The following is a 461,373-nucleotide window of genomic DNA, read 5'->3' as shown; positions in this document are numbered from 1 at the left end:
TGCAAAATACTAAGCGCATTAATTTCTTCGCCTTCGTATATAAGTTCGATGGCTTGCTGACAGGTACTGGCAAGATCGCCGCTATTGGACAGTCGTTTATGTTCTTGTTCGAGTTGTTCATATTCTTCCTCGCCAAGAGAGAGTTCGTTAAGCTCTTTAATTTGGTATTCAAGTAACTGCTTTTGCGCCTGATTTTGCGCGCTGTTTTCACGTAGTTGCTTGAGGCTGTTATCCGCCTGACGCCAAGTTTGGTAAGCGTTGCGGGTATTTTTCAGCAAGTTAAGGTGTCCGGCGTATTGATCAAGCATCGCCAACTGATAATCACTTTTCATCAACTGGTGGTGTGCGTGTTGGCCGTGAATATTAATCAGCAATTGCCCAAGAGATTTGAGTTGCGAAAGGGGAACCGGGCTGCCGTTAATAAACGCGCGCGAGCGACCATCTTTGGTAATGGTGCGGCGCAATATGCAGTCATTGCCATCTAACAGTTCGTTATCTTCTAGCCAGCGCATGGCATGGACGTTGTTCTCCAATGAAAAAGCCGCACTCACTTCGGTTTTTTCTTCACCTTGTCGCACCATGCCTGCTTCAGCGCGACCGCCAAGACAAAGGCCAAGTGCATCAATAGCGATAGATTTACCCGCACCCGTTTCACCGGTGATGGTGGTCATTCCTTTGGAGAGCTCTAGCTGCAAAGATTTAACAATAGCGAAATTATTAACACTTAGATGAGCCAGCATTTTGATTACCTGTTTAAATGAACAATACTGTATATAACGTCAGTATATACTGTTTCTTTATACAGTAAAGTCACTGGTGAAAAAAATTTTGTGAACAAGATCAGGATGCTGTGAAAAGAGAGAGGCGAGATACGAGAGTCGAGAAATCGAGAAGCGAGAAGCGAGAAGCGAGAAAGATGCGAGAATGGAGAAACGAGAAAAGGTTTCCGACTCGCTCGTGCCTCGCTCTCGAGAATGATGGTGGAGGGTGAATTGAGAAGCGAGAGGTTAGGCAGAGAAATCGAGAGGCGAGAATGGAGAAACGAGAAAAGGTTCCCGACTCGCTCGTGCCTCACTCTCGAGAATGACGGTGGTGGGTGGATTGAGAAGCGAGAGGTTTGAGCAGAGATTAGAGAGAGTAGAGAAATCAAGAATCGAGAAGGAGGCGAGAATGGGGGGAACGAGAAAAAGATTCCCGACTCGCTCGTGCCTCGCTCTTGAGAATGACGATGGTGGGTGGATTGAGAGGCGAGAAGTTAGGCAGAGAAATCGAGAGGCGAGAATGGGGGAACGAGAAAAAGATTCCCAACTCGCTTGTGCCTTGCTCTTGAGAATGATGGTGGTGGGTGGATTGAGAAGCGAGAGGTTTGAGTTGAGATGCGAGAATTTGGAAACGAGAGAAAGATTCCCGACTCGCTCGTACCTCGCTCTCGAGAATGACGATGGTGGGTGAATCGAGAAGCGAGAGGTTAGGTAGATAAATTGAGAGGGGAAAAGCGGAGTTACGCTGCTTATCGCTAAACGGTCATTCCCTACAGCGACGTAGTCGCGTGGTAGGGAATCTAGCTTTTGGAGGAACCAAAGCGGGGTTAGAACAGTTTGCTTGACCACCCGAGCTTGCTACGCAGTACGTGGTAGTAGCTGTAATCTTTTGGATGAATCAAGGTCAACATATTTGGGCTTTGGTAGATATGAATTTCATCACCTGGAGAAACCGGTAAAGAGACTTGCCCATCGCAGCTTACTTCTTGGGTGCCGCGGTTATCCGGCGAAACAATCAGTTTGATGCGGCGCTTGCTATCGACCACTAGTGGGCGGCTTGAAAGCGTATGTGGGAACATAGGCACTAACGAAATTGCATTTAAGCTAGGCGAGAGGATCGGGCCACCGCCGGAAAGTGAATACGCGGTCGAGCCAGTAGGCGTCGCAATGATCAAACCGTCAGAGCGCTGAGAAAAGGCGAACGTATCATCAATATAGACTTCAAATTCAATCATTCGCGCTACTTGTCCTGGGTGAAGGACAGCTTCGTTTAAGGCCGCGTTATGACTTTTGATTTGCTTGTGTCGATGGATCTCGGTTTCAAGTAAGAAACGCTCTTCTTCAATGTATTCGCCATCCAATACTGCTTTAAGCGTAGAATGGAAATCCTCTGGATTGAGATCGGTTAAGAAGCCCAGATTGCCACGGTTGACACCAATCACACGGATATCAAAGCGTGAAAGCACACGGGCTGCGCCCAGCATATTGCCATCACCACCCACGACGATCGCAAGATCTGCTGCTTTGCCTAATTGAATTAAACTGGCAAAATGTTCTTGAGGTACATCGTCAAGAATTTCGCTCAATCTATCATCAATGTATACGCGATAACCTTGTTCCATTAGCCAGTCATACAATTCTTTATGAGTTTGAATTGCCTGCTGATCTCTAGGTTTTCCAATGATGGCGATCACTTCAAAAGGTTTTTTCATAGCTTTTCCGACCGAAATGGGCTTGAATCGATAATCTTCATCCCCATAATAATGGCAAGTGCGCTAAATATGCGAGTTTTTGTGTAGTTAACGGCGAATAATCGTGACGTGTAGGTTGCACAAAACGTTGAATTCTGGAGATATCATGAGCAACGAAGACAAAAAAATCCAAGAAGAAGAACTACAGCAGCAACAAAACGCAGCGCAAGCTGACGTTGAAGCAGTTGGTACAGACGCAGATATCGAATGGAACGAAGGAACTGCGCTAGAAGAGCAAGAAGCGAAAATTGCTCAACTAGAGGCGGCGTTACTTTCAAGTGAAGCGAAAATCAAAGAGCAGCAAGATGGTGTACTTCGTGCGAAAGCAGAAGTTGAAAACATGCGTCGTCGTGCTGAGCAAGAAGTTGATAAAGCGCGTAAATACGCACTGAACAAGTTTGCTGAAGAACTGCTTCCAGTAATCGATAACCTTGAACGCGCTATCGCAGCAGCAGATGCTGAGAACGAAGCCGTTAAGCCGCTATTCGAAGGTGTTGAGCTAACGCACAAAACATTCGTTGATACACTAGCGAAGTTTGGTCTAAAAGAGATCAACCCTGAAGGTGAAGCGTTCAATCCTGAATACCATCAAGCGATGTCAATTCAAGAAAGCCCTGATCATGCATCAAACACTGTGATGTTTGTAATGCAAAAAGGTTATGAGCTAAACGGTCGCGTAGTTCGCCCTGCAATGGTAATGGTTGCGAAATAACGCTCATACCATTGAGTAAAAATTTGAAACGCCCTTTCTTTTGGAAGGGCGTTTTTTTATGTCCCAAGTTCACACTTTTGTCATTTTTATCGCAAGCGAGTTGAGTATTTTTCGGTGAAGACGATGAAATTTGTCTGCATGAATAGTGAGTGTTCTGGTTCATGAATGATTAAAAGGAGTAGATTAAATTCAGCTAATTAGAAGGAGATTGTTGTGGCGGTCAAAAAATAAATAGGCGCTCTAGGTGAGCAAATATGCGTGCTCTATGTACTCAGATGTCTATAGGATGATCAAGTATTGCTTGGTGATAAAAATGTAAACAGAGTCTTTTAATTGTTAATTTGCTGTGTATCATCCGTGTTGCTCGTCGCAAATGACGGGATTTATAAAAATAAAAATATCAGCAAATACAACATTTGGGAGATTTAGAATGGATAAATCGCTTTCAAGTAAGATTTTTATCGGCTTGTTCTCTGGCTTGCTGCTGGGAACGGCGATTTAGTACTTATTTAGCGGTATCGCGATTTTTGATACGTACTTACTCGGCACTGCTGAAGGTGTCGGTGGGATGTTTGTTTCATTGATCAAGTTACTCGTCGTGCCTTTGGTTTACGTGTCGATCGTTTGCGGCATTGTTGAATTAAAAGATATTCGCTCTTTTGGTCGTCTCGGTGGCAAAACTTTTGCTCTTTACATTTTTAACACCGTGATTGCGATTGTAGCGGCCTTGAGTGTGGCAATGATTGTCCAACCAGGTGCAGGGGCTCACTTAGCGGGCACGATCTCAGATGCCGTGGCTCTGAAATCGACCGAAACCCCCGATATTTTCTCGATGGTGACTAACATCGTGCCAAGCAATCCGGTTCAAGCGTTTGCCGATGGCGATATGCTGCAAATCATCTTTATGGCAATTTTGACAGGTCTTGCCATTCAAGCGCTGGATGAAAAAGGTGGCCCTGCGGTCAAAACCTTTAACGTTGCTAACGCGATTATGATGAAGTTGATCGGCTTGGTGATGAGCCTAGCGCCTTACGGTGTCTTTGCGCTAATGATCCAACTTGGCGCAACACTGAATGCGAATACGCTTGCTTCGGTAGCGGGTTATGTTGCACTGGTGGTTAGCATGTTGGTGTTGTGGATCTTTGTGGTTTATCCGCTGGCTGTGCAACTGTTTACTGGTATTTCAGCGCGTGAGTTCTCACGTAAAACCCGTGAGCAGGTGTTGTTCTCATTATCGACGGCCAGCTCGAATGCGACTATTCCCGTTACGATGCGCACGTTGACGGATAAGCTGAACGTATCAAAGTCGGTGGCTGGTTTTGGTGTACCACTAGGTGCAACCATGAACATGGCAGGCGCTTCTATCTACATCGCGATTGCCGCGGTTTTTTGTGCCAATGCGTTTGGTCAGCCGATTGATGTGACGGACTTAGTTACGCTTGGCTTTACGGTGTTATTGCTATCGATTGGCGCGGGTGGTGTACCGGGCGGCGGTGTGGTGATGGTTGGCGTAATCTTGCACCAATTAGGTCTTCCACCAGAAGGCTTGGCGATTGTTGCCGCCGTTGACCGTATCAACGACATGTTCTGTACCGCATCTAACGTCGTTGGTGACACGGCGGTGAATACCATTGTGGCGAAGTCTGAGGGTGAGATTGGCCTCACCGCTGAAGCGATGGAAGCTGAGCTTGCTGCGAATAACGCGTAAGTAATTGGATTGGTTATTAGAAAGCGAGCCCAAGTGGCTCGTTTTTTTTTTGATAGAAGCGAGAGTGGAGAAAAAGAGAGGCGAGAATAGAGAAAAGAAGAGGCGAGATTGTAGAGACGAGAGCAGAGAAAAGAGCAAGATTTTAGAAGCGAGAGTAGAGAAAAGAAGAGAGGTGAGAGAAAAATAGAAAGATTGAAGCTTAAGCTTTTGTTCTGTGTTTGATGATCAAGGCTCCCAATATACGAGCGATGTCTTCACAGTTGGTACAAAGCTCATTGCATAGGCGAGGGTGGATATATTTGAGCTCGGCGGCTAATAACAGTTGGGTTTTGAGTTCGCCTACCGATCCTTTTGCGACATTAAAAAAATAAGCGGTTTCTTTGGGGCTTGTGCGCTCCACGCCCTCAGCTATGTTGCTTGGTATGGAAATGCTAGAGCGACGAATTTGATCCCGAAATGAGTAGTCTGGCATATGTTGTACGCCAATATAGGTTCGTTTACAGAGTTCAAAACTGGTTTTCCATACGTCGAGTTTTTCGTATTTCATAGAACTTGTTAAAAAGTTTAGTTTGGCGCTTTGGCTGATGGTGAGAGTGTGTAAAAAGTTGCGGTAAATAGGAGTTGATTCATTTTTCCGGCAAAAACAAAATAATCTCGCTTCTCGCTTCTCGCTTCTCGCTTCTCGCTTCTCGCTTCTCGCTTCTCGCTTCTCGCTTCTCGCCTCTTTTTTTTATTTTTTTTCACCTTTTCCCTTGAAATGCGTTTTGACGCCCTTATCTAAGGTGCATACAAGAAGCAAACATAACAATGTTTGTTTGTGAGCAAGGGTTGAAACCCAATTCTCTATCCCCACATATGGGATAGAGCAAAATAAAATAGAATTTATTCGGAGATAGCCTGATGGGTAGAATCATTGGTATTGATTTAGGTACTACTAACTCTTGTGTTGCAGTTTTAGACGGCGACAAACCACGCGTAATTGAAAACGCGGAAGGCGAGCGTACAACCGCATCTGTTGTTGCATACACAGACGGTGAAACACTAGTAGGTCAACCTGCTAAGCGCCAAGCTGTTACAAACCCAACTAACACGCTATTTGCAATCAAGCGTTTGATCGGTCGTCGTTTTGAAGATCAAGAAGTTCAACGCGACATCGAAATCATGCCTTACAAAATTGTAGCGGCAGACAACGGTGATGCTTGGGTAGAAGCGCAAGGCCAAAAAATGGCTGCTCCTCAAGTTTCAGCTGAAATCCTGAAAAAAATGAAGAAAACAGCAGAAGATTTTCTTGGTGAAGAAGTTACTGCTGCTGTTATCACTGTTCCTGCATACTTTAACGATGCACAACGTCAAGCAACTAAAGACGCTGGCCGTATCGCAGGTCTAGAAGTTAAACGTATTATCAACGAACCAACTGCAGCAGCACTTGCATACGGTCTTGATAAGAAAGGCGGCGATCGCACTATCGCAGTATACGACCTTGGTGGTGGTACATTCGATATCTCTATCATCGAAATCGATGAAGTAGAAGGCGAGAAAACGTTCGAAGTTCTAGCAACTAACGGTGACACTCACCTTGGTGGTGAAGATTTCGATACTCGCATGATCAACTACCTAGTTGACGAGTTCCAAAAAGAGCAAGGCATCAATCTTAAGACTGATCCTCTAGCAATGCAGCGTGTTAAAGAAGCAGCAGAAAAAGCGAAGATCGAGCTTTCTTCTACTACTCAAACTGACGTAAACCTACCTTACGTAACTGCAGATGCAACTGGTCCTAAGCACATGAACGTTAAAGTGACTCGTGCGAAACTAGAATCTCTAGTTGAAGACCTAGTACAACGTTCTCTAGAGCCTCTAAAAGTTGCTCTAGCAGATGCAGACCTATCAGTAGGCGACATCACAGATGTTATCCTAGTGGGTGGTCAAACTCGTATGCCTATGGTTCAAGCGAAAGTTGCTGAGTTCTTCGGTAAAGAAGCACGTCGCGATGTAAACCCTGATGAAGCAGTAGCAATGGGTGCTGCAGTTCAAGGTGGTGTACTAGCGGGCGAAGTAACAGACGTATTGCTACTAGACGTTACTCCACTGTCTCTAGGTATCGAGACGATGGGCGGCGTAATGACTAAGCTTGTTGAGAAGAACACCACTATCCCAACAAAAGCAAACCAAGTTTTCTCTACTGCAGAAGACAACCAAAGCGCAGTAACTATCCACGTAATCCAAGGTGAGCGTAAGCAAGCTAGCCTGAACAAATCTCTAGGTCAATTCAACCTAGAAGGCATTCAAGCTGCACCACGTGGTATGCCACAAATCGAAGTAACTTTCGACCTAGATGCGGATGGTATCCTGCACGTATCTGCGAAAGACAAGCAGACTGGCAAAGAGCAGAAGATCACGATCCAAGCTTCTGGCGGTCTAAGCGATGAAGACATCGAGAAAATGGTTCAAGAAGCTGAAGCTAACAAAGAAGCGGACAAAAAGTTCGAAGAGCTAGCGACAGCACGTAACCAAGCTGACCAAATGATTCACGGTACTCGTAAGCAAATCGAAGAAGCTGGTGAAGCACTTCCTGCAGATGAGAAAGAGAAGATTGAAGCAGCAATCGCTGAACTTGAAGTTGCACGTAAAGGCGACGACAAAGAAGCAATCGATGCGAAAGTTCAAGCGCTAGCAGCAGCAGCTCAAAAGCTAATGGAAATCGCTCAACAGCAAGCTCAAGCACAACAAGGTGCTGAAGCGGGTCAACAACAACAGTCTCAAGAAGATGATGTTGTAGATGCGGAGTTTGAAGAAGTTAAAGACGACAAAAAATAATTTCGTCGCAGAGTAGCCTGATTTCGTTGTCGGAAGTGCTCACCTACTAGCGTAGGCTCCGCGCTTCCTCCTAGAACTCAAGCTATCTGCTTAGAAATTTGTCTCGAAGACTTATTAATACGGGCGTCAGAGGTAACTCTCACGCCCGTAAATTTGTATTTAGACTTGTCGATCTAGATAATAGCTTTATTCGGCGTTTCAGCCGGCAGAACTTTTATCTAGATTGATACACAGACTACTGAAGTGACCATTCGGTAGTAGCAATTATTTTGGTGACCTAGAACATGTCAAAACGTGATTTTTACGAAGTATTAGGCGTAAGCCGTGATGCAGAAGAGCGCGAAATTAAGAAAGCGTATAAGCGCTTAGCGATGAAATTCCACCCAGACCGCAATCAGGGTGATGAAACTGCATCAGACAAGTTTAAAGAAGTAAAAGAAGCGTACGAAATCCTAACCGATCCTCAAAAGAAAGCGGCGTACGATCAATATGGTCACGCAGCCTTTGAACAAGGTGGTGGCGGCTACGGCGGTGGCTTTGGTGGCGGTGGTGCTGATTTCGGCGACATTTTTGGTGACGTATTTGGCGATATCTTCGGCGGCGGTCGTCGCGGTGGTGGTGGCCACTCACGTGCACAGCGCGGTTCAGATTTGCGTTACAACATGGAGCTTTCTCTAGAAGAAGCGGTTCGTGGTGTATCAAAAGAGATTGAAATCCCAACGCTGGTTCATTGTGATAGCTGTGATGGTAGCGGCGCGAAGAAAGGCACTTCAGCAGATACTTGTGGCACTTGTCATGGCCACGGCCAAGTACAAATGCGTCAAGGTTTCTTCGCAGTACAACAAACCTGTCCTACCTGTCATGGTCAAGGTAAGATCATTAAAGACCCATGTAATGTGTGTCATGGTCAGGGTCGTAAGCAGAAGACGAAAACCCTTAACGTTAAGATTCCAGCAGGCGTGGATACCGGTGACCGCATTCGTCTAACCGGCGAAGGTGAAGCGGGAGAAATGGGCGCACCAGCGGGTGATCTATACGTTCAAGTACATGTTAAAGAGCACCATATTTTCGAACGTGAAGGCAATAACCTTTACTGTGAAGTACCAGTGAGCTTTGCAATGGCAGCACTGGGTGGTGAAGTTGAAGTCCCAACGCTGGACGGCCGTGTTAGTCTGAAAGTACCTTCTGAAACGCAAACTGGCCGTATGTTCCGTATGCGTGGCAAGGGTGTGAAAGGCGTTCGTGGTGGCGGTATTGGCGATTTGATCGTCAAACTTGTTGTTGAGACACCAGTTAACCTGAGCTCACGTCAAAAAGAACTGCTAAGAGAATTTGAAGAATCTTGTGGTGGCGATGCAGCAACTAAGCATAAGCCTAAATCGGAAGGTTTTTTCAACGGTGTGAAAAAGTTCTTTGATGATCTAACCAGTTAATGTCGTTATGACTTGATTTGAAAGCCCGCTAATTTAGCGGGCTTTTTTGTATCTGCGATCAGCATGGTTTGATCATCTGTTGTCTTGTTCACTCATATTAATCAAAGTGCTAATACCAACAAGTTGACGGCTGTGCCACTCCAGCTTGGTTCAAACTTAGCGTATCGGTTGGGGTATTTAAGCATGGATCATCTTGTTGCTGGTTGAGCGGTAAGGCCATTAAGGTGTAACCGTCAGCGGTAATGACCACCGAGAAACGATAATGCTGCGTATTACTTTGACAAACTAAGCAGTTGGCCGCAGAGATGACACTCTGTTTTGCTACGGAATAGTCTTGATTTGCATCTTGGTTGTAGCTGTTTTCTAAGTAGAGTTGCATTCGGCTTAGGTCCGTCAGCGCAACCATCCGCTTGGCTTTGATGCTTTGCCTTTTAAAGCTAGGGTAAGCAACGCTGGTGATGATTGAAATTATCGTCATTACGATCAATAGCTCGATCAGTGTCATTGCCTTTAATCTTTTGTTTGCCATGTTTGCACCGTCAAATTGGATTCGTTTTCAGAACTTTCTACCTGCTTTATCGCTTATTTTTCTGAGCTGCTAGCATGGATGCAAGATTGAATTTACTTACCCATCGGCTTGCAAAGGATTTTGAGAAATGGTTCGAGGCTTTACCTTAATAGAGCTGATCATCACTTTGGCGATAACGGTGAGTCTGCTGTTTTTCGCTGCGCCTAGTTTTGATGCGCTATTGAATAAAGTAAAAATGCAGCGTTTGGCTGGTGCGTTGAATGGATTTTTAATGCAAGCGAAGTCAGAAGCGATTACCCGCAATAAAAAGCTCTATGTACACTTTTCATTTGCTCACTCTACGCGGATAACCGGCGGAGTTTGGCATCTCACGCTTACCGACTCTTCTACATCAACAGGGCAATTATTGCTGCATTTGGATGGTGCGGCTTACGCCAATATCAGCATTCAACACAGTTACCATTCGGCATACATTAGCTTTGATGGAGTGCGTGGTCGTCCTAATGGTGGTCATATCGCTTTTAATCCACACAATGATCCCAGTGGCGCGCTGCGTGTGATCATCGCCAATCCACCTGGAAGGGTGAAAGTATGCAGTGGCAGTGAGGATCGATATGGTTATCCCGTTTGCAGTTAAACACCGTGATAGGCAAAAGTCAGGGCGGGTAAATGCTGGATTTTCGCTGGTGGAAGTGATGCTCGCTGCGACCTTAGGTTCACTGGCCCTCGCGTTAGTCGGCAGTCTGTTTATTTCTGCACAAAAAATTGCACGACAAAAAAGCCAACAACTCTATTTGCTGCAATCGATGAGCAATGCTTTTCAAACCATTGAGGAAGATATTCAGCGTGCAGGATTCGATAATGGTTTTGGTCATACCTTGCGCTTAATGAGTGCCGCGAATGTGATTGAGCAAAATGGTGCCAGTGAATTTGGCTTAGCCTATTACCGAGAGATGGCGAGTAATGATAACTATCGAATGGTGCGTTATTACCTCAACAGCGGAAAACTAATGGTGTGCGAGCAGGGGAGTGCTTTATCTTCAGCAATAAAACCCCTTCATCAGATCCAAGCGTGTCGCAGTTTACTTGATGAGCGTGTTCTACGGGTTACCTCGTTTGCCATAACCTCTTCACCTCTGAGTAACAGCCACGCCCATTCTGCGTTGTGGCATTTAACGCTGGCAGTGCAAAGTCTAGATCTTAATTATTCTCGCCAGCTAACCGTTGATGTCACGCAGAGAAATTGGCAATGAATTCATCATTTTCAATTAAGCCTCGATGTTCATTCAGGTTGCGACGTCCAACAAGGCGACAGCAAGGTGCCGTTACTTTGTTATTGACCTCATTGTTGCTGGTCGTGATTTTGCTGCTCACATTGGGCAGCTATCGGATCACTTTCCATCAAATCAAAATTGGTCAGAATGAGCTAACAGCGCGCCGCTTGCACTGGATGGCTGAAGGTGCCATTGAATGCCTTTTTACCTATCTTCGAGTCTCCAATGTCAATCCAGCCGAACTCACTGAAGGAAATAGCTCAACGGCGTTGAGTGAGATGCAAAGTCTCTGTTTGAGTGACTTAACTCATCAAGCGCTCTTTACCGAACTGGACGCGACTCATCACTATCGTTTGGTATTTGCATGGCAGCATCAACGGTTGGTGAGTAAAAGTGTGGTCGCTAAACTGCATGATGGGCAAATGGTCTATTTTTGGTTACAGGGATCGTGGCGTGATTGGTAAAGCGCACGGTTTTACCTTATTGGAGGTGATGGTTTCGTTTGCTTTGATCACGGTAGCAGCGTTAGGTTTGATCCACTTACAAGCGAAGCTCGCACAGCAGACGAGCTTTACGCTCCATAGCTTAGAAGCACTGCATTTGGCTGAACAACAAATGGAGCGCTTTCGTACTCGTGCGGCGAGCACGAGCGGCGGTGTTGGTTTGATCGCTTTTGCCGATCTAGCGCTACCGCAATATTGTGGGCAGGGCATAAATGCTCTGAGCGGATCTCGGTATAATTTGACCTGCGAGGTAAAGGGTGTGAGTGGCGCCTTAGCGGGGGAGTTAAAACAGGTCACCGTTATAGTGAGTTGGCCGCGAAGAGTTCAAGGGCATCCATTGATACCCGTATTGTCGCTATCATCTGCTGTAGGCTCTCATCAGCTCTCTTTGAACAGTTACTTATCGAGATACAGTGAGTTCGATGAGCAATAAATTGCTTCTGGCACGTTAAAATTGCAATTCTTTACATAATCGTTAAATACAGTTTGCTGTTTGTGAGTGAATTGGTGTTGTGGTTGTTATGTTGTCTTGCCAGTTTTGCAAAATATGTCTCCAAATATGGAAATTCTTTCAGGACTATGTGCTTTTGTGTTGTGAATTGAATAAAATGCACAACTAACAATCGACCGAAATAATAATTCTATCTATAGGTCATAAGTCACAACATCACATATGGAATTACCATGAGTAATCAAGCTGTAAATAAAGCACCATCACCAAAGCCGAGTGGTATGGATCGCTTCCTAAACGCGATTGAACGCGCCGGCAACAAAATTCCAGATCCAGCGATTCTGTTCTTCTGGGCTCTCGTGATCACTTGGGTGCTATCTGCCCTTTTATCAAACGTTACGTTTGATCTTGTAAACCCTCGCACCGGTGAAGCACTTTCAGTTACTAACCTGTTAACGGGCGAAGCGCTTGCGAGCTTCCTTGCGAACATGGTGACGACATTCACAGGTTTTGCGCCACTAGGTATCGTATTGGTTGCGATGCTAGGTGTTGGTGTGGCTGACTCTTCAGGCTTTATCACGACTGGCCTAAAGAAAATGCTGAACTTCACGCCAGCAAAACTATTAACGCCAATGCTGATCTTGGTTGCGATCGTATCGCACACAGCAGCGGATGCGGGTTACGTATTGGTCATCCCTCTTGGTGGTATCATCTTCCACGCAGCGGGTCGTCACCCTCTAGCGGGTATTGCAGCAGCATTCGCTGGTGTATCGGGTGGTTTCTCAGCGAACTTTATTCCTTCTGGTATCGATCCATTATTGGCAAGTTTCACGCAATCTGCCGCTCAAGTTTTAGATCCAGAATACATTGTTAACCCACTAGCAAACATTTACTTCACGGGTTTATCTTCAATCATCATCATCTTGATTGGTTGGTATGTAACTGAAAAGATCATTGAACCACGCTTAGCAAATATGCCTATGGATGAAGATGCAGAAAAAGCACCGGATCTAGGTACGTTCACTGCTATTGAGTCAAAAGCGTTCCGCGCTGCGGGTTGGGCGATGGTGGCGGGTATCGCACTACTTGTCGCGGCACTTATTCCTGAAACGTCAGCGTTGCGTTCACCAAATGGTGAATTGACGGCTTTTGACGCTCCAGTAATGAAGTCAATCGTTCCACTGATCTTTATCCTGTTTATCATTCCTGGTTACGTTTACGGTAAAGTAGCGGGCACGTTTAAAACCAGCAATGACGTTATCAAAGCGATGGCAACGACCATGTCTACCATGGGCGCATACATTGTAATGTCGTTCTTCTGTGCACAGTTCCTATCTGTATTTGCTCAGTCAAACATCGGTACTATGCTGGCGTTATACGGTGCTGAAGGCCTGAAAGCGATGAACCTGTCTGGTGAAGCAACGATCGTTGGTATGATTCTACTAACGGCGTCGGTTAACCTACTTATCGGTTCTTCTTCTGCGAAATGGGCTTTGATTGGTCCAATCCTAGTACCAATGCTAATGGCAGTGGGTATCTCTCCAGAGCTTTCTCAAGCGGCATACCGCGTGGGTGACTCGGTATCGAACATCATCTCTCCACTGATGGTATTCTTCCCGCTTGTTGTGGTTTACTGTCAACGTTACGTGAAGTCGACGGGTATCGGTACGCTAGCATCTTTGATGATGCCTTTCTCTATCGCAATGCTAATTGGTTGGTCTATCTTCCTAATCGCATACTGGATGATTGGTATTCCTCTAGGTATCCAAGCGCCGTACACTTACGCGATGTAATCACTGCTTAATGTAGTCGATACAAAAGTTTATAAGCCTACCCGACAGGGTAGGCTTTTTTTTATTTGCGGCACGCTATACACTGCATGCGACGGCAATTGCCGTTATACATGGAAAATCACCAACTATGAAAATTCTGCTTTTAGTAGGGTTAATTGTTTTAAACGGTCTATTTGCGATGTCAGAAATCGCTTTAGTCGCAGCCAAAAATAGTCGACTTAAACGCTTAGCTGAAAAGCATCGTGCCGCTCAAGTTGCACTCGACCTAAAAGAAAATCCCACGCGTTTTCTCTCTACCATCCAAATTGGTATTACCGTGATTGGTCTATTGAGCGGTATTGTGGGTGAAGCCACGTTATCAGTGCCATTAGCGGCACAGCTTGAGCTTTGGGGCTTAGATGCGACTCAAGCTGATATTTTTTCGACTGCTATTGTCGTGGTGGGTATTACTTATTTTGCGATTGTTGTTGGTGAGCTTGTGCCGAAACGTTTTGCGCAATCTCAAGCAGAAACGATTGCCGTGTTGGTCGCTTTGCCAATTTATTGGATTTCAAAAATCACCACGCCATTTGTCTTCGCGCTATCTTGGTCTACTGAGACATTGTTGAAATTATTGGGTCAAAAAAGCCAAGAAGACAGTGTGACGGAAGATGATATTCACGCGCTGGTGAAAGAAGGTTCAGAGTCAGGTGTGATTGAGCGCGGTGAGCAAGAGATGATCCGCAATATTTTGCAGCTTGATGACCGCTTAGTCAGTTCGTTGATGACCCCGCGTCGCGACGTAGACTTCATTGATATCGATCAGCCGATTGAACAGCTCCTCAAGCGACTTCGCTCAACCAAGCACAGTGTCTTCCCGTTGTGTCAGGGGCATATGAATAAGATTGTTGGTACGGTGTCGGCCAAGGCTCTACTCAACCAAGCAAATAACCTCAATATGCAAGTGATTATGGGGCTGTCGAAAGCACCGGTCTATATTCCTGAATCAATGAAAGGCTTACGTCTACTGACTTACTTTAAAGAGTCAGGCACTGAGATGGCGTTTATTGTTGATGAGTATGGCGATGTCCAAGGCCTTGTGACTCACTATGATGTGTTGGAAGCGATTGCGGGTGAACTGTCAAACAATCCTAATGATCTTTGGTCTGAAGAGATTGATGGCGAACTGTTCGTCGATGGTTTGATTCCAATTAGTGAACTGAAAAACCGTTTAGAGCTGTCTGAGCTCGAAGGGGAAAGTGAAGGCTTCCAAACGCTGAATGGTTGGGTTACATGGTTACTGGGTCGTCTGCCAGAGATCGGTGAAGTGATCGATTGCCAGCAGTGGCACTTCGAAATCGTGGCGGTGGAAAATAACCGTATCGTCAGTGTAAAAGTGACGCCAATTGAGCAGCAAGCGAGCGAGTAATACACGCACTGTTGTCCATTGTGTCTAAGATTAGGTATGCTTTGCCGCATACCTATTTTTTTGTTCGTCTTTAGGAGCCGACTTTGTCGCAATCCCATTCTCAACTACACTCTTCACTTCAATCTGCGACGTCCTCGCCTGCGGATTCGTCGTTGCAATTTAGCGCCCAAGATGAGCATTTTATGCGCCGCGCGATGGCTTTGGCTGCACAGGCTGAGTTGGAAGGGGAAGTACCGGTTGGCGCGGTGCTAGTGAAAGATGGTGAAGTGATTGCAGAAGGTTGGAACCAATCTATTGGCCAGCATGATGCCAGTGCTCACGCCGAGATGCAGGCAATTCGTAAAGCCGGACAAGCGGTGGAAAATTATCGCTTACTGGATACCACGCTCTATGTCACTTTAGAGCCATGTCCAATGTGTGCTGGTGCTTTACTGCATAGCCGTGTGAAGCGTGTTGTCTTTGGTGCCCCTGACCTTAAAGCGGGCGCGGCGGGAACGGTTCTCAATCTCTTTGAACATCAAGCGGCGTATCATTACGCACAGGTTGAACATGGGTTACTTGAAGAGGATTGTCGCAGTCAATTGCAGGCTTTTTTTAAGCGTCGCCGTAAAGAGATTAAAGCGCGTAAGCAAGCAGAAAAGAAAGAAGCCGATCAGGGTGAGTAACCCTTTGGAAGTGAGGTTAGTAAATATCAACCGCTATTTACTAACCTTCTCGTCTCATCTAACACTCAAGTTGAGCTAAAGTCAGCTGAAGGCTCAGTAACTTGATAGCTGCATGAACGCTCGATGGCGGGCAATCACCTTTTTCTTGTTGTTGACTAGCTTGCGTTTACGGCGGTTAGCAGCAACAGTCTTTGTAAGGCGTTTTGATTGCATGCGACGTTTACGCATAATCACAATCTCCTACAGATATCTGTAAAATCAAATATTCCTAAAATTCAACACAAACGTCCCCTCTCTTGCTCGTAAAACGGAGTGAAGAGTGAGTGCAGTGTTGTGTGGTATTAGGAGTCCGAAAGCAGCTTCGCGGATGATAGTCAGCAGAGGCCTATGAGTGAGTCAGTTGCTCTGCTTGCGCGAAGGGCAGTGAGTATCTCTGGTTTGTAGGGTAAATATCAAGCAAGAGCCTCAACTAAGTGAGGCTCTTTTGATTTGGATTCGCTTATCTCGCCGTTATTCTTCGCTTTTGGCTACGCTAGCGGCGGATACACTGCCTGAAACGGCAGGTATTGCGGTAGAAGCAGGGCTTATTGAACTGCTTGCCGCTGACAAGACGCTCGGGTCGAGTTGAATCACTGTTAAATCGTTGATATCAACTTCTCCTTCATCCGGCGTTTGCTGCTCAATGTGGCCAATAATGCTCTGGTAGTAACGACGAATATTCTCGACGTAGTTTTTCGCTTCATCACCACGCGCATAGCCGTAACGGGTTTGGCGATGGTACTTCGCTTGGCGTAAAAGAGGTAAACGCTCTTTTACATCAGACCATTGGTCAGGATTACCGCCTTGCTTCTTAGTGAGGCGACGAGCATCCATCACATGACCGTAGCCGACGTTGTAAGAAGCTAACGCAAACCAAATCTTCTCATGTTGCTCAATCGAGTCAGGAATGCGTGCCACCATTCTACGTAGGTACTCAACCCCGCCTTTTACTGATTGTTCGGGATCAAGGCGGTTGGTTACTCCCACACTTTTCGCCGTTGGCAGCGTCAGCATCATCATTCCGCGTACGCCTGTTGGTGATTTTGCCATTGGGTTCCAATGTGATTCTTGGTAAGCCAATGCTGCGATTAAGCGCCAATCGAACTCTTCGGAATATTGTTTAAATAACGGTGACCATTTTGGCAGCTTGTTATCCAGTGCACGGATAAACGCACGGGTATCAACGTAATCAAATGAGCCTACATGACCGATGTATTTCTCTTCTAATTGAGCTAGTTCACCCGATTGTTTTAAATGACCGAAAAATTCAATCACCATCGCATAAAGGCTTTCATCTTCAGAGCGGCGTAAGAACCAAGAAGTAGGTTGATCTTCTGTTAATTCAAATGCGGTCGCCACATCAGGATAGATGCGCTGTGATAAGGAAACTTCCACTGAATCTGCCACAGTAAAGCGAATATCACTTTCAGAGACTTCTTTTAGTAGGTCATTGACATCGGCATTGGGATCAATCGTAAACTTAAACTCAGGGTGTTCTTGCTGAATTTTGCTGAGTGTCTGGTTGAAATGAGAATCGCCAACGATAGTGACAATCGGCTGTCCTTCATTTTCTTCAATTAATTCGTTTTGCTTGGCTAACAATTGCTCAAGATTACGTGGGCGCCATTTGCCTTTCTCATAGATCAACTGCTGGCTGACGTAGTAATACGCAGGGCCAGGGCGAAAGCGCTGCATACGTTCAGGAGATTGGGTAAGGCCTGCGGCAATAATATCTATTTCGCCATTTTCCAATGCAGGATAAAGGTTTGAAATGCGATAAGCGGGTTTCATTTCCAAACGTACGCCAAGCTCTTTAGCGAACTGACGCGCAATTTCATAATCCAAACCAGCAGGGCCATCGGGACCGATGTAGTAAGAAAGCTGATTATTTAGGGTACCCACACGCAATACACCGCGTTCGCGGATTTGGTCTAGGTCGCTTTTTGGTTCAGATTCGATCTGACAGCCAGCGAGTAAAACCGCGCTGAAAACAAGCACAAAATAGGTCCGTGCTTTGGTTAAAAATTGGCTACTCATTTAGTGATTCTCATACTTCATGTACGGCCTTTATATCAGAGTGGCGAGATAAGGCAAAGTGCAGCGAAAGCGTTCGCGACCACCGCTTTGTTTTTGCACAATTTAGCTGTAATTCAAATTTGACAAAAAAAAGTGCGCAAACGTTTGCTTTTGATGTTACATCACAAAAACAATTGCTTTATAATGCCTGCGCAACGGCTAGGTAGGATTGGCATGAGTTTGTAATGGATGTTGTTTAACCATTTGAATTTATTCCAATATTACTTTCATTAATCGTAGAGAGACCTAAGCACATGAGAATTTTGCGTGGCTCCCCAGCTCTTTCAGAGTTTCGTGTTAACAAGCTTCTTGAACTTTGCCGTGAACAGCAATTACCTGTGACCGCTATTTACGCTGAGTTTATGCATTTTGCTAACTTGACGGCCGAGCTTGCTCAGCCTGAGCTTGAGAAGTTAGAAAAACTCCTCACTTATGGCCCAACTATTGAAGAGCACGATCCAGCAGGATTGCTACTTCTTGTGACGCCACGCCCAGGCACTATCTCGCCATGGTCTTCAAAAGCAACAGATATTGCTCGTAACTGCGGTTTGGACCAAGTTCAACGTCTTGAGCGCGGTACAGCGTATTATGTTGAAACCTCTACAGAGCTGAACGAACTGCAAAAGCTTGAGCTTAAAGCCATCTTGCACGATCGTATGATGGAAGTGGTTTTCACCGATGTTGAATCTGCAGAGGCACTGTTTAAAGTGTCACAACCTGCACCATACGCTGAAGTGGATCTACTGGCCGGTGGTCGCGCTGCGCTTGAAAAAGCAAACGTTACCCTAGGTCTTGCTTTAGCTGAAGATGAGATTGATTACTTGCTAGAAAGCTTTACCGAAAAGCTTGGCCGTAACCCTACTGATATCGAATTGATGATGTTTGCTCAAGCGAACTCTGAGCACTGTCGTCATAAGATCTTCAACGCAGATTGGACTATCGACGGTGTTAAACAAGATAAATCATTGTTCAAAATGATTAAGAACACCTTTGAAGTCACCCCTGATCACGTTCTTTCTGCTTATAAAGATAACGCGGCAGTCATGACGGGCTCAGAAGTGGGTCGTTTCTTCCCAGATCCAGAAACTCGCCAGTACAACTACCATCAAGAGAAGACTCACATCTTGATGAAAGTTGAAACCCATAACCACCCAACGGCTATTTCCCCATGGCCGGGTGCATCAACGGGTTCTGGTGGCGAGATCCGCGATGAAGGCGCAACGGGTATTGGTGGTAAGCCAAAAGCAGGTCTTGTGGCATTCTCTGTCTCGAACCTTAAAATCCCGAACTTTGTTCAACCTTGGGAAACCGATTTTGGTAAGCCAAGCCGTATCGTTACTGCGTTAGATATCATGCTTGAAGGCCCACTTGGTGGCGCTGCATTCAACAACGAATTTGGTCGTCCAAACCTACTAGGTTACTTCCGTACTTACGAAGAGAAGGTAAATTCTCACGCAGGTGAAGAAGTACGTGGTTACCACAAGCCAATCATGCTAGCTGGTGGTCTTGGTAATATCCGTGATGAGCATGTGCAGAAGAAAGAGATCCCAGTCGGTGCAAGCCTAATCGTTCTTGGTGGTCCTGCGATGAACATCGGCCTTGGTGGCGGAGCGGCATCTTCTATGGATTCTGGTTCTTCTTCTGAAGATTTAGATTTCGCTTCGGTACAACGTGAAAACCCAGAGATGGAGCGTCGTTGTCAGGAAGTGATTGACCGTTGTTGGCAGCTAGGTGATGCGAACCCAATCGCGTTTATCCATGATGTGGGCGCGGGCGGTATCTCGAATGCTCTTCCTGAGTTAGTAGACGATGGTGAGCGTGGCGGTATCTTTAACCTACGTGACGTACCAAACGATGAGCCGGGTATGAGCCCACTTGAGATCTGGTGTAACGAATCTCAAGAGCGCTATGTAATGGCGGTAGCGGATAAAGACATGCCAACGTTCGATGCGATTTGTAAGCGTGAGCGTGCACCATACGCAGTGGTGGGTAAGGCAACGGAAGAGCGTGAACTTAAACTGCAAGATTCACACTTCGACAACACGCCAATCGATATGCCAATGGACATCTTATTAGGTAAAACACCTAAGATGCACCGTGACGCGCAAACGCTAAAAGTGAACAATCCTGCGATTGACCGTTCTGGTATCGAAATCAACGAAGCGGTTGACCGTGTTCTTCGCCTACCAACTGTGGCAGAGAAAACCTTCCTTATTACAATTGGCGACCGTTCAGTAACTGGCCTTGTGGCTCGTGACCAAATGGTGGGTCCATGGCAGGTACCTGTTGCTAACTGTGCGGTAACGGCGGCAAGCTACGATTCTTACCACGGTGAGGCGATGTCTCTTGGTGAGCGTACGCCAGTGGCATTGCTAGACTTCGGTGCATCGGCTCGTCTAGCCGTTGGTGAAGCAATCACTAACATCGCAGCGACCAATATCGGCGATATCAAACACATTAAACTGTCGGCGAACTGGATGTCTCCAGCGGGCCACCCTGGTGAAGATGCCGGTCTTTACGAAGCGGTTAAAGCGGTTGGTGAAGAGCTATGTCCAGCGTTGGGTCTTACTATCCCGGTGGGTAAAGACTCTATGTCGATGAAGACTAAGTGGGAAGAGAATGGCGAGCAGAAAGAAGTGACGTCTCCGCTATCTCTTGTTATCACTGCATTTGCTCGTGTTGAAGATGTTCGTAAAACGATTACGCCTCAGCTGCGCACCCCGAGTAACCTTGAAGGCTTAGGCGCTACAAGCTTAGTTCTTATCGACCTAGGTAACGGCAAAAACCGTTTAGGTGCCACGGCACTAGCGCAAGTTTACAAGCAGCTTGGTGATAAGCCCGCTGACGTAGACAACGCGGCGCAACTAAAAGGTTTCTACGAAGGTGTTCAAACGCTGGTTGCTAACGACCAAGTTGTGGCTTACCACGATAAAGGCGACGGCGGTCTATTCGTTACTCTAGCTGAAATGGCATTCGCAGGTCACTGTGGTGTTAATGCAAATATTGAAGCGCTAGGTGAAGACACTCTGGCTGCACTATTCAACGAAGAGCTAGGTGCGGTCATCCAAGTTCGCAACGATGATTTAGATGCTGTTCTTTCTACGCTTGCTGCAAACGGTCTAGAAGCGTGTTCACACATTATCGGTTCTGTTGAAGATTCTGATCAGCTCGTGATTAAGTCTGGCGAGTCTATCGTGATTGAACGTAACCGTACGGAACTACGTACTATCTGGGCTGAGACGACGCATAAGATGCAAGGTCTACGTGACAACCCAGCATGTGCTGACCAAGAACATGAAGCGAAGAAAGATAACTCAGATCCTGGTCTGAACGTGAAACTGAGCTTTGATGTGAACCAAGACATTGCAGCGCCATATATTGCCAAAGGCTTGAAGCCGAAGATGGCGATTCTACGTGAGCAGGGTGTTAACTCACACGTTGAAATGGCCGCAGCATTCGACCGTGCAGGTTTTGAAGCAACGGATATTCACATGAGCGATATCCTAACCGGTCAAGCGGTACTTGATGAGTACCAAGGTCTTGTGGCTTGTGGCGGTTTCTCTTACGGTGATGTACTCGGCGCGGGCGAAGGCTGGGCTAAGTCGGTTCTGTTTAACGACTCGACTCGTGAGCAATTTGCCAACTTCTTCAAGCGTGAAGATACTTTCTCTCTCGGTGTGTGTAACGGTTGTCAGATGCTGTCTAACCTACGTGAACTTATCCCAGGTGCTGAGTACTGGCCACGTTTCGTTCGCAACGAATCAGAGCGTTTCGAAGCTCGCTTCAGCCTAGTTGAAGTTCAGAAATCGGATTCTGTCTTCTTTAACGGTATGGAAGGTTCTCGTATGCCAATCGCGGTTTCTCACGGTGAAGGCCGCGTAGAAGTGCGTGACAACGACCACCTAAATGCGATTGAAAACTCAGGTACGGTTGCACTGCGTTACGTTGATAACCACGGTAACCCAACGCAGCAATACCCGAACAACCCGAACGGTTCACCAAACGCGATCACCGGCCTAACAACGACGGATGGTCGCGTGACTATCATGATGCCGCACCCTGAGCGTGTATTCCGTACCGTTGCCAACTCTTGGTCTCCAGAAGGTTGGGGCGAGAATGGCGCGTGGATGCGTATGTTCCAAAACGCACGTAAGAATGTGGGTTAATCGCGATAAAGTTCGTCAACGTTAACAAAAATAGAAAAGCGCTGGTTGAGAGACTGGCGCTTTCTTTTAGGGCTTAGCCTGATAGGACGCTACGCTTCGAGAGGCGGGAACGCTTCGCTCTAGAAATCGAGAGGTATGCGCTGGAATATTAAAGAGAGATACATGGATTCAAAAGTGGTTGACAGTACTTGTCCCTAAATAGGCAAAATGAAATCGTCTCTCGTCTCTCGTCTCTCGTCTCTCGTCTCTCGTCTCTCGTCTCTCGTCTCTCGTCTCTCGTCTCTCGTCTCTCGTCTCTCGTCTCTCGTCTCTCGTCTCTCGTCTCTCGTCTGCGGTAAAAAACTTGCAGCGTTTCGATAACTTTTATGCTCTAATACCGCGCTTACCAAGGGATGGTGTTAAACAGCTCAGCTTCGATGGAGTTATCAAGTTGACCGATCCCTGAATAATCCCTAGGAAATAGAAATGTCTAAGAACAAAAAATTTGCAATTCGTGTGTCTGAAAAGCGCACTGGTTGGACTGCTGAAATCACTCGTCAAGTGACCTCTCGTAAAACGGTTGTTTCTAAGCGTGAAGCTGGTTTTGAAAGTGAAGAGCTTGCACAAGCTTGGGCTGAAAAAGAGCTATTGGGTTTTGTGAAAAACCAAGCAGAGCGTAACGAGCGTAAAGGCCAACAACGTGTTGAGCGTAACGAACGTCAAGAGCGTCTAGAACGTGAAGCAGCAGAACGTAAAGCAGCGTTCCTTCAAGCTCGTAGCGAAGCTAACGATGCGGCAGACGAAGATTTCGACGACTACGAAGACTAATATTTAGTCTTATCTCGTTGTAAAAAAACCGCCCTCAGGCGGTTTTTTTGTCTCTAAAATCGCAGTTTCGCGTTTAGCGAAACTGACCAACCTCAGGTAAAAACTCAAATCCAGCACTGGCCAGTTTGGTTTCTAAATCAGTTTTATCGATATCAAAAAATGCAACCAACTCATCCAGATCGCCATTGAAATCGTCGCGCAGTTTCAAGTTGACGATACTCATCAGCATGATGGTATCCATGCTTTTAAAATTGGCTAAATCCATGTCTAATCCTCGAAGTCAGAGATAAGCAGGTTAGCTGCCGCAAAGGCCGCTTTTTCACGAATAGCAAGCTCAAGCGTTGTATCCGCAGCAATTTCATTTAACGTACGAACCGCGCAGGTAATGGCTTGAGGGATATAGCCTTGATCGCCACTGCCAATCTGTGCATAAAGCTCGCGTATTAAGTCACAACAATCATAAACTTTCATCGTCATTTACTTCCAATCAAAATGAGAACTGGTCTCAATATACACAGAGTCACGAGCAAACTCAAAGTGAGAGCTTGCGCTATCTCAAGGCTTGTGTGGAAATGCGGTTAATTTATGCAATCCGATTAGCCAATGCGGATTAGCTTGGGCTGTTTACTTGCATTTCAAGCTGTTGCGTGACCTCTGGATCCAGTTTTAGTTGCTTCGCTAATTCTTGCAGATAAGCCTTTTCCATAAAGTTTTGTTCATCAACCACCAGTAGAGATGCAAGATAAATTTCAGCCGCTTGTTGCGGTGTTGAAGCTAAACGAGCGATTTGAATTGGATCGAGTGGTTTATTGAGCTCTTGCTGTACTAGCTCACGCAGGTGTTGATCGCCACCGGATTGTTCAATAGCGGCATCGATTTGCGCCATCTCGTCATTGTCCACGTGACCATCGGCTTTTGCCGCAGCAATCATGGCTTTAATGATTAGCTGACTGTGTATGGGTTGGTTTTGATCAAATGGTTCGTTGCTGGTGGCTGAGCTAGATTGTTTGCCTTGCCAATCGTTATAGACCTTATAGGCAAGCGCCCCAAGCGCGGCTGCGCCACCAACCTTGAGGGCGTTTTTACCAATTTTAGCGCCCATTTTTTTACTCTTTTTCGACCCCATGAGTAGCCCGACTAAGCCGCCGCCGACTGCACCCGCGCCAAGAGTCTTCAATGATCCTGAGCTGGATTGTTTTTTGAGTTGCTGTTGACCTTGGCGCACGATATCTGAATTCAGTGCTTGGTTCAGTAGAGATTTTAGATCCATAAGAAGCTCCAGTAGTGGCGTAATTAACTCTTAGAGTGAGTGTAAGAACATTAGCAGAGCAAAAATGAACGTAAGATTAATGGGATAGGGTTTTGAGAGTCGAGATTGAAGCGAGAATAGAATCGGGAAGCGAGATTGAGAGGCGAGATTGAAGAGACGAGAAGCGAGATTAAAGAGGTGAGAATCGAGAGTTTAGAAGCGAGATAAAAGAATCGAGAAACGAGAGGTGGGTAACTTCTCGCCTCTCGCTTTTCTCGCCTCTCGAGCGAAGCGTTCTGCTGTTAGCTTTTTCTCGTCTCTCGAGCGAAGCGTTCTGCTTTTCTCGAATCTCGAAGCGCTACTCCGGTGCGTAACCGTGCATGCTGAGCAGATCGCCATCAAGGTAAGCGGCTTTGCCATCGACCATTTCTAAACGGCCTTCAACAAACCATTTTGCGACCATTGGATAGATGCGGTGCTCTTGGTTTTGCACGCGTTCGGTGAGAGTTTCTACCGTGTCTTCATCAAAGATAGGCACTTTAGCTTGCAAGATCACCGGACCACCATCAAGTTGCTCGGTAACAAAGTGCACACTGGTGCCGTGTTCTTCATCACCGGCATGAATGGCACGCTGGTAGGTGTTAAGGCCTGGATATTTCGGCAATAGAGAAGGGTGGATGTTAATCATGCGGCCCATGTAGTGGCGAACGAATTCGCCACTTAGAATACGCATATAACCAGCAAGGATGACTAAATCAGGTTTAAACTCATCCATTTGGCGCATCAACTCATGATCGAAAGCGTCGCGAGTATCGAACGCTTTAGGATCAAGAAATACTCCAGCAGCTCCGGCGTTTTTTGCACGCTCAAGCGCATAGGCTTCCGCTTTATTTGAGAATACGGCGGTCACTTTGCCATCGGTGATTGAAGAATCACACGCATCAATGATGGCCTGTAGGTTGGAGCCATTTCCAGAAACTAAAACAACGATACTCTTCATACTTAATTGATCTCTACTTGCTCTTCGCCTGCTTGTGCTGGAGCAATTTTACCAATTACCCATGCATTTTCGCCTTCTTGTTGCAGCAACTTGACGGCTGCGTCTGCTTGGTCAGCAGGTAGTGCAACAACTAAGCCTACACCACAGTTGAAGGTACGGTACATCTCGTGTGTCGTGACGTTACCTTTCTCTTGTAGCCATTTAAAGATAATTGGCCACTCCCAGCTGTTACCATCAACCACGGCTTTAGTGCCTTGTGGTAGAACGCGTGGGATGTTTTCCCAGAAACCGCCACCAGTAATGTGCGAGATAGCATGAATGTCATGCTGCTCGATCATTTTTAGTGCCGATTTAATGTAAATACGAGTGGGTTCAAGTAGGTGCTCACCGATAGTACGACCTGCAAGCTCTTCGTTCTTGTCTGCGCCAGATACTTCAAGGATCTTACGCACCAAAGAGTAGCCATTTGAGTGAGGGCCGCTAGAACCGACAGCAATCAGTGCGTCACCAGCGGCCACTTTGCTACCGTCGATGATGTCTTCTTTCTCGACAACGCCAACACAGAAGCCAGCAACGTCATAGTCTTCACCTTCGTACATGCCTGGCATTTCTGCTGTTTCACCACCAATGAGTGAACAACCCGCTTGAATACAACCCTCAGCAATACCAGTAACAACGTCTGCTGCGGTATCAACATCGAGTTTGCCTGTTGCGTAGTAATCAAGGAAGAATAGTGGCTCGCCGCCTTGAACGATAAGATCGTTAACACACATCGCCACAAGGTCGATGCCGATGGTGTCATGTTTGTTCATATCCAATGCAAGGCGAAGTTTTGTACCCACGCCATCAGTACCCGATACCAAGACTGGCTGCTTATATTTGGTTGGCAATTCACAAAGTGCACCAAAGCCACCAATTCCACCCATAACCTCTGGGCGACGAGTACGTTTCACCGCACCTTTAATGCGATCAACAAGTGCATTACCTGCATCGATATCAACGCCAGCATCTTTATAACTTAGAGAAGTATTATTGCCACTCACAGGAAGTCCTCGGTTAAGTAAGTTGGATATGAGAAAACGGCGTTATTCTACCAGTTGATAAATACCAATAGCAAACGTTTGCGTGAGTTTTTTATCTTATACAAGATCAAGAAATTGAGAACGAAATCGTTTATAATCTGAAGGTTTATTTGAAAAATACCCTATTTGCCGGAGATGGACATGAAAGTTGTTGAAGTAAAACACCCGCTTGTTAAACACAAAATTGGTCTAATGAGAGAAGGTGACATCAGCACTAAGCGCTTCCGCGAGTTAGCGACTGAAGTTGGTAGCCTACTAACTTATGAAGCAACCGCAGACTTTGAAACAGAGAAAGTGACCATTGATGGTTGGAATGGCCCTGTTGAAGTAGATCAAATCAAAGGTAAAAAAGTAACGGTAGTGCCAATCCTACGTGCTGGTCTTGGCATGATGGATGGTGTACTTGAGCATATGCCAAGCGCACGTATCAGTGTTGTTGGTATTTACCGTGATGAAGAAACACTTGAGCCAGTACCATACTTTAACAAGCTTGCTTCAAACATCGATGAGCGTATCGCACTTGTGGTTGACCCAATGCTTGCAACGGGCGGCTCTATGATCGCAACGATCGATCTACTAAAAGAGAAAGGTTGTCAGGCAATCAAAGTACTTGTACTTGTTGCGGCTCCAGAAGGTATTGAAGCTCTAGAAAAAGCGCACCCAGATGTAGAACTATACACGGCTGCGATCGATGAAAAACTGAATGACAAAGGTTACATCGTTCCTGGTCTTGGTGACGCAGGCGATAAGATCTTCGGTACTAAGTAAACCGAATCCAATAAAAAAGAGGAGCTGATGCTCCTCTTTTTTTGTGTTTAGAATATCTTCTCACAGAGCACGTTAGCCCGAGTAGGGGATCTCGCCCTTTTTCTCGATTCTGCTCTTAGCTTCTCGATTCTAAACTCTCGAATCTCGAATCTCGAATCTCGAATCTCGAATCTTGTTTCTGCTCTCAGCTCTGTTTACTTCTTCAAACCCAATGTACCACCAACGCGTGGTTTATTGCTTGGGCGTGATGAGTTTGGACGCGATGAACTCGGACGAGAGTTATTGTCGTTCGAACGGCCTTTATAGCTCGGCTTGTCATTGTACCGGTCGTTATTGCGCTTATCGTTGCTACGGTCGTCGTTGTTGTTACGATTACCTGAGCGATCATTGCTACGACTTTGACCACGTTCGTTACTACGCTCACGATTTTGCTCACCATGACGACCTTTCTTTGAGTTAGGTGCATGGCGGAACTCGTCAGCATTACGGCCTTTAAAAGTACGTGTGTTTTGATTACGGCGCGCGGTTGACTCTTGGTTCTCTTCGCGGCTATCAAACAATTTAGCGTCAGTTGCTTTGCGAATGTGTTTGCCTTTAGCATCGGTCTTTGACGCTTCTTCGGTACTGACAGAACCTTCACACATGGCATGAATTTCGTTGATTTCGTCATCGCTTAAATAGCGCCAGCGGCCATTTGGAATATCATCCAGCGTGATGTTCATGATACGAACACGACGCAGTTTAAATACTTCATAACCCAGAGCTTCACACATGCGACGAATTTGACGGTTTAAGCCTTGCGTCAATACGATGCGGAATGAAAATTTGGTTTCTTTGGTGACTTTACATGGCAGAGTAACGGTATCAAGGATGTTAACGCCTGCGCCCATACGACGGATAAAATCGTCTGTGATTGGCTTATCAACACGCACCACATACTCTTTTTCGTGGTTGTTGCCAGCACGCAAGATCTTGTTAACGATGTCGCCATCATTGGTTAGAAAGATCAGACCATCAGAAGGTTTATCAAGACGACCAATCGGGAAGATACGTGAGCGGTGGCCAATAAAATCAACAATGTTGCCCGGAATGTCGCGTTCGGTAGTACAGGTAATACCGGTTGGCTTATTTAGAGCAATATAGACAGGTTTTTCTTTGGCTTTGAGCGGTTGACCGTCAATGCAAACATCATCACCAGACATAACTTTGGTACCCATTTCAGGGATCTGACCATTAATGGTGACACGACCTTGGTCAATCAGCTTATCTGCTTCACGACGAGAGCAGTAGCCAGTTTCACTGATGTATTTATTTAGACGTTTAGCGTTATCTTGTGACATTTAGGTCTTCCTCAACGTTTCCCAACGGCAGTTAATTAGAAAAAAATGCAGCCCTATGGCTGCATTTCACATTTTAACACTAAGAGAAAGCCTTAACCTAACCGTTTTTGATGGCGCTCACGGTTTTCTAGCTTCTTTTCTTGGCTTTTTCGCAACAAGACATAAACCGCGCCAGTACCACCATGGAATTGTTGAGCGCTGTGCACCGATTGCACTTCTTTAATCTGCACTAACCATTGGGCAAGATAGCTTTTCATCTGTGCGGGTGGATTAGAACGCTCACCACGACCGTGCACAATGAGCACAGTACGAATATCCATGCGGATACATTGCTTTAAGAAGATCACTACTTCGTCGCGGGCTTGCTTTAGCGTGCGACGGTGTAGGTCCAATTTCGCTTGAATGGGGTACTTGCCTAATCTGAGCTTACGGTAGACGCCTTCTTGCACACCATCGCGTTTGAACTCGATGATCGCTTCTGGTTTTAGCGAAGGGGCGTAATCAATCGAGAGATAATCAGGATCTTCTTCAGTTAGCCAAATAGCCGCCGCTTGCTTAGCGAGCTGCGCATCACTGGTGTGATGAATCTTTTTTAGCTCGGCAGTGTCGTTATTAATTGGTTTTACGTCACCCATCATTTGCTGAAAAAGGGTGAAATCGTCGTCTTGAGACATAGAGGCATCTCAGGGTAAGAATCTAATGGGATAATTATACGAAAGCTTAATGGTAAAAGGGCAAATTTTTAAGGGATACAGAGCAGTTAGTGAACGGAGTGTGATTAGACGAGAGTGGAGAGTTAAAATGGTTGTAGAGTGGCTTACGCAGTAACGCGAAAAACCCGAAGTAGATAGATTATCTACTTCGGTGCAAGGCGCTACAGTTGCCTACCGCGATGCTAAGCGATCTAGTGAGGAGATTTGTCAGTCATTACTTTGTAAACGATGAAGCCACCGTAGAAGAACATAAGACCTAAAGCGCTGAAGATGACTAACATTGATGACAGCCCTACCGCATTACCAAAAAGAAGTTCAAGCCAAAAGTCCATGTTTCCCCCAAAGTTTTTGAAGACAGGTTTACGTTAACGGATGGGGTTTAAAATGATAATGATCTGGATCAATTGTATCCTTTTGGTTGTTATTGTGTTCTTTTTTGTGCGCTTCCAATCACACTTTGTGGCCCGTTGCTGATGTTTTAGGCAAACGAACAATAAAAGCAAAAAAGCTTAATGAAATCACTTGCGTTAAGTTCAGGAATCCGTAATATACGCCTCGTCGACAGGCAATACGACTTGTAAGACATCTCGGTGAATAGCGCAGCTTGGTAGCGCATCTGGTTTGGGACCAGAGGGTCGGGGGTTCGAATCCCTCTTCACCGACCACTTTTAAGAAAAAGGCTCTACAGAAATGTAGAGCCTTTTTCGTATCTGTACGTTTTATATATCCCCCATGCTCAAAGCGCAGGAAAAGAATCAGCACTTGGAAAAAGATCTCCGATCTCTCGGTGACCCTAACGTGCATGATGAACCTATAAACCTATGAATTTAGTACTTAAATTCGCAGTTCGCATTGCTGCTGGTTGAGCGCTGAGTGACGGTAAAGCCTTTATTACGCAGTAGTGACACTAGGCTATCTCGGCCTATCAGGTGTAATGTCCCCACAACCACTAAATAGTTGCCTTGTTTCTTTGGTAAAATTTCTCTGCTCGCGAGCTTATTCGCCCAATCTTGATTGCGCTGATAGATGAATGCTTGCTCAAATTCAGGCGACATTTCTGTTAAGTACGAAAATTCATTGAGTTTCGCGATATCACCACTCTTCCAGCTCTTAATTAAGCAGTGCATTGCATTTTCTGAATGATCAAACTGTTCGATCGCATTCGTGAGTAGCTCTTGCCCACCATTGGCTTGCTGGGTGAGAAGATCAATTTGAAATTGCAGCGACTCTAAACCCAGCACGGGCTTACCTTGGTTAATCGCTTGCGACAGTAGCCAAAGATCCACCCCATCTTGAGGTTTGTAGCCTAAGTATTCGATTTGCTTCATTTGTATTGCCAATGCAGATGCCCAAGGTGGGGTTTGTAGCAGCTGTTCTCCATTTAGATTGAGCAGGTTGGCAATTCCAAGCAACTCCTTTTGCTGATGTTGTGAGAGAACATCTTGACTGAGAACTTGAGAGTGAGGGTATTGCACCTTGTTCTGGTTGCGGATGTCAGCCTCAAGGATGATGCCATCAGAATGGGTTAAAAAGGTGGTGATAGCCGCGGGCAATGGGTACATGTCAGCATCACCGACGTGGACTGAGCCGACGAGCAATAAGTTGAGCTTACCCTTGCTTGCTTGCCAGTAGAGAGGCTCTGCAGTGGATAATTGGCTAAAGAAGAAGGTTGTGAGTAAGCAAATCAGTCGAATCATAGAGAGTCACAAAAGGCGCATTAATCAGATTGATTGTAAGCATGAGTCTAATTGCGTTGCTATGCAACACTCATCGTCAGGCCTTTCTGCTGGTTATCTCTGATCGGTTGAACAAAGGGATTAGTTTGCAGTAATAATTAAGCCCTCGTCAAAGTGAACTAATTTTTTGATGTGAAATAACTCGCAAAAAATGAATCGTGTCTCACTGGGTAGAGATAAAAAAGCCCAGTCTAAAATGACTGGGCTCTATCAATCGCAAAAGAACGAATTAAGCGATTTGTGACTGCTGCTCTTCGAGCTGTTGCTCGATGCTGATCGGTGCTTCTGCACCGTGCATCCAGCGTACCAGAGTGTTTGAGAAAAACAGGAGTACCACACCGCTAATTGTTGCGGTTACCGCGATGCCACTAAAGATAGACAGTGCACCTAGCTCACCCACGTGCGAGCCAACGTAACCTGCAACATAGTTTGCGATAGCATTACAACCAAACCATGCTCCCATCATCAGTGATGCTAGACGCAGTGGCGCTAGTTTAGTGACCAGTGATAGACCAATCGGTGATAGGCATAGCTCACCCAGGGTATGGAAGAAGAATGCGCCGACTAACCAAAGCATAGAGGTTTTTACGGTTGTATCACCGCCTTGTTCCATGACAGCACCTACCATACATAGGAAGCCAAGTGCGAGGAAGAACATTGCCATAGCAAACTTCACTGGCGAGTTTGGTTCACGTTTGCCCAGTTTTACCCAAAGAACAGCAAGCAACGGCGCAAGTGTAATGATAAAGAATGGGTTAAGTGACTGGAACCAAGCCGCGGGCACTTCAAAGCCACCGATCATACGGTCGGTATATTGTTGAGTGTAGATGTTCATCAGACCGCCAGCTTGTTCAAAGCCAGCCCAGAATACGATAGTAAAGACACTCATCACTAAGATAACTTTAATTCGATCGAACTCTTCTTTAGTCAGAGGTTCTTTTTTATTTGAGTTTTTAAGCTCTAGATCGCGCTTAGCTGCAGGCTCACGACCGATATCGCCAAGGCATGATTGTGCGAATGAAAGTTGCATTACTAGGCTCATCAGCATACCAATGCCAGCAGCAACAAAGCCCGCTTTCCAACCAAATTCATTAGTTACTGAACCCGAAACGACACCGGCCAGTAGTGCACCAATGTTGATGCCCATGTAGAAGATAGTGAATGCGCCATCACGACGGTTGTCGCCTTCTTGGTAAAGGTCACCCACCATGGTTGAGATATTTGGTTTAAACAGACCATTACCGGTGATCAATAGCGCCAAACCGAGGTAGAAGCTGTGCATCATCGTCATGCCAAGCATGTCAGATGGCAGTGCCAAGGTAAATTGACCGATCGCCATTAGTGCGCCACCAATTAAAATTGAGCGACGTTGACCAAGGTAGTTATCGGCTAACCAGCCGCCGATAAGCGGTGTGATGTAGACGAGTCCAGTATAAATGCCGTAGAGATCTAGAGCATCTTTAGTCGACCAGCCTAAGCCACCATTTATAGTTGTATCTGTTAAATACAAAACCAAAATAGCGCGCATCGCATAGTAAGAGAAGCGTTCCCAAAGCTCAGTGCCGAAAAGCAGAAATAGACCACGAGGATGGCCCAAAAATTGTCGATGTTGTGTTTGCATAAGTTTTACTAATAGTTATGAATAGAGAATTTTATAGCGGTAATACCTATACATGATGAAATTACGTAATGCAAATTATCTATAATTAGGAGTGATAAGGAAAAGTGTGATAAGTGGCTGAAATTTGGCTTTTTAGTGTTGAAATTGCGCTATTTTTGTTCGTTTAAAAACTAAGGTTTCATATTTGAGTGGCAGTTTTATAGCGATAAAAAGGTGATTAAATGATTGGTTTTATTCTACAAAATAAAAAAAGGGACGCCAAAGCGCCCCCTTTTGATGTGATTGACTTTTAGTAAGCGTCGTTGTGAACAGCTTTCACCGCGCGCCCAGAAGGATCTGCACAGTTTTTGAACGACTCATCCCACTCAATCGCTTTCGCTGATGAACAGGCGACAGATGGACCACCAGGAACACACTCTGCCGCAGAAGGCAGCGGGAACAACTCTTCAAAGATTTCACGGTATACGTAGCCTTCTTTGGTGGTCGGTGTGTTGTATGGGAAGCGGAACGCCGCTGTTTCTAGTTGCTGCTGCGTTACTTTTTCTTCTGCTACTTCTTTTAATGTATCAATCCAGCTATAACCAACGCCGTCAGAGAACTGCTCTTTTTGACGCCATGCAATCGACTCTGGCAGATAGTGTTCAAAACACTCACGTAAGATGTGTTTTTCCATCTTACCGTTGCCACACATCTTATCCGCAGGATTGAGGCGCATTGCAACATCGATAAACTCTTTATCAAGGAAAGGTACACGGCCTTCTACGCCCCATGCAGCGAGTGACTTGTTGGCGCGAGCACAATCGAACATGTTCAGTGCTAGCAGTTTACGCACGGTCTCTTCATGGAACTCTTGAGCATTAGGGGCTTTATGGAAGTAGAGGTAACCGCCAAAGATTTCATCCGCACCTTCACCAGACAACACCATCTTGATGCCCATGGCTTTGATCTTGCGACCAAGCAGGAACATCGGCGTTGAAGCTCGAATCGTCGTGACATCGTAGGTTTCGATATGATAGATAACATCACGAATCGCATCCAAACCTTCTTGAATGGTGTAGGTCATCTCATGGTGAACGGTACCAATTTGATCGGCGACTTCACGAGCGGCTTTCAAATCAGGCGCACCTTCAAGACCAATCGCGAATGAGTGCAATTGTGGCCACCATGCTTCTGATTGCTCATCATCCTCGATACGCATTGCTGCATAGCGTTTTGCGACAGCAGAAGTAATTGATGAATCAAGACCACCAGAAAGAAGCACACCATAAGGCACATCGGTCATTAGTTGGCGTTTAATCGCTGCTTCAAGCGCTGCGGTTAGCTCTTCTTTACTGGTGTGGTTATCTTTTACTGCGGCGTAGTCGTTCCAATCACGCAGGTAGTAGCGTTGTGGCTCGCTATCTTGGCTGCTGTAGCTGCAACCCGGAGGGAATTCACTAATGGTTTTACACACCGGAACCAGGGCTTTCATCTCAGAGGCGACAAAGTAGTTACCGTGCTCATCGTAGCCTTGGTAAAGAGGGATAATACCAATGTGGTCGCGGCCAACCAGATATTGATCTTTATCTTCGTCATAGAGAACAAAAGCGAAAATACCGTTAAGTTCTTCTAACAGTGCTTCACCCATATCTTGGTAGAGTGCCAGAATGACTTCGCAGTCAGAGTCAGTTTGGAAGTCGTACTTGCCTTCGTAGCGGGCACGGATCTCTTTATGGTTATAGATTTCGCCATTAACCGCCAGTATGTGTTTGCCATTTGGGCTATAGATTGGTTGCGCACCACTGTTGAGGCCGACGATGGCTAAACGTTCGTGAGCAAGAATCGCTTTATCTGAAGAATAGATACCCGACCAATCCGGTCCGCGGTGGCGTAGTTTTTTCGACATCTCAAGTGCGATAGGGCGCAGTTGAGCAGCGTCACTTTTAATATCTAAAATGCCAAAAATTGAACACATACTAATCCCTTATTTAAACTGTATTTATTTCTTGTATATAAACTTGCCATTCTGGTTAAGAAATGCAACCCATAGCGATAAAAAAAATCACAAAAGTGCCATTGCATTAAATAATATTTAATTTAACTTCGTTTGATTAAAAAAAATCCACCATTTGGTGGATTTTAGACCGTTTATCTAAGGGCACTAACTAAAGCATTAAAAAAACTATGGTTTTTCAAAACTTGGTCGCAACTGTTCGCAAACGTGACGGGCAAAGCCGCTACCTGCCTCACTATAAATGTTAAAGGCTGCGTCAACGCCATGCTCTAGCAGTGTATCCAGTTGATCTGGGTATTCGGCAATCGCCGCTATTTGGCCTTGATAGTTTCTTAGGTGTAATTGTTCGAGTGCGATTTGGTTACCTTGATGGTGTGGCATTGCTAACAGCACAAGTTTCACTTTACCAGTATCCAAAATACGCTCCCAAAAATCGGGGTCGGTCGCGTCACCGGAAATCACGTTTCGGCCATGCGCTTTATGGATATGCGCCGCTTCTTCACGTACCTCAATCCCTAGGCTGATTTTGCCGTAACGTTGGCGTAGTTCGTCGTAAGCACCAGTACCAATACGGCCCATACCTAAGATAAGAATTTGTGCGTGGCCAGGATTGATTAATTGATCGCGCACATTCAATTTTTCTGCAGCGTGCTCTTTTAACCAACGTCCTGAACGTTGATAAAGTGCGTGACCTTGGCGGTTGATTGGCGCGGCAAGGACAAAAGAAATTGATACCGCAATCGCCAGTGCAACCAAAATGTCACCGCTCATCCAACCCATCTTAAAGGCCAAGCCGCCAACAATCAGGCCAAACTCACTGTAGTTAAATAGACTAAGTGATGAGAGTAGTGAGGTACGCACGCGGAATTTGAATGAGTTCAGTACTAAGAAGTAGAGAATGCCTTTTAGTGGCAGCATCAGCATAAAGATCAAAGCCAAGGCAAAGCCAGCCAGCGTTGGTTGTTCTGATAAACCGATGTTGAGGAAGAAGCAGACTAAAAATAGCTCTTTGAGGTTAAACAGTGACTTGGATAACTCTGAGGCTTTTTTGTGTCCAGCCAGCAACATACCCAAAATCAAAGCGCCAAGATCGGCTTTCATACCTACCAATTCGAATAGTCCAGCCCCGACAACGAGTGCGAAGAAGATGCCAAAGAGTACCAGCATCTCACCGTGACCAACCCAGTCGAGCAGTTTATAGAATAGGGGACGCATTAATGGCAACGCGAATAAGACAATCGCATACCATTCCGGCAATTTTCCAGTCGATGCCGTTAGGAAGATCACCGCGAAGATGTCTTGCATAACCAAGATGCCAATCGCGATTGTGCCGTAGGTTGCGTTGAGCTCGCCTTTTTCTTGCAAAGATTTTACCGCAAAAACGGTACTAGAGAAGGAGAGGGCAAAGCCAAGCAAGACGATTTGATCAACGCTCATTGCGCTGAGTGAACCCACACCGAGAATTTTTAAGCACAATAAAGCGGCTGAGAAGAGTGCAGTAGACAACACATTGTGAATGGTTGCTCCGGCCCAGATCTCTTTAGACAGCAAGGTTTTGAGGTCAAGCTTCAAACCAATGGTGAACAGCAGCAAGGTTACACCCAGATCGGCGAGGGTAATGATGGTGTCGTTGGAGCTAAAACCTGCGGCTTTTAAACCAAAACCAGCCAGTAAGAAGCCAACCAGTGGGGGCAGGTTACATTTCAACGCTACAAAGCCTGCGATAAATGCAGCTGAAATTAAGATGATTTCCATACAATAAAACTACTCTGTCCCTAAAACGAAAAAGGCTATGTCATTGACATAGCCTGTTATTCTAACTCAACTTGTTGCTTAAGCGATCAGTCTTCCAGTAATTTTTGTAACAAAACCCCGTTTAACATAGCGCGTTTGATCATCGCAAAGGCACTCATGGTCGGTTGTTTGTCGATCTGTGAAGCGACTATCGGTAGTTCTGCGTGGAAAGTTGGCAGCGATTGGTTTTCAACATTACGACGAATCGCAGGGAAGAGAATATCTTCACAGCTGGTAATGTCGCCAGCAATGATCACTTTTTGTGGATTAAACAAGTTGATAGTCATTGCGATGGCTTTACCCAATTGGTTACCAACACGAACCAGACTTTGGGTGGCCAGTTCGTCACCTCGATTGGCGTGCTCGCAAACATCTTTAATGGTAATGCTGCTCAGTTCACTTAGGCTTGACTCGTAGCCTTGTGCGGTAAGCTTTTTCACACGTTCAATAATGGCAGGGTTTGCGGCGACGGTTTCTAAACAACCGAAGTTCCCACATTGGCATTGCTCACCAAGTGGATCAATTTGGATGTGACCAATTTCGCCTACGTTGCGGTTATAGCCTAAGAATACTTGACCATTAACGATAATACCCGCACCAGTACCGCGATGAACACTCACTAGAATAGAATCTTGGCAATCTTGACTGGCACCAAAGTAATGTTCGGCTAATGCCATGCCACGCACGTCGTTGCCGACGAAGCACTCAACATGGAAGGTATTAGTAATGAGATCACCAATCGCCAAGTTATCCACATTGATATTAGGCATATACTCAACCACACCCGTTTCAGGGTTGATCAAGCCAGGTAGCGCAACACCAATAGCGATTAATTGGTTAATGGTCGATTGATTATATTGAATGAAGTTCTTGAGGAATAACAGCAACCCATCGACAAGCTCGCCCTGGGTGGTGTAATAGAACTCTTGATAGTCAGACGCCAGTTCTTTACCGCCAAGATCAAACAGACTGAACTGAATGTAATCTCGACCTAAACGAACGGCCACTGAGTGAAAGGGCGCTTCTTCTGTCGTCAGCGATATTGCACGACGACCGCCAGTAGAGGCTTGTTGAGCGACCTCTTTAATGAGGCCGCGTTCGAGAAGTTGGCGGGTAATCTTAGTCACGCTCGCAGGAGCTAGATGACTGACATCAGCAACCTGTATCCGCGAAATAGGACCTTGTTGATCGATCAGTCTGTACACTGCTGCACTGTTTAGTTGTTTAACTAAATCTACGTTACCTATTTGTCCGCCATTCATGTCTACACTTGCTCGTATTGTCCGTTAACAATATTCGCTTGGATTTGGAAGTCGCGATTAAACACGGTTAGGTTAGCAATCATGCCTTTCTTAACTCGGCCTAATTTGTGATCAACTCCAATTGCTTTTGCTGGGTACAAAGTAGCCATGCGGATAGCTTCATCCAAAGCGATTCCGACGTGCTCAACAGTATTTTGTACTGCTTCAATCATAGTGAGAGCTGAGCCGCCCAATGTGCCGTTTTCATCAACACACTTACCTTCTCGGTAATATACTTTCTTACCAACAAAAATAAAGTAATCCATGTTGGCACCTGCAGGAGCTGTGGCATCGGTCACTAATACTAATTTTTCACCTTTAATTTTGTGAGCGATACGGATGTTTGCGTAGTCCACATGGAAACCATCAGCAATGATACCGGCATAAACATCAGGCGTATCGTAAATAGCACCAACCACACCCGGCTCACGGCCGACCATTGGTGTCATCGCATTAAACAGGTGAGTGGCAAAAGTGATACCGTGCTCAAAGCTTTCACGTGCTTCTGCGTAAGTTGCATTGGTGTGACCGATAGAAACCACAATACCCGCTTCTTTTAGGCGAGCGATGTGCGCAGGATCGTTATGCTCAGGCGCCAGTGTTACTTTGGCGATAACGTCAGCGTTAGCACACATGAAGTCAACCATGCTGTCATCTGATGGACGAATGTAATCAACGCTGTGAATCCCTTTTTTCGCTACGTTAAGGTAAGGACCTTCAAGGTGCAAACCTAGCGATTGGTTTTGGTATTTCTCTTGGTATTCACGAGCAGCGGCAACAGATTGACGCATATCTTCATCTGAAGAGGTGATAAGCGTAGGGAGGAAGCTAGTACAGCCAGATTTTAGGTTAGCTTCATGCATGGTTTGCATTGTTTCTGCGGTGATTTCATCATTTAACATCACACCGCCACAACCATTCAACTGCAAGTCAATAAAGCCAGGGCTTAGGTTTGCACCGTCTAGGTCACGGGTTTCGATACCTGCTGGTAACTCAGAAACAGGACACACAGATTCGATGACGTTGTTATTGATAATGACAGCGTGGTCAACCAGAACATCGTTGCCTGTATAGATTTTACAGTTTGTTAGCGCATACATGATTAGCTAATCCTTATAAAGTTGAACTCTTGAAATTTTGTCGCGACCCAAAACTGGAGACAAAATCCTCACTTGTTTACTTTATTTGTGAGCTTCAATTAGGTCGCAAAATATCTTTAGCAAATGAAGGATATTCCCTCTCTTAGCATGATTGACGTGCACTTCATCGCGAAATCAATCCATTAGTAATGGCAATATTGTTATTAGAGCTAAGGCCTTATGCAATAAGACATTAAACTTGAATGTTTCGTATTTCAGTGCGGCGAATAATATCTGCTAAATGGCATTTTTTTGAATTGTAAAATAAGTTTTATGATCTCGCTAGCAAAAACCTTCCGCTATACCTATTTCTGGTGATTATGATCACAAATGATAAGGTTTTAATTTGCGGAGCAAAATTAATGTCATAAACTGAGTTCGACTAAATTGAGCAACAAAAAAAAGTCGCTCGACCAAAATACAAATCCTATAGGGGGAACTAAAGGTGAATATTCTTGGATATGCACAGAAGTTAGGTAAAGCACTTATGCTTCCTATCGCAACACTACCTGTTGCGGCGCTTCTACTACGACTAGGTCAACCAGACCTACTAGACATCGCGTTTATGGCATCAGCTGGTAACGCGATCTTCAGCCAACTACCACTACTATTTGGTCTAGGTATCGCAATCGGTCTTTCTAAAGACGGTAACGGTGCTGCAGGTCTTGCTGGTGCGGTTGCTTACTTCGTACTAACAGCGACAGCTGCAACAATCGATGCAAGCGTTAATATGTCATTCTTTGGTGGTATCATTGCTGGTATCATCGCTGGTCACTCTTACAACGCTTTCCACATGACTCGTCTTCCTGAGTGGTTGGCATTCTTTGCTGGTAAACGTCTAGTTCCTATCATGGCTGGTCTGTTTGCTCTAGTAATGGGTGCAGTTATGGGTGTTGTATGGCCTTCAATCCAAGGCGGTCTTGACGCTCTAGCGCACGCAGTATCAACTTCTGGCGCTGTTGGCCAATTTGTATACGGTACTCTTAACCGTGCACTTATCCCTGTAGGTCTACACCACGTTCTGAACTCTTACTTCTGGTTCGGTATGGGCTCATGTCAAGAGATCGTAATCTCTGCTGCATCTGCTGCTGGTCAAGCTCTACCATCACTAAAACAGTTGTGTGTTGACCCTGCTCTAGCGAAAACTCTAGTAGCTGGCCAAGAGTACACGTTCAACTTTGTTAACACAGTAACGCCTGAAATCACTGCAACTGTTAACTCTGTAACTGAGACTATCAAGTCTGGTGACCTACACCGCTTCTTCGGCGGCGACAAGTCTGCTGGCGTATTCATGAACGGTTTCTTCCCAGTAATGATGTTCGGTCTACCTGGTGCAGCTCTTGCAATGTACCTAGCAGCGCCTGCTGAAAAACGCAGCCAAGTTGGTGGTGCACTATTCTCAGTAGCATTCTGTTCATTCCTAACGGGTATTACAGAGCCTCTAGAGTTCATGTTCGTGTTCCTAGCGCCTGCTCTATACGCAATGCACGCGGTATTCACTGGTCTATCTCTAGTAGTAGCTAACATGTTCGGTACACTGCACGGCTTCGGCTTCTCTGCAGGTCTAATCGACTTCCTACTAAACTGGGGTCTAGCGACTAAACCACTAGTACTTCTAGTAATCGGTCTAGGTTTCGGTGCTCTATACTTCTTCACTTTCAGCTTCGCTATCCGCGCTTTCAACTTGAAGTCGCCAGGTCGTGAAGATGATGACGAAGCAGCTACAGCAGCTCCAGCTGGTGAAGCAGTTAAAGGTGACTTAGCTCGCCAATACCTAAAAGCACTTGGTGGTCATGACAACCTGACTTCAATCGATGCTTGTATCACTCGTCTACGTCTTACTCTAAAAGACCGTACTGTTGCTAACGAAGATGTTCTTAAGAAGCTTGGTGCGAAAGGTGTTGTGAAACTAGGTGAAAACAACCTACAAGTTATCCTTGGTCCTCTAGCTGAAATCGTTGCTGGCGAAATGAAAGCAATCGGTGCTAACGAAGACCTATCTGATGTAAAACTTCCATAGTAACCACGGGTTAATATGTAAGTCTAAAAGCCTCCTTCGGGAGGCTTTTTTACGTTTGGAGGAATTAAAAAACCACTCTAAGGCTGTAGCTAGCGCTGGGAAGGGATTATTTAGCAATAAAAGACGAGTTCTTGTTGTGTCTTGAGTCAGAATTGTGGATCATTAGTCTCACTATGGTCTGAGCAGTGATTTTGCTGTCTCAGAGCCACTTTTATCTGACAATACTAAAACAATTGAGGTGCTATAGATGAGTGAAGCTGAAGCTCGTCCATCGAATTTCATTCGCCAAATCATTGATAAAGATTTAGCAGATGGTACACACACAAGCGTGCATACTCGTTTCCCGCCAGAGCCTAACGGTTATCTGCATATCGGTCACGCTAAGTCAATTTGCCTTAACTTTGGTATTGCTCAGGACTATCAGGGTCAGTGTAACCTTCGTTTCGATGACACAAACCCAGAAAAAGAAGACGTTGAATACGTTGAGTCAATTAAGAATGATGTGAGCTGGTTAGGCTTCGAGTGGAGTGGTGATGTATGTTACTCATCAAACTACTTCGATAAGCTATACGGCTACGCAGTGGAATTAATTACCAAAGGCTTAGCGTATGTTGAAGAGCTAAGTCCTGAGCAGATCCGTGAATACCGCGGTACGCTAACGCAACCTGGTAAGCCAAGCCCATACCGCGATCGCAGTGTGGAAGAGAACCTTGCGCTATTTGAAAAGATGCGTGACGGTGGCTTCCAAGAAGGTACAGCGTGTCTACGTGCGAAGATCGATATGGCATCATCGTTCATCGTAATGCGCGATCCTGTTCTTTACCGTGTGCGTTTTGCAGAGCATCATCAAACCGGTGACAAGTGGTGCATTTACCCAATGTACGACTTTACGCACTGTATTTCAGATGCGCTAGAAGGCATTACTCACTCAATCTGTACGCTTGAGTTCCAAGACAACCGTCGTCTATACGATTGGGTTCTTGAAAACATTACGATTGATTGCCAGCCTCGTCAGTACGAGTTCAGCCGTCTAAATCTAGAATACACCGTGATGTCTAAGCGTAAGCTTAACCAACTTGTGACTGAAAAATTGGTTAACGGTTGGGATGACCCACGTATGCCGACTATCTCTGGTCTACGTCGCCGTGGTTTCACGTCTGCGTCTATCCGTGAGTTCTGTAAGCGTATTGGTGTAACCAAGCAAGACAACATGATCGAAATGGGCTCTCTTGAGTCTTGTATCCGTGATGATTTGAACGAAAACGCACCTCGTGCGATGGCCGTTCTTGATCCGGTTAAGATCGTGATTGAAAACTTCGAAGCAGGCAAAGTTGAGACATTGACGATTGCTAACCATCCAAACAAACCTGAAATGGGTGATCGTGAAGTACCCTTTACTCGCGAAGTTTGGATTGAGCGTGAAGACTTCCGCGAAGAAGCGAACAAGAAGTACAAACGTTTGGTGCTAGGCAAAGAAGTTCGTCTACGTGGTGCTTACGTGATCCAAGCTGAACGTATCGAAAAAGATGCTGAAGGCAACATCACAACAATTTTCTGTAGCTACGATGCAGAGACGCTAGGTAAGAACCCAGCTGACGGTCGTAAAGTGAAGGGTGTTATTCACTGGGTATCTGCAGAGCAAGGTGTACCAGCGGATATTCGTCTATACGACCGTCTATTCACTGTGCCTAACCCTGCGGCGGCGGATAACTTTGCTGAAACAATTAACCCTGATTCACTGGTTGTGTTGAATGGTTTTGTTGAGCCAAGCCTAGCAAAAGCGGAAGCAGAAAAAGGTTACCAGTTCGAACGTATGGGTTACTTCTGTGCGGATAAGAAAGACTCTTCTGCTGAGAAGCTTGTTTTCAACCGTACGGTTGGCCTACGTGATACTTGGGCGAAAATTGACGCTGAGTAATCACGAGCAATAGATATGAAAAATGCCAGTCGAATGACTGGCATTTTTGTATCAACAGTATGTATGACACCACTAATAAAAAAGCGCCAAATAGGCGCTTTTTTATTTTATTTTGCTTTATGAGCGTCTGGATTACCTTTGCAGGTACCATCGCCACATTTACCGTAAAGGTATAGGCTGTGATTGGTTAGAGTCACATTAAATTTGGCTGCGATTTCGCGTTGACGTTCTTCAATGACGTTGTCAGAAAACTCGATTACTTCGCCACAATCAAGACACACTAGGTGATCATGATGATGTTGAGTTGATAGTTCAAAGACAGATTTACCGCCTTCAAAATGGTGGCGCGTAACGATACCTGCATCATCAAATTGGTTTAATACACGATAAACCGTTGCAAGACCAATCTCTTCACCAAGATCGATCAGTTTTTTGTACAACTCTTCAGCACTGATGTGTTGGCAGTCAGGTTGCTGTAGTACTTCTAATATTTTAAGTCTAGGTAGCGTTACCTTTAGACCAGCATCCTTGAGCGCTTGATTATTGTCTGACATATACTTTCCTGTTGATGATCTGCAGTGTTGAACAGAATTCAATATTCCCACCATTATAGGGCAGGTTACGATAACAATAAACCACGAACTTCAAAGGGTTACTTATATTTATTGTAAAGTTGTGGGGTGTCACGGATAAAACTGGTCTAACCAGTTACAATTGATTAACCTTTGTGTGTTCGTTATCAGTATTGTGCTATGAGTTCTTTATTTTCAAGAGTTTACAAACCTGGCTTTGTTAAATTTGCTTTAAATTCTTGGCCGCCATTTTGGGGCGCCGGGATAAAAATCCTTTATATCAGCGATGATTTTCGCCAAGTGCGGGTACGCCTAAAGTTGCGCTGGTGGAATAAAAACGCCAATCGCAGTCAGTATGGCGGCAGTATGTTTTCACTCACGGATCCGATTTACGCATTGATGTTAATGGGGATTTTGGGTGAGCAGTATTTTGTTTGGGATAAACAAGCGAGCATTAACTTTATTCAACCTGGTCGAGGTGACCTTTTTGCCGATTTTGATTTAACCGCTGGTCAATTAGATGAGATTTATCGCCAAACATCATCAGGTGATAAGAGCTTTCCTGAGTTTATAGTACATATTAAGGATGATCAGGGTGACATAGTCGCTGAAGTGCAACGTAAATTGTATGTGCGTAAAAAACCGAAGTATCGAGAAGAGGGAGCGGAGAAATAAAAAATAGGGGAGATAGAAAAAAACCTCCCGGAGGAGGTTTCTTAGAAACTAGCCTTCTAGCTCAGCTAGGCACATTTCATCGTAAATCTGCTTACACCAGTTATTTACACGTTCTTCGGTAAGTTCTGGTTGGCGGTCTTCATCGATACATAGACCAACAAATTGGCTATCGTCGCCTTCAACAAGCGCTTTTGAAGCTTCAAACTCGTAGCTTGCTGTTTCAGTGTAACCTAGGATTGTGCCGCCTTTCGCTTCAACGATATCGCGTACAGTACCCATTGCATCACAGAAGTACTCTGCGTAATCTTCTTGATCGCCACAACCGAAAATTGCAACAAGCTTGGTAGAGAAGTCAACTTGCTCAAGTTCAGGGAAGAAATCATCCCAGTCACATTGTGCTTCGCCGTAATACCAAGTAGGGATACCTAGTAGAAGAAGATCAAAGTTATCAATGTCTTCTTTGCTGCTTTTCGCAATGTCTTGAACGTTAACTAGCTGCTTGCCTAGTTGTTTTTGAATCATCTTTGCAACAGCTTCAGTGTTACCTGTGTCACTACCAAAGAAGATACCTACACTTGCCATAGATTCATTACCTTTACAATTGTCTACTTATTAGCATTTGGCTAAGGGTTAACCTAAACCTGTCCCTTCCCAGCTTATCTGGATTAATCCTTTAACGATGAATCCAGCACAGCCAAGAAAGAGAACCAACCACACGATGCGACGCCCAAAGGGAGGAACATTACCTGCCTTTAATACATCTTTAATCGCCATACCAATTAAGAAAAAGATAGCAGCGAACAACAGGTCGAGACCAATAGACTCGATCATGTTCATGTAGTCGTAAAGCATGGTATCCCTTTATGCTAATTTACTTGCGCAGCACTATACCACTGTTATTCACCAAAGTTAATGCGATCGTCTCTCACTTTATGCTTATACCATTATAAATCAGTATCGCCGCATTAGGCCGGATCAAAATCGTGGTTAACTGTGATATTGCCTCGTAGTAAAGTTATCGTTTCGTTTTTAATCATCGCATTTTTAGGCAATAAATTTACGAATAGTACGCAATACCTCGGCTGGTTTTTCTGCATGCAACCAATGGCCAGTGTTGGCAATGACATGCGCTTTGGCTTGTTGGAACTGAGCTTGAATTTGTGCTTGATACTCTGGCAGCAGGTAATCTGAATCCGCCCCTTTAATAAATAAGGTTGGGGTTGAGACCGTTTTGATTGGTTGCCAGCCCATAATATGGCTGTAATTGTCCCATAAGTGAGAGACATTAAAACGCCAAGTAAGATGTTCTTCATTTTTGTACAGTGATTTGCTCAAAAATTGTCGAACACCATCGATCTCAATATGTTTCGCCAGTATCTCCATCGCTTGTTTGCGATCACTTGGTTTTTCCGCCTCGACGGCTTTTAGGCCTGCAAAGACATTGGTGTGACGTTGTTGGGTATATTCCACTGGTGCCATGTCGAGAACGATCAGTCTTTCTACTTGATCTTCGAGTAGCTCGGTCAGTTTCATTGCCACTTTACCGCCCATCGAATGACCAATTAAGGTAAAGCGTTCAATCGATAACACTTTCAGTAAATCCGCAATATCCTGAGCTTGCGCTGCATAGGTATGTTCACTGGAATGTAACGACTGACCATGGTTACGTAAATCGATACTCAGTACTTGGTAGTCGTGTTTTAAGTCGCGCGCAAGTAGGCCAAGGTTATCGAGATTTCCGAATAAACCGTGGATCAAAACAATGGTGTGACCCTCACCTTCGAGTTTGTAGTTGAGCTGTTGTGACATTTTATCTTATTCGTGACTGGTTTAACGTAGAGTCTGAGAGAAGATCTCGCTATAATCGCCTCAGAGTTTAAACATAGAGATTGTGAAAAGCGAATGAAAACAATTGAGGTTGATGAGGATCTATACCGTTACATCGCAGGTCAAACCCAACATATCGGTGAAAGTGCATCCGATATTTTGCGTCGATTGTTGAATGTAGATGGACAAGTTCAGGCCGCTCAACAGCAACCTATTATTGAGCCAATCGGCTTAGTAGTGAGTAAAGACGCTGTGAAAGAAGTTCAATTGGATGGCGTGAAAGAGATGCGTTCCCTGTTGATTTCAGATGAGTTTGCTGGCCTTAAAAAAGCCATTGACCGTTTTATGCTAGTGCTTTCTACGCTGCATCGTATTGATCCAGAAAGCTTTTCGGAAGCTACCCAAGTTAAAGGCCGTAAGCGTGTCTACTTTGCTGATAATGAGCAAACGTTGCTAGCGAACGGTAACACCACGAAACCGAAGGCAATTCCAGCCTCGCCTTTCTGGGTGATTACTAATAACAATACCAGTCGTAAAAGACAAATGGTTGATCAACTCATGTCACGGATGAGTTTCCCTGCAGACCTGATTGAAAAAGTAACCCTCTCAATCTAGTTTGTAGCACAGAGCCTCATAATATTGCGTTAACAGTTATGGGGCTTTTTTGTATCTATAAAATTTAGAAAGGATGTCAAAATGGCTATGCACCCGAGAGCTGGACAAAAGGCTCAACAACAGGATCTTCATAATATTCCTGTTTTAGTTTCGAATTACTTCCTGTTGCAACCAGACCCAAGCAACCTAGCGCATAAAGTTGAGTTTGGTACCTCAGGTCACCGTGGTACGGCAGACAAAGCGACTTTTAATGAAAACCACATCTTAGCGATCGCACAAGCGATTGCGGAAGTACGTGCTGAGCAAGGTACTAAAGGTCCGCTGTTTGTCGGTAAAGATACTCACGCCTTGTCTGAACCTGCATTTGCTAGCGTACTTGAGGTATTGGTGGCAAACGGTATTGAAGTGATTGTCCAGCAAGATAATGGCTATACGCCAACACCGGGTGTGTCTCATGCAATTTTGACTTACAACCTTGCGCATCAAGATAAAGCCGATGGGATCGTGATTACGCCATCGCACAACCCGCCACAAGATGGTGGTATTAAATACAACCCAACTCATGGCGGCCCTGCTGAAGATACTCTCACAAAAGCGATTGAAAACCGTGCGAATGTTCTGATTGCAGAAGGTTTGCAAGGGGTGAAGCGTATGCCGTTAGCCGATGCCAAAGCATCACCACTGTTTAAGCAAGTGGATTTGGTTAAGCCATACATTGATGACTTAGTTAATGTTATCGATATGGAAGCGATTCAAAAAGCCAACTTAAAGCTGGGTGTTGATCCACTCGGTGGTAGCGGTATCGATTACTGGCGTCAAATTGGTAAAGCGTACAACCTTGATCTGACCTTGGTAAGCGAAGCGATTGATCCTACGTTCCAGTTTATGTCATTGGATAAAGATGGTGTTGTTCGAATGGACTGTTCATCGCCGTATGCAATGGCGGGTCTACTGGCGCTTAAGGACGATTATGACTTGGCATTTGGTAATGACCCTGATTACGATCGTCACGGCATTGTGACCGCAAAAGGGTTGATGAATCCAAACCACTTCTTAGCGGTATGTATCGACTACCTATACCGTCATCGTCAAGGCTGGGGTAAAGAAGTTGCGGTAGGCAAAACACTGGTTTCTAGTGCTCTGATTGACCGTGTTGTTGCTGATCTTGGTCGTGAACTGTGCGAAGTACCGGTTGGCTTTAAGTGGTTTGTTGATGGCTTATACAGCGGTCAGTTTGGTTTTGGCGGCGAAGAGAGCGCTGGGGCTTCATTCCTACGTAAAGATGGCACGCCTTGGTCAACTGACAAAGATGGCATCATCTTATGTTTACTTGCGGCGGAAATTACGGCAGTAACCGGTAAAAATCCACAGCAATATTACGAAGAGCTTGCGGCGAAGCACGGTGAATCGAAATATAACCGTATTCAAGCGGTGGCGAATGGCCCACAAAAAGACGTATTGAAGAAGCTTTCTCCAGAGATGGTCGCTGCCGATACGCTAGCGGGTGACGCGATCACAGCTCGTCTTACGCACGCTCCAGGTAATGGCGCAGCAATCGGCGGTTTAAAAGTGACCACCGAAAATGGCTGGTTTGCCGCTCGTCCATCAGGCACTGAAGATATCTACAAGATCTATTGTGAAAGCTTCAAAGGTGAAGAACACCTCAAGCAAATCGAGCAAGAAGCGCAAGAGATCGTAAACCAAGTGTTCAAGGACGCGGGTTTATAGAATCAAGTTTGATGTTGATAAAAAAGAGCTGACGAAAGTCGGCTCTTTTTTTTGAGAATCGAGAGGCGAGAATAGAGAATTGAGAAAGAGCAAAAGCATCGAGCGCAATGTTCGGCTTTCGCTTTTCATCTCTCGTTTCTCGCATTTCTCGCCTCTCAAAGCGCAGCGTTCTGTTTTCGCTTCTCATCTTTCGCTTCTCGCATTTTCTCGCTTCTCGAAGCGCAGCGTTCTGCTTTTCACCTCTCGCCTCTCGAAGTGCAGCGTTCTGTTTTCGCTTCTCATCTCTCGCTTCTCGAATTTTCTCGCTTCTCAAAGCGCAGCGTTCTGCTTCGCTCAGCGGTGCGGCCAGCAATCGGGTACTACAAACCAAAACTGGCCCTGTTTAGTTTGGGCATGGATAAAGCGTTCTGGATTTGGGTTAATTGGCTCTAACTGCTCTCCTAAGCCAATCGCCCAACGCTCTTTCGGCAGATGAAATAGTGGTTGCTTGATTTGTTGAGATTGCGAGTAATAGCACCAATAGCCATTGATGAGTTGATCATTTAGCGGGTAGCCAAGGCAATGGGTTGGGGTGATTTCGTCACTAAATGGGTTGGTGTAAAGCCGCCCTTGCATCAATAAATGATGCGATGCCACGTCAAGCTGCGGGTACTGCTGGTGGAAGGTGTCAGAGCAAGACATCGCCAATTGATGATTAAGCATACGGTCGAGCTTTTTATCAAGCTGATCATGCGCATTGGGGCCAAACCATGTCTCTTGATGAAGAAGATAAAACTTGATCGCCACTTCCCAATGTTCAAGTTGATCGCGTTGCTGGTTATGCAATAACAGATCGATGGCTCCGAGTGTTTTACCCGCTTGGTTTAGTTGGATTTCTTCCATTGCAACGCGGTAATTGTCGCTGTGCTTGAAGGCTTCGGTACACAAGTGTTGATAAAGAAAGCCTAAGCGGCGATTGCCCTGATACTGGCTATTTTCAGCCAGAGGCTGTACCTGCAAATGGCTAAGATCAGCAAAGGGCTGATCGGCGGCTATCAGGTTAGGCTGGGTAATAATCCAATCATAAAAATCAGTCAGGGCAGTCATGATAATCCGTTAGCAATTGTTCGCGTTTTTTTCGACATTGAGCAGTGAAGTTGCTATAACCACGACAATACACGTCGCTCAAGTCAGGATACTGGAAAGTAAGATGAATAATCTACAACTAGAAAAATTACTTAACGAAAAATTGTCCCCTCAATTAATCAAAGATTACAGCCCAAACGGCCTACAAGTCGAAGGGGCGGTTGAGGTTAAGGTTATTGTTACTGGTGTCACAGCATCGCAAGCACTAATTGATAAGGCGGTAGAGCTTAACGCCGATGCGCTGTTAGTGCATCACGGCTACTTTTGGAAAGGTGAACCCGAGCCAATTAGAGGCATGAAAGGTAAGCGCATTCGAACCTTGATTAAAAATGACATCAATCTATTAGGTTATCACTTACCACTTGATATTCATCCTGAGCTGGGCAATAACGCGGAATTAGCCCGTTTGCTGGAGATTGAAGTAGAAGGTGGTCTTGAAGGTCATCCTCAATCAGTGGCTATGTTTGGTCGTTTAAAACAGCCTCTAACGGGGGCTCAGCTTGCGGAACGTATCAATCAAGTACTTGATAGAGTCCCATTGCATATTGCGCCTGACAACGCAGACAAGCTGATTGAAACGATTGGTTGGTGTACAGGCGGTGGTCAAGATTACATTGAATTGGCTGCGCAACACGGCTTAGATGCGTTTATCTCTGGTGAAATTTCAGAGCGTACCACTTACAGTGCGCGTGAGCTTGATATTCATTACTTCGCCGCAGGCCATCATGCAACAGAGCGCTACGGTATTAAAGCGCTGGGCGAATGGCTCGCCGCTGAGCACGGTTTGGATGTGACCTTTATCGATATCGATAATCCGGTTTAGAGAAAGGAAGGAACGGACTTCGTCCTTTGAGAGGCGAGAGTTTAGAAGCGAGAGCGGACTTCGTCCTTTGGAATGACCCCTTAAAAGTAGACACTGAGGGTTAATTCATTAGTTCAAAATCTATGGGACTCACTCCACCTAGAGTCCCATGTCTTCTTACTGGATTGTAATACGTATCGATATAAAGTCGACTTTGCATTGTCATTTCCTGACGAGACATCCCACCTAGATTGCTAATCCACTCTTTTTTATACTGAGCAAAGAAGCTTTCTGAACAGGCATTATCCCAGCAATTTCCTTTACGCGACATACTCACGGTAATCGCCTTTTTCCTATGCCATCGTAAAGTTTCTAGCGCTCGATATTGAACACCTTGGTCCGAATGAAACATTAACTTCCGGCCATCTGGTCGGCGGCTTTTCCATGCCTTATTCAGCGTTTTTAGCACTAAACAAGCGCTGTTTATACGACTTGTTGACCACCCGACCACCTTTCGCGAATACAAATCTAATATGACACAAAGGTAATTCCAGCCTTCTTTACATCGAACTTGAGTTATATCCGAAGCCCAAACTTGATTTGGCTTACTTACGTCAAATTGGCGGTTGAGAAGATTGTACGCAGGCATAAGCGTTTTCTGTCTAGGTGCTCGACCATGACGCTTTTTACTGGCCTTGGAACGATAACCTAATGACTGCAATAACCTTTGAACTCGCTTCTTATTGCAAATAAAACCATAAGCCACCGCGGCTTCCCATAGCTTCCGGTAGCCGGGGATACAATGTTGCCTATCACTTTCCTCTTTCAGGAAGTCGAGCAAACTGTCATTGCCTTGCTCTCGCACACTTGGTTTTCGATGAAGCCATTTATAGTAACCAGCAGACGATACGCCTAGCCATTGGCACAGCCTTATCACAGGTCGCTGAATGCTCGTATATTTTAGAATGTATTCAAATCTTATTCTTTTAGGCTGTCGAAGTAGACTTTCGCTTCCTTTAAGAATTCGTTCTCCATCTCCGCCATTTCAAGACGTTTTTTCAGTCTTCGAATTTCTTTTTCTAATTGAACAACGGATTTTTCCGGCCCTGTGTTAGGAAGAGGGGGTGAGGTGTTTTTTTGAGAGGTCATTTCAGTCCTCCATTTGGACAGTAAACTAGGGGAAATACCTAATGATTTCGCCACTGATATTACGGTATCTGGAGAATCTAAAGATTGCTGTACGGCCTGTTTCTTGAAATCGTCTGAATGTTTTCGGACTGTTTTTACTTTCATAGCACTCTAATTCCAATATTGAGTGTCTACTTTATTGGGGTCATTCCACTTTAAGAGGCGAGAATTGAGAGCTTTAAAGCGAGATCCCCAACTCGCTCGTGCCTCACTCTTGAGGATGACGGTTAAGTGTAGGGCTTAAATGATGTTATTCCCAATAGTGCAATCGGGAATCTCTCGAATCTCGCAGCGAAGCGTTCTTGAGAGCGCAGCTCGTTCTCGATTCTCTGTTCTCTAACCTCAAAGAAAAAGGGTTGACGCTTTCACGCCAACCCTCACAATTATTCGCTTCTCGCTTCTCGCTTCTCGCTTCTCGCTTCTCGCTTCTCGCTTCTCGCTTCTCGCTTCTCGCTATTCGCGCTCGTGAATTGGTGCAAACTCGCGTTGTGTTTGACCAGTGTAAAGCTGACGAGGGCGACCGATGCGGTTAGCAGGATCACTGTGCATTTCATTCCAGTGTGCGATCCAACCGATGGTACGAGACATCGCGAAGATAACCGTAAACATAGAAACAGGAATACCAATCGCTTTAAGAATGATGCCTGAGTAGAAATCTACGTTCGGGTAAAGTTTCTTCGATACAAAGTATTCATCAGACAGTGCAATTCGCTCAAGCTCCATCGCAACATCGAGCAGTGGATCTTGGATGTTTAGCTCTGTCAGTACTTCATGACACGCTTCACGCATTACTGTTGCACGAGGATCGTAGTTCTTGTAAACACGGTGACCAAAGCCCATCAGACGGAATGGGTCATCTTTGTCTTTCGCGCGTTCCACAAACTCAGGAATGTTATCGACACTGCCGATCTCTTCCAACATCTTCAAGCAAGCTTCGTTTGCGCCACCGTGAGCAGGGCCCCAGAGTGATGCGATACCCGCGGCAATACATGCAAATGGGTTAGCACCAGAAGAACCCGCTAGACGAACAGTCGAGGTGGATGCGTTTTGCTCGTGGTCTGCGTGTAGGGTGAAAATTTTATCCATCGCACGTGCAACCACAGGGTTCACTTCGTACTCTTCACATGGGTTAGCAAACATCATGTGTAGGAAGTTTTCTGCGTAGTTAAGGTCATTACGCGGATAGATGAATGGCTGGCCGATTGAGTATTTGTAACACATCGCCGCCAATGTTGGCATTTTAGACAGTAGACGATATGCCGCAATTTCACGGTGAACGTCATTATTGATATCGAGTGAATCGTGGTAGAAGGCCGCAAGTGCACCAACCACACCACACATAACCGCCATTGGGTGTGCATCGCGTCGGAAACCATGGAAGAAGCTAGCGATCTGCTCATGTACCATAGTGTGACGAGTAACGGTTGTTTTGAATTGTTCGTATTGCTCACGAGTAGGGGCTTCACCGTAAAGAAGAATGTAACAAACTTCTAAGTAGTCAGCATTGTTTGCTAACTGATCGATAGGGAAACCGCGGTGCAGTAGGACACCCTTGCCGCCATCGATGTAGGTGATTTGGGATTCACAAGATGCAGTGGCAAGAAAACCTGGGTCAAAGGTAAAGTAGCCATTTGCTCCAAGTTTACGAACATCGATTACTTGAGGACCGATAGTCCCATCCATAATCGGCAGTTCGATTGGCGCAATGCCTTCGACATGAAGGGTCGCTTTCTTATCCGCCATAACAATCTCCTTTGTTTATTATTTAATCCATCCAGGATGTTTATGTGCCATTTTTGTACGTCTCTTCACGTACAAAGTCAATTTTTCTCCTCTGATGTGTGCACTTGTTATTATTTTTTACGCGCATTAAGTTAAAAATCTGGTCTGTGTAGCAAAAATTGTTACATCAATTGTATTAGAATGTTGCCAATCGTATAGTAACGATGTGAAATTTGAGAGAAACCTAATAAATTCAAGGTTCGAAAGTAATTATAGTTTGAAACTTGAGTGCTGTTGTTAACATTGTATTTACAATTAAAGGGTGCCATTTGGCGTTTGCTTGTTAATTTAATGTTAAGTTTTGTTCGGTTCAGCTCTTAATTTCTTTAATAACTATAAATGCTCTAGTGAGCTGAGTGAGCAAGCCCGTGAAAGAAAGAAAGTCAAGACCAGTAAACCTAGACTTGCAAACCATGCACTTTCCGATCACTGCTATCGCATCCATCGTCCATCGTGTGGCGGGTGTGATTACATTTGTAGCAGTCGGTATCCTGCTGTGGTTGCTGTCTCTATCTCTATCCTCTCCTGTAGGATTTATGCAAGCGGCTGACCTGATTGATGGTTGGTTCGTTACATTTATTCTGTGGGGAATCCTAACCGCTTTAGCTTACCACATCGTGGGTGGTGTTCGTCATTTACTGATGGACATGGGCTATTTTGAAGAACTCGACACTGGCGCGTTAAGCGCGAAAGTCTCTTTTGCTGTGACTGGTGTGTTGTCGTTACTTGCGGGGATTTTGGTATGGTAAAACACGTTTCATCCTTCGGTCGTAATGGTGTACACGATTTCCTATTGATTCGTGTGACGGCCATTCTTATGACCTTATACACGATCTATTTGGTGAGCTTTTGTGCGTTCACCGATATCTCTTACGTTTCTTGGACCCAGTTTTTCGCGGGAACCTTCACCAAAGCCTTTACCATGGTGACGCTTACTTGCGTATTAATCCATGCGTGGATAGGCCTCTGGCAAGTTCTGACTGACTATATCAAATGCACCAAATTGCGTGGTGGATTGCAAGTTGGTGTTGTTGCGTTGCTATTAGGTTACTTCTTCTCTGGTCTGTTTATTTTGTGGGGTGCGTAAGTGTCTATTCCAGTTCGTGAATTCGATGCCGTAGTAATCGGCGCAGGTGGTGCGGGCATGCGTGCTGCACTGCAAATCTCTGAGCAGGGCCTTTCATGTGCGCTGCTGTCTAAAGTTTTCCCAACCCGTTCTCATACGGTATCTGCCCAAGGTGGTATTACGGTTGCGTTAGGTAATGCGCACGAAGACCATTGGGAACAGCATATGTACGATACCGTCAAAGGTTCTGATTACATCGGTGACCAAGATGCGATCGAATACATGTGTAAAAACGGTCCTGAATCGGTGATTGAACTTGAGAAGATGGGCCTACCTTTTTCTCGTTTTGATAACGGTACAATCTATCAACGTCCGTTTGGTGGTCAGTCGAAGAACTTTGGTGGTGAACAAGCCGCTCGAACCGCTGCGGCGGCTGACCGTACAGGTCATGCGTTATTGCATACTTTGTACCAACAAAATATCAAACATAAAACGACCGTATTTTCAGAATGGTATGCGCTAGATTTAGTCAAAAATGAAGACGGCGCCATTCTCGGTTGTACAGCACTTTGCATGGAAACGGGTGAAGTGTGCTATTTCAAATCGAAAGCAACGATTCTGGCCACGGGTGGTGCTGGGCGTATTTACGCATCAACCACTAATGCGCACATCAACACTGGTGATGGTGTTGGTATGGCAATTCGTGCTGGCGTACCGATGCAAGATATTGAAATGTGGCAGTTCCACCCAACCGGTATCGCTGGCGCAGGTGTACTAGTAACGGAAGGTTGTCGTGGTGAAGGTGGTTACCTTCTTAATAAAGATGGCGAACGTTTCATGGAGCGTTATGCACCTAATGCGAAAGACTTAGCTGGTCGTGACGTGGTTGCTCGCTCAATGATGATTGAAATTCGTGAAGGTCGTGGTTGTGATGGCCCATGGGGTCCACACATTAAACTGAAGCTGGATCACTTGGGTAAAGAAACATTGGAATCGCGTCTGCCTGGCGTATGTGAGTTGTCACGTACCTTCGCCCACGTTGATCCGGTGAAAGAACCAATCCCTGTGATACCAACTTGTCACTACATGATGGGCGGCGTGCCAACACAGGTGTCTGGTCAAGCGATTAAGCAAGACGATGCCGGTAATGACGTTGAAATCCCAGGTCTATTTGCTTGTGGTGAAATTGCTTCTGTATCGGTACACGGCGCTAACCGTTTAGGCGGCAACTCATTGCTTGACCTTGTGGTATTTGGTCGCGCGACGGGTCTACACCTTGGTGAAGTGCTGGATAAGCAAGCTGAGGCGAAACCTGCAACGGATGCGGATATTGAGCGTTCACTTGAGCGTTACAATCGTTGGGAAAACAGTACCGACGGTGAAGACCCTGCTCAAATTCGTAAAGACCTACAGCAGTGCATGCAAAACAACTTCTCGGTATTCCGTGAAGGCGATGCAATGGCCAAAGGTCTTGAAGAGCTAAAAGTAATTCGTGAGCGTTTGAAAAATGCACACCTTGCCGATAAGTCGACAGAATTTAACACTCAACGTATCGAGTGCCTTGAGTTGGAAAACTTAATGGAAACGGCTTACGCGACTGCGGTGGCTGCAAATTTCCGTACGGAAAGTCGTGGCGCTCATGCTCGCTTTGATTTCCCTGATAGGGATGATGAGCAATGGCTATGTCATTCGATTTACAACCCTGAGACAGAAGCAATGTCGAAGCGTGGTGTGAATATGGAGCCTGTTCATCGTGAAGCTTTCCCGCCGAAAGCTCGTACATACTAAGGGAGGATAGATGATGAAAATGAACTTCTCTTTGTATCGTTACAATCCAGATGTTGACGATAAGCCGTACATGAAAGACTACATTCTTGAGGTAGAAGAAGGCTCAGACATGATGCTTTTGGATGCGCTGATTCTACTCAAAGAACAAGATCCAACCATTTCGTTCCGTCGCTCATGTCGTGAAGGTGTGTGTGGTTCCGATGGTTTGAATATGAACGGAAAAAATGGTCTTGCTTGTATTACGCCATTATCTGCGCTTGCCGGAGATAAGATAGTGATTCGTCCGCTGCCTGGCCTACCTGTGGTTCGTGACCTGATTGTTGATATGACTCAGTTCTACGATAACTACGCGAAAGTTAAGCCATTCTTGCAGACGGAAGGGGCCCTACCACCATCGCGTGAGAATTTACAAACACCCGATGAGCGTGCCCATCTTGATGGTTTATATGAGTGCATCATGTGTGCATGTTGTACCACTTCGTGCCCATCTTTCTGGTGGAATCCGGATAAATTTATTGGCCCAGCTGGCTTATTAGCGGCGTACCGTTGGCTAATTGATAGTCGTGATACTGCAACAGATGAGAGATTGTCCGATCTCGACGACGCTTTTAGTGTTTTTCGTTGCCATGGCATAATGAATTGTGTAAGTGTTTGTCCTAAGGGATTAAATCCGACCAAAGCAATTGGCCATATCAAGACGATGCTGGTCAATCGCTCAGTGTAAATAGAGATAAGATTGCCGCTGTTCATTGTTGAACAGCGGCTTATTACAAGCTCGGGATAGACCGCAGCAAACGTGAAAACTACTGGTTAAGGGAAAATATGCACAACGGCGTGATGAAGGCATGGCTCGAGTCTTCACACTTGGCTGGCGCCAATGCAACGTATGTAGAGGATCTCTACGAACTGTATCTAAGTGATCCCGATCTGGTAAGTGAGGAGTGGATTCGTGTATTTGATGGGCTGCCTAAGCCTGATCAGGATGTAGTTGAACAACCGCATTCACGTGTCCGTGATTACTTCCGTCGACTCGCTCAAGAAACAAAGCATTACAATGTCCAAGTTAGTGACCCCGATGTCGATGCTAAACAAGTTAAAGTACTCCAGCTGATCAATGCGTACCGTTTCCGCGGCCATGAAGCAGCTGAACTCGATCCCCTCGGTCTATGGAACCGCCCTCCGGTGGTTGAACTAGATCCTTCGTTCCACAATCTCACCGAAGACGACTTAGAAGAAAGTTTCAACGTAGGTTCGTTCGCCATTGGTCAAGAGACCATGCGATTGAAAGATATTCTTGCTGCGTTGAAAAAAATCTACTGTGGTTCTATCGGTGCAGAATACATGCACATCATCGACACCGAACAGAAACGTTGGATCCAACAACGTCTTGAGCCGGTGGTTGGTGAGCCTCAATTTACTTCTGAGGAAATGCGAGACTTCTTGGACGAGCTAACTGCTGCTGAAGGTCTTGAGCGTTACTTAGGTGCCAAATTCCCAGGCGCGAAGCGTTTCTCATTGGAAGGTGGCGATGCCATGATCCCAATGATGAAAGAGCTGATCCGTCATGCGGGTAAAAGTGGCATGCGTGAGGTTGTGATTGGCATGGCTCACCGTGGTCGCCTTAATATGCTGGTCAACGTTTTGGGTAAAAAGCCTCAAGATTTGTTTGATGAGTTCGCGGGCAAGCATGGTGAATCGTGGGGTACTGGTGATGTGAAATATCACCAAGGTTTCTCGGCAGATTTTGCTACGCCGGGCGGCGATGTCCACTTAGCACTGGCATTTAACCCTTCTCACCTTGAGATCGTGAACCCAGTTGTTATGGGCTCGGTGCGCGCGCGTCAAGATCGTCTTGGTGATAAAGATGGCAGCACAGTATTACCGATTACCATTCACGGTGACTCAGCGATTGCGGGCCAAGGTGTTGTAGCAGAAACCTTCAATATGTCGCAAGCGCGCGGCTATCGAGTTGGTGGCACGGTACGAGTCGTGGTCAACAACCAAGTTGGTTTTACCACCTCTAACCCACGCGATATGCGTTCAACCATGTACTGTACTGACATTGCGAAAATGGTACAGGCACCGATCTTCCACGTTAATGCTGATGATCCTGAAGCGGTGGCGTTCGTGACTCGAATTGCGCTTGATTACCGTAATGAGTTTAAGCGTGACGTAGTGATTGATTTGGTTTGTTACCGTCGCCATGGTCACAACGAAGCGGATGAGCCAAATGCGACTCAGCCGTTGATGTACCAAAAAATTAAGAAGCACCCAACCCCACGTAAACTATACGCTGACGTGTTGATCGAACGCGGTGATTATGACATTGAAACGGCAACGCAAATGGTCAACGAGTACCGTGATGCGCTAGACCGCGGTGAAGTTGTAGTTAAAGAGTGGCGTCCGATGGCGTTGCACTCTGTCGATTGGTCACCGTACCTTGGTCATGAGTGGGATACGCAGTGGGATAGTCAATATGGCAGAGAGCGTCTAGTTGAGCTTGGCCATCGCCTATGTCAGGTTCCAGAAAGTCACAAGTTACAGAGCCGCGTAAATAAGCTTTACAACGATCGTATTGCCATGATGAGTGGTGAGAAAGCGGTTGACTGGGGCATGGCTGAAACATTGGCTTACGCAACCCTTGTTGATGATGGCAAGCGTATCCGAATTTCGGGGCAAGATGCCGGCCGTGGCACCTTCTTCCACCGTCACTCGGTACTGCATAATCAAACCGATGCAAGCACCTATATCCCATTGGCTAACGTGCATGATAAACAAGGTCCATTCCAAGTAATCGACTCGGTGTTGTCAGAAGAAGCGGTATTGGCTTTTGAATATGGCTATGCGACAGCCGAACCAGGTGGTTTAACCATTTGGGAAGCGCAGTTTGGTGATTTCGCCAATGGTGCTCAGGTGGTGATTGACCAGTTTATCTCATCAGGTGAACAGAAATGGGCACGTTTATGCGGCCTTACTATGTTGTTACCACACGGCTATGAAGGTCAAGGTCCTGAACACTCATCGGCACGTTTAGAGCGCTATCTACAACTGTGTGCTGAACAAAATATGCAGGTGGTCGTTCCTTCGACTCCAGCTCAAGTTTATCACATGATTCGTCGTCAGGTTGTACGCCCAATGCGTCGTCCTCTGATTGTGATGTCGCCTAAGTCCTTGTTGCGTCACCCATTGTGTACCTCAAGCTTAGATGATTTATCGGAAGGCACCTTCTTGCCAGCCATCCCTGAAATTGATCAGATGGATGCGAGCAAAGTAAAACGCGTGGTGTTCTGTTCTGGTAAGGTTTATTTCGATCTACTTGAACAGCGTCGTAAGGATGAACAGCAAGATGTTGCGATTGTCCGTATTGAGCAGCTTTATCCATTCCCACTGGAAGAAGTGAAAGCGGCGATAGAAGCGTATACCAACGTAGAAGATTTTGTTTGGTGTCAGGAAGAGCCACAAAACCAAGGTGCTTGGTATTGTAGCCAACATAACTTCCGTGCGGCGATCCCGGCAGGAACTGACCTAAAATACGCAGGTCGTCCGGCTTCAGCATCACCAGCGGTCGGCTATATGTCGGTTCACTTGAAACAACAAAAAGCGTTGGTTGAAGATGCTCTGACTATTGGTGCAAACACCTCAGATTCTAAAACCTCGAATAAAGAACTAGAAGTATAAGGAAGATAGAAATGACAATTGAAATTCTGGTTCCAGATTTACCTGAATCAGTCGCTGACGCAACCGTTGCTACTTGGCACAAACAACCGGGCGATATCATTGCTCGTGATGACGTCTTAGTTGATATCGAAACGGATAAGGTTGTGCTTGAAGTCCCTGCACCAGAAGCGGGCATACTTGAAGCCATTATTGAAGTTGAAGGTGCAACGGTGCTGTCGAAGCAGTTAATTGCCAAGATCAAACCGGGTGCGGTAGCGGGTGAGCCAACAACCGATACCACTGAAGAATCGCAAGCGTCACCAGATAAGCGCCACAAAGCCTCTCTAACTGAAGAGAACAATGACGCACTAAGCCCTGCAGTTCGTCGCTTGTTAGCAGAACATGGTCTTGAAGCGAGCCAAGTAAAAGGCACGGGTGTGGGTGGTCGTATCACTCGTGAAGATGTTGATGCTCACCTTGCTAATGCAAAAGCGGCGCCTGCAACTCAAGCCGAGATTGCACCCGCTCCAGCGACGGCGCGTAGTCAAAAACGAGTGCCAATGACTCGTCTACGTAAGACGGTTGCAAACCGTCTGCTTGAAGCGAAAAACAGCACGGCAATGCTTACGACGTTTAACGAAGTGAACATGAAACCAATCATGGACTTGCGTGCACAATATAAAGATCAGTTCGAAAAACGTCATGGTATTCGATTGGGCTTTATGTCGTTCTATGTAAAAGCGGTAACGGAAGCGCTAAAACGCTACCCAGAAGTGAATGCATCGATCGATGGTGAAGATATCGTTTACCACAACTACTTCGATATCAGCATGGCAGTATCTACACCACGCGGCCTAGTGACACCAGTCCTTAAAGACTGTGACACATTAGGCTTTGCTGATGTTGAAAAAGGCATTAAAGAGCTCGCAATCAAAGGCCGTGACGGTAAGTTAACGGTTGATGAATTGATGGGTGGTAACTTCACCATCACCAATGGTGGTGTGTTTGGTTCACTGATGTCGACGCCAATCATCAACCCGCCACAATCGGCTATTTTGGGTATGCATAAGATCCAAGATCGTCCAATGGCCGTGGATGGTAAAGTTGAAATCTTGCCAATGATGTATTTGGCATTGTCTTATGACCACCGTTTAATCGATGGCCGTGAGTCAGTGGGTTTCCTTGTGACAATAAAAGAGTTACTTGAAGATCCAGCACGTCTCTTATTAGACGTTTAATATCGCTGAAACGTCGAGTTATCGCCGATAGCTCGACGCATAAAGTGGCAGAGGCTAGACTCGCTCAACGGTCCGGCCTTCATTTGAATCGTATTGCGATTGATTTGAGAAGACCCTACAGACGTAAAAGCAGTGCTCAAACTGTGACGTTATGGAAATTATAAATCCCTTAAGGGAATAATAAACGGAATATCAAAATGAATTTGCATGAATACCAAGCCAAACAGCTGTTTGCAGAATTCGGTTTGCCTGTGCCAGAAGGCTATGCTTGTGATACCCCGCAAGAAGCGTTCGAAGCGGCAGGCCGTATTAGTACTGAGAAGAAAGTCGTTAAATGTCAGGTTCACGCTGGTGGCCGCGGTAAAGCGGGTGGTGTTGAATTACATGATACGAAAGATGGCGTAAAAGAATTTGCGCAAAAGTGGCTAGGCAAAAACCTAGTAACTTACCAGACTGACGCCAATGGTCAGCCGGTATCGAAAATCCTAGTAGAAGAAGCCTCAAGCATTGCTAATGAGCTTTATCTAGGCGCGGTTGTTGACCGTTCGACTCAACGTATTGTATTCATGGCTTCAACTGAAGGTGGCGTGGAAATTGAAAAAGTAGCGGAAGAAACGCCGGAACTGATTCACAAAGCGGCTATCGATCCACTGGTTGGTCCTCAGGCATATCAAGGCCGTGAGCTGGCATTTAAACTGGGCCTTAAAGGCGACCAAATTAAGCAATTCGTGAAGATTTTCATTGGTCTTGGCGAGATGTTCGCGCAATACGATCTTGCGTTACTTGAGATTAACCCTCTGGTGATTACTGGCGACGACAACTTGTTGTGTCTCGATGGTAAAATCAATATTGATTCAAATGCACTCTACCGTCAGCCAAAACTGCGTGAAATGCACGATCCTTCGCAAGAAGATGAGCGTGAAGCACATGCGGCTCAGTGGGAGCTAAACTACGTCGCACTTGATGGCAATATCGGCTGTATGGTGAATGGTGCGGGTCTTGCGATGGGAACGATGGACATCGTTAACTTGCACGGTGGTCAGCCAGCGAACTTCCTTGATGTTGGTGGCGGCGCAACAAAAGAGCGCGTAACAGAAGCCTTTAAGATCATCCTTTCTGACAGCAATGTGAAAGCGGTGTTCGTTAATATCTTTGGCGGTATTGTTCGTTGTGACCTAATTGCCGAAGGCATTATTGGCGCAGTTGAAGAAGTTGGTGTTGAAGTGCCAGTGGTTGTGCGCCTAGAAGGTAACAATGCACCACTTGGTTCACAAAAATTGGCTGAAAGTGGCCTAAACATCATCGCTGCAAATTCTCTATCAGAAGCTGCAGAAAAAGTCGTAGCGGCAGCGGAGGGCAAATAATGTCAGTACTAATTAACAAAGATACCAAGGTTATTTGTCAAGGTTTCACGGGTGGTCAGGGGACTTTCCACTCTGAGCAAGCAATTGCTTACGGCACAAAAATGGTTGGCGGTGTGTCACCAGGTAAAGGTGGTCAAATGCACCTTGGCCTACCGGTATTCAATACTGTGCGTGATGCGGTTGAAGTAACGGGTGCTACCGCATCGGTTATCTATGTGCCTGCGCCATTTTGTAAAGATGCTATTCTTGAAGCTATCGATGCTGGTATTAAGCTGATTGTCACTATCACAGAAGGTATTCCAACGCTTGATCTGCTGGATGTAAAAGTACGTCTTGATGAAGCAGGTGTAGTGATGATCGGTCCAAACTGTCCGGGTGTGATCACGCCAGACGAATGTAAGATCGGCATTATGCCAGGTCACATTCATAAGAAAGGTAAAGTCGGTATCGTATCTCGTTCGGGTACCTTGACTTACGAAGCGGTTAAGCAAACCACAGACGAAGGCTTTGGCCAATCGACGTGTGTGGGGATTGGTGGTGACCCAATTCCAGGTTCAAACTTTATCGATATCTTGAAACTGTTCCAAGCAGACCCTGAAACTGAAGCGATCGTGATGATCGGTGAAATCGGTGGTACAGCGGAAGAAGAAGCGGCGGCATTTATCAAAGATAACGTCACTAAACCCGTTGTGTCATACATCGCAGGCGTGACAGCGCCTCCGGGTAAACGTATGGGCCATGCTGGTGCCATCATCTCTGGTGGTAAAGGTACGGCAGAAGATAAGTTTGCTGCGCTTGAAGAAGCGGGTGTTAAAACGGTGAAGTCGTTGGCTGATATCGGCAAAGCACTACGCGAGATTACCGGTTGGTAATAGGTAACGGTTAACCAAACGACAAAGGCTCAGCATTGCTGAGCCTTTCTTTTTTAAGACGGTTGAGAATTGAGAATTGAGAATTGAGAATTGAGAATTGAGAATTGAGAATTGAGAGGGAGGCCTTTCTTAACCTAACTTCGCTTCTAATGCAGCAAGTCGTTGTTGCAATTCGAGTACTTGTGCTTCTAATTGAGTGATGCGGTCCGATTCTGGTTTTTTCTCTGCGGCAACCTCAATTTTTGGCACGCGATTGCTGCTCTTCCAACTTTTTATTGTGCTGATGAGTGCAGGCATCGGCACTGATGTTTTAAGGCGTGCTTTAACCAATGCGACGGTCGGCTCTTTGCCTTCCGCAATTAAGGTCGTAATAATTTGCTCAAGTTCTAAGCTGACATCTTTGGTAAGCATGGCGTTTCCTTTTTAGCGCTCTAACATCATTGTTGAATTTATTGGCATCATACTAACTTGCGTTGAAATTGGCGAATGGAAAAATAGGAAATCGCCTGTGCGAGATCTCTCACAAGCATTGTAGGAAAAAGAACTGACTGCATGAAGATGTTAGGATATTAAAATAGTTAACCCTATGACTTATAAGGCTTTGCGTGTTTGTTGTTCAGTGTCGAATTCTGTAAGTGTGATTGGGTGCAATTGTTTCTGCTTAGGATTCGCGTAAATTAACCCTTGTCGAATGGAGTTTGGCAAGAAATAGAACCACTAAGGATGTGGTGATCTTCAGGATGAAGGTTTTAAGTTCGCACGGAGTGATGAACTTAGCATGGAGCAAGGACTGTAGAAGGATCTCACTGCGCTAAAGGTATAGCGTAGGCACGGAATGCATAGGACATCTCTAGGATAGAGAAAGGACAGCATTAGGATGATGCAAGGGACACCGCTCAGGGATCAAGTGAAGTGCGCTAACGGGGATTGGTTAGCTAATAGGAATTAAAGGACACCGCTAGGACAGCGATGAACGGATATTACTGAAGGATTCAGTAGCTATTAAGGATGATGCATGGAGCATCTATAGTGGCTGGATTGCTGCGAGTGAGACTATAGCCCCGATACTCACGTGTCGGGGCTTTTCTTATTACCAAAAATAAATCTAACAACGTCAATTCTAATCATAATAAGAACCCAACCTAGCTTCATGAAAGTGTACGGTATAGAGGTTCGGCTAAATAAATTCGGCTTAGGCTCTTTCTTTACGGATAGGGTATTTATTACAAAGATTGTTTATTAAGCAAGGAAGTGTTGTGACTATAGTAACTCGCCGAGTGTTATTAGTGCCTTATAACGAGTCGTTACAGTCGGATTTTCTGGTCCTAAATTGTTGTGCAAAAAATCGTGCACAAATGAATGGGCCACATACCGTTGCTACCGCTAAACTGCTATTCCAAAATATCCTCAATGATGAAACCTTATATGCCCGAGCGGTACTTGATGGTCGTACACGTGATTACGTGGGGCATATTTTTATCAGCCATCTCGATAGTAAGCCAGAGCTTGGGTATATTTTCGATAAAGCGTATTGGGGGCAAGGTATTGCCTATGAAGCGCTTAGAGCATTTTTTACCAAAGCGGTAAGAGATTTACGCTTACCGCAAATTAACGCTACCTCAAAGGTTGGTCACGTAGCCTCAATTCGCTTATTAGAAAAGTTAGGTTTTGAATTAATAGGCCAAAAATGCGATGACTTTGGCCCGTATAATCAGTACCGATTTATCTCGGATGACTTTCGTTCTGATGATTATCTAGCTGATGACGCTACATTCGGTGAGGGGGAAGATAAAATTTTGCGACCCGAAACCCTTGCATAATGAGTTCGCCTTGGTAGCAGTCATCACCCAGTGCTGAAAACTCAAATTGATAGATACTATGCCAACGCCAGACTCCGTCTGGCGTTTTGACTTTATGCGTTTTTAATGCAGTGCTGATTAGCTGTAGTTCTAGCTGTTCACATTTACGTTGAATCGCGATTTTGGCTAATTCAGATTGGCGACGTTGCTGCCAGAAAAGCATACAGAGGAAGCATAACGCTAAAATGGCCAATAGATCAGAAATCATAGGTCTTCTCTTGCTTAAGCTTTGGTAGCTTGTTGCAGTTTTAATAGCGCATTAGCCAGTTCTGGTGAAGGCGAAGAATGCAACAATGGCAAGAGCACCATACGCAGCTCAGGTAACATGACTAAATCTGCAAAAAGCTGATTGAAGAGTGCTTGGTTACCCGTTTGCGCTAAGCGGAGAAGAAATTGTTCAGCAGTCGTTGCGTTGGCGAGTAAATGCCAGCAGCGGCCTGCAATGCCGATCAGAACTTCTTGGTGACTTAAACGTGGATGAGCCAGGATTGCATCAATCAGTGGTGCAGAAATGGTGATGTCAGCTCCGGCAAGCGCGCGCGCATAAGCGGATAGCAAAAATAGATCGGGATTCTGACCGTCGATCTCAATGCGTGCAAGCTCAGCGATACGCGTAGCCAGTTTCTCTTTGATATCGACATGCTCAAGCGCCCCCAAGGTGGCATAGAGCGGTTCGTTGGGTAAGTGTTTGAGTGCTTTACGGAGCGATACGCCATTCTCTTCTTGGCCTAAACGGGCACACATATCTGTGATGCCTTGCAAACCGACAGTCTGCCATTTTTCCCAGCCGAGGCCGCCAGAGAAATAGTGTTGAGCATGTTCGTAGTATTGGCTGCATGGAAGATTTAATTCGGCACGAATCTGGCTGTGAAACACCGCCATTTTTTCTTCAGCAGGCTTAAACGTATAAGGATTATTCGCCAATTTTTGCTGTTGGTCTTCATTCATCTCTTGGTTTAAGCGTGTCCCCATTGCTTCTAATACATACTTAATGAAGTTGCCGACTTCTGTCTGCTTTAGCAAGCCGCGTTCATCGAGTTCAAACTTGAGAAACCAAATCCAAGGTTGCTTCGCTTCGTTCCAATAGGCAATCGCAAGGTGCGCTTTACGTTGCAACGGATATGGGTAAGGTTGCTGACCCTGTTCAATATCGGCAAAGGTTTGGTTTGAGATGGTTTTAATTCGACGTCCCAAATCAAAGATTTGGTAATTACAGCCGCTGTTTTTTAACAGTTCACTTAGAGTATGAATCGTATCCATGGAAGACTTTTCCTAACTTTCTTTCCCTTATAGATGGTACTCTATGCGCTATTTTCAAGGTCCTCGACAAAGATAAATGAAACAAGATATTCCTTTGCTGGCATTATTAGATGAGCTAGAGCTGCAAATGCGCACTCTAGGGTGTTGGCAACATGAAATGCCCTCCTCACAAGCATTGGCGAGTATAGAGCCTTTTGCGATTGATACTCTTGAGCCGCAGCAATGGTTGCAGTGGGTGTTTTTGCCGAAAATTCGCGCCATGATTAATGCTCAACAACCGCTGCCATCAGGATTCTCTATGGCCGCTTATTTTGAACAGAGCTGGCAGCAGCAGGCGCAATTCTCAGCGTTAATTGCGGTCATTCGCCGTATCGATCAAGAGGTCGCTTAGATGTTAGAAATCGTTTATCAGGACGAATATTTTATTGCGATTAATAAGCCAGCAGGCATGTTGGTGCATCGCAGTTGGCTCGATAAGCATGAAACGCAATTTGCTATGCAAACCTTGCGCGATCAAATTGGGCAGCATGTTTTTCCTTTACATCGACTAGATCGACCAACATCTGGTGTCTTAGTGTTTGGTTTATCTAGCGAGATTGCTGCGAAAATGATGCCCATCTTTGCTAACCATGAAATGAAGAAAACCTATCATGCGGTGGTACGCGGTTGGATAGAAGAGGGCGGGCGTCTTGATTACGCCTTGAAAGTCGATCTGGATAAAATTGCCGATAAATTCGCTAAGCAAGATCAAGAAGCGCAAGAAGCGATCACCGATTACCTTCCTTTGGCGAAAGTAGAAGTACCTCATTCCACGGGCAAGTTCCCAACGACGCGTTATAGCATGGTGGAATTGAGCCCTCTAACCGGACGTAAACACCAGCTACGTCGCCATATGGCTCATCTGCGTCACCCGATCGTCGGAGACACGACCCATGGTGAAGGTCGTCATAATCGCTTGTTCAATAATGTTTATGATTCGCATCGTTTGCTTTTGCATGCCTCATCGCTTGAATTTATTCATCCGTTTACGCAAGAGAAACTCACTATATCCGCCGGATTTGATCACACGTGGCACTCTTTGAGTGAGCAATTTCACTGGCCACTCCCGCAGTAGTTTTGACTAGCCCAGCTTTGCTGGGTTTTTTTTGTTTATTTACCCCTTAGCGTTGCTCAATAGGTTGCAGTGCAAGCTATACACTGAAAAGTAATGACTAAGAAATATTTTGTTTCATTTTTGAGATGTTAATTCCTAATGCCATAAACAGTATGTATGAACGGTAAAAAACAATACTTCCAGTGAATAATTTCAACATAGAATTCGCACGCTATGAGATTTTGGCTATTTATCCTCGCCAAAATGAGTCGCGTATCTTCGGCCGAGATGCAGAAAATTCGATTTCTATTTGTTATCAATGATCCGTTGTGGAAGTTCTAATGATGAAAAAAACATTACTCTCTTGCTTGATTGGCGCCAGCATTGTCGGCTCTGTACCGAGTTTCGCTAATCAAGAAAATACATATTTTCAAAGCGTCTACCAAGATACCTACGAGCAAATTAATCAACGTATTGAAGCATTGCGACAACTGGCGATGAACGATGAAAATGTTATTGTTGAAGATGGTGTTCGCTACCTTGTCGTTAACGACTCTCGTTACAAGTTGAACAAAGACAACTATCTGCGATTTGAGGCAACATTCCCTAATTTTTATGATGAAACGACCTTCCGTAATGTATTTGATTTTCTAGATTCATCTTGGGAGTTAACTTGGTACGAAGGCGGTATGATCGCCGTTAATAAAACCTTCGGCAATTACGATTGGGATCAAGGCTGTCTTTTAGAATATGTCCCGAATGGATTTATTGGGAACTCTGGTGTCGAGCGAGTATTGATGGAAACCGATACTTGCTCATTAAACGATTTTAATAAAGAAGTCGCTTTCATTACGAAGCCTGAAAAGATCGAATTAACAGATTTTGAGCAAAATGGCTTTGAAGTTACGGCAGTGGATACTTATCAAAATCGCCTTTACGTGACTCATTCAAAAGGTGGTGAAGGTACCGTTAGTATTTATGACCTTGCAAGCCAAGCGCTGCTAGGCACTATTGATGGTTATGAAAAAGACGGGGTACATCATGCTTATAACGTTATTACCGAGCTGAATGTCCATGATGATAAGCTGTATGTATCTTCACTCTCTGCAAACCGCGTCGATATCTTCGATTTAACCAATGACCATGCCCATGTAATGTCTTTGGGTACTGGTGAATGGAATGGCGAAAATGCCATTGTTCATGCGCAAGCTTCGGCGGCAAACCAAGACTACGTATTTGTTTCTGATGCGATGGGCATCAATGTCTACCGTCAGCAAGATGCGACACCTGAAAATCATGGTCAATTAGGACGCTATGCTTCACTGCGCTTTGGGAATGGTCAAGATACCTACCGCAAAGTGCAAATGCATGTGATTGGCGATTATTTGATTGCCAATGTGATGGGGCGAGAATATTACATCTATGATATTACGCAAATTGAAAACAGTGTTGCTACGCCACTGGAGCCAGTTAAGGTAGTCAGTAGCGCGATTCAAAAAATGGCTCTACTTAACGATAGCTTAATGGTGAGTGAGCACTCGAAGTTACGCTTCCAAGCGGTCGATGATTTCATTGCTAATGATTTCCAGTTCAGCGAAACGGCGCAAACCATCGAGCAAATCAGCGGCACTTCGGTGGGCAACCATCGTGATATCGCCCTTACTGATCAGTACATGGTATTGGCAAATGATGAGGCTTTAAGTATTGCTCGTCATCAGAATAAGGCGATTCAATTTGTCGCGGACAAGAGTGTTGAAACCAGTAAAATTAGCTTCGACTCTATACCAGCAATGTCGGTCAGTAAAATTTTACAGAATGATGAAAGCTACGACACGTTAATCAATGAAGACCTTCGTTCAGTTCGCGTGAATTCATTGGTAAAAACAGAGCTGCTTGATCACGATATGATTAAGATCACCAGCTATGTGGCACAAGACCTCACTGACATTAATATTGAAATGCGTTTCAACGGATTAAATAAGTGGTTTACGTTAGGTAATTTCGATCGTATTCCAGCATTTACTCAGATCATTTTACCTTTGTCGGCGTTTGGCGATCAGTATCAATTCAATAGCGCTAATCGTGATGGCGTGTTCGATTTAAGTGAGTTTGTTGATAGTGGATTGGATATCAAAGCTGCGCTAACCACTCGTTTTTCGTCTGATACCGATAAGTTTGCTCAGGTATTGACCAGTTTAAAACCAAGTTGGAACCTTGTGTTCGCGCCGGACTGGGGGGGGAACTGGCGCTCGATTAACGGTCTGTATGCGCGTGAGTGGATTGTTATTATGACTAACTTCGCTTACATGATGTCGCAGGAAGAGTTCAAGCATTTGTGGTTTAACTTCAATACGGTGTTTGGCCACGATATGTCGGGCCCGAACAGCCAAGAAGATGTGTTTACCGCCGAAGAGTACCAACACTACTACGATGGTATGCTTGCACGTGACAAGATCCAGTTGGGCGTTGTGAACTATGGTGGTTTGGGGGGCTTATCGGGGTATGGCGTCTTTACTCCGACATTCTATTCACACTATTACGGTGAATGGGAAATCGTGCCGCACGAATTTGGCCATGGTTCAGACGGTAAAACCTTTTTCCCAGATGGTTCAAGTTTTGCTGCAAGTTGGTTTGGTTGGCAGCCGTTTATGCATGCGTTAGGTAACTACCATATTCGTAAAGGTGACTTACCGTATATGGACGACAAAATCAGCGGTTTCTTTAAAGAGGAAAATGCCGCTTACCGCTATGATCCGATTCAAGATTGGCGTCGTACCTACCGAGCAGATACGCACATGAACACTGTTGATACTTACTTCATGAGTTTCTCGACGATGCCGCAAGGATGGTTTGAAAATAATAGCACCTTTGATTTGAATCAATTGAGTAAGCAAGAACGTTTAATCTTGGCGCGCTTCAATGTGGAGGGCAACAGTGAGTATGCTTGTCGTTTCAATTTTGTTGATGGTGATGACAGTGTCGTACTTTATGGCCATGTGAAACAAGACGAGAATGGTGACCGTACCTGTATCGGTGGTGATGCGCTTTATTTCCAAAAATCAGATGGTAGTAAAGCTGAGATTGTCTCGCCTCTCAACCAATTTGATTGGTTATCCCTGCATAAGCCTGAGTCTCATGGCGAGCCTGTTGTGGATAGTCAAGGAGCGACATTATGCAGCACTTATCATGCTGAATTTTACGGTATGGGCTATCAAACCGAATTGGGCCAATGTGTACAAGATGAACGCGTTCGTGTTCAAAATGGAAACCACTGGCTGCTAGGTTCTCACGTAAGTAGCTATTTCTATAACTAATTCTATAGAGTATAAAAAAGCCCTCGAGAGAGGGCTTTCTGAATTTGGCAGCTTAACGAAGGAATCGAGTCACTTGGCTTGGTTATTTCGCCAAATAGTCACGGATGGCTTGTTCAATACCTTGAGCATCTAAGCCAAGTTCTGCGTACAGTTCTTCTTGAGTACCTTGCGGCACAAAGTAGTCCGGCAAACCAAGGTTCAATACTGGTTTGAGGATCTTCTCGTGCATCATGTATTCAATCACACCTGCGCCAGCACCGCCAGCAATGGCATTTTCTTCGATCGTTACTAGTACGTCGTGATCGGCGGCAAGCTGTTTAATCAAATCATGATCGAGAGGCTTTGCAAAGCGCATATCTGCGACCGTAGCATTCAGTGCTTTGGCTGCTTCAAGTGCGTTTGGCATGAAAGTACCGAAGTTTAGAATCGCTACTTTTTCACCTTGACGAACCAAACGACCTTTACCTATTTCAAGTGCGGTAAACTCAGTTTCAATGTCGGTACCCATACCGCTACCACGTGGGTAACGTACCGCACTTGGACCAGTGTGAATATGACCGGTGTAGAGCATTTGACGACACTCATTTTCGTCACTTGGTGTCATAATCACCATATTAGGAATGCAGCGCATAAAGCTAATATCAAACGCACCTTGGTGAGTTTGACCATCAGCGCCAACCAAGCCCGCACGGTCAATGGCGAACATCACAGGCAAGTCCATGATCGCTACGTCGTGGATCAATTGATCATAACCGCGTTGTAAGAACGTTGAGTAAATAGCCACAATCGGGCGGTTGCCCGCAATCGCCATACCTGTCGCTAGTGTTACGGCATGTTGCTCAGCAATCGCAACGTCAAAGTACTGCTGTGGAAATTCTTTCGAGAAACGAACCATGCCTGAGCCTTCACGCATTGCTGGCGTAATCGCCATCAACTTAGGATCTTGCGCGGCCATATCACACAGGAAGTCACCGAAAATCTTAGAGAAAGTCGGTTTGCTGCTGGTGCTCTTTGGCAAGCTCGAATGGCTTGGATCGAATTTTGGTACGCCATGATAACCAATCGGATCTTTCTCCGCTGGCTCATAGCCTTTACCTTTTTTGGTCATAATGTGCAGAAATTGTGGGCCTTTAAGTTCACGCATATTCTTGAGTGTTTTCACTAACTCAATCACATCATGGCCATCCACTGGGCCGATATAGTTAAAACCAAGCTCTTCAAATAAAGTGCCCGGGATCATCATGCCTTTTAAGTGTTCTTCTGTACGTCGTACCAACTCTTTGATTGGTGGTACTCCTGAAAGTACGCGTTTGCCACCTTCTCGAATTGAGGTATAAAAGTTACCCGATAGCAGTTGTGCAAGGTGGTTATTCAATGCACCGACGTTCTCAGAAATCGACATCTCGTTGTCGTTGAGGATCACCAACATATCTGGATGAATGTCACCGGCGTGGTTCATCGCTTCAAAGGCCATACCTGCGGTAATTGCACCATCACCAATGACACTAACAACTTTACGATTCTGCGCTTCTTTGTGAGCACTGATTGCCATGCCAAGTGCTGCGCTAATCGATGTTGATGAGTGGCCGACAGAAAGCGTGTCGTATTCGCTTTCACCACGCCATGGGAACGGGTGCAGCCCGCCTTTTTGGCGAATGGTTGGCATCTGCTCACGGCGACCGGTCAGAATTTTGTGTGGGTATGCTTGGTGGCCTACGTCCCAAATAAGTTGATCAAACGGGGTTTTATAGACGTAGTGAAGCGCCACGGTTAATTCAACCGTGCCTAACCCTGATGCCAAGTGACCACTCGACTGGCTCACAGAGTTCAAAAGATAGGTGCGTAGCTCATCACATAGCTTGGGCAGCACATCTTTCGGTAGGCTGCGCAGCTCATCAGGCGTATTTGCCAGTGCCAGTGTTGGGTACTTTGATATATCAAGAGTCATAGTATTGCGCGCTTATAGTGTTAATTTTTGCGCTCGATGACGTATCGGGCGAACTCTTCTAGTAATCGGGTATTGTAGGGGATCGCTTGCAAAGCTTGAAGCGCTTCCTCTAATAGATTGTTAGCTTTATTTACAGCACCCTCTAATCCTAGCAAAGCCGGGTAGGTACTTTTATTTAATTCTTGGTCCGAGCCTTGTGGCTTACCAAGGGTTTCTGTGTCGCCGATGATATCTAAAATATCGTCTTGTACTTGGAATGCTAAACCGATGGCATCGGCGTATTTATCCAGTAAAGGCAATACTTCAACGCCTTTTTCACCAGCGGCGAGTGCGCCTAAACGAATCGCACATTTCATCAATGCGCCAGTCTTATTACGGTGAATTTCTTCCAACTCACTCAAGCTGACCAAACGATTTTCCGCTTGCAGGTCAAGCGACTGACCCATACACATGCCGGCTGCGCCAGAGGCTTGTGCCAGCACTTGTACCATTTTAATACGTTGTGCTTCGGCGATCGGATTAAGTTGACCTTCAGCCAAAATGGTAAAAGCCATTGTTTGCAGTGCATCGCCAGTTAAAATCGCGGTCGCTTCGTCAAATTTGATATGGCAAGTCATTTGGCCACGACGCAGTTCGTCGTCGTCCATCGCGGGCAAGTCATCGTGAATCAGCGAGTAAGCATGAATGCATTCAACGGCGGAGGCTGGCGTATCGAGATGCTCGACGTCACAACCTAGCATTTGCCCTGTGATATAGACTAAAAATGGACGTGCACGTTTTCCGCCTAGTAAAAGGCCGTAACGCATCGCTTCAATCAGCGTTTGATTTTGATGTGGATATTGCTCTAGCCACCATTCGAGTTGCTGGCTATTTCGTTGTTGAAACGATGTTAATGCTTCAAGCATACAGTAATCTTCTAACGGTATTATTCAGGCTGAGAGGAAAAATCAGATAACGGTGCGTCATCGTCATTTTGCAATAAGATGCTAACGCGCTGTTCGGCGTCATTCAGTTTGCTTTGGCCTGCACGAGCTAAAGAGATGCCACGCTCAAATTTCTTCAGCGCATCATCCAGCGCTAAATCTCCATTTTCTAAGTCTTCAACGATGGTATCTAACTCGTCAATGGTCGCCTCAAAGGTCATATTTTCAGGTTTCTTGCTCGCCATAATATTTCTAGATTAGGAAAGATGCACGAAAGTTACCTTAGCCGCTAATGATGGTCAAATTTAACCGCGGAAAATTGTGGTAAAAATCGAGCTTAAACAGGGTTAATGTCGCATTAAAAACGGCTTATGACTGTTGGTGTTGAGTATCAATTTGGTTACAGAACGCTACTCGCGCAACAAAAGTAACCATTCATTTGGGGAGAATGTGAGTGTGATACCAATAAAAAGCTAAAGATTCACAACCGCAGCCGATATAATTCCAGAGAAAGTTTAAAAGGTTAGCATGAGGAGTGCTTTGTGGATTTAGCAACGCTAATTGGACTCATTGGCGGTTTCGCATTCGTTATTATGGCGATGCTACTAGGCGGAAGCCTAGGGATGTTCGTCGATACTACGTCTATCTTAATCGTAATTGGCGGTTCTTCTTTTATTGTGTTGATGAAGTTCACCGCGGGGCAATTCTTTGGCGCAGCAAAAATTGCTGGCAAAGCATTCATGTTTAAAACCGATGAGCCAGAAGATTTGATTGCTAAGATTGTCGAAATGGCGGATGCCGCGCGTAAAGGTGGTTTCTTAGCACTTGAAGAGATGGAAATTACCAACAGCTTCATGCAAAAAGGGATCGACTTACTGGTTGATGGCCATGATGCTGATGTGGTGCGTTCGGCACTGCAAAAAGATATCGCGTTAACGGACGAGCGTCATGAGAAAGGCACTAGCGTATTTAAAGCCTATGGTGATGTTGCCCCCGCGATGGGGATGATCGGTACTTTGGTGGGTCTTGTTGCGATGCTTTCCAACATGGACGACCCGAAGTCGATTGGTCCTGCAATGGCGGTGGCACTTTTAACCACACTCTACGGTGCGGTATTGTCTAACATGGTGTTCTTCCCGATTGCCGATAAATTGTCACTGCGTCGTGAACAAGAAAAACTCAATCGTCGTTTGATCATGGATGGCGTGCTGGCAATTCAAGATGGCCAAAACCCGCGCGTGATTGATAGCTACCTGAAAAATTACCTCAATGAAGGCAAACGAGCCATCGACGTGGACGGTTAGTAAGGAATCGCTATGGATGATGAGAACGACTGTAAATGTCCCCCACCGGGTGCCCCGTTATGGATGACGACATTTTCAGACTTAATGACGCTGCTAATGTGTTTCTTCGTACTGCTGTTGTCATTTTCAGAGATGGACGTACTGAAGTTTAAACAAATCGCGGGTTCGATGAAGTTTGCTTTCGGTGTACAGAATCGACTAGAAGTGAAAGATATTCCTAAAGGCACCAGCATTATCGCTCAGGAATTCCGCCCTGGTCGCCCAGAGCCGACGCCGATCGATGTGATTATGCAGCAGACCATCGACATTACTCAGCAGACGCTAGAGTTTCATGAAGGTGAGTCAGATCGTGCTGGTGGCACCCAACGTGAGAAAGGTAAATTGACCGGTGGTCAATCACCAGAAACGTCAACCAAAGACAATCAGAATACCGAATCAGATAAAGAACAATCGCAAGAATCTGAGATGTCGCAAGAGATGGAGACCTTGTCTGAAGCGCTGAAAAAAGCGTTAGAACGCGAGATCAAAGATGGTGCAATTGAAGTCGAAAACCTCGGTCAACAGATTGTGATTCGAATTCGTGAGAAAGGGGCATTCCCAGCCGGTTCTGCGTTCTTGCAACCTAAGTTCCGTCCGTTGGTGCGTCAGGTGGCTGAGTTGGTCAAGGATGTTCCGGGGATCGTTCGCGTTTCAGGTCATACCGACAATCAACGTTTAGATTCGGAACTGTATCGTTCAAATTGGGATCTCTCCGCGCAGCGTGCGGTGTCTGTCGCGCAAGAGATGGAGAAGGTCCGTGGTTTTTCTCATCAGCGCTTGCGTGTTCGTGGCATGGCCGATACGGAACCGTTGGGGCCTAATGATACTGAACTACAACGTTCGAAAAACCGTCGGGTTGAGATCAGTATTATGCAAGGTAAACCGCTCTATAGCGATGAAGTTCCCGCTATCGGTCACTAATAAATGACTAAACTAAAAAGACGAGCATCACGCTCGTCTTTTTTATGCTCTTTTCATCATGTATAATCCGCGCCCTTAGGATCTCTATACTGTGATGCTCGTGAATAAACGGCCGGTATATTGATGATGATTGCGAATAACTGTTAACCAGTGAAGTGAAGTATGAAATTTATTGTAAAACCTCATCCAGAAATTTTTGTAAAAAGTGAATCGGTGCGAAAACGCTTCACAAAGATTCTTGAAGGGAACATTCGCAACATTATCAGAAACCGTACTTCGGCTGTTGCGGTATTTAACCGTCGCGACCACATTGAAGTCACGTCAGAGAGCGATCAGTACTACAAAGAAGTACTAGAAATCCTGACACACACACCAGGCATTCATCATGTACTGGAAGTGAAGCAGTCAGAATTTACCGATTTACACAATATCTATGAGCAAGTGCTAGAACTTAGCGGCCCATTGGTAGAAAACAAAACGTTTGTGGTACGTGCTAAACGTCGTGGTCAACATGACTTTACCTCTATCGAACTAGAGCGTTATGTTGGTGGCGGTCTAAACCAAGCCGTTGCAACCGCAAAAGTGAAACTGAAATCGCCAGATGTGACGATTAAAGTAGAAGTAGACCACGATAAACTGAACCAGATCCTTGCGCGTCATAAAGGCCTAGGTGGTTTCCCTCTAGGGACACAAGAAGATCTATTGAGCCTGATTTCAGGTGGTTTCGACTCAGGCGTTTCGAGCTACCTGCACATCAAACGTGGTTCAAAAGTGCACTACTGTTTCTTCAATCTTGGTGGCCCTGCACACGAGATTGGTGTTAAACAAGTCGCGCATTACCTATGGAACAAATATGGCTCATCAGCCAAAGTGCGTTTCATCTCGGTGGACTTTGATCCTGTTGTTGCTGAAATCCTTGAAAAAGTCGATGACGGCCAAATGGGCGTTATCCTGAAGCGCATGTTTATGCGTGCGGCAGGTATGATTGCTGAGAAGTATGATATTCAAGCGCTTGTGACAGGTGAAGCTCTAGGCCAAGTATCGAGCCAAACGCTAACCAACCTCCGTCATATTGATAACGTGACAGATACCTTGATTCTACGTCCTCTTATCAACTGGGATAAAGAAGACATCATCAACGTTGCGCGTGATATTGGTACCGAAGATTTTGCAAAAACGATGCCTGAATACTGTGGTGTTATTTCTAAAAAGCCAACAGTGAAAGCGGTGAAATCGAAGCTAGAAGCTGAAGAAGCGAAATTTGACTTTGATATCCTAGAGCGTGTTGTTCTTGAAGCGCGCAGCATGGATATCCGTGAAATTGCGAAACAAACGGAAGAAGCGGTTCCTGAAGTTGAGCAAGTTCAAGCGGTTGAAGAGAATGCTGTTGTGCTTGATATTCGTAGCCCAGATGAAGAAGACGAGAGCCCACTTGAGATTGATGGTGTTGAAGTAAAACACCTACCGTTCTACAAGCTAGGCACTCAGTTTGGTGATCTTGACCAGAGTAAGACCTACCTTCTTTACTGTGAGCGCGGTGTAATGAGCCGTCTGCAAGCGCTTTACTTGCAAGAGCAAGGCTTTGCTAACGTGAAAGTTTACCGTCCATAGCCAGAGGCGAACGACGTTAGTGTTGGTGCATGGTTAGTGCATCGATGACTGAGAATAAAGGCGCAAATCGTTGATTCGGTTTGCGCTTTTTTGTTTTTGTGGGAATAGAGAAAGCGAGAAGAGAGAAGCGAGAGCGGAGAAGGCGAGAGACGAGAAAAGCGAGATTCCCTGGTGGAATGACCCCTTAAAAGTAGACACTGAGGGTTAATTCATTAGTTCAAAATCTATGGGACTCACTCCACCTAGAGTCCCATGTCTTCTTACTGGATTGTAATACGTATCGATATAAAGTCGACTTTGCATTGTCATTTCCTGACGAGACATCCCACCTAGATTGCTAATCCACTCTTTTTTATACTGAGCAAAGAAGCTTTCTGAACAGGCATTATCCCAGCAATTTCCTTTACGCGACATACTCACGGTAATCGCCTTTTTCCTATGCCATCGTAAAGTTTCTAGCGCTCGATATTGAACACCTTGGTCCGAATGAAACATTAACTTCCGGCCATCTGGTCGGCGGCTTTTCCATGCCTTATTCAGCGTTTTTAGCACTAAACAAGCGCTGTTTATACGACTTGTTGACCACCCGACCACCTTTCGCGAATACAAATCTAATATGACACAAAGGTAATTCCAGCCTTCTTTACATCGAACTTGAGTTATATCCGAAGCCCAAACTTGATTTGGCTTACTTACGTCAAATTGGCGGTTGAGAAGATTGTACGCAGGCATAAGCGTTTTCTGTCTAGGTGCTCGACCATGACGCTTTTTACTGGCCTTGGAACGATAACCTAATGACTGCAATAACCTTTGAACTCGCTTCTTATTGCAAATAAAACCATAAGCCACCGCGGCTTCCCATAGCTTCCGGTAGCCGGGGATACAATGTTGCCTATCACTTTCCTCTTTCAGGAAGTCGAGCAAACTGTCATTGCCTTGCTCTCGCACACTTGGTTTTCGATGAAGCCATTTATAGTAACCAGCAGACGATACGCCTAGCCATTGGCACAGCCTTATCACAGGTCGCTGAATGCTCGTATATTTTAGAATGTATTCAAATCTTATTCTTTTAGGCTGTCGAAGTAGACTTTCGCTTCCTTTAAGAATTCGTTCTCCATCTCCGCCATTTCAAGACGTTTTTTCAGTCTTCGAATTTCTTTTTCTAATTGAACAACGGATTTTTCCGGCCCTGTGTTAGGAAGAGGGGGTGAGGTGTTTTTTTGAGAGGTCATTTCAGTCCTCCATTTGGACAGTAAACTAGGGGAAATACCTAATGATTTCGCCACTGATATTACGGTATCTGGAGAATCTAAAGATTGCTGTACGGCCTGTTTCTTGAAATCGTCTGAATGTTTTCGGACTGTTTTTACTTTCATAGCACTCTAATTCCAATATTGAGTGTCTACTTTATTGGGGTCATTCCATATCACGCTCGTGCCTCGCTGTAGGGAATGACGAGGTGGTTTTTTGTTTGGTTGTTAGCCAATAATATACGAACGTCGTCATTCCCTAGACTGACGAAGGAAGGAGTAGGGAATCTTTATGCTGAATGAGAGTATAGAAGCGAGAATAGAGAAGCGAGAAAAGAGAAGCGAGAAAAGAGAAGCGAGAAAAGAGAGCCGAGAGCGAATTTTAGGCATAAAAAAACACCGCCTATAGGCGGTGCGAAAAAATTTGACAGACAGGTCAAAATAAATACAGGAAGTATACGTTTCGTCTCTGGGATTGATGAGACAAAACCATGGTAGAAATTCTACCCAACTCGAAATACGAGTTTGCAAACACAACATCGCAACAACAAAGCCAATTGATTTCAAAGAAACCAAGCCGTTCAGGCTTGTATTGCGAGACGAAATATAGAATTTCTCTGGTCGTCAGGCAATGGACATTTTATAATGTTTCAGATTAAAAAAACTAATCCAATTTATTGAAGGCGCCTATGTCCAGAAGATTACCCCCTTTGAACTCGTTGAAGGTATTTGAAGCCGCGGCTCGCCACTTGAGTTTTACTCGTGCGGCAGAGGAATTATTTGTGACGCAGGCAGCAGTTAGCCATCAAATCAAGGCGTTAGAAGAGTTTCTTAGCTTGAAGTTATTCCGCCGTCGTAACCGTTCATTGTTGTTGACGGAGGAAGGGCAAAGTTACTTTCTCGACATCAAAGACATTTTTACTTCATTAGCTGAAGCGACAGATAAAGTGCTTGAGCGCAGTGAAAAAGGCGCACTAACCATTAGTTTGCCGCCGAGTTTTGCGATTCAATGGTTGGTTCCTCGCTTAGCGGATTTTAATCAGCAAGAACCAGATATTGATGTACGCATTAAAGCCGTTGATATGGATGAAGGTTCATTAACTGATGATGTGGATGTGGCGATTTATTATGGACGAGGTAATTGGCCGGGATTACGAGCCGATAAACTTTACCAAGAGTTTCTTATCCCACTGTGTTCGCCGTCACTATTATTAGGCGCTAAGCCATTAGAAGAATTAGGTGATCTGAAAAACCATACCTTATTGCACGATACGTCACGTAAAGATTGGAAGCATTTTGCTAAATTTCATGGTGTTGAGGGCGTGAATTTAAATCATGGACCAATTTTTAGCCACTCAACCATGGTGCTACAGGCGGCGGCGCATGGCCAAGGTGTTGCGTTAGGCAATAACGTATTAGCGCAGCCTGAATTGGAAGCGGGTCGTTTGATTGCCCCGTTTGATGAAGTATTGGTGTCAAAAAATGCATTTTATGTGGTCTGCAATGAGAAACAGGCTGATATGGGCCGAATTGCGACCTTCCGCGATTGGATGCTAGCGAAAGCACACAGCGAGCAAGAGGAATTATTGGAAGATGACGAATAAGGTAATTATTGATGGCGCTGAGAATGCGCCGCTGTTCATTTTTGCCCATGGCGCCGGAGCGGGAATGGATCATGCCTTCATGCAGCAAGTCGCCATGGGGCTGGTTGAAAAAGGCATTCGCGTAGTACGCTTTAATTTTCCTTATATGGTGCAACGCGCTGAACTCGGTACCAAACGCCCACCCGATCGTGCGCCTAAATTACTCGAAACCTTTGAGCAGATCATCGCACAATACACCGATAAACCGGTAGTGATTGGCGGTAAGTCGATGGGCGGGCGCATGGCGAGCTTATTGAGCGAGCATCCTCTGGTTGCGGGTATTGCTTGTTTAGGTTTCCCTTTCCACCCTCCGGGCAAACCTGAAAAATTTAAAGGTGAACACTTAGCGACGTTGAACAAGCCGTGTCTGATTCTCCAAGGTGAACGTGACACTTTTGGAACTCGTGATGAGCTTGAACAGTTTGATTTAGCCCCGAGTGTACGCAGTAGCTTTATTCCTGATGGCGATCATGGCTTCAAGCCGCGTAAACGATCGGGGTTTACTGAGCAGGGTAATATTGATTTAGCGGTTGAAAGATTGAGTCAGTATATTTTTGAACTCTACGATACGGCCGAGGAGTAGTATGAAAGCGAATAATGTGCTGGCGGCTGGGGGACTTTTAGCAGGCATTGGTGTTGCGTTAGGGGCATTTGCTTCGCACGGCTTAAAAGCAATGTTGTCACCCTATCTACTTGAAGTCTTTAATATTGGTGTCCAATATCAATTTATCCATGCATTGGCGATCATTGCTTGTGGCATCCTAATGACGAACAAAGTCAGTGCAAAAGCGCAAAAGTATTTTTTCATCGCCGCGATTTGCTTTATTATCGGCATCTTTTGTTTTAGCGGCAGCCTTTATGCCTTAGCGCTAAGTGGAATTAAATGGTTTGGACCAATTACTCCGCTAGGTGGCATGACCTTTATGTTAGGTTGGGCTTTGTTCGTCTATGCAGCACTACAGAACAACAGAGGTGAGTAAGTGAAACAACTAATGCTCTATTGCCGTCCTGGCTTTGAGAAAGAGTGTGCGGGTGAAATTCAAGATCGAGCGAGTTCGCTGGAAGTGTTCGGTTTTCCGCGCGTTCAAAAAAACTCTGGATTCGTGTTGTTTGAGTGTTACCAACAAGGTGATGCAGCTAAGCTAGTGAAGTCGTTAGATTTCAAATCGCTGATCTTTGCTCGCCAAATGTTTGCCGTTGCTGTTGAACTGACCGACTTGCCACGTGAAGACCGTATTTCGCCAATTCTGCAAGAACTGAGCGAAGCGGATGGCATGCCAATGTGTGGTGATCTACGCATTGAAACACCGGATACTAATGAAGCGAAAGAGCTGCTCAAGTTCTGCCGTAAGTTTACCGTGCCAATGCGCCAAGCGTTGCGTGGTAAAGGTATCTTGTTTAATAAAGATAACCCGAAGAAACCGGTATTGCATATCTGTTTCGTTGAGCCGGGTCATTGCTATATTGGTTACTCACTGCCGATTAATAACTCACAGTTCTTCATGGGCATTCCTCGTCTGAAATTCCCAGCAGATGCGCCGAGTCGCTCAACGTTGAAACTGGAAGAAGCGTTTCACGTATTTATTCCTCGCGAAGAGTGGGATGAGCGTTTGGCTTCTGGTATGTGGGGTGTCGATCTGGGTGCATGCCCAGGCGGTTGGACTTACCAACTTGTGAAACGTTCAATGTTCGTTCACTCAGTGGACAATGGTCTGATGGCGCAAAGCCTGATGGATACTGGTCAAGTAAAACATCACCAAGAAGATGGCTTTAAGTTTGAGCCACCACGTAAGAACGTGACTTGGCTGGTATGTGACATGATTGAAAAACCATCACGCGTGGCGCAACTGATGGGTGAGTGGATCATTAGTGGCTGGGCAAAAGAGGCGATTTTTAACCTTAAACTGCCAATGAAAGGTCGTTACGACGAAGTACTGCAAGATATCGAAAACCTTAAAGTATTCCTAATTAAAAACGACGTGAAGTTTAAGCTGCAAGCGAAACATCTTTACCATGATCGTGAAGAAATTACTGTTCATGTACAGAGCTTGTCGAACATCTCGCCTTACTAAACCAAGCGCTATCGCAACGATGCGTTGAGTATGTATGGTCAATTAAAAAGCTCCCAATGGGTAATGCCGATCAGTTAAGAAATTTGTGAGATCATTTGACCGATCCTCAAAAGGCTTCAAAATCCGATATTAGGAAACTAATATCGGATTTTTTATGTCTTTAGAAAGCCAACTTGCCAATACTTTTCGGTCGTGTAATACCTTCCACCACTTTGATAAATACTCTGACATTCTTAGTCCAGAGCTTATCCAGCAAGGTTTTGAGCAAGCTGGTGTCGCAACCGTTAGAAGAAGACGGTTACCTTTAGAAGCCGTACTTTGGTCCGTTGTTGGAATGAGTCTCTTTCGTCAACAATCTGTTTGGGATATTGCTAACCAACTCGATATTGTCCTGCCAGACAAACGACGTTTTGTTGCACCAAGTGCTGTTGTTCAAGCGAGACAGAGATTAGGCGAAGAAGGTGTAAAGCAAGTCTTTAAGAAGATGGCTGCGCACAGCTATCAGTCGTCTAACTTCGAAACTTGGTGTGGACTAAACCTTCTATCCGTCGATGGTGTCGTTTGGAGAACGACAGATACACCCGAAAATCATCAAGAGTTTAAAGCGCAGTGCAATCAATCATCTGAGAATATTTACCCTAAGATCCGTATGGTTTGCTTGATGGAGCTTACAAGTCATCAGCTAATCGATAGTGCATTCTCTGACTATCGCACCAGCGAAATGCGTCTCGCAGAAGAGCTTATTGAACAAACGCCAGATCAATCACTGACTATTTTTGACAAAGGATATTACTCTTTAGGACTGCTTAATCGCTGGAACAAAGTCGGTCAAGAAAGGCATTGGATGCTCCCTGTGAGAAAAGACTTTCAGTATGACGTTGTCCATAAATACAGCCAGAGTGATGCTATCGTTGCTATAAAAACATCACCTCAGGCAAGGAAGAAATTCAGTGACCTGCCTGAAATAATAGAAGCAAGGTTGGTATCGAAAGTCATCAAAGGTAAGGAGTATCAGGTTCTTACCTCAATGCGTGATGGGTTGCGCTTTCCTGGAGAAGACATTGTAGAGCTCTATCGCTATCGCTGGGAAATCGAATTAGGCTATAGAGAAATGAAGCAAACCTTGCTTGATAGTGAATATACATTGCGAAGTAAGCGCCCAGATATGGTTAGACAGGAGCTCTGGGGGATTTTGTTAGCCTATAACCTTATAAGGCAGGTTATGACAAAGGCAGCGAGTAATTTAGATAGCGTTTGGCCGAACCAATTAAGCTTTACGAGTAGTGCCATGGCTGTGACTCAATACTTTGCAGCTTTACCTTTAACGAGTCCAGGGAAACTCCCTAAACACTATGAAGTGCTACTACAGCAAATATCCATGTTTATCCTACCACCCCGAAGAGACGATAGAAATTATCCTCGTTGGGTGAAACTGAAACCCAAGAAATATGCGACAAATAGAAAAAATGCCAGTCAGCTTAACTGACTGGCATTACTCCCAATGGGAGCTTTTTTGTTTTTCTGCTGGGTTTTGCGTTCGTGTTGTCGACGGCCTGCAGCAATCAGAGTAACAATCACAGTAACATCAAGTTATGCTTGATTCGGCCCTTCGTAGCGTAAATCTTGCAGGTTAAAACCTAACTCAATATCGGTTTTTAGCTGCGCAACTTGGCGGCAAGTTCGCGCCATTTCGATATGTTCATCAAACTTTTTACGGTACTTTTTCACCAGTTCGTCAGCGCTATAAGCCTGCTCAATGGTATCAAATTGCGTTAAGATCTCTTTGGCTGCTTTTGGTCCGATACCAGGGATCCCCGGAACTTGGCTAGAACTGACGCCTGTTAATCCCCAATAATCGGCCAATTGACTTGGCTTCACGCCAAACTCTTTTTCTATAAAAGGTGCATCTAACCAGCGATGCTGGAAGTAGTCACGAATTTGCAGCGTTGGAGAAAGCAACTGACAGTAGCCTTTATCGGTGGATATGATGGTGACTTTCTCGTTGTGGCTTGCGACCTTAATCGCTAAGGTTGCCACCAAATCGTCAGCTTCATCACCATCAGAGAGCAGCGAATCAATGCCCATTTTCCACCATGCGTCTTGAATCGCGTCAAGCCCTTTGAGTAGCGGCTCTGGCATGGGTTTACGGTTTTGTTTGTATTCAGGCAGAATTTCCGCGCGCCAACCGCGTTCTTGCAGGTGATGATCGAACACCGCGACGATGTGTGTCGGTTGCGCTTCATTGATAATACGGGTGAGGGTTCGCCCTGTGGTTTCTATCGTTCTTGCAATGTCGGTAGGATCGGGCTGTACAGAGTGTACGCGGCGAATCAGGTTTAGAGCATCGATAATGACAAGATGAATAGACATAAGCGTTTAAAAAGTAAGGGCCTCAAGGCCCTTATTGTAAATGAAGTGTGGGATAAAGCCAGCCAGAGACGGCGATATCCCAATGTATCAATGACTATTTTGAATCGGTTGAGATTCGATAGCATGGCTCGTAAGCGGTATTGCCGGGGAGTTTCATGCGGTGCTGGGTGACGAAGTCTTTTAGCAATAAGTCCATTTTCTTCATCAGTTCTCTATCGCCGTCTAAGATGAATGGGCCGTGACGTTCTATTTCACGGATACCTTCTGCTTTTACGTTACCGGCAACAATACCAGAGAAGGCTTGGCGCAGTGCCGCAGCCAAATTTTCTGGACGTTGATTGAGATGTAAATCAAGACTGGCCATGTTTTCATGGGTCGGATCGAACGGTAACTGGAATTCAGGTTCAATTTTTAGTGACCAGTTAAAGCTATAAGCATCGCCGGTATCTTTACGATGTTGACGGACTTGATCCATACTTTGCTTCATGATTTTGGCCACTTTAGCCGGATCATCAATTACGATTTGGTAATGTTTTTGCGCCGCTTCACCTAAAGTGTCACCAATAAATTGGTCGATTGAGCGGAAGTAAGCTTCGCTCTCTTTAGGGCCAGTGAGTACGATTGGCAGCGGTTGTTCGGCGTTCTCTGGGTGCATCATGATACCCAAGATATACAACAGTTCTTCTGCTGTGCCTGGGCCGCCAGGGAAGATCACAATACCATGTGCCATACGTACAAACGCTTCAAGGCGTTTTTCAATATCGGGCATGATCACCAATTCATTCACGATTGGGTTTGGCGGCTCTGCAGCAATAATTGAAGGTTCTGTTAAACCAAGATAGCGTTGCGAGGTATAACGTTGCTTGGCATGACCAATCGCAGCGCCTTTCATCGGCCCTTCCATCGCACCCGGTCCACAACCGGTACAGATATTCAGTTCACGCAACCCCATTTCGTTACCCACTTCACGGGTGTACTGATATTCGGTAGGGTTAATGGAGTGGCCGCCCCAGCACACCACCATATTTGGCTCAAGGCCTGGGGTCAGGGTGCCTGCGTTACGTAAAATACCAAACACCAAGTTGGTGATATGGGTGGCATTGGTTAAGTTTAAGCGTTGGTTGTCAGCCAAATGCATGTTGACGTAGACAATGTCACGTAGCACCGAGAACAGGTGTTCTTGGATGCCTTTGATAATTTGTCCATCGACGAAAGCATGCTCAGGTGGATTGGTTAATTCGAGCTTGATACCACGCTCACGGCGCATCACGTTAACATCAAACGATTTGTGCTTTTCGAGCAGCTCTTTTGAGTTGTCGGTGTGGCTGCCTGAGTTAAGTACGGCTAGCGTACAGTTGCGATAGAGTTGGTAAAGATCACTGGATGCCGTTTTTTTAAGGCGCTCAACTTCAAGTTGAGAAAGTAAATCCATACTACCCGCTGGGCTGATGTGGGTGATCATAGTGACCTCCTTGTAATAATGATCGATCGCTGCTTTGTGGCGAGCGAGTCCTTAGCAAGCCTGAGTGGCAAAATACGGTGGTGTATGCAGAGACTCGATAACATGACCGTATTTTTGAGCTTAGCACTGTTAGCGTAAGAATAAAGACTAACCAATTGATATCAATACATCTATCACGCTTAGCGTACGATAATTGACTTGGGAGAGAGTGTGAGAAATAAAAAAGCCGCTTGGTGATAACTCAAAGCGGCTTCATTGATTAACGGTTTTATTTGTCGCGGTTATTTCCACACCAATTGATTGGTGCCCACCTTTTTGCTTTCTTGCAACTGTACTCGCAGTCGTTCCAGAACTTCTTCCGGTGTGTCGGATTCTTTAAATACGGTACTGACGGCTGTAAGCGTAATGCTTAAGCTTTGTTCGCGGAATTTGAAAGGCAAACGCGCCACTTGAGCTTGAATGGCTTTGACCAGTTCGAGACTCTCAGGATCGGCACGTTCTGGCATGATCACCAAGAACTCTTCACCAGAATAGCGCGCGATAATATCGGCATCGGTTAACTCGGCTTTGATACAGCGGGCAATGATCTTCAGTGCTTTATCACCGGCGGTATAGCCAAAACTGTCGTTAACTGATTTGAAGCCATCAATATCGAAGTGCACTAAACGCAGATTATGTTGATTGCGGATCCAGCGACGATATTCAATTTCCATTTTCTCATTGAACGCTGAGCGATTCAGCACGCGAGTCAGTGGGTCTTGTTGGATACGTTCCGCTTGATCTTCCAAGCGACGACGGTGGTCTTGGGCGGTTTCTGATAACGACTCCAATTGACCATGACCAAACTTCATACGCTCAAGCAGTGCTTTTTCGCGGCTTTCAGCATGCTTCAAACGCTCAGAAAGTGAAGATAGCTGATCCAACAATGGGGATAAATTTTGCTGCGCGGCCTCAAGTGATTGAGCCCCTTGTAAAACGGAGTAGCTGTTTGTAATCAAGGATTGCAATTCTTTACCATGCTCAACACGCTGATCAAAATAACTGATGCTTTGATCGGTAATTTGCGCGGAGCTTTTTAAAGAACTGGAGATGGATTCGTTAACTTGATTGAGAAACTGCTGCGAGGTTTTACGTTCAAAATCGGTGCCTTGAATGACCAACTTTAGTATGTGTAAGGTTTCTTCGAGTAGTACCTGAGTGTTGACGCCCAGTAGTAATTTGGCACGAATATCATTCAGTAATTCACCTGACTCACCAGTAAAATCCAGCTCCGTAATCAGATTTTGTAGCTCTTCGTTGAGTTTGTTGAGTAACTCTTTTTCGCCATCGCTACTCGGTAAAGAGGCACTACTATCAGGGTTCGCGGTGAGGATTTTGAGCGAGCGTTCATAGATAGTAAGCAACTTGATTGCTTGCTCTGAACGAGAGGTTGGATTACTGGCACATAAGCTCAATAAATCACGCAGATCTCGTTTGATTTTCGATGGGATACCAGCGACCCGTAATAGGGTTTCACCAGCATGTTTCACTTGTGAATCAAGCTGTTTTTTCTGTTTATCCATAACCACTGTGTGTTGTTTTATTAAACGTTCTAATATCACCAATTTCGGAATTAGCGAGCTAATATCTTTCTGTTTTTCAATCGCCACTTTTAGCTCGAGCAAGCTCGTAAGTAATCGTGGATCGTTGGTGCAACAGGCGTCACTCAAAGAGGTGACGACACGCTGTAAAACCTGCTGCTCTCGTTTAAACTTGAACGAGCTATCTCTTTGTGTCAATCGAACTTGTTCCAATTGAGACTTCAGATTGTGTAACTGCGACTGAATATCTTGTTCGAGTGCACCCATGTAGATCTAAACTTTATGATTACGTGATCTAAAAAGATCTTATTAATTAATTTATTGATAATAACAAATTAATTTCGTTCGTCACGGCTTGTCACCGCGGAACGGCACGGTTTTACTCATCTTTTAATATTTTTTTGAGGCTCTCCTCATTATTGTAAGAAGAGTGTACCTTTATTAACCCTTGGTTAATTGCGTGCTTACAGGCTTTGCGTACGTTACCGGTTGCTAGACTGGCTGCAGGGGCATTTTCAATCGCTTTCAAATAAACCCATTGGCTCGTCTGTTCTTGCATGCTGATCGTGCGTGCAGCGCCAGTTGCCATTAACAAGATATCTAGCAACTCTTTGTCGTTCAGTGCGGTATAGGCGCGAGGAAGAAATGGGTAATCCACCATTCCGACACGGACCACTCGGTTAAGAGATCGCTCTGGTTGGAACTGATCGACCCATTGTTGAATCTTATCAACTAATTCTGTTGGGTCACTGTTGCGATTAGTGTTGGGCTCGATATAAAGCAAATTAGCATCTGAAAAATGGTAGATGCGCGCTGGAGACGTGATCTCTTTACGCAGGTAACGGCCAAACTCTTTTTCCAATTTTAAGCCTTCACTGTAGCCGTGTTGCATGTGTAGATTACGTAGAAAGGGAACGTCGATCATCACAAAACGTAGACGGTCATTAAGTGGCTCGTGGATCAGTTCGCCGATATGCCATTTTTCAAATTGACCGCTGCTGGCTTCCAAAGAAGCGGCTAACTTAGCATTTAGCATACGTAAGTTGCGTAACCCTGAGCGGGAGTGGGTGAATAGGTTTTGATTTAACTTGTCGATCTCCGCTTTTTGCAGCTTGAGGATATGGCCTCGACGCAAAAGGAAGGTAAATAGAATTGAGCTGATAATAAACAACCCAAAAGCGATTTTCTGGAATTTTCGATACTCAGTTTCAGCGTGATCGAGTTCTTGCTGTTGACCACTCATGTGAATCGAACGTTCAACAAAATCCTTTTGCTGACGGAAAGCATCCTCACTGATGATGTCGAGCTCTCTTTGTTCAATAGTGGCAAACTTATTGTATTGTTTGAAGTATTTCAACGCCGTTTGATATTGTTTGTTGAGCTCGTAGCCATGATAAATCAAGCTGTAGGCGTTTTTCTGTAGTGCAACATTATTTAGCTGAGTACCAATTTCTAACGCTTTTTTGGCATTGTCGATGGTTTGTTGACCTAGTCCTTGGTGCGAGGCTAAGCCCGATTTTAGTAAGTAAGCGTAAGCTTGCAGCTTAGGTGCATGGGTGCCAACCAATAACTCTTCCGCACGCTCTAAATATTGTTCTGCTAGGGTGAAGTTAACCAACTTTAGGTAGGTCGCAGCTAATGAAATACGAATATCGATCTCATTGATAACGTTGTTCTGCGTACGTTCATGATCCATCGCATTGAAGAGTTGGACCAGTGCGAGATTGTATTTACCTTGCTGGTAATAGATGTCACCCATCATTTTTAATACTGATGGCAGTACCGGCGAGTTTTGGTAGTTATCGTAAAAATCGGCGGCTTGTGATAGATGGACAATGGCTTTATCCAGTACACGGCGATCATAAAACAGCGCACCTAAGCGATAGTTTACTTTGCCCAGTTGTGCGCTTGAATCTTCTTCAATCGCTTTCCAGTAGGCAATTAAAAACTCTGATAGCGCTTTATTGTATTGCTTGTGGGCGAGGTAATGCTCGCCGACAGTAATGTGGTAGTTAATCAGCGTATAGGTCGATTTTATCTGATTGACATACGGTGTTAGCTGAGCAAAAAGTTGATTCGCTAACTCGACTTCCCCTTCTTTAGAGGCGATCTCTGCCTTGAGCATGACGTGCTGATATTTTAGCCCTTTTGCTAATTGCTCCGGGCTTTTGATCGACTTATAGATGTCGCTGATTTGATGCAGTTGTTCACGTGCTTTAATGCCATCACCGGAATATAACCAAGCTAAACGGATCTGTTGCAGTTCGACATCAAGGCCAAGATAGGGCAGGTGATAGAGTTTGGCTAACGCTTTGGCTTCATCAAGATGAGTCAATGCCAGTTTTGGGTTGCCAAGATTGAATTCCGCGTCAGCTAAAATTTTCAGGGCGTCGATGGAAGCCCCTGGGCTGCGGACGCGGTTATCGGCTTCATCACGTGAAATAGCGGAAGGGCTTTTTTCCGCATTATTAGTCAGTGTGCGCTGGGTGAGAAAGTCCAAAGCGAGTTGCCGAGCTTGCTTTGGAACAATATCAATCAGGCTATTGGCTTCATTTAATATCGGCGAAGTGTACACCGGTGTCGCAAAGCTCATCGGTGACAATAATAAAAGCAATAAGCAGAGCCAACGCTCCCAGCGCAAAGTATGCATCCTAAAAACTATCCTTATTGACGAGCCATACGCTGATTATGGTTAGGCTGTGCTTGCTCTGTCGAACGGTAAGGGTTGATATCTAAACCACCTCGACGAGTGTAACGCGCGTAAACAGTCAACTTTTCTGGCTGACAATAGGTCATGATGTCAGTAAAGATGCGTTCAACACACTGCTCGTGAAACTCGTTATGTTCACGAAACGAAACGATGTATCGTAACAGAGCTTCACGGTTAATTTTTTGACCGTGATATTGAATTTCGACACTGCCCCAGTCCGGTTGGTTGGTAATTAGGCAATTTGATTTCAATAAATGGCTATGCAGTGATTCGGTGACAATCTCTTGTTCCGCAGCACCCTCAAGTAAGCTTGCGTCAAACTCATAATGCGTGATTTCTATATCTTGATGATCAATGCACTCACCTGCCATCGTGACGATAACCGTGTCGGTGTAATCTTCGACTGAGCGCAATGTTACGCTGACGGTTTCACCAGCGCAGTGAGAGAGATCTTTGATCAATGTCGCTTCGACATCATCCCAGCAAGTAAAGCGCGTTTGGTTCAAGCTATTAAGGTAAAGTTTAAAGGACTTTGATTCGATCAAGTTTGCGCTGGTGGCGGGAATGCTCACATCACCCACCGCAACTTGAGGTAATCCTTTGTCGTTCAACCAAGAGAGTTCATACAAGGTCCAAATGTCGCAACCATGAAAAGGGAGCGTGTCACCCAGTTCAAGATCATCACGGTTTAGGCTACGTGGTACAGGCTGAAGTAGCGATGGGTTGTAGAGACTTGCGTACTCAGTCTTTTGGCCTAGTGTTAACCCGGCGAGCTCTTTAGCGTTGGAATATTTACTCATACTTTGGATCGATTTGGATTAGAATGACGGGAATTTTACGCAATCTCGCACCCAGTGTCATTAAATTGGAGAACCGAATGGCTGACAACGTTTTGCAAGCCTTACGCACATTCAGTGAAAAATACCGCTCAGCCTTCCAAGAGCAACACGGCTCATTGCCAATCAGTGAAGAATTGGCCGATCTCGTTTCCCCTTGTGTTGAACAAAAACGCGCAGATAGCGTTGAGTGGCAAGCATTTTCTCGTGATGAGTTTGCTGATTTCACTAATGTGGAACAAGGCATTGAATTGACATTGCATGACGATATTAAACATTTTTATGGCAGCCAATACAGTGCCGACATGGATGCAAGCTGGAATGGTAACGGTTTGTCACTGCTGCAAGTTTGGAATGATGAAGATTTTGTTCGCCTACAAGAGAACATTCTTGGCCACTTGGTGACGCAACGTCGTTTAAAACTTAAGCCAACGGTATTTATTGCGGCGACAGACGCGGAGCTTGATGTGATCTCCATTTGTAACCTCACCGGCAATGTCGTGCTTGAGCGCCTAGGCACCGATAAGCGTGATGTCTTGGCCGAGAATGTGGCTGAATTCTTAAATCACTTAGAGCCTGCGGTGTAACCATGTACGTTGTTGAACTTCAATTTGAGTGTTTTGATAACACCACCATTAGTGCCGTAGACAAAGCCATCAATGGTTTGATGGATGCGTTACGTTACAACGGCCAAGTGCTTGGTCGCGAATTCCCGATTGTGATGGGGGATGGCGAGTTTTATGTGCGTGTTGTCTGTCCTGAAAAACAGAGCTTACATCCTAATAACCATTCTGACTTTGTTAAAGTGTGCATCAACCGTTTAGCGGAAGCGAGCTTACTGGCACCCAAAATGCGTATGCTGGGGCGTGACTTAAATTCAGAAGAAGCGGCAGAAGAAGAGACGCCAAGTTGGCAAGTGCTCTACACCACTTACGTTCATACGTGCTCACCACTGCGCAGCGGTGAAACCTTGTTGCCAATCCCTCTGTACCGTAATGGACCAACTTTAAATGGCGATCATAAAGCGGTAGTGAAATGGCAAACAGAGTGGCAAGCGTGTGATGAATTGCAAATGGCGGGCGGTTGCCGCGCTGAACATGCCGCGCTGCATGAGATTTGCGATACCGACAGCGTATTATTCCGCCGTGGTTGGGATTTGCGTGGTCGGATTGAGTTTTTGACCACCATTCCGACGTATTACTATCAATACCGCGTTGGTGGTGCGAGCTTAGCGGAAGAAAAGAGCCGCAAGTGTCCCAAATGTGGTGGAGAGTGGCTGTTGGACGCGCCGTTACACGATATTTTCTACTTCAAGTGCGATGATTGCCGAATCGTCTCTAATATCTCGTGGGATCACATTAAGTAGCGCATATTAAACTGCGTGTGAGCAAAAATAAGCTAGTCATCGTTTAGATGAAATAAAAGACCCGCCGGACGAGCCCATAGTTGGAGTATTAGTCTTTAGGCGGGTTTTTGCTTTCAGGCTGTTCATCTTGATGTGACGACGTTTTGTGATCGGTGGGGTCGCGCTTTTTCATCTGCCCCATTTTCATATTGGCGGTATATTTTAAGGCGGCGATATTACCAATGATGACGCATAAAACGATGGTAATGATGACCCACGGATTAGTTAGTAAATCCATCATACTTCTCCACAAATATTGGTAATAAACTGAGTGTAGATGTAATCAAGCTGGCTTAACACCTCTTCCATCGCCAAGATGGGATCAAGGCGCAATTGTTGCTCAAGTATTGCTGGAGAGAATTGTGCTAAACAATCCTGCGCCGTGTTCTTATGGCTAATATGCCAAGGCTCAGGGGCTACGCCACCAAGATCGTCGGCATAGGGAAAGAAAAAACCAAATTGAGTGAGATTGTCTTTTAACCATTGATAAAATGGCGTTTGATGACCTTGTAAATACTCCCATGGCTCCAGCTTTAACTGCACGCCTTGTGGTAACAAATCACGGTCAAACAGATCAAATTCACACCCCCAATGATGACGACTGCCGCCGGGCAGTGCTGACCAGCGTAAAATTGCCATCACTTTCTCTAATTCGCTCAGTGTTGCGCCATCAATGGGTTGACTATCACTATCGAGAATAGCGCTGTGACCTAAAATCTTATTGTTCCAAATGGTTTTCTGTCGTTCAAAGTCGCGAAAGCCACTGGCGATATTGAGATTAAACCCCGCCTGAGTCGCCGCTTGCTTGAGGCGTAGCAAATCATTGCCAACCTCAAGATGAACTAAGAAGGCTTTCTGACCAATCACCACCTCAGAGAGGTGGCTTTGGCTTTGGCCTGTGAGCTGCTCAGGCGTCATGATCACGCGAGGATATTCTCCAGTACTTTTTGATACATATCGGTCAGTTTTTCTAGGTCGGCAATACTGACACACTCATTCACTTTGTGAATGGTGGCATTCACAGGACCGAGCTCAACCACTTGTGTCCCCATTTGTGCAATAAATCGCCCATCAGAGGTGCCACCGGTGGTCAGTAACTGTGGTTCTTTATGGTTTACGTCGGCGACGCCTTTCACCACCGCACTGAGTAATGTCCCTGTATCGGTTAAAAATGGCTGGCCGCTTAGCGTCCACTTTAGATCGTAGTCTAAACCATGCGCATCGAGGGTTGAGTGTACACGGCGTTTGATTTCACTATCCGTTAGCTCGGTACTAAAACGGAAGTTGAACTGCACGTCGAACTCGCCAGGAATAACATTTGAGGCACCAGTGCCTGCGGCTAGATTCGGGATCTGGAAGCTGGTGGGTGGGAAGTAGTCATTGCCATTATCCCATTGCGTTGCAGCAAGTTCAGCTAAGGCCGGCAGTGCTTGATGAATCGGGTTGTTGGCTAGGTGAGGATAGGCGACATGGCCTTGGGTTCCCTTCACTCGTAGATCACCGGTAATTGAACCGCGACGGCCATTTTTAACCACATCACCGACGGCATGCGTACTTGATGGCTCGCCAACAATACACATATCGATGATTTCATCACGCGCCATTAAGGTATCAACGACGCGAGTTGTGCCATTAATAAACGGGCCTTCTTCATCGGAAGTGATCAAAAAGGCAATCGAACCTGTATGGGCGGGATTCTCTTCGATGAAACGTTCGACAGCCACAACCATACAGGCGAGTGAGCCTTTCATGTCTGCTGCGCCGCGGCCATGTAAGTAGCCGTCAATCACGGTTGGCTCAAAGGGCGGGGTACGCCATTGTTCTACTGGGCCTGCAGGCACAACATCAGTATGACCGGCAAACGCAAATAGGGGCGCTTCCGCACCACGGCGAGCCCAGAAGTTGGTGGTGTCTTCAAACACCATCACTTCAATCTCAAATCCGAGTGATTTGAGACGATCTATCATCACTTGTTGGCAACCCGCATCTTCAGGGGTTACTGATTGTCGGCCAATTAAATCTTTTGCCAGAGCCAATACAGGGCTATCGCTCATCCTTGAAATCCTTTTAATAAAATATTGCTATGCAAAAACTGCTGCGTATTGATCGGCTTTAAAACCAAGGTGATATTGCCCATCAACCAGTAAAATTGGTCGCTTGATCATTGCTGGCTGCTCAACCAACAGTGAAATTGCGCTTTGCTCGTTTAAGCCGTCTTTTTGTTCCTGGCTTAGCTGACGAAAAGTGGTGCCACGCTTATTGACGACATTTTCCCAACCGAGTGCTTGGCAAAACTGAGTAATCATTTCGGAATCAACACCTTGCTTACGGTAATCGTGAAAGTCAAATTCCACGTTTTGCTCGCTGAGCCATTTCTTCGCTTTTTTTATCGTATCGCAGTTTGGAATACCATACATGGTGACTTTCATTTTTCTCTCCTAAGAGGCATTTATTGTTATTTATGAATCCTATCAGGAAGTTGGTAATGAGACAAAAGTGTGACGGATATATTTTGATGAGTAAAAAATACCCCCTAAAGGGGTAGGGGAATGGCGAGTTATTGATCAAACGCAACAAACGGATTGGATAAAAGGAAATAATGTCCTTTGAAGTTTATAGGAGGTATCAATGGAACTGAGTCCTGTGTTTGCAAGGCGTTTGTATTTAGCTCTGCTAGTTGAAAGTCTAGAGAGACCAAATGTTCCTAAATTAATTGAGCAGACTGGCTGGCCACGTCGCACAATTCAAGATGTAATTAAAGCTTTGCCGGGTATCGGTATTGAACTTGCTTTTGTTCAAGATGGTCGACGTCATAATGATGGCTATTATCAGCTATCGGATTGGGGCCCTTTTGATAGTCAGTGGGTGACAGACCGTGAACCGGATATTGCTGCGAGCTTAGGTTTCCGAGCTTAATCTTTGCAATAGCGTTTTACAGCATCGTGTTTGGAACTTATGTTTTTGCAATAGAGATTTTTGAAACATAGAGTTTGAGCTGAAATCACAAGTAAATGAATAACTCCCGTATTCTGGCCGTCGTTTCTATTTCGTTATGATCCCATGACATTGATATGCATTGCCAACGACGGTGAACGAGGTTGCAAAATCTTGTGGGGTGATCATGTACACCGTGTCCGCGCCAAGTTGATTGGCGCGGTTTTTTATGTCGTGCAATGCGCCCTGAATCAGCACATCATTGGCAAAGAATAAGTAAGAGTACCAGTGACCTTCACTGCCCGTAACTTCCCCTAACCACAAACAATCATCCGCATTAAAACCACTGTCCATTCTTAAATGAACCGTTTCGGCATGCTTGTCCATTATCGTTGTGGGTGTCGTGCAGCCCAATATGCTGATTGAGAATAGTGCAACGACAACCGATTTACATAGCCTGTGAAACATAAACAAAAAATCCTATCCAGCTGACGGCAAGTAGCATCCAAGGCAGTATAGATCTTTTTGTGTTTGTTGAAGTTGATGTTGTTTCAGGCTGTTGAGTCTCATCACTCTTTTCGTTGTCAATGCGTTTACTTCGCTGAATTTTTTTCTTCGCTTTGTCTGCTTGGCGTGCTTTTTCTTTTTGCTGTTTTTTATATTGTGCGATGCCTTTCTCAATCCCTTGCGCGATCAGTTTGGTCTGCTCTTTCGTTTGCCCTTGTTTTTGCGTTGCCTTGGCGATGCTGGTGGCTTCTTGTTGTGTTTGTTGCGATGGGATAATTTTGTTTTTCATCTGAGGTATTTACTACTGGATCAAAGATAAGCTCATCCTAGCACGATATAATCTGTAATTAATCGCACAATCTAGCAAGAGGCACATTTGATGAAGAAAATGATTCTCGCCAGTATTCTGGTTTCGGTGCCTCTGTTTGTTTGGCTGAGAGGTTCGCCTCCGCCCAATGCATTGTTAGAGCAAAGTGCGTTTAGCCATCAACAACAAATGAGCGATTTGCAAACCCAGTTAAAGGCAGATCCTAATCAAGCTGATTTATGGTTTCAGCTAGGTCACGGTTACTTAAATCAACAAGAGTTTACGGCTGCACTCACTTGCTTTGATTATGCGATGCGGCTTAGTGATACACCTACGGCCAGCCAATTATCGGCTAAGGCGAGCGCCCTGTACTATCAAAATAAGCAGCAAATGAGTGCTGAAGTGAAAGGGTTACTTAACCAGTCATTGGCATTGGAGGCGGATAATTTAACTGCATTGACTTTGCTCGCGAGTGATCACTTCATTAGTTTTCGCTATCAGCCCGCCATAGAGCTGTGGACACAGATTTTAGACTCGCAGCATCCAGATGTGGATCGCATCACGATCATTCAACTGCTCAATCAAGCCAAGCAGATGCAAGCGGGGCGATAAACCTATTTCCGTTGACTTACCCTGACGATTATACCTCTAGTGAGCAATTCGCAATGAGAGCAAGTGATTAAAACAAGCAAGAAAAAAAAGCCGGCAATCAGTGCCGGCTTTGTGTTTAGAGGGATTGTTTAATCAGGCATTAATATTGCGCTTCGCGTTTTTCTGCCTTTTCTTCCCATTGTGGAACCACGGTGTCTAAGAAGTGCTTCTTCTCGCTGTTCATCTTGTCCATATCCATACCAAGGGCCTGTTGTGCTTTGGCTTTGGTTGAAATGTCAGGCATTTCAATTGGATCGGTGATGCCTTTTTTCGCCAGCAAACGAACCAACTTGGTACGTGCATCAGCGGCTTTATCTACCGCAGTGCCGAGTACTTCTAGCGCGACTTCCGGTGCGTGCATGTGCACCCCGTGAGAAGCAATCGCGTAATCCCAGCGCCACTGAGCATGGCGAATGTCTTGGAGGATCTCGGCCATTTCGGCGTCGGTCGCGCCTGCTTCCCATGCTGCGCCCGCTTCAAAGTGTGCGGCAACAATTTGTTTTTCAGCGGTCAACTTCATATTGAGGACTTGTGCTTTACGAGTGTTTACAATCTCCAGCATTTGATCTTTTGATTGAGTATGGCAGTTGGCACAGGTGTCTTCGAAGCGGTCAAATGGATTACCGACTTTATGATCGGTATAAACAGTGCCATCTTCTTTGGTGACCTTTGGCATATGACAATCGACACAAGCCACTTTGTTTTTGCCGTGAATCCCATCTCGCCATGTTTCATAACCCGGGTGCTGCGCTTTTAGCATTGGTGCTTTTGATACTTTGTGCGTCCAATCCTTGAAGCCGATTTCATCGTAGTACTCTTCCATTGCGCCAACAGTGGTGCCTTTATCCCAAGGGAATTTGACCGCTTTGGTTGGGCCGGTGAAGTAATATTCCACATGACATTGGCCACACACAGAGGCTTGCTGATCAAGTCGAGACTGCTGGTCGAATGGTTTGTCGATCGCTGTAAATGCGCGTTCTACATAAGGTTTGGCAAGTGCAAGGGCGGGTTCACCATTTTTGAAGCCTTCACTGCGGGTATCGTGACAGTCAGCACAGCCAATTGGGTTGACGATTTGCTCGCCTCCGCGCGCCCACTTACCAGAGAAGTAGCCGTCTTCACCTTGCTCGTCGATTACGCGCCCCACATCCGGGCTTTTACAACTCCAACAAGCCATTGGCATTGGCCCTGAGTTTTCATCGGTTGGTCCACCGGTGCGCAGAGTTTGACGTACATCATCTAGGGCGTAAAAGTGGCCGCGGGCTTTGTTGTAGTCTTTGGCAAAGCCATAACCTGCCCACAAAATAACCATGTCAGGGTCGTCCGCCAAAGCATCATCAATGCCATCACTTTCTGATGTTGCTCGCCATGAATGATATTGGTCGGGGTGTTGTTGCTCGTAAGCGTCGTTACGAGGATCGATTAACGCTTTGTCTTCAGACGCAGCAACGCTAGTAGCCGTCATGATTGAACTTGCCACTATCACTATTGCTGCAGCGGAACGTTTTATCCATTGCAATTTATTCACAGTGCTATCTCCATATTCTGTTTTTATTAGCAGCGTTGTGATCTGGCTATATTCCAAACTAAGAATTGGAGTTGCTAAGAGTGAGTTTAAAGAATTGTAAATATTTATGTTCTGGTCATTTATTGTTCATTGTTTGAGATCAATTTAAGTAGGTGACCGAGTTCAAAAATGGCCATTTATACCACTAAAGGGGTAGTTGCTCTTATTTGTTTGGTAATGAGTTTCAATTGCATTACTTGTTTTTATTCAGTGGGTTACCGTGAGCGTTGTGACTGGTAAAGGGTGATCAGTATCGAGTTTTTAAGCTTGTTAGGTGCGGGATAAAGTCAACAGGGGTAGTATATCGATAGAAGCGTTGTGGCTTTATCCAAAATAGGAATTGATTTCATTTGATACAAAGTGTGTATCAAAGGATTTTAATTTTTACTCATTTCTATGTCAGTTGTCTTTAGAACTGTGGAATAGAATGAGAACAAGGAAAGGATAATATGGGCAATATAAAGTTGGCCATAGTCATAATGCTGAAGTTATTCCTCTCATTATGCCTCTATGGTTATTCTCTTCATGCCGTTGCCGACACAATAGCGGTTGAGTCTCCAACCTCCTCTGCACGACATGAAGTCACTCTGATCCGTGATAAAGACTACAAATGTATTCAATGTCATAAGGATTCCAAACAAACCTTATCTGGTTCGCATGGTGAAACGGCGCATCAAGCGCTCGGACGAGATGTCAATTGCGTTGATTGCCATAGCAGTATTGGCCCAGATCACCGTGAAGGCGCACCTAAAGTCATTAAATACTCGAGTGCACAATCGCAAGCGGGCAGTGATAAAGTGTTTCTTGATCCCGACACGATTCTTAAAGCCAATAGCCAATGTGTTGACTGCCACCAACCTAGTGATTTACGTGAATCAAGTTGGACGCATGATGTACACGCCAAAAACTTAACCTGTTCAAATTGCCACGATGTTCATGCGACCAAAGCCAAAGTGTTGGAGTTTGAGCATAAGCAGCGCGTTAAGCTCTGTGTTGATTGCCACGCGGATTTCACTCAATTGAATAAGGAGAAGTAGCATGAAATGTTCTCGACGAAACTTCTTAACGAGTGCCGGTGCTGGCGCGGTGATCTTTACCACTGGCGGGTTGGGTGTGGCGGCTCTACAAAATGCTCAGGCAAGCAGTGATGAACAGAAGTCCCCTAAGCGCTATGGCATGGTGCATGACGAAACTGCTTGTATTGGCTGTACCGCTTGTATGGATGCGTGCCGCGAGGTGAATAAAGTGCCAGCTGGCGTTTCTCGCCTTGAGATCTTGCGTAGTGAGCCGCAAGGTGAATTTCCTGATGTTGATTACCGTTTTACCCGAAAATCTTGCCAACATTGTGAAAATCCACCGTGTGTTTACGTTTGCCCTACGGGCGCTGCTTATAAGGATGAAGAGACAGGTATTGTTGATGTACACAAAGAGAAGTGTGTCGGCTGTGGTTATTGTTTAGCCGCTTGTCCTTACCAAGTGCGCTTTTTTAATCCGGAAGATCACGCGGCGGATAAATGTAATTTCTGCCGAGATACTAATTTGGCACAGGGCAAGCAACCAGCCTGTGTTGAGTCTTGTCCCACTCAGGCGCTCACTTTTGGTGATCTCAATGATCCGAATAGTGACGTCAATAATATTATCGACAATAAGGTGGTTTATCGCGATAAGGCCCATTTAGGCACCAAGCCTAAATTGTATAAAGTGCCTCATCAAAAAGGGGAGATCTCATCATGATAGGATTCGACAGTGCGTTCCAATTTGATTCGTTGGTTTGGGACTGGATTATTGCGGTGTATCTCTTCTTGGCTGGTATGTCTGCGGGTGCTGTGATGATTGCGCTTTATCTTAAGCGCCGTGTTATTGAGGGCGACCCTGCTAATAATGGCATTATCAAAGCCATGGCGTGGCTGGCGCCGTTTGGCATCATCTCTGGTTTAACCATACTTATTTTCCACCTGACGAAGCCGCTTTCGTTTTGGAAGATCATGATCTTCTTCAACCCTAATTCAGTGATGTCGATGGGGGTGATCTTATTCCAAGTCTATATGGTGGTTCTGTTTATCTGGATAGGTATGCTGTTTAGAGCGCCAATCATGAATTGGTTTGATGGAAAACTGCCCGATAAACTGCTCAATTTTGCCGATGGCCTGTTGCTGAAAAGTGGCCGATGGAGCAATGGTATTGAGCTGTTCCTTGGTTTTCTGGCGATTGTGCTAGCCGCTTATACTGGCTTTTTACTATCGGCATTGAAAACCTATCCAATGCTCAATAACCCTGTTTTACCTTTGCTGTTTTTGTTCTCAAGTCTGTCATCAGGTGTCGCAGCGTGTTTGATGTTTGGTATCTTGCTGTTTAAAGAGCCTGTGAGCAGCCCAAGTGTGGCTTGGGTGCACTACATTGAAAAACCGATTGTGATGTTCGAGCTGTTTATTTTGGTCACTTTCTTTACCGGTTTGATTTTCAGCGGCGGGCAAAACGAAGTGTCTGCTTGGAATGCCATCGGTGGTGGTTTCTGGTCAAACTGGTTCTGGTTTGGTGTGGTCTTGATGGGGATGTTACTGCCATTAACACTGAATAGCGTGACGTCGAAACGTGTTCAGCATCAAGGTGGTTATATCTTTGTTGTCACCATGCTGAGTTTAGTTGGGGTACTGATGCTACGTACCTTTATCCTTTATGCTGGTCAAATGACGGTGGTGTAATCGATGATTGGAGAGGTAGGGCATTTTGCTTTAATTTGGCTGGCAGTCTCGAGCTTAATGAGTACGGTTTGCTATGCATGGCAAAAGTGGCAACTAAAGCGAGTGCCTACTTCTCTATCGTTTATTGTCGGTCTTAATGGCGTGTTCGCAACGTTAAGTTTATTGATGTTGGCGCTACTGTTTGTTCAAGACCAATTTCAATATGATTACGTGGCTTCTCATTCCAATTCGGCTTTACCTGTCTATTTTAAGGTGGCCGCAGTTTGGGGTGGCCATCAAGGTTCGATGCTGTTTTGGGTCTTTACTTTATCACTCTGTTCGGCATTAATTTCACGTCTAAGCACGAGTAAAGAGTCTGCTTTAACCGGTTATATTGAGGATGTCTGCTGGGTGGTGCAGCTGTTTGTGGCTGCCTTTGCCTGGTTTACCTTGTTGGCCTCCAATCCATTTGTTTATGCTTCCGTTCTGGTCGAACAGGGGCGCGATCTTAACCCTATGTTGCAAGATATTGGGCTGATCTTTCATCCACCGCTGCTCTATTTAGGTTACATTGGTTTTTCTACTGTATTTGCTTTTGCTTTCGCGGCGTTACTTCAAACACCTTATCATCCCGCTTGGATAAAACTCTGTTTGCCTTGGACGATTCTTGCGTGGTTCTTTCTCACCATTGGTATCGTTGTGGGGGCTTGGTGGGCGTATAACGAACTCGGTTGGGGTGGCTGGTGGTTTTGGGACCCGGTGGAAAATGCTTCACTTCTCCCTTGGCTTACTGGTAGTGCATTGTTGCATGTCATGCTCGCGGCAAGGCGCCAGCAACAATTGATGATCTGGGTGGTCATTCTGGCACTGGTTACCTTTAATTTGAGCATTCTTGGCACTTTTATTGTGCGCTCAGGTATTTTGACCTCCGTACATGCATTCGCCGTCGATCCGAGTAAAGGCATTGCGCTTCTGTTGATTTTAGCAGTGACCTTGCTGGTGGGCTTTGTGTTATTGATGCTGAGGAGTGACATGATTCAAAGCGCGCCGATTCAATCGTTGTTCGGTCGAGGCTATTTGATTCTACTCTCACTGGGCTTGTTTTTAGTGGCTACGCTCACGGTGCTACTTGGTACCTTTTATCCGATGTTGTATGAGATGATCGGCTTGGGGCAGATTTCAGTTGGGGCACCTTATTTTAACACCCTGTTTTACCCATTAAGCTTGATCGCATTATTGGTCATGGGGGCGGTTCCACTTCTGAAATGGCATCACGGCAGTCATCTAACACCAACTCAGATCATTTCCCTTGCTAGCATCAGCTTAGCGGCGGGTGCAAGCCTTTACGTACTGCAAGTTGAGGCATTTTCCTTTGCGACATTACTGGTTTGGGCTGGCGCGTGTTGGGTGATCGTGACGCACAGCTATTTCGCTATGATGCAGCGAAAAGTGACCTTTATGTTACTTGCTCATGTCGGCTTTGCGATAGGCTCGATTGGCGCGGTAATGAATGCTGAACACTCTTATGAACTGAATCAGAAAATGTCAGCCGGGACGGTGATCGAAGTGGGTGACTGGCAGGTTGAGTATCTAGAGAGTCATTGGTATATCGGAGCAAATTACACTGCACAGCAAGGCATTATTGAATTTCGTCGCGGTAACGACCACTTTATCGTTAAGCCTGAACGTCGCCATTATCCTGTACGAGTGATGAACATGAGTGAGCCATCAATCAAGAGTGTTTGGAATGGTGATTACTATCTTACGCTCGGCCCAAAAGTGAGTGCACAAGCCTACGCGGTTAAGATTCAATTCAAAGCATATGTTAATTGGATTTGGTTCGGTGCACTGCTGGCGGCTTTTGGGGCTTTAATTCCTTTATCAGCACGAGTTGTCGCTCGTTATAAAGCTCGGAGTGCGTATGGCATTATCGCGCAAGCCTAAAGTCATTATGCTGCTCGCAGGGCTTTTGATTTTTCTTCTTTTTTTATTGTTGGGTATTCGCGCGCCTCACTCGCCGTCGCAGGGAAAATCGGCTGTGGCGATGTTTCCAACTCAGGCAGTCACCACGTTGGCAGCAACAAAACAAATTACACCTCAAACTTTGTTTCAATCGGACTACCAGTTGGTGAATGTGTGGGCTTCATGGTGTGGTGTTTGTCGTGTCGAGCATCAGTTCTTAAACCAACTCGCGGCAAAAGATATTCCCCTGATTGGATTGAATTATCGTGACAGTCAGACGCAAGCTCAACGTTACCTCGACTCACTGGGTGACCCTTACCAAACGGTGATCTATGATCCTAACGGCAACCTTGCGATTGATTTAGGAGTAATAGGCACACCGGAAACCTATTTGGTGGATCGGCATGGCGCCATTTTATATAAACACACTGGCGTGCTTGATCAGCAAGTATGGCAGATTGCTTTTGCTGATTACTTTGACTGACAAGGAGGGGGGATGAGGACGATAGTATGGTTATCACTGTTGATGGTGAACCTTGTTTGGGCTGACTCTTCTGAGTTGTTTATCCCATCGGCACAATCGCAAATTACTCGCGTTGAATTATTCCAATTTACCTCGCCGGAAAAGCAGCGTCAGGCAATTGAGTTGGCGAAATCATTGCGTTGCCCACAATGCCAAAATCAAAACTTAGTGGAATCTAATTCACCGATAGCACTGGATCTACGCTTGTTGGTGTTTGAAAAAATCAATCAAGGTCAGAGTGAACAGCAAGTGATCGATTTTATGACCGCAAGATATGGTGATTTTGTGTTGTATAAACCGCCATTTGTCTGGGCGAATGCGTTATTGTGGGGGCTTCCGGTATTTATGCTGTTGCTGTTTTTGTTGCATAGTGCAACGCGGATTCGAAAAGGGCGCTATGCTTCGGCTGAGGTTTCCTCTGATGATTCAGGTGCACAACGTAGATAAATAGCCGCCCTATGGTATTACCCCTCTCTTCATTTTATCTAACTCGTTCAGCAGCGGTACTTTTCTAAAATGGCTGGAAAAATTGTCTTTAGTTCGTCGCCAAAGATGGGGTAGAGTGACGGTAAATTCAATTCAGAAAAGTCTTTCCCCGTGCAGTACGCAATTGAACAATACGATAAAAATGGCTTTCTTAACGCACCGAAATGGCTTTGGCTCGGCTGGATGTTACTGGCAAAAGCATGGGTGGTTTTTGTGGTTGCAGGCGCGAGCCGTGATAGTGGTAGTACGATATTAAGTTACGTCTACCCAGATCATGACATGCTGTATCTCGGTTTGATGATGGGAATTCCGAGTATCGCGTTAATGTGGTTAGTCAGTTTACGCACACCAGAACGCCGCTGGGCAAGTCTACTTGTTTCTTGGGGCAAGCCGATTACGCTCGCAACTGCGGTTAGCCAATTGATCCAAAGTGTTTACCATGTTTATCTGCAGGCAGGCGCATTTAGCTGGGCTAATGGCTTAATAATGTTACTACTTTTATGGTTTTGCATTTATGTTTACAAAAGCAAAACGGTACGAGATTGTTTTCTGATCCCAGCAACAGATAACAACTGATCCCAATCAAAACACCGATTTCAATAATCATTACACTGAGCAAAAATAAAATAACGAGGAGCTCTTAAATGTCACAGCCTCAAACGGCCATCCTTCCAGAAGCGGAGCCATTTGCACAGTACATTCAGCTAAAAGTACGTCAAAATGCCGCGCAAGTTCTTACTCAACTACAAGCTTTACCAAGCTTGGTGGACGAACTTAATCAACAGCAATGCAATGCGAAGTTAAGTCTTTCTATCGCATTCACTCATCATTTTTGGGCGCAATTGAATCAAGCCATGCCAGCTGAGTTGATTGAATTTCCTCAACTAGGTGAAGGTGACATTGTTGCTCCAAGCAGCGATGTTGATGTTTTGATTCATCTGCATTCAACCCGTCCTGATTTACACTTTTATGTGGTACGCAAACTGCTTGCCGAAATTGCAGATGATGTTGTGGTTGTCGATGAAACCGCCGGTTTCCGCTACCTTGATGCGCGTGACATGACGATGTTTATCGATGGTACTGAAAACCCGAAAGAAGGCATGCGTGAAGAAGTCGCCATCGTTCCTCAAGGGGAGTTTGTTGGCGGTAGCTACGTGATGGTTCAACGTTTTATCCATAACTTACCGGCATGGAATCGTCTTAGTGTACAAGCACAAGAGAAAGTGATCGGCCGAACTAAACCTGATTCGATTGAGTTAGACGATGTGCCTGCCGCTTCGCACGTGGGTCGTGTTGACATCAAAGAAGATGGCAAGGGATTGAAGATTGTTCGTCATAGCTTGCCATATGGTAGTGCAAGTGGCGAGCATGGACTGCTGTTTATCGCTTACTGCAATACGCTACATAATTTTAAAACCATGCTAGAAAGTATGTATGGTGTAACCGACGGTAAAACCGACCAGATGTTGCGTTTTACGCACGCGGTAACCGGTGCGTACTTCTTTGCACCAAGCCAAGAAATGTTACAGAGTCTTCGCGTTAAGTAATCACCCATTACCTAGCATGATAGATTGATAAACCGAGCCTGCGAGCTCGGTTTTTTTATACTTGTTCCTCTCATGCGCAAAAAAACTAAAGATCTCTGAGATTTGCCGATAAAAAGACAATACCGGTAAAAGGCTATTTATCTTATGACGATCACTGTTAATACCAATGTCTCGGCAATGACCGCGCAACGCCATCTTGGCAACGCAACGCAATTGCTGAATCAATCCTTGGAGAGACTCTCTTCAGGGAGTCGTATTAATAGCGCTAAGGATGATGCGGCGGGATTGCAGATATCCAATCGTCTTGAAAGCCAAATGAGTGGGCTTGATGTGGCGATGCGTAATGCCAATGATGGTATTTCCATCATGCAGACTGCGGAAGGGGCGATGACAGAGTCGACCAATATCCTGCAACGCATGCGTGATCTCTCTTTACAATCTTCTAATGGCTCGAATAGTGGTTCGGAGCGGCAAGCCCTTCAAGAAGAAATGACGGCTTTGAATGATGAATTGAACCGAATTGCTGAAACCACCTCTTTTGGTGGTCAAAAATTGCTCAATGGATCGTTTAAAGAGGCTGCTTTTCAGATTGGTGCCAGTTCTGGTGAAGCGGTGCAGGTATCATTGAATAATATGCGTACCGATACGTTGGCTATGGGTGGTTTTAGCTATGTCGCGGGAGCTAAGGCGAGTGAAGAGTGGCAGGTTGGTGCGGATAATCGCCAATTAAATCTCTCTTTTACTAACGCGAAAGGTGTGCAAGAGCAAATTAATATCCAAGCCAAAGTAGGTGATGATATCGAAGAGTTGGCTACCTATATTAACGGTCAAACCGATAGAGTATCGGCTTCTGTGAATGAAGAGGGACAACTGCAAATCTATATGGCTGGCAAGGAAACTTCCGGTACGATCAGCTTTTCCGGTAGCTTAGCCAACCAACTGCAGATGAACCTGACTGGATATGAGTCGGTTGATAGTCTCGATATCACTCAAGCCGGTGGAGCACAGCGCGCGGTCTCGGTGATTGATACTGCTTTGCAGTTTGTTGATAGCCATCGAGCTGAGTTGGGGGCAATGCAAAATCGTTTTGGTCACTCGATTAATAATCTCAGTAATATTAACGAGAATCTTGCTGCCTCGAACAGTCGGATTAAAGATACCGACTACGCCAAAGAAACCACGCAAATGGTTAAGCAGCAAATCTTGCAGCAAGTGAGTACCTCTATTTTGGCGCAAGCGAAACAACAACCTAACCTCGCTTTAACCCTTTTAAATTAATCTTGTATAGCCAATAGGGCGCGTGAATGCGGATAGTATAAGGCGTGGCTTGTGCGCTTGTCTTAAAAAAGAGAACGCTATCGACCAGTGATAATAAACCTTTAGTAAATAAATCGACTTTTTATTGTTTTTATCCCGCTCATCACACTCTTCTGGCTAAAGCGTCTTTTTTCAAAAAAAACTTAAAAAAATTCTAAAGGTTTTCAAAACCGCGCCGTTAATAAAAGTAACTTTGAGAGAACTACTTGGTTTTCCGAGACGTCGGAAACCGGAAACATCGGAAAATCAATTGGAGATAACACCATGGCAGTGAATGTAAATACTAACGTTTCAGCAATGACAGCTCAGCGTTACCTTAACCAAGCAACTAGCGCACAACAAACTTCAATGGAGCGTCTATCGTCTGGTTCTAAAATCAACAGCGCAAAAGATGACGCTGCTGGTCTACAAATTTCAAACCGCTTGAATGTACAAAGCCGCGGTCTAGATGTTGCAGTACGTAACGCGAACGATGGTATCTCTATCGCTCAGACTGCTGAAGGTGCGATGAACGAAACAACGAACATCCTGCAACGTATGCGTGACCTATCGCTACAATCTTCAAACGGTTCTAACTCTGATTCAGAGCGCGTAGCAATCCAGGAAGAAGTAACATCTCTAAACGATGAGCTTAACCGTATTGCTGAAACAACTTCTTTCGGTGGCAACAAGCTTCTAAACGGCACGTTCAGCACTAAATCAATGCAGATTGGTGCGGACAACGGTGAAGCAGTAATGCTAACGCTAAACGACATGCGTAGCGACAACGCAGGTATGGGCGGCACGGCTTACAAAGCAGCGGCTGAAAATGCTAAAGATAAAGATTGGGGTGTAGAAGCGGGTAAAAACACGCTAGAAATCACTCTAACTGCTAAAGATGGTGCAGCACCTGAAACTATCGCTATCAACGCGAAAGAAGGTGACGATATCGAAGAACTAGCAACTTACATCAACGGTCAAACAGATAAAGTTAAAGCATCTGTTGACGAAGATGGTCGTCTACAAGTGTTCGCTGGTAGCAACAAAGTTGACGGTGCAGTGTCTTTTGGTGGTTCACTAGCGGGTGAACTAGGTATGAGCGCAGGTAAAGCGGAAACGGTTGATACTATCGACGTAACTTCTGTTGGTGGCGCACAGCAATCTGTAGCGGTAATCGACGCAGCACTAAACTACGTAGATAGCCACCGTGCAGAACTAGGTGCATTCCAAAACCGTTTCGACCATGCAATCAGCAACTTAGATAACATCAACGAAAACGTGAACGCATCTAAGAGCCGCATCAAAGACACTGACTTCGCGAAAGAAACAACAGCGCTTACTAAGTCGCAAATTCTTTCTCAAGCATCAAGCTCAGTTCTTGCTCAAGCGAAACAAGCGCCAAACTCTGCACTAAGCCTACTAGGCTAATCGTCAGAATAAACAAAAACCCAGCCTCGGCTGGGTTTTTTTGTATCCGGCTATTTCCACTCAACAAAAGATTTCGATGAATTTCACGCTTTTGTTATCAATTTAGCCGAATGATAAAAAAAGCGAATTTTTCTCTAAAGGTTACATTTTCCTCGCCGTTAAAGGACTGAGAGAAATGATATGCGTCAAAGTGAGGTGAGAGACACTGCGGCGCATGCCCCGATGCCAAAGGAGATCAATTATGGCGATCAACGTAAACACGAATGTGTCTGCAATGACAGCACAGCGGTACGTAAACAATGCAACCGACGGGATGCAGAAGTCTATGGAACGCTTGTCGTCAGGTTACAAAATCAACAGCGCGAAAGATGATGCTGCTGGTCTGCAAATTTCAAACCGCTTAACATCTCAAAGCCGTGGTTTGGATATGGCAGTAAAAAATGCCAATGATGGTATTTCGATTGCGCAAACCGCAGAAGGTGCGATGAATGAAACCACCAATATTCTGCAACGTATGCGCGATCTATCATTGCAATCATCAAACGGTTCGAACTCAAGTTCTGAGCGTGTTGCGATCCAAGAAGAAGTAACAGCATTAAACGATGAACTCAATCGTATTGCGGAAACAACTTCCTTTGGTGGTAATAAGCTATTGAATGGACAGTACGGCAGCCAATCGTTTCAGATTGGTTCAAGCTCGGGTGAAGCGGTAAAACTGACCATGGGTGACATGCGTTCAGATACGGCCAGCATGGGTGGTAAAACGTACCAAGTGACAGCCGGTAAAACGCCTGATTGGCGAGTACAAGCGGATACCACTGACATCACATTTGATTATTCAGATGCGAACGGTGAAGCGAAGTCATTGACGATCAACGCGAAAGCAGGCGATGATATTGAGCAATTGGCCACTTATATTAATGGTCAAAGCGACGATGTTAAAGCCTCTGTGGGCGAAGATGGTAAAATGCAGTTATTTGCAGCAACAAACCAAGTGAAAGGCGAGGTCACCGTGGGTGGTGCACTGGGCAGTGATCTCGGTTTTGCTGCCGCAAAAGACGTGACAGTCGCTGACGTGGATGTGAGCACAGTGGCAGGATCGCAATTAGCGGTTTCTGTGATTGATAGCGCGCTTAAATCCGTTGATAGCCAACGAGCATCGTTAGGTGCTTTCCAAAACCGTTTTGATCATGCGATCAGCAATTTGGATAACATCAATGAAAACGTAAACGCATCGCGTGGACGTATTCGTGATACTGACTATGCAAAAGAAACAACCCAAATGACCAAGTCGCAGATTTTGCAGCAAGCCAGTACTTCGGTTTTGGCACAAGCGAAGCAGAGCCCAACTGCAGCATTAAGTCTCTTGGGTTAAGGTCAAGCAATACCGAGCTGACTAAGCCAAGCACCTGAAGGTGGATTGGCTTATGAGGTGGAAGGGAGATTGTTATGGAGATACCGTCCTACGCATCGAACATCCAGTCCCATGGCTCACAAAGTGGCACTAAAATTGCTTCAGGATATGATAATTCGCAAGGCACTTCCTCGGCTTCGAAGGCAGTTGTGGCATCAGAAATAAGCCAGTTAACCTCACGCGGAATTGAACAAGCAATGGAAGCGACTCAGTCTCAACTGAAGTTTTCAGAGCAAGAACGTGAGAAAGTAGTGGAACAGATGAATGAGTTCATCTCGACCATTCAAACTGGCTTATCGTTTCGGGTAGATGAAGCGTCCGGACGAGATGTGGTGACCATCTATGAAGAGAGTACTGGTGAAATTATTCGCCAGATACCTGATGAGGAGATGTTAGAAGTTTTGCGGCGTCTTAGAGAACAAACAGCGCGTTATTCGTCAGGGCTGTTGATCGATAAGGTGTAATGTATTTTTGAGGTGATTAGATGAGTTTTGGCCCCGTAGGGATGAATTCTGGCATGGATATCAATGCCATGGTAGGCAAAATTGTTGAGGCGGAGCGTGCACCTAAGCAGCAACGTATTAACAATGAGCAGACCAAAATTGAATCCAGTGTTAGTGCCTACGGCCGACTCAGAGAGTCGCTGGATACGATGAAAAACTTGATGGCGAGTTTTCGCCAAGAAAAGGCGTTTGCGGCAAGAAAGGTTGATACTACTGATGATGCCGTCGTGTCAGCAACCGCCACTACTGAAGCGATCGCAGGCCGTTATGCTGTCGATGTGTTGCAACTTGCTCAAAGCCATAAGATTGCCTCGGATGTTTTTCCAGACGATGCAAAATTTGGTGAGGGCAAGTTGCGTATTTCGCTTGGTAACAAGTCATTCGATGTAGACGTAAAACAGCACTCTAAGCTAAGCGATGTTGTCCGTGGAATTAACGGCAGCAAAAGCAACCCTGGAGTGCGTGCGTCAGTGATCAATGATACCAACGGTCCTCGTTTGATTGTTGCCTCTGATTTATCTGGTCAAGACCATGCGGTCAGCATGAAAGTGGAGACCAACCAACCGAATAACCTTCTGAAGCAGTTAGAGTACAAAACTCTAGAGCAGCGTGTCTCTGATTTAGAAAAAGCACGTGCCACGGCTCAAGAACTGCTGAATCCTTTAACGCCTCAAGAGCAATTGGTCGCCGATCGTATCGCCCAACGCAATATCGATGCGGCAAAGGTTGTCGATAGTGAGATTGCCGATGCAAGCCGACAGGCGGCAACGGTTGTCGACCCTAATGCGGCAAAAGACATCACACCGGTTAACCAAATTTCCGAAAAAGCCATTGCGGCTGCTGCGGGCGCAGGGCAAGCGGCCAACAAATACATCAAACCAGAAGATCGCATCCCAGGGTGGACACCAACTGCATCGGGCACGTTACTCGATTCTTATTGGGAGCCAGAGCCACAGCTAGATGACAAAGCGCGTGAAAAAGCGGGCGATATTCCGGGATGGAGCAATACCGCTTCTGGGACACTGACCGATTCTTATGTCACGCCTAAAGAAGCGCAAGCCGCACTGGATAAGAAACTGGCTGCCGAACAAGCGGTCATTAAGGCTGCGCATCAAGATGAAATCGATCAAATTGATGCGGCATTGGCGGCGGGTAATATGGATGATGCGCAAGCCAAGCAGGCAAAAATGGAGATGTTACCGCCCGAACAGCGCGATTATTTACAGCGTATCGAGCAAGCTCAACAGGCGTTAAAAGCGGCACAAGGCTCATTTGATACCTACAGCGGTATGAGTCAGGTGCAAGCCGCGCAAGATTCTAAAGTCATGCTTGATGGTGTTGCTCAGCTATCGAGTAACAATAACATCATTGAAAATGCGATTGATGGGGTCGATTTGACTCTTAAAGGTCGCACTCAACCGGGTAAACAAGCTTCGGAAATCGACATTGAGTATGATCGTCAAGGTGTGCGTGAAGATATTGAACAGTTCGTTTCGGCGTATAACCAGTTCTACCAATTGTCGAAAGATCTCGCCACGTTTGACCCAATGACAGGCCAAGCAGGCCCATTAGCGGGTGACAGCATTATCCGCAGCGCAGATTCACGCTTAAAGGCGGTTTTCTCCCAATCGGTCGAGCCTGCACCACAAGATCTAAAGTCACTGACGGAATTTGGCATCACCACGACTCGTCAGGGGTCATTGGAAATAAACTATGAAATGCTTGATCGCCAACTGAACAACAATTTCAATAAATTGGAAGATTTTTTCGGCGGCAATCAGGGATTCGCTAAAAAAGTGGAAGATGCGATCCATGGCTTAACTGGCGTACAGGGTTCGCTGCGAACTCGTGAGCAGAGTCTTGTTGAACGAAACTACCGTTTGCAAGATGATCAAGTGAAACTTGATCGTCGTATGGAAGGCTTACAAGACCGCACTCACGCCAAATTTAGTGCGATGCAAGATTCAACCAGCAATATGCAAGCGCAGTTAGCGGGGATGATGAGTGCACTCAACCGATAATTTCACCGAACAACTTAAGCAGTTAAGTGATCTAGATCACATAATAAAGAGTGAGCTTTCAGCCAGTGACATTAACACTGAAGAAATCACTGAGTTGGTCGATAAAAGAGAACAATTGTTGCAGAGACTGCTCTGCACGATAGACGAGTTGCCACAATTATCTCAAACTGAGCAGTGGCAACAAGCAATCAAAGAGACTCAAAATGTGGTGCTGCTGATGCAAAGCAAAACCACATTGATCGGTCAAACATTATATAAGTATCGTCACGGCAATAAGTCCGTGCAGCAATATAAAAAGTTTTTGTAGAAGAGGAATGCTATGCGCGGTTCATTACAGGCTTATAAGAAGGTATCGGTAGATAGCCAGCTCACCGCGGCCTCCCCGCATAAAATCGTTCAGATGCTGATGGCTGGCGCAATTGAGCGCTTGATTCAAGGCAAGGCTGCAATGCAGCAAGGAAATATTCCTGTAAAAGGTGAACGTTTAGGTAAAGCGCTCGACATCATCATTAGTTTACGCAGTTGTTTATCGATGGATGATGGTGGAGATATTGCGCAAAACTTGGATCAACTCTACGAATTTATGATTACGCAGATCACTGCCGCAAATCATAAGAATGACCCTCAACCTTTGGATGATGTGATTGACATTATTCGTGAGATCAAATCGGCGTGGGATCAGATACCAACAGAGTTTCATAACTTAACTGCGCAAGATGTAGGGATGTAATAAAATCATTAAAAAAGGTTAAATTATTTAGATATTTAAAAGAAATAGCCTTGGCTTAATATCACACCTCCTAATTGCTTGGTTGCCTTATTTTTTTTATCAAATAAAATAGAAGCCACTAACTAGCCTAGTGGCTTATTTTATTGCCGAATTTTGTAAATTGATTGTCGTTAATAATTACTCGAACTAAGAGACGCGATTTTCATCAGTTTGGCCGATTCAAGTATTTAATGAAGGCAATCATTCTCATCTATGCAAGGCTTAGCAAAACTACTTGTTATTGAAGACGACGCTCAGGCGCAAACGAATCTAGCTTCTATTTTAGATTTTGTTGGCGAGCCATGCGAAGTTGTCAATGCAGCACAAATTGATACGTTAGACTTTTCAGGCGTTTGGTCTGGTTGCATCATTGGTTCTATTCTTCAACCAGCACACGCAACCAAGCTTAACGACAAACTGTCTCGCGCCAGTCATATTCCACTTCTGATCGCCAACAAGCAGTTTACGTTTGCCGAGGAGTTGACTAACTATGTTGGTGACCTCGCTTATCCGCTGAATTACCCGCAATTGAGTGAAGCTTTACGCCATTGTAAGGATTTTCTTGGTCGCAAAGGTGTTAACGTTGTTTCTTCTGCTCGTAAAAATACGCTCTTTCGTAGCCTAGTTGGTCAGAGCCGTGGCATTAAAGATGTCCGCCACCTGATTGAGCAAGTCTCGTCGACGGAAGCCAATGTCTTGATTCTTGGTGAGTCGGGAACGGGTAAAGAAGTAGTGGCGCGCAATATTCATTATCACTCTTCTCGCCGTGGTGGGCCTTTTGTGCCAATCAACTGTGGTGCGATTCCACCTGATTTGTTGGAAAGTGAGTTATTTGGCCACGAAAAAGGCGCGTTTACAGGTGCGATCACCGCGCGTAAAGGCCGTTTTGAGTTAGCAGAAGGCGGCACGCTATTCCTTGATGAGATTGGCGACATGCCAATGCCAATGCAAGTGAAACTACTGCGTGTGTTGCAAGAGCGCTGTTTTGAGCGAGTGGGTGGCAACAACACTATTCGTGCTGATGTTCGCGTGATTGCCGCAACGCATCGCAATTTAGACATCATGATCAGCGACGAATCTTTCCGTGAAGATCTTTACTACCGAATTAATGTTTTCCCGATTGAAATGCCAGCTTTGCGTGATCGTAAAGAAGACATTCCTTTGTTGTTGCAAGAACTGATGACGCGTATGCAAGCAGAAGGGGCACAACCAATCTGCTTTACGCCACGGGCAATCAACTCCTTAATGGAACATGATTGGCCAGGCAACGTGCGTGAGTTAGCCAATTTAGTCGAACGAATGATCATTCTTTATCCCAACAGTTTGGTCGACGTCAATCACTTGCCAACTAAGTATCGTTATAGTGATATTCCTGAATTTCAGCCAGAATCGAACCCATTGGTTTCGGTTGAAGAGCAGGAGCGTGACGTACTACACAACATCTTCTCTGACGATTTTAGTTTGGATGAGCTCGATGTATTTGCTGATAATGAACACGCACCACAAGCTCTACCACCAGAAGGATTGAATCTTAAAGAGATGCTGGCAGAGCTTGAGGTTAATATGATCAACCAAGCGCTTGATGCACAAGCGGGTGTGGTGGCACGTGCTGCTGATATGCTGGGTATGCGTCGTACTACCTTGGTAGAGAAGATGCGAAAGTACAATCTTCAACGTTAGTTTTTCGTAGTGTCAAAATAATGGCATTGAATTAAGTTGTTGAAAATTAAAAATAAATGGCTTGGCGTGTATTTTGCATGTCAGGCCATTGTAGTATTCAAGGCAAAAAAACGGCGTAGGCGCATAACCCATGGACAACCATTTAGGCTCATTAGAAGAACAAGTAGAACGCTATAAACAGGTTTTAGATGTGATGCCTGCGGGAGTTATTCTGCTCGACACTCAAGGTGTGGTGCGTGAAGTAAACCCAGAAGCGGAACGTCTATTGGAAGTACCATTGGTGGGATATAAATGGTTTGAAGTCATTCAGTGGGCTTTTGCCCCACGTGAAGACGATGGCCATGAGATTTCGTTACGTAATGGACGTAAAGTGCGTTTAGCCATCTCTGCTTCAGCGACGGGACAGCTCATTCTGATTACGGATCTGACCGAGACCCGTTTATTGCAGTCACGCATTAGTGATCTACAGCGCTTATCTTCGTTAGGAAGAATGGTGGCATCCTTGGCACATCAAGTGAGAACACCACTCTCGAGCGCGATGCTTTATGCCTCAAATCTTGCGGCGCCAAATTTACCGCCAGCGACAAAAGATCGCTTTCAAAGCAAGTTAGTTGATCGACTGCAAGACCTTGAAAAACAAGTTAATGATATGCTGTTGTTTGCCAAAGGTGGCGACAACAAGGTTGTGAAAGCATTTACCGTTGCCGAATTGGTGGCGGAGTTCTCACCTATGGTCGAAACGGCGTTGAAGAATAACCTCATCGACTATTGCCTAGAAGTAGAAGGCGAAGAGACTCGGCTGTTGGGTAATGCTAATGCCATTGCGTCAGCGCTGAGTAACTTGGTGATGAACGCGATTCAAATTGCGGGTAAAGAGTCACAAATTGATGTCTTTTTCCGTCCGGTAAATAACGAATTAAAGATCTCGGTGCAAGACAGTGGGCCGGGTGTTGCGAAAGAATTGCAGCAAAAAATTATGGAACCTTTCTTTACCACTCGCTCACAAGGTACTGGCCTTGGTTTAGCGGTAGTACAGATGGTTTGTCGCGCGCACGACGGAAAATTGGAACTCATTTCTGAGGAAGGGGATGGAGCATGTTTTACCATGTGCATACCACTGGAAAGTGCTCCCCAACTCGACCAATCAGTCACGACTGGAGAATAACATGGCTCAAAGCAAGGTACTTATCGTAGAAGATGACGAAGGTTTACGCGAAGCACTCGTTGACACCTTAGCGCTTGCTGGCTACGAATGGCTTGAAGCGGACAGTGCGGAAGACGCATTGGTGAAGCTGAAATCGAATGCCGTGGACATTGTTGTGTCTGATGTTCAAATGGCTGGCATGGGCGGTCTTGCGCTGCTACGCAACATCAAGCAACACTGGCCTAATTTACCGGTATTGCTGATGACGGCTTACGCCAATATTGAAGATGCCGTTTCAGCGATGAAAGATGGCGCTATCGATTACATGGCAAAGCCTTTTGCACCAGAAGTTCTGTTGAATATGGTCAGTCGTTATGCCCCCGTCAAATCAGATGATAACGGTGATGCAGTCGTCGCTGATGAGAAAAGTTTGAAGCTACTGGCATTGGCTGACAAAGTCGCTCGTACTGATGCCAACGTCATGGTGCTTGGCCCGAGTGGTTCAGGTAAAGAAGTGATGTCGCGTTACATTCACAATGCCTCATTACGTAAAAATGGCCCATTTGTGGCGATCAACTGCGCCGCGATCCCAGACAATATGCTCGAAGCGACGCTGTTTGGTTACGAGAAAGGTGCCTTTACTGGTGCTGTGCAGGCGTGTCCAGGCAAATTTGAACAAGCGCAAGGCGGTACGATTTTGCTGGATGAAATCAGCGAAATGGATCTGAGCCTACAAGCCAAGTTATTGCGTGTATTGCAAGAGCGCGAAGTGGAACGCTTAGGTGGCCGTAAGAGCATTAAACTGGATGTGCGTGTTTTGGCAACCAGTAACCGAGATCTTAAACAGTACGTTCAAGAAGGGAACTTCCGTGAAGACTTGTATTACCGTCTTAACGTTTTCCCAATTGCGTGGCCTGCCTTGTGTGAACGCAAAGGTGATATTGAGCCACTAGCGCGCCATCTTGTGGAACGTCATTGCCAGAAGTTGGGTATGCCAGTTCCAAGCTTGAGCGAACAGGCATTGGCTAAACTGCTGTCATACCCTTGGCCGGGTAATGTGCGTGAATTGGATAACGTGGTGCAACGCGCCTTGATCCTGAGTGAAAATAACCACATTGGTGGTGAACATATTTTGCTGGAAGGATTGGATTGGCAAGATGCTACCAGTTTGCAACAAGTGGTGGAAAATGGCTCAGTGGCGATGCCAACCATCAAACCGGTTGCAGAAGTGGACGCTTTCAAAGGTTTATCGACGCCAACGGGTTTGGGCAATGAACTAAGAGACCAGGAATACACCATTATTCTTGAAACTTTGGTTGAGTGCGCTGGACGCCGCAAAGAAATGGCCGACAAGTTAGGCATCAGCCCCCGCACTTTGCGCTACAAGCTCGCAAAAATGCGTGATGCAGGGATTGATATTCCAAACTAACGTGCTATTTTCGTAGGCTTAATAGTGCGTGGCATACTCTTTGCAGCGTCAGTAATACAACGAAGTTGCTTGTCAAAGAATTGACATTAGAGGTAATGATGAGAATTGATGGATTTAACAGCGAAATGCAGGCCATGATGTTGGATGCGGCAAACGCCAAACCGGCAATGACTGGTCAGGCCGTTGGAGCAGATTTTAAAGATCTGCTGACGAATGCCATCAATAACGTCAATAGTCTTTCTAAAACATCCGGCGATCTGCAAACTCGCTTTGATCGCGGTGATGAAAATGTCTCGTTATCTGATGTGATGATCGCTCGAAATAAATCGAGCGTTGCCTTTGAAGCCACTATCCAAGTACGCAATAAACTGGTTGAAGCGTATAAAGAATTAATGAACATGCCAGTGTAATTTAGGTAGCACCCGTGTCTGATCGAAACCAATCAACAGATTTGGCTTTGTCTGAGTCAGCGTCTGACAATGCGATGATTGCGCATGGTGGCGTAGATGGCTCAAGCCAAAACCCGGATCTTGATGAAAAAAGCAGTTCTAAATTTGATTTAGCCGTCGGCGATCTTGACCTTATGCGTCAAGTCGTACTCGTGCTCTCTATTTCTATCTGTGTTGCCTTAATTGTGATGCTGTTTTTCTGGGTGAAAGAGCCGGAACTACGTCCACTTGGCGCCTATGAAACTGAAGAACTGATCCCTGTTCTTGATTATCTCGATTCGCAAAAACAAGATTATACGCTGGAAGGTAACACCGTCATGGTGCCTGTCAGTGAATACAGCGGCCTTAAACTTAACCTCGCACGTGCTGGTTTAAACCAAGCAACCGATGAGGGTGATGACATCTTGCTACAAGATATGGGTTTTGGTGTTTCACAACGTTTGGAGTTGGAGCGCTTAAAGCTCAGTCGTGAGCGCCAATTGTCAAAAGCGATTGAAGAGATGAAGCAAGTGCGTAAAGCGCGCGTGTTGTTGGCGTTGCCAAAGCAGAGTGTCTTTGTGCGTCATAATCAAGAAGCCTCGGCCTCGGTGTTCTTGAATCTCAAATCTGGTAATAACCTTAAACAAGAAGAAGTCGACTCGATCGTTGATATGGTATCCAGTGCTGTTCCTGGTATGAAACCCAATCGTATTACGGTCACTGATCAACATGGTCGCCTGCTAAGTTCTGGCTCACAAGATGAAGCCTCAATGGCTCGTCGTAAAGAGCACGAACTTGAGCGTAAACAAGAATCCGCACTGCGAGAAAAAATCGATTCAGTCTTGATCCCTATTTTAGGTTTTGGCAACTATACCGCGCAGGTGGACATTGAACTCGATTTTAGCGCAGTTGAACAAACCCGTAAGAGCTTTGATCCTAATACGCCGTCGACCCGCAGCGAATATACTCTGGAAGATTACAACAACGGCAGCATGGTTGCCGGTGTCCCTGGTGCTTTGAGCAACCAACCGCCTGCTGATGCCTCGATTCCACAAGATGTGGCGCAGATGAAAGATGGCAGTGTGTTAGGCCAAGGCTCAGTACACAAAGAAGCGACACGTAACTTTGAATTGGATACCACGATCAGTCACGAGCGTCGTCAGACTGGCGTGGTAAATCGACAAACGGTGGCGGTAGCGATCAAAAATCGCCCGGTAGTGAACCCAGAAACAGGCACCACGACTTATCAACCATTGTCAGAGTCTGAGCTTAACTCGATTCGCCAAGTTTTGATTGGTGCGGTTGGCTTTAGCCAAAATCGTGGCGACTTACTTAATGTTTTGAGTATGCAATTTGCTGAGCCTGAAATGGAAAGCATTGTTGATGCGCCAATTTGGGAACATCCAAACTTTAACGATTGGGTTCGTTGGTTTGCCAGCGCGCTGGTGGTGGTGATTGTTGTCTTAGTGCTGGTTCGTCCGGCAATGAAGAAATTGCTTAACCCAGCCGCTGAAGAAGATGATCAACTTTATGGCCCTGACGGCATGCCAATCGGTATTGACGGTGAAACTAGCCTAATTGGTGGTGATCTAGATGGTGGTGAATTGTTTGAGTTTGGCTCTAGCATTGATTTGCCGAACTTGCATAAAGATGAAGACGTATTAAAAGCGGTGCGCGCTCTGGTCGCAAACGAACCAGAGTTGGCTGCGCAAGTAGTGAAGAACTGGATGAAAGATGGCTAACGAAATCGTACCGCAGGAACAAGGTGGGGATATTGCTGAAAACACTATCGACATCTCAACCATTCCTGGTGAAGAGCGAGCAGCAATTTTATTGCTCAGCCTAAATGAAGAAGATGCTGCAGGCATTATTCGTCACCTTGAACCGAAGCAAGTGCAACGCGTGGGTAGCGCGATGGCGCGCGCGGCGGATCTGAGCCAAGATAAAGTTGGTGCGGTGCACCGTGCATTCTTGGAAGATATCCAGAAGTACACCAACATTGGTATGGGCAGCGAAGACTTTATGCGCAACACCTTGATTGCGGCATTGGGTCAAGATAAAGCCAATAACCTTGTTGACCAAATTTTGTTGGGCACCGGTTCTAAAGGCCTCGATTCATTGAAATGGATGGACCCACGTCAAGTGGCGAGCATCATTATCAACGAGCACCCACAGATTCAAACTATTGTATTATCGTACCTCGATCCCGATCAGTCTGCGGAAATCTTGTCGCAGTTTGCAGAACGTGACCGTTTAGACTTGATGATGCGTATTGCTAACCTTGAAGAAGTCCAACCATCGGCACTAGCGGAATTGAACGAAATCATGGAGAAACAGTTTGCTGGTCAAGCGGGCGCTCAAGCAGCCAAGATTGGCGGCCTGAAGGCGGCGGCAGAGATCATGAACTACATGGACAACAACGTCGAAGGCGTCTTGATGGAGCAAATCCGCGACCAAGACGAAGATATGGCAACACAAATCCAAGATTTGATGTTTGTGTTCGAAAACCTTATCGAAGTCGACGATCAAGGTATTCAGAAATTGCTGCGTGACGTACCGCAAGATGTTCTGCAAAGAGCGCTTAAAGGTGCCGATGATGGTCTACGTGATAAGATCTTCAAGAACATGTCTAAGCGTGCCGCTGAGATGATGCGTGATGATCTCGAAGCGATGCCTCCGATTAAAGTCTCTGACGTTGAATCCGCACAGAAAGAAGTGCTGGCGATTGCTCGTCGTATGGCTGATGCCGGTGAGCTGATGCTGTCTGGCGGCGCGGACGAATTCCTCTAATTATTTGCTGTTACAGGTAAACGAACATGTCTGGTGAGAGAAAACGTGGCTTTTTACGCCTCGATGACGATCAACAAGTAGAGAAACCGCAGAAATGGGGTTTGCCTGACTACACCTCTGAAAATCGCTCGCAAGCACGCGAAACCGCGATGAATTACGATCCGGGTTGGATGCCAAGTTTTAGTGAGCCTGAAGTTGATGTTCCTGCTGAATTGACCGATGAAGAGATCGAACTGATTAAGCAACAGGCGTATCAGGAAGGGTTACATCAAGGCCAAGAAGCGGGCTTCAAACAAGGTTACGATAAAGGCAAAGAGCAAGGGCTGGAAGAAGGTCATCAAGAAGGTCTTGAATCGGGTAAAATCGAAGGCGTTGCGGCAGGCCAAGAATTTATTCAACAGCAAGTTCAAACGTTCGTGAATCTTGCCAACCAATTTGCTCAGCCACTCGAGCTAATGAACGCTCAAGTCGAGAAGCAGCTGGTTGATATGGTGCTGACTTTGGTGAAAGAAGTGGTGCATGTTGAAGTGCAAACTAACCCACAAGTGGTTCTTGATACTATCAAGCAATCGGTTGAAGCGCTGCCTGTTTCTGGCCATGCCATTACATTAAAACTGCATCCTGATGATGTGGAAATCATTCGTTCTTCTTATGGTGAAGAAAGCCTTGAATTCAGAAATTGGACGTTATTGGCTGAACCGGCTTTGAATCGTGGCGATGTGCAGATTGAAGCGGGCGATTCTAGCGTCAATTATCGAATGGAAGAGCGAATTCGTAGCGTGTTACAAAGCTTTTGTGGCTCTAATCGCCATCAAGGCGGCGAATAGTGCTGCAGCTGGCTGAACGACTCTCACAATACAAAACCAAAGGGTTAACCTGTCGCCCTGTTGCGTCAGGAAAGCTCGTGCGCGTAGTGGGTTTGACATTGGAAGCCACGGGCTGCCGAGCGCCAATTGGCAGTTTGTGTAAAGTGGAAACCATGCACGGCGAAATGGAAGCTGAAGTCGTGGGCTTTTCTGGTGAAAACCTCTTTTTGATGCCAAGTGAGCAAATTACAGGCGTCATGCCGGGGGCGAAAGTGACGCCCTTGACCAGCGAAACCGGGCTTCCGGTTGGAATGGAATTGCTTGGCCGGGTGATTGACGGTGTCGGTAACCCACTTGATGGTCTTGGCCCTATTTATACCGATAAACGCGCTTCATTTAATGCCGAGCCCATCAACCCGCTATCACGCAAACCGATTACCGAACCTCTCGATGTAGGCTTAAAAGCGATCAACGGTTTATTGACGGTCGGGAAAGGGCAACGTATAGGCCTATTTGCCGGTTCGGGTGTAGGTAAATCGGTGACGCTAGGCATGATGACTCGCGGCACGACAGCACAAGTGGTCGTGGTGGGTTTGATTGGTGAACGTGGCCGTGAAGTAAAAGAATTTATCGAAGAGATTTTAGGTGTCGACGGCAGGCAACGTTCTGTCGTTGTCGCCGCGCCCGCTGACTCATCACCACTGATGCGTCTTAAAGGGTGTCAAACCGCCCTCACCATTGCCGAGTACTTCCGCGACCAAGGCTTAGATGTATTATTGTTAATGGACTCTCTAACGCGTTTTGCTCAAGCTCAGCGTGAAATTGCCTTGTCGGTTGGCGAACCTCCGGCGACCAAAGGTTATCCACCATCGGTGTTTGCTAAGCTACCTGCTTTGGTGGAACGTGCCGGCAACGGCAGTCCAGAGCAAGGTTCTATTACCGCCTTTTTTACCGTCTTAACCGAAGGTGATGACCTACAAGATCCCATTGCCGATGCATCCCGCGCTATCTTGGATGGTCACGTAGTGTTATCACGTGAAATGGCGGATGCGGGCCACTACCCAGCCATTGATGTTGAGAAATCCGTCAGTCGTGTTATGCCACAAATTACCACGGATGAGCATGTGCTGATGTCAAAAGCAGTGCGTCAGGTATTATCGATTTGCCGTAAGAACCAAGATTTGGTTTCTATTGGTGCTTATAAGCCAGGGACCGATCAAGCGATCGACGCTGCCTTTACCTTAAAACCAAAACTAGATGCCTTCTTGCAGCAAAGCATGAAAGAGAGTGTCCCTTACGATATGTGCGTCAACATGCTTGGCCGCTTATTAAAAGGAGAGCAATAGATGGATAACGCACTCGAGTTTCTGGTTGAGCAAGTCAAAGAACGTGAAAACCAAGCGGTGTTAGCGTTGAACCAAGCTCGCAGTGAGCTACATGGTTATTATCAACAGCTCGAACAAATCGAAAAGTATCGTCTAGATTACTGCCAGCAGTTGATTGATCGTGGTAAACAAGGCTTAACCGCCAGCCAATATACTCACTTGAACCGCTTTTTAACCACGCTCGACAATACCTTGTCAAAGCAGAAACAGGCTGAATCTCATTTCAAAGATCAAGTCGATAACTGCGAAACGCATTGGTTAGAGTGTCGTAAACAACGTCGTTCTTATGAATGGATGATTGAGAAAAAGCAGAAAGAGAAGCAGCGGCTAGAAAACATCCGTGAGCAAAAGCAAATGGATGAGTTTTCGACCCTGCAATACTCTCGCCGTACGCTCTAAATCGACCATGCCATTTCTATAGAGCGCTCCCGTTAAACATACTCGTTCACTACTCAGCTAGCTCAGTAGTTGGCGCGTATCTTGCTTGTTTAATCACAATTATATTGATGGCTATTACCGGCCATTAAGTGACCATCTATGCTTGTCAGCGTTTGTGCTTGGCAAGTCATGGCAGTCATTAGTGATTGTTATATGCGTGCGCGTTAGCCGAGAGTGAGTCTGCGAATAATGAATGTGAATTTATCCCCATCAACTGAAGTCACCAAAGCCACTAAAGGCGTTGTCGATGGCCAAGCCACTACGACGGAATCCAGTGAAGACGAAGGTTTTTTTGCTAAGTTGGCGGCATTTATTAAGGGTGAATCTAAAGCGGATACAACTAAAGCAGATGTAGCCAAAGGTGAGGCCGAGGCAAAAGTGAATGCCGAAGTCGCGGCAGATGCTGAGGTTGAAGCGGCGTCTGTGACCACAGAGCAAGGCGACGAAGTCATGATGCTGGATGATGCCAGCTCAGAGCAAGCGCTACTCGATGGTGACGCTCTCGGTACTGGCGAACAACAAAAGGCACAAAAAAGCGCGACGGATGATGGCGAGCACAACGCGACCTCAATTCCACCACAATTGGAAAAGTTTATCGAAAAACCAAGCTCTGATTCAGCGCAGGTTGAACAAGCTTTGGCGGAAAACCAACAGTTTTTAGGCCGATTAGACCAATCAGTAAAATCGCTACAAGCAAAAGACGGCAAGCCTTTGCCACCACAAGATGCGACAGCATTAGATGCTGACGTTGAGCTCATTGACGGGCAAGCAAACTTGATGACAGAAGCCCAAGCTCCGATAGCGGGTCAATCTGCCAATGTCACTGAAGATGATCTCGGCAAGATTGATTCACAAAATTTGAGTGAACAGCAAAAAGCAGAACTGGCGGCGTTGATGGGTCAAACCGCTTCTCAAGTGCAAGCTGAAACTCAAGACCCAGCGACAGTAGACTCGGTGGATAACTCGGTGATCGCTCAAGACACCGAAGGAAAAGAAAAAACTGAAGGCGCTGCAATTGCCTGGAATAGTCAAGCGAGCAGCCAAACTAGCAGCGGCGATACGGCAAAATTAGGCAAAGAAGAGGTTGTTCTAAAAGGTAATGCGCAGTCTGCGGCAATTTTGCAGCAAGCGCAGAACCAGTCGCAACATTCAGCTCAGACACCAGCACAAACATCAGCGGCGCAAGCAAATAATGCAGCGGCTGCGAGCAATGGTGCTATCAATGCGGCGGTATTAACCCCGACAGCGCCGATGGATGCTTCTGCTGCGCAACAGTTGCAAACTGTAACTGCACCGGTTAATAGTGCTGCGCAGGCTGAACAAATCATGCAAGCGGCGATGGGCTTAAAAGGCACCGCAGTAGCGGGTAAACTCGCTTCGTCAGCCGATGGTCAAGCTCCCGCAGGGATTGAAGCGGCACTTGCACAGCAGTTGGGGCAAACGGCCGGGGCTCAGGGGTTAAACAATCAAATTCGCCCAGAGCAAGTCGCTCAACAACCGCCAATGCCACTTAATCGCGAGATGGCGAGTGAGCAAGTGGCAGAGCGGGTGCAAATGATGCTATCGAAGAATTTGAAAAACATTGATATTCGCCTCGACCCGCCAGAGCTGGGCCGAATGCAGATCCGCATGAATATGAATGGTGATGGAACCAATGTGCATTTTACGGTGGCGAACTCGCAAGCCCGTGACATTGTTGAACAAGCGATGCCGCGTCTACGTGAAATGTTGGCTCAGCAGGGCTTGCAATTGGGCGATACCTCTGTGCAACAGCAAGCTTCAGGGCAGCAGCAAAATGGCTATGCCGCAGCAAATGAAGGTGGATTTGGTCAAGGTAGCAGCGATCAGCATGCAACAAGTGAAGAAAACCTTGAACCAGACGTCAAACTTGATTTGAATGTGGCGACAAAGCGTGATGGAATCAGTTATTACGCTTAGACTAGGCGTTAGAGTATTAACGAATTGAATAGTTAGAGAAAGTTAAACTATGGCAGCAGAAGAAGTTGAAAACGGCGCTCCTAAGAGTAAAAGCAAACTCATTATCATCATTGTCGCAGTGGTGGTGCTATTACTTGGTGGTGGCGGCGCCGCATTTTTCTTGATGGGCTCAGACGATGCCGCTTCATCACAGCAAGCAGCTCAACAGACAGCGGCCGCTGCGGAAGCGCCTGTTTCCTACGTTAATATTGCTCAGCCATTTCTATTCAATGTGACTGGCGATAAAAAAGATCGTCTGGTACAAATTAACGTTCAGTTAATGGTGCGTGGTTTTGAGAATGAAAATTTGGCACGTTACCATTCGCCGTTGATTGAAAGTTCGCTGCTTGGCACGTTTGCATCAGCAACGGTAGAGCAGCTACGTAACGCCAATGGGCGCGTCGAGTTGCGCCAAAAAGCAACCGATGATATTAAAGCGAGTTTGACTCGCGCAGTAGGCCAACCCGTGATTGAACGCGTGTTGTTCACTGACTTTGTTATTCAGTAGGAATTAGTGTGACCGATCTATTAAGCCAAGACGAAATTGATGCGCTATTGCATGGCGTCGATGATGTCGATGACGTCGAAGATGATGTCGTCGCTGACAGTGATGCGGTAGACTTCGATTTCTCTTCCCAAGACCGTATTGTCCGCGGTCGAATGCCGACGCTTGAATTGATCAACGAGCGTTTTGCTCGTCATATGCGTATCAGTCTGTTCAATATGTTGCGAAAAACCGCTGAGGTTTCGATCAACGGTGTCCAGATGATGAAGTTTGGCGAATACCAAAACACCTTATACGTACCAACCAGTTTGAACATGGTGCGTTTTAGACCTTTAAAAGGCACCTCGCTCATCACAATGGAAGCGCGTTTGGTGTTTATTTTGGTTGAAAACTTTTTTGGTGGCGATGGTCGTTTCCATGCGCGTATCGAAGGGCGTGAATTTACTCCTACCGAGCGTCGTATTATCCAGCTCCTGCTAAAAATTGTATTCGAAGATTATAAAGAAGCTTGGTCGCCAGTCATGGGGGTTGAGTTTGAATACCTCGATTCAGAAGTGAACCCGAGCATGGCGAACATCGTGAGCCCGACAGAAGTGATTGTGGTGAGTTCATTCCATATTGAAGTGGATGGCGGCGGCGGTGACTTCCATATGGTGATGCCATATTCCATGGTTGAGCCGATTCGTGAATTGCTCGATGCCGGTGTTCAGTCCGATAAAATGGAAACTGACGTACGTTGGAGTAGTGCTCTGCGTGAAGAGATCATGGATGTTCCGGTGAATTTCCGTGTCGACTTACTCGAAAAAGATATTTCATTGCGTGATTTGATGGAGCTACAACCGGGTGACATTATTCCCGTTGATATGCCTGAAAACGCGGTGATGTTTGTAGAAGAATTGCCAACCTATCGAGTTAAGATGGGCCGCTCCGGTGAGAAAATGGCGATTCAAATTTCAGAAAAAATCCGACGCCCTGATGTGGTGAAAACTGATATCGCGTTCCTTGGAAAAGATGTTATTTCCGACTTGGAACGTGATGATGGCGAGATTGAAGATTAAATAGGTATTTAGGTATGGAACCAAGTGACGACCAAAGACTAGCCGACGAATGGGCGGCGGCATTAGGTGAAGATCCAAGCGCTCCGAGTATTGATGTTGATGAAGTGATGTCTGCACAGTTTGATGAACTGCAAGATACTTCATCGCCAATTTCTGATGATGAACGTCGTAAGCTCGATACCATTTTGGATATCCCTGTTACCATTTCGATGGAAGTAGGCCGTTCGCAAATCAGTATTCGTAACTTATTGCAATTAAACCAAGGCTCAGTGGTTGAGCTAGAGCGTTTAGCGGGTGAATCACTGGATGTATTGGTGAACGGCACACTGATTGCGCATGGTGAAGTGGTTGTGGTGAACGATAAATTTGGTATTCGATTGACCGATGTGATCAGCCAAACTGAGCGTATCAAGAAGCTAAGGTAATGTATGAAGCCTAATTTATATTGGCTATTACTGCTTTCTCCAACGGCTTTTGGTGCGCCAGTCGCACCTTCTAGCCAATTTGACTGGGCGACCACCTTTGGGTCGCTCTTGTTCGTTATAGCCCTAATCCTTTTGTTGGCATGGATGTTAAAGCGCATGCGAGTGCCCACCATGACCAATCAAAAAGGCCTCAATGTGGTACGCCAAGTTGCGGTCGGGACACGTGAACGGATCATTATTGTCCAGGCTGGAGAAGAGCAGTTTTTGGTTGGCGTGACTCCGCAATCAATACAACTGATTTCTAAGCTGGAAAAACCTTTGTCTCAGGAGGAGCTGGCGAGCAGTCCGTTTGCAAATCAACTGACTCAGCTACTGAAAAAGAATGATAAAAAATAATCACTTGTCGTCATTTATTTTGGCGTTTGTCTTGGCTATTTTTTCAAGTTTCTCTGTTGCATCGGAAGAGCTTGATACCCCAATTAACAGCAAGGTTGCCAGTAATTCGGTGACAGTGTCAGCCATGGAACAAGAACAAGGCGCAGCACGAACGTTATCAACCAATATGATCGCAGGTTCCGGTGGCGGAGGCATTCCAGCCTTTACCGTGACCACCAATGCCAATGGTGGCGAAGATTATTCGGTTAACTTACAAATCTTAGCGCTAATGACCATGTTGGGCTTTTTGCCGGCAATGGTTATTTTGATGACCTCATTTACCCGAATTGTGGTAGTGATGTCGATCTTGCGCCAAGCGATGGGTCTACAACAAACGCCGTCGAACCAAGTGATCATCGGTATCGCTATTTTCTTGACCTTTTTTATCATGTCGCCCGTGCTAAATAAGATTAACGAAACCGCCGTACAGCCTTATATCAATGAGCAAGTGACCGCTCGTCAAGCTTTCGATCTTGCCCAAGAACCAATGAGAGATTTCATGCTCAAACAGACGCGAGTCAAAGATCTGGAAACCTTTGTTAATATTTCTGGCTCAACGGCGACAGCGCCTGAAGAGGTATCGATGGCGGTGTTGATCCCAGCGTTCATCACCTCTGAATTGAAAACCGCTTTCCAAATTGGCTTTATGCTGTTTTTACCCTTCTTGATTATCGACTTAGTGGTGGCATCAGTGCTAATGGCAATGGGTATGATGATGCTCTCGCCAATGATTGTGTCGCTACCGTTTAAACTGATGCTGTTTGTGCTAGTGGATGGGTGGAACTTAATCCTCTCAACCTTAGCCGGCAGTTTTGCCTTGTGACGGGAGAAAATCATGACTCCTGAGATGTTTGTTGAGCTGTTTCGCGATGCCCTGTGGATGGTATTGATCATGGTGTGTGCCATCGTCATTCCGAGTCTGCTAGTGGGCCTTGTGGTTGCTATTTTCCAAGCTGCCACCTCCATCAACGAACAAACGCTGAGTTTCTTGCCTCGTTTGGTGATCACCTTGTTGGCCTTGATGTTTTTTGCCCACATGATGACTCAGATGATGACGGAATATTTCTACTCGATCATTGAACGCTTACCGCAAGTGCTCTATTAGGATTTGAGATGGAATACCCCGCGAGTATCGTTCTAGATTGGATTGCTAACTACTTTTGGCCTTATACCCGTATTGCTGCCATGCTGATGGTCATGACGGTGACAGGCGCACGCTTTGTGCCAACGCGTGTAAGGCTCTATTTGGGGTTAGCGATTACCTTCGCGGTGATGCCTTCGGTTCCTAAAGTACCTGAGGCGATTGAGTTGCTCTCATTTGAAGGTTTTGTGGTCACCTTTGAGCAAATTGTGATTGGGGTTGCAATGGGCACCGTTACTCAGTTTATGATCCAGATTTTTGTTATCTTGGGTCAAATATTGGGTATGCAGTCGAGCTTGGGTTTTGCATCCATGGTCGATCCTGCCAATGGTCAAAATACGCCGCTGCTCGGCCAACTCTTTATGTTTCTCGCGACTATGTTCTTTCTGGCTACCGATGGGCACTTAAAGATGTTGATGCTGGTGGTGATGAGTTTCAAATCTCTCCCAATTGGTGTTGGAGCCTTAACGGCGGTTGATTTTCGTGAGCTTGCTACTTGGCTTGGCACTATGTTTAAACTGGCCTTGAGTATGTCACTCTCGGGGATTATTGCGCTGCTGACGATTAACTTATCGTTTGGTGTAATGACGCGTGCCGCACCGCAGCTGAACATCTTTGCTCTCGGCTTTACCTTCGCTCTGGTCGTTGGTTTGCTGTTGTGTTGGTACATTATCGGTGGTCTATTTACTCACTATGAGTTGATTTGGCTGCAAGGCGAGCAGCAGATTTGTCGCTTTATTCGCTTATCTTGTTAATCATGGTCTTAGGAGACTGAATTGGCAGAATCAGACGGTCAAGAACGTACCGAAGACGCCACGCCCAAGCGCTTGCAACAGGCCCGAGAAAAAGGGCAGGTTGCAAGGTCAAAAGAGTTGGCGTCAGTTTCAGTATTAGTTATCGGTTCGGTCGCCCTGATGTGGTTTGGCGAGGGATTGGCGCGCGCATTGTTTAATGTGATGGGGCGTTTATTCAACCTCTCGCGCGAAGAGATATTCGATCTCGATAAGCTGTTTGATATCGTCTTGGGCTCGATGGGCGGCTTGTTGTTTCCACTGCTGTTGATCTTGTTTGTCTTGTTCATCGCCGCCTTAGTGGGCGCGGCGGGTATCGGTGGGGTGAGCTTTTCTGTTGAAGCTGCAATGCCGAAAGCGTCGAAAATGAACCCGCTTAGTGGCCTTAAACGAATGGTGGGCATGCAAAGTTGGGTTGAGTTGATTAAGTCAATTTTGAAAGTTTCGCTGGTTTCCGGCATGGCGTTTTATCTGATTGATGCCGCGAAAGAAGATTTATTCCAATTGAGCTTGGATGTTTACCCGCAAAACATTTTCCACGCCCTCGATATCCTACTTAACTTTATTTTACTGATCAGTTGTTCACTGCTGATTGTGGTGGCGATCGATATACCGTTTCAGATTTGGCAACACGCCAATCAACTGAAGATGACCAAGCAAGAAATTAAGGACGAATACAAGGAAACCGAAGGTAAGCCGGAAGTAAAAGGTCGTATTCGGATGTTGCAACGTGAAGCGGCGCAGCGTCGTATGATGGCTGATGTGCCTCAGGCAGATGTTATCGTTACCAACCCAGAGCACTTTTCTGTTGCGCTACGTTATGATCAAAAAAATGACCGTGCTCCAATAGTGGTGGCAAAAGGGGTTGATCACATGGCGATGAAGATCCGTGAGGTTGCTCGTGAGCACAATATTTACATTATTCCCGCACCGCCTTTAGCTCGCGCGCTCTACCATTCTACCGAGCTAGAGCAAGAGATCCCCGATGGTCTATTTACTGCAGTGGCACAAATTCTGGCGTATGTTTTCCAATTGAAACAATACCGAAAACGTGGCGGGCAGAGACCGAACTTAAAAACCTCAGAGCTACCGATCCCAACGGAACTGCGTAAATAGCTTAAGAAGCGAGAGTCGAGAATTTAGAAGCGAGTAATATAGAAGCGAGAATCTAGAGCGCTGCGCTTGAGAGCCGAGAGGGTTACTCGCTTGGTTTTTAGGATGACGATGAATGTTGGAAATTTGGATGCCATCATTCTCGATAGCGATGATAGGGCGTAATCGGAAATCTGTTTGAGTTATGCGGATTCGAGAAACTTAAATTCCGTCATTCTCGATAGCGACGAAGGAGCGCAGTCGGGAATCGGTTTGAATTGTGCGTTTGCGATAGATCTCTAACTCGTTCGTGCCTGTGCGACCTGAAGTCGTATGAAGCGTTGTTCACCACGACAAGAGTGAACCATCTGTATCACCAGATGCCCCTAGGATCCTGAATAAAGTAGCGGATCTGACAATGTAACGAAACTTGGCCGTTAGGCTGAGTGGGAACAAAATCGTGAGAGGATGTTCCTCCTGAAAACCACAATTCGGGTAAGTGCTAGGGAGTCAATATGATGAACGTATGTGAATCCATTAAAGGTGCGTTATATGATGAAGCAGCGGAAGTGGTTAATACGCTGTGGCCAAAACGGCAATGAGAGTCGGAAAGGAGTTGGGCATTGGCCTTTCGTGATCAAAGTACTCTCCGCACTAGAGTGGGCATCTAAGTTGACATTTTACGTAACATACGGAACAGGGTAAGCCTGTATCGCTCCCTATGGGAAAGCCCTTGTGGCCGATAGCGATGCGGGTAAAGGAGGTCGGAGAAAGCGAAGGCTGCATTGTAACGATGCAGATACAGACACGTGTCTGGTCACGAAAGTGAGCCCACTTCCGACTGGTCTTTCGTTGCGAGAAAGTTTGAAGAACTTTATTTAAGGAGAAACGCAAATGATGATTTCTAAAGAGATTAGTGCCTCTCCTGACAGTGCTCAATGGCAGTCTATCGACTGGAAACCTATTGAATCGCATGTATTAAAGCTTCAGATGCGTATCGCAAAGGCAACTAGAGAGGGTAAACACGGTAAAGCGAAAGCCTTGCAGTGGATACTAACTCATTCTCGCTCAGCTAAGTTTCTTGCAGTAAGGCGAGTATCTCAAAATAAAGGTAGTAAAACGCCTGGAATAGATGGTGTCATCTGGAACACAGATGTACGCCGCATAAAAGCAGTTAATCAATTGAGTCGAAAGGCGTACAAAGCTCAACCGCTCAAGCGTATCTACATCCCCAAAAAGAACGGCAAGCTCAGACCATTGGGAATTCCATGCATGATAGACAGAGCGCAACAAGCCCTCCATCTTCTTGCATTAGAGCCTATATCGGAAACGCTTGCTGACCCCAATAGTTATGGATTTAGGCCAAATCGCAGTACTGCCGATGCAGTTGGGCAGTGTTTCAAATGTTTGGCATTAAAGAAATCAGCTAAATGGGTACTTGAAGGGGATATTAAAGCTTGTTTCGACAAGATCGGCCATCAATGGCTTCTTGATAACATCGCTATTGATAAGAGAATGTTGGAACAATGGCTAAAATCTGGCTTTATGGACAAAGGTCTGTTTTATCGCACCGATGAGGGAACACCACAAGGTGGGATAATATCACCAACCTTGATGCTAATGACTCTTGCTGGACTTGAGCAGCATATTAAGTCTACGGCCCTCAAAAAGGGTAGTAGAGCCAATTTTATTGGATACGCCGACGATTTCGTCGTCACCTGCGCTTCAAAGGAAGTGTTGGAGAACGATATCAAACCGTTGATCGCTGACTTTTTAGCGGAAAGAGGATTAACATTATCCGAAGAGAAAACGCACATTACACACATCGATAACGGCTTTAACTTTCTAGGGTTCAATCACAGAAAGTACAAAGAGAAATTGCTCATTAAACCGAGTAAATCTAACACATTGCTGTTCTTGAGTAATCTGCGCGAACTCATCAAAAAGCATGCAACAACCTCTGTAAACGATCTTATCAAACTGATAAATCCGAAATTAAGGGGTTGGGCTAATTATTATCGCCATTGCGTGGCTAAACAGGTATTCGGATATGTTGGTCATAAGCTATTTCTTGCATTATGGCACTGGGCAGTGAGGCGTCATCCGACAAAATCCAAAACTTGGGTGGCCCTTAAATACTTCGTCAACCGAAAAGGCCAATGGCATTTTCATGGTTGGCAGAAGATCATGGATATGGATTGCCAGTTCAATCTCTTCCAAATAGCCAAAGTACCGATCGAGAGGCATGTAAAAATCCGAAGTGCAGCGACACCATATGACCCTCAACACCAACAATACTTGGCTAAGAGAAAGTCAAAAAGGCAAGCTCGCAACTCTTGGAAGGAGCCTACTCTCGCTGCTTTATAAGTTGCTGGGTATCAAACGATGCCTTCGTGAAGGCTTGAGCCTAGTGCAGTGAAAGTTGCACGCTGGGTTCTTAGGGGGACGGCACTTGGTAACAAGTGTCGTCTACCCGACCACTCTTGAGGATGACGATTTACGCTCGAAACTTAAATGCCGTCATTCCCGATAGCGAAGAAAGGGCGTAATCGGAAATCTGTTTGAGTTATGCGGATGCGATAGATCCCCAACTCGTTCGTACCTCACTCTTGAGGATGACGATCAACGTTTGACACTTAAATTCTGTCATTCTCGATAGCGACGAAGGAGCGCAGTCGGGAATCTATTTGAGTTATGCGTTTGCGATAGTTCCCCCAACTCGTTCGTGCCTCACTCTTGAAGATGATGATAAACGCTGGAAGCTTCAATACCGTCATTCTCGATAGCGACGAAGGAGCGCAGTCGGGAATCTATTTGAGTTATGCGTTTGCGATGGATCCCCAACTCGTTCGTACCTCACTCTTGAGGATGACGATAAACGTTCGAAACTTGGATGCCGTCATTCTCGATAGCGACGAAGGAGCGTGAGTTGGAATCTATTTGAGTTATGCGTTTGCGATGGATCCCCAACTCGTTCGTACCTCACTCTTGAGGATGACGATCAACGTTTGACACTTAAATTCCGTCATTCTCGATAGCGACGAAGGAGCGCAGTCGGGAATCTATTTGAGTTATGCGTTTGCGATAGATCCCCAACTCGTTCGTGCCTCACTCTTGAGGATGACGATGAATGTTGGAAATTTGGATGCCATCATTCTCGATAGCGACGAAGGAGCGCAGTCGGGAATTTTTTACGAGAACTAACCGCCGTCGCCTCTCGCTTCTCGAATCTAGAAGCGAAGCGTTCCATAGAGCGCAGCTCGACCCCGACTCTCGACCTCTCTATTTTTCCGGAATCGACAGCAACACCAATAACGCACCATCGCCACCAAACTCCAATGGGGCTTGGTGAAAGGCCATTACGTCTGGGTGTTGAGCCAGCCATAAAGGGGCTTTCTGCTTAAGTATGTGCTTACCAATGCCGTGTTGAACACAGGCACAGTGCACATCATTTTTTACGCAGTAGGCCAGCATGGCGCCTAACTCGCGTTTGGCTTCTACTTGTGTCATACCATGCATATCTAAGAAAACGTCAGGTACATACACACCGCGGCGTAATCTTTTTACCTCATAAGTTGAGACATCATCGCGCGCATAGCGAGTTGGTCCCTCTTCATTTAAGCGAGGAACAAACTCGTCAGAGAAGTAAAACTCCGCATCACTGCCTTCTCGAGCAGTTCGCTTGATTTCTTTTTGCTTAGTATTCTTTTTTGGTTGCTGGACTATGGTATCCTGTGGCAACTTTTTTACGCCTTGTACTGCATCCCTAAATAGGGCGAAATCGTCATCAGCGTTGGTGTCTTTTTGGCTCATAGGTATAAAATTATGGTTAACACAACAGGGTTAATTTCATTAAGCAGTATTGTAGCGCTTTTCGGAGGCAAGTTTGGATAAGATTTTTGTAGAAGAAGCGGTATCAGAATTACACACGCTTCAAGATATGGTCCGTTGGACAGTGAGCCGCTTTAATGCCGCGAACATTTTTTATGGCCACGGTACCGACAATGCATGGGATGAAGCGGTTCAGCTTATCTTGCCAACCCTTTACCTGCCAATCGATGTGCCTCCACACGTGTTGAACTCACGCTTGACTACTAGCGAGCGAATGAGAATTGTTGAGCGCGTGGTTAAGCGTATTAATGAACGTACGCCAACGGCTTACCTTACCAATAAGGCTTGGTTCTGTGGCCTTGAGTTTTTCGTTGATGAGCGTGTTCTTGTACCGCGTTCGCCAATTGGTGAATTGATTCAAGCTGAATTCCAGCCTTGGTTAATTGAAGAACCAACACGCATTATGGATCTTTGTACTGGCAGTGGTTGTATTGCGATTGCTTGTGCGAATGCGTTCCCTGATGCAGAAGTTGATGCGATTGATATCTCAACGGATGCTCTGCAAGTTGCAGAACTTAACGTTCAAGATCATGGTCTAGAGCAACAAGTTTTCCCTATCCGTTCCGATCTATTCCGTGATTTACCAAAAGAGAAATACAACGTGATTGTCTCAAACCCACCTTATGTGGACGCAGAAGACATGAACAGTTTGCCAGAAGAGTTTACTCACGAGCCAGAACTGGGCTTAGCAGCGGGTACTGATGGCCTAAAACTGGTACGTCGTATCTTAGCTAACGCACCAGATTACTTAACCGAGAAAGGTTTCTTGATCTGTGAAGTGGGCAACTCAATGGTTCACATGATGGAGCAGTACCCACATATTCCATTTACTTGGTTAGAGTTTGAAAACGGCGGTCACGGTGTATTCTTACTGACTCGCGATCAAATGCTTGAGCACGCTGATGAGTTTTCTATCTATAAAGATTAATTTTCAGCATTAAGAGTGATTTTTAAACGCCATGTACGTCTTAGTGCATGGCGTTTTTTTTATTTGTGTCGCGGATTTTGTTCTCTTTTAGGGGTTTACATCAATGGATAATCAAGCGACTATGAATCTACCAACATCAGGAAGAAACGCTGTGAGCAGGTCATTCACAGCCTAAAAGTTGAGGACGCAATGGCAGGAAATAGTATCGGACAACATTTCCGAGTAACAACATTCGGAGAAAGTCACGGTATCGCATTAGGATGTATCGTAGACGGTTGCCCTCCGGGGTTAGAAATTTCAGAAGAGATGATTCAAGTTGATCTTGATCGTCGCCGTCCAGGCACATCGCGTTACACCACCGCACGACGCGAACCGGATCAAGTTAAAATTCTCTCAGGTGTCTTTGAAGGTAAAACCACGGGTACTTCTATTGGCCTGCTAATTGAGAACACCGATCAGCGTTCAAAAGATTATTCAGACATTCAAGATAAATTCCGTCCAGGTCATGCTGACTACACTTACCATCAAAAATATGGCATCCGTGATTATCGTGGTGGCGGCCGTTCGTCAGCGCGTGAAACGGCGATGCGTGTTGCTGCTGGTGCAATTGCTAAACAGTACTTAAAGCAAGAGTTTGGCGTTGAAGTACGAGCATACCTATCACAAATGGGTGATGTGGCGATTGACACGGTTGATTGGAACGAAATTGAAAACAACCCATTCTTTAGCCCAGATGCAGCGAAAGTGGATGCGTTTGACCAACTGATCCGTGATTTGAAAAAGCAAGGTGATTCGGTTGGCGCTAAAATCCAAGTCGTTGCCACCAATGTTCCGGTCGGATTAGGTGAGCCAGTATTCGACCGTCTTGATGCTGATATCGCTCACGCACTGATGAGTATCAATGCGGTGAAAGGGGTTGAAATTGGCGATGGTTTTGATGTGGTTAAGCAGAAAGGCAGTGAGCATCGTGATGCGTTGTCACCGCAAGGCTTCGACAGCAACCATGCGGGCGGCATCTTAGGTGGAATTTCGACTGGGCAGGATATTGTCGCCAATATCGCGTTAAAGCCTACCTCGAGCATTACGGTTCCGGGCAAAACGATTGATAAGCATGGTGAACCAACTGAATTGATCACCAAAGGCCGTCATGATCCATGTGTTGGGATCCGCGCCGTGCCGATTGCTGAATCTATGTTGGCGATTGTGGTGATGGATCATTTGCTACGTCATCGTGGACAAAACCATGGTGTTGTCACTGGTACGCCAAAGATTTAATCGATTTTTTAAACGCATAAACAAAAACGCCAATCATCCGATTGGCGTTTTTTATGTTTGTCTATTAGCAACCACATTGCGACTTAGTGTATTGCCTCTTAGTGCAGTGGTTCGTCACTTTCTAAATGGAACGAAGGTAGACGCCATTTGAAGCGAACGGCGGCCATACGCAGCAGATAACCGACAATCAGTGTCGCGATGGTTGCGGTAACGTCATCAATGCCAAATTCCAATAACGCAAGGTAAAGCCCTGACGCTACCAATGAAACCGATGCGTAAAGCTCTTCATGCAATACTAGCGGTGTTTGACGACAGATTAGATCACGCAGTAGACCACCAAATACCCCAGTGACCAGTGCCGCAACCATACAGATGCCAGGATGCAGGCCCATGCCCATCGCAACCTTGGTGCCGATAATGCTAAACACAATCAAACCTAGCGCATCAAGACGGATAAACAAGCCTTTGAATTTGATTACCCATTTAGCCAGCCCAGTTGTAAGTACGCCAGCAATACACGTAATCGCAAGGTATTCCGGGTTTTTTACCCAGCCTAGTGGGTAGTGACCAAGTAGAATGTCACGTACCGTGCCGCCGCCAATGGCTGTTGCACTGGCAACAAGCATAACGCCAAACCAATCCATTTTTCGGCGACCAGCACTGAGAGCTCCAGTCATGGCTTCGGCAGTGATACCAATGATGTACAACACACTTAACAGCATAGCGATTACTCAAATAACGAAAACAAAGCAGTAGGGCGGATAGAAAAGCCCTATCTTATAAATGAAGGCGAAAGTGTAGTGGTTATAGCGCTAAAAAACGAATGAGTTTTTGTGGTTACGAAAACGTTTATCAGATAATTATTTCTAATGGCAAGAGTATGACCAGTACTGTGCTAAACAGAAGAAAAATGCGAGAATGCGGGCGCTTAATTTCATTTCATTAGCCAGGCATTATGAATCACGATTACCAAGATTTAATTAAAATCTTTAATGACACGTTTTCCGCGAGTTTTAATACCGTATTAGAGCTGGGAGGGGATGAGCCTATTTATCTTCCAGCCGATGAGCAGCACCCTCAACATCGGATCATTTTTGCGCGGGGATTCTACGCTTCCGCGTTGCATGAAATTGCCCATTGGTGTGTGGCAGGTCCAGAGCGTCGTTTACTCGAAGACTTTGGATATTGGTATGAACCCGATGGTCGTACCGCGCAAGTACAAGCTGAATTTGAAAAAGTCGAGATTCGTCCACAAGCTTACGAGTGGATTTTAGCGTTAAGTGCGGGTTTTGCGTTTAGTGTCAGTTGTGACAATCTGAATGGTGATTTTGAACCGGACCGCTTGCTGTTTATGAGCAAAGTACATGCAGAAGTTATGTCTATTCTAGATCAAGGTATTCCGCCGCGAGTTGAAATGTTGTCTGAAGCGATGCGTGGCTTCTATGGTATTGCGCCTCTCAATCATAGCGATTTTATTGTTAAGTAAACCGTTTATCTCTTATCGATACTGACCAAAAAGCCGACATAATGTCGGCTTTTTGGTCAGGCTTTCGAGCTAATAGTTTCGATCTAATGGCTTCGCGCTATAGGCCTAATTAATATCCCAGTAGGTTTGCTTCTGGTTATTGTGCGTCAGCGTGTAGGTGAGCGGAGCTCGGTCTTTCTCCATAATCCAAATTACGGCAATTAATTCATCGCAATGATTGGCAACACGAAGATCAAACTCTCCTTTACCATCGACAAGGCTGGATTTGAGTAAGCACATGTTAAAATCCAACTTGGTCAAATCGCCTTTGGCTGTACCGTTATCACAAATTGAGATAAATGCTTTTTCGGTTGAAATTGCGGATATATCGACGTTGACGTCCACTTCATACACCGATTCTAGATTGTTTTCCGCGGCGATATCTAAATCCGTTACTGACAGACTTGGCGTTACAGCAGGAGCGGTACTGCCACCTGAACTTGAACCACCGCCGCTGTCACCACCGCCCCCACAAGCTAATAGTGCTGCGGTAGCGGTGAGTAAAACTAAGGATTTAAAAGAGTTAGAAAAATGATTCATAGCTTGCCCCTTAGTCCGTGTAGGCTTTGTTGGTGATTGGGGTGACATACCAGCTTTGTTCGGTCAAACCTGATGGGTCTTGAGAGAAATCAGCAAATTTTGGATAGGTATCGAGAATGCTGATGGTTTCAAGTGGGTGCTGCCAGTCAAGCGGCAATTCAATCCCCCAAGGGAGTCCGTTACTGGTATGGAAATAAGTCCCGGCACCAGTATCTGTGGCGTCATCTTGCTTGCCCACGTAGCCATAATTGAACTTAGATGTCGGGGTTTTGTTTTTTAAATGAACTTCGAGCGCGCGACCGGGGAAACCTCCGCTGACTTGCAAACCAGTTTCACCATGATAGTAACCAGGGGTCGCAAAGATAAATGGGTCGTACGGGAACTCGGGCATACGAGCATTGCTAATTGGAGAGCTGAACGGAATAATAAGCTCCCAACTTGGTCGATAGCTTGTGCCGCAACCCGCTTCGGTTCTAAACATGGTACATCCATCATCTTCACCGGATTCGGTCATCGACCATAAATCTTCATGAACAATGAGTACCGCATCTGTTGTGCCAGATTCAACAATGTCGGCCGATTGTAGCTCGCCATCAATATAGAGTTTGGCTGAATCGGTTTTGATATCATTTGGATCAACCCCCGGTAAGCGAATCGCAAAACCGGAACGATAGGTCCCACCAAGTGCGGCGATTTGGCCTTCGATTTTCAATTGGATTACTTCGTTATTCTGACTGTATTCGGTGTACTTGACGTTCATCAGTACATCGTTCATGTCGTAGTCGCCCATTTTCGGGAATTGGTCTTCATAAGCAAAGGTGGTGTAAGACGCACCTGAAGGGTAAGTCTCAACCGTGACACCTTGATCCGTCACCGAGACTAAGTGATCTTCTACTTCCCCTGCGCCGACACCACCGGTCGGGCCGACATCGTATGTGGTACTGAGACGGAAACGAGCCCAAGTATCACCGGCAAGCGCCCAGCTAGGCACCGAGATGTAGAGCTGGTTTTGACCATCATCGACAAATTCACTGTTGAGTACCAATTCATCATCATTGAACTCACCATCTTGGTCCCAGTCAATCCAGGCACTCAATACCCCTTCACCATCTGCACCATCGACTGTCGCGTATAAAAAGCTTGTTTCACCCACTTCGATCGGGACAGGGAAGGCAATACCATCTTCATCGTTGCTGCTGTCTGCGGTGTCGTCTGAGAGAGGGTAGACATAAGCTTCATTCTCACCATCGACAAGAGTGCCGAGTTTCAAGTCCGTGATGCCATGGCGAGCCCCAGAGGCTGCATAAGTGGTTCCGTAACTATCTGGCGCATCACCGAAATCGGTAGTGTCACCGGGGATCACCGCGGCGAGGGCACAACGGGCACCATCATTAGAGTTGCTCGACGGTCCATAGGCAAAGAATTCAGCGCTGGAATCATTGCCATCGATGGTCACTTTGAAGACATGTCCATTACCGTTATTACTCAGGTATAAGTTACCGTCGACATCAAAATATTGTGCGCCAAAAGCCAGACTGTGCCCGAGCGTACTGCTGTCGAGTATCTTGTTTAATTGTGTGCTGCTGCCTTCACTCACATCAATTTGATACAAGTAGCCTGAGTTGTCGACACTGTAAACAAAACCGTTATCGGGATGAAAGGCCATATCGAGAATACGAATATTACCCAACTCAGCGGACGTGGCGACTTTTGTCATAGCGGCCGTACTAATGTCGATACGAAATAATCCATAGTTGACTCGATAGCCATACCAAGCATTCTCATCAACCGAGACATCACCCACGTAGAAAGAGGTTGGGCCGATACCTAAATTGCTGACGGTGATTGGGTTGGATGTCAGCTCTGAGCCAATACGGGTTAAAGAGTCTGCGCCGTAATCCCAGCCATAGATATAATCATCATGGACACTAAAACCGACACCATTGATTTTGGCACTACCGATGCTCCAAGAAAGAGCGGAGTAACTACCTACGTCTAGACTTACGCCATAGGCGATAGGTGTTCCTGATGGGTTTTGAATCAGAAAGGCTTGCGTGGGACAGGATGAAAATGGTGTGGCTGCGTGACTTGCCGTGCTGACCGCAAGCGCGGCGCATAGCAAGGGTAGGTGAATTCTTGCTTCTAGTTTACTCATGACTATCCCTTCATTTTAGAATGCGTAGGAAGGGAGTTGCATAGCTTGTGCCATGTTGTTAGTTGTTGAATTTAAAAGAGTTTGTTTTTATATTCTCAATATGAAAAGCTAGGCGTTCATTTTTGAGAATTAAACTGATTGATAAAACCGTCGATGGAGTAGCCGATGCGTGTCGAATGTAAACTGATGGGGGATTCTCGTGCTTGGCGACGAGCTATTGCTGTTGTGTTCATCATCATCACACTCGCTGCTTGTAGCCACCAAGTGGAACAGAAAAGCACGTTCGATCCATTCTGCTCCTATGCGGTTAACGAACTTACCGATCAAATTTCGCCTTACTGCATCGATAATGCTGAGCAAAACGACCCTATCGCGGCCACTAATTTAGGCTATCTCTACTCAAAAGGAATGTTGGTGGAGCACGACCCTCAGCGCGCTATGACTTTATATCATGTTGCTGCTGAGCAAGGCTTTCCGCAAGCGGAATATAATTTGGCTGAGTTATATCGAAGTGGAGTGTATGGTGAAGAACGGCCGGATCTTGCTCGTTACTGGTATCAAAAATCGGCTGGTCAGTTGCCCGTTGAGCAAAGGAAAGAAGCGGAATTTATGCTAGGTTTGCTGTGGTTAGAGGGCAGCGGAGGCGAGCAAGACTTAGCCATCGCAAAGCAATGGTTAGTTGAGAGTGTGGTTCATGGTCACGCTGAGGCTGCGTATGTATTAGGTAATATTTATTTAGACGAAGAGAATAACGTGATTGAAGCGATAAAGTGGTATCAAATCGCGACTGAACGAAATTTTGGCCCAGCGATGCATAAGATGGGGCTTTTATATGTGGATGGATCTCTTGGGGAGAACGACCCAGATAAAGCCAAACCGTGGCTGCTACGTGCTGCGACCTTAGGGTTACCAGAGGGGCAGGTTGATTTGGCAACGCTATTGTATAATAGCGAAGCCACCCGCTCGGATTATGTACAGTGTTATGTGTGGTTAAGCGCAGCCGATTCACAGGGTTTTGAACTAGCCAATCAGCGATTAAAGTTATTGCAGACAAAATTAACCGCGGGTGAACTAGAGCAAGCTCAAATATTGAGTCAGGCGTGTATTGAAAGTGCCTTTCAACGTTGCGAACCACAACAGTAAGTATAGAAAACTGAGCCAATGAGGGTTTGATGATAGTTTGCGTTCATTTTCGCAATATGAGAAGCTTCAGCCCTATTTTGTGGTCAAACCGAGTGATTGAATATACATCATGATTATTGAATTTGAAGAGAAGCTACTGACGTTAATTGATGAGCGAATAGCGACCGCTTCGGATGATGAGCTGTTTGCTGGTGGCTACTTACGAGGGCATATTTCTTTGTCTGCTGCGACTTGCGAAGAAGAAGGTGTCAACGACGTAGATGAGTTGAAAAATCGTATCGTAGCAAGCTTAGATCAAGCCCGCGCGGAACTCACTCCGGCAGATCGTATTGTCGTTAATGATTTGTGGTTGGAACTCAGTAACCACGGCTAAACGACCGTCTTTTAACAGTACGCATCCAGTCCAAGAAAGTCACACTTTACAACATTATGGTTGTTGCTTATCGGTTCTGTTCTATGCTGAGCATGGAGCATTCTTTAAATCGAAGGGACAGCCATAATGAATATCCTTGCTTTTGCAGCCTCAACCAGTTCAACCTCTATTAATAAAGCCCTTGCATCTTACGCCGCGCAGCAGTTAGCTCAACGAGTGGCTGAACCACAAGTGACCTTGCTTGATCTCAACCAATTTAACCTACCGCTGTTTAGTGAAGATGTTGAAAAAGAAATCGGCCAAGCACAAGACGCAGCTAACTTTCTGCAGCAGATTGCTCAGGCAGATGTTTTGATCATCTCGTTTGCTGAACACAATGGTTCTTACACCGCCGCTTACAAAAACCTATTTGATTGGGCATCACGTATTAACCCGCAAGTGTTTCAAAATACTCCGGCAATCTATTTGGCCACTTCACCAGGCCCTGGTGGTGCTCAAAATGTACTGGCGCAGGCAGTGGCTTCGGCTGGATACTTTGGCGCAGATGTTAAAGCGTCACTCTCCATTCCCAATTTTTATGACAACTTTGATTTGGCAACCGGTCAACTTAGCCAAGCAGATTTGGCTGAACAAGTTGTAAAGTTAGTGGAAACGTTGCTCTAGCGAATATTAGATGTTGTGCATCTTAACGTCTGAACGAGACAAAAGTGCTGCCAGTTGATCTTTCCGATCAAAGGCGGCACTTTTTATTACCAATGTTCGATGAGCATCTATCGTTGGTAAATTGAGATTTAGTGCGTCAATTTATAGCACGTCAACTTAAAGCTCAGTGATGGCCTTACCTTTACGAAGTTTGCGCACCCACATACGGCTAGGATCAAGGGTCTCTAATACATCTACTGGTAGCGGTAGGGGATCGCCACAAATTTGTGAGGCCAATAGTTCAGCCATTAATGGGGCAGAACTTAAACCACGAGAACCTAATCCTAGCAAACAGAATAGATCTGGATAGTGTGGCGTAGGCTGTGCTTGCTCAAGCTCCAGCTGAGCTAAATGTTCATATTGCGCTTTGACTTGCCCATAATCGGCCAGATTACCAACAAACGGTAGATGGTCGCGACTGACGCAGCGGATGCCTTGTCGTGATTGGTTACCTGACGTATCCACCGTTAATGGCCAGCTTTCATTAGGAACACAGTGACGTAACTTATCACCATTTTCTTGTTGTGCTGTGGCATCAAATTGATAATCAAGGTGGCTTCGGTCGTAGCTGGCACCAATACAGTGTTGTTGGTTATTGGGATTCGCTGGCGTCATATAGCCATCATAACAAAGCACGCTTTTCAGTGAGCTTAATTCAGGCGTAGTAGGAATATGACTGACTTGCCCTTTGACTTGGCCAAGCGGGATATGCGCGCTCTGCTCGAAACTAGCAAACTCATTACCATTAGCAATGACCACACAATCATGGGTGACATCGCCCGCTTGACTGCTCAGTGTCCAATGGTCATCAACGCGCGTAATTGCGTCGATTTTGTGATTGTATTTAATCTTAAATCGAGCGTCTTTTGTCAATTCGTCAATCAGACCTTGAGTCAGTTGCGCCGGGCACAACCAGCCACCCAATGGATATTGAATGCTTTCCATCGTAATCGGCAAGCCAATCGCCGCACTGGTTTGCTCTGCGTCGAGGTGATGAATCAGCATAGGATCAAACCTGCCTTCAAGCATCTTACTCAGTTTAGTGGTCGATTTTTCATCCCACATTAACTGAGTAATACCACACCAATCATGATCGAATGAGATTTTCTCTGCCGCTTGATCAACAAACTGGCGCGCAAATAAAAAGCCCGGAGCGAAAACGCGTGATACGCCGCGATGTTCGCCGTTCAATAATGGGTAGACCGCGCCTTGGCGGTTGCCTGAAGCACGTTGGGCCGCGTGCTCATCTTGGCAATAAAGAGTGACCTTTTGCCCACGGCGCAATAGGGCGGTTGCAAGCGTGGCGCTGGCGATTCCGCCACCAATAATGGCAATGTGTTCATGTTGACTGCTTGGAGTGCGATGAAACCAAGGTTTGAAGTTTGTCACGGCCTGACGCTCAGTCAGATTGCCTGCAATCATCTCCCGTTTGGTGCCAAAGCCTTTGACTTTTTTCATCGCAAATCCGGCCTCGATTAAGCCTCGGCGGACAAAACCCGCGGCGGTAAAAGTCGCGCAGCTACAGTCTTGCTTCGCTAAACGCGCCATGCCATCAAACAGGTTTTGATTCCACATTTCCGGATTTTTGCTTGGCGCAAAGCCGTCGAGGAACCATGCATCGACCAAACCTTGTGCAGAAACAGGTACTAATGGCATGCAATCTTTGATATCACCAAACCAAAGGTCTAGAGTGATGGCACCATCAGCGAGTACAATACGCTGGCATTCAGGCACTGCGATCGGGTAGTGTTGTTGTAATTGAACAGCGTAGTCGGCCAGTTCAGGCCAAGACTGATGAGCTTTGATTAGATCCGCTTTACTGAGAGGGTACTTTTCAAAGCTAATAAAGTGCAGTTCTTTAAGAGGTGCATTGGGATGCTGTTGTCTAAATTGTTCGAACCATTGCCATACGGCAAGGAAATTTAGACCAGTGCCAAAGCCAGTTTCAGCAATCACAAAACGACGCTGGTCATGTTCTTGCCATCTTTCTGGTAGATGATTTTGCTTGAGGAACACATACCGCGTTTCTTCCAAACCATTTACGTTAGAGAAATAGACGTCATCGAATTGGTCTGAAACGGGCGTGCCAGCTTCATTCCAGCCGAGTTGAGCATTGGTAATAGAAGTCATAGTGTCTGATTTTTGTGAATATCGACCATAAATATAGGTTGATTGTACGGTTTTAAGGGAAAGCTGACCACTTTTCCTAGCTAACTTAGTTATCATCTAGCGGTATCTTGAATTATAGGAATGTCATAATGAAACGAGTCGTAATCACCGGTATGGGTATTGTTTCAAGTATCGGTAACAACGTCGAAGAAGTTTTATCGTCTCTAAAAGCGGGTAAATCTGGCATCACTGCTTCAGAGCAGTTCAAAGAAAAAGGTCTACGTTCACAAGTATGGGGTGATCTTAAAATCAACCCAGCAGAGCATATTGATCGTAAGCAGATGCGCTTTATGGGTGATGCGGCGGCTTATGCATACCTATCAATGCAGCAAGCAATTGAAGACGCAGGCTTAGCCGAAGATCAAGTCTCTAACGACCGTACAGGTATCGTCGCAGGTTCAGGTGGTGCATCATCATTAAACCAAGCGGCAGCTGTAGATATTCTTCGCGAGAAAGGCGTAAAGCGTGTTGGTCCTTACATGGTACCTCGTACAATGTCTTCAACGGTTTCAGCTTGTCTAGCAACCCCATTTAAAATCCGCGGCGTGAACTACTCAATGAGTTCTGCGTGTGCCACATCAGCACACTGTATTGGCCACGCAATGGAGCTTATCCAATTAGGTAAGCAAGACATCGTATTTGCTGGTGGTGGTGAAGAGTTGGATTGGACATTGACGATGATGTTCGATGCGATGGGCGCACTATCGACCAAATATAACGATACTCCAGAAAAAGCATCGCGCACTTATGATGCGGACCGTGATGGTTTCGTTATCTCTGGTGGCGGCGGCATGATGGTGATCGAAGAGCTTGAGCACGCATTGGCTCGTGGCGCGAAAATCTATGGTGAAATCGTTGGTTACGGCGCGACATCAGATGGCTACGATATGGTAGCACCATCAGGTGAAGGCGCAGTACGTTGTATGAATATGGCGATGGCAGCGGTTGATGGCGTTGATTACGTGAACACGCATGGCACATCAACGCCAGTGGGTGACGTAAAAGAGCTTGGCGCTATCCAGCAAGTATTTGGTGGCAACAGCCCAGCAATCTCTGCAACCAAAGCAATGACAGGTCACGCACTTGGTGCTGCGGGTGTACACGAAGCGATTTACTCAACGCTAATGCTACACAACAACTTTATTGCGCCAAGCATTAACGTTGATAACCTTGATGAAGCGGCAGCTGGCCTAGATATCGTGACAGAAATGCGCGAAGCCGAGCTTACCACTGTGATGTCAAACAGTTTTGGTTTTGGCGGTACAAACGCGACGCTTGTGATTAAAAAATTTCAAGGTTAACTGATTTTGCCAGTCAACGTTGTTGGCATGGCAGCCAGTTTCCAGAGCTTGACTTAGGTAATGCTTAAGTCGAACAGACGCAGATTTTGGCTCATGGAGAGCGAGTCAAATTCCTTTTGTTCTGGATCTTACCGGCCTCAATTGAGGCCGGTTTTTTATGCGTCGAATATTGTTATCTTTCGGCCACTAAGCACATCGCACCATGAATTTCCCCATCTTGACCTGAAGATATGGTGACTTTCTCTCATCCGCAGGTGTACATCTACGCAACAGAGCTGGTATAACACTCTTCTAGACAGAAAGTTTTGCCGATTAATCCCCAACCGACGAATTCACGCAGATGAAAAAAATTCTTATAGATGAAAACATGCCTTATGCTGAGGCGCTTTTTAGCCAATTAGGCGAAGTGATTTTGAAGCCAGGTCGTAGCTTAACTGCCGATGACTTGATCGATGTTGATGCATTGATGATCCGCTCAGTCACTAAGGTAAATGCTGAATTGATCGCGAAAGCGAACAAGCTTAAGTTCGTCGGTACTGCAACCGCAGGCATGGATCATGTCGACCAAGCACTGATGATGGAGAAAGGCATCTTTTTCACCGCGGCGCCGGGTTGTAACAAGGTCGGTGTGGCGGAATATGTCTTCAGTGTCATGATGGTACTGGCGCAACAGCAGGGTTTTTCGGTCTTCGATAAAACCGTCGGTATTATTGGCGCTGGTCAAGTTGGTAGCTATTTACAGCAATGCTTAGAAGGGATCGGGATTAACGTACTCATTAATGATCCGCCTAAGCAGCGAGACGGCGACACCCGTCAGTTTACTGAATTGGATGAGCTGCTAGAGCGTGCAGACATTATCAGCTTGCATACGCCAATCACCCGTGAAGGGAATGATGCCACTCACCACTTGATCAATGACCAGGTATTGAATACGTTACGCGGTGACCAAATTTTGATCAATGCTGCGCGTGGCCCGGTGGTTGACAACCAAGCACTAAAACAACGTCTCGAGAAAAAAGATGGCTTTACCGCGGCTTTGGACGTATTTGAATTTGAACCAGATGTTGATATGGCACTTCTTCCTCTGTTAGCATTCGCCACCCCGCACGTTGCAGGCTACGGTTTAGAGGGCAAGGCGCGTGGCACGACCATGATTTTTAATAGTTATTGTGAGTATTTAGATGAGCCTTTGGTGGCCAGCGCACAAGAGCTACTGCCCGTCGCGCCGATTCCGCAACTAACGTTAGATCGTGGTTGGGATGAAGCGACACTGCACAATTTAACGCAAATCATCTATGATGTGCGTAAAGACGACGCATTATTCCGCCGTCAAATCCAACAGCCAGGCGCTTTCGATCAAATGCGTAAAACGTATTGGGATCGTCGTGAATATGGCGCTGTAAAGTTAGTCGGTGATTCAGAGTGTAATTTGGCACCGCTAGCGAAATTAGGTTTTCAAGTTGAGGTAATTAAATGAGCCAACAATATAACGTGGCCGTTTTTGGTGCGACAGGTGCTGTCGGTGAAACCATTCTAGAAGTATTGCAAGAGCGCAAGTTCCCAGTAGGTAACATTTACCTGTTGGCCAGTGAGCGCAGTGAAGGTCGAACTAGCCGCTTCAATGGAAAAACTGTACGCGTAGAAAATGTTGAAGATTTTGATTGGTCTCAAGTTCATATCGCACTATTTTCAGCGGGCGCTGAGCTTTCTGCAAAGTGGGCACCGATTGCGGCTGATGAAGGCGTTGTGGTTATCGATAACACCTCACAATTCCGTTATGAATATGATGTTCCTCTGGTTGTGCCAGAAGTAAACCCAGAAGCCATTGCTGAGTTCCGTAACCGTAACATCATCGCAAACCCGAACTGTTCGACCATTCAAATGGTTGTGGCTCTAAAACCGATTCAAGATGCTGTGGGTATTGAGCGTATTAACGTTTCAACTTACCAATCGGTATCCGGTGCGGGTAAAGCGGGTATTGATGAATTAGCCGGCCAAACTGCGCGCCTGCTGAACGGTGTGCCAGCAGAAAGCGAACACTTCTCGCAACAGATCGCGTTCAACTGTATTCCACAAATCGATCAGATGATGGAAAACGGCTACACCCGTGAAGAGATGAAAATGGTGTGGGAAACGCAGAAAATTTTCAACGATCCAGGCATCACAGTAAACCCAACGTGTGTACGTGTACCGGTATTCTACGGTCATGCAGAGTCACTTCATGTTGAAACTTGTGCGCCAATTGATGCTCAAGATGTAATCCAGCTGCTGGAAAATACTGAAGGCGTTGAAGTGTTCCAAGGTGATGACTTCCCGACTCAAGTACGTGATGCTGGTGGTAAAGACCATGTAATGGTTGGCCGAATCCGCAACGATATTAGCCACCACAGCGGTGTGAACCTATGGGTTGTCGCCGATAACGTGCGCAAAGGCGCTGCGACAAACGCGGTACAAATTGCCGAAGTACTGATTCGTGACTACTACTAATAGTCATACAATTGCTTAGCAAACTCTATGGGCCCTGCGTTTACGCGGGGCTTTTTTAATCAATCCTGAAAAAAATGTGTGAGATTAATGCGATTATTAAGCTAGGGACACATTTTTTGCCACAACGGCTATAGTTTTGCCCTCATGATCCGATATATTTAGCAGATCACTAAATTTATTTCCCATGAGCACCTAACTGAGCCATATATGCGTCGAATTCTCCAACGTCTCCTAATGCCAATCGCCTTAGTAGCCGTGACTCAGACAAACATCGTAAGTGCAGAAAGTATTCGCCTGACAGGGCCAAATGGTGAGCTGCAAAACTCGCCACAATACTCTGAACAGATTACGCGCCATTCATCGGTCGCGAGTGAACCTTCACGCTTCTATGGACCAACCTCAGGGCAAGACACCCTATGGGGAATCTCATCGCGTCTTAAACCGTCTAATCAAGTGTCGGTGCAACAGACGCTGCTGGCGATCTATCAGCTCAACCCGCAAGCGTTTGAAAATCAGAACATTCATACTTTGATCCCGGGTAGCACCATTCGTGTTCCTTCGTTAGCACAGGTACAGAGCGTTTCGACTGATGAAGCGGTTCGTATTATGAACTTGCATCAAGCGCGTCTGGATGGCAATGAATCGGCAGCCGATAAAGCGAAACCCCAAGCGACTAAACCGTCTGTATCAAAGCCTCAGGTTATGCCATCTCAACCGAGTACGGCACCAAGCATCAAACCACAAGCCACTAAGCCAACTACTGTTAATAAAGCGCCACAAGTCGAGGCTTTAGAGCAGCAACTGACCAGTTCTGAATCCGAGTTAACCGCGCTGGAAGAGAAGAATCATCGCCTACGTTTGATGTTGGCAGAGGTGCAAACTGAAGTTGATGGCTTAAAAGAAGAGCTGGGTGATGAAAATCGCATTCGCTCAGAAGTGGAAAAACTATTAGAAGCAGAGCGTTTGCGCGTTGCCGAGCAACAAAGTAATGCCCCAAGTACGTTGGACAATATTCTTTCCAATGGCTGGCTGGTTGCTGGGCTTGCCATCGTTCCTGGTCTTTTGATTGGCCTGATGATCATGCTATTGCTTGGTCGCAAAAAGGCACAAGCACAGGCTCAAGCAGAACAAAACGATAATTCTCTGCCATCAATGGCTGCCGCTGCGTCAATGGCACCTTTGGCCGCTGGTGCCCTTGATGATGACGTCGAAGATGAACTGGATCTGGACGATGATCTGTTTGGTGAGTCAAGTGATGACGAAACATTGTTCTCAGATGAGCTTGATGGTGACACCGAAACGACGCAAGAAACGGATATCTTTGCTGGGTTAGATGACAGTGCGCTCGATTTCAACCTTGATGATGACGATGACAGCGACCCATTTGCCGCTATTGATGATGACGGCGATCTCGATGAGTCCTTGGCGTCGTTTGATGTCAGCTCCAATGGTATCAGCGTAGATAGTGGTGAAAAAGCGCTTGGCCTTGAAGAGATGGAGCGTGCGCTAAATGATGTAGTCATCGAAGATTCATCGGAAGATGACGACGGTTTCGATCTTTCAGACACTGGCGTGAGCCAAAGTGAGCTTGATGATCTGTTTAGCTCAGCGCTTGACGATATTGATGAGGACGAAGATAGCGCTGAACAAGCGATGCTCGATGAGTTGCTCAGTGAAAGCGCTGAGGGTGATGACGCATTCTCATTTGATAATTTGCTTGATGATCCCGAAGGGTTTGATTTAAGTGAAGACGATAGCGATTTTGCAAACCAAGCGATTACTTCAGATAGCGATATTGATGACCTATTCGCCCAAGTTCAAGCGGAGCAAGAGAGTGTTGCTGAGTCGCTTGAATCCGACATTTCAGCGACTGAACAACCAGATGAAGCATTACAGAAATTAGAAGATGAAAGTAACGCATTGTTTGATGAACTGTTCACCGAGTCTGCGGAAGATAGCCAATCAGAGCTGACGAATACTCAAATGCTCGATGAGCTGCTTGATTCTGATGAAAATGGTTTCGATCTCGACTCTGGTGAAGAAAGTATTGATCTGCTGGATGAATGGTTAGACGACAGTGATGAAGACGAAACACTGCAACTGTCTGATGACTCCACTGCGATGCTTGATGAGTTATTAGGAGAAGAGGACGAGCTAGACAGTGAAGTTAAGCCGAACTTAGAAACTCAATCGGAAGAGCCTAACCTTGTGGAAAGCCCACAGGCGCAAAGCGAAGAGGGTTTAGATTCAGAAGCTGATGACTTAGACGATATTGCGTTTGATCTCGACTCAGTCTCCATGTTGGATGAGTTGCTGGATGAAGAAGAGTTAGAGGAAAGTACCGCTAAGTCCGCGTATGACGCCGACAGTACGGATCTACTCGATGAACTGCTTGATGACCATAGTGACAACGGCGATGCGTCGTTAAGCGTAGAAGATTTATCGGCCGATGATTTCGGTGACGATGGTATTGATCTGTTTGAAGAACTGCTCGAAATTGAAAAGAGTCAGCCGGAACAAGTTCAGTCGGAAGATAGCTTAGCAACGTTAGAGGCGGCAAGTGAGGTGCAATCAGCACCAAATGCGCAGCCAAGTAATGATGAAATCGAACAGCTGCTTGCATCAACAGGCACAGAGGCGGAAGAGCCAACACTTGACGAACAAGCCGAGCTTGCAGCGCTTAACGATGAGCTAGAACATATTGAAGAGACTGTTGTTGAAGAAGAAAAAGCGTTTTCGAGCGATGACTTTTTGGATGACATGCTCAATGTGGCGCCAGAATCGGATCCATTACTTGGTGAGTTCAATTTTGACCAAGTGGAAGACGATGAACCAGTATCACCAGCACTTGACACCGCGGAAAGTGTGAATGAATCCTCCCTGCCAGAGCCAGAGCCAGAGCCAGAGCCAGAGCCAGAGCCAGAGCCAGAGCCAGAGCCAGAGCCAGAGCCAGAGCCAGAGCCAGCGAAAGCGGCATTGCCAACGGTTGATAACGAATTTGGTACGCCAAGTGATGATGATTGGTTGTTTGATGGTGATAGTGACACCGCAGATGCATTAGCGGCGCTACAAGAGCAAACGCCTGCTGCGCCACTTGAGCAAGTGAATGAAACCGCTCAAATTGACGATTCACACAATGAACCGTTAACGCCAGAGCCTGCTCAATCAGCTGAACCTGAATTTGAGCCAGAGTTCGATTTTGTTGAGCAAGATGCCGAGACAGCCGACGTTGCAGAGGTGGAACCTGTCGCTAGCGAAGGTGATGGTTCTCAACACATTGATTCTGTCGATGCGCCTGACGCTCCATTGCCAGAGCCAGAGCCAGAGCCAGAGCCAGAGCCAGAGGAACAAGCTGAGTCAGTTGATGTTGCAAACGATCTACCATTTGAGTTTGATGAACTTGAGTTACCTGAATTTGGTGAAGAAGAAGCGTTAGCTGACGCTGTTGAGCATCAAGCTGATGATGTTCAAATAACTGAACCATCTGCAAGTGCTAGTGAAGAAGCCGTAGCTGAGCCGCAAGACGAGAGTCAGGCTGCATCATCAGATGCGTTCGACGAAATTATCGGTGACGGCGTTTATGACAATGAAGCTGCTAGTGATGAAGCTCATAGCACAGAAACTGTCAGCCCAGAAAACATGGCTAACGAAGAGATTGCCAACGACGAAAGAGATTCTGGCGAAGTGCCTATTGAGCCGCAGGCTGAAGCACTAGAAACTGAGCCACAAATCGCTCAATCAGACGCTGAAGAACGTTTTGATTTTGATGACTTAGATCTACCTGAGTATGGCGAAGACGATGCAATAGCGGATTTCAAGGCTGAAATGCCAAATCAAGCCGCATCCATCGCCAATGAGTTATCAACTGAACCCGCGTTCAATTCTGAGTCAGAGTTAAGTGATGTTGATGTTGATGTTGATGGTGAAACTCGTTTTAGCTTTGATGATCTTGAGTTGCCTGAATATGGTGAAGCGGATGCATTGGCCGATGCGACAGCCGAAATGGAGCAAGACTCTGATGTCGCGCTTGCAGAAGCGCCTGTAGCAAATGAAGTCGTTACTCAGACGCCAGAGCCAGCGCCAGAATTATCTCAAGAGCAGACTCAAGAGCTGCCTCAAACGCAGTCTGATGAAGTGTTTGAGTTTGATACTGCTGACAATACAGCGTCAGATATCACGGAGGCATTTGAATCTGCTGCAGACCCTGTAGAAGCGGAGCCGGCTGAGCAAGGTTCGGCAGAGCAAGAACCAGCAGAGATTCGCGATGGTGAACTGCAGCAACAAAGTACTGTAGAAGAACCAGAAAGAGCGCCGAGCTTCGATTTTAACGATCTTGAGCCTGTTGACATTGATAATGCTGATTTGGACCAACGTTTAGATGAACAAGACGTATTGTCTGGTTTATTTGGTGACGCTCCATCTCTAGAACCTGCTCCACTTGAACCTCAAGAGCAAGAGTATAGAGATAATGCTGCGATTAAGTCTGATTATGATGAAAGCGCGTTTAATGAATTACTTGCAGAAGGCGATGATAGCTATACTCCAGTAGAGAAACCGATTGACCAGCGTGCCAGTGATTCTGCTGGAATGGATATCGATGCCATGCTGGAAATGGGCGGCGAAGATTGGAATGGCTTTAGCCTTTCTCCTGAGTTACAAGCGTCTATTTCGGATGATATTCCAGAAGAAGATCGCCATGCTTGGGATGAAGGTAACCAGCCTGCTCAAGCAAAAATCTCAAACGAAGATTGGGAAAATCAAGACGATCTGATCGACTTCAATCCACGTGACAATCAATATCGCACCATTGACGAATTGATGGCAGAGGTGGACCGCGAAGAAGGGCTGTTTAACCCAGACGAAGAAGCGCTAAAGTTAGATGTCGGTTTAAGTGATTTCCCTGATGTGATAGGTCAGATGTCTGATATTGATGTCGATAGTAATGCGGAAGCATCGGGTAAACTCGATCTGGCTAAAATCTACATGGAAATGAACGACGCTAGTGGTGCTAAAAAACTGTTGGAAGAGGCCATCGTCGATGGTAACGACGACATTCGCCGTGAGGCGAAGCGCCTAATTGACGCAATTAATGGTCGATAACAAACAATAAAGGGGCGAAAGCCCCTTTATCTTTAAGAGTGATATCCATAATAGCTTGATCTATAAATGAGTTGAGCTAGGAAATTTAACCGAACTTTACCGGGCGGCCACTTGAAGCCATGGTCAGTTTCGCTATACTGCCCGACCCATATTCCAAGAGAGTCCAAGATGAGAATCGCTTTAGGTATTGAGTATGATGGCACTCACTACTTTGGCTGGCAACGTCAAAGAGAAGTTCAAAGCGTGCAAGAAAAGCTTGAACGTGCATTAAGTTTAGTCGCCAATCATCCCATAGAAGTACAGTGTGCAGGTCGTACTGACGCTGGTGTGCACGGTACGGGTCAAGTCGTGCATTTTGATACCACAGCCAGCCGAAAAATGGTGGCTTGGACTATGGGTGCCAATGCTAATTTGCCAAAAGACATCGCGGTTCGTTGGGCAACAGAAGTGTCGGATGAGTTTCACGCGCGTTTCGCCGCGACAGCTCGTCGCTATCGCTACATCATATTTAATAGCAAGCTAAGACCAGGTATTTTGCATTCTGGAGTGAGCCACTACCATGGTGAATTGGACGAAGTCAAAATGCATCAGGCAGGCCAATACTTGTTAGGTGAGAATGATTTTACTTCTTTCCGTGCGATCCATTGTCAGTCACGAACGCCTTGGCGCAATATGATTCATTTGAACGTGACGCGTCATGGGCAATATGTGGTGATCGATATTAAAGCTAATGCCTTTGTTCACCATATGGTCCGCAACATCACCGGCAGCTTGCTGTGTGTCGGCCGCGGTGAGCAAGAACCGGAATGGATCGATTGGCTGCTTAAAGCCAAAGATCGTAAGTTAGCTGGGGCAACGGCGAAAGCGGAAGGGCTCTATTTAGTCGATGTTGATTATCCGCAAGAGTATGGACTGCCTCGTGCACCGATCGGTCCGCTATTTTTGCCAGATAATTTGAACTAAATCTCGCTAATCTATTCATAATAAATAGAAATTATGTTTTATTAGTTCAATGAGAGACGGTGTGTGAAGAGTCAATAAAGCGAATGCGTGAGTGAGCAAAAATAGGTACAACCAGTTTTTTGTCTACACTTGGCATTTTATATGCTTTAATCCTCACGCATAAATTCAGTTTTTATATCTTTTGCATGGCGCGAAAGAGTGATAGAGAAAAGGTCTTCCATGAGTTGGCTTGAAAAGATTTTAGAAAAAAGCAATATCGTTAGTTCACGTAAAGCATCGATCCCAGAAGGGGTATGGACTAAATGTACATCATGTGAACAGGTGCTTTACCATGCTGAACTAGAGCGTAACCTAGAAGTATGTCCGAAATGTGACCATCATATGCGTATGAAGGCACGTCGTCGCTTGGAAACGTTCCTAGATGAAAACAATCGCGTTGAACTTGCGAATGAACTTGAGCCACAAGATAAGCTGAAGTTTAAAGATTCAAAGCGTTATAAAGATCGTCTGTCTGCAGCACAAAAAGCCAGTGGTGAGAAAGACGCCCTTGTTGTGATGCAAGGTGAAGTAATCGGTGTTCCTGTGGTTGCTTGTGCATTCGAATTCTCGTTCATGGGTGGCTCAATGGGTTCTGTTGTTGGTGCCCGTTTTGTTCGCGCTGTTGAAGCGGCAATGGAAAACAACTGCGGTCTAGTTTGTTTCTCTGCTTCTGGTGGCGCACGTATGCAAGAGGCACTGATGTCTCTAATGCAAATGGCGAAAACCAGTGCGGCGCTAGAGCGTTTATCGAAGAAGGGCTTGCCTTTTATCTCGGTTATGACTGATCCAACCATGGGTGGTGTATCTGCAAGTTTGGCAATGCTGGGTGACATTAATATCGGTGAGCCAAAAGCGCTGATCGGTTTTGCTGGTCGCCGCGTTATTGAACAAACGGTACGTGAAGATCTTCCTGAAGGTTTCCAACGCAGTGAGTTCCTGCTTGAGCATGGTGCGATTGATATGATCGTCGATCGCCGAGAAATGCGTCAACGCGTGAGTAGCCTTTTAGCTAAATTGACCAATAACGCATCACCGTTGGTCGTTTCTGTGGATGATTCTCCACAAGAAGCTGAGTATTCTGTACCAGAAGCCGACGAAAAAGGGTAAAGTATCTCACTAACAAACAACCACGGATTTATTGGTTAAAGTTAGATGATTCAATCCCAAATTCCTCAAGCCACATCCCCACTTGCGATGTGGCTTGATTATTTAGCAGAGCTACATACCTCAGCGATTGATCTTGGTCTCGACCGAGTTCAAGCCGTCGCAAATAAAGCCCAATTGACCAAACCCGCACCGACGGTGATTACGGTTGCCGGTACCAACGGTAAAGGGTCTACCTGTGCATTGATGGAAGCCATTCTACTCGATGCTGGTTATTCGGTTGGCGTTTATAGTTCCCCACATCTCATTCGCTACAATGAACGCGTTCGCGTTAATGGCGTTGATCTTAGTGATGAAAAACATACCCAAGCTTTCGACTTTGTTGAACAGCAACGTGGTGACATCAGTTTAAGCTTATTTGAGTTTGGCACCCTTGCTGCTTTGCGCTTATTTCAAAGTGAAAAAGTGGATGTGGTATTACTTGAAGTGGGTTTAGGTGGGCGATTAGACGCCACCAACGTGGTTGATCATGATGTGTGTATCATCACCAGTTTGGCCATCGACCATGTTGATTGGCTTGGTGACGACATCAACGTGATTGGCTTTGAAAAGGCGGGTATTTTCCGTAGCGGCAAACCCGCTATCTGTGGTCAACCTAAAGCGCCCGCAACTGTTGCGGCTCATGCAGATGACATAAAGGCCGAGTTGTTCCAAGTCGGCATTCAGTATGACTATGCACTCACGGACAACAACACTTGGTGTTGGAGCCATGGCAGCTTTCAGTTAGATGACTTACCGCGACCAAGCCTACCTTTACCTAATGCTGCAACAGCACTGATGGCGCTCGCCAGTGCGCATCTAGACCTCTCTGATGTCAATATCGTGAATGGCCTACGCAATGCCTCACTGCCGGGTCGTATGCAGGTCATTCATCAAGCACCCACGGTGCTACTTGATGTTGCCCATAACCCGCACTCAGCCCAATATTTAGTCGAGCGATTGCAACAGCAATACCCGCAGCACACCATTCATATGGTGGTAGCGATGTTGCATGACAAAGACATTAAATCGACGCTTGAAATCTTAGCGCCAGTGGCTAGCCATTGGTACCCAGCCTCACTTACGGGACCTCGAGCGGCAAAAGCCGAAGAATTATGTCGTTATTTAGGTGCAGAACAAGCGCAATTTGCCACGCCTGTCGCTGCATTTGAAGCGGCAATGACAAAGGCTCACCAGCAAGATGTCATCATTGTTGTGGGATCATTCCATACCGTTGGTGAAGTGCTTGAATACTGGCAGAGCAAAGGAGAATAAATGGCAAGTAAATTTCAAAACCGCCTTGTCGGCACCATTATTTTGGTCTCGATTGGTGTGATCGTGTTGCCTGATGTATTAGATGGCAAAAAAACACATTACCAAGAAGAGATCGCTAGCATTCCGATTAAACCGGAGTTGCAAAGTGATGTGGAAACGTTCGAAGTGCTGGAGCCAGAAGACGACAGCGCGGCATTACCACCAACACCAGTGGAAGTTACATTAGAGGTAGAAGATCAAGGTGAGCAAGCTCAACTTGAAAATAAACCGTTGCCGGTGGTGGTAAAAGAAGTACCAGAACGCAATGAATACCAAGAGAGTGCTTGGATCATTCAATTGATGGCGCTGAAAAATGCTGAGAACGCGGAAAATGTGGTGAAAGATCTACAAAAGCGTGGTTATCAGGCGCATACCAAGCTAGATAATAGCTTTACGCGCGTGATTATTGGCCCTGATATTTCAAAAAATAAGCTCGAGCGCCAAATTAAGGAACTCGAAAAAATCACGGGCTCAAAAGGCCGATTGCTTAAATTTAAACCGTTAAATCCTTAAGAAAACGTTTGCGTCAGCGTTTTTTCTGTTAAAATGCGCGCAAACTGAAGATGTGAATACACATGAATTGGTTAGATATTGTCATTTTGAGTGTGATTGGCCTATCGGCTTTAATCAGCTTAGTTCGCGGCTTTGCTAAAGAAGCATTGTCATTGGTTATTTGGTTTGGTGCATTTTTTATCGCCAGTCAGTATTACAGTCGTTTGGCGGTTTACTTTACCAAGATCCAAGATGAGATGTTTCGCAATGGCGCAGCGATTGCTGCCTTGTTTGTTGCCACGCTAATTGTAGGAGCGTTGGTTAACTATGTACTTGGGCAGTTAATTCAGAAAACGGGTCTATCGGGTACCGACCGCGTGTTAGGTATCGTATTTGGTGGATTGCGAGGAGTGCTGATCGTTTCGGCGGTATTGTTCTTCGTTGATACTTTCACCACTTTCAATGATAGCGAATGGTGGACAAGCTCGGAGCTGGTTCCACACTTTAAGTTAATCATTGAGCCGTTTTTCGAACACCTACAAGCTTCATCGAGTTTCTTATCTGGCGCGTCATAGCGCGCCAGCCATTATCGCAAATCGAGGGTTAGGACATGTGTGGTATTGTTGGAATCGTGGGCACTTCGCCTGTAAATCAGTCTATTTATGACGCTTTGACTGTATTGCAGCACCGTGGCCAAGATGCCGCCGGTATTTGTACCATAGAAAGCAATCGTTTTCGTCTGCGCAAGGCGAACGGTTTAGTCAAAGATGTATTCGAAGCAAAACACATGCAAAGACTGCAAGGAGACGTTGGTATCGGCCATGTACGTTACCCAACCGCTGGCAGTTCAAGTGTCTCAGAAGCCCAACCTTTTTACGTAAACTCTCCATTCGGCATCACCCTCGCTCACAACGGTAACTTGACTAATGCACATGATGTGCGTGAAAAGTTGTTTGCTAAAGATCGCCGCCACCTAAACACCACCTCTGATTCGGAAGTGCTGCTTAACGTACTCGCACATGAAATTGATATGGTGAAAGGTAATGTGACATCCGAAGATGTTTTCCGCGCCGTGACAAACGTTCACCGTACTATTCGTGGTGCGTATGCGGTAACAGCAATGATCATTGGTCATGGTCTGGTTGCATTTCGTGATCCTAAAGGCATTCGCCCTCTATGCCTAGGTAAGCGTGAAGTGGAAGGTCGCACTGAATACATGGTGGCGTCTGAATCGGTGGCATTGGATGCGGTTGGTTTTGATTTCATCCGTGATGTTCTGCCGGGTGAAGCAATTTATGCCACTTTTGATGGTGAGTTATTTACTCAGCAATGCGCTGATCACCCAGAGCTAAATCCTTGCTTGTTTGAGTTCGTCTATTTTGCTCGCCCAGATTCGTTTATCGATAAAGTTTCCGTTTATTCTGCCCGTGTTGAGATGGGGAAAAAATTAGGTGAGCGTATTCGTGATGAATTTAGTCATCTCGATATTGATGTGGTCATTCCAATTCCTGAAACGTCATGTGATATCGCGCTGCAGATCGCTCAATTGATCGATAAACCGTATCGCCAAGGTTTTGTTAAAAACCGCTATGTCGGTCGTACCTTTATCATGCCTGGTCAGCAGCAACGCAAGAAATCGGTGCGTCGTAAGCTCAATGCGATTCGTTCGGAGTTTAAAGATAAAAATGTATTGTTAGTTGATGACTCGATCGTACGTGGTACCACTTCTGAGCAAATCATTGAGATGGCGCGAGATTCTGGTGCGAAGAAGGTCTTCATGGTTTCAGCGGCTCCAGAGATTCGCTTCCCGAACGTTTATGGTATCGATATGCCTAGTGCGAATGAACTGATTGCTCATGGGCGCGACAATGAGCAAATCTGTAAGCAAATCGGTGCCGACGAACTTATCTTCCAAACCCTAGAAGATTTGGTTAGCGCGGTTGGTTTAGGCAATTCAGATATTGCGAAGTTTGAAACGTCGGTATTTAGCGGTGAGTACGTGACTGGCGATATTACTCAGCAATATCTTGAGTATTTAGAGTCATTACGTTGCGATGATGCCAAATTGCAGGCTGAACTACAGCAAGACCTCGCTAGCCTAGAGTTGTATAACGAAGGCGCATAATTGCTAGAGAAATAAAACGGCTTCCCTTGGGAAGCCGTTTTTGTTTATTCATACCGTCAACGCAAATAAAGCTAGTAACAAAAACCTAGCTACGAAACCGATTTTTTTACCTGACTCAGTAAGAACAAGGCGCTGGCGCTGATCACCACCGAAGGGCCTGCTGGTGTGTCAAAGTGCCAAGAGAGTGTCAGACCAAGTAAGACGGCTATCGCTCCAAGAATAGAGGCCAGTATCGCCATTTGTTCCGGTGTTCGAGAAAAACGACGAGCCGTGGCTGCAGGGATGATCAATAGTGACGTCATGATCAAGGCACCAACAAACTTCATACCCACCGCGATCACTAAACCGACCAACAACATCAAAATCAGACGCATTAGATCGGTATCATGGCCTTCTACGGCAGCCAGTTCTTCATTGACCGTTGAGGAGAGTAGCGGACGCCAAAAAACAGTTAAAGCGATACCCACCACCGCGACACCGAGGTAGATAAAGATTAAATCGCTTGGTGAAACAGCCAGTAAGTCGCCAAATAAATAGCTCATCAAATCGATACGAACATTGTCGAGAAAGCTAACCGCGACTAAGCCGAGCGATAATGAACTGTGGGCGAGAATACCTAATAGAGTATCAGTCGCTACCAGTTGCTGGCGCTGCAAAGTCACCAGTAATACTGCCAACACTAAGCAGCAAACGACCAGTGCGAGATAGAGGTTTACATCTAATAGAAAACCAAACGCCAATCCCATCAAAGAAGCGTGCGCTAATGTATCGCCAAAATAAGCCATTTTGCGCCATACGACGAAAGAGCCGAGTGGCCCAGCAATCAGGGCAATGCCAAGGCCTGCAAAAATAGAAGGCAGTAAAAACTCAATCATGGTGGTGATGTCCGTGTGAATGGTCTCCACAACATGATCCTTCCCCTTTAACGGGTTGGCCAGAAAGGTCATGGTGGTGGTGGTCGTGTTGATGATGATAAATGGCAATTTTTTCTTGGCGTGCTTGACCAAACAGTGCGATATATTTCGGGTGCTGAGCGACGGAGGCTGGTGCACCAGAGCAGCAAATATGATGCTGCAGGCAAATAACATGGTCGGTTTTGGCCATCACTAAATGCAGATCGTGTGAGACCATAAAGACCGCGCAATGGAAGCGATGACGGATAGTATCAATTAGGTCATAGAGATCAATTTGACCTTGAACATCAACACCTTGTGCTGGCTCATCGAGTACTAATAGCTGTGGGCGTTGGAGCAGCGCACGTGATAGTAGTACGCGTTGTGTTTCGCCACCCGATAATGAATGCATGTTGGCTTTGAGCAGGTGTGATGCCCCCACCAAACCAAGTGATTCTTGAATTTCTTGCTGGCTATAGCGGCCCGCTAAGCGTAAAAAACGTTCCACGTCGAGAGGTAAAGAATCATTCAGTTTGAGCTTTTGTGGGACGTAACCGATTTTCAGCCCTTTTGGCCTATTAATGGTTCCCTGTGAACAACGCTGTAAACCTAGCAAGACTTTAACCAGTGTCGATTTTCCTGCACCATTTGGCCCTATAAGGGTGGTGATTTCGCCACTTTTTAAACTTACGCTAACATTATCGAGTACTTTGCGTTCACCGAACTGAACGCAAATATTAGTAAGGTCGACTAACGAGGTCATGAATGGAACTCATTTGCAATTGAATATTGTTATAATGTAACATTTATCACTTACAAATTCTATAAGTCACGATGTGGTTAACTGATGAAAAAACGAATTACCCTCGCACTGGCATTATCCAGTTCGACAGCTATGGCTCAAGAGCCAGTGGTTTTAACCAGCATTAAGCCGATACAGATGATCACTCAAGAGTTAATGATTGATGTCGGTCAACCGGAAGTCTTACTTAATTCTAATGCTTCACCACACGACTATGCATTGCGTCCATCGGATGTAAAAAAAGTAGCCTCTGCGGATTTAGTGATTTGGTTCGGCCATGATTTGGAACCTTTTTTAGACAAGGTCGTGACTAAGCAAGAACATGTTCTTGAACTGTCGAAAATCGATGGCTTACCCCTACATGAATTTGATGGAGATCATGCCGATCATGATGGACACGATCATGGCAGTCATGACCCACACTTTTGGCTTGGTTACCAGCCGACACAACAAGTTGCCAAGGCAATCACTGAGCAATTGAAACAGCTTGATAGCGATCACGCGACACAGTATGAAGCAAATTATCAACGTTTCACTCAGCGACTCGCGACTCAGCGAGAAGAGCTTACAGAGCGTTTAGCGCCAGTAAAAAATGTAGGCTACTTTGTTTTTCACGATGCCTATGGTTATTTTGAACAAGATTACGGCTTAAATCATTTGGGGCATTTTACCGTCAGTCCTGATCGCAAGCCAGGGGCGAAAACCCTGATTCGTATCCGTACGGCATTAGCTGATAAACAGGCAAAGTGCGTTTTTGCAGAACCACAATTTACGCCAGCAGTGGTGAAGTCTGTTGTTCGCGGAAGCAGTGCTAAAGTGGGAGTATTAGATCCTATTGGCTCAGATGTTGAGGTCAAAGCAGGGAGTTACTTCACATTTATTGATCAGATGGCTAATGACTTTATCACGTGTTTAGCGCAATAGATCGCTATTGATAGTTTTTCCAATAAAACACAACGGTTTAGGTATTCTTCGCGATACGAATGCAATAGAATAAACAGCACTCTTTATCATTGAGCGCTACGGATTAGCGCTCATTGTTTGCTTTTCGTTATGCTGCTAAGGAATTAGCTGGTGAAAAAAGCCTTTTGGGCCGTGCTGCTCTATTTCTTTTCAAATATTACGCTCGCATTTGATTCTACGCCATCGGTGTTCTATCCGTTACCGACGGAGAATCAAGGGCGCATCTTTGCTGCAAAAAATCTATTTCTAGCACCTGGTGGTGGTCTTTGGATTCATGACGTCCGAGATAAGGTGTTATTTTTTGATGGTAGAACGGTTTCGCCAAAACAAGGCTCAGTTTTGCCTTATCCAACCGAACATTTTCAATTTCAAGCCAACAGCTTCTGGACTTATCAAGCAAACCAGGTTTACCGTTCTGTTTCTCACCAACAACGTGAAGTGATTTTTAGTCTGCCTCCCGGTAGTGAAATCAACAAACTTGGTAGTAATAAAGACTACATCTGGGTGACTGACGACAGTCATTTCTACGCTTATCAAATTTCTACTGGTGAACTTGAAACCCATTCACTTATGGGCTTGTATCGATTCAATGATTCCACCAAAATTCGCGTAAATGACGCGCTCAAAGTAAAAAAGAAGTGGATTTTAGCCACTCAAAGTGGGGTGTACCTGTCTGAAGAGTCGGGTTTTAGCCATGTTTCACGTTCTAAAAACCGCAATATTTCCAAGCTCTATTTCTCTGAAAGTCGCCGTGAGTTACTACTAGGTTCAAGTAACGGCGCGGTGGTGTTTGACTTATATGATAGCCGTGGCCCCAAATTTATTATTCCTTCTCCTCGCGTTACCGCTTTTGCCGAAACCAAACAAGCCTACTGGATTGGTACGGAAAATGGTTTGTATGTTTATTCATTCTTGAGCGGAGAAATCACCAAGTACTCTGGTGAGCAGGATGCTGGGTACTGAGGGATCCCCTCATAATTTCCCCAAAGCACAACCATGTTTGAATAGATTTTGAGCAAGCAGGGTTGCAGCCGCGAGCAAGTCTTCCCTCGTTATTGTGTAGCCAGAATGCCGCAAAACTTCCATCCCTAAGCGCACTGTTGAGAGTACATTTCGATTTTTGACAGTGTTAGCTTGGAAGTGCTTATCCCAACCTTGTTTCTGACCATGAACTCCAGCAAGCCAAAATGTCAGTTGAAGCATTAGGGCGATTAGCAGCATGATATCAAAGCGCTCTGAGCTGCTAGTTCGGCTATGACGGAGGCCTAAACCGTAGGCTGGGCTTTTCAAGTCTCGGAAGGTTTCTTCAATTTGCATACGCTTCGAGTAGAGCCTAACAAGTTGCTTTGGTGTTCGGATTTCAACGGGCAAGTTAGTCGCTAAAACCCATGGTTCTTTTGTCGAAGCGGAGTAGATTTTAGGTGACGGATGATGACAATTAGTCCGTGTCGAACGCTGATTTTTTCGGCCTTTAGGACGTGATTTATACAGTGCAATTTGACATGAAATTGGGTTGCTCTTAGTCAACCTCTTATAGCCTAAAGTCTTTGAGCGACTTGAGGATATGCTATGTAAGTTGCTGATAGGTTGCCAGTTTTCCGCACCTAAATCTGCATATTGCACTTTCCCTCTGACTCGACTTAACCAGTACCAACCTAGCTTTTCAACGGATTTATACCATGGCACTTTAAAGCCAGCATCACTGACAATGAGCGGTGTAGTGTTACTCGGTAGAATGCTTGCAAGGTCGGCTAGAAATTGGTCATGAGCCTTCTTTGAACATTGCTCTGAAAGCGGAAAGGCTTTCTCATAAAGAGTAATAGAACGACCATGTAGTGCCACCGAAGCCCGCAATACCATAAGCCGTTTTTGCTCACGAATATCAGACCAGTCAACAAGAACAATGGGCATCGAATTACCTGAACAGATAAAGCTGGCATGCCAACGGTATACAGCGAGTCGCTCTTTGTGCAAGTGACGATTACCTAACAATCTGTCGATTCGTTTGATGTTATGTTTTGTTCTGGCTTTCGTTGGCAGGTTACGACCAAGTTCGGTAAGAGTGAGCGTTTTACATTCAAGTAATGCGTGGCAAGCCAGCGTTAAACTGTTGAGTCGTTTTAAGTGCAATTCAGGGCAGAATTGGTAAAGAGAGTCGTGTAAAATATCGAGTTCGCACATCTTGTTGTCTGGTTATTGATTTTTCTCAGAACCATTTGATCACATGACAAGATGTGCATCTACCTTAAATTTATGATTTTTATCAAAATCATTAGGGGATTCCTCAGTGCTGGGTATGCATTAATGGGGCGGAAAATTAATGCGATTATTAATGATAATGTTGGAGGAATATGGATAGCGACCAACAAAGGCATTCAATATTACTCGTTGTTTGGTGATAAGTTTGAGCGTTTTCCGACCAATGATTTTCAGTTGCGTGTCAGCCATGACACGGATCATGGGCAACTGAAGAGTTTGGTACCGATGGAACAAATTCCTGGTTATTGGGTTATTTCAGAATATGGGCTGCAACGAATCAAAAGCGGGGAAGAAAGTGTTAAACAAGTGATTCATCGAGGTTTGGTTTATGATCTTGTTGAAGCGGATGGCTTGTTATGGGTAGCAACTTCGCAAGGGATGCAGGTATTTGATGCGATTAGCGGCGAGCGCTATGAAGATTTTAGTTTGCCAAGCCTATTATTAGAACAAAATACTTCACTCCTTGCTCGAGGCAATGACAATAGCTTATGGGGTGTCAGCGACGGTAAGCTATGGCGCTATAATATCTCCAGCCAACGCGTCACCGAATATGGTGATAGTTGGCTTTCCGCCAATTACCCATCTTCGCGAATTACCTATCTGATGGTTTCGAGTAATGATCACTTATTGATTGGTACTGAACATGGCATTTATATGCTACGTGAAGGACAGATCCATTTTGTGGCCGAGAGCGCTAAGTATGGCGTGGTACTCAATATGGAAGAGGGAGAAAACGACCAAGTGTGGGTTGCCAGCAACTATGGTGTCAATATTCTCGATGTGAGAAATGCCCAGTTAGCGCCGCTTACGTTAATCGACGAACATATCAACCCGCAATGTTTATTGAGAAACAATTCAGGAATGTGGCTCACCTCTTCATCCGGCCTATCGCATTACTCGATGGAAGGAAAGTTTGTCTCTCACTATAGCCAACCATTTGGTGTGATTAACAACGAGTTCCAGAACGGCTTCTGTCTGCCCGATACCAGCAATTCAGAGTCGTTGTTAATAGGCTCATGGCATAGCCTTGTTCGAGTTAATAGCGAAGACCTTGTTGTCAGCCCTCTACCTGAAGCGAAAGTGATATTCTCACAAGTCAAAATCAACCAGAGTTTGGTTTCATTTGGCTCGATTGCGCAAGCCGAAATTGTGGCACCTTATGGCGATTCGATCAGCGTGCAGATGGGCATACTCCCGTATGTGAATGGCTCGATACTGGAGTATCGCCTCAATGAGGAAACGCACTGGACTCAGTTGGACGGCTACCAAATTTTGATGGAAGGCTTGGCGCCAGGGGAATATGAGCTTTATGTACGTCCTGTGGTGAATGGTGTCGAACGAGGCAGCAGTAAAAGTATTGCTTTTTATGTGACAGAGCCTTGGTATCTGACCGCGGCTGCGATTACGGGATATGTGCTTTTTGTTATCGTAGTTCTGTCGGTCATTATCTTTTTCCGTTCTCGAGTGATGAACCGATCTAACCGCGAGTTGAAGGCTCAAGTAGCCTTGAAAACCAACCAGTTACGACATCAAAGTCGTATTTTGCTAACTAACAATCATCAATTACGTAAGCAGCTTCAAGTAAGAAGAATTATTTTCACTCAAGCGATTCAATCGTTTAGAGAACGCCTTTCACATGCGAAGTCCACGCAATCGGGGCAAGATGAGAGTCAACAAAATCGAATTATTGATAGAATTTCAAGTGAGCTTGAATTGCTTATTAATGTGAGAGAGTCGCAAAGTGATGAACTAGCGGCGTACAATCTATCACTGATCTTCTTATCTATTGTGGATGGTTGGCGTGATGACTTTGCCAAGGCTGGGATTAGCATTGAAATCGATGCCGGGACTCAGCAAGGTCAGTATGTATTGTTGGAATATTTCAATCTGGATGTTTTGTTTAATTTATTGATGGATGGTTTGGTTAAACGTTGCTTTAGGCATCAAGTTGTCCATGTCGCTATTGAGCACGGTGATGAGAGTGTGACACTCATCATACGTGATCATGGCTTAGTGATAGAGCATGAGAAAGACAGCAGTTGGTCTGAAGTCGTCAGTTTAGTTGAAGCCAGTGGTGGTAAACTATTACTACAAAGTGTCGATGGGCAGAATAGTGTCATGTTGACGTGGCAAAGCAGCCAAGGGTTTGATGAAAATTCGGTAATGGAGTTTAGTCATATTCCGTCAATGCTTGCTAGCGGTGAGTCAGCGCAAAATTCGGATCCTTGGATCGATAAATTAGAAGAATTGGTTAGATTACATTTTTCTAACCCAGACTTTGGTACTTCTACTGCTGCGAAGTTGATGTTCGTTTCTGAACGAAGCTTACAACGTCGCTTTAAAAGTGCCACACAACGAACCTTTACCGACTATCTAAGTGAAGTTCGCCTTGACCATGCTTGTCGACGTCTTCTCGCTGGGGAAAAAGTGTCTGATGTTGCTTTTGCTAGCGGCTTTAATGATCCATCCTATTTTAGCCAACGGTTTAAACACCGTTTTGGTGTCTCTCCAACCCAGTTTGTTGAGGAGCAGGACCCGCATATCGAAATGGGCTCTGGAATTTAGACCGTCAAGCAACTATTTGTGATAAAAAAAGCGCTCAGTTGAAATGCTGAGCGCTTTTTTTATGGAGATAGCTTTTTGATTCCAATCGCCATAAGCCTCTTACCATTCTTTCTGATTTAAATCGCTGACTAGGTTGTAATAGCTTTTGGTCGCAACCGTACCTTTAGAGTTACGATCTAACTGCTATCTGTGCTTAGTTCTAAGCAATTGTCTTGAGCAAATATCCCTGCTGTTACTTAGCCTAACGAACTGAATGGTAATGATAAGGTATGAGTTCACCTGCTTTCGTGCTTGTAGTATGAGCCCTAAGTGGGCGATTGTTTGTTGCCGATTAGAAGCTCAGCGATAAAACGAAGTGAGATACGCGCAATGTAAGGGCATAAAAAGAGCGTGTCATTAAATGCAAATAAGTCAAAAGGATAGGTCGGAGTTATCGAGCAGATGGTACTTATTAGCTAGTTTCTAAATTTGCATTAAAAAAAAACGCATTAAGGTGTTTTTTAGAGAGATTGCTTCAAGAAAGTAGAACTAAGTTTCTGGAAAATGTGATGTTTTGCCAAGGAGGAGAAAAAAATATCGTGGTATAGCCGGGGGGACTATACCACGGGTGTCAAGGACACCTTCGCTTGCTGCCGGAGTGGTGCTAGGCACCACCTCTGGAATTCATTGTCAAAAGGCATTGCCTGCCCGACGAAGAACACTATAAAGTCTCGAACTTTTTTTCTTTATAAAATTAACGCCAACTTAGCATAAGATTTGCGACATGATTGTAAGTTTATGAAATTACTGGTTAATTTTTACAAAAAGCTAAAAGTATCGAATTAAACAAAAAAATGAAAGATTAAGTAAAAACTAAAATTGACGTTTTTGACGTTAGTTTTTTAACGAAAGTAACGGTGAGACCATGTGCATGACATGGTTTTAAAAACGCAAAATTTGATTTCAGACAAGAATTGCAACCCGTGGTTTAGTTAAAATCCTCAACAGAAATGAAAATAACTCTCATTATTAAAAGCAACTCAACTTATTGGGCTCTCCATGGAATTATCAAAATTACAGCAAGGGCAAGAAGCCACTATTATCGGTTTTGACGGACTCTCGAATGATGTACGTAAAAAATTGATGGTGATGGGGCTACTGCCAAACACGCCGATCAAACTAATCCGTTTTGCCCCGATGGGAGATCCGATCCAAGTTGAAGTTCGTGGAGTCTCTATTGCGGTACGCGCGAATATGGCCGCGTCAATTTTGGTCGAGGTGAAGTAATGGACTATAAAATTCTAACCGTTGGTAATCCAAATAGTGGTAAAACGACCCTGTTTAATGGTTTAACGGGCGCTAAACAACAAGTGGGTAACTGGGCGGGTGTAACCGTCGAGAAAAAAACAGGTCGTTTCAATCATTCTGGTGACAGTTTCTTCTTAACCGACCTTCCGGGTATCTACGCGCTTGATAGTGGCAATGATGGTAATAGTATTGATGAATCTATTGCATCGCGCGCTGTTCTTACTCATCCGGCTGATTTGATCGTCAATGTCGTTGATGCGACCTGTTTAGAGCGCAGCTTATATATGACATTGCAGTTGCGTGAATTGGGTCGCCCAATGATCGTGGTACTCAATAAAATGGATGCGCTTAAACGCGAGCGTCAGGTGATTGATACCAAAGCGTTAGAAAAAATGCTGGGTTGTCCTGTGTTTGCAATTTCGGCCAACAATAAAGGCCAAGTGGTTCAGTTCAAGCAACTATTGCATAAGTTGGTAGTCCAAGGTGTTACGCTAGATGAATTGAATTTGGCTTACGACAGTGCATTTGAGCGTGAAATTAGCAATATTATGCCTATTTTCGCGGGCCAAGAAGTTGCCGCTCGTGCACTTGCTATTCGAGCATTAGAGAATGACGTTTTAGTCCTTAATTCGGTTAAATCGGAACAACGAGATGTCATTTCTCAAGCTCAAAATTCACTCGAGCTTGATATTGATTTGCATGTTGCTGATGTGAAATACACATTCCTTCATCAACAATGTCAAAAAGTACGCCGTAGTGAAGGAAAGCTCAGTCATAGTTTCACCGAGAAAGTAGACAATATCATCCTTAATAAGTGGGTTGGTGTGCCTTTCTTCTTTGTCGTGATGTATTTGATGTTTATGTTCTCAATTAATGTCGGCGGCTCATTCATCGATTTCTTCGATATTGGTGTGGGCGCGGTATTGGTTGATGGTGGACACTACTTGCTAGATGGTCACTTGCCTGTATGGCTGGTAACGCTAATTGCTGATGGTGTTGGTGGCGGTATTCAAACAGTAGCCACCTTTATCCCAGTGATTGCCTGTCTTTACCTATTCCTTGCTGTTCTAGAAAGCTCTGGCTATATGTCTCGCGCTGCTTTTGTATTGGACAAAGTGATGCAGAAGATTGGCTTGCCCGGTAAAGCATTTGTGCCATTGGTGCTAGGTTTTGGTTGTAACGTTCCTTCAATCATGGCCACTCGTACCCTTGATCAAGAGCGTGAGCGTAAACTGGCTGCTTCTATGGCACCATTTATGTCATGTGGCGCACGTCTACCTGTTTATGCGCTGTTTGCAGCGGCATTCTTCCCTGAAAGTGGTCAGAACGTCGTATTTGCTCTTTACCTACTTGGCATTCTAGCGGCTGTATTTACAGGTTATGTGTTGAAAAAGACGCTTTACCCAGGTTCAAGTGACAGCCTAGTGATGGAAATGCCAGACTACGAATTACCGACCATGCAAAATGTGATGATCAAGACTTGGCAAAAGCTGAAACGTTTTGTGCTTGGTGCAGGTAAAACCATCGTTGTGGTTGTGACGATTCTAAGTTTCCTTAACTCGATCGGTACTGATGGTAGCTTTGGTAACGAAGACAGTGAGAACTCAGTACTATCGAAAGCGTCGCAAGTGGTTACGCCAATCTTCTCACCTATGGGTGTAAGAGAAGATAACTGGCCTGCAACGGTCGGTATTATTACAGGTATTTTTGCTAAAGAAGCGGTTGTTGGTACTCTGAACAGTCTATATGCCCCATCTGAAGGCGAAGACTCAGAATACAACCTAATAGCGAGTCTTCAAGAGGCAGTTATGACCATTCCAGATAACCTTGCGGGTCTAAACTATTCAGATCCACTAGGTGTCGAAGTGGGTGACCTAACCGATAGCTCGGCGGTAGCAGAAGACCAAGAAGTGGATGCGTCAATCTTTGGTAATCTACAAGGTTATTTTGCAAGTAGCCATGCTGCATTTGCTTACCTAATCTTCATCTTGCTCTACACACCTTGTGTGGCTGCGATGGGTGCTTATGTGCGTGAATTTGGTGCTAAATATGCTCGTTTCATTGCGGTGTGGACTATGGGGCTAGCTTACGGTAGTGCAACACTTTATTACCAAGCGAGCCACTTCGCAGACCATCCCGCGACGAGTGCTGCTTGGATTGGTGGTATTTTAGCCGTCGGTGGCCTGACTTACTGTGCTTTGAAAGCGGCAGGTAAGAAACAACAAACGCTAGAGGTACAAATTGCATGATATTGACTGAATTGAAGCAACACATTGACGCACAGGGGAGTGCTTCGCGCAGTGAATTGGCGAAAAAATTTGCCCTAAGTGAAGACGGTGTTGATGCGATGCTGTCAGTTTGGATTAAGAAAGGTGTGATATCGCGTATGATTGACACCAATAAAGCTGACCATGTTACTCGCGTTCGCTATTCAGCCAATAAGCAAAATGGATTGTCTTTGACGGTGACGATGTAATGATTCATCCTCAGTAGTCACCTGATAATAAAAACGCCACTCATCGAGTGGCGTTTTTATTTGTATCGAGTCTGTTTTTAAAGCAAAGAAATGTTCTACTTCGCTTTACTGAATAAACTGCTCAGGCTGAGTACATTACTAATGCGAGTATGCAGCTGCTGTTGTTCTTCATCATCGCGGAAAATGCCTTGAGTGTTGCCCCAAATCGGCCCTGGCCAAGCCGCATCCGTTTGGAAGCGTGCGATATGATGGATGTGCAGTTGTGGCACCATGTTACCCAACGCGCCAAGGTTTAGTTTGTCTGGCTGGAAGGTTGCTTCCAATGCTTGGCTGACGGCTTGAGATTCTAACAAAAACTGCTGTTGCTCATGCATAGGCAAGTGGTGCAACTCTTTAAGATTATTGCGCTGTGGTACCAAAATAACCCATGGCACCGTGTTGTCTTTATGCAAAAGCGCGACACAAAGTGGGAAGTGACCAAGTACCGTGGTGTCTTTAGCCAGTTGAGGGTGAAGTTCAAAGCTCATAGTCTTTCCAATTAATTGTTTTGCTTGAGTATAAGGTTGGAGGGAAGGTGTGGCTAGGTTATTGCCGATTAAATGCAAGATTCCCTATCACGTTCGTCCCTCACTGTAGGGAATGACGAATTTAGGTTTCCCGATTGAAAGGAATGACAGGTGAAGGTTTGGTCTTCGTAGTTATAAACGGTGATACCGTGAAACGTTGTCATCTTCAACAGCGAGCTAGAGCTCAGATTTTACTATTTATTCAGTAAAGCAAGATTCCCTATCACGTTCGTTCCTCACTGTAGGGAATGACGAATTTAGGTTTTCCGATTGAAAAGAATGACAGGTGAAGGTTTGGTCTTCGTAGCTATAAATGGCGATACAGTTAAATGTTGCCATCTTCAACAGCGAGCTAGAGCTCGGATTTTACTATTTATACAGTAAAGTGAGATTCCCTATTACGTTCGTCCCTCACTATAGGGAATGACGAATTTAGGTTTTCCGATTGAAAAGAATGACAGGTGAAGGTTTAGTCTTCGTAGTCATAAACGGCGATACAGTGAAACGTTGTCATCTTCAACAGCGAGCTAGAGCTCGGATTTTACTATTTATTCAGTAAAGCAAGATTCCCTATCACGTTCGTTCCTCACTGTAGGGAATGACGAATTTAGGTTTTCCGATTGAAAGGAATGATAGGTGAAGGTTTGGTCTTCGTAGTTATAAACGACGATACAGTGAAACGTTGTCATCTTCAACAGCGAGCTAGAGCTCGGATTTTACTATTTATTCAGTAAAGCAAGATTCCCTATCACGTTCGTTCCTCACTGTAGGGAATGACGAATCAGGTTTCCCGATTGAAAGGAATGACAGGTGAAGGTTTGCTACTTCCGTAGACAAAAGCAGCGACAGCATTAAACTTTGTCATCCTCAAGAGCGAGGTACGAGCGAGTTGGGGATCTATTTTTCTCAGAAGGCCTAGCAAAACTACTTCTCGGCTCTAAAAGCAAAGCGCTCCATAGAGCGAAGCTCGTTCTCGATTCTCTGTACTTAAAAAAGAAAGGGTTGACGCTTTCACGTCAACCCCCACAATTATTCGCTTCTCGCTTCTCGCTTCTCGCTTCTCGCTTCTCGCTTCTCGCTTCTCGCTTCTCGCTTCTCGCTTCTCGCTTACATACGCTCTAGCGTATCGATACCAAGAAGAGACAAACCTTGCTTGATGGTTTTTGCGGTTAGTGCAGCCATTTTCAGACGGCTTTGTTTAACAGCGGCATCTTCAGCAACCAAGATTGGGCATGCTTCGTAGAAGCTAGAGAACTGACCTGCTAGTTCGAATAGGTAAGCACACATGATGTGTGGCTGGCCTTCACGAGCAACAGACTGTACAGCCTCTTCAAACTGAAGCAGTTTAGCCACAAGTGCTTTTTCTTTTTCGTCAGTGATAACGATGTCGCCTTGCAGCTCATCCATCGATACACCCGCTTTGGCAAAAATTGATGCTACACGAGTGTATGCGTATTGCATGTATGGCGCCGTGTTACCTTCGAACGCCAGCATGTTATCCCAATCGAACACGTAGTCAGTGGTACGGTGTTTAGAAAGGTCAGCATATTTTACCGCTGCCATTGCAACCGTATTTGCGATTGTCGCCTTTTCTTCTGCTGCTAGCGTTGGGTTTTTCGATTCGATTAGCTGCGCTGCGCGCTCTTCTGCTTCATCCAATAGATCCGCTAGGCGAACCGTACCACCGGCACGAGTCTTAAATGGACGACCATCTTTACCTAGCATCATGCCAAATGCGTGATGCTCAAGAGAGACTGATTCTGGTACGTAGCCGGCTTTACGAACGATAGTCCACGCTTGCATTAGGTGCTGGTGTTGGCGTGAGTCGATAAAGTAAAGCACGCGATCAGCGCCTAGCTGTTCGTAACGGTATTTTGCACAGGCAATGTCTGTGGTGGTGTATAGGAAGCCGCCATCGCGTTTTTGCACGATAACGCCCATCGCTTCGCCATCTTTGTTTTTGTATTCGTCTAGGAAGACAACTTGCGCGCCTTCACTTTCAACCGCAAGACCTTGCGCTTGTAGATCTGCAACGATTTTAGGCAGCATGTCGTTGTACTTACTTTCACCCATTACGTCATCGCGAGTCAGTGATACGTTTAGGCGATCGTAGTTACGCTGGTTTTGGATCATCGTAACATCAACCAGTTTCTTCCACATTTCTGCGCAGAACTCGTCACCACCTTGCAGTTTTACCACGTACGCACGTGCTTTAGCTGCAAACTCTTCGTCTTCATCGTACAGTTTCTTCGATTCACGGTAGAAGGCTTCAAGGTCTGAAAGTTCCATCGATACTTCACCAGACTCTTGCTGTACACGCTCAAGGTTTGCAATCAGCATACCGAACTGAGTACCCCAGTCACCGATGTGGTTAGCACGGATTACGTTATGGCCTAAGAACTCAAGAGTACGAACCACTGCGTCACCGATGATGGTAGAACGTAGGTGGCCAACGTGCATCTCTTTAGCGACGTTTGGTGCTGAGTAGTCAGCTACGATGGTTTTTGCTTCTTCAGCCGTTACGCCTAAACGAGCGTCGTTTAGTGCTGCTTCTGCTTGTTTTGCAAGAAACTCTTCAGATAGGAAGATGTTGATGAAACCTGGGCCGGCGATTTCTGTTTTGCTCGCGATACCGTCTAGGTCTAGAACATCCAGTACTTTTTGCGCAAATTCTCGAGGGTTAGTGCCAAGTTGCTTAGCAACGCCCATTACACCATTTGCTTGGTAGTCACCAAACTGTGCTTTTGCAGATTGACGAACCACAGCAGGGCTGCCTGCAGGTGCGCCAGCGGCTTCGAGAGCCTGAGATACTTTGTCATTAATCAGTGCTTGGATATTCACACGCGTTTCCTTCATTTCAAGGACGAAGAACTCAACATGATTATGGCTGAGTTCTGTTGGAGTTCACAAAAATGGCGCTAATGATAACAATTTTATTGCTTGCCATATAGAGAGGATAAGATGAAATTTAGACTTTTTATAGCCAATAGAAATTGACAATGTTTGCGATTACTATAGCCAACCCCATTTCGGCATAAAAATGAGAACAGAAATGACAGCACAATTGGAAGTTAAACGCTTAACACCGCAACAAATGTTGCAAGATCTAGATCTGTTTACCGCTAAGATACAAGCATTGGCGGAACGTATTGGCTTGGATCTCTCGGCAGCACAAGCCGATCATATCGCATTGCGTATCAACGAGACTGAGATTGCTGCGCAAGCACATCAAGCATGGTCAGCGTATGGCGAGGTCATTTCGTTAGCGAAAATTAACGGTCGTCCTATCGTGGTCATTGCGTTTGACCGCCCATTAAACAGTAATGGCTGGCATATCGAGTGCCTCGAATTGCCTTATCCTGCACCAGGTAAAAGTTACCCAAATGAAAGTTGGGAGCACATTGAGTTTGTGATCCCTTCAATGGCACAAACCGCAGAAGACTATTTGGCTGATTTGCAACGTCAATTGCCAGTCTTTGCTGAACGTTTTGAACAGCTAGCGGACTTGGGGGTTAAAGTAAAACTCTCCAGCCCGAAAGGCGAGGGAGAACGCTTGAATAATCCGACGGTAGCCTTTAAGTATGACGGGGTGTGCATTAAGCTTCACCCGCATACATTGAAGGCTATTGTGGCGTCAGAGCAAGACTAATCAAGCTTTATATGGATGTTAAATTAACCTAATTCAACGTCTTTCGCCCGTAGTTGAAATTCGTCAATCGAACCAATTTCCTGCCCAAGGCTTAATGGTGCACTAGTTTGATGCGCATTGCCTTGGGTATGCATGATCAATCGGTTCGCAGTACGTGGCTTCAGTTCATTCACCACAAAACGGATCATATCACTGCGAGATAATTTTTTGAGTTCAGCTAATACGCGTTGGCGCTGATCAAAGTTTTCATCCTTGTTACCAATACCAACCCATAGTCGCTGCGCTCGACCACGTAAGGTGGTATCCGGCGTGGCGATTTGATTCCAAAGCCCACGTTTACTGCTGTGCCACTGATATTCATTGAGTTCTAACAACACCATGTAAAAGGCATTTAGGAACTCGTCGATGGAACTGATTAGCTCATTGGGTGCTGCATTTGGTGATTGCACATAAAGCACGATACCGGGATGTCGGTTGAGCGGCATATTGCCAGTGCCGACCATATAGCCGAGTTGCTGCTTGGTGCGTATTTCATGGAAGAAGGTGGCAGACATGAGATGATTAGCCAGTGAGTAAAGCGCAATACTCTTCGCCTCAGTATCATCACATTGGTAGTAAACAACGATAGCGGAATCTTCCTGATTACAAACCACCTCTCGCTGGAACGTACCGTTTTTACCAAGCATAACCAGCGGACGCAGCGCTTCTTCATACTGCTGATCTTGTACGCGCATGGCTTCTTTAAGCGTTTCGCCTAGTGCTAAAGCATCACTCTGCGTCCAATCTCCATAGACAAACATTTCTACGTGCAGCTCTGCCAAAATAGCTTGTACGAAGTTCGATAGTGACTCGACTTCGATACTTTCAAGTGCTTCCACCAAGGTTGCGTAAGGTGGATTGTTGGGTTGCAAAATACCAGTCATGGCATTGAATAGCTGAGAAATTGGGCGATCTTGCGCTGAATTTCGCCAATTACGTAATAGCTGTGTTTTGATGGTATCAAAGCGCTTTTTGCTAAATTCACGATTCGCAAAGCGTTTAAGGATCATTTTCAGCAGTTCGGGCTGTTTTTCACTAAAGCCAGAAATGGTCAATGTCACGCCGCCTTGGTGCGCATAGAGGTTGTAACCCATGCCGGCAATTTCAGCTTGATAGGTTTCAGTGGCTAACGCATCAAGAAACATCTCAACACATAAGCGAGTCTTGACGATGTTTACCGGGTTTGCCACGGCATGTGGACTATCGATAGCAATGTACATCACGCCTTTAGGCACGCGAAACTCGTTGTCTTGCAGATGCCACAGCTTAAATCCGGGCAAGTCTTGCAATAGTGTTGGGACGTCGGATTCTGTCTCTAACTCTTTTGGCGTGAGGTCATAGCAAATAAAAGGGTTGCGATCTGGCAACGCCATTTTGAGTCCGCAAGGTTGCTGATAAAAATCACGTTGTTGTTGATTTAGAGGCACGACAGAGTAGGGGGTAAAGTACCACTTAGCTTGCTCATCGTAATCGAGACCTTTAGCGATCAGCGTGACACGAAGGTTATCAACCGTAAAGTTTTGCGCTAACGCTCGTAGATGATCAGGTTGGTACTCTTGCATCATGAAGTCGCCATAAATTGTGTCTTCACTGGCGTAATGCTGCATGTTAATCACTAAGTGGCTAACCAAATCCATCGCGCGTGTCGGTTCTTGAAAGCGAAATGCCGATTCCAAAACCGCTTGTTTCTCATAGTAGCGCCAGTCATCAAAACCACGTGCTTTGATCACGGCAATATAATTAAAGATGGCTTGAATTATGTTGTCGGTATGCTCTAAACCATGCTCGGTTAATGTGCAGCTAATAGTGAATTCACGATAATTGCTGCCGCTAGCGCCTCCGCCGGCAGAGAGCGAGGTGATCCAACCAGCATCTTTTAGCGCCAGCATTAAACTGCCTTCACCTTCATAACCGAGCAGATGGGCAAAATAAGAGAGAGGTTTACTGCGGTAATAGCCGTCCATGCTTGGCATTGGGAAGGTTAAGATTAGCTTACGAATCTCTTTAACAGGCTCCACGTTAACCCAAATGCTGGTGGAGCGTAGGTCGGTGTATGGCACATCGATTTGCTTGCTGGCGAGATTTAAGTTGGCGATGGTCGTAAATTTTTCATTCGCCCACGCTTCGAGTTCATCAAGTGTTTGCGGTCCGACGAGTGCGAGCGTCATTAAATCGGCTGAGTAGTGTTGTTGATGAAAAGCAATGATCTCATCGCGAATCGATTTGCCGTCACGATCGCCTAATGTCTCGTGATTACCAACCGAGAACTTAGCAAACGGATGTTCTGGGTTGATGATCTCTTTGTTGACTTGATATAAGCGACGGGAATCGTCATTGAGTTTCATTTTATATTCAGAGTCGACGGCTTGGCGTTCTTTATCTAGCGCTTCGGCATTAAATAGTGGAGCACTAAAAAACTGGCTAAAACGGTCAAGGCTATTTTCGAATGCATTCGGGTCACAATCGAAGAAAAAGCAGGTATGTTCAGTACCAGTCCAAGCATTGTTTGTACCACCATGTTGGCTGGTGTAGCTTTGGAACTCACCAACCTTTGGGTACTTCTCGGTACCAAGAAATAACATGTGCTCTAAATAGTGCGCCATACCTTGGCGATCGATCGGATCATCAAAATGACCGACGTTAACGGCGAGCGCAGCCGCCGATTTCTGCGCATGTACATCGTGAATTAATAACGCCCTTAAGCCATTACTTAGAGTGCAGTATCGGTATTGATTTGTATCATTTGGGCTTACATGCACAATCATTCTCCATGCGTTAACGTAGACAGTAAGTATGTACGCGTTTTAAAACGCTGCCAGTTTTCCAATTTCCGAGCCAATGAGTTCGCTCATCTTTGTGCAAATTGCGGTGCTAAAGATGTGTTATAACAACACGGACATCGCTGCTCACACAGCGATTGAAACAAAAACCTCGAGCTTACCCTTAAGATTGTTAAGAAAGTCCGAGTCTTTGGCAAGTTACTTGATATAATTAATTTTATTACTCATGCCCAAGAGATGTTGTGAGAAGGCCTACGATCTCACACCACAGGAAATAATATGAAAATCGTGATAATGCGCCACGGTGAAGCAGAACACTTTGCTTCGAGTGATGAAGATCGTTCATTAACGACTCATGGTCGAACTGCCTCTTATTCGGTTGCCCAGCGTTGTGTTGCTCAAGGTGTTCAGCAGTTTGACAAGGTGCTCGTGAGCCCTTACTTACGCGCCCAGCAAACGTGGCAAGAAATTGCGCCGCTGTTTGCAGCCAAACACGTTGAAGAGTGTGATGATATTACGCCGTATGGTGACTCCGCGACTGTTGTTGAGTATATCCGCGCACTTGCCGAGGTAGAGCAATTACAATCGGTATTGTTGGTATCGCATCTTCCGTTAGTCGGTTACTTGACGGCGGATTTTGTCACAGACATCGCTCCCCCTATGTTCCCAACCTCTGGGGTAGTGTGCATTGAGTATGATCTTGATGCGGGTCGCGGTCGTTTAGTTTGGAACATCAATCCTTAACCGCCAAGCTCCATCGCAGTGCCATAATTTTGACATTTTCGGTGGACTAAAATTTGCATGAGTGGCTTACTATAAATGTAAGCCACTAATTTTAGTCGAAATAGCCACGAGTCTATGAAGTTTTCTTTGCCATTTGCGGATAAGTTACCTCCGTTACCCCAACGCGCATTACCGGCCATTGGCGCACCTGTTATGGTGTTGTCGACTTTGGCGATGGTGGTTCTACCCATCCCGGCTTTTTTGCTCGACTTGTTTTTTACCTTCAACATCGCTCTGTCGATGGTGGTACTACTGGTAACGGTTTATACCCGACGTCCACTCGATTTCGCTGCTTTCCCTACCGTACTGCTGATTGCAACACTATTGCGTTTGGCGCTGAACGTGGCCTCAACCCGTGTGGTTTTACTCTATGGCCACGAAGGGCCGGGTGCGGCGGGTAATGTTATCGAAGCGTTTGGTAATGTTGTTATCGGCGGTAACTACGCTGTAGGTCTCGTGGTCTTCATCATCTTGATGATCATCAACTTCATGGTTGTCACCAAAGGTGCGGGACGTATTTCGGAAGTAAGCGCTCGCTTTACCTTGGATGCGTTGCCTGGTAAACAGATGGCAATCGATGCGGATTTGAATGCCGGTCTTATCGATCAAGATCAAGCGCGTACTCGTCGTCAAGAAGTGACCAAAGAAGCCGACTTTTATGGTTCGATGGATGGTGCGTCAAAGTTTGTTAAAGGCGATGCCATCGCCGGTATTTTGATCCTCTTCATCAACATTATCGGTGGTCTCGCTATTGGTATGGCGCAGTATGGACTGGGCTTTGGCGAAGCGATGAAAATCTATACGCTACTAACCATCGGTGATGGTTTGGTTGCGCAGATCCCTTCTTTACTTCTTTCTATTGGCGCCGCGATCATGGTGACGCGTCAGAATACCGATGAAGACATGGGTGAAGTGCTTGTCTTCCAGCTGTTTGATAACCCTAAAGCACTGACGGTTACCGCGATCATCATGTTTATCATGGGTATCGTGCCGGGTATGCCACATTTTGCCTTCTTGCTGTTAGCGGCAATGTCGGGCGGTGGTGCTTACTGGATGTATCGCAAACAACAGAAAAAGAGCGAGGAAAAAGCCAACCCTCCAGCCTTGCAAGAAGCAGAACCGTCAACACCAAGAGAGCTGTCATGGGAAGATGTACAGCCAGTCGATATTATTGGTCTAGAAGTCGGTTATCGCTTGATTCCCTTGGTTGATAGAGATCAAGGTGGTGAACTGCTGGAACGTGTCAAAGGGGTGCGTAAGAAACTCTCGCAAGATTTTGGCTTTTTGATCCCCGCGGTGCACATTCGCGACAACCTTGAGTTAACGCCAAATAGTTACCGTATTACGCTAATGGGTGTCGCCGTGGGTGAAGCGGAAATTCGCCCCGATCAAGAGCTTGCGATTAACCCCGGTCAAGTTTACGGCATGATTGAAGGCGAAGTAACCATCGACCCTGCATTTGGCTTGGAAGCGACGTGGATTCGTGAAGATTACCGCGAACACGCGCAAGCGCTCGGGTACACCGTCGTGGATTCTTCCACCGTGCTGGCAACCCATTTAAGCCAACTTCTCACCAATAACGCATCACAGCTGCTTGGTCACGAAGAAGTCCAAAATCTATTGGAAATGCTTGGCCGTAGTACGCCGAAGTTAGTCGAAAACTTCGTGCCGGATCAATTGCCGCTCGGTGTTGTGGTGAAAGTACTACAAAACTTGCTTAATGAAGGCGTACCCATTCGTGATATCCGCACCATTGTTCAGACTTTGTCGGAATACTCAGCTAAGAGTCAAGAAGCTGACATTCTTACTGCAGCTGTGCGCATATCTCTTAAGCGACTAATTGTTCAGGAAATCAATGGCATAGAGCCAGAATTGCCGGTGATTACTTTAATTCCCGAGCTGGAACAAATCTTGCATCAAACCATGCAAGCATCCGGAGGAGAGTCTGCCGGTATTGAGCCTGGTCTTGCTGAGCGTTTGCAAATGTCACTGAGCCAAGCAACGCAAGAGCAAGAGCTAAAAGGGGAGGCAGCGGTGCTGCTGACTTCGGGCGTATTACGTTCGACTCTCGCGAAATTCGTCAAGAATACAATACCGACATTGCGCGTACTCTCTTATCAAGAGATCCCTGATGAGAAACAGATTCGCATCGTACAAGCGGTAGGTAATTAGTTCTGTTACGACCAATAATGGATATCGACTTTGAAGATTAAACGATTTTTTGCCAAGGATATGAGAACGGCATTACTCCAAGTGAAAGACGAACTTGGGGTCGATGCGGTGATCATGTCGAATAAAAAAGTCGCTGGTGGGGTAGAGATTGTCGCCGCAGTTGATGGTGATTCCGCAGCTGCCAAGTCGAGCAGTAGCTACGGCTCAAGACCACGAGCTGCTCAAGCGCAAACGCAAACGCAAACTCAAATCTCGCCAAGTTTGGCCATGCGCGAGGAATCTCGTCAGTTAGATGACGATCGTGTCAGCTTGAATGCAAGCGCCGAGAACGGTCGCTCGATGACCAAACGCTTTGCTAGCATGCTCAAGCAATACAGCACCAGCAAAGGCGGTTATGAAGAGCCAGAAGCGGCACCCGGTGAAGATTCACTAACGGCACTGCTTAAGCGACAACACTCGCTGCGCAATCAAACCTCCGCGAGCGATATCAAACTAAAAGAAGACTCGCCTCTCGCGCGTCTGATTGCGGAAGATCGTCGTATTGAGCGCCCGGCACCAAAGTTGGATCCCTCTCGCTATGAGCGTGGTCAACCGCGTGAGCAAGCGGTATCAAATGAAGAATTGACTGATATGCGCGAAGAGATGACCTCAATTCGTCGTTTATTAGAGCATCAAGTGTCCGGTTTGATGTGGCAAGAAGTGGAGCGTCGCGAACCATTGCGCGCCATGTTGATCAAACGATTAGAACGTATGGGCTTATCGTCTGAGTTGGCTGACCAGCTGGCTTGCTATATCCCGGAAGACACCCCGCCGAAAAAGGCGTGGAAAGCACTACTAGGCTTAGTGGCCGATCAAGTGCCTATTTCCAAACAAGATATTCTAAAACGTGGTGGCGTAGTGGCACTGTTAGGCCCTACGGGTGTGGGTAAAACCACTACGGTAGCAAAACTGGCCGCCCGTGCTGCAATGGAGTTCGGTTCTGACAACGTCGCACTGGTTACAACCGACACCTACCGTATTGGCGCACATGAGCAACTCGCTATTTATGGCAGAATTATGGGTTGTCCAGTAAAAGTCGCTAAAGATTCCAACGAGTTAGCCGATGTAATATACCAGTTACGCCATCGTCGCTTAATTCTGGTGGATACGGCAGGGATGGGACAGCGAGATGTTCGATTATCTGAACAACTGGATACCTTGATGCAAAATAGCGATGAAGTCATTCACAGCTATCTTGTTTTACCCGCCACGGCACAGCGCAAAGTATTACAAGAAACCATCGACCATTTTAAACGTATACCACTTTCAGGCTGTATTTTAACCAAGCTCGATGAGTCACTTAGCTTAGGTGAGTTTGTCAGTGTCGTAGTACAAAATGCATTGCCTGTAGCATATATCGCGAACGGACAACGCGTACCAGAAGATATCGTCATCGCTCAGCCTAAGTACATGGTGGCAAAAGCGAATGATTTATTAGAGAAATCGGCGGACGATGAACCTCACTATTGGAATAGTGAAGTAGAAAGGTTCTAGGCGGCGACGATTATGATAGAGAATATGATTCAAGACCAAGCAAGCGGATTACGCCGCCTAACACAACCATCACTAACCAAGGTTATTTCGGTCACCGGCGGTAAAGGTGGGGTGGGTAAATCAAATGTTACTCTCGGCCTTGCTATTTGCATGGCTCGCCAAGGCAAAAAGGTCACGGTTTTAGATGCGGATTTAGGTCTAGCCAACGTTGATGTGATGTTGGGTATTAGAGCGAAGCGCAATCTCGGCCATGTTCTTGCGGGTGAGTGTGAACTGGCAGATGCCATTGTTGAAGGCCCTCACGGTATCAAAATCATCCCTGCCACTTCCGGAGCACAGGCGATGACCGAGTTAAGCCACGCGCAACACGTTGGGCTAATTCGTGCTTTTGGTAGCTTAGAAGATGAAATGGACGTGCTGCTGATTGATACTGCTGCCGGTATTTCAGACATGGTGATTAGTTTTTCACGCGCGGCTCAAGATGTGGTTGTGGTGGTGTGTGATGAACCCACATCGATCACCGATGCCTACGCATTGATCAAATTACTGAGTAAAGAACATCAGGTCCAACGCTTCAAAATCGTTGCAAATATGGTCAGAAGTTACCGCGAAGGCCGAGAATTGTTTGCAAAGTTGACCTTAGTCACAGAGAGATTCTTGAATGTGAGCCTTGAGCTAGTCGCATGTATCCCACTAGATGATAAAGTGCGACAAGCGGTTAAAAAGCAAAAAATTGTTGTGGATGCGTTTCCGCGTTCACCTGCTGCATTAGCACTAAGTTCATTAGCGAACAAAGCGTTAACATGGCCAATTCCGAAAACTCCAAGCGGACATTTGGAATTTTTCGTTGAACGATTACTAAATCGACCAGAACCATTAGAGGAACCATTTGGTGAATAAGGCATTGACCTATGACCAATACGGCAATCACAACAGTCAACGAGTATTTTTAGAAAAATACTCGGTGTTAGTGAAGCGTATTGCTCATCACTTGCTTGGCCGTCTGCCACCAAGTGTCCAGGTTGAAGATCTTATTCAAGCGGGAATGATTGGCCTTCTTGAAGCGCAAAAGAATTATGATGGCAGCAAAGGAGCAAGTTTTGAGACCTATGCTGGAATCCGTATTCGTGGCGCTATGCTAGACGACATTCGTCGTGGAGACTGGGTACCACGATCAGTGCACAAACACAGTCGTGAGTTTAACCAAGCCATTGCAACTTTAGAAGGACAACTAAATCGAGATCCGACAGATGCCGAAGTGGCAAATTTTGTTGGGATGAGTCTGAACCAATACCACAGCGTATTGGCAGATATAAATTGTTCTCGCTTAGTAGGGATCGAAGACTTGGGCGTATCTGACGATGTCATCAAATCGGATGATGATTCGGAAGAAAATACACCTTTTCAAGGTGTTGCGGATGAATCTTTCCGTAAAGCTCTGGTAGAATCGATAAAATCTTTACCGGAGCGTGAAGCTTTAGTGCTATCTCTTTACTACGACGAAGAGTTGAACTTAAAAGAAATCGGTGAAGTGATTGGAGTTAGCGAATCACGCGTTAGCCAAATCCTGAGCCAATCAATGCAACGTCTGCGTACTAAATTAAGTGCGTGGACAAATAATGACTAGAAATCACTGACATCATACTCAGTGGAGGCAATTTTGAATAAAAATATGAAAATCCTTATTGTTGATGATTTTTCAACAATGCGCCGCATCGTTAAAAACCTACTTCGTGATTTGGGTTTCAATAATACCCAAGAAGCGGACGATGGCTTAACTGCATTGCCTATGCTCAAGAAGGGCGATTTCGATTTTGTCGTGACTGACTGGAACATGCCAGGAATGCAAGGCATCGACTTGTTGAAACATGTTCGTGCAGATGCAGAGCTTAAGCACTTGCCTGTACTTATGATCACCGCAGAAGCGAAACGTGAACAGATCATTGAAGCCGCTCAAGCAGGCGTAAATGGTTACATTGTAAAACCGTTTACAGCAGCAACATTGAAAGAAAAATTAGACAAAATTTTTGAGCGCTTATAGTCAATTATTTGACATTAGCTATTCGGCGACAAAGGCCAATTAGTAATGATTTCATTAGAACAGGCAAAACAACTCGTTGAACTGTTAGAAAGTGGTCAGCAGCAGGAAGCAGATGCTCTTGTAAAAAATATCAACGATGCGACTAGCGAACCTATGTTGCAGGAAATCGGCGAATTGACTCGTGAGCTACAAGAGTCGATTAGGCAATTTCGCCTTGATGACCGTATCGCTGAACTTACCAATGACGAAATTCCTGATGCAAGGGAACGCCTCCAATACGTCATTGAAAAAACAGAAGTTGCAGCGAACAAAACGATGGATGCGGTGGATCGATGTATGCCGATTGCCGACAGCCTTCACGATGGCTTACTCAAGGTACGTCCACAATGGAATGAGTTGATGCATGGCAAGATTGAGCTTACGGAATTTAAAGCTCTCTGCCACCGTATTGACGAACTGTTAGGGCAAGTTGAAGGGAATAGTAGTGAACTACATAGCCTGTTGACCGATATTCTCATGGCTCAGGATTTCCAAGACTTAACCGGACAAATCATCCGTCGTGTTATTGAGTTAGTGCACGAGGTTGAACTCCGCCTCGGTGATATTCTTACGGCGTTCGGTGACGATAAACAAGAATCCGACGCGACTAACAACAAGAAAAAAGCATCAACTGACCCTGAGGGGCCAATATTAAACCCTCATGAGAGGGCGGATGCGGTTTCATCACAAGACGAAGTCGATGACTTACTCTCAAGTCTTGGGTTTTAGAGGTAACTTATGAGCTACGATTTAGACGAAGATATTCTTCAGGACTTTTTAGTTGAGGCGGGTGAAATTCTCGAACTGCTTTCAGAGCAGTTGGTAGAGCTTGAAAATAACCCGGATGATAAAGATCTGCTTAATGCGATTTTCCGTGGTTTCCACACGGTAAAAGGCGGTGCAGGCTTCTTGGCGCTAACGGAACTGGTTGATACCTGTCACGGCGCAGAAAACGTGTTTGATATTCTGCGTAATGGTCAGCGTAAAGTAACGGCAGATCTTATGGATACGATGCTTCGTGCATTGGATGCCGTTAACGTGCAGTTCCAAGCGGTGCAAGATGGCGAACCTCTTCCTCCTTCTGAACAATCTCTTCTTGATGAATTACATCGTCTAAGCAAACCAGCTTCAGCGGAAGAAGCTGTCGTAGCTGCACCTGTCGCTGAACCTGTGATTGAAGCGCCTGCCCCAATCGTAGAAACGCCAGTTGCCGCGCCTGCAGCATCATCGGCAAGTTCGATTGATGAAATCACGCAGGATGAGTTTGAAAAGCTATTAGATGAGCTACATGGTTCAGGGGCTGCTCCTGGTTCAGCGCCAGCACCTGCCCCTAAAGCACCAGAGCCAGCGATGGCTGCTAGTGGCGATATCACTGATGATGAATTTGAAAAGTTATTAGATGAACTTCATGGTCTAGGTAAGGGCCCTGGTAAAGAAGAGAACGTTGTTGCGAGTGCACCTCCAGCGCCGGCAGCTCCAGCACCTACTATGAGTTCAGGTGATGAAGATCTAATGACAGACGCCGAGTTTGAAAAATTACTCGACGAATTGCACGGACAAGGTAAAGGCCCAAGCCCTGAAGAGCTTGAAGTTGCCACCAAACCAGCAGCACAAGTTGAAGCACCTCAAGCGGCTGCGCCAGAGGCAATTGCACCACCACCGGTGATGCCAGCTCCAGTTGCGAGCGCGCCTGAAGCCGTGCCAGCAAAAAAAGAAGCGCCAGTACCGGCGAAGAAAACACAAGCCGAAGCTACCGTTCGTGTCGATACATCGACACTCGATATCATCATGAACATGGTTGGTGAATTGGTATTGGTTCGTAACCGATTATTGAGCCTCGGCTTAAATAGTGCTGACGAAGAAATGTCGAAGGCGGTATCAAACCTTGATGTCGTGACAGCCGATTTGCAAGGTGCGGTGATGAAAACACGCATGCAGCCAATTAAGAAAGTATTTGGTCGCTTCCCTCGTGTTGTTCGAGATCTTGCTCGTAGCCTAAACAAAGACATCACGCTGGAAATGCGTGGTGAAGATACTGATTTGGATAAAAACTTAGTAGAAGCCCTTGCGGATCCATTGATTCACTTGGTGCGAAACTCAGTTGACCATGGTATCGAAATGCCAGAAGACCGCGTAAAAGCGGGTAAATCACGCACTGGTAAAGTCATCCTTTCTGCAGCACAAGAAGGGGATCATATCCAATTAGCCATCGTCGATGATGGTGGCGGTATGAACCCTGACGTACTACGTGGTATCGCGGTTAAACGCGGGATGATGGATGAAGATGCCGCTTCACGCTTGACCGATAAAGAGTGTTTCAACCTGATCTTTATGCCGGGCTTCTCAAGTAAAGAGAAAATTTCTGATATCTCAGGTCGTGGTGTGGGTATGGATGTCGTGAAAACGGCGATTAACACACTAAATGGTTCAATCGACATTGATTCTGAAATGGGTAAAGGCACCCAAATTACCATCAAAGTGCCGTTGACTCTTGCGATTCTACCAACCTTGATGGTTGGCGTTGCAGGCCACCCATTTGCCTTACCATTGGCAAGTGTGAATGAGATCTTCCACCTTGACCTTAGCCGTACCAACGTGGTTGACGGGCAGTTGACGATTATCGTTCGCGACAAGTCGATTCCATTGTTCTATTTACAAAACTGGCTCGCGCCGCGTGCTGGCTTTGTTGAACAGCGCAAAGGTCATGGGCATGTAGTGATTGTGCAATTGGGCAGTCAGCGCGTTGGCTTTGTTGTTGATACCCTTATTGGTCAAGAAGAAGTGGTGATTAAACCACTAGATAATTTGCTCCAAGGTACGCCAGGAATGGCGGGTGCGACGATCACAAGTGATGGTCATATTGCCTTGATTTTAGATGTGCCAGATTTGCTAAAGCGTTACGCATCAGCTTCTCGAATCTAATTAATCGTTGAACAATTAAAGGAAAATCATGGCAATAAGAGTTTTAGTCGTCGACGATTCAAGTTTCTTTCGTCGTAGAGTCAGTGAGATTATTAATTCCGACGCACGTCTAGAGGTTCTAGACGTTGCAACTAACGGAAAAGAAGCGGTAGAGAAAGCGCTGCAGCTTAAACCTGACGTTATTACGATGGATATTGAAATGCCAGTGATGGACGGTATCACAGCCGTCCGTGAAATCATGGCATCTAATCCGATTCCAATTTTGATGTTTTCATCACTGACTCACGATGGCGCTAAAGCCACGTTAGATGCACTGGATGCAGGCGCTCTCGATTTCTTACCGAAAAAGTTTGAAGATATTGCTCGTAACCGTGATGAAGCGGTGAGCTTACTGCAACAACGTGTCATTCAAATCGCCGCACGCCGCAACTTTATGCGTCGTCCTGCTGCGCCACGTCCAGTTGCGACCGCTGCTACTGCGGCGACGCGAGCGACGACCACGTCATCTCTACGTAGTGCTCCGACGGCAGCTCCGGCTGCGCGTCCGTTGTCACCGGCTGCAAGATTTAAGGCGAGTGGTAAAAAATATCAACTGACCGCAATTGGTACCTCGACAGGTGGGCCAGTGGCTTTGCAGAAAATTTTGACCAAGTTACCAGTGAACTATCCGCATCCGATTGTGCTGATCCAGCATATGCCTGCGACATTTACTGCCGCTTTTGCCAGCCGCTTGAACTCGCTGTGCAAGATTGAAGTAAAAGAAGCTGCCGATGGAGATGCGCTAAGACCGGGTGTGGCTTACCTTGCTCCTGGTGGCAAACAGATGATGATTGAAGGCCGCCCGGGTAGTGCTAAATTGCGCATTATCGATGGTGGTGAGCGCATGAACTACAAGCCATGCGTTGATGTGACATTTGGCAGTGCGGCAAAAGTCTACGGCGATAAAGTACTATCGATGGTTCTTACGGGTATGGGTGCTGATGGCCGTGAAGGTGCGCGTATGCTGAAAACAGCGGGTGCAACCATTTGGGCACAAGATGAAGAAAGCTGTGTTGTGTACGGCATGCCTCAAGCAGTGGCTAAAGCGGGTATCTCTACTGAAGATCTTCCGCTCGACCGCATTGCAGAGCGTATGCTGGTCGAAGTCGGCCTAGCTTAGAGGTAAGGCAATGATCGTTTGGAGTATTGCAAACCAGAAAGGTGGGGTGGGTAAAACTACGACCACCATTACGTTGGCTGGTTTGTTAAGCAAACAAGGTAAGCGAGTATTACTCGTGGATACCGATCCACATGGCTCGCTGACAACTTATTTGGGTTATGACTCTGATAACGTGCCTTCTAGCTTGTTCGATCTGTTTCAGCTAAAAGAGTTTACCGAACATAGTGTGATGCCGCTGGTGATGGATAGCGATATTCAAGGTATCGATATTATTCCAGCGCACATGTCTTTGGCGACCCTTGATCGTGTGATGGGCAACCGCAGTGGTATGGGATTAATTCTGAAACGTGCTTTGGCAGCGGTGAAGAATCACTATGACTATGTGTTGATTGATTGCCCGCCGATTTTGGGTGTCATGATGGTCAATGCCTTGGCAGCTAGTGATCGTATTTTGATCCCAGTACAAACAGAATTTTTGGCGATGAAAGGGCTAGAGCGCATGGTGCGAACCTTGGCTATTATGCAGAAGTCGCGCAATAAACCGTTTAAAGTCACCATCATCCCAACCATGTATGACAAGCGAACGCGAGCATCATTGCAAACGTTGCAGCAGTTAAAGAAAGATTATCCAAATCAAGTTTGGTCGTCGGCAGTGCCGATTGATACCAAATTTAGAGATGCAAGTATTAAGCATCTACCGGTTTCTCATTTTGCCTCCGGCAGTCGAGGTGTCTTTGCTTACAAACAATTGCTGCTGCATCTAGAGAGGCTGGCAATTAATGAGTGAAGAGACACTACTTTCGAGTGAGCAAGCGCTAGACGACTACTTTACTTCACTGCTTTTTGAAGACGAAGAGTTACAAGCACTTGTGACGCCCGATTTAGACGATACAGTGCTTGCAGAGCCAGAGCCAGAGCCAGAGCCAGAGCCAGAGCCAGAGCCAGAGCCAGAGCCAGAGCCAGAGCCAGAGCCAGAGCCAGAGCCAGAGCCAGAGCCAGAGCCCAATGACTATACACTTGAGCCGATGATTCAAACGGCGCAAGAGGCCTACTTCTATCATCCGGTGACGGCAGAGATTGAAGTCCCTAACCTTGAAGATGTTGAACGGTTGCTGAAACAGCTCGAAGCCTCAAATCCTGTTGAAGAGCTTGAGCTGGATCAGGTGATGGATCAGAATACCGTCCAGATCGCGCAAGAAGTTCAAGCTAAACAACTGGTTGATGAAATTCAAGAGTGGGATGTTGAGCCTTATGATGAAGAGGTTCAAGAGGTTGAATTAGAACCAGCAACATTTGACGTTGCTGATAAGCGAGTAGCAGAAACGGTTTTCTCTCAACCAACAATGAGTGAAGCTGAACCTGGGCTTACGACCGACATTCAAAGTATTCCTGAAACCCAAGCGGGTGGCTTACTGAGTGGCACTTGGCAAAGTACCCAGCGTGAGCAAGATTTTCAGGTGCTCTATTTTGATGTAAATGGCGTCACATTTGCTGTTCCGCTTGACGAACTTGGTGGTATTCATCAGCTGTCAACGTTGAGTCACCTGATTGGTCGTCCAGCTTGGTATCTTGGCTTACAGTCAACACGTGATGCTCAGTTCGATGTTGTCGATACGGCAAAATGGGTGATGCCAGATAAGCTGCTCGATGATGAATATAAAGAACAATACAAGTACATTGTGATGCTCGGTGCGAGTCTTTGGGGCTTAGCCTCGACACAGTTAATGGGGACAGAGCTTCTCAATACTGAGAAGGTTCGCTGGCGAGAAACCGCAGGGAAACGACCATGGCTAGCTGGCATGGTGAAAGAAAAAATGTGCGCTTTGATCCATGTTGAAGCATTGATCACTATGCTAAATGCTGGACTTGATGTAAAAGCATTAGACAATTAGATAAGTACGCCAATAAGGGCTTAGAGAGGTTAAGGTATGTCTCAAACTAGCGAACTTGAAGTAAGAAAAGATCAGTTAAATGACGAAGTACTTCAATGGGTTACGTTTCAGCTAGAAGAAGAAACGTACGGCATTAATGTAATGCAAGTACGTGAAGTTCTACGTTACACGGAAATTGCTCCAGTACCAGGTGCTCCAGACTATGTTCTAGGTATCATCAACCTTCGTGGCAACGTGGTGACTGTTATCGATACACGTTCTCGCTTTGGTTTGATGGAAGGCGAAATTACGGATAATACACGTATTATCGTTATCGAATCCGAGCATCAAGTTATCGGCATCTTAGTCGACAGCGTAGCTGAAGTGGTTTACCTACGTTCTTCTGAAATTGATACCACGCCAAGCGTTGGTACGGATGAAAGTTCTAAGTTTATTCAAGGCGTAAGCAACCGTGAAGGTAAGCTACTGATCCTAGTTGACCTGAATAAACTGCTTTCTGACGAAGAATGGGATGAGATGGCTCATCTGTAATGAATATTGATACTGGCTGGTTTAACCAAGCTCCTGCTATTGCAGCAGGAGTGATCTCGTTCATATTATTGGTATTGCTATTTAGTGTACTACGATTGAAACGTAACCAGCGACTTGCGACCGAGCAAAGCCGACAACAGCAGCGTCATCTTGAAAGAGAACTGCAAAAAGCCAATAAACAGCTTTTAGAGGTTCGTTCAGTGGTGATTGGTTTAGGCCAAAAAGTGAGTGAGCAAGAAGATATTATTCAACATCTTTTACAGCGAATTAAAGAATTAGAGCAAGCTGATGGTGATGGTCGCATGTATTCACGAGCGACGAAGATGGTTCAGCTTGGCGCCGATTTAAATGAGTTGATAGAAGAATGCGAGCTGCCAAAAGCAGAGGCTGAGTTGATGATGTCTTTGCAAAACAAATTGTCAGGTCGAGAAAAAATCCCACCGCTTGAAGGGATGCCTGACCAGTCGTTGCAGAAACGCCGACGGATGCAGATGAAATAAAATAAAAAGGATGCCATAAGGCATCCTTTTTTGTTGGTAAAAAATACCGCAGGCATGATGCGTGAATAGTTGTAACTAAATAATGACAGTTGCGTCAAATTATAGATAAATATTAATAACTTCTTACTTAGTTTCGTGATTCGTAAAGCTCTAGCACTATGTTGTCAAAAAGTGGCTGTGGTAAGATACCTACTTCAATTCTTTTAGTGGCAGCACATGCTTGAAGTAAAACAATTAACTGCGATTCGTGATGAAAGAGTTTTGTTTGAATCTCTGTCTTTTACCATAGAGGGCGGCGAACTCGTTCAGATAGAGGGTCGAAACGGCACCGGTAAAACCACTTTGCTGCGAATTGTGACAGGGTTAGGTGATCGCGATGACGGTGAGATCTTCTGGAACAATGAATCGATTGAATCAAACCGAGATGCATACCATCAAGATTTGCTGTTTCTAGGCCATCAAACGGGAATAAAACGTGAGCTAACCGCTTACGAAAATCTCAGATTTTACATTTCGATCCATAGTAAAAAACCAGCCGATAAAGAGACGATCTATAATGCGCTGGTGAAGGTGGGTCTTGCTGGGCGCGAAGACGTTCCTGTCGCACAGCTATCGGCAGGGCAACAACGTCGTGTTGCGTTGGCTCGCTTATGGTTGAGTGACCATAAACTGTGGATTTTAGATGAGCCGTTGACCGCGATCGATAAGCAAGGTGTGAAGGTATTGGAAGCGCTGTTTCTCAAACATGCTGAGCAGGGTGGCATAGTGGTGTTAACCACACACCAAGATATGTTTGCGGATAATCCAAAATTACGAAAAATCAAGTTGGGTGGTTAACCGTGCTAGGCATAATGAATTCAATTATTCGACGTGAGCTATTGATTGCGTTTCGTCGCCAAGCAGACGTGTTTAACCCACTATGGTTTTTCATCATAGTGATCACCTTGTTCCCATTAAGTATTGGCCCCGAGCCGAACTTATTGGCGCGCATTGCCGCAGGCATTGTTTGGGTTGCGGCGTTGTTGTCGGCGTTGTTGTCATTAGAGCGATTGCTGCGTGACGATTTTCAAGATGGTGCGCTTGAGCAAATGATGCTGATGCCAGTGCCTTTGCCATTAATGGTGATCTCAAAAGTGATTGCGCACTGGGTGCTGACCGGATTACCTCTTATCTTGATCAGTCCTCTGCTGGCCATTCTGTTATCGCTCGACTTTAATACCTGGCTTGCGGTCGTCTTAACCCTATTGGTGGGTACGCCAACATTGAGTTTTATCGGTGCGATTGGGGTGGCACTAACCGTCGGGCTGCAAAAAGGCGGTGTGTTACTCAGTTTATTGATTTTGCCTTTGTATATTCCAGTGTTGATTTTTGCGACATCAGCGATTGATGCGGCATCACTGGGAATGGCTTACAACGGCCAATTAGCGGTATTAGGCGCAATGTTTATGGGGGCATTAACGTTAACACCGTTCGCGATTAGTGCGGCATTGCGTGTAAGTGTAAATTAATTGTTTTTGATCAAGCACGAAAATTCCCCAGTATATAAATTACAAAACTATTAATAGCTAGGTGCAAATGATGCCTAGTCGAAAAATGAAGTAATAGAGTGAGAATGACGATGTGGAAATGGCTTCATCCGTACGCTAAGCCTGAAGCGACTTACCGACTGTGTGGTAAGTTACTACCATGGTTTGCCGTCCTAGCTTTGTCTTGCCTAGTGATAGGTACTGGCTGGGGGCTTGCGTTTGCTCCTTCTGATTATCAGCAAGGTGACAGTTTTAGGATTATCTACATACATGTGCCTTCGGCAATTTGGTCGATGGGCGTTTATATGTCTATGGCGATTGCTGCTTTCATCGGTTTGGTTTGGCAAGTGCGCATGTCTGACATGGCGGCACTCGCGATGGCTCCCATCGGCGCATTGTTTACTTTTATTGCACTATTAACCGGTGCAATTTGGGGTAAGCCAATGTGGGGCGCATGGTGGGTATGGGATGCTCGCTTAACTTCAGAATTGATTCTGCTTTTCCTCTATTTAGGTGTAATTGCACTTTACCACGCGTTTGATGACCAAAAAACTGCAGCGAAAGCCGCAGGTATTTTGGCGATTGTGGGGGTAATCAATTTACCCATCATTCACTTCTCGGTTGAGTGGTGGAATACGCTGCACCAAGGCGCAACAATCACCAAGTTTGACAAACCATCGATTTCTAACGACATGCTTTGGCCACTGTTGCTCAATATTGCCGGCTTTGCTTTCTTCTTTGGCACCGTCACTATGATCCGTTTACGTAATGAGATCATCAGTAAAGAGAGCCATCGTCCTTGGGTTGTTGCATTGTCCTCACGTTTATCTTCTCACGCAGACAAGCAAGGAAACTAATCATGCATTTTGACTCTTTTAGTGATTTTCTTGCCATGGGTGGCTATGCCGGTTACGTATGGAGCGCGTTTGGTATCACATTCGCGTCGATGATTATTCTGCTGATCAGCAGTGCTCGTCGACACACAAACCTACTTAATGAAGTTCAGGCAAAAGTCGAGCGTCAGGCTCGTATTGATGCAGCTAAGAATTTGGAGAACACTCTATGAACCCAAGACGTAAAAAGCGGCTCGCTATTGTTCTAGCCATCGTTCTTGGCATTGGTTCAACCGTGGGCCTAATGCTTTATGCTTTAAACCAGAATATGGATCTGTTTTATACCCCAACCGAATTGGTACAAGGTAAACCAGACGGTAGCAAACCCACTGTTGGCCAGCGCTTACGCATTGGCGGCATGGTTGCTGTTGGTTCGGTGAAACGCGATCCGGACTCATTACGAGTGTCGTTCGATTTGCATGATGTTGGTCCAATGGTTACGGTTGTGTATGACGGTATCTTGCCGGATCTATTTCGCGAAGGTCAGGGCATCGTGGCGCAAGGCGTGTTAGTCGATGCGACGACAATTGAAGCGCATGAAGTGTTGGCGAAGCATGATGAAGAATACATGCCGCCAGAAATTGCTGAAGCGATGGAAAAAACCCACCAACCGCTTAAATACACAGAATCACAAAAACAAGGAAGCGGTCAATGATTGCTGAAATTGGTCATTTTGCGCTGATTTTGTCGCTTGCCATGGCAGTGCTGCTAAGCATTCTGCCATTGGTCGGTGCATCGCGTAATAACACCTTATTAATGAACTCTGCTCGTCCATTGTCATGGGCAATGTTCTTGCTATTGTCGCTCTCATTTGCGATTTTACTGTGGGCTTTTTATAGCAATGATTTCACACTGACGTATGTCGCGAGTAACTCAAATACCTTGCTGCCTTGGTACTATCGTTTAACGGCGGTTTGGGGCGCACACGAAGGTTCACTATTGCTCTGGGTATTGATCCAAGCGGGTTGGACTGTGGCGGTAGCGACTTTTAGCCGTGGCATGCCGCAAGAGTCAGTGGCTCGTGTTCTGGCTGTGATGGGGATGATTAGCGTTGGCTTCTTACTGTTCATCATTCTAACTTCGAACCCGTTCTTACGCACACTGCCATTCTTCCCTGTTGATGGTCGCGACCTTAACCCATTGTTGCAAGATCCGGGTTTGATTATTCACCCGCCGATGCTGTACATGGGTTATGTAGGTTTCTCAGTTGCTTTCTCTTTTGCAATTGCGTCACTAATGACTGGTCGCCTAGATACGGCATGGGCACGTTGGTCTCGTCCTTGGACGACTGCAGCATGGCTATTCCTAACATTGGGCATCTCACTAGGTTCATGGTGGGCATACTACGAACTTGGCTGGGGCGGTTGGTGGTTCTGGGATCCAGTAGAAAACGCATCATTTATGCCATGGCTTGCGGGTACGGCATTGATGCACTCTTTAGCGGTAACGGAAAAACGCGGCACCTTTAAAGCGTGGACGGTACTGTTGGCGATTTCAGCGTTCTCATTGAGTTTGCTAGGCACCTTCCTAGTACGTTCGGGCATTCTTGTATCAGTACATGCATTCGCCTCTGATCCATCACGTGGTATGTTCATTCTCGGCTTCTTGGTGTTTGTGATTGGTGGTTCGTTGCTACTGTTCGCTGTTAAAGGCGCGGCGGTTCGTGTTCGTGGTAACTTTGAGCTGGCTTCACGTGAAAACGCACTGTTAGCTAACAACGTACTACTAATGGCTGCTTTGATGGTGGTGTTAGTCGGTACACTTCTACCGTTGGTGCATAAACAGCTCGGTCTTGGTTCCGTCTCTATCGGCGCACCATTCTTTGATATGTTGTTTGCATGGCTAATGATCCCATTCTCGTTTGTATTGGGTATCGGTCCGCTGATCCGCTGGAAACGTGACGATCTTAGCTCACTAGCAAAACCGATGATCATCAGCGGTATCGGTGCTGTACTCTTAGCTGCACTGTTCAACTGGATGTTCTCTGATTACTTCGTCTTCATGACCTACCTTGGTTGGTTGATGGCGATGTGGATTGTATTGCTGCACGGTTTTGAATTGCACCAGCGTGCAACGCACCGCCATAGCTTTGTTGTTGGTGTGCGCAAATTACAACGCAGCCATTGGGCGATGATGTTGGGTCACATTGGTCTTGCGGTCACCATTATTGGTATCGCAATGGTACAGACCCACAGTATTGAACGTGATGTCCGTCTATCGCCGGGAGATAATTTCCAGCTGAAAGGCTACAACTTCCATTTCTCTGGTGTGCGTGATCATGACGGCCCGAACTACGATGGCTATATTGCAGACTTCGAAGTGACGCAAGATGGTAAATACATCAATACGCTACATGCGGAAAAACGTTTCTATAAAACCGCACGTTCGATGATGACAGAAGCGGCGATTGATCGCAGCGTAAGTCGTGATCTTTATGTGGCTTTAGGCGACCGCTTGGATGACGGTAAATCATGGGCAGTGCGTTTGTACTATAAACCATTTGTAAACTGGATTTGGGCAGGCTCAGTGTTTATGGCGCTTGGTGGTTGTGTCGCAATCAGTGATCGACGCTACCGTTTCCGCAAGCCAGCAAAAAAGCAGGAGGCATAAAATGAACAAGAAACTGTTATTTATTCCACTGTTTGCTTTTTTAGCACTAGTGGCCGTATTTACCACTCAGTTAGTGCGTAACTCAGAAGGGGATGACCCAACCAAACTCGAATCGGTTTTAGTTGGTAAACACGTCCCTGAGTTCCGCCTAGAAGACTTGGCTGAGCCGGGTAAGCTATACGACCAAAGCATCTTTAAAGGTGAGCCTTTACTATTGAACGTATGGGCAACGTGGTGCCCAACATGTTACGCCGAGCACCACTACCTCAACGAGTTAGCGGGTGACGGTGTAAAGATTATTGGTCTGAACTACAAAGATCAGCGTGATAAAGCAGTGACCTGGTTAAATGATTTGGGCAACCCATACTTGATCAGTCTATTTGATGGCAATGGTATGTTGGGGCTTGATCTGGGCGTGTATGGCGCACCTGAAACTTTCCTGATTGATGCCAACGGCGTGATTCGCTACCGCCATGTCGGTGATGTGAATGCTCGCAACTGGAAAGAGACTTTGCAGCCGATGTATCAACAATTGGTTGAGGAGGCAAAATAATGAAAAAATGGTGTATCGCGTTATTTGTCGCCCTGACATTTTCAATGGTCGCGCATGCGACGATTGAAGTGTACGAATTTGATACCTTGGAGCAGGAACAGCAGTTCAAAGACCTTGGTAATACGCTGCGTTGTCCTAAATGTCAGAATAATACCATTGCGGATTCTAATGCTGAACTTGCGCAAGACTTGCGTCATAAAGTGTATGAAATGACCAAAGACGGTAAGTCAAAAGGTGAGATCGTCGATTACATGATCGCTCGTTACGGTAACTTCGTTACCTACAATCCACCGTTTACCTTAGCGACGTCGATTTTGTGGTTAGGTCCACTGTCGGTAGTGGTGATTGGCTTTGCTGTGATCGTGCTACGCAGTCGCAAGTCAAAGCAACCTCAGGTTGCTGATGACAAATGGGATGAGAACAAAGAGCAACGATTAAAAGCTCTGCTCGATGAAGAGAATGATGGAGACAAGCAGTAATGACATTATTTTGGATTGCATCAATCATTCTTGTTGCGTTGAGTGGTGTTTTGATTGCGTTGCCATTTATCAATCGCAAAGAGAATACCGACGAAGCGCTGCGTGATGAACTCAATAAAGCGCTGTATAAAGACCGTCTGACTGAACTGGAAGTTGAAGCGGAAGAAGGTTTGATGGACGATCAGCAAGAGCTGATCGCGGATCTTAAACAGTCGCTGCTGGATGATATTCCAACCGAAGCGCAAACTAAGGTCGAAAGTAGCATTAACCCATGGTTGGTGATTGTGCCATCGATGTTGCTGACAGTGATTATGTCTTACGGCCTGTACTTTAAGTTTGGCGCCGCTGATGATGTGATGGAATGGCAACAAGTGAACGATAACTTGCCAGCGCTATCGAAAAAGCTGATGTCACCGGAAGGAGCTGCGTTAAGCGAAGATGAAATGCGCGATTTAACCCTCGCATTACGTACCCGTTTACACAACCAACCCAAAGATGCGACCGGTTGGTTACTGCTTGGTCGTATTGGTCTGGCGAATCGTGATGTTGATACTGCCATTGGTGCAATGAACAAAGCGTATAAGCTTGAATCAGATAACCCTGATGTCATGTTAGGTTATGCTCAAGCACTGATGCTGTCGCAAGACGACGTTGATCAAGATAAAGCGCGTTCAATCTTAGGGAAATTGGTGCAGAAGAATTACATGGATGTCCGTGTGTTCTCATTGCTCGCCTTTGATGCTTACGAGCGTAAGGACTTTGCCGCGGCGGTTCGTTACTGGAGCATCATGCAGCAAATGATTGGCCCACAAGATGAGCGTTACCAAATGCTGGATCGCAGTATTGACAATGCCAAAAAGCAGATGGGTGATAAAGCCGTTGCGGGAGCGAGTGTGTCAGTGGCGATTTCTTTGGCCGAGACTGTAAAAGCGAACCCTGATGCGTCACTGATTGTATCGGTACACACCGCTGATGGTGCGCCAATGCCGGTGGCAGCAGCCCGTTATCCTCTTGGCTCATTCCCACGCACAGTGGTGCTCGATGATAGTAACAGCATGATGCAAGGGCGTAAGCTGTCTGAACTCGAAGATTACATGGTTCGCGTACGAATTGATGAAGATGGCAACGTCGCCACCTCTCAAGGCGATTGGTTTGGTGAGAGCCAGTCGGCTAAAATGGGCGAATCGGTAGCAGTTATTGTGGATCGACAGTACCAATAATAGCGATTAATGCGTAAACTTAGGCCGGTAACTTACCGGCCTTTTTTATGGAAAAAATATCAATGAAGAGCCTTAAGCCTAAGGTATGGACATCGTTGCTTTCTGTTGCTTTGCTAGCAGGGTGTGCGACTGCCCCTGAAGAGCAAGAAGCAGCAGCGTCTAATGTGAGCGACCCGATCGAAGGATTCAACCGCAGTATGTGGGCATTGAACTACGATTATCTAGACCCCTATATAGTGCGCCCAGTTTCACTGACTTACGTTAATTACACGCCTCGTCCTGTACGTCTAGGTATTTCCAATTTTCTTAGTAACCTTGATGAGCCATCTAGTGTAGTGAACAACTTGCTGATGGGTAATGGCGGCAAAGCACTCGACCACTTTAACCGGTTTTGGATAAACAGCACTTTTGGTTTGTTGGGCTTAATTGATATCGCCTCTGATGCCGGTATCACTAACCATAAAGAGAAAGCTTTAAGTGATGCGATTGGTCATTGGGGGGTGGGAAATGGCCCTTACGTGATGGTGCCGGGTTATGGCCCGTGGACCGTGCGGGAAACCGCTAACTTTGCCGATAGTGCCTACTTGCCTTTGTCGCTGCTTAATTTCTGGGCAGGGCTGGGTAAATGGGCATTTGAAGGAATGGAAAGTCGTGCGGCGGTTGTTTCGCAAGAATCAATGTTAGAAAACTCACCAGATCCATATGCCTTAACGCGTGAAGTGTATATTCAGTACCAAGACTTCAAAGCAGAAATCGAAACTCAGCAGCAAGAGGTTGATCATGACGAAGAGGCCTACCTCGACGAGTATCTCGACGATCTGTAGTTTGCTTTGTCTTTGTGACTCAATTGAACAGCAACAAAAAAGGCTTGGGAATCCCAAGCCTTTTTTTTATCTATCTAAAGCGTTTACGGAAAATTAGAATTTGTAGTTCGCTTGCACACCGATTAGCCAGATGCTGCCAGTTACTTCGCCTTCAAAACTACCTCCAAATGCGTCAGCACCTAGGCCAGGATCTGTTTCATGCATCTTAGCGTCTTTAGCCATGATGTAAGTGAAACCCGCATCAAGAGACAGTTGCTCAGACCATTGGTAACCGGCACCAATGCTTAGCCATAGACGGTCAGTCTCTGGAATGGTCGCTGTGCGGTGCTCTTCACTTACCGCTGATGTATCGTACGCCACACCAGTGCGAAGTTGCAGCTTATTGTTGTATTGGTAAGTTGAACCAATCGCAAAGCGGTAGTTGTCTTCCCAGTTTTCGTGTTTGATTAGCTGAGAGCTTTCGGCACCAAATTCAGGAATGTTCGCTTCTAGGGTTTTGAAGCTACTCCAATCGGTCCAGTTGATGCTGGTATGAATTGCTACTTTTTCTGATACTTGGTGGTAAGTGGCAATTTCAGCCGTCGCAGGTAAGGCAAGATCCATGGAGCCTGAATATCTGGCTTGTTTTGCGGCTCCTGCAACTTTATCAAAACCTAAGCCTTCTGCATGACCAGTTAGAGTCAGATTTACTTCAGACTTATAAGTAAAACCAATCTGGTTTGCATCATTAATCTGCCAAAGTGAGCCAAGTTGCCAACCCCATGCTTTGTCATCGCCTTCCATATACTTCAAGTTATCACCAGGTTGTGCGTTGATAAGACCTGGAATAATTAGTTCACCGTGCTCAGAAACTACAGCACCAAAGCTACCTTCAGCGATGATATAGCGCACACCACCACCGATGCTGACTGCTGGAGTTAGTTGGTAGGCCGCATTTAGATTGGCTTCCTTGGTAATAACACTGGCTTGGTTGCCATGGTTCGCTGCAGCAAAGTCTTTACCTAAGTCAGTTTCCATGCCGTAGTTGGTGCCTAGCGCAAAGCCAAGTGCAAACTTGTCGTTGTACTTATGTGACAGATAGAAATTTGGAATCACCGCATCATGAGCAAAGTCATCAGAGCTGGCTGAATATGGCTTGCCACGATGAGTTGAAGTACCTTCGATATCAATATTTGGATCAACATAGATTGCGCCAACAGAAACTTGAGTGCCTTCTAGTTGCATTAGCAACGCAGGGTTACGCCATTGTGAGCTTGCATTGTCAGCCATTGCTGCTTCACCTGCGTATGCACGGCCAAGACCTGTTGCTGAATATTCTGCTAGCTGGAAACCTGCGGCGTTTGCGGTGGTTGCCACTGACATTAGACCACATGCTACCGCAAGTGATAGAAGAGACTTATTTGTTTTCATTGTTATGTTCGCTGAATATGTTGTTGATTCGTCGCAAGATGGTAGTTTTAGAGCTTTTGCTTTAAAAATAGAAAACACTGTAAACGGTAAATTCAGGATAAAAAATAAATAAAAGCCAAATTTAAAGCATAAAAAACCAGAAAAGTGGTTAGACCACTTCTTTTTTCAGCGCACGACTGTGTTGTTAAATTTGTGTTTTGATGCACAAGTGTGCGCTTAAAAAACTCGCATTATTGTACGCTGAAAATGTTGAAAGGATTTATTGATCTAAGATAGGCAAAACGGCAGGCAACAAAAAGGGCTGGATAACCAGCCCTTCAAATAGTGAGGATAGCGTCAGTGCTTAGAAGCTGCGGCTGTACTGTAGACCCACAAGAATAGCATCCGCGCGAGTGGTTGCGGTTAATGTAGATACGTTGTCGAACGGCAGTCCTGCTGGAGCCGGAGTTGACTCGCTCACAGATACATCATCGCCCATCAGGTAAGTAAAACCAAAGTCGATGTTGGAGGCAGTATCTATGTGGTAAGTGAAGCCCGCAGAGAACCACTGGCGATCGGAATCCGGTACAGATACTGAAGTCAGTGAATCCTGAGCGCTGGTGTCATACATGTAACCAGTACGCAATGTCCAATCATTGTTTAGGTAGTAGGTACCACCGATCGCGTAGTGCCAACCATCTTGCCATTTATAATCTTTATCGTATGAACCTGAGGCGCCACCAATAGGAGATGCTTGAGCGTCTAAATCACGGAATTTGATCTGATCAAATGCTCCCCAACCAATGTATTGGATTGAGTAATGCACTGCGAACTTGGTGTCTTCAATTTTGTGGTAACCAGAGAACTCGGCAATATCGGGCAGAGGTAGGGTGATTTTTTGACCGTGATCATCTTTGGCTTCAAATTCAGGGCTGTAATGGTAAGCAAAGCCAAAGCGATTGTTCTCGTCCAGCTCAAACACGGTACCAAGGTTAAATCCGACAGCCAAACCATCAGCTTTATCTATATTCAGGGCATTTTCAGCAGCGCCGAACACTCCTGGGTTACCACGCTTCATCGTGCCTTGAGCATAGATAAGATCTAAACCGGCACCAAAACTCCATTGCTGATTCAGGCGGTATGAACCCGCTAGACCAAAGTTAAAGCTTTTCACATCGGTTAGACCACCGTATTCGCTGGCTACATAATCGTCTTCAAATTCAGTTTTAGTACCGAAGTTTGTGTAAGCGTTGACACCCCAAGCAAATTGGTCGTTCACTGGCACGATTAGGTGGATATTAGGCGCAATAGATGTAGAACCGACATCATCTGTATCAGCTACATCAACGTTAGTTGGAGCGCCGCCACCAAGGACTGGTAAATTGTTTGTGTACTTAGCATCTTTCACTTCAATCATTGAAGTAATGCTTTCAAAACCTAACGACAGTTCCATTTTGTCAAATAGAGCCATTGCTGCTGGGTTACGTGCCATTACAGATGCGTTATCGGCAATAACAGCGTCACCAGCAAATGCACGGCCGATACCGGTTGCTGATTGTGCGTTAAGTTGGAAACCAGCAGCCATAGCTTGCTGAGAGGCGATTGAGGTTGTTGCGATTGTCACTGCTAACAGTGTCTTTTTAAACAGACGCGAGTTGTTCATGGTGCTTTTCCTTTTTAGTCGCCTCTTATACGGGCGCTGTTTTTTGAGCAAATGCTCAGTTGGGGCTGATATTAGTCTGAAGTATAGAATATAGAAATCCGACCATTGGCTAATATGATGATAAAATTATGGAAATGATGGGTAACAGGCGAGAAAATGCTGTGAAAATCGTCATTTTAGAGTTTGTACTCTATTTTTATGTGGCAGTTTTACTAAACACCATGCACATTCGGGCATAAAAAAAGCCTGAATGAGAAATTCAGGCTTTAATGTCGCAAAGTTGGCTTAAATTGCCATAGGTTTGATGATGTTCATGATGCTTTTGGCAATAGCGGTGACATCTTCGCCTTTTTCGCCCACCACAATCAAACTGCTGTCACCAACCGGCTCAACGACCCCCGACATCCCTTGTTGAGTGAAGTCTTGCACGCTGGTGCTGGATATGTTGGTAATAAAGAGCGTGACCTTGCCATGTTTACCGGCAAACACCATGTGCAGAGCATTGGCATTACCAAAACCACAATGGTTAAGGTAATAGACATGATAAGGGAACGACTTCTCTAATTGTTGATCAAATGGCTGCATCTTGGCATTGATTTGCGCCGAACTGACCTGTTCATCTAAATGATCAACAAACGGCTTCTCGGCAATCACATGTTCAATCGCCGTGTCGGCTAAACTGGCTTGTGCGGGCGTGACCAGTACATTTCCCCAGTTAATTTGCCCAACCAGTAAACCAAAGGCGAAGGCAACTGAAGCGGCCATTGCCATGCTACGCTTAATAAAGTTAGGTCTGATGACGTTAGTCGGCTGTTGTGAGCTTTGATGAAAGAGAATGCGATCAGCAAGATCATCAGGCACATCGACATTCATCGCTTTTGCGATTTTTGCGTCAAGTTCATTGATGTCATCAACAAATTTGCTATGGCTTTCGTTGGCTCGCATCGCATCGACGATGTCACTGCTCCTATGTTTAGGATCGGACATGATTCGACGGCGGAATTCTAACTCATCCATTGTGCGCTCCTTTATGATTCTCTGCTGACTCCATCATCTCTTTGAGTTGATTACGTGCTCTAAAGAGGCGAGTCATCACGGTATTTTTATTTAGCTCTAAGATTTGACCAATTTCATCGCCACTAAAACCTCCAACCACTTGTAAAAACAGTGGCTCGCGGTAATCAACTTCAAGCTTCATGATTTGCGCGTGGATCCATTCTGTTTGATGGTGCGCATCGTCACTTACTTTGGCGTCATTACTGTGATCGTCAATATCAACCAAATCAAATTGTTTACGTTCGAAGCGGCGGGCATTTTCGCGGCGCAAGATAGTGATCAGCCAAGATTTAGCTGCCTTTTCATCTTGTAAGCTATCGAGTGACTTCCATGCCCGCAGGCAGGTTTCCTGTACCAAATCTTCGGCAATGGTTGGATCTTTACACAACCAATAGGCGTAACGATACAAGTCACGGTGATAGGCGCGTACCAGCGCTTCGTATTTTCTTTGTCTGTCCATATCAGAGTCGACCGGACTTTTTGTCTTTTTCTTCCCAAAAATTTCTAAAATTGCCACAAAAGCCTCCAACAAGGGGTTTGGGATTAGGTCGAGATGACTTCAAAAGAGAGGATTGAGAAAAACAAGCCATTTTGCGCGAGTTAATGTCAATTAGCTGACGATATGGTCAAAAATCGCATCAAAAATTGATCTAATTCAAAAACCATAACAATCCAGCGGTTATAGTACATCTTGTCATCTAGTTAGTGTTTCACTAACGAGTTGAGCAAGATGACACTTCCTTTTGAAGGCTGACTTTACTTTCTCCTAATCAGGAAACTGATTATTTCAATTGGCGTGAGTTAATTGCTTTATACATTCCAACCACACAGTATTGTGTGGTTTTTTTTTGCCTAAATTTGGCGACCTCACAAACCTATCGCCCTAAATATAGCCAAATTTTACTTGGCGACAACTCTTATTTTTCATTTAGTTAGCAATTCTCTCGCTTCGTAAATCACGTTTATTTAAACAGGTGTTTGATTGATTTAACAAACCCATTACAATAATTCTGGTCAGACCTCTAAATGAACTAAAATAAGTCATAGATAACAAGCTTGTTTTGGTTGGCACTTATTGTAAGGAGAAACAATGGGTAAGCAGGAAGTAACCACTCGCAGTGGCGAGCGAGTCGCGATAGTTGCCGGGCTACGAACGCCGTTCGCGCGTCAAAGCACCGAGTTTAGCCAAGTCCCTGCCATTGATTTAGGCAAGATGGTGGTGAGTGAAATGCTCGCTCGTAGCGATATTGATGCCAAACTGATTGAGCAAGTGGTGTTTGGTCAGGTGGTACAGATGCCTGAAGCGCCAAATATCGCCCGAGAGATTGTGCTCGGCACAGGAATGAACATTCATACCGACGCTTATAGTGTCACACGTGCTTGTGCAACCAGCTTTCAAGCAGCAGTGAATGTGGCCGAGAGTATTATGGCAGGCACCATTGATGTGGGTATTGCCGGTGGGGCGGATTCGTCTTCTGTCTTGCCAATTGGGGTGTCGAAAAAAATGGCAGCCAACCTGCTTGCGCTGAGTAAAACCAAAACGATGGCGCAAAAACTCCATATTCTAAAATCCTTCTCGCTAAAAGATCTGATGCCAGTCCCACCTGCGGTCGCTGAATACTCGACAGGTTTGTCAATGGGGCAAACTGCCGAGCAAATGGCGAAAAGTCATGGTATTAGCCGTGCAGAACAAGATGCACTGGCGCACCGTTCGCATACGCTCGCTTCGTTAGCATGGCAGGAGGGTAAGATTGCGGGCGAAGTGATGACGGCTTTTCCTGCTCCTTATAAAAAGTGGTTGGCTGAAGACAACAATATTCGCCATGACTCCACCTTGGAGAGCTACGCCAAATTGCGCCCAGCGTTTGACCGTCAGTATGGCAGTGTGACCGCCGCCAACAGTACGCCATTAACTGATGGCGCTGCGGCTGTGATGTTGATGCGTGAAGGCAAAGCGAAAGAGTTGGGCTTAGAGATTTTAGGCTACATTCGCTCGTATGCGTTCTCAGCTATCGGTGTTGAACAAGATATGTTGATGGGGCCATCGTACGCCACGCCAATGGCGCTCGATCGGGCAGGTATAACCCTTAACGATTTAACCTTAATTGACATGCATGAAGCCTTTGCCGCTCAGGCTCTGTCTAACGTCAAAATGTTCGCTAGCGATAAGTTTGCTCAAGATAAGTTGGGGCGCAGCAAAGCGATTGGCGAAATTGATATGGATAAATTTAACGTGTTGGGCGGTTCGATTGCTTACGGTCACCCATTTGCCGCTACGGGGGCTCGTATGATGACGCAAACTCTGCGCGAGCTGAAACGACGTGGCGGTGGCTTGGCATTAAACACTGCTTGTGCTGCGGGTGGTCTGGGTGCAGCGATGATTCTGGAGGTTGAATAATGACGGATCTTAAAGCCTTTAATCTCACCATCGATGAGCAGAACATTGCATGGCTGTGTATCGATGTGCCGAATGAAAAAATGAACACGCTTCAAGCGGCTTTTGCCGATGAAATGGAGTCGGTGTTCGCTGAACTTGAACAGCATAAAAGCGCCCTAAAAGGGTTAATCATTCACTCGGGTAAGCCGGACAATTTTGTCGCGGGTGCCGATGTTCGTATGCTGGATGCTTGTCAGAGCGCTCAAGAAGCGCAGGCGCTCGCAACGAAAGGGCAAGAGATGTTTGAAAAACTCTCTAAGCTGAGCTTTCCCGTTGTTGCGGCGATCCACGGCCCATGTCTCGGTGGGGGTTTAGAGCTGGCTCTGGCGTGTGATTACCGAGTGTGTAGCGATGATGATAAAACGCGTCTTGGTTTGCCTGAAGTGCAATTAGGTCTATTGCCGGGGTCGGGCGGTACTCAACGCTTGCCACGCTTGATTGGATTATTACCGTCGTTGGATTTGATTCTAACGGGTAAACAATTACGAGCAAAGAAAGCGAAAAAGCTTGGGGTCGTTGATGCCTGCGTTGCGCCGACGATCTTATTAGAAGTGGCAAAACAGTTTGTTGAAAGCAAAGACAAAGCCAAGCATAAGGTGAGCACCAAAGAGAAATTAATGGCGCAAACGGGCTTTGGTCGCAAAGTGATTTTTGAACAAGCAGCGAAGAAAACCCAACAAAAAACCCGTGGCAACTATCCAGCCACCGAGGCCATTTTAGAGGTGATTCGCTATGGCTTAGAACATGGTTTCACTAAAGGGCTAGCGTATGAAGCTGAGCGCTTTGGTGAGTTGGTGATGAGCAATGAATCCAAAGCACTGCGTTCGATCTTTTTTGCTACCACAGAGATGAAAAAAGAACATGGTAGCGACGCAGAGCCATCCTCTGTTAAGCGGGTTGCTGTGCTAGGTGGTGGTCTTATGGGCGCGGGGATCAGTCATGTCACGGTAGCGAAAGCTAAGGTGCTGGTCCGTATCAAAGATGTCAGTAATGATGGAGTATTGAATGCGCTTAATTACAACTTTAAGTTGTTTGAAAAGCAGCTTAAACGCCGAATCTTGAGCAAGGCACAATTGCAAAGCAAAATGCAGCAGCTCTCTGGAGGTATCGATTTCATCAGTTTTAATCATACCGATGTCGTGATAGAAGCCGTGTTTGAAGATTTAGCCCTTAAGCAACAGATGGTGGCGGATATCGAGCAAAACGCCAAGCCAGATACGATCTTTGCGACCAATACGTCTTCACTGCCGATTCATCAGATTGCCGAACAAGCTGCACGTCCTGAAAACGTGATTGGCTTGCATTACTTTAGCCCGGTGGAAAAAATGCCATTGGTGGAAGTCATTCCGCATCAAACGACCTCAGATCAAACCATCTCCACTGTAGTTGAGTTGGCACGCAAACAAGGGAAAACCCCAATTGTAGTGAAAGACTGCGCTGGGTTTTATGTAAACCGCATATTAGCACCTTACATGAATGAAGCGGCGCATATTTTACTCACCGGCGAGCCGATTGAACAACTTGATGGCGCGCTACTTGATGCCGGTTTCCCAGTTGGGCCTATCACGTTATTGGATGAGGTAGGGGTGGATATTGGTGCTAAGATCATGCCGATATTAGTCAATGAGCTCGGTCCTCGCTTCCAAGGCCCTGCAGTGTTTGACACCTTACTCAATGATGGCCGTAAAGGGCGTAAAAGCGGCAAAGGCTTTTACACCTACAAAGGGAAAGATAAGCAGGTAGATAAAAGTGTCTATAAGCTACTTAATCTTACCCCTGAGTCAAAAATGGCTAGCCAAGAGATGGCGATGCGCTGTTTGCTACCGATGCTTAATGAGGCGGTTCGCTGTTTGGATGAAGGGATTATCCGCTCACCAAGGGATGGTGATATCGGCGCAATCTTTGGTATTGGCTTCCCACCATTCTTAGGTGGCCCGTTCCGCTATATGGATCAGATTGGTATCGTTAAGCTGGTGGAGATCATGAATGAGCATGCGGCGAAATATGGTGAACGTTTTGCCCCATGCGATGGTCTGCTGACGAGAGCCAGCTTAAATGCCCCATTTTATGATTAGAATTTAGTAGAGCGATATCTGCGCATCATCAAGTTAAAAGCGAGCGTGAAGCTCGCTTTTTTTATGGTTATTCGTGACACAAGAAATTGCAGATTTTGTATGAACACCGTTATGATTACAGAAAATACCGTCACATAAAGGGATACTATGGATGCTCTAGATTTGTTGCTTAACCGCCGCTCGATTGCCCGATTGTCAGCGCCGGCACCAGAAGGTAAAGCATTAGAGAATATTATTCGTGCTGGTTTGCGCGCGCCAGATCATGGCGGTTTAACACCTTGGCGTTTTGTCATCGCTCAAGGAGAAGGGCTGCAAAAGCTCGCGGATATATTAGTTAGTGCTGCAACGGCAGAAAACAGCGATCAAGCGGTGATGGATAAAGTCAGCCAAGCGCCGTTTCGTGCGCCAATGGTGATTACGGTCATCGCCAAAGTGACAGAGCATGAAAAAGTGCCTGCATTTGAACAGCATTTGTCGGCAGGGTGCGCTGCGCAGGCGATGCAAATGGCTGCGGTCGCTCAAGGGTTTCAAGGTTTTTGGCGTTCAGGTAAGTGGATGTTCCATGATGTGGTACGCGATGCGTTTGGTGTGAGCGGAGACGATCAGATCGTTGGTTTTCTCTACCTTGGCACACCGGGTTGCACGCCAATGAAAGTACCAGAGCGTGATTTGGCAAAATTTGTTGAGTTTCTCTAGTCGAACGGTTTTGTCGATATTGAGGTTGGATCAAATAGAAAAGAGCTTGGCATGGCCAAGCTCTTTGGTTTGCGTCGAACGTGGAAGTATTAGTGGATGTTGTAAGCAATCACAAAATCGATAAATAGACGCACTTTCTCTGGTAAATGATCTTTGTGGTTATAAAGCATATAGATATCACGTGGGTTAGCGCTCCAATCTTGCAGCACTTGTACCAAGCTACCATCTTCAATAAATTCACGGATCATCACATCAGGCATCAGCGTAATGCCAAGGCCATCTGAACAAGCACTGCGCACAACATTGAGCGCATTGGCTTGGAAGCGACCATTGTCATTGTTGATAACAGTCTCGCCACTTTCGTTGATAAGCTGCCATTTCTTCAGTGGGTCGCCTTTTAACAGCGAGTGATTATGCAGTTCTTCAGCATGAACAGGGGCGTGATGAGCGCGTAAATATTCAGGGCTTGCAACTAGGATATCTTTTACTGCACTGATTTTTCGTGCGATTAGGCTTGAATCACGCTGCGGGCCGACACGGAAAATAACATCCCATTCGGTTGGGTCGAGTTGATCGGCATGATTGCTGGTGTTCAACTCAATGCTGATATCTGGGTATTGCTGCATGAAGGCATTGAACATCGGCATCATCATGCGTTTAGTCAGATTTGATGGAGATGAAATTCGAATTTTTCCTGCCGCACCGCGACAGTCGTCGGAAATCTCTTCGGTGACGAAAGACAAACGCTGTAATAAAGGTGAACATTCACCGTAGAAGCGTTCACCAGCTTCTGTTAGTGATAGCTTACGCGCATGGCGATTAAGCAACCTTAGGTTCAAAGCATCTTCTAGTGCTTGGATGCGTCGCGTAATGGTTGCAACCGGAATCATGGTTTTTCGTGATGTTGCAGTATAGCTCCCATTTTCGACTACCAGTCGAAACAGGTTTAGATCGTCTAATTTCATCATCTGGACACATTTTTTTACGAATTGGGTTAATTTATATTGAACATCTCGCATAAAGATTGAGACACATCAACAAGTAATGCGATCTTTATCATTTCATACATCTTGTATGCAATAAAGTGAGAGATCAGCATATTTGTATAAATATAGGTTCACGACTATTTTTAAGAAGTTCGATCATTCTACTTATAAATATAACAATAAGTCATAATTATTAAATTTAAGAAGTTGTGTGAGGCATTTCCATGCATAAGATATCAGAGGCTCAGGTCTTGCCGTCAGACCACGCCGGAGCGCAAAAAAAACGCGTATTGTTGGTTGATGACGACCCTATTTTTCGCCGTATTACGACGTCGATTCTGTGCGCCCAAGGCTATCAAGTGTTGGAAGCGGAGAATGGATTAGAAGGATTGCGACAACTTCGTTCGTTTGAACCCGATTTGATTTTATGTGATCTGGCGATGCCGGTACTCAATGGAATCGAGTTTGTTGAAGAGGTGAGCTTAGAATATCCCTCTTTGCCGATGATCGTTGTTTCTGCGACAGAAGAGATGTCAGATGTAGCGAAAGCGCTGCGCTTTGGTATTAAGGATTTTCTCGCCAAACCAATCAGCGACCCCAGCAATTTAATTGATGCGATTGAAAATACATTGGAAGACTCAGATTGTCATGTCGGTGATTCTCGTGACTTCTCTAGCCAATGGTTTCGCGTTGATAGCGGTGACATGCCCGAAGAACAAGAGCTTCATTGGCATTTAGGTCACCTAGAAGATAATCCGAGCGCGGCGAAAGATTTGTTGCATGCGTTATTACCGGAAAAAGACACCTCACAAGGTGATTGGAAATGCAGTTATAGGCTGCTTCAGTCAGCGGATATTATGCCATTAGTGTTCGATTATGCTTGGCTAATGAATGGTCAATTTATTTTCTATCTGGTTGATTCGGATAGTGAATATGGCCATGGCGCTGCGAGCACGTTATTGGTACGAGCGCTGTTCCACGATTATCTACGTAACTTAAAATCCTTTAATGCAGATTTGAAGGATCTGGCTGATTTATTGGAAAAAGGGATTAAGTGTACGGATTGTGCCATGCCCATCCGAGCGATGTTTGGTGTCGCCGATGTCGCAGAAGGGACGATTCGCCTATTACCTGCTGGGTTAGAAGCGAGTTATCGCAGTGGTTCTCGTAGTCAGCAAATTGAAGCGGGTGCGCGTTTAGGCGATAAATGCGTGAAAAACTTCACTACTACAGAGCTTTATATTGATGAGCGTTGTTCGATTAGTTTGAGTCGCTTAGGTGCAAGTAGCTTCTCGTTAGATTTATCGAGAAAAAAGTGACGACTAAATTATAACGTCAAATCTCAAAACACTCCCATGACCAAAGCAGCCTTAGTGCTGCTTTGGTCGTTTTTGGCCTATCAATAATACCCACAAGATTAGTCGGTGTTTGTGCCAAACACATTACGCTATAATTTATTTTAACAACAATGAAACGAGCTGATATCCAAATTGTAACCGAGTATTTTGCGTGGCGATGATTAGGGGTAGGCTTTCTTTTACAAAATAGAGTGTGAGCAATGGCAGACAAAGATTTTAAAGAACCTTATAATATTTATTACTTTCTTGGATTTATCGCAGTGCTTTTAATCCCGACGCTTCCAGCAACATTGACTTGGATTCGCGTATTTAATGGCTATGCGGTTTTCAATTAAATTTGGAGTAAAGCCATCGCTATTCGTCGTTTTTTCTTAAACCTGATTGGTGGCTTAAGTCTGTGCCTAGGTATCTTAGGCATTTTCCTTCCTATTCTTCCTACGACACCATTTATCCTCCTTTCAAGTGCATGCTTTATGCGCAGCAGCCCACGTTTTCATCGATGGCTGAGCGAGCATGACACCTTCGGTCCAATTATTAGCAATTGGCATCTACATCGCGCGGTTTCTCAAAAAGTAAAAAGGCGCGGGGCATTGGTGATGTTCGCCAGTTTTTGCTTTTCGATCTATATCGTGCCGCATGATTGGCTAAAGATTGCGCTGCTAATCATGCTGTTGGCTTTGCTTAGCTGGTTTATTCGCTTACCTGTGATAGAGCACCTTGCTGATAAAGAAGAAAATCACTAAGATTGGCGAGAAGTGTGCCCACATTTTTTGGTGGGCGTTTGTTTTTTCACCCCTACGTTTTTTTCTCGATAGAGGGCTGGAATAATCAGTTTTCGCCCGCCGTAAGCTAAAATGATTACGACGGCGTAGCCAATTTTAAGTAAAGAGTTATGACGACTGAAACTATCTCATTGATCAAAGCGAGCATCAAAAGCATCGCTGATTACCCAAAACCAGGCATTCTATTTCGCGATGTAACTAGCCTATTAGAAGATGCTCAAGCATACCAAGCAACCATTCAGCTTCTTGTCGATAAATACAAAGACATGGGCTTCACCAAAGTGGTGGGTACAGAGGCGCGTGGCTTTTTGTTTGGTGCTCCGCTTGCGTTAGAGCTAGGCTTGGGTTTTGTTCCAGTACGTAAACCGGGTAAGTTACCACGTGAAACTGTCGCGCAAACTTATGAGCTTGAGTACGGTACAGATACGCTTGAAATTCACGTTGATGCTATCAATGAAGGTGACAAGGTGTTAGTGGTTGATGATCTACTAGCGACTGGCGGCACTATTGAAGCAACCACTAAGCTAATTCGCCAACTTGGCGGTGAAGTTGAGCACGCAGCATTCGTTATCAACCTACCAGAGATCGGTGGTGATAAGCGCCTAGAGAAACTAGGTCTGAATATTTACAGCATCTGCGAGTTTGACGGTCACTAATCGGAACGATACATGAGTTATCTTGCCTTAGCGCGAAAATGGCGACCAACTAAATTTAACGAAGTGGTTGGTCAAGCCCACGTATTAACAGCTTTAGAAAATGCTTTAGCACAAAATCGTCTTCACCATGCTTACTTGTTTAGCGGTACGCGCGGTGTGGGTAAAACCACCATCGGTCGTTTGTTTGCTAAAGGTTTAAACTGTGAAACGGGAATTACCTCTACCCCTTGTGGTGAGTGTGATACTTGCCGAGAAATCGATGAAGGTCGTTTTGTAGATCTGCTTGAAATCGATGCGGCGTCGCGCACCAAGGTAGAAGATACCCGTGAACTGCTCGATAACGTGCAATACAAACCGGCACGTGGTCGATTTAAAGTCTATCTCATCGATGAAGTTCACATGCTCTCTCGTCATAGCTTTAACGCGTTACTTAAAACGCTGGAAGAGCCACCAGAGTATGTGAAATTTCTCTTAGCGACGACCGATCCGCAAAAGCTGCCTGTCACGATTTTATCGCGCTGTCTGCAATTTCATCTCAAACCAATCAGTGTTGATGATATTCATCAGCAGCTAGAGCATGTTCTTAGCCAAGAAAAGTTGGAGTTTGAACCGCGCGCGCTCGGTATGATTGCTCATGCTGCAGATGGCAGTATGCGTGATGCGCTGAGTTTGACAGATCAAGCGATTGCGCTTGGTAATGGTCAAGTGAAGTCGGAGTTAGTTCGTCACATGCTGGGTACGCTCGATACTGATCAAGCCTTGCATTTGCTTGATGCGATCAGCTCAAAACAGCCTCAACAAGCGATGGATAGCCTCAGCAATTTGGCCCAGAACGGGGTTGAATGGGACGGTTTACTTAATCAGCTTGCCGCCCAGTTACACCGTATCGCGTTGTACCAAGTACTACCGTCTACACTTGATAAAGCACAGCCTGACGCGGAAAAAGTTGAGTTATTGGCGCGTGCGTTGTCACCACAAGATGTACAGCTTTACTATCAAATCGCATTGAAAGGTCGCCAAGATCTGCCATTTTCACCTTCTGAGCGTATTGGGCTTGAAATGGTTGTGTTGCGTATGATGGCTTTCCGCCCTGTGCAATCTGCCGCGAATATGATTTCGACAGAGGTTCGCTCAGTGCAATCCGCGCCAGCCTCGGCGCCGCAAGTAGCAGCTGCATCTATGCCGTCCCAAGTGCCAGTTGCTCCAATGCAAACGCCAGCTCCTGCTGTACCACAAGTGCAACCGCAATCGGCTCCGCAGTACAATGCACCACCGATGTCAGCTAGTGGCATGCCAGAAGCGATGCCAATGGCGCCAGAGTACGATATAGCGCCGCCAGAAGCTTATTATGATGGTTATGATGCCTCGCCAGCATCAATGGCACATCAAGCGCCGAACTCTGCGCCTGTGCCTTCTGAGCCAACATCAGCACCAGCATCGCAAGAAGCGCCAGCAACACGTCCTTCGTTAGGGGGGTTGCGTCATCAACTGCGCTCTCAGCGTTCGAGCGCGAGCAATCCAGGCGGTGAGCCAAAAAAGGCTAGTGCGACATCTGCAGCCAAGAAAGAATCGGTACTTGATCGTGTTGCTCAAAAACACGCAGGTTCCGCGCAGGTGTCGTCGCTCGAAAATGGTTTACCTTCGGTTCCCGTAGAGGAACAAAAGGATGAAGCCTATCGGTGGAAGCCGACGTCGCCTCAACAGATAAAACAAGAGAAAAAAGAGCTAACGCCAACGCAAATTAAGCAGGCGTTAGAGCATGAAAAAACACCTGAAATGGTGCAAAAGTTGGCGGATGAGTCGATCGAGCAAAATGCTTGGTCAGCCCTTATCGCGAAGCTGGAAACGGCAAAGTTAACTGAGCAGCTCGCGCTCAACTCATATTATGAGAAGAATGATTCGACGATCTCGTTAACATTGCGTCCAGAACAAGCACATTTAAACTCCGACCGCGCACAAGCAGAGTTGTTGGCTGCATTGAATAGCGTGCTAGGTGAGGAGTGCCATTTGAGTGTTGAAATTGGTAGCAAAGGTCAAACGCCTTTGGAACTGCGTGAAGCGCTCTATCAAGGCAAATTACAACAAGCATTTGACAGTTTAGACACCGATCCTCATGTACAATTTATTGAAGCGCGTTTTGCTGCTGTGCTAGATAAAGACAGTGTAAGACCGATTTAATTGCCTCCATTGGATGTGATGATTTGGAGAAGTGAATTAAACGTATGTCGAGCGAGATTAGGGTTGAAGTTACTACTTTTGACCCCATCTAATAATGTAACCACAAGCTAATACTTTACCCCCTACGAGTAGGGGATATGAGTAAACATAATCAGAGAGATAACTATGTTTGGTAAAGGCGGTATGGGCAATCTGATGAAGCAAGCCCAGCAAATGCAAGATCGCATGCAAAAGCTTCAAGAAGAAATCGCAATCATGGAAGTGACTGGCGAATCAGGTGCTGGCCTAGTGAAGATCACTATCACCGGTAGCCACAGCGTGCGCCGTGTTGATATTGACGAAAGCTTGATGCAAGACGACAAAGAGATGCTTGAAGATCTAATCGCAGCGGCATTTAACGATGCAGCTCGTCGTGTTGAAGAAACTCAAAAAGAAAAAATGGCTCAAGTGACTGGCGGTATGCAACTACCACCAGGCATGAAAATGCCATTCTAATCGACAAGGTTAGTTAATGCGCACCAGTCATATGCTGGAGCAATTGATGGAGGCCTTACGTTGTCTGCCTGGGGTTGGCCCCAAGTCGGCTCAACGTATGGCCTTTCATTTGTTACAGCGAGATCGAAAAGGTGGTTTACAGCTAGCGGAATCGCTTAGCCATGCCATGACAGAAATTGGTCATTGCAATGAATGCCGCACCTTTACCGAGGAAGACGTCTGCCATATTTGTACCAATCCGAAACGTCAGGTAAATGGTCAAATGTGTGTGGTGGAAAGCCCTGCGGATATCGCTGCAGTCGAAGCCACAGGCCAGTTTTCTGGTCGTTACTTTGTCCTAATGGGACACCTTTCTCCGCTCGATGGGATTGGTCCAAGTGATATTGGCTTAGATGTACTGGATTACCGTCTACGCCGTGGTGATGTGAGTGAAGTGATTCTTGCCACTAACCCAACGGTTGAAGGGGAGGCTACTGCTCACTATATTGCTGAGCTATGCCGAGAACACCAAGTGGATGCAAGTCGCATTGCTCATGGTGTTCCTGTCGGTGGAGAGCTTGAGTTAGTCGATGGTACGACGCTGTCACACTCACTGCTGGGCCGACATAAAATCTAGTTTTCCTTGATGATGAAAAGCCGCTTTTGCGGCTTTTTTTGTATTCAGAGAAAAGAGCAGGGAATCGAGAAACGAGAATAGGGAATAGAGAGCCGAGAATAGAGCGATCCCCAACTCGCTCGTGCCTCACTCTTGAGGATGACGGTATTCGGTTCGTCATTCTTAAATGTGTGCATTCCCAAAGTTCTATAGCTTAAATTTTGTCATTCCCGAAAGCGACGAAGGAGCGCCGTCGGGAATCTTTCTTTAGATGTTGTGTGTTTGAGATCCCCAACTTGCTCGTGCCTCGCTCTTGAGGATGACGATATTCGGTTCGTCATTCTTAAATGTGTGCATTCCCAAAGTTCGATAGCTTAAATTACGTCATTCCCGAAAGCGACGAAGGAGCGTAGTCGGGAATCTTTCTTTAGACGTTGTGTGGTCGAGAACTCAACTCGCTCGTGCCTCACTCTTGAGGATGACGGTAAAGCCCTGAGTCGAAATTACGTCATTATTCCCGAAAGCGACGAAGGAGCGCAGTCGGGAATTTTTCTCTAGATGTTGTGTGGCCGAGATCCCCAACTCGCTCGTGCCTCGCTCTTGAGGATGACGGTAAAGCCCTGAATCGAAATTACGTCATTCCCGAAAGCGACGAAGGAGCGCAATCGGGAATCTCTCGAATCTAGCAGCGAAGCGTTCTCTAGAGCGAAGCTCGTTCTCTAATCACCCTTTCTCGCGTCTAATTCTCGATCTCTTTCTGTCCGGCAATCACTTTATAGAGCAGAGCGCCGATCACCGCACCTACGATAGGGGCGAGCCAAAATAGCCATAATTGACTGACGGCCCAATCACCAACGTACACTGCCACCCCAGTACTTCGTGCGGGATTAACCGAGGTGTTAGTGACCGGAATCGAAATTAAATGTATTAGGGTTAGACATAGGCCAATCGCGAGGGGAGCGAAGCCTTGTGGTGCACGTGAATCGGTGGAACCCATGATCACCAGTAAAAACATCATAGTCATGACAATTTCACATACAAGTGCAGCAGTCAGTGAATATTTTCCGGGAGAATGTTCGGCATAGCCATTGGCGGCAAAGCCGGAAGCGGCGAGATCAAAGCCGGCTTGACCGCTGGCGATAATGTACAAAATCCCACCGGCGACAATGCCACCAATCACTTGAGCGATGATGTATGGTAAAACACATTTTGCTTCAAACCGGCCACCAGCCCATAAGCCAATGGTGATCGCGGGGTTTAAGTGACAACCGGAAATATGGCCGATGGCATAGGCCATTGTGACCACGGTTAAACCGAATGCCAGCGCAACACCGACAAATCCAATGCCTAATTGGGGAAAACCTGCGGCTAAAACGGCGCTACCACAGCCGCCTAATACTAACCAAAATGTGCCAAAGCCTTCGGCGAGTAATTTGTTCATAACGGCAAAATCCTCGATTGAGAGTACCCGCTGAACATAGTTAATAATTTGAGGTTTTGCGTAGTTTTAAGCGCAGAAAATGCTAATTGAACCTGCTGGACTCGATGCTAAAGGGAGAGGGTTCAAAGGGAGTCTAAGGTCTAAACCGAGCGAAGATACTCCCCAGAATTAGGTTTTGGTGCTTAACGTTTGAGGTAATGTTTGTAGGTAATGGTTTCTGGTTTAGAGACAATTTTGGTGTACTCAAAGATACGCCCATCAACTAATTTACCCACCGATAATAACTGGATTAGCGGTTTTCTTTGGCTGACGCCGAGAATTTCACACATGTGTTTATCGGGAAGAATCGCGTTAAAATCTTGAAATGCGCCGTCGATTTCGAAACCAAGTTCGTTTTCAAGGTAGTGGTACTTTGAGCCTTCCATCGACATGACATTCATTTTTGGGTACATCGACATCGGCATGTAAGAATCTTCATAAACCGATGGTGCGCCATTAATCAATTTAAAGCGTCGAATAAAGTAGACCTTTTCGCCTTGGTTGATTTCAAGAATTTCTGCCAGTTCATCGTCAGCATCCATCAAGGTAAATTCACAAATCTTGTATTCAATCTTCGCACCAGTATCAATGAGATATTCACTGGTGCTTTTGAGACTGAGCACTGAGGAATCCCCTAATGATTTTGATAAAAATCATAAATTTAAGGTAGATGCACATCTTGTCATGTGATCAAATGGTTCTGAGAAAAATCAATAACCAGACAACAAGATGTGCGAACTCGATATTTTACACGACTCTCTTTACCAATTCTGCCCTGAATTGCACTTAAAACGACTCAACAGTTTAACGCTGGCTTGCCACGCATTACTTGAATGTAAAACGCTCACTCTTACCGAACTTGGTCGTAACCTGCCAACGAAAGCCAGAACAAAACATAACATCAAACGAATCGACAGATTGTTAGGTAATCGTCACTTGCACAAAGAGCGACTCGCTGTATACCGTTGGCATGCCAGCTTTATCTGTTCAGGTAATTCGATGCCCATTGTTCTTGTTGACTGGTCTGATATTCGTGAGCAAAAACGGCTTATGGTATTGCGGGCTTCGGTGGCACTACATGGTCGTTCTATTACTCTTTATGAGAAAGCCTTTCCGCTTTCAGAGCAATGTTCAAAGAAGGCTCATGACCAATTTCTAGCCGACCTTGCAAGCATTCTACCGAGTAACACTACACCGCTCATTGTCAGTGATGCTGGCTTTAAAGTGCCATGGTATAAATCCGTTGAAAAGCTAGGTTGGTACTGGTTAAGTCGAGTCAGAGGGAAAGTGCAATATGCAGATTTAGGTGCGGAAAACTGGCAACCTATCAGCAACTTACATAGCATATCCTCAAGTCGCTCAAAGACTTTAGGCTATAAGAGGTTGACTAAGAGCAACCCAATTTCATGTCAAATTGCACTGTATAAATCACGTCCTAAAGGCCGAAAAAATCAGCGTTCGACACGGACTAATTGTCATCATCCGTCACCTAAAATCTACTCCGCTTCGACAAAAGAACCATGGGTTTTAGCGACTAACTTGCCCGTTGAAATCCGAACACCAAAGCAACTTGTTAGGCTCTACTCGAAGCGTATGCAAATTGAAGAAACCTTCCGAGACTTGAAAAGCCCAGCCTACGGTTTAGGCCTCCGTCATAGCCGAACTAGCAGCTCAGAGCGCTTTGATATCATGCTGCTAATCGCCCTAATGCTTCAACTGACATTTTGGCTTGCTGGAGTTCATGGTCAGAAACAAGGTTGGGATAAGCACTTCCAAGCTAACACTGTCAAAAATCGAAATGTACTCTCAACAGTGCGCTTAGGGATGGAAGTTTTGCGGCATTCTGGCTACACAATAACGAGGGAAGACTTGCTCGCGGCTGCAACCCTGCTTGCTCAAAATCTATTCAAACATGGTTGTGCTTTGGGGAAATTATGAGGGGATCCCTCAGGACTGAGCATCGATCCAACCATGGTTTTGCCAATGATGGTGGAACCTGCGCCTTGACGTTTTTCCACCATGCCTAATTTGACGAGTTCTTCAATGGCTTTGCGAATGGTTATGCGGCTAACGGAGTAATGTGCCATCAACTCTTTTTCAGTTGGTAGCGTGTCGCCAATAGTAAATTCATTTGAATCAATGCGGCTTTTCAGCTCAAGCATAACTTTCTTATACAACATAATTAACCTCTCTGAGCTCACTCTTATTGCTTACTGGTACGTTCACCATTGAGTGCCCCCACTGATACCAATCATTTCACTTCATTTTTCATAATCACACAGCACACGTTGTAATTTGCTTTTTTAAAGCAAGCCCAAGAATAGTGTGATGATGACGCAAAATTATCATTCAAAATAGAACAAATCAATGACCTTTTGTTGATCTTGGTCGAAATCATATTTTCTATTGCGAATAAAGGTTATCGATATGTCCTATTTGGTGAGCTAACCCTCATTAAACATCCTTAATTTGTACTTGATCACGAATTGCTTATCATCTATTTGTTCTATTTAATTTTCGGTAGTAGTTTAAACCTTGTCGAAAGACGGAACACTCTGGAACATATTAATAACAAATTTAAGGATCCTGCCATGTTGAGTGCGATACAACGATTAGGCGGAGCAATGTTTACCCCAGTTTTGCTGTTCCCATTTGTAGGGATATTAGTTGGCTTAACCATTGTTCTTAAAAACCCGATATTTGTTGGCGATTTGGCTGATAAAAACGGACTGTATTATCAAGTGTTACAAGTCATTGAAGAGGGTGGCTGGACTATCTTCCGCAACATGGCGCTTCTATTTGCGGTTGGCTTACCAATCGGCTTAGCGAAAACCGCGCATGCACGAGCGGTGATGGTAGTGATGGTTTCTTACTTAACCTTTAATTACTTTGTTGGCGCGATGGGTGGTTTCTGGGGTGGGTTCTTTAATGTGGACTTCTCTCAACCGATTGGCGGAACGTCGGGTTTAACTGAAATTGCAGGTATCAAGACTATTGATACTGGTATTTTCGGCGCGATCATTATTTCAGGTCTGGTGACTTGGATTCATAACCGCACGTTTGAGAAGCAACTTCCTTCTTACTTAGGCATTTTCCAAGGTGCTTCATACGTTGCGATGATTTCTTTCTTTGCCATGCTGCCAGCGGCGTGGTTAACACTCTATGTATGGCCTTCGATTCAGCATGGCATCTTAGGGTTACAAACCTTTTTTGTTGAATCAGGTGCGTTTGGTGTGTGGTTGTTCACTTTCCTTGAGCGCATTCTTATTCCAACAGGTCTGCATCACTTTATTTATACCCCGTTCCAATTTGGCAACGTTGTGACACCTAACGGTATTACTGTGGATTGGTTCACTAACTTAGAAGCGTTTACTCAATCAAGCCAAAGCATGAAAGAGCTGTTCCCAGCTGGTGGCTTCTCTTTACACGGTAACTCGAAAGTCTTTGGTTGTATTGGTATTGCGCTTGCGATGTACCACACCGCGAAACCGGAAAATCGTAAGAAAGTGGCAGCTTTGCTGATTCCTGCAACGTTTACCGCGGTATTGGTCGGTATTACAGAGCCACTTGAGTTTACCTTCCTATTTATTGCGCCTTGGCTATTTGCGATTCACGCGGTACTGGCTGGCACGATGGCAATGGTGATGTATCACTTCGGTGTGGTCGGCAATATGGGTGGTGGTCTGATTGAATTTGTCACCGGTAACTGGATTCCTCTGCTGGGTAACCATACCAGCATGGTGGTGACGCAAATTTCAATTGGTCTTTGTTTTACAGCGATTTACTACGTCACTTTTAAGTACCTCATCGTCAAATTTAATGTGCCAATTGCTGGTCGCGGTGACGCTGAAATGAAGCTGCACAGTAAAGAAGATTTTAATAAAAAGCACGGCATTACCGGTAAAGGGGAGCAAGGTGTTAATCCATTACACATCCAAGCAGTTGAAACAATTGAAGGGCTTGGTGGTGTAGAAAACCTAGAAGATTTAAGCAACTGTGCAACCCGTTTACGCGTCACTGTTTTTAACCCAGATAAAGTCCAGTCAGCAGATTACTTCATGAGTACGGGCGCGGTTAACTTGGTGAAAAACGGTAAGGCAGTGCAGGTGATTATTGGCCTAAGTGTTCCTCAGCTTCGTGAAGAGTGTGAACAGATCGTTAGTGCCTATAAAGAACAAAAAGCGGATGCAGAAGCGCTAACACTCAGTACGGCGAGCTAGCAGAGACCGCATGGCTATATAGAAACATCAAGGCTTAAAACAAGATTTAGAGATACAGACATTTTATTTACATCACGATTCAAACACTAATTTATCCGGGCGGAATAACACCGCCCACATTAAACGAGGCTTATTATGAAAACAGAATTCTCAGTAGTTATTGCAGGCGGCGGTTCAACTTTTACTCCTGGTATCGTTATGATGCTGCTTGAAAACCAAGATCGTTTCCCTATCCGTAAATTGAAGTTTTATGACAACTTTGCCTCTCGTCAGGAAACGATTGCAGAAGCATGTAAGATCCTACTTAAAGAGCGTGCTCCGCACATTGAATTCTCGTATACCACCGATCCTGAAGAAGCCTTTACTGACGTTGACTTCTGCATGGCTCATATTCGTGCTGGCCTATACGCAATGCGTGAGCAAGATGAGAAAATTCCACTACGTCATGGTTGTGTTGGTCAAGAAACTTGTGGTGCGGGCGGTATGGCTTATGGCCTTCGTTCTATCCCTGCTGTGATTGAAATGATTGATTACATGGAAAAATACTCGCCAAATGCATGGATGCTAAACTACTCAAACCCAGCGGCGATTGTGGCAGAAGCGTGCCGTGTGATGCGTCCAAACTCTAAAGTACTCAACATCTGTGATATGCCTATCGGTATCGAAACCCGCATTGCAGAAATCTTGGGTTACGAGGATCGTAAGCAGTTTGACATCATGTACTACGGTCTAAACCACTTTGGTTGGTGGAAAGAGTTCAAAGATGCGAAAACGGGCGAAGATTTAATGCCGCGCATTAAAGAGTACATCAAAGACAACGGTTACCTGCCACCAAGCGTGTTGAGCGGTGCTCAGCATACGGATGAGTCTTGGAAAGAGACCTTTATTAAAGTACGTGATGTGTACGCATTGGATCCAGATACCATTCCAAACACATACCTAAAATACTACATGTACCCAGACTACGTGGTTGAGCACTCAAACAAAGAATTCACTCGAGCGAATGAAGTGATGGAAGGCCGTGAGGCAGAGGTGTTTACTGAGTGCCATCGTATTATTGCCAACGGTACTGCCAGTGATACCACGATCGAAGTGGAAGAGCACGCTTCTTACATTGTGGACCTTGCTACGGCGATTGCCTTCAATACTAAAGAGCGCATGCTGCTGATTGTGCCTAACAACGGTGCAATCAGTAACTTTGACCCAACAGCGATGGTGGAGATCCCATGTATTGTTGACAATACAGGTGCTAAACCACTGCAAATTGGTGAAATCCCTGAGTTCCAAAAAGGCATGATGAGCCAACAAGTGTCGGTAGAAAAGCTGGTGGTTAAGGCGCACGTTGAGCAATCGAAACAACGACTATGGCAAGCATTAACGCTGTCTGCGACGATTCCAAGTGCCAGTGTCGCGAAAGATATTTTAGAAGACCTACTCGAAGCCAACAAAGAGTTTTGGGTTGAAATGAAATAGTCTCGTTGAGTTATCAATGCCCTGCTTTGCAGGGCATTTTTTCAGGAGTTAACCATGATCTTTGATGCGACAGTCATCGGCTATATTGCGGCAGTTTGCACCACTTGCTCTTTTATTCCTCAAGTCTTTCATATCCTAAAATCGAAAGATACACGCTCAATCTCTTTAGCGATGTACAGCATCTTCGTAATGGGTGTTTTCTTGTGGTTTGTCTATGGCGTGTCGGTACAGGATTGGCCGGTGATTATTGCTAATGCGGTGACATTGATGCTGGCAAGTATCATTTTAACGCTAAAAATTCGCGATTTACTCAAAGCAAAGCTCGCAGTGAAAGGAAATAACGGAGATAAACAATTAGTATGATGTTTAAACAGATCAAAGAGATGCATGCGTCTGCGGTCGGCTTTGGCTGCTGGGCGATTGGCGGAACATGGAATAATGTCGCTGATGATGAGTCAATCCGCGCCATCAAAACCGCGATTGACACCGGTATTAATTTTTTCGATGTTGCCCCTGTTTATGGTAAAGGCCACGCTGAAAGCATACTGGGTAGGGCACTGCAAAGCGAACAACGTGAATCAGTCATCATTGCGACTAAGTGTGGTTTGCCATGGTCACAAGATGAGCGTAAGAAAACCCGCAAAGACCTGTCAAAGCAGAGTATCTTTAAAGAGATTGATGATTCATTAATGCGTCTGCAAACCGACTATGTCGATCTGTATCAAGTGCATTGGCCAGATCCTAATACGCCAATATGTGAAACGGCCGAGGCATTGGCGGAATTGAAGCAGCAAGGCAAAATTCGTCATGTCGGCGTGTCTAACTATTCACTGGATATGAGCCGTGAAATGATGGCGGGTGTTGAGGTCGCAACTTTCCAAGGTTTGTATAACCTACTGGAGCAAAACCCCGACCATTACCATAATATTCCGCTGCAATACCGTGCTCGTGAGGAAGCATTGCCATTTTGCCAACAACACGATATGAAGTATTTACCGTACTCGCCGCTGATGCAGGGTTTGTTAACCGGTACGTTGAACCGCAGTGGGAACTGGGATGAGAATGATGACCGCCGTAATAACCCGAAATTGAACGGTGAAGCATTTGAACCTTACTTTAACTGTGTGGAAGAACTCAAAGTATTAGCGAAAGAGGCCAATATTCCTCTCGCTCATCTAGCGATTCATTGGTTAGTGGCTCAGGATGAGGTTGGCCCGGTGATTGCGGGAGCGCATACATCGCAGCAAGTGCGAGATAATGCGGCCTTTGTACAATCGGCCTCGAGCGTAGAGCTTTTGAAGCGTGCAGAAGAGATTGTTGCCAAGTGGCAACTACAATAATTGCTGGCGTAATGAATGCTGAAAACCCAGTCGTGAGACAACCTGCTCTCGCGGCTGGATGATTAATCTTGAGTATCCGTGCGCAGACGTTTTACAAATGACTCATGTCATCAATGGCTTAGCTTAATGAGCTAGTGGCCCCTTCTAAATCTAATAAAATCGTGAGCGCTTGTTCTGCGCCGTCGTAACAAATCACTTCGTCACTACTAAAGGCAAGGCATACTTTGGGTCTATCGGGTTGGCCAAAAATTTTACACAGATTGTTGTCATCGAGTTGAATGCAGCGAACACCGGCCGGTTTGCCATTTGGCATACCTGGAATTGGTGAGCTAATTGATGGTGCAATACAGCATGCGCCACAACCTTTGCCAGATGCTGAAACGCACGGGAACCAATCAGAAACGGCGATAAGATTGTCAGACATGTTTAATACCAAAGAAAATCACAAAAGTTTGTCAGCGGCGACAAAAGAGGAGGGCGATTCTAGTCCATCGTTGCGTGAGTTTCCAGCGCTACTCGAATGTGCGGATAGCCAAGGAAAGAAGCGGCCAAGTAAATAGCCCCGATTAAGGGGCTGTTTAGCGTAGCGATGAAGCGGCGTCGTTATCCTCGCATAAAACGGTTATAAACGAAGAGTAAGACGAAAGCGCCTAACGTTGCGGTAAGAATACTGCCGATATTAACGCCATCTGCTCCACCAAAGCCAAGCAGTCCGCCAAGGAATCCACCGACAAATGCGCCAGCAATACCGAGCACCATGGTTGCAATCCAACCGCCGCCATCGTCACCGGGCATTAACCATTTTGCCAATGCACCAGCAATTAAGCCTAGAATGATCCACGAAATAATACCCATGAGTTCTCCTTAATTCGTGTGTCTATGACGTATTAAGGATAGAACAGACTGAGTAAAGCGCTTATTTTAGCCGAGGGCTTGCACTTATCGAATGAGAGCGGTATAAATCGCACCCTGTTTTGAATCGAAGTATGGGTCTATGAGCGAACAATTTTGGCAAACAAAAAAACTAGAGCAAATGAGCGATCAAGAGTGGGAAGCGCTTTGTGATGGTTGCGGCAAGTGTTGTCTACATAAACTCATGGATGAAGATACCGATGAAATCTACTACACCAACGTGGCGTGTAGTTGGTTAAATACCAAGACGTGTTCATGTAAAGATTACGCGAATCGTTTTACCTCAGATGAAGATTGCACCAAGTTGACTCGTGAAGACATCGAAGACTTCGAGTGGCTACCGCACACCTGTGCTTACCGTTTATTAGCACGTAATGAACCGTTGCCAGAATGGCACCCATTGATCACCGGTTCCAAAGCCGCTATGCATAAAGCCGGCGCAAGCGTACGCAACAAAGTGGTGTATGAGATTGAAGTGGTTGATTGGCAAAACCATATTCAAAACTTGCCGGATTGGGCAGCGAAAAAAGTATAATGAAGCACTAAGTATTGTGGCTTGAACACAAATATTGTTTTTTGCTTGAAAAGGCTTACCTCGGTAAGCCTTTTTTGTATCCATAATATGGCGACTTTTTCCGCAAGAGAGCGGTTTTTATTCTTTAGTCACTGTTCTGTTTTAACAATCCAACTACACTTACGTTTAACCGTAGATTGATACGGTAAGGAAGGGATTCTGCTAGGCTTTTCTGGCTAGCGTTCGTAAGTGAGGTATATATGTCATTCCATTTGAGTAAGAAAATTTTTCTTGCTGTGTTTATTAGTTTCTTCTCTTTCTCGGTATTTGCCGAACAAGCTGTCGAAGAGCCTCAATTCTCTAAAACAGAGTTGGCGATTCGATCAATCAACCAAGATATCGTCGACCTTTCCCATAGTTTAGAGTCAGCCTCAGGGGATGAACGTGATGCCATTCAACTGCAACTATTTCAAAAAAATGAAGAGCTAAGAGCCAAGCTGGCCGCGGCTGTTAGTAGTGGAAGCCTTGATGAGGCTGAGCTTTTAAAGCAAGTTAATATTCAAAAACAGTATGCCAAAGGTGCAACGGCCTATCTGGATAACAAGATAAAGTTAATTAATGAGCAGATTGATAGCGCGAAACCAGAAGATAAACTGGCGCTGCTCAACCACTATCGTGAACTACAACATTACTTAGATTCGGTTTATCAGGCGAGTTGGCAAAATATTTCTTGGCTGAAAAAACTGGGTAAACCCGATCCAAAGTTGGAAGAGTCTCTGCGTGAAGCTACCAGCACTCGCTTGCGTTTGCTCTCAGCATCGGTGGAGTATTTTAACCAGCAACATGAATTTACTACCGCACAGTTGGCAACCAGTCCTGAATCAGAAAAATCCTCAATTCAACTTAGTCAATTGATCATCAAGCAACGTTTGGATATCGCCACCACGAGTATGCGTGATCTGATTACTATCGGTGATCATCTCGGCATTGAAACTTCTGAATATAAGCGTCTGGCGTTTGAGGTGACGGGTAGCATCACGCACGACTTACTCAATACCCAGGTAATCTTGGCGATCATTACTAACTGGTCAAGCAATGCGTTTGATTGGTTGGTCGACAACGCGCCGCAACACCTCTTCCAGTTAATGGTGTTTGCGCTGATTTTGTTGATTGCTAAGGGGCTTGCTGGGGTTGCACGTAAATTGGTGACTCGCACCGTATCATCGAAAAACCTGAAGATGTCGCAGTTGATGCAGGATTTCTTTGTTTCGATGTCAGGTAAGGCGGTCTGGGTGATCGGTATCATGGTCGGTTTGTCGCAGATTGGGCTTAATCTTGCTCCGATCTTGACCGGTTTTGGTATCGCAGGTGTGATCATTGGTTTTGCTTTGCAAGATACGCTGTCTAACTTCGCTGCTGGTATGATGCTGTTGATTTATCGCCCGTTTGACGTGGGTGATTTTGTTTATGCAGGAGGTGTGGATGGTAAGGTGAGCCACATGAGCTTGGTCAATACCACCATTCGTACCTTTGATAACCAAATCATCATTGTGCCAAACAGTAAGATTTGGGGCGACGTGATTAAAAACGTCACTCATGAACGGATCCGTCGTGTTGATATGGTGTTTGGTATTGGTTATAGCGATGACTTACTGCATGCAGAGTCGGTATTAAATGACATCGTCACTTCACACCCAATGGTGTTGCGTTCGCCTGAACCGATGATCAAAGTGCATACTCTCAATACCTCATCCATCGATTTTATTGTTCGTCCTTGGGTAAAAACCGAAGACTATTGGGATGTATATTGGGATGTGACCAAAGAAGTAAAACTGCGTTTTGATCGTGAAGGTCTCTCGATTCCTTTCCCACAACAAGATGTGCATCTGCATATGGTTGAGAAAAAAGACGCATAAGTGGTTAGATAGAAAAAATACGCTCTAAAACACAAAGGTCACAGACCAGATAGAAAAGCGCCCTGACTCAATATCAGTGGCGCTTTTTTATCGGTTGAAATGGACAGCATCGAGGAAACGAAAAAAAGCCCACAGCGTGGGCTTTTAATTAGGCATGGAGAATACCGTTGTTACGCGCTTGGAATAACGTTATTGAAGTCGATTCGAGCTTGTTGTGATAACTCAGAAGCTTGCTGCTTATACTCTTTCGCTTTGGCGATATTATCTAATGCGTGTTGCAGATCATCTTGCAGCTCTTGCGGTAAGTGATGGTCTGCGTAGTTTTCATCCAGACTATGCTCTAAAGCAAAGGCGCGAATACGTTTACGTACATGCATCAGTTCGGTCATTGCAAGACGTTCAGCTTCTGCCGCTTCTTGCGCAGTATCACGAGCCTTCTCGAAACGAGCTAGTGCCATACCTTCTGAAGACCATGGATCGACATCTGGCAGCTCTTCAATATTAATGGTGGATTCTACGTAGTCTTCTTGATGGCGCAGATCGAGTGTGGTCGCACGCACGGCAGAAACCATCAACATCACCGAAATACCCAATAGCGGTAAACCACCCACGATTGCTGCTGTTTGTAAGGTGCTTAAACCACCCATAAACATCAGTACCGTTGGCAGGAATGAGAGGGTAAATGCCCAGAACATACGGTTCCAACGCATTGGTTCTTCAGTGACATTGTTTTGCACCACCGAAGCTAAGATGTAAGAAATCGAGTCAAAAGTCGTGGCGGTAAAAATAATACACAACACGGTAAAGACAGCGATAACCAACGTACCCATTGGTAGCATCTCTAGCATAGAGAAGATCGCTTTGGTTGCGCCTTCGCTATTGAGGATACCAACGATATCCAGTTCACCGGAAAGTTGCAGCGATAAGCCGTAGTTACCTAAGATCATAAAGAATAGGAAACAGCCCAATGAACCAAAGAAGATTGAGCCAGCGACCATTTGCTTGATGGTACGTCCGCGTGAGATACGGGCGACAAATAGCCCCATGCTTGGTGCAAAAACCAGCCACCATGCCCAGTAGAAGATAGTCCAATCTTGTGGGAAGTGAGTATCTTCAAACGAGCCATAGCCGCCAAATGGTTCAGCCCAAGTCGCCATCACAAAGAAGTTAGACAGCATGCGACCCAGGGAATCGAGCCCGGTTTCCAGCATAAAGATGGTTGGGCCAGCAACCAGCACGAATGCCAATAGCCCCATTGCACCCCAGAAGTTTATATTACTGAGGATCTTAATGCCTTTTTCTAGGCCAGCATAGGAAGAGTAGGCAAAAATAGCGGTACACACTAGCAGTACTAAGACTTGGCTGAAGGTGTTTTTCGGCATGCCGAATAAGTAGTGTAAACCTTCACCAATCAGTGGCGCAGCAAGACCTAAGCTCGTAGCAGCACCACCAAGTAGGCCAAAGATGAATAGGACGTCAACAACCTTACCCCAGGCACCTTTGCTGCGCTCTTCGCCAAGAACGGGCATCAGTGCGCTAGAAACTTTAAGAACAGGTTGTTTACGGACATAGAAGAAGTAAGCAATGGGTAGCGCTGGGATCAAGTAAATTGACCAAGCAATAGGTCCCCAGTGGAAGATTCCGTAAGTGGCAGCCCAACGTACCGCTTCCTCACTGCCCGGTTCCAGTTGGAAAGGCGGTGATTGGTAGTAGTAAGCCCATTCGATACAGCCCCAGTAAAGGATACTGGCGCCGATACCACCACAAAACAGCATTGCTGCCCAAGACATGGTGGAAAATTCTGGCTTTTCGTCAGCTTCGCCAAGTTTGATCTGCCCCATATCACTAAAGATGACATAGATCATAAAGAATAAGGCACTGATGCCTAAGGCGAGATAGAGGAAGCCGAGTTTATCGGTCATGAAGGTTTTGGCTACCGCGATCCAATCTGCACCTTGTTCAGGGAACAAGATCAGTGGTACAACAATCATGAGTAAGAGTGCAATCGCACCAAAAAAGGTAGGTTTGTCGATCAATGAAAAGTCATTTTTCATAGTTTGCTTTATCCATAAAGGCAATTAAGTAACTATTATGATGGCGATCTCATTTTCATGACAAACAGCAAATTGATTCGTGACGATTAATAAAAAAGAACAAGCCGGCCTGATCTGTGGGATCAGGCAAGCATGAGTAGAATGCCGCCTACTGTTGCCGCAGCGGAAAGAAATTGCCCCGCAGAATAGGAGTCATCATCTTCTTCTTTGATGGTATCTGGGTGATCCATGCCAAGAGCACCAGCGGCAAAAGATTCGACTTTATCGCCTACGGTTTTCTCTGGAGCACTCTCTTTTTCAATCTCTTTTAATGCCGCTAACAGAGCTTTACCTTCATCGGACAGCGTGACTTTATTTTGTTCTACTTTCAGTGGTGCAGAACTGGTGGTCACATCTGCCGTTTTCGCTTGAGGTTTGACTTGCTGGGTTGGTGTCAGCTTTGCTGGCTCCATGCCTACCGGTGTCATAAATGTCTCCTATCACAGTCCTCAATCATTATATCGACCAAGATGAATAAAACTTGTGGGAAATATTCGTTGGAGCGATAACTTTTTTTGAGCAAAAAACGCGCCAACTTAGCTGTGCTTGTGGTGTAGGCATTTGTGGATATCAATATGTACTGTGGAGCGCTATTTTGGCAAGAGGATTATGTGTAATAGAACCATGTATATGAGAACTATGTATAAGAGAATGATGTTTAAGAATAGCTTATAAGAGAATTCTAAGCCCGACTAGGTCCGATATGAGACCCAAGTAAGGCTTAGAAGAGACGTATCCCGCTATGATTTTGAGCCGCTTATTGTGAGACTGCTTTACGATAAACACGGATCATAAAGTCCGCTTCACAATCAAAGTGCGGTGCGGTTTTCAGTAACTCGCGCAATTCGTCGCTGGCTTTCCACGCAAACGGTGTCATTTGCAGCAAATCAAAGCCATCACCTTGAGCTAAGTTCATCACATAGTTGAGCTTTTGTTCATGCTCAAGCGTGAAGCCTTCCAATTGCTCTGGTTCTTCATTGTGCAGGCGAATCTCTTGGTAGATGTGTTCACGCAGTTGGTATAAATGGCGACCGGCAGGTGTCACGGTGATCACGACACCATTGTCGGTTAGGGTGCGAGCCATCTCTTCAGCTTTACATGGTGCATAGATACGCAAGATGCCATTTAAACTGTGATCTGCAAACGGCAGGCGATGGCTCGACGCAACGCTAAATTGACAGTTCGGGTAGCGTTTTGCCGCAAAGCGAATCGCAATTTTAGAAATGTCTAAGCCAAAAACAGCAGCATCGGCTGATTGAGCAGTAAGTGCCGTAGCCACTTCATCGGTGTAGTAACCTTCACCACAACCGATATCAAGCAACTGATGTTCGCTATCCACAAGATACTGTGCGCACAGTTGTGCAACAGCTTGCTTCATCGGTTGGTAATAGTCTTTTTCTAAGAAACGACGACGCGCTTGCATCATCTCTTTATTGTCGCCTGGATCTTTTGAGCGTTTGTGCTGCACGGGCATCAAATTGACATAACCTTCTTTGGCGAGATCAAAACCGTGGTTGTTAGCACAACGGTAAGTTCGCTCAGCAAAAGCAAGCGGCAGGTGACAGAGAGGACATTGATAAGACATAACGATCTCAACGGATAAAGTTAGGCGGCAGAGTCTAGCAAGAAACCGGCTGCGGCAAAAGCTTGGCAAACTGGATTTTTTTGCCAATAGAACAAAAGAGCCAGCATGATCGCTGGCTCTTGGAAAATGACACTGTATTGCCTGAGGGCAGGGAGACGTTTAAGCTGAGATGATGGTGCTTAGCTCGTGTGTTTCGTTCGGCTGGAGTGTGATGCCATCGTCAATGGTCGGCGCGTGAATAGTCGATTCAACACAGAACATAGTTTTGTAGCCATCGTTTTCCATATCAGCCATGTCGGTCGCCACTTCAATCCACGGATTCCATAATACCGCCGAGTTATGACCGCTATTGGTAATATGCAAAGTGCGGTCAAGCACCTTATCTTCGACCTTGATGACGGCTTCAGGTTGGGTGTAAACGCGGTCAATACCCGCAGTCAGCTCGAGTGTGTCGCCACCTTGGCACACTTTGTTGTCTTGTAGGCCATCAATGTATTCAGCACCCATACCTGTCGCTTGCATTTGCGTGATTTCGCTGATGTTAAGGTAAGTGTGTAACGCACCTGAGAAGGTCCAAGCGTGATCGTCGATGTTACGTACTTTAAGAGTCACTTTGAGCTCATCGCCCACTTCCATCACTAAACGTAAATCGAATAGGTGAGGCCAAATGCTGAGAGTGTCTTCGCTTGGGAATAATGCCAACTCAACAATCACACCATGCTCATTCTCACGGTGTTCTACTAATTCCCACTCTTTGCTACGCGCAAAGCCATGAGCAGGGTTAGCAATACGACCAAACCAAGGCCAGCAGACTGGAATACCGCCACGCAGTGCCTTTTCGCCATCAAAAATTGCCGCTTTGCTCATCCAAATAAGATCTTCTTGACCTGTTGGTTGATAAGACACGACATGACCACCCAGTAGTGAGATACCAGCCACGGCTTTGTCATGCATGACACGCACAATTTTTACTTCGCCATGCTGAACGATAGTGACGTTGTCAGAGAGAACTGCGATTGCAGGCAATTGAGACAAGTTCATAAATGAGTCCTCGAATTTGAAAATTAGATTCTGTTGGCCATTGTGGTGTAAAGCGATGAGAGATGAAAAGCCAATAGGACATAATTTCGATAAAAGTCAGTGTTTTAAATGAAATTTACTACTTTTTAGATACTAAAAAGGCGACTCAAGAGCCGCCTTTTTTCACGATTTTTCTCAAAGAAAAGTTCGCTAATTGCTATCTAAGAAATTACTTAGAGATGTGTGCAATTAGGTCTAGAACTTTGTTTGAGTAACCGATTTCGTTGTCGTACCAAGATACAACTTTAACGAAGTTATCAGTTAGAGCGATACCAGCTTTAGCATCGAATACTGAAGTTTGAACTTCGCCAATGAAGTCTTGAGAAACAACTTGGTCTTCAGTGTAGCCTAGAACGCCTTTTAGTTCGCCTTCTGATGCTGCTTTCATTGCTGCACAGATAGTTTCGTAAGATGCGCCTTTCTCTAGGTTAACAGTTAGGTCAACTACAGAAACGTTAGCAGTTGGTACGCGGAAAGCCATACCAGTTAGTTTGCCGTTTAGCTCAGGAAGAACAACGCCTACTGCTTTAGCAGCACCAGTTGATGATGGGATGATGTTCTGAGAAGCACCACGACCACCGCGCCAGTCTTTAGCTGAAGGACCGTCTACAGTTTTTTGAGTTGCTGTAGTAGCGTGTACAGTTGTCATAAGACCTGAAACGATACCGAAGTTGTCGTTTAGAACTTTAGCGATAGGCGCTAGACAGTTAGTAGTACAAGAAGCGTTAGAAACGATGTCTTGGCCTGCGTAAGTTGAATCGTTTACGCCCATAACGAACATTGGAGTTGCGTCTTTAGATGGACCAGTAAGAACAACTTTCTTCGCGCCAGCTGTGATGTGCTTACGTGCTGTTGCGTCGTCTAGGAATAGACCAGTAGCTTCTGCTACTACGTCAACACCGATTGCATCCCATTTTAGATCTTCAGGGTTGCGCTCTGCAGTTACACGTACAGTTTTACCGTTAACGATTAGGTTACCGTCTACAACTTCAACAGTACCGTTGAAACGGCCGTGAGTTGAGTCGTATTTCAGCATGTATGCCATGTATTCTACGTCGATAAGGTCGTTAATACCTACAACTTCGATGTCGTTGCGCTCTTGCGCTGCACGGAATACGAATCGACCGATACGGCCAAAACCGTTAATACCTACTTTGATAGTCATTATAGCTGCTCCACAACTTAATTTCTGATTAAAGATAACTGGTAGTAAAATTACAGAATCCAGTAAATGTCTGCAAGAGATAATCGGACTTAACTTGTTTAATGTCAAAAAAAAGCGACGCTTTTTTTCACAATTAGTCGCAAATGGTTATCTTTTATACGGATATTTACTTTTTTCAGCTGCCAGTTGACATAAAATGGTCGCATGACTAAATCTTAGCCAGCTGTTGGACTACTCTATCACGGTGAGAAAGTATGTGCTACAAAAGGTCGATAAAGGTAAATTTTTAGCGATAATCTAGGTAAAATTAGATTAGTAAACAAAGGAGTAAGCGAATGAAAAGAGAAATTGAAAAGGTTTCAAAGCCAGATGAATACTGGCGCGATCGCTTGTCTGATGAGGAGTTTCGAGTTTGTCGAGAGCAGGGGACTGAAGCCCCTTTTAGTGGCAAGTTGTTACACAACCGAGAAAGTGGGGTTTATTCCTGTACGTGTTGCCAAGCGCCACTCTTTCAATCGGATAATAAGTTCGACTCAGGGTGTGGTTGGCCAAGTTTTGATGCCCCGATTGACGACCAAGCGATTCGTTATTTACAAGACTTGAGTCACGGAATGGTTCGTTCTGAGATCCGCTGCGCCCGTTGCGATAGCCATTTAGGTCACGTTTTTCCCGATGGTCCACCAACGACGGGTGAACGATTCTGTGTCAATTCTGTGTCGTTAATTTTCAACAATCAACAAAAAAGCGGTGAATAAATCACCGCTGTTTGTTTGAATCTTTCAGGTGGAACGATCAGTTAACTCGTTCCGTTAGCGTCGATCTCACTCATATTGTGCTCACTCATATTGTGGGATCATGCTGGTGGTATATTTGCCATCTTCAATCGCATTGTGCACCTTATCTGCAATATCACTCAGTTGCTGATATTTGTCTTCACTAAAGCCATACATTAACTGTCGATTATTGGCTGAGGCGGTTTTGACATCGAAGTGACTGGCGACGAGTGCCCATATATAAGCCAACTCTTTGCGGTTTTGCTGGAAGTTGATACTGGCCAGTGTTTTGATTGCATCAATATTGGGCTGTTTACCATCCGCTAATTCAAGTGAGCGGTTAAGTAAGTAGAGCGTCTTCTCAGCATCACGACTGGTATAGAAGGTAGCTAACGCATATTGCATTTCGGCACTCTCTAGTGCTTGTGTCCCTTCAAGTTGCAAAAATTGACGCTGTGCCTGTTCATCACCTTCTTGGCTCCAGAGGAAATAGAGCGCTTGAGGCGAGGTTGATTGCTTTAACTCGTTAATTAAGCGAACTTGATCATCCGTGACATGCATCTGTGAGGTAAAGCGTTTTTCTTTGCGGTTATTTTGATCCATCGGCTGAATTTGTGCAGCTAACGTCAAACACTTTTTATAGTCAGCCAAGAAATGATACTCGCGAATTTTGTTGATATCCGAGGGATCTTTCAGCACTTCGAAGCGATGCCAAACTAAGTCTGTGCGTGGTACACGACATTGTCCATCATCCATATTGAGTAGTTCACAGCGGAGTGCAGGGTTTTCTGCACAAAGTTGCTCGGTATTTTTTCGTCCTTCAAAACATCCGCTGAGGAGAAAACCTAAGCCAATGGTGGTTGCCAACTTGAGTCTATTCATAATTTCAATGCTTGTGATCAGATACGCTTATTCTGGGTTCTTGTCTTGACTCATATAGCGAGCCAGTTATGTTTTGCTCATAACGATGATAAGAAGGATAACTCATGGACGCAGAGCAGTTAGTCAATGCCATAACGCCTGATGCTTACCAACGCTTACTTTTTGCCGTTGAGACAGGCAAGTGGCCAGAAGGAACCGTACTTTCTCAACAACAACGTGATTCGTGTATGCAAGCCGTCATGCTCTATCAAGCTAAGCACAATGAAGAAGCTCAGCATATGACGGTTGCTCAGGGAGGCGAAATTAGCTTTAAATCCAAAACGGAGCTGAAAAAGCAATTTCAGAAACAACAATCCGATATTGTTCGTGTTAACCCAAATGACAGTGAATAACGTCAAGTTGTCGATAATAAAAAGGTAGATGCACAATCATCTACCTTTTTTGTTTAATTATCCGCAGCACTTCTTAAATTTTTTACCGCTGCCACAAATGCATGGGTCATTTCGCCCCACTTTGAGACTTTTGATTGGTTGTGACAATCTTTCATCTTGTGGCTCGGCAGCTTGTTCGGCATATTCCCCATCAATGTAGTACCAAAGATCGTTTTCACGTACAAAGCGTGAACGTTCCTCAAGGCAAAACTCGTCGTCTTCTTGTTCAAAATAAGCTTGGAATGTAACAAAACCTTCGTCGCTGTTTTGACCATCTTCACTTCCAAGTACATCGAGTGAGAGCCAGTTGCTGTTTACTGAGTCTGCGATGGCGTCACGTTGTGCTTCGGCTTCGCAACTTGGGTGATAGGTTGCTACGACAAAATCGACCAAACCTTTTACGTGTGCACTGTAACGAGCACGCATCAGTTGCTCTGGCGTTTTAGCTTGGTGATGATCAAGGTGAACAGGTTGGCAGCACTGTTCGTAATTCGTTGGGTTACCGCAAGGACAATGACTCATACGAGTACCATTAGTTAAGCTGAAATTGGCGCTAGTGTATTGAGCCACTCGCTGAGAGTAAAGCGCTACTGCACTTCAACCAGTTCTGCTGTCCAGCGTATTGATTCTTGATAAGCTTTGGCAACGGCTTGGTCACTGAGTTTGAGTTTAAAACTAATGCTGGCGGCTTTATCCCAATGTGCTTTTTCGTAAGCGCTGACCAACATCAATAGCCCGCCTAACACGCCGCGTTTTTCGATCAGAGCTTGAAAGATCGCATCGTCGATCGGCACATCATTGAGAATGTCTTCTAAAGGGCGATCGAGCAATGAATCGAGCAGTGAAAACATGCCGGTTAAAAACGCATGGCTCTTCTTAGGTGTCTTACTCAACCGCATTTGCTGGCTTAACAGTTGACAGAATTTCGCGCGCTGAATTGACAAGGTATAAAGATGATCCGGTTTACCTTCTTGCGTGGCTGAAAGGGCGACGAGAGAGATAAATTTGCGCAGTCGGTCTTCACCGAGGTAAATCAGTGCTTGTTTGAAGGAGTGGATCTTGTTGCTGACCATGGCCGACGCGTTGACGTAGCGCAGCAATTTGTACGATAAGGTGACGTCTTTGGAAACCAAATGCTCCAACACTTTGAAATCCAGCTGATCTTGAGATATTTCAGTGATCAGTTCAATCACCGTCATAAACGATGGCTCTAAAGCTTTCTTTTGTACCATTTCAGGCTTGGCAAAAAAGTAACCTTGAAAGTAAACAAAGCCCGCCTGTAGTGCTTGTTGGTATTCTTGGTGTGTTTCAATTTTTTCAGCGAGAAATTCGATGTTGTACTTATTCAAGCTATCAATATAGATCTTGGCTTTTTCAATCGGTACGACATGGATATCGAATTTAATGATTGAGATGTAAGGCAGAAACTCGCGCCATTCTTTATTGGGAATAAAGTCATCCAACGCTAGGGTATAGCCTTGTTGATGTAGCGAACGTACAGCCGCCAACAACTCTGGTGTTGGCTGGCAATCTTCAAGGATTTCAATCACCATATTCTCGGCGGAGAACAGGCTAGGTAGCTGCTTGATCAAACTGGCATAGGGAAAATTGATAAAGCCGAGTTTGTCACCCAAGGTTTCACTTTGGGTGGTCAGCATATGATCAGACAATAAACGACTGGTCGCCAGTTCGGGATCGATATTGGGGAAAGTGTTGCTTGGACCATCTCGGAACAATAGCTCGTAACCGATGGTTTGTTTTTCCCGGTTCAATATCGGTTGGCGTGCAAAATAAGAATACTTCAAGAGAGACATCAACCTAATTTCTATTTCAGGGCGATGATAGGGATACCGTGAAGTTTTGCTTTGAACTAGTTCAAACTAACACTCATTGCTGTGCAAAGGGCGCGTTTCTAATGTCAAATTTTCCGTGTCACAGCACAAAATGGAGCCCTGGTCATACCAGTCACCCAGTACAATACGGGTCATCGATTGGTTATTGCTGCTCGTAAAGTGATGGGTATTTGGGCGATGGGTGTGGCCGTGAATCATCAAATCGACACCATGTGCGATCATGACATCTTCCACTTCGCTTTGCGTAACATCCATGATAGTCAGTGATTTTGACTTCTTGGTATCACGTGCGCCTTGCTGAATTTTACCAACGATTTTTCGTTTAAGCGTCATTGGTAAGCGATTGAATACCCATTGCAGCCAAGGTTGATTCACTTTGGCACGAAATGCCAAGTATTGGGTATCTTCGGTACAGAGTGTATCACCGTGTAAGATCACTGCTTTGCGCCCATACAGGTCGATCACCGTTTCATCACCCAGTAACGTAACGCCCGTTTGCTTGGCAAAGCGCTGACCGACAAGAAAGTCACGATTACCTTTGACAAAAAAGCAAGGCACGCCGTGATTGGTGAGTTGTTTGAATTCAGCGCGAATTTGCTGAGCAAACTCACTGCGGTCATCATCACCTATCCAGAAATCAAACAGATCACCCAACACATACAGCGCATCAGCATGAATGGCTTCGTTACGCATAAACTGGGTAAAACAGTGATTGATCTCGGTCGTGTTTGGCGAGAGGTGCAGATCGGAGATAAAGAGAGTAGTCATGATACCTGTAGAGCTAAATAAAAAGGGCGCCAAAGCGCCCTTTATTGACGATTATGCTTCGATAGTCGTGCCAGTGATAACCACGTCTTCTAGTGGTACATCTTGGTGCATACCGTAAGAGCCAGTGCTCACACCTTTGATTTGGTCTACTACGTCCATGCCTTCAACTACTTCAGCAAATACACAGTAACCCCAACCGTCTAGGCTTTCGCTACGGAAATCTAGGAAGGTGTTGTTGCTCACGTTGATGAAGAACTGAGAGCTTGCTGAATGCGGTTCCATAGTACGAGCCATTGCTAGCGTACCTACTTTGTTGCTTAGGCCGTTGTTAGCTTCGTTTTTGATTGTTGCACGAGTCGCCTTTTCACGTAGGCCAGACTCCATGCCACCACCTTGAATCATGAAACCATCGATAACACGGTGGAATAGTGTGTTGTCGTAAAAACCATCACGGCAGTACTGTAGGAAGTTTGCGCTTGTTTCTGGAGCGTTCTCAGTGTCTAGCTTAACTTTGATGTCACCAAAATTAGTGTGAAGGGTGATCATGATTGTATCCTTAACCGATGTTTTTTGATTTGAGCTGAAGATTCTATCTTAACTTTTCAGACATTAATACGTGAAAAGAAGGGGTTCACACATCAGTATAGGCGCTAATGATGGCTTTTTAACCGTTTGAGGGATTACCTAATCAAGTGTGAATTGATATACTGAACCACTATTTTGTTTCACCCAGATAAAGCATAGAGATCATGTTAAAAATATATAACACACTCACAAGACAGAAAGAGGAATTCAAACCAATCAATGCTGGCAAAATCGGCATGTATGTCTGTGGGGTAACCATTTACGATCTCTGTCATATCGGTCATGGCCGCACGTTCGTTTCATTTGACGTGGTTTCACGCTACTTGCGTTACCTTGGTTACGATTTGACTTTCGTTCGTAATATCACGGATATCGATGACAAGATCATCAAGCGCGCAAATGAAAATGGCGAAAGCTGTGAGTCACTGACTGAGCGTTTAATTGGTGAAATGCACGCAGACTTTGATGCGCTGAATATGAAGCGTCCAGATGTCGAGCCGCGTGCAACAGAATTTATTCCAGAAATTATTGCATTGGTTGAGAAACTGATCGAACGCGGTTTTGCTTATGTGGCAAGTAACGGCGACGTGATGTTTGAAGTGAGCAAGTTCGATGAGTACGGCAAACTGTCTAAGCAAGATCTTGATCAACTGCAAGCTGGTGCGCGTGTTGATATCGAATCAGCTAAACGTAGCCCGCTAGACTTCGTGCTATGGAAAATGTCTAAGCCAGGTGAGCCTACATGGGAATCACCATGGGGCGCAGGTCGTCCGGGTTGGCATATCGAATGTTCAGCAATGAACTCGGCGATTCTAGGTAACCATTTCGACATTCACGGTGGTGGCTCTGATCTACAATTCCCACACCACGAAAATGAAATCGCTCAATCGTGCTGCGCGCATAACACCCAGTATGTGAATACTTGGATGCACAGCGGTATGGTGATGGTTGATAAAGAGAAAATGTCTAAATCGCTAGGCAACTTCTTCACTATTCGTGATGTGCTTGGTCATTACGACGCTGAAACCGTGCGTTACTTCTTGATGTCAGGTCACTACCGTAGCCAACTAAACTACAGCGAAGAAAACCTCAATCAAGCACGCGCTTCACTTGAGCGTCTATACACCTCATTACGTGGTCTCGATTTGTCAGTTGAAGCGGCGGGTGGTGATGAGTACCAAACACGCTTTAATGACGCGATGAACGATGACTTCAATACACCAGAAGCTTACTCAGTACTGTTTGATATGGCGCGTGAAATCAACCGTCTTAAAGCAGAAAACATTGAGCAAGCAAGTGCTCTAGGCGTTGTTATGCGCCAAATGGCGGAAGTGATTGGTATTCTCCATCAAGATGCAGAAGCTTTCCTAAAAGGTGATGCGGGTAACGATGATGAAGTGGCTGAAATTGAAGCATTGATCAAGCTACGTAACGACTCACGCGCATCGAAAGATTGGGCTAACGCGGATTTAGCGCGTGATAAGCTTAACGAGATGGGTATTGAGTTGGAAGATGGCGCAGAGGGCACAACCTGGCGTCGTAAATAATATCCACATCAATTAAGTTAGTGGATGTATAAATAATTTTAAGGGGCTGAGTCGTCAGCCCTTTTTTCTATCCGATTTGTCTATTCTATAGGATATTTTTCGTGGCTCAGATGTACTTCTATTACTCGGCAATGAATGCGGGTAAATCTACGACGCTTCTTCAATCTTCATTTAATTACCAAGAGCGTGGCATGAACCCAGTGATTTTCACTGCGGCATTAGATGATCGTTACGGTATTGGTAAGGTGAGTTCGCGCATTGGTTTGCAGTCAGATGCTTTTTTATTCAAACCAGAAACGGATTTGTTTAAGGCGATTGAAACGCTTAATAGCGAAGAAAAACGTCACTGTATTTTGATTGATGAATGTCAGTTCTTATCGAAAGAGCAGGTATATCAGCTAACGGAAGTGGTCGATAAACTGCATATTCCTGTTTTATGCTACGGCCTTCGTACTGATTTTCTGGGTGAGTTATTTGAAGGTAGTAAGTATCTACTATCGTGGGCAGATAAGCTGGTAGAGCTTAAAACTATTTGTCATTGTGGTCGTAAAGCAAACATGGTGATTCGTACGGATGAGCATGGCAATGCGATTGCTCAAGGTGATCAAGTGGCGATTGGTGGTAATGACCGTTATGTTTCGGTTTGCCGTCAGCACTATAAAGAAGCACTAGGTCAGTAAGATCTTTTCGACAAAAACAAAAAACGGAGCCACTGGCTCCGTTTTTTGTTGTATTCGTAAATCTAAAGATTAACGAGCACGGAAGACGATGCGGCCTTTAGATAGGTCGTATGGAGTCATCTCTACAGTTACTTTGTCACCAGTAAGAATACGGATGTAGTTCTTACGCATTTTACCAGAGATGTGAGCAGTAACTACGTGACCGTTTTCTAACTCAACACGGAACATTGTGTTTGGAAGAGTATCAAGGACTGTACCTTGCAACTCAATTACGTCTTCTTTAGCCATTTATTCCTCTTTTTCAAATGGACAATTTCAACCGGCTTAGTCGTACCGATAAAAATGAATTAAGTAAAGTTGGGGCGTATTCTACCCCTGCCAAGTCTGATTTACTAGCCTTTGATGAGGTTGAAAGCGGACTTTGTAATTCATGGCCGGGCATTCATCGATTTGATACCCCAGATAAAGCCACTGTTTTCCTTGGTTACGACAATAATCAATTTGCAATAATACTCCCAAAGTACCCAGTGAAATTTCGCAGTGTGGGTCAAAAAAAGTATAGAACGCGCTGGCGCTGTTACTGAGAATGTCGGTCACTGCAATGCCAATCAACCGACCATTATCATAGATGTGTAGATACTGAGTGTTCAGCCAAGTGCAATGAGAGAACTGAGCGAAGCTATCACGATTCGCTGGATACATACTGCCGTTACGATGACGAACTTCAATGTATCGGTTGTAGAGTTCGAACCACTCATTGTCCAGTTCTTCTTTCAATTGATAAGTGATGGTTTTGGCTTTCGCTAAAAGCCGCTTTTGGCTGCGCGATGGTTCAAAATTCGGTACTGAGATACGAATGGGTTGGCAGGCTGAGCATAATTCACAGTGCGGTTTATAAATGGTATCGCCGCTGCGACGAAATCCATTTGCGAGTAAAACTTCGTAGTTCGATGAACTATGCAATGCCGGTTCTAGTGCCACCGCAACGCGCTCCTGTCGATTAGGCAGGTAGCTACATGGGTGGTTATCGGTCAGACCAATACGAATTTGCTGCAAGTCAGAACTCATCTCATATCTCAGCGGGTAAATGAAGCCATTGTGGTTGAAAGCAATGCTCGTCAAGAGCTTGATATCTTAAGGATAGCAGGCTTTGAATAAAGCTTTCGCGTTCTAATTCAAATGCACCTAAAGATTGAGTGTGCTCGTTCAAAACTTGGCAATCAATTAATTGCCCCCCGTGTTGGTAGAAATGGGAGCAGAAATACCACAAGGCAATTTTTGATGCATTGCTCTCGAGGCTAAACATCGATTCGCCACAAAATAGCTGGCCAATAGAAAGGCCATACAAGCCCCCAATCAAACGGTTCTCTTGCCATACTTCGACAGAGTGGCATCGGCCTTGTTGTGCTAATTGCTTATAGGCTCGACGCATATCTTCATTGAGCCAAGTCTCTTCAGCGCTTCTCATTGCCGCGCATTGGTCTATCACTTGCTCTGTCGCATGGTTGATACTGACGCGATATTGATGCTTACGCTGAAATTTTTTTAAACTTTTCGAGGGTTTAAAAATATCAGGCTTGAACACCGCTCGTGGGGAAGGGCTCCACCATAAAATCGGCTCATCCGGGCCATACCATGGAAAGATACCATTGTGGTAAGCTGTTAATAAGCGAGCGGCCGACAGATCACCGCCAAAAGCCAATAAGCCGTTGGGATCATCCAATGCGTCAAATGGCGACGGGAAGCTCAAGTCGTTAGGGTCGAGTTCTGTCAGATAAATAGCCATCAAGAGGTGTTCAGTATGATGAAGAAGTGGGTATGGATATTATTGATTTTTCCTCTGTTTGCCAATGCCGCATATCAAAGGAATGTGGCTCGTCCGGTGAATGAGGTTGTTTTCGGTAAAATAGATTCCGTCCGCTATATCACTCAACAAGAGATTGTCGAGTCAAAAGGTAACGGGTGGGAAACATTGTTAGGTGCCGTGGTCGGCGGGCTGGTCGGTAACCAATTTGGTGGCGGTTCAGGCAAAGAAGTCGCGACGGCTGTGGGGGCGGTCGCTGGGGCGAGTGTGGCGCGTAACCGTGCAAATCAAAGCTACAGCATCGAATATCGTTTGGTGGAATTGCTTATTTTGACCGACGATAAACGGCTGATTAACGTGATTCAAGATGTCGATAGTTCAATGATTTTTCAACGTAACGACCCAGTTAGGATTCTCTACTTCAATGATGGTGTCAGAGTGGATAAAGAGTACTAATTAATTGAACGTGAGCGGCATAAACGGATGATTTTTCCTGCCGTTAAAACGGGATTTACTCTGGTTTTAACGGCGGTTTTTCGTTAGTCTGCCAGTACGAAGAATTTTTCATCACCCTAAGGATGCTGGGTGAGCAAGGAATAGTAGTCTCAAATGGAAAGCCTTACATTACAACCAATCAATAAAGTCGATGGTGAGGTCAACTTACCAGGTTCTAAAAGTGTTTCAAATCGCGCTTTACTGCTGGCGGCTCTTGCGCAAGGAACCACACGTTTAACGAATTTGCTAGATAGCGATGATATTCGCCACATGCTCAATGCGTTAACTTCGTTAGGGGTTAACTATCGTTTATCCGATGATAAAACGGTGTGTGAAGTCGATGGCCTTGGCGGTGCGTTTACAGGGACAGGGGATAATGCTGCCCAAGCGTTAGAGCTTTTCTTAGGCAATGCCGGTACAGCGATGCGCCCACTCGCGGCCGCTCTTTGTTTGGGCTCTGGTGAGTATGTACTGACTGGCGAACCACGCATGAAAGAGCGTCCAATCGGCCACTTAGTCGATGCGTTGCGCCAAGCGGGCGCTGAAATTAGCTATCTTGAGAACGAAAATTACCCACCCATCAAGATTGTTGGCTGCGGTTTAAACGGTGGCAGCGTTGAAATTGATGGTTCAATTTCAAGCCAGTTTCTCACTGCGTTTTTGATGTCAGCACCACTGGCCAAAGACGATGTTGTTATCAACATTGTCGGTGATTTGGTGTCGAAACCTTATATCGATATTACCTTGCATATCATGGCTCAGTTTGGTGTTGAAGTTGAAAACCGCAATTATCAACAATTCGCCATTAAAGCGGGTCAGCAATACGTTTCTCCAGGTGACTTTTTAGTCGAAGGTGATGCTTCTTCTGCGTCATATTTCCTCGCAGCAGCGGCGATCAAAGGGGGGGCGATCAAAGTAACCGGCATTGGTAAAAACAGCATTCAAGGCGATATTCAATTTGCAGACGCGTTAGAAAAAATGGGCGCTGAAATTGAATGGGGTGAGGATTATGTGATTTCACGTGTCGGTAAGCTTACTGCCGTGGATATGGACTTTAACCACATCCCTGATGCGGCGATGACCATTGCAACGACTGCTCTGTTTGCTCAAGGTACGACAGCAATTCGCAATGTCTACAACTGGCGCGTAAAAGAGACCGATCGTCTGGCTGCGATGGCGACAGAACTACGCAAAGTGGGGGCTGTTGTGGAAGAGGGTGAGGATTACATCATTGTTACGCCGCCAGAGGCTCTGACACACGCTGCGATTGATACTTATGATGATCATCGCATGGCGATGTGTTTTTCACTAGTTGCGCTGAGCGACACGCCTGTGACGATTAATGATCCCAAGTGTACCTCGAAGACCTTCCCTGATTATTTCGATAAATTGGCGGGTTTGAGCTGCTAAGCTAAGCGAGAACACTGGATTTAGAGCTTGGTTTCGACAATAAAGAAAAATAGAGGTTTCCTACTCGTGCTAACGTACACTATGGAATGACTTAGTTAAGGAATGACCTAGCTAAATAGTGGGTAAAAGGTCAGTTTGTCATTCTCGAGAGGGAGGTACGACCGAGTCGGGAATCTCAAAATAACAAAGGCTGACACCGTGTCAGCCTTTTCTGTTACTCGAAGCAAAAGCGCATGTTACGCTTTCGATTCTCGATTCTCGATTCTCGATCAACTGACTATTTTTCTAACGTAAACTCTTTTGACAGATGATGTGCAAGGTATTTGAACATGTTGAATACCGCAGTCGTGTTTGCGGTTGGGATACCATTATCATCTAAGAAATAGTTGCCTTTAAAGACCAAAACTTCTTCTTTTTCTTCTACGCTATCAGCACGCATCCCTTCGATATAATCATCGTGGGCTTGAATAATTTGGTTAGCGATCAGCAGGAGATCAAATTGGGAGATGGTTTTCTTTTCGCTCATCACGATTACCTTTAAATAGAGGGTTTGACGGGATATGGCAGGGATTGTACGTGCAGTTAATGGCATTTTCCAATGACCTATAACAATTTTAGCCATGGTGCTGAGTGGAAATGTTTTGTGACGGGCTACATAAATCTGCTTACTTTGTTGGCGGAGATATAAACCACACGTTTAGTATGTGGCACTTCATAAGGTAAGGCATTGATTGCGTAACCGAACTAACCATTGAATTGGTTTTATAAACACACTTAACGTCTTGAGTGAGATCGCGCATTTGTCGAGCAGTCAAAAGTGATTTTAAAAAAAGATATTGATCTTCTGGTCATCTCGCTCGATAGTAAAAAAAGAAGCAATATTTTAAGTATGTTGTGCGATAAGCTCGCGTCATCAGTCACTAAAGGACACTAGAGTCAGTTATGGGTAAGTCACTCGTTATTGTGGAATCGCCTGCTAAGGCTAAAACCATCAATAAATATCTCGGTAAGGACTTCATCGTAAAGTCTAGTGTGGGTCACGTACGTGATCTACCTACTGCGGGACAAAGCACCGGCCAAAAAGCAGCGGCGGTATCGACCAAAGGTTTAAGCCCGGAAGAGAAAGCTCGTGTGAAGCACGAGAAAGATCGTAAATCGCTGATCAAAAAAATGGGTATTGATCCATTTAATGGCTGGGAAGCGAATTACCAAGTCTTACCGGGTAAAGAGAAAGTAGTCGCTGAGCTACAGAAACTCGCCAAAGACGCAGATTGCGTTTATCTCGCAACCGATTTGGACCGCGAAGGAGAAGCTATCGCATGGCACCTTCGTGAGATCATCGGTGGCGATGAAGAGCGATACAAACGTGTAGTGTTTAACGAAATTACCAAAAATGCTATCCAACAAGCGTTCGAAAAACCGGGCGAACTTAGTATGGATGGCGTTAATGCCCAGCAAGCACGTCGTTTTATGGACCGTGTTGTAGGCTTTATGGTCTCCCCACTGTTGTGGAAAAAAGTGGCTCGTGGCCTGTCGGCTGGTCGTGTTCAGTCTGTGGCGGTGAAGCTATTGGTTGAGCGTGAGCGCGAAATCAAAGCGTTTATCCCTGAAGAGTTCTGGGATATCCACGCCAATACTCAAACGCAGAACAAAACAGACTTCCGTCTACAAGTGGCGCAGAAAGATGGTGTGGTATTCAAACCAACCAATCAAGCGGACACCATGGCAGCGGTTTCTGTGCTTGAAAATGCGGCTTTTGAAGTGTGTAAACGTGAAGACCGCCCTACGTCAAGTAAGCCGTCTGCACCCTTTATCACCTCAACACTGCAACAAGCAGCAAGTACTCGTCTAGGCTACGGCGTTAAAAAGACCATGATGCTGGCTCAGCGCTTGTATGAGGCGGGTTACATCACTTATATGCGTACTGACTCAACTAACTTGAGTTCAGAGGCTGTAGAGACGCTACGCGAGTATATTGGTTCAGAGTACGGTGAGGCTTACCTGCCAGCGAGTAAACTGGTTTACGGTAGCAAAGAGGGCGCTCAAGAAGCGCACGAAGCGATCCGTCCATCAGATGTAACGGTGAAAACTGAAGATCTTGTGTCTATGGAAGCAGACGCACACAAACTGTATAACCTGATTTGGAACCAGTTTGTTGCCTGTCAAATGACGCCAGCGCAATACGATTCAACCACTGTGAGCGTCAAAGCGGCAGAGTACACACTGAAAGCGAAAGGTCGTATCCTTAAGTTTGATGGTTGGACTCGCGTACAACGTCCAATGGGCAAGAATGAAGACCAAATTCTACCTGCGGTTCAAGTGGGTGATAAAATTGACTTGGTTGATCTTGAACCGAAGCAGCACTTTACTAAGCCACCAGCACGCTTTACTGAAGCGGCATTAGTTAAAGAGCTTGAAAAACGTGGTATTGGTCGACCTTCAACGTACGCATCGATCATCTCGACGATTCAAGATCGTGGCTATGTGAAAGTCGAGCAGCGTCGTTTCTACGCTGAGAAGATGGGTGAGATCGTAACCGACCGTCTTGATGGTAGTTTCCATGAGTTGATGAACTACGAGTTCACCTCAAAAATGGAACAGAAGCTTGACCAAGTTGCAGTCGGTGATGCCAACTGGAAGTCGGTGCTGGATAACTTCTTTACTGATTTTACCGGTGACCTTGAGAAAGCGGAACTGGATGAAGATGTGGGTGGCATGAAGCCTAACCATATCGTTTACACCGATATTGAGTGTCCAACCTGTTCACGCGAGATGGGTATTCGTACTGCGTCTACAGGCGTGTTCTTGGGTTGTTCTGGTTATGCATTGCCGCCAAAAGAGCGTTGCAAGACCACCATCAACTTGGGTGACGAAGAAGGCATTATTAACGTACTTGAAGAAGACGTTGAAACGGCAGCACTGCGTGCGAAGAAACGTTGTCCAATCTGTGAAACAGCAATGGACGCTTATCTGATTGATGATAAGCGTAAGCTTCATGTTTGTGGTAATAACCCGAACTGTGAAGGCTACGTTGTTGAGTTTGGTGAATACAAAGTTAAAGGCTATGAAGGCCCACTGGTTGAATGTGACAAGTGTGGCAGCGACATGGTGCTTAAGAACGGTCGTTTTGGCAAATACATGGACTGTACTAGCGAGACATGTAAGAACACGCGTAAGATCCTGAAAAATGGTGAAGTGGCACCGCCAAAAGAAGACCCAGTACACCTACCTGAACTTCCATGTGAAAATTCAGAGGCATACTTTGTTCTACGTGATGGCGCGTCAGGCTTGTTCCTAGCGGCGAGTACTTTCCCTAAATCGCGTGAAACACGTGCGCCTTTGGTGGAAGAGTTGAAACGCTTTAAAGATCGTATCTCAGCTAAGTTCCACTACCTAGCGGACGCGCCAGAGAAAGATCCAGATGGCCTGCCAATGGTTGTTCGCTTTAGTCGTAAGTCTAAAGAGAACTATGTACGCTCTGAAGTAGATGGTAAACCGTCAGGCTACACTGCACTTTTCGTTGATGGGAAGTGGGAAATTACCGATAAGCGTAAGAAAAAGTAATCATTAGATTGAATTGAAAAAGCAGCGAGTAATCGCTGCTTTTTTTATGCCTGTCATATTAATTTGTTAACACAGTGTGTGAGGAAAGAGTGTGGTTTTTCGGCTGATAACCCAAAGCGAGATGGTTATTGTTAAATTGCTCAGTAGCCTGCGAGGCAAATCACATTCTTGTTTTCAAGATGTTAATTGTTTTGATAAATGTTACCAAATGTGTGAGCTAGGTCAGGTGGTGATTAAGTAACCTGTGAGCATTTGCCGGTATAGCGTATTTAAAATTGTAATCTTTGTCAGATACGATAATTTATAACCAATAACTTGCACATCAATAAGGGGGAGCGACACCGCGTAACACCGAACGAATTTTTATAGCTGCTCAAACTAGGGAATAAAGGTGCCAAGATTAGGCATCGAACGATAAAAAATAATATGGAGAATAACGAATGGCTGGTGTATTAGGAATGATCCTTGCTGGTGGTGAGGGCTCAAGACTGCGTCCTTTAACTGAGTCTCGGAGTAAACCTTCGGTTCCTTTCGGTGGTAGTTACCGCCTTATTGATTTCGCGCTGAACAATTTTATCAATGCTGATCTTATGCGCATTTATGTGTTAACTCAGTTCAAATCTCAATCGTTGTTTCACCACTTAAAAAAAGGATGGAATATTAACGGCATCACTGACCGTTTTATCGATCCTATCCCTGCGCAAATGCGTACGGGGAAACGTTGGTATGAAGGCACGGCAGATGCTATCTACCAAAACTTACGCTTTATGGAACTGGCAGAACCTGAACAAGTGTGTATTTTTGGTTCTGATCATATCTACAAAATGGACATCAAGCAGATGCTTGATTTCCACCAAAAGAAAGAAGCGGCACTGACGGTTTCTGCACTGCGTATGCCACTCGATCAAGCCTCACAATTTGGGGTAATTGAAGTGGATACGGAAGGGCGTATGGTCGGTTTTGAAGAAAAACCGCAAAATCCTAAGTCAATTCCTGGGGATCCTGGCTTTGCACTGGTTTCGATGGGTAACTACGTCTTTGAAGCAGCAACGCTGTTCGCTGAATTGATTGAAGATGCGGACAATCCTGATTCGTCACACGACTTTGGCAAAGACATCATTCCAAAGATGTTCCCGCGTGGCGATGTGTTCGTTTACGATTTCAGCACTAACCAAATTACTGGTGAAAAAGAAGAAGTGTACTGGCGTGATGTTGGTACCATCCATGCGTACTGGGAAGCACACATGGATTTGTTGCACAAAGATGCCCCATTCTCGCTGTATAACCGTAAGTGGCCGCTGCACACGTACTATCCGCCATTACCACCTGCCACATTTACTGACTGTGATAATGGTCGTGTACAAATCATCGATAGTTTGGTTTGTAATGGCAGTTTGGTGCGTGGTTCAAGAATAGAAAAATCAGTGTTGGGTTTCCGCAGCAATATCGCGTCTGCGTGTGACATCAGTGAAAGTATTCTACTTGGTGATGTCAAAATCGGTGAAGGTTGTGTGTTACGCCGTGTGATCATTGATAAAGATGTGGATATTGCACCGGGTACACAAGTGGGCGTGAATCTAAAAGAAGACCGTAAGCACTTCCATGTCTCGGACGAAGGCATTGTGGTGATCCCGAAAGGAGTCAAAGTTGGCTACTAAGCAATTGTCGATTCTCTTTGTTGCATCAGAAATTGATGGTTTGATCAAAAGCGGTGGCTTGGCGGATGTCGCCAAGGCACTGCCTGAAGCTTTGCGTTCAATGGGGCAAGATGTGCGAGTTGCGATACCGGCGTATCGCAAAATCGCCGATGTCGACCAAGCGCCAATTTTATTGGAAACGCAGTTAGAACATTGGCCTCATACACCTTATAAAGTGCGCCAGTTGTCGGTTGGTGAAACTCCCGTCTATGCCATCGAGTGCGATCAGTATTTTAGTCGTGATGAAATGTACTCAGAGTACAACCAAGCCTATCCAGATAACGGTGAGCGTTTTGCCTTTTTTAGTGCCGCGAGTTTGGATATGCTGGCCAAGCTCGGTTTTCAACCAGATATCGTGCACGCCAATGACTGGCATACTGGCTTTGTGCCATATTTGCTCAAACATCGTTATGCTGAATGCCCATACTTTGCCAATACTAAGAGCATTATTTCAATTCATAATGCGGTATTTAAAGGTGTGTTCAGTTATGAAGAAGTCCATTCTTTACCTGAGATGCAAGTGCATTACGCTCCTGATGCTGCGGTGAGCAATAGTCATATTACGATGCTGAAAGCTGGGGTGATGACGGCAGATAAAATCAATGCTGTCAGTCCGACCTATGCGCAAGAGCTACAAACGGAACTTGGCAGCCATGGCATGGCCAAGGAGTTTCAAGCGCGTTCTGCCGACTTGGTGGGGATCCTAAATGGTTGTGATTACAGTGCATGGAGTCCGGAGACGGATCATTATTTGCCGGTGAATTTCAAAGCCAACAAGCAGAGCATGTTGAAAGGCAAAAAAGCGAGTAAAAACGCGCTTCAGCAACGTGTTGGTTTGCCTGAAAATGACATCGCGATGTATGGCATGGTTTGTCGTTTGACCAATCAGAAAGGGGTGCAATATTTGATCCCGATTCTTGAGCGATTTTTGAAACTTGACGTGCAGGTTGTGATTGTCGGTACGGGTGATCCTAAACTCGCTTATCAACTCAAAGCGATTGCAGAACGCTACAGTGAAAAGTTCGCCTTTGTTGAAGCGTACGACAATGAGTTGGCTCACTGGGTTGAAGCTGGGGCAGATTTCTTCTTGATGCCTTCTGAGTTTGAACCTTGTGGACTAAATCAGATCTACAGCATGGCTTACGGTACGTTGCCGATTGTGCGTGCAGTAGGGGGCTTGAAAGATAGCGTGATTGACTACGATAGTGCACCAGAGCAAGCGACGGGTTTCGTTTTTGAACAACCAGAACCGTTGGAATTGCTGAGCATCATGCAACGTTCATTGCTGCTGTACACGCAAAACCCAGCAGAGATGAGACGAGTGCAGCTGTATGCGATGGAGCAAAAATTTTGTTGGAAACAAGCTGCGGATGAATATCTGTCGCTCTATCACGCAGCGTTAAGCTAAGTAAAACCAAACGAAAGGATGATTCATTTCGTTAACTTTTGCATTAAACCTTGAACGTGGTTGACTAAAAAGGCGTCTAGTGACGCCTTTTTTTACACTTTTCTCGTCGCAACCCCTCATAAATTGACCGAAGCTGAATTAAGATTTCATGACTTTATGGTAGTCTGCCAATCCCTAATAGAAACCAAATCAATTCTCATAGATGAGCAATACTCTGCTGTTTCATAAAACCTATCCTCACCCAACGAGCAAAGAGTGGGTGGTCTTCATCCATGGTGCTGGAGGCAGTTCATCGATATGGTTCAAACAAATCAAAGCTTACAAAGCCCATTTCAACTTGTTATTGGTCGATCTTCGTGGTCACGGTAAGTCGAGTCAGTTGCTCAAAGATCTCATGACCAATCGCTACACCTTTAAGACGGTGACCTTGGATATCTTACAAGTGCTCGATCATTTGAAAATTCAGTCAGCTCACTTTGTTGGTATGTCACTTGGCACCATCATCGTGCGCAATTTGGCTGAATTGGCCTCTGACCGAGTTAAGTCAATGGTGCTAGGAGGCGCTGTAACACGCTTGAATACGCGTTCACAGCTTTTGGTGAGGCTCGGTAACTATTGCAAGCACATCGTGCCTTACATGTGGCTGTATCGCTTATTTGCTTATATTGTGATGCCACAGCGTACGCAAAAACAGTCGCGGCATCTATTTATTCGTGAGGCAAAGAAGCTGTGCCAAAAAGAGTTTAAACGCTGGTTTATTTTGGCGGCAGATGTCAATCCGCTCATGCGATACTTTAAAGAGAAAGAGTTGCCAATCCCGACGCTTTATTTGATGGGCGATCGTGACTATATGTTTATTCAACCGGTCAAAGAGATGGTGGCCGTGCACCGTTCCAGCCAGTTACGTGAAATCGCAAACTGTGGGCATGTATGTAATATCGAACGACCAGACGAGTTTAATCAGCATTCGATTGAATTTATTCGTCAGCAAATTGTGGCGAAGTAATCTGTTACACCAGATAAGGGCCTTTTACTTGGCTCTTATCGTTTATTCTTGTTTAAATTTATGACAAATACGCTAGGAACTGTGCGATGTTCCGCATTGCCAACATAAAGCAAATTGGCCTTCATTTTCTTCACCACAATTTGAACAATGCCAAGGCGGCGCCGATAGTGGCTGCTCAAACTGTGTAATAACTTCGTATGCTTTATTTTGTTGGCTGCTATCGAGTAGCCACACGTAAGGTTCACTTGCTTCACCAAAGGGCAACTCACCTTGTAGGCCGAAAATCCCTTCGCCACGAACTTCACAATCAATATTATTGGTACGCAAAAGCTCACAGACAATGTGAGCTTGTGGTGGATTATTTGCACTAAATATTTTCACTAAGCCTCTCCGTTAGACGCCTTGTTCGAGGTTTTGTCGCTCTGTTTTATTTTAGCCATTACCCATTTCGCGACAATCGGGAACAGGCCAAGCAATGCAAATGAGGCTAATACCGAAGGTGAAACAATACCTGAGAGTGAATCAATTTGTGCTAATTGGGTCCCCGCATTGAGATACACCGCAGTGCCCGGTAGCATACCGATTTGACTCACCAAATAGAAACGCGCGGTAGAAATCGGGGTTAAGCCCATAAGTAGGTTAATTAAGAAAAATGGGAAGACCGGAATTAAGCGCAGTGAGAAAAGATAGAACGCGCCATCTTTTTCCACCCCTAGATTAATGGCGGAGAGTTTGTCACCAAATTTGCTTTGTACCCAATCGCGTAGCAAGAAGCGGCTGCTAAGAAAAGCCAGTGTCGCGCCAAGCGTGCTGGCAAAAGAGACTAAGATTAAGCTGGCCCAAAAGCCAAATAATGCTGCGCCAAGCAGAGTGACGACGGCCGCGCCAGGAATCGAAAAGGCCGTAATCGCAAGATAAGCCAAAAAGTAAACCGCCGCCGCTAGAACAAAGTTCTGCTTAATATACAAGGCTAACTCTGCCTGTTGTGCTTTGGCATTTTCGAGGGTGAGTTGATCGCCAAATTGAGTGATAAGTAGCGCTATGATGGCAATCAGCAATAGGCCGAAAATCAGTTTTTTATTCATCTTGGTTCTCACTTATCTCTGGTAGATATCTATTTTATAGCGCGATAATTTCACTATCTTAGATACGCATCTTACGATCGTATTGTTGCATCGTTCAGTCATGAATACGGTTCTTTGCTCGTTGTTTTATATAGGAACTTCAAAGCACGCAAAAAATTTCAAAAAAAAAGCCAGCAACAATGGCTGGCTTAATTCAATTTATTCATTTTCTAAATTAATGCTCAAGGCGAGACATCAGTTCTTGGCGGCGAGCTTGAGGAACGACGGACCAATGCGTGCCTTTAATTGCGCCTTCAAGTGCCCAAAGCAACTCTAAACTCACCTGGGTATCATGTGAGGCTTGAATGGCTTTGTATGCTTGAACTGAACCCACTTGTTCTAAATTCTCAACTGATTCGATACCGGCTTTTTTCAGCATACGTTCAGTTGCAAGACGCAAGTTTGGTAGATCTTTAATACGAGTTGGTTTTGTTTTCGCTTGAGTGCTCTTTTCTTGCTTAGCGAGAGAGAGTGCATCGGTAGCCGTTTGCAGTGTTTTTGCACTGTCTTGGTACCACTCTTCACTTAAAGCAAAATATTTAGTAACAACAGGGAAGCCTCGTTTGTGATACACGTACGGTTCTAATCCTTGTTGCTTAAACTGCTCAGTAAGGGCATCGTCGGCACGAATATGAAGCTTGTCGTGTACAACCAATGCAAACATTGTGTCGTCTGCAAAAATGCCGAACCCACCAAACATAGAGCGAGATTTAATCCGACCTAAGGGCTCAAAAAGCCTCATAGAGTCTTTAAGTATTGGTTTATCCATTCAGTACTTTCTCGGTGTATGTGTATATACGCCACCAAATCAGGTCCGAGAGAATAGCAGTCAATGCAGATTTCTGGAGAGTAATCAGTTAACGTGTTGCATTTCTACCATCGGTAACCCCGCTGCCGTACATCATTACAATGTTTAGGCCGGTGGCTTTGCGTCCCAACTTTTCAGTTTGGTTTGCCCTGTGCGTGACTTAATTTGCTCTGCTAAAGATTAAATTACTTCTGTCAGGAAGTAGTCTATTAATATGGGATAATTGTGATCTTTATGCAAGAATAACTTTCATTTATGAGGCTTTAGCCGAAGGATTGCCCCTCGGCTAATCTTTATTGAATCATTAACTTAGTCGATTCTTGCAACGGTGCTACGCTCAACGATTTCTGGATGCATCTCAAACACGCGTTTTTCGTGTTCTTTATCTTTAATACGCTCTAGCAGAATTTCGAATGCGTTTTTACCAACACGACGCTTTGGTTGGTGAACTGTCGTCAGTGGTGGAGAGAAATACTCTGCCAATTCGATGTTGTCGTAGCCGATCACTGAGATGTCTTCTGGCACGCGAATGCCTTTTTGTTGCAGACGGCTCATTAGGCCTAATGCCATGGTGTCATTGAAGCAGAATACAGCCGTCGGGCGTTTGTCCATAGCAACGAGTTGGTCGGCGGCCAATACGGCCGTGTCACACTCAAAGTTACCTTCAAGAATCCAATCTTCGTTAACTTCAAGTTGTGCTTGGTTCATCGCACGTTTAAAGCCTTGGATACGCTCTTGGCAAACTGCTTTTTCAAAGTGACCGCTTAGGCAAGCGATGTCTTTGTGACCGTGGTCGATCAAGAATTTCGTTGCTAGGTAGCCACCTTCTTCTGAGTTGTCGATGATGTTGTCTGCTTGAGAGGTCTCAGGGCCCCAATCCATCACAACTTTAGGAATGTCTTTGTGGTTGTTGAGCATTTCGCTCAGTTCTTCTGTTAAGTCAGAACACATCACCAAAATACCATCAACGCGTTTTTCTGCGAGCATGCGAATGTAGTCGCGTTGTTTCTCGTAGATACCACCAGTGTTACATAGGATCAGTGTGTAGCCTTGGCGGTAACAGTAGCTCTCGACGCCATCAATTACTTCAGAGAAGAATAGGTTAGTAGATTGAGTTACTAGCATACCAATGGTACGAGTCGTATTGCATTTTAGGCTACGAGCAACGGCACTTGGTGCATAGTTTAGCTCTTTCACTGCTTCCATCACGCGCTCTTGCGTTGTCTCTGCGACAAAGCGAGTTTTATTGATCACGTGTGAAACAGTAGTGGTTGATACGCCAGCAAGGCGAGCAACGTCTTTAATAGTGGCCATAAGGGGTTGTCCTATCTTTAGCTGCCACGGCGGTATTCACATATCAGAATAATTTGGCAGAAAGTATTAAAAACACAAAAACCGCTTGATTACAGCGGTTTGTATTTAATTCATTATTTTTTTATCGTTTGCGCTGTCGATTCTAGACCGCATCTCGTTTGGGGGCAAATAAAAATCCCGTCCCCCATACTGTTATGCCCACCATGATAGGTGAGTGATTAGGCATCAGCCGAATAAAAATCACTTAAAACAAGGAGTGGATGAGGTGTCACTCGTTACTTTTATTACACCACACCAACCCTAGAAAAAGCCGTTATTCGCGAATTTATTCAGCATCAACTCATTACGCATCAACGCATCAAACACCTATTGGGTAGATATTGAGCGTCATTCACCCGTTAAGTATTGGCAATCAAGCTCTAAAAACGCAACCAGCAGCGCCGCAACGGCAGAGTAGAAACCAAACTTATCTAAGCCTTTGCATTTGGTCGCAAATTTAGCCACCCAGCTTAGAATGTGTTGACGGATAAAGGCTTCTTGTTCAACGAAACTTTCTTCAAAATGACGCTCTTGCTCAAGCTCGTTTGAACGAATAATGATGTTACCGAGCAGATCAAGTTCAATCGCAATATGATCCGCAGGCTCGTTCAAGCCTTGTTCAACCGCAACACCGTACTTTTGAAGTAATGCGTCCATTTCGTTCGCTGGTTTATCATGCAGTAGACCGGTTGTACCGATGTACATAGAAGCATAAGGCAGTGCAGATTCTTTATCAGACTTTAAAAATAAGTCACAAAAGTCAGCCGCCAACTCTAGCTGGCCATCTTCGCGGTCTAGCTGACGGTTAAGTGCATCCACTACATCATCAATGGCTGGTTTTAGGCTTGGGTTTTCACCAAGGCCAGATAAAAAGCTACGAATCTCAGGGCTTTGATATTGCTCTAGATCCGCTTCAGTTAGCTCTTTGGCAAATAAGCTAGAGAACCACCAGTAAATTTCTGCACGCTTTTCGTTAAACGCTTTTAACTCTTGCATCAAACAATGCTCCTATTTTCATTCTCCTACTATTCTAGCGAAGAAAAATGAATAGGGATAACACACAATGCGTCAAAATAAGTGCAAAAATGGCAAAATGTTAATGCTTGGGCTAGTTTTGTTTTGAATCAATAAAAAATCATCTTTCTTGATTTTAATGTAACAAATACTAGAAATGTTACGATATATGAATAGAATGTAGGTCGTAAACAATTCCCAATGCAAATTAAGTGGTTTAGATGAGCTATCACGTACTAGTTGTAGAAGATGACGCAGTAACTCGCAGCAAGCTGGTTGGCTACTTTCAAAATGAAGGTTACACCGTCAGCGAAGCAGAAAGCGGCGAGCAGATGCGCGACACACTACAAAATCATGCGATTGATTTAGTCATGCTAGACATCAATCTTCCTGGTGAAGATGGCTTGATGTTAACGCGTGAACTACGCAGTCAGTCTGACATTGGAATTATCCTGGTAACAGGACGCACGGATAGCATTGATAAGATCGTTGGTTTAGAAATGGGTGCCGACGATTATGTAACAAAACCGTTTGAACTTCGCGAACTGTTAGTTCGAGTGAAAAACCTACTGTGGCGTATTTCGTCAGCGCGTAATGCCGGTAGTGTTGTTGATCAGAAAAACGATTCAAATTTAGTTCGTTTTGGTGAGTGGATGTTTGACGTTCAACGCCGTGCGCTTAGCCGTAACGGCGAGCCAGTAAAACTGACTAAAGCGGAATACGAGCTTTTGGTTGCGCTTTCAACTTACCCTAACCAAGTGCTAAGTCGCGAACGCATTCTTAATATGATCAGTCACCGCGTTGATGCGCCTAACGACCGTACTATCGACGTACTGATTCGTCGTATGCGCGCTAAGATGGAGTTCGACCCTAAGAACCCGCAAATCTTTGTCACGGTTCACGGTGAAGGTTATATGTTCGCAGGCGATTAATCGTCTTTGAAACAACCCAACAATAAAAAAACCGAAGCCTAGGCTTCGGTTTTTCTTTTTCTATGTGGCGACAGCATCAGTCAGTCTTTTTTGGCACTTGAGTGAACGTTAAAGATTGCTCTGTGATGCTTCAATACTTTGCTCTTCGTAATCGGAGGCCCAGTCACGCAAGCTTTGCCAGATACGACCAAGCGTTTCATGCCAGTAACGTTCAGTTTGTTCTAAGTAAATCGCTTTTGGCGTGTACTTACTCCAGAACTGATGAATTTCATCTTGAGCCAAATAATTGGTTGGCGCAGGGTATGGGTTTAATCCTGCAGAGTGAAACTCATTCAATGCACGTTGCATGTGGCTTGCCGAAGTCACTAAGACCACTTCTTTGCGTTTGACAAATGCGGCCGCCTGGCGCGCTTCTTCCCAAGTGTCCTTCGCTGTTTCCAGCAAAATAATATCAGATTTAGCGACACCTAAAGCCAAAGCGACTTTGGCCATCATGCGTGCATTACTGACATCAGAACCGCCAGCATAACCTGACAGAATCAACTTGGAGCCCGGATAGATACGCATAATACGGATGCCTTCGGCCAAACGCATTAAACCAGTGCGACTTAATTCAGAGGTAGGTGGGATGGAATCGTCCACCACATGACCACTGCCTAGCACCATGACGTAATCGATCGACTTATCGACGGGTAAAAAAACGCTAAATTGACGCTCAATCGGCATCAATAAACGAGAGGCAACAGGTTGGAATGAGATCAAAAACATTCCAATAAATGAGAAGAGAACAATCAGGCAGCCTGTTTTCTGCTTTCTTGTAAACATGATCAGCATTAAGCCGATAAAGCCAATGATCAGCATTGCTGGTAAAGGCATAAGTAAAGACGAGACGACTTTTTTCAGCTCAAACATACTTAAATAGTCCGAAAAAACACCAGTTGATGAGAATTTAAGAGAATCCCTCTTTATATCTGCCCTTCTTGTGACAGAATAGCAGGACGATTAGACATGATAACCCAAGCTGCTGTGACTGAAGACCGTAATTTCGACGATATTGCCCACAAATTTGCAAAAAACATATACGGCTCTGACAAAGGCGAGATTCGCCAAGTCATTGTCTGGCAAGATCTTGAGCAAGCGCTCGCCAAACTGGGCGCCGAGACTCAAACCCTGCAAGTGCTCGACGCAGGCGGAGGCCTTGCGCAAATGTCGCAAAAGATTGCCAAGCTCGGACATCAAGTGGCGCTGTGTGATCTATCTTCTGAGATGCTGCAATTAGCAAAACAAGAAATAGAACGCAATGGTCTACTCGACCGCTACCGCTTGATCCATTCTCCTGTGCAGGAGATTGCTCAGCATATGGATAACCAAGTGGATTTGGTGATGTTCCACGCCGTAATGGAGTGGTTGGTCGATCCAAAAACAGCGTTGCAAACATTGCTTGAACAAGTCAAAACCGATGGTATCGCTTCGGTGATGTTTTATAACCATCATGGTTTGGTCTATAAAAATGTCGTATGTGGCAACATTCCGCACGTGCTAGATGGCATGCCACACCGTAAACGATTTAAACTCCAGCCGCAGAAAGGCTTGATTCCTGAAGAGGTCTATCAATGGATCGAAGAGGCGGGTTTTGAAATCTGTGGTAAATCTGGCATTCGCTGTTTCAGTGATTACATCGGTAATCGCCAAAATATGGGCGAGTTCCAGTATGAAGATGTGTTGGCACTAGAAGAAAAATTGTGCCGACAAGAGCCTTACCTCTCACTAGGTCGATACATTCATGTATGGGCGAAGAAGAAAGATAAACAGGAAGAACAATGAGTGAGATGACTCTCAATGTTGCTGAGCAGCCGATTGATGAATTGGTCGGCTGGGTTAAGCAACACGATTTCTCATTGAACCTAAGTAGCGAAAGATTGGCTTTTCTTATCGCGATCTCTGTATTGAGTAACGAACGGTTTGATGAAGAATTGGGTGAAGGTGAACTCCATGATGCGTTCACTATCGTCACTCGATTATTTGAAGATACGGGCGAAGCCTCTGCGTTTCGTGCGAACAATGCCATCAATGAAATGGTAAAGCAGCGTCTAATTAGCCGATTTACCAGCGAAATCAATGATGGTGTCAGTATTTATCGCTTGTCGCCTTTGGCGATTGGTATTACCGATTACTATGTGCGTCACCGTGAATTCTCTCGTCTTAAGCTATCGATTCAGTTGTCGATGGTGGCCGATGAGATGGCAAAAGCGATTGAAGCGGCGCAAAAAGGCGGCACGGCCGGTCACTGGAAGAAGAATGTTTATGGGGTTCTAAAATACTCAGTAGGCGAAATCTTTGATCAAATTGATCTCAACCAGCGTGTGATGGATGAGCAACAGCAGTCGGTTAAACTGCAAATTGCCGAACTGCTCAATAAAGATTGGCGTGAAGCGATCAACAACTGTGAAGCTCTATTGTCTGAAACCTCAACCACTCTACGTGAGTTGCAAGATACCTTGCAGGCGGCGGGTGATGAGCTGCAAACGCAAATTTTAGATATCCAAGAAATCATCTACGGTGATGAAGAGCTTGAGTTTGTCGAAGAGACTTTGTTTGGCCTCCAGATGAAGCTCGACCGCATTACTCGTTGGGGTCAGCAAGCAATTGACCTCTGGATTGGCTACGACCGTCACGTACATAAGTTTATTCGTACCGCGATCGATATGGATAAGAACCGTGCCTTTAGCACGCGTCTGCGCCAATCAATGAAAGACTACTTCGATATGCCTTGGTTCTTAACCTATGCCGACGCTGAGCGTCTGAGCGACTTACGTGATGAAGCCCTTGTGCTGCGTGACGATGAAGTGACCGGTCAAGTGCCACTAGAAGTAGAATACGAAGAGTTTCAACAAGTCAATGATGAGCTGTCTGAGCGCATTGGTGAGATGCTTAAAGCGCATAAAGAGCGTGGCATGCCAATCGATTTAGGTACGGTGTTGCGCGATTATTTGGCTCAACATCCTCGCACTCATCATTTTGATTTAGCCCGAATAGTGGTCGACCAAGCCGTCAGAATGGGTTATTCCGAAGCGGATTACCAAGCGGTTCAGCCAGACTGGCAAGCGATCAACGAATTTGGTGCAAAGGTACAAGCAAATGTCATCGACCGATACTAATGAATACATGCCAGAAAAACTGGCAAAAGCGATTTCCAACCCTCTGTTCCCAGCACTCGATAGCGTGTTGCGTGCCGGGCGTCATATTTCAAGTGAAGATCTAGATAACCATGCTTTGTTGTCAGATTTTGAAACCGAATTAGCGCTATTTTATCAGCGTTACAACACTGAACTTGTAAAAGCACCAGAAGGCTTCTTCTACTTGCGTCCACGTTCAACCTCATTGATCAGCCGCAGCGTGCTGTCTGAGCTTGATATGCTGGTGGGCAAAGTACTGTGTTTCCTATATCTGAGCCCAGAGCGTTTGGCTCATGAAGGTATTTTCACCAATCAAGAGTTGTACGACGAACTGCTGCAATTAACTGATGAAAATAAGTTAATGAAGTTAGTGACCAACCGTGCAACAGGGACCGATCTCGATAAAGAGAAGCTATTTGATAAAGTGCGTACCTCTTTGCGTCGTCTTCGTCGTCTTGGCATGATCATCAATATCGGTGAAACCGGTAAATTCCGCATCAGTGAAGCCGTGTTCCGCTTTGGTGCGGATGTTCGTGTGGGTGATGATATGCGTGAAGCGCAATTGCGTCTGATCCGTGATGGTGAGGCTGTAATTCATACCCAAGAGCCAAGCCAAGGTAGCTTGCTTAATGACGATGATCACCAAGAACAAGAAGAATTAGAGGGTGAAGCATGATTCAACGCGGTAAATATCAATCACTGACCATGATCAACTGGAACGGCTTTTTTGCTCGTACTTTTGATATTGATGGTCTCGTTACCACCCTATCAGGCGGTAACGGCGCAGGTAAGTCGACCACGATGGCGGCATTTATCACAGCCCTTATTCCTGACCAAACACTATTGCACTTCCGTAATACCACAGAAGCGGGCAGTAGCCAAGCTTCTCGCGATAAAGGTTTATACGGTAAGCTGCAGCCTGGCGCCTGTTATGCTGCGCTAGACGTAGTTAACTCTCGTAATCAACGTCTATTATTTGCTGTGAAGCTACAGCAAGTTGCGGGTCGTGATAAGAAAGTAGATATCAAACCGTTTGTGATCCAAGGCTTACCAAGCCATGTAAAACCAACCGATCTACTGATTGAAAGCGTGTCTGAAACACAAGCTCGTGTGCGTCAAATCAACGAAGTGAAAGAGAGCGTTGCGCAGTACGAAGGTGTGCAATTCAAAGCGTTTCCATCGATTGTTGATTACCATGCGCAAATGTTTGAGTACGGTGTTATCCCGAAAAAACTGCGTAACTCAGCAGACCGTTCAAAATTCTATCGCCTGATTGAAGCCTCTTTATACGGTGGTATCTCAAGTGCGATCACTCGTTCACTGCGTGACTACTTACTGCCACAAAACGGCGGGGTGAAGAAAGCCTTCCAAGATATGGAATCGGCACTGCGTGAAAACCGCATGACGCTCGAAGCGATCAAAACCACCCAAGCTGACCGTGACTTGTTCAAACATTTGATTACCGAATCGACTAATTACGTGGCGGCTGATTACATGCGTCATGCCAATGAGCGTCGTAACAAAATTGAACAAACCATGTCATTGCGTGGTGAATTGTTTGGTTCGCGTCAAAGCTTGATTGAGCAAAACAATCTGCTAAATCGCGTGCAAGAAGAGTTAGAACTGCTGATTGAAGGTGAAGCGGCACTAGAGCAAGATCACCAAGCGGCATCAGACCATCTGCAATTAGTACAAAACGCTCTGCGTCAGCAAGAAAAAATTGCCCGTTATCAAGAAGATCTTGAAGAGCTCAGCGAGCGTCTTGAAGAGCAAGCGATGGTAGTGGAAGAAGCGCAAGAACGCGTGTTGATGTCTGAAGAGCAGGCGACCGTTGCAGAAGAAGAAGTCGACAGCCTGAAAACGCAGTTGGCTGATTACCAGCAAGCGTTGGACATGCAGCAAACTCGTGCATTGCAATATCAACAAGCGGTTGAAGCGTTAGGTAAAGCACAACAATTGTTGGCGGATAACTCTTTAACGGCCGAGACGGCACAAGCGTTAGTTTCAGAGTTAAAACATCGCGAAACCGAAAATACCACCACGCTATTAGCACTGAAACATAAATTAGATATGTCATCAGCGGCGGTTAAGCAGTTTGAAACTGCATTGCGTTTAGTACGTAGCATCCAAGGTGATGTGCCTCGTGAGCAAGCAGCAGCCCAAGCTAAGCTAGTGATTAATCAAGCTCGTGAAGCTAAGCAAGTCAGTGAGAACGAAGCGCAATGGCGCGCGCAACATCGCGATCTTGAGGGGAGCTTGAACCAACAGCGCCAAGCGCGCGAGTTGGGCCAAGATTACCATAAGCAGCACAACGTTGAGCTGATTGATGAGCTGAGTTTCGAGCAAGAGCGTGAGCGTCATGCTGCGCAAATTGAATCGCTAGAGTACGCGCAAGAAGATTTGCGTGAACAACGCAGTGAGCAACGTCGCGTAGAGCAAGATGCACAGGCTGAAATTAGCAAACTTGAAGCGATTGCCCCGGCTTGGATTGCTGCAAATGACGCTCTTGAGAGCCTAAAAGAGCAAAGTGGCGCAGAGCTGTTTGATAGCCAAGCGGTCATGACACAAATGCAATTGGTGCTTGAGGAAGAGAAACAGCAGTCGATCGCTAAAGATAAGTTGGCAGAGCGTCGCAGCTTCCTTGATAGTGAAATTGAACGTTTAGCCTCTCCGGGTGGCTCGAACGATCCGCGTGTAAAAGGCCTCGCTGATACACTTGGTGGTGTGCTGCTGTCTGAAATTTACGATGACATTACCTTGAGTGATGCGCCATATTTCAGTGCGATGTACGGCCCGGCGCGTCATGCGATTGTGGTCTCTGATCTTGCGGGCATCGAAGAAAAACTGGTCGAACTGGATGATTGTCCAGAAGACCTTTACATCATCGAAGGTGACATTGACGCGTTCGATGACAGCTCATTTGATGCGGAAGAGCTTGAAGGCGCGGTATGTGTTCGTTTGAATGAGCGACAACTACGTTACTCGCGCTTGCCTGAGATCCCATTGTTTGGTCGCGCTGCTCGTGAACAACGTTTGGAGTTGTTACGTGAAGAACGTGAAGAAGTGGTCGAGAACCATGCTAAGGCTGCGTTCGATTCACAAAAGCTTCAGCGTCTATATCAAGCCTTCAACAACTTTGTGGCTAAGCATATTCAAGTGGCTTTCCAAGCTGACCCAGAAAAAGCGCTATTGGCGGTACGTGAAAAACGTAGCCAAGCAGCCCGTATTCTCTCTGATCTTGATAGCAAAGAGCAGCAGCAACGCACTCAGCTAATGGCGAGCAAACAAGCGGTTTCATTGCTTGATAAGTTAGCTCCAATCATGCGTTTTATCGAAGACGAAACGCTAGAGGCGCGCTTTGCTGAAGTGGAAGAAAAACTGGCGCAAGTCTCGCAAGCGAAAGGCTTCTTATCACTGCATGCGAAAGCGGTGAGTGAACTGGAAAGTGTGATCAGTGCGTTGGATGTTGACCCTGAGCAGTTTGATGCGCTTGAAGCGGATTACCAAGCCGCGGATGGTCGACTGCAGACTCTGAAGACACAAATCTTTGCTCTATCAGATTTAGTTGAACGTCGTCATTACTTCGCTTATTCCGACTCTGTGGCGCTACTCAGTAAGAGCAGTGAACTGAGTGAGCAACTTAAAGCGAAACTGGTACAAGCTGAGCGTATGCGTACTCGCAGTCGTGATGAGCTAAAACAGACTCGCGAACAGATGAACCAGTACAACCAAGTATTGGCGTCATTAAAGAGCTCTCATCATGCGAAGTTGGAAACGGTTCAAGAATTTAAGCAAGAGCTACAAGAGTTTGGTGTAACCGCAGACGAAGGTGCAGCAGAACGTGCCCAGCGTCGTCGTGACGAACTGCAAGAGCGTCTACATACCTCTCGTAGCCGTAAGAGTGAGCATGAGCGCACGATTACATCAACTGAACTTGAAATGAAGACGCTGGCTAAGCGTATGAAGAAAGTGCAGAAGGAATACACTGAGCTGCGCACTTTTGTGGTGTTAGCGAAAGCAGGTTGGTGTTCAGTGCTGCGTCTTGCACGTGCGAATGACGTAGAGCGTCGTTTGCATAAGCGTGAATTAGCCTACATGTCTGCGGCTGAGCTACGCTCAATGTCGGATAAATCGTTGGGTGCATTGCGCTTAGCAGTCTCTGATAATGATGATCTGCGCGATTCATTACGTCTTTCTGAAGATACCGCTTACCCAGAGCGTAAAGTGCTGTTTTATATCGCGGTTTACCAACATCTGCGTGAGCGTATCCGCCAAGATATCATTCGCACCGATGATCCGGTGGAAGCGATTGAAGAGATGGAAGTGGAGCTAGCACGTCTAACTGAAGAGCTAACTCAGCGTGAGAATCGTTTGGCGATCAGCTCTGACTCGGTAGCGAGCATCATTAAGAAGACCATTCAACGCGAACAAAACCGCATTCGTATGCTGAACCAAGGCCTATCTAACATTGGCTTTGGTCAAGTGAAAGGCGTGCGTTTGAATGTTAAGGTGCGCGAAAGCCATGAGGTGTTACTCCAAGGTCTTGCGACTCAACAAGAGCAACACAAAGATCTGTTTGAAAGCCCACGCTTTACCTTCTCAGAAGCGATGGCCAAGCTGTTCCAACGCGTTAACCCACATATCGACATGGGTCAACGTTCGCCACAAGTCTTGGGTGAAGAACTGCTGGATTACCGTAACTACCTAGAGCTAAGCGTTGAAGTTTGCCGTGGTGCAGATGGTTGGTTACAAGCAGAGTCGGGTGCACTTTCAACTGGTGAGGCGATCGGTACTGGTCAGTCAATTCTATTGATGGTAGTACAGAGCTGGGAAGAAGAATCGCGTCGTCTACGCAGTAAGGACATTATTCCATGTCGTTTATTGTTCCTTGATGAAGCGGCTCGTTTGGATACCAAGTCTATCTCTACTCTATTTGAATTGTGTGACCGTTTGGATATGCAGCTTCTTATCGCTGCACCTGAAAACATCAGCCCAGAAAAAGGCACAACCTACAAACTGGTGCGTAAGGTGTTTAAAGACCACGAACATGTACACGTGGTGGGTCTACGCGGTTTTGGTCAAACAGAGCAACCAAAGAGTGATGCACAGCAGTTGATCGAAGAGTTGTAATTTGTCACTCTTTCACTGACAGCACAGAGATTGAAAGGCTACCTTCGGGTAGCCTTTTTTCATGGTGTGATGGGTGAGGACAATAAAAAAGCTGCCCAAGGCAGCTTTTAAAATCAGGGAATTACGTCCAATTATTTGAGCGGTGTAGCGAAGTGTTTCACCGCATAGGCAACGCGTTCTTCAGGTTTTGGATAGTCTGCAGGTATGCCAAGGTTTTCAATATGCCGTAGACGAGGCAATAAACCAGCACCGTTGGCGATTTGAATCGCCAAGCCCGGACGCGCATTGAGCTCTAATACCATTGGGCCTTCTTCTTTATCGAGAACCATGTCGGTCCCCATGTAGCCTAGTCCGGTCATCTCCCATGCACTTGAAGCAAGCACGAGAAGTTTCTCCCAATGCGGCACTTGCAGTGTCATCAGATCTTTATCGGTATCAGGATGAAGGCTGATAGGTTGGTCAAACTGTACCGCACGAATAGCGCGGCCAGTGGCGATATCTAATCCAACGCCGACAGCACCTTGGTGTAAGTTTGCCTTACCATCAGAGGCAGAAGTTGAACAGCGCATCATCGCCATAACAGGATAGCCTTTGAAAACGATAATACGCACGTCAGGTACACCTTCGTAGCTGAAGCCCTCGAAGCAGTCATCAAACTTGATAAGGTTTTCGACCACTGCGACATCGTTTTTACCGCCAAGCGAGAACAATCCCGCAAGAGCGTTACTGATGTGACGTTCAACATCTTCTTGGTTGATGGTTGCACCAGACGGTTTAGTGTAAACACCATCTTTATGCGAAGTCACCACCAAAATACCTTTACCGCCACTGCCTTGAGCTGGCTTAATGACAAAGCCAGGCCAGTCCTTGACCATATTATGAATCTTGCCCACATCGGCTTGATGGCGGATCACCCCAATCAGCTTCGGCACCGTCGCCCCGGCTTCTTGGGCGATAATTTTAGTTTTTAACTTATCATCCACCAAAGGGTATTTTGAGCGATCATTGTAGCGACCAATGTAACTGTGGTTACGTTGGTTCATGCCCATAATACCTTTATGTCGCAACTTGAACGGCGAGGTAAAGCGAGAAGCTAAGCGAGAAAGAAACATAGGCTTAATCCTCAACTAATGGCTTAAAGCGACGCAGTTCAGTCAGGCGGTAACCTGTGTAAGTACCGAGTAATAGAATACAAGCCAACACGACTAGCTGTAGGCCGATAAAGTTAAAAGTAAGGTGCTGAACATAAGCGTTAGTCATCGCTAGATAAACAAGAACCGCGGTCATCAATGAGCCACCACCTTGCAGTACCACTTCTTTCGGCCCTTCCTCTTCCCATAGAATCGACATACGTTCGATAGTCCATGACAAGATGATCATTGGGAAGAAAGTAATCGATAGACCTTCAGTCAGACCTACTTTAAAGGCCACGACGGTAAATACAGAAATAATCATGATTACGGTGATGATCACCGCAGAGATCCGAGCGACGAGCAACAAGTTAAGCCTTGAGAGGTAACTACGGATCACCAAACCCGTACCGACAATCAAAAGGAAGCCGACAATGCCGGTGACAAGCTGGGTCTGCACGAAGGCTACCGCAATCAGCACTGGCATAAAGGTACCTGAGGTTTTCAAACCAATGATCACACGCAGGAAGACCACGATTAGCGCACCAATTGGGATCAGCATGATGGTTTTAAACATCGCTTGCTCTTCTAGCGGTAAGCTGTGGATCGATAGGTTGAGTAAGCCGTCCGCTTCTACTTTATCTGCCGTCGCCTGCTGTGGCGAAACTTCTTGAGCAATCATCGAGAAGTGTACTTGGCTGTTCTGACCACCGACTAAATCAAGCAAAGAAACGTTAGATTCATCCCACACCAAAATATTGGGAGAGATAGTTTGGCTTGCGGTTTCAGGGTTAAACAGTTGCCATTGGCTTCCGTCCCATACTTGGTTCATGTGTTGAATGGTTTGACGACGACGGCCATCTTCCAGTTCAATGACGCCGACAATTTTGCTTTCAATCTTGCTGAAAGAGAGAATTTTGTAGACCGCTTCGACCTTCGACATCTTATTGAGAATTAATGCCGCGTTTTGGCTGTCATTGTCATTCAGTTGTTTGATCAGTTCGCGAGTGAAGGTTACATCATCGGCAGAGCGTTTATTCGCGCGTTCAATAAGCGCGATAGCCGCTGCTTCAGTAGGGCCATCAAAAGTTGGCGCGGTGATTTCTGCGTCAGGTGCAATCGGTGCAACCTTGGCTTGAGGGTCGACTAAAAACTGTGCTTTATAGTAGATAGTTTCCGCCCCAGAAGCTTGGCGAATAGACCATTCTGCGCGACGGCCAGAATCGGTTTTGACGTACGAAACCCCGTAGCCTGGTGATGAGGAGGACTCGCTAACAAGCGTAAAGCCCGTTTGCGTATCAGGTACGGCTAATGACGCTTTAACGGGTTTATTTTCGGCATCAAACTGCACGCGCGCTTCAATGTCCCAAACCTGACGTGTTTCGCCCGGTGTCCATGGTACGCCATAGCTTTGGTGTCTAAAGATACTCAGTGCAATACCGGCAATAACCAGCAAGCTGACGAAAATGTAAAAAGGGACTTTTGAAGTCATAAAAGGCCTTTGTGGTTTATTCTTTTTCAGACTGAACGTATTTCTTACTTACGTCCACGACGGCGATATCTTTAATAAATTCACGCCCGAGCAGTACAGGATGGCTCATTTGTGAGCGGTCTGCCAAGGTAAACTGCGCTTTTTCATGGATTTTCCCAACTTTAACCCATAGCTCAACAACCGCACGACGCTCAACTTCTTCGTTGGTTGACTGGCGAATTTTAACGAACTTCAGCACCGGTGCTTCAATCCAGTTTTCGTCATTCATTGGGGTTTTATCATCAGAAAGGTGGAAGCGAACCCATTTCTTACCGTTACGTTCAAATTGTTCGATATCGACGGCGTTAAGCGAAGAAGTGGCCGCGCCAGTATCAACACGGGCATCGAAAGTTTGCTTGATAGAGTCAATCGTTACACGTTCGATTTCACCAAGCACGACTCCGTGGGTTGGATTGGTCGCGGTTGGCACAACAACGGGAACAACACTTTTGTTTTGTTGAACAGAGACTTCGCTGATTTTTGCGAGAGTTTCTTGCTGCAATTCCTGCGAACTTTGATGAAGTTGGGTAAGTTGCTCTTCTAAGCCAGCAATTTGATCAGATTGGAGTAAAATTTGTGAATGGAGAGATTCAATCTGCGTGCTTAGATTAGTTTCAACGTCGTGAAGGGTAGCAAGAGTTTGCTGATGATACTGTTCGCCTTTAGTCAGTGTGCAACCTGACAAGAGTGCAACAACGATAACTGGAGTGATACGGATGAACATTAAAACGCCTACGGTACATTGTGTTTGTTATCAACAATCAGAACTGGCTGAGTACGATTGCTGATAATGATATGAGTTAACTAACATTTTGATTTTAGCCCAAGGTTTGGGAAACCTCATAGAGGAAGATCAAAAAGTTCTCACAAGGAGAGAAAGTAACCCTAAAGCAGTATAAAAAAGTAAGGATGCATTATGCATCCTTATACCGTTTTGTCTAAGGTTACTGATATGAGATTTACTCTGAGTTAAATCTATGTCAAGAAATGATAAGTGTGCGACGTTTTTGCTTAATAAATCTATGGTTTAGTTGCGACCAATACTGCTCTACGTGGCGCAGGATGACCTTCAACCGTTTTGCTTGAATCATTTGGATCAAGATAATCTGGCAGTGAATTATGCGTCATCCAATCTGTGGTGCGTTGTTCACCCACCGAAGTGACATTCTCATCGACGATGCGCACATCAACAAAGCCGACTTGCTCTAACCATACTTTGAGCGCTTTTGCCGACGGGAAGAAGTAGACGTTGCGCATTTGCGCATAGCGGTCAACAGGAACAAGAACAGACGTTTCGTCACCTTCAATCACCAAGGTTTCTAGTACTAACTCACCACCTGAGACTAATTGGTCTTTAAGTTGAATCAGATGATCCAGCGGCGAGCGGCGGTGATAAAGCACACCCATACTAAATACAGTATCAAACGCTTCCAGCTTTGGTAATTGTTCAATGCCTAGTGGCAGCAGGTGAGCGCGTTGATCATCCCCCATCATTTTGCGAATCGCTTCGAACTGAATGAGGAATAGGTGTGACGGGTCGATACCGACACACAAACGTGCACCCGCACCAAGCATGCGCCACATGTGGTAACCGTTACCACAACCAACATCAAGCACGTTACGATTTTTCAGTGGGCTGATGTGTGGCAATACGCGATCCCACTTCCAGTCACTGCGCCATTCAGTATCAATGTGAATGCCATGTACATGGTACGGGCCTTTACGCCATGGGTGGAATGTACGCAGCAAGTTCTCTAGTTTTTTCAGCTCGCCAGTGTGCATTGGCTCGTTATCCGAGATCGTAACAGACTCGGTGATATCGATATTGTCTGGCGTCCCCGCTGGGATTTTATTCAGTGCGCGCAACCAGCGATCAAAGTCGCCATGTTCGGCATTCTGCCAATCGGTCAGTTGTTGTGGCAAAACATTCAACCAAGGTTGCAGGCGCGTATCTTGGGCAATGAGTTGGTAAAAATTGGCAAAATTAAACATAGTTTTTCACTGAGTAAATAAAATATAAATTTGACACAAAGCGCAGAGCACCAAAAATGTCTCGCTTCTCGCTTCTCGCTTCTCGCTTCTCGCTTCTCGCTTCTCGCTTCTCGCTTCTCGCTTCTCGCTTCTCGCTTCTCGCTTCTCGCTTCTCGCTTCTCGCTTCTCGCTATTTAATCGCGAACATTGAACCGAAGTTGAAACATTGGAACCACACATCAAAGCTGGTGAAACCAATTTTCGCGAAACGTTCTTTGTGCTCTTTCTTAGAATCAGGGCGCATGACATTTTCAATCGCACTGCGTTTTTGGCTGATCTCAAGTTCGCTGTAGCCGTTAGCACGTTTGAAATCATGGTGCAGGTCGATCAGCAGATCATTGGCTACTCCGTCTTCAAAGACAAACTTTTCAGACAGGATCAAAATGCCGCCAGGGCGTAAACCGGCATAAATTTTTTCAAGCAGCGTATAGCGATCCGCTGGAGAAAGAAATTGCAGCGTGAAGTTTAAGACCACTACCGACGCATCTTCAATTTCGATATGGCGAATATCCGCTTCGACAATCTCAACCGGGGTATCACTGCGGTAAGCATTGACGTGCAGTTTGCAGCGTTCAACCATTGCCGAGGAGTTATCTACGCCAATGATCTTGCAGCCTTCTTGCTGGATGTGACGACGCATTGACAGTGTTGCGGCACCTAACGAGCAGCCGAGGTCGTAGATATTACTGTGTGGTTTGGCAAAACGTTCTGCCAGCATGCCAATCGCTGAGATAATATTGCTGTAGCCCGGGACGGAGCGCTGAATCATATCAGGGAAGACTTCCGCGACACGCTCATCAAACGTGAAATCACCAATTTTATCGATTGGGGCCGAAAAAATGGTATCCGAATTGCTCTTAGGGTTCATAAGTTATCTCGCGCTATTACGACTAGCATGGAAAAGGGCGCGTATTTTATGAAAATTTCACGCCTCTGTCATGTATTGCGTTATGGAGAGCAAAAACTGCCTGCAAACCGCTCTAATTAAAACATCGCCAGTTGGTTGTTACCATCATTGACTGGAAAGGTGGAGAGGTTGGGTAAAGCGCAGTGCTGTTGTAGTTGTTGATATAAAGCTATAGCCAACTCGGGTGCTATAACATTGTCTGGGGTGTGCACCATCAAATAAGGTTGCTTTCCTTGCTCGATCCACTGAGGCAGTTTACTCAGCCAAGGGGCAAAGAATTCGAGGTTGGCTTCTACCTCTGGGTGGCCAATAAAACGGATCATTGGGTGATGGCTTGTTGAGATGGCATGCACCGGGACACGGGGCTTTTTCTTTTGCGCGTCGATGATCTCCGCGTTATTCGGCTCGGCGGAAAAGAGTGGGCGGCTATCCATAATAATACGGTCAATTCCGCTTTCCATCAGCCATTGATTAAAGCGTTTCTCATCATCATTTTTGGCAAAAAAGCCAAGGTGGCGCACTTCAACACCAAGCGGGAAGTTGGGCGGGAACAGGGCACAAAATTTTTGCAGAGTAGGCAAGTCGGCCGGGGAAAATGCCGCGGGCAGTTGAATTGTCCATTGGCCTATACGCTCGTGTAGAGGCGCCATAACGTGCATAAAGTCTTTTAGCTGCGCTTGGCACCCTTTGAGCATCTGCTGGTGCGTAATGGCTTGAGGTAGCTTGAAGGTAAATTTAAAATTGTCATGGCTGGCGGCGTGCCAGTTACGTACCGTGTGGTTATTGGGGGTCGCGTAGAAAGTGGTGTTCCCCTCAACGGTATGAAATACCTGAGTGTACTTTTCTAGCCGCTCAGCGGGCTTGGTACCGGAGCCATAAAAGCTCTGTTGCCACTGATTGTGTGACCACATAGTGAGCCCAAGTCGAATCGGTAATGACGTCATAATCTCGCTTACAAATTTTCCACTGCAGATACTTTACGAGACTTTTGCCGAAATCACTAATCTCGGGCTATAATCAGCGCCAATTTTCGTCATTGATGCCGTTTTACCCCTTAGCTGGTTTAAAAAGCACCAATAGACAGTAAATCGCAATAAATTGTATGTTGAATAGTCGATTTTCCGTCGCTTTCAGCGTATAAATGGAACTTTGCTCTGTCGATATTTTTACGCTCGACAGACGGTATTAACAAAATTAGAGAGATTGGGAATTTCATTATGCGTACCCATTACTGTGGTCACCTGAACAAGTCCCTTGCAGGACAAACTGTAGAACTTTGCGGCTGGGTTAACCGTCGCCGTGATTTAGGCGGTCTTATTTTTATCGATATGCGCGATCGCGAAGGTATCGTTCAGGTAGTAGTTGATCCAGACATGGCTGATGCTTATAAAGTCGCAGAGCAACTACGTAATGAATTCTGTATCAAACTGACGGGTGAAGTACGTGCACGTCCTGAGAGCCAAATCAATGCTGGTATGGCAACAGGCGAAGTGGAAATCCTTGCTTCAGGTCTTGAAATCATCAACCGTAGTGATGTGCTTCCTCTAGACTTCAACCAAAAGAACTCTGAAGAGCAACGTCTAAAATACCGTTACCTAGACCTACGTCGCCCAGAGATGAGCGACCGCATCAAACTACGTGCAAAAGCATCAAGCTTCGTACGTCGTTTCCTAGATGAGAATGGCTTCCTAGATATCGAAACACCAGTACTAACCAAAGCAACACCAGAAGGTGCGCGTGACTACCTAGTACCAAGTCGTGTACACAAAGGCAGCTTCTACGCATTACCTCAATCACCTCAGCTATTTAAACAGCTGCTGATGATGTCTGGTTTTGACCGTTACTACCAAATCGTTAAATGTTTCCGCGATGAAGATCTACGTGCTGACCGTCAGCCTGAATTTACTCAGATCGATATCGAAACTTCTTTCATGTCAGCTGAGCAAGTACGTGAAAAAACAGAAGCAATGATTCGTCAAATGTGGCAAGAGCTGCTCAATGTTGATCTGGGTGAGTTCCCAATCATGTCATTTGAAGAAGCCGCGCGTCGTTTTGGTTCAGATAAACCAGACCTACGTAACCCACTTGAGCTTGTAGACGTGGCTGACATCCTGAAAGATGTTGATTTCAAAGTGTTCTCTGGCCCAGCGAACGACGAAAAAGGCCGTGTAGCGGTAATTCGTGTTCCTGGCGGTGCAGCACTGTCTCGTAAGCAAATCGACGAATACACCAATTTCGTGGGTATCTACGGTGCGAAAGGCCTAGCGTGGATGAAAGTGAACGATCGCGCTGCTGGCTTTGAAGGCGTGCAGTCTCCAGTGGCTAAATTCCTAAACGAAGAAGTGGTTGCTCAAATCCTAGAGCGCACTCAAGCAGAAACTGGCGACATCATCCTATTCGGCGCAGACAGCAAACGTGTTGTGACTGAAGCGATGGGCGCACTACGTCTGAAGCTGGGTACTGACCTTGAGCTTACTGATAAAGCAGCATGGAAACCGCTATGGGTTATCGACTTCCCAATGTTTGAAGAAGATGACGAAGGTAACCTACATGCAATGCACCACCCATTCACTTCTCCTCTAGGCTTAACAGCTGAAGAGCTAATCGCAAACCCAGCGTCAGCAAACTCAAATGCTTACGACATGGTTATTAACGGTTACGAAGTTGGTGGTGGTTCAGTACGTATCCACAACGCAGAAATGCAATCAGCAGTATTTAGCATTCTAGGTATTGAAGCGGACGAGCAAAAAGCGAAGTTTGGTTTCCTACTTGATGCTCTAAAATTCGGTACGCCACCACACGCAGGTCTTGCATTCGGTTTAGACCGTCTAGTGATGCTGCTATGTGGTACTGATAACATCCGTGATGTTATCGCGTTCCCTAAAACAACAGCGGCTGCGTGTCTACTGACCAACGCACCAAGCTTGGCAAACCCTGCATCTCTAGATGAGCTAGCGATTGCTGTGACAGCTGCTAAAGAGAAATCAGCGGAATAATATCTGCCTTGATTCTAAAAGCCACTTCAAATGAAGTGGCTTTTTTGTTTTCAGCGTTCCAAACAAGTTAAAGTCTCAGCATTCCGCTAAGTACTCTAAGCAAAGAGCATTCGTAGCCACAATCCCCATGGCGTGGTTATTCCTGCTGTGAGGTATTTAATCTCACCATTTTTGATGATGGCAATGGTTGGAGTTACGCGAATACCCCACTCACGGCTAATGGTGCCTTGTTGATCGTTAATGACGCTAAAGTGGTACTGCTTAGCATCGAGATAGCTGTGTACACGCTCATCCTTTCCAGATGAAAGTGCTATGGTGACCACGGAATAATCCTCAGTAAACCAATCTACCGTCGGGCTAACCCATTTACACGCTCCGCACCATGTCGCCCAAAAATAGACGATCACCGGCTGGTCGTTTTGACTCATGGCGTTGACATCAATGAGTTGGCCATCGATATCGAACGCTTGGATTTCAGGGGCTTTTCCCTTGGGCGCAGCATTGCTGTGGTAGAAATCCATCGCATATGACGCAACTGCAATAATAATGACGGCGAAAAACAGCTCTCTTAACCAGTATCGCCAACGTGGCTTTTTATTCTGTGTGCTCATGTTAGTGGCTCGCTTGGTTAATGGCTTGAATGACATCGTTTTCAGATAATATGACCGGTAGCGCAATACCTTGTGGTGCATTAGGGCCATAAACAATATTAAACGGCACGCCATAGCGACCATTGCTTTGTAAGTATTGCGTCACGCTGTCATTTGGCCTTGTCCAGTCACCTTTCATCAAAATCATGTTGGGCTGTTTGAGGGCGGTGTAGACGGGATCTTGCAAGATCACGCCAATCTTGTTGGCTTTACAGGTAATACACCAATCGGCGGTAACATCGACGAACACCGTTTTGCCTTGGGCGGTGAGTTGATCAATCTTCTCGCTACGCAGCTTTTGCCAGCTTAGATCATCAACGGTTGGGGTGGCCCAATGATCTGCGGTTAAACTACCAATCACTAACATCGTTCCAGCTCCGAGAGTGAACATCGCGATGAGTGGAATAAGCACCTTGCGACCATATTGTTTTACTAGCCATATCAAGGTGAACAGAGTAATGCTAAGGCTAATCAGCCAAGTGACCATTGCGCCCAAAAATGGCGATAGCAAACTGGTTAGCCAGTAGGTGGTCGCTAACATCATGATGCCGAACACGATCTTGATGCGGTTCATCCATGCGCCTGGTTTTGGCATAAATTGAACCAATTTGGGTACGATAGCAAAGAGCAACCACGGCGTGCTCATACCAATACCCAGCGCAATAAAGATAACCCACAATTCGTAGAAACTAGCGCCTAACGCGTAGGCGACCGCTGTACCGAGAAAAGGCGCGCTACATGGCGTGGCGAGCAATGTGGCAAACATACCTTGCACAAAATGGCCTAAGTAATTCTGCTTTCCTTGCTTTGCCGCCCATGTATTGAGGCTGGATGGTAGATGAAATTCAAATAAGCCCAGTAAATTGAGCGCAAAGAGCAAAGTGACCGATAGCATCAATACTATAAACGGCAGACTTTGAAACTGAATTCCCCAGCCCACAATGCCGCCTGCCATTTTGAGTATGGTAAGCATACCGGCAAGAAGGCCAAATGAGGTGATAATCCCCAATGCCGAAGCGAGAAATGATGCTCTGACTTGTTGTGGCGAAGCGCTGTGTTGCAGTGCGATACTATTAAGTTTGAGTCCTAACACCGGCAAAACGCACGGCATAATATTGAGAATCAGCCCCCCTAATAGCGCGAACGCGAGCATGGTTATCATGCTGGTGGTTTGGTACTGAATGGGCGTAGTACCAACGGTGCTTGTTAGCTCAGTTGCAAAGGTGGTATCAGACACGGTAATTGAAATCGGTTTATGGCTAAGGTCAGCATGGCCTTTCCAGTTACTGACGGCGAAAACTGCGGTGAGCAGGTTGTTTTTCTCACCAGAGTGTTCGCCAGTGTGGTTGGCAATGATCAATTTCGGTGGAGCGAAAAATTCATTCTCTACCTCTCGTCCATCGGCGAGAACCTGTGGGGATTGCCAGAGATTTTTATTACTTAATTGCACGACTAACTGTTGCTGCTCACCATCCCAATAGCTCGCCATAACATCGATGTCAGTATTGGCTCGAGGACTCTGGCTGAGGCCTTGATTGAATAAAAACATCGCCTCTTGGTCGAGGTTTAATGTTTGGGGATTAATCGCAAGTTCGATTGGATAATCGGTGATAACGCAAATATCAGTACAAGAAGGCAAACGTAAACGAGCACTTAAATGTGCCGGTTGATCGGCGTGCGCTAAGGTAATAGTTAGTGGAAAGGCAACATGAGATTTATAGCCTAGGGTTTGAATACCAAGCTGCTCAAAATAGCGAGGGACAGGCCAGTGCCAATCGATAGATTCGATATTACTAGAACTTGACCAATCCAGTTCAGGCGCAATACCAGCTTCACCGGGACTGCGCCAATAGGTTTTCCATTCGTCAGCAAGTTCAACATCCAGCACGGCCTGAACCGTGTTGTTACGGGCATCGGACTGCCCCGTCATCATGAGACGTAATTTCACCGGGGGATGGGCAGGATCGCTGATCCAGCCAGTAGTTTGCGCGGCCGTCATGTGAGTAAAGAAAATGCTCATACATAAGGCGATAAATAGCCTCGCCTTGCACAAAAAAGCACGGAATGTTGTCATTGTTGTACCCGCAGAACCAAGGGTAGGGCAAGACATTGTTGGTTTTTCTAACACAAAAAAATCTCCAATAAGTAATAAAAATATACAAGCTTATGTAGAGAATTTTTATTCTTGGAATACGCACTGTGTCAGGTGCAGTCGTCGTTTGGGCTGACGAGTTTGACTTGCTGCGCGAGGACGAATGGGCTCGATTAATCGACCACAACAATATAGCAGTAAAAAAAGTACAATGAATGGTGCGAGCCAATCAGTTTTAGACGGAATAGTCGGCAAGGTTGGGCTGCTTGAATGGCAAGGATCTCCGGGGCCTGCGAGTGCTTTGTTTAGGACAGATTCGTCTTGGCTTTCAGCAAATACACTTTGATAGAGTGATTGCCACTGTGTTTGTGGCTGATCAGTGGTGTTAAACAAACGAGTGCTCTCGCTTTGAAACCATTGGTTTGCTTGGATTAAGGTTTTATTCAGGCATGACAAAGCGACGAGGCTAACGAGAAGTAGCACCCAATGGTTAAAGTGGTGTCGTCTAACGGTGAAAATAGAAATAATCAATGACAAACAGATTGGAATAGCCTAAGCGTCAGCCTAGAGAAGATAACGAATAGATTCAAGCGCCGAATTGTAAAACGGCATGACTGGTTGAGTTCATATCAATGAAGCACAGATGAGTCTGCCGTTTAATCTGCCGTTTAATCTAGGGGGGACTTAAAGAGTGATCTCTTTCCATTCTCCAGGCTGTAAGTCACCCAATTCAATCTCACCAACTGAGTAGCGAATTAAACGCAAGGTTGGAAAACCGATATGCGCCGTCATGCGGCGTACTTGGCGATTGCGACCTTCAATAATCGTTAGCGCAATCCAAGTGGTTGGAATGTTGGCGCGAAAACGTACTGCTGGAGTTCGCTCCCATACGGCTGGTTCGCTCATCACTTCGACTTTTGCTGGTAGAGTCATACCATCTTTCAACTCTACGCCCGCGCGCAGCTTATCCAAATCCGCTTCACTTGGCGCACCATCAACTTGTACCCAGTAGGTTTTTGGCGATTTAGAGCTGGGCTGGGTCAGTTTAGCCTGCAAAATACCATCGTTGGTTAGAACCAATAGGCCTTCACTGTCGCGGTCCAGACGACCTGCTGGGTAAACATCTTTCACATCAATAAAATCGGCTAAGGTTTTGCGACCTTCACCATCAGTAAATTGGGTTAAGGTGTCAAAAGGTTTGTTGAACACCAGCACCTTACGTTGCTCCGGAGAAATACGAGGTTTGCTTGAGGGTGTTTTTTTACGATGCGTAGAGGAATGCGTTTTATTACGCGAAGGTCGCTCATCGCGTTTGAAACGATTTGTCGTGCGTTGAGATGATTTATTTGAAGACGAACGACTAGAGCGTGCCTGCATGTTAACTACCCTGCAAAAATGTAAATAAAGTGTGGTGATTGGTTTAAAGGCTATACGGTTTAAGCTATTATTTGCGCGCCGAAATCTGGATTGGCGCACAAGATAATAGACTATTATCGTAGTTTTGTTTAATTATAACGATTAGCTCTCATGGATTTTGCCAAAATTGGCAGAGAATTAAAGAGACGAACAAATCGTAAGCAAGTGAGGGGATGAAGCATTAACTTGCCAGCGAACACATACTCAAAGTCACTCATCCCATAGGCTTTGTTAGAACAATAGGGAAATTTCATGCCTACAGATAAACCTACAATCATTTATACCATTACTGATGAAGCACCCGCATTAGCGACTTACTCGCTATTGCCAATCATCCAATCATTTACTGCTTCATCAGGTATTGCCGTTGATACTCGTGATATCTCTCTTGCTGGGCGTATTATTGCTAACTTCCCAGACTACTTAATTGAAGAGCAGCGTATTGGCGATGCACTCGCTGAATTGGGCGAATTGGCAAAAACACCACAAGCCAACATCATTAAATTGCCAAACATTTCAGCGTCAGTTCCGCAATTGAAAGCCGCGATCAAAGAGCTACAAGCAAAAGGCTACCAGTTACCAAATTACCCAGAAGAGTGTCGCAACGACGAAGAAAAAGCGATTCAAGCCACTTACGACAAGATTAAAGGCAGTGCGGTAAACCCAGTATTGCGCGAAGGTAACTCTGATCGTCGAGCGCCTCTTTCAGTGAAGAATTACGCGAAGAAAAACCCACACTCAATGGGGGCGTGGTCAAAAGAGTCGCTTTCTCATGTGGCGAGTATGGATGATAAAGATTTCTTCGGTAGCGAAAAATCAACCACAGTAAATGGTGCAACCAAGGTTAAGATTGAATTTGTTGCTGCGGATGGCACAAGCAAAGAACTGAAAGCGCCGTTTGCAATTGAAGATAAAGAGATCATCGACTGTTCAGTGTTGAACAAAAATGCATTGGTCACCTTCTTTGAAGAGCAGATTGCCGAAGCTAAACAGCAAGACGTTCTACTGTCTTTGCACCTTAAAGCGACCATGATGAAAGTCTCTGATCCAGTGATCTTTGGTCATGCCGTAAAAGTGTACTACAAAGATGTATTTGCTAAATATGGCCAGCTATTTGAAGAGCTAGGCGTTGATGTGAATAACGGCCTTGGTGATGTGTACGCGAAAATCGCAACATTGCCAGACGCACAGCAAGCTGAAATTGAAGCGGCATTGCAAGCCGTCTACGAAACACAACCACCATTGGCGATGGTTGATTCAGATCGTGGTATTACCAACCTACATGTACCAAGTGATATTATTGTTGATGCCTCTATGCCAGCAATGCTTCGCTCATCGGGTCAAATGTGGGGGCCAGATGGCAAGCAGAAAGACACCAAAGCGCTGATCCCTGATCGCAGCTACGCTGGTATCTATCAAGCAGTTATCGACTTCTGTAAGCAATATGGTGCGTTTGACCCAACCACAATGGGCAGCGTACCAAACGTGGGTTTGATGGCTCAAAAGGCGGAAGAATATGGCTCACACGATAAGACGTTTATCTTAGATGCGGCCGGTACGGTACGTATCGTTGATGCTTCTGGCACGGTGCTACTAGAGCAAAGTGTTGAGGAAGGCGACATCTTCCGTATGTGTCAGGTAAAAGATGCACCGATTCAAGATTGGGTGAAGTTGGCGGTAACGCGCGCTCGCGCAACCAACGTACCAGCCGTCTTCTGGTTAGATGAAGCACGTGCTCACGATGCTGAATTGATCAAGAAAGTAAATGCCTACTTACCGGATTACGATACGGCTGGCCTTGAGATCAAGATCCTTTCGCCAGTTGAAGCTTGTCAGTTCTCGCTTGAGCGTATCAAAGAAGGTTTAGATACCATTTCTGTAACCGGTAACGTATTGCGTGATTACCTCACGGATCTATTCCCAATCTTAGAGCTCGGTACCTCAGCGAAAATGTTGTCGATTGTCCCGCTTATGAATGGTGGTGGTCTATTTGAAACGGGAGCGGGTGGTTCAGCGCCTAAACACGTACAGCAGGTCGAAAAAGAAAACCACTTACGTTGGGATTCATTAGGTGAATTCTTGGCACTAGCGGCTTCTCTAGAGCATTTGAGCACAGTGTCAGGTAACGCGAAAGCACAAGTTCTGGCTGATGCACTGGATAAAGCAACCGGTGAATTCCTCGATAACAACAAGTCGCCATCACGTAAAGTGGGTGAGTTGGATAACCGTGGCAGTCACTACTACCTAGCAACTTATTGGGCACAAGCTCTTGCAGCACAAACCAGTGACGCTGAATTAGCGGCTGAATTTGCTCCAATCGCTCAAGCGTTAGTTCAAGGCGAAGGGAAAATTGTTGCGGAGTTGAATGGCGCGCAAGGTGTTGCGGGTGATTTAGGTGGCTACTATGCATTGGTTGATGCACAAGCATCGGCATTAATGCGCCCAAGTGCGACACTTAATGCGATTATCAATGGCTAGTTCGTTACGCTAGTGATGATATAAATAAGAAACCCGCCTCTGGCGGGTTTCTTTCTTCTATTAAATCATTACATCGGCAGCGACTATTTTGCTAGTTGAGCTTCCAGCGGAGTAACGATACTTGCGTGGTAGCCTTTAGGACCTTCTTCTACTTCGAAAAAAACTTGTTGGCCAGCTTTCAGAGTACGATAGCCATCCATTTGGATAGTGGAATAGTGTGCGAATACGTCGCTATCATCCCCTTCCGCACAGATGAACCCAAATCCTTTGGCGTTGTTAAACCATTTTACTGTACCTGTAGCCATGCTATACATCCCTCATGCATTTTTTACTTAACGTTGTGAAACTGACGCACTCCAGTACGTCAATATGATAGTGAATATCCATTCAGGCGCTGCCGAAATTTTAAGCCACTATTTTTCCAGAGTAGTCAATGATAGAGTACAGTCAATAGTAAAAAGGTATTACTTGCTAAATATTTACACACATTCGTGCTTCATCTTTTACATTTTAATAACTGTTTTCACTGCGGTGACATGAAAGTTTGAATGAATTTAGTGACTTTAGATGCGTTTTTAGTCAGTTGTTAAGTATTTATCTCTACAAGGAAATCTTTTATTTGCAGCGATCCCATTGCTGCATTAGTCTCTAAGTATGGGGTTTTTAACTGCAAACGTTTTTTGCTCTTACTAAGAGATCCATCCATTTATTCCGTATAACGGAATGTTAAAGTAACTAATGAAACTGTCTAGACAATACAAATCATGAGCAAGCATTTTGAATGGGTAACTCCAGACTCAGATCTTCTGGAGTTAGAAAAAACAGAAGTTAAACCACCATCCATGTATCACGTTGTTTTAAATAATGATGACTACACACCGATGGACTTTGTAATTGAAATTCTTGAGCGTTTCTTTTCAATGGATATCGACAAAGCAACGCAGATCATGCTCCAGATTCACTATGAAGGGAAAGCAATTTGCGGCACCTTTACTGCCGAAGTAGCAGAAACCAAAGTAGCGCAAGTTACAATGTATTCAAGGGAAAATGAACACCCGCTGCTTTGCACTATGGAACAAGCTTAACGCTTGATCGAACAATTTGAATTGTTCTTTGAGGAGGTCCCTATGCTGAATAAAGAATTAGAATCGAGTCTCAATGGCGCATTCGCTCGTGCCCGAGACAAACGACATGAGTTTATGACTGTCGAGCACCTCCTGTTGGCATTGTTAGAAAACGATGCAGCGCGAGATGCCCTCACGGCTTGTCAAGCTGACATTGATGCACTTCGCAACGAGCTTGATGTATTTATCGATCAAACTACGCCTCTTATTCCTGAAAACGATGAAACACGAGAGACGCAACCAACATTGAGTTTCCAGCGCGTACTGCAACGTGCCGTTTTCCATGTTCAATCGTCAGGACGCAGCGAAGTGACGGGGGCGAATGTGCTGGTTGCGATCTTCAGTGAGCAAGAGTCGCATGCCGCTTACCTTTTAAAGAAAAACGACGTAAGTCGTTTGGATATTGTTAACTTTATTTCTCACGGCATTACTAAGGGCAGTGGCTCAAACGATGAGCCGTCATCTGATTCCTTTGGCAGTGATGCTCCGGTTGAGGAAGCGAATGGTGAAGAGCGTTTAGAGAGCTTTGCACAAAATCTTAACCAAGCGGCGAAACAGGGTCTAATCGATCCCTTGATTGGTCGTGATAAAGAGCTCGAGCGTACGGTTCAAGTTTTATGTCGACGTCGTAAAAACAACCCGCTGCTGGTGGGTGAGGCTGGCGTTGGTAAAACCGCCATTGCGGAAGGTTTAGCTTGGCGTATTGTGGAAGGCCAAGTACCAGAAATCATTAAAGACAGCGTAATTTACTCGCTGGATATTGGTTCGCTACTCGCTGGGACTAAGTATCGTGGTGATTTCGAGAAACGTTTTAAAACGATTTTGAAACAGCTGGAAAAAGAAGAAGACGCGATTCTATTTATCGATGAAATCCACACTATTATCGGTGCTGGTGCAGCGTCAGGTGGCCAAGTGGATGCGGCAAACTTGATCAAACCTCTACTGAGTAGCGGTAAGTTACGTTGTATTGGCTCTACCACCTATCAAGAGTACAGCAACATTTTTGAGAAAGAGCGTGCCTTAGCGCGTCGTTTCCAAAAAATTGATGTGGTTGAACCATCGCTGGATGATACGACTAAGATCTTGATGGGCTTGAAACCAAAATACGAAGCGCACCATGAAGTTCGTTACACCAACAAAGCGCTTCGTGCTGCAGTTGAGTTATCAGCGAAATACATTAATGAGCGTCATTTGCCCGATAAGGCGATTGATGTCATTGATGAAGCCGGCGCGCGCAGCCGTTTAGCACCAGCAAGTCGTCGTAAGAAAACGGTAGGCGTAGCAGATATCGAAGCGATGGTCGCTAAGATGGCACGTATTCCTGAAAAATCAGTTTCATCGTCTGACAAAGAAGTGCTGCAAACACTAGAGCAGAAAATGAAGATGATGGTATTCGGTCAAGACAATGCCATCGAAGTGCTGACTGAAGCGATCAAGTTAACGCGTGCTGGTTTGGGCGCTGACAACAAGCCTGTGGGTTCATTCCTTTTCGCCGGTCCAACCGGTGTGGGTAAAACGGAAGTCACGGTACAGCTATCGAAACTATTGGGTATTGAACTGCTACGTTTCGACATGTCGGAGTATGGCGAGCGCCACTCTGTGAGTCGCTTGATCGGTGCGCCTCCTGGCTATGTTGGTTATGATCAAGGTGGTTTGTTGACGGATGCGGTATTAAAACACCCTCATTCAGTTGTCTTGCTCGATGAAATTGAAAAAGCCCACCCAGACATCTTTAACTTGCTGCTGCAAGTGATGGATAACGGTACGCTGACAGATAACAATGGTCGTAAAGCGGACTTCCGTAACGTGATTTTGGTACTGACAACCAATGCTGGTGTACAGGAAACGGAAAAACGTTCTATTGGCCTGGTGCAACAAGATCACAGCCCAGATGCGATGGCAGAAATTAAGAAGGTATTCACACCAGAATTCCGTAACCGCTTAGACAACATTATGTGGTTCAACAGCTTAGATGAAGAGGTTATTCATCAAGTGGTGGATAAATTCATTGTTGAGCTGCAAGCACAGTTGGATGCTCGTGGTGTATCAATGGAAGTGTCTGATGAGGCGCGTAAGTGGTTGGCGGCGAAAGGCTACGATAAAGCGATGGGTGCTCGTCCAATGGGACGTGTGATCCAAGATAAACTGAAAAAACCACTGGCGAACGAGCTATTGTTCGGTGCATTAGTGGATGGTGGCTCAGTGAAAGTGACCTTGAAAGATGACGAACTTGAGTTCTTCTTTGATCAAGAGAAAGAGGCTGTTGCTCACTAAATTCACACCAGTATAAAAACCAAAGCCAGAGCAAATGCTCTGGCTTTTTACTGTGTGCGTATGTTGCGAGCGTATTGAGTAGAGATTATAACGCCAACGACTGACGAATAGCCTGATAAGCGTTATCGACCTCTGCGGGGACCGGCTGCTCTATTTGAAAACCTTTAGCGGGATAGCTCTTAATTCGCTCAAAGTCGCCCATCATCGCTTCAAGCACGGTAAATAAATCAATCTCTTCAGTAAAGTAGTCGCTAAAGCTATGCTTGGTCGAGGTTACCGTGACATGCTCAACAGGCAATGGCCATTGTTTGAGGAACGTTGCATAGGCTCGTCGTTCCATATAAGGCTTTTGTACCAAGATGAAACGGGTAAAATTCAGCTTTAATTCTTGTAGACGCTGAGCGCTAAACAACACATTTTCACCGCTATTAGTTGAGTGCTTTTCAATGATAATGTCTTCTGCAGGCACGCCAAGATCTTGGGCGATGGCGGCAAAGGTTTCGGCTTCACTTTGGGTAAAAACGCCCTCGGTTAAGCGACCAAAACCACCGGAAAAGAGAATTTTCCCGGCCAACCCTTGTCGATAAATCTGGGCGGCGAGCTCAGCAACCCTTGGGTCATTGCTGCCTAAGACAAAGATACAATCGGCAGGCGTGAGATCGTGGTCGAGTTGCATATATTGCCACAGAGTATCAATGTGGCGGAACAGCGGGATGTTAGTGCTCACTATACCTTTCCTTACAATAGCTCTAGAGTATGTTGGAAGTGAAAACGATAACCAAGCTGACAGATCTTATCTGCGCTCACCAGCTTGTCTTCATTATGCACGATGGGTGGTAGCGCTTCATCACGACCGGCACGTTGCAGCGCCGTTTGATAAAACTCAGCCTTGTTGGTGGTGTTAGGGGTGGTGGCATTGACCACATCGGCGGAAAGATTTAAGGCAGCAAAACTTACCGCGCCAACCGCGTCAATTTGATGCAGCATGTTGGCGGGCGCGCGATCGCTGACTTGGCGTAGCTTACTTGCAAAGTTGGCCGGATTTCGGTTGGGACCAAGTAAGCCACTACAACGGACAATCGCGTACTCTAAACCGCTGTCGATGAGTGTTTGTTCCGCTTCCAGCATGATTTTGGCATTGTCGGAAAATGCTTCGTTGTGTGCAGCCAACCCGAGTGTCGCTTGCTCTTCATGCATGATGCCAGCGCAATCAGGGTAGACCGTCGTTGAGCTTACCATGACTACTTTTCGCACCTTTAGTTGTAGTGCGATGTTAACCAGTTTATGCCAATATTCTGCATATTCACGGCCTTTTCCTCGACGAAATCCAGGAGGAAAACAGCCAATCAACATATCAAGTTGCAGCGGTTTCAAGACCTGAAGATTATTTTTCAGATCATCTTCCAAATTGAGTTTTACGCTATGAAAGCCAAGTTCTGTTAATGCCTTACAGCCTTGTGACGTTGTCTTGCTGACGGTAACGACATGGCCTAAATTCGCTAAAAAATGCGCAAGAGGCTGACCAAGCCATCCTCCACCAATGATCCCTATCTGTTTCATCATTCACCTCCGTCTAGCTTTGTTTTTCTGCGTTGAGCAACATTCGCAATTGATGGCGCATAAAGGTGTGCGCGGGACAATGGCTGACCGCTTGATGTTGGATCACATCGATGTTGGCATGCCATGATAAATTTTCGAATTGAGAACGCAATTGAATCAATTTGCTGCTTTCCAATGCAGGCAGTGCGATGTGCTTTGGCAGCATCCCCCAGCCAAAACCGCTACTGATCAGTTCAAGTAAAATATAGTGGCTATCAGCGAACCAGACTTCTGGGCTGTGTGCATGTTGAAAGCTGCTCATTTCGCTCGATTTAGACCGTATCACGATTTGTCGGTGCAATCTAAGCATATCAAGGTGTGGCACAGTCTCTTGAGCCAAAGCGTGATGGCTTGCCACATACACATCAAACTCGACACTGCCAAGCCCTTCAAAGTCGATATTATCGTCTAGTGACACCTCATTAAACATAATCCCCATCGTGGCACGCTGTTGTTTGACAAGGGCAATAATATCGATGCTTGAAGCGGTCAAACACTCAAACCTCAATGTGGGGTAGCGTTCGCATACGGCAGTGAGCGCTGCTGACAGCTGGGTCATAGGAATACCTTCATCAACCGCTAAGGTAATATCTTGGAAATCAGAATGTTCAAGTTGTTGGGCGCAGTTCAGCAAGCGCTGATGTTGAATCAGAGAAGCTTTGGCGTAGGGCAGCAGGCGTTGGCCATGTAAGGTGAGTTTGGGATAACGTGAGCTGCGGTCGAAAAGCTCAAAACCGCAATCTATCTCAATATTCATCACATGCTGGCTGATGGCGGATTGTACCTTATGGAGCTTTCGGGCCGCGGCAGAAAAAGATCCTTGTTCCACTGTGGTCACAAACGCTTCGAGTTGCTCAATACTAAACATATCTCTTTTACTGATGGTAACTAACTTTTTAATATCTTAATTGTAGATGAAAATGAGCGCCATCGGAAAATGAACAAAGAGTTATCTCATGCAAACTAAAGAAAGAATCTTCCATGCTGTGAGTTTTGAAATGATTGCACTGGCGATTATCATTCCAACCACCGCTTTGATTACGGGCAAGGCAACTGGCGATTTGGCCATTGTTGGTGTTGGTTTAAGTCTGTTCACTGTGGTGTGGAACTACTTCTACAATATCTTGTTTGACCGCTGGTTTGGCAGTGAGCGAGCAAATCGCTCATTGGCACTACGCATTGGCCATACCTTCGGTTTTGAAGGAGGGTTGATTTTCTTATCGGTACCGACCATTGCATGGTTTTTACAAATCGGCCTGGGAGCTGCGTTATTACTAGAAGCTGGATTTTTAGTCTTCTTCTTTTTCTACGCGACGGGTTTTAACTGGTGCTATGATCGCCTGCAGCCATATCGTGCAATATTCGGCCACAAAGCTGCGCTGTAATAGGCGAGAAGCCGTAAGGCAAGATGTGGGAAGAAAGTACAGTGATTAAAAAAGAGCACCTCGGTGCTCTTTTTTTGCGGATTACTTTTGAGTGCTTAATACACGCAAAATTTTGTCAGCGTTTTCGGCTACTTCAATACCTTCATCGGTCAAGTAACCACCATCTGGTAGGGTACAAAGTCCCTTGTCAAATAAACGTTTCACAGCAGATTGCATATCTTCTGATGCATCGCTATGAACTTTAATGCCAGTAGCTGAGCTACTAATGTCGAATTGCAGTAGCAAATTAAGTTCTGATAAATATTCTGGCAAGTATTTCATGGTTTGTTCCTTATAATTAGTACCAACACCCATATAACGTCACGAGGAGCTTTATTTCCAATCCGTGATCTTGTGTTACGGGGTACCCTAAAAGTACTGCTAATACGGCTTGGAAACAATGCTCTACGATAAGAATTGTTAGGCAGCCCAAAAAAGAAGATTTTTGCATAACGAATACTATTAATATGAAAAATTAGCCTATATAGGGGGAAATGCCAGAAAATAAATCGAACAATAAGGTTAATGGTTTGATTTTGTTGAACTTGTTGCGATTGTTATTAGATAAATTTACCAATTTTTATAGTATTGGTGACAGATTAAAATCTTGCTTAAAATCCCATTTAAAACATTTTAAGTTAACTCCAAAATTAGTACTTGAATTTGTTTTTAATTAGGGGGATTATCCGCGGCCTCCAATCCCTGTATCAAATTGTTACGCTACGACTATGAATCTTAATCAATTTGACTCTTTATTGCCGCCACAAATGGCTGAGCGCGCTGCTGAAATTGGCCTAGGCAAAGCAACCAAAGATCCCGTAAAGTCCTTTTTACTCGCAATCTCTGCTGGTATTCATATTGGCATCGCCTTTATTTTTTATACGACGGTCACAACCGGAACATCGGAAATGGCTTGGGGTATGACGCGCCTCATTGGGGGTATTGCGTTTAGCCTTGGTCTGATTCTCGTTGTTGTAACGGGTGGTGAATTATTTACCAGTTCTGTATTGACTCTCGTTGCCCGTGCTAGCGGCAAGATTTCTTGGGGAATGTTGTTTAAGAACTGGTGCGTCGTCTACGTAGGTAACATGATTGGAGCGGTACTTCTGGTTGGCTGTATGCTGATGACCAAGCAGTACATGTTCGATCACGGCCAAGTTGGACTAAACGCCATGGCGATCTCCCAACATAAATTACATCACGGCTTTATGCCTGCGGTTGCATTGGGCATCATGTGTAATGTGCTGGTGTGTATTGCTGTCTGGATGACCTTCAGTGGCCGTACATTGACCGATAAGATCATGGTGATGATTCTGCCTGTCGCGATGTTTGTTTCAGCCGGTTTTGAGCACTGTATTGCCAATATGTTCCAAGTTCCGATGGCAATTGGTATCAAAAACTTTGCTCCAGCGGAGTTTTGGCAGATGACTGGTGCGAATATCGCCGACTATGCCGATCTGAATATGGTTGATTTTATCATCAACAACCTGATCCCCGTGACCTTGGGTAACATCATTGGTGGCGGCGTGTTTGTTGGCATGTGGTACTGGTTGATTTATCTGCGTGATGATCAACATTGATATTGTTTTACTATCTTTGACTAGAAGGCTCGCATTGCGGGCCTTTTTATTTATCGCGACAACATCTATCCGTTACATCCACGGCTCATTCCCATCAGGATGCGTAAAGTGTTAGAAATTTGGGTAAGACAAATCCTTTAAATATTGGAATGAATAGAGGTTAAACCGCTTAGATGATCAGAGAGTGGTGTTGATTGATAATAATATCCTCCCATTGAAAAAGAGGCACTTCCTTAGGTTTATCAATCAGCCAATCACGTTGGTCTTGTCGTTGGCTCTGGCAATCGTACTTACGGTTACCATGGGTGGTATAACAACGTGACAGCACTGGTATTTCAAGTTGCATTAATTTTCCCTCACCTCAGATCTCTCTAATGGCAATTCTTGCCGACAGAGTGAAAGTGTAGTGGTGGTTTTTTACGCAACGATGACACGGATTGTAATGAAAATTCGCGATGTTAAATAACTGCCTACAGTGTTATCCACAGATTCTGTGGATAAGATCTTAAATTGCTGGTGGGTAAAGTGATTTGTCGGTTAATTGTTGTGCGGCTTGGCCAGTATGCGACCGTTATTATTGATGCATATACGTACCGCTAGCGATAAGGTTACCGTGGTTGAAATCGACAACACAACAAAAATAGCCACCATGATCATTAGCTGATATTTGATGGCGATCATTGGGCTTGCTCCGCCCAGAATTTGTCCTGTCATCATGCCGGGTAAAGTAACAATGCCCATGGTGCTCATACTTGCGAGAGAGGGCGCGAGAGACTTTTGAATCGCTTCACGAACAAAAGGTAAACTGGCAAATCTTGGTGACGCCCCGAGCGCAATTGCGCCTTCATATTCCGCTTTACGTTGTTCAAAGCTGGAGAACAGATTTTGGAGCGCGACAATGTTACCGCTGAGTGAGTTGCCTAATAACATGCCTGCGAGGGGGATTAGGTATTGAGCATTATAAACGGGTGTTGGGCGGATCACAGCCAAGCAGATCAAGGCCAATATGGGTAATAAACCGACCAATAGCCCTAATGCAGTAGGTAAAAGCAACATTTTTTTTGGTAGATTTGTTTTACTAACAATGGCACTGGCACCAATCAAAAGCATCACTAGTAGCCAAGCTAAATTGATGGCGAGACTGTTAATTTGAAATAAATATTCAAGGTATAGGCCCACTAAGATCAGTTGAATAAACATTCGACCTATACTGACAAACAGTTCTTTTTCGATGCATAACTGTAGCTGCCGACTGATCATTATCGGGATTAAAAGAGTAGATAAAAAGAGGGTAAGCGTTACCCAAGGGATGTCGACGACTGATGCCATAATACCTCTCCAAATGACAAGGTTAGTCTACCTTATTTGGTGATGTAAGGCGTACTTAAATGCGATTAAAGCAATGATATCTTCAGATTTTTTAGTTATCCTACCATTAACGAAAATGCAACATTATGAGTAAATAATAGGCAGATTTGAGCTAAAATTGAGAATGCAGAGCGCTTGATATTGGCTAAAAATGTTATAAATTTCCGATATTAACGGCATTAACATTTTTACATAAATTCATGCATGTTTTCACATGACCCCTTAATTAAACACATCTCTGTATCAGCTCAAAAAAGTATGCAATAACGCGGTTTCTAAAGGAGTAATTGATTGAACCCTACAAAGAATATGGTCTAGAATTTTCCATAGAAACAGTAAAACAAATAGTCCCATTTTTAGGGCTAACCAAAAACACTAAATACACAATAGGCAAATGTATGAGTGATGTTAACAAAATTGAAAAAGGCGAGAAGCTTTCGTTGGAGTGGAAATCTTTCCTCTTCATCACAGTGATTCTCTTTCCAATTCTTAGTGTCGCATTCGTAGGCGGTTACGGATTTATCGTTTGGGCACTGCAAGTGTTCTTCTTTGGTCCTCCTGGCGTGCATGGCATGTAAGCCTCGGCTCACAACGACACTTCTATATAAGAATTTTAAGAGAGCAAATCATGAAGAGTATGATTATTAAACTGTGGCGCACCATGTCGCGTCCTGCGGTTCATATCAGCCTAGGTGTGCTGACAATGGGCGGCTTTATCGCTGGTGTTATCTTCTGGGGTGGCTTTAACACGGCACTAGAACATACTAATACAGAAAAATTCTGTATTAGCTGTCACACAATGCGTGACAACGTGTATGTAGAGCTTCAAGACACGGTGCACTGGAAAAACCACTCAGGTGTTCGTGCTACGTGTCCAGACTGTCACGTTCCACACAACTGGACAGATAAGATCGCACGTAAGATGCAAGCTTCTAAAGAAGTATTTGCACAAGTATTTGGCAACTACGACGAACCGGGTGTTTTCGAAGAACGTCGTATCGAACTTGCTAAACACGAATGGGATCGTTTCTCTGCAAACAAATCTCTAGAGTGTAAAAACTGTCACAACTACGATTCAATGGATTTTGAGCAAATGTCTCCGACTGCTCGTATCCAAATGAAACAAGCGGCAGAAAAAGATCAAAGCTGTGTTGATTGCCATAAAGGTATCGCACACAACCTACCTGCGGGTATGGATAGCATCGGTGGTATCGTTGGTGATCTTGAAGGCTTGACTTCAAATACTAACTACGATGTAGGTCAAGAATTGGTAAGCGTTCGTCACCTTCCGATTTACTTCGATGATAAAGGTGAGAAAGAAGCAGGTCTTCTGAATCCAGCATCGATTGTAAAAGTGATTGCTGACAAAGGCGACTACGCTGAAGTTGAAATCGACGGCTGGCGCAAAGCGAAAGGCTTTGGTCGCGTAATCCAAGCTGATTTCGGTAAAAACATTGCAGTTGCGTCTCTACTTAAAGAAGCATCAACTGACAGCAACGTAGTAACCACTGGCGAGAAAAAAGTGGATGAGCTAACCGGTCTTCCATGGGAAAAAGTGGCGGCAAAAGTATGGATTAAGAAAGAATCTATGCTGAACGACATCACTCCTGTATGGGAAAAATCGGCTGAAGCGTACAAAACAAACTGTTCAGTATGTCACACTCAACCAGCCGAAGCGCACTTTGATGCGAACACTTGGCCTGGTATGTTCGACGGTATGCTTGCGTTCGTTAACCTAGATACCGATAGTGAAGCATTGATCTTGAAGTACCTACAGATGCACTCTTCAGATTTTGCTGAAGGTCACCACTAATACGCGTCGGATGGAGTAATTTAAATGGCAATTACACGAAGAAGTTTTCTTAAGGGCGTAGCAACAACAAGTGCTGCGTCAGTAATCGGTCCTAGCCTGTTAGCATCAGCTTCAGCTAGTGCTGCTGAGACTACGGGTACTTGGAAAGTAACCGGTTCTCACTGGGGCGCGTTCCGCGCCCACATCTACGCGGGTAAAGTTCAAGAGATCAAACCAATTGAACTAGATAAAAACCCAACTGAGATGTTGAACGGTATTAAAGGTATTATCTACAGCCCATCACGTGTACGTTACCCAATGGTACGTCTAGATTGGTTGAAGAAGCACAAATACAGCGCTGAAACTCGCGGTAACAACCGTTTTATCCGTGTAACTTGGGATGAAGCACTAGACTTGTTCTACCGTGAACTAGAGCGCGTTCAAAAAGACTACGGTCCTTGGGCTTTGCACGCAGGTCAAACAGGTTGGAACCAAACCGGTTCATTCAACAACTGTACTGCGCACATGCAACGTGCGGTAGGTATGCATGGTAACTTCATCACCAAAGTAGGCGACTACTCAACGGGTGCTGGTCAAACCATCATGCCTTACGTACTAGGCTCGACTGAAGTTTACGCACAAGGTACTTCTTGGTCTGAAATTCTTGAGAACTCAGACAACATCGTACTTTGGGCAAACGATCCAGTGAAAAACCTACAAGTAGGTTGGAACTGTGAAACGCACGAGTCATTTGCATACCTTGCACAACTGAAAGAGAAAGTAGCCAAAGGCGAAATCAACGTTCTTTCAGTTGACCCAGTGAAGAACAAAACTCAGCGTTACCTAGAGAACGATCACCTGTACATCAACCCGATGACAGACGTAGCGTTCATGCTAGCAGTAGCTCATGTGCTTTATAATGAAAACCTATACGACAAAGAGTTCATCGCAACTTACTGTCTGGGTTTTGAAGACTTCATCGGTTACGTTCAAGGCGAAACCAAAGATAAAGTTGTTAAGACTCCTGAGTGGGCGGAAGAGATCTGTGGCGTTAAAGCTGACAAGATCCGCGAATTTGCTCGCATGCTAGTGAACGGCCGTACACAGATCCTGATGGGTTGGTGTATTCAACGTCAAGAGCACGGTGAGCAGCCATACTGGGCTGCAGCAGTTGTTGCAGCAATGGTTGGTCAAATCGGTCTACCTGGCGGCGGTATCTCTTACGGTCACCACTACTCAAGTATCGGTGTTCCATCAACTGGTTTTGCTGGCCCTGGCGGTTTCCCTCGTAACCTAGATACAGGTATGAAGCCAAAATGGGACAACAACGACTTTAACGGTTACAGCCGCACAATCCCTGTTGCGCGTTGGATCGACTGTCTACTTGAACCAGGTAAAGAGATCCGTTACAACGGCGGTAAAGTGAAGCTTCCAGACTTCAAGATGATGGTGATCTCGGGTTGTAACCCATGGCACCATCACCAAGACCGCAACCGTATGAAGAAAGCATTTATGAAGCTTCAAACGGTAGTAACGATTGAATTTGCGTGGACGGCGACTTGTCGTTTCTCTGATATCGTGCTTCCAGCATGTACTCAGTGGGAACGTAACGATATCGACGTATACGGTTCGTACTCAAACAAAGGTTTGGTTGCGATGCACCGTCTAGTGGATCCACTATTCCAATCTAAGACAGACTTCCAAATCATGAGTGAGCTAACTCAACGCTTTGGTCGTCGCGACGAGTACACTCGTGGCATGAGCGAGATGGAATGGATTCAAAGCCTATACAACGATTGTAAAGCAGCGAACGCTGGTAAGTTTGAAATGCCAGAATTTGCTGAGTTCTGGGAACAGAGTGTTCTAGACTTTGGTGTTGGTAAACCTTGGGTTCGTCACGCGGATTTCCGCCAAGATCCTGAGATCAACCCACTAGGTACGCCGTCAGGCTTTATCGAGATCACTTCTCGTAAGATCGGTCGTTACGGTTACGAACACTGCCAAGAACACCCAATGTGGTTTGAAAAGACAGAACGTTCACACGGTGGCCCAGGTTCAGACAAACACCCGTACTGGCTGCAATCTTGTCACCCAGACAAGCGTTTGCACTCACAAATGTGTGAGTCTGATGAATTCCGTGCTACTTACACCGTTCAAGGTCGTGAGCCGGTTTACATCAACCCGCTAGATGCTAAAGCAAAAGGCATCAAAGACGGTGACTTGGTACGCGTATTTAACGACCGTGGTCAGCTAATGGCTGGTGCTGTACTAACAGACAGCTACCCACGTGGTGTAATTCGTATCGAAGAAGGTGCATGGTACGGTCCTCTAAGTGAGAAGATCGGTGCTATCGACACCTACGGCGATCCAAACACACTAACGCTAGATATCGGTTCTTCTGAGCTAGCTCAAGCAACGTCTGCAAACACTTGTATCGTTGATTTTGAGAAGTTCAAAGGCAAAGTACCACCAGTAACTTCATTCGGTGGTCCAATCGAAGTTAACTAATCATTAGTTAATCCGCGATAACGAAACGCAAAAACCAGCCTACGGGCTGGTTTTTTTATGTCTGCCTAAAATGCATTCACTCTATTAGGTGAAGTATCTAGTACCAAATGACCATAAACAGCAAAACGTGATTGGACTAACAGTCTTGCTCTAAACCAACATAGATTTCATGGTTTGGCGGTGTTGTAATGCAGTTTATAAACAAGCTTGGCAAATACTGAGTTTTTCGTTGCAGTGATTGTAATAGGGAAGAAAGATGCAGAAGCGAATTACCATTGATGGAATGCTGGATCTGCATATCGCCAATAAGGACATTCTGGCGACTTACGACAATCATGAGGTCCACTTTACTTACATTGGTCTTTCCAATGATCGTGTCAGTGAGCGGTATTTGCTGTTTTCTCTTGATTACCATATCGAACCGCAAGCCATTCTCTATGGTGACGGTTTTCAAATGCACAGCCAAGTTTGTGGTCAGTTAGAGGACTTGCGCGATATTGGACTGGGCCAAGATAATAGTTCGACCTACCGTCTCTATCCTCGTTCAGAAGCGAAACGATTCTATAATCATGTGATCGTCTCAGACTCGCTTGGCTACACCTTGTTTGGTTTCACTTCTTGTCATCGTTTCTCGGGTTATTTTCAGTTTAGTGAGATGAAGGGTATCCATAAACTAAGTGCCTTTCTTGATGGCGAAAACACGTATCCGCAAGATTGGACCAGCAGTCAATTGGAATCAGTGTTGGTATTACAATCGGCCAACTTACAGGATCTCTATGCTCAATATGCCGACCGCCTCGCGGTACAACATCCGCCACGCCGACCGAACAGCAGTGCAGCTCCAATTGGATGGAGCGGTCACCACGCTTATGATATGGCGGTTAACGATCGCCAACTTCAAGCGAATTTAAATGCTTTGCCCATCCTGTCGAATGCGGTCGAGTACGTCTTGATTGATGATGGTTATCAAGCGGCAATCGGTGATTGGCTCACGCCGTCAGAGCTCGGTGGCATTGATGTCAAACAGCAGATTAAGCAGATCCGCGCTGCTGGTAAAAAGCCAGCAATTTGGCTCGCGCCTTTTATTGCTCAGCAGCAATCCGAGTTGTTTAAACATTACCCTGATTGGTTTGTGAAGAACGAAGCAGATCGCCCACTCAAAGCGGAAGAGATCACTCATGCCGGATGGCATTCAACGCCATGGTACATACTTGATATGACCAATCCTGATGTGCAAGAACACATTGGGGAAGTCGTTCGTTATATGCGGGTAGAGTGGGGAATTGAACTTTTCAAACTCGACGCTTGTTACTGGGGCGCAATTAAAGCTCAGCGATCGCAAACTGGTTTGACTGGGGTTGAAGCTTATAGAATGGGGATGCAAGCCATCACTGATGCTGCTGATAGTGCCATTGTAATGGCCAATCATGCGCCGCTTTGGCCGTCATTAGGTATGGTTGATGTGATGGGGATTGGCGCTGACGTAGTCCGTGATGAACGGCGCTTTGAACAACATGCCAAGGAGGTATTGCTGCGCAGTTGGCAACATCGCCGTTTGTGGCAAGTTGATCCAGATAGCCTGGTGCTTATTTCATTACCGAATCAAGGTACTGAGCGTAAATATTACGATTTTCATCGCACGGTTCATCTTGCGTGTGCGGGCGTATTGATGTTGGGCGACCCGCTGGATGAGATGACCGCATTTGCTAAGCAAAGCATCGATAAATTGATTATTCGCCTGCAACACAACCAAGAGGCGGTCCGGTTTTCTACGCTAAACCTTCAACATGGTTCATTAGCCTTAACCGCGAACAACGATCTTCATTGTTTGTTCAATTACCAACAACCGGCACGAGAGGTGACCTTAGCGGCTGATCATCCTGTTGATTGGCATGACTTTTGGACCGGAGAAAAGCTCAATCAACAGCCGATCCAGGCATTCGAAATTACCCTCGAGTCAGGATTGTCAGCACGTGCCATACTTACCGTGGGTTAGGCTCGCCAATCTGTGATGCCTGCTATACACTAAGCGCCAAAGTAAGGCATTGATTAGGTTTTAGTATGTCTATTATCTTGGGGATTGACCCAGGTTCACGCATTACCGGCTACGGTGTGATTCGGCAGCAGGGGCGTCATCTGCAATATTTGGGCAGTGGCTGTATCCGTACTTCAGAAAAAGAGTTGCCCGGCCGACTTAAACAAATTTACGCTGGCGTGACGGAAATCATTACTCAGTTTCAGCCGGATGTATTCGCGATTGAACAAGTGTTTATGGCGAAAAATGCCGATTCAGCGTTAAAGTTAGGACAAGCCCGCGGTAGCGCGATTGTGGCTGCCGTTAACGCGGATTTACCTGTGTATGAATACGCAGCAAGGCTAATTAAACAAGCCGTGACGGGCACCGGTGGCGCGGATAAACAACAAGTGCAACACATGGTGAAGCAGATGCTCAAATTGCCTGCCTGCCCACAAGCGGATGCGGCGGATGCTTTGGGTGTCGCAATTTGTCATGCCAATACCAATAAAACCTTAGTCGCCTTAGCGGGCAAAGCAACCAGTGCCCGACGGGGTCGTTACCGTTAAGCGCATTTTGAACCTTGCTCGATAACTAGTTTTTACTGGCTATCCATCCAGTTATTTATTATTATCAAACCAAACTTTATTACACTAGGTACCTACCGTGATTGGACGTCTCCGCGGCATTCTGCTGGAAAAGCAACCTCCTGAACTCCTGATTGAAGTCAATGGCATTGGCTATGAAGTACAAATGCCAATGAGTTGTTTTTACGAGTTACCCAACATCGGTGAAGAAGCGATTATCTATACGCATTTTGTGGTGCGTGAGGATGCGCAGTTACTGTATGGTTTTAATACCGTGAAGGAGCGAGCGTTGTTCCGCGAAGTTATTAAAGCTAACGGCGTAGGGCCAAAGCTTGGTTTAGGCATTCTTTCAGGTATGACGGCCACTCAGTTTGTTGCCAGTGTCGAGCGTGAAGATATTTCGACCTTGGTTAAATTGCCGGGTGTCGGCAAGAAGACGGCAGAGCGCCTAGTGGTTGAAATGAAAGATCGCCTTAAAGGCTGGAGTGCGGGTGACTTGTTTACCCCATTTACCGACGCAGCACCGTTGGATAACAGTACCGGCTCGTCTCAAAGCAACGCGGAAGAAGAAGCGGTGAGCGCATTACTTTCATTAGGCTATAAACCAGTACAAGCATCTAAAGTAGTTTCTCAAGTGATGAAGCCAGGCATGACCTGTGAAGAGCTGATCAAAGATGCTCTAAAATCGATGGTGTAACGGGGATAATTCATGATTGAAGCAGACCGTTTAATTGCACCCGATAGCCCGATTTTTCGTGATGAAGACGTTATTGACCGTGCGATCCGTCCGAAAAAATTGGATGACTATCGTGGTCAAGATCATGTCCGTGACCAGATGGAGATCTTCATTCAAGCGGCAAGATTACGCAATGAGCCACTCGACCATCTACTGATTTTTGGTCCTCCGGGTTTGGGAAAAACCACCTTGGCTAACATTGTCGCGAATGAAATGGGCGTAAATATTCGTACCACTTCTGGCCCTGTGTTGGAAAAAGCGGGTGATTTGGCGGCCTTATTGACCAACCTTGAAGAAAATGACGTGCTGTTCATCGACGAAATCCACCGCCTCAGCCCAATGGTTGAAGAGGTCCTTTATCCGGCGATGGAAGATTACCAGTTAGACATCATGATTGGTGAAGGCCCGGCCGCGCGCTCAATCAAAATTGATTTACCGCCTTTTACCTTAATTGGTGCCACTACGCGTGCTGGCTCACTGACCTCCCCATTACGTGACCGTTTTGGTATTACGCAGCGACTAGAGTATTACCAAGTACCGGATCTACAGCACATCGTTCAACGCAGTGCCGATTGCTTAGGCTTGTCGATGGAATCGGAAGGTGCACTTGAAGTTGCACGCCGTGCTCGCGGCACACCGCGGATTGCCAACCGCTTACTACGTCGTGTACGGGATTATGCTGAAGTGAAAGGGGACGGTCATATTAGCCCTGACATCGCAGACAAAGCACTCAATATGCTCGACGTCGACGCACAAGGCTTTGACTACATGGATAGAAAGCTATTGTTGGCGATTATGGAAAAATTTGGTGGTGGCCCAGTGGGTTTGGACAATATGGCAGCTGCGATTGGTGAGGAAAAAGACACCATCGAAGATGTACTAGAGCCTTATCTTATCCAGCAAGGTTACCTCCAACGTACCCCGCGTGGACGAATTGCCACCGATCGCGCTTACTTACACTTCGGAATCGATAAGTAAACTTTGATTACCGATTTGATCGCATCCACTCAAGTGTTCGTAAAAAAATACAATAAATTGTGAATACTTGAGTGAGTTTGTTTTGGTTTTCTTCTCCAAAATGGCGCTTTGTGGCATAGGTCACATTTAGTAAATCTTACCTAATACTCTCTAAGTAGCTGAAAATGATGGGTTGTTAACGATTGATGTTGATCGTCTTTGGTTTAACTTCGCATTTTTGCCATCTTCCACTCGTATAGTTGCTAAACTCTTGATTTGGATCAAATTGATGCATTTCTGTTCGAAAATGCAAATTTAATCTTGATACAGATCAAAGCGAACCTTTGCCATAAACCTTTTGAAACATTGGTCTTTTCACAGTAATATTAGCGATAGCTATATTAGCTGATGCTTAACAATTAACTAACCATTGCGGCACATGTTTGTAACAACAGTGATGTTTTATAAACAACTCTCGAGTTTGTTCAACTATTGAGGTGCCAAAGCAATTAATGTAGAGCGTGTCTTTCAGCCGACACATAGGAGTTACCATGATTGACATAGTTGATCTATCGCGGTTGCAGTTTGCTTTAACTGCGATGTATCACTTCCTATTCGTACCACTGACCCTAGGTATGGCATTTCTGCTTGCCATCATGGAATCACTGTACGTAATGACCGATAAGCAAATCTATAAGGACATGACTAAGTTCTGGGGTAAGCTTTTTGGTATTAACTTCGCCCTTGGTGTGGCTACAGGCCTAACCATGGAATTCCAGTTTGGTACGAACTGGTCTTACTATTCCCACTATGTAGGTGACATTTTCGGTGCACCACTGGCCATTGAAGCCCTCGTTGCTTTCTTCTTAGAATCCACTTTTGTAGGTTTATTCTTCTTTGGTTGGGATCGACTGACAAAACGCCAGCACTTAGTGGTGACGTGGTTAGTTGCACTTGGTTCAAACTTCTCAGCACTTTGGATTCTAATTGCGAACGGCTGGATGCAAAACCCAGTTGGCGCAGAATTTAACTTCGAAACCATGCGTATGGAAATGGTGAGCTTTGCTGATGTGGTATTAAACCCAGTTGCTCAAGTTAAATTCGTTCACACGGTAGCTTCTGGTTACACATGTGGTGCGATGTTTGTTCTTGGTATCAGCTCTTACTACCTAATTAAAGGTCGTGATATCGCCTTTGCACGTCGCTCATTTGCGATTGCGGCTTCGTTCGGTATGGCTGCAATTCTTTCAACAATCGTACTGGGTGATGAATCTGGTTACGAGCTAGGCGAAGTTCAAAAAGTGAAACTCGCAGCGGTTGAAGCAGAATGGCATACAGAGCCAGCACCAGCAGCGTTCACGCTATTTGGTCTGCCAAATCAAGAAACGATGGAAACCGACTACGCGATTAAGATCCCATACGTAATGGGTATTATCGCTACGCGTTCTTTCGATGAGCAAGTGACGGGTCTGCACGATCTTCGTGATGATCACGTCGACCGTATCCGTACCGGTATGTACGCTTACGAATTGCTAGAAAAACTGCGCGCAGGTGATAAATCTGAAGCAAACATGGCCGCTTTCGATGAAGTGAAAGGTGACCTTGGTTACGGCTTACTGCTTAAGCGTTACACTGACAAAGTGACAGATGCAAGCGAAGAGCAAATTCAAGCGGCAGCGGACGATTCAATCCCTACTGTTTGGCCACTATTCTGGTCATTCCGTATCATGGTGGCATGTGGCTTCATCATGCTGTTCGTCTTTGGTGCTGCATTCCTACAAACTTGCCGTCAGAAGATTGAGCAAAAACCGTGGGTTCTTAAAGCTGCACTATTCAGTATTCCACTACCATGGATCGCAATTGAAGCGGGCTGGTTTGTCGCTGAATACGGTCGTCAACCATGGGCAGTAGGTGAGATTCTACCAGTTCACGTTGCCGCATCTGCTTTGACTGCCGCTGAGATCTGGACTTCGCTATTCGCAATTCTAGCGCTTTACACAGTGTTCTTGATTGCTGAAGTTTACCTAATGGTTAAGTTCGCACGTAAAGGACCGAGCAGCCTGAAAACAGGCCGTTATCACTTCGAGCAAAACGCTGACTCTGTTGAAGACAAAGTTAGTCGCCAAGTAGAAGCGTAAGGAGAAAGAATATGTTTGATTACGAAATCTTGCGATTCATCTGGTGGGTACTGATCGGTGTGCTGCTGGTTGGTTTCGCGATTACGGATGGCTTCGATATGGGTGTGGGCGCGCTTGTACCTATTATCGGTAAGAACGACAGTGAACGTCGTGTGATGATCAACTCGATCGCACCACACTGGGATGGTAACCAAGTTTGGCTTATCACTGCCGGTGGTGCATTGTTCGCGGCATGGCCACTAGTGTACGCAACGTCGTTCTCTGGTTTCTACCTAGCGATGATCCTAACACTTGCAGCGCTTTGGCTACGTCCAATTGGTCTGGATTACCGTTCAAAAATTGAAGACAAAAAATGGCGTAGCACTTGGGATATCTGTATCTCAATCAGTGGCTTCGTTCCACCAATCATCTTCGGTGTTGCGTTTGGTAACTTACTGCAAGGTGTTCCGTTTGAACTGAGTGATTTCATGATGCCGACGTATCATGGCAACTTCTTCGGTCTATTGAACGGATTTGCACTACTGTGTGGTTTTGTTAGCTTGTTCATGATTTTGATGCAAGGCGCAGCTTGGCTTCAAATGAAAACAACCGATGATGTTCATGTTCGTGCACGTAATGTAGCGCAAATCATGGGTCTTCTAACGGTTGCGACGTTTGTGACTGCAGGCTTCTTCATCCAAGATATGGAAGGCTACGTTATTAAATCTGTGATTGACACTGGTGCTGCATCGAATCCACTAACGAAAGAAGTGGTTCGTGAAGCGGGTGCATGGATGAATAACTTTGAGGCTTACCCAGCAATGTGGGCGGCTCCTATCCTAGGTGTTGCTATGCCATTGCTAGCTGTGGTTGCTTCTCGCTTTGAAAAAGGTGGTTTTGCGTTCCTATTCTCAAGTCTAGGTAACGCTGGCATCATCTTCACCGCGGGTCTATCAATGTTCCCATTCGTGATGCCATCAAGCCGCGTACCAAGCCACAGCTTGACAATGTGGGATGCGACTTCATCTGAACTGACTTTGAACCTAATGACTGGTGTTGCATTTGTAATGGTACCAATCATTCTTGGCTACACCACGTGGACGTACTACAAAATGTTCGGCCGCTTGGATAGCAAGTTCATTGAAGAAAACAAAAACTCACTTTACTAAGGAGCAATCACTATGTGGTATTTCGCATGGATTCTAGGTGTACTACTTGCTTGCGCATTCGGTATCATCAACGCTCTTTGGTTAGAGCATTCAGAAATGATGGATAAAGACAGTGAGTGATCTCGCTGAAAAGGTGGCAAAAATACATGCCCCTTTGGATAAGACCCTATTAAGGGTCTTATCTCTGGTTTTAGGTTTTTTCCATGTTGCGATGGTGATGTGGGATCCTCATGCGTATTCAGAGGCGATTGGCGGCTTTAATGCAGTCATTTCACCGCTGATGATATGGGCGATTTGCTCAAGCATGGTGTTTGGTTTGTCATTCAAACCACACAACTGGTATTGGCAAATTCTGTTTAGCCCATACTTCAGTTTGTCGATCCTGATTTACCTAACGATTATTTACGTTTCGTAATAGATTAGCCTGAAAAATCATCAGAAAATCATTTAAATAGCGCCACTTTTGATAAGTTGGCGCTATTTTTTTGTCTAAGTTCTTAAATCGTCGATTCGCCAGTGCACATCCGCAGCACAGATGGGGTATAGTAGTCGTTAAGTGTACAAATTTTAGAGTGTTACCGTGGAAGCAGCCCCTCATGGCTTTGAATGGCCAGTGACCGTTTATTATGAAGATACCGACGCCGGTGGCGTGGTTTATCATTCAAACTATCTAAAATATTTTGAGCGCGCACGAACGGAGATGCTTCGCAGTGTTGGCGTATCACAACATGCATTGTTGGAACAAAACATTGGTTTTGTAGTCCGACATATGGACATAGACTTTTTACAAGGGGCGCGCCTTGATGATCAGCTCGTAGTGAGAACGACAATCGCTGAACTCAAGAAGGCCTCTTTGACCTTCTGTCAGGAGATCGTCAATCCTGATAGTAAAACATTGTGTAGAGCAATGGTTAAGGTAGCATGTATCGATAATCAGAGGATGCGACCGACTGCGATTCCTCAAGCAATTTATATGGAGTTTTCTCGAAGTGACCGCTGATATTTCAATTCTTGACCTGTTTTTGCAAGCCAGCTTGCTGGTAAAAATGGTCATGCTGATCCTACTTGGTATGTCGATTGCCTCATGGGCGATGATCATTAAGCGCAGCAAAGTGCTTTCTCAAGCAACCAAAGAGACAGAAGCCTTTGAAGATAAGTTTTGGTCTGGCACCGATCTTTCAATTATTTATCAAGCGGTAAACAAGAGAAAAGATGAACTCACGGGTACCGAAGAAATTTTCTATGCCGGCTTTACTGAATTTGCACGTCTACGTAAATCCAATGCAAATTCTCCAGATTACATCATGGAAGGCACAGGCCGAGCAATGCGCGTGGCGGTCGCCCGTGAAGTAGATGATCTGGAAACTAATCTGCCTTTCCTAGCAACAGTCGGCTCTATCAGCCCATATATTGGTTTGTTTGGTACGGTATGGGGCATCATGCATGCGTTCATCGCGTTGGGTGAAGTGAAGCAAGCGACCCTGGCAATGGTTGCGCCGGGTATCGCAGAAGCCTTGGTGGCAACGGCAATGGGTCTATTTGCCGCAATTCCGGCCGTAATGGCATACAACCGCTTAAGCAACAAAGTGTCAAAACTTGAGCATAACTACGCGACGTTCTCAGAAGAGTTTCACAGCATTTTGCACCGTCAAGCGATGGCTGGCAGGGAGTAACGCATGGCGGGTTATCAACCTAAAAAGCGTAAAATGACATGTGAAATCAACGTGGTGCCGTATATCGATGTCATGTTGGTGTTGCTGATCATTTTCATGGTGACCTCACCCTTTGTAACACAAGGTGTTGAAGTTGAGCTGCCAAAAACGGCGGCGGCAGAATCGATGCAAGAAATGGCGGAAGATCCGAACATCAGCTTTATTATTGTTGAAGTGGACCGTGATGGTAATCTCGGATTAAGCGTCAATGATGAAGAGGTGATGCGGGGTATTTCACTGCAAGATTTGATCGTGCGAGTGAAAGCTGAGCTTAGTATCAAACCTAACTCACCGGTTGCGGTGGGTGGGGATGCAGCTACGCCTTATGCGGAGATTGTATTGGTTTTAGATGAGTTGGGCCGAGCAGGGATCCCGAAAGTGGGTCTGCTAACGGACATCAAGGAATAAGTTCAATCACTCCATGAAAGACAAAAAGCCCAATAAAAATAAACTTGGCAAACCAATGGTTATTTCGTTTGCCTTACACGCAGTCTTACTTGCTGCGTTGCTTTGGGGCGCGGATTTTACGATGTCGAAACCTGAACCTGTCGGTCGAATGGTGGAAGCGGTTGTGATTGACCCAGCCTTAGTGCGTAAACAAGCACAACAAATTCGCGAGCAGCGAGAAGAGGCGTCGCGCAAAGAGCAAGATCGCCTTGATAAACTACGTCGTGAAAGTGAGCAGCTTGAGAAGAACCGCAAAGCGGAAGAAGAACGCATTCGTAAACTGAAAGAGCAACAAGTCAAAGAAGCGAAAGCGGCGCGTGATGCGGAAAAACTACGTAAGCAAAAAGAGCAAGAACGCAAAGTTGAAGAAGAGCGTGTTCGTAAAGAAAAAGAACGCGCAGTCAAACTTGAGCAAGAGCGTAAAAAGAAAGAAGATGCAATACGTGTAGCGGAAAAGCAGCGCTTAGAGAAAGAGGCTGCGGTAGCCAAAGCTGAGCAACAACGTATTGAAAAAGAAGCGGCTGCAGCGAAAGCAGAGCAGCAACGCATCGAAAAAGAAAAAGCAGCAAAAGCGGCGCAAGAGGCCGCCGCTAAGGCTGAAAAAGAACGCATAGCAAAAGAGAAAGCGGCAAAAGAAGCGGCAGAAAAGGCACGTAAAGAAAAGCAACGTTTAGAGCGCTTGGAGCGAGAACGCAAAGAGCAAGAAGCTGCGATGAACGATATTTTTGCTGGCTTGGAATCAGAAACGGAACAAAATAGCGCGGCGCGCAATCAATTTGTTGATAGTGAAATTTCGCGCTATGCCGCGATCTACACACAACTGATTAAGCAAAATTTGCTCGTGGAGGACTACTTCCGGGGAAAGTCTTGTCGAGTTAACTTGCGCCTTATTCCTACCGGAGCGGGGGCTATTGTCGGAAACTTTAGTATCCTTGATGGTGATAGCCGAGTTTGCTCAGCAACGAAACGTGCGGTAGCTCAAGTGCCAAGCTTCCCACTGCCGACAGATGCGGATCTAGTCAACAAACTGAAAAACATCAATTTAACCGTTGAACTTTAAATAAAGGATTAGCTTGTGTTAAAGCGACTGATAATAGGATTCTCGCTCGTGATTGCGAGCTCGGTTCAATTTGCCAATGCGGCTCTTGAACTGGTCATCACAGATGGTATTGATTCGGCCCGCCCGATAGCTATCGTGCCATTCAAATGGGAAGGCGCTAAGCCTCTACCACAAGATGTGTCAGCGGTGATTGCTTCTGACTTGCAACGCAGTGGTAAATTTAGCCCAGTGCCGACCAGTAAAATGCCACAAACCCCTTATAACGAAAGCGAAGTCAACTTTGACGCCTGGACACGTCTGGGGGTTGACTCATTGCTAACGGGATCTATCACACAAGATGCCAAAGGTGATTATGTGATTAATTACCAATTGGTCGATGTTGTGCGTGGCCAGTTAACGCAAGGTCAAAGCAAAGCGTTGGGTGAAGATGGCGAGTTAGTACTGTCTAAGGATCACGTTTTGTTTAACAAACGTGCCACGGTACCTGAGAGCCGTTTGCGTGAATACGCACACCGAATCTCTGATTTGGTTTACGAACAATTAACGGGTGAGCGCGGTGCATTTTTGACCCGCATCGCATATGTCGTCGTTAATGACAAAGAATCCTACCCGTATCAATTACGCGTCGCAGATTATGACGGTTACAACGAACGTTTGGTGTTGCGCTCAAAACAGCCATTGATGTCACCGTCTTGGTCACCAGATGGTAAAAAGCTTGCATACGTTAGCTTCCAGAACGGTCAAGCTGAAATCTACATGATGGATATCTACACCGGTGAACGTGAGAAACTTACGTCATACCCTCGTCACAACGGGGCACCTAAGTTCTCTCCAGACGGTAAGACATTAGCCTTGGTATTATCAAAAACCGGCAGCTTGCAGGTTTATACGATGGATATAAAGACGCGTAAGCTCACACAAATAACGCGTGGTAGATCAAATAATACAGAACCATTTTGGCACCCAGATGGGAAATCCTTGATATTCACTTCTGATCGGGGTGGTAAACCTCAGATTTATCAAGTAAATTTGGCTGGCGGAGATACTAGCCGCATAACATGGCAGGGCAGTCAAAACTTGGGTGGTCAAATTACCCCAGATGGACGCTTTCTCGTAATGGTGAATCGCAGCAATACTGGTTTTAATCTTGCCAAACAAGATCTTGAGACTGGTGCGGTGCAGGTTTTAACCAAAACATTGTTAGACGAGTCGCCGAGTATTGCCCCAAATGGTGGAATGGTTATCTATAGTTCGATTTATAACAAAACCAACGTCTTATCGATGGTTTCTATAGATGGGCGTTTTAAAGCTCGATTACCCGCAACAAACGGACGAGTCCGTGCACCTGCGTGGTCACCGTTTTTGTAGCAAATAAGTATTTAAAAGTAAGGAAAACATAACAATGCAACTTAACAAAGTTCTTAAAGGGTTACTCATTGCACTACCTGTTCTAGCAATGACAGCATGTAGCTCGAGCGATGATGCTGCAAACGCGTCTGGCTCAGAAACGAACAACGGTTCTTCTACAACAGTAGTAACGCCAATCGATCAGAATGGCCAACTATCTGAGCAAGAACTAAAAGATCAAGTAATGCAAGCTTCAACTATCTACTTCGCATTCGATAACGCAACTATCGCAAGCGACTACGAGAAAGTTCTAGCACTACACGCTGCTTACCTAAGCTCTAACCCAGCGCTTAAAGTAACCGTTGAAGGCCACGCAGATGAGCGCGGTACTCCTGAGTACAACATCGCGCTAGGCGAGCGTCGTGCTCAAGCGGTATCTATGTACCTTCAAGCACTAGGCGTAAATGCTGACCAAATCGCTATCGTTAGCTACGGTGAAGAGAAGCCTCTAGTACTAGGTCAATCTGACGAAGCTTACGCTAAGAACCGCCGCGCAGTTCTAGTGTACTAATTCGGGGATAACCTCATGTTCAGTAACTTAAAGCATGTCTTTTCGCTTACGTTACTGGCCAGTGCAGCGAACTTAGCGTTCGCTGCACCAGCCCCAGTAGCAGATATTGGCGGCAGCACCAGTAGCTCTAGAACATTCTCTAGCAACGAAACGGATATTCAGCGTTTAGAACGTTTGCTAGAAAATCGTAACCGAGTGCAACTGCAAATGCAGCAGCAATTGGACACGATGTCACTCGAAGTGAGTGAACTTCGTGGCCAAATTGAAAAGAACAACTATGACATGCAGCAAATGTTGCAGCGTCAAAAAGAGTTGTTTGTTGAACTTGATAAAGTTCGCCAAGAAGCAAAAGCTGCGCCTGTGATCGTCGCTGATGTGACAACAACAGAACCTGTTGAGTCGAAAGGCACATACAGCAGTAATGTTGATGAACAAACCGCCTATCAAAATGCAGTCGATTTGATTCTTAAGCAGCGTGACTATTCCGGTGCGATAAGCGCTTTTGTTCAATTCCAAAAAGATTTCCCAGATTCAACGTTTACCCCTAATTCACATTATTGGCTCGGCCAACTTTATTTTGCTAAGAAGCAAGATAAAGAAGCGGTGAAAAGCTTTGCTGCAGTGATCGCTTATAAAGATTCGAATAAGCGCGCTGATGCGCTAGTGAAGTTAGGTGATATTGCTGAGCGCAATAATAACGTTGAGCAAGCAAAGAAATACTATCAACAAGTGGTGACTGAATACCCAGATAGTGCTTCTGCAAAAGTTGCGCAGCAAAAGCTCAACTAAAGGCTAATTGACGAAAAAAGGCGCTTATGCGCCTTTTTTTTATCCCTCTTTTAGCGCCAAACAGCTTTGATTCTTGATGTCGATCGGAGTTACAATGTTCGAACTAACGGAAGTTGCGTAGAGCAAAGCAATGAGTCACATTCTAGATAAAATCGATACTGTTTACCCTTTTCCTCCTAAGCCAAAGCCATTGACGGCTGAGCAAAAGCAAGCCCATATTGCCAATATCAAGCAACTGCTGATTGATAAAGATGCCGTGCTGATTGCCCACTATTACACGGATCCTGAGATTCAGGCATTAGCGGAAGAAACGGGAGGTTTTGTTGGTGACTCACTGGAAATGGCTAAGTTTGGCAACCGTCATCCTGCCAGCACCCTAATAATTGCCGGTGTGCGCTTTATGGGTGAATCCGCCAAAATCCTTACACCAGAAAAACGCATTCTAATGCCAACACTTGACGCAGAATGTTCATTGGATCTTGGTTGTCCTGCAGACAAGTTCTCTGAATTTTGTGACGCGCACCCTGACCATACGGTTGTGGTTTACGCGAACACCTCTGCGGCAGTAAAAGCTCGCGCAGATTGGGTGGTAACCTCCAGTATTGCACTTGAAATCGTTGAGCACCTAGATAGCGAAGATAAGCCTATCATTTGGGGCCCAGACCGCCATTTAGGTTCATACATTGCCAACAAAACTGGCGCAGAAATGCTGTTGTGGCAGGGCGAGTGTGTGGTTCACGATGAGTTCTCTGCTGACGCACTGCGTAAGATGAAGAGCGTTTATCCTGATGCCGCGATTCTTGTTCACCCTGAATCACCAGCAAGTGTGGTTGAATTAGCAGATGCTGTTGGCTCAACTAGCCAATTGATCAAAGCGGCAAAAGAGCTGCCACAGCAAAAAATGATTGTCGCGACTGATAAAGGCATCTTCTTCAAGATGCAGCAGTTAGTGCCGGAAAAAGAACTGATCGAAGCACCAACAGCAGGTGCAGGTGCGACGTGTCGTAGCTGTGCACATTGCCCTTGGATGGCGATGAATGGTTTGTTTGCGATTGAGCAAGCGTTGAGTGAAGGCGGCGAGCAGCATGAAATCTTTGTTGATGAGGCATTGCGCGTAAAATCGCTGATCCCATTAAACCGTATGTTAGATTTTGCTGAACAGCTTAACTTGCAAGTAAAAGGCAACGCATAAGCTACGATTGGTTTAAGCCAAAATTACCTATTAGCCAGCCTCGTGCTGGCTTTTTTACGCCTGAGGTTTGCTCCCTAAATTAAATACAACAAAGGATTTTAGCCACTTCACCAAGTACGTCATTTTTGTCTTACACTTCTCAACAATCTATTTTTGATGCCAAGCAAACTCGAAAAGTCGCGTTAGTTCTGCATACAATAAGTAGAGTTATCAATTGAACAAAGCTAAGACAAGGAAATGGTATGGCGATCTGGTTCTACTTACGGCGCAAACTGCGCTCCACCTTGTTTGATTTGAGTACGCGAAACTTAGCCATCCTTACACTGCTTTATGTCATTCTTTCGTGGGTGTTGCTGACTGCTGCGGGAGAGCCCGATCTTACCGATAATTTCTCCAACTTTATTTATTACTTAATGGTTACTGCGAGTACGGTTGGCTATGGCGATCATTCACCCGTAACCGACATGGGTAAATGGGTGGTGGTGCTATTTATCATTCCAGGTGGATTAGCACTGTTCGCTTCAATATTGGGGCGTATTGGTTCAAATCTTGTCGACTATTGGCGAGCTGGCGTATTAGGGAAACGAAAAGTGAATACACACAATCATATTTTATTATTGGGCTGGAATGGCCAACGTACCTTGCATTTAATCCGCATGCTGCAGCATGAAGAAGAGGGCAACAGGCCCATTGTGCTGTGTACACGTTCTGAAATTGAGAACCCATTACCGGGCGAGATCGGTTTTATCAAAGTCAGCAGTTACACCGATAGCCAAGAAATGAAAAATGCGAATATCGAACAGGCAAGCTGCATCGTAGTCGATAATCTTGAAGATGACATAACGCTCTCAGCATCGCTCTATTGTGCCAATGTTAATTCTAGCTCCCATCTTGTCGCTTATTTCAAAGACGAAGCCCTCAGCTCGCTACTGAGCCAGCATTGCCCAAATGCAGAGTGCATTCCAGCCGTTGGTGCTGAGATGCTAGCGAAAGCGGCGGTGGATCCCGGATCAAGTGCATTGCATCAAGAGTTACTTGCTTCTACGCGGGGGATGACCCAGTACTCAACTTATTACCCACAAGAGGCCGCAGCAGTGGAGGTCGAAGCGGTGTTTCTCTTTTTGAAAAAGCAGTACAAGGCAACCTTGATCGCATTGGAGGGCGAGCAAGGCATGGCGCTCAATCCTGATCTGGATGTTGAGATACGTCCTGGGACTAAGCTGTTTTACATCGCCGATGAGCGTATTGAGCAGATCAATTGGTCGAACCTTTAGGCCGTGCTATCCGCTGACTTTAGTGATGAAATGATGTTTTTACCGAAAAGAAACCTCTGGCGTTAAAAAGGCTTCCAATCGGAAGCCTTTCTCATCTTGAATCAGCGCCACATGTGCGGATTACTGGTCTGCTTCAACCAATTGCATTCCACGCATCGTTAAGCCAGAAAGCATGGTTGGGGTCGCGTTGAAGATCTCTTCAAACTGCTCCAGACCTTCGATGCCTTGTTCAGCAATCGTTGCGAGTGACGTTTCTGGATCGTACAGCATGCTTAGCGACAGCAATACACCACCGAGTAGGGCGTTTTCTGGGCTATCTTCAGGCATGATTGACTCCCAATCATCGCGCGATAATTGCCAGCCTTGTAGGAAGCCTTCGCAGAAATCGCGCGTTGCTTCTGTTACGATCTCTTCTTCGTCTAATACGCAGCCTTCAGGCCACTGCCATTGATTGTTTAACAATGCTGGACGATAGTTATTCCATAGCGCGATCACATGTTCAATATAACTCTCTAACAGCTCACCGTCGCTAAATGGTGCAACTTCTTCACCGCCCCATAGAAACGGGAGCCACTCATGCGGATCAAGCGTATGCGGTGCAGCCGCCATTGCCGTAACAAAACCTTGAGTTTTGGCCTGATTAATCAATTTTTCTTGCAGTTCAGGAAGGGCGAGAATGTCTTGTAGAGTCAAAATGAATACCACTACTTAGGTTGTAAATGTTGATATGGATATAGTAACAGCACCTTTGCGACAAAAATAGGTTGCTGTTACTCAGTATTGACTATAATTTTATATAAACGTCAAAAATTCAGTTGGTTATGGTTAAGAGCTCGTCACTAAAACGGAAAAGCATATTTGCCCTTGGCTTGTACCTTGCGTTCGTCGTTGCGACGGTAGGGACAGTAAGCTATTTGGTGGTAGAGCCTCCCGTTCGCGATCAACTTGTTATCAATCTAGATTCTCGCTCAAAAATCATCTCCAGCCAGATTGAAGCCCCACTAGAAAGCTCGTTAAGTGTTTTACAAAGCATTGTTAGCATTGGGAACACCGGTTACGACCAATCGCTGCAAGTTGAATTACTCCAATCACTCTTTCAAGTTATTGATGGTGTCACCACAAGTGGTGGACTATGGCCAACACCCCATTCAGTCAATCCCCAAGAGCCCTATTTAAGTCTATTTTTCAATCGTGCGATTGATGGCAAGGTCGATAGAATCCACGCTTGGAACAACGCCCAATCTGGTGGATACGATAAAGAACCTTGGTATTTGTCGTCCGTCGATAAACCACTTGGCACGGTGTCGTGGTCACCCGTGTATATTGACCCGTTTACACACGTACAGATGATAACCGCTTCTTCGCCGTATTTCGTTAAAGGCGAATTTGCTGGTGTCGCGACCATTGATGTTTCGTTGGTCACTCTAATCGACTTTGTGCGCAAGCATGCTGAACAGCATGGTCTTGGTGTGATTGTGCGTGATGGTTTTGGCGATGTGATCGTTGAGCATAATTTTAATGTCGCGGAAGATGTTTACATCAGCCGCCAGCAGTTTGGTAGCTTTCACTGGACGATTGATGTGGTTAATGCCAATCGTTTAGTGGCTGATCAAGTATATGATTTAGTAAGCAAAGTTGAAAAGGGCATTGTGCCAATCATGCTACTTTGTGTGTTGTTTGGCTATGTTCTTATCAGCCGCTTTATCATTGAACCGATAACACGGATTGCACAAAAGGTAGATGACTCTAAAACCGGCGGAATCATCGATATTGGTTATCGCAGCAATGATGAGATCCAACATCTTATTGAAACCTTCAATGAGAAGACGGTATTTCTTGAGCAAGAAAAGAAAAAGGCACAGGCCTCCACTCGTGCGAAGAGCGCCTTTTTAGCGACTATATCGCATGAAATCCGAACGCCAATGAATGGCGTGCTTGGTACCGCTCAGATTCTACTTAAAACGGATTTAAGCGACGAGCAGCGCAAGCATTTAAAAACGCTTTATGACTCTGGCGACCATATGATGTTGCTGCTAAATGAAATTTTGGACTTTTCGAAGATAGAGCAAGGGCACCTTGAACTCGAGCAAGCCCCGTTTCCGCTGGAATCGATCGTGGGGAGCATCAATAGTGTCTATTACACCTTATGTTCAGAAAAAGGCTTGGATTTCAACATTCACAACGAAGTGAGTAAAGATCGTTGGTATCTCTCTGATAAAGCTCGCTTGCGCCAAGTGTTATTTAACTTATTAAATAACGCCGTGAAATTCACCTCTCATGGTTTTGTCGATGTGCACTTTTCGGAGGTCACGCTGGATGGTCGCAATTGTTTAAATATTCGAGTCTCCGACTCGGGTATCGGTATTGATCGTGCGGCGCAAAAGAAAATCTTTAATCCGTTTGAGCAGGCTGAGTCGTCAACCACTCGTCGCTTTGGTGGCACTGGGCTTGGCCTCGCTATCGTTAAACAAATTGGCGAATTAATGAATGGTGATGTTTCGGTTCAGAGCTCTATCGGAGTGGGAACGACTTTTGACATTATTCTCGAAATGGAAATTTGCCCACCAGGCACGGCAGAGGTCATTGAGCTGCGTAAACATGACTATAGTGGCCTTAAAGCGCTTATTGTTGAAGATAACCGCACTAATACCATTATCATTAACTCTTTCATCAGCAGCAAAGGGTTTGAATGTACTAATGTTGAAGATGGCCAACAGGCTGTGGAGGCGGTACAAAACGGTCAGTATGATTTGATATTGATGGATAACCACATGCCCAATAAAGATGGCATAACGGCTACCGCTGAAATTCGCGCGTTAAAAGGCCAACGGGCCGATACCTTGATCTTTGGCTGTACCGCAGACCTGTTTAAGGAGACGCGAGAAAGGATGTTAGCGGCCGGGGTAAATTGCATTATTTCCAAGCCAATCGATGAAAAAGAGCTGGATGATATGCTGCATCGGTATTACGAAAAGCTGTATCAATTCAAATCTATCGCAAGCGATAACCAGTTTATTGCTTTTAATGCAGAGCAGCAGTTAGTCTCGCTACACATCGCGGTTGAAGACCAAAAAACCGAAGATGCGCATCAAATCTTAACCACGATTAGCGAGTATGTTCATCGCAATTCATCCAGTAATGGCACTCAATTGGCTGAGACGCTTGCTCCGCTACTACACAGCAAATCGCTCCCTTCAAGTCATGAGCTTGATGTTCTTACCGTACTGTTGAAAGATAGCTGACTCTAAACGACACATTTTACTCAATATAACCGACTCAAACCGCTATTTTTGGCGGTTTGAGTTTTTTTGGCTATTTTAAGCCTAAACACCAGCAGTTTATTGACTCTTGATATTTAAAATTGAAATCTAATTCTTTATTACTTGTGGTTTAATAGCGAATAAATCTGGTTTAATTCGCTTTGTTGGGCGTTTTATATTGTTCTTTATTCACTATGCTAGTGATATATGTTGAGAATTTGCAATGAAAGCTCGTGGGTCTTTCTGTTTTCGTAGCGCAGTAGCAGATACGTTTGCGATGGTGGTGTTCTGCTTTATTTCAGGCATGTTTATCGAAATTTTTATTTCGGGTATGACATTTGAGCAGTCGCTGGCTTCTCGATTGCTTTCTATTCCAGTTAATATTGCCATTGCTTGGCCCTACGGTGTGTTTAGAGATTTCATTTTGCGCCAAGGCGCCCGAGTTTCATTGTCTAAACGGATGAAGAACCTGTCAGATCTGGTCGCGTATGTACTGTTCCAGTCTCCTGTTTATGCCGGTATTCTCTATACGGTCGGAGCATCAACTGACCAAATTATTACTGCTGTCGCTTCCAATGCGGTTGTTTCTTGTGCGATGGGTGTATTGTATGGCTACTTCTTAGATCTATGCCGTAAGTGGTTTAAGGTGCCGGGTTACTGTTCACAAGCATAAGTACTCGAATTTGATGGACAAAGTGTCATCAATTTAGCTAGAGAGTGACCAATCGATCCGTTAGTACGTTATTTTTTTGCCTTTTGGCTTGACCTAACTCTATAGAATCATTAAATTAGCGCCTCGTTAGCCAAGTTGTTAACGATTCGGTGAGTTGTCCGAGTGGCTGAAGGAGCACGCCTGGAAAGTGTGTATACGGCAACGTATCGAGAGTTCGAATCTCTCACTCACCGCCACATTCTAGAAGAAAGACGTCTTAGGACGTCTTTTTTTGTATCTAAAATTCACTAAATCAAAAAGTTATGGTTTCGTAGCGCCCCATAACATTCCAGAAAAGCGTTTGTTTTTAGTAATACGTAAAGTAATACCCAGCCTTCCTATCTAATGCGAGTATTACTTTTGAGCACTAAATCAGGTATTACTTTGTTGTCATGTTCTCTATTAGTTCGATCTTTAACTTGATGTAAGTTAAGCAGTTATCGACCAAAAGTAATACCTAGATTTTTCGAAAATCGAGCTTTGTTCAGGTATTACTTGAGGGATCAAAATGGCGAATAATCTCATGCCACATTTTAAGGCCTAGAAGAAATGTTGGATTTTTTCGTTTCTGCTTTTCAATACCATATCTAGCCAGCTAATCTGTGTTGTTAACTCAATATGATCTTGCGCACATATTTCAATGCTTTCCTACGACCTTATCGCCATAAAGGTTTAAGCCTTATATCATCAGGTTAGTTTTTATCTGGTATGGTATATGAGCATAACATCCTCTTTTTACGACAAAAATGCTGTTGAGTTGGCGAAGCAATATGATGGCCTGTGCTTCGAGTCTGTGCATCAATCATGGAAGTGCTATTGGCCACAATCTGGATCTAATGTATTGGATATTGGCGCAGGGTCGGGTCGAGATGCCAAATGGTTCGATTTACTCGGTTGTGACGTAGTCGCCGTTGAGCCAGCGAATGCATTACGTGAATTGGGCATGCGCAATACGGGTTCTTCAGTCTCTTGGTTTGATGATGGTCTGCCATTACTCAATGCAGTCAAATCTCTCTCACTCCAGTTTCAACTGATCGTTGTGTCAGCGGTATGGATGCATATTCCAACCAATCAACGGCAGCCTGCCTTATTGGTACTAGATGAATTGCTTTCGCCAGAGGGAAAACTGGTGATTACATTGCGCGATGGTGCGTTCTCGGATGGACGAGAGAGTTATGGTGTATCAGTCGAAGAGCTAGAGGCAATAGCAGCAGATGTAGGACTTGTGGTCTGCCATATCAGTGAATCGAAGGACGTTTTAGCGAGAGATGCGGTGCATTGGAAAACTGTCGTGTTGAAGAAAGCTTGTATCGAGAGGAAATGAGTGGTGTCTCTTGAATATTATCTAGATCGTTTTCAGAACTTAAAAATGAATAGTTCTGGTGGTAAGAAAAGCCCACATAAAATGTGTATGTTGCTGGCAGTAATAGATTTAATTCAAGCGGGTAATTTGACAACGAATCGGATCGACTTTAACCAAACTCTTAAAGATCAGTTTACCTATCATTTTGACAATTTAGCTCAAGGAAATGATAAGAATACACCAGAGAATCCTTTCTTTCATTTGAGAAGTGAAGGCTTTTGGCATCTGTCTTACCTTGAAGGTTACGATTACTCATCAACGAACCGTTATTCTGCTAAGTCGATAGCTTACGCTTATCTTGATGATGAGCTGTTTGACTATATGAAAAGTTACATCATTGCCAATGAACTTAAGGAAGTGCTCGTTGCCAATTTGTCGGATTTAGCCACCTTATATCACCAATGGTTGGTCGATATTGGTAAGTCAGAAAAAACAGCTAGTAATTATCTTAGTGCAATAAAAGGTTCTATTTCCAACTGGTTGATGGAGGTTGGAGTAATAGACATTCGTTTAACTGATATCAATTCATATCGAAAGTTTGTCGCTTTTGAGGAAAAAGCTCGGCAGTTAGAGGTATTTAAAGATCGTGATGCGAAAGGTAAGGGCATGTACAGTGCGGCTCTTTCTCATTACAGCAAATTTTTGGCAGATCTCGCGCAGTTCGATGTGAATGCCGATATTAAGCAAGTGATGACGGATAAAACGTTGTCCGAAACCGAGAAGACCATTTTAGTCAAAACCCGAATGGGACAAGGTTACTTTAGATCTAAGTTGATTCATATGTGGGGAGGGTGCGCTCTAACGGGATATCGCAATACTCAGCTATTGTTGGCTTCCCATATCAAACCTTGGCGAGACTCCAATAATAAAGAACGATTGGACGAGTTTAATGGGTTACTTTTACTCGCAAACCTTGATAAAGCTTTTGATCTTGGTTTTATATCGTTTGCAGATAGTGGCAAGGTGTTGATATCTGATCATCTTGAAACGCCAGAAGTCATTGGTTTACGAGAGAATATGTCTATTCGAGTTAAAAAAGAGCACAAGTTTTACCTAGGGTATCATAGAGAAGCATTGTTCAAAGGTGATGTCCAAGCTTAACGTTATCTAGTATTCAAGCTACATTTCATGCGGGTTATGCACAATTATCTATAGGTATCAGCAAGCTCACCAACGATTTTAGCTGAGAATTACCTTCGGTAAATTTGTTCGGTGAATTTCCATCCATGGCATGCATTGTGATACACAGTTATCTGCAATGTGAATGGTGAGTTTCTCTCAATGTTGAGGTGCAGGATGTCTGTTTTTTTGGTGGTGGGTAACTCTGGGCTAATGCGTATCTAACTAGGTTAGCGCTGTGCACTGAGGGATCCCCTCATAATTTCCCCAAAGCACAACCATGTTTGAATAGATTTTGAGCAAGCAGGGTTGCAGCCGCGAGCAAGTCTTCCCTCGTTATTGTGTAGCCAGAATGCCGCAAAACTTCCATCCCTAAGCGCACTGTTGAGAGTACATTTCGATTTTTGACAGTGTTAGCTTGGAAGTGCTTATCCCAACCTTGTTTCTGACCATGAACTCCAGCAAGCCAAAATGTCAGTTGAAGCATTAGGGCGATTAGCAGCATGATATCAAAGCGCTCTGAGCTGCTAGTTCGGCTATGACGGAGGCCTAAACCGTAGGCTGGGCTTTTCAAGTCTCGGAAGGTTTCTTCAATTTGCATACGCTTCGAGTAGAGCCTAACAAGTTGCTTTGGTGTTCGGATTTCAACGGGCAAGTTAGTCGCTAAAACCCATGGTTCTTTTGTCGAAGCGGAGTAGATTTTAGGTGACGGATGATGACAATTAGTCCGTGTCGAACGCTGATTTTTTCGGCCTTTAGGACGTGATTTATACAGTGCAATTTGACATGAAATTGGGTTGCTCTTAGTCAACCTCTTATAGCCTAAAGTCTTTGAGCGACTTGAGGATATGCTATGTAAGTTGCTGATAGGTTGCCAGTTTTCCGCACCTAAATCTGCATATTGCACTTTCCCTCTGACTCGACTTAACCAGTACCAACCTAGCTTTTCAACGGATTTATACCATGGCACTTTAAAGCCAGCATCACTGACAATGAGCGGTGTAGTGTTACTCGGTAGAATGCTTGCAAGGTCGGCTAGAAATTGGTCATGAGCCTTCTTTGAACATTGCTCTGAAAGCGGAAAGGCTTTCTCATAAAGAGTAATAGAACGACCATGTAGTGCCACCGAAGCCCGCAATACCATAAGCCGTTTTTGCTCACGAATATCAGACCAGTCAACAAGAACAATGGGCATCGAATTACCTGAACAGATAAAGCTGGCATGCCAACGGTATACAGCGAGTCGCTCTTTGTGCAAGTGACGATTACCTAACAATCTGTCGATTCGTTTGATGTTATGTTTTGTTCTGGCTTTCGTTGGCAGGTTACGACCAAGTTCGGTAAGAGTGAGCGTTTTACATTCAAGTAATGCGTGGCAAGCCAGCGTTAAACTGTTGAGTCGTTTTAAGTGCAATTCAGGGCAGAATTGGTAAAGAGAGTCGTGTAAAATATCGAGTTCGCACATCTTGTTGTCTGGTTATTGATTTTTCTCAGAACCATTTGATCACATGACAAGATGTGCATCTACCTTAAATTTATGATTTTTATCAAAATCATTAGGGGATTCCTCAGCGCTGTGCATTTGGGGCCGATTTAAATATCAAATGATGCGCGTATATTTTAGTAATGCGTAGCGCGAAAATTTGTGTAAAATGCGCCACCTTTTAAGAATCATAAAACTAGAAACCCAATGAGATTCAAAACGATTGTCGCTCTTGTTATCGCGGCTAATTTGACTGCGTGTGCTACTCCTGTAAACAAAAATTGGTTCGTGACTGATGGCAGTAAGGGTGATGCAACTATCACGCTAGCCTATGATGAAGGCTTGCTTCAGCAGGCAGTGATTGACGAACAAGAAGCTTTTTTAATGGCAGAAAACGGCTGTAAAGCTTGGGGATTCAAAGGCGCACAGGTTTTTGGTACTCCGCTAGATAAATGCGCTCGTCGTGATAAGTTATTTGGCTGTATTTCTACGCGTTATACTCAGCTTTATCAATGCGTTAATTAATCACGCGTATCATTCTACAAGGGGCTGCTTAGCCCCTTTTGTTCATTAAAATCTTTTAATTAATGCTTTGTTGTATCGGCTCAAATTTGGTTAAGCCGTTTTCTAAGCTTGTTCAGTGAATATCCCACCTGAGTATCATTCTCAGCATCGATCCATTTTCTTCCTTGCCGTTTAAATCGCCGCTAAAGTGGCATATCCCAATGTGAATATGACTGTTTATAGATGAAATTTCTCTGATGTTTAGTTAACCGAATCTCAAACCCTGCCTATCTCGTGTTTCCTCAATCGCTCTAGTTACGAGATAGCTCACCGTTTTGCCCTTGTGACCATGTGCTCTCTATCGGATAATTATTCAATAAGTTTCATTTAGTTAGAGCTGAATGTTACCAGATCAGGGAATAGAGGTTGATATGGGTTTTTGGAATAAAATAATGGGCGAGTTTATTGATATCGTCGAGTGGATTGACGATAGCAATGACACCTTGGTGTGGCGTTTTGAGCGCCATCAAAATGAGATCAAGAATGGCGCTCAGTTAACCGTACGTCAGGGGCAAGTTGCCATTTTCGTCAACGAAGGCCAAATTGCCGATGTATTTGAATCTGGCATGTATCAACTCACCACCGCGAACCTGCCTATTCTCAGTACACTGAAAGGTTGGAAACATGGTTTTAATTCACCTTTCAAGGCTGAAGTCTACTTCGTCAATATGCGCCTATTTACTAACAACAAATGGGGAACGAAAAATCCTATTATGTTGCGAGACCCTGAGTTTGGTCCTGTACGCCTTCGTGCTTTTGGTAATTATGATATTCGCGTGAGTGAACCACTAAAGTTGCTTGAGCAAGTAGTCGGTACTGACGGTTGTTTCCAAATCGATGAAATACAGGGGCAGTTGCGCACCATGGCGGTCGCTCGTTTTACCGATGCGGTGGGCGAAAGTAAGTTACCCGTGCTTGATATGGCGGCAAACTATGATGAATTTGCGCTGCTAATGCGAGAAAAAATGAACGGTGACTTCGCCACTTATGGTTTGACGCTCGCAAAGTTCATGGTCGAAAACATTTCGCTACCGCCAGAAGTAGAAGAGGCGCTGGATAAGCGTTCTTCAATGGGCATTCTTGGTAACTTGAATCAGTATACCCAATTCCAAGCGGCAGAAGCGTTAGAGGCCGCTGCGCAAAATGGGGGTGGTAATGCCAGCGCAGGAATGGAAATGGGGATGGGTTTTGCGATGGCGCAGCAAATGGCACAAGCGATGACCCCACAACAAGGGTCGCAACAACACTACCAACCTCAGAGCTCTCAATCACAGATTGCTCCGCCACCATTGCCACAACAGAGTGAGTATTTTGTGGCGGTGAATGGGCAGCAAGCAGGGCCGTTCGCGCTAGATACTCTTCAGCATCAAATTACCGCAGGACAAATCAGCCAAGATTCTTTGGTATGGAAGCAAGGTATGGCTGCATGGGAGAAAGCCAGCACAGTCGCAGAGCTACAAAATCTGTTTCAAGCCGCACCACCACCGATCCCGGGAGCGTAACGGATGTTAGTCGATGTAAAGTGTAAGAGTTGTGCTGCTGATTTATCTTATGAACCCGGTACGACTTCGTTGATTTGTAACCATTGCCAGTTTGAAGTGGAGATAGAGCAACCGCTAACGGTAAAAGAGGCGCATCATGAGGTCGATCTAGAGAGTTATTTAAATAATTTTGACGCTTGTCAGGAGAAGATCGAGTCACGCATGATTCAGTGCGAGAGCTGTGGTGCGACAACCGAGTTTGGCTCTGATGTGAAAGCGACACATTGTGCGTTTTGCGATACGCCGTTAGTGCTTTCTCGAGCTGAGAATACTAAGCGTATTAAGCCACAAGGCATTATTCCTTTTCAGATCAAACGTGAACAAGCTATCTCCAATTTTAGCTCCTGGGTAAAAGGGTTATGGTTAGCGCCTCATAATCTGAAAAAGCATGCAGAAAAGCTGGATCGTTTCCAAGGAGTGTATATTCCGTATTGGACTTATGACTGTAATGTTGCGACTTCCTATACAGGAAAAAAAGGGGTTAATTATAAAGAATCGGTAACGGTGACCAACTCTGACGGTAAAACAGAAACGCGCACGGAAACCCGTACTCGTTGGTATTTTGCTTCCGGGCATGTAACCAATAACTTTGATGATGTGCTTGTCCCTGCCACATACTCGCTTGATACCACGCAACTGCATCAATTAGAGCCATGGGATCTGTCTAAGCTGGTGGATTACACCGACAGTTATTTGCAAGGGTATCAGGCTGAACTGTACCAAGTGAATCTTAAAGAAGGTTACGCAGATGCCAAAGTACGTATGCAAGAGAAGATTGAAACCACGATCGATCGTGATATCGGGGGCGATAAACAAATAATCAGCACGAGAGATTCAACCTACACTGATGCTACCTTTAAACACTTGATTTTGCCTGTCTGGGTCTCCTCTTATCGTTATCGAGAAAAGGTTTACCGTGTGTTAGTGAATGCCCAAACGGGGGAAGTGACGGGTGAGCGTCCGTATTGCCCATTTAAGGTTACGTTTATGGCTACGCTGGTGCTGACGGTTTCTATCGGAATCGCGGTGATTTACCATAGAATGGAATACTAGTATTCATTTCGCTGTGTAATAATATTTGTTATTGGAAAGCTCCTGTAATGGGAGCTTTTTTGTTGATAGCGAGAGTTAAGAAGAAATAATGAATTTTATAAGCTTGCAGTTAGATGACAATGCGAAAGCGATAGTCAGTGATTTTATCGATGGTCTCAATGAGCAGGATGGTTGGATTCAAATGACGGCAAGAATTGCCGCACAAATCGATACCGAGTTGAGGGATAACGCTTATATTGGCCGCGTTATGTGGTTCAGTGAATCGGATTTTATTGAACAAGTGATTGAATATAAGGGTTAAACCGCTTCACTAGCGTTGCTTTGGCCTTTGGGCTAAAGCAAGTTGCGTTACTTGCATGTCGTGCTGGCAACGAAATTTAGCGAAATGGCCTAGATTTCGTAGTTGGCTTTATTCCCAATATCAAAGTGAAGTGGCATGCGCCATTTTGTGATTGATAAGTTGCCCATAACCAGCCCCGCCAATGCCAATAAAACAGAACCACCCCAAGGCTGTTCAAGCCATAGAGAGAACGTAGAGAGCGCCAATAATACGGGAACAAGCTTTAAACCGAGTACTTTAAAGCAAAACGACTCTTTAAGCGCAATACCTGAGAACGAGACAAACAGAAACCCTAGCGATAGCCATACTCGGCTTTGGGAAGCGTCGCTTAACATCAGCAAAATGCCAATCCATGCCGACCAGCAAATCACCGCTCGAACATGTTTACTGTACACATGAAGGTTTGCGGCAGTTAAAGCCGCCGATATGCAGATCACTAGCAAGGTTAATGAGTAATACTCTGACAAGTGAGTAAAAAGACCACTTAGAATCGTTGATAGAGCGAGTAGCGATAGTGAAAAGCAACTGATCCCCACGCGATACAAACAGACGCTTATTCTATCCAACGTATCTAACGTTTCTTTGAATTCAGGATTTGCCATAATTTGCCTGCTAGAAGCTTCACAATATTAGTGGTAATTATGCCAGATTTTCAAAAGTATCGCTTATTTAGTCGCCGAAGTGTCAGGATTTTTGTTCACGATCTCATTCTTTTACATCTTACTGTTCGCTTTGGTTGATGGGCTCTTTTATGATGCGCGCGATTTTAGTTTAACGTTTGCTTAATTGCCGATTTAAAGAGAACAATAATGAATAAACCTACTTTGCTGGCCTCTATTATTACGCTAGCGCTTTCAGGTTGTGCGCAGTTTGCGCCAAGCTACAATGCCGATCTCATCATCACTAACGGCGAAGTACTAACGATTGATGGCAATATGTCAGTGATTGAAAATGGTGTTGTTGTGGTGAAAGACGACAAAATCATTGCGGTGGGTGAGGCGGTTCTTGCTGAGCAATACCGTGCACCGAAGCTGATTGATGCACAAGATGGTATTGTGATGCCAGGCATGATTAATACCCATAACCATCTGCCGATGATTGCGTTTCGTGGTTTGGGCGAAGAGGGTATTTCGAATCGACTGTTTGCTTACTTCTTTCCGTTAGAGGGGGAGAAGCTAAGCCGTGAGCTTATCTACAATGCGACGAAATTAGGCGCCATCGATTTAGCGCAAAGTGGTGTGACAACATATGCCGATATGTACTACCACATGGATGAGATGGCCAAAGCGACTAAAGAAGTGGGCTTGCGTGCCGTACTTGGCCAAACCGTGATTAAGTTCCCAGTGGTGGATAGCAGTGCTCCTTATGGTGGCATTGAGTACGCGCAGAGCTTTATTGACCAGTATAAAGGTGATCCTTTGATCACGCCTGCTTATGCACCGCATGCGGTGTACACCGTGAGTAAAGAAAAACTCCAGCAAATCAATCAACTTTCTAAACAGCAAGATGTGCCAGTGTTGATCCACGTGGCGGAATTCCCTAATGAAGAAGCGCGCATTAAAGAAGAGCACCAAGCGAGTTCGCCAGTTGAGTACATGGCGCAAATTGGTATTTTGGATGAGCGCGTGGTGCTCGCTCACGGGATTCATTTCTCTGAAAATGACATTGCGTTGGTTAAGCAGGCTGATGCGGGCGTGGCTTATAACCCAATGGCAAACGCAAAAGGCGCGACAGGAATGGCGCCAGCGTGGGAGATGTATCGCACGGATGTTCGCTTGGGATTAGGTACTGATGGGCCAATGAGCTCAAACCAAGTCGATCTATGGCGTACATTGAGCTATGCCAGCACGATGCAGCGTCTTAAACATGATGATCGAACCATTATGATCCCAGAACAAGTGATTGAAATGGCAACGATGGGCGGTGCGAAGGCTTTGCATATGGAAGAGCGTATAGGCTCTTTGGAAGTAGGCAAGCAAGCGGATATCATTATTGTCGAAACGCAATCAGCGAATATGATGCCAAACTATGATCCATACGCAACACTGGTATTTCAAGCCAACCCAAGCAATGTGGATACAACCATTGTGAACGGTGAAGTGGTGATGGAAAATCGCCAGATGCAGACGGTCGCGCTCGATGATGTACGCAGCACGATTGATGCAATGGAGGCTGATATCAGTGCGTTTGCCAAAGAGTTGGCGAAAAAAGCAATTAAATCGAAAAGCTTGATGGACTAGTGACGTCTCTCGTTTTAGCTCGAGTGTTGCGAGTCAATCACTTGAGAATGAGATGAGCCAAGGCGATCGAAAAATAGTCAGCTAGAAAAATAAAGGCCGTCTTCAAAGATAGTGTTGAAGACGGCCTTTATTATTGGATGAGCCTAACCTGATGGGGTTTAGTGGGTCGGTTTAACGCCGTTGCGAACCATATCTTGACCTGTTTTAAAGACTTCTTCGCTGACCCAGCGACCTAGCAGCAGCTGATGTTTATCATCAAGTACTGCAACAAAGTGACGACCGCTGCTATTGTGTGTCGCGAGTGCCAAACCTGCGACGTTTTGTAGGCCTAGTACGCCACTCTCTACAGCAAGTAGAAACGCTTTTAGCTCGTCTAAAGTTTCAATAATTTTATCATCAGTAATCATGGCATCGTCTCGGTTAACTGCTTTCGTTATTATTGAAACCAGTTCTAAAAATTTAGGAGCGATACTTTAGCTATCATGGCTGAAAAAATCCATCGTGTTTTATCGCGATAGGTTATTTTTCATCATTAGGCCTTTATTAGCGTGCGCAGTTTCATTGCTCTCTATTACAGCATCGATGTTTTTTTCTAATAGTCGGTTACCTTGGTGAACATTGACACTGAGTCGATTGATCAATTTTTGAAAGTTATCGATACACGGTATCTTACTCTCACGGACCTGTTGCTCCATTTCGATGGTTAGATTGGCGAGATTATCAAGTTGCAGATTGAGCGTTATCCCTTTCAAGCAGTGTAATGTTTTACCCAATTGCTCAGTATCGGCAGCCTCAAAGCCGATAATAAGCTCATCGATATGAGTTTCAAAATCTTCAATTAGAGATTGCAACAAACTCTGGTAGATATCGATATCTTGCTTTACTTCGTTGAGTAATTCACTTTTTGACAGTTCTTCTTCAGTCAAGCGTAAATCTTGGACATTTTCACGATGTAAATGAATCACATTGGTGCCTGGCAGTGCCGGTGTGTTCTGGGTTTGAATACGATGGCTGAAGTTACTGATCGCATCGTAGAAGCTTTCATTTTGTAATGGTTTAGTGAGAACATGGTCCGCCCCTGCATTGATAAAATCGTCATGAGCCTCGCGGAACACATCGGCGGTGTAAGCAAATATTAAGGTGTTGATACCAAGTACTTGACGCAAATAGTAGGTCGCTTCGATGCCATTCATTTCGGGCATGTGATTGTCCATTAAGATCAGGTCGTATGATTCTTTTGTTGCTTTATCTATGGCGATTTGTCCATTTTCTGCGATATCAACACGATGACCTAGTTTATTACAGAAGCCTTTAGCGACAATTGCATTTACGCGGTTATCTTCGGCGAGCAAAATATGGAGTGGGCGGGTTTCTAGCGGTGAAGCACTCACGGGATCTTGATTGGTAACAATCGCCTTTTCTCCTCGAGGGAGGGGAATGGTTATGGTAAATGTGCTACCGACATTTTCGCGGCTGATTAAGGTGATGGTACCGTCCATGAGTTCGGTGAGTTTTTTTACGATGGCTAAACCTAATCCACTGCCACCAAACTTACGAGTCGTTGAAGCATCGGCTTGTTCAAATGAGGCAAAAATAGCGTCGTGCTTATGTGGAGGAATACCGATCCCCGTGTCGGAAACACTAAGAATGAGATGAGACGGCGTGATATTGTCGAGTTGAGCTTGAATGGTGATCTTGCCTTTGGCGGTAAATTTTATCGCATTACCCGTTAAGTTAAATAGGATTTGTCTTAGCCTTGCACTATCACCGATTAAATAGATGTTGTCGGGAATCTGATTGTCGATTTCTAAGGTTAAGTTTTTTTCTTCAGCGAGCGGGGTGATGGCACTGACAACCGGCATGAGGATTTGGTTAAGATGAAAGTGAACAGCCTCGAGTTCTAATTTGTTCTCTTCAATTTTTGAAAAGTCGAGAATATCGTTGAGCACCGTCATGAGGTGTTGGCCTGATTCCAGAATAATACCGACATTTTTTTTAGTGGCGCTCTCTTTTGTTTCTCCTGCAATAATTTGGGCAATGCCCAATACTCCGTTCATTGGGGTGCGTAACTCATGACTCATCGTGGCAAGAAACTGTGATTTAGCTTTAGCCGCGTTTAAGGCTTTTTCTGATGCTGCTGCCATCTCTTTATTGAGCGCTTTTAAGTGGGTGAAACGCAAATAAGCTTGAATCGAGAACATTAGTATCAAAACGGTGACGGCTCCCAGGCAGTACATTAGTGCATTGTTGAGTTCACTATGGCTATATTGGCGTAAGGCCGTTTCGGTTTTTTCGATAAATTCATAATTATGCTCATTGAGCAAATCAGTCCGTAATGACGTTCTTCGCTCGTCTATTTGGCGAAGTTGCATTGCAAATTGTTTGATTTGTGGATTGGCTACATTGTTATCAAGCAAATGCTGATTCATAAAATCAACAAAGTGCCATTCTAGACCCAAATTGTTTCGCTCGTTTAGTGCTTGCTTGAATAAGGACTCTAAAGATAAGTAAGCGTATTTCCGAGCCACTTGGATACCCACGAGCATATCTAGCATGGTACTGGTATGAATTAGCTTTTGCTCAAATGAGGCTAATTGCTGGTTGGTTTTATTTACGTTGCTACTAATAGGAAACCAGGTAATTGTCGTGTTCTTTTTCAGCATGGCTTTGGCCAACTTTTCAATTTCAGTAATTCTCTGAGTGATCAAAAAATGGCGTCGTTGCTGCTGATACTGGTAGTTCAAAATGGTATCTCTATGGCCCAATAATTCGTGCCCAACCGTGGTGACATCGGTGAGTGTGTTTTCGATGTGACGGCTGTTTTGATAGCTCATATAGGCAACGGTAAAAAGCGCAGCGACAATGGATGAGAGGAGCAGTGTAACGATTTTAGGGCTATTCATTTTCAAACTCCTCTAAGATCCTTGGCCTGGGTGCGCTAAGTGTGTGAAGAAAGGCCTCAACGTCAGAGATTGTATCGCTATCCATGGTGATCCCGAGCTGCCCCTGAGCCATCACCTTAATGGCTTGTTCTAGTGTTTCGGTTCTACCATCGTGAAAGTAAGGCGGTGTTTGAGCGACATTTCTTAAGCTCGCAACCCGGAAGTAAAATTTGTCTTGGCCTTGCTCGGTGATGAGATGCTTGCCTGTATCTTGGATCGAATTAATAGAAGTGAAGTAACCAAATTTTTGGATCATATTTCCACCAACATTCTTACCTTGATGGCATTGAACGCAACCCACCGCTTGAAAGGTTTGCCATCCCCGAAGTTCTTGTGCTGAAAGGGCTGTTTCATCGCCTTGTAAGAAGCGGTCAAAATCGGAGTTAGGCGTTTGCAGTGCCCGCATGAATTCGGCTAAGGAAAAACGAATTGAGTCACTTGTAATTGGAAGGTTATCGGCTGAAGAAAAAAGCTGTTGATAGCGGGCCGAGCGTGAAACATAACGCTCTATTTGCGGCCAATCAGAATCCATTTCTAAAGGGTTAGTTATTGGGCCGTTAATTTGTTCTTCTAAGGTATTGGCTCTGCCATCCCAAAAAAAACGATAGTTAAGTGCGGTGTTAAATACGGTTAGTGAATTGCGCAGACCAATGCCATTGACACCGGTTGATACTCGTGTGGTTTCTGCCCCATTAGTCAATAAATCATGGCAAGATTGGCAACTGACAGCTTGATTGGAAGATAGATTAGGATCGTTAAACAATACCCAACCGAGCTTAGCGATGTCTCGGTTAAATTCTGTATGTTGTGGTATTGGTTCGATTAAGCGTAACTCAACAACTTCTTGCACATGATCGTCATGACTATGGTCATGTGCGATAACCACAGGAGAAAAAATAAAGAACGTCACTATCCATGTCTTGCATCTCATATCTGCCTGCCAAAGCGTTATTTCCTTACTATGAATTTAGTTGCGTTTCACATTAATTCAATTTTGCAATGCAATATGACCGTGGTTTGAGAACCGTTAAGGCTAGTTTTATTGAGGTGTTAGACAATGTTTGCTGCTGTAGTATTTTCCTCTTTTTCTTTGATAGTGAATAGGATAGTCACTATCAACGGCATGAGAAACTGCCACTAAGGTTGAGAATGGTCTAGGTTCGACTTATCTAGAGTAATCCATTTTAACGCGCCGTTGCTTTCAAAATCATTCGCATTATCACAGCGCATAATATAGCCACCGACTTCGATAAGAGCACCAAGGGAATAAGCTTGGTCTTGGTAATAGCAGATGCGGTGTTTGACATCAGAGCTGTTGACGATCACGGCCGTTTTTTTTGGCGTAGAGAAGCTTTTTGTCTCACTATTTGCAAGTGCATGATGGCCATAGGTGAGAAGAAGAATCGGAACGAGCGCTAACATGACTGCGCGGTTTAACCTCAATGCCATTTTTCTCTCCTAATATTTGCGTTTCGTCTTCGTGCTTTGGATTACACGTCGAATTTGCGTTGATAGCGAGGCAACATACTCTCGTTGCCTAATAACCCACCTTGGTGAATATAGATAATAGGCTTGTCGGTATTATTTGGATACCAATTTAATAGGCAGTGCCACATCATCGGATCGTAGAGTAAGTCAAACTCCACATTCGTTTCGCTCAGTAGCTGTTGCCATACCACATAGTCGTCTTGATACAATTTACCAAAATGGTGTTTGTTTTCCAGTTCAAGAATAGTGGGGTGATCGGCCTCTCCCAATTGGTTGAATTGCTTGGTGAGATATTCTTTTCCTCCCACACAGGCACATGTAAGAACTTCAATGCCATGTACCTTGAGCGCTTTATGGAGGAAAAGTGCGGTGGTGCCCGTGCCTGCTGGTAGCGCAACCACGAATTGTTTGTTGGCTTGTAGTCGAACCCAACTGAGAATCTCTGATGCCAACCGATTTACGCCAAATTCAGCTAACGAGCAGCGGCCACCTTCAGGTACAACTAAACAATTTTCATTAGGTTGACGAACTTGGGTAATGTAGTCGTTTGGGTGTAAACCACTCTCTGCGGTGGCGATAATTTTCGCCCCAAGTTCTAATGCGCCGCGATAGTTGCCCATTGGGCGCTCTTTGAGCCATTCAGGGATACGATCAACGTAAAACTCTAATTGCCAGCCTTTAATGCTAGCGAGCGCCGCCATCGAATAGAGCGAGTTAGCTTGCGGGCTGCCGTAGCCAATGAGGGTATCTACTTGTGGAAAGTCTTGTTCCAATAGGGCCATGAACTTTCGAGCTTTGTTTCCAGAAAAGTGACTATGTAACTGGTCATCACGCTTGAGATAAAAATCAATATTGGCAAATTGGTGCTGGGTGATGGGCGTGTCGGCAAGCTTCATAAGGCGGTACTTTATCGTGTCACTATTCTAGTTAGGCTAAGGCGATGTTATCAAAGCACATAATACCTTAGCCACCCCATAAAGACTTTACTTTCTCATCAGCGTTTGAGTACTAAAACGTTATTTTGGCTACGCAACCACGCGTTGGATGGTTGTATAACTCAAAATGCCATTGGTAGCGTCGGCTGAGATCTTCAACGATCAGTAAACCAAGACCGTGCCCATGCAAAGAGGGTTGATCACTGAGCCCTGCTCCATCATCAGTGATGGTCACTCTTTGTTCGGTTACGTGAATCGTCACTTCCCCATGAGCTGTTGCGGCAATCGCGTTACGGATGAGATTACCCAGGATCATATTCAGCACTGCGGGGGTGGCTTGCACCTGTGGTAACGATTCAATCAGCAGATTGATACATAATGCTTTCTCATGGGCTTGCGATGAGTTGCTCATCACGATCGTATTGAGTTCGCTCTCGGTGACCCTGCGTAATGGCGTATCGTCTGTGTTGCGTTCGTAACGAACTAGGCTCAACAATGCATCAACCATGCTGCTCATTTGAACTGTCGCACTGTCGATACGGGATATTTGACGCTGATTAAATTCGGTTTGTTCAGATCGAGCGAGTAGTTTGTTTGCACCTTTCACTACTGTTATTGGGGTTCTTAACTCATGGCTGGCATAGCGGGCAAAGGCTTGTTCGCGCTTTAAGACTAAATGAAGATCACTGCGGTATTGGTTGAGTTGTTGCGTCAGCACTTGAAACTCTTGTGCTGCTTCGTTGGAGATGGTGAATTCACTTTCACTATCGCCGCTTTGTTGTTCGAGTTGCAGCACAATGCCGTTTAGTGGCTCAATCAGTCGTTTAGACAAACGGTAGAGTAGCGTGCCAAAGAGAAACATCAGTAAGGCAATCATTGTTACCACGATGATACTGGAGTAGACAATTTCTTCTGCACTAAATTCAACCGTATCAATCGTTGTTAAAAGTACGATATCGCGCAGTTGGCCTTGATCGGTATATTGTCCTTTATAGACCATGCGTGAGTCACGCTCTAGAGAGGGTTCGAGCTCGCCGAGAAAGTGGCTTTTTCCACTCAAATCGTGTTGATACACTTCGGGAATCAACGAGAGGTCGTTATAGGCGATGGTCAGGACATCAATCTTAATTTCCCCACTTTCACCTGCGATAAAGCGTTCAATTGCGATATCTTTGTCGAGTAGAATCCGTCTTTCTCCGACTCGATCCTCTGACCAATGCAACGCCAATGAGAAAATAACGAGAGTAAACAGCCCAAGAGCAATTGAGATGCCAATGAAAAAGACTGCCAGTCGGCCGGTGAGCGAGCGAGTACTGTTTAACAAATTAATCATTGCGGCAACTCAAGACGAAATCCACATTTGGGTACCGTAACCAGCATCGCTGTGGCAAAAGGTTTATCAAGCTGAATTCTTAGTTGATAAATATGGCTACGCAGCACATCGTTGTTTGGCTCTGATTCTTGCCAAAGCTTTTCTGTGATTTCCTGACGGCTAACTACTTCGGGGGCTCTGACTGCCAGCATTTCTAAAATGGTGTAAGTGGTCGGGTTAAGCGCTAGTGGTTTGTCTTCGCGGTAGGCTTGGCGAGTTTTTTGATTTATCAATAGAGGGCCAACCGTGATCTTGGTTGATGCCGTTTTACCTCGATAACGTTTAATCAGAGCGTGCATTCTGGCCTCGAGAATGTCTAAATCGAACGGTTTCGTTAGGTAATCATCCGCGCCGTGACTGAAACCGGCTAACATATCCTCTCGGTTATCGAGTGCGGTTAGCATTAAAACGGGTGTGGAATCTCCCGCATCGCGTAACTTATTACAAACGGTTAGACCGTCCATTCTTGGCAACATAAGATCGAGAATAATCATGTCAAAATTGCCTTCGAGTGCAAGCTGCAGGCCGAGCTCACCGTTATCGGCGTAGTCAAGCTCCATGCCTACGCTTTCAAAGTAGTCAAACAAGATACCGGCAATTTCACGGTTATCTTCTACCAATAAAATTTTATTCATGTCTTACCTACTACTTATTCAACAAGAGAGCGAGTGAGCGGAATTTTATCGTTATGCCAGTCAAAAAAAAGTGAAAAAAACGTCAATAACATTCTTTTCACACTGTCAGCGATAAAGTCCAGCATATCATCTCTGAGTATGGAGCTTAATAGAGTTGCCATACGGATAAAAGTAATTAGGCGGTTTTATGAACGTAATAACATCTCCTCATCAGCGTGTTGAATCCGCAATCACATTGACGGTCGTCGTGCCTTATTTCAATGAAGAATCCGTGCTGCCAGCACTGCATCAACGTTTAACGAAAGTGTTAGACGCGCTTCCGGAACGGTGTGAAATCGTGTATGTCGACGATGGTAGCCATGATGGAAGTTTGGCTATCGTTGAGTGTTTTCAATCATCTACCAGTTTGGTACGCAGTATTTCATTGAGCCGTAACTTTGGTAAAGAGTCGGCGATGAGTGCAGGGTTGCAATATAGCCATGGTGAAGCCGTGGTGCTGATTGATGCTGATCTGCAAGATCCGCCAGAACTGATCCCTGAGATGCTGGCTAAGTGGCGGGAAGGGTTTGATGTGGTCAACATGCAGCGTCAATCTCGTCACGGAGAAACGTGGTTAAAGCGTCAATCTGCTGCTCTGTATTATCGTTTACTGAATACTCTGGTTAAATCAAGCATTCCTGAAAATGTCGGTGATTTTCGTTTATTGAGTCGCCGAGTCGTTGCGCATATTAACCAACTTCCTGAACGAAATCGCTATATGAAAGGGATTTTTGCATGGCCGGGTTTCAATCAAGTCACGCTTACATTTGATCGCGATCCGCGCTTTTGCGGTGAAACCAAATGGAATTATTTCAAGTTGTTAGGGTTGGCAGTCGATGGCATCACGGCCTTCTCTATTCGCCCTTTGCGTTTGGCGACAGTGGCAGGAGCATTAGTTGCAGGCAGTGCTTTTGTATATGGTTTAGTGATCGTATTGAAAACGATGCTTTGGGGTGATCCTACGGTCGGCTATCCATCATTGATGGTGGTGATGCTGGCATTGGGAGGGATTCAGTTATTGAGTATTGGTTTGCTAGGGGAGTACATCGGTCGAATTTTTATTGAGTCGAAGCAAAGACCGTTGTATCTCGTTCAGTCAGTTAAAGAAAAACCCGCTGTGATGTTGTTTCAAGTAATGGAGAAGCGCGCGTGAGTTTTAATCGAGTTCACCTATGGGCGATCTTAGGTTCAGCCTTGCTTATTCGCCTTATTTCACTGGGGGCTTATCCATTAATGGATACCACCGAAGCTCGCTATGGCGAAATGGCTCGCTTGATGATTGATACGGGTAATTGGCTAACTCCCCAATTTGATTATGGCGTGCCATTTTGGGGGAAACCACCATTGTTCACATGGATGAGTGCTGTTGGTATTGAATGGTTTGGTATTAATGAGTTGGCGGTTCGAGTACCTCATTGGTTTGCTGGTGTTGTTGTTATTGCTATCACGGCTTATTTCGCCAAGCGTTTAGAGATTAATGCGCTTGTTACTTCAGTTGTGCTAGCAACTTGCGCTATTTTTTCGATTGCAGCGGGTGCCGTCATGACCGATATGGCACTGACCTTAGGCATGACGATTGCGATGGTCGGCTTCTATTTTTGTTGGCAGGGAGAGCGAATCTGGGGTTACGTTGGGTTTGTTGGCCTGGCGATAGGTTTGCTTGCTAAAGGTCCATTGGTCATTGTATTGGTCGGCATTGCTGTTATGCCATGGCTCATTTTTCAGCATGGGTTCAAAGGGGCATTTGTTCAATTATGGCGACGTTTCCCATTGTTAACTGGAAGCGCTTTAATGCTGGCGATTGCACTGCCTTGGTATTGGTTAGCGGAAAAAGCGACGCCGGGTTTTATCGATTACTTTATCGTTGGGGAGCATTTTAAACGTTTTGTCGTCAGTGGTTGGGAGGGTGATTTATACGGTAGCGCCCATGATGAACCAAGAGGCATGATTTGGCTGTTTTGGCTTTATTCTGCGGCACCTTGGTCTATCGTGTTACCGGTGTTGTTGTTTTGGCGAGCAAAGCATAATCCGCAGCCGTGGTGGGACAAATACCAGCCGGTCGTTAGTTTTGCGTTTTGCTGGATGCTTGCACCTCTCGTGTTGTTTACTTTCTCTGGCAATATTCTTCCAGCCTATATTTTGCCAGGAGTGCCTGCATTGGGGCTGGTCATTGCTATTTTACTCAATGATATAAAGCATGATCCTAAATGGTTTAAGTTCATTGCCGGGGCGATACCACTCCTTTTGATTATTGCTGTTGGTGTTATTCAATCAGGAGTCGGGGCTAAGAAAAGCGACAAAATGATTTTGTCTCGTGCCGATCTCTCAGTACCCATATTCTATGTGGGAAAAAGGCCCTTCTCTGGGCAGTTTTATAGCCAAGGAAAAGCACAAACACTGGTGCAATATGATCAGCTTTTGACATTGGCGAAGTTTCAACTGGTTGGTAAACCGAAGCAAGTTAGTCAATTAGTTGAGGAGCATAAGTTTAACTGTGTGGTTGAGCAGACAGCGGAAAGCAAACGTAAATTATATCGTTGCCAGCAGGATCGGCAGTGAAGCGGCTACAGCAGCACCGGCTGCTTAAGTTTGCTCTTGTTGGGGGGATGGGTTTTATCGCCGATGCGTTGGTCTTCATGTTGTGTGCTTATTTGTTTTCTCTACCGTTATTATGGGCTCGGGGCATCGCCTTTTGCTGCGCGGCGTCGGTCACTTGGTTTGGTAATCGCCGTTTTACTTTTAGACAAGGGCAGGCTCCTTGGCAAACAGATAATATCAAGAATTTGCTTAGCCAATGGTTAACCTTTATGAGCTGCGCTTTAATTTCGGCATTGCCAAATTTTCTGGTCTTCCAATCGATTCTCTTAGGCTTGGGCAAACAAGGTTGGGTGCCTTTGTTTGCGCTCACCGCTGGAGTGCTTGTCGGTATGTTGAGCAATTATATTTTAAGTTGCCGCTGGGTGTTTCGTTAGCCTAGTTGATTAGAATATCGCCTTAAAAGGTAATTCCTTTCAAAGAATGATTAAGTCTTCGTTTGCGTTTACGCAGCGAAGACTTCGTTATTTCTGAAACGTGGTTAGCAGGAATAAAAAAAGCCCAGAGCAAAGTGGCTCTGGGCGGATACATATAAGTATAGGAGTTAATTTGGAAAAGCAGTGTAAAAATCTTTCAGAAGTAAAGTGAGCTCGACGGCCAGTTAAACTCATTATCTTTGCTATCTACACTTATTCAGACCCACCTTTTTCCATTCAGTTCCAAAAAAGTTTAAAAATATTTGCTTCTTTTCTTTTCGCCTGTTTTCAGAGGCTTATTTCGCTAGCTTGTTATTCTGGTCTAACCAGTACGTAAAAGTGTGATGTTAACCGCTTGTTAAGTTTGTATGCGGTGTGTATATTTTCAAACAAGCGTTTGATACGGGTGATTGAAATGACTGCCAAGCACAAAACCAAAGAGAAAATTCTGGATGTAGCAGAAGCTCTGTTTGCCGAGCAAGGCTTTAATGATACCTCTCTACGCACGATTACATCGAAAGCAGGGGTGAACCTTGCTGCGGTCAATTACCATTTTGGGGATAAGAAGACCTTAGTTCGTGCAGTGTTGAGTCGTTACTTAGAGGCTTTTATGCCAGCGGTATCAGACGCGTTGATCACACTGAATCTCAATCCAGATTATTCGATGAAGCAGGTTTTTGAAGCGCTACGAGGGCCTTTAATGGCACTCAACCATGTAAGACCGAATGGCACCAGTCGATTTATGTTGCTGATTGGTCGAGGGTATACCGATGTGCAAGGTCATCTACGTTGGTTTATCAGCACCCGTTATCAAGAGACGTTAGGGCTTTTTACTCAATCGGTGCTTGCTGCCAATCCGCAATTAAGCCGTGAAACCTTGTTTTGGCGACTGCACTTCACATTGGGGGCTTGTGTTTTCACCATGGCTTCAAGCCAAGCTTTAGCAGAAATTGCGCACAATGATTACGCTCAAAATGCCGACGCACAGGCCGTACTGGATCAATTAATTCCATATCTTGCTGCTGGCGTTTCTGCGCCGTAGCACTTTTAGCGCATTAATGACGTATAAAAATAGGGTGTGCCAATGAATAACTCACCCCATAGCGACATCGTAATAACAAAAGCTGTAATAACAATAACAACAGACCTGCAAAGGTAATAACGTGAACAAAAGGAACTGGTTATGAGCTCTCTACGCAGAAAATGGATCAGCGATCCAGCATTCAAATTGTTTAAGCAAGTGTTACCACCGCTTTCTGAAACGGAAAAAGAAGCGATGGAGGCGGGTAGTGTCTGGTGGGATGGCGAGCTTTTTTCAGGGCGTCCTGACTTCAGCAAGTTACACCATTACCCAAAACCGAGCTTGTCTAGTGAAGAGCAGTCGTTCATGGATAATGAACTGAACACGTTATTAGCCATGCTTGATGATCATAAGATCAATAAAGAAGATCGTGATTTGCCTGCCGAAGTTTGGCAATACTTGCGTAAAGAGCGTTTCTTTTCGCTGATCATTTCTAAGCAATACGGTGGTCGTGAGTTTTCCTCATTGGCAAACTCCACCATTGTTTCTCGTATCGCTACTCGCAGTATTAGTGCCGCAGTGACGGTTATGGTGCCTAATTCACTCGGCCCGGGTGAGTTGCTTTCTCACTATGGTACCCAAGAGCAAAAAGAGTATTGGTTGCCGAGATTAGCGGACGGTACCGACATCCCTTGTTTTGCGCTAACTGGTCCCGAAGCGGGCTCTGATGCGGGGGGCATACCAGATAAAGGTGTCGTCTGTTATGGTGAACATAATGGCGAAAAGGTACTTGGTATTCGCCTTAGCTGGAACAAACGCTACATTACTTTAGCGCCTGTCGCGACAGTTCTTGGACTGGCATTCAAAATGTATGATCCAGATAATTTATTAGGCGAAGAACAAGATTTGGGTATTACTTGTGCGTTGATCCCTGCTGATCATCCGGGAGTGGAAATTGGTGAGCGTCATGACCCGTTAGGTTTAGCGTTTATGAATGGCCCAACTCGTGGTGAAGAAGTCTTCATCCCGATGGATTGGCTGATTGGGGGACAAGAATACGCTGGTAAAGGTTGGCGTATGCTGGTGGAGTGTTTATCCGCAGGGCGCGGCATTTCACTGCCAGCACTTGGAACGGCTATTGGCCATTTAACAGCCCGAACGACTGGGGCTTACTCTTATGTGCGTAAGCAGTTTGGTATGTCGATTGGTAAATTCGAAGGGGTGGCAGAAGCACTCGGACGTATTGGTGGTTTAACCTATTTGTTGGAAGCGACACGAACGTTGACCACGACTTCACTTGATATGAAGGAAAAACCGGGCATCGTGACCGCAATTGCCAAATACCACATGACGGAAATGGCTCGTACGATTTTGAACGATTCGATGGATATCCATTCAGGCCGTGCGATTCAAGATGGTCCAATGAATTATCTTGCCAGCCATTACCTTGGTATTCCTGTCGCGATCACGGTTGAAGGCGCGAATATTCTGACTCGTAACTTAATGATTTTCGGTCAAGGGGCAACACGTTGTCATCCTTACGTTTTACAAGAGATGGAAGCGGCAGCCAATCCGGATAAAGAGCAAGCAGCCAAAGATTTTGACTCACTGCTGTTCAAACATATTGGTCATGCCACTAAAAACACACTGGGTGCGTTTGGCGCGGCATTAACTGGCTCACGTTTCATCAAGGCCGATATGAGCGGTGCAACTCAAGGTTACTATCGTGAGATGACACGCTTGAGTCGAGCCTTAGCGGTGAGTGCTGATTTTGCCATGCTGACACTCGGTGGCGATCTCAAGCGTAAAGAATTGATTTCAGCTCGTCTTGGCGATGTTTTGGCTTATTTGTATATGGCGTCGGCTGCGTTGAAGAAATACGAAGATGATGGACGTCAGCAACAAGACCTGAATTATGTGCATTATGCTGTGCAGCATTGTTTGTACCAAGGTGCACAATCGCTACAACAAGCTTTCAGTAACTATCCGCACAAAGGGGTGGGGCGTTTACTTAAAGTGATCATCTTCCCATTGGGTAATCGTTATAAAAAGCCAAGCGATGATTTAACGGTGAACTTAGCTGAGAGCCTAATGACGCCTGGAGCACATCGTGATCGTCTGACTCACCTTTGTTATATCGGTGAAGATGAAAATGACAGTGTGGGGTTAATGGAGAATGCCTTTTTAGCCATGTATGGCGTGAAAAGTCAGGAGCGTAAACTCAATCGAGCGGCTAAAGATGGCATTGTGGCGCGTAAAGGTGATCTGCAAGCGCGTTTAGAGCAAGCCCAGCAAGCTGGCGTATTGACGTTGCAAGAAGTCGAGCAAGTGTTGCAGGCAGATAAGCTGCGCTATAAAGCGATTCAAGTGGATCACTTTAGCCATGATTTTAGTCAGGTACGCACCCATAGCGAGGCGGAGAAGCCAAGCAAAAAAACTAAGGTAAAAGCTAAGTCAAAAACAAAGCTAAATAGTGTTGCATAAACGGCGCGGCACCAACGAAACTGTTTTAATGTCACTAAGCAATGGTACCTGAAAGGGTGCCATTGTTGTTTCTGACCACAAATTATTGAGTGAAAGTGCTCCAACCACTTGCATTTTCCCTGCAATTTTTAAGAAATTAGATGCGATTTCCCGACGAACCTTTTATCCTAGCGAAGATTTTTAAAGGAAGTTGAATATGATCATCAAACCTAGAATTCGTGGATTTATCTGTACCACTACACATCCAATCGGTTGTGAAGCTAACGTAAAAGAACAAATTGCTTACACTAAAGCACAAGGCCCTATCAAAAATGCACCTAAACGTGTGCTTGTGATCGGTTCTTCAAGTGGCTACGGTCTCTCTTCTCGTATCGCTGCGGCATTTGGCGGCGACGCATCAACCATTGGTGTGTTCTTCGAAAAAGAAGGCTCAGAGAAGAAACCAGGTACAGCAGGCTTTTATAACTCCGCTGCATTTGAAAAACTCGCACGCGAAGCAGGCCTATATGCGAAAAGCCTAAATGGTGATGCTTTCTCTAACGAAGCGAAACAGAAAACAATCGATTTGATTAAAGAAGATCTTGGTCAGATTGATATGGTGGTTTACTCACTGGCGTCTCCAGTACGTAAAATGCCTGAAACGGGTGAAGTTATCCGTTCTGCTCTAAAACCAATTGGTCAAACTTATACATCAACAGCGGTTGATACCAATAAAGATATGATCATTGAAGCAAGCGTAGAGCCTGCAACAGAGCAAGAAATCCAAGATACTGTAACGGTTATGGGTGGCGAAGATTGGGAACTTTGGATCAATGCACTGTCTGATGCGGGCGTATTGGCAGAAGGTTGCAAAACCGTTGCTTACAGCTACATCGGTACTGAGCTTACTTGGCCTATCTACTGGGATGGCGCACTAGGTAAAGCGAAGATGGATCTGGATCGTGCCGCTGCGGAACTGAATACCAAACTGGCAGCGACTGGCGGTAGCGCAAACGTTGCAGTTCTAAAATCAGTTGTGACGCAAGCAAGTTCAGCGATTCCTGTGATGCCTTTGTACATCGCGATGGTATTTAAGAAAATGCGTGAGCAAGGTGTCCATGAAGGTTGTATGGAGCAAATCTACCGCATGTTCAGCCAGCGTCTTTATAAAGAAGATGGCAGCGCAGCCGAGGTGGATGATTGCAACCGTCTACGTCTTGATGATTTAGAACTACGCGAAGACATTCAGCAACACTGTCGTGAACTTTGGCCTCAAATCACCACTGAAAACCTAAAAGAGCTAACGGACTACGTTGAGTACAAAGAAGAGTTCTTGAAACTATTCGGCTTTGGTATTGAAGGTGTTGATTACGAAGCAGATGTAAACCCAGCAGTAGAAGCAGGCTTTATCGCAATCTAATTTGCGCTGATGCCATAAAAAAACCGGAGCAATTTGCTCCGGTTTTTTATTGTGTGTCGTTAGTTATTATCTGTTGATAGCATTGTATCGCGTTTTAATATCGGGCATTAAGGTCTCTCTCTGTCGCCAAGACTTGCGAAGAGAGCCGATAACGAACGGTCTTTCGTTATCGACTATGGTCATTAACTAATGACTATTTATACGCCGATTTCTGGCTCAAGGTAGTCCCACTCGACATCACTATAAACAGAAACGGTATCACTGCCGTTGGCAAAGGTGTAACTGTAGATCGCACCATCAACCCCCAATTGTTCAAGATGAGACTGCAATGCGCTATCGAGATCGGCAACATGTGCCTCATTGACGGCTGCTAGCTGGAAGTCATCATTAGCCAGTGTCAGTTGCTCTATGTTTGAAGCAAAGAAAACATCCGATGGCTGGCCTGTCAGAGATTGTGTTGACTCATTGACGACGTTGAGATCAAGCAATAAAGTATCTTGTTGGTCAGTGCCGATGACCGCTTCGATGTTTTGTAATTTTGAGCTTTGCGTCACTTCAAAGTCTACCGCGTGCTTTACGTTGTCGGCCATATCAAATATACCAATGACTTGTTGAGTCGTCACAACATCAAAGCCTTCGCCACCATCGATGAAATCGTTACCATTGTCATGAATCAAATCGTTACCTTCACCGGCATCAATAACATCAAAGCCTTGGCCACCAGCAATCAGATCATTACCTTCGCCGCCCACCAATAAATCATCCATTTGATAGGTGGTGATTGATGATAAATAATAGTCACTGGCATCGGTCGCACCAAAACCACTTTTATCAAAGGTGCCTTTAGCTGCTGAGAGCTGAATTTCATCGAAAGTGGTGTTTGCCGTATCGGATGGTGAAATGGTGAACTCACCATGGCAGCAGTCATCGCCTTGCTCAAGCACTTTAATGTTGTCTGCGGTAGGATCGATACCGTAAGTCGCCAGTGTTGCATCGTCCATTTCAGCGGCCGTAAAGTAACCCGTGGCCACTTCAACGCCTTGGTCGAAGACAGTCCAAACGCCAACTTCGTTCGCACCATTAAATGCTTCATCGGCAAAGAGTTTATCGACGGATAGATTGGCTGCGGCTGTATTGTCATCAACCGCAATGCAGAGTGTTTCTGATTCGCCACTGATATCACCAGCGCCATCATCAATAAAACTAAAGCCTATTTGGCTTGCAATACCACTTTCACTATTGCCTTCAACACCAAAGCCATTTTTGTTTTCGGTCAATCCGGTTAAGCTACCATCAGGAGCTAGAGCTAAAGCGTCACTTATCTGTTCATCTTTGCCTGCCGTAATCGTGGTGGCTTGGGTGTAATCACCAGTGAGAATATCGTCTCCTGTACCACCAATAAGTACGTCCTGGCCATAACCGCCTTCTAAAAGGTCATTACCGGCGCCACCATCAAGCCAGTCATTGCCTTCTGGGTTGCTTCCCTCAAGTGAATCACTATCGAGAACGGTGATATCTTTAATAAAGTAATCGCTTGAATCCCAATAGCTGTTGCCATTTTTATCGAATACGCCATCAGCCGCAGAAAATTGAACTTGGTCGAAGCTCAGGCCATTGGTGTCTTGTGGCGTGATATCGAAGAAACCATTATTATTCGAAGCGGAGTTGTTAGCTAGCACTTTGATATTGTCACTAAGATCGATACCAAAGGTATCGAGAGTCGCTTGGTCAATATCTTTGGAAGTGAAGTAGCCAGAAGCGACAACCTTGCCGTCATTAAATACCGTCCATACGCCAACTTCATTGGCACCATTAAGTGCTTCATCTGCGAACAGACGATCAATTTGCACGCGAGCAGCATATTGATCTTCACCAAGGTGATAGGTGAGGGTTTCAGATTCGCCCTGTAAAGTATCAGGATCGAAGGTGTGACCAAGTTGATCGGCATTGCCTGACTCATGGTTGCCTTCTACGCCGACACTCCCATCTTGACCTTGGCTAACTACCCCATTACCTGAAACGGGATTGTTTGCTCGCGCAGCGGCTAAGTCAATACTTTTACCGTGGTCAAAATTATGGTAATCATCACCAAACAGGTAATCACGACCATCACCTCCGAGCAAAACATCATCATCATTGCCGCCAAAAAGGTCATCAAAGCTGACATCATTTGGATCACTTTCAAATGTAACTGTTTTAACGTCTCGGACAAAGAAATCACTGGAATCTAAGTAGCCATAGCCATTTTTATCATAATGACCAATGGCTGCGGAGAATTGAATTTCATCAAAGGCAACAAAACCGGTGTCTTCCGGTTCAATGGTGAAGATGCCGTTAGAACGGCCATTGCCGTCGCTAAGCACTTTAAGGTTATCTGTTGCAGGGTCTAAGCCGTAGGCATCAAGGGTAGCTTGATCAAACTCACCAGCCGTGAAATAACCACGTTCGATAACAATACCGTCTCTTAATACCGTCCAAACACCTACTTCATCGATATCACGAACTCTGGAACCTTCAGATTTTCCTTCATCTTTGAAGAGCTTATCGATAGAAACTTGCGCAGCGTAGGAGTGTTCATCCACAGAGATTGAAAGCACTTCTGATGCGCCTGTGCGATCGCCTTTGTCACCTGCATCTTCAAAGCTGTAGCCAATCTGGCCAGCTACGCCACTTTCATCATTGCCAAGAACGCCAAATCGGCCATTAGATTCAAACAGTACAGCTTCGGTGCCATCTGGGTTGAATACCTTTGCTTGGCCCATATCGGCCGTTGTCGCATGGCTAAAATCGACAGTCAGTTCACCGCTTACAGGATCAAGAATCAGATGTTGCGAGAAATCGTCGCCGAGTAGCACGTCATTGCCGTTTTCACCAGCTAATTGGTCGTAGCCGCTACCACCATTAACAAAATCATCACCAGAACCGGCTTGAACGAAATCACCTTGGCTACCACCATCGATAACATCGTCACCACCATTGGAATGAATATAGTCAAAACCGTCGAGGCCGAGAATAACGTCATTACCGTCTTGTGTTGTAATATGATCGATACCGTCAACATCGACGACTAGTTGGTCTTCAGGTAGCTTGCCTGATAGTGGTGCAATATCCACTGTGACCAAGCGATTTTCGCTGTTATCGGATTGTTCGTGCTTAATTGTCATGAAAATTTCCTCTATCAATCGGATGATTAATGTGAGGCGGCTCAGCCATCTCAATGGAATGAGACCTGCAGCTTTCCGTCCCTACCTCGCGATAGGTTTGGCTTTTCTCGTTGTTATGTTGTTTGGGATATCGCTGTACTAATCTGCTTTGTAGTGATGTAGATTGGCACTAGTAAAACAAAGGGAGATATCCCGCTCATTTCCCTTAACTAAATTTCTCGCATCGCTTTATACGCACTGACCGATAATGGGCTAAGTAAGTAATCAAGCGGTGTTTTTTCATTGAGTAGTATCATTACTTCAGCGGGCATACCTGGGTATAACGTCACGTCTTGCAGTACGGCTAAATCGTCTTGATTTAGCGCGATTTGGGCAAGGTAAGCTGAAGATCCAGATGCTTGATCGGTGATTCGGTCAGCAGAAATGTGGACCAGTTTTCCCCTTACTGGCGGGGTGCGGCGAAAGTTGTACGCGGAGAGTCGAACTTGGGTATCCAGTCCAAGGTAAACCACATCGATATCTTCTGGTTTCAACAAAGCCTCTACAATCAGTTGATCTTGCTGAGGAACAATTTCCATGATTTTTTCTCCAGGCGAGATGACCGATTGCTGAGCAAATACAGAGAGGCCAACCACGACGCCTGACTGAGGCGCACGGATTTCAATTCGATTCAGAACTTGTTGGGCATTAATCATGGCTTGATTGGTTTCGTTGATTGAACGCTCGAGTTGTTGAATCTCTTCACCAATTTGCTTGGCATAATCGAAGTCGGCATTGGTGTCTTGCAATTGTGCCTCTGAAACACCACGTTGAGCGCGATTAATCTTGATATCTAATTCCGCGAGGTTGCCGTTTAAATCGCTGTATTCTCGTTTTAAATCGAGCAAACGAGATTTGGATGTATTACCTGTTTCAAGCAGAGTTTCGTGCATTTTTAACTGCTCAGTTAAGTAAACCAAACCTTGTTCATCGGCTTGATAACGTTTACGCAGCCCATCAAGATCGAGATTCGCTTGAGCAATTTTTTCGTTGAGGATTTTATCCTCACCACGACGTAATGAGCGGCGTTTATCGAATAACTTCGCTTGTGTGTCGAGTATGGTTTGCACGCGAGGATCGTCTTTAAGTTCAATTAAGCGAGGATCAAATTGAATGCGTTTTTGGTCACTGAGTTCGGACTGTAATCGATTTAGCCGCGCAAGGTCACTTTGCCATTGTGCACGTAAACCATAGAGTTGGGCGTGCGCTTGTGACGCATCGAGGGTGATCAATAGATCGCCTCGTTCAACCGCTTGACCATCGGCAATATGAATGGTTTTAACGATTCCCCCTTCTAGGTGTTGAATCGGCTTACGTTTTGATTCAACAATGATGACGCCCGGAGCGATCGCGGCGCTACTCAGCTTGGCAAAGGTTGCCCAGAGTAAAAAGCCGAACAACATCAATAGAACAACACCAAGCGTTATTTTGCTGGTGGTACTGGGATCAAAACTCAAACTGCGTGAATCTTGATACTCGATACCATCACTTTTTATTTGGTGAAACATAGGATCAGCCATGGGATACCGCCTGTTTTATTTCGCGCACTTTGCTTTCTTGTTCGGCAGTGATCTGCTCAGCTTTTTTCGCCGTTGTAATTTCACCTTGCTCTAGCGTAACCACCCAATCGACACACGCAATCAGCTCGCGTTGATGAGAAATCATCACCACAGCGCTACCTTGCTGTTTTTGTTGTAGGAGCAGCTGCTTGAAAGCACCGAGCCTGATGTTGTCGAGGTGGGCATTTGCTTCGTCGAAAATAAGCAGCTTAGGGCGGTAGTAGAGGGCGCGGGCAATGGCGATTGCTTGCGCAAGTCCCATTGAAATAGGCAGATCAGTGGGGCCCAACGGCGTATTATAGCCATGCTCAAGGCGGACAATATCCTGATGGATGCCGATGGCTTTGGCAGCACTGATAACGTCACTATCATTTATGTTCTGATCAAAATGGGCGATATTTTGTTTGATCGTTCCCGGCAAAAAATCAAATTTTTGTGGTACGTAACCAATGACCCCTTTTAGTTGATTGGCATCCCACTGCGGTAAACTCGCAGTGTCGATTCTCACAGAGCCTGAACTGGGTTGTGATAAGCCGACCAACAGTTGGCACAAAGCGGTTTTTCCTGAACCACTGGCACCCATAATCATGACACGGTTGCCGGGCTCCAATTTAAGGCGAATATTTTTGAGTAGTGGTAGCTTTGCTTTTGGTGGATACCAAGAAACATTATCAATGTGGAGTGAACCATTAATGTCGCTAAAGTGGGTGGTGTTATTACTTTGAGGTAGATTGGCAAAGTAGGCGCAAATGCGTTGATTGGCGGCATTGGAATGTTGCCATGCTTGCAGAGTACTGGCCAGTTGCTCAAAAGGTTGCAGCACACGAGACATAAGAATGGAGCCGGCAATAATGCCACCAGCGGACATGGTGTTTTCGATAACCAGCCAAGCACCCACGGCCATAATGGCCATCTGCAAAGTGAAACGTAGACATTTGGCGATAGAAGCCAATGTTGTTGAGGTCAAGCCAAGCTGTTGATCAAACCAGACTCTTTCTGCAGTCATGTGCTGAAATTGTTGATTGAGGCCATCGGCTAGGTATTGAGCTTGTATATTGTCACGCTGGGTGGTGGCTTGTTCGCTTGCAAAACGACACGCAGACGTTGCAACTTGTGAGTCTGCATGTTGCTGCGTTTTACTTCTATAAATATAGAGAGAAAAACCACCCACAAGTAAAACGGCGCTTAGACCGACAAACCCCACGACAGGATGGAGAAGAAACATCACCAGGAGAAATAATGGTGCCCAAATCATATCAAAGGCGAGCGAAAATGCCGGAGAGGTCATGAATGATTTTATCTCGCGCACATCTTGCAAACTGGCGCTATTTTTACCGTTACTTATCGTCAGTCTTTGATAGAAAAAGCTGGAAATCAACGCATCTAACTTGGCTGATTTTTGGTGTAGATAACGATTTTTTAAAATGTCTAAGATAGATTGGATAATCAGTAAAAACAAAACAATCATACTGATTAAAAATAAGGTATCGAGACTTTGGCTAGTGAGTACGCGATCAAAAACTTGTAGGCTGTAAATCGGAACAACCAAAATAAGAGCGTTAAGAACAAACCCCGCCATAATAAGGGTATAGAATACCTTTTTGTTAAATGGGGTAAGTTGTTCCCAATCTTTCTTTTTGATTTCCATATCAACCAATGCTACATCGCGAAAAATTAACGCAATCCTAACATTGTAATAATCAATAGAGCGAGGAAGACAAATGGCGAATATTAGCTTTGAATAATATTCGGTAAAAATTTATGTTTTAAAATCAAGTGGATATGAAGGGTTTCCTATTTTTAAGAAACCCTTTAATTATGCAGCAATACCTTGTTGGTATTGTTTTTATTTAAACGTTGACCAAATTGGTGCGTGATCGGATGGCTTATCGATACCACGCAGAGGGTAATCAATATCGGACTCAATACAACGTTCAGCTAATGATTTTGTTGCAAGAATAACGTCAATACGTAGACCGCGATTATCATCAAAGCCACGAGAGCGGTAGTCAAACCACGAATATTTATCGGTCACGTCAGGATGAATTTGGCGGAAGGTGTCAATGAATCCCCAATCAAGTAGATCTTTTAACCATTCACGCTCTTCTAATTGGAATGAGCATTTACCCGTTTTTAGCCAACGCTTACGGTTCACTTCGCCAATACCAATATCACTATCGAGTGGACTGATATTAATATCACCCATCACGATAATTTGTTCATCGCTGCTGTGATGATCATTTAAGTAGTTCATCAGATCTTTATAAAACTGGCGCTTGTATGGGTATTTGGTTTCATGGTTGATATTGTCACCTTGAGGGAAATAGCCATTTAGCACCGTCACTTTTTCCCCCGCCGCATTTTCAAATGTTGCCATGATCATGCGTTTTTGATGTTCATCGTTATCGGTTGGAAAACCTTTTTGTACCGAAATTGGTGCTTGTTTACATAACATTGCGACGCCGTAGTGGGCTTTTTGGCCGTGATAGTAAACTTTGTAACCCATCGCTTCGACAGCTTCTAGCGGGAAAGCTTCGTCATGAACTTTGATTTCTTGTAGGCCAATGACATCAGGTTGATGTTTTTCAATTAGCGCTTCGAGTTGGTGAAGTCTTGCACGCAAGCCATTAATATTAAAAGAAACTACTTTCATGTTTGATTCCTTATCTCATTTCTTTTCGGATACGATGGTTAGGCTACGTACCAATAGCCGAGATTAATCAGCGTCATTAAGGTATGACGAGTTTTAGGTTGCAATTCGCGATGAATGTCGTCACTGCTGAAGGATTCTTGATCGCACAGTAAGCTGATAATTTGCTTATCTTTACTATCGATATCGAAGCATTCACCATTGACGAATAACTGCTCTGAATTTTCACTGAGATAGAGCGTTTTTAATCCAGCTACTTTTTCCCAAACCGTATTTTGCATCAACAATTGATCGATTTCTTCGAGGCTGTATTCCGGTTCGGCTTCAATGATATTCATTTGGTGGCGAGATTGACTTAGCTGTGTCGCAATAAAGCGATCAATGACATCATCATCTTCTAGAGCTTTACGCAGCATTTGCTTTAACACGTTGAGGCTTTGCGTACCAACTTGACCATGCTGAGTTTGTGCAGGAAGCGCTGGATCATGCATGTGAGTGTTGCCAATATCATGAGCGATCAGATGATCGGCAAAATGACTCAATAGCTCTTGCTCCGTCGGTGAACGGTAGCCCAGTGAATAACTCAAACTGGCTTCTAATGTTGTCCCTTCATGAGGGAACCCCGGCGGGATATAGAGCATATCGCCCGGCTGCAAAATTTCATCGATGATTGAATCAAAGCCTTCGATTTGTCGCAGCGCACCACCTTGAATGATTTCTTGGTATTGACCAATGTCTTTAGCGCCAACTTTCCATTCTCTTTTGCCTTGGCCTTGAATGATGAAAACATCATATTGATCGATGTGGGGGCCAACCCCACCGTGAGGAGCGGAGTAGCAAACCATTACATCATCAAACAGCCATTGAGGCAGCTGCTTAAAAGGTTCGATCAGTTGTGCGGTTTCACTGTGCCAATGGTTGCAAGCCTGAACGATCAACTGGCAATGGGTTTCCGGTAAATCGTCAAAGAAAGATTCCTCGAATGGGCCGTGTTGGGCTGTCCATTGCGAATCTTTGTTGGAGACAAAACGGGAATCGATCATCTCTTCCAGCGAGAGGCCGGCAATTTCTTCAGCGGAAATTGGGTCAACAAAATCTTTGAACGCATTTTTGATCACGACCGGCTTTTTTTGCCAATAAGTTTCTAGAAACTCGGCGATGTTGATATTGAGTGTGAACATCTCTCTTTCCGTTATGCTTGGGTGGCCAGTTTGGCTTGAAGATCCGATTGGACGATTTCAAGCGCGGCTAATGCGGTTTGAGGGTCCACTTCGTTGCTTTCTAATAGATAGATAAGATCGACGGCCAGCTTTATCTCATCTGGCGCATTATCAAGGCCGCTTACAGATTGCGTCATAGTTATTGATGTCTCTCACGGTAGGTAATTTGTTTTTCTATTTTGAGCTTCGCAGCACGACAGCGTTCTAGACGCTGCTCAGTAGAAAGTAACGCTTGTTGAGCGGTTTGTTGTGCAAACGGGGGAGCACTTTCAAGTTCGGCAAGTTTATCGCGAACCATTTCCATCAGGCGTCTTTCCCAATCTTGATGTTGGGCAAGTTCTTGATAGAGTACATTGATCGGCTTTTGGTAATGGCTATAGTGCTTCGGCTCGTTTTTACGGATTGGCTGAGTGGCGATTTCGCGTTGCAGCGCCGCCAATTGAGCGTATAAACGTTCGGTTAAATACTCGGCTCGTAATGAGGTCAGTCGACCGCTATCTTGTTCGCGAATAATCGTATCTAGCGTTGAGTGCGTTTCTTTGACGCAAGGAACCAATAAACGAGCTTTGCAGTGAAAAAGGGTCTCATCAAACAGGGGTTGATGGTGTTCATTACGGCGACGATCGATCTGCGCCGCTTGGATGGCGAGTTGGTCGAGTGTCGCGACAAGTTGTTTTAGTTGATTCATACAGCCACAAACCACGCGTTATAAGCCAGTTTTATCGCCAGTATGCTGACGACAGTAACAAAAATCGGGCGAATAAAGTTGGCGCCAAATCGGATGGCGGAGTGTGCACCAACAAAAGCGCCTGCCATCAAGCATACGCCCATTGTTAAACCGAGTACCCAATCAATATGGCCTAAGATAGCAAAAGTGATCAGCGAGGTGAAATTACTCGTGAAGTTCATCGCCTTGGCAACACCTGAGGCCACTAATATGTTGAGGCGGTAGAGTGCCATGGTACTAACGGTCCAAAACGCACCGGTTCCAGGCCCTGCCACACCATCATAAAAACCGAGAATGACGCCTTGGCCAACCTGTTTTTTGTGGAAGGTTGGGCAGGGTGGTGGTGGTTCATTACTGCTATTTTTCGGTGTTTTATGCCAAATGGTATAAATCGCGGCGGCTAAAATGATCAGAGGCAGCGTTTTTTCAAGCCATTGGGTGCTAATCGAGTCCACCACTAGCGTACCAATAATCGCGCCAATAAAGGTTGCAACGAAAGAGCGCCCCCAACAACGAGGATTGAATAAGCGCTTTTTATAGTAGGTAAATGCGGCGGTAGAAGAGGCGAAACTGGCCGCAAGTTTGTTAGTGCCAAGCGCAACATGTGGCGGTAACCCGAGAGAAAGGAGGGCAGGCACGGTTAACATGCCACCACCACCAGCAACAGCATCAATAAATCCAGCAAAAAATGCGACAAGCGCTAATACCAACAACATGGTTGGCTCTAACATTTCCATTTAGTCTTCTTCTTTGTCCGTGGTTCTATTTTTATATCGGCTAGAGCGTATGTCGCTAGCTTGTCCCACTTAATTTATTCAATGATTCGTTTGAACGGAGGTAATGAGTCCAGTAGTGATTGACCATAGCGTTTAGTCACGATACGTCTATCAAGAATAATCACTTTGCCGCAATCTCTTTCTTTACGTATTAAACGTCCTACCGATTGAATCAACTTTTTGCTCGCGTCAGGTACAGTAATTTGCATAAACGGATTACCGCCTTTTTGCTCAATGTACTCTGCGTGAGCTTGTTCTACGGGTGAAGTCGGTACGCCAAACGGAATCTTAGTGATTATCAAGTTTTCTAATAACTCGCCGGGAAGATCTAACCCCTCGGAGAAGCTACCAGTACCAAACAATATGCTGGTTTTTTGACATTGTACTAAGGTTTTATGTTTATTGAGAATTTCAGTACGCGACTCTTTGCCCTGAACTTGTAAAGCCCAACCTTTTTTTATAAATAGAGATTCAAGTGCTTGCGCGACCTGATTCATCTGCCAGTAAGAAGAGAATAAAACTAAGTTGGCCTGTTTGTCTTCAATTAGGTTAGGCAGAATATCAATAAGATATTCCGTAAATTCACTCGCTTGCGGTTCATACTTCATTTTGGGTATGTGTAATTCCGCTTGATTCTGATAATCAAACGGTGAAGCGAGCGCCAGAAAGCGAGTGCCGTCCTCGTTTTTCTCACTGATACCGGCTTGACGACAAAAGAAGCTAAACGAGTTGAGTGCCCGCATCGTCGCTGACACCAATACAGCGCCTAAGCAGCGGCTCCAAATTTGCTGATCTAACTGCCAGCCAACTTCTAACGGTGACACATTCACGACAAAATCACTTTCTCGCTCAGGGCTGACGGCTAACCAACGTGCCAGTGGCGCGCCTTTTTCTCGTTGTGGCTCTGCCATTAGGCGCCAAACTTGGGCGAGGTTATCCATACGTTGGATATAGAAACCCAGTTCAGCCAGCGCCGGTTCAGCGAGACGCGCAGCAATTTCGCCCTCTTTAACACGTTCGGCAATCAGGTCGGCAATTTTAGCGGTGGCTTGTGCGCCTTTATGTGACAGGATTTTTAGCTGCTTTGATTCTTCTTCTAACCAACTCGGCAATTCACCATGTTCAAAACGGTAGAGACCATCAACAAAGTGGGTAGGATCGAAGCGGCCCGATAACTGCGTTAATGAGGGGATCAGTTGTTGGATTGAATCTTGAAGTTCATTACGAAAGCGACTTACGCGCTTTTCATCCGCCAAGTTAGCAAACTTGGTCACCGATTGGTTAAGCCGTTCCAACCATGTCGCTGCGCCTTTTAGGCTAGCCGCGGCCGAGGAGTGATCTCGTGCCACATGTGGTAGGTGGTGCGCTTCATCAAACACATAAATGGTATTTTCAGGTTCAGGTAAGATCACGCCACCACCAAGATCGGCATCCGCCATCACTAAGCTGTGATTGGCAATGATTACGTCGGCCTTGTCGAGCTCTGAACGGGCTTTTTGGAAAGGACAGCCTCGATGTGAAGGCATACTGTTGTTGCAGCTATGCTTATCACTGACGATATGCAGCCATAATTCGTCGTCAATGGTTTTTGGCCATGAGTCACGGTCGCCATCCCACTTGCCTTGTTGGAATGCTTTATGTAAGCGCTCAAGCAGTTCGATATCTTTCTTCTTTGGCTTAGATTCAAACATGGCGAGTTGGCCACCGTCAGCGCCACAGGCGGTGGCGAGCTTTTCTGCGCAGCAATAGCGTTGTCGGCCTTTGGCAAGCTGGAATGAAAATTCACGGTCGGTGATGCGACGAAACAGAGGTAAGTCTTTATCGATTAACTGTTCTTGTAGCGCCACGGTTGCAGTCGAAATCACTACCTTGCGGTTACTTTGTACCGCAACAGGTATAGTGGCCATTAGATAGGCAAGTGATTTTCCGATCCCTGTTCCTGCTTCCGCGACAATCATACGGTTTGATTTATGGTACTCACCGCACAATGTTTTGGTAATTTCTGCAACAAGGTAGTTCTGTGCTCGACGAGGGACAAAGTTATCCAGCTGAGCTTGGAGGTTTTGATAACTTTTGCGAATTGATTGTTGTATTTTACTGTTTGACATACGGGCGCCTTTCTCACGGAAAGCGAGTGTAGCACACTTATCTAAGCGTTACGTAGTTCACGAAATAGAATCCTTTTCAGCTAAATCTCGATCTCCTTCACAAAAAAAGATTGAACCTTCATGAACTTAGAATTAATTCTAAATGTGAAAAATATCCTCAAGCTAAATGGCACTAAAAATAGCATAAAATACCGCGGTAGTGATTTTTGTCGCATAAATTAAGGGGAATGCACTAATTTTGCGACGAACTTCATCTAGTGATAAAAGCATCACAATGGTTAGAAGTTAATCGAAAAATGGGGTGCAAATTATGTAAATTACTGTTTTAAATGGTTTTTATGTTTTTTTATATTTGGTTTTTATAAGATTTGACACGCAGAATAATCTTTTGCAATCTAGGCTTCGAAATTTGAGAGCGGTGATATTGAGCCATTAAAGAGCACAAATCGCCACCAAACATAAAGGGAACCGGATACGGATTTCCTCTCTAAAGAAAAGGCAGTGGATTATTATGAAAAAGACTCTAGTAGCTCTTTCAGTACTTTTTGCAGCAACATCTGCACAAGCATTCGAAGTTTACAACCAAGACAGCGTAACTGTTGACCTACACGGTGACATCGAAGTTACTTACCAAAACTCTTTCAAAGAGAGCTCAATGAAGCAACAAATCGAAGATGCAGATTTCGGTTTTGACGTTCGTTACGCAATCAACGATGATCTACAATTCGGCGGTTACTGGGCATTTGATGGTTCTAACGATAACAACGCTAAAGTAACTAAAAACGGCGATACTTACGTAGCGCTTTACTCAAAAACTTACGGTTCTATCAAGTTCGGTCGTCTTTGTACGGCTGTCGATGACCTAGGTGGCATCACTAGCGATTACCAATTTGACGTAAACAAACTTTACCAAGGCGCTTCAGGTGATTACGCATGTCGTGACGAAGGTATCCGTTACGATTACGACAACGGCACTTTCTACACTACTGTAGGTTTCGTTCAAGATAAAATGGGTGACGAGCACGGCGCTAAAACAGATGCTGATTATGTTGATGGCCGTATTGGTTACCGCGTAGCAGACTTTGACCTATCTGTATTCTATGCAAACCTTGATTTCGAAGTGCCAGCACTAGGTACAGATGAAGATGCACACGGTTTTGAAATCGATTACTCTGGCCTTGAGAATATCCGTCTAGGTCTTGGTTACTACGCAACTAACAAAGATGCAACAGATGCAGACACTAACGTGTACACGTTTGGTGCTGATTACTACCTAGGTAAGTGGACGTTTGCAACTGCTTACTCTCTAGCTGCTGAAGATAACGCGAAAGACGTAAACAGCTGGTTCCTAAACGCAGGTTACAACCTAGCACCAAACACAACAGTTTACGCTGAAGTTGCTGGTAACGACGGTAAAACTAACATGGCAGATGCTAACCAGCCTGCTGAATACCGTGACAACACAACTGCATTCGCAGTAGGTGTTAAAGCATCATTCTAAGAATGCGCTAACATAGTTATACTAAAAGCCACCTTCGGGTGGCTTTTTCAATTATTACATCAAACAAAGACTATTTTTAGGAGATTCCTTTGAACGCTAAAGGTTTATTTGCATTTGCAGCAACATTGCTAGCCCTTCCTCTTCAAGCTGCTGAACTGAGCGCTAATCGAGGAATTTCTATTCTGTACATTAACGGTCAAGCGGCTGAGCAAAAAATTGGCACAAACGAAATTGATGAAGGTTTTACCCAAGTTATCGTTAAATTAGATGACAAGTTGGGCAAGGGTGGTAGCGCTAAGGTGTTTACTTCTAAACCTTACACCATCAACTTTGATGCTCAAGATGCGGACTATAAAATTACCTTGCCAAAAATGTTTAGCGAGATGGAAGCGCAAGAAGAATTCGCTAAAGCAAAACCGGGTTGGGGTGTTGAAGCGAATGGTCAACCGGTTGAATTTACTCAAGCGGTAGTCGAAGGCAAAAAAGGCTTCATGCCATACGCGGGCATGGACGAAATCGTTGCAAAACATAATCAGCAACGCGGTATCTACTTCCAAGATGGTCAGTTGATTGATGCACCAGTGGCGGTTGAAATGGCTCCAGTAGCTGTTGCGACTGCATCGGCAGTAGCAACTGCGAATAGCACTGCAAAAGCAACCACTCAAGCACCTAAAGCGGTAGTGAAGAATGTTGAGCAACTAAAAGCTTGGTACTTACAAGCGAATAAAGAAGAACGTAAAGAGTTCCGTCGCTGGATGATCGATCAAGAGTAATTGAGTTCGATAAACAGATTTTAAAGGGTTGGCATTATGCCAACTCTTTTTCGTTTACGAGAGGGATTGAAAGCACTCAGGGCGATTTAATGCGCTGTGAACCGCTGCAATGAGTGTGTCTATTTGTTGTGGCGTACTAATAAATGGCGGCATCATATAAATCAGTTTGCCAAATGGGCGAATCCAAACCCCTTGCTCAACAAAGTGCGCTTGGATGGTTTCCATATTCACCGCGGTGGTGGCTTCGACAACCCCAATCGCGCCTAGCCAACGAACCTCTTTAACTAAAGGGTGTTCGGTTAAAAGCGGCAGTTGCTGTGCAAATTGGGTTTCAATCGCTTGCGTTTGCGCTTGCCATTCTTCTTGCGCAAGAATCTCCATGCTGGCGTTGGCAACTGCACAGGCGAGGGGATTGCCCATAAAGGTAGGGCCATGCATAAAGCAACCTGCTTCCCCACCGCAAACCGTATTGGCAACATGCGAGGTTGTCAGCGTGGCAGAAAGTGTCATGTAACCGCCGGTGAGCGCTTTGCCTAAACAGAGTATATCGGGTTCGATTTGCGCATGTTCATACGCAAACAACTTGCCGGTGCGGCCAAAGCCAGTCGCGATTTCATCTAAGATCAGCAACACGCCAAACTCATCACACAAACGGCGTACACCCTGTAAAAATTTCGGGTGATAAATACGCATCCCGCCAGCACCTTGCACGATTGGCTCTAAGATCACTGCTGCAATATCGTGGTGGTGCAGGGTAAGTTTGGCTTTAAAATCATCGAGATCACTCTCATCCCATTGCTGCCAAAAACCGGTTTTTGGCGATTGAGCAAAGATATGTTGAGGCAGAAAGCCTTTGTAGAGCGAGTGCATTGAATTATCAGGATCGGTGACAGACATCGCCGCGAAGGTATCACCATGATAGCCATCACGCAGGGTAAGAAATTGACTGCGCGATTCGCCTTTCGCTTGCCAATATTGCAACGCCATTTTTAGGCTAACTTCTACAGCGACCGAGCCGGAGTCGGCGAGAAAAACATGCTGGAGAGGCTCGGCTGTCATCGCGACCAACTGCTTACATAAATCGATGGCGGGTTGATGGGTAATGCCACCAAACATGACATGGGACATCTGATCGATTTGCTGATGAGCAGCTTGGTTAAGATGCGGATGATTGTAACCATGGATGGTTGACCACCAAGAGGACATGCCATCGATTAACTCGCGACCATCTTCTAATTGTAGATACACGCCATGGGCGCGACTGACAGGATAGCAGGTCAGAGGTGTCAGGGTTGATGTGTAGGGATGCCAGATATGACGACGATCAAACGCTAAGTCCATAAGTACTTCCATGATTAATCTGGTTAATAAATAACCAATTGTAAACTTCGGTTTTTCATTTGTGTTGACAGTCTAACGTCTGTGGTTAGACTAGCCAAGAGCAAAATTCAAGTGAGCACTCTAGTTTCATCATGAACTAGCAGGGATATAAAAAGGAAAACACGTGGAAGTTCGTCATAACTGGACTGTTGCAGAAGTGCAGCAGCTAATGGAAAAGCCGTTCATGGATCTGTTGTTTGAAGCGCAGTTGGTTCATCGTCAATTTCAACAACATAACTATGTGCAGGTCAGTACGTTGCTCTCAATTAAAACGGGCGCTTGTCCAGAAGATTGCAAATATTGCCCGCAGAGTGCTCGTTATACCACCGATGTCGAGAAAGAACGTTTGATGGAAGTTGAACGTGTTCTAGATGCGGCACAAAAAGCGAAAAATGCCGGCTCTACCCGTTTCTGCATGGGGGCGGCTTGGAAAAACCCTAAAGAGCGCGATATGCCACACCTGACCGAAATGATTAAAGGTGTGAAGGGCATGGGTTTAGAAACGTGTATGACCTTGGGCATGCTCACGCCAGATCAGGCTGAAAAACTCGCCGGTGCCGGCCTTGATTACTACAACCACAATCTTGATACCTCGCCTGAGTTTTACGGCAATATTATTACCACGCGTACTTATCAAGATCGCCTTGATACCTTATCTCACGTGCGTGATGCGGGAATGAAAATTTGCTCCGGTGGCATTATCGGCATGGGAGAAAGTGCCAGTGATCGTGTCGGTCTTTTGGTTGAGCTAGCAAACTTACCCACTCACCCTGAAAGTGTACCGATTAACATGTTGGTTAAGGTAAAAGGCACGCCACTAGAAACCGTCGATGATGTTGAACCGTTCGACTTTATCCGCCTTATTGCGATTGCCCGAATTATGATGCCGCAGTCAGCAGTTCGCCTATCTGCAGGGCGTGAAAACATGAATGAGCAGATGCAAACCTTATGCTTTATGGCGGGCGCGAATTCGGTTTTCTATGGTTGTAAACTCCTGACCACACCAAACCCGTCTGAAGACAAAGATATGCAGCTATTTAACAAGCTGGGAATCAATAGTCAGCAAGTGTCGCAACGCCCTGATGAGATCGAAGAAAACGAATTGCTTGATCGCGTTGTGGAACGAGTAGCAGCAAGACCTTCGGCGGATGATCTTTTTTATGAAGCTAACGTTTGATCAGCGCATAAGCCAAGCACTTGCTGAACGGAAAAAGCATGGACTTCAGCGACAACTGACGCGTTTGGATTGCGCCAATACCGCCAAGTTATACCAAGCTGATCAGAGTTATATTAACTTTTCCAGTAACGATTATTTGGGGCTTGCGAGTGATGTAGAGCTGGCGGGAGTCTGGAAAAAAGGCATTGATCGGTTTGGTAATGGCAGCGGTGCTTCTCCTCTGGTTACTGGTTTTAGTCATGCTCATCAAACGCTAGAGCAGCGTTTATGCCAATGGTTGGGTTACACGCGCGCGATTTTATTTAGTTCGGGATTTTCTGCCAACCAAGCGTTGATATTTGCTTTGCTGCAAAAAGGCGATTTATTGCTGCAAGATAAACTCAATCACGCCTCATTAATGGAAGCGGGTATGTTGTCAGAAGCGACAATGAAACGCTTTAAGCACAATAACCTCACTCATCTACAGCATCTTATCGAAGAGCATTCGTTAGTGATGACTGAAGGCGTCTTTAGTATGGATGGCGACCTCGCACCTTTGCGAGCAATGGCAGACATCACTTGTGATAAGGCGTGGCTGGCGGTGGATGATGCCCACGGTATTGGTGTGTTAGGTCAACAGGGCCGTGGCAGTTGTGATCAGGCGAAAGTCAGACCCCAGTTATTGGTCGTGACATTTGGTAAAGCCTTTGGTTTATCAGGGGCGGCGATACTGTGTGATGAGCCAACGGGGGATTACCTCACCCAATTTGCTCGTCATCATGTTTATTCCACGGCGATCCCACCCAGCCTCGCATACACCCTGACTCATGCCATCGATATGATTGATAGCCAGCAATGGCGTCGCGATAAACTCCAACAGCTGCAAGCGTGTTATCACGACTTGTGTGGACAACTACCAGGCTATGTCGATACTCAAACACCGATCAAGCCGCTGTTAGTCGGATCCAGTGAGAGAGCATTGTCGCTGGCAACGCGACTTAAAGAGAAGGGCTTCTGGCTAACCGCGATAAGGCCGCCGACCGTTCCCGTTGGCAGTGCGAGATTGAGAATAACCTTAACGGCGAATCACACTCTAGAACAAGTGGCTCAGTTGGCCTCAGAGTTGAAATTGGCGTTGGAGAACTGATTTATGAATCCTGCTTTACGAGTCGATGAACTCGATATGGATGTAAGTTATATCGATAAGAACGCGATTGCCGAGGCGTTTGGCAAAGCGGCATTAGGTTATGATCAGCACGCTGCTTTCCAGCGTGATGTGGGGACTCGTTTGATCAACCAATTACCGAGCGATCTCTCCTCTTATCGTATTCTCGATGTCGGTTGTGGGACAGGCTATTTTAGCCAGCAGTTAAGAGATCGAGGGGCAGAAGTCGTTGCGTTTGATCTCTCGAGGGCGATGTTGCAGCAAGCTAAAAATCGTTGCGGGGAAGAAAGAGTCCACTATCAGCAGGGCGATGCAGAGCAATTGCCTTTTGCTGATAATCAATTCGATTATGTTTTTTCAAGTTTAGCGTTGCAATGGTGCCAAGATCTTGCGGTGCCACTGCGAGAAATGCGCAGAGTCACCAAACCCGGTGGACAGCTGTTGTTTTCGACTTTGTTAGATGGCTCTTTACGCGAACTTAAACAGGCTTGGGCGAAAATTGACACATATCAACACGTCAACGATTTTATCTCACTCAATCAGGTAAATATTGCGTTAGCTCAATCTCACTGTCATACCCATCACTTAGACTTGCCAGCAATTGTGGTTTGGTATGACTCTGCACTTGGCTTGATGCGAGATTTAAAAGGCATTGGGGCAAATTATGTTGTAGGGCGCTCTCAAGGTTTAACGAGTCGACATTCGTTGAGACAGCTTGAGCGCGAATATCAGATCTTTCGTCAAGAACATCAGGGTCTTCTACCCGCAACATATCAGGTTTGTTTGGGGATAATTAATCTATGATTGATGCATTTTTTATTGCAGGTACGGATACCGATGTTGGGAAAACAGTCGCATCAAAAGCGATTTTGAACGCGTTAGCGGCAAAGAATTTACAGACGATAGGCTATAAGCCTGTTGCCGCAGGTAGCGACAAAACAGAACAAGGCATGCGTAACTCAGACGCCTTATATTTACAGAATGCTGCGACGGTTGATGTTGATTATGCGGATGTAAACCCTTATGCGCTTGAGCTACCGGCTTCGCCACATATTGCGGCTAAGCGCGAAAATGTCGTGATTGATTATGCGCTATTAAGTGAGAAGCTTGCTCAACACAAGCAAAACTCAGACATCGTATTGGTTGAAGGCGCGGGTGGTTGGCGCGTTCCTGTTTCCGATACGGATTGCCTATCAACTTGGGTTCAGCAAGAGAAGTTGCCTGTCGTTTTAGTTGTTGGCATTAAATTAGGTTGCTTAAGTCATGCATTGCTGACCTTGGATGCAATCAAAGCCGATGGCCTTGAGTTAGCCGGTTGGGTAGCGAACCGCATTAACCCAGGTACGGAAAACTACGCGGAAATCATTGAAATGCTGGAGCAAAAAATCAGTGCGCCAAAAATTGGTGAAATCCCATATGTACCCGCAGTAAAGAGAAAAGATCTCGCTAAGTATATTGATGTTTCTCCATTACTTGCGTAGAAATACCGGTTGATAAAAGAAGCGTTCGAAAAAAGAAAGGCTGCCATTTGGCAGCCTTTTTTTATCAAATAAGTGTACACCAACCAGGTTATGGCAGTGGTGGTATTACATCTCAGCGGTCATGCCAAACAGGGCTGATTGCGTTTCTGCAACGCGCTGCTGCATTTGTTGATCAGTGGTTAAGCCTAGTTGTTGCTTTGCTTCATCTTCAGTAATGCCAAGGTGACAGCACAAAAGATCGATAGCCATTTGATAGTTATTTGTTTCAACCATTTTGCATTCCTTTGACGTTGTTGCATGAAATATAGATACAAGCGAAATAACTGTATCTTTAGAAATTTAGCACTTTTCTCGTGGTCTACAATAAGACCAAAGTCTAACGTCTTGGGGCGTATTCTGCCGTTTATCTGTTTTGTGGCGGTTGAGCTTTTAATTTAAGGTGCAAACAAATGTTTCAATTTACTTCTAGCCCTTGTGTTTAAAGTGATTAGACTATATCTATATGCTAACCGGATGAGTGGAATCAGATGGTAGACTAAAGGCTGCGGTGTAATTTATCTTTAACTCGATATGCTATGCACGTTAGCCACTAACAAAAAGCTTTCTGTTTCGGAGAAAAGTAATGAAACGAGTCATGTTATTCCTTGCAACCAACTTAGCCGTCGTCTTGGTTTTAAGTGTTGTTCTGAATATTGTTTATGCTGTTACGGGGATGCAGCCTGGTAGTCTATCTGGCCTATTGGTCATGGCGGCTGTATTTGGTTTTGGTGGTTCATTTATCTCATTGATGATGTCAAAGGGTATGGCCCTACGCTCAGTTGGCGGCATGGTGATTGAGAGCCCACGTAATGAAACTGAACATTGGTTGCTAGAAACGGTTCGCCGCCAATCTCAACAAGTTGGTATTGGTATGCCAACGGTCGCGATCTACGAATCGGGTGATATTAACGCATTTGCGACAGGTGCTAAGCGTGATGATTCGCTAGTGGCTGTTTCTACTGGTCTACTACACAATATGACTCGTGATGAGGCAGAAGCGGTTCTTGCACACGAAGTGAGTCACATTGCGAACGGTGACATGGTGACGATGACCTTGATGCAAGGTGTGGTAAATACCTTTGTTATCTTCCTATCGCGCTTTATCGCTAACATCGTTTCATCGAACAGTGATGAAGAAGGTGAAGGTGGTAGCAACATGATGGTTTACTTCGGTGTTTCGATGGTGCTTGAACTGGTGTTTGGTTTCTTAGCGAGCTTCTTGACGATGTGGTACAGCCGTCATCGTGAGTTTTATGCCGATGCTGGTGCTGCTCAATTGGTCGGCAAAGAGAAAATGATCGCTGCACTAGAGCGTTTGAAAATGAGCCACGAATCTCAACTTGAAGGCTCAATGATGGCATTTGGTATTAATGGTAAAGCGTCAATGACTGAACTGCTAATGAGCCACCCGCCATTAGACAAACGTATTGCAGCACTGCGTAACGGTTTGTAACGATTTAGTTAACCTCATCAATTTACGACAAAAGGCTTGGATAATCTCCAAGCCTTTTTTGATCCATCTATCTTCGCTTACGTAAGTCAAATAAGTTATACAAAATTAATCTTGTACAACTTAATTTATTGTTCTACGTTTATTGTACATTAAAAATTACTGTACAAGTTAGTTGAGGGGATAGCATGGACGTTGCCGATGTTGGTTCAATATACCAACAACTTAACAAATCGAACTTGTATCTTTTGGATGACGTCTATCACCAAGATGTTGTGTTTGAAGATGCAGCACATCGCCTTGAGGGGTGGGATGAGTTAAAGCGCTACTTTGTAAACTTGTATAGCAATGTCCAGCGCTGTGAGTTTGATATTCAAGATCTACAACAGCAGGGAGCGGCTGGATTTATCACATGGACGATGGCACTCGAACATCCCAAGCTCCATCGTGGCAACACCATCTATGTGAATGGTGTCAGCCATATTAAGTTTGCAGAGGGTAAAGTTATTTATCACCGTGACTATTTTGATCTCGGTGAGATGCTGTATGAGAATTTGCCGCTGCTTGGCTCGGTTATCCGTACCATTAAACAGAGGCTAGGCGAATGAAGACGGTATTTATCACTGGCGCAACCTCAGGCATTGGCCATCAATTAGCGCAAGATTACCTAAAAGCGGGGCATAGAGTGATTGCCTGTGGCCGAAATCAACAAGCACTGGAGAGTCTGGGCAGAGACTATAACGGGTTAGAGGCCTTGTGTTTTGACCTGACAGACAAACAGCAAACGCAGCAAATTCTCTCAACCCTGCCTCTCATCCCGGATGTTTGGATCTTTAATGCCGGTGACTGTGAGTATATCGAAAAAGGGCAATTGGACAGTGACATCATTCGTCGCGTGTTTGAAATTAATGTCATGGGGTTGGTGTATGCGATAGAAGCAGCGCAACCGCATTTTGTTCGCGGCACGCAGGTGATTATTGTTGGTTCGATTTCCAGTGAGCTGGCATTACCCAGAGCCGAGGCTTATGGCGCTTCAAAGTCGGCGGTGAGTTATCTCGGCCGAACATTGCAACAGACACTAAAACCCGACGGCGTCAACGTTACTGTGGTTTACCCCGGATTTGTGCGCACACCTCTTACTGACAAAAATACCTTCGATATGCCAATGATGGTTGATGTCGACCAAGCCTCGGCAGCGATTCGCAAAGGTATTGAGCGCGGTGATAGCTATATCTATTTCCCTACACGATTCACCTTGATTCTACGTTTGCTTGGCTTACTCCCTTATCGCTGGCAAAACCGAATTACGGCCAAATTAATCCAAGAATAAAGGAACGATAATCATGAGAATTGCAATTGTTGGCACCGGTATATCAGGATTGACTTGCGGCTATTATTTGCATCAACAGCATGATATTACTCTGTTTGAGGCTAATGACTATATTGGTGGTCATACCGCAACGGTCGATGTTGTCAGTAACGGAATCGAGTATGCCGTAGATACAGGCTTCATTGTTTACAACGATCGTACCTATCCTAACTTTATTAATTTAATGGATGAGGTAGGGGTGAAAGGCGTTGCGACGGAAATGAGTTTTAGTGTTTCTAACCAAGCGAACGGGCTGGAGTACAACGGCCATACTCTTACGACGTTATTTGCTCAAAAGCGCAATTGGTTCAAACCTGGATTTTATAAATTTATTTTCGATATTTTGCGTTTTAACCGTTTAGTCAAAAATCACGTTGCAGCGCTTGAACCTCACCAAAGTCATGGGGAGCAAACTCTCGGTGACTTTTTACGTCAGTACCAATTTAACGATTATTTCAGTGACAATTATATTTTGCCCATGGGGGCGGCGATATGGTCATCCACCTTGGCAGATATGCGAGCCTTTCCTCTGGATTTCTTTGCCCGATTTTTTCTTAACCACGGCTTGCTTGATGTGGTTAACCGTCCGCAGTGGTATGTCATTGATGGCGGTTCAAGGGCGTATATACCGGCTGTCACTAAAGGGTTTGCTGAGCGTATTCGCCTGTCATCACCGATTGAATCAGTCTGGCGTGATGTGAGCGGGGTACAGGTGATGGTGAATGGTGAGGTGGAGCATTTTGACCAAATTATCTTTGCTTGCCATAGTGACCAAGCACTCGCAATGTTAAATGATGCGACTTCTGAGGAGCAAGACGTTCTCTCCAACCTTGCGTATCAAAACAATCAGGTGACGTTACACACCGATACCAGCTTACTCCCTAAGCGACAAGCTGCCTGGGCGGCTTGGAATTATCGCCTAACAGGCTCCGATGTTGAGCAGAGTGTACCGCCGACGCTGACCTACAATATGAATATTTTGCAGCATATCGAGAGCAAAGAGACGTTTTGTGTTTCCTTAAACAGTGATAGCCAAATCGATCCGAGCAAAATATTGCGCACTTTTAATTACAGCCATCCGGTATTCAGTCGTGAGTCAATGATGGCTCAATCCAAACGAGACAGTATTAATGGCGAGATGAGTAGTTGGTTCTGTGGTGCTTATTGGTACAACGGTTTCCATGAGGATGGCGTGCGCAGTGCGCTAGATGTAGTTAAAGCGATTGAGTCTCAAGCTGAGATAAAGGTAGCGCCTCGCTTACAGCAAGGGGCGGCTTGATATGAACAGTTCTTTATTGGTCGGCATGGTGAGGCACAAGCGGCGTGAGCCAATTCAGCATGAGCTGAACTACCCGATGTTTATGCCGTGTCTGGATCTCGATGAACTGGATAGCGTATTCACAAAGGTGTGGGGAATAGGCCAACGCTGGTGGCATTGGGCGAGGTTTCGTCGAGCGGATTACCTCGGAGAAGGCGACTTAAAACAAGCGGTATTTGATAAGGTCGAAGAGTTAACAGGGGAGCGGTTGCAAGGCAAGGTTGAAGCGGTTATTCATTTGCGTTACTTGGGTATCTACTTCAGCCCGGTGAACTTCTATTACGTTTATGACCGACAAGGCGAATGGCGTTATTTGTTGGCAGAAGTGAGCAATACACCGTGGAATGAACGCCACTACTACGCTATTCCTGCGACAGAATCTGGATGTTTTGAGCATCAGAAAGCATTCCATGTTTCGCCATTTAATCCAATCGAACAAACCTACCGATGGCGTATTAAGCCGTTAGATAGATCGCTCAATGTTCATCTCGAATGTCACCGAGAAAGCAAAGAGTTTGAAGCGACGATGGTGATGAAAAAAACGCCGTTGCGTTCAAATAATCTCATACGTCACTTGATCGCAACGCCTGTGATGGCAGTAAAAGTCGTCGTCGGAATTTATTGGCACGCCTTCAAGTTGTGGATAAAAGGCGCACCTATTTACACCCATACCAAGTTAACTGCGGCAAATAAATCGATGCCTAAGCATCAAAAATATGACAGTACCAATAGCTGCCCAAATAACAGTAACGATAAGCAAGGAGCATAGGAATATGGCTACTCAAACACTGACACTTCCTAAGCAACTCAGTACATTAGATAAAACCGCACGTAGCGTGGCATTTAATTGTTTGTGTAAATTGTCGATAGGCACTTTGAATATCACCGAAGAATTTGAGCCGGGTAAAGTGGTGCATCGCGAACGTTTTGGCCAACATAGGCCTAACCAACCAGCGGCGATGATTACGGTGAAAAATCCGGCATTTTATAGTCGCCTGTTGAAAGGCGGCAGTATTGCAGCCGCAGAAGCGTATATGGATGACTGGTGGGAGTCTCCTGATTTGACCGCGTTAATGGAATTAATGGCATTAAATTTATCCGCACTGGATAGTATTGAAAGCCGCAGCAGCTTTCTCTCGACGATGTTAAATAAATTTAGTCACTGGTTGAATCGCAATACGGTCGAAAACTCGCAAAAGAATATCTCTGCGCATTATGACTTGAGTAATGAGCTCTATGAGACTTTTCTTGATGAGAATATGCTTTATTCGTCAGCGATATTCGAATCGAATCAAGACTCTTTAGCCCAAGCGCAAATTAATAAAATGGAACGCTTGTGCCAACAATTACAACTGAAACCAACCGATCATGTGGTTGAAATAGGTACCGGTTGGGGAGCTATGGCGATATACATGGCGCTAAATTATGGCTGTAAAGTCACCACAACCACTATTTCTGACGCCCAGTTTGATTACACCAAAAATAAGATTGAACAGTTTGGTTTAACCCAACAAATTACGTTACTTAAAAAAGACTACCGCTTGCTGGAAGGTCAATACGACAAATTAGTTTCGATTGAAATGATTGAAGCGGTCGGTAAGGAGTATCTTTCTTCTTATCTTCACAAGTGCCAAACCTTACTGAAACCACAAGGGTTAATGGCTATTCAAGCGATTACTATCGCGGATCAACGTTATAAAAGTTACAGCAACAATGTTGATTTTATACAGAAATATATCTTTCCCGGCGGTTTTTTGCCTTCTATTACCGCACTGACTGGAGCTGCGACGCAAAATAGTGATTTAGTGATGAGAGATCTCTTCGACATTGGTGAGGAATATGGAAAAACACTGCGCCATTGGCATGACAGATTTAATCGTAATCTCGATACGGTGACAGAGCTCGGTTTTGATCAGCGCTTTATTCGTATGTGGAACTATTACTTCTGCTATTGCGAAGGCGGTTTTCGAGCCAAAACCATTAGCACGGTTCACATGACCTTTCAAAGACCATAGGCAAAACTGATGAGCCAGTTTAAGAGGTTATTGATTGCTTCTACTTGGTTTCAAGTTATTTGGTTTGTGGCCGTCGTTGGCAGTGAACAATGGCAATGGCTGACGTTGGCTTGCTTACTGATTACCTTGGGCCTGAGTGTGAGATTGAGGGTAATAGTTTGGCAAAAATGGTTGCTGTTAACTGGTATTGGTATTGGCATCGATATGGTCAATTTACACTTGGGGATATTGATATTTGATACCCGTTTTCTGCCTCTGTGGTTAATCGTACTTTGGGCAATGTTTATGTGGTATGCGCAGTTTCTGGTGCCTGTTGTGAGCCGTTATCCACTTGCGCTCGTATCACTTATTGGGGGCCTAGCTGGCAGTTTAAGCTACTTGGCTGGTTACAAGCTCGGCGCGGTTCAATTGGGCTACTCAATACCGTTTACCTTTACTTGGTTATTTTTTGTTTGGGCTGCAATTACGGCGTTGTGTATCAGGAGTTTGCAAGATGAAGAAGCAAGGATGGGTTAGTCGATTATTACTGGTCCGGTATTTGATTGCTGCGGCTTTAGCGTTAATAAGCATCAACGCATTTGCTGTTAATGTCGCCGAAAAAGATCAGTGCAAGTCCTGTGCTTGGCAACAGTGGCCTACGGTTGGTCGCGCTGAGCTAAGCGTGCTTTTTTTTGATGTTTATAACTCCACATTGTTGAGCCCGACTGGGCGCTATCAGGTAACTCAAGATCTGAGCCCACATCCCTTAGCATTAAGCATTGAATATCAGCGCAGTATCAGTCAGGAACAGCTGTTGGATGCCACCTATGAGCAGTGGATAAAGCAAGGCTACAACCGCGTACAAGCGAAGCAATGGATAGAGGAGTTGACCTCTATTTTTCCCAGTGTGAAGCAGGGAGAGAGGTTAACCTACATCACAGATGGAGAGCGTGGTTACTTTGAGTTTTCTCCAAATGCGAAGTCAACCCAAGCGTTGGGAACGATTGATGATGAGCAGCTTAACGATGCTTTTTTAGCGATTTGGTTATCGCCTAAAACGGAGTATGCAGACCTGCGAAGGAATCTAATAGGGCAAACAAAATGAAGACAAAATTCGCGCTTATCATTATTTTCATTGGGATGCTGCTAGGTTGTAATACTCAGCTCAGGGAATACCGTTCAGAGACGTCGACCCCGACCTTTAATCTGTTTGAGTATTTTAGTGGCGAAACGACCGCATGGGGGATGGTACAAGACTTCAGCGATAAGCAAACTCGCCGTTTTGAGGTGGTGATAGTTGGGAGCGTTGAGGGCGATCGTTTGACTTTGGTCGAGGATTTTGTGTTTGACGATGGAGAGCAGCAACAACGAATTTGGGTTATTGAGCGCCAATCTGATGGACGCTATCAAGGCACGGCCAACGATGTAGTTGGGGTAGCAAAAGGGGCTGAGTTGGGGCATGTGATGCACTGGCAATATGATCTGCAATTGCCTTGGGGAGAGGGAACCACTCAAGTTTCAATGGACGATTGGCTCTACCGTCAAGATGACAAGCACCTGTTTAATATTACCAAAATCAGTAAATTCGGCTTAGAAGTCGGACAGGTGACGATCTTCTTTCAAAAACAATAAACGCATAGAGAAACAAAAAGGGTTGCCCTAGAAGACTAGGGCAACCCTTTTGCGGTATTCTAATGGCGATTACAGCTTGTCAGTTAGTTCGATTGCTTGACCGATGTAGTTCGCTGGTGTCATCTCTTTAAGACGCGCTTTCTCGTGCTCAGGAAGCTCAAGACCGTCAATAAAGTTACGCATCGCTTCACCATCAACACGCTTACCACGAGTAAGCTCTTTTAGCTTCTCATATGGCTTTTCAATGCCGTAACGACGCATAACGGTTTGTACTGGCTCAGCCAATACTTCCCAGTTACGGTCAAGCTCAGCAAGTAGCGCTTCACGGTTTACTTCAAGCTTGCTGATGCCTTTTAGGGTTGAAGTGTAAGCAATGATTGCGTAGCCAACACCTACACCTAGGTTACGTAGAACGGTTGAGTCGGTTAGGTCACGCTGCCAGCGAGAAACAGGCAGTTTTTGTGCTAGGTGGCCAAATACTGCGTTCGCTAGACCAAGGTTGCCTTCTGAGTTTTCAAAATCGATTGGGTTTACTTTGTGCGGCATGGTTGAAGAACCAATTTCGCCAGCAATGGTTTTTTGCTTAAAGTGACCCAGTGCAATGTAACCCCAAACATCACGATCAAAGTCGATTAGGATGGTGTTGAAACGTGCTACTGCATCAAATAGCTCAGCGATGTAATCGTGAGGTTCGATTTGCGTAGTGTATGGGTTCCAAGTAACGCCGAGTGATTCAGTGATGAACTCTTCACTGAATTTGTGCCAATCTAGTTCTGGGTAAGCCGAAAGGTGAGCGTTGTAGTTACCCACTGCGCCGTTGGTTTTCGCTAGAATTTCAACATTCTCGATTTGCTTGTATTGACGTTCCATACGGTAAGCAACGTTCGCCATCTCTTTACCCATGGTAGAAGGAGATGCTGGTTGGCCGTGGGTACGTGATAGGAAAGGAATATCACGGTACTCAGCAGCAAGCTTGCTGATAGCGTCAATTAGGTTGCGGATTTCTGGAAGAATCACGGTTTCACGTGCTTCTTTAAGCATAAGAGCGTGAGAGGTGTTGTTGATGTCTTCAGAAGTACAAGCAAAGTGAATGAATTCGTTTACTGCGTGTAGTTCAGGAATACCAGCGACTTTTTCCTTAAGGAAGTACTCAACCGCTTTAACATCGTGGTTTGTGGTACGTTCGATCTCTTTGATGCGTAGTGCGTCTGCTTCAGAAAAGTTTTCTGCAAGGTTATCTAGGAATTGATTTGCTTCCGCGCTAAATGCTGGAACTTCCGCAATTTCAGCGGTAGCAGCAAGCTTTTGTAACCAGCGGATTTCAACGATAGTACGGTACTTCAATAGACCGTATTCACTGAAAATTTCGCGTAACGCAATCGTCTTGCTTCCGTAACGACCGTCTACTGGTGAAACAGCTGTCAATGCTGACAATTCCATGATTTTCTCCTGAATTGGGTTTCTAAAATTCGTGTGCTTTATACCAATAACTGTGGCAATTGTCACGAACATTGCGCAAACGTTTGCGCAAGGGTTGTCTGATTTAAAAAAATAAGCTCGCAATTGATGCGAGCTCTTATTTAATTTTATTTACATGCGAGCGAGTAGAATCTGCGCCTGCTCAATCATTTTCTTGCGACCAAAAATTAAGTGGCGGCGTTTTCCGCCGACTTGACGCCACAATACCGCACAACGAATACCAGAAAGTAACAAGGCGCGTACTTTATTTTGATTGCTCGACTGTTGCAGTACAGATGGTGTGCCTGTCACTTGAATACGAGGGCCGACAGGGCTAACGACATCAAGGTAAACGCTCGCTAAGTTGCTCATCATTTGTTCGTCAGTCAACGAATAATGGTCAGCTTGTCTTTCAAGCATTTTGATGCGGTCACCAAGTTGAGACATGGCATCATTACGGCTACTTAGTTTGCGCTCAAGCGCCATTAAACTAATGATATAACGCGTAATTTCACTGCCAGCAGGAGTGCTGTCAATGCCTTTTACTAGACACTCTAAGCCAAGTTTCAAATCGGCCTCGCGGCCGAATACGCTCACGGTATTGCTTGGGTTAGTGTTTAGTATCGCCTTTAGTGAAGTTTCAAACGCGTCTGAGTCACAATGGCCGTTTTTTGCTGCTTGCTGAACTAAAGCGACTGCTTGGCAGATACCAGCAAATGCGATGGTACGGTCATAAAGAGTATTCGCCACGTAGAGTTACTCCTAGTTATACGTCAATTAAATGCGTTGTTCGATGATACCACCACCAAGACAAACATCACCTTGGTAGAATACAGCGGATTGCCCAGGGGTTACCGCGACTTGTGGTTCGTCAAAGATCACTTTGATGGTTTCATCATCGACCGGAATGATAGTGCACGCGATGTCAGTTTGACGATAACGTGTTTTCACTGTGCATTTTAACGGTTCTTTAATCGGGGTGCGATCTACCCAGTGTAATTGTGATGCAACCAACCCATTAGATTTCAAAAGTGGGTGGTCGGCACCTTGCACTGCAATAAGAACGTTACGTTTTAGATCTTTTTCTGCTACGTACCAAGGTTCTTCGTTACCGCCGCCGCCTTTTTGGCCACCAATATGTAAGCCTTTGCGTTGACCTAATGTGTGGTACATCAAACCTTGGTGTTCGCCGATTACTTGACCTTCAGGTGTTTCGATTTTACCCGGTTGCGCCGGTAGGTAACGACCAAGGAAGTCAGTAAACTTACGCTCACCAATAAAACAGATGCCGGTGGAGTCTTTCTTCTTCGCGGTGATCAGGCCTTGTTCTTCCGCAATACGGCGAACTTCAGGTTTTTCAATCTGACCAACAGGGAATAGACTACGGCCAACTTGTTCGTGACTTAGCGTGTACAAAAAGTAGCTTTGGTCTTTGTTGCTGTCTTTACCACGTAGCATTTGCGGTTTTTCACCGTTTTGTGGGAAAGAGCGATCAACATAGTGACCCATGGCGATGTAATCGGCATCGAGCACTTCGTCAGCGTACTCTAAGAACGCTTTAAACTTGATTTCTTTATTACAAAGAATATCCGGGTTTGGGGTGCGACCTGCTTTGTATTCTTCCAGGAAGTACTCAAACACGTTGTCCCAATATTCTGCGGCAAAGTTAATTTTGTGCAGATGGATGCCAAGCTTGTCACAAACTTCCTGCGCGTCGGCCAGATCTTGGGCCGCGGTACAGTATTCTTCGTTGTCGTCTTCTTCCCAGTTCTTCATGAAAAGACCTTCGACTTGATAGCCTTGTTCTTTTAGAAGATACGCGGAAACCGATGAATCAACACCGCCAGACATACCAACGATGACTTTCTTTTGACTGTTGTCAGTACAGTTCTCAGACATTGCTTAACACCACAAAAATTTACTGGAGGCAGATTCTAACAGAAAGCATTTCACGGTGACAGATCCGAGATCGAAATCACACTTCGAATTTAAGGGATTTTAACCACTTTGCTTAAAGAGTCTGCATTAACGATTAATGATATAGCCGTTTTACTTGATGTTACCGTGGTATGGGCCTTGTCTTGTTGTGCTCGCTGTCGGATGTCGCTGGCCTTTCGAGGGGCACTCGTGCCATCGGTTAAATGTTCAAGTAATTTGGGTATAAGTCTTCTATATATGGCATAGTGGCGAAAATTCAAGTGGTAAGTTGAAGGTACAACCAAGTGACAGATGAAAACCAAGTATTAGAAGAAGCCGATTTGATTGAAGTGATTGAGAATCAGCTTGAAGATCGTAATCCAGTAAAAGTGACAGAGACTCTAATGCGCTTGCGTATGAGTGGTACCAGTCGTGATGATGCCGTTGCGATGATGGCTTGTGCGGTTTCGATTGAAATTTTTGATGTGATGAAAAATGGCGGAGAATTTAATTTGAAGCGTTATTCTGAGCATTTAGATAGCCTGCCAGACCTCTACTTTATGGAAGGTGAATAGGGCAAACGTTTGCTATAATCCCAGTTATTGCCGCGCTATCCACAGCGCGGTAGAATCCGCGCTCCTGTCATCCCTTAATCAGAATCATAGTTATGAAATTTCCTGGTCAACGTAAATCGAAGCACTATTTTCCCGTCCATGCTCGCGACCCATTGGTAAGCCAAGCGCAAGAGAGCAAGAAGATGTCTCGTACCCATATTATTGGTATCGATCAGACGTTAGTGGACATTGAAGCGAAAGTCGGTTCGGAGCTGATCGAAAAATACGGACTGAGTAAGGGACACTCATTGGTTATTGATGACCAAACGGCAGAAGCGTTATATAACGAATTGAAAGACCAAGCGCTTATTACTAACGAATATGCGGGTGGTACCATTGGTAATACACTTCATAACTACTCAGTGTTGGCAGATGACCGCTCAACATTACTGGGTGTTATGAGCCAAGATATTAAAATTGGCAGCTACGGCTACCGTTATTTGTGTAATACATCGAGCCGAATGGATCTTAATTACCTACAAGGTGTTGAAGGTGCGATTGGCCGTTGTTTTGCATTGATTACCGAAGATGGCGAACGTACTTTTGCGATTAGCGAAGGTCAAATGAACCAACTTCGCCCTGATAGCATTCCTGAAAAGATTTTCAAAAATGCATCAGCCTTAGTACTTACTGCTTATTTAGTGCGTTGTAAGCCAGGCGACCCTATGCCTGAAGCAACCATGCGTGCTATCGAATATGCGAAGAAATATGATGTACCAGTGGTATTAACACTTGGTACTAAGTTCGTTATTCAAGACGACCCTAAATTCTGGCAAGACTTTTTACGCGACCATGTTTCTGTTGTGGCGATGAATGAAGATGAAGCAGAAGCTTTAACAGGTGAAGTTGATCCACTAGCGGCTTCAGATAAAGCGTTAGATTGGGTTGATCTTGTACTTTGTACTGCAGGCCCTGTAGGTCTTTACATGGCAGGTTATACGGAAGAGGGCGCTAAACGCGAAACTTCATTACCGTTATTACCGGGTTGTATTGCGGAATTTAACCAATATGAATTCAGCCGTCCGGCAGTGAAAGCATTGTGTGAAGAACCGATTAAAGTCTATTCACATATATCACCTTATATGGGTGGCCCAGAAAAAATTAAGAATACTAATGGCGCTGGTGATGCTGCGTTATCGGCTTTATTGCATGATATGGCAGCAAATAAGTACCATAGAGAAAACGTGCCGAACTCAAGTAAGCATGCTCACGCTTTCTTAACGTATTCGTCATTCTCACAAGTGTGCAAATACTCTAATCGAGCAAGCTATGAAGTATTAGTGCAACATTCCCCTCGTTTATCTCGTGGTCTACCGGAACGCGAAGATAGCTTGGAAGAAGCATACTGGGAAAGATAGTTGTTCAAATAATACCTGCTATTAAGCGGGTATTATTTTAATTGATGAAAAAAAGGCTCCTAATAAGGAGCCTTTTTTAAATCTCATTTTAATCTATCGTTAAACTAGATTAAAAACTCTTCAAGCTTACGGCCTGAATCTAGTAGAGCTTGGATTGCTGATGGAGTACGACCTTGGCCTGTCCAAGTTTTTTCGTCGCCGTTAGCATCTTCATATTTGTATTTTGCAGGGCGTGGTGCACGTTTTGCTTTAGTTTTTGTTTTAGTTTCACCAGCAAGTGCACTAATTAGTGCTTCTACATCAATACCGTCTTTTGCGATTTGTTCAGCAATAGCAGCAAGCTTTGCTTCTTGCTCAGCGCGTTCTGCTAATTCAGCTTCGTCAGCTTCTTTACGCTCAGAAACAACAAGCGATAATTTTTCTAGTGCTTCTTCTAGTTGCTCTAGAGTTAGTTCACGAGAAAAAGCACGTAGGCTACGAATGTTTAAAAGTGTTTTTGTTAATTCCGACATAAATTGCACCAATATAGTAAGCGATAAATGGATATTAATCCGGTAATGTGGATATTACAATTCAATTATATAAAATTAAATAAAAAATAATACGAACGATTTTCTTGAAAGTAAGTTTTAAGCTCACTTCACATTCTATTGTTTACCTCATACTTCAATTTAGATAGAAGTAACGACTTTAAGTTTAGTGCGTGGTTTCATATATGCTAGTCAGAAAGAAAAATTATTTGTCATGATGATTGCAGGTGTTTTATAAATTCAGTGTGTCGATATAAGTGGTTATTAACGGTCTCTTTACACTGCGGTATGAAATATATGCGTTTTTTACTGAGCGGTCTCTCTGGTCTAGTTGCATATAAAGGCCCCGCTTGAAAAGGATTGGAGTAATTAAAAAAGAGCAATAAAAGTTTAGGTCGATGTATTGAAATGATGTTTAAGATAAGTACAATGGTCGTCACCTGATGCGTTATCTTAGTTAAAGCTATGTTAAACATTGTTTAATTTAGCATTGTCTTTGGATAGTGCGGTAGAGGAGCGGAATGAATGAGTCGCGTTTGTTGGGGTGATGCCAATGAGCAAACGTAAAAGGTCTTATCCGCCGAAGTGAGCTGATACATCAACATCTCTCGCTGGGGTTGTACTCGAATAGGGACAACACTGCCATAGTCTATTATTTGTATAACTATGGAGCGCTACTGTAGGCTTGGGATAAGTATTCACTTTCCTATCGCTAATTTTTAAATGTATAGGCTATCTATGTAGTTTATGCGTCTGCAGTAGATCTCTAACCAATTATTACTGGTTTTTGAAGATCATGAATTTAATCGATTTTGCTACATCCCCTTTATCATTGCTTCCTCCGGTAGTCGCTCTTAGCTTGGCTATTATTACTCGTCGCGTACTGCTTTCTTTGGGTGCGGGTATTGTTTTAGGCGCTATTTTACTTGCAGATTACTCACTTGGTGGTGCGACTAGCTATGTGAAAAATACCGTATTCGGTGTTTTTGTTGAAGATGGCTCTTTGAATGCTGGCAACATGAGCATTATTGGCTTCCTATTACTGCTTGGCATGATGACAGCCCTGCTGACATTGTCTGGTGGTACACGCGCGTTTGCTGACTGGGCTCAATCACGCATTAAAAGTAAACGCGGTGCGAAACTATTAGCGGCATTTTTAGGTATTTTCATCTTCATTGATGATTACTTTAATAGCCTTGCAGTGGGTGCGATTTCTCGTCCTGTGACTGATCGCTTCTATGTATCACGCGCGAAACTTGCTTATATTCTTGATTCAACTGCTGCGCCAATGTGTGTTGTGATGCCCGCTTCTAGCTGGGGTGCATACATCATGACCATTATTAGTGGTATTTTGGTCTCGCACGGCATTACGGAATATTCTGCTTTAGGCGCGTACATGCGCTTAGTACCAATGAACTTTTACGCTATCTTTGCGTTGTTAATGGTATTTGCCGTAGCGTGGTTTGGCTTATCGGTTGGTAAGATGCGCGAGCACGAGATCTCAGCTTCACAAGGGCGTGGTTTTGATGATGAAAACCAAATGGATGAGCTTGAAGAAGCGCGTTCGTTAGATGAAGAACTTGATATTCGTGAAAGCGACAAAGGTCGAGTGTCTGATTTGATCCTACCGATTGTATTGCTGATTGTTGCGACCGTTGCTTCTATGTTGTACACCGGTGGTCAAGTCTTGGCAGAAAGTGGTAAGCCATTTGCACTATTAGGCGCATTTGAAAATACCAATGTCGGCATTTCACTTATCTACGGCGGTTCAGTTGGTCTAATTGTTGCCTTGATTACGGTCATTCGTCAGCGTATTCCAGCGATTGAAGTGACGCGTACTTTAGTCATTGGTGCAAAATCGATGTTTGGCGCGATCTTAATTCTGATCTTTGCTTGGTCAATTGGCACTGTGATTGGTGATATGCAAACAGGTAGCTACCTTTCGACGATGGCGCAAGGTAATGTGAATCCTCACTGGTTGCCAGTAATCCTATTCCTATTGTCTGGTGTGATGGCTTTTGCAACCGGCAGTTCATGGGGCACGTTTGGTATTATGTTGCCAATTGCCGGCGATATGGCGGGGAATACCGACATTACGCTTATGCTACCAATGCTTAGTGCGGTACTAGCCGGTTCAGTATTCGGTGATCACTGTTCACCAATCTCAGATACGACCATCCTGTCTTCAACCGGTGCTCGTTGTTGCCATATTGACCACGTAACGACGCAGCTACCCTATGCACTATCGGTGGCGCTGATTTCATGTATCGGCTTTATTGTGCTGGGTATGACAGAATCACTAATGTTGTCTCTAACCGCGTGTAGTGCTGCATTTGTGGCGGTGTGTTTTGTATTGAATATACTGTCAAAATCAAAAATGACGACACAGTAACCACCACAGTTGGGTGACTTTGTTTGATGAAGAGGGCTTAGGTCCTCTTTTTTGTTTTAAGCTAACTCAGTTAAGGCAGTCGATCGAATAAGTGTGTGTAGTGCGTTTAAAAAAACTTAAATTAAAGGTTGAAAAAAGTTAATGGCTTGGTTAGTGTGGTAATCAACCAAGCGGAATTGAAGAGCTTATAAGTATGCGTAAATTAGTAATGAATATTCATCATCACCATCACCCAATGTAGTCTTTCGGGAGATGAACGCATACCCGGGGGACAGGAAACTCCCGGAGGCTAAATCAAAGATTTTTAGAATTAACCCTCGGGAGACTCACATCTTCCGAGGGTTTTTCAATTTTAATGGCTTGAAAACTAAGAATTATCAGAAATTTGCACAGGGATATCGCAATGCAAACACAACGCCTAAGAATCGCAATTCAAAAGAAAGGTCGCCTAAGTAAAGAGTGTCAGCAACTGCTGAAACAGTGCGGCGTAAAATTCACAATCATGGGTGAGCGCCTAGTGGTTCATTCGCAAAATATGCCAATTGATTTGTTACTGGTTCGTGACGACGACATTCCTGGTTTGATTATGGATGGTGTGGTTGATTTGGGCTTTATTGGCGAGAACGAACTAGAGGAAGTTCGCTTAGATCGCAAAGCGCTCGGTGAGCCAAATGAGTTTCTACAGTTACGCCGTTTAGACTTTGGTGGTTGCCGTCTCTCTATTGCGATTAACAAAGATCAAGAATACCAAGGGCCACAAGATTTGGCGGGTAAACGTATCGCAACCACGTATCCACACCTATTGAAAGCCTATATGGATGAGCAAGGTATCCCATTCTCTACTTGTATGCTGACTGGTTCGGTCGAAGTTGCACCTCGTGCGGGTTTAGCCGATGCAATCGCTGACCTTGTGTCAACGGGTGCAACACTTGAAGCCAATGGCTTGAAAGAAGCAGAAGTCATTTTCCGCTCTAAAGCGACTCTGATTCAACGCACTGGTGAATTTGCCGCTGACAAACAGGCGTTAATCGACAAGCTGCTGACTCGTATGCAAGGTGTACAACAAGCAAAAGAATCAAAATACATCATGTTACACGCGCCTGTAGATCGTTTAGAGCAAGTGAAAGCCTTGCTACCGGGGGCGGAAGATCCAACGGTGTTGCCTCTTTCTGCTGATAAACAAAAAGTTGCGGTTCACCTTGTGAGTACCGAAAACCTTTTCTGGGAAACCATGGAACAGCTTAAAGAATTAGGTGCAAGTTCAATTCTAGTCCTTCCAATCGAAAAAATGATGGAGTAAGCCAATGAGAACAGTGGTATGGCAGTCTCTAAGCGAAACACAGCAAGATGCGGTGTTAGAGCGTCCAGCGATTGCAGAAGGGGCAAATATCACAGCGGCAGTGTCGCAAGTGATCGCGCAAGTTCGCCAACAGGGCGATGCTGCAGTGCTTGAACTGACAGAAAAATTTGATCGCGTAACGCCAAGCTCGATTCGCGTTTCTCAACAAGAAATCGATCAAGCATCAGCGCGCCTAACCGACACGATGAAACAAGCACTTGAACAAGCGTATAGCAATATTGCCAAGTTTCATAAAGCACAGAAGCCGCAGCCGATCAAAGTCGAAACACAACCGGGAGTGATGTGCGAGCAGGTGACACGCCCGATCCAAAATGTGGGGCTGTATATTCCTGGCGGTAGTGCACCACTACCATCTACAGTATTGATGCTCGGTGTTCCTTCACAAATTGCCGGTTGTCAGAAGGTTGTGCTGTGTTCACCACCGCCGATTGCTGATGAAATCCTTTACGTCGCTAAGCTATGTAACATCGACGAGGTGTATAACGTTGGGGGTGGCCAGGCGATAGCGGCGATGGCTTATGGAACAGAGTCGGTCAGCAAAGTCGATAAGATTTTTGGCCCGGGCAATGCTTATGTGACCGAGGCTAAGCGTCAAGTGAGCAATGATTTTCGCGGGGCGGCAATTGATATGCCCGCCGGCCCTTCTGAAGTGCTCGTTATTGCAGATGAAACCGCTGATCCAGAGTTCATCGCCTCAGATTTGCTTAGCCAAGCGGAGCATGGTCCTGACTCCCAAGTGGTTCTTGTCACTCCTTCTCCTGTCATTGCCGATCAAGTGGCAGATGCAGTACTGCGCCAGCTAAAAGAATTATCGCGTGCGGATATTGCCGAAAAAGCACTTGCCTCTAGTTTGATTATTATTTCGGAATCCTTGACGCAAGCAGTGTCGATTTCAAACTTCTATGGCCCAGAGCACTTGATTGTGCAGACCAAAAATCCACGTGAATTGCTGCCGTTACTTGATAACGCCGGTTCAATCTTCTTAGGAGATTGGTCGCCAGAATCTGCGGGTGATTATGCTTCAGGGACCAATCACGTGTTACCAACCTATGGTTACACTCGCACTTACTCAAGCCTTGGCTTAGCCGATTTTTCTAAACGTATGACGGTGCAAGAGTTGTCGGCGGAAGGTTTAAAAGCATTGGCACCAACTGTGGTGACAATGGCAGAGGCAGAAGGTCTCGATGCACATAAACGTGCGGTGACTATTCGTGTTGAAAAATTGCTTCAACGAGGAGAAGCATAATGGAAAAGTTAGCGCGTAAGCAGGTCCAACAGCTAACGCCATATTTATCAGCGCGCCGTATTGGTGGTTGCGGTGATGTATGGCTTAACGCAAATGAATCGCCATTTAATAATGAATATAAGACCGATTTTGCTCGTCTTAACCGTTACAGCGAATGTCAGCCGAAAGAGTTGATTGAGGCTTACGCTTCTTATGCGGGCGTGAAGCCAGAGCAAACGCTCACTTCTCGTGGTGCTGACGAAGGTATTGAGCTGCTCATTCGCGCTTTTTGTGAGCCAAATGAAGATGCCATTCTATTTTGCCCGCCGACTTATGGAATGTACGGCATTAGTGCTGAAACCATGGGCGTTGCGCGTAATGTGGTGCCACTGACCGCAGAATGGCAATTGGATTTAGCGGCTATCGAGCAAAACCTAGAGAAGGTTAAGTTGGTGTTTGTTTGTAGCCCAAATAACCCAACGGGTAACTTGGTCAAGCGTGAAGATATTGTCTCACTATTAGAAATGACCAAGGATCGCGCTATTGTCGTTATGGACGAAGCGTATATCGATTTTTGCCCTGAAGCGTCGACGGTTGATTTGCTGGAACAATATCCTAACTTGGCGATTTTGCGCACCTTATCTAAAGCGTTTGCTCTTGCCGGGTTGCGTTGTGGATTTACTTTGGCAAACGAAGAGATCATCAATGTCTTGCTCAAAGTGATCGCGCCTTACCCAGTACCAGTGCCGGTTGCTGATATTGCCATTCAAGCGCTCTCTGAAGCGGGCCTTGCACGCGCTAAATACCAAATGCTCGATCTCAATGCCAACCGTGCTTACTTACAAGTGGGTCTATCAATGATTGCCGGCGTCGAAGTGTTTGAAGGTTGGGGCAACTACTTATTAGTTAAGTTTAGTGATGGTGATGCTCTGTTTAAAGCGGCATGGGATACCGGCATTATTTTGCGTAATTCACCGATAGAAAATTGTGTTCGCATCAGTGTTGGCAACCGTGATGAGTGTGAAAAAACGGTTGGCTTTATCCGCAACTTTTACGCTTAATCCCCCTAAAACGTTAAGAGTTTGCATAGCAATAATAATGAAAACCCTTTTGTTTAATTAAGAGGGTAAAAATAGAAATAAGGATGTTCGAGTGAGCAAGCAGCAAAAAATACTCTTTATTGACCGTGATGGCACCTTAATTGTTGAGCCGCCGGTTGATTTTCAGGTTGACCGTTTAGATAAGTTAAAGCTGGAGCCGTATGTCATCCCAAGCTTGTTAGCGTTGCAAGATGCTGGTTACCGCTTAGTGATGGTGACCAATCAAGATGGTTTGGGGACGGATAGCTATCCACAGGCCGATTTTGACGCACCGCATGACATGATGATGGAGATTTTCGCATCGCAAGGCGTCAAGTTTGATGATGTATTGATTTGTCCGCACTTTGAAGAGCAAAATTGCTCTTGCCGTAAACCTAAGCTTGGTATGGTAAAAGAGTACCTGCAAAACGGTAAAGTCGACTTCCAACACTCGGTTGTGATCGGTGATCGTCAAACAGATCTTCAGTTAGCTGAAAACATGGCAATTCAAGGTATCCAATACCACCCGCAAACTATGAATTGGCCGCAAATTCTCAAAGATCTCACCGTTAAGGCGCGTGTGGCGGAAGTGATTCGCACCACCAAAGAAACCGACATCAAAGTGTTTGTTAATTTGGATGAACAGGGCGGCAATGAGATATCGACGGGGTTGGGCTTCTTTGATCACATGCTCGATCAAATAGCGACGCATGGCGGTTTCCAAATGAAGTGTACCGTGGAAGGGGATCTCCACATTGATGATCACCATACCATTGAAGATACCGCTTTGGCTCTTGGCCAAGCGCTAAAAGATGCCCTTGGTGACAAGCGCGGCATTGGCCGCTTTGGTTTTAGCTTGCCGATGGATGAATGTTTGGCCCAGTGTGCTTTGGACCTTTCAGGCCGCCCGTACCTTAAATTTGATGCCAAGTTTAGCCGCGAACAAGTTGGTGATTTATCGACTGAAATGGTGGTGCACTTCTTCCGCTCATTGACGGATACGTTAGCGTGTACTTTGCACCTATCATCGACGGGTGATAACGATCACCACATTATCGAAAGCTTATTTAAAGCGTTTGGCCGTACGTTACGCCAAGCAATTAAAGTGGAAGGTAACGAGTTGCCAAGCAGCAAAGGCGTATTGTAAGGAGTGGTCATGAGCGAGCAGAAAGTCGTCATTATCGATACCGGCTGTGCCAATGTTTCTTCGGTAAAATTCGCCATTGAACGCTTGGGTTTTGCGGTGGAAATATCGAAAGATCCCCAAGTGGTTCTGAGTGCTGACAAGCTATTTCTTCCCGGTGTCGGTACGGCCAGTGAAGCGATGAAAAACTTGCAAGAGCGTGATTTGATCAGCTTGGTTAAGCAAGTAGAAAAACCGCTATTAGGTATTTGTCTTGGTATGCAGTTACTTGGCAAATCATCACAAGAGAAGGGCCAAAAGGCAGACCAACAGGTTGAGTGCTTGGGTTTGTGTGAGGGTGAAGTAAAACGGATGGAAACGGGGCATTTGCCGCTTCCTCACATGGGATGGAATACCGTCAAATCAGTGCCTGAACATCCATTGTTTAAGGGGATTGAAGAGGGCGAGTATTTCTACTTTGTGCATAGCTTTGCCATGCCAGTTGGAGAGTACACTATTGCGGAATGTGATTATGGCAATCCATTTACTGCCGCAGTACAAAGTGGCAACTATTACGGCGTGCAATTTCACCCAGAACGTTCGAGTAAAGCGGGCTCAAAGCTTATTGAAAACTTCTTAAACTTATAAAGGGAATTATTTGTGATCATTCCAGCATTAGATTTAATTGAAGGACAAGTGGTTCGCCTTTATCAAGGGGACTACGGTCAAGTAACCGAATACAAAGTCGATCCAGCAGAGCAATTTAACCTCTACCATCAAGCCGGCGCAAATTGGCTGCATTTAGTGGATTTGACTGGCGCAAAAGATACCACCGCGCGTCAGTTGGATTTAATTGCCAAGCTGCTTGCCAGCACACCTGCGTCTATTCAAATTGGTGGTGGCGTGCGTAGCGAGCAAGATGTGGTTGATTTACTTGAAGCGGGTGCGCAGCGTGTGGTGGTGGGATCTACCGCGGTAAAACAACCAGAACTTGTTAAAGGTTGGATGGAAAAGTACGGCGCAGAAAAGATCGTTTTAGCATTGGATATTAATATCGATGCTGATGGTACGCGTAAAGTGGCGATTTCAGGCTGGCAAGAAGACTCTGGTGTGACGATTGAAGCGCTGATTAACGACTACCTTACGGTTGGCCTAAAGCACGTACTGTGTACCGATATCTCACGTGACGGCACATTGGCGGGCTCGAACGTTGAGCTATACATCGATTTGTGTCAGCAATACCCACAAGTGCAATTTCAATCTTCGGGCGGTATTGGCAGCCTAGATGATATTGCTGCCTTGAAAGGCTCGGGTGTAGCGGGTGTGATAGTTGGTCGCGCCTTGCTTGATGGCAAATTTACCGCAGAGGAGGCATTTGCATGCTGGCAAAGCGAATAATTCCTTGTCTTGATGTGCGTGATGGTCAGGTGGTTAAGGGCGTACAGTTTCGTAACCACGAAATCATTGGTGACATCGTGCCACTGGCACAGCGTTATGCTGAAGAAGGCGCTGATGAGTTGGTGTTTTATGACATTACGGCATCAAGCGATGGTCGTGTGGTCGATAAAAGCTGGGTGAAACGTGTTGCCGAAGTGATTGATATTCCATTTTGTGTCGCTGGTGGTATTAAGTCGGCTGAAGATGCGGCGCGTATTTTAGAGTTTGGTGCGGATAAGGTTTCCATTAATTCTCCTGCGCTGGCTAACCCACAATTGATTACTGATTTAGCCGATAAATTTGGTGTGCAGTGTATCGTGGTAGGCATCGACTCTTATTACGATAAAGAGACGGGACAATATCAGGTCTACCAATTTACGGGTGATGAAGCTCGTACCAAAGCAACACAGTGGCAAACCCGTGATTGGGTGCAAGAAGTGCAAAAGCGTGGCGCGGGTGAAATCGTATTGAATATGATGAACCAAGATGGCGTGCGCAACGGCTATGATATCGAGCAGCTTAATATGGTACGTGAAGTGTGCCATGTGCCACTGATCGCTTCAGGTGGCGCAGGTGCGATGGAGCACTTTGCTGAAGCGTTTGATAAAGCCAATGTCGATGGCGCACTTGCTGCATCGGTGTTCCATAAACAAGTGATTAATATTGGTGAGTTGAAGCAGTACTTGATTCGTCAAGGTGTCGAAGCTAGGCCAGTAGAGGTGAAATTATGAGTTTTCAAACAAGCGATGTGAGCGCCCTGATTGAGCGTATCGATTGGCAAAAAGTCGATGGCTTGGTCCCAGTGATTGTACAAGATTTTCTTTCTAGCCAAGTGTTGATGATGGGTTACATGAATCAAGATGCGCTGGTGACGACAGGTGAAACGGGCCATGTGACTTTTTTCTCACGTACTAAACAGCGCCTATGGACCAAGGGTGAGAGCTCTGGCAACGTACTAAAACTGGTTAATGCTGCGTTAGATTGTGACAACGATACATTATTGGTTAAAGTGACTCCGGTTGGGCCAACGTGTCATACCGGAACAACGACATGTTGGGATGGCGATAAGCAAGAAGAGTCGCAGCTGGTGTGGCTTCATCAACTTGAACAGCTTTTGGCTGATCGTAAAAATGCCGATCCTGATTCGTCTTACACCGCCAGCCTCTACGCTCGTGGCACCAAACGTATTTCGCAGAAAGTGGGCGAAGAAGGCGTTGAAGTCGCGCTTGCGGCAACGTCGGGTGACAAGGCGGAATTAGTGTGTGAATCCGCGGATTTGATTTACCACCTGTTTGTGCTGTTACAAGATCAAGGCTTGTCATTTAACGATGTGATTAACAAGCTTAAAGAGCGTCATCAATAAATCGCTCTAGTATAAAATAAAGGGTTGCCTATCCTAGGTAACCCTTTATTCTCGCTTCTCGCTTCTCGCTTCTCGCTTCTCGCTTCTCGCTTCTCGCTTCTCGCTTCTCGCTTCTCGCTTCTCGCTTCTCGCTTCTCGCTTCTCGCTTCTCGCTTCTCGCTTCTCGCTTCTCGCTTCTCGCTTCTCGCTTCTCGCTTCTCGCTTTTACATCTCAAACAAGAAATAGAACCCATAGCCGACGATTAAGGCTGGAATGGCTGAGTAAAATGTTGCCACCAGCGCAGCCTTCGGGGCAAGAGCAATGGCAGGGAAGAGCGCATCACCGTCATTCGATATCGAATTGGCTAATTGCGCCGAGAGCGGTGCAGCGCCAGAAATATATAAACTGGTGACTAAAATTTGTGGACCACAACCGGGCAACAAGCCTACGGCGAGTCCCATAAGAGGCATATAAGCTCCCCAGCCAGAAAATACGCTTGGTAAATCAATATGACCAAAATAGGTGGTCAGCTCAAACGCCATAAAAGCCACAATCACCCATGCAGTCACAAAGTTGGTGTCTTGCGCCGCTTTTTGTAAAGGATGTGAAGAGACGCATTTTGTATCTTCAGACACGGTTGACTCATAGTCTTCAATTTCTTTGGTCATCGCCCACAGCAGCATACTGACGATGATCAGTACCGTACCGATCCATTCAATGCTCATTTCAGGTAGGTGCAATAATTGATTGATATCCACTTGGAATGAGCCTAAACCTGCGATGATAGTCGCCGGCACAATCAGCCATTTCCAAAACGTACCTTGCAGGTTGATGGCCTTTTCTTCCAATTGCGTTGGTACTGAATTCGCTTTGCATGCCCTAGCTTGAAAAGCTTCTTTTAATTCCGGTCTTAGAAAATCATCTTTATGAATAGCATTGACCGCCCAACCAGATAAGCAGCCAACGATGACGCCCATGGCGACGACGGCTAATCCCACATCGGGTTTGCTGGCGAGCAATAAAAAGGCTGCGTCACCCATGGTCGCGGTTAGTACCGCCACGATGGCGCCGAACCCGACACGGCCACTGACGAATTGCGTCGTAACAATGATCGCACCACCACATCCAGGCAGTGCGCCAAGAAGGGCTGCAAACGCAACTTGATGACTGCGAGACTTGTTGTAGAGCGAAATGAGCTTACTTTCTTTATTCATAAATAAAGAAGCGTAGTGGTAAATGGCTAAAGTGAAGGCAACGTAACTGGAGACGGCCCAAAAGGCATCAGAAAGCGTGTTTACGGTTACATTACGGGTGATATCCGTTGCGACCAATGCGATAAGAATGACCGGTAATATTAGACGTTTGTAAGCTAATTTAAATTGTCCTAACGACAGCCAGTTAGGTAGCGATGAAATAGATATAGGATTCATACAAGGCGCTCAATAAAAATGATTCTCATTCTTAATATATGCAAATGAGAATTATTTGCAACAAAATGTTTATATTGAAGCTTCTTTTTGATTGCCATCCGCTGAAAGCGATGACAAATGATAAAAATCAGGTAAAGTATCGACTTTCGTAAGTAAAGTGCCTAAATCACACTAAAAGCGTGAAAACCACGATGTAAAACGTGGAGGTACGAAATAAGACTTAATAGGAAGAGCAATGATTTTAGTTGTAGGTCACAAGAACCCTGATAGTGATAGTATCTGTAGTGCAATCGTAGCGACTGAGCTACTGACAGCACGTGGCGTTGAAGCGATGCCAATTCGCCAAGGCGAAATCAACCGCGAAACTCAACACATCCTAGATGTAGCGGGTGCCGTTTCTCCAGAGCTACGTACAAGCGTTGCTGGTGAACAAATTTGGCTAGTAGATTACTCAGATCTTGCACAAGCTCCAGACGATGTGGCTGACGCTGAAATTCTTGGTATTGTCGATCACCACCGTCTAGGTGATGTGATGACCGTAAACCCAATGGAAGCTTGGATCTGGCCTGTAGGCTGTACTAACACAGTACTGTTCAACATGTTCAAGATTGAAGGTCACGAAATCAAGCCTCAAATCGCTAAACTAATGATGTCAGCAATCCTATCTGACACCGTTGGCTTTGCATCACCAACTTGTACGCAAAAAGATAAAGATGCAGTTGCAGAACTTGCTCAAATCGCAGACGTACAAGATGTTGACGCATTCATCAAAGATCTATTGATCGCAAAAACGAACATCGAAGGTCTATCGGCTGCTGAGCTAGTAGAGAAAGATCTGAAAGGTTACCCTTTCAACGGTCGTGATGTTGTTGTAGGTCAAGTTGAGCTAGCAACGCTAGAGCAAGTTGCAGAGATGATCGAAGCATTAGAAGCCGATCTAGAGCGTCGTTGTATCGAAGAAAACCTAGCATTTGCAGCAGTAATGCTTACTGACATCACAACAGCACAAACTCGTCTGCTACATAAAGGTGAGTGGTCTGAAAAACTTCTAAAACATGAAGTTGAAGGCATGCTAATGATGGAAAACACGCTAAGCCGTAAGAAACAAGGCTGGCCTTGGCTACAAACTGAGCTAGTGTAAGCTATCGACCCTGTCGTCACTGAATGACAGCGTAGAAATAAAAAAACCATCCGAGTGGATGGTTTTTTTTCGTCTGTAATACGGTGTTTTTTGTTTTTAGGTGAGTTGCTAGCGCTTGGTCACTCTTTATTTAAAGCAAGGTGCTTTATTAAAGTGGCTTTCAATCAATCGCTGAGTAATCGGATGCTCTGGGCAACTAAGTACCTGTTGAGTATCACCTGCTTCAACGACTTCACCTTGGTGCATCACCATCACCTTATCGGTAATGTGCTTCACAATACCGATATGCTGCGATACATAGACAAATGAAACGCCCATCTCTTCTTGCAGTTCGAGGAACAGGTTAATGATCTGCGAACGCATCGCCATATCGAGACCGTTGAGCGCTTCATCGGCGACGATAATGGAGGGTTGCAGGATAAGCGCTCGCGCGAGACAGACACGCTGCTTTTGACCTGTCGCTAGCATTTGTGGGTAAAAATAGGCATGTTCAGGCAGCAGGCCAACGCGCAGTAAAGTATCTTTAACGCGTTTAATACGCGCTTCCTGTGGCATGCTGGTATTTCGTTTCAATGGACCTTCAAGGATACGACCAATTTGAATACGTGGATTCAACGAGGTATTTGGGTCTTGGAAGATCATACGGATCAGCTTACAGCGCGTAGAATAATCTTTATGCTCCAACAAATCGCCGTTAACGCGAATTTCACCTGACGTTGGTTCAACCATACCGGCAAGCATGCGTGCTAGGGTTGACTTACCAGAACCATTTTGACCAATAAAGCCAATCGTCTGTCCAGCTTCTAGTGTGAAGTTAACCGGTTTAACCGCGTGCTGCTCTTTACGACCAAACAAGCCAGAACGAGTCTTAAAGGTTTTCGACAAGCCTGTCACTTCTAACAGAGCACTCATGATTTCTTCTCCATATTAAGCGGGAAGTGACACGCATATTTATGGTTTTTAACCCGTTTAGCCGTTGGGATCTCGACGCATTGACGCTGAGCGTACGGGCAACGAGGGCCTAATCGACAACCAATCGGCAGATGCTGCAGCGGTGGAATACTGCCCGGCAACGACTGCAACTTCTCTTTATGTGGGATCCATTCAGCAAAGTCCGGCATCGCTTTTAGTAGTGCAACCGTGTATGGATGCTTGGGTTGGGCGAGGATTTTGTCGGTATCTGCCGACTCAACTGATTGGCCGCAGTACATGACGGTAATGCGTGTCGCCCATTGAGTAATGGTCGTTAAGTCGTGACCGATTAGCATGATACTGGTGTTGTGCACCTGATTCATACGACTTAACAAACGCAAAATCTGCGACTGAGTGATGGGATCTAAGTCGTTAGTGGGTTCATCAGCAATCAGCAGTTTAGGCTTAGCGGCGATTGCCATCGCAATCATGACTTTTTGGCATTCACCGTCGGTCAGTTCATACGGATAGCTGCTCATGATCTGTTTGTGATCTTTGATGCCAACTTTGTGCAGCAAAGCGACGGCTTGTTTTTTACGCCAAGTCAGTCGTTGCCACCATTTGCCTTCAAACGCGCGATGAGGGATCGATTCTAATAGCTGTTTGCCCACTTCTTCAGAAGGGTCTAAACAAGTCGATGGTTCTTGGAAAATCATTGCAATATCGCGCGCAATGACGCGGCGTCTCTCGCGTGGAGTCAATTGCAATAGGTCGATGTTACCTAAACGCATTCGGTCGGCAGTGACTTTCCAGTTATCTTTACATACGCCGACGATCGCTTTGGCGACCAAGCTTTTTCCTGAGCCTGATTCACCTACTAGACCACGAATTTCACCTTCGTTCATGGTCAAACTCATGCGATCAACCGCTTTCACCAATCCTTGTGGCGTTTCAATCTCAATGGTTAAGTGTCGAATATCTAATAACGGCATTATTCGATTCCCGCGTTAAGAGCTTGGCGTACACCTTCACCGACTAAGTTAACCATCACGACAGTAAACATGATAGCAAGTCCGGGTAGTGTCACGGTCCAGGGAGCTAAATAGATCAATTCGACAGAATCACCTAGCATCGCGCCCCATTCAACGCTCGGTGCTTGCGCGCCAAGGCCGAGAAAGCCAAGTGCAGTGATGTCGAGAATCGCAATCGACAAAGCAAGCGTCGCTTCGCTAGCAATCACGACTAATACGTTTGGCAAGATTGAGTTCCACAATAAGTAGAAGTCATTCGCCCCATCAAGACGGGCAGCCATCACGTAGTCTTTTTCAACTTCGTTGTGCACCGCGATGTAGACCGAACGAATGAAACGAGGGATCAGCGCAAGGCAGATCGCTAACAAAATGTTGAACTCACCAAAGCCTAAGAAGGCGACGAAAATAATCGCTAGCAGTAATGACGGAATCGACATGACAGTATCGAGTAGGTGGTTCAGGGTACTTGAAAGTAACCCTTTGGTCATGCCTGCCAAAATACCGATAGCACAACCAATCGCAGCGGCGATTGCGGTGATCAATACTGCGGCGCCAAAGGTCAGTTGAGTTCCGGCAATCAGACGCGAGAGGATATCTCGGCCCAAATCATCAGTGCCAAGAAAGTACTCTACGGTGCCAGCTGGGCTCCAAGAAGGGGGGAGAAGCAGTTCACTGGTTTGCGCTTGTGGATCATGAGGTGCGAGCCATGGCGAAAGTAGCGTGATTAAGACGATAAGAATTAAGCACCAAAGGCCAAACATAGCCAAACTATTGGCTTTGTAGCTGCGCCAAAAACGCTCGAATTGAGTCGGAATGCGCTCTTCTTGATAGATATTATCGGTTAGCATACCATTCCTTCCTAATTAACGGATTGATCATCGCACCGATCAAGTCTGACAAAATGTTGGCCGTTAATACCAAGGTGGCCACCACGATTACCCCTGCTTGTATCGCGACATAATCTTGGTTTGACAATGCATCAAGTAGCCAGCGGCCAATGCCCGGCCAGTTAAAGATCGATTCGGTGATGATCGTAAGAGTCAACATACTGGCTAACTGCACGCCAATTTTGGGAATAATCGGTGGAATCGCGTTACGCAGTACATGCTGGGTGACGATTTCGTGATTCGCTAAACCTTTAATTCTCGCCACGCGAATGTAGTTTTTGCTCATCACTTCTGCCACTGAGGTACGCATCAAACCGATAACTTGCGTGGTTGGGGCGAGCGCCAGCACCAAACACGGTAAGATCAGATGGTCAATGACGCTTTGCAGTGCATGAGCACGGTAAGGCCCTTCCGTTAGGAAGGCATCAATGAGAGCAAAACCCGTAATGTGATCAATTTGGTAGAGCAAGTCATAACGGCCTGCAACGGGAAAGATTTGATAGTTGAGCGAGAATATCATGATCATCATTAACGCAACCCAAAACAGCGGTGCAGAAGATCCTGACATAGAGGTAAATGAAATCACCGTATCTAGCCACTTACCCTGTTTCATCCCGGCGATCGTACCAATAGGAATACCGACCAGAAGTGAGATGGTAAAGGCGATGATGCACAGCTCAAGTGTCGCCGGAAAAACAGCGCGAAGTTCATCAATGATCGGCACGCCGGCTTTGTTGACGCCAAAGTTAAGGTGTGAAAGTTCACCAAGATAGGTCGTCCAACCACTCCAGTACTCTTGCAGAGCCCACGGCGAGGTTGGATCGAGACGTAATAGGCTATAACCGATAATCGTTAAGATCAGCAAGGTGATGAAAAATAGATTTAGTCGGCGGATGGTATAGATCAACATCTATTTTATCCTCTCAATACTATCAAAAGGCTGAGCGTGAAATGGACTCGCTTTAAAGCCGGTCAACGAATTATCATGAGCTTGGAATTGCATGCCATGGTTCAATGGAATCACCGGAAACTCTTCATTCAAAATATTTTGCGCTTGCTTGTACAAGTTAAGGCGATAGCGCGGCTTATCAACTTCCAGTGCGAGATCGAGCAAGAAGTCAAAATCAGGGTCACACCAACTGGCAACGTTTAAGCCAGCTCGCTTTGAGTCGCAAGAGAGTAATGGACGCAAAAAGTTGTCAGGATCACCCGTGTTAGCAATCCAACCCGTTAGATATAGGTCCATATCGTCGATGTTTTTCACTTCAGAACGGTCGAGGCGATCATCCATAAACAGATTCAATGTTATGCCAATTTCAGCCAAGTTCGCTTGAATTAACTCGGCCGTTTTACGTGGACTTGGGTTGTATGAACGTGGCTCCAGAGGCACTGACATATTTAAGGTCAATCCTTTGCTGTAGCCTGCGTCATGTAACAGCGCAATAGCATAATTGCGATCATAACGCACTTGAATGCTGTCGCCGTTATAAGCCCACGAACTTGGTGGTAATACCGAATATGCTTGGCTACCGGTGCCGTAATAAACCGAATCTAAGATATTTTGGCGATTGATCGCGTAGTTGAGAGCCTTACGCACACGTGAATCACTCAAGGCTTTATGCGCTGTATTGACGGCAATAAACGAAATGTTCATGGCGGGATCAGCGGTAAGCGTTATCGCATCGTGATTTTCGATAGTTGGAATTTGGCTGGAACGAGGGGCGGTAAGTACATCGCATTCATTGCGCAGCAATTTGGCTAGCGTCCCTGTTCCGCGATGAGAAATATCGAACACCACTTGTTGCATTTTTGCTTGCCCCGCCCAGTATTGCGAGTGGCGTTTTAGGCGAACCAAATCATTGATCTGGTAATCATCCAGATAGAAAGGCCCTGTGCCTACCGGATGGCTATCAATCATTGAAAGGTCGTCACTCAATAGTAATTGATTGGCATACTCTTTTGAGTGGATGACCGCATGACTGGTCGCAATATTTGATAGGAAAGTATTATTAGGGCGTGCAAGGGTAAATTTAACCGTCAACTCGTCCAGAGCTTGGACATCGACTAACAAATTTTGCAAATCAATACCGGTAAACCAAGGGTAAAGCCCACCGCCAACGTAATGGAATGGATGGTTGGTATCGATAATACGCTCAAAGCTAAACACGACATCATCAGCGGTTAAAGTGCGCGAAGGGGTGAACCATGAAGTCGTTTGAAACGCGACATTCGGCTTAAGCGTGAATATGTACTCGGTGCCTTCTTCGTTTACTTGCCAACTTTCAGCCAAACTTGCGACCGGTTGGTAAGTGTTGGCATCAAGTGTTAATAAGGTATCGAAAAGCTGAGAGCTTAATGTTTCTGACGTAATGCCACTGTCCACCAATTGTGGGTTAAATGTGGTTGGGCCGGCTTGACCACAAAACACAAAACCGTTTTGGCGTATTTTTTCGTGACTGATTTCTTCCCCACATCCGGCTAATAAGCCAGCGGCGACAAAGCTCAGGGTCAGTTGTATGAATGCTTTCATATAATTTTGGCTTTTAAAGCACAACGGAACTCCCCATTATGCCCGATTCAAGACTCCATTGACTACTAATTGTTGATGACAAACGGTTTTTCAACCTGATTTGATCAATCAACTCGACTGTTATTAGTTTATACCGATACCGTCAATATAGAAGCCCCCTCGATGGAACTCCTGTCTAATCGATGTTTGGCCGCTAATCTTCGCGTGTTAGGTCGTACTTTCTTACCATGCCACGTAATTGATGGTAGCTAAGGCCTAATAGTTCGGCCGCTTTGCGTTGATTGAACTTGCTTTGTTCAAGTGCGGCATTGAGTAGTTGTTGATCTTGCTGCTCTTGCCACGCTTTGTAATCGAGAGGAAATTGAAAACCGATTGGGGCTGCGGTGTCGCTCGTTTGCGTGACAGTCTCTTTGTTGGTTTCGGTTTCATTTGGCCGCTGAAAGGGATCAAACACCAATGTGTCAATCATAAACTCGGATTCGCCATGTTGATAAATCGCTCGTTCAACGACGTTCTTAAGTTCGCGAACATTGCCCGGCCAAGGGTAGTTAAGTAGACTCTGTTGTGCCTGTTCACTAAACCCAACAAAATAGTCGAAACCGAGTTCACGGCACATCTTGATGGCGTAATACTGCGCCAACAACAAAATGTCTTCCTGACGTTCACGTAGCGAAGGTAGGTGGATGACATCAAACGCGAGACGATCAAGTAAATCCGGGCGGAAGCTACCTTGATCGGCCATCGCTGGTAGATCAGCGTTGGTGGCACACACCAACCGTACATTCGCATTGCGTAATTCATGGCCGCCAACACGTTCATATTGACCATATTCAATTACGCGCAACAGCTTCTCTTGCACTAACAAAGGTGCAGTGGCTAATTCATCAAGAAATAGAGTGCCATTTTCTGCTCTCTCAAAGCGACCTTTATGGCGGCCTTTTGACCCTGTGAATGATCCTGACTCGTGGCCAAACAGTTCCGAATCAATTAAACCTTCGCTCAGTGTTGAACAGTTGAGGGAGATTAAAGGCTGATCCCAACGTTTTGATAGGTAGTGCAGGCGTTGGGCAATTAATTCTTTGCCGGTGCCTCGTTCACCAATGATAAGAACAGGACGCTCAATTGCGGCAAGTTTTGATACTTTATCAAGGACAGCGAGAAAAGCAGGGGACTCGCCGATGAGGTTCTGATTCATAGTTCACCTAAAGCTAGCGTAGTGGAGCAACCAATGGATTTACCAGTCCTGTTTAAGAGTCAGTAAGCCGATTGGTAAATTTTACCTATAGTTGGTTAAAATTGTCATGCATACAAGTCTTGTTTACGACGAGTTTTTGTAAGTGTTTGTTTTTGCTTTTAATTAAAGTTGGCATGCGATTTGATATAGGTAATGGTAAGTAAGCTACGCAGATATGAACATTGATAAGGAGTCATTCATGGGTATTTTCTCTCGTTTTGCCGACATCGTAAATTCAAACATCAGTTCGCTTTTAGACAAAGCGGAAGATCCAGAAAAAATGATCCGCCTCATCATTCAAGAAATGGAAGACACGTTAGTTGAGGTTCGTACTAATTCTGCTAAAGCGATTGCGGATAAGAAAGAGTTAGCACGCAAAGTAGAAGCGATTGATGATCAAGTGCAAGATTGGCAACAAAAAGCCACGTTGGCACTGACAAAACAACGCGACGACTTGGCTCGTGCTGCATTGATTGAAAAGCAAAAACTGCAAGACGTTTTGAAAGGTTTGCACACAGAGCAAACGCTGGTGGAAGAGACCATTAATAAATTGACGGGCGAAATCGGTAAACTAGAAAGTAAAATTACCGAAACACGCGCTAAGCAACAAGCGTTGGCTATTCGCAGTCAAACGGCTTCAAACCGCCGTGATGTTCAGCGTCATTTGCATACCGCTCGTACTCATGAGGCGATGGCAAAGTTTGATCAATATTCACGTAAAATCGATGAGTTAGAAGCCGAAGCGGATATTTACGCGAAAACCGGCCAAGGTAAATCGCTTGATCAAGAGTTTGCAGAACTGCAAGCGCAAGACGAAATCGAACAAGAGCTGGCGAAACTTAAACAGCAAATGGAAGAGAAAAAGTAATCAGCGCATTTGCTACTTTGCTAGACGGAAAATAACTAGATGGCAGGTTAACAGCCTGCCTAATGACTAATTTAGGAGTGACTTATGTCTTCGTTTTGGATCGCATTACCACTGGTCGTTTTTATGATCTTTGTGGCTCCAATATGGCTGATTCTCCATTATCGCAGTAAGCGAAAAACCAGCAGTGGTTTATCGCAAGAAGATTACCAGCGTTTAGAAAAGTTGTCAGAGCGTGCAGAATCGATGCAAAAACGCGTCGACACTCTTGAACGCATTTTAGATGCGGAGTCGCCAACGTGGAGGCGCCGTTATGAGTAAAGAACTTTATCGCGACACGCGCAATGGTAAATTGAGCGGTGTGTGTGCAGGTCTTGCTCACTATATCGGTGCAGAAGTATGGTTGGTGAGGATTTTATTCATTTCAGCCGCTTTGCTGGGAGGCTCTTTCTTAGTGCTATTGGCCTATGTCGCGCTTAGCTTTATGCTGGAAAAGCAGCCTGATAATTATGTTGAGAGCTTGAAGAGTCAGCAAGAGCACAAGCTGAAAAATAAGCCGTGGCAAGCAGGTCAATCTCCGGAGCAGCTACTTAACACACTGGAGAAAGACTTTGAACAGTTGGAGGGTAAAGTGCGTGGTATAGAAGCCTACGTGACGTCTGATACGTTTAAAGTTAACCGAGAGTTTAGCAAGTTATAATCACCACAGAAAACGGTTATAGCGCAAGTGATTGACAGCGTTGAGGGGTGTTCATCACCTCTCAAACTGTTCATTTTATTAATGAATCATCCATGGGAAAAGTGCCACGCAAAGTGGCAGAGTATGCAACGGTCATCTATCTTTGGTTTAAGGCTTTGTTTGCCAGCAATTTGTTAGCCAGCATTAGGGATGATTGATTATGCACAAGACCTGTCTTCTACTCGCCATGGCTATCATGCTTTATGGCTGCGGTAAAGATCTCCCCCCCGTTCCTGAACCCGACTCGCGTCCCGCAAAACTCTTTTCTGTTACTGTTGGTAATTCGGCCTTTGTACGCACTTTTCCTGCTACGTCAGAAGCGGGCGATAGGGCGGTATTGGCCTTTAGGGTACCCGGCCAACTGCAAATGATTGATGTGGTTGCAGGTCAGGCGGTGGCAAAAGGTGATGTACTTGCTTCACTAAATCCAGATGAATATGAACTGCTTGCTCAGCAAGCTCAAGCGCAGTTTCGTTTAGCAGATGTGCAGTATCAGCGCTACAGAAAACTGCGCCAGAATAAAGTGGTCTCCGAGCAAGATTTTGATCAAGCCAAAGCCAATCGCAACTCAGCGCGTGCCACTTTAGATCAAGCGAAAGCGAACCTCAGATACACCCAGTTAATTGCGCCTTATCATGGCACTATCTCACTGATCCCCGGTGAAAACTACGAGTACATTGCCGCGAAACAAGGGGTGATGAATATTCAAACCAATCAATTGATCAAGGTATTCTTCCAACTGCCCGATCATCTCCTCAACCGTTTTTCAAGCGGTGCTGATCCTGAAGCAAATATGATATTTGATGCGTTTCCTGATAGTCAGTACCCGCTTACGTTTCAAGAAATAGATACTGAGGCCGATCCTAAAACGGGTTCATATAAAGTCACTATGGTGATGGAGCGCCCGGCCAATGTTGGCATTTTACCCGGCATGTCAGGGGCGGTTCAGGTGGTTGCCGCTTCATCGACCGCAACTCGTATTCCCGCGTCTGCGTTATTTCAAGAGAACGGCAATACCTGCGTATGGCGTGTAAAAGCCGATGGGATTGTTGAGAAAGTCTCGGTAGAACTTAATGACCGTCAACAAGTTGTTTCGGGCTTAGAAGATGGCGATCAAATTGTGATTTCCGGCGTTAGTGGTATTCAAGCGGGCATCAAAGTTCGTGAGTGGGTGAAAGAACGGGGATTATAAAATGAAAACTACAGTGATTTTATCCACAATAACCGTCGTACTTGCCATGGTTGGCTGTGGGGAAAAAGTGGAGTACGCCGATTTTGGTTTGCCTAAGGTTACGGTGGTCACGATTGATAGCGCCTCTCAAGGAGACAGCCTCTATTTTCCCGCTGTGGCAAATGCCGCCGAGCGCTCTCATTTGAGTTTTCGTGTCTCTGGTGAAATCAACAAGCTCTACGTTAAAGAAGGCGACAAAGTTGAGCAAGGCGCGATGATTGCCCAACTTGAACCGACCGATTTTCAACTTGATGTGGATAATGCCTCTGCGCGCTATTCGGTAATCAACAGCCAGTATCGTCGCTCAAAGCCATTAGTTGATAAGGGGCTGCTGGCTAAGTCACAATTTGATGAAATTGCTGCACAGCGCCAAATTGCGTGGGCTGAATTGCAACTAGCACAGCTACGTTTGTCCTTTACACAATTAAAAGCTCCAGTGGATGGCATCATATCGCGCGTGTCAGTCGATCAGTTTGAAAATGTGCAAGTGGGGCAGCAAATCGTCAATATTCACAGTCTTGATGATGTGGAGGTTTTGATTCAACTACCAGACCGCATCTATGTTAATCAGCCACAGCAAGATAATTTGGCGCGTATAGACGCCATCGTCAAAGTACAAAGTGGTAAAGAATATCACGCCACCATCAAAGAATTCACCACTGAGCCAGATCCAAAGACAGGCACATTCAATGTTACGCTTTCACTGCCAATGCCCGAAGATGAATATATCTTGGATGGCATGGCAGTTGAAGTGACCTCTATGAGTGAACAAGTTGGCTTGGACTTAAAGCGTGGAGTTCAAATTCCGATTGAAGCGATCTTTAACGCTGATGGTGATGATTTGGCACCAAGTAACAAGTTCGTCTGGGTGTTAAACGACGACAGTACGGTGACTAAGCAAAAAATAACGGTAGGAAAAGCGAGTCAGAAAACGATTCAAGTGCTGGCTGGATTGCAAGCTAAGCAAAGAGTGGTGGTAGCAGGCGTAGCGAAGCTTCGAGATGGTATGAAAGTCGAGGTCATTAGCAAGGAGGCTGATAATGAGTAATACCTCAAACACACCGCAAGATGATAGTGAAATCACAGGCGTAGCGGCTTACTTTATTCGAAATCGTGTGATTAGCTGGATGATTGCCCTAATTTTCTTAATTGGTGGCGTGGCTTCATTTTTCGGTTTAGGCCGCTTAGAAGATCCTGCTTTCACCATCAAAGATGCCATGGTGGTGACCTCTTATCCGGGGGCAACACCGCAGCAAGTGGAAGAAGAGGTGACCTATCCGCTAGAGAAAGCGATTCAACAACTGACGTATGTCGATGAAATTAACTCCATCTCAAGTCGTGGCTTATCACAAATTACCGTGACGATGAAAAACAACTATGGGCCTGATGATCTGCCGCAAATTTGGGATGAATTACGTCGCAAAGTTAACGATCTAAAAGGGACATTACCTCCGGGGGTGAATGATCCTCAAGTGATTGATGACTTTGGCGATGTGTACGGTATTTTGCTTGCGGTCACTGGTGAAGGATATAGCTATAAAGAGCTGTTGGACTATGTTGACTATTTGCGGCGAGAACTGGAATTGATTGATGGTGTCAGCAAGGTCTCAGTCTCAGGCGAGCAGCAAGAACAAGTCTTTATTGAAATATCGATGAAACGTTTGAGCAGTCTTGGTCTTGCCCCCAATACCGTCTTCGACTTACTTTCCACTCAAAACATCGTCTCTTCAGCGGGAGCGGTGCGGATCAGCGATGAGTATATCCGTATTCATCCCACTGGCGAGTTTGAAAATGTCGACCAACTTGGCGATTTGATCATTACCGAAAGTGGTGCGCAAGGGTTGATTTATTTACGCGATGTCGCGGATATCACCCGCGGGTATATTGAAGTTCCGAGCAATATTATTACATTTAATGGTCGATTAGCGCTCAATGTTGGGGTCTCTTTTGCTCAAGGTGTCAACGTCGTCGAAGTTGGCGAGCGGTTTGATCGCAGACTGGCGGAGCTGAAGTATCAACAACCAGTCGGGGTGGGGATTTCTGAAATCTACAGCCAACCGAAAGAAGTTGATAAATCGGTACAAGGCTTTGTGGTGAGTTTGGGGCAAGCCGTTGCGATTGTGATCATTGTGCTGTTGTTCTTTATGGGACTGCGATCAGGTTTGCTGATTGGTTTGATCTTACTGCTGACGGTTCTGGGGACCTTCATTTTTATGAAGTATTTCCAAATCGATTTACAACGTATTTCTTTAGGTGCATTAGTGATTGCGCTTGGGATGCTGGTGGATAATGCCATCGTGGTGGTGGAAGGGATCTTAATTGGTACCCAGCGAGGGAGGACAAGACTACAAGCTGCAACCGATATTGTCACGCAAACCAAGTGGCCATTGCTCGGTGCGACAGTGATCGCGGTGACAGCGTTTGCCCCAATCGGCCTCTCGGAGGACTCAACGGGTGAATATTGTGGCACTTTATTTACGGTGTTATTGATCTCTTTGATGTTGAGTTGGTTCACCGCCATTTCCTTAACGCCATTTTTTGCTGATTTGTTCTTTAGAGGTATGAAAACGCCGCAAGGCGATGAAGAAAGTGACCCGTACAATGGGGTCATTTTTGTCGTTTACAAGAACTTTTTAGAGTTCTGTATGAAACGAGCTTGGCTCACCATTGTGGTTTTATTAATGGGTCTAGCGGGTAGCATTTATGGCTTTACGCATGTCAAGCAATCCTTCTTTCCTTCTTCAACAACGCCGATATTCCAAACGGATGTTTGGTTGCCCGAGGGGACGGATATTCGCGCCACCAATACCAAGCTAAAAGCGATGGAAGAGTGGTTGGTTAACCAAGAGGGGGTGAGTCACGTTACCACGACAGCAGGCAAGGGCTTACAACGTTTTATGCTGACTTATGCTCCGGAAAAAAGCTATGCCGCTTATGGTGAAATAACCACGCGAGTGGAGAACTATGAAATCCTCGCTGACTTGATGAGTCAGTTCCGAGAACACTTAGAAAATGGTTTCCCAGAAGTAAATTACAAGCTAAAGCAAATTGAACTTGGCCCTGGTGGTGGCGCAAAAATCGAAGCCCGCATTATCGGTTCCGATCCAACGGTATTACGCTCAATTGGTGCGCAAGTGGAAGAGATCATGCGCGCGGATGCGGGAGCGACCAATATTCGCCACGACTGGCGTGAAAGAACCAAGATCTTAGAGCCTTTGTTTAACGAAAGCCAAGCGCGACGTTACGGCATCACTAAATCCGATGTGGATGATTTTCTGGCGATGTCTTTCTCCGGTAAATCTGTTGGTATTTATCGTGATGGTACGACCTTGATGCCGATTGTTGCACGGTTACCGGAAGATGAGCGGGTCGACATTCGCAATATCGAAGGGATGAAAATTTGGAGTCCTGCGCTGAGTGAATACATTCCACTGCAGCAAGTCACCTTAGGCTATGATTTGCGTTGGGAAGACCCAATCATTGTGCGTAAGAATCGTAAACGTATGCTGACCATTATGGCCGATCCTGATTTGCTGGGTGAAGAGACTGCTGCGACACTGCAAAAACGAATTCAGCCATTGATTGAAGCGATTGAATTACCGCCGGGTTATAGCCTTGAGTGGGGCGGAGAATATGAATCTTCAGGTGAAGCTCAAGCATCACTATTTACAACTATGCCGATGGGTTACTTATTTATGTTCTTGATTACGGTGTTTTTGTTTAACACGGTTAAGGAACCTCTGATTGTGTGGTGTACGGTACCGTTAGCGATAATAGGGGTGACGGTTGGTCTGCTGGCACTCAATACACCGTTTGGTTTTATGGCATTACTTGGTTTCTTGAGCTTATCTGGCATGGTGCTGAAAAACGGTATTGTGCTATTAGATCAAATCAACATTGAGATCCAATCAGGCAAAGAGGCTTATATCGCGGTTGTTGACGCGGCGTTAAGTCGTGTTCGACCGGTATGTATGGCGGCCATCACGACCATTTTGGGCATGGTGCCATTGCTGCCGGACATTTTTTTCAAGCCGATGGCGGTAACAATTATGTTTGGTTTGGGTTTTGCTACCGTGCTCACGTTGATTGTGGTTCCGGTGCTTTATAGGCTCTTCCACCGTGTTGCTATTCCGAGTTAAGCTGAAGGGATATCTGAGTCGGTGAAGGCCGCAACATAATAAGAATCGATGATGGAACAAGAAACTTGCGCTTGGGCGCTAAAACATCCGTTAGAGCAGGCATATCATGATGCCGAATGGGGTGTACCAGTGTATGACGACAATACACTGTTCGAGTTTATTACTCTAGAAGGCGCGCAAGCGGGACTTAGTTGGATCACTATTCTCAAAAAACGAGAGGGTTACCGGCAAGCGTTTGAAGAGTATGATTTGACCAAATTGAGCCGCTATAGTGCCGAACAAATTGAGGCGAGAACGGAAGAGATCATTACCCAGTTTGATGTGGTCAAACATCGTGGAAAAATTAGGTCTGTATTTAGTAATGCACAAGCTGCACTTCGACTGGTTGAAGAATATGGTTCACTCTCAAATGCATTATGGCAATTTGTCGAGCATAAACCGATCATTAATCACTGGAAGACGATGTCAGAGGTGCCGACCTCGAGTGCTGAGTCTAAGGCGATGAGTCAATTTCTTAAAAAACGCGGCTTTAAGTTTGTTGGCGAAACGATTTGCTACGCTTTTCTGCAAGCGACGGGGATGGTTGATGATCATCTGCAAACCTGTCCCAAAAAGGCGCATTTGTAACACAATCACGCACTGAGGACATATCCCATCATTTGGTGCGAATGAGAAAGCCCGCGGTTTATACACGGGCTTTTTTAACCAAGTTATCGGTTAAAACAACGGATGAGCAGTTTAATAAGACGTCTCTTTTTCTAATATGAGTGCGTTGTAACGAGCGAAACCTTGCTCTAGGTCGGCGATGAGATCGTCAACATCTTCCAGCCCAATATGCAGTCGAACTAAGGTGCCGGTAAAGTTTGGATGCGCGACAGTGCGTAAACTATTAAAGCTCTTCGGTTCATTGGCTAGTATAAGACTCTCATACCCCCCCCATGAATACCCCATACTAAAGTGTTTCATACCGTCGAGTAATGCAGTAGTTGCTTTAGGGTAGCTGCTTTTTAATACCACAGAAAATAAGCCATTGCCGCCGGTAAAATCTCGTTGGAAAAATTCATGCCCTGGGCAGGTTGTAAGAGCGGGGTGACGTACATGGTCGACTTCAGGACGAGTTTGTAACCATTGAGCGACTTTTAAACTGTTTTCAGCATGCTGACGCAAGCGCACATCTAAGGTTCGAATACCTCGCAAGCCTAAGTAGGCATCGTCAGCGGATACGCATTGACCCATCAAGTAGCTCTGTTCGCGCAGTTGATCCCAGTGTTTTTCATTGGCGACCGCGGTGCCTAACATCACATCTGAATGGCCGACAATATATTTGGTGGCAGCTTGAATGGAGATGTCTACACCAAAATCAAATGGGGAAAAGTTAACCCCCGCCGCCCAAGTATTATCGAGCATGACCACAATCTCTTGTTCATGAGCAATGCGGGCCAGTGTCGGCACGTCTTGCACTTCCATAGTGATAGAGCCGGGAGACTCTAAAAACAGCACTTTCGTATTTGGTTGAATGAGTTCGCGTATCTCTTCGCCAATCGTTGGGTCGAAGTAGGTGGTTTCAATGCCCATTTTCTTCATGATCTTGTCGCAGAAATCACGCGTCGGTTCATAACAGGTATCGACCATCAAGATGTGATCGCCCGTTTCGACAAAAGCAAGTATGGCATTGGAAATCGCAGCGGTGCCGCAGGGGTAGAGAGCACAACCCGCGCCGCCTTCGACTTCAATCATAGCATCTTGCAGCGCAAAGTGAGTATTGGTACCACGACGACCATAGAACAGGGTTTTCTTTGCTCGATTAAGGATGGCGTGATTTTTCTCGGCAACGGTATCAAATACAACCGTTGACGCGCGTTGAACTGGGGGATTAACGACACCGTTGGTCCATTTTTTATCGCGACCAGCGGTGATGAATGTGGTTTTTTTTCCTTCTGACATAAGCAGTCCTTGTCCTAAATCGTGGGATTATTTACTGGGTATATTTAAAACATGCTCATAACGACAAAGCAAGGGTAGTCGGCATTATCATGCTGAATAGGCAAAAAAAGACCGAGCATAGCTCGGTCTGGGATGATGAAATTAAATCACAGTAACGGATTAAATAGATAGAAGGTGCGCTCCAAGAAGCGGAAATAGATTGAGCGCTGTCGCCACTCGTCTAAGGAGACTGTATGGGACTGCGCAATATAGCCCGCCTGAAGTTGATGCATTTTCTGCGTGAATTCTTGATCATCAATTGCGAGGGTCACTTCGAAATTGAGCCATAAGCTACGCATATCCATATTCACCGTGCCGACTAAGCAAAACTGCTCGTCGATCACGACCGATTTGGTATGCAACAGACCGCCATCAAATTCATAGATTTTTACACCCGCTTCCATTAGCTCACTGTAGAAAGCTCTTGATGCCCATTGCACCATCAGTGAATCATTCTTATGGGGAATGATTAACTCAACGTTAACGCCTCGCTGCGCCGTCATTTTTAATGTTTCGAGTAAATCAGAGCTTGGAACAAAATACGGTGTCGTGATGCGAACCGAATCATTGGCTTGGTTGATTGCCAACGTCAATACTTGATAAATTAAGTATTCAGGCATGCCAGGACCTGATGGTACGACTTGAATGGGGTGTTCTGAGCTACTCTTGTCAACATCACATTCAGGCATAAGTGGAAAACTACGCTCGCCCGTTTCGACCTCCCAATCCCAACTATGGATAGCAGAAAGCACATTTACCGTTGGCCCTGTCACTCGTACCATGATGTCAATCCACTGACCTACACCAGAATTCTGTTTAAAGAAGGCGGGATCGACCATGTTCATCGAACCGGTATAAGCGACTTTCTCATCAATCACGATGATCTTGCGATGTTGGCGTAAATCTAGACGACGCAGGAAAATCCGCCAAGGGCTCACAGCGAGTGCTTGTACGACGTGAATACCCGCTTGTTCCATCTTTGCCAGCCACTCGCTACGGAAAAAACGTGGGCTACCCGCTGAATCAAGTAACAGTTTGATCTCAACACCACGACGGGCAGCAGCAATTAAAGCGTTAGCGACTTCATCTGCCATTCCTCCTGGGTGCCATATATAAAAGACCATTCGGATGCTTGTTGTGGCTTGATTGATGTCGTCAATCACCGAACGCATGATCTCTTGTGGTGAACTTTGCAAAGACAATTCATTGCCGCTGAGGGCGGGTAGGCCAAGACGGTTATTACATAGCTCATCAATGCGAGAAATATGTCGACCGAAGTTTTCTGTTGAGTGTGCTTGGCAGTGACTTAATTTAGAGAACCATTCCACGAAAGGAGACAGCATTTCTCGAGCACGATCGGCCCGTTTACGGCCGAGGTTGAGTTCACCAAATAAGAAATAGCAGAGCACACCAACAATTGGGATGATGTAAATCACCATCAACCAAGCAAGTGAAACGCTGACAGCGCGGCGCTTGAGGACTACTCGCAAAGTGACACCGGCCACCAAAATCCAATACAACACGATACCTGCAAGCGTGACGTAGTGATAGAACTGTTCCATCGAGATTCCTAGATAAGGATGATTGCTTCAATCTTGGCCGATTTTGCGAGCTATAACAATAAAAGCCGAACGAAATTAGGTAATTAATGGTCAGAAACTAGGGTGGAGCACAAACCGCTTAACAAATAGGCGATACGTGTAATGAGTTGGAGTGAATTGTTATAAAATGTTAAACCTGGTCAAAAAGACAGCAAATGAAGGCTGATAATTGTGTGCTGAGTGGTAAATATCCCTATCGGGGTTTCAATTTTATTCTCAAACTGTTTTACTTGCCATACATCGTGCGACACTAAATTTTTAACGAAGTGTAAACATTGATTTACACCACCCTGTTTGACGCCTGCGATGACACACAACAATGCACACACAACAAAAAGCGGTAAACAATTATGGCAAGTAATTCAAGAGGCCATTTCTCTACGAAATTAGGTTTCATTATGGCGGCGGCAGGTTCTGCTGTTGGTCTTGGCAATGTATGGGGATTCCCAACGAAAGCTGCGAGCAATGGCGGCGCGGCATTTTTAGTCATCTATTTAGCGATGGTGTTTCTACTCGCATTTCCAATGCTAGTGGCTGAACTTACTATTGGTCGCTACGGCCAGTCTAATCCGATCGCTTCACTACGTAGCGTTTGGACCAAAAATCGTGCGGCTGCGAGCTTTTTTGGCGTAATAGCCATGATTGCCGCATCAATGATTTTGAGCTTCTATTCCATTCTTGCTGGTTGGTTAATGGGGTTTGCCGCAGCACCGGTATTAGAGATTGTCGGTTTACAAAGTGCCGCTGATTGGTTGGTGAACTTTGGCGATGCACGCAATGTCATTCTTACTGTTTTGTTCTCTCTTTTAACCATCTACGTGGTGCAAAAAGGGGTCGCTGATGGTATTGAAAAATGGTCAACTCGTTTAATGCCGATGCTCTTCGTGCTATTTGGTGTGATGATTATCTATATCCTGACGCAAGATGGAGCGATTGACGGGCTTAAAATGTATTTGATCCCGGATATTTCACATGTCACTCCGAGTTTACTTGTTGATTCGATGGGACAAGCGTTCTTTTCGCTGTCATTGGGTGTTGGGTCGATGATGGTGTACGGTTCATACCTTAAGAAAGATGTGAACATCCCTAAAACGGCAGCGCAAGTTGCTGCGATTGATACCGCTGTAGCATTTAGTGCCGGCTTATTGATTCTTCCTGCGATGTTTGTGGCCAAGAATAATGGGGTGGAAATTTTTAATGCAGCCGGTGAACTGATGAGCTCAGGTGACCTTGTTTTTGCTGTCTTACCTGCCATGTTCGATACCATGGGAAGTATGGGTTTTATTGTCGGCACGGGCTTTTTTGTCTTGATGGTGATAGCGGCGTTGACCTCTTCTATTTCATTGCTTGAAGTGCCAGTTTCTTGTGCTCAAGATGAACTGAATATGACACGGGGTAAAGCAACTTGGGCAATTGGTGGTGCGATCTTAGTGCTGAGTATTGTTATCGCACTTAACTTTGGTTCACTGTTTGGTTTGGTAGCGGATATTTCGACTGTCTACATGCAGCCGTTACTTGGTGTTATTTGGGCGATTGTGGTCGGGTGGATTTGGAATCGCAACAAATTACTTAATGAACTAAAAGAAGGAAACCCAGAGATCGCTCAAGGACTATTTTGGAAGATTTGGCCTTGGTATGTGCGTATTGTCTGTCCAGTTGCGATTATGGCTGTGTTCCTTTTTTCCATTTTGTAATGGTAACGCTGTGATTTAACTCGCATAAAGCCTCCTTATTCAGGAGGCTTTTTTATATTGAGCCAATTACTAATAAAGAAGTCTGACCATTAGACGATAACAATATGATAATCGGTAAATCGTGTTAAGCACGTGAGATTGAAAAGCGTTTTATTACCACTAGGAAGGTGTATTTTGGCATTGTCAGTAAGAAAGAAACTATATGTAGGGTTTGGCATAATCCTAGCAGTATTGATTTTGATGGTTAGTTTAATTTGGAAAGAGGTATTGTCATCACATGCTGTTGCCGATGAAATCCGCCTGGATGATGTACCAGAAGTCGTCAATTATTTGATTATGATTGATGAAGCAGGAGATGTTTACCGTGATGCGACCGCTGCGATTACGGTAGTTGAAAATGGCCTATCCCCATATTACTCGAGCAAACAGCAGTTCGCTGACGTTGTCGCTTTGCTGAAACAACTAGAAGCGGGCAAGGTAGAAGATCTACAACGTATCACTGAGATTGAGCGCCTAATGGCGCAATTTAGTCAGCAGTTTGAAGCCAATATCATTCCGATGCTCAAAGGAAGCTATTCCCTTGAAGATATGTTGGTTCTGCTGAATCAATACTATCAAAATTCATTGATTCCAATAGAAAATATCTTAGATACTGTTGCGACTGGTGAAATCGCTGATACAGATGGAGCGTTGGCGGGCTTAAGCGAGTCATTTACCCAAATTGAATACACTATTGTAGTACTATCTTCGATTGCACTATTGCTCACCTGTGTCATTGCGTATGTTCTATCAAATTCGATTACCACTCGATTAAGCAAACTAGAAGAAGTTGCTCAAGCAGTTGCTGAAGGCGATCTTACTGCAGAAGCGATCGTCGATAACTCCGGCGATGAACTAGCCAACCTTGCGGTATCAATCAACCGAATGCAGGGTTCATTAGTCACGCTGATCGGCTCTATCTCTACCGTATCTAATGAAGTTAAGTTGGTCACTACAGAGCTGGAATCGATTAGCCAAGATGCAGTGAATGGCGCTTCTGCTCAGGCCGATAAAGCGGGTTTAATCGCGACGGCGGCGGAAGAATTGAGCCTAACAATTGCCGAGGTGGCGCAGCAAGGCAGTGCGACATTTGAAGAGTCGAAACGTTCGGAAGAAACGGCTGAAGGTGGCCGAGATGTTATTCGTGACATGGTGGCAAGTATTCAACAAGTTAGCCAGCAAATGAGTGACATGTCGACGCAGATGAACCAACTCGGCAGCCATGGTGAAAAGATAGGTTCGGTGATCAAAGTGATTGAAGATATCGCCGAGCAAACCAACTTACTCGCATTGAATGCGGCGATTGAAGCGGCGCGTGCAGGTGAGTTTGGTCGTGGTTTTGCTGTGGTTGCAGATGAAGTGCGAGCATTGGCGGAGCGAACGACGAATGCGACCAAAGAGGTGGCCGGTATCATTCAATCTATACAAGCAGGAACGCAAGAAGCGGTGACCTTTACTGAAGACAACTGCCGTTTGGTTGAAATTGGCGTGAGTCAGAGCGAAGGTGCCGTCAATGCCTTGGAAGAGATTGTGGCAGGTGCGAGCCATGTACAAAGCATGATCAATTCCATCGCAACAGCAGCGGAAGAGCAAACGGCGGTGACACGTGAAATAGCCGCGGACATTACCTCTATTAGTGATATTTCGGCTCATTCATTGGAACTGGCCAACAGCAGTTCAACCAATGTGGCTGGATTGAATCAGAAGGTGTCGCAACTTGAGGCGCTGGTGGGTAAGTTTCGAATTGCTTAATCACGCCTGCTTGTCGCACCAGCGTTTGATTTAAAGTTAAACGTTACTCAACACTCCTCAAGCCTTTATATGGCGCAGAGGAGTGTATATACTCTCGGCTCCCAAATGGAGCCTTTTTCATGTTTGATATCCTCTTTAACCATTCTGATTTTCTCATCATCAATAAGCATCCTGATGTTTCCGTCCATAAAGATGATGGCGACACCATGTTATTGCAGGAAGTGGCCAAACAATCAGGCGACAACCAGCTTTTTCTGGTCCACCGCTTAGATAAAATGACGTCGGGCTTGTTGATCCTTGCGAGACACAGTCAGGCTGCGAGTGTGTTGTCGTCGCTGTTTGCGCAACGTCAAGTGGGCAAGTTCTACCTTGCGATTGGCAGTAAAAAACCGAAAAAGAAACAGGGCTTGGTTCGTGGTGATATGGCTCGCTCACGCCGTTCATCATGGATGCTACTGAATAGCTTAGAAAATCCTGCAGTAACGCAGTTTTTCTCATTGGCAGGCGAGGACGGTGAGCGACTGTTTCTATGTAAACCTCACACCGGCAAAACCCACCAGATCCGCGTCGCACTGAAATCGGTTGGCTCTGCTATTGTTGGCGATCCAATTTATAACGTTGCCAGTGACGCTGATCGTGGCTATTTGCATGCGTTTGCGCTGCGTTTTGAATATTTGGGTGAGTCGTTTGATTTCATTTGTGATCCGCGTGACTATCCTCAACTGGGCAGTAAATGGTTGAACTCGTCGGTACAGGCGGGGATCGAACAGTGGTTATCTCCTTGGCAGCTCAATTGGCCAGTAATTAAGAAATAAGAAGTATTATGCAAATTAATCAATTAGCGACTTTTTTTGATCATGTGGAAGCGCAGCTCAATGTTGCACCAGATGAAGTGCGCCGTTTGTTCCATGGCCGAGGTCAATGTTGGCAGGGACTAGAGCAGTTAACGTGTGATTGGCTACAAGGTCAATTGATTGTAAATCTGTTTAAGCCAGTCGATGACTCATTTTTAGAGCAGTTAAAGCAACGTCTAGTGCAATTAAGCCAAACACAGACATGGCAAGAGAAACAAGGTCGTACCATTTTGTTGCAACATCGCTATAGCGATGGCGCGCCATCAGAAGTGTTGCTTGGTGATTTTGATTCTCGCCCAGTGGTGGTTGAGTCTGGTTTAAAATACCAACTTGATATTGGTCGCAACCAAAACTTTGGTTTGTTCTTAGACATGCGTTTAGGCCGAGATTGGGTCAAAGCGCATGCGAAGCATGCCAATGTTCTCAATTTGTTTGCTTATACTTGTGGTTTTTCACTTGCGGCAATTGCGGGAGGTGCAGACCAAGTGGTTAACGTGGATATGGCGCGTTCCTCTTTGAACAAAGGTCGCGACAACCATAAATTGAATGATCACAATATCAATCAGGTACGTTTTCTAGGCCATGATATTTTTAAATCGTGGGGTAAGATAAAGAAAGCGGGCCCTTACGATATGATCATTATTGACCCACCATCATTTCAAAAAGGCAGTTTTGCGCTGACCAAAGATTATCAGAAGATTTTGCGCCGTTTACCAGATTTGCTGACGGAGAGTGGTCAAGTGCTGGCCTGTGTTAACTCACCAGCGGTGGATTGCAGCTTTCTTATCGATGGTATGCAACAAGAAGCGCCAGAGCTGAAGTTTATTGAACGCCTTGATAATCCACCCGAGTTTGCTGACATCAATGAGCAAGCCTCATTGAAGTGTTTAGTGTTCTCTAAATAGTTAAAGCCCCGAAAGGGGCTTTTTCATTATAAATGGAAGCCAAATTCTTTTTGCATATCACTCAGGCAGCGTTCGTTTTTTCCGCCTAATACATTGATATGCTTTAACTCAGGCGTATCACCTGAAAGAAAGTGAAACTTGTTTCTATACGCAGTATTGAGTGGCATTTTATTGATCTCGATATTTGACGCTTTTGCTAAATAATTGATCCATATATCGTCAGCATTAGGGCATAATTTTAATGCTAAGTCTTTATTTAAAAATGCTTTTCGATCAATAGTATGTGGGAAAAGAGTACCGCCACCTGAAGTGAGAAAGGCATCATTATTGTCGGCCTTATCAACTTCGTTTAGCCATTCTGTATAGGGCTTCGGCGTAGTATCAGTATTACGAACGATTTTATGAGCTCGGCAACCAATAATAGCCAAAGGTTGCTTTGTGTGATGATTCAATAGACGTTCGACAAGGTCGTATGGGTATAAAATATCATCATCAACGGTAATGATGTGCGTATCAGAGAATGCCTCGATGGCCGGAAATAGTTTTTTGTACGATCCCGTGTTGGCTGTGTAACGAATTTCTAATCCTTTTTCTCTCTGTTTTTTCAGTGTTCCGGGTAAGGACTCTTCGTTGAACTCATTTTCATCGAGCCATAAAACAATTTTATTTGGTTTTACAGTCTGATTGCCAAGAGATTCAATCGTTAAAAACACATGGTCTATACGAGTTGTATAAGTGGTCAAACTTAGCACGACGTTTGCGGTGGAATTTGGGTCAACAAGTGATGTCGTTGAGTCTAAACACGAACTCTGGTATTTATCTATTAGTATAAATTCTTTAATTTTCCCATCAGAAGAAAATCGATTTTCTATTCTGGTAATTATTTTTTTTAACACAAACTTCTCACAAATTATATTTTAAAGTGCATAGCCTCGAGTGTTATTAACGACAAGCTGATGCGCACAAATTTGCGTAATAATTAGCTGAATTGAAAAATAAGTGGAGAGTTTTATTGAAAAAATTATACTTGCCATCCTAGTTGCGACTTAATTTTCATCAATTACATATTTACGGGATCTTATCCCCAATATTTAGGCATTACTGGTTCAGCGCCTGATAACCCCCGTAAATCCGTGTTGCAGTCGTAAACCAACATGCTGCGCCATACACATAGGCGATGATGGCAAAGTATTGGGGTAATAGACAGAACAGTACAAAACAAGCAATAGTTTCAGTTCCCTCGGTCAGGCCACTCATATAGTAGAGTGATTTATGTTTATAAACTGGGTTTTCGATCCCTCTTTTGCCCGCCATGACTGCAAAGGCGAGAAAGCTAGATCCGGTGCCAATGAAGGCAAAAATGATGAACGCACCAGCAATTGCATTTTGTTCTGGGTTCGCTAATACAAAACCAAATGGAATCAATGAGTAAAATAAGAAATCCAGACTAATATCTAGGAAGCCACCCGCATCCGTAATGCCTTGAATGCGCGCTAATGCACCATCTAACCCATCACAAATTCGATTGAGAACAATAAAAATCAGCGCCAAAAGATAGTGTTGTTCAATTAACGCCGGTAGTGCCAAACAGCCGAGAAAGAAGCCAAACAGTGTGACTTGATTCGCTTTGATATTGGCACTATCAAGTTTTTTTGCTGCGCAATGCAGCGGTTGGCGAATTATTTGGATACTGAACCGATCTAGCATGTTTATTCCTTAATGCTCATATTGTCATTATTAATCACTGGATTTGGCCATTGCAGAATATGAGCGTGACTTGGCACGTCATCAATATCATGAGTGACAAGCAAGGTGGGAATATTAGCGTTCGCAAGTTGCGTCATCACCCAGTCGCGAAATTGTAGACGTAAGGTTTTGTCTAATTTACTGAAAGGCTCATCGAGGAGAACAAGTTTGGGTTTGGCTAGCAACATGCGCAACAAACTGATCCTGGCGCGCTGACCACCGGAAATTTGTTCGGGAAATGAGTTAGCCAGCTCGATGAGATCGACCGATTGTAAACAGGCGAGAGCTTGGACTCTGCGTTCAGTTTTACGAACATGATTGGGGAGAGCAAACGCGAGGTTCTGCCAAACATTTAAGTGCGGAAATAATAAGTCGTCTTGAAATAGAATGCCAATAGCGCGTTGATGAGCGGGTAGATGGTCAATCTCTTGCTGATTTAATACCATCGTACCTTGATAGCGAAATTCGTCACTTAAATGGCCGGCAACAAGGTTGAACAGGGTAGATTTGCCACAGCCGCTTGGTCCCATTAGCGCGATAACTTCGCCGTTACTAATCGTCAGGCTAATTGGTGAGCACAGCGCTTGGCCGTCTTGTTTATAAATGACGAGGTTTTCGAGCGAAAGTGTCATGAATACGATATTCCTTGGATTGACCTATTTTGCGACGCAGCGTTAAGCGACCAAGCAAAATAGCCATTGAGAAAAAGACAAAGGGTAAGAGAGCTTGCCACAAAGCATAAATGGCCGTCACTCTGCGATCAAAGCCACTCGATAGCGCGACCGCTTCTGTGGTAATTGTGGCGATACGTCCGCCACCAAGCATCAGTGTGGGAAGGTATTGCGCAAGACTCACACTGGCGCCCACAGCCCAAGCGTAAAAGATCGCTGGTAATAGCAACTGCAGTTTGATCTGAATGAAAACACGCAGTGGTGACTTGCCGAGACTGAGGGCTGTTTTAGACAGATTGAGATTATAGCTTTTCCAAGGCCCATCAAGCGCCAGATAAACAAAAGGGAAAGCAAAGAAAACATGAGACCATGTCACCCAGAGAAAGTAGCGTTCGCTGGATAAATATAAACTCGCAACTTGTAAGCCAAATAGCAGCGACAACTGCGGGAGCAGCATCGGTAGCGCAATAACATAATCAGGAATATGACGATTGTGCTGAGTTTTGTATTCGTGTGCAATCAGGGCCAGTAATAATGCGATGCTCGCGCTGACGAGCGCTAAAACTAGGCTGTTTGTTAACGTCGGTGCCATGTTGGCCCATTCAAGTTGCCAAAAACGGTCGCTAAAGCGACTCGGTAAGAGATCCGGGAAGCGCCAGCGATGTGCAAAACTCCACAATAACAGCAGTGGAAAAATCAGGGCTGCGAGTAGCGCTGAGATGGAAAAAATGGCTAAACCGGGTAATCGCCAACCGAATCGACCTGAAAATTGCCACGTTTTCCACCATTGCGTCAGTGACTTTTCAATACCGATCACCATCAGCATCAGGCCGCTTGCCAATAGGAATAGCACAACTGCGCCGGCAGACGCGCGTGGCATTAAGGCGAGATCGGGGTCATTAAACCATTGCCAAACCAGCACTGCTAAAGTGGGGGGATTCGTTGGTCCAAGGATTAAGGCAAGATCAACCACGGATACGCCATAAGCAATGACTGCAAATAGCGCGAAACGCATTTTGGCCAACCATTGTGGAAAGATTAACTTTAACCAAGTTTGTTGAGTTGAATAGCCTAATGAATAAGCGACCTGCTGGCTGCGCTGTAAATTGAGTTGTTGCAACACAGGAATGCTCATTAGGAGTAGAAAAGGTATCTCTTTTAGTGCTAACGCTATAGTTAAGCCCACTGCGTATGGGTCGTTGACCAACCAAGTCGTGTTAGCGCTGTTCGCGGTAATATCGAACCATTGACTGGCAACCCGAGCGAACATACCTGTGGGAGCAAATAAAAATGCGAAACCAATGGCAAAGGCGACATGAGGCATTGCAAGCAGCGGGGAGAGTAGCGTTTCCACTTTGTGCCAATATTTTCGTCCCCACAATTGCTGCAAAACCGCAAAGCAGAAAAAAGCCGCAAGATAGGTGCTGAATAATGCACTAAAAAGACTGATTAGTAGCGATTGTTGCCAACCACTCCATGTCACTAATTGCACGTAACCAAGCCAGGAAGGCTGTGTAAAACCTAGCGATGGTATGTAATTAAACGACGAGAGTATCACGCCACTTAGGCCGGGAATCAGCGGTAGAATCCCAACCAAAATCACTATTAGGTACGATAGTCTAAACATCGGGCTCTCGTCATTCTTTACTCAAAACTACTGGCTAAAATTAGTTGCCGTAGCGTTTTTGCCACTCTTTTTCGAGAGCGACTTGCCAACTAGGGTGCGGCTCTGCCACAGAAGGGAATAACTTGGTCTGTTTTGCTGAACCTTGTAAGTGCTGATTTTGTAGTACAGAGGGATCACCCCATATATTTAAATCGCCTTTGCGTGACTGTGCTTCAGGACTAAGAAGGAAGTTAATCACCACTTGTGCTCCTTGAGGAGAGTTTGCATTCCAAGGAATGGCTAAAAAGTGGATATTTGATAGTGCGCCCGCTTCCATTGCATAGGCTTTGGTGGTGTCAGCAAGCTTCCCGGTGGCTTGTGCTGAGAAAACGGCGTTGGGATTAAACGTAATAGCAAGATCGATTTGGCCATCGTCGAGAAGCTGCGTCATTTCTGAGGAGCTTGCTGGGAATTGCTTCCCTTGTCGCCACGCAACGGCATGCAACGCGTCTAGATACTGCCATAACGGCTGGGTAACGGTGTTGAAATCGACTTGCGTAACGGGTTGACTCAATGCCGTATCGTTGGCTGTTAGCTCAATCAATAATGCCTTTAAGAAGCTTGTACCGTGAAACTCTGGTGGGCGAGGGTAGGTGATTTTATTAGGAAAAGCTTGTGCGTAGCTGAGTAATTCTGCAAAAGACTGTGGTGGGTTATTAAGACGTTCACTATCGTGAATAAAGACTAACTGTCCTACGCCCCAAGGCGCTTCTAAACCAAGAGTCGGTTCTGAAAAATCGCTGTCGACAGGCAGTGATTTGTCGACCATTTGCCAACTTGGCAGGGCATCAACAAAAGGACCAAACAACAAATTATGATTTTTCATTGATTTGAAGTTTTCACCATTAATCCAAACCATATCGACACTCCCACCCTCATTTTTACCCGCTGCTTTTTCAGCCAGTAATCGAGATGTGGTTTCCGCTATGTCGGTGACTTTTACATGTTTGAGAGTGACACCGTACTGTTGTTGAACCTGTTGAGCGGCCCAGCGTAGGTAGTTGTTGATCTCTTGGCTTCCGCCCCAGGCATGAAAGTAGACCGTTTGGCCTCGCGCTTGGGTCATGGTTTCTTGCCATTTATCCGCAGCAGTGGAAGAAAAGCTAATAAAAAGTGTCAAAATAAAAGTTAACAGCCTTGTCATAATAGTTCCTATCGTTATGTATGGGGCTTCATTAATCAATGGGTCTGTTGTGTTAGACCGGATCTGAGACCAATTTCATTCATTATGACGTAAAAAAGATGATTTTTTTTAGGTATTTGGCAATATTGTTAGCTAATTGTATGGGAAGTGTGCGTTTTGATAAGTGTTCGGCTAAATTATTCTCCAGCGTTGAGGGACTCAAGGTAATCGGGGGCGAATAAATGACTATCTAAGCGAGAGGGAATAGCAGATCTTGGCTAGGCAGAATAGAGAAATGCGCTGTTTCAAGATAACAAAAAGCAGCCAATAAAGGCTGCTAGAATATTGCAAAGCTAAGTGAGGGGAGATTATTTCCAATCACTTAGTTTGAACGTTAGCGTGTGCGCATCGTTCTTTAACACTAGACCATCTTTAGTCAGTGTCATGTCACTCCAATCTGAAAGCGTTTGTGAGAATGCTTGTTCAACATCCATTGACTCACCCATACACATTTTCATGGTTAGTGCCATTTTTTCAATGCGGAATTGATTGTTTTTCAGTTCTGCTTGACCAAAGAAGTTGTTGCAGCCTGCATTACCATTTGCCGTCATTTTTTCGCCGACTTCTAGATTTGGCAGAGCTTGGCCTTCTTCTGCAGTTACTGCTTTACCATCAACACTGATTAGAGACCAGTTGTGGTGTTGTAGATCGGCTGCTGTGATTTCTTTCACATCATCACCATTGCTTGCACACGCAGTCATCAGCATAGGAAGAGAAAGTGCTGCAAGTAGCTTTTTTGAACTAAGCTTCATAGATATAAACTCCAAAAAACAATAAGGTATACGCATGTATACTTGATTAAAGCTTCAATGGTCATAATTATAAGTGATGCATCAATGTTTGTGTTAGCTTTTGGTCATAGTTTGATGTTTTATTTTGTAATTCACCTACTTATGGAGGGAGTATGGAGCAGTTAGAGTTCTTTTCTATCCAAAGTCCCTGTATTGGGGTCTGCTCGGTTGACGAAAAAGGCTATTGCAAAGGCTGCATGCGTAAGCGCGAAGAACGCTTTAATTGGCTATCAATGACCTCAGCGCAGCAGTTGCATGTGATTAAGTTGTGTCGCCAACGTTACCGGCGTAAAAAACTGCGCGACAATGGCGCGCAGTCTAACAATGAAAGCGAAGAGATGATCAATTCACAAAGCGACTTGTTCGATTAAATGAACGAGATCTTTTGCTATGGTTTAAGCTATTCACCCCGACTCATTCGCCTTTTCCTGCTTAGTTATTTCATTCCCCATTTATCACTCACCCAACCACCAGCATGGTCATCAAAGTGACACCCTGAAAAACGATGATTTGCTTCGTAGTTTTTATCGAATTCTGGTTCATCATCAATTAGGTGTTGTACATATTCCGCCATGGGATCACCGCTTTTCAGTCGATGCTGCCTCGTCGCGACTTCCTTGATGAGTTGAAGACGGTAAGTATTGCTAGCACGTTTCATAACGGGATCCTCTGTTGTTCTGCCTTTAAAAAAGTTAGAACTCCAATCCTCGAGCGTCAATGCACTTTTAGATAATTTTTCTATTACTAAGCTTTATTTATGCTTGTAATTGGAGTGAATGAGTAGTTAAAGGTATGAATAGCAATATATTTAACCAACTTTAATTGTAAGGTATCTGCAATAAAATATTCATATTGACCTTACCGTAAGGGTAGGGCTTAACCTGAGAGTGAAAACTTCAGTCGAGAAAGAGATATGTCATGTTGTAATAAAGCGCCGAACGGCGGAAGTCGTCAGCTAGGTGCGTTACTGAAATTTACTTTGTGTATATTTATTGGCTTAGCGCTGATGGTGGCGGCGTTTGGTTGAGCGCGAACAAAAAAACCTGCCGCACAATGAAGTGTCGCAGGCTTTTTCTTTAGTGGTTCATGATAAGTAATTTTCGATATCGCTTATTTTGTCGTACACGTTTCTTGTGATACAAACTCGTCAGCCATCAATTGACCACGGCTATTGCGCATTTTGATTCGGTAGCTTAATCCAGCATCCAAATTGGCCTTGGTGTCTTTGTTGGTACAGTAACGAGTAATGCTGGTATTCAACACTTGTTGCAATGGTTTCGCACCTTGCTGCTCTTGGTTATATACCATCATGATTTCAATCGTCGTTCCTTTTGACGATGCACGCATGATCGACAGAGGACCCGCTTCTAACGGCAGTTCAGCAGCTAATAGGCTGGCACGGTTAGATGCAAGCAATTCTAATTGGCGCTGTTGATTGCCATCAGAGGCGCACCCCATCAAAAAACTGGCAAGCAGTAACGCTGAAGCCAAACGTGCTCTCATGATCAAAATACTTTCTTAAATGGTTTCACGATAACCGATTGATAAACGCCAGCGGCAATGTATGGGTCATTATCTGCCCAATCTTGTGCATCTTGCAGCGAGTTAAATTGAGCGATTACCGTTGAGCCTGTGAATCCCGCTTCGCCTGGGTTATCTGAGTCAATAGCTGGCATTGGGCCTGCGGTTAACAAGCGACTTTCATCTCGAAGCTGTTGTAAACGTTCTAAGTGTGCAGGGCGAACGCTCATTCTTTTTTCAAGTGAATTCTCTACGTCTTGAGAGAAAATTACATACCACATATGGTGTCCTTGTCAGCTGATGGGATAAATTGCAACTCTACGCGAGGGATGGAAAATTTAAAGTAACGCATAGGGAAAATGTGAATCTAATTCGTTATGTTTAACGTACTCGCTATACAACGATAGCGCGTGGCTTGCCTGATGAGTCAATCGCAACGTAGTTAAAGGTTGCATCACACACCATAAAGCGATCTTCAATGCCATGCTCTTTGACGGGTTTGACCCACACTTCAAGATCAATGCTCATTGAGGTACGACCAATTTTGGTACATTCACCATAGCAGCACACCACATCGCCCACTCGAACCGGTTTCTTAAAGGTAATGCTCGAAACTGAAACGGTTACGATACGGCCTCCTGAAATTTCTTTGGCTAAAATGCCACCCGCTAAATCGAGTTGTGACATGATCCAACCGCCAAAGATATCCCCGTTGGCATTAGTATCCGCTGGCATGGCTAAGGTACGAAGAAGGAGTTGCCCCCTTGGTGAACTGTTTTCCTGACTCATTTTGACATCCACAACATAATGACGTCAGTTCGGCTAAGTGAACTGAAATTAATCGGCGTTATCTACTAAAAAGCGACCTAAAAATGGTCGCTTATTTAACTATTATACTGCTTTGGCTAATGAAGGTCATTAGCTATATAGCGCAGCCAAAGCACCAAAGCTACTCGCTGTGCTCTTCTTTTTCTTTTGGCATGTGCTTGTAGATGTAAACACCGGAGAGCAGGGTAAAGCCGAATGTTGCGGTTAGTAAACCGAAGACTTTAAAGTTAACCCATACATCAAGGGACAATTTGAATGCGACATATAGGTTTAAGCCTGAGCAGATGAGGAAAAAGATGACCCACGCCCAAGTGATTTTCGCCCAAACCTGTTCAGGTAAGGTGATTTCTTTACCAAGCATCCCTTTAATGGCTGACTTACCCATTAGATGGCTAATCGTCAAACCAACGGCAAACATAGCGTAGACGATGGTCACTTTCCATTTTATGAAGTTGTCATCATGAAGAAAGATCGTCATACCACCAAAAATTGCGACGATTAAAAAGGTAATCAACTGCATTTTTTCGACTTTTTTGTATAAGGCGAAAGTCAGTATGATCTGAATAGCACTTGCGGCGATAAGAGCACCAGTGGCGATGTAAATATCATACATCTTGTACAAGGCGAAAAAGATAATGAGAGGGATAAAATCGAGCAATTGTTTCATTGTTAGGTTCTGCAGCTATCGAATCAGTATCGGAATGCTCTCAGTCTACCCAATTCACCTAGGAACACCAACCCGTTAGCGTGTAATCGAAACGATACTCTTTTGGTCAGTCGTGTTAGTGGGGAATCGTTGTCTTTAATTCCTCAAGGTATCCCTCATCACGTAAAGCATTGACAGTGCCGATAAGCTCTTCATTACTCATTGAAAAGCAACTTGATTTCCCCGTCATGACATTAAGGTATTGGTGATATTCAGGCTCAGTAAAGTGGCCAATTCTATCCACGAGCAAGCATTTAATGCCATGATGAATCAAGTGATAGTAGGTGTGGCGCTTCATCTCCATAACATTTCTCCAATAGGGTACTGCGAGTTCTATCGCGAAGTTCGATACCAGATCAACAAGCATATTGGATGCCAACATAGATAGCGTTGGGATGATAAACCGAAATGAGTAATTAGGACGTTGGGTGATGAATGGCTTAAATTGAACCAAGATTTTGGGATTTACTCGTCAATAAAAGAGGCAAAATGAGAATAATACTGCACTAAGCGCCGACAGATGTTTTTTGCTTTTCACCTTGAATGGTGGCGAGTAAAGCTTCTTTAGATGTCGGTTTAGTTAAGTGGCCATCCATTATTTGACGGATTTGATCTAATTCTCGCTGACCCGACTCACCGGAAAGGGCATAGACAGGGATCTGCGGATAGGTTTGTTTGATGATGGTTGCCGCTTCAAAGCCATTCATCACAGGCATTTGGATGTCCATAAACACTAAATCTACAGGATTACTTTGTATTATTTCTAGTGCAACTTGGCCATTGTTTGCCAATATAGCATCGTAACCGAGTTGATTAAGGAGCAGTTTTACTAATTGACGTTGCACTTCTTTGTCATCAACCACCAAAATTGTGTATCCATTGTCGGCGGTATCATTTTGCTTCGCGATATTAATCGGTACAAATGCGGTGTTCTCTTCTGTTATTACCGGTGAGTTCGCAGGGCTCACCAGTGAATCGACAGGAAATGACAGATGGAATTCAGTGAATTTACCGAGTTTAGAATAACATTGAATTGAACCACCAAACGCTTTCATGACGCGTCGACAGTAGCCTAAGCCTAAGCCACTTCCGCCACTTTTATTGTGTGAATAGAAGTCGTCAAAAATACGTGCTTGGAGACTTTTAGGAATGCCGGGGCCGGTATCTCGTACCACCACAAAGTGTTCATATTTCCCCACAATGGTTCGAATGTCGATATGGCTTTGTGGATAAGAATCGAAGTAATAACTAGCATTACGTAATAAATTGAATATCACAAAGTTAAAGAGGGTGTCGTTGATTTTTGCATGAAAATCTTGCTCGATACTGATGTGCAGGCGTTGACGCATTTCGTCAGATTCAAAAGCATAACGTTCAACCGCTTGTTCGATAGCCTGCTTAATTGACGTCTGTACGGCAGGCTCTTGTTCAAGAGATGCATCGTTGACTTCGCGAAGAATAATATCAATTAACTGACGGCCACGTTCAATCGCCACCTTACCTTTGATAAGCTCTTGCTCTAACTCTATCTTTGGTGCGTTAATTTGCAGCTTGTTATTGAGTTGTTCAAATTGCAGTTGAACTTGTGCTAACGGATTACGCATTTCATGGGCGATTGAATTCGCTAATGCTTGCGCCTGATGCACTTTTTTGTCGGCATTAATGTAGCCTTGCGCTTTCTTCAAGACATACTGCAAGGCATGTATTTCCTCGCAGAAGTAAAGATGTCCACTGCGCTTTTGGCGGGCAATCAGTAAGTGACTCATTTGATCTTCGTGATCAAAGATGGGCAAAACGAGCGCAACACTCTCTCGCTTCATTTTTACGTACAGCTGTTTTAAGACAGAACTGACACTGGAATGAGTGAGTACCTGTTCCTCAATTTCTTCAAAAATGATCACACTGTTTTGATTGTACAGTTGTGAGGTATAAGCCTTTTCATCTTGTAGGTTGTAGACCAATTGCAGGTCGTGTTGGTCAATATCAAGTGTTTGTGCAATTTGACTGATTGCAGAATGGGTCGATTTTTGGAATTCACGGGTCAGCGCATTGAGTTTTTGGGTCGGAGATAGCGCTTGCCCATAGACAAGTTGACTGGCTAGGTGAGTGGTGGTGCGAAAAATAACTCGCCATGCAAGCCCTGTCACTAGGCAAGATAGCGCTACAATGATTGTCGCATCGTAGAGTGAAATCGAATTAATGATCAGAATCAGTGGCAGAGCAATGGTGCTACAGGCTAGCAGCACGGATAACAATGAAAACAGAATGTGTCGATTACTGTAGAAGCGCGAGGTGACCAGCGCATACCCCATCAGCAGCATTTCAGTCACAGCGAGAGCTGGCGGTAACCATGACAGGGTGAAATTCTCCCAAATGAGTGGGATAAAAGCGTGAATGACAATGGTTGAAACCATAAATACACTGATGCCAAACAACATATAGAGTGACTTAATGTGTTGTAGCGGCCTTGCGTGTCGTGAATAAAGCAAAATATTACGAAACGACAGAACAATCAGAACCATAGCAGAGAGAAAGAATGTTGTAGCTTGGCTGCCAAGCTGAATGTTAAATCGGCCGATCGCATAAACAGAGACCCCCTCTACAGTACTGCCGGCACGATGATTCCAATAAATAGCCGCCGAAATAAGCACGATAAAAAGCGTATTCTGCAAATATCTAGAGAGTGTGGAATCAATATCACTGACGAGTTGGCGAGTAACGAGATAGGCAAAAGCGAACGCAGAAGACGAGGCGAGATTGGCGAATAGTGCCATAAAGACAACGGCGTCATTATCTGCTTTGAGTAACAAAGGAGAATAGAAAAACGCATTGCTTAAGATCCAAGCAAAGACAGAAAGTGAATAGAAAAGATAGGGAATACTGATCTTTCGTTCGAACGTGCCGCCAGACATCCTAAGTGAGTAGACGAAATAAACCGTCCAGCCTAATACCAGAGACGCGACACCGAGCAGCAACAATAAAATGGGGTGCACAAAAGGCTCAAACATTTGAGCATCCGTTAAAATGTAGCCGTAAGCTTGCGAACCATAAGGTTCTTAGCCACAAAGTAAATTGGAGCAAACTGCTTCCCATCCATATAGTGACGGGTACATCACTGTTCATCTAAGCCAACATTATTATTTAAGTTGTCGTTTCTATGTCATTAACCCACAGATGCTCGCATATTGTAAATAGATGGTCGCTTGTTCACACGAGCGATTGGTCACAAATATTCTGAAAGCTCGTGAATTAATGTGCATCAAGTTGCTTTTATGTTGAATTTATCAGCAGTTTCATCTGTTAGAATTAGGTTAATTTGTATTGTTGATTGTATTAGAACAACCAATGTAAGGTTTTTTTGTTGTAGTGCCTGATATAAGCAACTGATTTTTATGAGTTTAGTCGTATTGTGCAAAAAAAATCAAATATACTTAATTAGTTGTTAATTCTCATTGATTGCACTTTTGTGGAATTTAATTCTGATTTTTTCTGGTGTTTAAATTTTTAATGTTATATAAATGCCATGTTTGATACGTTTATCTCGCTGATAATTATGAGAAAAGTGTTAACTTGCTATAAAAATGTTGGCGAAAATCAGAAGCTTGGCATACACTTTCCAAGTAATGTCTCTATGTTATTGATTGACGAGGCGAAATGCTTTGGCGCTGTCTAGCGACAGTGATGTTTAACACAGCTTTTGAGGAAAATTCTATGGCGCTCACTAAAGCCGATTTGGCAGAGAACCTGTTTGAAAAGCTTGGATACAGTAAACGAGATGCCAAGGAAACGGTTGAGGCATTTTTTGAAGAGGTTCGCAAAGCACTCGAAAATGGCGAGCAAGTGAAACTTTCAGGATTTGGTAACTTTGACCTACGCGAAAAGAATGAACGTCCTGGACGTAACCCTAAGACGGGTGAAGATATTCCGATTAGCGCGCGCCGTGTTGTCACTTTCCGCCCTGGTCAAAAATTGAAAGCTCGTGTCGAGACTATCAAGGGCGACAGTTAACACGTTATCGATGGATTGAAGTCGTTTTATTATTGTGGAAAGAGAGGAGCTCTCTGATAAGCAATAATAAAAAAACACCCAAGCTTAAGCTTGGGTGTTTTTGTTTATATGGATGTCACTGTATAACAAGAGGTTAATCAGTCACGCTTCCATAGAATATGGCAGAACTTATGCTCAGGATCTCTGCTTACCAATAGGCGAGCAAAAACATCGTCTAACACATCATTTTCTTCGTTGACCAAACCGATACGTACTTCCGCATAGATTTCTTTATCAACATCAAAGCCGACATGTTGAGCCCAATCATCACCGGTCTCAACCAATTCTGCTGCGCCACGATCTTCAAACTGAGCAGTGAATAGAATCACATCAACAGCTTCCAGATTATCAGGCGCCATCTCAAGAAAGATATCGTAAGCGGTGTCGATTGCATCGTCGTAAGAAATGAGTTCAGCCATAATTATGCGCGGCTCATGTACTTGCGTTCAGCAGTATTGATGATCAAGCGGTCACCATTTGCGATGTACTCTGGTACTTGCACTGTTAGGCCTGTTGCAAAACGAGCTGGCTTGGTACGAGAAGCCGCAGAAGCGCCCTTGATTGAAGGATCGGTTTCTTCGATAACAAGCTCAACAGTTGCTGGAAGTTCTAGCGCAACAGCTGTGCCGTTAACCAGAACAACCTGAAGACCTTTAATTTCTTCAGTAATGAAAAGAAGCTCTTCTTCGATCTCTTCTTTCTTAAAAGTAAATTGAGTGTAATCTTCATTATCCATGAAAATATACTCATTACCGTCAACATACGAGAAAGCAACTTGACGTTTGAACATGTCAACAGTTTCTACCACGTCGTCAGACTTATAACGCTCGTCAGCACGTGCACCAGTGTTTAGGTCAACACAACGCAGTTTGTAAATTTTTGCGCCGCCACGACCGCCAGGAGTCGTCACTTCGATGTCTTTAATCAGTAGGATTTTGCCGTTTGATTCAATCGCAAAACCTTTCTTTAGCTCACTCGCCTTAGGCATGAACAATTTCCTTCATATGAGTTGTAAGGGCGGCATTATATACCCAACTAATTGGAAGATGCTATTTGAACTCGCACTGATATTGCTAGTTTTCAGCGATTCTCAGCGTGATTATCTTGATCGAAAAGCGACACTAAGAGAACATGTCCCATAATCTGTCATATTCCACGATTCTTTGATGATTTTAGCCACAATTAATCCAGCCTTGCCGTTTCAAGCTGAGTATAGTCAAGCGATCCAAGATTTGGTGCGTTTCTTACGCTCGGGCTTGGGTGATAACCTGCACAGTGTTTATGTTTTTGGCAGTGTCGCGCGTAAAACCGCCGTGCCACAGCGTTCCAATCTGGACGTTATTGTCGTTACTCAGCAGAGTTTTGCTGATAAACGCAGTACGGTGTTCAATACAGTGCGTTGGCATTTTCAAAAGTCACACCCACATATAACCGAAGTTGCCTTCAAAACCGCATTAGTTAGTGATATCGCCTCATTAGATAGCATTTTCTCATGGGGTTTTTTATTACGCCATTGCGCGGTTTGTGTGCATGGTGAAGATCTGTCTGAGTGTTTTGGCGATTATGAACCAAGCTGGGAGATCGCTAAGCACTGGAATATGGATGTGGAGGATTGGTTGTCTGTTTATCGCAATCGAATCGTGCGTGCAAAAGAGGATGCTGAGCAACTTAAAGCACAGCAAATTATCGCTAAAAAACTGCTCAGAGCGAGTTATTCGCTGGTGATCCCACGCGCGAAGGGTTGGCATGATGATCCTGTGGCCTGTGGTAAGCATTTTCTGCGCTACTACCCAAGCTTCCAAGTTGAAATTGAACGCTTGGTGATCTTGCTGTCAAACCGAGTGGTGGCCAAACGTTCTGTGCTTGGAATATTGGATTCTTATGGCGAGTGGTTGGTGAAGCAATATAAGAAAACGGAATTTAGAATCGGCTAGGTCACCGAAGTATTTTTGCTGTCTCTAAGGGTCTTTGCACCTATTGAAATGCGTCACAAATCTTTACACAACTGATGTATATATCAACTAGGTGATTTTATCTGCACCGTGTTAGGTGATTGACTTCACAGCCCTAAGTAATTGTTTGTTTTATTATATTGAGGATAACAAAACGTTAAGTTGGGGCTATTAGATTGTCAATTGTCGTTACACAGAGTTTGATGAGAGTGAAAAAGATCATTGCGGAGCAGTTGCAGGCGGTTCGCGAAGGCTTGCTGTGGATACTGCCTTGTTTAATGATCATATCATTGATCTTATTTGTGGCCTCTCTTGGCGAATTTTTGTTCGGTAAAGATGAGCAATGGGTCGTCACTCTGTTTAAACTCTACTATTTCGTTAACGACCTTTTCCCCATTCTACTTACTGCCGCTTTAGCGTATATCTTGGCCATGCGTTGGCGTTTACCAAGACCTCCAATTGCGCTGGTGCTGATTGTTTATTTGTCTCTTTTTAATCAATTATTTAGCTATACTGGCAGTACGGTTGTCTTCGAATTGATCATTTCGATGATCACGCCGCTCTATGCCGTTCCTTTGATTTCCTACCTCTATAAACTGCGCTGGATGAAGTTTGTTCGTAACAACCATCTTGGCCGGATTGTAAAAGAATCACTCAACTTAATCTTGCCTTGTGTATTGGCGGGTATTTGTGTGTTGGCGATTAATGCTGCAATAATTTTTATCATCGAAGCGAGTAGCGTTTTATCTATTTTTGATATCCAATACAGTGATTCACCATTAGAGTTTGGTGCGATTTTTGCCATGGTGAACTCGTTCCTGTGGTTTCTTGGTGTACACGGATACTACGGTTTATTGCCATGGGTTGATGTATTACAAGGTGCGGTTGATGTCGCACAAAATGACATGCTGACTTATGGTGTCACTGACCATTTCGTTAACCATTCGTTCCTTGCTGTATTTACGTTTGTTGGCGGCGCAGGTGCCACCTTAGGTCTGACGTGTGCACTACTGCTATTAAGCACCAATCGCGCTTACCGACTGATTGCCTTGGCGAGTTTGCCATTGGGGTTATTGAACATCAATGAAGTACTGTTGTTCGGCTTACCCATCATCTTTAATCCGAGATTGTTTTTACCTTTTTTACTTGCCCCAGTTGCCAATACTATCGTGGCTTATTTTGCGGTCAGTTTTGGATTAGTGAGCGCTCCGGTGACGGGAATGCCTTTTAGCAGTCCCGTCTTTTTTAATGCTTGGATTGTGACACAAGGCGATATCAACGCGAGCTTATTGCAGTTATTCAACATTGGTGTATCTGGTTTGATTTACGCGCCTTTTGTTTTGATGCTAAACAAAACGATGGGTGAAAAAACCATCCAGTTTTCCTCGCTCGATACCACTTATTCGAGAAGAGCAGAAGAAGCGCATACCCTTAGTGATGATCGTGTTACTCAGTTGGTTAATGCTCATAAACGTCAGCAAGATCTGGAGCGTAAACTGCACACGTTTACGGAAAAAGAATTTTGCATGGAGTACCAACCTCAGATTTGTCGAGTCACGGGGCAAGTGATTGGCAGTGAAGCTCTGATTCGCGCAATGGATAAACGAGGCAATATTGAATATCCGGGCGCATTTCTGCCTGCTTTCGAACAAGCGGGGTTGATGAAAGACATTGACCGGTGGGCGGTGATTCAGGTTGTGCATGACTTGAAAATCGCGATTGCTGAAGGGTGGGCGGTTCCGACCAGTGTTAACTTAACGCCAGAAACGATTATTGATACTGAGCTCATGACGCAGTTAACCTCCTATATCAGCAGAGTAGGAGAATATGTTCATGTCGAGATCACTGAGCAATCTCTACTGTTAGATAAGGATCTTGTTTCCGCTTCACTGCACGCCCTACACAGTGTTGGGGCGAAAGTTTATATTGATGACTTTGGTTCCGGTTTCTCATCACTGAGCTATCTCACTATGTTCGATATTGATGCAATAAAGATTGACCGTAGCTTCGTGCAAACGATTGAAAACATTAAAGGGCAGAAGGTCTTTAATGGCTTGATTAGTGTTGCTCAAGACCTTGATTTAGCGGTGGTGGTTGAAGGGGTGGAGACTGAAAGCCAACTTGAACGCATCCCATTACGCAACCATCTATCGATTCAAGGTTGGTTTTACAGTAAGTCGATTCCTTTAACGGGATTACGCCACTATGTAGCGGATCGTAATCGCGTACTCAACGAGCTAGAAGAGTCCTAACTGCGGCTCACTGAGGGTTTTGAAGTCGAGACCGATAAACGGCAAAATGGCTTCCGCGACCGGTTTTAACTGTTTGTCGATATAGTGCTGATAGTCAATCGCACTGCTGAGATAATCTTTTGGCTCTGGGCCATTGATGGTCATCAGATATTCGATTTGGCCGCGATTTTGGTATTGTAATGCGCGGCCTAGCTTTTCATTGATATTATCGGCCATACGCGCTGCTCTTACTTGTGGCGGCACGTTTTTCTGATAATCGCTTAATTTGCGACGTAATCTTTTTTGGTAAACCAAGCGCTCATCGTAGCGTCCCGCTAAGGTATCCTCGACAAACTGGCGCACATAATCGGATGGGTCTTCACCGTGGAAAATCATCTGATAGAGTTGTTGTTGGAAAGATTGCGATAGCGGTGTCCAATCGGTTCTCGCACTTTCGAGACCTTTAAAAATGATCTTTTCTTGTTCACCTTCGCCAATTAATCCGGCATAACGCTTCTTCGACCCAGTCTCTTGGCCACGAATGGTCGGCATCAAGAATTTTTTATAGTGAGTTTCATACTCAATCTCAAGAATAGAGTTGAGGTTGTATTCTTGCTTGAGATGCTGCGTCCACCATTGGTTGATATGCTCGACTAACGATTGCCCAATCAGATCGGCTTGTGCTTGTGAAACTTGGCTATTGAGAGAGACAAAGGTTGAATCAGTGTCGCCATAGATCACCTGATAACCCTGATCTTCAATCAGTTTTTTGGTCTGTATCATGATTTCATGCCCACGCATCGTAATGCTTGAGGCAAGGCGAGTATCAAAGAAACGGCAACCCGATGAACCCAATACACCGTAAAAAGAGTTCATGATGATTTTGATTGCCTGCGAGAAAGCTTTTTCATTATTGCGTTTGGCTTCATCGCGCGCCGCCCACAAATTTTCGATCATCTTAGGTAAAAAATGTGCGCTACGATGGAACTGACCGCCGCGAAAGCCGGCGACTGCTTGATTAGCTTCGTTACCTAATTCAAGTTTGAGTCCTTCTATCAGCCCTAAAGGATCGATCAAAAAGGAACGAATAATCGAGGGGTAGAGGCTTTTAAAGTCCAACACTAGGACCGAATCATAGAGATTAGGAAGCGAGTCCATCACGTAACCGCCGGGACTCGCGAGCCAGTTTTCCGGCTGCAAGTTGGGCGCCACATAACCAGCGCGGTGAAGTTGTGGTAAATAGAGGTTGGTAAAGGCGGCAACGGAGCCGCCAATTCGATCCAATTCCACTCCAGTCAGTTTGCTACGTTCGATAGCAAACTCGAGTAAATGTGTCTGCTCAAATATCTTATTAACAAGAACGCAATCTTGTAGGTTGTAACGGGCCAGAGAGGGCTTATCATAACGATACATATGGTTAATTTCAGCCATACGATCGTGTACGTTGTGAATCTGCTTTCCTTCGCCCAATAGCTCTTGAGACACAGACTCCAACGACCAGCGACGAAAGTGATAAGTGGCGGTTTTGAGTGTGTCAATGCCATCCATTACGACGCGACCTGGAATAGAAATAAAACCTTGCTGGGTGGTATTTGAGCTTCTAAAAAAGCTAGCTTGATTAGCCCGTCCAAGTGCGAGTTTCACATTGTGCCATTCCGCACGTTTGTGCAGCAATCGAAAGTCAAAATCAATCACGTTCCAACCAATAATCACGTCAGGGTCAAATTCCGCGAACCACGCGATTAAAGCTTCGAGCAGCGCTTTTTCATTACTGACCCACTGCATTGGCGTATCACATTCTTGCGACTCTCCAACCATGATCACGCGGCTATCCATCGGACTGGCTAAGCCGATCGAATACAACACCCCTTTTTCAGAGCATTCGATATCCAATGAGACGACGTTCAAATTAGGCTGGTAAGAGGCTTTGCGGCATTTAGCCTGCGTGACTTTTGTGTAGTCTTTACGCTGTGATTGAGAGCCAGTGAACTCAATCGCCCCTTGAATAAAACGCTCCATCAAGAATCGGTCAGCAAGACGAATATCATCCTCATAAACCGTGATGTCATGTTGTTTTAAGCTTTCAGCGAGTTGGCGAGCAGCCTTGATGGTATCGCAGTAACAAGCGCATAACGCTGCTTGATTAAAATGTTTCAGTGGTAATGGTTTAATTTCATAAGCAATATTGAGCTCCGCAGCAATTTGCATCGCACCAGCTTGCTGTTGCAGTTCAAGGAAAAATACTGGACGCTCACCATCAACCAACAGCTGATAGGGGCCTTGGTCTGTCGCAAGCCAGAGCTCAATTTGCGTGCTGTTATTGAGGTCGCGAGCTTGGCGCGTAAGTAAAAAACCTTGTTGAATCGTCAACGATGTATTCCTATCAATGGCGAGCGAATTATAGATGCATAGTCGCGGAGTGATTAGGGATTGTATTACGAGTCGACGAGCTGACGCAAAGTTAAAGCGGCTGGTGGCTGGAATTGTTGAATGAAAATGAAGTAGAAAAGGAGAGGGATACGAATACGTATCCCTCTTTGTCGGTGGCTCAGGTTCGGTTAGAAGTACAGATAGGCAGTGAGTTTGCCACTTAACTCTTCTTCTCCCCAATTGAAATAGCTCACTTGGCTGCGCAATGCGGTATTGCGACTAAGTTGCCAATGCCAACTGGCGGTTGCTTTGGCATTTTGATCGGCATCGCTATCTATCAGAGCAAGGTATTGGCCTTCTAGACCAATCCGGTGTTGGTCTGCGAGTTGGTAAATCAAACCCGCTTCGATGCCGGCGCCGAAGGTGGCCTCATAATCGGTTAGTTGACCTCCACTTATCTCAGCAGACAGTAAACTGTAAAAATGCAGCGTTTTTGCATCGCCCCATGCTTTACCGTAACCGCCCTGGCCGAACCAGCGACCTTCTAGCTTGCCGTCGTTTGGCATTCGGTCATAACCGATACGCGCATTCCATGCCAAACTATCAAAGATGCGATTGCTTGGCGCCAGAGCCATTGCATCGATAAGATAGAAACGATCGAAGCGCGAAGTGCCTTGTTCATCGACACTGACTTGTGTATCCAAGAAGCTGATTTTCGCTCCTGGAATAAAGCCTTGCTGTGAATCCAATAAATCGTGGTAAGCAACACGCCACTCTAACGTGGCTTGTTGACCATAGTGGTCACTATATTGGTAACTTAATCCGCTACGAGCAGAGGCATGGCCTTTTTCTGGTGAAATTTCCGGTGTAGGCGCTTGCGAAAACGGAGAATCGACTTTAATTCGGCTGCGTTGATAAAGCAGTTCGGTTAAACGCTTTGCAGTTGGGTCGCGCTCTAAACCCAAGTCGTATAGCTCAAAGTTAAGCCACTCGTAAGAGAACTCTAAAATCGCCGCACGTTCGGTGTCACTGTATTCATCGGCAGAAGGAAAATCCCCTTGCTTGGCGGTAACCGCAGCATCAAAGAGTTCAGGATCAATTTCATTCGCTTGATGCAATAATCGTGTACCAAATGATTCGCGATAGTTGGGTTGCTCAAGCAGTCCCGCTTGATTTAACGCTTCTACGGTATCGGATGGAATCGCGTGCATCGGAAATTGTTCGACTAACGAGAGATCATCTCGTGCTAACTCAAGTAACGCGAGTAATTGGTAGGAACAGTTTTCATCAGCGAAATAGTAATCAAATTCTGCCCGTTGCATTTCCCAAAGGTGAAGCAGCACTCGCTCTACTTCTGCTTCATTTAATTTCAGACGATATTCCCAAATATCGCGTGATTCGATGTCGTTGTACTCGCGAACCTTGCGATAATAAGGCATGACAGTAAATCGACCGGGATAGCTGCCAATCAGCCCTTTAAGGGCATATAAAGCTGCGTTGTCGTCAGTTTCTGGTTCGGCTGCAAAGTTAATCGCAAACGCAACCAGCTCCTTATGACGAGTTTGGTCTTTGGCATCAATTCTTAATAGGGTGTGGCCAAACATCGAAGAGGGGTTGTTCATAAAGGCGGTCGGGAAAACCAAGGTTAACCCTTCTGGGTCGAGTACCTCACGCCATGTTTCTAACTCAGGACAGTTGAGATCCGCTTGTTCGCCTTTTTGGTTTTGCAGCCAAGTATAGCGCGCAGGGTACTGACAGCGAGTTTGCTCGGCTATCGAAGTATCTGCATTATAAAGCGCGTCGATGGTGGCTTGTAACTCACTTTGCGGTGAGCGATAGCCATCTTGGGCGAGGTAAAATTCGTCGTTATCCACCGTACTTTTATGGCTAGAAAGTGTCGCTGGTAAATAATGGCCTAGTTTTAACCAATACGGATCTTGGGCAAGCTGTTCGACGTTAAGGCTATTGGCTGAAAACGCCAGTGAGGATGCACATAATCCACATCCCGTGAGTAGTGCTTTAGATAATACAGAATAGTTCATTCAAATCCGTAGAAAGGTCATTGTGTAGATGGCTAAATACTCTCGAGACAAAAGTACTTAACGATAGACACGGTCATATAAAATATGACCAGAGCCTCGTGATGAAGAGGCTGATATAAAAAAGTGCCCTAAAGAGGGCACTTTAATCACGAACTGAGTTCGAAATTAGATTGCGTAACCCGCTAGAGTTGCGTCAGCTGCAACTAGCGTGTTTAGGTTAGCAAATACTTCTTGAGAAGTTACGTTTTCAGATTTGAATACTTCTGCGAAGTTCTCTTGAGCTAGCTCGTTGAAAGCTGCTTTGTCAGAAGCTTGAACGCCCCATACTTCAGAAAGTGTTGCTAGAGTTTCGCCTTCACCTTTAGCGATATCACGAGCAAGGTTGTCCATGTTACCGTCGATGAAAAGAGCTAGCTTCTCAGAAGAAGAAATAGTGCCGTTACCGTCACAACCTAGAGTACCAAAAGTGATACCGAAAGTTTGGTTACCAGATGTACCGTTAGTCGTCGCACCTAGAATTTTAAATACTTTGCCTGACTTACCGTCAAAAACCATAGTACCTAGACCACAACCGATGTCTGCATCAGCCATTGCAACATTAGAAAGAGGTAGTGTTGCAGCTAGAGCCGCCACTGCTAGTAGCTTTTTCATAAAATATCCTTAATCGTTATCGCTTTACCAACGTCACTCGTTAGTTTTTGGAATTGATAATACAAATTATCAACCGCAGCAAATTAAATGAAATTGGTTTCATTTTCAATGATTGTTACAAAATAAAAGCGACCAAAACCTCAAAATGCTAGCTATCTCAACACTTGACGCTAATCCATTGATAAACAGGATATTTGCTACTACGGCGTCATAACTAAAAATTAGTACTTGCTAAACTTTACATTTCAGCACATATTCATCGGAGTAGTATAAATTTCATTTTTTAAGTTAAAATAGGCAACTAAGTTGTTATCCACTGTCCTCGGTGGGTGCAGAGCCAATTAACATAGTGTGGAGATACAAGTGTGATTAGTGTTTTCCTTGTAGATGATCACGAGCTGGTTCGCACAGGGATACGACGTATTATTGAAGACGTCCGTGGAATGAACGTAGCAGGGGAAGCTGAAAGCGGTGAAGAGGCAGTAAAATGGTGTCGTAATAACCATTCTGATGTCGTATTGATGGATATGAATATGCCGGGTATTGGTGGCTTAGAAGCAACCAAAAAGATCCTGCGTTTTAATCCAGATGTAAAAATTATCGTTTTGACTGTTCATACGGAAAATCCGTTTCCAACGAAAGTGATGCAAGCTGGTGCTGCTGGTTATTTAACCAAAGGTGCTGGTCCTGATGAAATGGTCAATGCAATTCGAGTGGTGAATAGCGGTCAACGCTATATTTCACCAGAAATCGCTCAACAGATGGCGTTAAGCCAATTTTCTCCAGCATCGGAAAACCCATTTGCCGATTTGTCTGAGCGCGAATTACAAATCATGATGATGATTACCAAAGGGCAAAAAGTGACTGACATTTCAGAGCAGTTAAGCCTAAGCCCAAAAACCGTCAATAGTTACCGCTATCGACTGTTTGCCAAATTGAATATTAGCGGTGATGTCGAATTGACCCACCTTGCTATTCGCCATGGAATGCTAGACACCGAGACATTGTAGTGAGTTCATCTTTCGACTCGGTCTCTTTCCTAAAGACAGTGACTAACCAACCCGGTGTTTATCGAATGTATAACGCCGAGTTGGTGGTTATTTATGTCGGCAAAGCCAAAGATCTCAAAAAACGCCTGTCGAGCTACTTTCGTAAAACGATTGATAGTGAGAAAACGCGCGCGCTGGTCAGTCATATCTTTAAAATCGATGTCACAGTAACCCATACTGAGACAGAAGCGCTGATCCTTGAACACAATTATATCAAGCAGTATTTGCCTAAGTACAATGTGTTACTGCGTGATGACAAATCCTACCCATATATTTTCATTAGTGCTCACAAGCATCCGCGCTTATCGATGCACCGTGGAGCAAAGAAGAAAAAAGGTGAGTATTTCGGCCCTTATCCCGATTCCGGGGCGGTGCGAGAAACCTTGCACTTGATTCAGAAAATATTCCCAGTACGTCAGTGTGAAGATACGGTTTATAGCAATCGAACCCGCCCTTGCTTGATGTACCAAATTGGCCGTTGTGCCGGTCCTTGTGTAAGCACCATTATCTCTGATGACGATTATGCTGAGTTAGTGGACTATGTACGGTTGTTTTTGCAGGGTAAAGACAAGCAAGTTCTGGAAACCTTAATCGGTAAAATGGAACAGGCCAGCCAAGCCCTCAAATTTGAACAAGCGGCTAAATTTCGCGATCAAATTCAAGCCATTCGTCGCGTACAAGAGCAACAATTTGTCTCCGATGATTCGATGGATGACATGGATGTGCTCGGTTTTGCCCAAGAGAGTGGCATCGCCTGTATTCATATTTTGATGATTCGCCAAGGTAAGGTGTTGGGTAGCCGTAGTCATTTTCCTAAGATCCCTAACAATACCAGCCAGCAAGAAGTTTTTTACAGTTTCCTTAGCCAGTATTATCTTAGCCATAATGAAGCTCGGACTGTTCCGACTCGTATCATTTTGAATCAAGGGTTACTTGAGGATGTCGCGCCACTTCAAGAGGCCTTATCAACTATCGCAGGGCGGAAAGTGCAATTTCATGCCAATCCTACAGGGATACGAGCCCGCTATTTGAAATTGTCCAACACCAATGCGTTGACCGCATTGACCAGTAAGATAAACCATAAGATGACAATCTCTCAGCGTTTTAAAGAACTGAGGGATCTGCTTGGGCTTGAGTCTATCCAGCGTATGGAGTGTTTTGATATTTCACACACCATGGGGGAGAGCACGATCGCTTCTTGTGTGGTGTTCAATCAAGAAGGCCCTGTGAAGCAGGAATATCGTCGTTACAATATCACCGGGATAACGGGCGGCGATGATTATGCTGCGATGGGGCAGGCGTTAGAACGTCGCTATTCAAAGCAACTTGATATTGAGAAGATTCCAGATGTGGTGTTTATCGATGGTGGCAAAGGGCAGTTAAATCGTGCTTATGAAATCATCAGTCAACACTGGCAAGATTGGCCGAAGCGGCCAAGGTTGATTGGTATCGCAAAAGGAGTGACACGTAAACCGGGCTTAGAAACGTTAATCACCACCGATGGTGAAGAGTCTCATCTTCCGAGCGATGCCCCCGCGCTACACTTAATGCAACATATTCGTGACGAAAGTCATAATCACGCCATTGCTGGTCATCGCGCCAAGCGTGGAAAAACCAGACGTACCAGTGCCTTAGAAGGCATAGAAGGAATTGGTCCTAAACGTCGTCAAGCTTTACTCAAATATATGGGTGGATTACAGGAGTTGAAACGAGCCAGTGCTGAAGAAATAGCCAAAGTACCAGGCATAAGTCATTCTTTAGCAGAAAACATTTATCAAGCATTGAAACAATAACAAAAATCCAGCACCATATGAGCCTGTTTTTAGGCAGTAAACAGCGCTATACGCAAACGATAAGAGCCAATAAATATGCGTTTCAACATTCCTAACATTCTTTCTCTATTACGACTGTTCTTAATTCCAGTTTTTGTCGTAGTGTTTTATCTTCCTTATAGCTGGGCGCCATTCGCGGCCGCTATGGTTTTCTGGGTGGCTGGTTTTACCGATTGGTTAGATGGTATGTTGGCGCGCAAGTTGGGCCAAACCTCGCGTTTTGGTGCATTTATTGACCCAGTGGCTGATAAAGTATTAGTCGCGACCGCCCTGATATTGATTACAGAACACTATCATAATATTTGGATTACCATCCCTGCAGTAACCATGATTGGTCGCGAAATTATTATTTCAGCGCTACGCGAGTGGATGGCTGAAATTGGCAAACGAGCGAGTGTTGCGGTTTCTTGGGTTGGTAAATTTAAGACGGTTGCACAGATGTTTGCTCTATGGGTCTTGATTTGGCGTTATGATGACTGGATGATTTGGCTGGGTTACGGCGCATTGTATATCGCGACATTCCTCACCTACTGGTCGATGGCCCAGTATCTGATGGCTGCTAAAGACGACTTGCTCGCTGAAGAGCATCAATGATCAATTTGAAAAGCGAACTTAGGTTCGCTTTTTTTTAATCTCAAAAAGCACTTTTAGTAGTAAAGTCATTAGATTAGCGCTTGAAACTGATAGAAAAATAGCCAATTCACGCTTGTTTGGCGGTAATTTAGCCAAACGATTCAAAAAACAAAAAATAGTGTTGACTCATCTGTGCGAATCCGTAGAATGCATCCCGTACCCAAGAGGAACGCAGCAATGCAAAGCTCGAAGGGACACGAAGGCGCCTTGGCAGAGTGGCTATGCAGCGGATTGCAAATCCGTGGACCTCGGTTCGACTCCGGGAGGTGCCTCCATTCTCTCTTAGATTTTAATGCTAAGAAATGAGAATTTGCGACACTAGCTCAGTTGGTAGAGCGCAACCTTGCCAAGGTTGAGGTCATCGGTTCGAACCCGATGTGTCGCTCCAAATTATTAAGATAGCGATTAACCAACAATCGATATCAAGATGGTGTCTTACTTTTCAGTAAAGGCCTCACAAATTTAGATTTGTGTGCCCTGGTGGTGGAATTGGTAGACACAAGGGATTTAAAATCCCTCGGCGTTCGCGCTGTGCCGGTTCAAGTCCGGCCCGGGGCACCATCTAACCCGCTTATATAGCAAACAAATGCGACACTAGCTCAGTTGGTAGAGCGCAACCTTGCCAAGGTTGAGGTCATCGGTTCGAACCCGATGTGTCGCTCCAAAAAATGAAACCTCGACGTCATGTCGAGGTTTTTTTTTGCCTAAAATTTGCCATGTTTCTTTGTTGCACCAAATCTCATTATTTTGTGTTCTCTATAAATATCAGCAATATTGATTGTTAATACGATTATTATTAGGTATTGAGATGGCTAATAGCGCATTTTGCTATTCGATAAACATGAAACAGATACAGAAGAATTTGAATCACTCCGCAGGCTTGCAAGTGAGCCGACGCTATTCCATGAAATAAATACAAATATTTGCCAGAATTGCATACCATTAGTGTGTTTGTTTGCATATGTCATTGTTACGATCTTATCTGCGCTTAAGTAGGTAAGTGGAAGATGGTATTTAAGGTTGATATGAAAGCACTGTGGTTATTTAGCCTGTTATACGCGCTGTTGCTTTCGAGTGCAGTGAAAGCGGAATCGATAGCCAGTTATCCAGTCGGTTGGCAATTTTGGCCTATCGTAAAAGAGAGCATTCTTTACCCTGAGAACAGTGATCTTCCACTGGATACCACTTTGTTTGCTCAAGAAACATTCCGAGCCTATAGCTGGATAAATAATGGTGAAGGCACTTCCCTGACGATTCGAGTTCATCCTAGTAAGATCAAACAATATCTGAATCGAGGTCCTTATAGTGATGGGCCAACAGTCGTCGCTATTTCTGAAGACCCTAGCATTATTTGGGTCACGGAGCACATTGGCTCGGAGCCAATATATGGTAGCTATAACCGTAAAGGGGAGGATATTAGTCATACTCATCCAACATTAAAGTCGGATTACTGTACTAGCTGCCACACTTCGTACAAAGATATTTGTCACCATGGTGTTTGTTCTGTTTTTGGCAGCCGTCTTGAAAAATAGCCATTCTTTTGCCATTAGGATTAGCCGTTATGAGCACAGTATTTAAAAGATTGAGCATTAATCAAATGCTATTTATGTCCCATCTTTGCTTGGTGCTGTTGGTTATTGCTGGCTTAAGTATTACCCGCTATGAAAGCGAATGGCAGCGCCAAGTTGACTACTCTGCCGCCTTTGCTAATCAAGCATTGCAATCTCAAGTTCATTTTTTCTCAACGTCGGTTGCTGGTGTGAACTACGCCAATCTGACCATTCCGTCAATTGTGGAGCATTTGGCTTCGGTGAATGATCTACAGTTCATTGAGGTTAAGGGCATTTCCGATTATTCGGCGCAAGAAGTCCACATTCGTTATCTTCCCGCTTATGGAAAAGTATGGCGAGCAAACGTTACGCCACAAGAGCTGCAATCGTCCCGTGACAGTGTTGCAAGCCTGCAAACCATGCTCAAAAGTGTTGAAACACACAATACGCTCAAAGTTCGTAAACTCAATTATCTGTTGCTTAATGCGCGAGCAGAATACAGATCTTTGCTCAAAAGTTCGGATTTAGCACAGAGTGAAGTGATTGAATGGTCTAAACCGCTCGATACAAATCAGGGTTTCTTTTTAGATGAACAACGCTATTTACTTAATATCGAGATCCCATTACGTAATCAGAATGGTGGTTATATTTGGGCGGTATTTGATGCTAGTAAACTTGCGGCAATCAAAAAAAACATTATTCGTGAAATCGGCTTTGAGGCGATTGTGGCTCTGCTGTTGGTGGTCTGTATTGCGTACTGGGTGACGTATTTTATTGTTGCTCCCCTTAAGAATCTTGCTGTGAGTATGAATAGCGGCGCGCGTTATAAGACCATGAAAGAGCTTGATGAACTTCATCGAGAAGACGAAATTGGTCAGTTGGCGCGAGCTTATAAAGGCTTGTTGATGAAGATCGATCAGCAGCTTGATTCATTACGAGCTAAATCAGATGCCGATTTGCTGACAGGTTTGGGCTCTCGTTATAAATACTCGCGCACCGCACTCCCTTATATTCAGCAAAATGTGTTACGTGGTAAGTATGTTGGGCTGCTGATTTGCGATATCGATAATTTTAAGGCCTATAACGATCTCTATGGCCACATGGCAGGCGACGACGCGCTAGCCAATGTCGCCGGTCAATTACAGCAGCGACTGACCAATGTTGATATGGCTTTTCGTTATGGGGGAGAGGAGTTCGTCATCCTTTGTGCTCGTCATGATCGAGAAGAACTGGAGCGAACCAGTGAATTATTGCGTCGTGCAGTGGAACAATTAGCGATCGATCACGTGGGCAACGGAGATTACGGTAAAGTCACGGTCTCGATTGGCGGGGCATTGGCGCAACGCGACTCCCTTCATCGCTGTGACGCAGGGTTTGAAGAACTGGTCGAATCGTTATTCTCAACAGCAGACAGAACCTTATACGAATGTAAGCGAGCAGGGCGTAATCGCGTCGCCTGGGCCAGTGTTTTCACGACGCAACTAGCCTTGTACGAGAAAGAATCTTCGCTGGTGTAAGCGGTAATTCTACTACGTTTAGAACGCACTTTTCTTTACCCTCCTAGCATTATAATCGTTCGACTTCCCGTGCGAGGGAGGCGATTCAGCTATTTATTCATATTCTGTATTGTAATATCAAAGTTAATTTTCATTAATTTTTTGTATCAATCGACTTGAAGTCGCTTCGATTATCCCATATTGTGACGATGTGTCACAAATGACGAATCGTCATAATTTTAATTAATCGCTTGAGTGAGTAGCTTGAGTTCATAGTTTAAGTTTACAGGTAGGTTCGGAGGTTAGATCGAACCGTGTTATAATGCGGAGGTCAGGGAGTACAAACAGAGACGGGCATCAATAATCATGTTTGGTTTTAGTTGTAAAAAGAAACAGCAAAAAGAAGGGCCGGGTTGTGTATTTGGTTTATCCAAAAAACAGCAGGCAATTGCGGATCGTGAGATTGAGCTAATATTATTAGCGAAATCTATGGTCCAAGAGCAAGGCTTTAGTAATCTGACCATGGATAAACTCACTGCGATGAGTCCTTATTCTAAAGGTACGATTTATAACCATTTTTGCAGCAAAGAAGATGTGATTATCGCATTGTGCATTCATTCGCTTAGAACAGAAGCGTTGATGTTTGCGCGTTCATCGGAATTTGGTGGTAATACACGAGAGCAAGTGATTGCTCTGCATGTTAGCTATCGAATTTATGCCCGTATGGAACCTGTACTTTCTACTTGCGCCATTATGGCGAAGAGTCCTTGGGTATTGGAGAAAGCGTCTCCAGCTAGAGTTCAGCAACTCAATGAACTTGAAGAACAAGTGATTAATTTTGCGGATGGTTTGATCAGCAGTGCGGTAGAAGCGGGTGATCTGAAGTTCTCTTCAGGTATTGGCTCTGACTCTATTGTTTTTGCGAATTGGGCCATTGCTTTTGGTTCAAACGCCTTAGCGCAGAACGCTTCGAATAGTCATTGTATTAGTCGATTACAAGACCCTTTTTCGGTATTACATAATGCCAATATGTTGCTCGATGGCCTGAACTGGCAGCCCCTTTCGACAGAATGGGATTATCGTAAAACATGGCAGCGTGTCGAAAAAGAGCTGTTTAAAGATGAGATTGAATACCTTGCTTCAGTTGGTCGTTAGTAAAGCCCATTAGGGCTTTTATAATCGCCGTCTGTGACGATTCGTCAAAAAATGACATGTGAAAGCCAGAGCATTGCGCTAAGTGAGTGAAATGCGTTTTTTTGGCAAAGCATTTATTTTGAAACCAGCCTTCGCTGGTTTTTAAATGAATATTTTTGACGAACCGTCACAAATGGAGAGTGTGATGAACGCACAGAGTTCAAACTCAACGACATGGTTTACTTGGCCGACAAGGTTTGCTTGGTGGGTCATTCTATTGACTAGCTTTGCCATCGTCGCTGCGACGATTGGTGCTAAAAATTTGTACTTTCGTGGGGATTACGAAATATTCTTTGATGGTCAAAATGAGCAACTATTGGCCTTTGATGAGATTCAAACAACATTCGCTAAATCCGACAATATTTCGATTGTTATCGCTCCACAAGATCAAACGATCTTTACTAAAACCAACCTTACGCTGATCCAGCAACTGACGATAGATGCGTGGCAAATTCCATATTCTAGTCGTGTGGATTCTTTAGCGAACTATCAACATACCGAAGCGCTACAAGATGATTTGATCGTGGAGGATTTACTCTATGAAGACTACCCGTTAACCGCGGAGCGAATTCAACGAGCAGAAAAGATCGCACTTAATGAGCCCGCACTCGTTCACTCTATGATTTCGCAAAACGGTGATGTGTCGGTGATTAATGTCACGATACAAATGCCTGAAATGGATAAAACGGCCGAGTCGATTGAAGTGATGGCTTATGTCGATGATCTGATTGCAAAATATCAACAGCTTTACCCTGATGTTCAATTTTATAAAGCAGGGGTGGTGGCGTTAAATAATGCCTTTATGGTCGCCGCGCAGCAAGATTCGACTACGCTTGTGCCAACGATGTTTGGTGTCATCTTATTGTTTCTAGTATTGATGTTGCGCTCCATCTCCAGTGTTGTTGCCACCTTAATCATCATTATTGCTTCAGTGACGACCACGTTAGGTTTAACCGGTTGGGCAGGGATGTTTCTTAGCACTGCCACGGTAAATATTCCGACCTTAGTCATGACGCTTGCGGTCGCCGATTGTGTGCACGTGATCGCCGCCATGCGCCAGCGTATGCAAAAAGGGGATTCAAAAGTTAACGCGATTACACACAGCGTAGAGATCAATGCACTGCCTATTTTCATCACCTCAGTCACTACGGCCATCGGCTTTATGATGATGAATATGTCGGATTCGCCAGTACTGAGGGATTTTGGCAATGAAGCGGCGTTAGGGGTGATGATTGCGTGTTTGCTCTCAGTTACATTACTGCCTGCATTACTTAAAGTTTTGCCGATAGGAATTAAACCGTTGGCAAATGCCGAGCAGACCGAGTCGGGCTTTATGGCTTCACTTGCTAATTTGGTCGTAAAGCATCAAACCAAACTGTTACCGATTTCTGTTGCTGTGATTGCATTGGCTGCAGCGGCCGTTCCGTTGAACAAGGTGAACGATGACTCGGTGCGTTACTTCGATACCAGTAGCGAGTTTCGTCAAGCGGCTGACTTTATGGAGCAGCGCATCAGCGGTATGACTAACATCAGTATTGCGATTAAAACGGGTGAATCACAAGGCATTGCCGCGCCAGGTTTTATCGCGACGTTAGGCGATTTCACCGATTGGTTGAGAGCACAACCAGAAACCGACCATGTAGCGTCACTTGCCGACACTTATAAGCGCCTCAATAAAAACATGCATGGTGATGACCGCGCGTATTACCAATTGCCTCAAGACCGAGAGTTAGCGGCGCAGTATCTTCTTTTGTATGAAATGTCGCTGCCGTTTGGCTTGGATCTCAACAATCAAATCAACGTTGATAAGTCTTCGCTGAAACTGGTGTTGACGACGAAGAACTTAGGCAGTGTCGGTTTGGTCGATTTGGAAAATCGCATCTACCAATGGTTCATTCAGCATGCTCCGCAATATCAAGTGGTGGCATCGAGCCCCAATTTGATGTTTGCCCACATTGGTGAAACGAACATGACCAGTATGCTTTCCACCTTACCTATCACACTTATTTTGATCTCGGGGTTAATGATCTTTGCCTTACGGTCGGTGCGATTGGGGGTGATCAGCCTAATGCCTAATATTGCCCCTGCGATTATCGGTTTTGGACTGTGGGCGCTCATTTCCGGCGAGATCAACCTTGGCTTATCGGTAGTGGTGACATTGACACTGGGTATCGTCGTGGATGATGCAGTGCATTTCTTATCGAAATATCAGCGTGCGCGAAAGCAAGGCCAATCGGCTGAAGCGTCAGTTCGTTATGCCTTTCATACCGTAGGTCGTGCGTTGTGGATCACCACAGTGGTGTTGGTCGCCGGTTTCTCGGTACTGGCAATGTCATCATTCAGACTCAATGCCGATATGGGCATGCTTAGTGCCATCGTGATTTTTATCGCGCTGGTGGTCGACTTTATCTTTCTACCAGCATTGTTGATGAAGTTCGATAAGGCGGATTATGTGGTGGCAGCCTCACCGTCAAAACAAGCATCAGTAGTAACAGAAAGCAATGCATAACCACTGAGCAGCACGCGTTAGAAATAAGGATATTTATGATGAGAATACATGTAGAAAAACAGTCGTTTAGCATTACGACAGCACTTTTATTGGCTTTGGGTATAGGCTTGTTCAGTTCTGCCATGGTAAATGCTAGCCCTGGGCGAGGATTGGAAATTGCACAAGAGCGTAAAGCGCGCGATGAAGGGTGGGGAGATTCATTGGCGACGATGAATATGGTGTTAAAAAATGCCCAAGGTGAAAGCAGTACCCGTGCAATGCGGCTCAAAAACCTAGAAGTTGCAGATGATGGTGATAAAGGGCTGACCATATTTGATGAGCCTCGTGACGTCAAAGGAACTGCATTTCTTAACCACTCACACATTGTCGATGCGGATGATCAGTGGCTCTATCTGCCGGCGCTAAAGCGAGTAAAACGTATTTCTTCACGGAATAAATCTGGGCCATTTATGGGCAGTGAGTTTTCCTTTGAAGATCTGAGCTCATTTGAGTTGGAGAAATATCGCTTCAATTACCTTGGGGATGAGCAATTAGATGGTCAAGCCACGTACAAGCTAGAACAGGTGCCGACCGATAAAAATTCGGGCTATACCAAGCAGATCTCTTGGATTGATATCGAGCATTATCGTCCGTTAAAAATTGAATTTTATGATCGTCGCGGCGCGTTACTTAAAACCCTGACGTTTTCCGAGTACACGCTCTATCTCAATAAGTACTGGCGTGCTCATCGCATGGCGATGCTCAATCATCAATCGGGTAAAAGCACTGAACTTATTACCAGCGATCTCGCATTCCAAACAGGTCTGACAGATAAAGATTTTCAAAAGAATATCTTAAAGCGAGTTAAGTAGGAGCGCCGATGAGAGCAAGTATGACGATTGCTGGCAAAGTCATTGCCAGCTTTATTATCGGCAGTGCCGCGATGTTACCTGCACAGGCCGTTGAATTTTCAGGCCAGACTAATCTTGAACATCGTCAGTATATTGATCAGGGATTGCAGGGACAGGACAAGGGGCAGAGTTCCATGGTGTTGCAGCCAGAATGGTATTGGGATCTTTCAGAGGGAGAAGCCAGCTTTACCTTTGTGCCATTTTACCGCTATGACGAAATGGATACACAGCGCACTCATGGCGATATCCGCGAGGCGCTTTATTTAACCTATTGGGATGACTATGAATTGCGCGTCGGTATCGGCAAAGTGTTCTGGGGAGTCACCGAGTCTGCCCATTTGGTGGATGTGATCAATCAAACCGATGCAATTGAATCGGTCGATGGCGAAGATAAACTTGGTCAGCCAATGCTGCATCTGAGTGTAATTAAAGAGTGGGGTACCGTGGATGCGTTACTATTGCCTTATTTCCGTGAGCGCACTTTTGCTGGAGAAGAGGGACGTTTAAGGCCGTTAATACCGGTGTCGGATGAGGCGATTTATCAGTCATCACAAGAGCAGAAGCATATCGATTATGCGCTACGCTACAGTACGATGGTCGAGGATTGGGATTTTGGCTTGAGCTATTTTCAAGGCACTAATCGAGATCCTTATTACCGCTTTGATGGTAATACCTTGAATCCTTATTATGCCCAGTCAAAGCAAGCGGGTTTAGATATTCAAGGGATTGTTGGCGATTGGTTATGGAAGTTGGAAAGTATTTATCGTGACAGTGACGATCATCACCTCGGTGCTGTCGGTGGTTTTGAATATACTTGGGTTGGGGTGTTTGACTCTATTTGGGACATTGGTTTGATCAGTGAATACCTTTACGACAGCCGTGGTGACAATGCGCAAATGATCGGTCAGAACGACGTGTTTGTGGGGACAAGATTTGCGTTCAATGATGCGGCTGGAACCGAAGTGTTGATTGGTGCGACGCAAGATCTCGACCATAGTGACGTGTACACCGCCAAGCTTGAGGCATCCAGTCGTATCAACAACGCGCTTAAATGGCGCATTGATGCGTGGTTATTTGAAAATGAAACACCAAGCGACTTACTTTACTTTGCCCGGCAAGACGATTTTATCGAGCTGTCTTTAGAGTACTATTTCTAGTCTTTAGTCGCTTATTTCAGCGGAAACTAATTTAGCGCTAAAAAATAAACCAAGGGAGCCGATCTAGCTCCCTTTTTCATTATTTTGTATGAACTTAGTAAGTCATTATATGTAGACTAAATAACTTAGATATTGAGATTTAGCACCAGTAAGTTTAGTCATATAAGGCGAGCGTATGAATTCATTCCAATGGGATATCTGCTATGAAACCGGCATCGACGAAGTGGATGAGCAGCATCAGTTTTTGGTTGATATCATTAATCGTTATGGCGAGCTTGTAACTGAAAACATCATCTCTATCCAAGATATTCGTACCATTTTATTTGAGCTCTCTCGTTACGCGGAGTTTCACTTTCGTGAAGAGGAAGCGCTGATGAGAAATCAGGGCATTTATGCGCAACATTTAGAAAAGCACATCAAAGTGCATCGCGCATTTATGACGGAAATTATTGGTATGCAGGCCTTTGTCAGTGACAAGAATAAACAAGCCGCAGTGCTGCTGCTCAACTTTTTAATCCATTGGTTGGCGTACCATATTCTTGGCATTGATAAAAACATGTCACGTCAATTAGAGAAAATTGCGCGTGGTGTTCCTGCAAAAAAAGCCTTTGAAGACGAAGAAAAATCCCGTGACAGCAGCACCGAACCCTTAGTCGCAGCTTTAAATGGTTTATTTGAACAAGTGTCGGAGCGCAATAAAGCGTTATTAGAGCTTAATCAAAACCTCGAAGATATGGTTGAAGATCGCACTAAGCAGCTACGTAAAGCCAACAAACAGTTAGAAGAGTTATCACTGACGGACTCACTAACTCAATTACCCAATCGTCGCAGCGCGATGCGTAATCTCAAACAGTTATGGCAGATTTCTCAGCAAAAATCCGAACCGTTAGTGGCGATTATGATTGATGTTGATCACTTCAAAGAGGTCAACGATAGCGCAGGGCATGACGCTGGAGATCTAGTCTTACAAGAAATTGCCACGTTATTACAGCACCATTTTCGCAATGACGACATTGTTTGTCGTTTGGGTGGCGATGAGTTTTTTGTACTTTGTCCGAACACGGATCAGAGCGGTGGCTTGTATGTGGCGAGCCAAGCACAGCAGTCTATTGCTGAGTTGCAATTAGATTTAGGCAAAGCCTATTGGCGTGGCAGTATTAGCGTTGGTGTTGCGGAACGTACCAGCGATATGAGCGATTTTCACGATTTGATCAAACAGGCTGACAATGCGGTTTACGCGGCGAAATCGAAAGGGCGCAATCGCGTATCCGCATGGTTGAGTGTTGAATAGTGACGTATAAATATTCAGCGGTCATATAAGGGGGGTAGATGTGACTTATAGTGTTTTTAACATCCACACATCACAACCGCCATGCTCAGTGCCTTGGACGGGTTGAGTTAAATGCTCAAAGCCAAGCTTCTCATACAAGGCAATGGCAGAATGCATCGAAGAGAGAGTATCTAGGTAACATTGTGTAAAGCCTTGTTGCTTGGCGAACTTCAAACATTGTTCACTCAATTGTTTTCCTAGCCCTAAGCCTCGTCCTTGCGGCAATAAAAACAGTTTTTTCAACTCGCAGATCTGATCGGAATCGTTAAACGGCGCTAAGCCACAACCACCAACGACATGACCATTGACTGTGGCCACCAAATAAAAACTGCGCTTGTCTAGGGTGTAATGGCGGCTCATGGCTAATACTTCTGCATCCGCTGGCCCAAAGCCTTCACCAACCGCGCCAAATTCTGCGCCGACCTGTTTGATTATTTGACATATCTCGTCATCTTGTTTGGCTGTGATCGGTGCAATGTTTACCGTCATAATGGCGACCTTTATGGGAGAATTATTGCCATGATATGGGCATGAAATTCATCACATTCAATATTAAAGCCGAAAATTTACGCAAAGGCAGTGAGAATAGTGATTTGCGATTGGATTTAGAGTTGGCATTCGTTACTATGTAGGGCTATTTAAAGACCCAAGATCCCTGTCGGGACGCTTATGGACACTACCGCTTATGTGGTTTGTTTCGAAGCTAGACTCGGACAAAGACATAGGTAGATGAGGAAACGATGCAACATCTAGAAGAGATCATTGCTAATGCGAGTGCCGCTATTGAAGCTGCGCAGTCGCTAGTCGCACTTGATGAAGTGCGTGTTCAGTATCTAGGCAAAAAGGGTGAGCTAACGACTCAGCTTCAAAGCCTAGGCAAACTGCCACCAGAAGAACGCCGTGAAGCTGGTCAAGAGATCAACAAAGCGAAAGGCGTAGTTCAACAAGCAATCTCAGCTCGTAAAGATGCACTACAACGTGCAGAGCTGGAAGCGAAGTTGGCTGAAGAAACGATCGACGTAACCCTACCAGGTCGTCGCATCGAGAACGGTGGCCTACACCCAGTAACTCGTACTGTTGAGCGTATCGAGCAATTCTTTGGCGAACTTGGTTTTACCACTGAATCTGGTCCAGAGATCGAAGATGCATTCCACAACTTCGATGCACTGAACATTGCAGCCGATCACCCGGCACGTACTGATCATGATACCTTCTTCTTTAACCCAGACTTGATGCTTCGTACTCATACTTCTGGCGTACAGATCCGTACTATGGAAAGTGGCAAACCACCATTCCGTTTCATCGCTCCAGGCCGTGTATATCGTAACGATTACGACCAAACGCACACGCCAATGTTCCACCAAGTGGAAGGCATGTTGGTTGATGAGAACGTGAACTTTGCACAGCTGAAAGGCACGCTACATGACTTCCTATGTAACTTCTTCGAAGAAGAAGTAGAAGTGCGTTTCCGTCCATCTTACTTCCCATTCACAGAGCCTTCAGCAGAAGTGGACGTGAAAGGTAAAAACGGTAAATGGCTAGAAGTGCTAGGCTGCGGTATGGTTCACCCGAACGTACTACGTAGCGTAGGCATCGATCCTGAAAAATACTCTGGTTTCGCATTCGGTATGGGCGTTGAGCGTCTAACTATGCTGCGTTACGGCGTAAACGATCTACGTTCGTTCTTCGAGAACGATCTTCGTTTCCTAAAACAGTTCAAGTAATCCAGAGGGTCCATCACTATGAAATTCAGCGAATCATGGCTTCGTGAGTGGGTAAACCCTGCGGTTACCACTGACGAACTAACACACCAAATTACAATGGCGGGCCTAGAGGTAGACGACGTACTACCAGTAGCAGGCACGTTTAACGGCGTTAAAGTCGGTCTTGTTGTTGAATGCGGTCAGCACCCAGATGCTGACAAACTGCGTGTAACGAAAGTTGACGTAGGCGCAGAAGAGCTTCTAGACATCGTTTGTGGCGCTTCAAACTGTCGTCAAGGCATCAAAGTTGCAGTTGCAACAGTAGGTGCTGTTCTTCCTGGCGATTTTAAAATCAAAAAAGCCAAACTACGTGGTCAACCTTCACACGGCATGCTTTGTTCATTTACTGAACTGGGTATCGACGTGGAATCAGAAGGCATCATGGAGCTTGCAGAAGACGCAGTTATCGGTACTGATTTCCGTGAATTCTTGAGCCTAGATGACGTAACGGTAGACGTAGACCTAACGGCTAACCGCGCGGACTGTTTCAGCATCCGTGGTATGGCGCGTGAAGTTGGCGTTCTAAACCGTGCTGACGTTACCGAACCTTCTGTTGAAGCGGTTGCAGCATCTATTGAAGACACGGTTGCTATCGAAGTAAAAGCGCCAGCAGCGTGTCCACGTTACCTAGGTCGTATCGTTAAGAACGTAAACGTTCAAGCGGAAACACCACTTTGGATGCAAGAAAAACTGCGTCGTTGTGGCATTCGCTCGATCGATCCTGTTGTTGATATCACCAACTTTGTTTTGCTAGAGCAAGGCCAACCAATGCATGCATTCGATCTTGCTAAGATTGAAGGCGGTATCGTGGTTCGCATGGCAGAGCAAGGCGAAAAGCTGACTCTTCTAGATGGTAACGAAGCAGAACTAAATGCAGATACTCTAGTCGTTGCAGACCAAAACAAAGCGCTAGCGATTGCTGGTATCTTTGGTGGTGAACAATCAGGCGTAACGTCAGAAACCAAAGACGTACTGCTTGAGTGTGCTTTCTTTGCCCCTGACCACATCCGTGGTCGTGCTCGTGCATACGGTCTACACACCGATTCATCTATGCGTTTTGAACGTGGTGTGGATTACGCACTACAAGTAAACGCAATGGAGCGCGCAACTGCGCTGCTGGTTGAAATCTGTGGTGGTGAAGTAGCACCTGTGGTTGCAGTAGAGTCTGAAGCAGACCTGCCAAAAGCAAACCAAGTTGCACTACGCCGCACTAAACTAGACAACCTATTAGGTCACCACATTGCAGATGCAGACGTGGCTGAAATTCTAGAGCGTCTAGGCATGGCTGTAGAAGCGAATGCAGAAGGTTGGGTTGCTACGGCACCAACATGGCGTTTTGATATTGCTATCGAGCAAGATTTGATTGAAGAAGTTGGCCGTATCTACGGTTACGACAACATTCCTAACCAATCACCAGTTGCTGCGCTAAGCATGCATGATCACAAAGAAGCTGACCTACCGCTTAAGCGTGTACGTAATCTTCTTGTTGACCGTGGTTACCACGAAGCGATCACTTACAGCTTTGTTGAACCGGAACAACAAAAATTGGTTGTACCAGGTGTTGAGCCACTAATCCTGCCATTCCCAATCTCTGCGGATATGTCAGCGATGCGTCTTGGCCTAATCCAAGGTCTACTAAACACGGTTGTCCACAACCAAAAACGTCAGCAACCACGTGTTCGTCTATTCGAATACGGTCTACGTTTTATCCCTTGTGAATCAGCGGAAAACGGCATGCGTCAAGAGCCAATGCTTGCGGGTGTTATCGCAGGTACTCGCGGTGAAGAGCACTGGAACGTAGAAACCAACACGGTTGATTTCTTCGATCTTAAAGGTGATCTAGAAGCGGTTCTTGAACTCACTGCGAACGACAAAGCATACGCATTTTCAGCGCTATCTGCAGAAGCAAAAGCGGCGAATCCAGCGCTTCATCCAGGTCAATCAGCAGCAATCGTTGTTGATGGCAAAGAGGTGGGTGTGATTGGTACTGTTCACCCAGAGCTTGAGCGTAAATTTGGTCTAAACGGCCGTACTATCGTATTCGAAATCGAATGGTCTGCGATCAACACCAAAGTGATCCCAGAAGCGGTAGCGCTTTCTAAGTTCCCATCAAACCGTCGTGATATCGCTGTGGTTGTTGACGAAACTGTAGCTTCTGGCGACATCGTTGCTGCGTGTCTAGAGCAAGGTGGTGAGTTCCTAAAAGACGCGAAACTGTTCGACGTTTACGTAGGTAAAGGGGTAGAAGAAGGCAAGAAGAGCCTAGCTATCGCCCTAACACTACAATCTGTTGAGCGTACGCTTGAAGATGCAGACATCGCTGGTGCGGTAGAAGCAATCGTAGCGCACGTATCAGACAAGTTTGGCGCATCACTACGAGATTAATCGTTAGTTGATACATTAAATATTCAAAACCCGCTAATTTAGCGGGTTTTTTTATGGCTAGTTGTGAGTGTCTAACTATTGAAACTAAGTTGCATATTACATTCTCGTTTGAGTTAAATGATAGAAATTTAAATATTTATACCTAAAACCAGTAAAAATTCATGGAATAATAGTCTACGCACTTCTAATGGAAACAATACGCTCGGCATTACCTTAGAGTAATGACAACATATTGATTTTTGTTGTAGGTACTAGACCTAAGTGCGATTCATGAAAATTGATTGCTAAACTATAAATTCTGGTAGGTGTTAAATGATCTTAGAATTGTCACCCAAAAATATTTTTAAAGTTCATGTAACTTTTGTTGTCTTGTTATTGTGTGCCAACGTTATTTCTAGGTTGAAAGGGGTATATCTAGGTGATCCTATTGATTTGTTTAATTTCAATGCTGAAAGAAATGTACCTACTTTCTTTTCTGGACTTATGATTGCTGTGTGCAGTGTGGTGCTGTATTTGATTGCAGTTGATAAAAGAAAACAGAAATTATCCTATGTTCCTTGGCTTGGGCTTGCTTTTATTTTTTTGTTTCTTTCTATTGATGAAATAGTATCGATCCACGAAAAGCTTACAACACCGATGAGGGATACATTTGAAACGTCTAAGTTACTCTACTATGCTTGGGTATTGCCCTATGGTATCGCTTTAATGGTATTTGTCGTGGCATATTCCCGTTTCTTGTTCAGTTTATCAACAAAGTTTAGAGTTTTATTCGTATTATCGGGATTTACGTTTGTTTCTGGCGCTGTCGGTTTTGAAATGCTTGGAGGTGGTCAAGCAGAGGCGATGGGTATTGATAATACACGCTACTTCATATATTACACTTGTGAGGAGTTATTAGAAATGCTGGGTATTTCTATTTTTTTATATACTCTGCTGTCATATATTACTCAAGATTCCAATTCACTTAACATTGTAATTTCAAAATAAAAAGTCATTATTGATTTAATGGTAATTAGTGGGTCGCATCATTGATGAATGATGCTAGAGTGAATGACAATAGATTATCCAAGTTTTAAAGTTGAGCATGTGTTTGTTTTATTTAGAGTGTTACTTATAAATTATTTTTATAAGCGGTTGTACATAGTTAAATAATAATGCTGACTTCCAAACTAATACCTGCCAGAGCAAATCGCTCGTAAGGATCTTTACGCTCCGATTGATACCACGATGCAGGCATTGCTCTGAGGGATCCCCTCATAATTTCCCCAAAGCACAACCATGTTTGAATAGATTTTGAGCAAGCAGGGTTGCAGCCGCGAGCAAGTCTTCCCTCGTTATTGTGTAGCCAGAATGCCGCAAAACTTCCATCCCTAAGCGCACTGTTGAGAGTACATTTCGATTTTTGACAGTGTTAGCTTGGAAGTGCTTATCCCAACCTTGTTTCTGACCATGAACTCCAGCAAGCCAAAATGTCAGTTGAAGCATTAGGGCGATTAGCAGCATGATATCAAAGCGCTCTGAGCTGCTAGTTCGGCTATGACGGAGGCCTAAACCGTAGGCTGGGCTTTTCAAGTCTCGGAAGGTTTCTTCAATTTGCATACGCTTCGAGTAGAGCCTAACAAGTTGCTTTGGTGTTCGGATTTCAACGGGCAAGTTAGTCGCTAAAACCCATGGTTCTTTTGTCGAAGCGGAGTAGATTTTAGGTGACGGATGATGACAATTAGTCCGTGTCGAACGCTGATTTTTTCGGCCTTTAGGACGTGATTTATACAGTGCAATTTGACATGAAATTGGGTTGCTCTTAGTCAACCTCTTATAGCCTAAAGTCTTTGAGCGACTTGAGGATATGCTATGTAAGTTGCTGATAGGTTGCCAGTTTTCCGCACCTAAATCTGCATATTGCACTTTCCCTCTGACTCGACTTAACCAGTACCAACCTAGCTTTTCAACGGATTTATACCATGGCACTTTAAAGCCAGCATCACTGACAATGAGCGGTGTAGTGTTACTCGGTAGAATGCTTGCAAGGTCGGCTAGAAATTGGTCATGAGCCTTCTTTGAACATTGCTCTGAAAGCGGAAAGGCTTTCTCATAAAGAGTAATAGAACGACCATGTAGTGCCACCGAAGCCCGCAATACCATAAGCCGTTTTTGCTCACGAATATCAGACCAGTCAACAAGAACAATGGGCATCGAATTACCTGAACAGATAAAGCTGGCATGCCAACGGTATACAGCGAGTCGCTCTTTGTGCAAGTGACGATTACCTAACAATCTGTCGATTCGTTTGATGTTATGTTTTGTTCTGGCTTTCGTTGGCAGGTTACGACCAAGTTCGGTAAGAGTGAGCGTTTTACATTCAAGTAATGCGTGGCAAGCCAGCGTTAAACTGTTGAGTCGTTTTAAGTGCAATTCAGGGCAGAATTGGTAAAGAGAGTCGTGTAAAATATCGAGTTCGCACATCTTGTTGTCTGGTTATTGATTTTTCTCAGAACCATTTGATCACATGACAAGATGTGCATCTACCTTAAATTTATGATTTTTATCAAAATCATTAGGGGATTCCTCAGGACTAAACTCGCAATGATAATACTGACCAATAGAGTCGCACCGATAAGCAGGTTACGATTAAAAATAGATTGGTTATAAACTACGGTGGCGTATTGCACCATATCGGTTTGAATCGCGTTACGTAATTGGTTAATAAGGCCAATGCGTTTGGTCGCCATAGGGAACCATTCGGTTGCACTTGGGCCTTGAATCGCATCTAACGAATTGGCTTGAGCAAGAAATTGCTCTTGGATCTGCTCTACAGATTGCCATGCTTGTTGTTGCTCAAGCTGAGTGAGTTGAGTGAGATAGGCTTCAGGCATAATGATTTTCGCACTGCGCAGCGCATAATCGCTCGATTGAATATAGTCTTTTATGCTGGTGTAAGTGACAGCATTGGTGCCCCCCTTAGCGTACACGCCATTGAGTGCACCTCGTGCTTGGCCTGCTCTTTCCTTAATAATGACTACGGAAATAAGCGATTTACCTAAAGCACTTAATTCGTGACTTTGTGTTTCACTGATTAACAAATCAATGTTGTCGATAATCAATTGGTTTAGATGAGAATAGAAGCCAAATGGGGCAATGTCTGGTGCTAAGCTATCGACACCTTGACGGACAGCTTCAATACGAGAGAGTTCCTCTTGTACATCCTTCTGTAAGGCTGAATTCAAATCAGAATGGAATAATGAGGCTTTGTTTTGTTGCAATTCGGCCATCGCGATATTGACGACTTTTCGTTGAGCTTTTAGGTTCTCAACGATCTCTGGATTGCCGTTACTACCCAATACCCCAGCGGTTAGTCCTCGCTCAAGTGCGAGGTTATGGGCGAGATCGTCATATTTAACCACCAAATTGACCAATTGCTCATCTTTGAGTGCAGAGCTTGATTGTTTATTGAGTTCAAAAATATCTTGTGTGGCAAGTGCGATGGCAATGATTAATGGAACTCCGGCCACCAAACTGACGATAATATAAAGTGGAAACTGACGTAAAAAAGCAAACATTGCGATGATCCCCCGAGCAAGTTTATGTGTTCTTTTTATTATTAGTTTAGTTGTATATAAACCAATCAAATGGATTGAGTTGTTAATTAATCTCTTATTTGTGATAGCGAGCATGTGGCAATTTGTTAACGCTCAGTATAGCGTTCTGATGAATTGGTTTCGGTGATAGGGCTGACAAACCATACAAAATAATGGAATAGAAATGTTAAAAAATGTGTTGGATGAATATCAGTAAAGCGGTGAAAATTGTTTCTTAGCGAACACACTCGCTTGTGTATCGAACCATCGATATACGGTAATATGCTTAGAGTGAATATCACCCCCAGTGAAGATATCAATGACAGCTTCGATATCGGAAATACTCTTTGGTGGGACAGACAGGAAAGGATACTTGGTGCAATACGTAAAAATTAAAGATTCAATTGTTGAGCAAATTGAATCCGGTATGCTTTCAGCGCGACAAAAATTACCGTCAGAGCGTAAACTGGCTGAATCGTTTGACACCACGCGTGTTACGTTAAGAGAAGCGTTGTCACTGCTTGAAGCAGAAGGGCGGATTTATCGCGAAGATCGTCGAGGCTGGTTTATTTCACCAGCACCGCTACGTTATGATCCGCAGCAATTAGTGAGTTTTTCTATGATGGCGGCGGCACAAAATCGAACGCCGAGTAGTTTATTACTCAACGCCAAAGCAATGCTTGCCAATAAAGAGTCCTCACAACTATTGGGGCTTGCACCGTTTTCTGATGTGTTCTGTATTAATCGAGTACGTTGTTTGGAGTCGCGGCCTGTCGCCTATATCACTCACTATGTGCGCCCAGAGCTATTTCCTACTCTACTTGATCACGATTTGAGTGATTCTTTAACGGAAGTCTATCGTCATCATTACGCCACCCAATATGAACAAATTCGCTATCGAGTATCCGTTAGTATTCTTAGCGGCGAAGTCGCACAAGCTCTTCGCGCGACGGTAGGGACACCGGCAATGAAAATTGAGCGCACCCATTTCGATAAGCAAGGCCAAACCATTGATTGTCAGACTGAATATTGGCGCCATGACGTGATAAATATTGAATCGCACTTACGATTTTAGCGGTCGCTTTAAAGAGGATCTGAGAGGCTACAATTCACATTGTTTGCAGCGTGTTTGACCGGTCAGTAAATACGAAAGCTGGTAACGATAGCGGGCAAATAACCAATAGCCACCTCTGGCAATGCTGCGCAAGATTGGCCATCGCAAGATACGCAGTATCGGTTTCTTACCTGCGAGCTCCCATAAGTAAATATTGGCGTCTACTCCGAGTCTAAGTTGACCGCTTTGGTCGATGACATGCAATACTCTTAAACATTCAGACTGTTCCACAGTAGGGTAGTGCTCCATCATTATCTCATTCTGTACATTCACAAAGGTGACATTGTCACCTAGGTGTGTTTTCAAACTCGACATCTCTTTGACACACAGTGGGCATGAAGCATCATAGAAAATGGCGACTGCAGAGACTGGTTGCTTCAGATTGTGCATGTTAGTCCTCTTCCTAGTATGACGGTGAGCAGACCATCCAATTAGGTCTTCAACTGTTACTTAGCGGCTCATATCTGTGCTTTACCCTATCTCTGTTTTCTACGGAGGAGCAATTGAACAGATCAAAAGAGATGTGTTCATCACAAGCCGTCACTGAATTAACCCATCGCGTAAACAGAGGCATACAAAAAAGCCACAAAATGAGTATTTGTGGCTTTTGGAATAGGCAATGTCGTGTTAGTTGAGTGTGTTTACTCGTTCAATTTAACCCTAATTGGTTTAAATCGTGTCTACTGCTTTACGCATTTGTAAACCAAGGAATATGAAGCTCACGCCTTCAAAAATAAGCGAAATACCGACAAAAATACCCAGTAGGGAGAGCGAGAATGCAGGATCGCTGAGCATAGAGAAGAAGTAACCGCCGATCAATAGTGAGATAAGTCCGCTTAAAATAATCCAGCTACTACCAGGCAATGAACGGTTTCGAAAACCGAAGATCATTCGAGTTGCTCCATTGAACATCATCACGACGACCATCAACATGGTCATTGTTACTAGCCCTGCGAGGGGTTGGAATAGAATAAATAAACCGCCGATGATGTACAAAAGTGCACTGAGAACATACCAAGTTTTGTCTTTCCATCCTTGAATACTAAAGGTGTGGTATGCCTGTACTAAACCGCTGAATAAGAAGATGCCACCGACAATAGTTGTGATGGTGATACCTGCGGCAACAGGTAGACTTATGGCAGCGATACCGGCCAGTGAGACTAGCACTCCGACAATCGCAAACCATTTCCAGCCTTTTGATAGTAGTGTCTGAGCTGTCATTTGAGAGTTAGCTTGTTGTGTTTCGCTCATCGTGAATTCCTTTACGTTATTTAATTCATCTGATGAATCCAATTTACGCCTCTTTCATCGCTCTACAACTGATTAATACACAACTATAAATTCCATTTTTGTCGGTTGTAGTGCTTAAACTGAGGCGAAACGGGCCTTCCGCAGAGTAAACCTAAACCGAGGGTGACGATTTAGGGGAGCAATAGCGCAACCTATTGATTGCACGTGGCTCTTTATTTTGTTTTCAAGTTTAGTTGAGGTTTGTTTAGTGTGCAGGAGATTCAAGTTGAAATTATCCCAAAGATAAAAATTATTATTACAAATAAGTAATAGTCATTTGTAATTTGCGCGGATTATCAAAAAAACATCAGGCAATATAATGTGCGCCATCAGTTGATATGTAAGCTTTGCGTGCTACATGTCACAACAGCATTTTCACGGTATCTAGGGTGAACCTAGTGCTGTAAGCACAATTGGAGAGCACGATGTCTAGAATCGTAGTTGTTGGCGGCGGTGCCGCAGGTCTTGAACTCGTCACTCGCTTAGGTCGTAGTTTTGCTCGACGTCGTGAGCATGAAGTCATTTTGGTTGAACCAGCAAGTCACCACTATTGGAAGCCTCGTCTACATGAAATCGCGGCGGGAACATTTGACGATGAACTCGATGCTGTCAGCTATTTACAGCATGCATACTGCAATCAGTACCAATACCTTCAGGCGTCAATGAGTGGTCTAAATCGTAACAAGAAGCAGCTTGAAATACGTAATGTAGACGGTGACATTTCAACGCTTGATTACGACTATCTTGTTATCGCCGTTGGTGCAGTAAGCAATGATTTTAAAACCGAAGGGGTGAGCGAACACTGCTTGTTTTTAGATTCAGCAGAGCAAGCTCAACAAGCATGGGATCAAATTAACCCATTGCTTCGCGCACAAGGTGAGCAACATATCTCAATCGTTGGTGCTGGTGCGACAGGTGTTGAACTGGCTGCAGAGCTTGCAAAAGTGAGCGAAAAGCTAGGTCGTTATCGTCACGATGCCAAACTTCGAATCACTCTAATCGAAGCGTCTCAACGTGTTCTGCCAGCAGGGCCTGAATGTATGTCTGAGAAAGTGCAGCAGGCGCTGCTCAAGCATGGTGTGGAAGTAAGAACCAACACCCGAGTGAAACGAGCTGAACAAGGTAAATTGATCACCGATAGCGGTGAAGTGATTTCGGCGGATTTGCAATTATGGGCTGCGGGTATTAAATGTGCTCCTTGGCTTGCAGAGCTTGATGGCTTGGAAGTTAACCGATTGAATCAGTTAAAAGTTTACTCCACGCTTCGTACTACCCGTGACAATGCGGTATTTGTTATCGGGGATAGCGCTGAATGCCCTCAGCCGGATGGCAGCTTTGTTCCACCTCGCGCACAAGCGGCGAATCAAGCAGCAATGCACCTAGCGCGCCAATTTAAGCGCTTGCTTAAAGGTAAATCCATTAAACCATTTGTGTTCCATGATGGTGGCATGGTGATTGCGGTCGGACATGACTACGCAGTCGGTAGCCTAATGAACAATAAATTGGTGCTGCGTGGCCGTTTGGTGCGCAATTTATACGACACGATTTTTCGTTTACACCAACGGATTTTATTCGGTTGGGGACGAGTCACCGCGCTGGTGGTGCTCAAGCGTGTTAAAGGCTCATTGAACCCATTTTATAAAAACAACATTTCGTAAATTGACTCGATTGAACTGAGAAGTACTGCGGTGCTTCTCAGCTTTTCTTATGCTATTTGGCACGGTTTTACACTCAGTATTGCCGAGCTTAAACCGCAAAGCTTTACCTATTCGGAATAACAATAATGTGGAATAAATTACGTGATTCACTGCCTTTGCAGTTGATGATTGCTGCCATCGCTGCATGGGCCGTTGCTAGCCTATTTTCATTGAACCATTTAGCGAGCGACGTAACGCAACAGGGTTGGTATCAAGTTATCTTGCTGGGCAAAACAACCTACCTTGGTTTATTGAAGATGGTGGTAGGCGTTGTCGTGATGTTGTCGTTATTGCAAGGTATCACCAGCATTGGTTCGATCATGCGCTTGAAGAAGATTGGTCGAACGACGTTACTGTTCTATAGCTTTACTACGTTTATCGCCATCAGTTTAGGTTTGGGCGTTTCGCTTATGTTACCTGCGTGGCAACCGTTGACGACTGCTGTACCCGTTGAGGAAGGCGTCAAATTGATCAGTGCCGAGGCGGCTAGTGGTGGTGCGATTGCCGCAAAACTGCTTAACATGGCATTAGTCAACCCCGTTGCGGCTTTGTCTCAAGGTAACTTATTAGCCATTGTATTATTTTCGTTTTTGTTAGGTATCGCCTTGCTGTCTGCGCTACCTGAGAAGCATCCTTTGTTTGAAGTTCTGGCAGGGCTGAACAAAGGGGTTAACACTTTAGTGTCAGCGATCGTGCGTTTAGCTCCACTTGCGGTTTTTTCAATTGTGTTTGAATTTACGGTAACGGGCAGCAGTTCGCTGTTTAAACAGTTAGCACTATTTGCGCTATTGGTTTTTGCCTTAACGGTGGTACATGGTGCGATTGTGTTGCCAAGCATTGCCAAATTCGTCACTGGCATCAGCATTAGAAGACTTTTCAAGGCCATTTCGGCACCAATGGCGATGGCATTTGCGACCTCGTCAAGCTCCGCTACGTTACCACTTTCTATGCAAGTTGCAGAGCAAGAGCTTAATGTATCGCAAAGTACCAGCAGTATGGTGTTGCCTCTAGGGGCGGTGATGAATATGGACGGCACCGCGCTGTTTGAAGGCGTGGCAGCCATTTTTCTTGCTCAGCTATTTGGTGTTGATTTGACGACCTCTGGCTTAGTGATGATTTTTATTATGGCGATGGTGTCATCCGTCGGTGCACCAGGTATGCCTTCAGGCTCTATGTCAGGCATGCAAATGGTGCTACTTGCCGCGGGTATCCCTCTAGAGGCGATTGCGATATTACTGATCATTGAACGCCCGTTAGATACGTTTAGAACCGCGGTTAATGTGGAGGGAGACTTGATTGCGTCATTAGTGATTGATAAGTGGCAGCAAGATGAAGTGGACACTGAGCAGCCTGTCACAACTCGCCGACTTAGCACTCATTGTTAACGTGCCAAGACAGAATAAATTTGGCTGTCAAAGCAAGAAATACAAAGGGCGGATTATCCGCCCTTTGTGCTATTTCGAGTTCTTTCAAAGGTGGTTTGTTTAATGCTCGCGGTTACGTTCCACCACACTGATGGCGATCGCTAAAAAGAGAATGTCTTTGACCAAGAAAAAGTTGCTAACGAGGATGCCGTCAGACACTTTCCAAGTATTGGGTGTGGTGACCAAAAAGCTCAGCGTAGCAAGGAAAATGATTGATGCCGCGATACCTGAATAGAAGGCGATTTTGGGTTTAGACAAACCAATTAACAAGCCCGCCGCGACAATGATTTCGGTTGCACCGATAAGGTTAGAAACCATTTGTACTGATAAAATGGAGTACAGCCAGCCCATTAAAGGGTGGTTGTCCACTAACGGTTTAATCAGCGCCGCTTCTGTCGGTGTAAATTTATAAACGCCAATCCACACTAATACTAAAACAACACCAAGCACGCCGAGTGTATAACCGATATTTCCATTAATATTATTACGTTTAACTGCAATTGTTTGCTCTTGCATTACTTTACTCCAAATTCAATAGGCCAGAATATGACCCTTGAACTTGAAGATAAATTTCGACTTAATCGTTACTTTTTAACGATTTTGCTTTTAAGACTTTGTTTTACTAAGTGAGTTTTAACGGCTTTGCTGCATCTCCTCAAATCCACCAGCATTGTGCACTTGAGTAAAGCCTTGAGAGATCAAGTAGTCATAAGCTCGGCCTGAACGCGCACCGCTTCGACAATAGACCACGATGGCTTGCTGTTTATCGATGTTGGCAAAGTGTTGTGCGAGATCGGAAAGGGGGTAGTTGATCGCGTCGTCTAGGTGGCCAGCTTGAAATTCTTGTGGTGTTCGTACATCAACCACTAGCGCGCCTTTCTCAATCCATTGCCAGCCCTGTTCTGCGCGGGGAGACGCAAGGGCGCTGGCACTTGCTACATTCAGTATCACAATCAGTACAATGAGGGCTTTGTTCATGGTTGATCCTTGATAATTTAGATAAGAATTTGGTGATTATAAGAGACGTCAGATCACAATGTTGATTTTAGAGGATCTCATCGTAACGATGCTGTGATTGATGAAACGATACGTGAAAATATTCATGCTGATTTATTGTAAGCGTTAGGTCAGTGGCAGGTGATATTTTACCTTTGGGTAAAAATACTATTAACACTTATTCCTATAAATCCATAGAATGCGCGCACTTTGTTCACTAACGTACAATTCATGAAAATTAAATCCATGCTAATTGGTTCGCTTATGGCGGCCACGTTATTTACCACTCAAGCACAAGCGGACGATAAGTTTACGCTAGGCCGTACTATTTTATTAGAGCATGGCAAAAGTGCAGCTAAAATCCCAATGGTGATTTGTCGTCGTACTAATGCCATAAAAATTAAGGCTGAGCGTGATATCAACTTACGTAAAGCAGTGGTGAAATTTCAAAATGGTGAAAGCAAAACCATCAGCTTCTATCGTGATTTCAAAAAAGATGAAACGAGTGATTGGCGCCGTTTCGGTTACCGTCGTTGCGTGAAAAGCATCGATGTGTACGGTAATTCAGAGCGCTCCACTGGTGGCGTGAGAGTTTACGGAAAAGAAAAAGACTAGATTTGAGATTAGCCACCAGATAGGTGGCTTTTTTTTGTTCATTTTTGGCCATCGAATTGGTGATTGCCACAACGGAGTTTGATTGCGTTTATTCGAGGCTTATTAATGATGGTCATAAAATCTGCAATTGTGGATAACAATTGCAATTAATCGAAACGATAAAAAGTCAAAAAAGAACAACACTAGCCAGAGCGGTATGGTGATGGAGTATTTTGTATGAATCAGGAAAAGTTGGCACAGTCTCACGAATTTTATAGGGTTTGTGGTGATTAACATGGCTGGTTTGTTGGTAATTTGTAGTAATGCGTGGCGATTATTGTTGTGCGTTGCGCGTTATTCATTCTTGATTGGTAATGTTAGCTAGGTAAGGGTGCTAGGATTTTTCCTACAAAAGCCTTGCCGAGTGTCGATGTTGCTGCTTAAAAAAAATACAAAACGTTCGTTGATAGGAGCAACGAGTGAGAACAATGTTGTTCTATTTGCAGATGGAAGGATTGCCGTATTTGTATTGAGTATAACGATTAGGCTATATAAAAATGAACCTCAAATTCCTCTCTGTGTTAACTGTTTTAATCTCTATCATCACGCCATCAATGTATTCCATTGGTCTTGAGCTTGATCGTCACACCGCCAGCGTTCTTGTGGCAATATTCACCTCGATGACTGTGGTCAGCTCCGTATTATTCATTCGTGCTCGACTAAAATTAACAGAAGTGAATTCGGATCTAGGGAATTTTCTCAACGAACTGCACTCCTCGTATCAATCTTCTTATCAGAGTTTGAATAACAACGTAAAAGAGACGGAAGAGTGTTTTCTCGATCTTGAACAGATCTCTGCATCGACCGTTGAACTCTCCTCAACATCGCAAAGTGTGTGTCAAGAAGCGTCAGTCGCGAATGATGCCACTGAGCAAGTGCTGAAAGATCTACAAAATGGTCGTCGCTTAATGGAGTACGATGGTCAAATTGCTATGCAAGTCTTTAACTCGATTGAAGATTCTGCTCAGATATTTGCTAAATTGTTTGAGTGTTCAAGCAATATCAACTTGGTCGTCGACACGATTAACCAAGTCTCGAATCAAACATCATTGTTGGCACTCAATGCCTCGATCGAAGCAGCACGTGCCGGTGAGCATGGAAAAGGTTTCTCGGTGGTTGCTAGTGAAGTACGTAAACTATCGATGCAGACTCAGCAGAGTACCTTGGTGATAAAGGATGCCGTTGAAAAACTCAATGCCTACAGCACCAAAGCACAAGATCACATTAATAAAAACCAAACAATTATTAAGAAGTCATTTGCGTTGTCGAAGCATTTAAATGAAGCCTTTGAAAGTATTAACTCAAGCACTCTAAAGCTTGCATCAATCAATGCCGTAGTGCATGAAACGTCAAGCAACCAAACGGTAGTGACCAGCGATTTATCATCTCGTATTGAAGATGTTTATAGTAAGTTAGATAACAGCTTGGCAAATGCAAAATCGATTCAAGAGAAAAACGCTTATAT

Annotated in this window: 422 protein-coding genes, 6 tRNA genes, 3 riboswitches and 1 other annotated feature (2 of these 432 cut by a window edge); of the genes, 263 read left to right on the top strand and 165 right to left on the bottom strand. The window is 45.2% G+C overall.

Annotated features, from left to right (window positions below):
• Both recN and nadK read right to left on the bottom strand, forming a co-directional pair.
• Positions 1 to 740 carry the 5' portion of a DNA repair protein RecN gene (recN, locus tag RJD38_RS02800; RefSeq protein ID WP_065545127.1) on the bottom strand. Its footprint begins 925 nt before the window's first position, so only the first 740 of its 1,665 coding nucleotides appear in the window; the start codon lies at positions 738 to 740; its stop codon lies off the left edge, out of view.
• Between the two features lie 848 nt (positions 741 to 1,588).
• The gene (gene nadK / locus RJD38_RS02795) at positions 1,589 to 2,473 is read right to left on the bottom strand and encodes an NAD(+) kinase (RefSeq protein WP_005594261.1); all 885 of its coding nucleotides are present in this window, start codon (positions 2,471 to 2,473) and stop codon (positions 1,589 to 1,591) included.
• 145 nt (positions 2,474 to 2,618) lie between these two features.
• Here nadK and grpE point away from each other — a divergent pair, with 145 nt between their 5' ends.
• On the top strand, positions 2,619 to 3,224 hold the full coding sequence (grpE, locus tag RJD38_RS02790) for a nucleotide exchange factor GrpE (RefSeq protein ID WP_005594264.1): 606 nt from the start codon (positions 2,619 to 2,621) through the stop codon (positions 3,222 to 3,224).
• Between the two features lie 517 nt (positions 3,225 to 3,741).
• Positions 3,742 to 4,932 carry a dicarboxylate/amino acid:cation symporter gene (locus RJD38_RS02785; protein ID WP_367971442.1) on the top strand — a complete coding sequence of 397 codons (1,191 nt, stop codon included), beginning with the start codon at positions 3,742 to 3,744 and terminating at the stop codon, positions 4,930 to 4,932.
• Between the two features lie 199 nt (positions 4,933 to 5,131).
• Here the strand turns inward: RJD38_RS02785 and RJD38_RS02780 are convergent, their stop codons facing one another.
• Together RJD38_RS02780 and RJD38_RS02775 are read right to left on the bottom strand one after the other, a co-directional pair.
• Entirely contained in the window at positions 5,132 to 5,479 is a 348-nt protein-coding gene (locus RJD38_RS02780; protein WP_065545130.1) for a four helix bundle protein, read from the bottom strand.
• A gap of 17 nt (positions 5,480 to 5,496) precedes the next feature.
• The gene (locus RJD38_RS02775; protein WP_367971394.1) at positions 5,497 to 5,676 is read right to left on the bottom strand and encodes a hypothetical protein; all 180 of its coding nucleotides are present in this window, start codon (positions 5,674 to 5,676) and stop codon (positions 5,497 to 5,499) included.
• A 156-nt stretch (positions 5,677 to 5,832) separates the two neighbouring features.
• On the opposite strand from RJD38_RS02775, the gene dnaK reads away from it, so the two are divergent.
• On the top strand, positions 5,833 to 7,746 hold the full coding sequence (gene dnaK / locus RJD38_RS02770) for a molecular chaperone DnaK (protein WP_065430767.1): 1,914 nt from the start codon (positions 5,833 to 5,835) through the stop codon (positions 7,744 to 7,746).
• Positions 7,747 to 8,030: 284 nt separating this feature from the next.
• Positions 8,031 to 9,179, top strand: coding sequence for a molecular chaperone DnaJ (gene dnaJ / locus RJD38_RS02765; RefSeq protein ID WP_009384613.1), 1,149 nt, complete (start codon positions 8,031 to 8,033; stop codon positions 9,177 to 9,179).
• Between the two features lie 109 nt (positions 9,180 to 9,288).
• Here the strand turns inward: dnaJ and RJD38_RS02760 are convergent, their stop codons facing one another.
• Positions 9,289 to 9,708, bottom strand: a complete 420-nt coding sequence (locus RJD38_RS02760) for a type IV pilin protein (RefSeq protein WP_231893145.1) — start codon at positions 9,706 to 9,708, stop codon at positions 9,289 to 9,291.
• A 127-nt stretch (positions 9,709 to 9,835) separates the two neighbouring features.
• On the opposite strand from RJD38_RS02760, the gene RJD38_RS02755 reads away from it, so the two are divergent.
• The 7 genes from RJD38_RS02755 (at position 9,836) to tadA (ending at position 15,802) form a co-directional block, all read left to right on the top strand.
• Positions 9,836 to 10,345, top strand: a complete 510-nt coding sequence (locus RJD38_RS02755; RefSeq protein ID WP_005593274.1) for a GspH/FimT family pseudopilin — start codon at positions 9,836 to 9,838, stop codon at positions 10,343 to 10,345.
• The gene (locus RJD38_RS02750; protein ID WP_065545133.1) at positions 10,323 to 10,961 is read left to right on the top strand and encodes a PilW family protein; all 639 of its coding nucleotides are present in this window, start codon (positions 10,323 to 10,325) and stop codon (positions 10,959 to 10,961) included. Before RJD38_RS02755 ends, RJD38_RS02750 begins: the two co-directional genes overlap by 23 nt.
• The gene (locus RJD38_RS02745) at positions 10,958 to 11,446 is read left to right on the top strand and encodes a hypothetical protein (RefSeq protein WP_231893146.1); all 489 of its coding nucleotides are present in this window, start codon (positions 10,958 to 10,960) and stop codon (positions 11,444 to 11,446) included. The genes RJD38_RS02750 and RJD38_RS02745 overlap by 4 nt, the downstream gene beginning before the upstream one ends.
• Positions 11,436 to 11,918, top strand: a complete 483-nt coding sequence (locus RJD38_RS02740) for a type IV pilus modification PilV family protein (RefSeq protein ID WP_065545135.1) — start codon at positions 11,436 to 11,438, stop codon at positions 11,916 to 11,918. The genes RJD38_RS02745 and RJD38_RS02740 overlap by 11 nt, the downstream gene beginning before the upstream one ends.
• 251 nt (positions 11,919 to 12,169) lie before the next feature.
• Entirely contained in the window at positions 12,170 to 13,729 is a 1,560-nt protein-coding gene (locus RJD38_RS02735) for an AbgT family transporter (RefSeq protein ID WP_005593281.1), read from the top strand.
• 127 nt (positions 13,730 to 13,856) lie between these two features.
• Entirely contained in the window at positions 13,857 to 15,137 is a 1,281-nt protein-coding gene (locus tag RJD38_RS02730; RefSeq protein ID WP_065430762.1) for a hemolysin family protein, read from the top strand.
• A 152-nt stretch (positions 15,138 to 15,289) separates the two neighbouring features.
• Entirely contained in the window at positions 15,290 to 15,802 is a 513-nt protein-coding gene (gene tadA, locus RJD38_RS02725) for a tRNA adenosine(34) deaminase TadA (RefSeq protein ID WP_040757813.1), read from the top strand.
• Between the two features lie 93 nt (positions 15,803 to 15,895).
• On the opposite strand, the gene RJD38_RS02720 is transcribed toward tadA, so the two are convergent.
• Positions 15,896 to 16,030, bottom strand: coding sequence for a hypothetical protein (locus tag RJD38_RS02720; protein ID WP_005593284.1), 135 nt, complete (start codon positions 16,028 to 16,030; stop codon positions 15,896 to 15,898).
• A gap of 282 nt (positions 16,031 to 16,312) precedes the next feature.
• A complete protein-coding gene (mltF, locus tag RJD38_RS02715; protein ID WP_005593285.1) occupies positions 16,313 to 17,878 on the bottom strand; it encodes a membrane-bound lytic murein transglycosylase MltF in 1,566 nt (521 codons plus the stop codon).
• Positions 17,879 to 18,171: 293 nt separating this feature from the next.
• On the opposite strand from mltF, the gene purL reads away from it, so the two are divergent.
• Both purL and RJD38_RS02705 read left to right on the top strand, forming a co-directional pair.
• Entirely contained in the window at positions 18,172 to 22,083 is a 3,912-nt protein-coding gene (gene purL / locus RJD38_RS02710) for a phosphoribosylformylglycinamidine synthase (RefSeq protein WP_065545136.1), read from the top strand.
• Positions 22,084 to 22,548: 465 nt separating this feature from the next.
• Positions 22,549 to 22,890, top strand: coding sequence for a DUF3622 domain-containing protein (locus RJD38_RS02705; protein WP_005599319.1), 342 nt, complete (start codon positions 22,549 to 22,551; stop codon positions 22,888 to 22,890).
• 73 nt (positions 22,891 to 22,963) lie between these two features.
• Here the strand turns inward: RJD38_RS02705 and RJD38_RS02700 are convergent, their stop codons facing one another.
• The 5 genes from RJD38_RS02700 to purM form a co-directional block, all read right to left on the bottom strand.
• The gene (locus RJD38_RS02700; RefSeq protein ID WP_005599320.1) at positions 22,964 to 23,155 is read right to left on the bottom strand and encodes a DUF4250 domain-containing protein; all 192 of its coding nucleotides are present in this window, start codon (positions 23,153 to 23,155) and stop codon (positions 22,964 to 22,966) included.
• Positions 23,156 to 23,157: 2 nt separating this feature from the next.
• Positions 23,158 to 23,361 carry a YaeP family protein gene (locus RJD38_RS02695; RefSeq protein ID WP_005599321.1) on the bottom strand — a complete coding sequence of 68 codons (204 nt, stop codon included), beginning with the start codon at positions 23,359 to 23,361 and terminating at the stop codon, positions 23,158 to 23,160.
• 139 nt (positions 23,362 to 23,500) lie between these two features.
• A complete protein-coding gene (locus RJD38_RS02690; RefSeq protein WP_065430760.1) occupies positions 23,501 to 24,160 on the bottom strand; it encodes a tellurite resistance TerB family protein in 660 nt (219 codons plus the stop codon).
• Between the two features lie 337 nt (positions 24,161 to 24,497).
• The gene (gene purN / locus RJD38_RS02685) at positions 24,498 to 25,139 is read right to left on the bottom strand and encodes a phosphoribosylglycinamide formyltransferase (protein WP_009384595.1); all 642 of its coding nucleotides are present in this window, start codon (positions 25,137 to 25,139) and stop codon (positions 24,498 to 24,500) included.
• Between the two features lie 2 nt (positions 25,140 to 25,141).
• Entirely contained in the window at positions 25,142 to 26,182 is a 1,041-nt protein-coding gene (gene purM / locus RJD38_RS02680) for a phosphoribosylformylglycinamidine cyclo-ligase (protein WP_005599328.1), read from the bottom strand.
• A 180-nt stretch (positions 26,183 to 26,362) separates the two neighbouring features.
• On the opposite strand from purM, the gene upp reads away from it, so the two are divergent.
• A complete protein-coding gene (upp, locus tag RJD38_RS02675) occupies positions 26,363 to 26,989 on the top strand; it encodes a uracil phosphoribosyltransferase (protein ID WP_005599329.1) in 627 nt (208 codons plus the stop codon).
• Positions 26,990 to 27,183: 194 nt separating this feature from the next.
• On the opposite strand, the gene rluF is transcribed toward upp, so the two are convergent.
• The 3 genes from rluF to RJD38_RS02660 form a co-directional block, all read right to left on the bottom strand.
• Entirely contained in the window at positions 27,184 to 28,329 is a 1,146-nt protein-coding gene (gene rluF / locus RJD38_RS02670) for a 23S rRNA pseudouridine(2604) synthase RluF (protein WP_065430759.1), read from the bottom strand.
• A 92-nt stretch (positions 28,330 to 28,421) separates the two neighbouring features.
• Positions 28,422 to 29,003: a DNA endonuclease SmrA gene (gene smrA / locus RJD38_RS02665; protein WP_005599332.1), complete on the bottom strand. Its 582-nt coding sequence runs from the start codon at positions 29,001 to 29,003 to the stop codon at positions 28,422 to 28,424.
• A gap of 230 nt (positions 29,004 to 29,233) precedes the next feature.
• Positions 29,234 to 29,374, bottom strand: a complete 141-nt coding sequence (locus tag RJD38_RS02660; RefSeq protein ID WP_005599333.1) for a DUF3149 domain-containing protein — start codon at positions 29,372 to 29,374, stop codon at positions 29,234 to 29,236.
• Positions 29,375 to 29,630: 256 nt separating this feature from the next.
• Here RJD38_RS02660 and RJD38_RS02655 point away from each other — a divergent pair.
• Positions 29,631 to 29,707: transfer RNA gene (locus tag RJD38_RS02655), tRNA-Pro, on the top strand.
• Between the two features lie 162 nt (positions 29,708 to 29,869).
• Here RJD38_RS02655 and RJD38_RS02650 read toward each other — a convergent pair.
• The 6 genes from RJD38_RS02650 to nagA form a co-directional block, all read right to left on the bottom strand.
• Entirely contained in the window at positions 29,870 to 30,739 is an 870-nt protein-coding gene (locus RJD38_RS02650; protein ID WP_065430758.1) for a TraB/GumN family protein, read from the bottom strand.
• Positions 30,740 to 31,007: 268 nt separating this feature from the next.
• Positions 31,008 to 32,399, bottom strand: a complete 1,392-nt coding sequence (locus RJD38_RS02645; protein ID WP_005599337.1) for a peptide MFS transporter — start codon at positions 32,397 to 32,399, stop codon at positions 31,008 to 31,010.
• Positions 32,400 to 32,688: 289 nt separating this feature from the next.
• Positions 32,689 to 34,353 carry an asparagine synthase B gene (asnB, locus tag RJD38_RS02640; protein WP_005599338.1) on the bottom strand — a complete coding sequence of 555 codons (1,665 nt, stop codon included), beginning with the start codon at positions 34,351 to 34,353 and terminating at the stop codon, positions 32,689 to 32,691.
• A 207-nt stretch (positions 34,354 to 34,560) separates the two neighbouring features.
• Positions 34,561 to 36,147, bottom strand: a complete 1,587-nt coding sequence (locus RJD38_RS02635) for a cation:proton antiporter family protein (RefSeq protein WP_005599339.1) — start codon at positions 36,145 to 36,147, stop codon at positions 34,561 to 34,563.
• Between the two features lie 86 nt (positions 36,148 to 36,233).
• Positions 36,234 to 37,448: a DNA-binding transcriptional regulator NagC gene (locus tag RJD38_RS02630; RefSeq protein ID WP_005599340.1), complete on the bottom strand. Its 1,215-nt coding sequence runs from the start codon at positions 37,446 to 37,448 to the stop codon at positions 36,234 to 36,236.
• Positions 37,449 to 37,450: 2 nt separating this feature from the next.
• On the bottom strand, positions 37,451 to 38,587 hold the full coding sequence (nagA, locus tag RJD38_RS02625) for an N-acetylglucosamine-6-phosphate deacetylase (RefSeq protein ID WP_005599341.1): 1,137 nt from the start codon (positions 38,585 to 38,587) through the stop codon (positions 37,451 to 37,453).
• Between the two features lie 484 nt (positions 38,588 to 39,071).
• Here nagA and nagE point away from each other — a divergent pair, with 484 nt between their 5' ends.
• Both nagE and glnS read left to right on the top strand, forming a co-directional pair.
• Entirely contained in the window at positions 39,072 to 40,646 is a 1,575-nt protein-coding gene (gene nagE / locus RJD38_RS02620) for an N-acetylglucosamine-specific PTS transporter subunit IIBC (RefSeq protein ID WP_005599342.1), read from the top strand.
• A gap of 247 nt (positions 40,647 to 40,893) precedes the next feature.
• Positions 40,894 to 42,564, top strand: coding sequence for a glutamine--tRNA ligase (gene glnS, locus RJD38_RS02615; protein WP_005599343.1), 1,671 nt, complete (start codon positions 40,894 to 40,896; stop codon positions 42,562 to 42,564).
• 107 nt (positions 42,565 to 42,671) lie between these two features.
• On the opposite strand, the gene fcrX is transcribed toward glnS, so the two are convergent.
• Positions 42,672 to 43,118 (bottom strand): ferric iron uptake transcriptional regulator FcrX, encoded by a 447-nt coding sequence (fcrX, locus tag RJD38_RS02610; RefSeq protein ID WP_005599345.1) that lies wholly within the window; start codon positions 43,116 to 43,118, stop codon positions 42,672 to 42,674.
• Between the two features lie 198 nt (positions 43,119 to 43,316).
• Here fcrX and RJD38_RS02605 point away from each other — a divergent pair, with 198 nt between their 5' ends.
• On the top strand, positions 43,317 to 43,811 hold the full coding sequence (locus RJD38_RS02605; RefSeq protein WP_005599347.1) for a DUF4442 domain-containing protein: 495 nt from the start codon (positions 43,317 to 43,319) through the stop codon (positions 43,809 to 43,811).
• 48 nt (positions 43,812 to 43,859) lie between these two features.
• On the opposite strand, the gene fldA is transcribed toward RJD38_RS02605, so the two are convergent.
• The 3 genes from fldA to RJD38_RS02590 all read right to left on the bottom strand — a co-directional run bounded on the left by fldA (position 43,860) and on the right by RJD38_RS02590 (position 45,620).
• Positions 43,860 to 44,393 carry a flavodoxin FldA gene (fldA, locus tag RJD38_RS02600; protein ID WP_005599349.1) on the bottom strand — a complete coding sequence of 178 codons (534 nt, stop codon included), beginning with the start codon at positions 44,391 to 44,393 and terminating at the stop codon, positions 43,860 to 43,862.
• Positions 44,394 to 44,441: 48 nt separating this feature from the next.
• Complete coding sequence (locus RJD38_RS02595) at positions 44,442 to 44,663, bottom strand: DUF2788 domain-containing protein (RefSeq protein ID WP_005599351.1); 222 nt, start codon at positions 44,661 to 44,663, stop codon at positions 44,442 to 44,444.
• Positions 44,664 to 44,855: 192 nt separating this feature from the next.
• The gene (locus RJD38_RS02590; RefSeq protein ID WP_005599354.1) at positions 44,856 to 45,620 is read right to left on the bottom strand and encodes an alpha/beta fold hydrolase; all 765 of its coding nucleotides are present in this window, start codon (positions 45,618 to 45,620) and stop codon (positions 44,856 to 44,858) included.
• Positions 45,621 to 45,713: 93 nt separating this feature from the next.
• Between RJD38_RS02590 and seqA the strand changes: the two genes are divergently transcribed.
• Positions 45,714 to 46,253, top strand: a complete 540-nt coding sequence (gene seqA, locus RJD38_RS02585) for a replication initiation negative regulator SeqA (protein ID WP_005599356.1) — start codon at positions 45,714 to 45,716, stop codon at positions 46,251 to 46,253.
• Between the two features lie 81 nt (positions 46,254 to 46,334).
• On the top strand, positions 46,335 to 47,981 hold the full coding sequence (gene pgm, locus RJD38_RS02580; protein WP_005599358.1) for a phosphoglucomutase (alpha-D-glucose-1,6-bisphosphate-dependent): 1,647 nt from the start codon (positions 46,335 to 46,337) through the stop codon (positions 47,979 to 47,981).
• On the opposite strand, the gene RJD38_RS02575 is transcribed toward pgm, so the two are convergent.
• Positions 47,962 to 48,333, bottom strand: a complete 372-nt coding sequence (locus tag RJD38_RS02575; RefSeq protein WP_005599359.1) for a hypothetical protein — start codon at positions 48,331 to 48,333, stop codon at positions 47,962 to 47,964. The genes pgm and RJD38_RS02575 overlap by 20 nt on opposite strands.
• Positions 48,315 to 49,067 (bottom strand): DUF1853 family protein, encoded by a 753-nt coding sequence (locus RJD38_RS02570; RefSeq protein ID WP_065430757.1) that lies wholly within the window; start codon positions 49,065 to 49,067, stop codon positions 48,315 to 48,317. Before RJD38_RS02570 ends, RJD38_RS02575 begins: the two co-directional genes overlap by 19 nt.
• A gap of 103 nt (positions 49,068 to 49,170) precedes the next feature.
• Here RJD38_RS02570 and RJD38_RS02565 point away from each other — a divergent pair, with 103 nt between their 5' ends.
• Complete coding sequence (locus RJD38_RS02565) at positions 49,171 to 49,929, top strand: Nif3-like dinuclear metal center hexameric protein (RefSeq protein ID WP_065430756.1); 759 nt, start codon at positions 49,171 to 49,173, stop codon at positions 49,927 to 49,929.
• 100 nt (positions 49,930 to 50,029) lie between these two features.
• Here the strand turns inward: RJD38_RS02565 and RJD38_RS02560 are convergent.
• A protein-coding gene (locus RJD38_RS02560) for an IS3 family transposase (protein ID WP_156773151.1) occupies positions 50,030 to 51,201 on the bottom strand; the annotation gives its coding sequence in 2 pieces (ribosomal slippage) (positions 50,030 to 50,919 and positions 50,919 to 51,201; 1,173 coding nt in all).
• 348 nt (positions 51,202 to 51,549) lie between these two features.
• Positions 51,550 to 52,839: a citrate synthase gene (locus RJD38_RS02555; RefSeq protein WP_005599020.1), complete on the bottom strand. Its 1,290-nt coding sequence runs from the start codon at positions 52,837 to 52,839 to the stop codon at positions 51,550 to 51,552.
• Positions 52,840 to 53,234: 395 nt separating this feature from the next.
• On the opposite strand from RJD38_RS02555, the gene sdhC reads away from it, so the two are divergent.
• The 8 genes from sdhC (at position 53,235) to sucD (ending at position 62,863) form a co-directional block, all read left to right on the top strand.
• On the top strand, positions 53,235 to 53,627 hold the full coding sequence (gene sdhC, locus RJD38_RS02550) for a succinate dehydrogenase cytochrome b556 subunit (protein WP_005599018.1): 393 nt from the start codon (positions 53,235 to 53,237) through the stop codon (positions 53,625 to 53,627).
• Complete coding sequence (gene sdhD / locus RJD38_RS02545) at positions 53,621 to 53,965, top strand: succinate dehydrogenase, hydrophobic membrane anchor protein (RefSeq protein ID WP_009384561.1); 345 nt, start codon at positions 53,621 to 53,623, stop codon at positions 53,963 to 53,965. The genes sdhC and sdhD overlap by 7 nt, the downstream gene beginning before the upstream one ends.
• Positions 53,966 to 55,732: a succinate dehydrogenase flavoprotein subunit gene (sdhA, locus tag RJD38_RS02540; RefSeq protein WP_005599014.1), complete on the top strand. Its 1,767-nt coding sequence runs from the start codon at positions 53,966 to 53,968 to the stop codon at positions 55,730 to 55,732.
• 13 nt (positions 55,733 to 55,745) lie between these two features.
• Positions 55,746 to 56,456 (top strand): succinate dehydrogenase iron-sulfur subunit, encoded by a 711-nt coding sequence (locus tag RJD38_RS02535; RefSeq protein ID WP_005599012.1) that lies wholly within the window; start codon positions 55,746 to 55,748, stop codon positions 56,454 to 56,456.
• Between the two features lie 98 nt (positions 56,457 to 56,554).
• Positions 56,555 to 59,410 (top strand): 2-oxoglutarate dehydrogenase E1 component, encoded by a 2,856-nt coding sequence (sucA, locus tag RJD38_RS02530; RefSeq protein ID WP_005599010.1) that lies wholly within the window; start codon positions 56,555 to 56,557, stop codon positions 59,408 to 59,410.
• 11 nt (positions 59,411 to 59,421) lie between these two features.
• Positions 59,422 to 60,627: a 2-oxoglutarate dehydrogenase complex dihydrolipoyllysine-residue succinyltransferase gene (gene odhB / locus RJD38_RS02525; RefSeq protein ID WP_005599009.1), complete on the top strand. Its 1,206-nt coding sequence runs from the start codon at positions 59,422 to 59,424 to the stop codon at positions 60,625 to 60,627.
• A gap of 197 nt (positions 60,628 to 60,824) precedes the next feature.
• A complete protein-coding gene (sucC, locus tag RJD38_RS02520; RefSeq protein WP_005599007.1) occupies positions 60,825 to 61,991 on the top strand; it encodes an ADP-forming succinate--CoA ligase subunit beta in 1,167 nt (388 codons plus the stop codon).
• The gene (gene sucD / locus RJD38_RS02515) at positions 61,991 to 62,863 is read left to right on the top strand and encodes a succinate--CoA ligase subunit alpha (protein WP_005599004.1); all 873 of its coding nucleotides are present in this window, start codon (positions 61,991 to 61,993) and stop codon (positions 62,861 to 62,863) included. The genes sucC and sucD overlap by 1 nt, the downstream gene beginning before the upstream one ends.
• Positions 62,864 to 62,992: 129 nt before the next feature.
• On the opposite strand, the gene RJD38_RS02510 is transcribed toward sucD, so the two are convergent.
• Positions 62,993 to 63,274 carry a hypothetical protein gene (locus RJD38_RS02510; RefSeq protein ID WP_065430755.1) on the bottom strand — a complete coding sequence of 94 codons (282 nt, stop codon included), beginning with the start codon at positions 63,272 to 63,274 and terminating at the stop codon, positions 62,993 to 62,995.
• A gap of 845 nt (positions 63,275 to 64,119) precedes the next feature.
• Here RJD38_RS02510 and RJD38_RS02505 point away from each other — a divergent pair.
• A complete protein-coding gene (locus RJD38_RS02505; protein ID WP_065430754.1) occupies positions 64,120 to 64,683 on the top strand; it encodes a GNAT family N-acetyltransferase in 564 nt (187 codons plus the stop codon).
• Here RJD38_RS02505 and RJD38_RS02500 read toward each other — a convergent pair.
• Both RJD38_RS02500 and RJD38_RS02495 read right to left on the bottom strand, forming a co-directional pair.
• Entirely contained in the window at positions 64,631 to 64,930 is a 300-nt protein-coding gene (locus RJD38_RS02500; RefSeq protein ID WP_005599000.1) for a DUF3301 domain-containing protein, read from the bottom strand. The genes RJD38_RS02505 and RJD38_RS02500 overlap by 53 nt on opposite strands.
• 14 nt (positions 64,931 to 64,944) lie before the next feature.
• On the bottom strand, positions 64,945 to 65,982 hold the full coding sequence (locus tag RJD38_RS02495) for a DUF3549 family protein (RefSeq protein ID WP_005598997.1): 1,038 nt from the start codon (positions 65,980 to 65,982) through the stop codon (positions 64,945 to 64,947).
• A 76-nt stretch (positions 65,983 to 66,058) separates the two neighbouring features.
• Between RJD38_RS02495 and RJD38_RS02490 the strand changes: the two genes are divergently transcribed.
• The 3 genes from RJD38_RS02490 to RJD38_RS02480 all read left to right on the top strand — a co-directional run bounded on the left by RJD38_RS02490 (position 66,059) and on the right by RJD38_RS02480 (position 70,389).
• On the top strand, positions 66,059 to 66,373 hold the full coding sequence (locus tag RJD38_RS02490; RefSeq protein ID WP_005598995.1) for a YqcC family protein: 315 nt from the start codon (positions 66,059 to 66,061) through the stop codon (positions 66,371 to 66,373).
• On the top strand, positions 66,374 to 67,096 hold the full coding sequence (gene truC / locus RJD38_RS02485; protein WP_065430753.1) for a tRNA pseudouridine(65) synthase TruC: 723 nt from the start codon (positions 66,374 to 66,376) through the stop codon (positions 67,094 to 67,096). It abuts the gene before it with no gap.
• A 320-nt stretch (positions 67,097 to 67,416) separates the two neighbouring features.
• Complete coding sequence (locus RJD38_RS02480; protein WP_005598990.1) at positions 67,417 to 70,389, top strand: YncE family protein; 2,973 nt, start codon at positions 67,417 to 67,419, stop codon at positions 70,387 to 70,389.
• Between the two features lie 82 nt (positions 70,390 to 70,471).
• Here RJD38_RS02480 and dxs read toward each other — a convergent pair whose 3' ends face one another.
• The 3 genes from dxs to xseB are packed head-to-tail and all read right to left on the bottom strand — an operon-like array spanning position 70,472 to position 73,505.
• Complete coding sequence (gene dxs / locus RJD38_RS02475; RefSeq protein WP_009384544.1) at positions 70,472 to 72,337, bottom strand: 1-deoxy-D-xylulose-5-phosphate synthase; 1,866 nt, start codon at positions 72,335 to 72,337, stop codon at positions 70,472 to 70,474.
• 20 nt (positions 72,338 to 72,357) lie between these two features.
• Complete coding sequence (ispA, locus tag RJD38_RS02470) at positions 72,358 to 73,242, bottom strand: (2E,6E)-farnesyl diphosphate synthase (protein ID WP_005598987.1); 885 nt, start codon at positions 73,240 to 73,242, stop codon at positions 72,358 to 72,360.
• 20 nt (positions 73,243 to 73,262) lie between these two features.
• Positions 73,263 to 73,505, bottom strand: coding sequence for an exodeoxyribonuclease VII small subunit (xseB, locus tag RJD38_RS02465; RefSeq protein ID WP_005598985.1), 243 nt, complete (start codon positions 73,503 to 73,505; stop codon positions 73,263 to 73,265).
• Between the two features lie 297 nt (positions 73,506 to 73,802).
• Between xseB and pomA the strand changes: the two genes are divergently transcribed.
• The 3 genes from pomA to thiI all read left to right on the top strand — a co-directional run bounded on the left by pomA (position 73,803) and on the right by thiI (position 77,135).
• Positions 73,803 to 74,564, top strand: coding sequence for a flagellar motor protein PomA (gene pomA, locus RJD38_RS02460; protein ID WP_005598983.1), 762 nt, complete (start codon positions 73,803 to 73,805; stop codon positions 74,562 to 74,564).
• A 12-nt stretch (positions 74,565 to 74,576) separates the two neighbouring features.
• Positions 74,577 to 75,524: a flagellar motor protein MotB gene (locus RJD38_RS02455; protein WP_065430749.1), complete on the top strand. Its 948-nt coding sequence runs from the start codon at positions 74,577 to 74,579 to the stop codon at positions 75,522 to 75,524.
• 162 nt (positions 75,525 to 75,686) lie between these two features.
• Positions 75,687 to 77,135 (top strand): tRNA uracil 4-sulfurtransferase ThiI, encoded by a 1,449-nt coding sequence (gene thiI / locus RJD38_RS02450; protein ID WP_005598979.1) that lies wholly within the window; start codon positions 75,687 to 75,689, stop codon positions 77,133 to 77,135.
• Between the two features lie 204 nt (positions 77,136 to 77,339).
• On the opposite strand, the gene RJD38_RS02445 is transcribed toward thiI, so the two are convergent.
• Positions 77,340 to 78,511 (bottom strand): IS3 family transposase gene (locus tag RJD38_RS02445; RefSeq protein ID WP_156773151.1). Its coding sequence is split into 2 segments (ribosomal slippage): positions 77,340 to 78,229 and positions 78,229 to 78,511, totalling 1,173 coding nucleotides; the frame shifts between segments, so codons are not numbered across the junction.
• Positions 78,512 to 79,074: 563 nt separating this feature from the next.
• On the opposite strand from RJD38_RS02445, the gene RJD38_RS02440 reads away from it, so the two are divergent.
• The 5 genes from RJD38_RS02440 (at position 79,075) to RJD38_RS02420 (ending at position 83,586) form a co-directional block, all read left to right on the top strand.
• A complete protein-coding gene (locus tag RJD38_RS02440; protein WP_005598972.1) occupies positions 79,075 to 79,989 on the top strand; it encodes a transcriptional regulator GcvA in 915 nt (304 codons plus the stop codon).
• Positions 79,979 to 80,611 carry an alpha/beta fold hydrolase gene (locus RJD38_RS02435; protein WP_065430745.1) on the top strand — a complete coding sequence of 211 codons (633 nt, stop codon included), beginning with the start codon at positions 79,979 to 79,981 and terminating at the stop codon, positions 80,609 to 80,611. Before RJD38_RS02440 ends, RJD38_RS02435 begins: the two co-directional genes overlap by 11 nt.
• 1 nt (position 80,612) lies before the next feature.
• Complete coding sequence (locus RJD38_RS02430; protein ID WP_005598968.1) at positions 80,613 to 81,008, top strand: DUF423 domain-containing protein; 396 nt, start codon at positions 80,613 to 80,615, stop codon at positions 81,006 to 81,008.
• Positions 81,009 to 82,100 (top strand): 23S rRNA (cytidine(2498)-2'-O)-methyltransferase RlmM, encoded by a 1,092-nt coding sequence (gene rlmM, locus RJD38_RS02425; protein ID WP_005598966.1) that lies wholly within the window; start codon positions 81,009 to 81,011, stop codon positions 82,098 to 82,100.
• Positions 82,101 to 82,254: 154 nt separating this feature from the next.
• Positions 82,255 to 83,586 (top strand): IS4 family transposase, encoded by a 1,332-nt coding sequence (locus RJD38_RS02420; protein ID WP_065430246.1) that lies wholly within the window; start codon positions 82,255 to 82,257, stop codon positions 83,584 to 83,586.
• Positions 83,587 to 83,690: 104 nt separating this feature from the next.
• Here RJD38_RS02420 and xni read toward each other — a convergent pair whose 3' ends face one another.
• The 5 genes from xni to queF all read right to left on the bottom strand — a co-directional run bounded on the left by xni (position 83,691) and on the right by queF (position 91,022).
• Positions 83,691 to 84,470, bottom strand: a complete 780-nt coding sequence (xni, locus tag RJD38_RS02415; protein WP_065430744.1) for a flap endonuclease Xni — start codon at positions 84,468 to 84,470, stop codon at positions 83,691 to 83,693.
• A 94-nt stretch (positions 84,471 to 84,564) separates the two neighbouring features.
• Positions 84,565 to 85,932, bottom strand: coding sequence for a nucleotide 5'-monophosphate nucleosidase PpnN (ppnN, locus tag RJD38_RS02410; protein WP_005598962.1), 1,368 nt, complete (start codon positions 85,930 to 85,932; stop codon positions 84,565 to 84,567).
• 281 nt (positions 85,933 to 86,213) lie between these two features.
• Entirely contained in the window at positions 86,214 to 87,779 is a 1,566-nt protein-coding gene (locus RJD38_RS02405) for a GGDEF domain-containing protein (RefSeq protein WP_065430743.1), read from the bottom strand.
• A gap of 112 nt (positions 87,780 to 87,891) precedes the next feature.
• Positions 87,892 to 90,162 (bottom strand): tetratricopeptide repeat protein, encoded by a 2,271-nt coding sequence (locus tag RJD38_RS02400; RefSeq protein WP_065430742.1) that lies wholly within the window; start codon positions 90,160 to 90,162, stop codon positions 87,892 to 87,894.
• A 14-nt stretch (positions 90,163 to 90,176) separates the two neighbouring features.
• Positions 90,177 to 91,022: an NADPH-dependent 7-cyano-7-deazaguanine reductase QueF gene (queF, locus tag RJD38_RS02395; RefSeq protein WP_009384530.1), complete on the bottom strand. Its 846-nt coding sequence runs from the start codon at positions 91,020 to 91,022 to the stop codon at positions 90,177 to 90,179.
• A 77-nt stretch (positions 91,023 to 91,099) separates the two neighbouring features.
• Here queF and syd point away from each other — a divergent pair, with 77 nt between their 5' ends.
• On the top strand, positions 91,100 to 91,645 hold the full coding sequence (gene syd, locus RJD38_RS02390; protein WP_005598955.1) for a SecY-interacting protein: 546 nt from the start codon (positions 91,100 to 91,102) through the stop codon (positions 91,643 to 91,645).
• Between the two features lie 2 nt (positions 91,646 to 91,647).
• On the top strand, positions 91,648 to 92,424 hold the full coding sequence (locus RJD38_RS02385; RefSeq protein ID WP_005598953.1) for a Zn-ribbon-containing protein: 777 nt from the start codon (positions 91,648 to 91,650) through the stop codon (positions 92,422 to 92,424).
• 88 nt (positions 92,425 to 92,512) lie between these two features.
• On the opposite strand, the gene RJD38_RS02380 is transcribed toward RJD38_RS02385, so the two are convergent.
• The 4 genes from RJD38_RS02380 to RJD38_RS02365 are packed head-to-tail and all read right to left on the bottom strand — an operon-like array spanning position 92,513 to position 94,892.
• A complete protein-coding gene (locus tag RJD38_RS02380; protein ID WP_065430741.1) occupies positions 92,513 to 92,701 on the bottom strand; it encodes a DUF2897 family protein in 189 nt (62 codons plus the stop codon).
• Positions 92,701 to 93,381, bottom strand: coding sequence for a M15 family metallopeptidase (locus RJD38_RS02375; protein ID WP_065430740.1), 681 nt, complete (start codon positions 93,379 to 93,381; stop codon positions 92,701 to 92,703). The genes RJD38_RS02380 and RJD38_RS02375 overlap by 1 nt, the downstream gene beginning before the upstream one ends.
• A gap of 2 nt (positions 93,382 to 93,383) precedes the next feature.
• Positions 93,384 to 94,517: a succinyl-diaminopimelate desuccinylase gene (dapE, locus tag RJD38_RS02370; RefSeq protein WP_005598948.1), complete on the bottom strand. Its 1,134-nt coding sequence runs from the start codon at positions 94,515 to 94,517 to the stop codon at positions 93,384 to 93,386.
• A gap of 27 nt (positions 94,518 to 94,544) precedes the next feature.
• Positions 94,545 to 94,892 (bottom strand): ArsC family reductase, encoded by a 348-nt coding sequence (locus RJD38_RS02365; RefSeq protein WP_005598946.1) that lies wholly within the window; start codon positions 94,890 to 94,892, stop codon positions 94,545 to 94,547.
• A 199-nt stretch (positions 94,893 to 95,091) separates the two neighbouring features.
• Here RJD38_RS02365 and RJD38_RS02360 point away from each other — a divergent pair, with 199 nt between their 5' ends.
• Positions 95,092 to 95,379, top strand: coding sequence for a winged helix-turn-helix domain-containing protein (locus tag RJD38_RS02360; protein WP_005598943.1), 288 nt, complete (start codon positions 95,092 to 95,094; stop codon positions 95,377 to 95,379).
• A 126-nt stretch (positions 95,380 to 95,505) separates the two neighbouring features.
• Here RJD38_RS02360 and RJD38_RS02355 read toward each other — a convergent pair whose 3' ends face one another.
• Both RJD38_RS02355 and RJD38_RS02350 read right to left on the bottom strand, forming a co-directional pair.
• The gene (locus RJD38_RS02355; RefSeq protein WP_065430739.1) at positions 95,506 to 95,865 is read right to left on the bottom strand and encodes a DUF4156 domain-containing protein; all 360 of its coding nucleotides are present in this window, start codon (positions 95,863 to 95,865) and stop codon (positions 95,506 to 95,508) included.
• Complete coding sequence (locus tag RJD38_RS02350; RefSeq protein WP_005598940.1) at positions 95,846 to 96,193, bottom strand: DUF2956 domain-containing protein; 348 nt, start codon at positions 96,191 to 96,193, stop codon at positions 95,846 to 95,848. Before RJD38_RS02350 ends, RJD38_RS02355 begins: the two co-directional genes overlap by 20 nt.
• Positions 96,194 to 96,283: 90 nt before the next feature.
• On the opposite strand from RJD38_RS02350, the gene RJD38_RS02345 reads away from it, so the two are divergent.
• Positions 96,284 to 96,823 (top strand): nitrite reductase, encoded by a 540-nt coding sequence (locus RJD38_RS02345; protein WP_065430738.1) that lies wholly within the window; start codon positions 96,284 to 96,286, stop codon positions 96,821 to 96,823.
• A 139-nt stretch (positions 96,824 to 96,962) separates the two neighbouring features.
• On the opposite strand, the gene nrfA is transcribed toward RJD38_RS02345, so the two are convergent.
• Entirely contained in the window at positions 96,963 to 98,390 is a 1,428-nt protein-coding gene (nrfA, locus tag RJD38_RS02340; RefSeq protein ID WP_065430737.1) for an ammonia-forming nitrite reductase cytochrome c552 subunit, read from the bottom strand.
• 488 nt (positions 98,391 to 98,878) lie between these two features.
• On the opposite strand from nrfA, the gene nrfB reads away from it, so the two are divergent.
• The 34 genes from nrfB (at position 98,879) to ltrA (ending at position 132,950) form a co-directional block, all read left to right on the top strand.
• The gene (gene nrfB / locus RJD38_RS02335; protein ID WP_005598934.1) at positions 98,879 to 99,466 is read left to right on the top strand and encodes a cytochrome c nitrite reductase pentaheme subunit; all 588 of its coding nucleotides are present in this window, start codon (positions 98,879 to 98,881) and stop codon (positions 99,464 to 99,466) included.
• 1 nt (position 99,467) lies between these two features.
• Positions 99,468 to 100,163, top strand: coding sequence for a cytochrome c nitrite reductase Fe-S protein (nrfC, locus tag RJD38_RS02330; RefSeq protein WP_065430736.1), 696 nt, complete (start codon positions 99,468 to 99,470; stop codon positions 100,161 to 100,163).
• Positions 100,160 to 101,131 (top strand): cytochrome c nitrite reductase subunit NrfD, encoded by a 972-nt coding sequence (gene nrfD, locus RJD38_RS02325; protein WP_065430735.1) that lies wholly within the window; start codon positions 100,160 to 100,162, stop codon positions 101,129 to 101,131. The genes nrfC and nrfD overlap by 4 nt, the downstream gene beginning before the upstream one ends.
• Positions 101,132 to 101,134: 3 nt before the next feature.
• Positions 101,135 to 103,054 carry a heme lyase CcmF/NrfE family subunit gene (locus RJD38_RS02320; protein WP_065430734.1) on the top strand — a complete coding sequence of 640 codons (1,920 nt, stop codon included), beginning with the start codon at positions 101,135 to 101,137 and terminating at the stop codon, positions 103,052 to 103,054.
• Entirely contained in the window at positions 103,032 to 103,556 is a 525-nt protein-coding gene (locus tag RJD38_RS02315) for a DsbE family thiol:disulfide interchange protein (RefSeq protein WP_065430733.1), read from the top strand. Before RJD38_RS02320 ends, RJD38_RS02315 begins: the two co-directional genes overlap by 23 nt.
• A 12-nt stretch (positions 103,557 to 103,568) precedes the next feature.
• Entirely contained in the window at positions 103,569 to 104,042 is a 474-nt protein-coding gene (gene nrfF, locus RJD38_RS02310) for a heme lyase NrfEFG subunit NrfF (RefSeq protein WP_005598926.1), read from the top strand.
• A gap of 150 nt (positions 104,043 to 104,192) precedes the next feature.
• A complete protein-coding gene (locus tag RJD38_RS02305; RefSeq protein ID WP_065430732.1) occupies positions 104,193 to 104,657 on the top strand; it encodes a DUF2919 domain-containing protein in 465 nt (154 codons plus the stop codon).
• A gap of 68 nt (positions 104,658 to 104,725) precedes the next feature.
• Positions 104,726 to 105,628 carry a Dyp-type peroxidase gene (locus RJD38_RS02300; RefSeq protein ID WP_005598922.1) on the top strand — a complete coding sequence of 301 codons (903 nt, stop codon included), beginning with the start codon at positions 104,726 to 104,728 and terminating at the stop codon, positions 105,626 to 105,628.
• A gap of 144 nt (positions 105,629 to 105,772) precedes the next feature.
• Positions 105,773 to 106,906: a flagellin gene (locus tag RJD38_RS02295; RefSeq protein ID WP_065430731.1), complete on the top strand. Its 1,134-nt coding sequence runs from the start codon at positions 105,773 to 105,775 to the stop codon at positions 106,904 to 106,906.
• 303 nt (positions 106,907 to 107,209) lie between these two features.
• Positions 107,210 to 108,352: a flagellin gene (locus tag RJD38_RS02290; protein WP_006710514.1), complete on the top strand. Its 1,143-nt coding sequence runs from the start codon at positions 107,210 to 107,212 to the stop codon at positions 108,350 to 108,352.
• Positions 108,353 to 108,593: 241 nt separating this feature from the next.
• Complete coding sequence (locus RJD38_RS02285; RefSeq protein WP_065430730.1) at positions 108,594 to 109,727, top strand: flagellin; 1,134 nt, start codon at positions 108,594 to 108,596, stop codon at positions 109,725 to 109,727.
• A 74-nt stretch (positions 109,728 to 109,801) separates the two neighbouring features.
• Positions 109,802 to 110,230, top strand: coding sequence for a flagellar protein FlaG (gene flaG, locus RJD38_RS02280; protein ID WP_005598399.1), 429 nt, complete (start codon positions 109,802 to 109,804; stop codon positions 110,228 to 110,230).
• 20 nt (positions 110,231 to 110,250) lie between these two features.
• Positions 110,251 to 112,290 (top strand): flagellar filament capping protein FliD, encoded by a 2,040-nt coding sequence (gene fliD / locus RJD38_RS02275; protein WP_005598397.1) that lies wholly within the window; start codon positions 110,251 to 110,253, stop codon positions 112,288 to 112,290.
• Complete coding sequence (locus tag RJD38_RS02270) at positions 112,274 to 112,597, top strand: flagellar rod protein FlaI (RefSeq protein ID WP_065430729.1); 324 nt, start codon at positions 112,274 to 112,276, stop codon at positions 112,595 to 112,597. The genes fliD and RJD38_RS02270 overlap by 17 nt, the downstream gene beginning before the upstream one ends.
• 12 nt (positions 112,598 to 112,609) lie before the next feature.
• Positions 112,610 to 113,020, top strand: a complete 411-nt coding sequence (fliS, locus tag RJD38_RS02265; protein WP_005598393.1) for a flagellar export chaperone FliS — start codon at positions 112,610 to 112,612, stop codon at positions 113,018 to 113,020.
• Positions 113,021 to 113,272: 252 nt separating this feature from the next.
• The gene (locus RJD38_RS02260; RefSeq protein WP_065430728.1) at positions 113,273 to 114,739 is read left to right on the top strand and encodes a sigma-54 dependent transcriptional regulator; all 1,467 of its coding nucleotides are present in this window, start codon (positions 113,273 to 113,275) and stop codon (positions 114,737 to 114,739) included.
• 130 nt (positions 114,740 to 114,869) lie between these two features.
• Positions 114,870 to 115,904, top strand: a complete 1,035-nt coding sequence (locus RJD38_RS02255; RefSeq protein ID WP_005598389.1) for a sensor histidine kinase — start codon at positions 114,870 to 114,872, stop codon at positions 115,902 to 115,904.
• Between the two features lies 1 nt (position 115,905).
• Positions 115,906 to 117,312, top strand: coding sequence for a sigma-54-dependent transcriptional regulator (locus RJD38_RS02250; RefSeq protein ID WP_065430727.1), 1,407 nt, complete (start codon positions 115,906 to 115,908; stop codon positions 117,310 to 117,312).
• Positions 117,313 to 117,410: 98 nt separating this feature from the next.
• Positions 117,411 to 117,722 carry a flagellar hook-basal body complex protein FliE gene (gene fliE, locus RJD38_RS02245; protein WP_005598385.1) on the top strand — a complete coding sequence of 104 codons (312 nt, stop codon included), beginning with the start codon at positions 117,411 to 117,413 and terminating at the stop codon, positions 117,720 to 117,722.
• 74 nt (positions 117,723 to 117,796) lie between these two features.
• Positions 117,797 to 119,482 (top strand): flagellar basal-body MS-ring/collar protein FliF, encoded by a 1,686-nt coding sequence (gene fliF / locus RJD38_RS02240; protein ID WP_406853104.1) that lies wholly within the window; start codon positions 117,797 to 117,799, stop codon positions 119,480 to 119,482.
• On the top strand, positions 119,475 to 120,530 hold the full coding sequence (gene fliG / locus RJD38_RS02235; RefSeq protein ID WP_005598382.1) for a flagellar motor switch protein FliG: 1,056 nt from the start codon (positions 119,475 to 119,477) through the stop codon (positions 120,528 to 120,530). The genes fliF and fliG overlap by 8 nt, the downstream gene beginning before the upstream one ends.
• 26 nt (positions 120,531 to 120,556) lie before the next feature.
• Positions 120,557 to 121,357 (top strand): flagellar assembly protein FliH, encoded by an 801-nt coding sequence (gene fliH / locus RJD38_RS02230; RefSeq protein WP_005598380.1) that lies wholly within the window; start codon positions 120,557 to 120,559, stop codon positions 121,355 to 121,357.
• Positions 121,357 to 122,682 (top strand): flagellar protein export ATPase FliI, encoded by a 1,326-nt coding sequence (fliI, locus tag RJD38_RS02225; RefSeq protein WP_065430726.1) that lies wholly within the window; start codon positions 121,357 to 121,359, stop codon positions 122,680 to 122,682. Before fliH ends, fliI begins: the two co-directional genes overlap by 1 nt.
• The gene (fliJ, locus tag RJD38_RS02220) at positions 122,683 to 123,120 is read left to right on the top strand and encodes a flagellar export protein FliJ (RefSeq protein WP_065430725.1); all 438 of its coding nucleotides are present in this window, start codon (positions 122,683 to 122,685) and stop codon (positions 123,118 to 123,120) included.
• Positions 123,121 to 123,348: 228 nt separating this feature from the next.
• Positions 123,349 to 125,097, top strand: a complete 1,749-nt coding sequence (locus tag RJD38_RS02215) for a flagellar hook-length control protein FliK (RefSeq protein WP_065545138.1) — start codon at positions 123,349 to 123,351, stop codon at positions 125,095 to 125,097.
• 49 nt (positions 125,098 to 125,146) lie between these two features.
• Positions 125,147 to 125,644 (top strand): flagellar basal body-associated protein FliL, encoded by a 498-nt coding sequence (gene fliL / locus RJD38_RS02210; protein ID WP_009384506.1) that lies wholly within the window; start codon positions 125,147 to 125,149, stop codon positions 125,642 to 125,644.
• 8 nt (positions 125,645 to 125,652) lie between these two features.
• Positions 125,653 to 126,699 carry a flagellar motor switch protein FliM gene (gene fliM / locus RJD38_RS02205; RefSeq protein WP_009384505.1) on the top strand — a complete coding sequence of 349 codons (1,047 nt, stop codon included), beginning with the start codon at positions 125,653 to 125,655 and terminating at the stop codon, positions 126,697 to 126,699.
• A gap of 14 nt (positions 126,700 to 126,713) precedes the next feature.
• Positions 126,714 to 127,124: a flagellar motor switch protein FliN gene (gene fliN, locus RJD38_RS02200; protein WP_005598370.1), complete on the top strand. Its 411-nt coding sequence runs from the start codon at positions 126,714 to 126,716 to the stop codon at positions 127,122 to 127,124.
• A gap of 3 nt (positions 127,125 to 127,127) precedes the next feature.
• Positions 127,128 to 127,520, top strand: coding sequence for a flagellar biosynthetic protein FliO (gene fliO, locus RJD38_RS02195; RefSeq protein WP_009384503.1), 393 nt, complete (start codon positions 127,128 to 127,130; stop codon positions 127,518 to 127,520).
• Positions 127,507 to 128,382, top strand: coding sequence for a flagellar type III secretion system pore protein FliP (gene fliP / locus RJD38_RS02190; protein WP_005598366.1), 876 nt, complete (start codon positions 127,507 to 127,509; stop codon positions 128,380 to 128,382). Before fliO ends, fliP begins: the two co-directional genes overlap by 14 nt.
• A gap of 12 nt (positions 128,383 to 128,394) precedes the next feature.
• The gene (gene fliQ, locus RJD38_RS02185; RefSeq protein WP_005598363.1) at positions 128,395 to 128,664 is read left to right on the top strand and encodes a flagellar biosynthesis protein FliQ; all 270 of its coding nucleotides are present in this window, start codon (positions 128,395 to 128,397) and stop codon (positions 128,662 to 128,664) included.
• Between the two features lie 8 nt (positions 128,665 to 128,672).
• Positions 128,673 to 129,455 carry a flagellar biosynthetic protein FliR gene (gene fliR / locus RJD38_RS02180; protein ID WP_065430723.1) on the top strand — a complete coding sequence of 261 codons (783 nt, stop codon included), beginning with the start codon at positions 128,673 to 128,675 and terminating at the stop codon, positions 129,453 to 129,455.
• 21 nt (positions 129,456 to 129,476) lie between these two features.
• Complete coding sequence (flhB, locus tag RJD38_RS02175; protein WP_005598359.1) at positions 129,477 to 130,607, top strand: flagellar biosynthesis protein FlhB; 1,131 nt, start codon at positions 129,477 to 129,479, stop codon at positions 130,605 to 130,607.
• 870 nt (positions 130,608 to 131,477) lie between these two features.
• Complete coding sequence (gene ltrA, locus RJD38_RS02170; protein WP_367971393.1) at positions 131,478 to 132,950, top strand: group II intron reverse transcriptase/maturase; 1,473 nt, start codon at positions 131,478 to 131,480, stop codon at positions 132,948 to 132,950.
• 915 nt (positions 132,951 to 133,865) lie between these two features.
• Here ltrA and smrB read toward each other — a convergent pair.
• The gene (smrB, locus tag RJD38_RS02165; protein WP_005598357.1) at positions 133,866 to 134,396 is read right to left on the bottom strand and encodes an endonuclease SmrB; all 531 of its coding nucleotides are present in this window, start codon (positions 134,394 to 134,396) and stop codon (positions 133,866 to 133,868) included.
• Positions 134,397 to 134,469: 73 nt separating this feature from the next.
• Between smrB and prmB the strand changes: the two genes are divergently transcribed.
• Positions 134,470 to 135,402, top strand: a complete 933-nt coding sequence (prmB, locus tag RJD38_RS02160; protein ID WP_005598356.1) for a 50S ribosomal protein L3 N(5)-glutamine methyltransferase — start codon at positions 134,470 to 134,472, stop codon at positions 135,400 to 135,402.
• Between the two features lie 189 nt (positions 135,403 to 135,591).
• Positions 135,592 to 136,677, top strand: coding sequence for a chorismate synthase (aroC, locus tag RJD38_RS02155; protein ID WP_038219056.1), 1,086 nt, complete (start codon positions 135,592 to 135,594; stop codon positions 136,675 to 136,677).
• Between the two features lie 98 nt (positions 136,678 to 136,775).
• Here the strand turns inward: aroC and RJD38_RS02150 are convergent, their stop codons facing one another.
• Positions 136,776 to 137,399, bottom strand: a complete 624-nt coding sequence (locus RJD38_RS02150) for a trimeric intracellular cation channel family protein (protein WP_005598353.1) — start codon at positions 137,397 to 137,399, stop codon at positions 136,776 to 136,778.
• 233 nt (positions 137,400 to 137,632) lie between these two features.
• Here RJD38_RS02150 and RJD38_RS02145 point away from each other — a divergent pair, with 233 nt between their 5' ends.
• A complete protein-coding gene (locus RJD38_RS02145) occupies positions 137,633 to 138,163 on the top strand; it encodes an elongation factor P hydroxylase (protein WP_065430721.1) in 531 nt (176 codons plus the stop codon).
• A gap of 105 nt (positions 138,164 to 138,268) precedes the next feature.
• Here RJD38_RS02145 and RJD38_RS02140 read toward each other — a convergent pair whose 3' ends face one another.
• Positions 138,269 to 138,742 carry a hypothetical protein gene (locus tag RJD38_RS02140; protein WP_065430720.1) on the bottom strand — a complete coding sequence of 158 codons (474 nt, stop codon included), beginning with the start codon at positions 138,740 to 138,742 and terminating at the stop codon, positions 138,269 to 138,271.
• A 10-nt stretch (positions 138,743 to 138,752) separates the two neighbouring features.
• A complete protein-coding gene (locus RJD38_RS02135; RefSeq protein WP_065430719.1) occupies positions 138,753 to 140,897 on the bottom strand; it encodes an LruC domain-containing protein in 2,145 nt (714 codons plus the stop codon).
• Positions 140,898 to 141,062: 165 nt separating this feature from the next.
• Here RJD38_RS02135 and RJD38_RS02130 point away from each other — a divergent pair, with 165 nt between their 5' ends.
• From RJD38_RS02130 to RJD38_RS02120, 3 genes are all read left to right on the top strand, one after another.
• On the top strand, positions 141,063 to 142,040 hold the full coding sequence (locus tag RJD38_RS02130) for a tetratricopeptide repeat protein (RefSeq protein ID WP_065545139.1): 978 nt from the start codon (positions 141,063 to 141,065) through the stop codon (positions 142,038 to 142,040).
• Positions 142,041 to 142,149: 109 nt separating this feature from the next.
• Positions 142,150 to 142,413: a YfcL family protein gene (locus RJD38_RS02125; protein WP_065545140.1), complete on the top strand. Its 264-nt coding sequence runs from the start codon at positions 142,150 to 142,152 to the stop codon at positions 142,411 to 142,413.
• A gap of 126 nt (positions 142,414 to 142,539) precedes the next feature.
• Entirely contained in the window at positions 142,540 to 143,076 is a 537-nt protein-coding gene (locus RJD38_RS02120; RefSeq protein ID WP_065545141.1) for an NADPH-dependent FMN reductase, read from the top strand.
• Between the two features lie 156 nt (positions 143,077 to 143,232).
• On the opposite strand, the gene mnmC is transcribed toward RJD38_RS02120, so the two are convergent.
• Positions 143,233 to 145,245 carry a bifunctional tRNA (5-methylaminomethyl-2-thiouridine)(34)-methyltransferase MnmD/FAD-dependent 5-carboxymethylaminomethyl-2-thiouridine(34) oxidoreductase MnmC gene (gene mnmC / locus RJD38_RS02115; RefSeq protein WP_065545142.1) on the bottom strand — a complete coding sequence of 671 codons (2,013 nt, stop codon included), beginning with the start codon at positions 145,243 to 145,245 and terminating at the stop codon, positions 143,233 to 143,235.
• A gap of 128 nt (positions 145,246 to 145,373) precedes the next feature.
• Here mnmC and fabB point away from each other — a divergent pair, with 128 nt between their 5' ends.
• From fabB to purF, 10 genes are all read left to right on the top strand, one after another.
• Positions 145,374 to 146,585, top strand: a complete 1,212-nt coding sequence (gene fabB / locus RJD38_RS02110; RefSeq protein WP_005598653.1) for a beta-ketoacyl-ACP synthase I — start codon at positions 145,374 to 145,376, stop codon at positions 146,583 to 146,585.
• Positions 146,586 to 146,925: 340 nt separating this feature from the next.
• Positions 146,926 to 148,062 carry a 4-phosphoerythronate dehydrogenase gene (locus tag RJD38_RS02105; RefSeq protein ID WP_065430714.1) on the top strand — a complete coding sequence of 379 codons (1,137 nt, stop codon included), beginning with the start codon at positions 146,926 to 146,928 and terminating at the stop codon, positions 148,060 to 148,062.
• On the top strand, positions 148,059 to 149,072 hold the full coding sequence (locus RJD38_RS02100) for an aspartate-semialdehyde dehydrogenase (RefSeq protein WP_005598656.1): 1,014 nt from the start codon (positions 148,059 to 148,061) through the stop codon (positions 149,070 to 149,072). The genes RJD38_RS02105 and RJD38_RS02100 overlap by 4 nt, the downstream gene beginning before the upstream one ends.
• A 207-nt stretch (positions 149,073 to 149,279) precedes the next feature.
• Positions 149,280 to 154,172 (top strand): FimV/HubP family polar landmark protein, encoded by a 4,893-nt coding sequence (locus tag RJD38_RS02095; RefSeq protein ID WP_367971392.1) that lies wholly within the window; start codon positions 149,280 to 149,282, stop codon positions 154,170 to 154,172.
• A 168-nt stretch (positions 154,173 to 154,340) separates the two neighbouring features.
• The gene (gene truA, locus RJD38_RS02090; RefSeq protein ID WP_005598660.1) at positions 154,341 to 155,135 is read left to right on the top strand and encodes a tRNA pseudouridine(38-40) synthase TruA; all 795 of its coding nucleotides are present in this window, start codon (positions 154,341 to 154,343) and stop codon (positions 155,133 to 155,135) included.
• A gap of 219 nt (positions 155,136 to 155,354) precedes the next feature.
• Positions 155,355 to 156,281, top strand: a complete 927-nt coding sequence (accD, locus tag RJD38_RS02085; RefSeq protein ID WP_065430712.1) for an acetyl-CoA carboxylase, carboxyltransferase subunit beta — start codon at positions 155,355 to 155,357, stop codon at positions 156,279 to 156,281.
• A gap of 45 nt (positions 156,282 to 156,326) precedes the next feature.
• Positions 156,327 to 157,592, top strand: a complete 1,266-nt coding sequence (folC, locus tag RJD38_RS02080) for a bifunctional tetrahydrofolate synthase/dihydrofolate synthase (protein WP_005598663.1) — start codon at positions 156,327 to 156,329, stop codon at positions 157,590 to 157,592.
• Positions 157,593 to 158,144, top strand: a complete 552-nt coding sequence (locus RJD38_RS02075; RefSeq protein ID WP_005598665.1) for an SPOR domain-containing protein — start codon at positions 157,593 to 157,595, stop codon at positions 158,142 to 158,144.
• 62 nt (positions 158,145 to 158,206) lie between these two features.
• Positions 158,207 to 158,698, top strand: a complete 492-nt coding sequence (locus RJD38_RS02070; protein WP_005598667.1) for a CvpA family protein — start codon at positions 158,207 to 158,209, stop codon at positions 158,696 to 158,698.
• Between the two features lie 35 nt (positions 158,699 to 158,733).
• Complete coding sequence (gene purF / locus RJD38_RS02065; protein WP_065430711.1) at positions 158,734 to 160,248, top strand: amidophosphoribosyltransferase; 1,515 nt, start codon at positions 158,734 to 158,736, stop codon at positions 160,246 to 160,248.
• Positions 160,249 to 160,337: 89 nt separating this feature from the next.
• On the opposite strand, the gene znuB is transcribed toward purF, so the two are convergent.
• Together znuB and znuC are read right to left on the bottom strand one after the other, a co-directional pair.
• Positions 160,338 to 161,123, bottom strand: coding sequence for a zinc ABC transporter permease subunit ZnuB (gene znuB, locus RJD38_RS02060; RefSeq protein ID WP_065430710.1), 786 nt, complete (start codon positions 161,121 to 161,123; stop codon positions 160,338 to 160,340).
• Complete coding sequence (gene znuC / locus RJD38_RS02055; protein ID WP_005598670.1) at positions 161,116 to 161,904, bottom strand: zinc ABC transporter ATP-binding protein ZnuC; 789 nt, start codon at positions 161,902 to 161,904, stop codon at positions 161,116 to 161,118. The genes znuB and znuC overlap by 8 nt, the downstream gene beginning before the upstream one ends.
• An 84-nt stretch (positions 161,905 to 161,988) precedes the next feature.
• Between znuC and znuA the strand changes: the two genes are divergently transcribed.
• Both znuA and RJD38_RS02045 read left to right on the top strand, forming a co-directional pair.
• Positions 161,989 to 162,867, top strand: coding sequence for a zinc ABC transporter substrate-binding protein ZnuA (znuA, locus tag RJD38_RS02050; RefSeq protein ID WP_065430709.1), 879 nt, complete (start codon positions 161,989 to 161,991; stop codon positions 162,865 to 162,867).
• Between the two features lie 150 nt (positions 162,868 to 163,017).
• Entirely contained in the window at positions 163,018 to 163,869 is an 852-nt protein-coding gene (locus tag RJD38_RS02045; RefSeq protein ID WP_367971391.1) for a hypothetical protein, read from the top strand.
• Positions 163,870 to 163,878: 9 nt separating this feature from the next.
• Here the strand turns inward: RJD38_RS02045 and RJD38_RS02040 are convergent, their stop codons facing one another.
• On the bottom strand, positions 163,879 to 165,087 hold the full coding sequence (locus RJD38_RS02040; protein ID WP_032073033.1) for an IS4 family transposase: 1,209 nt from the start codon (positions 165,085 to 165,087) through the stop codon (positions 163,879 to 163,881).
• Positions 165,088 to 165,138: 51 nt separating this feature from the next.
• Between RJD38_RS02040 and RJD38_RS02035 the strand changes: the two genes are divergently transcribed.
• The 4 genes from RJD38_RS02035 to RJD38_RS02020 all read left to right on the top strand — a co-directional run bounded on the left by RJD38_RS02035 (position 165,139) and on the right by RJD38_RS02020 (position 171,493).
• Positions 165,139 to 167,730: a helix-turn-helix domain-containing protein gene (locus RJD38_RS02035; RefSeq protein WP_367971390.1), complete on the top strand. Its 2,592-nt coding sequence runs from the start codon at positions 165,139 to 165,141 to the stop codon at positions 167,728 to 167,730.
• Between the two features lie 1,038 nt (positions 167,731 to 168,768).
• Positions 168,769 to 168,996, top strand: coding sequence for a FeoA family protein (locus RJD38_RS02030; protein WP_005600272.1), 228 nt, complete (start codon positions 168,769 to 168,771; stop codon positions 168,994 to 168,996).
• Positions 168,996 to 171,266: a Fe(2+) transporter permease subunit FeoB gene (gene feoB / locus RJD38_RS02025; protein ID WP_065430707.1), complete on the top strand. Its 2,271-nt coding sequence runs from the start codon at positions 168,996 to 168,998 to the stop codon at positions 171,264 to 171,266. Before RJD38_RS02030 ends, feoB begins: the two co-directional genes overlap by 1 nt.
• Complete coding sequence (locus RJD38_RS02020; protein WP_005600270.1) at positions 171,263 to 171,493, top strand: FeoC-like transcriptional regulator; 231 nt, start codon at positions 171,263 to 171,265, stop codon at positions 171,491 to 171,493. Before feoB ends, RJD38_RS02020 begins: the two co-directional genes overlap by 4 nt.
• Positions 171,494 to 171,588: 95 nt before the next feature.
• Here RJD38_RS02020 and RJD38_RS02015 read toward each other — a convergent pair whose 3' ends face one another.
• Both RJD38_RS02015 and argS read right to left on the bottom strand, forming a co-directional pair.
• Positions 171,589 to 172,020, bottom strand: a complete 432-nt coding sequence (locus RJD38_RS02015; protein ID WP_005600269.1) for an HIT family protein — start codon at positions 172,018 to 172,020, stop codon at positions 171,589 to 171,591.
• A 1,146-nt stretch (positions 172,021 to 173,166) separates the two neighbouring features.
• Positions 173,167 to 174,900, bottom strand: coding sequence for an arginine--tRNA ligase (gene argS / locus RJD38_RS02010; protein WP_065430706.1), 1,734 nt, complete (start codon positions 174,898 to 174,900; stop codon positions 173,167 to 173,169).
• Positions 174,901 to 175,111: 211 nt separating this feature from the next.
• Between argS and RJD38_RS02005 the strand changes: the two genes are divergently transcribed.
• Positions 175,112 to 175,708 (top strand): VOC family protein, encoded by a 597-nt coding sequence (locus tag RJD38_RS02005; RefSeq protein ID WP_065430705.1) that lies wholly within the window; start codon positions 175,112 to 175,114, stop codon positions 175,706 to 175,708.
• Between the two features lie 23 nt (positions 175,709 to 175,731).
• On the opposite strand, the gene RJD38_RS02000 is transcribed toward RJD38_RS02005, so the two are convergent.
• Positions 175,732 to 178,506 carry an insulinase family protein gene (locus RJD38_RS02000; RefSeq protein WP_065431116.1) on the bottom strand — a complete coding sequence of 925 codons (2,775 nt, stop codon included), beginning with the start codon at positions 178,504 to 178,506 and terminating at the stop codon, positions 175,732 to 175,734.
• Between the two features lie 300 nt (positions 178,507 to 178,806).
• On the opposite strand from RJD38_RS02000, the gene sixA reads away from it, so the two are divergent.
• From sixA to RJD38_RS01885, 23 genes are all read left to right on the top strand, one after another.
• Positions 178,807 to 179,271, top strand: coding sequence for a phosphohistidine phosphatase SixA (sixA, locus tag RJD38_RS01995; RefSeq protein WP_065430704.1), 465 nt, complete (start codon positions 178,807 to 178,809; stop codon positions 179,269 to 179,271).
• Positions 179,272 to 179,385: 114 nt separating this feature from the next.
• A complete protein-coding gene (flhA, locus tag RJD38_RS01990) occupies positions 179,386 to 181,482 on the top strand; it encodes a flagellar biosynthesis protein FlhA (RefSeq protein ID WP_005600263.1) in 2,097 nt (698 codons plus the stop codon).
• Between the two features lie 30 nt (positions 181,483 to 181,512).
• Entirely contained in the window at positions 181,513 to 183,015 is a 1,503-nt protein-coding gene (gene flhF, locus RJD38_RS01985) for a flagellar biosynthesis protein FlhF (protein ID WP_065430703.1), read from the top strand.
• A 12-nt stretch (positions 183,016 to 183,027) separates the two neighbouring features.
• Entirely contained in the window at positions 183,028 to 183,915 is an 888-nt protein-coding gene (locus RJD38_RS01980) for a MinD/ParA family protein (RefSeq protein ID WP_005600261.1), read from the top strand.
• Positions 183,908 to 184,642: an RNA polymerase sigma factor FliA gene (locus tag RJD38_RS01975; RefSeq protein ID WP_005600259.1), complete on the top strand. Its 735-nt coding sequence runs from the start codon at positions 183,908 to 183,910 to the stop codon at positions 184,640 to 184,642. Before RJD38_RS01980 ends, RJD38_RS01975 begins: the two co-directional genes overlap by 8 nt.
• A 45-nt stretch (positions 184,643 to 184,687) precedes the next feature.
• Positions 184,688 to 185,056 (top strand): chemotaxis response regulator CheY, encoded by a 369-nt coding sequence (cheY, locus tag RJD38_RS01970; protein ID WP_005600258.1) that lies wholly within the window; start codon positions 184,688 to 184,690, stop codon positions 185,054 to 185,056.
• 45 nt (positions 185,057 to 185,101) lie between these two features.
• Complete coding sequence (locus RJD38_RS01965; protein WP_009385028.1) at positions 185,102 to 185,824, top strand: protein phosphatase CheZ; 723 nt, start codon at positions 185,102 to 185,104, stop codon at positions 185,822 to 185,824.
• Positions 185,825 to 185,833: 9 nt separating this feature from the next.
• A complete protein-coding gene (locus tag RJD38_RS01960) occupies positions 185,834 to 188,017 on the top strand; it encodes a chemotaxis protein CheA (RefSeq protein WP_009385026.1) in 2,184 nt (727 codons plus the stop codon).
• Positions 188,018 to 188,045: 28 nt separating this feature from the next.
• Positions 188,046 to 189,176: a protein-glutamate methylesterase/protein-glutamine glutaminase gene (locus tag RJD38_RS01955; protein ID WP_065430702.1), complete on the top strand. Its 1,131-nt coding sequence runs from the start codon at positions 188,046 to 188,048 to the stop codon at positions 189,174 to 189,176.
• Positions 189,177 to 189,186: 10 nt separating this feature from the next.
• Positions 189,187 to 189,963, top strand: coding sequence for a ParA family protein (locus RJD38_RS01950; protein ID WP_005600250.1), 777 nt, complete (start codon positions 189,187 to 189,189; stop codon positions 189,961 to 189,963).
• Positions 189,956 to 191,068 carry a chemotaxis protein CheW gene (locus tag RJD38_RS01945; protein WP_367971389.1) on the top strand — a complete coding sequence of 371 codons (1,113 nt, stop codon included), beginning with the start codon at positions 189,956 to 189,958 and terminating at the stop codon, positions 191,066 to 191,068. The genes RJD38_RS01950 and RJD38_RS01945 overlap by 8 nt, the downstream gene beginning before the upstream one ends.
• A gap of 36 nt (positions 191,069 to 191,104) precedes the next feature.
• A complete protein-coding gene (locus RJD38_RS01940) occupies positions 191,105 to 191,599 on the top strand; it encodes a chemotaxis protein CheW (RefSeq protein WP_005600246.1) in 495 nt (164 codons plus the stop codon).
• Positions 191,599 to 192,099 (top strand): DUF2802 domain-containing protein, encoded by a 501-nt coding sequence (locus RJD38_RS01935; protein WP_005600244.1) that lies wholly within the window; start codon positions 191,599 to 191,601, stop codon positions 192,097 to 192,099. The genes RJD38_RS01940 and RJD38_RS01935 overlap by 1 nt, the downstream gene beginning before the upstream one ends.
• A 216-nt stretch (positions 192,100 to 192,315) precedes the next feature.
• The gene (gene ccmA / locus RJD38_RS01930) at positions 192,316 to 192,936 is read left to right on the top strand and encodes a cytochrome c biogenesis heme-transporting ATPase CcmA (protein ID WP_005600242.1); all 621 of its coding nucleotides are present in this window, start codon (positions 192,316 to 192,318) and stop codon (positions 192,934 to 192,936) included.
• A 14-nt stretch (positions 192,937 to 192,950) separates the two neighbouring features.
• Entirely contained in the window at positions 192,951 to 193,607 is a 657-nt protein-coding gene (gene ccmB / locus RJD38_RS01925; RefSeq protein WP_009385015.1) for a heme exporter protein CcmB, read from the top strand.
• A 110-nt stretch (positions 193,608 to 193,717) separates the two neighbouring features.
• Positions 193,718 to 194,482, top strand: a complete 765-nt coding sequence (locus tag RJD38_RS01920) for a heme ABC transporter permease (protein ID WP_005600239.1) — start codon at positions 193,718 to 193,720, stop codon at positions 194,480 to 194,482.
• A gap of 2 nt (positions 194,483 to 194,484) precedes the next feature.
• Positions 194,485 to 194,691, top strand: a complete 207-nt coding sequence (gene ccmD, locus RJD38_RS01915) for a heme exporter protein CcmD (protein ID WP_005600237.1) — start codon at positions 194,485 to 194,487, stop codon at positions 194,689 to 194,691.
• Complete coding sequence (ccmE, locus tag RJD38_RS01910) at positions 194,688 to 195,173, top strand: cytochrome c maturation protein CcmE (RefSeq protein WP_065430700.1); 486 nt, start codon at positions 194,688 to 194,690, stop codon at positions 195,171 to 195,173. The genes ccmD and ccmE overlap by 4 nt, the downstream gene beginning before the upstream one ends.
• On the top strand, positions 195,170 to 197,128 hold the full coding sequence (locus RJD38_RS01905; protein ID WP_005600234.1) for a heme lyase CcmF/NrfE family subunit: 1,959 nt from the start codon (positions 195,170 to 195,172) through the stop codon (positions 197,126 to 197,128). The genes ccmE and RJD38_RS01905 overlap by 4 nt, the downstream gene beginning before the upstream one ends.
• 1 nt (position 197,129) lies before the next feature.
• A complete protein-coding gene (locus tag RJD38_RS01900) occupies positions 197,130 to 197,681 on the top strand; it encodes a DsbE family thiol:disulfide interchange protein (RefSeq protein WP_005600232.1) in 552 nt (183 codons plus the stop codon).
• Positions 197,681 to 198,160, top strand: a complete 480-nt coding sequence (locus RJD38_RS01895; RefSeq protein WP_065430699.1) for a cytochrome c-type biogenesis protein — start codon at positions 197,681 to 197,683, stop codon at positions 198,158 to 198,160. The genes RJD38_RS01900 and RJD38_RS01895 overlap by 1 nt, the downstream gene beginning before the upstream one ends.
• Positions 198,160 to 199,380: a c-type cytochrome biogenesis protein CcmI gene (gene ccmI, locus RJD38_RS01890; RefSeq protein WP_065430698.1), complete on the top strand. Its 1,221-nt coding sequence runs from the start codon at positions 198,160 to 198,162 to the stop codon at positions 199,378 to 199,380. Before RJD38_RS01895 ends, ccmI begins: the two co-directional genes overlap by 1 nt.
• A 62-nt stretch (positions 199,381 to 199,442) precedes the next feature.
• Complete coding sequence (locus tag RJD38_RS01885; RefSeq protein ID WP_065430697.1) at positions 199,443 to 200,204, top strand: VacJ family lipoprotein; 762 nt, start codon at positions 199,443 to 199,445, stop codon at positions 200,202 to 200,204.
• A 93-nt stretch (positions 200,205 to 200,297) separates the two neighbouring features.
• Here the strand turns inward: RJD38_RS01885 and RJD38_RS01880 are convergent, their stop codons facing one another.
• The 4 genes from RJD38_RS01880 to RJD38_RS01865 all read right to left on the bottom strand — a co-directional run bounded on the left by RJD38_RS01880 (position 200,298) and on the right by RJD38_RS01865 (position 204,841).
• Positions 200,298 to 201,614, bottom strand: coding sequence for an outer membrane protein transport protein (locus RJD38_RS01880; protein ID WP_065430696.1), 1,317 nt, complete (start codon positions 201,612 to 201,614; stop codon positions 200,298 to 200,300).
• A 343-nt stretch (positions 201,615 to 201,957) separates the two neighbouring features.
• Positions 201,958 to 203,256: an outer membrane protein transport protein gene (locus RJD38_RS01875; RefSeq protein ID WP_065430695.1), complete on the bottom strand. Its 1,299-nt coding sequence runs from the start codon at positions 203,254 to 203,256 to the stop codon at positions 201,958 to 201,960.
• Between the two features lie 285 nt (positions 203,257 to 203,541).
• Positions 203,542 to 204,273: a DUF3379 domain-containing protein gene (locus RJD38_RS01870; RefSeq protein WP_065430694.1), complete on the bottom strand. Its 732-nt coding sequence runs from the start codon at positions 204,271 to 204,273 to the stop codon at positions 203,542 to 203,544.
• Positions 204,266 to 204,841 (bottom strand): sigma-70 family RNA polymerase sigma factor, encoded by a 576-nt coding sequence (locus RJD38_RS01865; protein WP_174269681.1) that lies wholly within the window; start codon positions 204,839 to 204,841, stop codon positions 204,266 to 204,268. Before RJD38_RS01865 ends, RJD38_RS01870 begins: the two co-directional genes overlap by 8 nt.
• Positions 204,842 to 205,402: 561 nt before the next feature.
• Between RJD38_RS01865 and fadI the strand changes: the two genes are divergently transcribed.
• The 3 genes from fadI to RJD38_RS01850 all read left to right on the top strand — a co-directional run bounded on the left by fadI (position 205,403) and on the right by RJD38_RS01850 (position 209,520).
• Positions 205,403 to 206,710 carry an acetyl-CoA C-acyltransferase FadI gene (fadI, locus tag RJD38_RS01860; protein ID WP_065545144.1) on the top strand — a complete coding sequence of 436 codons (1,308 nt, stop codon included), beginning with the start codon at positions 205,403 to 205,405 and terminating at the stop codon, positions 206,708 to 206,710.
• The gene (gene fadJ / locus RJD38_RS01855) at positions 206,710 to 208,824 is read left to right on the top strand and encodes a fatty acid oxidation complex subunit alpha FadJ (RefSeq protein ID WP_065545145.1); all 2,115 of its coding nucleotides are present in this window, start codon (positions 206,710 to 206,712) and stop codon (positions 208,822 to 208,824) included. Before fadI ends, fadJ begins: the two co-directional genes overlap by 1 nt.
• A gap of 147 nt (positions 208,825 to 208,971) precedes the next feature.
• Positions 208,972 to 209,520, top strand: a complete 549-nt coding sequence (locus RJD38_RS01850; protein WP_005600214.1) for an NAD(P)H nitroreductase — start codon at positions 208,972 to 208,974, stop codon at positions 209,518 to 209,520.
• An 89-nt stretch (positions 209,521 to 209,609) separates the two neighbouring features.
• On the opposite strand, the gene RJD38_RS01845 is transcribed toward RJD38_RS01850, so the two are convergent.
• Complete coding sequence (locus RJD38_RS01845; RefSeq protein ID WP_005600213.1) at positions 209,610 to 210,485, bottom strand: LysR family transcriptional regulator; 876 nt, start codon at positions 210,483 to 210,485, stop codon at positions 209,610 to 209,612.
• A gap of 245 nt (positions 210,486 to 210,730) precedes the next feature.
• Between RJD38_RS01845 and RJD38_RS01840 the strand changes: the two genes are divergently transcribed.
• From RJD38_RS01840 to recR, 7 genes are all read left to right on the top strand, one after another.
• Complete coding sequence (locus RJD38_RS01840) at positions 210,731 to 211,825, top strand: response regulator (protein WP_005600212.1); 1,095 nt, start codon at positions 210,731 to 210,733, stop codon at positions 211,823 to 211,825.
• A gap of 239 nt (positions 211,826 to 212,064) precedes the next feature.
• A complete protein-coding gene (locus tag RJD38_RS01835) occupies positions 212,065 to 212,199 on the top strand; it encodes a hypothetical protein (protein ID WP_005600211.1) in 135 nt (44 codons plus the stop codon).
• Between the two features lie 15 nt (positions 212,200 to 212,214).
• Positions 212,215 to 212,607: a YbaN family protein gene (locus RJD38_RS01830; RefSeq protein ID WP_156785333.1), complete on the top strand. Its 393-nt coding sequence runs from the start codon at positions 212,215 to 212,217 to the stop codon at positions 212,605 to 212,607.
• A gap of 149 nt (positions 212,608 to 212,756) precedes the next feature.
• Positions 212,757 to 213,302, top strand: a complete 546-nt coding sequence (apt, locus tag RJD38_RS01825) for an adenine phosphoribosyltransferase (RefSeq protein WP_065545147.1) — start codon at positions 212,757 to 212,759, stop codon at positions 213,300 to 213,302.
• 12 nt (positions 213,303 to 213,314) lie between these two features.
• Positions 213,315 to 215,480: a DNA polymerase III subunit gamma/tau gene (gene dnaX, locus RJD38_RS01820; RefSeq protein WP_065545148.1), complete on the top strand. Its 2,166-nt coding sequence runs from the start codon at positions 213,315 to 213,317 to the stop codon at positions 215,478 to 215,480.
• Positions 215,481 to 215,645: 165 nt separating this feature from the next.
• Positions 215,646 to 215,975 carry a YbaB/EbfC family nucleoid-associated protein gene (locus RJD38_RS01815; RefSeq protein ID WP_005600207.1) on the top strand — a complete coding sequence of 110 codons (330 nt, stop codon included), beginning with the start codon at positions 215,646 to 215,648 and terminating at the stop codon, positions 215,973 to 215,975.
• A gap of 16 nt (positions 215,976 to 215,991) precedes the next feature.
• Positions 215,992 to 216,591: a recombination mediator RecR gene (recR, locus tag RJD38_RS01810; protein ID WP_005600206.1), complete on the top strand. Its 600-nt coding sequence runs from the start codon at positions 215,992 to 215,994 to the stop codon at positions 216,589 to 216,591.
• Between the two features lie 718 nt (positions 216,592 to 217,309).
• Here recR and aqpZ read toward each other — a convergent pair.
• Together aqpZ and RJD38_RS01800 are read right to left on the bottom strand one after the other, a co-directional pair.
• Entirely contained in the window at positions 217,310 to 218,011 is a 702-nt protein-coding gene (gene aqpZ, locus RJD38_RS01805; protein ID WP_065545149.1) for an aquaporin Z, read from the bottom strand.
• A gap of 182 nt (positions 218,012 to 218,193) precedes the next feature.
• Positions 218,194 to 218,673, bottom strand: a complete 480-nt coding sequence (locus tag RJD38_RS01800; protein WP_367971388.1) for a GntR family transcriptional regulator — start codon at positions 218,671 to 218,673, stop codon at positions 218,194 to 218,196.
• A gap of 106 nt (positions 218,674 to 218,779) precedes the next feature.
• Between RJD38_RS01800 and RJD38_RS01795 the strand changes: the two genes are divergently transcribed.
• On the top strand, positions 218,780 to 219,988 hold the full coding sequence (locus RJD38_RS01795) for an IS4 family transposase (protein ID WP_032073033.1): 1,209 nt from the start codon (positions 218,780 to 218,782) through the stop codon (positions 219,986 to 219,988).
• Here RJD38_RS01795 and RJD38_RS01790 read toward each other — a convergent pair.
• Complete coding sequence (locus tag RJD38_RS01790) at positions 219,946 to 220,230, bottom strand: GntR family transcriptional regulator (RefSeq protein ID WP_367971387.1); 285 nt, start codon at positions 220,228 to 220,230, stop codon at positions 219,946 to 219,948. The two genes, RJD38_RS01795 and RJD38_RS01790, sit on opposite strands and share 43 nt — an antisense overlap.
• 411 nt (positions 220,231 to 220,641) lie before the next feature.
• On the opposite strand from RJD38_RS01790, the gene RJD38_RS01785 reads away from it, so the two are divergent.
• The 4 genes from RJD38_RS01785 to RJD38_RS01770 all read left to right on the top strand — a co-directional run bounded on the left by RJD38_RS01785 (position 220,642) and on the right by RJD38_RS01770 (position 225,083).
• Positions 220,642 to 222,270, top strand: coding sequence for an alpha-glucoside-specific PTS transporter subunit IIBC (locus RJD38_RS01785; protein WP_005600200.1), 1,629 nt, complete (start codon positions 220,642 to 220,644; stop codon positions 222,268 to 222,270).
• Between the two features lie 135 nt (positions 222,271 to 222,405).
• Positions 222,406 to 223,743, top strand: a complete 1,338-nt coding sequence (locus tag RJD38_RS01780) for a 6-phospho-alpha-glucosidase (protein WP_005600198.1) — start codon at positions 222,406 to 222,408, stop codon at positions 223,741 to 223,743.
• Between the two features lie 54 nt (positions 223,744 to 223,797).
• Complete coding sequence (locus RJD38_RS01775; protein WP_065545150.1) at positions 223,798 to 224,106, top strand: SemiSWEET transporter; 309 nt, start codon at positions 223,798 to 223,800, stop codon at positions 224,104 to 224,106.
• Entirely contained in the window at positions 224,103 to 225,083 is a 981-nt protein-coding gene (locus RJD38_RS01770) for an aldo/keto reductase (RefSeq protein WP_065545151.1), read from the top strand. The genes RJD38_RS01775 and RJD38_RS01770 overlap by 4 nt, the downstream gene beginning before the upstream one ends.
• Before the next feature lie 118 nt (positions 225,084 to 225,201).
• Here the strand turns inward: RJD38_RS01770 and RJD38_RS01765 are convergent, their stop codons facing one another.
• Positions 225,202 to 225,507 (bottom strand): YkgJ family cysteine cluster protein, encoded by a 306-nt coding sequence (locus RJD38_RS01765; RefSeq protein ID WP_005600194.1) that lies wholly within the window; start codon positions 225,505 to 225,507, stop codon positions 225,202 to 225,204.
• Positions 225,508 to 225,686: 179 nt separating this feature from the next.
• Positions 225,687 to 225,938 carry a GlsB/YeaQ/YmgE family stress response membrane protein gene (locus RJD38_RS01760; RefSeq protein ID WP_005600190.1) on the bottom strand — a complete coding sequence of 84 codons (252 nt, stop codon included), beginning with the start codon at positions 225,936 to 225,938 and terminating at the stop codon, positions 225,687 to 225,689.
• A gap of 139 nt (positions 225,939 to 226,077) precedes the next feature.
• Between RJD38_RS01760 and RJD38_RS01755 the strand changes: the two genes are divergently transcribed.
• On the top strand, positions 226,078 to 226,530 hold the full coding sequence (locus RJD38_RS01755) for a YcgN family cysteine cluster protein (protein WP_005600188.1): 453 nt from the start codon (positions 226,078 to 226,080) through the stop codon (positions 226,528 to 226,530).
• 239 nt (positions 226,531 to 226,769) lie between these two features.
• On the top strand, positions 226,770 to 228,425 hold the full coding sequence (locus RJD38_RS01750; protein WP_367971386.1) for a mechanosensitive ion channel family protein: 1,656 nt from the start codon (positions 226,770 to 226,772) through the stop codon (positions 228,423 to 228,425).
• Between the two features lie 170 nt (positions 228,426 to 228,595).
• Here the strand turns inward: RJD38_RS01750 and RJD38_RS01745 are convergent, their stop codons facing one another.
• The 5 genes from RJD38_RS01745 to gap form a co-directional block, all read right to left on the bottom strand.
• Positions 228,596 to 230,479: a BCCT family transporter gene (locus RJD38_RS01745; protein WP_065545152.1), complete on the bottom strand. Its 1,884-nt coding sequence runs from the start codon at positions 230,477 to 230,479 to the stop codon at positions 228,596 to 228,598.
• Between the two features lie 122 nt (positions 230,480 to 230,601).
• Positions 230,602 to 230,946 carry a hypothetical protein gene (locus RJD38_RS01740; protein ID WP_065545153.1) on the bottom strand — a complete coding sequence of 115 codons (345 nt, stop codon included), beginning with the start codon at positions 230,944 to 230,946 and terminating at the stop codon, positions 230,602 to 230,604.
• 329 nt (positions 230,947 to 231,275) lie between these two features.
• Positions 231,276 to 232,103 (bottom strand): 23S rRNA (guanine(745)-N(1))-methyltransferase, encoded by an 828-nt coding sequence (gene rlmA, locus RJD38_RS01735; RefSeq protein ID WP_005600180.1) that lies wholly within the window; start codon positions 232,101 to 232,103, stop codon positions 231,276 to 231,278.
• A gap of 159 nt (positions 232,104 to 232,262) precedes the next feature.
• Positions 232,263 to 233,144 carry a D-hexose-6-phosphate mutarotase gene (locus RJD38_RS01730; RefSeq protein WP_005600178.1) on the bottom strand — a complete coding sequence of 294 codons (882 nt, stop codon included), beginning with the start codon at positions 233,142 to 233,144 and terminating at the stop codon, positions 232,263 to 232,265.
• 208 nt (positions 233,145 to 233,352) lie between these two features.
• Positions 233,353 to 234,348 carry a type I glyceraldehyde-3-phosphate dehydrogenase gene (gene gap, locus RJD38_RS01725; protein WP_005600177.1) on the bottom strand — a complete coding sequence of 332 codons (996 nt, stop codon included), beginning with the start codon at positions 234,346 to 234,348 and terminating at the stop codon, positions 233,353 to 233,355.
• Between the two features lie 335 nt (positions 234,349 to 234,683).
• Here gap and msrB point away from each other — a divergent pair, with 335 nt between their 5' ends.
• The gene (msrB, locus tag RJD38_RS01720) at positions 234,684 to 235,103 is read left to right on the top strand and encodes a peptide-methionine (R)-S-oxide reductase MsrB (protein ID WP_065545154.1); all 420 of its coding nucleotides are present in this window, start codon (positions 234,684 to 234,686) and stop codon (positions 235,101 to 235,103) included.
• Between the two features lie 81 nt (positions 235,104 to 235,184).
• Here the strand turns inward: msrB and RJD38_RS01715 are convergent, their stop codons facing one another.
• A complete protein-coding gene (locus tag RJD38_RS01715) occupies positions 235,185 to 236,003 on the bottom strand; it encodes a DUF2989 domain-containing protein (RefSeq protein WP_065545155.1) in 819 nt (272 codons plus the stop codon).
• Between the two features lie 104 nt (positions 236,004 to 236,107).
• Between RJD38_RS01715 and RJD38_RS01710 the strand changes: the two genes are divergently transcribed.
• Positions 236,108 to 236,395 (top strand): YeaC family protein, encoded by a 288-nt coding sequence (locus tag RJD38_RS01710; RefSeq protein ID WP_005600171.1) that lies wholly within the window; start codon positions 236,108 to 236,110, stop codon positions 236,393 to 236,395.
• Positions 236,396 to 236,452: 57 nt separating this feature from the next.
• Here RJD38_RS01710 and RJD38_RS01705 read toward each other — a convergent pair whose 3' ends face one another.
• The 4 genes from RJD38_RS01705 to RJD38_RS01690 form a co-directional block, all read right to left on the bottom strand.
• The gene (locus tag RJD38_RS01705; RefSeq protein ID WP_005600170.1) at positions 236,453 to 236,956 is read right to left on the bottom strand and encodes a YchJ family protein; all 504 of its coding nucleotides are present in this window, start codon (positions 236,954 to 236,956) and stop codon (positions 236,453 to 236,455) included.
• A gap of 65 nt (positions 236,957 to 237,021) precedes the next feature.
• A complete protein-coding gene (locus RJD38_RS01700; RefSeq protein ID WP_005600168.1) occupies positions 237,022 to 238,239 on the bottom strand; it encodes an EAL and HDOD domain-containing protein in 1,218 nt (405 codons plus the stop codon).
• 75 nt (positions 238,240 to 238,314) lie between these two features.
• Complete coding sequence (lpxH, locus tag RJD38_RS01695) at positions 238,315 to 239,055, bottom strand: UDP-2,3-diacylglucosamine diphosphatase (protein WP_005600166.1); 741 nt, start codon at positions 239,053 to 239,055, stop codon at positions 238,315 to 238,317.
• A 51-nt stretch (positions 239,056 to 239,106) separates the two neighbouring features.
• Positions 239,107 to 239,601 carry a peptidylprolyl isomerase gene (locus tag RJD38_RS01690; protein ID WP_005600165.1) on the bottom strand — a complete coding sequence of 165 codons (495 nt, stop codon included), beginning with the start codon at positions 239,599 to 239,601 and terminating at the stop codon, positions 239,107 to 239,109.
• A gap of 203 nt (positions 239,602 to 239,804) precedes the next feature.
• Between RJD38_RS01690 and cysS the strand changes: the two genes are divergently transcribed.
• Both cysS and RJD38_RS01680 read left to right on the top strand, forming a co-directional pair.
• Positions 239,805 to 241,187 (top strand): cysteine--tRNA ligase, encoded by a 1,383-nt coding sequence (gene cysS, locus RJD38_RS01685; protein WP_065430673.1) that lies wholly within the window; start codon positions 239,805 to 239,807, stop codon positions 241,185 to 241,187.
• Between the two features lie 101 nt (positions 241,188 to 241,288).
• Positions 241,289 to 241,867: a thymidine kinase gene (locus RJD38_RS01680; protein WP_005600161.1), complete on the top strand. Its 579-nt coding sequence runs from the start codon at positions 241,289 to 241,291 to the stop codon at positions 241,865 to 241,867.
• 69 nt (positions 241,868 to 241,936) lie between these two features.
• Here RJD38_RS01680 and infA read toward each other — a convergent pair whose 3' ends face one another.
• From infA to aat, 3 genes are all read right to left on the bottom strand, one after another.
• Positions 241,937 to 242,155 carry a translation initiation factor IF-1 gene (gene infA / locus RJD38_RS01675; RefSeq protein ID WP_005600159.1) on the bottom strand — a complete coding sequence of 73 codons (219 nt, stop codon included), beginning with the start codon at positions 242,153 to 242,155 and terminating at the stop codon, positions 241,937 to 241,939.
• 81 nt (positions 242,156 to 242,236) lie between these two features.
• Positions 242,237 to 242,935, bottom strand: coding sequence for an arginyltransferase (locus tag RJD38_RS01670; protein WP_009384977.1), 699 nt, complete (start codon positions 242,933 to 242,935; stop codon positions 242,237 to 242,239).
• Between the two features lies 1 nt (position 242,936).
• Positions 242,937 to 243,653, bottom strand: coding sequence for a leucyl/phenylalanyl-tRNA--protein transferase (aat, locus tag RJD38_RS01665; protein WP_009384976.1), 717 nt, complete (start codon positions 243,651 to 243,653; stop codon positions 242,937 to 242,939).
• A gap of 18 nt (positions 243,654 to 243,671) precedes the next feature.
• Here aat and RJD38_RS01660 point away from each other — a divergent pair, with 18 nt between their 5' ends.
• A complete protein-coding gene (locus RJD38_RS01660; protein ID WP_040758065.1) occupies positions 243,672 to 244,127 on the top strand; it encodes a glycine zipper 2TM domain-containing protein in 456 nt (151 codons plus the stop codon).
• Between the two features lie 153 nt (positions 244,128 to 244,280).
• Positions 244,281 to 245,576 carry a 3-phosphoshikimate 1-carboxyvinyltransferase gene (gene aroA / locus RJD38_RS01655; RefSeq protein ID WP_005600151.1) on the top strand — a complete coding sequence of 432 codons (1,296 nt, stop codon included), beginning with the start codon at positions 244,281 to 244,283 and terminating at the stop codon, positions 245,574 to 245,576.
• Between the two features lie 277 nt (positions 245,577 to 245,853).
• Here aroA and RJD38_RS01650 read toward each other — a convergent pair whose 3' ends face one another.
• A complete protein-coding gene (locus tag RJD38_RS01650) occupies positions 245,854 to 246,102 on the bottom strand; it encodes a YciN family protein (protein WP_005600149.1) in 249 nt (82 codons plus the stop codon).
• A 416-nt stretch (positions 246,103 to 246,518) separates the two neighbouring features.
• On the opposite strand from RJD38_RS01650, the gene topA reads away from it, so the two are divergent.
• From topA to RJD38_RS01630, 4 genes are all read left to right on the top strand, one after another.
• Positions 246,519 to 249,140 carry a type I DNA topoisomerase gene (topA, locus tag RJD38_RS01645; protein WP_065545156.1) on the top strand — a complete coding sequence of 874 codons (2,622 nt, stop codon included), beginning with the start codon at positions 246,519 to 246,521 and terminating at the stop codon, positions 249,138 to 249,140.
• 440 nt (positions 249,141 to 249,580) lie between these two features.
• Positions 249,581 to 250,798: a glucose-1-phosphate adenylyltransferase gene (gene glgC, locus RJD38_RS01640; RefSeq protein ID WP_005600145.1), complete on the top strand. Its 1,218-nt coding sequence runs from the start codon at positions 249,581 to 249,583 to the stop codon at positions 250,796 to 250,798.
• Positions 250,788 to 252,245, top strand: coding sequence for a glycogen synthase GlgA (glgA, locus tag RJD38_RS01635; protein WP_065545157.1), 1,458 nt, complete (start codon positions 250,788 to 250,790; stop codon positions 252,243 to 252,245). Before glgC ends, glgA begins: the two co-directional genes overlap by 11 nt.
• A gap of 202 nt (positions 252,246 to 252,447) precedes the next feature.
• Positions 252,448 to 253,251, top strand: a complete 804-nt coding sequence (locus RJD38_RS01630) for an alpha/beta fold hydrolase (RefSeq protein WP_005600141.1) — start codon at positions 252,448 to 252,450, stop codon at positions 253,249 to 253,251.
• Between the two features lie 72 nt (positions 253,252 to 253,323).
• Here RJD38_RS01630 and RJD38_RS01625 read toward each other — a convergent pair whose 3' ends face one another.
• From RJD38_RS01625 to torD, 5 genes are all read right to left on the bottom strand, one after another.
• Complete coding sequence (locus RJD38_RS01625; protein WP_005600140.1) at positions 253,324 to 253,632, bottom strand: putative signal transducing protein; 309 nt, start codon at positions 253,630 to 253,632, stop codon at positions 253,324 to 253,326.
• Positions 253,632 to 254,336 carry a TVP38/TMEM64 family protein gene (locus RJD38_RS01620; protein WP_065545158.1) on the bottom strand — a complete coding sequence of 235 codons (705 nt, stop codon included), beginning with the start codon at positions 254,334 to 254,336 and terminating at the stop codon, positions 253,632 to 253,634. Before RJD38_RS01620 ends, RJD38_RS01625 begins: the two co-directional genes overlap by 1 nt.
• 214 nt (positions 254,337 to 254,550) lie before the next feature.
• Complete coding sequence (locus RJD38_RS01615) at positions 254,551 to 255,144, bottom strand: TfoX/Sxy family DNA transformation protein (protein WP_005600137.1); 594 nt, start codon at positions 255,142 to 255,144, stop codon at positions 254,551 to 254,553.
• 109 nt (positions 255,145 to 255,253) lie between these two features.
• Positions 255,254 to 255,342: riboswitch (cyclic di-GMP riboswitch) on the bottom strand.
• Between the two features lie 150 nt (positions 255,343 to 255,492).
• Positions 255,493 to 256,497: an HTH-type transcriptional repressor PurR gene (gene purR, locus RJD38_RS01610; protein WP_005600135.1), complete on the bottom strand. Its 1,005-nt coding sequence runs from the start codon at positions 256,495 to 256,497 to the stop codon at positions 255,493 to 255,495.
• Positions 256,498 to 256,884: 387 nt separating this feature from the next.
• Positions 256,885 to 257,532: a molecular chaperone TorD gene (gene torD / locus RJD38_RS01605; protein WP_005600134.1), complete on the bottom strand. Its 648-nt coding sequence runs from the start codon at positions 257,530 to 257,532 to the stop codon at positions 256,885 to 256,887.
• 239 nt (positions 257,533 to 257,771) lie between these two features.
• Between torD and torR the strand changes: the two genes are divergently transcribed.
• Positions 257,772 to 258,482 (top strand): two-component system response regulator TorR, encoded by a 711-nt coding sequence (gene torR / locus RJD38_RS01600; protein WP_005600132.1) that lies wholly within the window; start codon positions 257,772 to 257,774, stop codon positions 258,480 to 258,482.
• Positions 258,483 to 258,590: 108 nt separating this feature from the next.
• Here the strand turns inward: torR and elyC are convergent, their stop codons facing one another.
• On the bottom strand, positions 258,591 to 259,394 hold the full coding sequence (gene elyC / locus RJD38_RS01595) for an envelope biogenesis factor ElyC (RefSeq protein WP_005600130.1): 804 nt from the start codon (positions 259,392 to 259,394) through the stop codon (positions 258,591 to 258,593).
• A gap of 114 nt (positions 259,395 to 259,508) precedes the next feature.
• Here elyC and cmoM point away from each other — a divergent pair, with 114 nt between their 5' ends.
• The 4 genes from cmoM to mukB are packed head-to-tail and all read left to right on the top strand — an operon-like array spanning position 259,509 to position 266,788.
• On the top strand, positions 259,509 to 260,306 hold the full coding sequence (cmoM, locus tag RJD38_RS01590) for a tRNA uridine 5-oxyacetic acid(34) methyltransferase CmoM (protein WP_086027423.1): 798 nt from the start codon (positions 259,509 to 259,511) through the stop codon (positions 260,304 to 260,306).
• Entirely contained in the window at positions 260,303 to 261,640 is a 1,338-nt protein-coding gene (gene mukF, locus RJD38_RS01585) for a chromosome partition protein MukF (protein WP_065430663.1), read from the top strand. Before cmoM ends, mukF begins: the two co-directional genes overlap by 4 nt.
• Positions 261,621 to 262,334: a chromosome partition protein MukE gene (gene mukE / locus RJD38_RS01580; protein WP_005600126.1), complete on the top strand. Its 714-nt coding sequence runs from the start codon at positions 261,621 to 261,623 to the stop codon at positions 262,332 to 262,334. Before mukF ends, mukE begins: the two co-directional genes overlap by 20 nt.
• Positions 262,331 to 266,788, top strand: a complete 4,458-nt coding sequence (gene mukB, locus RJD38_RS01575; RefSeq protein WP_367971385.1) for a chromosome partition protein MukB — start codon at positions 262,331 to 262,333, stop codon at positions 266,786 to 266,788. Before mukE ends, mukB begins: the two co-directional genes overlap by 4 nt.
• A gap of 131 nt (positions 266,789 to 266,919) precedes the next feature.
• On the opposite strand, the gene RJD38_RS01570 is transcribed toward mukB, so the two are convergent.
• The 6 genes from RJD38_RS01570 to RJD38_RS01545 all read right to left on the bottom strand — a co-directional run bounded on the left by RJD38_RS01570 (position 266,920) and on the right by RJD38_RS01545 (position 273,331).
• The gene (locus RJD38_RS01570) at positions 266,920 to 267,900 is read right to left on the bottom strand and encodes an alpha-L-glutamate ligase-like protein (RefSeq protein WP_065545159.1); all 981 of its coding nucleotides are present in this window, start codon (positions 267,898 to 267,900) and stop codon (positions 266,920 to 266,922) included.
• A 4-nt stretch (positions 267,901 to 267,904) separates the two neighbouring features.
• Positions 267,905 to 269,410 (bottom strand): inactive transglutaminase family protein, encoded by a 1,506-nt coding sequence (locus RJD38_RS01565; protein WP_005600113.1) that lies wholly within the window; start codon positions 269,408 to 269,410, stop codon positions 267,905 to 267,907.
• Between the two features lie 16 nt (positions 269,411 to 269,426).
• Positions 269,427 to 270,173: an ATP-dependent zinc protease gene (locus RJD38_RS01560; protein WP_065545160.1), complete on the bottom strand. Its 747-nt coding sequence runs from the start codon at positions 270,171 to 270,173 to the stop codon at positions 269,427 to 269,429.
• Between the two features lie 296 nt (positions 270,174 to 270,469).
• The gene (cmoB, locus tag RJD38_RS01555) at positions 270,470 to 271,441 is read right to left on the bottom strand and encodes a tRNA 5-methoxyuridine(34)/uridine 5-oxyacetic acid(34) synthase CmoB (protein ID WP_005600109.1); all 972 of its coding nucleotides are present in this window, start codon (positions 271,439 to 271,441) and stop codon (positions 270,470 to 270,472) included.
• A 169-nt stretch (positions 271,442 to 271,610) separates the two neighbouring features.
• Entirely contained in the window at positions 271,611 to 272,348 is a 738-nt protein-coding gene (gene cmoA / locus RJD38_RS01550) for a carboxy-S-adenosyl-L-methionine synthase CmoA (protein WP_005600107.1), read from the bottom strand.
• A 116-nt stretch (positions 272,349 to 272,464) separates the two neighbouring features.
• Positions 272,465 to 273,331, bottom strand: coding sequence for a DUF72 domain-containing protein (locus RJD38_RS01545; protein ID WP_005600105.1), 867 nt, complete (start codon positions 273,329 to 273,331; stop codon positions 272,465 to 272,467).
• A gap of 273 nt (positions 273,332 to 273,604) precedes the next feature.
• On the opposite strand from RJD38_RS01545, the gene aspS reads away from it, so the two are divergent.
• The gene (gene aspS, locus RJD38_RS01540) at positions 273,605 to 275,383 is read left to right on the top strand and encodes an aspartate--tRNA ligase (protein WP_005600103.1); all 1,779 of its coding nucleotides are present in this window, start codon (positions 273,605 to 273,607) and stop codon (positions 275,381 to 275,383) included.
• A 95-nt stretch (positions 275,384 to 275,478) separates the two neighbouring features.
• Here the strand turns inward: aspS and RJD38_RS01535 are convergent, their stop codons facing one another.
• From RJD38_RS01535 to RJD38_RS01520, 4 genes are all read right to left on the bottom strand, one after another.
• Positions 275,479 to 275,994 carry a protein disulfide oxidoreductase gene (locus RJD38_RS01535; RefSeq protein ID WP_083163342.1) on the bottom strand — a complete coding sequence of 172 codons (516 nt, stop codon included), beginning with the start codon at positions 275,992 to 275,994 and terminating at the stop codon, positions 275,479 to 275,481.
• A gap of 1 nt (position 275,995) precedes the next feature.
• A complete protein-coding gene (locus tag RJD38_RS01530) occupies positions 275,996 to 278,107 on the bottom strand; it encodes a protein-disulfide reductase DsbD family protein (protein ID WP_065545959.1) in 2,112 nt (703 codons plus the stop codon).
• A gap of 105 nt (positions 278,108 to 278,212) precedes the next feature.
• Complete coding sequence (locus RJD38_RS01525) at positions 278,213 to 278,518, bottom strand: hypothetical protein (protein ID WP_231893150.1); 306 nt, start codon at positions 278,516 to 278,518, stop codon at positions 278,213 to 278,215.
• 291 nt (positions 278,519 to 278,809) lie between these two features.
• Positions 278,810 to 279,502: a pseudouridine synthase gene (locus tag RJD38_RS01520; protein WP_065545162.1), complete on the bottom strand. Its 693-nt coding sequence runs from the start codon at positions 279,500 to 279,502 to the stop codon at positions 278,810 to 278,812.
• A 291-nt stretch (positions 279,503 to 279,793) separates the two neighbouring features.
• Between RJD38_RS01520 and RJD38_RS01515 the strand changes: the two genes are divergently transcribed.
• On the top strand, positions 279,794 to 282,019 hold the full coding sequence (locus RJD38_RS01515; RefSeq protein WP_065545163.1) for an NADP-dependent isocitrate dehydrogenase: 2,226 nt from the start codon (positions 279,794 to 279,796) through the stop codon (positions 282,017 to 282,019).
• 83 nt (positions 282,020 to 282,102) lie between these two features.
• On the opposite strand, the gene cspD is transcribed toward RJD38_RS01515, so the two are convergent.
• Positions 282,103 to 282,324 (bottom strand): cold shock domain-containing protein CspD, encoded by a 222-nt coding sequence (gene cspD, locus RJD38_RS01510; protein ID WP_005600096.1) that lies wholly within the window; start codon positions 282,322 to 282,324, stop codon positions 282,103 to 282,105.
• Positions 282,325 to 282,783: 459 nt separating this feature from the next.
• Here cspD and clpS point away from each other — a divergent pair, with 459 nt between their 5' ends.
• Both clpS and clpA read left to right on the top strand, forming a co-directional pair.
• The gene (clpS, locus tag RJD38_RS01505) at positions 282,784 to 283,104 is read left to right on the top strand and encodes an ATP-dependent Clp protease adapter ClpS (protein WP_005600095.1); all 321 of its coding nucleotides are present in this window, start codon (positions 282,784 to 282,786) and stop codon (positions 283,102 to 283,104) included.
• A 42-nt stretch (positions 283,105 to 283,146) separates the two neighbouring features.
• Positions 283,147 to 285,417: an ATP-dependent Clp protease ATP-binding subunit ClpA gene (clpA, locus tag RJD38_RS01500; RefSeq protein ID WP_005600094.1), complete on the top strand. Its 2,271-nt coding sequence runs from the start codon at positions 283,147 to 283,149 to the stop codon at positions 285,415 to 285,417.
• A gap of 85 nt (positions 285,418 to 285,502) precedes the next feature.
• Here the strand turns inward: clpA and RJD38_RS01495 are convergent, their stop codons facing one another.
• From RJD38_RS01495 to RJD38_RS01485, 3 genes are read right to left on the bottom strand one after another with little or no spacing between them, the layout of a single operon-like run.
• Positions 285,503 to 286,144 carry a YdcF family protein gene (locus tag RJD38_RS01495; protein ID WP_065545164.1) on the bottom strand — a complete coding sequence of 214 codons (642 nt, stop codon included), beginning with the start codon at positions 286,142 to 286,144 and terminating at the stop codon, positions 285,503 to 285,505.
• An 11-nt stretch (positions 286,145 to 286,155) separates the two neighbouring features.
• Positions 286,156 to 286,977, bottom strand: a complete 822-nt coding sequence (locus RJD38_RS01490; protein WP_065545165.1) for an NAD-dependent epimerase/dehydratase family protein — start codon at positions 286,975 to 286,977, stop codon at positions 286,156 to 286,158.
• A gap of 13 nt (positions 286,978 to 286,990) precedes the next feature.
• On the bottom strand, positions 286,991 to 287,884 hold the full coding sequence (locus tag RJD38_RS01485) for a LysR family transcriptional regulator (protein WP_065545166.1): 894 nt from the start codon (positions 287,882 to 287,884) through the stop codon (positions 286,991 to 286,993).
• An 88-nt stretch (positions 287,885 to 287,972) separates the two neighbouring features.
• On the opposite strand from RJD38_RS01485, the gene RJD38_RS01480 reads away from it, so the two are divergent.
• Positions 287,973 to 288,401 carry a PACE efflux transporter gene (locus RJD38_RS01480; RefSeq protein WP_005600087.1) on the top strand — a complete coding sequence of 143 codons (429 nt, stop codon included), beginning with the start codon at positions 287,973 to 287,975 and terminating at the stop codon, positions 288,399 to 288,401.
• Positions 288,402 to 288,482: 81 nt separating this feature from the next.
• On the opposite strand, the gene RJD38_RS01475 is transcribed toward RJD38_RS01480, so the two are convergent.
• Entirely contained in the window at positions 288,483 to 288,722 is a 240-nt protein-coding gene (locus RJD38_RS01475) for a TIGR02647 family protein (protein WP_005600086.1), read from the bottom strand.
• A gap of 446 nt (positions 288,723 to 289,168) precedes the next feature.
• Here RJD38_RS01475 and focA point away from each other — a divergent pair, with 446 nt between their 5' ends.
• A complete protein-coding gene (gene focA / locus RJD38_RS01470) occupies positions 289,169 to 290,020 on the top strand; it encodes a formate transporter FocA (RefSeq protein ID WP_005600081.1) in 852 nt (283 codons plus the stop codon).
• Positions 290,021 to 290,189: 169 nt separating this feature from the next.
• Here focA and RJD38_RS01465 read toward each other — a convergent pair whose 3' ends face one another.
• Entirely contained in the window at positions 290,190 to 290,366 is a 177-nt protein-coding gene (locus RJD38_RS01465; protein WP_005600079.1) for a hypothetical protein, read from the bottom strand.
• A 191-nt stretch (positions 290,367 to 290,557) separates the two neighbouring features.
• A complete protein-coding gene (locus RJD38_RS01460) occupies positions 290,558 to 291,349 on the bottom strand; it encodes an ABC transporter permease (RefSeq protein ID WP_005600077.1) in 792 nt (263 codons plus the stop codon).
• Between the two features lie 437 nt (positions 291,350 to 291,786).
• Between RJD38_RS01460 and torE the strand changes: the two genes are divergently transcribed.
• The 20 genes from torE (at position 291,787) to RJD38_RS01360 (ending at position 311,660) form a co-directional block, all read left to right on the top strand.
• Positions 291,787 to 291,966, top strand: a complete 180-nt coding sequence (gene torE / locus RJD38_RS01455; RefSeq protein ID WP_005600075.1) for a trimethylamine N-oxide reductase system protein TorE — start codon at positions 291,787 to 291,789, stop codon at positions 291,964 to 291,966.
• Between the two features lie 50 nt (positions 291,967 to 292,016).
• A complete protein-coding gene (gene torC / locus RJD38_RS01450) occupies positions 292,017 to 293,201 on the top strand; it encodes a pentaheme c-type cytochrome TorC (protein ID WP_009384786.1) in 1,185 nt (394 codons plus the stop codon).
• A gap of 24 nt (positions 293,202 to 293,225) precedes the next feature.
• Positions 293,226 to 295,688, top strand: coding sequence for a trimethylamine-N-oxide reductase TorA (torA, locus tag RJD38_RS01445; RefSeq protein ID WP_005600071.1), 2,463 nt, complete (start codon positions 293,226 to 293,228; stop codon positions 295,686 to 295,688).
• Between the two features lie 256 nt (positions 295,689 to 295,944).
• On the top strand, positions 295,945 to 297,684 hold the full coding sequence (locus RJD38_RS01440; RefSeq protein WP_065545167.1) for a glycoside hydrolase family 36 protein: 1,740 nt from the start codon (positions 295,945 to 295,947) through the stop codon (positions 297,682 to 297,684).
• Between the two features lie 65 nt (positions 297,685 to 297,749).
• Positions 297,750 to 298,271 carry a crossover junction endodeoxyribonuclease RuvC gene (gene ruvC, locus RJD38_RS01435; protein WP_005598584.1) on the top strand — a complete coding sequence of 174 codons (522 nt, stop codon included), beginning with the start codon at positions 297,750 to 297,752 and terminating at the stop codon, positions 298,269 to 298,271.
• Between the two features lie 97 nt (positions 298,272 to 298,368).
• Positions 298,369 to 298,986: a Holliday junction branch migration protein RuvA gene (ruvA, locus tag RJD38_RS01430; RefSeq protein WP_005598582.1), complete on the top strand. Its 618-nt coding sequence runs from the start codon at positions 298,369 to 298,371 to the stop codon at positions 298,984 to 298,986.
• A gap of 12 nt (positions 298,987 to 298,998) precedes the next feature.
• The gene (ruvB, locus tag RJD38_RS01425; RefSeq protein ID WP_005598581.1) at positions 298,999 to 300,003 is read left to right on the top strand and encodes a Holliday junction branch migration DNA helicase RuvB; all 1,005 of its coding nucleotides are present in this window, start codon (positions 298,999 to 299,001) and stop codon (positions 300,001 to 300,003) included.
• A 530-nt stretch (positions 300,004 to 300,533) separates the two neighbouring features.
• Positions 300,534 to 302,120 (top strand): cytochrome ubiquinol oxidase subunit I, encoded by a 1,587-nt coding sequence (cydA, locus tag RJD38_RS01420; protein ID WP_005598580.1) that lies wholly within the window; start codon positions 300,534 to 300,536, stop codon positions 302,118 to 302,120.
• Between the two features lie 11 nt (positions 302,121 to 302,131).
• Positions 302,132 to 303,268 (top strand): cytochrome d ubiquinol oxidase subunit II, encoded by a 1,137-nt coding sequence (cydB, locus tag RJD38_RS01415; protein ID WP_005598578.1) that lies wholly within the window; start codon positions 302,132 to 302,134, stop codon positions 303,266 to 303,268.
• Between the two features lie 12 nt (positions 303,269 to 303,280).
• Entirely contained in the window at positions 303,281 to 303,388 is a 108-nt protein-coding gene (gene cydX / locus RJD38_RS01410) for a cytochrome bd-I oxidase subunit CydX (RefSeq protein WP_000270284.1), read from the top strand.
• Positions 303,381 to 303,683 carry a cyd operon protein YbgE gene (gene ybgE, locus RJD38_RS01405; protein WP_005598576.1) on the top strand — a complete coding sequence of 101 codons (303 nt, stop codon included), beginning with the start codon at positions 303,381 to 303,383 and terminating at the stop codon, positions 303,681 to 303,683. The genes cydX and ybgE overlap by 8 nt, the downstream gene beginning before the upstream one ends.
• Before the next feature lie 165 nt (positions 303,684 to 303,848).
• Positions 303,849 to 304,268 carry a tol-pal system-associated acyl-CoA thioesterase gene (ybgC, locus tag RJD38_RS01400; RefSeq protein WP_009384792.1) on the top strand — a complete coding sequence of 140 codons (420 nt, stop codon included), beginning with the start codon at positions 303,849 to 303,851 and terminating at the stop codon, positions 304,266 to 304,268.
• The gene (tolQ, locus tag RJD38_RS01395; RefSeq protein WP_065430641.1) at positions 304,258 to 304,941 is read left to right on the top strand and encodes a protein TolQ; all 684 of its coding nucleotides are present in this window, start codon (positions 304,258 to 304,260) and stop codon (positions 304,939 to 304,941) included. The genes ybgC and tolQ overlap by 11 nt, the downstream gene beginning before the upstream one ends.
• 3 nt (positions 304,942 to 304,944) lie before the next feature.
• Positions 304,945 to 305,388 (top strand): ExbD/TolR family protein, encoded by a 444-nt coding sequence (locus tag RJD38_RS01390; protein WP_005598570.1) that lies wholly within the window; start codon positions 304,945 to 304,947, stop codon positions 305,386 to 305,388.
• A gap of 13 nt (positions 305,389 to 305,401) precedes the next feature.
• Positions 305,402 to 306,487, top strand: coding sequence for a cell envelope integrity protein TolA (tolA, locus tag RJD38_RS01385; protein ID WP_065545168.1), 1,086 nt, complete (start codon positions 305,402 to 305,404; stop codon positions 306,485 to 306,487).
• Positions 306,488 to 306,502: 15 nt separating this feature from the next.
• Positions 306,503 to 307,855 (top strand): Tol-Pal system beta propeller repeat protein TolB, encoded by a 1,353-nt coding sequence (gene tolB, locus RJD38_RS01380; RefSeq protein ID WP_038219138.1) that lies wholly within the window; start codon positions 306,503 to 306,505, stop codon positions 307,853 to 307,855.
• A 34-nt stretch (positions 307,856 to 307,889) separates the two neighbouring features.
• Positions 307,890 to 308,405, top strand: coding sequence for a peptidoglycan-associated lipoprotein Pal (gene pal / locus RJD38_RS01375; protein WP_005598565.1), 516 nt, complete (start codon positions 307,890 to 307,892; stop codon positions 308,403 to 308,405).
• 15 nt (positions 308,406 to 308,420) lie between these two features.
• Positions 308,421 to 309,194: a tol-pal system protein YbgF gene (gene ybgF, locus RJD38_RS01370; RefSeq protein WP_065430639.1), complete on the top strand. Its 774-nt coding sequence runs from the start codon at positions 308,421 to 308,423 to the stop codon at positions 309,192 to 309,194.
• 130 nt (positions 309,195 to 309,324) lie between these two features.
• Positions 309,325 to 310,386 carry a quinolinate synthase NadA gene (gene nadA, locus RJD38_RS01365; protein WP_009384795.1) on the top strand — a complete coding sequence of 354 codons (1,062 nt, stop codon included), beginning with the start codon at positions 309,325 to 309,327 and terminating at the stop codon, positions 310,384 to 310,386.
• A 242-nt stretch (positions 310,387 to 310,628) separates the two neighbouring features.
• Positions 310,629 to 311,660 (top strand): potassium channel family protein, encoded by a 1,032-nt coding sequence (locus tag RJD38_RS01360; protein ID WP_065545169.1) that lies wholly within the window; start codon positions 310,629 to 310,631, stop codon positions 311,658 to 311,660.
• Positions 311,661 to 311,780: 120 nt separating this feature from the next.
• Here the strand turns inward: RJD38_RS01360 and RJD38_RS01355 are convergent, their stop codons facing one another.
• Positions 311,781 to 312,353: a UPF0149 family protein gene (locus tag RJD38_RS01355; RefSeq protein WP_009384797.1), complete on the bottom strand. Its 573-nt coding sequence runs from the start codon at positions 312,351 to 312,353 to the stop codon at positions 311,781 to 311,783.
• Between the two features lie 128 nt (positions 312,354 to 312,481).
• Between RJD38_RS01355 and RJD38_RS01350 the strand changes: the two genes are divergently transcribed.
• The 5 genes from RJD38_RS01350 to RJD38_RS01330 all read left to right on the top strand — a co-directional run bounded on the left by RJD38_RS01350 (position 312,482) and on the right by RJD38_RS01330 (position 318,096).
• Entirely contained in the window at positions 312,482 to 314,902 is a 2,421-nt protein-coding gene (locus tag RJD38_RS01350; RefSeq protein ID WP_197497782.1) for a hybrid sensor histidine kinase/response regulator, read from the top strand.
• Positions 314,903 to 315,143: 241 nt separating this feature from the next.
• On the top strand, positions 315,144 to 315,593 hold the full coding sequence (locus RJD38_RS01345) for an L-alanine exporter AlaE (protein ID WP_065430635.1): 450 nt from the start codon (positions 315,144 to 315,146) through the stop codon (positions 315,591 to 315,593).
• Positions 315,594 to 315,741: 148 nt separating this feature from the next.
• A tRNA-Ser gene (locus RJD38_RS01340) sits at positions 315,742 to 315,829 on the top strand.
• Between the two features lie 518 nt (positions 315,830 to 316,347).
• Complete coding sequence (locus RJD38_RS01335; RefSeq protein ID WP_065545171.1) at positions 316,348 to 316,956, top strand: class I SAM-dependent methyltransferase; 609 nt, start codon at positions 316,348 to 316,350, stop codon at positions 316,954 to 316,956.
• 3 nt (positions 316,957 to 316,959) lie between these two features.
• Entirely contained in the window at positions 316,960 to 318,096 is a 1,137-nt protein-coding gene (locus RJD38_RS01330) for an HNH endonuclease (protein ID WP_065545961.1), read from the top strand.
• A gap of 274 nt (positions 318,097 to 318,370) precedes the next feature.
• Here RJD38_RS01330 and RJD38_RS01325 read toward each other — a convergent pair whose 3' ends face one another.
• Entirely contained in the window at positions 318,371 to 319,579 is a 1,209-nt protein-coding gene (locus tag RJD38_RS01325; protein WP_032073033.1) for an IS4 family transposase, read from the bottom strand.
• Between the two features lie 225 nt (positions 319,580 to 319,804).
• Here RJD38_RS01325 and yecR point away from each other — a divergent pair, with 225 nt between their 5' ends.
• The 4 genes from yecR (at position 319,805) to RJD38_RS01305 (ending at position 323,056) form a co-directional block, all read left to right on the top strand.
• Complete coding sequence (gene yecR / locus RJD38_RS01320) at positions 319,805 to 320,122, top strand: YecR family lipoprotein (protein WP_005598553.1); 318 nt, start codon at positions 319,805 to 319,807, stop codon at positions 320,120 to 320,122.
• A gap of 410 nt (positions 320,123 to 320,532) precedes the next feature.
• Positions 320,533 to 321,663, top strand: a complete 1,131-nt coding sequence (locus tag RJD38_RS01315; RefSeq protein ID WP_065545172.1) for an SPFH domain-containing protein — start codon at positions 320,533 to 320,535, stop codon at positions 321,661 to 321,663.
• Between the two features lie 3 nt (positions 321,664 to 321,666).
• Positions 321,667 to 322,755 (top strand): hypothetical protein, encoded by a 1,089-nt coding sequence (locus tag RJD38_RS01310; RefSeq protein ID WP_005598550.1) that lies wholly within the window; start codon positions 321,667 to 321,669, stop codon positions 322,753 to 322,755.
• 88 nt (positions 322,756 to 322,843) lie between these two features.
• Positions 322,844 to 323,056, top strand: a complete 213-nt coding sequence (locus tag RJD38_RS01305) for a hypothetical protein (protein ID WP_005598549.1) — start codon at positions 322,844 to 322,846, stop codon at positions 323,054 to 323,056.
• An 89-nt stretch (positions 323,057 to 323,145) separates the two neighbouring features.
• Here RJD38_RS01305 and RJD38_RS01300 read toward each other — a convergent pair whose 3' ends face one another.
• Positions 323,146 to 323,697: a DUF2301 domain-containing membrane protein gene (locus RJD38_RS01300; RefSeq protein WP_065545173.1), complete on the bottom strand. Its 552-nt coding sequence runs from the start codon at positions 323,695 to 323,697 to the stop codon at positions 323,146 to 323,148.
• Between the two features lie 207 nt (positions 323,698 to 323,904).
• On the opposite strand from RJD38_RS01300, the gene RJD38_RS01295 reads away from it, so the two are divergent.
• Complete coding sequence (locus tag RJD38_RS01295) at positions 323,905 to 325,335, top strand: amidohydrolase (protein WP_065545174.1); 1,431 nt, start codon at positions 323,905 to 323,907, stop codon at positions 325,333 to 325,335.
• A 158-nt stretch (positions 325,336 to 325,493) separates the two neighbouring features.
• On the opposite strand, the gene RJD38_RS01290 is transcribed toward RJD38_RS01295, so the two are convergent.
• The 7 genes from RJD38_RS01290 to RJD38_RS01260 form a co-directional block, all read right to left on the bottom strand.
• Positions 325,494 to 325,742, bottom strand: coding sequence for a hypothetical protein (locus RJD38_RS01290; protein ID WP_005598524.1), 249 nt, complete (start codon positions 325,740 to 325,742; stop codon positions 325,494 to 325,496).
• Positions 325,743 to 325,841: 99 nt separating this feature from the next.
• Complete coding sequence (locus RJD38_RS01285) at positions 325,842 to 328,238, bottom strand: ATP-binding protein (protein WP_065545175.1); 2,397 nt, start codon at positions 328,236 to 328,238, stop codon at positions 325,842 to 325,844.
• Positions 328,231 to 329,208: a cytochrome-c peroxidase gene (locus RJD38_RS01280; protein ID WP_065545176.1), complete on the bottom strand. Its 978-nt coding sequence runs from the start codon at positions 329,206 to 329,208 to the stop codon at positions 328,231 to 328,233. The genes RJD38_RS01285 and RJD38_RS01280 overlap by 8 nt, the downstream gene beginning before the upstream one ends.
• Positions 329,209 to 329,414: 206 nt before the next feature.
• Positions 329,415 to 329,726, bottom strand: a complete 312-nt coding sequence (locus tag RJD38_RS01275; protein ID WP_367971384.1) for a DUF1496 domain-containing protein — start codon at positions 329,724 to 329,726, stop codon at positions 329,415 to 329,417.
• Positions 329,727 to 329,767: 41 nt separating this feature from the next.
• Positions 329,768 to 330,661 (bottom strand): 1-aminocyclopropane-1-carboxylate deaminase/D-cysteine desulfhydrase, encoded by an 894-nt coding sequence (locus tag RJD38_RS01270; protein ID WP_065545177.1) that lies wholly within the window; start codon positions 330,659 to 330,661, stop codon positions 329,768 to 329,770.
• 112 nt (positions 330,662 to 330,773) lie between these two features.
• Entirely contained in the window at positions 330,774 to 332,033 is a 1,260-nt protein-coding gene (locus tag RJD38_RS01265) for a sensor histidine kinase (RefSeq protein WP_065545178.1), read from the bottom strand.
• Positions 332,030 to 332,707 (bottom strand): response regulator transcription factor, encoded by a 678-nt coding sequence (locus RJD38_RS01260; protein ID WP_065545179.1) that lies wholly within the window; start codon positions 332,705 to 332,707, stop codon positions 332,030 to 332,032. Before RJD38_RS01260 ends, RJD38_RS01265 begins: the two co-directional genes overlap by 4 nt.
• A gap of 187 nt (positions 332,708 to 332,894) precedes the next feature.
• Here RJD38_RS01260 and RJD38_RS01255 point away from each other — a divergent pair, with 187 nt between their 5' ends.
• The 6 genes from RJD38_RS01255 (at position 332,895) to fabV (ending at position 340,661) form a co-directional block, all read left to right on the top strand.
• The gene (locus RJD38_RS01255) at positions 332,895 to 333,899 is read left to right on the top strand and encodes a glycosyltransferase family 2 protein (RefSeq protein WP_065545180.1); all 1,005 of its coding nucleotides are present in this window, start codon (positions 332,895 to 332,897) and stop codon (positions 333,897 to 333,899) included.
• Positions 333,896 to 335,305 (top strand): ArnT family glycosyltransferase, encoded by a 1,410-nt coding sequence (locus RJD38_RS01250; RefSeq protein ID WP_065545181.1) that lies wholly within the window; start codon positions 333,896 to 333,898, stop codon positions 335,303 to 335,305. The genes RJD38_RS01255 and RJD38_RS01250 overlap by 4 nt, the downstream gene beginning before the upstream one ends.
• Entirely contained in the window at positions 335,302 to 335,718 is a 417-nt protein-coding gene (locus RJD38_RS01245) for a GtrA family protein (RefSeq protein WP_065545182.1), read from the top strand. The genes RJD38_RS01250 and RJD38_RS01245 overlap by 4 nt, the downstream gene beginning before the upstream one ends.
• A gap of 454 nt (positions 335,719 to 336,172) precedes the next feature.
• Positions 336,173 to 336,799, top strand: coding sequence for a TetR/AcrR family transcriptional regulator (locus RJD38_RS01240; RefSeq protein WP_005598514.1), 627 nt, complete (start codon positions 336,173 to 336,175; stop codon positions 336,797 to 336,799).
• Between the two features lie 141 nt (positions 336,800 to 336,940).
• Positions 336,941 to 339,262 carry an acyl-CoA dehydrogenase gene (locus RJD38_RS01235; RefSeq protein ID WP_065545183.1) on the top strand — a complete coding sequence of 774 codons (2,322 nt, stop codon included), beginning with the start codon at positions 336,941 to 336,943 and terminating at the stop codon, positions 339,260 to 339,262.
• Between the two features lie 196 nt (positions 339,263 to 339,458).
• Positions 339,459 to 340,661, top strand: coding sequence for an enoyl-ACP reductase FabV (fabV, locus tag RJD38_RS01230; RefSeq protein WP_065430606.1), 1,203 nt, complete (start codon positions 339,459 to 339,461; stop codon positions 340,659 to 340,661).
• Between the two features lie 197 nt (positions 340,662 to 340,858).
• Here the strand turns inward: fabV and RJD38_RS01225 are convergent, their stop codons facing one another.
• From RJD38_RS01225 to dinG, 9 genes are all read right to left on the bottom strand, one after another.
• Entirely contained in the window at positions 340,859 to 343,825 is a 2,967-nt protein-coding gene (locus RJD38_RS01225) for a calcium-binding protein (RefSeq protein ID WP_065545184.1), read from the bottom strand.
• A 32-nt stretch (positions 343,826 to 343,857) separates the two neighbouring features.
• Positions 343,858 to 343,937: riboswitch (cyclic di-GMP riboswitch) on the bottom strand.
• A gap of 97 nt (positions 343,938 to 344,034) precedes the next feature.
• Positions 344,035 to 345,384: an HlyD family type I secretion periplasmic adaptor subunit gene (locus RJD38_RS01220; RefSeq protein ID WP_065545185.1), complete on the bottom strand. Its 1,350-nt coding sequence runs from the start codon at positions 345,382 to 345,384 to the stop codon at positions 344,035 to 344,037.
• A complete protein-coding gene (locus RJD38_RS01215) occupies positions 345,377 to 347,071 on the bottom strand; it encodes a type I secretion system permease/ATPase (protein WP_065545186.1) in 1,695 nt (564 codons plus the stop codon). Before RJD38_RS01215 ends, RJD38_RS01220 begins: the two co-directional genes overlap by 8 nt.
• 198 nt (positions 347,072 to 347,269) lie before the next feature.
• The gene (xthA, locus tag RJD38_RS01210; protein ID WP_005599531.1) at positions 347,270 to 348,076 is read right to left on the bottom strand and encodes an exodeoxyribonuclease III; all 807 of its coding nucleotides are present in this window, start codon (positions 348,074 to 348,076) and stop codon (positions 347,270 to 347,272) included.
• A gap of 38 nt (positions 348,077 to 348,114) precedes the next feature.
• Positions 348,115 to 349,254 carry a cupin domain-containing protein gene (locus RJD38_RS01205; RefSeq protein WP_065545187.1) on the bottom strand — a complete coding sequence of 380 codons (1,140 nt, stop codon included), beginning with the start codon at positions 349,252 to 349,254 and terminating at the stop codon, positions 348,115 to 348,117.
• Between the two features lie 11 nt (positions 349,255 to 349,265).
• Positions 349,266 to 349,430 carry a pleiotropic regulatory protein RsmS gene (rsmS, locus tag RJD38_RS01200; RefSeq protein WP_005599535.1) on the bottom strand — a complete coding sequence of 55 codons (165 nt, stop codon included), beginning with the start codon at positions 349,428 to 349,430 and terminating at the stop codon, positions 349,266 to 349,268.
• Positions 349,431 to 349,432: 2 nt separating this feature from the next.
• Entirely contained in the window at positions 349,433 to 349,981 is a 549-nt protein-coding gene (locus RJD38_RS01195; protein ID WP_005599536.1) for a primosomal replication protein, read from the bottom strand.
• Positions 349,978 to 350,757 carry a sulfite exporter TauE/SafE family protein gene (locus RJD38_RS01190; protein ID WP_065545188.1) on the bottom strand — a complete coding sequence of 260 codons (780 nt, stop codon included), beginning with the start codon at positions 350,755 to 350,757 and terminating at the stop codon, positions 349,978 to 349,980. Before RJD38_RS01190 ends, RJD38_RS01195 begins: the two co-directional genes overlap by 4 nt.
• A gap of 74 nt (positions 350,758 to 350,831) precedes the next feature.
• Complete coding sequence (gene dinG, locus RJD38_RS01185) at positions 350,832 to 352,904, bottom strand: ATP-dependent DNA helicase DinG (RefSeq protein WP_065430597.1); 2,073 nt, start codon at positions 352,902 to 352,904, stop codon at positions 350,832 to 350,834.
• Positions 352,905 to 353,415: 511 nt separating this feature from the next.
• Between dinG and RJD38_RS01180 the strand changes: the two genes are divergently transcribed.
• Both RJD38_RS01180 and RJD38_RS01175 read left to right on the top strand, forming a co-directional pair.
• The gene (locus RJD38_RS01180) at positions 353,416 to 354,405 is read left to right on the top strand and encodes a porin (protein ID WP_065430596.1); all 990 of its coding nucleotides are present in this window, start codon (positions 353,416 to 353,418) and stop codon (positions 354,403 to 354,405) included.
• Positions 354,406 to 354,494: 89 nt separating this feature from the next.
• The gene (locus RJD38_RS01175) at positions 354,495 to 355,178 is read left to right on the top strand and encodes a DUF2057 family protein (protein ID WP_065545190.1); all 684 of its coding nucleotides are present in this window, start codon (positions 354,495 to 354,497) and stop codon (positions 355,176 to 355,178) included.
• Positions 355,179 to 355,232: 54 nt separating this feature from the next.
• Here RJD38_RS01175 and bioA read toward each other — a convergent pair whose 3' ends face one another.
• Complete coding sequence (bioA, locus tag RJD38_RS01170) at positions 355,233 to 356,519, bottom strand: adenosylmethionine--8-amino-7-oxononanoate transaminase (protein ID WP_065545191.1); 1,287 nt, start codon at positions 356,517 to 356,519, stop codon at positions 355,233 to 355,235.
• Positions 356,520 to 356,682: 163 nt separating this feature from the next.
• Between bioA and bioB the strand changes: the two genes are divergently transcribed.
• From bioB to bioD, 4 genes are read left to right on the top strand one after another with little or no spacing between them, the layout of a single operon-like run.
• On the top strand, positions 356,683 to 357,735 hold the full coding sequence (gene bioB, locus RJD38_RS01165) for a biotin synthase BioB (RefSeq protein WP_065545192.1): 1,053 nt from the start codon (positions 356,683 to 356,685) through the stop codon (positions 357,733 to 357,735).
• Complete coding sequence (gene bioF, locus RJD38_RS01160; protein WP_065545962.1) at positions 357,719 to 358,861, top strand: 8-amino-7-oxononanoate synthase; 1,143 nt, start codon at positions 357,719 to 357,721, stop codon at positions 358,859 to 358,861. Before bioB ends, bioF begins: the two co-directional genes overlap by 17 nt.
• Before the next feature lie 3 nt (positions 358,862 to 358,864).
• Positions 358,865 to 359,683, top strand: coding sequence for a malonyl-ACP O-methyltransferase BioC (bioC, locus tag RJD38_RS01155; protein ID WP_065430592.1), 819 nt, complete (start codon positions 358,865 to 358,867; stop codon positions 359,681 to 359,683).
• Complete coding sequence (gene bioD, locus RJD38_RS01150) at positions 359,680 to 360,360, top strand: dethiobiotin synthase (RefSeq protein WP_065430591.1); 681 nt, start codon at positions 359,680 to 359,682, stop codon at positions 360,358 to 360,360. Before bioC ends, bioD begins: the two co-directional genes overlap by 4 nt.
• Positions 360,361 to 360,465: 105 nt before the next feature.
• Here the strand turns inward: bioD and RJD38_RS01145 are convergent, their stop codons facing one another.
• Entirely contained in the window at positions 360,466 to 360,633 is a 168-nt protein-coding gene (locus RJD38_RS01145) for a hypothetical protein (protein WP_005599558.1), read from the bottom strand.
• Positions 360,634 to 360,982: 349 nt separating this feature from the next.
• Between RJD38_RS01145 and htpX the strand changes: the two genes are divergently transcribed.
• From htpX to RJD38_RS01100, 9 genes are all read left to right on the top strand, one after another.
• Positions 360,983 to 361,852 carry a protease HtpX gene (htpX, locus tag RJD38_RS01140; protein ID WP_006714223.1) on the top strand — a complete coding sequence of 290 codons (870 nt, stop codon included), beginning with the start codon at positions 360,983 to 360,985 and terminating at the stop codon, positions 361,850 to 361,852.
• A gap of 185 nt (positions 361,853 to 362,037) precedes the next feature.
• Positions 362,038 to 362,457 (top strand): nuclear transport factor 2 family protein, encoded by a 420-nt coding sequence (locus RJD38_RS01135; RefSeq protein ID WP_065430590.1) that lies wholly within the window; start codon positions 362,038 to 362,040, stop codon positions 362,455 to 362,457.
• Entirely contained in the window at positions 362,454 to 363,179 is a 726-nt protein-coding gene (locus RJD38_RS01130; protein ID WP_065430589.1) for an SDR family NAD(P)-dependent oxidoreductase, read from the top strand. Before RJD38_RS01135 ends, RJD38_RS01130 begins: the two co-directional genes overlap by 4 nt.
• Positions 363,180 to 363,192: 13 nt before the next feature.
• Positions 363,193 to 364,497, top strand: coding sequence for an NAD(P)/FAD-dependent oxidoreductase (locus RJD38_RS01125; RefSeq protein WP_065430588.1), 1,305 nt, complete (start codon positions 363,193 to 363,195; stop codon positions 364,495 to 364,497).
• 1 nt (position 364,498) lies between these two features.
• The gene (locus RJD38_RS01120; protein WP_065430587.1) at positions 364,499 to 365,305 is read left to right on the top strand and encodes a DUF1365 domain-containing protein; all 807 of its coding nucleotides are present in this window, start codon (positions 364,499 to 364,501) and stop codon (positions 365,303 to 365,305) included.
• Positions 365,306 to 365,309: 4 nt separating this feature from the next.
• Entirely contained in the window at positions 365,310 to 366,551 is a 1,242-nt protein-coding gene (locus RJD38_RS01115) for an SAM-dependent methyltransferase (protein WP_065430586.1), read from the top strand.
• Positions 366,552 to 366,560: 9 nt separating this feature from the next.
• Positions 366,561 to 367,067, top strand: a complete 507-nt coding sequence (locus tag RJD38_RS01110) for a DUF2878 domain-containing protein (protein ID WP_065430585.1) — start codon at positions 366,561 to 366,563, stop codon at positions 367,065 to 367,067.
• The gene (locus RJD38_RS01105) at positions 367,045 to 367,635 is read left to right on the top strand and encodes a chalcone isomerase family protein (protein ID WP_083181363.1); all 591 of its coding nucleotides are present in this window, start codon (positions 367,045 to 367,047) and stop codon (positions 367,633 to 367,635) included. The genes RJD38_RS01110 and RJD38_RS01105 overlap by 23 nt, the downstream gene beginning before the upstream one ends.
• Entirely contained in the window at positions 367,632 to 368,162 is a 531-nt protein-coding gene (locus RJD38_RS01100; protein ID WP_065430584.1) for a DUF3833 domain-containing protein, read from the top strand. Before RJD38_RS01105 ends, RJD38_RS01100 begins: the two co-directional genes overlap by 4 nt.
• A gap of 69 nt (positions 368,163 to 368,231) precedes the next feature.
• On the opposite strand, the gene purB is transcribed toward RJD38_RS01100, so the two are convergent.
• The 3 genes from purB to mnmA all read right to left on the bottom strand — a co-directional run bounded on the left by purB (position 368,232) and on the right by mnmA (position 371,519).
• On the bottom strand, positions 368,232 to 369,602 hold the full coding sequence (gene purB, locus RJD38_RS01095; protein WP_005599568.1) for an adenylosuccinate lyase: 1,371 nt from the start codon (positions 369,600 to 369,602) through the stop codon (positions 368,232 to 368,234).
• Positions 369,603 to 369,752: 150 nt separating this feature from the next.
• Positions 369,753 to 370,370 (bottom strand): high frequency lysogenization protein HflD, encoded by a 618-nt coding sequence (gene hflD / locus RJD38_RS01090; protein ID WP_005599569.1) that lies wholly within the window; start codon positions 370,368 to 370,370, stop codon positions 369,753 to 369,755.
• A 27-nt stretch (positions 370,371 to 370,397) separates the two neighbouring features.
• The gene (gene mnmA / locus RJD38_RS01085) at positions 370,398 to 371,519 is read right to left on the bottom strand and encodes a tRNA 2-thiouridine(34) synthase MnmA (protein WP_005599570.1); all 1,122 of its coding nucleotides are present in this window, start codon (positions 371,517 to 371,519) and stop codon (positions 370,398 to 370,400) included.
• Positions 371,520 to 371,842: 323 nt separating this feature from the next.
• Here mnmA and RJD38_RS01080 point away from each other — a divergent pair, with 323 nt between their 5' ends.
• Positions 371,843 to 372,112 (top strand): hypothetical protein, encoded by a 270-nt coding sequence (locus RJD38_RS01080; RefSeq protein WP_005599571.1) that lies wholly within the window; start codon positions 371,843 to 371,845, stop codon positions 372,110 to 372,112.
• Positions 372,113 to 372,204: 92 nt separating this feature from the next.
• Complete coding sequence (locus RJD38_RS01075) at positions 372,205 to 373,509, top strand: inosine/guanosine kinase (protein ID WP_005599572.1); 1,305 nt, start codon at positions 372,205 to 372,207, stop codon at positions 373,507 to 373,509.
• A gap of 104 nt (positions 373,510 to 373,613) precedes the next feature.
• Here RJD38_RS01075 and RJD38_RS01070 read toward each other — a convergent pair whose 3' ends face one another.
• Positions 373,614 to 374,021: an H-NS family nucleoid-associated regulatory protein gene (locus RJD38_RS01070; RefSeq protein WP_005599573.1), complete on the bottom strand. Its 408-nt coding sequence runs from the start codon at positions 374,019 to 374,021 to the stop codon at positions 373,614 to 373,616.
• Positions 374,022 to 374,540: 519 nt separating this feature from the next.
• Positions 374,541 to 374,724: riboswitch (Lysine riboswitch) on the top strand.
• Positions 374,725 to 374,835: 111 nt separating this feature from the next.
• Between RJD38_RS01070 and RJD38_RS01065 the strand changes: the two genes are divergently transcribed.
• The 9 genes from RJD38_RS01065 to hisIE all read left to right on the top strand — a co-directional run bounded on the left by RJD38_RS01065 (position 374,836) and on the right by hisIE (position 384,018).
• Complete coding sequence (locus RJD38_RS01065; protein WP_009384861.1) at positions 374,836 to 376,431, top strand: Na+/H+ antiporter NhaC family protein; 1,596 nt, start codon at positions 374,836 to 374,838, stop codon at positions 376,429 to 376,431.
• A gap of 216 nt (positions 376,432 to 376,647) precedes the next feature.
• Positions 376,648 to 376,782, top strand: a sequence feature (His leader region).
• Positions 376,783 to 376,834: 52 nt separating this feature from the next.
• Positions 376,835 to 377,731, top strand: a complete 897-nt coding sequence (gene hisG / locus RJD38_RS01060; RefSeq protein ID WP_005599578.1) for an ATP phosphoribosyltransferase — start codon at positions 376,835 to 376,837, stop codon at positions 377,729 to 377,731.
• A gap of 4 nt (positions 377,732 to 377,735) precedes the next feature.
• The gene (hisD, locus tag RJD38_RS01055; RefSeq protein WP_065430583.1) at positions 377,736 to 379,037 is read left to right on the top strand and encodes a histidinol dehydrogenase; all 1,302 of its coding nucleotides are present in this window, start codon (positions 377,736 to 377,738) and stop codon (positions 379,035 to 379,037) included.
• A complete protein-coding gene (gene hisC, locus RJD38_RS01050; protein ID WP_009384863.1) occupies positions 379,037 to 380,077 on the top strand; it encodes a histidinol-phosphate transaminase in 1,041 nt (346 codons plus the stop codon). The genes hisD and hisC overlap by 1 nt, the downstream gene beginning before the upstream one ends.
• A 91-nt stretch (positions 380,078 to 380,168) precedes the next feature.
• Positions 380,169 to 381,242, top strand: coding sequence for a bifunctional histidinol-phosphatase/imidazoleglycerol-phosphate dehydratase HisB (gene hisB / locus RJD38_RS01045; protein WP_009384864.1), 1,074 nt, complete (start codon positions 380,169 to 380,171; stop codon positions 381,240 to 381,242).
• 9 nt (positions 381,243 to 381,251) lie between these two features.
• Positions 381,252 to 381,866, top strand: a complete 615-nt coding sequence (hisH, locus tag RJD38_RS01040) for an imidazole glycerol phosphate synthase subunit HisH (RefSeq protein ID WP_005599585.1) — start codon at positions 381,252 to 381,254, stop codon at positions 381,864 to 381,866.
• Positions 381,867 to 381,878: 12 nt separating this feature from the next.
• Positions 381,879 to 382,616, top strand: a complete 738-nt coding sequence (hisA, locus tag RJD38_RS01035) for a 1-(5-phosphoribosyl)-5-[(5-phosphoribosylamino)methylideneamino]imidazole-4-carboxamide isomerase (protein ID WP_005599587.1) — start codon at positions 381,879 to 381,881, stop codon at positions 382,614 to 382,616.
• Positions 382,598 to 383,386: an imidazole glycerol phosphate synthase subunit HisF gene (gene hisF / locus RJD38_RS01030; RefSeq protein ID WP_009384865.1), complete on the top strand. Its 789-nt coding sequence runs from the start codon at positions 382,598 to 382,600 to the stop codon at positions 383,384 to 383,386. The genes hisA and hisF overlap by 19 nt, the downstream gene beginning before the upstream one ends.
• Positions 383,383 to 384,018, top strand: a complete 636-nt coding sequence (gene hisIE / locus RJD38_RS01025; RefSeq protein WP_065430581.1) for a bifunctional phosphoribosyl-AMP cyclohydrolase/phosphoribosyl-ATP diphosphatase HisIE — start codon at positions 383,383 to 383,385, stop codon at positions 384,016 to 384,018. The genes hisF and hisIE overlap by 4 nt, the downstream gene beginning before the upstream one ends.
• A 204-nt stretch (positions 384,019 to 384,222) precedes the next feature.
• On the opposite strand, the gene RJD38_RS01020 is transcribed toward hisIE, so the two are convergent.
• Positions 384,223 to 385,428, bottom strand: coding sequence for a putative manganese transporter (locus tag RJD38_RS01020; RefSeq protein ID WP_005599591.1), 1,206 nt, complete (start codon positions 385,426 to 385,428; stop codon positions 384,223 to 384,225).
• Between the two features lie 235 nt (positions 385,429 to 385,663).
• Between RJD38_RS01020 and RJD38_RS01015 the strand changes: the two genes are divergently transcribed.
• On the top strand, positions 385,664 to 386,569 hold the full coding sequence (locus RJD38_RS01015; RefSeq protein ID WP_005599593.1) for a manganese-dependent inorganic pyrophosphatase: 906 nt from the start codon (positions 385,664 to 385,666) through the stop codon (positions 386,567 to 386,569).
• Between the two features lie 126 nt (positions 386,570 to 386,695).
• Here the strand turns inward: RJD38_RS01015 and RJD38_RS01010 are convergent, their stop codons facing one another.
• The 6 genes from RJD38_RS01010 to pspF form a co-directional block, all read right to left on the bottom strand.
• Positions 386,696 to 387,481, bottom strand: a complete 786-nt coding sequence (locus RJD38_RS01010; RefSeq protein WP_005599595.1) for an ATP-binding cassette domain-containing protein — start codon at positions 387,479 to 387,481, stop codon at positions 386,696 to 386,698.
• Positions 387,478 to 388,473 (bottom strand): oligopeptide/dipeptide ABC transporter ATP-binding protein, encoded by a 996-nt coding sequence (locus RJD38_RS01005; RefSeq protein WP_065430580.1) that lies wholly within the window; start codon positions 388,471 to 388,473, stop codon positions 387,478 to 387,480. The genes RJD38_RS01010 and RJD38_RS01005 overlap by 4 nt, the downstream gene beginning before the upstream one ends.
• Positions 388,473 to 389,360 (bottom strand): putrescine export ABC transporter permease SapC, encoded by an 888-nt coding sequence (gene sapC / locus RJD38_RS01000; RefSeq protein WP_005599599.1) that lies wholly within the window; start codon positions 389,358 to 389,360, stop codon positions 388,473 to 388,475. The genes RJD38_RS01005 and sapC overlap by 1 nt, the downstream gene beginning before the upstream one ends.
• Entirely contained in the window at positions 389,347 to 390,309 is a 963-nt protein-coding gene (locus tag RJD38_RS00995; RefSeq protein WP_005599601.1) for an ABC transporter permease, read from the bottom strand. The genes sapC and RJD38_RS00995 overlap by 14 nt, the downstream gene beginning before the upstream one ends.
• A complete protein-coding gene (locus RJD38_RS00990; protein WP_065430579.1) occupies positions 390,310 to 391,929 on the bottom strand; it encodes an ABC transporter substrate-binding protein in 1,620 nt (539 codons plus the stop codon). It abuts the gene before it with no gap.
• A gap of 193 nt (positions 391,930 to 392,122) precedes the next feature.
• On the bottom strand, positions 392,123 to 393,124 hold the full coding sequence (gene pspF / locus RJD38_RS00985; RefSeq protein ID WP_005599604.1) for a phage shock protein operon transcriptional activator: 1,002 nt from the start codon (positions 393,122 to 393,124) through the stop codon (positions 392,123 to 392,125).
• Between the two features lie 238 nt (positions 393,125 to 393,362).
• On the opposite strand from pspF, the gene pspA reads away from it, so the two are divergent.
• The 7 genes from pspA (at position 393,363) to RJD38_RS00950 (ending at position 400,764) form a co-directional block, all read left to right on the top strand.
• Positions 393,363 to 394,031, top strand: coding sequence for a phage shock protein PspA (gene pspA, locus RJD38_RS00980; protein ID WP_009384874.1), 669 nt, complete (start codon positions 393,363 to 393,365; stop codon positions 394,029 to 394,031).
• Between the two features lie 84 nt (positions 394,032 to 394,115).
• Positions 394,116 to 394,349 carry an envelope stress response membrane protein PspB gene (pspB, locus tag RJD38_RS00975; protein WP_005599608.1) on the top strand — a complete coding sequence of 78 codons (234 nt, stop codon included), beginning with the start codon at positions 394,116 to 394,118 and terminating at the stop codon, positions 394,347 to 394,349.
• A complete protein-coding gene (gene pspC / locus RJD38_RS00970; RefSeq protein ID WP_197497783.1) occupies positions 394,312 to 394,728 on the top strand; it encodes an envelope stress response membrane protein PspC in 417 nt (138 codons plus the stop codon). The genes pspB and pspC overlap by 38 nt, the downstream gene beginning before the upstream one ends.
• A gap of 199 nt (positions 394,729 to 394,927) precedes the next feature.
• Positions 394,928 to 395,959 (top strand): efflux RND transporter periplasmic adaptor subunit, encoded by a 1,032-nt coding sequence (locus RJD38_RS00965; RefSeq protein WP_009384875.1) that lies wholly within the window; start codon positions 394,928 to 394,930, stop codon positions 395,957 to 395,959.
• A 1-nt stretch (position 395,960) separates the two neighbouring features.
• Entirely contained in the window at positions 395,961 to 397,046 is a 1,086-nt protein-coding gene (locus RJD38_RS00960) for an efflux RND transporter periplasmic adaptor subunit (RefSeq protein ID WP_065430577.1), read from the top strand.
• Complete coding sequence (locus RJD38_RS00955) at positions 397,039 to 400,137, top strand: efflux RND transporter permease subunit (protein WP_065430576.1); 3,099 nt, start codon at positions 397,039 to 397,041, stop codon at positions 400,135 to 400,137. The genes RJD38_RS00960 and RJD38_RS00955 overlap by 8 nt, the downstream gene beginning before the upstream one ends.
• Positions 400,138 to 400,188: 51 nt before the next feature.
• Positions 400,189 to 400,764 (top strand): DNA-3-methyladenine glycosylase I, encoded by a 576-nt coding sequence (locus RJD38_RS00950; RefSeq protein ID WP_065430575.1) that lies wholly within the window; start codon positions 400,189 to 400,191, stop codon positions 400,762 to 400,764.
• Between the two features lie 111 nt (positions 400,765 to 400,875).
• Here RJD38_RS00950 and RJD38_RS00945 read toward each other — a convergent pair whose 3' ends face one another.
• Both RJD38_RS00945 and cls read right to left on the bottom strand, forming a co-directional pair.
• Entirely contained in the window at positions 400,876 to 402,081 is a 1,206-nt protein-coding gene (locus tag RJD38_RS00945) for a cystathionine beta-lyase (RefSeq protein ID WP_065545193.1), read from the bottom strand.
• A 146-nt stretch (positions 402,082 to 402,227) separates the two neighbouring features.
• Positions 402,228 to 403,682: a cardiolipin synthase gene (gene cls, locus RJD38_RS00940; RefSeq protein ID WP_005599621.1), complete on the bottom strand. Its 1,455-nt coding sequence runs from the start codon at positions 403,680 to 403,682 to the stop codon at positions 402,228 to 402,230.
• 389 nt (positions 403,683 to 404,071) lie between these two features.
• On the opposite strand from cls, the gene RJD38_RS00935 reads away from it, so the two are divergent.
• The 4 genes from RJD38_RS00935 (at position 404,072) to RJD38_RS00920 (ending at position 408,965) form a co-directional block, all read left to right on the top strand.
• Positions 404,072 to 405,415, top strand: a complete 1,344-nt coding sequence (locus RJD38_RS00935; protein ID WP_065430574.1) for a sodium-dependent transporter — start codon at positions 404,072 to 404,074, stop codon at positions 405,413 to 405,415.
• 174 nt (positions 405,416 to 405,589) lie between these two features.
• Positions 405,590 to 407,206 (top strand): methyl-accepting chemotaxis protein, encoded by a 1,617-nt coding sequence (locus tag RJD38_RS00930; RefSeq protein WP_065430573.1) that lies wholly within the window; start codon positions 405,590 to 405,592, stop codon positions 407,204 to 407,206.
• Between the two features lie 119 nt (positions 407,207 to 407,325).
• Positions 407,326 to 408,021 carry a TIGR01621 family pseudouridine synthase gene (locus tag RJD38_RS00925; RefSeq protein ID WP_005599625.1) on the top strand — a complete coding sequence of 232 codons (696 nt, stop codon included), beginning with the start codon at positions 407,326 to 407,328 and terminating at the stop codon, positions 408,019 to 408,021.
• Between the two features lie 8 nt (positions 408,022 to 408,029).
• On the top strand, positions 408,030 to 408,965 hold the full coding sequence (locus tag RJD38_RS00920; protein WP_065430572.1) for a class I SAM-dependent methyltransferase: 936 nt from the start codon (positions 408,030 to 408,032) through the stop codon (positions 408,963 to 408,965).
• 26 nt (positions 408,966 to 408,991) lie between these two features.
• On the opposite strand, the gene RJD38_RS00915 is transcribed toward RJD38_RS00920, so the two are convergent.
• The 6 genes from RJD38_RS00915 to RJD38_RS00890 form a co-directional block, all read right to left on the bottom strand.
• Positions 408,992 to 409,861 carry a glycosyltransferase gene (locus RJD38_RS00915; RefSeq protein WP_231893153.1) on the bottom strand — a complete coding sequence of 290 codons (870 nt, stop codon included), beginning with the start codon at positions 409,859 to 409,861 and terminating at the stop codon, positions 408,992 to 408,994.
• Positions 409,862 to 410,063: 202 nt separating this feature from the next.
• A complete protein-coding gene (locus tag RJD38_RS00910; protein ID WP_065430571.1) occupies positions 410,064 to 410,672 on the bottom strand; it encodes a CDP-alcohol phosphatidyltransferase family protein in 609 nt (202 codons plus the stop codon).
• 2 nt (positions 410,673 to 410,674) lie between these two features.
• Entirely contained in the window at positions 410,675 to 411,343 is a 669-nt protein-coding gene (locus tag RJD38_RS00905; RefSeq protein WP_065430570.1) for an ATP-binding cassette domain-containing protein, read from the bottom strand.
• Entirely contained in the window at positions 411,309 to 413,009 is a 1,701-nt protein-coding gene (locus RJD38_RS00900) for an ABC transporter permease (RefSeq protein ID WP_065430569.1), read from the bottom strand. The genes RJD38_RS00905 and RJD38_RS00900 overlap by 35 nt, the downstream gene beginning before the upstream one ends.
• A gap of 40 nt (positions 413,010 to 413,049) precedes the next feature.
• Positions 413,050 to 414,192 (bottom strand): ABC transporter substrate-binding protein, encoded by a 1,143-nt coding sequence (locus RJD38_RS00895; protein ID WP_065430568.1) that lies wholly within the window; start codon positions 414,190 to 414,192, stop codon positions 413,050 to 413,052.
• A gap of 347 nt (positions 414,193 to 414,539) precedes the next feature.
• Positions 414,540 to 414,983 carry an META domain-containing protein gene (locus tag RJD38_RS00890; RefSeq protein ID WP_005599633.1) on the bottom strand — a complete coding sequence of 148 codons (444 nt, stop codon included), beginning with the start codon at positions 414,981 to 414,983 and terminating at the stop codon, positions 414,540 to 414,542.
• Positions 414,984 to 415,135: 152 nt separating this feature from the next.
• On the opposite strand from RJD38_RS00890, the gene RJD38_RS00885 reads away from it, so the two are divergent.
• A complete protein-coding gene (locus RJD38_RS00885) occupies positions 415,136 to 415,393 on the top strand; it encodes a DUF1289 domain-containing protein (RefSeq protein WP_005599635.1) in 258 nt (85 codons plus the stop codon).
• A gap of 65 nt (positions 415,394 to 415,458) precedes the next feature.
• Here the strand turns inward: RJD38_RS00885 and RJD38_RS00880 are convergent, their stop codons facing one another.
• The 7 genes from RJD38_RS00880 to RJD38_RS00850 form a co-directional block, all read right to left on the bottom strand.
• Positions 415,459 to 415,680, bottom strand: coding sequence for a hypothetical protein (locus RJD38_RS00880; RefSeq protein WP_005599637.1), 222 nt, complete (start codon positions 415,678 to 415,680; stop codon positions 415,459 to 415,461).
• Between the two features lie 452 nt (positions 415,681 to 416,132).
• Entirely contained in the window at positions 416,133 to 416,525 is a 393-nt protein-coding gene (locus tag RJD38_RS00875) for a GspS/AspS pilotin family protein (protein WP_005599643.1), read from the bottom strand.
• Between the two features lie 2 nt (positions 416,526 to 416,527).
• Positions 416,528 to 416,824 carry a YciI family protein gene (locus RJD38_RS00870; protein WP_065430567.1) on the bottom strand — a complete coding sequence of 99 codons (297 nt, stop codon included), beginning with the start codon at positions 416,822 to 416,824 and terminating at the stop codon, positions 416,528 to 416,530.
• Positions 416,825 to 416,936: 112 nt separating this feature from the next.
• Positions 416,937 to 417,332 carry an acyl-CoA thioester hydrolase YciA gene (gene yciA, locus RJD38_RS00865; RefSeq protein WP_009384897.1) on the bottom strand — a complete coding sequence of 132 codons (396 nt, stop codon included), beginning with the start codon at positions 417,330 to 417,332 and terminating at the stop codon, positions 416,937 to 416,939.
• A gap of 160 nt (positions 417,333 to 417,492) precedes the next feature.
• Positions 417,493 to 418,038: a septation protein A gene (locus tag RJD38_RS00860; RefSeq protein WP_065430566.1), complete on the bottom strand. Its 546-nt coding sequence runs from the start codon at positions 418,036 to 418,038 to the stop codon at positions 417,493 to 417,495.
• 115 nt (positions 418,039 to 418,153) lie between these two features.
• Entirely contained in the window at positions 418,154 to 418,381 is a 228-nt protein-coding gene (locus tag RJD38_RS00855; RefSeq protein WP_005599652.1) for a hypothetical protein, read from the bottom strand.
• Positions 418,382 to 418,583: 202 nt separating this feature from the next.
• Positions 418,584 to 421,085, bottom strand: a complete 2,502-nt coding sequence (locus tag RJD38_RS00850; protein WP_065430565.1) for a response regulator — start codon at positions 421,083 to 421,085, stop codon at positions 418,584 to 418,586.
• 703 nt (positions 421,086 to 421,788) lie between these two features.
• Here RJD38_RS00850 and ihfA point away from each other — a divergent pair.
• Positions 421,789 to 422,085 carry an integration host factor subunit alpha gene (gene ihfA, locus RJD38_RS00845; RefSeq protein WP_005599656.1) on the top strand — a complete coding sequence of 99 codons (297 nt, stop codon included), beginning with the start codon at positions 421,789 to 421,791 and terminating at the stop codon, positions 422,083 to 422,085.
• A gap of 137 nt (positions 422,086 to 422,222) precedes the next feature.
• Here ihfA and RJD38_RS00840 read toward each other — a convergent pair whose 3' ends face one another.
• Together RJD38_RS00840 and yeiP are read right to left on the bottom strand one after the other, a co-directional pair.
• The gene (locus tag RJD38_RS00840) at positions 422,223 to 422,543 is read right to left on the bottom strand and encodes an HI1450 family dsDNA-mimic protein (RefSeq protein WP_005599658.1); all 321 of its coding nucleotides are present in this window, start codon (positions 422,541 to 422,543) and stop codon (positions 422,223 to 422,225) included.
• A gap of 2 nt (positions 422,544 to 422,545) precedes the next feature.
• Complete coding sequence (gene yeiP, locus RJD38_RS00835) at positions 422,546 to 423,112, bottom strand: elongation factor P-like protein YeiP (protein ID WP_005599660.1); 567 nt, start codon at positions 423,110 to 423,112, stop codon at positions 422,546 to 422,548.
• Between the two features lie 178 nt (positions 423,113 to 423,290).
• Between yeiP and RJD38_RS00830 the strand changes: the two genes are divergently transcribed.
• Together RJD38_RS00830 and RJD38_RS00825 are read left to right on the top strand one after the other, a co-directional pair.
• A complete protein-coding gene (locus tag RJD38_RS00830) occupies positions 423,291 to 424,058 on the top strand; it encodes a nucleotidyltransferase domain-containing protein (RefSeq protein WP_005599663.1) in 768 nt (255 codons plus the stop codon).
• A 221-nt stretch (positions 424,059 to 424,279) separates the two neighbouring features.
• Entirely contained in the window at positions 424,280 to 426,328 is a 2,049-nt protein-coding gene (locus RJD38_RS00825; protein WP_065430564.1) for an EAL domain-containing protein, read from the top strand.
• Here RJD38_RS00825 and RJD38_RS00820 read toward each other — a convergent pair.
• The 3 genes from RJD38_RS00820 to RJD38_RS00810 all read right to left on the bottom strand — a co-directional run bounded on the left by RJD38_RS00820 (position 426,314) and on the right by RJD38_RS00810 (position 431,370).
• Positions 426,314 to 428,677: a DNA polymerase II gene (locus tag RJD38_RS00820; protein ID WP_065430563.1), complete on the bottom strand. Its 2,364-nt coding sequence runs from the start codon at positions 428,675 to 428,677 to the stop codon at positions 426,314 to 426,316. The genes RJD38_RS00825 and RJD38_RS00820 overlap by 15 nt on opposite strands.
• A gap of 188 nt (positions 428,678 to 428,865) precedes the next feature.
• Entirely contained in the window at positions 428,866 to 430,719 is a 1,854-nt protein-coding gene (locus RJD38_RS00815) for a DUF4105 domain-containing protein (RefSeq protein WP_065430562.1), read from the bottom strand.
• A gap of 165 nt (positions 430,720 to 430,884) precedes the next feature.
• Positions 430,885 to 431,370, bottom strand: coding sequence for a DUF3015 domain-containing protein (locus tag RJD38_RS00810; protein ID WP_005599670.1), 486 nt, complete (start codon positions 431,368 to 431,370; stop codon positions 430,885 to 430,887).
• A gap of 365 nt (positions 431,371 to 431,735) precedes the next feature.
• Between RJD38_RS00810 and uvrY the strand changes: the two genes are divergently transcribed.
• The 14 genes from uvrY to RJD38_RS00740 all read left to right on the top strand — a co-directional run bounded on the left by uvrY (position 431,736) and on the right by RJD38_RS00740 (position 444,971).
• Positions 431,736 to 432,380: a UvrY/SirA/GacA family response regulator transcription factor gene (gene uvrY / locus RJD38_RS00805; protein WP_006712838.1), complete on the top strand. Its 645-nt coding sequence runs from the start codon at positions 431,736 to 431,738 to the stop codon at positions 432,378 to 432,380.
• The gene (uvrC, locus tag RJD38_RS00800; RefSeq protein ID WP_040758050.1) at positions 432,380 to 434,212 is read left to right on the top strand and encodes an excinuclease ABC subunit UvrC; all 1,833 of its coding nucleotides are present in this window, start codon (positions 432,380 to 432,382) and stop codon (positions 434,210 to 434,212) included. The genes uvrY and uvrC overlap by 1 nt, the downstream gene beginning before the upstream one ends.
• Positions 434,213 to 434,287: 75 nt before the next feature.
• Positions 434,288 to 434,845: a CDP-diacylglycerol--glycerol-3-phosphate 3-phosphatidyltransferase gene (gene pgsA, locus RJD38_RS00795; protein ID WP_005599675.1), complete on the top strand. Its 558-nt coding sequence runs from the start codon at positions 434,288 to 434,290 to the stop codon at positions 434,843 to 434,845.
• A gap of 240 nt (positions 434,846 to 435,085) precedes the next feature.
• A tRNA-Cys gene (locus RJD38_RS00790) sits at positions 435,086 to 435,159 on the top strand.
• 37 nt (positions 435,160 to 435,196) lie between these two features.
• A tRNA-Gly gene (locus RJD38_RS00785) sits at positions 435,197 to 435,272 on the top strand.
• Between the two features lie 86 nt (positions 435,273 to 435,358).
• A tRNA-Leu gene (locus tag RJD38_RS00780) sits at positions 435,359 to 435,445 on the top strand.
• A 27-nt stretch (positions 435,446 to 435,472) separates the two neighbouring features.
• A tRNA-Gly gene (locus tag RJD38_RS00775) sits at positions 435,473 to 435,548 on the top strand.
• Between the two features lie 361 nt (positions 435,549 to 435,909).
• Positions 435,910 to 436,416 carry a hypothetical protein gene (locus RJD38_RS00770; RefSeq protein ID WP_009386174.1) on the top strand — a complete coding sequence of 169 codons (507 nt, stop codon included), beginning with the start codon at positions 435,910 to 435,912 and terminating at the stop codon, positions 436,414 to 436,416.
• Positions 436,417 to 436,445: 29 nt separating this feature from the next.
• On the top strand, positions 436,446 to 437,951 hold the full coding sequence (locus tag RJD38_RS00765; RefSeq protein ID WP_065430561.1) for a GGDEF domain-containing protein: 1,506 nt from the start codon (positions 436,446 to 436,448) through the stop codon (positions 437,949 to 437,951).
• Between the two features lie 345 nt (positions 437,952 to 438,296).
• The gene (locus RJD38_RS00760; protein ID WP_005594307.1) at positions 438,297 to 439,085 is read left to right on the top strand and encodes a TetR/AcrR family transcriptional regulator; all 789 of its coding nucleotides are present in this window, start codon (positions 438,297 to 438,299) and stop codon (positions 439,083 to 439,085) included.
• Positions 439,086 to 439,269: 184 nt separating this feature from the next.
• Positions 439,270 to 441,633 carry an efflux RND transporter permease subunit gene (locus RJD38_RS00755; protein WP_065430560.1) on the top strand — a complete coding sequence of 788 codons (2,364 nt, stop codon included), beginning with the start codon at positions 439,270 to 439,272 and terminating at the stop codon, positions 441,631 to 441,633.
• A 38-nt stretch (positions 441,634 to 441,671) separates the two neighbouring features.
• Positions 441,672 to 442,484: an outer membrane lipoprotein-sorting protein gene (locus RJD38_RS00750; protein WP_065430559.1), complete on the top strand. Its 813-nt coding sequence runs from the start codon at positions 441,672 to 441,674 to the stop codon at positions 442,482 to 442,484.
• A gap of 8 nt (positions 442,485 to 442,492) precedes the next feature.
• Positions 442,493 to 443,680, top strand: a complete 1,188-nt coding sequence (locus RJD38_RS00745) for a hypothetical protein (protein ID WP_065430558.1) — start codon at positions 442,493 to 442,495, stop codon at positions 443,678 to 443,680.
• A gap of 175 nt (positions 443,681 to 443,855) precedes the next feature.
• Positions 443,856 to 444,971, top strand: a complete 1,116-nt coding sequence (locus tag RJD38_RS00740; RefSeq protein WP_065430557.1) for a GGDEF domain-containing protein — start codon at positions 443,856 to 443,858, stop codon at positions 444,969 to 444,971.
• A gap of 45 nt (positions 444,972 to 445,016) precedes the next feature.
• Here RJD38_RS00740 and RJD38_RS00735 read toward each other — a convergent pair whose 3' ends face one another.
• Complete coding sequence (locus RJD38_RS00735) at positions 445,017 to 445,499, bottom strand: GNAT family N-acetyltransferase (protein ID WP_065430556.1); 483 nt, start codon at positions 445,497 to 445,499, stop codon at positions 445,017 to 445,019.
• Positions 445,500 to 445,750: 251 nt separating this feature from the next.
• Between RJD38_RS00735 and pheS the strand changes: the two genes are divergently transcribed.
• From pheS to RJD38_RS00720, 3 genes are all read left to right on the top strand, one after another.
• Entirely contained in the window at positions 445,751 to 446,734 is a 984-nt protein-coding gene (gene pheS, locus RJD38_RS00730) for a phenylalanine--tRNA ligase subunit alpha (protein ID WP_005594293.1), read from the top strand.
• Between the two features lie 18 nt (positions 446,735 to 446,752).
• Positions 446,753 to 449,158, top strand: a complete 2,406-nt coding sequence (pheT, locus tag RJD38_RS00725) for a phenylalanine--tRNA ligase subunit beta (RefSeq protein WP_065430555.1) — start codon at positions 446,753 to 446,755, stop codon at positions 449,156 to 449,158.
• Between the two features lie 312 nt (positions 449,159 to 449,470).
• A complete protein-coding gene (locus RJD38_RS00720) occupies positions 449,471 to 450,145 on the top strand; it encodes a hypothetical protein (RefSeq protein ID WP_065430554.1) in 675 nt (224 codons plus the stop codon).
• A gap of 267 nt (positions 450,146 to 450,412) precedes the next feature.
• Here RJD38_RS00720 and RJD38_RS00715 read toward each other — a convergent pair whose 3' ends face one another.
• A complete protein-coding gene (locus RJD38_RS00715; protein WP_032073033.1) occupies positions 450,413 to 451,621 on the bottom strand; it encodes an IS4 family transposase in 1,209 nt (402 codons plus the stop codon).
• A 59-nt stretch (positions 451,622 to 451,680) separates the two neighbouring features.
• Positions 451,681 to 452,715 carry a nitrate- and nitrite sensing domain-containing protein gene (locus RJD38_RS00710; protein WP_367971383.1) on the bottom strand — a complete coding sequence of 345 codons (1,035 nt, stop codon included), beginning with the start codon at positions 452,713 to 452,715 and terminating at the stop codon, positions 451,681 to 451,683.
• A 394-nt stretch (positions 452,716 to 453,109) separates the two neighbouring features.
• Here RJD38_RS00710 and phnR point away from each other — a divergent pair, with 394 nt between their 5' ends.
• Positions 453,110 to 453,808 carry a phosphonate utilization transcriptional regulator PhnR gene (gene phnR / locus RJD38_RS00705; RefSeq protein ID WP_065430549.1) on the top strand — a complete coding sequence of 233 codons (699 nt, stop codon included), beginning with the start codon at positions 453,110 to 453,112 and terminating at the stop codon, positions 453,806 to 453,808.
• Positions 453,809 to 453,835: 27 nt separating this feature from the next.
• Here the strand turns inward: phnR and RJD38_RS00700 are convergent, their stop codons facing one another.
• Complete coding sequence (locus RJD38_RS00700) at positions 453,836 to 454,237, bottom strand: thiol-disulfide oxidoreductase DCC family protein (RefSeq protein WP_065430548.1); 402 nt, start codon at positions 454,235 to 454,237, stop codon at positions 453,836 to 453,838.
• 279 nt (positions 454,238 to 454,516) lie between these two features.
• Complete coding sequence (locus tag RJD38_RS00695; protein ID WP_005595804.1) at positions 454,517 to 455,098, bottom strand: HdeD family acid-resistance protein; 582 nt, start codon at positions 455,096 to 455,098, stop codon at positions 454,517 to 454,519.
• A gap of 464 nt (positions 455,099 to 455,562) precedes the next feature.
• Here RJD38_RS00695 and RJD38_RS00690 point away from each other — a divergent pair, with 464 nt between their 5' ends.
• Together RJD38_RS00690 and RJD38_RS00685 are read left to right on the top strand one after the other, a co-directional pair.
• Positions 455,563 to 456,795, top strand: coding sequence for an NAD(P)/FAD-dependent oxidoreductase (locus tag RJD38_RS00690; protein WP_065430547.1), 1,233 nt, complete (start codon positions 455,563 to 455,565; stop codon positions 456,793 to 456,795).
• 125 nt (positions 456,796 to 456,920) lie between these two features.
• Positions 456,921 to 458,219, top strand: coding sequence for a dicarboxylate/amino acid:cation symporter (locus tag RJD38_RS00685; protein ID WP_065430546.1), 1,299 nt, complete (start codon positions 456,921 to 456,923; stop codon positions 458,217 to 458,219).
• Positions 458,220 to 458,318: 99 nt separating this feature from the next.
• On the opposite strand, the gene RJD38_RS00680 is transcribed toward RJD38_RS00685, so the two are convergent.
• Positions 458,319 to 458,774, bottom strand: coding sequence for a DUF417 family protein (locus RJD38_RS00680; protein WP_009386150.1), 456 nt, complete (start codon positions 458,772 to 458,774; stop codon positions 458,319 to 458,321).
• 117 nt (positions 458,775 to 458,891) lie between these two features.
• A complete protein-coding gene (locus RJD38_RS00675) occupies positions 458,892 to 459,236 on the bottom strand; it encodes a rhodanese-like domain-containing protein (protein ID WP_065430545.1) in 345 nt (114 codons plus the stop codon).
• A 249-nt stretch (positions 459,237 to 459,485) separates the two neighbouring features.
• On the opposite strand from RJD38_RS00675, the gene RJD38_RS00670 reads away from it, so the two are divergent.
• Both RJD38_RS00670 and RJD38_RS00665 read left to right on the top strand, forming a co-directional pair.
• Positions 459,486 to 459,869 carry a DUF2541 family protein gene (locus tag RJD38_RS00670; RefSeq protein WP_065430544.1) on the top strand — a complete coding sequence of 128 codons (384 nt, stop codon included), beginning with the start codon at positions 459,486 to 459,488 and terminating at the stop codon, positions 459,867 to 459,869.
• Positions 459,870 to 460,405: 536 nt separating this feature from the next.
• Positions 460,406 to 461,373, top strand: the 5' portion of a protein-coding gene (locus RJD38_RS00665) for a methyl-accepting chemotaxis protein (protein WP_065430543.1). 61 nt of this gene lie beyond the right edge of the window; 968 of the gene's 1,029 nt are visible here — the first part of the coding sequence; the start codon lies at positions 460,406 to 460,408; the stop codon falls past the right edge of the window.

It is taken from the genome of Vibrio scophthalmi (assembly GCF_040869025.1).
Taxonomy (GTDB): Bacteria; Pseudomonadota; Gammaproteobacteria; order Enterobacterales; family Vibrionaceae; genus Vibrio; species Vibrio scophthalmi.
This window is presented reverse-complemented; position numbering and strand designations above follow the sequence as displayed.

What these genes read in the sequence shown, in the direction of transcription:
- cspD (WP_005600096.1), bottom strand. Translation starts at nt 282,324, where the DNA reads ATGGCTACAGGTACAGTAAAATGGTTTAACAACGCCAAAGGATTTGGG.
- RJD38_RS01750 (WP_367971386.1), top strand. Translation starts at nt 226,770, where the DNA reads ATGTCATTCCATTTGAGTAAGAAAATTTTTCTTGCTGTGTTTATTAGT.
- infA (WP_005600159.1), bottom strand. Translation starts at nt 242,155, where the DNA reads ATGGCTAAAGAAGACGTAATTGAGTTGCAAGGTACAGTCCTTGATACT.
- aroA (WP_005600151.1), top strand. Translation starts at nt 244,281, where the DNA reads ATGGAAAGCCTTACATTACAACCAATCAATAAAGTCGATGGTGAGGTC.
- RJD38_RS02380 (WP_065430741.1), bottom strand. Translation starts at nt 92,701, where the DNA reads ATGGATTTACTAACTAATCCGTGGGTCATCATTACCATCGTTTTATGC.
- RJD38_RS00950 (WP_065430575.1), top strand. Translation starts at nt 400,189, where the DNA reads ATGGAACAAGAAACTTGCGCTTGGGCGCTAAAACATCCGTTAGAGCAG.
- RJD38_RS01335 (WP_065545171.1), top strand. Translation starts at nt 316,348, where the DNA reads ATGAGCATAACATCCTCTTTTTACGACAAAAATGCTGTTGAGTTGGCG.
- nrfB (WP_005598934.1), top strand. Translation starts at nt 98,879, where the DNA reads ATGGGCAATATAAAGTTGGCCATAGTCATAATGCTGAAGTTATTCCTC.
- rsmS (WP_005599535.1), bottom strand. Translation starts at nt 349,430, where the DNA reads ATGACGCAATCTGTAAGCGGCCTTGATAATGCGCCAGATGAGATAAAG.
- RJD38_RS02695 (WP_005599321.1), bottom strand. Translation starts at nt 23,361, where the DNA reads ATGAAAGTTTATGATTGTTGTGACTTAATACGCGAGCTTTATGCACAG.
- RJD38_RS00905 (WP_065430570.1), bottom strand. Translation starts at nt 411,343, where the DNA reads ATGACACTTTCGCTCGAAAACCTCGTCATTTATAAACAAGACGGCCAA.
- RJD38_RS02430 (WP_005598968.1), top strand. Translation starts at nt 80,613, where the DNA reads ATGAAAGCGAATAATGTGCTGGCGGCTGGGGGACTTTTAGCAGGCATT.
- RJD38_RS02095 (WP_367971392.1), top strand. Translation starts at nt 149,280, where the DNA reads ATGCGTCGAATTCTCCAACGTCTCCTAATGCCAATCGCCTTAGTAGCC.
- RJD38_RS01235 (WP_065545183.1), top strand. Translation starts at nt 336,941, where the DNA reads ATGAGCTCTCTACGCAGAAAATGGATCAGCGATCCAGCATTCAAATTG.
- RJD38_RS01480 (WP_005600087.1), top strand. Translation starts at nt 287,973, where the DNA reads ATGCAAACTAAAGAAAGAATCTTCCATGCTGTGAGTTTTGAAATGATT.
- RJD38_RS01440 (WP_065545167.1), top strand. Translation starts at nt 295,945, where the DNA reads ATGCAGAAGCGAATTACCATTGATGGAATGCTGGATCTGCATATCGCC.
- torC (WP_009384786.1), top strand. Translation starts at nt 292,017, where the DNA reads ATGAAGAGTATGATTATTAAACTGTGGCGCACCATGTCGCGTCCTGCG.
- ccmI (WP_065430698.1), top strand. Translation starts at nt 198,160, where the DNA reads ATGACATTATTTTGGATTGCATCAATCATTCTTGTTGCGTTGAGTGGT.
- fldA (WP_005599349.1), bottom strand. Translation starts at nt 44,393, where the DNA reads ATGGCAAGTGTAGGTATCTTCTTTGGTAGTGACACAGGTAACACTGAA.
- RJD38_RS01315 (WP_065545172.1), top strand. Translation starts at nt 320,533, where the DNA reads ATGGGTTTTTGGAATAAAATAATGGGCGAGTTTATTGATATCGTCGAG.
- RJD38_RS02440 (WP_005598972.1), top strand. Translation starts at nt 79,075, where the DNA reads ATGTCCAGAAGATTACCCCCTTTGAACTCGTTGAAGGTATTTGAAGCC.
- RJD38_RS01710 (WP_005600171.1), top strand. Translation starts at nt 236,108, where the DNA reads ATGGACGCAGAGCAGTTAGTCAATGCCATAACGCCTGATGCTTACCAA.
- hisF (WP_009384865.1), top strand. Translation starts at nt 382,598, where the DNA reads ATGCTGGCAAAGCGAATAATTCCTTGTCTTGATGTGCGTGATGGTCAG.
- RJD38_RS02070 (WP_005598667.1), top strand. Translation starts at nt 158,207, where the DNA reads ATGAATTGGTTAGATATTGTCATTTTGAGTGTGATTGGCCTATCGGCT.
- dxs (WP_009384544.1), bottom strand. Translation starts at nt 72,337, where the DNA reads ATGACTCTTGATATATCAAAGTACCCAACACTGGCACTGGCAAATACG.
- RJD38_RS02490 (WP_005598995.1), top strand. Translation starts at nt 66,059, where the DNA reads ATGAAACAAGATATTCCTTTGCTGGCATTATTAGATGAGCTAGAGCTG.
- RJD38_RS01920 (WP_005600239.1), top strand. Translation starts at nt 193,718, where the DNA reads ATGTGGAAATGGCTTCATCCGTACGCTAAGCCTGAAGCGACTTACCGA.
- RJD38_RS02570 (WP_065430757.1), bottom strand. Translation starts at nt 49,067, where the DNA reads ATGACTGCCCTGACTGATTTTTATGATTGGATTATTACCCAGCCTAAC.
- RJD38_RS01885 (WP_065430697.1), top strand. Translation starts at nt 199,443, where the DNA reads ATGAAGAGCCTTAAGCCTAAGGTATGGACATCGTTGCTTTCTGTTGCT.
- ispA (WP_005598987.1), bottom strand. Translation starts at nt 73,242, where the DNA reads ATGCTTGAAGCATTAACATCGTTTCAACAACGAAATAGCCAGCAACTC.
- fadJ (WP_065545145.1), top strand. Translation starts at nt 206,710, where the DNA reads ATGACGGATCTTAAAGCCTTTAATCTCACCATCGATGAGCAGAACATT.
- ppnN (WP_005598962.1), bottom strand. Translation starts at nt 85,932, where the DNA reads ATGATCACCCACATCAGCCCAGCGGGTAGTATGGATTTACTTTCTCAA.
- RJD38_RS00685 (WP_065430546.1), top strand. Translation starts at nt 456,921, where the DNA reads ATGTGGAATAAATTACGTGATTCACTGCCTTTGCAGTTGATGATTGCT.
- RJD38_RS00880 (WP_005599637.1), bottom strand. Translation starts at nt 415,680, where the DNA reads ATGAAACGTGCTAGCAATACTTACCGTCTTCAACTCATCAAGGAAGTC.
- RJD38_RS01850 (WP_005600214.1), top strand. Translation starts at nt 208,972, where the DNA reads ATGGATGCTCTAGATTTGTTGCTTAACCGCCGCTCGATTGCCCGATTG.
- RJD38_RS02720 (WP_005593284.1), bottom strand. Translation starts at nt 16,030, where the DNA reads ATGCGTAAACGTCGCATGCAATCAAAACGCCTTACAAAGACTGTTGCT.
- RJD38_RS00710 (WP_367971383.1), bottom strand. Translation starts at nt 452,715, where the DNA reads ATGTTTGCTTTTTTACGTCAGTTTCCACTTTATATTATCGTCAGTTTG.
- pheS (WP_005594293.1), top strand. Translation starts at nt 445,751, where the DNA reads ATGCAACATCTAGAAGAGATCATTGCTAATGCGAGTGCCGCTATTGAA.
- RJD38_RS02145 (WP_065430721.1), top strand. Translation starts at nt 137,633, where the DNA reads ATGAATCACGATTACCAAGATTTAATTAAAATCTTTAATGACACGTTT.
- smrA (WP_005599332.1), bottom strand. Translation starts at nt 29,003, where the DNA reads ATGTCTCAAGACGACGATTTCACCCTTTTTCAGCAAATGATGGGTGAC.
- fliN (WP_005598370.1), top strand. Translation starts at nt 126,714, where the DNA reads ATGGAACCAAGTGACGACCAAAGACTAGCCGACGAATGGGCGGCGGCA.
- RJD38_RS02750 (WP_065545133.1), top strand. Translation starts at nt 10,323, where the DNA reads ATGGTTATCCCGTTTGCAGTTAAACACCGTGATAGGCAAAAGTCAGGG.
- asnB (WP_005599338.1), bottom strand. Translation starts at nt 34,353, where the DNA reads ATGTGTTCAATTTTTGGCATTTTAGATATTAAAAGTGACGCTGCTCAA.
- RJD38_RS02075 (WP_005598665.1), top strand. Translation starts at nt 157,593, where the DNA reads ATGGCAAGTAAATTTCAAAACCGCCTTGTCGGCACCATTATTTTGGTC.
- RJD38_RS01690 (WP_005600165.1), bottom strand. Translation starts at nt 239,601, where the DNA reads ATGATCACCCTTCACACTAATTTTGGTGACATCAAAGTTAAGCTAGAC.
- RJD38_RS01325 (WP_032073033.1), bottom strand. Translation starts at nt 319,579, where the DNA reads ATGTGCGAACTCGATATTTTACACGACTCTCTTTACCAATTCTGCCCT.
- RJD38_RS00860 (WP_065430566.1), bottom strand. Translation starts at nt 418,038, where the DNA reads ATGAAACAATTGCTCGATTTTATCCCTCTCATTATCTTTTTCGCCTTG.
- fliO (WP_009384503.1), top strand. Translation starts at nt 127,128, where the DNA reads ATGAAGCCTAATTTATATTGGCTATTACTGCTTTCTCCAACGGCTTTT.
- fliJ (WP_065430725.1), top strand. Translation starts at nt 122,683, where the DNA reads ATGGATAACGCACTCGAGTTTCTGGTTGAGCAAGTCAAAGAACGTGAA.
- purR (WP_005600135.1), bottom strand. Translation starts at nt 256,497, where the DNA reads ATGGCCACTATTAAAGACGTTGCTCGCCTTGCTGGCGTATCAACCACT.
- RJD38_RS01345 (WP_065430635.1), top strand. Translation starts at nt 315,144, where the DNA reads ATGAAAGCTCGTGGGTCTTTCTGTTTTCGTAGCGCAGTAGCAGATACG.
- RJD38_RS02500 (WP_005599000.1), bottom strand. Translation starts at nt 64,930, where the DNA reads ATGATTTCTGATCTATTGGCCATTTTAGCGTTATGCTTCCTCTGTATG.
- RJD38_RS02700 (WP_005599320.1), bottom strand. Translation starts at nt 23,155, where the DNA reads ATGGATTTAGCCAATTTTAAAAGCATGGATACCATCATGCTGATGAGT.
- RJD38_RS01260 (WP_065545179.1), bottom strand. Translation starts at nt 332,707, where the DNA reads ATGAATAAAATTTTATTGGTAGAAGATAACCGTGAAATTGCCGGTATC.
- RJD38_RS01545 (WP_005600105.1), bottom strand. Translation starts at nt 273,331, where the DNA reads ATGACGTCATTACCGATTCGACTTGGGCTCACTATGTGGTCACACAAT.
- fliF (WP_406853104.1), top strand. Translation starts at nt 117,797, where the DNA reads ATGATTGCGCATGGTGGCGTAGATGGCTCAAGCCAAAACCCGGATCTT.
- fliS (WP_005598393.1), top strand. Translation starts at nt 112,610, where the DNA reads ATGCGCGGTTCATTACAGGCTTATAAGAAGGTATCGGTAGATAGCCAG.
- RJD38_RS00680 (WP_009386150.1), bottom strand. Translation starts at nt 458,774, where the DNA reads ATGCAAGAGCAAACAATTGCAGTTAAACGTAATAATATTAATGGAAAT.
- fabV (WP_065430606.1), top strand. Translation starts at nt 339,459, where the DNA reads ATGATCATCAAACCTAGAATTCGTGGATTTATCTGTACCACTACACAT.
- RJD38_RS00830 (WP_005599663.1), top strand. Translation starts at nt 423,291, where the DNA reads ATGATTTTAGCCACAATTAATCCAGCCTTGCCGTTTCAAGCTGAGTAT.
- RJD38_RS01905 (WP_005600234.1), top strand. Translation starts at nt 195,170, where the DNA reads ATGATTGCTGAAATTGGTCATTTTGCGCTGATTTTGTCGCTTGCCATG.
- msrB (WP_065545154.1), top strand. Translation starts at nt 234,684, where the DNA reads ATGAAAAGAGAAATTGAAAAGGTTTCAAAGCCAGATGAATACTGGCGC.
- RJD38_RS02630 (WP_005599340.1), bottom strand. Translation starts at nt 37,448, where the DNA reads ATGAATGGCGGACAAATAGGTAACGTAGATTTAGTTAAACAACTAAAC.
- RJD38_RS01485 (WP_065545166.1), bottom strand. Translation starts at nt 287,884, where the DNA reads ATGTTTAGTATTGAGCAACTCGAAGCGTTTGTGACCACAGTGGAACAA.
- fliH (WP_005598380.1), top strand. Translation starts at nt 120,557, where the DNA reads ATGTCTGGTGAGAGAAAACGTGGCTTTTTACGCCTCGATGACGATCAA.
- RJD38_RS01535 (WP_083163342.1), bottom strand. Translation starts at nt 275,994, where the DNA reads ATGAGCACACAGAATAAAAAGCCACGTTGGCGATACTGGTTAAGAGAG.
- RJD38_RS01190 (WP_065545188.1), bottom strand. Translation starts at nt 350,757, where the DNA reads ATGGAAATGTTAGAGCCAACCATGTTGTTGGTATTAGCGCTTGTCGCA.
- RJD38_RS02035 (WP_367971390.1), top strand. Translation starts at nt 165,139, where the DNA reads ATGTGCATCTACCTTAAATTTATGATTTTTATCAAAATCATTAGGGGA.
- fliG (WP_005598382.1), top strand. Translation starts at nt 119,475, where the DNA reads ATGGCTAACGAAATCGTACCGCAGGAACAAGGTGGGGATATTGCTGAA.
- RJD38_RS01745 (WP_065545152.1), bottom strand. Translation starts at nt 230,479, where the DNA reads ATGAAAAATGACTTTTCATTGATCGACAAACCTACCTTTTTTGGTGCG.
- RJD38_RS01770 (WP_065545151.1), top strand. Translation starts at nt 224,103, where the DNA reads ATGATGTTTAAACAGATCAAAGAGATGCATGCGTCTGCGGTCGGCTTT.
- RJD38_RS02400 (WP_065430742.1), bottom strand. Translation starts at nt 90,162, where the DNA reads ATGCATACTTTGCGCTGGGAGCGTTGGCTCTGCTTATTGCTTTTATTA.
- RJD38_RS00920 (WP_065430572.1), top strand. Translation starts at nt 408,030, where the DNA reads ATGCAAATTAATCAATTAGCGACTTTTTTTGATCATGTGGAAGCGCAG.
- truA (WP_005598660.1), top strand. Translation starts at nt 154,341, where the DNA reads ATGAGAATCGCTTTAGGTATTGAGTATGATGGCACTCACTACTTTGGC.
- gap (WP_005600177.1), bottom strand. Translation starts at nt 234,348, where the DNA reads ATGACTATCAAAGTAGGTATTAACGGTTTTGGCCGTATCGGTCGATTC.
- RJD38_RS00695 (WP_005595804.1), bottom strand. Translation starts at nt 455,098, where the DNA reads ATGAGCGAAACACAACAAGCTAACTCTCAAATGACAGCTCAGACACTA.
- aqpZ (WP_065545149.1), bottom strand. Translation starts at nt 218,011, where the DNA reads ATGAACAAATTACTCGCCGAAGGCTTTGGCACATTTTGGTTAGTATTA.
- RJD38_RS02595 (WP_005599351.1), bottom strand. Translation starts at nt 44,663, where the DNA reads ATGCTTTACGACTACATGAACATGATCGAGTCTATTGGTCTCGACCTG.
- RJD38_RS01295 (WP_065545174.1), top strand. Translation starts at nt 323,905, where the DNA reads ATGAATAAACCTACTTTGCTGGCCTCTATTATTACGCTAGCGCTTTCA.
- RJD38_RS02730 (WP_065430762.1), top strand. Translation starts at nt 13,857, where the DNA reads ATGAAAATTCTGCTTTTAGTAGGGTTAATTGTTTTAAACGGTCTATTT.
- RJD38_RS00755 (WP_065430560.1), top strand. Translation starts at nt 439,270, where the DNA reads ATGAACGCACAGAGTTCAAACTCAACGACATGGTTTACTTGGCCGACA.
- upp (WP_005599329.1), top strand. Translation starts at nt 26,363, where the DNA reads ATGAAAGTTGTTGAAGTAAAACACCCGCTTGTTAAACACAAAATTGGT.
- RJD38_RS01875 (WP_065430695.1), bottom strand. Translation starts at nt 203,256, where the DNA reads ATGAACAACTCGCGTCTGTTTAAAAAGACACTGTTAGCAGTGACAATC.
- RJD38_RS01465 (WP_005600079.1), bottom strand. Translation starts at nt 290,366, where the DNA reads ATGCAACTTGAAATACCAGTGCTGTCACGTTGTTATACCACCCATGGT.
- RJD38_RS02140 (WP_065430720.1), bottom strand. Translation starts at nt 138,742, where the DNA reads ATGAATCATTTTTCTAACTCTTTTAAATCCTTAGTTTTACTCACCGCT.
- mltF (WP_005593285.1), bottom strand. Translation starts at nt 17,878, where the DNA reads ATGAGTAGCCAATTTTTAACCAAAGCACGGACCTATTTTGTGCTTGTT.
- grpE (WP_005594264.1), top strand. Translation starts at nt 2,619, where the DNA reads ATGAGCAACGAAGACAAAAAAATCCAAGAAGAAGAACTACAGCAGCAA.
- RJD38_RS00875 (WP_005599643.1), bottom strand. Translation starts at nt 416,525, where the DNA reads ATGAGAGCACGTTTGGCTTCAGCGTTACTGCTTGCCAGTTTTTTGATG.
- purF (WP_065430711.1), top strand. Translation starts at nt 158,734, where the DNA reads ATGTGTGGTATTGTTGGAATCGTGGGCACTTCGCCTGTAAATCAGTCT.
- nagA (WP_005599341.1), bottom strand. Translation starts at nt 38,587, where the DNA reads ATGTATGCGCTAACAAACTGTAAAATCTATACAGGCAACGATGTTCTG.
- RJD38_RS01460 (WP_005600077.1), bottom strand. Translation starts at nt 291,349, where the DNA reads ATGGCATCAGTCGTCGACATCCCTTGGGTAACGCTTACCCTCTTTTTA.
- RJD38_RS02005 (WP_065430705.1), top strand. Translation starts at nt 175,112, where the DNA reads ATGACAGCACAATTGGAAGTTAAACGCTTAACACCGCAACAAATGTTG.
- htpX (WP_006714223.1), top strand. Translation starts at nt 360,983, where the DNA reads ATGAAACGAGTCATGTTATTCCTTGCAACCAACTTAGCCGTCGTCTTG.
- RJD38_RS02125 (WP_065545140.1), top strand. Translation starts at nt 142,150, where the DNA reads ATGATTATTGAATTTGAAGAGAAGCTACTGACGTTAATTGATGAGCGA.
- torE (WP_005600075.1), top strand. Translation starts at nt 291,787, where the DNA reads ATGAGTGATGTTAACAAAATTGAAAAAGGCGAGAAGCTTTCGTTGGAG.
- RJD38_RS00965 (WP_009384875.1), top strand. Translation starts at nt 394,928, where the DNA reads ATGCACAAGACCTGTCTTCTACTCGCCATGGCTATCATGCTTTATGGC.
- RJD38_RS02455 (WP_065430749.1), top strand. Translation starts at nt 74,577, where the DNA reads ATGGATGATGAGAACGACTGTAAATGTCCCCCACCGGGTGCCCCGTTA.
- RJD38_RS02315 (WP_065430733.1), top strand. Translation starts at nt 103,032, where the DNA reads ATGGCATTATCGCGCAAGCCTAAAGTCATTATGCTGCTCGCAGGGCTT.
- RJD38_RS01765 (WP_005600194.1), bottom strand. Translation starts at nt 225,507, where the DNA reads ATGTCTGACAATCTTATCGCCGTTTCTGATTGGTTCCCGTGCGTTTCA.
- RJD38_RS01960 (WP_009385026.1), top strand. Translation starts at nt 185,834, where the DNA reads ATGAGCTACGATTTAGACGAAGATATTCTTCAGGACTTTTTAGTTGAG.
- RJD38_RS01390 (WP_005598570.1), top strand. Translation starts at nt 304,945, where the DNA reads ATGGCGGGTTATCAACCTAAAAAGCGTAAAATGACATGTGAAATCAAC.
- RJD38_RS01075 (WP_005599572.1), top strand. Translation starts at nt 372,205, where the DNA reads ATGAAATTTCCTGGTCAACGTAAATCGAAGCACTATTTTCCCGTCCAT.
- ihfA (WP_005599656.1), top strand. Translation starts at nt 421,789, where the DNA reads ATGGCGCTCACTAAAGCCGATTTGGCAGAGAACCTGTTTGAAAAGCTT.
- ltrA (WP_367971393.1), top strand. Translation starts at nt 131,478, where the DNA reads ATGATGATTTCTAAAGAGATTAGTGCCTCTCCTGACAGTGCTCAATGG.
- flhA (WP_005600263.1), top strand. Translation starts at nt 179,386, where the DNA reads ATGAAGTTTTCTTTGCCATTTGCGGATAAGTTACCTCCGTTACCCCAA.
- RJD38_RS01630 (WP_005600141.1), top strand. Translation starts at nt 252,448, where the DNA reads ATGAGCAATACTCTGCTGTTTCATAAAACCTATCCTCACCCAACGAGC.
- dnaJ (WP_009384613.1), top strand. Translation starts at nt 8,031, where the DNA reads ATGTCAAAACGTGATTTTTACGAAGTATTAGGCGTAAGCCGTGATGCA.
- nrfC (WP_065430736.1), top strand. Translation starts at nt 99,468, where the DNA reads ATGAAATGTTCTCGACGAAACTTCTTAACGAGTGCCGGTGCTGGCGCG.
- RJD38_RS01105 (WP_083181363.1), top strand. Translation starts at nt 367,045, where the DNA reads ATGAAGAAGCAAGGATGGGTTAGTCGATTATTACTGGTCCGGTATTTG.
- RJD38_RS01280 (WP_065545176.1), bottom strand. Translation starts at nt 329,208, where the DNA reads ATGAGATGCAAGACATGGATAGTGACGTTCTTTATTTTTTCTCCTGTG.
- RJD38_RS01790 (WP_367971387.1), bottom strand. Translation starts at nt 220,230, where the DNA reads ATGTTGTATAAGAAAGTTATGCTTGAGCTGAAAAGCCGCATTGATTCA.
- RJD38_RS00810 (WP_005599670.1), bottom strand. Translation starts at nt 431,370, where the DNA reads ATGAAAAAGCTACTAGCAGTGGCGGCTCTAGCTGCAACACTACCTCTT.
- fliP (WP_005598366.1), top strand. Translation starts at nt 127,507, where the DNA reads ATGATAAAAAATAATCACTTGTCGTCATTTATTTTGGCGTTTGTCTTG.
- pspF (WP_005599604.1), bottom strand. Translation starts at nt 393,124, where the DNA reads ATGAATCAGAACCTCATCGGCGAGTCCCCTGCTTTTCTCGCTGTCCTT.
- fabB (WP_005598653.1), top strand. Translation starts at nt 145,374, where the DNA reads ATGAAACGAGTCGTAATCACCGGTATGGGTATTGTTTCAAGTATCGGT.
- clpA (WP_005600094.1), top strand. Translation starts at nt 283,147, where the DNA reads ATGCTGAATAAAGAATTAGAATCGAGTCTCAATGGCGCATTCGCTCGT.
- mukE (WP_005600126.1), top strand. Translation starts at nt 261,621, where the DNA reads ATGTCATCGACCGATACTAATGAATACATGCCAGAAAAACTGGCAAAA.
- bioA (WP_065545191.1), bottom strand. Translation starts at nt 356,519, where the DNA reads ATGGACTTAGCGTTTGATCGTCGTCATATCTGGCATCCCTACACATCA.
- RJD38_RS02290 (WP_006710514.1), top strand. Translation starts at nt 107,210, where the DNA reads ATGGCAGTGAATGTAAATACTAACGTTTCAGCAATGACAGCTCAGCGT.
- nadK (WP_005594261.1), bottom strand. Translation starts at nt 2,473, where the DNA reads ATGAAAAAACCTTTTGAAGTGATCGCCATCATTGGAAAACCTAGAGAT.
- RJD38_RS00870 (WP_065430567.1), bottom strand. Translation starts at nt 416,824, where the DNA reads ATGTGGTATGTAATTTTCTCTCAAGACGTAGAGAATTCACTTGAAAAA.
- RJD38_RS01350 (WP_197497782.1), top strand. Translation starts at nt 312,482, where the DNA reads ATGGTTAAGAGCTCGTCACTAAAACGGAAAAGCATATTTGCCCTTGGC.
- torR (WP_005600132.1), top strand. Translation starts at nt 257,772, where the DNA reads ATGAGCTATCACGTACTAGTTGTAGAAGATGACGCAGTAACTCGCAGC.
- recR (WP_005600206.1), top strand. Translation starts at nt 215,992, where the DNA reads ATGCGCACCAGTCATATGCTGGAGCAATTGATGGAGGCCTTACGTTGT.
- dnaK (WP_065430767.1), top strand. Translation starts at nt 5,833, where the DNA reads ATGGGTAGAATCATTGGTATTGATTTAGGTACTACTAACTCTTGTGTT.
- RJD38_RS00740 (WP_065430557.1), top strand. Translation starts at nt 443,856, where the DNA reads ATGAATTCATTCCAATGGGATATCTGCTATGAAACCGGCATCGACGAA.
- hisC (WP_009384863.1), top strand. Translation starts at nt 379,037, where the DNA reads ATGGAAAAGTTAGCGCGTAAGCAGGTCCAACAGCTAACGCCATATTTA.
- RJD38_RS02760 (WP_231893145.1), bottom strand. Translation starts at nt 9,708, where the DNA reads ATGGCAAACAAAAGATTAAAGGCAATGACACTGATCGAGCTATTGATC.
- torA (WP_005600071.1), top strand. Translation starts at nt 293,226, where the DNA reads ATGGCAATTACACGAAGAAGTTTTCTTAAGGGCGTAGCAACAACAAGT.
- RJD38_RS01615 (WP_005600137.1), bottom strand. Translation starts at nt 255,144, where the DNA reads ATGGATAAACCAATACTTAAAGACTCTATGAGGCTTTTTGAGCCCTTA.
- RJD38_RS02130 (WP_065545139.1), top strand. Translation starts at nt 141,063, where the DNA reads ATGCGTGTCGAATGTAAACTGATGGGGGATTCTCGTGCTTGGCGACGA.
- yciA (WP_009384897.1), bottom strand. Translation starts at nt 417,332, where the DNA reads ATGAGTCAGGAAAACAGTTCACCAAGGGGGCAACTCCTTCTTCGTACC.
- mukF (WP_065430663.1), top strand. Translation starts at nt 260,303, where the DNA reads ATGAGTGAGATGACTCTCAATGTTGCTGAGCAGCCGATTGATGAATTG.
- RJD38_RS01945 (WP_367971389.1), top strand. Translation starts at nt 189,956, where the DNA reads ATGAGTGAAGAGACACTACTTTCGAGTGAGCAAGCGCTAGACGACTAC.
- sucC (WP_005599007.1), top strand. Translation starts at nt 60,825, where the DNA reads ATGAATTTGCATGAATACCAAGCCAAACAGCTGTTTGCAGAATTCGGT.
- RJD38_RS02295 (WP_065430731.1), top strand. Translation starts at nt 105,773, where the DNA reads ATGACGATCACTGTTAATACCAATGTCTCGGCAATGACCGCGCAACGC.
- syd (WP_005598955.1), top strand. Translation starts at nt 91,100, where the DNA reads ATGGCTGACAACGTTTTGCAAGCCTTACGCACATTCAGTGAAAAATAC.
- aroC (WP_038219056.1), top strand. Translation starts at nt 135,592, where the DNA reads ATGGCAGGAAATAGTATCGGACAACATTTCCGAGTAACAACATTCGGA.
- RJD38_RS02250 (WP_065430727.1), top strand. Translation starts at nt 115,906, where the DNA reads ATGGCTCAAAGCAAGGTACTTATCGTAGAAGATGACGAAGGTTTACGC.
- tolA (WP_065545168.1), top strand. Translation starts at nt 305,402, where the DNA reads ATGAAAGACAAAAAGCCCAATAAAAATAAACTTGGCAAACCAATGGTT.
- RJD38_RS02030 (WP_005600272.1), top strand. Translation starts at nt 168,769, where the DNA reads ATGGAATTATCAAAATTACAGCAAGGGCAAGAAGCCACTATTATCGGT.
- RJD38_RS01795 (WP_032073033.1), top strand. Translation starts at nt 218,780, where the DNA reads ATGTGCGAACTCGATATTTTACACGACTCTCTTTACCAATTCTGCCCT.
- ruvC (WP_005598584.1), top strand. Translation starts at nt 297,750, where the DNA reads ATGTCTATTATCTTGGGGATTGACCCAGGTTCACGCATTACCGGCTAC.
- RJD38_RS01515 (WP_065545163.1), top strand. Translation starts at nt 279,794, where the DNA reads ATGCCTACAGATAAACCTACAATCATTTATACCATTACTGATGAAGCA.
- RJD38_RS01120 (WP_065430587.1), top strand. Translation starts at nt 364,499, where the DNA reads ATGAACAGTTCTTTATTGGTCGGCATGGTGAGGCACAAGCGGCGTGAG.
- odhB (WP_005599009.1), top strand. Translation starts at nt 59,422, where the DNA reads ATGACAATTGAAATTCTGGTTCCAGATTTACCTGAATCAGTCGCTGAC.
- RJD38_RS01530 (WP_065545959.1), bottom strand. Translation starts at nt 278,107, where the DNA reads ATGACAACATTCCGTGCTTTTTTGTGCAAGGCGAGGCTATTTATCGCC.
- RJD38_RS02345 (WP_065430738.1), top strand. Translation starts at nt 96,284, where the DNA reads ATGAAGAAAATGATTCTCGCCAGTATTCTGGTTTCGGTGCCTCTGTTT.
- RJD38_RS01965 (WP_009385028.1), top strand. Translation starts at nt 185,102, where the DNA reads ATGATTTCATTAGAACAGGCAAAACAACTCGTTGAACTGTTAGAAAGT.
- RJD38_RS00770 (WP_009386174.1), top strand. Translation starts at nt 435,910, where the DNA reads ATGAAAGCACTGTGGTTATTTAGCCTGTTATACGCGCTGTTGCTTTCG.
- RJD38_RS00990 (WP_065430579.1), bottom strand. Translation starts at nt 391,929, where the DNA reads ATGAAAGCATTCATACAACTGACCCTGAGCTTTGTCGCCGCTGGCTTA.
- RJD38_RS01100 (WP_065430584.1), top strand. Translation starts at nt 367,632, where the DNA reads ATGAAGACAAAATTCGCGCTTATCATTATTTTCATTGGGATGCTGCTA.
- fliL (WP_009384506.1), top strand. Translation starts at nt 125,147, where the DNA reads ATGGCAGCAGAAGAAGTTGAAAACGGCGCTCCTAAGAGTAAAAGCAAA.
- RJD38_RS01220 (WP_065545185.1), bottom strand. Translation starts at nt 345,384, where the DNA reads ATGGCTGATCCTATGTTTCACCAAATAAAAAGTGATGGTATCGAGTAT.
- RJD38_RS00840 (WP_005599658.1), bottom strand. Translation starts at nt 422,543, where the DNA reads ATGGCTGAACTCATTTCTTACGACGATGCAATCGACACCGCTTACGAT.
- cydX (WP_000270284.1), top strand. Translation starts at nt 303,281, where the DNA reads ATGTGGTATTTCGCATGGATTCTAGGTGTACTACTTGCTTGCGCATTC.
- RJD38_RS02735 (WP_005593281.1), top strand. Translation starts at nt 12,170, where the DNA reads ATGAGTAATCAAGCTGTAAATAAAGCACCATCACCAAAGCCGAGTGGT.
- ybgF (WP_065430639.1), top strand. Translation starts at nt 308,421, where the DNA reads ATGTTCAGTAACTTAAAGCATGTCTTTTCGCTTACGTTACTGGCCAGT.
- RJD38_RS02645 (WP_005599337.1), bottom strand. Translation starts at nt 32,399, where the DNA reads ATGCAAACACAACATCGACAATTTTTGGGCCATCCTCGTGGTCTATTT.
- RJD38_RS01195 (WP_005599536.1), bottom strand. Translation starts at nt 349,981, where the DNA reads ATGAATCAACTAAAACAACTTGTCGCGACACTCGACCAACTCGCCATC.
- dapE (WP_005598948.1), bottom strand. Translation starts at nt 94,517, where the DNA reads ATGAGCGATAGCCCTGTATTGGCTCTGGCAAAAGATTTAATTGGCCGA.
- znuC (WP_005598670.1), bottom strand. Translation starts at nt 161,904, where the DNA reads ATGACCTCGTTAGTCGACCTTACTAATATTTGCGTTCAGTTCGGTGAA.
- RJD38_RS01130 (WP_065430589.1), top strand. Translation starts at nt 362,454, where the DNA reads ATGAAGACGGTATTTATCACTGGCGCAACCTCAGGCATTGGCCATCAA.
- pspA (WP_009384874.1), top strand. Translation starts at nt 393,363, where the DNA reads ATGGGTATTTTCTCTCGTTTTGCCGACATCGTAAATTCAAACATCAGT.
- seqA (WP_005599356.1), top strand. Translation starts at nt 45,714, where the DNA reads ATGAAAACAATTGAGGTTGATGAGGATCTATACCGTTACATCGCAGGT.
- RJD38_RS01755 (WP_005600188.1), top strand. Translation starts at nt 226,078, where the DNA reads ATGAGCGAACAATTTTGGCAAACAAAAAAACTAGAGCAAATGAGCGAT.
- RJD38_RS01730 (WP_005600178.1), bottom strand. Translation starts at nt 233,144, where the DNA reads ATGAACTTGTCTCAATTGCCTGCAATCGCAGTTCTCTCTGACAACGTC.
- RJD38_RS01775 (WP_065545150.1), top strand. Translation starts at nt 223,798, where the DNA reads ATGATCTTTGATGCGACAGTCATCGGCTATATTGCGGCAGTTTGCACC.
- RJD38_RS01715 (WP_065545155.1), bottom strand. Translation starts at nt 236,003, where the DNA reads ATGAATAGACTCAAGTTGGCAACCACCATTGGCTTAGGTTTTCTCCTC.
- pgsA (WP_005599675.1), top strand. Translation starts at nt 434,288, where the DNA reads ATGCGTTTCAACATTCCTAACATTCTTTCTCTATTACGACTGTTCTTA.
- RJD38_RS00675 (WP_065430545.1), bottom strand. Translation starts at nt 459,236, where the DNA reads ATGAACAAAGCCCTCATTGTACTGATTGTGATACTGAATGTAGCAAGT.
- RJD38_RS00745 (WP_065430558.1), top strand. Translation starts at nt 442,493, where the DNA reads ATGAGAGCAAGTATGACGATTGCTGGCAAAGTCATTGCCAGCTTTATT.
- RJD38_RS02755 (WP_005593274.1), top strand. Translation starts at nt 9,836, where the DNA reads ATGGTTCGAGGCTTTACCTTAATAGAGCTGATCATCACTTTGGCGATA.
- topA (WP_065545156.1), top strand. Translation starts at nt 246,519, where the DNA reads ATGGGTAAGTCACTCGTTATTGTGGAATCGCCTGCTAAGGCTAAAACC.
- RJD38_RS02405 (WP_065430743.1), bottom strand. Translation starts at nt 87,779, where the DNA reads ATGGGTGCACTCGAACAAGATATTCAGTCGCAGTTACACAATCTGAAG.
- ccmE (WP_065430700.1), top strand. Translation starts at nt 194,688, where the DNA reads ATGAACCCAAGACGTAAAAAGCGGCTCGCTATTGTTCTAGCCATCGTT.
- RJD38_RS01845 (WP_005600213.1), bottom strand. Translation starts at nt 210,485, where the DNA reads ATGAAATTAGACGATCTAAACCTGTTTCGACTGGTAGTCGAAAATGGG.
- RJD38_RS00885 (WP_005599635.1), top strand. Translation starts at nt 415,136, where the DNA reads ATGGAGCAGTTAGAGTTCTTTTCTATCCAAAGTCCCTGTATTGGGGTC.
- cydB (WP_005598578.1), top strand. Translation starts at nt 302,132, where the DNA reads ATGTTTGATTACGAAATCTTGCGATTCATCTGGTGGGTACTGATCGGT.
- pheT (WP_065430555.1), top strand. Translation starts at nt 446,753, where the DNA reads ATGAAATTCAGCGAATCATGGCTTCGTGAGTGGGTAAACCCTGCGGTT.
- RJD38_RS01520 (WP_065545162.1), bottom strand. Translation starts at nt 279,502, where the DNA reads ATGCAGGCACGCTCTAGTCGTTCGTCTTCAAATAAATCATCTCAACGC.
- fliD (WP_005598397.1), top strand. Translation starts at nt 110,251, where the DNA reads ATGAGTTTTGGCCCCGTAGGGATGAATTCTGGCATGGATATCAATGCC.
- RJD38_RS00690 (WP_065430547.1), top strand. Translation starts at nt 455,563, where the DNA reads ATGTCTAGAATCGTAGTTGTTGGCGGCGGTGCCGCAGGTCTTGAACTC.
- RJD38_RS01305 (WP_005598549.1), top strand. Translation starts at nt 322,844, where the DNA reads ATGAATTTTATAAGCTTGCAGTTAGATGACAATGCGAAAGCGATAGTC.
- torD (WP_005600134.1), bottom strand. Translation starts at nt 257,532, where the DNA reads ATGCAAGAGTTAAAAGCGTTTAACGAAAAGCGTGCAGAAATTTACTGG.
- RJD38_RS01265 (WP_065545178.1), bottom strand. Translation starts at nt 332,033, where the DNA reads ATGATTAATTTGTTAAACAGTACTCGCTCGCTCACCGGCCGACTGGCA.
- RJD38_RS02385 (WP_005598953.1), top strand. Translation starts at nt 91,648, where the DNA reads ATGTACGTTGTTGAACTTCAATTTGAGTGTTTTGATAACACCACCATT.
- RJD38_RS00850 (WP_065430565.1), bottom strand. Translation starts at nt 421,085, where the DNA reads ATGTTTGAGCCTTTTGTGCACCCCATTTTATTGTTGCTGCTCGGTGTC.
- hisH (WP_005599585.1), top strand. Translation starts at nt 381,252, where the DNA reads ATGAGCGAGCAGAAAGTCGTCATTATCGATACCGGCTGTGCCAATGTT.
- RJD38_RS00995 (WP_005599601.1), bottom strand. Translation starts at nt 390,309, where the DNA reads ATGTTGATCTATACCATCCGCCGACTAAATCTATTTTTCATCACCTTG.
- RJD38_RS02255 (WP_005598389.1), top strand. Translation starts at nt 114,870, where the DNA reads ATGGACAACCATTTAGGCTCATTAGAAGAACAAGTAGAACGCTATAAA.
- RJD38_RS02355 (WP_065430739.1), bottom strand. Translation starts at nt 95,865, where the DNA reads ATGTTTCACAGGCTATGTAAATCGGTTGTCGTTGCACTATTCTCAATC.
- RJD38_RS02320 (WP_065430734.1), top strand. Translation starts at nt 101,135, where the DNA reads ATGATTGGAGAGGTAGGGCATTTTGCTTTAATTTGGCTGGCAGTCTCG.
- RJD38_RS01070 (WP_005599573.1), bottom strand. Translation starts at nt 374,021, where the DNA reads ATGTCGGAATTAACAAAAACACTTTTAAACATTCGTAGCCTACGTGCT.
- RJD38_RS01570 (WP_065545159.1), bottom strand. Translation starts at nt 267,900, where the DNA reads ATGTTTCTTTCTCGCTTAGCTTCTCGCTTTACCTCGCCGTTCAAGTTG.
- RJD38_RS02590 (WP_005599354.1), bottom strand. Translation starts at nt 45,620, where the DNA reads ATGTCACAACAGCTCAACTACAAACTCGAAGGTGAGGGTCACACCATT.
- RJD38_RS02420 (WP_065430246.1), top strand. Translation starts at nt 82,255, where the DNA reads ATGTCTTTAGAAAGCCAACTTGCCAATACTTTTCGGTCGTGTAATACC.
- RJD38_RS02105 (WP_065430714.1), top strand. Translation starts at nt 146,926, where the DNA reads ATGAAAAAAATTCTTATAGATGAAAACATGCCTTATGCTGAGGCGCTT.
- RJD38_RS00955 (WP_065430576.1), top strand. Translation starts at nt 397,039, where the DNA reads ATGAGTAATACCTCAAACACACCGCAAGATGATAGTGAAATCACAGGC.
- folC (WP_005598663.1), top strand. Translation starts at nt 156,327, where the DNA reads ATGATTCAATCCCAAATTCCTCAAGCCACATCCCCACTTGCGATGTGG.
- RJD38_RS01020 (WP_005599591.1), bottom strand. Translation starts at nt 385,428, where the DNA reads ATGAATCCTATATCTATTTCATCGCTACCTAACTGGCTGTCGTTAGGA.
- RJD38_RS00735 (WP_065430556.1), bottom strand. Translation starts at nt 445,499, where the DNA reads ATGACGGTAAACATTGCACCGATCACAGCCAAACAAGATGACGAGATA.
- bioF (WP_065545962.1), top strand. Translation starts at nt 357,719, where the DNA reads ATGAAGCTAACGTTTGATCAGCGCATAAGCCAAGCACTTGCTGAACGG.
- RJD38_RS02705 (WP_005599319.1), top strand. Translation starts at nt 22,549, where the DNA reads ATGTCTAAGAACAAAAAATTTGCAATTCGTGTGTCTGAAAAGCGCACT.
- RJD38_RS00900 (WP_065430569.1), bottom strand. Translation starts at nt 413,009, where the DNA reads ATGTTTAGACTATCGTACCTAATAGTGATTTTGGTTGGGATTCTACCG.
- RJD38_RS02660 (WP_005599333.1), bottom strand. Translation starts at nt 29,374, where the DNA reads ATGGACTTTTGGCTTGAACTTCTTTTTGGTAATGCGGTAGGGCTGTCA.
- RJD38_RS02100 (WP_005598656.1), top strand. Translation starts at nt 148,059, where the DNA reads ATGAGCCAACAATATAACGTGGCCGTTTTTGGTGCGACAGGTGCTGTC.
- RJD38_RS01110 (WP_065430585.1), top strand. Translation starts at nt 366,561, where the DNA reads ATGAGCCAGTTTAAGAGGTTATTGATTGCTTCTACTTGGTTTCAAGTT.
- RJD38_RS02360 (WP_005598943.1), top strand. Translation starts at nt 95,092, where the DNA reads ATGGAACTGAGTCCTGTGTTTGCAAGGCGTTTGTATTTAGCTCTGCTA.
- RJD38_RS02150 (WP_005598353.1), bottom strand. Translation starts at nt 137,399, where the DNA reads ATGCTGTTAAGTGTGTTGTACATCATTGGTATCACTGCCGAAGCCATG.
- RJD38_RS01840 (WP_005600212.1), top strand. Translation starts at nt 210,731, where the DNA reads ATGCATAAGATATCAGAGGCTCAGGTCTTGCCGTCAGACCACGCCGGA.
- RJD38_RS02650 (WP_065430758.1), bottom strand. Translation starts at nt 30,739, where the DNA reads ATGATTCGACTGATTTGCTTACTCACAACCTTCTTCTTTAGCCAATTA.
- hisG (WP_005599578.1), top strand. Translation starts at nt 376,835, where the DNA reads ATGCAAACACAACGCCTAAGAATCGCAATTCAAAAGAAAGGTCGCCTA.
- pspB (WP_005599608.1), top strand. Translation starts at nt 394,116, where the DNA reads ATGTCTTCGTTTTGGATCGCATTACCACTGGTCGTTTTTATGATCTTT.
- RJD38_RS01835 (WP_005600211.1), top strand. Translation starts at nt 212,065, where the DNA reads ATGGCAGACAAAGATTTTAAAGAACCTTATAATATTTATTACTTTCTT.
- RJD38_RS00925 (WP_005599625.1), top strand. Translation starts at nt 407,326, where the DNA reads ATGTTTGATATCCTCTTTAACCATTCTGATTTTCTCATCATCAATAAG.
- RJD38_RS01705 (WP_005600170.1), bottom strand. Translation starts at nt 236,956, where the DNA reads ATGAGTCATTGTCCTTGCGGTAACCCAACGAATTACGAACAGTGCTGC.
- RJD38_RS01205 (WP_065545187.1), bottom strand. Translation starts at nt 349,254, where the DNA reads ATGTTCACACTCAATATCAACATCGCCGAGTTTCTAGAAACTTATTGG.
- RJD38_RS01125 (WP_065430588.1), top strand. Translation starts at nt 363,193, where the DNA reads ATGAGAATTGCAATTGTTGGCACCGGTATATCAGGATTGACTTGCGGC.
- RJD38_RS00760 (WP_005594307.1), top strand. Translation starts at nt 438,297, where the DNA reads ATGTTTGGTTTTAGTTGTAAAAAGAAACAGCAAAAAGAAGGGCCGGGT.
- nrfF (WP_005598926.1), top strand. Translation starts at nt 103,569, where the DNA reads ATGAGGACGATAGTATGGTTATCACTGTTGATGGTGAACCTTGTTTGG.
- RJD38_RS02300 (WP_005598922.1), top strand. Translation starts at nt 104,726, where the DNA reads ATGTCACAGCCTCAAACGGCCATCCTTCCAGAAGCGGAGCCATTTGCA.
- RJD38_RS00895 (WP_065430568.1), bottom strand. Translation starts at nt 414,192, where the DNA reads ATGACAAGGCTGTTAACTTTTATTTTGACACTTTTTATTAGCTTTTCT.
- mnmA (WP_005599570.1), bottom strand. Translation starts at nt 371,519, where the DNA reads ATGTCTGAGAACTGTACTGACAACAGTCAAAAGAAAGTCATCGTTGGT.
- fliR (WP_065430723.1), top strand. Translation starts at nt 128,673, where the DNA reads ATGGAATACCCCGCGAGTATCGTTCTAGATTGGATTGCTAACTACTTT.
- RJD38_RS01870 (WP_065430694.1), bottom strand. Translation starts at nt 204,273, where the DNA reads ATGGATGAGTTAGAATTCCGCCGTCGAATCATGTCCGATCCTAAACAT.
- RJD38_RS01180 (WP_065430596.1), top strand. Translation starts at nt 353,416, where the DNA reads ATGAAAAAGACTCTAGTAGCTCTTTCAGTACTTTTTGCAGCAACATCT.
- RJD38_RS01015 (WP_005599593.1), top strand. Translation starts at nt 385,664, where the DNA reads ATGATTTTAGTTGTAGGTCACAAGAACCCTGATAGTGATAGTATCTGT.
- RJD38_RS00720 (WP_065430554.1), top strand. Translation starts at nt 449,471, where the DNA reads ATGATCTTAGAATTGTCACCCAAAAATATTTTTAAAGTTCATGTAACT.
- RJD38_RS01560 (WP_065545160.1), bottom strand. Translation starts at nt 270,173, where the DNA reads ATGTTCATCCGTATCACTCCAGTTATCGTTGTTGCACTCTTGTCAGGT.
- hisIE (WP_065430581.1), top strand. Translation starts at nt 383,383, where the DNA reads ATGAGTTTTCAAACAAGCGATGTGAGCGCCCTGATTGAGCGTATCGAT.
- RJD38_RS01010 (WP_005599595.1), bottom strand. Translation starts at nt 387,481, where the DNA reads ATGAGTGCTCTGTTAGAAGTGACAGGCTTGTCGAAAACCTTTAAGACT.
- dnaX (WP_065545148.1), top strand. Translation starts at nt 213,315, where the DNA reads ATGAGTTATCTTGCCTTAGCGCGAAAATGGCGACCAACTAAATTTAAC.
- RJD38_RS00815 (WP_065430562.1), bottom strand. Translation starts at nt 430,719, where the DNA reads ATGAACTATTCTGTATTATCTAAAGCACTACTCACGGGATGTGGATTA.
- RJD38_RS02565 (WP_065430756.1), top strand. Translation starts at nt 49,171, where the DNA reads ATGAATAATCTACAACTAGAAAAATTACTTAACGAAAAATTGTCCCCT.
- RJD38_RS01270 (WP_065545177.1), bottom strand. Translation starts at nt 330,661, where the DNA reads ATGAAGCTTGCCGACACGCCCATCACCCAGCACCAATTTGCCAATATT.
- RJD38_RS01980 (WP_005600261.1), top strand. Translation starts at nt 183,028, where the DNA reads ATGATAGAGAATATGATTCAAGACCAAGCAAGCGGATTACGCCGCCTA.
- cls (WP_005599621.1), bottom strand. Translation starts at nt 403,682, where the DNA reads ATGGAACAGTTCTATCACTACGTCACGCTTGCAGGTATCGTGTTGTAT.
- RJD38_RS01135 (WP_065430590.1), top strand. Translation starts at nt 362,038, where the DNA reads ATGGACGTTGCCGATGTTGGTTCAATATACCAACAACTTAACAAATCG.
- purB (WP_005599568.1), bottom strand. Translation starts at nt 369,602, where the DNA reads ATGGAATTGTCAGCATTGACAGCTGTTTCACCAGTAGACGGTCGTTAC.
- RJD38_RS01255 (WP_065545180.1), top strand. Translation starts at nt 332,895, where the DNA reads ATGAACGTAATAACATCTCCTCATCAGCGTGTTGAATCCGCAATCACA.
- rluF (WP_065430759.1), bottom strand. Translation starts at nt 28,329, where the DNA reads ATGTCACAAGATAACGCTAAACGTCTAAATAAATACATCAGTGAAACT.
- fliQ (WP_005598363.1), top strand. Translation starts at nt 128,395, where the DNA reads ATGACTCCTGAGATGTTTGTTGAGCTGTTTCGCGATGCCCTGTGGATG.
- RJD38_RS02365 (WP_005598946.1), bottom strand. Translation starts at nt 94,892, where the DNA reads ATGAAAGTCACCATGTATGGTATTCCAAACTGCGATACGATAAAAAAA.
- rlmA (WP_005600180.1), bottom strand. Translation starts at nt 232,103, where the DNA reads ATGTCTTATCAATGTCCTCTCTGTCACCTGCCGCTTGCTTTTGCTGAG.
- RJD38_RS02285 (WP_065430730.1), top strand. Translation starts at nt 108,594, where the DNA reads ATGGCGATCAACGTAAACACGAATGTGTCTGCAATGACAGCACAGCGG.
- RJD38_RS00945 (WP_065545193.1), bottom strand. Translation starts at nt 402,081, where the DNA reads ATGTCAGAAGGAAAAAAAACCACATTCATCACCGCTGGTCGCGATAAA.
- glgC (WP_005600145.1), top strand. Translation starts at nt 249,581, where the DNA reads ATGGCTGGTGTATTAGGAATGATCCTTGCTGGTGGTGAGGGCTCAAGA.
- glnS (WP_005599343.1), top strand. Translation starts at nt 40,894, where the DNA reads ATGAGTGAAGCTGAAGCTCGTCCATCGAATTTCATTCGCCAAATCATT.
- RJD38_RS01490 (WP_065545165.1), bottom strand. Translation starts at nt 286,977, where the DNA reads ATGAAACAGATAGGGATCATTGGTGGAGGATGGCTTGGTCAGCCTCTT.
- znuB (WP_065430710.1), bottom strand. Translation starts at nt 161,123, where the DNA reads ATGATTGAGTTTTTACTGCCTTCTATTTTTGCAGGCCTTGGCATTGCC.
- aspS (WP_005600103.1), top strand. Translation starts at nt 273,605, where the DNA reads ATGCGTACCCATTACTGTGGTCACCTGAACAAGTCCCTTGCAGGACAA.
- RJD38_RS02040 (WP_032073033.1), bottom strand. Translation starts at nt 165,087, where the DNA reads ATGTGCGAACTCGATATTTTACACGACTCTCTTTACCAATTCTGCCCT.
- ruvB (WP_005598581.1), top strand. Translation starts at nt 298,999, where the DNA reads ATGATTGAAGCAGACCGTTTAATTGCACCCGATAGCCCGATTTTTCGT.
- RJD38_RS01145 (WP_005599558.1), bottom strand. Translation starts at nt 360,633, where the DNA reads ATGGTTGAAACAAATAACTATCAAATGGCTATCGATCTTTTGTGCTGT.
- RJD38_RS00825 (WP_065430564.1), top strand. Translation starts at nt 424,280, where the DNA reads ATGAGAGTGAAAAAGATCATTGCGGAGCAGTTGCAGGCGGTTCGCGAA.
- dinG (WP_065430597.1), bottom strand. Translation starts at nt 352,904, where the DNA reads ATGTCAAACAGTAAAATACAACAATCAATTCGCAAAAGTTATCAAAAC.
- RJD38_RS01740 (WP_065545153.1), bottom strand. Translation starts at nt 230,946, where the DNA reads ATGACACCGGTAGGCATGGAGCCAGCAAAGCTGACACCAACCCAGCAA.
- sucD (WP_005599004.1), top strand. Translation starts at nt 61,991, where the DNA reads ATGTCAGTACTAATTAACAAAGATACCAAGGTTATTTGTCAAGGTTTC.
- RJD38_RS02495 (WP_005598997.1), bottom strand. Translation starts at nt 65,982, where the DNA reads ATGGATACGATTCATACTCTAAGTGAACTGTTAAAAAACAGCGGCTGT.
- cydA (WP_005598580.1), top strand. Translation starts at nt 300,534, where the DNA reads ATGATTGACATAGTTGATCTATCGCGGTTGCAGTTTGCTTTAACTGCG.
- RJD38_RS00960 (WP_065430577.1), top strand. Translation starts at nt 395,961, where the DNA reads ATGAAAACTACAGTGATTTTATCCACAATAACCGTCGTACTTGCCATG.
- xseB (WP_005598985.1), bottom strand. Translation starts at nt 73,505, where the DNA reads ATGGCGAGCAAGAAACCTGAAAATATGACCTTTGAGGCGACCATTGAC.
- feoB (WP_065430707.1), top strand. Translation starts at nt 168,996, where the DNA reads ATGGACTATAAAATTCTAACCGTTGGTAATCCAAATAGTGGTAAAACG.
- cysS (WP_065430673.1), top strand. Translation starts at nt 239,805, where the DNA reads ATGTTAAAAATATATAACACACTCACAAGACAGAAAGAGGAATTCAAA.
- RJD38_RS01880 (WP_065430696.1), bottom strand. Translation starts at nt 201,614, where the DNA reads ATGAAAACAAATAAGTCTCTTCTATCACTTGCGGTAGCATGTGGTCTA.
- mnmC (WP_065545142.1), bottom strand. Translation starts at nt 145,245, where the DNA reads ATGACTTCTATTACCAATGCTCAACTCGGCTGGAATGAAGCTGGCACG.
- xthA (WP_005599531.1), bottom strand. Translation starts at nt 348,076, where the DNA reads ATGAAAGTAGTTTCTTTTAATATTAATGGCTTGCGTGCAAGACTTCAC.
- RJD38_RS01760 (WP_005600190.1), bottom strand. Translation starts at nt 225,938, where the DNA reads ATGGGTATTATTTCGTGGATCATTCTAGGCTTAATTGCTGGTGCATTG.
- pspC (WP_197497783.1), top strand. Translation starts at nt 394,312, where the DNA reads ATGCGGAGTCGCCAACGTGGAGGCGCCGTTATGAGTAAAGAACTTTAT.
- RJD38_RS01940 (WP_005600246.1), top strand. Translation starts at nt 191,105, where the DNA reads ATGTCTCAAACTAGCGAACTTGAAGTAAGAAAAGATCAGTTAAATGAC.
- bioC (WP_065430592.1), top strand. Translation starts at nt 358,865, where the DNA reads ATGAATCCTGCTTTACGAGTCGATGAACTCGATATGGATGTAAGTTAT.
- RJD38_RS00910 (WP_065430571.1), bottom strand. Translation starts at nt 410,672, where the DNA reads ATGCTAGATCGGTTCAGTATCCAAATAATTCGCCAACCGCTGCATTGC.
- cmoA (WP_005600107.1), bottom strand. Translation starts at nt 272,348, where the DNA reads ATGAACCCTAAGAGCAATTCGGATACCATTTTTTCGGCCCCAATCGAT.
- RJD38_RS01620 (WP_065545158.1), bottom strand. Translation starts at nt 254,336, where the DNA reads ATGAATAAAAAACTGATTTTCGGCCTATTGCTGATTGCCATCATAGCG.
- RJD38_RS01310 (WP_005598550.1), top strand. Translation starts at nt 321,667, where the DNA reads ATGTTAGTCGATGTAAAGTGTAAGAGTTGTGCTGCTGATTTATCTTAT.
- RJD38_RS01935 (WP_005600244.1), top strand. Translation starts at nt 191,599, where the DNA reads ATGAATATTGATACTGGCTGGTTTAACCAAGCTCCTGCTATTGCAGCA.
- RJD38_RS02375 (WP_065430740.1), bottom strand. Translation starts at nt 93,381, where the DNA reads ATGACGCCTGAGCAGCTCACAGGCCAAAGCCAAAGCCACCTCTCTGAG.
- RJD38_RS01290 (WP_005598524.1), bottom strand. Translation starts at nt 325,742, where the DNA reads ATGATTACTGATGATAAAATTATTGAAACTTTAGACGAGCTAAAAGCG.
- fliE (WP_005598385.1), top strand. Translation starts at nt 117,411, where the DNA reads ATGAGAATTGATGGATTTAACAGCGAAATGCAGGCCATGATGTTGGAT.
- focA (WP_005600081.1), top strand. Translation starts at nt 289,169, where the DNA reads ATGAATCTTAATCAATTTGACTCTTTATTGCCGCCACAAATGGCTGAG.
- RJD38_RS01065 (WP_009384861.1), top strand. Translation starts at nt 374,836, where the DNA reads ATGAATTTAATCGATTTTGCTACATCCCCTTTATCATTGCTTCCTCCG.
- apt (WP_065545147.1), top strand. Translation starts at nt 212,757, where the DNA reads ATGACGACTGAAACTATCTCATTGATCAAAGCGAGCATCAAAAGCATC.
- RJD38_RS01215 (WP_065545186.1), bottom strand. Translation starts at nt 347,071, where the DNA reads ATGGAAATCAAAAAGAAAGATTGGGAACAACTTACCCCATTTAACAAA.
- RJD38_RS00765 (WP_065430561.1), top strand. Translation starts at nt 436,446, where the DNA reads ATGAGCACAGTATTTAAAAGATTGAGCATTAATCAAATGCTATTTATG.
- ccmA (WP_005600242.1), top strand. Translation starts at nt 192,316, where the DNA reads ATGCTTGAAGTAAAACAATTAACTGCGATTCGTGATGAAAGAGTTTTG.
- elyC (WP_005600130.1), bottom strand. Translation starts at nt 259,394, where the DNA reads ATGTTTGAGCTGAAAAAAGTCGTCTCGTCTTTACTTATGCCTTTACCA.
- RJD38_RS01900 (WP_005600232.1), top strand. Translation starts at nt 197,130, where the DNA reads ATGAACAAGAAACTGTTATTTATTCCACTGTTTGCTTTTTTAGCACTA.
- bioD (WP_065430591.1), top strand. Translation starts at nt 359,680, where the DNA reads ATGATTGATGCATTTTTTATTGCAGGTACGGATACCGATGTTGGGAAA.
- RJD38_RS01475 (WP_005600086.1), bottom strand. Translation starts at nt 288,722, where the DNA reads ATGAAATACTTGCCAGAATATTTATCAGAACTTAATTTGCTACTGCAA.
- fcrX (WP_005599345.1), bottom strand. Translation starts at nt 43,118, where the DNA reads ATGTCAGACAATAATCAAGCGCTCAAGGATGCTGGTCTAAAGGTAACG.
- RJD38_RS02780 (WP_065545130.1), bottom strand. Translation starts at nt 5,479, where the DNA reads ATGAAATACGAAAAACTCGACGTATGGAAAACCAGTTTTGAACTCTGT.
- lpxH (WP_005600166.1), bottom strand. Translation starts at nt 239,055, where the DNA reads ATGACTACTCTCTTTATCTCCGATCTGCACCTCTCGCCAAACACGACC.
- RJD38_RS01670 (WP_009384977.1), bottom strand. Translation starts at nt 242,935, where the DNA reads ATGAGTTCTGACTTGCAGCAAATTCGTATTGGTCTGACCGATAACCAC.
- RJD38_RS02215 (WP_065545138.1), top strand. Translation starts at nt 123,349, where the DNA reads ATGAATGTGAATTTATCCCCATCAACTGAAGTCACCAAAGCCACTAAA.
- RJD38_RS01955 (WP_065430702.1), top strand. Translation starts at nt 188,046, where the DNA reads ATGGCAATAAGAGTTTTAGTCGTCGACGATTCAAGTTTCTTTCGTCGT.
- RJD38_RS01785 (WP_005600200.1), top strand. Translation starts at nt 220,642, where the DNA reads ATGTTGAGTGCGATACAACGATTAGGCGGAGCAATGTTTACCCCAGTT.
- RJD38_RS01780 (WP_005600198.1), top strand. Translation starts at nt 222,406, where the DNA reads ATGAAAACAGAATTCTCAGTAGTTATTGCAGGCGGCGGTTCAACTTTT.
- yecR (WP_005598553.1), top strand. Translation starts at nt 319,805, where the DNA reads ATGAGATTCAAAACGATTGTCGCTCTTGTTATCGCGGCTAATTTGACT.
- RJD38_RS02510 (WP_065430755.1), bottom strand. Translation starts at nt 63,274, where the DNA reads ATGCTTACCAAAGATGTCAGCTTAGAACTTGAGCAAATTATTACGACC.
- RJD38_RS00855 (WP_005599652.1), bottom strand. Translation starts at nt 418,381, where the DNA reads ATGGAGATGAAGCGCCACACCTACTATCACTTGATTCATCATGGCATT.
- mukB (WP_367971385.1), top strand. Translation starts at nt 262,331, where the DNA reads ATGATTCAACGCGGTAAATATCAATCACTGACCATGATCAACTGGAAC.
- RJD38_RS01300 (WP_065545173.1), bottom strand. Translation starts at nt 323,697, where the DNA reads ATGGCAAATCCTGAATTCAAAGAAACGTTAGATACGTTGGATAGAATA.
- cheY (WP_005600258.1), top strand. Translation starts at nt 184,688, where the DNA reads ATGAAAATCCTTATTGTTGATGATTTTTCAACAATGCGCCGCATCGTT.
- RJD38_RS01005 (WP_065430580.1), bottom strand. Translation starts at nt 388,473, where the DNA reads ATGCCGTTATTAGATATTCGACACTTAACCATTGAGATTGAAACGCCA.
- RJD38_RS02135 (WP_065430719.1), bottom strand. Translation starts at nt 140,897, where the DNA reads ATGAGTAAACTAGAAGCAAGAATTCACCTACCCTTGCTATGCGCCGCG.
- RJD38_RS01895 (WP_065430699.1), top strand. Translation starts at nt 197,681, where the DNA reads ATGAAAAAATGGTGTATCGCGTTATTTGTCGCCCTGACATTTTCAATG.
- purN (WP_009384595.1), bottom strand. Translation starts at nt 25,139, where the DNA reads ATGAAGAGTATCGTTGTTTTAGTTTCTGGAAATGGCTCCAACCTACAG.
- thiI (WP_005598979.1), top strand. Translation starts at nt 75,687, where the DNA reads ATGAAATTTATTGTAAAACCTCATCCAGAAATTTTTGTAAAAAGTGAA.
- RJD38_RS00670 (WP_065430544.1), top strand. Translation starts at nt 459,486, where the DNA reads ATGAAAATTAAATCCATGCTAATTGGTTCGCTTATGGCGGCCACGTTA.
- sucA (WP_005599010.1), top strand. Translation starts at nt 56,555, where the DNA reads ATGCACAACGGCGTGATGAAGGCATGGCTCGAGTCTTCACACTTGGCT.
- RJD38_RS02605 (WP_005599347.1), top strand. Translation starts at nt 43,317, where the DNA reads ATGAGTTCTTTATTTTCAAGAGTTTACAAACCTGGCTTTGTTAAATTT.
- pgm (WP_005599358.1), top strand. Translation starts at nt 46,335, where the DNA reads ATGGCTATGCACCCGAGAGCTGGACAAAAGGCTCAACAACAGGATCTT.
- RJD38_RS02535 (WP_005599012.1), top strand. Translation starts at nt 55,746, where the DNA reads ATGAAAATGAACTTCTCTTTGTATCGTTACAATCCAGATGTTGACGAT.
- clpS (WP_005600095.1), top strand. Translation starts at nt 282,784, where the DNA reads ATGAGCAAGCATTTTGAATGGGTAACTCCAGACTCAGATCTTCTGGAG.
- RJD38_RS02555 (WP_005599020.1), bottom strand. Translation starts at nt 52,839, where the DNA reads ATGGCGGATAAGAAAGCGACCCTTCATGTCGAAGGCATTGCGCCAATC.
- nadA (WP_009384795.1), top strand. Translation starts at nt 309,325, where the DNA reads ATGAGTCACATTCTAGATAAAATCGATACTGTTTACCCTTTTCCTCCT.
- xni (WP_065430744.1), bottom strand. Translation starts at nt 84,470, where the DNA reads ATGTCTATTCATCTTGTCATTATCGATGCTCTAAACCTGATTCGCCGC.
- ccmD (WP_005600237.1), top strand. Translation starts at nt 194,485, where the DNA reads ATGCATTTTGACTCTTTTAGTGATTTTCTTGCCATGGGTGGCTATGCC.
- RJD38_RS01950 (WP_005600250.1), top strand. Translation starts at nt 189,187, where the DNA reads ATGATCGTTTGGAGTATTGCAAACCAGAAAGGTGGGGTGGGTAAAACT.
- accD (WP_065430712.1), top strand. Translation starts at nt 155,355, where the DNA reads ATGAGTTGGCTTGAAAAGATTTTAGAAAAAAGCAATATCGTTAGTTCA.
- sdhD (WP_009384561.1), top strand. Translation starts at nt 53,621, where the DNA reads ATGGTAAAACACGTTTCATCCTTCGGTCGTAATGGTGTACACGATTTC.
- smrB (WP_005598357.1), bottom strand. Translation starts at nt 134,396, where the DNA reads ATGAGCCAAAAAGACACCAACGCTGATGACGATTTCGCCCTATTTAGG.
- RJD38_RS02480 (WP_005598990.1), top strand. Translation starts at nt 67,417, where the DNA reads ATGATGAAAAAAACATTACTCTCTTGCTTGATTGGCGCCAGCATTGTC.
- RJD38_RS02690 (WP_065430760.1), bottom strand. Translation starts at nt 24,160, where the DNA reads ATGGATCTAAAATCTCTACTGAACCAAGCACTGAATTCAGATATCGTG.
- yeiP (WP_005599660.1), bottom strand. Translation starts at nt 423,112, where the DNA reads ATGCCTAAGGCGAGTGAGCTAAAGAAAGGTTTTGCGATTGAATCAAAC.
- RJD38_RS01360 (WP_065545169.1), top strand. Translation starts at nt 310,629, where the DNA reads ATGGCGATCTGGTTCTACTTACGGCGCAAACTGCGCTCCACCTTGTTT.
- RJD38_RS01115 (WP_065430586.1), top strand. Translation starts at nt 365,310, where the DNA reads ATGGCTACTCAAACACTGACACTTCCTAAGCAACTCAGTACATTAGAT.
- RJD38_RS02435 (WP_065430745.1), top strand. Translation starts at nt 79,979, where the DNA reads ATGACGAATAAGGTAATTATTGATGGCGCTGAGAATGCGCCGCTGTTC.
- truC (WP_065430753.1), top strand. Translation starts at nt 66,374, where the DNA reads ATGTTAGAAATCGTTTATCAGGACGAATATTTTATTGCGATTAATAAG.
- RJD38_RS00715 (WP_032073033.1), bottom strand. Translation starts at nt 451,621, where the DNA reads ATGTGCGAACTCGATATTTTACACGACTCTCTTTACCAATTCTGCCCT.
- RJD38_RS02015 (WP_005600269.1), bottom strand. Translation starts at nt 172,020, where the DNA reads ATGAGCTTTGAACTTCACCCTCAACTGGCTAAAGACACCACGGTACTT.
- pal (WP_005598565.1), top strand. Translation starts at nt 307,890, where the DNA reads ATGCAACTTAACAAAGTTCTTAAAGGGTTACTCATTGCACTACCTGTT.
- sixA (WP_065430704.1), top strand. Translation starts at nt 178,807, where the DNA reads ATGAAAATCGTGATAATGCGCCACGGTGAAGCAGAACACTTTGCTTCG.
- hisD (WP_065430583.1), top strand. Translation starts at nt 377,736, where the DNA reads ATGAGAACAGTGGTATGGCAGTCTCTAAGCGAAACACAGCAAGATGCG.
- RJD38_RS00890 (WP_005599633.1), bottom strand. Translation starts at nt 414,983, where the DNA reads ATGAAGCTTAGTTCAAAAAAGCTACTTGCAGCACTTTCTCTTCCTATG.
- RJD38_RS01285 (WP_065545175.1), bottom strand. Translation starts at nt 328,238, where the DNA reads ATGAATAGCCCTAAAATCGTTACACTGCTCCTCTCATCCATTGTCGCT.
- fadI (WP_065545144.1), top strand. Translation starts at nt 205,403, where the DNA reads ATGGGTAAGCAGGAAGTAACCACTCGCAGTGGCGAGCGAGTCGCGATA.
- RJD38_RS02635 (WP_005599339.1), bottom strand. Translation starts at nt 36,147, where the DNA reads ATGGAAATCATCTTAATTTCAGCTGCATTTATCGCAGGCTTTGTAGCG.
- nrfD (WP_065430735.1), top strand. Translation starts at nt 100,160, where the DNA reads ATGATAGGATTCGACAGTGCGTTCCAATTTGATTCGTTGGTTTGGGAC.
- RJD38_RS02260 (WP_065430728.1), top strand. Translation starts at nt 113,273, where the DNA reads ATGCAAGGCTTAGCAAAACTACTTGTTATTGAAGACGACGCTCAGGCG.
- RJD38_RS02120 (WP_065545141.1), top strand. Translation starts at nt 142,540, where the DNA reads ATGAATATCCTTGCTTTTGCAGCCTCAACCAGTTCAACCTCTATTAAT.
- RJD38_RS01565 (WP_005600113.1), bottom strand. Translation starts at nt 269,410, where the DNA reads ATGACTTCAAAAGTCCCTTTTTACATTTTCGTCAGCTTGCTGGTTATT.
- RJD38_RS01815 (WP_005600207.1), top strand. Translation starts at nt 215,646, where the DNA reads ATGTTTGGTAAAGGCGGTATGGGCAATCTGATGAAGCAAGCCCAGCAA.
- RJD38_RS01275 (WP_367971384.1), bottom strand. Translation starts at nt 329,726, where the DNA reads ATGGCATTGAGGTTAAACCGCGCAGTCATGTTAGCGCTCGTTCCGATT.
- RJD38_RS00750 (WP_065430559.1), top strand. Translation starts at nt 441,672, where the DNA reads ATGAGAATACATGTAGAAAAACAGTCGTTTAGCATTACGACAGCACTT.
- flaG (WP_005598399.1), top strand. Translation starts at nt 109,802, where the DNA reads ATGGAGATACCGTCCTACGCATCGAACATCCAGTCCCATGGCTCACAA.
- RJD38_RS02745 (WP_231893146.1), top strand. Translation starts at nt 10,958, where the DNA reads ATGAATTCATCATTTTCAATTAAGCCTCGATGTTCATTCAGGTTGCGA.
- RJD38_RS01225 (WP_065545184.1), bottom strand. Translation starts at nt 343,825, where the DNA reads ATGACAATTAAGCACGAACAATCCGATAACAGCGAAAATCGCTTGGTC.
- znuA (WP_065430709.1), top strand. Translation starts at nt 161,989, where the DNA reads ATGAAAAAACGAATTACCCTCGCACTGGCATTATCCAGTTCGACAGCT.
- purL (WP_065545136.1), top strand. Translation starts at nt 18,172, where the DNA reads ATGAGAATTTTGCGTGGCTCCCCAGCTCTTTCAGAGTTTCGTGTTAAC.
- RJD38_RS00935 (WP_065430574.1), top strand. Translation starts at nt 404,072, where the DNA reads ATGGCAAGTAATTCAAGAGGCCATTTCTCTACGAAATTAGGTTTCATT.
- RJD38_RS00700 (WP_065430548.1), bottom strand. Translation starts at nt 454,237, where the DNA reads ATGCACAATCTGAAGCAACCAGTCTCTGCAGTCGCCATTTTCTATGAT.
- cmoB (WP_005600109.1), bottom strand. Translation starts at nt 271,441, where the DNA reads ATGTTTAATTTTGCCAATTTTTACCAACTCATTGCCCAAGATACGCGC.
- RJD38_RS01240 (WP_005598514.1), top strand. Translation starts at nt 336,173, where the DNA reads ATGACTGCCAAGCACAAAACCAAAGAGAAAATTCTGGATGTAGCAGAA.
- RJD38_RS02020 (WP_005600270.1), top strand. Translation starts at nt 171,263, where the DNA reads ATGATATTGACTGAATTGAAGCAACACATTGACGCACAGGGGAGTGCT.
- RJD38_RS01650 (WP_005600149.1), bottom strand. Translation starts at nt 246,102, where the DNA reads ATGAGCGAAAAGAAAACCATCTCCCAATTTGATCTCCTGCTGATCGCT.
- ccmB (WP_009385015.1), top strand. Translation starts at nt 192,951, where the DNA reads ATGAATTCAATTATTCGACGTGAGCTATTGATTGCGTTTCGTCGCCAA.
- sapC (WP_005599599.1), bottom strand. Translation starts at nt 389,360, where the DNA reads ATGCTAACCGATAATATCTATCAAGAAGAGCGCATTCCGACTCAATTC.
- aat (WP_009384976.1), bottom strand. Translation starts at nt 243,653, where the DNA reads ATGGCTATTTATCTGACAGAACTCGACCCTAACGACTTGAGCTTCCCG.
- RJD38_RS02350 (WP_005598940.1), bottom strand. Translation starts at nt 96,193, where the DNA reads ATGAAAAACAAAATTATCCCATCGCAACAAACACAACAAGAAGCCACC.
- queF (WP_009384530.1), bottom strand. Translation starts at nt 91,022, where the DNA reads ATGAGTAAATATTCCAACGCTAAAGAGCTCGCCGGGTTAACACTAGGC.
- RJD38_RS01660 (WP_040758065.1), top strand. Translation starts at nt 243,672, where the DNA reads ATGAAGAAGTGGGTATGGATATTATTGATTTTTCCTCTGTTTGCCAAT.